Annotated in this window: 362 protein-coding genes, 3 tRNA genes and 6 pseudogenes; 205 read left to right on the forward strand and 166 right to left on the reverse strand. The window is 63.4% G+C overall.

Annotated features, from left to right (window positions below; all coding sequences use genetic code 11):
* Nucleotides 1-161 (reverse strand): helix-turn-helix domain-containing protein (locus NKH22_RS15410; protein WP_502902654.1); only part of this gene is annotated, 161 nt, incomplete at its 3' end.
* A gap of 334 nt (nt 162-495) precedes the next feature.
* Between NKH22_RS15410 and NKH22_RS15415 the strand changes: the two genes are divergently transcribed.
* The 10 genes from NKH22_RS15415 (at nt 496) to NKH22_RS15460 (ending at nt 10,249) form a co-directional block, all read left to right on the forward strand.
* On the forward strand, nt 496-762 hold the full coding sequence (locus tag NKH22_RS15415; RefSeq protein ID WP_031209248.1) for an acylphosphatase: 267 nt from the start codon (nt 496-498) through the stop codon (nt 760-762).
* Nucleotides 763-919: 157 nt separating this feature from the next.
* The gene (locus tag NKH22_RS15420) at nt 920-1,573 is read left to right on the forward strand and encodes a Rieske 2Fe-2S domain-containing protein (protein ID WP_023819712.1); all 654 of its coding nucleotides are present in this window, start codon (nt 920-922) and stop codon (nt 1,571-1,573) included.
* On the forward strand, nt 1,570-2,415 hold the full coding sequence (locus NKH22_RS15425) for an aromatic ring-hydroxylating oxygenase subunit alpha (RefSeq protein ID WP_023742256.1): 846 nt from the start codon (nt 1,570-1,572) through the stop codon (nt 2,413-2,415). The genes NKH22_RS15420 and NKH22_RS15425 overlap by 4 nt, the downstream gene beginning before the upstream one ends.
* Entirely contained in the window at nt 2,412-3,071 is a 660-nt protein-coding gene (locus NKH22_RS15430; protein WP_023699368.1) for a glutathione S-transferase family protein, read from the forward strand. Before NKH22_RS15425 ends, NKH22_RS15430 begins: the two co-directional genes overlap by 4 nt.
* 1 nt (nt 3,072) lies before the next feature.
* The gene (locus tag NKH22_RS15435; protein ID WP_352595112.1) at nt 3,073-4,452 is read left to right on the forward strand and encodes an amidohydrolase; all 1,380 of its coding nucleotides are present in this window, start codon (nt 3,073-3,075) and stop codon (nt 4,450-4,452) included.
* A gap of 26 nt (nt 4,453-4,478) precedes the next feature.
* A complete protein-coding gene (locus NKH22_RS15440) occupies nt 4,479-5,576 on the forward strand; it encodes a BMP family ABC transporter substrate-binding protein (protein WP_352510744.1) in 1,098 nt (365 codons plus the stop codon).
* 3 nt (nt 5,577-5,579) lie between these two features.
* Entirely contained in the window at nt 5,580-7,103 is a 1,524-nt protein-coding gene (locus tag NKH22_RS15445; RefSeq protein ID WP_352595115.1) for an ABC transporter ATP-binding protein, read from the forward strand.
* Nucleotides 7,100-8,200 carry an ABC transporter permease gene (locus NKH22_RS15450; protein WP_023671209.1) on the forward strand — a complete coding sequence of 367 codons (1,101 nt, stop codon included), beginning with the start codon at nt 7,100-7,102 and terminating at the stop codon, nt 8,198-8,200. The genes NKH22_RS15445 and NKH22_RS15450 overlap by 4 nt, the downstream gene beginning before the upstream one ends.
* Nucleotides 8,197-9,108, forward strand: a complete 912-nt coding sequence (locus NKH22_RS15455; protein ID WP_023710456.1) for an ABC transporter permease — start codon at nt 8,197-8,199, stop codon at nt 9,106-9,108. Before NKH22_RS15450 ends, NKH22_RS15455 begins: the two co-directional genes overlap by 4 nt.
* Before the next feature lie 547 nt (nt 9,109-9,655).
* A complete protein-coding gene (locus NKH22_RS15460; RefSeq protein WP_286461242.1) occupies nt 9,656-10,249 on the forward strand; it encodes a hypothetical protein in 594 nt (197 codons plus the stop codon).
* A gap of 358 nt (nt 10,250-10,607) precedes the next feature.
* Here the strand turns inward: NKH22_RS15460 and NKH22_RS15465 are convergent, their stop codons facing one another.
* Together NKH22_RS15465 and NKH22_RS15470 are read right to left on the reverse strand one after the other, a co-directional pair.
* Entirely contained in the window at nt 10,608-10,862 is a 255-nt protein-coding gene (locus NKH22_RS15465) for a hypothetical protein (RefSeq protein ID WP_196815243.1), read from the reverse strand.
* A gap of 146 nt (nt 10,863-11,008) precedes the next feature.
* Nucleotides 11,009-12,112: a LacI family DNA-binding transcriptional regulator gene (locus NKH22_RS15470; protein WP_031198361.1), complete on the reverse strand. Its 1,104-nt coding sequence runs from the start codon at nt 12,110-12,112 to the stop codon at nt 11,009-11,011.
* 580 nt (nt 12,113-12,692) lie between these two features.
* Here NKH22_RS15470 and NKH22_RS15475 point away from each other — a divergent pair.
* From NKH22_RS15475 to NKH22_RS15485, 3 genes are all read left to right on the forward strand, one after another.
* Complete coding sequence (locus NKH22_RS15475; RefSeq protein ID WP_023672352.1) at nt 12,693-13,655, forward strand: sugar-binding protein; 963 nt, start codon at nt 12,693-12,695, stop codon at nt 13,653-13,655.
* Nucleotides 13,656-13,777: 122 nt separating this feature from the next.
* The gene (locus NKH22_RS15480) at nt 13,778-15,316 is read left to right on the forward strand and encodes a sugar ABC transporter ATP-binding protein (protein WP_352510633.1); all 1,539 of its coding nucleotides are present in this window, start codon (nt 13,778-13,780) and stop codon (nt 15,314-15,316) included.
* 44 nt (nt 15,317-15,360) lie between these two features.
* The gene (locus NKH22_RS15485; RefSeq protein WP_023684050.1) at nt 15,361-16,347 is read left to right on the forward strand and encodes an ABC transporter permease; all 987 of its coding nucleotides are present in this window, start codon (nt 15,361-15,363) and stop codon (nt 16,345-16,347) included.
* 2 nt (nt 16,348-16,349) lie between these two features.
* On the opposite strand, the gene phnN is transcribed toward NKH22_RS15485, so the two are convergent.
* The 9 genes from phnN to NKH22_RS15530 all read right to left on the reverse strand — a co-directional run bounded on the left by phnN (nt 16,350) and on the right by NKH22_RS15530 (nt 26,154).
* Nucleotides 16,350-16,979 carry a phosphonate metabolism protein/1,5-bisphosphokinase (PRPP-forming) PhnN gene (gene phnN / locus NKH22_RS15490; RefSeq protein ID WP_023821759.1) on the reverse strand — a complete coding sequence of 210 codons (630 nt, stop codon included), beginning with the start codon at nt 16,977-16,979 and terminating at the stop codon, nt 16,350-16,352.
* Nucleotides 16,976-18,130, reverse strand: a complete 1,155-nt coding sequence (locus NKH22_RS15495) for an alpha-D-ribose 1-methylphosphonate 5-triphosphate diphosphatase (RefSeq protein WP_023821758.1) — start codon at nt 18,128-18,130, stop codon at nt 16,976-16,978. The genes phnN and NKH22_RS15495 overlap by 4 nt, the downstream gene beginning before the upstream one ends.
* 34 nt (nt 18,131-18,164) lie before the next feature.
* Nucleotides 18,165-18,872, reverse strand: coding sequence for a DUF1045 domain-containing protein (locus NKH22_RS15500; RefSeq protein ID WP_023821757.1), 708 nt, complete (start codon nt 18,870-18,872; stop codon nt 18,165-18,167).
* Nucleotides 18,873-19,023: 151 nt separating this feature from the next.
* Nucleotides 19,024-19,836, reverse strand: a complete 813-nt coding sequence (iolB, locus tag NKH22_RS15505; protein ID WP_023821756.1) for a 5-deoxy-glucuronate isomerase — start codon at nt 19,834-19,836, stop codon at nt 19,024-19,026.
* A gap of 179 nt (nt 19,837-20,015) precedes the next feature.
* Complete coding sequence (locus tag NKH22_RS15510; RefSeq protein ID WP_023672345.1) at nt 20,016-20,264, reverse strand: hypothetical protein; 249 nt, start codon at nt 20,262-20,264, stop codon at nt 20,016-20,018.
* Between the two features lie 9 nt (nt 20,265-20,273).
* The gene (iolE, locus tag NKH22_RS15515; RefSeq protein ID WP_023695973.1) at nt 20,274-21,191 is read right to left on the reverse strand and encodes a myo-inosose-2 dehydratase; all 918 of its coding nucleotides are present in this window, start codon (nt 21,189-21,191) and stop codon (nt 20,274-20,276) included.
* A gap of 145 nt (nt 21,192-21,336) precedes the next feature.
* Nucleotides 21,337-23,187 (reverse strand): 3D-(3,5/4)-trihydroxycyclohexane-1,2-dione acylhydrolase (decyclizing), encoded by a 1,851-nt coding sequence (gene iolD, locus NKH22_RS15520; RefSeq protein ID WP_352910017.1) that lies wholly within the window; start codon nt 23,185-23,187, stop codon nt 21,337-21,339.
* Nucleotides 23,188-23,220: 33 nt separating this feature from the next.
* Nucleotides 23,221-25,155, reverse strand: a complete 1,935-nt coding sequence (locus tag NKH22_RS15525; RefSeq protein WP_023821755.1) for a bifunctional 5-dehydro-2-deoxygluconokinase/5-dehydro-2-deoxyphosphogluconate aldolase — start codon at nt 25,153-25,155, stop codon at nt 23,221-23,223.
* 153 nt (nt 25,156-25,308) lie between these two features.
* Entirely contained in the window at nt 25,309-26,154 is an 846-nt protein-coding gene (locus NKH22_RS15530; protein ID WP_023703746.1) for a MurR/RpiR family transcriptional regulator, read from the reverse strand.
* A gap of 213 nt (nt 26,155-26,367) precedes the next feature.
* Between NKH22_RS15530 and NKH22_RS15535 the strand changes: the two genes are divergently transcribed.
* Nucleotides 26,368-27,477 carry a Gfo/Idh/MocA family protein gene (locus tag NKH22_RS15535; RefSeq protein WP_023814498.1) on the forward strand — a complete coding sequence of 370 codons (1,110 nt, stop codon included), beginning with the start codon at nt 26,368-26,370 and terminating at the stop codon, nt 27,475-27,477.
* 12 nt (nt 27,478-27,489) lie between these two features.
* Here NKH22_RS15535 and NKH22_RS15540 read toward each other — a convergent pair whose 3' ends face one another.
* Nucleotides 27,490-28,188: a helix-turn-helix transcriptional regulator gene (locus NKH22_RS15540; protein WP_023821754.1), complete on the reverse strand. Its 699-nt coding sequence runs from the start codon at nt 28,186-28,188 to the stop codon at nt 27,490-27,492.
* Nucleotides 28,189-28,314: 126 nt separating this feature from the next.
* Here NKH22_RS15540 and NKH22_RS15545 point away from each other — a divergent pair, with 126 nt between their 5' ends.
* Nucleotides 28,315-28,950, forward strand: coding sequence for a LysE family translocator (locus NKH22_RS15545; protein WP_023821753.1), 636 nt, complete (start codon nt 28,315-28,317; stop codon nt 28,948-28,950).
* 115 nt (nt 28,951-29,065) lie between these two features.
* On the opposite strand, the gene NKH22_RS15550 is transcribed toward NKH22_RS15545, so the two are convergent.
* The 11 genes from NKH22_RS15550 to NKH22_RS15600 form a co-directional block, all read right to left on the reverse strand.
* Nucleotides 29,066-29,581 (reverse strand): SRPBCC domain-containing protein, encoded by a 516-nt coding sequence (locus NKH22_RS15550; RefSeq protein WP_352910020.1) that lies wholly within the window; start codon nt 29,579-29,581, stop codon nt 29,066-29,068.
* On the reverse strand, nt 29,559-29,918 hold the full coding sequence (locus NKH22_RS15555) for an ArsR/SmtB family transcription factor (RefSeq protein ID WP_023672338.1): 360 nt from the start codon (nt 29,916-29,918) through the stop codon (nt 29,559-29,561). The genes NKH22_RS15550 and NKH22_RS15555 overlap by 23 nt, the downstream gene beginning before the upstream one ends.
* Nucleotides 29,919-29,993: 75 nt before the next feature.
* Nucleotides 29,994-31,085, reverse strand: coding sequence for a 3-deoxy-7-phosphoheptulonate synthase (locus NKH22_RS15560; RefSeq protein WP_352910023.1), 1,092 nt, complete (start codon nt 31,083-31,085; stop codon nt 29,994-29,996).
* Between the two features lie 474 nt (nt 31,086-31,559).
* The gene (locus NKH22_RS15565; RefSeq protein WP_023732718.1) at nt 31,560-31,982 is read right to left on the reverse strand and encodes a type II toxin-antitoxin system VapC family toxin; all 423 of its coding nucleotides are present in this window, start codon (nt 31,980-31,982) and stop codon (nt 31,560-31,562) included.
* Nucleotides 31,979-32,242 (reverse strand): type II toxin-antitoxin system Phd/YefM family antitoxin, encoded by a 264-nt coding sequence (locus NKH22_RS15570; RefSeq protein WP_023732719.1) that lies wholly within the window; start codon nt 32,240-32,242, stop codon nt 31,979-31,981. The genes NKH22_RS15565 and NKH22_RS15570 overlap by 4 nt, the downstream gene beginning before the upstream one ends.
* A gap of 71 nt (nt 32,243-32,313) precedes the next feature.
* Nucleotides 32,314-33,108: an SDR family oxidoreductase gene (locus NKH22_RS15575; protein WP_023732720.1), complete on the reverse strand. Its 795-nt coding sequence runs from the start codon at nt 33,106-33,108 to the stop codon at nt 32,314-32,316.
* A gap of 30 nt (nt 33,109-33,138) precedes the next feature.
* A complete protein-coding gene (iolG, locus tag NKH22_RS15580; RefSeq protein WP_023732721.1) occupies nt 33,139-34,134 on the reverse strand; it encodes an inositol 2-dehydrogenase in 996 nt (331 codons plus the stop codon).
* 113 nt (nt 34,135-34,247) lie between these two features.
* Nucleotides 34,248-35,030: an ATP-binding cassette domain-containing protein gene (locus NKH22_RS15585; RefSeq protein ID WP_027049093.1), complete on the reverse strand. Its 783-nt coding sequence runs from the start codon at nt 35,028-35,030 to the stop codon at nt 34,248-34,250.
* A 2-nt stretch (nt 35,031-35,032) separates the two neighbouring features.
* Entirely contained in the window at nt 35,033-36,109 is a 1,077-nt protein-coding gene (locus NKH22_RS15590) for an ABC transporter permease (RefSeq protein WP_023710443.1), read from the reverse strand.
* A gap of 107 nt (nt 36,110-36,216) precedes the next feature.
* Complete coding sequence (locus NKH22_RS15595; RefSeq protein WP_023684065.1) at nt 36,217-37,158, reverse strand: sugar ABC transporter substrate-binding protein; 942 nt, start codon at nt 37,156-37,158, stop codon at nt 36,217-36,219.
* A gap of 375 nt (nt 37,159-37,533) precedes the next feature.
* Nucleotides 37,534-38,565, reverse strand: coding sequence for a LacI family DNA-binding transcriptional regulator (locus NKH22_RS15600; RefSeq protein WP_023672329.1), 1,032 nt, complete (start codon nt 38,563-38,565; stop codon nt 37,534-37,536).
* A gap of 174 nt (nt 38,566-38,739) precedes the next feature.
* On the opposite strand from NKH22_RS15600, the gene NKH22_RS15605 reads away from it, so the two are divergent.
* The 3 genes from NKH22_RS15605 to NKH22_RS15615 all read left to right on the forward strand — a co-directional run bounded on the left by NKH22_RS15605 (nt 38,740) and on the right by NKH22_RS15615 (nt 41,477).
* The gene (locus tag NKH22_RS15605) at nt 38,740-39,843 is read left to right on the forward strand and encodes a fatty acid desaturase family protein (RefSeq protein ID WP_352910027.1); all 1,104 of its coding nucleotides are present in this window, start codon (nt 38,740-38,742) and stop codon (nt 39,841-39,843) included.
* An 85-nt stretch (nt 39,844-39,928) separates the two neighbouring features.
* The gene (locus NKH22_RS15610; RefSeq protein ID WP_023672328.1) at nt 39,929-40,243 is read left to right on the forward strand and encodes a MocE family 2Fe-2S type ferredoxin; all 315 of its coding nucleotides are present in this window, start codon (nt 39,929-39,931) and stop codon (nt 40,241-40,243) included.
* Between the two features lie 16 nt (nt 40,244-40,259).
* Nucleotides 40,260-41,477, forward strand: a complete 1,218-nt coding sequence (locus NKH22_RS15615) for an NAD(P)/FAD-dependent oxidoreductase (RefSeq protein WP_352910030.1) — start codon at nt 40,260-40,262, stop codon at nt 41,475-41,477.
* A gap of 132 nt (nt 41,478-41,609) precedes the next feature.
* On the opposite strand, the gene NKH22_RS15620 is transcribed toward NKH22_RS15615, so the two are convergent.
* The 5 genes from NKH22_RS15620 to hslV all read right to left on the reverse strand — a co-directional run bounded on the left by NKH22_RS15620 (nt 41,610) and on the right by hslV (nt 45,881).
* The gene (locus NKH22_RS15620; protein ID WP_023819886.1) at nt 41,610-42,566 is read right to left on the reverse strand and encodes a DUF1402 family protein; all 957 of its coding nucleotides are present in this window, start codon (nt 42,564-42,566) and stop codon (nt 41,610-41,612) included.
* 324 nt (nt 42,567-42,890) lie between these two features.
* Nucleotides 42,891-44,204, reverse strand: a complete 1,314-nt coding sequence (gene hslU / locus NKH22_RS15625) for an ATP-dependent protease ATPase subunit HslU (protein ID WP_023672325.1) — start codon at nt 44,202-44,204, stop codon at nt 42,891-42,893.
* A 4-nt stretch (nt 44,205-44,208) separates the two neighbouring features.
* Nucleotides 44,209-44,808 (reverse strand): DUF2585 domain-containing protein, encoded by a 600-nt coding sequence (locus NKH22_RS15630; RefSeq protein WP_023694626.1) that lies wholly within the window; start codon nt 44,806-44,808, stop codon nt 44,209-44,211.
* Nucleotides 44,809-44,812: 4 nt separating this feature from the next.
* Nucleotides 44,813-45,340: a GNAT family N-acetyltransferase gene (locus NKH22_RS15635; RefSeq protein WP_023694625.1), complete on the reverse strand. Its 528-nt coding sequence runs from the start codon at nt 45,338-45,340 to the stop codon at nt 44,813-44,815.
* On the reverse strand, nt 45,330-45,881 hold the full coding sequence (gene hslV, locus NKH22_RS15640; protein ID WP_023672322.1) for an ATP-dependent protease subunit HslV: 552 nt from the start codon (nt 45,879-45,881) through the stop codon (nt 45,330-45,332). The genes NKH22_RS15635 and hslV overlap by 11 nt, the downstream gene beginning before the upstream one ends.
* A 237-nt stretch (nt 45,882-46,118) precedes the next feature.
* Here hslV and hisB point away from each other — a divergent pair, with 237 nt between their 5' ends.
* The 13 genes from hisB to NKH22_RS15705 all read left to right on the forward strand — a co-directional run bounded on the left by hisB (nt 46,119) and on the right by NKH22_RS15705 (nt 55,854).
* On the forward strand, nt 46,119-46,718 hold the full coding sequence (gene hisB / locus NKH22_RS15645; RefSeq protein WP_023672321.1) for an imidazoleglycerol-phosphate dehydratase HisB: 600 nt from the start codon (nt 46,119-46,121) through the stop codon (nt 46,716-46,718).
* Between the two features lie 4 nt (nt 46,719-46,722).
* Nucleotides 46,723-47,199 carry a DUF2628 domain-containing protein gene (locus NKH22_RS15650; protein WP_023694624.1) on the forward strand — a complete coding sequence of 159 codons (477 nt, stop codon included), beginning with the start codon at nt 46,723-46,725 and terminating at the stop codon, nt 47,197-47,199.
* Nucleotide 47,200: 1 nt separating this feature from the next.
* The gene (hisH, locus tag NKH22_RS15655) at nt 47,201-47,851 is read left to right on the forward strand and encodes an imidazole glycerol phosphate synthase subunit HisH (protein WP_023681413.1); all 651 of its coding nucleotides are present in this window, start codon (nt 47,201-47,203) and stop codon (nt 47,849-47,851) included.
* 1 nt (nt 47,852) lies between these two features.
* Complete coding sequence (locus NKH22_RS15660; RefSeq protein ID WP_023672318.1) at nt 47,853-48,143, forward strand: DUF1330 domain-containing protein; 291 nt, start codon at nt 47,853-47,855, stop codon at nt 48,141-48,143.
* Between the two features lie 3 nt (nt 48,144-48,146).
* Nucleotides 48,147-48,893 (forward strand): 1-(5-phosphoribosyl)-5-[(5-phosphoribosylamino)methylideneamino]imidazole-4-carboxamide isomerase, encoded by a 747-nt coding sequence (gene hisA, locus NKH22_RS15665; protein WP_023672317.1) that lies wholly within the window; start codon nt 48,147-48,149, stop codon nt 48,891-48,893.
* Nucleotides 48,890-49,726: an arginase family protein gene (locus NKH22_RS15670; RefSeq protein WP_023672316.1), complete on the forward strand. Its 837-nt coding sequence runs from the start codon at nt 48,890-48,892 to the stop codon at nt 49,724-49,726. The genes hisA and NKH22_RS15670 overlap by 4 nt, the downstream gene beginning before the upstream one ends.
* A complete protein-coding gene (gene hisF / locus NKH22_RS15675) occupies nt 49,723-50,529 on the forward strand; it encodes an imidazole glycerol phosphate synthase subunit HisF (RefSeq protein WP_352910218.1) in 807 nt (268 codons plus the stop codon). The genes NKH22_RS15670 and hisF overlap by 4 nt, the downstream gene beginning before the upstream one ends.
* 8 nt (nt 50,530-50,537) lie before the next feature.
* A complete protein-coding gene (locus NKH22_RS15680; RefSeq protein WP_023681408.1) occupies nt 50,538-50,861 on the forward strand; it encodes a phosphoribosyl-ATP diphosphatase in 324 nt (107 codons plus the stop codon).
* A 132-nt stretch (nt 50,862-50,993) separates the two neighbouring features.
* A complete protein-coding gene (coaA, locus tag NKH22_RS15685; protein ID WP_023672313.1) occupies nt 50,994-51,953 on the forward strand; it encodes a type I pantothenate kinase in 960 nt (319 codons plus the stop codon).
* A 146-nt stretch (nt 51,954-52,099) separates the two neighbouring features.
* Nucleotides 52,100-53,050, forward strand: a complete 951-nt coding sequence (locus NKH22_RS15690; protein WP_352758534.1) for a glycosyltransferase family 2 protein — start codon at nt 52,100-52,102, stop codon at nt 53,048-53,050.
* Nucleotides 53,050-53,820 (forward strand): class I SAM-dependent methyltransferase, encoded by a 771-nt coding sequence (locus tag NKH22_RS15695; protein ID WP_352758532.1) that lies wholly within the window; start codon nt 53,050-53,052, stop codon nt 53,818-53,820. Before NKH22_RS15690 ends, NKH22_RS15695 begins: the two co-directional genes overlap by 1 nt.
* Nucleotides 53,786-54,244 (forward strand): GtrA family protein, encoded by a 459-nt coding sequence (locus NKH22_RS15700; RefSeq protein WP_352758530.1) that lies wholly within the window; start codon nt 53,786-53,788, stop codon nt 54,242-54,244. Before NKH22_RS15695 ends, NKH22_RS15700 begins: the two co-directional genes overlap by 35 nt.
* Entirely contained in the window at nt 54,241-55,854 is a 1,614-nt protein-coding gene (locus NKH22_RS15705; protein ID WP_352910037.1) for a hypothetical protein, read from the forward strand. The genes NKH22_RS15700 and NKH22_RS15705 overlap by 4 nt, the downstream gene beginning before the upstream one ends.
* Here the strand turns inward: NKH22_RS15705 and NKH22_RS15710 are convergent.
* The 3 genes from NKH22_RS15710 to NKH22_RS15720 form a co-directional block, all read right to left on the reverse strand.
* A complete protein-coding gene (locus NKH22_RS15710; protein WP_352910040.1) occupies nt 55,817-56,449 on the reverse strand; it encodes an alpha-ketoglutarate-dependent dioxygenase AlkB family protein in 633 nt (210 codons plus the stop codon). The genes NKH22_RS15705 and NKH22_RS15710 overlap by 38 nt on opposite strands.
* Nucleotides 56,450-56,607: 158 nt before the next feature.
* On the reverse strand, nt 56,608-57,042 hold the full coding sequence (gene arfB / locus NKH22_RS15715) for an alternative ribosome rescue aminoacyl-tRNA hydrolase ArfB (protein WP_023672309.1): 435 nt from the start codon (nt 57,040-57,042) through the stop codon (nt 56,608-56,610).
* An 86-nt stretch (nt 57,043-57,128) separates the two neighbouring features.
* Entirely contained in the window at nt 57,129-58,739 is a 1,611-nt protein-coding gene (locus NKH22_RS15720) for a phosphoenolpyruvate carboxykinase (protein WP_352910043.1), read from the reverse strand.
* A gap of 347 nt (nt 58,740-59,086) precedes the next feature.
* Between NKH22_RS15720 and NKH22_RS15725 the strand changes: the two genes are divergently transcribed.
* From NKH22_RS15725 to NKH22_RS15785, 13 genes are all read left to right on the forward strand, one after another.
* Nucleotides 59,087-59,788, forward strand: coding sequence for a response regulator transcription factor (locus NKH22_RS15725; RefSeq protein WP_010912942.1), 702 nt, complete (start codon nt 59,087-59,089; stop codon nt 59,786-59,788).
* 85 nt (nt 59,789-59,873) lie between these two features.
* A complete protein-coding gene (locus NKH22_RS15730) occupies nt 59,874-61,655 on the forward strand; it encodes a sensor histidine kinase (protein ID WP_023672307.1) in 1,782 nt (593 codons plus the stop codon).
* Nucleotides 61,656-61,667: 12 nt separating this feature from the next.
* Nucleotides 61,668-62,129 carry an HPr kinase/phosphorylase gene (locus NKH22_RS15735; protein ID WP_352862092.1) on the forward strand — a complete coding sequence of 154 codons (462 nt, stop codon included), beginning with the start codon at nt 61,668-61,670 and terminating at the stop codon, nt 62,127-62,129.
* 164 nt (nt 62,130-62,293) lie between these two features.
* On the forward strand, nt 62,294-62,695 hold the full coding sequence (locus NKH22_RS15740) for a PTS sugar transporter subunit IIA (protein ID WP_023672304.1): 402 nt from the start codon (nt 62,294-62,296) through the stop codon (nt 62,693-62,695).
* On the forward strand, nt 62,692-62,982 hold the full coding sequence (locus tag NKH22_RS15745; protein ID WP_352910046.1) for an HPr family phosphocarrier protein: 291 nt from the start codon (nt 62,692-62,694) through the stop codon (nt 62,980-62,982). The genes NKH22_RS15740 and NKH22_RS15745 overlap by 4 nt, the downstream gene beginning before the upstream one ends.
* Before the next feature lie 206 nt (nt 62,983-63,188).
* Nucleotides 63,189-64,589: an adenosylhomocysteinase gene (gene ahcY / locus NKH22_RS15750; protein ID WP_023681401.1), complete on the forward strand. Its 1,401-nt coding sequence runs from the start codon at nt 63,189-63,191 to the stop codon at nt 64,587-64,589.
* Between the two features lie 309 nt (nt 64,590-64,898).
* The gene (locus NKH22_RS15755) at nt 64,899-67,463 is read left to right on the forward strand and encodes a sensor histidine kinase (protein ID WP_023695998.1); all 2,565 of its coding nucleotides are present in this window, start codon (nt 64,899-64,901) and stop codon (nt 67,461-67,463) included.
* 8 nt (nt 67,464-67,471) lie between these two features.
* On the forward strand, nt 67,472-68,983 hold the full coding sequence (gene tsaE, locus NKH22_RS15760) for a tRNA (adenosine(37)-N6)-threonylcarbamoyltransferase complex ATPase subunit type 1 TsaE (protein WP_023821745.1): 1,512 nt from the start codon (nt 67,472-67,474) through the stop codon (nt 68,981-68,983).
* A 14-nt stretch (nt 68,984-68,997) separates the two neighbouring features.
* Nucleotides 68,998-69,702: a nucleotidyltransferase family protein gene (locus NKH22_RS15765; RefSeq protein ID WP_031197320.1), complete on the forward strand. Its 705-nt coding sequence runs from the start codon at nt 68,998-69,000 to the stop codon at nt 69,700-69,702.
* Nucleotides 69,699-72,836 carry a double-strand break repair protein AddB gene (gene addB, locus NKH22_RS15770; protein WP_352910049.1) on the forward strand — a complete coding sequence of 1,046 codons (3,138 nt, stop codon included), beginning with the start codon at nt 69,699-69,701 and terminating at the stop codon, nt 72,834-72,836. The genes NKH22_RS15765 and addB overlap by 4 nt, the downstream gene beginning before the upstream one ends.
* Nucleotides 72,833-76,354, forward strand: coding sequence for a double-strand break repair helicase AddA (gene addA, locus NKH22_RS15775; protein ID WP_023821743.1), 3,522 nt, complete (start codon nt 72,833-72,835; stop codon nt 76,352-76,354). Before addB ends, addA begins: the two co-directional genes overlap by 4 nt.
* A 72-nt stretch (nt 76,355-76,426) precedes the next feature.
* Complete coding sequence (gene trxA, locus NKH22_RS15780; protein ID WP_023672297.1) at nt 76,427-76,750, forward strand: thioredoxin; 324 nt, start codon at nt 76,427-76,429, stop codon at nt 76,748-76,750.
* A 130-nt stretch (nt 76,751-76,880) separates the two neighbouring features.
* Nucleotides 76,881-77,162 carry a cupin domain-containing protein gene (locus tag NKH22_RS15785; RefSeq protein WP_023681396.1) on the forward strand — a complete coding sequence of 94 codons (282 nt, stop codon included), beginning with the start codon at nt 76,881-76,883 and terminating at the stop codon, nt 77,160-77,162.
* Nucleotides 77,163-77,600: 438 nt separating this feature from the next.
* Here the strand turns inward: NKH22_RS15785 and NKH22_RS15790 are convergent, their stop codons facing one another.
* The 6 genes from NKH22_RS15790 to NKH22_RS15815 form a co-directional block, all read right to left on the reverse strand.
* Complete coding sequence (locus NKH22_RS15790; protein WP_023693068.1) at nt 77,601-78,020, reverse strand: VOC family protein; 420 nt, start codon at nt 78,018-78,020, stop codon at nt 77,601-77,603.
* A 27-nt stretch (nt 78,021-78,047) separates the two neighbouring features.
* Nucleotides 78,048-79,373, reverse strand: coding sequence for a bifunctional folylpolyglutamate synthase/dihydrofolate synthase (locus tag NKH22_RS15795; protein WP_023755489.1), 1,326 nt, complete (start codon nt 79,371-79,373; stop codon nt 78,048-78,050).
* Between the two features lie 62 nt (nt 79,374-79,435).
* Complete coding sequence (gene accD / locus NKH22_RS15800) at nt 79,436-80,362, reverse strand: acetyl-CoA carboxylase, carboxyltransferase subunit beta (RefSeq protein WP_023672292.1); 927 nt, start codon at nt 80,360-80,362, stop codon at nt 79,436-79,438.
* Between the two features lie 101 nt (nt 80,363-80,463).
* Nucleotides 80,464-81,303 (reverse strand): tryptophan synthase subunit alpha, encoded by an 840-nt coding sequence (gene trpA / locus NKH22_RS15805; protein WP_023755490.1) that lies wholly within the window; start codon nt 81,301-81,303, stop codon nt 80,464-80,466.
* A gap of 2 nt (nt 81,304-81,305) precedes the next feature.
* Entirely contained in the window at nt 81,306-82,556 is a 1,251-nt protein-coding gene (trpB, locus tag NKH22_RS15810; protein ID WP_023687439.1) for a tryptophan synthase subunit beta, read from the reverse strand.
* A gap of 90 nt (nt 82,557-82,646) precedes the next feature.
* Nucleotides 82,647-83,306 (reverse strand): phosphoribosylanthranilate isomerase, encoded by a 660-nt coding sequence (locus NKH22_RS15815; protein ID WP_286461238.1) that lies wholly within the window; start codon nt 83,304-83,306, stop codon nt 82,647-82,649.
* A gap of 109 nt (nt 83,307-83,415) precedes the next feature.
* Between NKH22_RS15815 and NKH22_RS15820 the strand changes: the two genes are divergently transcribed.
* On the forward strand, nt 83,416-83,634 hold the full coding sequence (locus NKH22_RS15820; protein WP_023672288.1) for a hypothetical protein: 219 nt from the start codon (nt 83,416-83,418) through the stop codon (nt 83,632-83,634).
* Between the two features lie 18 nt (nt 83,635-83,652).
* Here the strand turns inward: NKH22_RS15820 and NKH22_RS15825 are convergent, their stop codons facing one another.
* From NKH22_RS15825 to NKH22_RS15840, 4 genes are all read right to left on the reverse strand, one after another.
* Nucleotides 83,653-84,411, reverse strand: a complete 759-nt coding sequence (locus NKH22_RS15825; protein WP_023681391.1) for a M48 family metallopeptidase — start codon at nt 84,409-84,411, stop codon at nt 83,653-83,655.
* Nucleotides 84,412-84,609: 198 nt separating this feature from the next.
* Entirely contained in the window at nt 84,610-85,095 is a 486-nt protein-coding gene (locus NKH22_RS15830) for a DUF2852 domain-containing protein (RefSeq protein WP_023672286.1), read from the reverse strand.
* Between the two features lie 117 nt (nt 85,096-85,212).
* Nucleotides 85,213-86,355 (reverse strand): benzoate/H(+) symporter BenE family transporter, encoded by a 1,143-nt coding sequence (locus tag NKH22_RS15835; protein WP_023681390.1) that lies wholly within the window; start codon nt 86,353-86,355, stop codon nt 85,213-85,215.
* A 6-nt stretch (nt 86,356-86,361) separates the two neighbouring features.
* Nucleotides 86,362-87,132 (reverse strand): alpha/beta hydrolase, encoded by a 771-nt coding sequence (locus NKH22_RS15840; protein ID WP_023821740.1) that lies wholly within the window; start codon nt 87,130-87,132, stop codon nt 86,362-86,364.
* Between the two features lie 246 nt (nt 87,133-87,378).
* On the opposite strand from NKH22_RS15840, the gene infC reads away from it, so the two are divergent.
* The 8 genes from infC (at nt 87,379) to NKH22_RS15880 (ending at nt 94,483) form a co-directional block, all read left to right on the forward strand.
* Nucleotides 87,379-87,915 (forward strand): translation initiation factor IF-3, encoded by a 537-nt coding sequence (gene infC, locus NKH22_RS15845; protein WP_023744911.1) that lies wholly within the window; start codon nt 87,379-87,381, stop codon nt 87,913-87,915.
* 132 nt (nt 87,916-88,047) lie between these two features.
* Complete coding sequence (locus NKH22_RS15850) at nt 88,048-88,686, forward strand: methyltransferase family protein (RefSeq protein WP_023681388.1); 639 nt, start codon at nt 88,048-88,050, stop codon at nt 88,684-88,686.
* Nucleotides 88,687-88,870: 184 nt separating this feature from the next.
* Nucleotides 88,871-89,074, forward strand: coding sequence for a 50S ribosomal protein L35 (gene rpmI, locus NKH22_RS15855; RefSeq protein WP_006201248.1), 204 nt, complete (start codon nt 88,871-88,873; stop codon nt 89,072-89,074).
* A 39-nt stretch (nt 89,075-89,113) separates the two neighbouring features.
* Nucleotides 89,114-89,515: a 50S ribosomal protein L20 gene (rplT, locus tag NKH22_RS15860; RefSeq protein ID WP_023672281.1), complete on the forward strand. Its 402-nt coding sequence runs from the start codon at nt 89,114-89,116 to the stop codon at nt 89,513-89,515.
* 296 nt (nt 89,516-89,811) lie between these two features.
* Nucleotides 89,812-90,864, forward strand: a complete 1,053-nt coding sequence (pheS, locus tag NKH22_RS15865; protein ID WP_032891898.1) for a phenylalanine--tRNA ligase subunit alpha — start codon at nt 89,812-89,814, stop codon at nt 90,862-90,864.
* Nucleotides 90,861-91,307: a GFA family protein gene (locus NKH22_RS15870; protein ID WP_023681387.1), complete on the forward strand. Its 447-nt coding sequence runs from the start codon at nt 90,861-90,863 to the stop codon at nt 91,305-91,307. Before pheS ends, NKH22_RS15870 begins: the two co-directional genes overlap by 4 nt.
* Nucleotides 91,308-91,309: 2 nt before the next feature.
* Nucleotides 91,310-93,718, forward strand: coding sequence for a phenylalanine--tRNA ligase subunit beta (gene pheT / locus NKH22_RS15875; RefSeq protein WP_023681386.1), 2,409 nt, complete (start codon nt 91,310-91,312; stop codon nt 93,716-93,718).
* 162 nt (nt 93,719-93,880) lie between these two features.
* Nucleotides 93,881-94,483: a nucleotidyltransferase family protein gene (locus NKH22_RS15880; protein WP_023681385.1), complete on the forward strand. Its 603-nt coding sequence runs from the start codon at nt 93,881-93,883 to the stop codon at nt 94,481-94,483.
* Nucleotides 94,484-94,702: 219 nt separating this feature from the next.
* On the opposite strand, the gene NKH22_RS15885 is transcribed toward NKH22_RS15880, so the two are convergent.
* The gene (locus NKH22_RS15885; RefSeq protein ID WP_023681384.1) at nt 94,703-95,698 is read right to left on the reverse strand and encodes an aldo/keto reductase; all 996 of its coding nucleotides are present in this window, start codon (nt 95,696-95,698) and stop codon (nt 94,703-94,705) included.
* A gap of 96 nt (nt 95,699-95,794) precedes the next feature.
* Between NKH22_RS15885 and NKH22_RS15890 the strand changes: the two genes are divergently transcribed.
* The 4 genes from NKH22_RS15890 to NKH22_RS15905 all read left to right on the forward strand — a co-directional run bounded on the left by NKH22_RS15890 (nt 95,795) and on the right by NKH22_RS15905 (nt 99,032).
* A complete protein-coding gene (locus NKH22_RS15890; RefSeq protein ID WP_023681383.1) occupies nt 95,795-96,685 on the forward strand; it encodes a LysR family transcriptional regulator in 891 nt (296 codons plus the stop codon).
* Between the two features lie 58 nt (nt 96,686-96,743).
* On the forward strand, nt 96,744-97,322 hold the full coding sequence (locus tag NKH22_RS15895; RefSeq protein ID WP_023681382.1) for a cytochrome b: 579 nt from the start codon (nt 96,744-96,746) through the stop codon (nt 97,320-97,322).
* A 69-nt stretch (nt 97,323-97,391) separates the two neighbouring features.
* The gene (locus NKH22_RS15900; RefSeq protein WP_023681381.1) at nt 97,392-97,967 is read left to right on the forward strand and encodes a YceI family protein; all 576 of its coding nucleotides are present in this window, start codon (nt 97,392-97,394) and stop codon (nt 97,965-97,967) included.
* A gap of 78 nt (nt 97,968-98,045) precedes the next feature.
* Nucleotides 98,046-99,032 (forward strand): Gfo/Idh/MocA family protein, encoded by a 987-nt coding sequence (locus tag NKH22_RS15905; RefSeq protein WP_023681380.1) that lies wholly within the window; start codon nt 98,046-98,048, stop codon nt 99,030-99,032.
* A gap of 85 nt (nt 99,033-99,117) precedes the next feature.
* Here the strand turns inward: NKH22_RS15905 and NKH22_RS15910 are convergent, their stop codons facing one another.
* Nucleotides 99,118-99,966: an alpha/beta hydrolase gene (locus NKH22_RS15910; RefSeq protein ID WP_245261692.1), complete on the reverse strand. Its 849-nt coding sequence runs from the start codon at nt 99,964-99,966 to the stop codon at nt 99,118-99,120.
* Nucleotides 99,967-100,019: 53 nt separating this feature from the next.
* Nucleotides 100,020-100,385: a VOC family protein gene (locus NKH22_RS15915; RefSeq protein ID WP_352910058.1), complete on the reverse strand. Its 366-nt coding sequence runs from the start codon at nt 100,383-100,385 to the stop codon at nt 100,020-100,022.
* 147 nt (nt 100,386-100,532) lie between these two features.
* On the opposite strand from NKH22_RS15915, the gene NKH22_RS15920 reads away from it, so the two are divergent.
* Both NKH22_RS15920 and NKH22_RS15925 read left to right on the forward strand, forming a co-directional pair.
* Nucleotides 100,533-100,841, forward strand: coding sequence for a hypothetical protein (locus tag NKH22_RS15920; protein WP_023681378.1), 309 nt, complete (start codon nt 100,533-100,535; stop codon nt 100,839-100,841).
* A 32-nt stretch (nt 100,842-100,873) separates the two neighbouring features.
* Nucleotides 100,874-101,764, forward strand: a complete 891-nt coding sequence (locus tag NKH22_RS15925; RefSeq protein ID WP_023672268.1) for a sigma-70 family RNA polymerase sigma factor — start codon at nt 100,874-100,876, stop codon at nt 101,762-101,764.
* Nucleotides 101,765-101,794: 30 nt separating this feature from the next.
* On the opposite strand, the gene NKH22_RS15930 is transcribed toward NKH22_RS15925, so the two are convergent.
* Nucleotides 101,795-102,523: a GntR family transcriptional regulator gene (locus NKH22_RS15930; RefSeq protein WP_023672267.1), complete on the reverse strand. Its 729-nt coding sequence runs from the start codon at nt 102,521-102,523 to the stop codon at nt 101,795-101,797.
* 160 nt (nt 102,524-102,683) lie between these two features.
* On the opposite strand from NKH22_RS15930, the gene NKH22_RS15935 reads away from it, so the two are divergent.
* A complete protein-coding gene (locus tag NKH22_RS15935) occupies nt 102,684-103,226 on the forward strand; it encodes an autotransporter (RefSeq protein WP_023672266.1) in 543 nt (180 codons plus the stop codon).
* A gap of 100 nt (nt 103,227-103,326) precedes the next feature.
* Here NKH22_RS15935 and NKH22_RS15940 read toward each other — a convergent pair.
* The 3 genes and pseudogenes from NKH22_RS15940 to NKH22_RS15950 all read right to left on the reverse strand — a co-directional run.
* Nucleotides 103,327-103,491: pseudogene (locus NKH22_RS15940) on the reverse strand (LysR family transcriptional regulator); the annotation flags it as partial.
* A gap of 32 nt (nt 103,492-103,523) precedes the next feature.
* Nucleotides 103,524-103,600: transfer RNA gene (locus tag NKH22_RS15945), tRNA-Arg, on the reverse strand.
* A gap of 195 nt (nt 103,601-103,795) precedes the next feature.
* Nucleotides 103,796-105,328, reverse strand: a complete 1,533-nt coding sequence (locus tag NKH22_RS15950; protein ID WP_023672265.1) for an ATP-binding protein — start codon at nt 105,326-105,328, stop codon at nt 103,796-103,798.
* A 368-nt stretch (nt 105,329-105,696) separates the two neighbouring features.
* Here NKH22_RS15950 and rpmH point away from each other — a divergent pair, with 368 nt between their 5' ends.
* From rpmH to yihA, 6 genes are all read left to right on the forward strand, one after another.
* Nucleotides 105,697-105,831, forward strand: a complete 135-nt coding sequence (gene rpmH / locus NKH22_RS15955) for a 50S ribosomal protein L34 (RefSeq protein ID WP_008833937.1) — start codon at nt 105,697-105,699, stop codon at nt 105,829-105,831.
* Nucleotides 105,832-105,847: 16 nt separating this feature from the next.
* Nucleotides 105,848-106,201, forward strand: coding sequence for a ribonuclease P protein component (gene rnpA, locus NKH22_RS15960; RefSeq protein ID WP_023736958.1), 354 nt, complete (start codon nt 105,848-105,850; stop codon nt 106,199-106,201).
* A 14-nt stretch (nt 106,202-106,215) separates the two neighbouring features.
* Nucleotides 106,216-108,030 carry a membrane protein insertase YidC gene (yidC, locus tag NKH22_RS15965; protein ID WP_023681359.1) on the forward strand — a complete coding sequence of 605 codons (1,815 nt, stop codon included), beginning with the start codon at nt 106,216-106,218 and terminating at the stop codon, nt 108,028-108,030.
* Between the two features lie 340 nt (nt 108,031-108,370).
* The gene (locus NKH22_RS15970) at nt 108,371-108,937 is read left to right on the forward strand and encodes a fasciclin domain-containing protein (RefSeq protein WP_023673244.1); all 567 of its coding nucleotides are present in this window, start codon (nt 108,371-108,373) and stop codon (nt 108,935-108,937) included.
* A 318-nt stretch (nt 108,938-109,255) separates the two neighbouring features.
* Nucleotides 109,256-109,894 (forward strand): CatB-related O-acetyltransferase, encoded by a 639-nt coding sequence (locus NKH22_RS15975; protein WP_023681358.1) that lies wholly within the window; start codon nt 109,256-109,258, stop codon nt 109,892-109,894.
* Nucleotides 109,891-110,550: a ribosome biogenesis GTP-binding protein YihA/YsxC gene (gene yihA, locus NKH22_RS15980; protein WP_023673242.1), complete on the forward strand. Its 660-nt coding sequence runs from the start codon at nt 109,891-109,893 to the stop codon at nt 110,548-110,550. Before NKH22_RS15975 ends, yihA begins: the two co-directional genes overlap by 4 nt.
* Nucleotides 110,551-110,616: 66 nt before the next feature.
* Here the strand turns inward: yihA and NKH22_RS15985 are convergent, their stop codons facing one another.
* Nucleotides 110,617-111,360, reverse strand: coding sequence for a TetR/AcrR family transcriptional regulator (locus NKH22_RS15985; protein ID WP_023681357.1), 744 nt, complete (start codon nt 111,358-111,360; stop codon nt 110,617-110,619).
* 146 nt (nt 111,361-111,506) lie between these two features.
* Here NKH22_RS15985 and NKH22_RS15990 point away from each other — a divergent pair, with 146 nt between their 5' ends.
* Nucleotides 111,507-112,688, forward strand: a complete 1,182-nt coding sequence (locus NKH22_RS15990; protein WP_023728102.1) for an HlyD family secretion protein — start codon at nt 111,507-111,509, stop codon at nt 112,686-112,688.
* Between the two features lie 21 nt (nt 112,689-112,709).
* Nucleotides 112,710-114,305, forward strand: a complete 1,596-nt coding sequence (locus NKH22_RS15995) for a DHA2 family efflux MFS transporter permease subunit (protein ID WP_023744900.1) — start codon at nt 112,710-112,712, stop codon at nt 114,303-114,305.
* Nucleotides 114,306-114,422: 117 nt separating this feature from the next.
* Here NKH22_RS15995 and NKH22_RS16000 read toward each other — a convergent pair.
* The 5 genes and pseudogenes from NKH22_RS16000 to NKH22_RS16020 form a co-directional block, all read right to left on the reverse strand.
* A pseudogene (locus NKH22_RS16000) lies at nt 114,423-115,837 on the reverse strand (FAD-dependent monooxygenase).
* A 284-nt stretch (nt 115,838-116,121) separates the two neighbouring features.
* On the reverse strand, nt 116,122-116,622 hold the full coding sequence (gene msrB / locus NKH22_RS16005) for a peptide-methionine (R)-S-oxide reductase MsrB (protein WP_352910063.1): 501 nt from the start codon (nt 116,620-116,622) through the stop codon (nt 116,122-116,124).
* Nucleotides 116,623-116,833: 211 nt separating this feature from the next.
* Entirely contained in the window at nt 116,834-117,391 is a 558-nt protein-coding gene (locus tag NKH22_RS16010; protein ID WP_352910065.1) for a fasciclin domain-containing protein, read from the reverse strand.
* A 220-nt stretch (nt 117,392-117,611) separates the two neighbouring features.
* Nucleotides 117,612-118,334: an anti-sigma factor gene (locus tag NKH22_RS16015; protein WP_023673235.1), complete on the reverse strand. Its 723-nt coding sequence runs from the start codon at nt 118,332-118,334 to the stop codon at nt 117,612-117,614.
* Complete coding sequence (locus NKH22_RS16020) at nt 118,331-118,870, reverse strand: sigma-70 family RNA polymerase sigma factor (RefSeq protein ID WP_023673234.1); 540 nt, start codon at nt 118,868-118,870, stop codon at nt 118,331-118,333. The genes NKH22_RS16015 and NKH22_RS16020 overlap by 4 nt, the downstream gene beginning before the upstream one ends.
* Nucleotides 118,871-119,278: 408 nt before the next feature.
* Here NKH22_RS16020 and NKH22_RS16025 point away from each other — a divergent pair, with 408 nt between their 5' ends.
* Both NKH22_RS16025 and argB read left to right on the forward strand, forming a co-directional pair.
* Nucleotides 119,279-119,485 carry an amidase family protein gene (locus NKH22_RS16025; protein WP_352910068.1) on the forward strand — a complete coding sequence of 69 codons (207 nt, stop codon included), beginning with the start codon at nt 119,279-119,281 and terminating at the stop codon, nt 119,483-119,485.
* A gap of 100 nt (nt 119,486-119,585) precedes the next feature.
* Nucleotides 119,586-120,479 carry an acetylglutamate kinase gene (gene argB / locus NKH22_RS16030; RefSeq protein ID WP_013528489.1) on the forward strand — a complete coding sequence of 298 codons (894 nt, stop codon included), beginning with the start codon at nt 119,586-119,588 and terminating at the stop codon, nt 120,477-120,479.
* A 42-nt stretch (nt 120,480-120,521) separates the two neighbouring features.
* On the opposite strand, the gene NKH22_RS16035 is transcribed toward argB, so the two are convergent.
* The 3 genes from NKH22_RS16035 to NKH22_RS16045 form a co-directional block, all read right to left on the reverse strand.
* Nucleotides 120,522-120,923, reverse strand: a complete 402-nt coding sequence (locus NKH22_RS16035) for a RidA family protein (protein ID WP_352910070.1) — start codon at nt 120,921-120,923, stop codon at nt 120,522-120,524.
* Between the two features lie 111 nt (nt 120,924-121,034).
* The gene (gene bchE, locus NKH22_RS16040; RefSeq protein WP_352910073.1) at nt 121,035-122,582 is read right to left on the reverse strand and encodes a magnesium-protoporphyrin IX monomethyl ester anaerobic oxidative cyclase; all 1,548 of its coding nucleotides are present in this window, start codon (nt 122,580-122,582) and stop codon (nt 121,035-121,037) included.
* Nucleotides 122,583-122,693: 111 nt separating this feature from the next.
* The gene (locus tag NKH22_RS16045) at nt 122,694-123,170 is read right to left on the reverse strand and encodes an Lrp/AsnC family transcriptional regulator (RefSeq protein ID WP_023687465.1); all 477 of its coding nucleotides are present in this window, start codon (nt 123,168-123,170) and stop codon (nt 122,694-122,696) included.
* Between the two features lie 139 nt (nt 123,171-123,309).
* Between NKH22_RS16045 and phhA the strand changes: the two genes are divergently transcribed.
* Nucleotides 123,310-124,146 (forward strand): phenylalanine 4-monooxygenase, encoded by an 837-nt coding sequence (gene phhA / locus NKH22_RS16050; protein WP_023732756.1) that lies wholly within the window; start codon nt 123,310-123,312, stop codon nt 124,144-124,146.
* A 198-nt stretch (nt 124,147-124,344) separates the two neighbouring features.
* Here phhA and NKH22_RS16055 read toward each other — a convergent pair whose 3' ends face one another.
* The 3 genes from NKH22_RS16055 to NKH22_RS16065 form a co-directional block, all read right to left on the reverse strand.
* Nucleotides 124,345-125,784, reverse strand: coding sequence for a GMC oxidoreductase (locus NKH22_RS16055; RefSeq protein ID WP_352910076.1), 1,440 nt, complete (start codon nt 125,782-125,784; stop codon nt 124,345-124,347).
* Nucleotides 125,781-125,951 (reverse strand): hypothetical protein, encoded by a 171-nt coding sequence (locus NKH22_RS16060; RefSeq protein ID WP_023673226.1) that lies wholly within the window; start codon nt 125,949-125,951, stop codon nt 125,781-125,783. Before NKH22_RS16060 ends, NKH22_RS16055 begins: the two co-directional genes overlap by 4 nt.
* Nucleotides 125,952-126,128: 177 nt before the next feature.
* Entirely contained in the window at nt 126,129-126,890 is a 762-nt protein-coding gene (locus NKH22_RS16065) for a GGDEF domain-containing protein (RefSeq protein WP_023681345.1), read from the reverse strand.
* A 175-nt stretch (nt 126,891-127,065) separates the two neighbouring features.
* On the opposite strand from NKH22_RS16065, the gene NKH22_RS16070 reads away from it, so the two are divergent.
* Nucleotides 127,066-127,767 (forward strand): pyrimidine 5'-nucleotidase, encoded by a 702-nt coding sequence (locus NKH22_RS16070; protein WP_352652494.1) that lies wholly within the window; start codon nt 127,066-127,068, stop codon nt 127,765-127,767.
* A 97-nt stretch (nt 127,768-127,864) separates the two neighbouring features.
* Here the strand turns inward: NKH22_RS16070 and NKH22_RS16075 are convergent, their stop codons facing one another.
* Entirely contained in the window at nt 127,865-128,710 is an 846-nt protein-coding gene (locus tag NKH22_RS16075; RefSeq protein WP_023681343.1) for an LOG family protein, read from the reverse strand.
* A gap of 148 nt (nt 128,711-128,858) precedes the next feature.
* On the opposite strand from NKH22_RS16075, the gene dapD reads away from it, so the two are divergent.
* From dapD to NKH22_RS16090, 3 genes are read left to right on the forward strand one after another with little or no spacing between them, the layout of a single operon-like run.
* Nucleotides 128,859-129,713 (forward strand): 2,3,4,5-tetrahydropyridine-2,6-dicarboxylate N-succinyltransferase, encoded by an 855-nt coding sequence (gene dapD / locus NKH22_RS16080; RefSeq protein ID WP_023673222.1) that lies wholly within the window; start codon nt 128,859-128,861, stop codon nt 129,711-129,713.
* On the forward strand, nt 129,710-130,114 hold the full coding sequence (locus NKH22_RS16085; RefSeq protein WP_081731293.1) for a DUF805 domain-containing protein: 405 nt from the start codon (nt 129,710-129,712) through the stop codon (nt 130,112-130,114). Before dapD ends, NKH22_RS16085 begins: the two co-directional genes overlap by 4 nt.
* A gap of 21 nt (nt 130,115-130,135) precedes the next feature.
* Nucleotides 130,136-130,906, forward strand: a complete 771-nt coding sequence (locus NKH22_RS16090) for a hypothetical protein (RefSeq protein ID WP_023732758.1) — start codon at nt 130,136-130,138, stop codon at nt 130,904-130,906.
* Between the two features lie 58 nt (nt 130,907-130,964).
* Here NKH22_RS16090 and NKH22_RS16095 read toward each other — a convergent pair whose 3' ends face one another.
* A complete protein-coding gene (locus tag NKH22_RS16095; RefSeq protein ID WP_023821727.1) occupies nt 130,965-131,978 on the reverse strand; it encodes a 2-dehydropantoate 2-reductase in 1,014 nt (337 codons plus the stop codon).
* Nucleotides 131,979-132,093: 115 nt separating this feature from the next.
* Between NKH22_RS16095 and dapE the strand changes: the two genes are divergently transcribed.
* Both dapE and NKH22_RS16105 read left to right on the forward strand, forming a co-directional pair.
* A complete protein-coding gene (gene dapE, locus NKH22_RS16100; RefSeq protein WP_023821726.1) occupies nt 132,094-133,284 on the forward strand; it encodes a succinyl-diaminopimelate desuccinylase in 1,191 nt (396 codons plus the stop codon).
* Nucleotides 133,285-133,286: 2 nt separating this feature from the next.
* Nucleotides 133,287-133,892, forward strand: coding sequence for a transporter (locus NKH22_RS16105; RefSeq protein WP_352910081.1), 606 nt, complete (start codon nt 133,287-133,289; stop codon nt 133,890-133,892).
* Here the strand turns inward: NKH22_RS16105 and truA are convergent.
* Genes truA through def form a run of 4 tightly spaced genes read right to left on the reverse strand, consistent with a single transcriptional unit; the run spans nt 133,889 to nt 136,645 of the window.
* Nucleotides 133,889-134,644 carry a tRNA pseudouridine(38-40) synthase TruA gene (truA, locus tag NKH22_RS16110; protein WP_023821724.1) on the reverse strand — a complete coding sequence of 252 codons (756 nt, stop codon included), beginning with the start codon at nt 134,642-134,644 and terminating at the stop codon, nt 133,889-133,891. The genes NKH22_RS16105 and truA overlap by 4 nt on opposite strands.
* Nucleotides 134,645-134,655: 11 nt before the next feature.
* On the reverse strand, nt 134,656-135,162 hold the full coding sequence (locus NKH22_RS16115) for a GNAT family N-acetyltransferase (RefSeq protein ID WP_023728813.1): 507 nt from the start codon (nt 135,160-135,162) through the stop codon (nt 134,656-134,658).
* Complete coding sequence (gene fmt, locus NKH22_RS16120) at nt 135,159-136,109, reverse strand: methionyl-tRNA formyltransferase (protein ID WP_023696041.1); 951 nt, start codon at nt 136,107-136,109, stop codon at nt 135,159-135,161. Before fmt ends, NKH22_RS16115 begins: the two co-directional genes overlap by 4 nt.
* A 5-nt stretch (nt 136,110-136,114) precedes the next feature.
* The gene (gene def / locus NKH22_RS16125; protein WP_023732764.1) at nt 136,115-136,645 is read right to left on the reverse strand and encodes a peptide deformylase; all 531 of its coding nucleotides are present in this window, start codon (nt 136,643-136,645) and stop codon (nt 136,115-136,117) included.
* Between the two features lie 103 nt (nt 136,646-136,748).
* Here def and NKH22_RS16130 point away from each other — a divergent pair, with 103 nt between their 5' ends.
* Nucleotides 136,749-138,002 carry a DNA recombination protein RmuC gene (locus NKH22_RS16130; RefSeq protein ID WP_023821723.1) on the forward strand — a complete coding sequence of 418 codons (1,254 nt, stop codon included), beginning with the start codon at nt 136,749-136,751 and terminating at the stop codon, nt 138,000-138,002.
* A 61-nt stretch (nt 138,003-138,063) separates the two neighbouring features.
* Here NKH22_RS16130 and NKH22_RS16135 read toward each other — a convergent pair whose 3' ends face one another.
* From NKH22_RS16135 to NKH22_RS16150, 4 genes are all read right to left on the reverse strand, one after another.
* A complete protein-coding gene (locus NKH22_RS16135; protein ID WP_023692995.1) occupies nt 138,064-138,870 on the reverse strand; it encodes a class I SAM-dependent methyltransferase in 807 nt (268 codons plus the stop codon).
* Between the two features lie 81 nt (nt 138,871-138,951).
* On the reverse strand, nt 138,952-139,356 hold the full coding sequence (locus NKH22_RS16140; RefSeq protein WP_023821722.1) for a GFA family protein: 405 nt from the start codon (nt 139,354-139,356) through the stop codon (nt 138,952-138,954).
* A gap of 77 nt (nt 139,357-139,433) precedes the next feature.
* On the reverse strand, nt 139,434-140,387 hold the full coding sequence (locus NKH22_RS16145; protein WP_023821721.1) for a cation diffusion facilitator family transporter: 954 nt from the start codon (nt 140,385-140,387) through the stop codon (nt 139,434-139,436).
* A 112-nt stretch (nt 140,388-140,499) separates the two neighbouring features.
* The gene (locus NKH22_RS16150; protein WP_023687480.1) at nt 140,500-141,309 is read right to left on the reverse strand and encodes a transglutaminase-like domain-containing protein; all 810 of its coding nucleotides are present in this window, start codon (nt 141,307-141,309) and stop codon (nt 140,500-140,502) included.
* Nucleotides 141,310-141,522: 213 nt separating this feature from the next.
* Here NKH22_RS16150 and NKH22_RS16155 point away from each other — a divergent pair, with 213 nt between their 5' ends.
* The gene (locus NKH22_RS16155; RefSeq protein WP_006200611.1) at nt 141,523-141,648 is read left to right on the forward strand and encodes a hypothetical protein; all 126 of its coding nucleotides are present in this window, start codon (nt 141,523-141,525) and stop codon (nt 141,646-141,648) included.
* 214 nt (nt 141,649-141,862) lie between these two features.
* Nucleotides 141,863-142,177 carry a quaternary ammonium compound efflux SMR transporter SugE gene (gene sugE / locus NKH22_RS16160; RefSeq protein WP_023681326.1) on the forward strand — a complete coding sequence of 105 codons (315 nt, stop codon included), beginning with the start codon at nt 141,863-141,865 and terminating at the stop codon, nt 142,175-142,177.
* An 86-nt stretch (nt 142,178-142,263) separates the two neighbouring features.
* Here the strand turns inward: sugE and NKH22_RS16165 are convergent, their stop codons facing one another.
* A complete protein-coding gene (locus NKH22_RS16165; RefSeq protein ID WP_023673205.1) occupies nt 142,264-142,692 on the reverse strand; it encodes a DUF6481 family protein in 429 nt (142 codons plus the stop codon).
* A gap of 234 nt (nt 142,693-142,926) precedes the next feature.
* Between NKH22_RS16165 and NKH22_RS16170 the strand changes: the two genes are divergently transcribed.
* The 7 genes from NKH22_RS16170 (at nt 142,927) to pmtA (ending at nt 150,936) form a co-directional block, all read left to right on the forward strand.
* Entirely contained in the window at nt 142,927-143,988 is a 1,062-nt protein-coding gene (locus NKH22_RS16170; RefSeq protein WP_023821720.1) for an LLM class flavin-dependent oxidoreductase, read from the forward strand.
* Between the two features lie 110 nt (nt 143,989-144,098).
* Entirely contained in the window at nt 144,099-145,268 is a 1,170-nt protein-coding gene (locus NKH22_RS16175; protein WP_023673203.1) for an AI-2E family transporter, read from the forward strand.
* An 82-nt stretch (nt 145,269-145,350) separates the two neighbouring features.
* The gene (locus NKH22_RS16180; RefSeq protein WP_023673202.1) at nt 145,351-145,554 is read left to right on the forward strand and encodes an arylamine N-acetyltransferase; all 204 of its coding nucleotides are present in this window, start codon (nt 145,351-145,353) and stop codon (nt 145,552-145,554) included.
* A 22-nt stretch (nt 145,555-145,576) separates the two neighbouring features.
* Complete coding sequence (locus tag NKH22_RS16185) at nt 145,577-146,575, forward strand: LLM class flavin-dependent oxidoreductase (RefSeq protein WP_023673201.1); 999 nt, start codon at nt 145,577-145,579, stop codon at nt 146,573-146,575.
* Between the two features lie 371 nt (nt 146,576-146,946).
* The gene (dnaK, locus tag NKH22_RS16190; protein ID WP_023832243.1) at nt 146,947-148,863 is read left to right on the forward strand and encodes a molecular chaperone DnaK; all 1,917 of its coding nucleotides are present in this window, start codon (nt 146,947-146,949) and stop codon (nt 148,861-148,863) included.
* 219 nt (nt 148,864-149,082) lie between these two features.
* Nucleotides 149,083-150,213: a molecular chaperone DnaJ gene (dnaJ, locus tag NKH22_RS16195; RefSeq protein ID WP_023681322.1), complete on the forward strand. Its 1,131-nt coding sequence runs from the start codon at nt 149,083-149,085 to the stop codon at nt 150,211-150,213.
* A gap of 117 nt (nt 150,214-150,330) precedes the next feature.
* The gene (gene pmtA / locus NKH22_RS16200) at nt 150,331-150,936 is read left to right on the forward strand and encodes a phospholipid N-methyltransferase PmtA (protein ID WP_023725310.1); all 606 of its coding nucleotides are present in this window, start codon (nt 150,331-150,333) and stop codon (nt 150,934-150,936) included.
* Between the two features lie 95 nt (nt 150,937-151,031).
* Here the strand turns inward: pmtA and NKH22_RS16205 are convergent, their stop codons facing one another.
* On the reverse strand, nt 151,032-151,940 hold the full coding sequence (locus NKH22_RS16205) for a LysR family transcriptional regulator (RefSeq protein WP_023681320.1): 909 nt from the start codon (nt 151,938-151,940) through the stop codon (nt 151,032-151,034).
* A gap of 122 nt (nt 151,941-152,062) precedes the next feature.
* On the opposite strand from NKH22_RS16205, the gene NKH22_RS16210 reads away from it, so the two are divergent.
* From NKH22_RS16210 to NKH22_RS16225, 4 genes are all read left to right on the forward strand, one after another.
* A complete protein-coding gene (locus tag NKH22_RS16210; RefSeq protein ID WP_023687486.1) occupies nt 152,063-152,674 on the forward strand; it encodes a LysE family translocator in 612 nt (203 codons plus the stop codon).
* A gap of 120 nt (nt 152,675-152,794) precedes the next feature.
* The gene (locus NKH22_RS16215) at nt 152,795-153,391 is read left to right on the forward strand and encodes an NADPH-dependent FMN reductase (RefSeq protein ID WP_023673195.1); all 597 of its coding nucleotides are present in this window, start codon (nt 152,795-152,797) and stop codon (nt 153,389-153,391) included.
* Nucleotides 153,388-154,101 carry an orotidine-5'-phosphate decarboxylase gene (gene pyrF, locus NKH22_RS16220; protein WP_023755354.1) on the forward strand — a complete coding sequence of 238 codons (714 nt, stop codon included), beginning with the start codon at nt 153,388-153,390 and terminating at the stop codon, nt 154,099-154,101. The genes NKH22_RS16215 and pyrF overlap by 4 nt, the downstream gene beginning before the upstream one ends.
* Nucleotides 154,102-154,114: 13 nt before the next feature.
* Entirely contained in the window at nt 154,115-154,402 is a 288-nt protein-coding gene (locus NKH22_RS16225) for a DUF1330 domain-containing protein (protein ID WP_023681317.1), read from the forward strand.
* 18 nt (nt 154,403-154,420) lie between these two features.
* Here NKH22_RS16225 and NKH22_RS16230 read toward each other — a convergent pair whose 3' ends face one another.
* The 8 genes from NKH22_RS16230 to NKH22_RS16265 form a co-directional block, all read right to left on the reverse strand.
* The gene (locus tag NKH22_RS16230) at nt 154,421-155,674 is read right to left on the reverse strand and encodes a low temperature requirement protein A (RefSeq protein WP_027049051.1); all 1,254 of its coding nucleotides are present in this window, start codon (nt 155,672-155,674) and stop codon (nt 154,421-154,423) included.
* Between the two features lie 91 nt (nt 155,675-155,765).
* Nucleotides 155,766-156,827 (reverse strand): D-alanine--D-alanine ligase family protein, encoded by a 1,062-nt coding sequence (locus NKH22_RS16235; RefSeq protein ID WP_023814537.1) that lies wholly within the window; start codon nt 156,825-156,827, stop codon nt 155,766-155,768.
* Between the two features lie 103 nt (nt 156,828-156,930).
* Nucleotides 156,931-157,806: an SMP-30/gluconolactonase/LRE family protein gene (locus tag NKH22_RS16240; protein WP_196814867.1), complete on the reverse strand. Its 876-nt coding sequence runs from the start codon at nt 157,804-157,806 to the stop codon at nt 156,931-156,933.
* Nucleotides 157,806-158,447: a 2-dehydro-3-deoxy-6-phosphogalactonate aldolase gene (locus NKH22_RS16245; RefSeq protein ID WP_023755350.1), complete on the reverse strand. Its 642-nt coding sequence runs from the start codon at nt 158,445-158,447 to the stop codon at nt 157,806-157,808. The genes NKH22_RS16240 and NKH22_RS16245 overlap by 1 nt, the downstream gene beginning before the upstream one ends.
* A gap of 22 nt (nt 158,448-158,469) precedes the next feature.
* A complete protein-coding gene (locus NKH22_RS16250) occupies nt 158,470-159,414 on the reverse strand; it encodes a 2-dehydro-3-deoxygalactonokinase (protein WP_027049049.1) in 945 nt (314 codons plus the stop codon).
* 5 nt (nt 159,415-159,419) lie between these two features.
* Nucleotides 159,420-160,187: an SDR family NAD(P)-dependent oxidoreductase gene (locus NKH22_RS16255; protein WP_023755348.1), complete on the reverse strand. Its 768-nt coding sequence runs from the start codon at nt 160,185-160,187 to the stop codon at nt 159,420-159,422.
* Between the two features lie 169 nt (nt 160,188-160,356).
* Complete coding sequence (locus tag NKH22_RS16260; protein WP_023673185.1) at nt 160,357-161,706, reverse strand: putative bifunctional diguanylate cyclase/phosphodiesterase; 1,350 nt, start codon at nt 161,704-161,706, stop codon at nt 160,357-160,359.
* Nucleotides 161,707-161,806: 100 nt separating this feature from the next.
* Complete coding sequence (locus NKH22_RS16265; RefSeq protein WP_352910087.1) at nt 161,807-163,606, reverse strand: GtrA family protein; 1,800 nt, start codon at nt 163,604-163,606, stop codon at nt 161,807-161,809.
* 124 nt (nt 163,607-163,730) lie between these two features.
* Here NKH22_RS16265 and NKH22_RS16270 point away from each other — a divergent pair, with 124 nt between their 5' ends.
* The 3 genes from NKH22_RS16270 (at nt 163,731) to gshB (ending at nt 166,147) form a co-directional block, all read left to right on the forward strand.
* Nucleotides 163,731-164,735, forward strand: a complete 1,005-nt coding sequence (locus NKH22_RS16270; protein WP_023710382.1) for a glycosyltransferase — start codon at nt 163,731-163,733, stop codon at nt 164,733-164,735.
* A gap of 3 nt (nt 164,736-164,738) precedes the next feature.
* Nucleotides 164,739-165,113, forward strand: coding sequence for a GtrA family protein (locus NKH22_RS16275; RefSeq protein ID WP_023710381.1), 375 nt, complete (start codon nt 164,739-164,741; stop codon nt 165,111-165,113).
* 80 nt (nt 165,114-165,193) lie between these two features.
* Nucleotides 165,194-166,147, forward strand: a complete 954-nt coding sequence (gene gshB / locus NKH22_RS16280; protein WP_023687497.1) for a glutathione synthase — start codon at nt 165,194-165,196, stop codon at nt 166,145-166,147.
* A gap of 549 nt (nt 166,148-166,696) precedes the next feature.
* Here the strand turns inward: gshB and NKH22_RS16285 are convergent.
* The gene (locus tag NKH22_RS16285; RefSeq protein WP_352910090.1) at nt 166,697-167,314 is read right to left on the reverse strand and encodes a glycosyltransferase family 2 protein; all 618 of its coding nucleotides are present in this window, start codon (nt 167,312-167,314) and stop codon (nt 166,697-166,699) included.
* Between the two features lie 184 nt (nt 167,315-167,498).
* Between NKH22_RS16285 and NKH22_RS16290 the strand changes: the two genes are divergently transcribed.
* Together NKH22_RS16290 and NKH22_RS16295 are read left to right on the forward strand one after the other, a co-directional pair.
* Nucleotides 167,499-168,563 (forward strand): glycosyltransferase, encoded by a 1,065-nt coding sequence (locus tag NKH22_RS16290; protein WP_352910093.1) that lies wholly within the window; start codon nt 167,499-167,501, stop codon nt 168,561-168,563.
* Between the two features lie 248 nt (nt 168,564-168,811).
* Nucleotides 168,812-170,344: a YifB family Mg chelatase-like AAA ATPase gene (locus NKH22_RS16295; RefSeq protein ID WP_023701949.1), complete on the forward strand. Its 1,533-nt coding sequence runs from the start codon at nt 168,812-168,814 to the stop codon at nt 170,342-170,344.
* 205 nt (nt 170,345-170,549) lie between these two features.
* Here the strand turns inward: NKH22_RS16295 and NKH22_RS16300 are convergent, their stop codons facing one another.
* Together NKH22_RS16300 and NKH22_RS16305 are read right to left on the reverse strand one after the other, a co-directional pair.
* Complete coding sequence (locus NKH22_RS16300) at nt 170,550-172,721, reverse strand: malate synthase G (protein WP_352910096.1); 2,172 nt, start codon at nt 172,719-172,721, stop codon at nt 170,550-170,552.
* Between the two features lie 123 nt (nt 172,722-172,844).
* On the reverse strand, nt 172,845-174,866 hold the full coding sequence (locus NKH22_RS16305) for a hydantoinase/oxoprolinase N-terminal domain-containing protein (RefSeq protein ID WP_352595217.1): 2,022 nt from the start codon (nt 174,864-174,866) through the stop codon (nt 172,845-172,847).
* A 195-nt stretch (nt 174,867-175,061) separates the two neighbouring features.
* Here NKH22_RS16305 and NKH22_RS16310 point away from each other — a divergent pair, with 195 nt between their 5' ends.
* The 3 genes from NKH22_RS16310 to NKH22_RS16320 are packed head-to-tail and all read left to right on the forward strand — an operon-like array spanning nt 175,062 to nt 177,045.
* Entirely contained in the window at nt 175,062-176,039 is a 978-nt protein-coding gene (locus NKH22_RS16310) for a threonine ammonia-lyase (RefSeq protein ID WP_023748246.1), read from the forward strand.
* An 8-nt stretch (nt 176,040-176,047) separates the two neighbouring features.
* Nucleotides 176,048-176,428: a nuclear transport factor 2 family protein gene (locus NKH22_RS16315; protein WP_023681284.1), complete on the forward strand. Its 381-nt coding sequence runs from the start codon at nt 176,048-176,050 to the stop codon at nt 176,426-176,428.
* Between the two features lie 17 nt (nt 176,429-176,445).
* The gene (locus NKH22_RS16320; protein ID WP_023748245.1) at nt 176,446-177,045 is read left to right on the forward strand and encodes a DNA-3-methyladenine glycosylase; all 600 of its coding nucleotides are present in this window, start codon (nt 176,446-176,448) and stop codon (nt 177,043-177,045) included.
* 4 nt (nt 177,046-177,049) lie between these two features.
* Here NKH22_RS16320 and NKH22_RS16325 read toward each other — a convergent pair whose 3' ends face one another.
* The 4 genes from NKH22_RS16325 to NKH22_RS16340 are packed head-to-tail and all read right to left on the reverse strand — an operon-like array spanning nt 177,050 to nt 180,751.
* On the reverse strand, nt 177,050-178,186 hold the full coding sequence (locus tag NKH22_RS16325; RefSeq protein ID WP_023696062.1) for an ABC transporter permease: 1,137 nt from the start codon (nt 178,184-178,186) through the stop codon (nt 177,050-177,052).
* Nucleotides 178,183-179,103, reverse strand: coding sequence for an ABC transporter ATP-binding protein (locus tag NKH22_RS16330; protein WP_023673289.1), 921 nt, complete (start codon nt 179,101-179,103; stop codon nt 178,183-178,185). The genes NKH22_RS16325 and NKH22_RS16330 overlap by 4 nt, the downstream gene beginning before the upstream one ends.
* Nucleotides 179,100-180,050, reverse strand: coding sequence for an HlyD family secretion protein (locus NKH22_RS16335; RefSeq protein ID WP_023828853.1), 951 nt, complete (start codon nt 180,048-180,050; stop codon nt 179,100-179,102). The genes NKH22_RS16330 and NKH22_RS16335 overlap by 4 nt, the downstream gene beginning before the upstream one ends.
* Nucleotides 180,047-180,751, reverse strand: a complete 705-nt coding sequence (locus NKH22_RS16340) for a CerR family C-terminal domain-containing protein (protein WP_023728788.1) — start codon at nt 180,749-180,751, stop codon at nt 180,047-180,049. Before NKH22_RS16340 ends, NKH22_RS16335 begins: the two co-directional genes overlap by 4 nt.
* Nucleotides 180,752-180,842: 91 nt before the next feature.
* On the opposite strand from NKH22_RS16340, the gene NKH22_RS16345 reads away from it, so the two are divergent.
* The 3 genes from NKH22_RS16345 (at nt 180,843) to NKH22_RS16355 (ending at nt 183,211) form a co-directional block, all read left to right on the forward strand.
* Entirely contained in the window at nt 180,843-181,340 is a 498-nt protein-coding gene (locus tag NKH22_RS16345; protein ID WP_023728787.1) for a CYTH domain-containing protein, read from the forward strand.
* Between the two features lie 86 nt (nt 181,341-181,426).
* The gene (locus tag NKH22_RS16350) at nt 181,427-182,368 is read left to right on the forward strand and encodes a CHAD domain-containing protein (protein WP_352910101.1); all 942 of its coding nucleotides are present in this window, start codon (nt 181,427-181,429) and stop codon (nt 182,366-182,368) included.
* Nucleotides 182,369-182,410: 42 nt separating this feature from the next.
* A complete protein-coding gene (locus NKH22_RS16355; protein WP_023834577.1) occupies nt 182,411-183,211 on the forward strand; it encodes a C40 family peptidase in 801 nt (266 codons plus the stop codon).
* A 7-nt stretch (nt 183,212-183,218) separates the two neighbouring features.
* Here NKH22_RS16355 and NKH22_RS16360 read toward each other — a convergent pair whose 3' ends face one another.
* Nucleotides 183,219-183,809, reverse strand: a complete 591-nt coding sequence (locus NKH22_RS16360; protein ID WP_023673283.1) for a TetR/AcrR family transcriptional regulator — start codon at nt 183,807-183,809, stop codon at nt 183,219-183,221.
* A gap of 123 nt (nt 183,810-183,932) precedes the next feature.
* Between NKH22_RS16360 and NKH22_RS16365 the strand changes: the two genes are divergently transcribed.
* Together NKH22_RS16365 and NKH22_RS16370 are read left to right on the forward strand one after the other, a co-directional pair.
* Complete coding sequence (locus NKH22_RS16365; RefSeq protein ID WP_031198321.1) at nt 183,933-184,760, forward strand: oxidoreductase; 828 nt, start codon at nt 183,933-183,935, stop codon at nt 184,758-184,760.
* A gap of 64 nt (nt 184,761-184,824) precedes the next feature.
* On the forward strand, nt 184,825-185,016 hold the full coding sequence (locus NKH22_RS16370) for a hypothetical protein (protein WP_245260597.1): 192 nt from the start codon (nt 184,825-184,827) through the stop codon (nt 185,014-185,016).
* A gap of 242 nt (nt 185,017-185,258) precedes the next feature.
* Here the strand turns inward: NKH22_RS16370 and NKH22_RS16375 are convergent, their stop codons facing one another.
* Entirely contained in the window at nt 185,259-186,635 is a 1,377-nt protein-coding gene (locus NKH22_RS16375) for an adenylate/guanylate cyclase domain-containing protein (RefSeq protein ID WP_023687510.1), read from the reverse strand.
* 116 nt (nt 186,636-186,751) lie between these two features.
* On the reverse strand, nt 186,752-187,552 hold the full coding sequence (locus NKH22_RS16380; RefSeq protein WP_023710374.1) for a helix-turn-helix domain-containing protein: 801 nt from the start codon (nt 187,550-187,552) through the stop codon (nt 186,752-186,754).
* Nucleotides 187,553-187,667: 115 nt separating this feature from the next.
* On the opposite strand from NKH22_RS16380, the gene NKH22_RS16385 reads away from it, so the two are divergent.
* A complete protein-coding gene (locus NKH22_RS16385; protein WP_352910106.1) occupies nt 187,668-188,525 on the forward strand; it encodes an NHL repeat-containing protein in 858 nt (285 codons plus the stop codon).
* An 18-nt stretch (nt 188,526-188,543) separates the two neighbouring features.
* Here the strand turns inward: NKH22_RS16385 and NKH22_RS16390 are convergent, their stop codons facing one another.
* Complete coding sequence (locus tag NKH22_RS16390; protein ID WP_352804751.1) at nt 188,544-190,265, reverse strand: SulP family inorganic anion transporter; 1,722 nt, start codon at nt 190,263-190,265, stop codon at nt 188,544-188,546.
* A gap of 79 nt (nt 190,266-190,344) precedes the next feature.
* On the reverse strand, nt 190,345-190,614 hold the full coding sequence (locus NKH22_RS16395; RefSeq protein WP_023673276.1) for a helix-turn-helix domain-containing protein: 270 nt from the start codon (nt 190,612-190,614) through the stop codon (nt 190,345-190,347).
* 79 nt (nt 190,615-190,693) lie between these two features.
* On the opposite strand from NKH22_RS16395, the gene NKH22_RS16400 reads away from it, so the two are divergent.
* Nucleotides 190,694-190,885, forward strand: a complete 192-nt coding sequence (locus NKH22_RS16400; protein ID WP_155923589.1) for a hypothetical protein — start codon at nt 190,694-190,696, stop codon at nt 190,883-190,885.
* Between the two features lie 16 nt (nt 190,886-190,901).
* Here NKH22_RS16400 and NKH22_RS16405 read toward each other — a convergent pair whose 3' ends face one another.
* The gene (locus NKH22_RS16405; RefSeq protein ID WP_023692974.1) at nt 190,902-191,612 is read right to left on the reverse strand and encodes a phosphatase PAP2 family protein; all 711 of its coding nucleotides are present in this window, start codon (nt 191,610-191,612) and stop codon (nt 190,902-190,904) included.
* Nucleotides 191,613-191,616: 4 nt separating this feature from the next.
* Complete coding sequence (locus NKH22_RS16410) at nt 191,617-191,958, reverse strand: hypothetical protein (RefSeq protein ID WP_023819282.1); 342 nt, start codon at nt 191,956-191,958, stop codon at nt 191,617-191,619.
* 240 nt (nt 191,959-192,198) lie between these two features.
* Between NKH22_RS16410 and NKH22_RS16415 the strand changes: the two genes are divergently transcribed.
* Nucleotides 192,199-192,423, forward strand: coding sequence for a hypothetical protein (locus tag NKH22_RS16415; protein ID WP_023673272.1), 225 nt, complete (start codon nt 192,199-192,201; stop codon nt 192,421-192,423).
* A gap of 118 nt (nt 192,424-192,541) precedes the next feature.
* Here NKH22_RS16415 and NKH22_RS16420 read toward each other — a convergent pair whose 3' ends face one another.
* The 3 genes from NKH22_RS16420 to NKH22_RS16430 form a co-directional block, all read right to left on the reverse strand.
* Nucleotides 192,542-193,222, reverse strand: coding sequence for a GNAT family N-acetyltransferase (locus tag NKH22_RS16420; RefSeq protein ID WP_023726768.1), 681 nt, complete (start codon nt 193,220-193,222; stop codon nt 192,542-192,544).
* Nucleotides 193,219-193,704 carry a MarR family winged helix-turn-helix transcriptional regulator gene (locus tag NKH22_RS16425; protein ID WP_023819283.1) on the reverse strand — a complete coding sequence of 162 codons (486 nt, stop codon included), beginning with the start codon at nt 193,702-193,704 and terminating at the stop codon, nt 193,219-193,221. The genes NKH22_RS16420 and NKH22_RS16425 overlap by 4 nt, the downstream gene beginning before the upstream one ends.
* 232 nt (nt 193,705-193,936) lie before the next feature.
* Nucleotides 193,937-195,139, reverse strand: a complete 1,203-nt coding sequence (locus NKH22_RS16430; protein ID WP_352910111.1) for a flavin-containing monooxygenase — start codon at nt 195,137-195,139, stop codon at nt 193,937-193,939.
* Between the two features lie 133 nt (nt 195,140-195,272).
* Here NKH22_RS16430 and NKH22_RS16435 point away from each other — a divergent pair, with 133 nt between their 5' ends.
* Complete coding sequence (locus tag NKH22_RS16435; protein WP_352910114.1) at nt 195,273-196,304, forward strand: phosphatidylglycerol lysyltransferase domain-containing protein; 1,032 nt, start codon at nt 195,273-195,275, stop codon at nt 196,302-196,304.
* 33 nt (nt 196,305-196,337) lie between these two features.
* On the opposite strand, the gene NKH22_RS16440 is transcribed toward NKH22_RS16435, so the two are convergent.
* Together NKH22_RS16440 and NKH22_RS16445 are read right to left on the reverse strand one after the other, a co-directional pair.
* Nucleotides 196,338-197,099 (reverse strand): ABC transporter permease, encoded by a 762-nt coding sequence (locus NKH22_RS16440; RefSeq protein WP_023681263.1) that lies wholly within the window; start codon nt 197,097-197,099, stop codon nt 196,338-196,340.
* Nucleotides 197,096-198,022 (reverse strand): ABC transporter ATP-binding protein, encoded by a 927-nt coding sequence (locus NKH22_RS16445; RefSeq protein WP_023741353.1) that lies wholly within the window; start codon nt 198,020-198,022, stop codon nt 197,096-197,098. The genes NKH22_RS16440 and NKH22_RS16445 overlap by 4 nt, the downstream gene beginning before the upstream one ends.
* A gap of 269 nt (nt 198,023-198,291) precedes the next feature.
* Here NKH22_RS16445 and NKH22_RS16450 point away from each other — a divergent pair, with 269 nt between their 5' ends.
* On the forward strand, nt 198,292-199,653 hold the full coding sequence (locus NKH22_RS16450) for a cytochrome ubiquinol oxidase subunit I (RefSeq protein ID WP_352910116.1): 1,362 nt from the start codon (nt 198,292-198,294) through the stop codon (nt 199,651-199,653).
* A gap of 109 nt (nt 199,654-199,762) precedes the next feature.
* On the forward strand, nt 199,763-200,767 hold the full coding sequence (locus tag NKH22_RS16455; RefSeq protein ID WP_352910118.1) for a cytochrome d ubiquinol oxidase subunit II: 1,005 nt from the start codon (nt 199,763-199,765) through the stop codon (nt 200,765-200,767).
* A 165-nt stretch (nt 200,768-200,932) separates the two neighbouring features.
* On the opposite strand, the gene msrA is transcribed toward NKH22_RS16455, so the two are convergent.
* The 3 genes from msrA to NKH22_RS16470 all read right to left on the reverse strand — a co-directional run bounded on the left by msrA (nt 200,933) and on the right by NKH22_RS16470 (nt 202,835).
* Nucleotides 200,933-201,658, reverse strand: a complete 726-nt coding sequence (msrA, locus tag NKH22_RS16460) for a peptide-methionine (S)-S-oxide reductase MsrA (RefSeq protein WP_023703867.1) — start codon at nt 201,656-201,658, stop codon at nt 200,933-200,935.
* A gap of 111 nt (nt 201,659-201,769) precedes the next feature.
* Entirely contained in the window at nt 201,770-202,054 is a 285-nt protein-coding gene (locus NKH22_RS16465; RefSeq protein ID WP_023673262.1) for a hypothetical protein, read from the reverse strand.
* Nucleotides 202,055-202,133: 79 nt separating this feature from the next.
* Complete coding sequence (locus NKH22_RS16470) at nt 202,134-202,835, reverse strand: DUF1223 domain-containing protein (protein ID WP_502908571.1); 702 nt, start codon at nt 202,833-202,835, stop codon at nt 202,134-202,136.
* A gap of 182 nt (nt 202,836-203,017) precedes the next feature.
* Between NKH22_RS16470 and NKH22_RS16475 the strand changes: the two genes are divergently transcribed.
* Nucleotides 203,018-203,389: an endonuclease domain-containing protein gene (locus NKH22_RS16475; protein ID WP_023681256.1), complete on the forward strand. Its 372-nt coding sequence runs from the start codon at nt 203,018-203,020 to the stop codon at nt 203,387-203,389.
* Nucleotides 203,390-203,528: 139 nt separating this feature from the next.
* Nucleotides 203,529-205,334 carry a translation elongation factor 4 gene (gene lepA, locus NKH22_RS16480; protein ID WP_352910122.1) on the forward strand — a complete coding sequence of 602 codons (1,806 nt, stop codon included), beginning with the start codon at nt 203,529-203,531 and terminating at the stop codon, nt 205,332-205,334.
* Nucleotides 205,335-205,477: 143 nt separating this feature from the next.
* On the opposite strand, the gene NKH22_RS16485 is transcribed toward lepA, so the two are convergent.
* Together NKH22_RS16485 and NKH22_RS16490 are read right to left on the reverse strand one after the other, a co-directional pair.
* Nucleotides 205,478-206,065, reverse strand: a complete 588-nt coding sequence (locus NKH22_RS16485; RefSeq protein WP_031198315.1) for a Swt1 family HEPN domain-containing protein — start codon at nt 206,063-206,065, stop codon at nt 205,478-205,480.
* Nucleotides 206,062-206,766 carry a DUF5343 domain-containing protein gene (locus NKH22_RS16490; protein WP_155921606.1) on the reverse strand — a complete coding sequence of 235 codons (705 nt, stop codon included), beginning with the start codon at nt 206,764-206,766 and terminating at the stop codon, nt 206,062-206,064. The genes NKH22_RS16485 and NKH22_RS16490 overlap by 4 nt, the downstream gene beginning before the upstream one ends.
* Nucleotides 206,767-206,950: 184 nt before the next feature.
* Here NKH22_RS16490 and NKH22_RS16495 point away from each other — a divergent pair, with 184 nt between their 5' ends.
* From NKH22_RS16495 to NKH22_RS16510, 4 genes are all read left to right on the forward strand, one after another.
* Complete coding sequence (locus NKH22_RS16495) at nt 206,951-207,223, forward strand: hypothetical protein (RefSeq protein ID WP_352910124.1); 273 nt, start codon at nt 206,951-206,953, stop codon at nt 207,221-207,223.
* A gap of 385 nt (nt 207,224-207,608) precedes the next feature.
* On the forward strand, nt 207,609-207,956 hold the full coding sequence (locus tag NKH22_RS16500) for a hypothetical protein (RefSeq protein ID WP_352910126.1): 348 nt from the start codon (nt 207,609-207,611) through the stop codon (nt 207,954-207,956).
* Nucleotides 207,957-208,274: 318 nt separating this feature from the next.
* Nucleotides 208,275-208,646: a hypothetical protein gene (locus NKH22_RS16505; RefSeq protein ID WP_023681251.1), complete on the forward strand. Its 372-nt coding sequence runs from the start codon at nt 208,275-208,277 to the stop codon at nt 208,644-208,646.
* Between the two features lie 96 nt (nt 208,647-208,742).
* Nucleotides 208,743-209,114, forward strand: a complete 372-nt coding sequence (locus NKH22_RS16510) for an endonuclease domain-containing protein (RefSeq protein ID WP_023728763.1) — start codon at nt 208,743-208,745, stop codon at nt 209,112-209,114.
* Nucleotides 209,115-209,231: 117 nt separating this feature from the next.
* Here the strand turns inward: NKH22_RS16510 and NKH22_RS16515 are convergent, their stop codons facing one another.
* On the reverse strand, nt 209,232-209,552 hold the full coding sequence (locus tag NKH22_RS16515; RefSeq protein WP_352910225.1) for a hypothetical protein: 321 nt from the start codon (nt 209,550-209,552) through the stop codon (nt 209,232-209,234).
* Nucleotides 209,553-209,715: 163 nt separating this feature from the next.
* Here NKH22_RS16515 and mbfA point away from each other — a divergent pair, with 163 nt between their 5' ends.
* Nucleotides 209,716-210,699 (forward strand): iron exporter MbfA, encoded by a 984-nt coding sequence (gene mbfA, locus NKH22_RS16520; protein ID WP_023681248.1) that lies wholly within the window; start codon nt 209,716-209,718, stop codon nt 210,697-210,699.
* A gap of 160 nt (nt 210,700-210,859) precedes the next feature.
* Here mbfA and NKH22_RS16525 read toward each other — a convergent pair whose 3' ends face one another.
* The 3 genes from NKH22_RS16525 to NKH22_RS16535 all read right to left on the reverse strand — a co-directional run bounded on the left by NKH22_RS16525 (nt 210,860) and on the right by NKH22_RS16535 (nt 211,846).
* Nucleotides 210,860-211,204 (reverse strand): antibiotic biosynthesis monooxygenase family protein, encoded by a 345-nt coding sequence (locus NKH22_RS16525; protein WP_023692960.1) that lies wholly within the window; start codon nt 211,202-211,204, stop codon nt 210,860-210,862.
* Nucleotides 211,201-211,557, reverse strand: a complete 357-nt coding sequence (locus NKH22_RS16530) for an NIPSNAP family protein (protein ID WP_023673248.1) — start codon at nt 211,555-211,557, stop codon at nt 211,201-211,203. Before NKH22_RS16530 ends, NKH22_RS16525 begins: the two co-directional genes overlap by 4 nt.
* Before the next feature lie 85 nt (nt 211,558-211,642).
* Nucleotides 211,643-211,846 (reverse strand): DUF1127 domain-containing protein, encoded by a 204-nt coding sequence (locus NKH22_RS16535; RefSeq protein WP_023741364.1) that lies wholly within the window; start codon nt 211,844-211,846, stop codon nt 211,643-211,645.
* 69 nt (nt 211,847-211,915) lie between these two features.
* On the opposite strand from NKH22_RS16535, the gene NKH22_RS16540 reads away from it, so the two are divergent.
* On the forward strand, nt 211,916-212,620 hold the full coding sequence (locus NKH22_RS16540; protein WP_023825847.1) for an ArsR/SmtB family transcription factor: 705 nt from the start codon (nt 211,916-211,918) through the stop codon (nt 212,618-212,620).
* Between the two features lie 217 nt (nt 212,621-212,837).
* Here the strand turns inward: NKH22_RS16540 and ligD are convergent, their stop codons facing one another.
* The gene (gene ligD, locus NKH22_RS16545) at nt 212,838-215,348 is read right to left on the reverse strand and encodes a DNA ligase D (protein WP_352910132.1); all 2,511 of its coding nucleotides are present in this window, start codon (nt 215,346-215,348) and stop codon (nt 212,838-212,840) included.
* A gap of 11 nt (nt 215,349-215,359) precedes the next feature.
* On the reverse strand, nt 215,360-216,226 hold the full coding sequence (ku, locus tag NKH22_RS16550) for a non-homologous end joining protein Ku (protein ID WP_023672038.1): 867 nt from the start codon (nt 216,224-216,226) through the stop codon (nt 215,360-215,362).
* A 345-nt stretch (nt 216,227-216,571) separates the two neighbouring features.
* Here ku and NKH22_RS16555 point away from each other — a divergent pair, with 345 nt between their 5' ends.
* From NKH22_RS16555 to NKH22_RS16565, 3 genes are all read left to right on the forward strand, one after another.
* Nucleotides 216,572-216,721 carry a hypothetical protein gene (locus tag NKH22_RS16555; protein ID WP_196813601.1) on the forward strand — a complete coding sequence of 50 codons (150 nt, stop codon included), beginning with the start codon at nt 216,572-216,574 and terminating at the stop codon, nt 216,719-216,721.
* 179 nt (nt 216,722-216,900) lie between these two features.
* Nucleotides 216,901-217,326, forward strand: coding sequence for a thiol-disulfide oxidoreductase DCC family protein (locus NKH22_RS16560; protein WP_031198306.1), 426 nt, complete (start codon nt 216,901-216,903; stop codon nt 217,324-217,326).
* Nucleotides 217,327-217,387: 61 nt separating this feature from the next.
* Nucleotides 217,388-217,642: a hypothetical protein gene (locus tag NKH22_RS16565; protein ID WP_023749321.1), complete on the forward strand. Its 255-nt coding sequence runs from the start codon at nt 217,388-217,390 to the stop codon at nt 217,640-217,642.
* On the opposite strand, the gene NKH22_RS16570 is transcribed toward NKH22_RS16565, so the two are convergent.
* A complete protein-coding gene (locus NKH22_RS16570) occupies nt 217,605-218,066 on the reverse strand; it encodes a RidA family protein (protein ID WP_023687546.1) in 462 nt (153 codons plus the stop codon). The genes NKH22_RS16565 and NKH22_RS16570 overlap by 38 nt on opposite strands.
* Before the next feature lie 235 nt (nt 218,067-218,301).
* Here NKH22_RS16570 and NKH22_RS16575 point away from each other — a divergent pair, with 235 nt between their 5' ends.
* Together NKH22_RS16575 and NKH22_RS16580 are read left to right on the forward strand one after the other, a co-directional pair.
* The gene (locus tag NKH22_RS16575; RefSeq protein WP_023681239.1) at nt 218,302-218,670 is read left to right on the forward strand and encodes a YciI family protein; all 369 of its coding nucleotides are present in this window, start codon (nt 218,302-218,304) and stop codon (nt 218,668-218,670) included.
* Between the two features lie 7 nt (nt 218,671-218,677).
* Entirely contained in the window at nt 218,678-219,922 is a 1,245-nt protein-coding gene (locus tag NKH22_RS16580; protein ID WP_352535221.1) for an RNA polymerase sigma factor, read from the forward strand.
* Nucleotides 219,923-219,931: 9 nt separating this feature from the next.
* Here the strand turns inward: NKH22_RS16580 and NKH22_RS16585 are convergent, their stop codons facing one another.
* The 3 genes from NKH22_RS16585 to NKH22_RS16595 form a co-directional block, all read right to left on the reverse strand.
* Complete coding sequence (locus NKH22_RS16585; protein WP_023822359.1) at nt 219,932-220,558, reverse strand: glutathione S-transferase family protein; 627 nt, start codon at nt 220,556-220,558, stop codon at nt 219,932-219,934.
* Nucleotides 220,559-220,758: 200 nt separating this feature from the next.
* Nucleotides 220,759-221,733 carry a cysteine synthase A gene (cysK, locus tag NKH22_RS16590; RefSeq protein WP_023672045.1) on the reverse strand — a complete coding sequence of 325 codons (975 nt, stop codon included), beginning with the start codon at nt 221,731-221,733 and terminating at the stop codon, nt 220,759-220,761.
* 179 nt (nt 221,734-221,912) lie between these two features.
* Complete coding sequence (locus NKH22_RS16595; RefSeq protein ID WP_023822358.1) at nt 221,913-222,530, reverse strand: LysE family translocator; 618 nt, start codon at nt 222,528-222,530, stop codon at nt 221,913-221,915.
* Nucleotides 222,531-222,708: 178 nt separating this feature from the next.
* On the opposite strand from NKH22_RS16595, the gene NKH22_RS16600 reads away from it, so the two are divergent.
* Nucleotides 222,709-223,614, forward strand: a complete 906-nt coding sequence (locus NKH22_RS16600; protein ID WP_155921661.1) for a hypothetical protein — start codon at nt 222,709-222,711, stop codon at nt 223,612-223,614.
* A 24-nt stretch (nt 223,615-223,638) separates the two neighbouring features.
* Here the strand turns inward: NKH22_RS16600 and NKH22_RS16605 are convergent, their stop codons facing one another.
* From NKH22_RS16605 to hrcA, 3 genes are all read right to left on the reverse strand, one after another.
* Complete coding sequence (locus NKH22_RS16605) at nt 223,639-224,988, reverse strand: PQQ-dependent sugar dehydrogenase (protein WP_023822356.1); 1,350 nt, start codon at nt 224,986-224,988, stop codon at nt 223,639-223,641.
* A 106-nt stretch (nt 224,989-225,094) separates the two neighbouring features.
* Nucleotides 225,095-225,295 (reverse strand): hypothetical protein, encoded by a 201-nt coding sequence (locus tag NKH22_RS16610; RefSeq protein WP_023672050.1) that lies wholly within the window; start codon nt 225,293-225,295, stop codon nt 225,095-225,097.
* 35 nt (nt 225,296-225,330) lie between these two features.
* The gene (gene hrcA, locus NKH22_RS16615) at nt 225,331-226,416 is read right to left on the reverse strand and encodes a heat-inducible transcriptional repressor HrcA (RefSeq protein WP_023681233.1); all 1,086 of its coding nucleotides are present in this window, start codon (nt 226,414-226,416) and stop codon (nt 225,331-225,333) included.
* 148 nt (nt 226,417-226,564) lie between these two features.
* On the opposite strand from hrcA, the gene rph reads away from it, so the two are divergent.
* The 7 genes and pseudogenes from rph to NKH22_RS16650 all read left to right on the forward strand — a co-directional run.
* Complete coding sequence (gene rph / locus NKH22_RS16620; protein ID WP_023710344.1) at nt 226,565-227,281, forward strand: ribonuclease PH; 717 nt, start codon at nt 226,565-226,567, stop codon at nt 227,279-227,281.
* A gap of 190 nt (nt 227,282-227,471) precedes the next feature.
* Nucleotides 227,472-227,882 carry a VOC family protein gene (locus NKH22_RS16625; protein WP_023822355.1) on the forward strand — a complete coding sequence of 137 codons (411 nt, stop codon included), beginning with the start codon at nt 227,472-227,474 and terminating at the stop codon, nt 227,880-227,882.
* The gene (gene rdgB / locus NKH22_RS16630; protein ID WP_023822354.1) at nt 227,882-228,529 is read left to right on the forward strand and encodes an RdgB/HAM1 family non-canonical purine NTP pyrophosphatase; all 648 of its coding nucleotides are present in this window, start codon (nt 227,882-227,884) and stop codon (nt 228,527-228,529) included. The genes NKH22_RS16625 and rdgB overlap by 1 nt, the downstream gene beginning before the upstream one ends.
* Nucleotides 228,529-229,686, forward strand: coding sequence for a radical SAM family heme chaperone HemW (gene hemW, locus NKH22_RS16635; protein ID WP_023822353.1), 1,158 nt, complete (start codon nt 228,529-228,531; stop codon nt 229,684-229,686). Before rdgB ends, hemW begins: the two co-directional genes overlap by 1 nt.
* Before the next feature lie 71 nt (nt 229,687-229,757).
* The gene (locus NKH22_RS16640) at nt 229,758-230,126 is read left to right on the forward strand and encodes a hypothetical protein (protein WP_155921660.1); all 369 of its coding nucleotides are present in this window, start codon (nt 229,758-229,760) and stop codon (nt 230,124-230,126) included.
* Between the two features lie 3 nt (nt 230,127-230,129).
* Nucleotides 230,130-230,453, forward strand: coding sequence for a low molecular weight protein tyrosine phosphatase family protein (locus NKH22_RS16645; protein WP_023698066.1), 324 nt, complete (start codon nt 230,130-230,132; stop codon nt 230,451-230,453).
* Nucleotides 230,454-230,641: 188 nt separating this feature from the next.
* Nucleotides 230,642-230,776: pseudogene (locus NKH22_RS16650) on the forward strand (EamA family transporter); the annotation flags it as partial.
* A 79-nt stretch (nt 230,777-230,855) separates the two neighbouring features.
* On the opposite strand, the gene NKH22_RS16655 reads toward NKH22_RS16650, so the two are convergent.
* Nucleotides 230,856-231,041, reverse strand: coding sequence for a hypothetical protein (locus NKH22_RS16655; RefSeq protein ID WP_023687558.1), 186 nt, complete (start codon nt 231,039-231,041; stop codon nt 230,856-230,858).
* Nucleotides 231,042-231,214: 173 nt separating this feature from the next.
* Between NKH22_RS16655 and rsmI the strand changes: the two genes are divergently transcribed.
* Nucleotides 231,215-232,123 carry a 16S rRNA (cytidine(1402)-2'-O)-methyltransferase gene (gene rsmI / locus NKH22_RS16660; protein WP_023822351.1) on the forward strand — a complete coding sequence of 303 codons (909 nt, stop codon included), beginning with the start codon at nt 231,215-231,217 and terminating at the stop codon, nt 232,121-232,123.
* Nucleotides 232,116-232,493, forward strand: coding sequence for a YraN family protein (locus NKH22_RS16665; RefSeq protein ID WP_023692944.1), 378 nt, complete (start codon nt 232,116-232,118; stop codon nt 232,491-232,493). Before rsmI ends, NKH22_RS16665 begins: the two co-directional genes overlap by 8 nt.
* Before the next feature lie 143 nt (nt 232,494-232,636).
* Here NKH22_RS16665 and NKH22_RS16670 read toward each other — a convergent pair whose 3' ends face one another.
* Nucleotides 232,637-233,443 carry an undecaprenyl-diphosphate phosphatase gene (locus tag NKH22_RS16670; protein WP_023692943.1) on the reverse strand — a complete coding sequence of 269 codons (807 nt, stop codon included), beginning with the start codon at nt 233,441-233,443 and terminating at the stop codon, nt 232,637-232,639.
* Between the two features lie 169 nt (nt 233,444-233,612).
* Here NKH22_RS16670 and NKH22_RS16675 point away from each other — a divergent pair, with 169 nt between their 5' ends.
* The 9 genes from NKH22_RS16675 to NKH22_RS16715 all read left to right on the forward strand — a co-directional run bounded on the left by NKH22_RS16675 (nt 233,613) and on the right by NKH22_RS16715 (nt 242,640).
* A complete protein-coding gene (locus tag NKH22_RS16675) occupies nt 233,613-234,305 on the forward strand; it encodes a glutathione S-transferase family protein (protein ID WP_023822350.1) in 693 nt (230 codons plus the stop codon).
* Nucleotides 234,286-235,440: a tRNA epoxyqueuosine(34) reductase QueG gene (queG, locus tag NKH22_RS16680; protein ID WP_352910141.1), complete on the forward strand. Its 1,155-nt coding sequence runs from the start codon at nt 234,286-234,288 to the stop codon at nt 235,438-235,440. The genes NKH22_RS16675 and queG overlap by 20 nt, the downstream gene beginning before the upstream one ends.
* A complete protein-coding gene (locus NKH22_RS16685) occupies nt 235,437-236,366 on the forward strand; it encodes an SDR family oxidoreductase (RefSeq protein ID WP_023832963.1) in 930 nt (309 codons plus the stop codon). Before queG ends, NKH22_RS16685 begins: the two co-directional genes overlap by 4 nt.
* A 46-nt stretch (nt 236,367-236,412) precedes the next feature.
* Entirely contained in the window at nt 236,413-237,495 is a 1,083-nt protein-coding gene (gene mepA / locus NKH22_RS16690) for a penicillin-insensitive murein endopeptidase (protein ID WP_460221917.1), read from the forward strand.
* 137 nt (nt 237,496-237,632) lie between these two features.
* The gene (locus NKH22_RS16695) at nt 237,633-238,652 is read left to right on the forward strand and encodes a glucokinase (protein ID WP_023726739.1); all 1,020 of its coding nucleotides are present in this window, start codon (nt 237,633-237,635) and stop codon (nt 238,650-238,652) included.
* Between the two features lie 278 nt (nt 238,653-238,930).
* Nucleotides 238,931-240,790 carry an ABC transporter ATP-binding protein gene (locus tag NKH22_RS16700; RefSeq protein ID WP_023741995.1) on the forward strand — a complete coding sequence of 620 codons (1,860 nt, stop codon included), beginning with the start codon at nt 238,931-238,933 and terminating at the stop codon, nt 240,788-240,790.
* The gene (gene dapB, locus NKH22_RS16705) at nt 240,787-241,608 is read left to right on the forward strand and encodes a 4-hydroxy-tetrahydrodipicolinate reductase (protein WP_023687567.1); all 822 of its coding nucleotides are present in this window, start codon (nt 240,787-240,789) and stop codon (nt 241,606-241,608) included. The genes NKH22_RS16700 and dapB overlap by 4 nt, the downstream gene beginning before the upstream one ends.
* Before the next feature lie 27 nt (nt 241,609-241,635).
* Entirely contained in the window at nt 241,636-242,256 is a 621-nt protein-coding gene (locus tag NKH22_RS16710; protein WP_352669535.1) for a 2,3-bisphosphoglycerate-dependent phosphoglycerate mutase, read from the forward strand.
* Nucleotides 242,257-242,555: 299 nt separating this feature from the next.
* Nucleotides 242,556-242,640, forward strand: a tRNA-Leu gene (locus tag NKH22_RS16715).
* A gap of 101 nt (nt 242,641-242,741) precedes the next feature.
* Here the strand turns inward: NKH22_RS16715 and NKH22_RS16720 are convergent.
* The 3 genes from NKH22_RS16720 to NKH22_RS16730 all read right to left on the reverse strand — a co-directional run bounded on the left by NKH22_RS16720 (nt 242,742) and on the right by NKH22_RS16730 (nt 243,874).
* The gene (locus NKH22_RS16720; protein WP_023672069.1) at nt 242,742-243,086 is read right to left on the reverse strand and encodes a low affinity iron permease family protein; all 345 of its coding nucleotides are present in this window, start codon (nt 243,084-243,086) and stop codon (nt 242,742-242,744) included.
* 200 nt (nt 243,087-243,286) lie between these two features.
* A complete protein-coding gene (locus tag NKH22_RS16725; protein WP_023672071.1) occupies nt 243,287-243,595 on the reverse strand; it encodes a DUF1236 domain-containing protein in 309 nt (102 codons plus the stop codon).
* A gap of 48 nt (nt 243,596-243,643) precedes the next feature.
* The gene (locus NKH22_RS16730; protein ID WP_033001362.1) at nt 243,644-243,874 is read right to left on the reverse strand and encodes a hypothetical protein; all 231 of its coding nucleotides are present in this window, start codon (nt 243,872-243,874) and stop codon (nt 243,644-243,646) included.
* A gap of 206 nt (nt 243,875-244,080) precedes the next feature.
* On the opposite strand from NKH22_RS16730, the gene NKH22_RS16735 reads away from it, so the two are divergent.
* Nucleotides 244,081-244,380, forward strand: coding sequence for a DUF1236 domain-containing protein (locus tag NKH22_RS16735; protein WP_352910146.1), 300 nt, complete (start codon nt 244,081-244,083; stop codon nt 244,378-244,380).
* A gap of 47 nt (nt 244,381-244,427) precedes the next feature.
* On the opposite strand, the gene NKH22_RS16740 is transcribed toward NKH22_RS16735, so the two are convergent.
* Nucleotides 244,428-245,162, reverse strand: a complete 735-nt coding sequence (locus tag NKH22_RS16740; RefSeq protein ID WP_352910149.1) for a hypothetical protein — start codon at nt 245,160-245,162, stop codon at nt 244,428-244,430.
* Nucleotides 245,163-245,546: 384 nt separating this feature from the next.
* Here NKH22_RS16740 and NKH22_RS16745 point away from each other — a divergent pair, with 384 nt between their 5' ends.
* The 3 genes from NKH22_RS16745 (at nt 245,547) to NKH22_RS16755 (ending at nt 250,945) form a co-directional block, all read left to right on the forward strand.
* Nucleotides 245,547-248,738, forward strand: a complete 3,192-nt coding sequence (locus NKH22_RS16745) for an amino acid permease (protein ID WP_081725471.1) — start codon at nt 245,547-245,549, stop codon at nt 248,736-248,738.
* A 234-nt stretch (nt 248,739-248,972) separates the two neighbouring features.
* Nucleotides 248,973-250,640: an FAD-dependent oxidoreductase gene (locus NKH22_RS16750; protein WP_352910152.1), complete on the forward strand. Its 1,668-nt coding sequence runs from the start codon at nt 248,973-248,975 to the stop codon at nt 250,638-250,640.
* Nucleotides 250,640-250,945 (forward strand): UBP-type zinc finger domain-containing protein, encoded by a 306-nt coding sequence (locus NKH22_RS16755; protein ID WP_023672079.1) that lies wholly within the window; start codon nt 250,640-250,642, stop codon nt 250,943-250,945. The genes NKH22_RS16750 and NKH22_RS16755 overlap by 1 nt, the downstream gene beginning before the upstream one ends.
* Nucleotides 250,946-250,974: 29 nt before the next feature.
* Here the strand turns inward: NKH22_RS16755 and NKH22_RS16760 are convergent, their stop codons facing one another.
* From NKH22_RS16760 to NKH22_RS16785, 6 genes are all read right to left on the reverse strand, one after another.
* Nucleotides 250,975-251,166 (reverse strand): hypothetical protein, encoded by a 192-nt coding sequence (locus NKH22_RS16760; RefSeq protein ID WP_196814107.1) that lies wholly within the window; start codon nt 251,164-251,166, stop codon nt 250,975-250,977.
* A gap of 131 nt (nt 251,167-251,297) precedes the next feature.
* Entirely contained in the window at nt 251,298-252,479 is a 1,182-nt protein-coding gene (locus NKH22_RS16765) for a trans-sulfuration enzyme family protein (protein ID WP_023681210.1), read from the reverse strand.
* On the reverse strand, nt 252,476-253,909 hold the full coding sequence (locus NKH22_RS16770) for a pyridoxal-phosphate dependent enzyme (RefSeq protein ID WP_352910155.1): 1,434 nt from the start codon (nt 253,907-253,909) through the stop codon (nt 252,476-252,478). Before NKH22_RS16770 ends, NKH22_RS16765 begins: the two co-directional genes overlap by 4 nt.
* Nucleotides 253,910-254,136: 227 nt before the next feature.
* Complete coding sequence (locus tag NKH22_RS16775) at nt 254,137-255,504, reverse strand: FAD/NAD(P)-binding protein (protein WP_023692935.1); 1,368 nt, start codon at nt 255,502-255,504, stop codon at nt 254,137-254,139.
* Nucleotides 255,505-255,520: 16 nt separating this feature from the next.
* A complete protein-coding gene (locus tag NKH22_RS16780; RefSeq protein WP_023692934.1) occupies nt 255,521-255,997 on the reverse strand; it encodes an RrF2 family transcriptional regulator in 477 nt (158 codons plus the stop codon).
* Between the two features lie 415 nt (nt 255,998-256,412).
* A complete protein-coding gene (locus tag NKH22_RS16785; RefSeq protein WP_023692933.1) occupies nt 256,413-257,015 on the reverse strand; it encodes a histidine phosphatase family protein in 603 nt (200 codons plus the stop codon).
* A gap of 468 nt (nt 257,016-257,483) precedes the next feature.
* Between NKH22_RS16785 and tauA the strand changes: the two genes are divergently transcribed.
* The 8 genes from tauA (at nt 257,484) to NKH22_RS16825 (ending at nt 264,542) form a co-directional block, all read left to right on the forward strand.
* On the forward strand, nt 257,484-258,497 hold the full coding sequence (tauA, locus tag NKH22_RS16790; RefSeq protein WP_023692932.1) for a taurine ABC transporter substrate-binding protein: 1,014 nt from the start codon (nt 257,484-257,486) through the stop codon (nt 258,495-258,497).
* 161 nt (nt 258,498-258,658) lie between these two features.
* On the forward strand, nt 258,659-259,450 hold the full coding sequence (locus tag NKH22_RS16795) for a taurine ABC transporter ATP-binding protein (RefSeq protein ID WP_023822344.1): 792 nt from the start codon (nt 258,659-258,661) through the stop codon (nt 259,448-259,450).
* Complete coding sequence (locus tag NKH22_RS16800; protein WP_023822343.1) at nt 259,447-260,307, forward strand: ABC transporter permease subunit; 861 nt, start codon at nt 259,447-259,449, stop codon at nt 260,305-260,307. The genes NKH22_RS16795 and NKH22_RS16800 overlap by 4 nt, the downstream gene beginning before the upstream one ends.
* Nucleotides 260,308-260,387: 80 nt before the next feature.
* Complete coding sequence (locus tag NKH22_RS16805) at nt 260,388-260,570, forward strand: hypothetical protein (protein WP_023672089.1); 183 nt, start codon at nt 260,388-260,390, stop codon at nt 260,568-260,570.
* A 194-nt stretch (nt 260,571-260,764) separates the two neighbouring features.
* Entirely contained in the window at nt 260,765-261,718 is a 954-nt protein-coding gene (locus NKH22_RS16810; protein WP_352910160.1) for a sulfonate ABC transporter substrate-binding protein, read from the forward strand.
* 70 nt (nt 261,719-261,788) lie between these two features.
* Nucleotides 261,789-262,958, forward strand: a complete 1,170-nt coding sequence (ssuD, locus tag NKH22_RS16815; protein WP_352910163.1) for an FMNH2-dependent alkanesulfonate monooxygenase — start codon at nt 261,789-261,791, stop codon at nt 262,956-262,958.
* A complete protein-coding gene (locus NKH22_RS16820; protein WP_352514283.1) occupies nt 262,955-263,731 on the forward strand; it encodes an ABC transporter permease subunit in 777 nt (258 codons plus the stop codon). Before ssuD ends, NKH22_RS16820 begins: the two co-directional genes overlap by 4 nt.
* Before the next feature lie 7 nt (nt 263,732-263,738).
* Nucleotides 263,739-264,542, forward strand: a complete 804-nt coding sequence (locus NKH22_RS16825; protein ID WP_352910166.1) for an ATP-binding cassette domain-containing protein — start codon at nt 263,739-263,741, stop codon at nt 264,540-264,542.
* A 320-nt stretch (nt 264,543-264,862) separates the two neighbouring features.
* Here the strand turns inward: NKH22_RS16825 and NKH22_RS16830 are convergent, their stop codons facing one another.
* Nucleotides 264,863-265,048, reverse strand: a complete 186-nt coding sequence (locus NKH22_RS16830; RefSeq protein WP_023672095.1) for a hypothetical protein — start codon at nt 265,046-265,048, stop codon at nt 264,863-264,865.
* Between the two features lie 310 nt (nt 265,049-265,358).
* Between NKH22_RS16830 and NKH22_RS16835 the strand changes: the two genes are divergently transcribed.
* The 4 genes from NKH22_RS16835 (at nt 265,359) to NKH22_RS16850 (ending at nt 268,600) form a co-directional block, all read left to right on the forward strand.
* On the forward strand, nt 265,359-265,718 hold the full coding sequence (locus NKH22_RS16835; protein WP_023672096.1) for a septal ring lytic transglycosylase RlpA family protein: 360 nt from the start codon (nt 265,359-265,361) through the stop codon (nt 265,716-265,718).
* Between the two features lie 252 nt (nt 265,719-265,970).
* Nucleotides 265,971-267,248: a polyhydroxyalkanoate depolymerase gene (locus NKH22_RS16840; RefSeq protein ID WP_023672097.1), complete on the forward strand. Its 1,278-nt coding sequence runs from the start codon at nt 265,971-265,973 to the stop codon at nt 267,246-267,248.
* 192 nt (nt 267,249-267,440) lie between these two features.
* Nucleotides 267,441-268,058, forward strand: a complete 618-nt coding sequence (locus NKH22_RS16845) for a transglutaminase-like cysteine peptidase (RefSeq protein ID WP_023706944.1) — start codon at nt 267,441-267,443, stop codon at nt 268,056-268,058.
* 335 nt (nt 268,059-268,393) lie between these two features.
* Entirely contained in the window at nt 268,394-268,600 is a 207-nt protein-coding gene (locus tag NKH22_RS16850) for a hypothetical protein (protein ID WP_023672099.1), read from the forward strand.
* A gap of 95 nt (nt 268,601-268,695) precedes the next feature.
* Here NKH22_RS16850 and NKH22_RS16855 read toward each other — a convergent pair whose 3' ends face one another.
* The 4 genes from NKH22_RS16855 to NKH22_RS16870 all read right to left on the reverse strand — a co-directional run bounded on the left by NKH22_RS16855 (nt 268,696) and on the right by NKH22_RS16870 (nt 271,463).
* Nucleotides 268,696-269,064, reverse strand: a complete 369-nt coding sequence (locus tag NKH22_RS16855; protein ID WP_352910171.1) for a helix-turn-helix domain-containing protein — start codon at nt 269,062-269,064, stop codon at nt 268,696-268,698.
* Nucleotides 269,064-269,582 (reverse strand): Smr/MutS family protein, encoded by a 519-nt coding sequence (locus tag NKH22_RS16860; RefSeq protein WP_352910174.1) that lies wholly within the window; start codon nt 269,580-269,582, stop codon nt 269,064-269,066. Before NKH22_RS16860 ends, NKH22_RS16855 begins: the two co-directional genes overlap by 1 nt.
* The gene (mltA, locus tag NKH22_RS16865) at nt 269,579-270,679 is read right to left on the reverse strand and encodes a murein transglycosylase A (RefSeq protein WP_352910228.1); all 1,101 of its coding nucleotides are present in this window, start codon (nt 270,677-270,679) and stop codon (nt 269,579-269,581) included. Before mltA ends, NKH22_RS16860 begins: the two co-directional genes overlap by 4 nt.
* 79 nt (nt 270,680-270,758) lie before the next feature.
* Complete coding sequence (locus NKH22_RS16870) at nt 270,759-271,463, reverse strand: Tim44/TimA family putative adaptor protein (RefSeq protein WP_023672103.1); 705 nt, start codon at nt 271,461-271,463, stop codon at nt 270,759-270,761.
* Between the two features lie 196 nt (nt 271,464-271,659).
* Between NKH22_RS16870 and NKH22_RS16875 the strand changes: the two genes are divergently transcribed.
* A complete protein-coding gene (locus NKH22_RS16875; protein WP_023692921.1) occupies nt 271,660-272,160 on the forward strand; it encodes an FxsA family protein in 501 nt (166 codons plus the stop codon).
* 139 nt (nt 272,161-272,299) lie between these two features.
* Nucleotides 272,300-272,800: a protein-export chaperone SecB gene (secB, locus tag NKH22_RS16880; protein ID WP_023672105.1), complete on the forward strand. Its 501-nt coding sequence runs from the start codon at nt 272,300-272,302 to the stop codon at nt 272,798-272,800.
* A gap of 263 nt (nt 272,801-273,063) precedes the next feature.
* Here secB and dnaQ read toward each other — a convergent pair whose 3' ends face one another.
* The 5 genes from dnaQ to NKH22_RS16905 form a co-directional block, all read right to left on the reverse strand.
* The gene (gene dnaQ, locus NKH22_RS16885; protein ID WP_023822335.1) at nt 273,064-273,768 is read right to left on the reverse strand and encodes a DNA polymerase III subunit epsilon; all 705 of its coding nucleotides are present in this window, start codon (nt 273,766-273,768) and stop codon (nt 273,064-273,066) included.
* 125 nt (nt 273,769-273,893) lie between these two features.
* On the reverse strand, nt 273,894-274,478 hold the full coding sequence (gene coaE / locus NKH22_RS16890; protein ID WP_023822334.1) for a dephospho-CoA kinase: 585 nt from the start codon (nt 274,476-274,478) through the stop codon (nt 273,894-273,896).
* Nucleotides 274,479-274,505: 27 nt separating this feature from the next.
* Nucleotides 274,506-275,333, reverse strand: coding sequence for a shikimate dehydrogenase (locus NKH22_RS16895; RefSeq protein WP_352910177.1), 828 nt, complete (start codon nt 275,331-275,333; stop codon nt 274,506-274,508).
* Nucleotides 275,326-275,925, reverse strand: coding sequence for a Maf-like protein (locus NKH22_RS16900; RefSeq protein WP_352910180.1), 600 nt, complete (start codon nt 275,923-275,925; stop codon nt 275,326-275,328). Before NKH22_RS16900 ends, NKH22_RS16895 begins: the two co-directional genes overlap by 8 nt.
* Nucleotides 275,926-275,983: 58 nt before the next feature.
* A complete protein-coding gene (locus NKH22_RS16905; protein ID WP_373420152.1) occupies nt 275,984-276,922 on the reverse strand; it encodes a pyruvate, water dikinase regulatory protein in 939 nt (312 codons plus the stop codon).
* 283 nt (nt 276,923-277,205) lie between these two features.
* Here NKH22_RS16905 and hemE point away from each other — a divergent pair, with 283 nt between their 5' ends.
* The 9 genes from hemE to NKH22_RS16950 all read left to right on the forward strand — a co-directional run bounded on the left by hemE (nt 277,206) and on the right by NKH22_RS16950 (nt 287,746).
* Complete coding sequence (gene hemE / locus NKH22_RS16910) at nt 277,206-278,237, forward strand: uroporphyrinogen decarboxylase (RefSeq protein ID WP_023822332.1); 1,032 nt, start codon at nt 277,206-277,208, stop codon at nt 278,235-278,237.
* Complete coding sequence (hemJ, locus tag NKH22_RS16915) at nt 278,237-278,779, forward strand: protoporphyrinogen oxidase HemJ (RefSeq protein WP_023715711.1); 543 nt, start codon at nt 278,237-278,239, stop codon at nt 278,777-278,779. Before hemE ends, hemJ begins: the two co-directional genes overlap by 1 nt.
* A gap of 164 nt (nt 278,780-278,943) precedes the next feature.
* Nucleotides 278,944-280,209 carry a transcription termination factor Rho gene (gene rho / locus NKH22_RS16920; protein ID WP_023672113.1) on the forward strand — a complete coding sequence of 422 codons (1,266 nt, stop codon included), beginning with the start codon at nt 278,944-278,946 and terminating at the stop codon, nt 280,207-280,209.
* A 170-nt stretch (nt 280,210-280,379) separates the two neighbouring features.
* Nucleotides 280,380-281,360 (forward strand): aromatic amino acid exporter YddG, encoded by a 981-nt coding sequence (gene yddG, locus NKH22_RS16925; RefSeq protein WP_023822331.1) that lies wholly within the window; start codon nt 280,380-280,382, stop codon nt 281,358-281,360.
* Between the two features lie 415 nt (nt 281,361-281,775).
* Nucleotides 281,776-283,098 (forward strand): tRNA uridine-5-carboxymethylaminomethyl(34) synthesis GTPase MnmE, encoded by a 1,323-nt coding sequence (gene mnmE, locus NKH22_RS16930; protein ID WP_352910184.1) that lies wholly within the window; start codon nt 281,776-281,778, stop codon nt 283,096-283,098.
* 332 nt (nt 283,099-283,430) lie between these two features.
* The gene (gene mnmG / locus NKH22_RS16935) at nt 283,431-285,305 is read left to right on the forward strand and encodes a tRNA uridine-5-carboxymethylaminomethyl(34) synthesis enzyme MnmG (protein ID WP_023822330.1); all 1,875 of its coding nucleotides are present in this window, start codon (nt 283,431-283,433) and stop codon (nt 285,303-285,305) included.
* Entirely contained in the window at nt 285,302-285,934 is a 633-nt protein-coding gene (gene rsmG, locus NKH22_RS16940) for a 16S rRNA (guanine(527)-N(7))-methyltransferase RsmG (RefSeq protein ID WP_023822329.1), read from the forward strand. Before mnmG ends, rsmG begins: the two co-directional genes overlap by 4 nt.
* A 65-nt stretch (nt 285,935-285,999) precedes the next feature.
* A complete protein-coding gene (locus NKH22_RS16945) occupies nt 286,000-286,797 on the forward strand; it encodes a ParA family protein (RefSeq protein WP_023672118.1) in 798 nt (265 codons plus the stop codon).
* 61 nt (nt 286,798-286,858) lie between these two features.
* On the forward strand, nt 286,859-287,746 hold the full coding sequence (locus NKH22_RS16950; RefSeq protein WP_352749537.1) for a ParB/RepB/Spo0J family partition protein: 888 nt from the start codon (nt 286,859-286,861) through the stop codon (nt 287,744-287,746).
* A gap of 272 nt (nt 287,747-288,018) precedes the next feature.
* Here NKH22_RS16950 and holA read toward each other — a convergent pair whose 3' ends face one another.
* Nucleotides 288,019-289,062, reverse strand: a complete 1,044-nt coding sequence (gene holA / locus NKH22_RS16955; protein WP_023750940.1) for a DNA polymerase III subunit delta — start codon at nt 289,060-289,062, stop codon at nt 288,019-288,021.
* A 511-nt stretch (nt 289,063-289,573) separates the two neighbouring features.
* Here holA and NKH22_RS16960 point away from each other — a divergent pair.
* The 5 genes from NKH22_RS16960 to NKH22_RS16980 all read left to right on the forward strand — a co-directional run bounded on the left by NKH22_RS16960 (nt 289,574) and on the right by NKH22_RS16980 (nt 295,925).
* Nucleotides 289,574-290,806: a 3-methyl-2-oxobutanoate dehydrogenase (2-methylpropanoyl-transferring) subunit alpha gene (locus tag NKH22_RS16960; RefSeq protein WP_352910189.1), complete on the forward strand. Its 1,233-nt coding sequence runs from the start codon at nt 289,574-289,576 to the stop codon at nt 290,804-290,806.
* Between the two features lie 2 nt (nt 290,807-290,808).
* On the forward strand, nt 290,809-291,822 hold the full coding sequence (locus NKH22_RS16965) for an alpha-ketoacid dehydrogenase subunit beta (RefSeq protein ID WP_352910192.1): 1,014 nt from the start codon (nt 290,809-290,811) through the stop codon (nt 291,820-291,822).
* Between the two features lie 2 nt (nt 291,823-291,824).
* A complete protein-coding gene (locus NKH22_RS16970; RefSeq protein WP_352910195.1) occupies nt 291,825-293,228 on the forward strand; it encodes a dihydrolipoamide acetyltransferase family protein in 1,404 nt (467 codons plus the stop codon).
* 235 nt (nt 293,229-293,463) lie between these two features.
* On the forward strand, nt 293,464-294,852 hold the full coding sequence (gene lpdA / locus NKH22_RS16975) for a dihydrolipoyl dehydrogenase (RefSeq protein ID WP_023692909.1): 1,389 nt from the start codon (nt 293,464-293,466) through the stop codon (nt 294,850-294,852).
* Nucleotides 294,853-295,058: 206 nt separating this feature from the next.
* Nucleotides 295,059-295,925, forward strand: a complete 867-nt coding sequence (locus NKH22_RS16980; RefSeq protein ID WP_023692908.1) for a glycosyltransferase — start codon at nt 295,059-295,061, stop codon at nt 295,923-295,925.
* A 191-nt stretch (nt 295,926-296,116) separates the two neighbouring features.
* Here the strand turns inward: NKH22_RS16980 and NKH22_RS16985 are convergent, their stop codons facing one another.
* Nucleotides 296,117-297,220, reverse strand: a complete 1,104-nt coding sequence (locus tag NKH22_RS16985) for a saccharopine dehydrogenase family protein (RefSeq protein WP_023685051.1) — start codon at nt 297,218-297,220, stop codon at nt 296,117-296,119.
* A gap of 149 nt (nt 297,221-297,369) precedes the next feature.
* Between NKH22_RS16985 and NKH22_RS16990 the strand changes: the two genes are divergently transcribed.
* Entirely contained in the window at nt 297,370-297,798 is a 429-nt protein-coding gene (locus tag NKH22_RS16990) for an Lrp/AsnC family transcriptional regulator (protein ID WP_023685052.1), read from the forward strand.
* A gap of 178 nt (nt 297,799-297,976) precedes the next feature.
* Here NKH22_RS16990 and NKH22_RS16995 read toward each other — a convergent pair whose 3' ends face one another.
* From NKH22_RS16995 to NKH22_RS17015, 5 genes are all read right to left on the reverse strand, one after another.
* Nucleotides 297,977-300,010 (reverse strand): aldo/keto reductase, encoded by a 2,034-nt coding sequence (locus tag NKH22_RS16995; RefSeq protein ID WP_023685053.1) that lies wholly within the window; start codon nt 300,008-300,010, stop codon nt 297,977-297,979.
* A gap of 27 nt (nt 300,011-300,037) precedes the next feature.
* Nucleotides 300,038-301,117: an ABC transporter ATP-binding protein gene (locus NKH22_RS17000; RefSeq protein WP_352910200.1), complete on the reverse strand. Its 1,080-nt coding sequence runs from the start codon at nt 301,115-301,117 to the stop codon at nt 300,038-300,040.
* A gap of 13 nt (nt 301,118-301,130) precedes the next feature.
* Nucleotides 301,131-301,967 carry a carbohydrate ABC transporter permease gene (locus NKH22_RS17005; protein WP_023672164.1) on the reverse strand — a complete coding sequence of 279 codons (837 nt, stop codon included), beginning with the start codon at nt 301,965-301,967 and terminating at the stop codon, nt 301,131-301,133.
* A gap of 13 nt (nt 301,968-301,980) precedes the next feature.
* The gene (locus tag NKH22_RS17010; protein WP_023692906.1) at nt 301,981-302,841 is read right to left on the reverse strand and encodes a carbohydrate ABC transporter permease; all 861 of its coding nucleotides are present in this window, start codon (nt 302,839-302,841) and stop codon (nt 301,981-301,983) included.
* A gap of 180 nt (nt 302,842-303,021) precedes the next feature.
* On the reverse strand, nt 303,022-304,293 hold the full coding sequence (locus NKH22_RS17015; RefSeq protein WP_352910203.1) for an ABC transporter substrate-binding protein: 1,272 nt from the start codon (nt 304,291-304,293) through the stop codon (nt 303,022-303,024).
* A gap of 106 nt (nt 304,294-304,399) precedes the next feature.
* Here NKH22_RS17015 and NKH22_RS17020 point away from each other — a divergent pair, with 106 nt between their 5' ends.
* Nucleotides 304,400-305,269 (forward strand): helix-turn-helix domain-containing protein, encoded by an 870-nt coding sequence (locus NKH22_RS17020; RefSeq protein WP_023672161.1) that lies wholly within the window; start codon nt 304,400-304,402, stop codon nt 305,267-305,269.
* Between the two features lie 192 nt (nt 305,270-305,461).
* Here NKH22_RS17020 and NKH22_RS17025 read toward each other — a convergent pair whose 3' ends face one another.
* The 3 genes and pseudogenes from NKH22_RS17025 to NKH22_RS17035 form a co-directional block, all read right to left on the reverse strand.
* Nucleotides 305,462-306,850, reverse strand: coding sequence for a HAMP domain-containing sensor histidine kinase (locus NKH22_RS17025; protein ID WP_023692904.1), 1,389 nt, complete (start codon nt 306,848-306,850; stop codon nt 305,462-305,464).
* Between the two features lie 56 nt (nt 306,851-306,906).
* Complete coding sequence (locus NKH22_RS17030) at nt 306,907-307,578, reverse strand: winged helix-turn-helix domain-containing protein (protein WP_023672160.1); 672 nt, start codon at nt 307,576-307,578, stop codon at nt 306,907-306,909.
* Between the two features lie 120 nt (nt 307,579-307,698).
* A pseudogene (locus NKH22_RS17035) lies at nt 307,699-308,068 on the reverse strand (hypothetical protein); the annotation flags it as partial.
* 58 nt (nt 308,069-308,126) lie between these two features.
* On the opposite strand from NKH22_RS17035, the gene NKH22_RS17040 reads away from it, so the two are divergent.
* Nucleotides 308,127-308,759: a methyltransferase family protein gene (locus NKH22_RS17040; protein ID WP_023687613.1), complete on the forward strand. Its 633-nt coding sequence runs from the start codon at nt 308,127-308,129 to the stop codon at nt 308,757-308,759.
* Here the strand turns inward: NKH22_RS17040 and NKH22_RS17045 are convergent.
* Both NKH22_RS17045 and NKH22_RS17050 read right to left on the reverse strand, forming a co-directional pair.
* Complete coding sequence (locus NKH22_RS17045; protein WP_023672157.1) at nt 308,753-308,968, reverse strand: hypothetical protein; 216 nt, start codon at nt 308,966-308,968, stop codon at nt 308,753-308,755. The genes NKH22_RS17040 and NKH22_RS17045 overlap by 7 nt on opposite strands.
* Nucleotides 308,965-309,720, reverse strand: a complete 756-nt coding sequence (locus tag NKH22_RS17050) for a COG4280 domain-containing protein (protein WP_023692903.1) — start codon at nt 309,718-309,720, stop codon at nt 308,965-308,967. Before NKH22_RS17050 ends, NKH22_RS17045 begins: the two co-directional genes overlap by 4 nt.
* Nucleotides 309,721-309,779: 59 nt before the next feature.
* Here NKH22_RS17050 and NKH22_RS31525 point away from each other — a divergent pair.
* Both NKH22_RS31525 and NKH22_RS17060 read left to right on the forward strand, forming a co-directional pair.
* Nucleotides 309,780-309,965, forward strand: a pseudogene (locus tag NKH22_RS31525) (ABC transporter permease); the annotation flags it as partial.
* A 90-nt stretch (nt 309,966-310,055) separates the two neighbouring features.
* Complete coding sequence (locus tag NKH22_RS17060; protein WP_023692902.1) at nt 310,056-311,057, forward strand: LacI family DNA-binding transcriptional regulator; 1,002 nt, start codon at nt 310,056-310,058, stop codon at nt 311,055-311,057.
* 6 nt (nt 311,058-311,063) lie between these two features.
* On the opposite strand, the gene ocd is transcribed toward NKH22_RS17060, so the two are convergent.
* Together ocd and rocF are read right to left on the reverse strand one after the other, a co-directional pair.
* Nucleotides 311,064-312,125 (reverse strand): ornithine cyclodeaminase, encoded by a 1,062-nt coding sequence (gene ocd / locus NKH22_RS17065; protein WP_023692901.1) that lies wholly within the window; start codon nt 312,123-312,125, stop codon nt 311,064-311,066.
* Complete coding sequence (gene rocF, locus NKH22_RS17070) at nt 312,122-313,057, reverse strand: arginase (RefSeq protein ID WP_023822324.1); 936 nt, start codon at nt 313,055-313,057, stop codon at nt 312,122-312,124. The genes ocd and rocF overlap by 4 nt, the downstream gene beginning before the upstream one ends.
* A 146-nt stretch (nt 313,058-313,203) precedes the next feature.
* Between rocF and NKH22_RS17075 the strand changes: the two genes are divergently transcribed.
* From NKH22_RS17075 to NKH22_RS17090, 4 genes are all read left to right on the forward strand, one after another.
* Nucleotides 313,204-313,644 (forward strand): Lrp/AsnC family transcriptional regulator, encoded by a 441-nt coding sequence (locus tag NKH22_RS17075; protein WP_023685065.1) that lies wholly within the window; start codon nt 313,204-313,206, stop codon nt 313,642-313,644.
* 590 nt (nt 313,645-314,234) lie between these two features.
* Nucleotides 314,235-315,449 carry a glycosyltransferase family protein gene (locus NKH22_RS17080; RefSeq protein ID WP_023672150.1) on the forward strand — a complete coding sequence of 405 codons (1,215 nt, stop codon included), beginning with the start codon at nt 314,235-314,237 and terminating at the stop codon, nt 315,447-315,449.
* Between the two features lies 1 nt (nt 315,450).
* Nucleotides 315,451-316,695 (forward strand): glycosyltransferase, encoded by a 1,245-nt coding sequence (locus NKH22_RS17085; protein WP_023692899.1) that lies wholly within the window; start codon nt 315,451-315,453, stop codon nt 316,693-316,695.
* A complete protein-coding gene (locus tag NKH22_RS17090) occupies nt 316,692-317,840 on the forward strand; it encodes a glycosyltransferase family protein (protein ID WP_023747419.1) in 1,149 nt (382 codons plus the stop codon). Before NKH22_RS17085 ends, NKH22_RS17090 begins: the two co-directional genes overlap by 4 nt.
* Here NKH22_RS17090 and NKH22_RS17095 read toward each other — a convergent pair.
* A complete protein-coding gene (locus NKH22_RS17095; RefSeq protein WP_081731340.1) occupies nt 317,818-318,489 on the reverse strand; it encodes a class I SAM-dependent methyltransferase in 672 nt (223 codons plus the stop codon). The two genes, NKH22_RS17090 and NKH22_RS17095, sit on opposite strands and share 23 nt — an antisense overlap.
* Before the next feature lie 266 nt (nt 318,490-318,755).
* Between NKH22_RS17095 and NKH22_RS17100 the strand changes: the two genes are divergently transcribed.
* The 3 genes from NKH22_RS17100 to NKH22_RS17110 all read left to right on the forward strand — a co-directional run bounded on the left by NKH22_RS17100 (nt 318,756) and on the right by NKH22_RS17110 (nt 322,935).
* Nucleotides 318,756-321,470: an ABC transporter transmembrane domain-containing protein gene (locus NKH22_RS17100; RefSeq protein ID WP_023706793.1), complete on the forward strand. Its 2,715-nt coding sequence runs from the start codon at nt 318,756-318,758 to the stop codon at nt 321,468-321,470.
* Nucleotides 321,471-321,504: 34 nt separating this feature from the next.
* Complete coding sequence (locus NKH22_RS17105) at nt 321,505-321,972, forward strand: cyclic nucleotide-binding domain-containing protein (RefSeq protein ID WP_023672144.1); 468 nt, start codon at nt 321,505-321,507, stop codon at nt 321,970-321,972.
* Nucleotides 321,973-322,083: 111 nt separating this feature from the next.
* A complete protein-coding gene (locus NKH22_RS17110) occupies nt 322,084-322,935 on the forward strand; it encodes an MBL fold metallo-hydrolase (protein ID WP_023822323.1) in 852 nt (283 codons plus the stop codon).
* A 1-nt stretch (nt 322,936) separates the two neighbouring features.
* On the opposite strand, the gene NKH22_RS17115 is transcribed toward NKH22_RS17110, so the two are convergent.
* Nucleotides 322,937-323,695: a polysaccharide deacetylase family protein gene (locus NKH22_RS17115; RefSeq protein ID WP_023822322.1), complete on the reverse strand. Its 759-nt coding sequence runs from the start codon at nt 323,693-323,695 to the stop codon at nt 322,937-322,939.
* Entirely contained in the window at nt 323,692-324,780 is a 1,089-nt protein-coding gene (locus tag NKH22_RS17120; RefSeq protein WP_023692893.1) for a glycosyltransferase family 4 protein, read from the reverse strand. Before NKH22_RS17120 ends, NKH22_RS17115 begins: the two co-directional genes overlap by 4 nt.
* Before the next feature lie 74 nt (nt 324,781-324,854).
* Between NKH22_RS17120 and NKH22_RS17125 the strand changes: the two genes are divergently transcribed.
* The 7 genes from NKH22_RS17125 to NKH22_RS17155 all read left to right on the forward strand — a co-directional run bounded on the left by NKH22_RS17125 (nt 324,855) and on the right by NKH22_RS17155 (nt 334,425).
* Nucleotides 324,855-326,033: a DUF3095 domain-containing protein gene (locus tag NKH22_RS17125; protein ID WP_027050460.1), complete on the forward strand. Its 1,179-nt coding sequence runs from the start codon at nt 324,855-324,857 to the stop codon at nt 326,031-326,033.
* 303 nt (nt 326,034-326,336) lie between these two features.
* The gene (locus NKH22_RS17130) at nt 326,337-327,677 is read left to right on the forward strand and encodes an adenylate/guanylate cyclase domain-containing protein (RefSeq protein ID WP_023672139.1); all 1,341 of its coding nucleotides are present in this window, start codon (nt 326,337-326,339) and stop codon (nt 327,675-327,677) included.
* Nucleotides 327,678-327,828: 151 nt separating this feature from the next.
* On the forward strand, nt 327,829-329,724 hold the full coding sequence (locus NKH22_RS17135; protein ID WP_023672138.1) for an ABC transporter ATP-binding protein: 1,896 nt from the start codon (nt 327,829-327,831) through the stop codon (nt 329,722-329,724).
* A complete protein-coding gene (locus NKH22_RS17140; protein ID WP_023822321.1) occupies nt 329,721-331,619 on the forward strand; it encodes an ABC transporter substrate-binding protein in 1,899 nt (632 codons plus the stop codon). Before NKH22_RS17135 ends, NKH22_RS17140 begins: the two co-directional genes overlap by 4 nt.
* Nucleotides 331,620-331,621: 2 nt before the next feature.
* Complete coding sequence (locus NKH22_RS17145; RefSeq protein ID WP_023672136.1) at nt 331,622-332,620, forward strand: ABC transporter permease; 999 nt, start codon at nt 331,622-331,624, stop codon at nt 332,618-332,620.
* Nucleotides 332,617-333,798, forward strand: a complete 1,182-nt coding sequence (locus NKH22_RS17150) for an ABC transporter permease (protein ID WP_031198639.1) — start codon at nt 332,617-332,619, stop codon at nt 333,796-333,798. The genes NKH22_RS17145 and NKH22_RS17150 overlap by 4 nt, the downstream gene beginning before the upstream one ends.
* A 147-nt stretch (nt 333,799-333,945) precedes the next feature.
* A complete protein-coding gene (locus tag NKH22_RS17155; RefSeq protein WP_023672134.1) occupies nt 333,946-334,425 on the forward strand; it encodes a class I SAM-dependent methyltransferase in 480 nt (159 codons plus the stop codon).
* Nucleotides 334,426-334,440: 15 nt separating this feature from the next.
* Here NKH22_RS17155 and NKH22_RS17160 read toward each other — a convergent pair whose 3' ends face one another.
* Nucleotides 334,441-335,856 (reverse strand): adenylate/guanylate cyclase domain-containing protein, encoded by a 1,416-nt coding sequence (locus tag NKH22_RS17160; RefSeq protein ID WP_352910209.1) that lies wholly within the window; start codon nt 335,854-335,856, stop codon nt 334,441-334,443.
* Between the two features lie 301 nt (nt 335,857-336,157).
* Here NKH22_RS17160 and NKH22_RS17165 point away from each other — a divergent pair, with 301 nt between their 5' ends.
* The 3 genes from NKH22_RS17165 (at nt 336,158) to NKH22_RS17175 (ending at nt 339,011) form a co-directional block, all read left to right on the forward strand.
* A complete protein-coding gene (locus NKH22_RS17165; RefSeq protein WP_023685079.1) occupies nt 336,158-336,979 on the forward strand; it encodes a hypothetical protein in 822 nt (273 codons plus the stop codon).
* A gap of 137 nt (nt 336,980-337,116) precedes the next feature.
* Nucleotides 337,117-337,638: a GNAT family N-acetyltransferase gene (locus NKH22_RS17170; RefSeq protein ID WP_023685080.1), complete on the forward strand. Its 522-nt coding sequence runs from the start codon at nt 337,117-337,119 to the stop codon at nt 337,636-337,638.
* Complete coding sequence (locus tag NKH22_RS17175) at nt 337,638-339,011, forward strand: hypothetical protein (RefSeq protein ID WP_031198638.1); 1,374 nt, start codon at nt 337,638-337,640, stop codon at nt 339,009-339,011. Before NKH22_RS17170 ends, NKH22_RS17175 begins: the two co-directional genes overlap by 1 nt.
* A gap of 20 nt (nt 339,012-339,031) precedes the next feature.
* Here NKH22_RS17175 and NKH22_RS17180 read toward each other — a convergent pair whose 3' ends face one another.
* The gene (locus NKH22_RS17180) at nt 339,032-340,795 is read right to left on the reverse strand and encodes an adenylate/guanylate cyclase domain-containing protein (RefSeq protein WP_023702561.1); all 1,764 of its coding nucleotides are present in this window, start codon (nt 340,793-340,795) and stop codon (nt 339,032-339,034) included.
* A 290-nt stretch (nt 340,796-341,085) separates the two neighbouring features.
* Here NKH22_RS17180 and NKH22_RS17185 point away from each other — a divergent pair, with 290 nt between their 5' ends.
* The gene (locus NKH22_RS17185; protein ID WP_023822320.1) at nt 341,086-344,370 is read left to right on the forward strand and encodes an adenylate/guanylate cyclase domain-containing protein; all 3,285 of its coding nucleotides are present in this window, start codon (nt 341,086-341,088) and stop codon (nt 344,368-344,370) included.
* Nucleotides 344,371-344,389: 19 nt separating this feature from the next.
* Nucleotides 344,390-345,070: a redoxin domain-containing protein gene (locus NKH22_RS17190; protein ID WP_023672127.1), complete on the forward strand. Its 681-nt coding sequence runs from the start codon at nt 344,390-344,392 to the stop codon at nt 345,068-345,070.
* A 20-nt stretch (nt 345,071-345,090) separates the two neighbouring features.
* Here NKH22_RS17190 and NKH22_RS17195 read toward each other — a convergent pair whose 3' ends face one another.
* Entirely contained in the window at nt 345,091-347,313 is a 2,223-nt protein-coding gene (locus NKH22_RS17195) for an SAM-dependent methyltransferase (RefSeq protein ID WP_023822319.1), read from the reverse strand.
* A 129-nt stretch (nt 347,314-347,442) separates the two neighbouring features.
* A tRNA-Gly gene (locus NKH22_RS17200) sits at nt 347,443-347,517 on the reverse strand.
* Between the two features lie 216 nt (nt 347,518-347,733).
* On the opposite strand from NKH22_RS17200, the gene NKH22_RS17205 reads away from it, so the two are divergent.
* The 4 genes from NKH22_RS17205 to NKH22_RS17220 all read left to right on the forward strand — a co-directional run bounded on the left by NKH22_RS17205 (nt 347,734) and on the right by NKH22_RS17220 (nt 350,375).
* A complete protein-coding gene (locus NKH22_RS17205; protein WP_023822318.1) occupies nt 347,734-348,231 on the forward strand; it encodes a prolyl-tRNA synthetase associated domain-containing protein in 498 nt (165 codons plus the stop codon).
* Nucleotides 348,232-348,311: 80 nt separating this feature from the next.
* Nucleotides 348,312-349,319 carry a thioredoxin gene (gene trxA / locus NKH22_RS17210; protein WP_023822317.1) on the forward strand — a complete coding sequence of 336 codons (1,008 nt, stop codon included), beginning with the start codon at nt 348,312-348,314 and terminating at the stop codon, nt 349,317-349,319.
* Between the two features lie 111 nt (nt 349,320-349,430).
* Nucleotides 349,431-350,102, forward strand: a complete 672-nt coding sequence (locus NKH22_RS17215; RefSeq protein WP_023703197.1) for an LON peptidase substrate-binding domain-containing protein — start codon at nt 349,431-349,433, stop codon at nt 350,100-350,102.
* A gap of 30 nt (nt 350,103-350,132) precedes the next feature.
* A complete protein-coding gene (locus tag NKH22_RS17220; protein ID WP_023672122.1) occupies nt 350,133-350,375 on the forward strand; it encodes a Trm112 family protein in 243 nt (80 codons plus the stop codon).
* Nucleotides 350,376-350,495: 120 nt separating this feature from the next.
* On the opposite strand, the gene NKH22_RS17225 is transcribed toward NKH22_RS17220, so the two are convergent.
* From NKH22_RS17225 to NKH22_RS17235, 3 genes are read right to left on the reverse strand one after another with little or no spacing between them, the layout of a single operon-like run.
* Nucleotides 350,496-353,768, reverse strand: a complete 3,273-nt coding sequence (locus tag NKH22_RS17225) for an error-prone DNA polymerase (RefSeq protein WP_023822316.1) — start codon at nt 353,766-353,768, stop codon at nt 350,496-350,498.
* Nucleotides 353,765-355,243 carry a DUF6504 family protein gene (locus tag NKH22_RS17230; RefSeq protein WP_023726695.1) on the reverse strand — a complete coding sequence of 493 codons (1,479 nt, stop codon included), beginning with the start codon at nt 355,241-355,243 and terminating at the stop codon, nt 353,765-353,767. The genes NKH22_RS17225 and NKH22_RS17230 overlap by 4 nt, the downstream gene beginning before the upstream one ends.
* On the reverse strand, nt 355,185-356,237 hold the full coding sequence (locus NKH22_RS17235) for an ImuA family protein (protein WP_023694564.1): 1,053 nt from the start codon (nt 356,235-356,237) through the stop codon (nt 355,185-355,187). The genes NKH22_RS17230 and NKH22_RS17235 overlap by 59 nt, the downstream gene beginning before the upstream one ends.
* 221 nt (nt 356,238-356,458) lie before the next feature.
* On the opposite strand from NKH22_RS17235, the gene NKH22_RS17240 reads away from it, so the two are divergent.
* From NKH22_RS17240 to NKH22_RS17250, 3 genes are all read left to right on the forward strand, one after another.
* A complete protein-coding gene (locus NKH22_RS17240) occupies nt 356,459-356,881 on the forward strand; it encodes a metallopeptidase family protein (RefSeq protein ID WP_023673918.1) in 423 nt (140 codons plus the stop codon).
* Between the two features lie 65 nt (nt 356,882-356,946).
* Nucleotides 356,947-357,267 carry a type II toxin-antitoxin system RelE/ParE family toxin gene (locus NKH22_RS17245; protein ID WP_023673919.1) on the forward strand — a complete coding sequence of 107 codons (321 nt, stop codon included), beginning with the start codon at nt 356,947-356,949 and terminating at the stop codon, nt 357,265-357,267.
* A 9-nt stretch (nt 357,268-357,276) separates the two neighbouring features.
* The gene (locus NKH22_RS17250) at nt 357,277-357,558 is read left to right on the forward strand and encodes a helix-turn-helix domain-containing protein (protein ID WP_023673920.1); all 282 of its coding nucleotides are present in this window, start codon (nt 357,277-357,279) and stop codon (nt 357,556-357,558) included.
* A 30-nt stretch (nt 357,559-357,588) separates the two neighbouring features.
* Here NKH22_RS17250 and NKH22_RS17255 read toward each other — a convergent pair whose 3' ends face one another.
* Entirely contained in the window at nt 357,589-357,795 is a 207-nt protein-coding gene (locus tag NKH22_RS17255) for a DUF1737 domain-containing protein (RefSeq protein WP_023673921.1), read from the reverse strand.
* A gap of 39 nt (nt 357,796-357,834) precedes the next feature.
* Nucleotides 357,835-358,730: pseudogene (locus NKH22_RS17260) on the reverse strand (HpcH/HpaI aldolase/citrate lyase family protein).
* Nucleotides 358,731-358,957: the final 227 nt, after the last annotated feature.

Below are 358,957 nucleotides of genomic sequence, written 5' to 3' on the forward strand. Positions count from 1 at the left end.
AGCCCCTCAAGGCCACTGTCATTGTAGCGTGTGAGGATCTTGTAGCCGGTCTTGCGCGAGATATCGAACTCACGGCAAAGCACCGATATCTTCTCGCCGTCCAGCAGCCGGGCAATGAACTTCAGCCGCTCTTCCATGACGTTACACTCCTTCCAAGGCACCTTGCTCTCCTTGCAAAGGGCCGAAAGTGTAACCCATGTCTCCGGAATGAACTGTCACCCATCTCTCGGGAAGGGCAGATGTATTACAATAGCTCAGATAACCCTAAAGCGCGTCACGCTGAACGGATCCATGCGACCCGCTTGAAGTCTTTGTTTTAATGCATGTCGTTGTCCCAGAACCGCGGCTCACTTCTGGGCGACATGCATGAGTGCCCGGTGTAGGCATGGGCGATCAGTCCATACGGTGTTATTGGCGCGTCGATTACCACTTCCGCCCGTTCAGTCAGACGCTATGCTGCTGACCGTGACACCAAGGCGCGCGTTCCCGTTCGTGATGAAGCAAAGTCAACACCGCTTGCATGAGCGGATGACCATTCGCGGCCACCTCGAACCCGCGTCCTTCGTGCCTTGGATCATGCGCCATGCGGCCAAGCTCGGTCTCGCGCACCACATCGCTCATGCAAGCACCGATCGCATCGAACTCGATATTGCCGGTGCGCCGGAACTGATCGACATGATGGAGATGGGATGTTCGCTTGGGCCCATTGAGGTCTGGGTAGAGACGATCGACCGCGCGCCTGTCGAGCAAAAAAACATATAGCTTTGCGTGTGGTTACCGTCCGTTTGCACTTAATTTAACCAATATTGCAATTGCGAAATAATTATGCATACGTCAGCCGCATCGAGCGGTTCGCCAACTCCTTGCGCCGGCATCTCTCTGGTCGGGAAACAGTAGTATCAGTACGGAAAGTAAGGTCATGCTGTCCGACAAGACGGACACCTGGGTGCCGGTCGCCCTTACCCAGGATCTGCCAACAGGACAGGTAATGCCGGCGCGGACGCCCGCCGGTCCCATTGCCCTCTGGCGAAGCCAATCGGGGCGCTTGGCGGCATCGGCGGATCGCTGTCCGCATCGCGGCATGCGCCTCTCCCATGGCTTCGTGCGCGGCGAGGCGCTCTCCTGCATCTATCACGGCTGGACCTATTCGCAGGCCGGTCAGTGCCTGCGCATTCCTGCCCATCCCAGCCTCACGCCGCCGGAGACGATTCGAGTTGCGACCCGGTTGGTCGAAGAGGCAGGCGGGATCATCTGGGTCGCGGATGGAGAGCCTGACGGCAAGCCACCCCTTTTTGAGGGTTACGTCCCGCTCCGTTCATTGACGGCCCGCGCCGGAAGTTCGGCGCTCTTTGTCGCTGCCGGTACGAAGGCCACCGTTGAAGGATGCGTCTGGCAGGCACCCGGCGCGCCGGCAATCCGCCTGCTGCCTATCCCGCAGGAAGCCGGCGAGACGCTGATCCACGTCCTTGTTCCAGCCGATTGCGATGCGTCCGAGCGCATCGCGGCCTCGCGAGCCGCCGAGAGCCTTCGGCGCATGGCCGAAGGGATCGAGGCGAAAGGGACTGTGCCATGATCGACGATGCGATGCGCCACGAATGGTATCCAGTCGGGCTTTTCAGCCGGCTCGACCGCTATGGGCGCGAGACCACCCTGATGGACGAGCCGATCAAGGTTGCGCTCGACGCCAATGGCGCGGCGAAAGTGACAGGCGAAAACGGGCGCGTGCTGCCGGTTTCGGTGCGCTATGGCCATATCTGGTCGTCGCTCGGCGAACCGAAGAAACCGGTCTTTCCGATTCCCGAGGCAGACCAGCCCGGGCGCCGCTTCGTCGATGTCGGCGTGGTGCGGGTGCGCTGCTCGCCGCTCCGCGCCGTCGAGAACTTCCTCGACATCGCACACTTCCCCTTCGTCCATACCGACATCCTCGGCTCGGAGCCGCATACCGAGGTCGAAAACTACAAGGTCGAGATCCGCGAGGAAGAGGACGAGGTCTGGGCGACCCAGGTGAAGTTCTACCAGCCGCAGGCGGCGAAATCCGCGAGTGGAGGTATCACGACGGAATACATGTACCGCGTGCCGGCTCCGACCTGCTCAGTCCTCTACAAGACCTGCCCGCCGCGCCCGGACGAATGGGATGTCATTACGCTATTCGTCCAGCCGCTTGCCGAGGATCTCTGCGACGTCTGGCCATGGATGGCGCTTTTCGATGACGAGACGCCACTGACCGATCTCATCCATTTCCAGCAGACGATTTTCCTGCAGGACCGCTCGATCCTCGAAAACCAGATCCCGCGTCTTCTGCCGCTCGATCCCGGCATGGAAATCCCCACGCGCGCCGACCTGACCTCGGTCGCCTATCGCCGCTGGCTGAAGCGCCACAATTATACCTACGGCGCGCAATTGGTGGCACAATGAAGCTTTACGACTACATCCTCTCCCCAAGTTGCTACAAGGTGCGCCTGATGGCCACGCTGTCAGGTGTGAAGCTCGAAATCCGCCCGGTCGACTTCCATCCCGGCGCCGAGCATCGTGGCCCCGAGCTTATGGCGCTTAATCCGGGAGGCTCCATCCCGATCCTTGAAGACGGCGACCTGATCCTGACCGAGTCTTCCGCCATGCTTGGCTATCTCGCCGCGAAGGCAGCACCGGCCTGGCTCGGCAGCGGCGCCCCCGAGGAGACGGCGCGCATCCAGCAATGGCTTTCCTTCTCGCACAGGCTGACCGCCAACCTCGGCGGCGCGCGCCTGCATGAGATGCTGCTGCGTCCCGGTGACATCGGTGCGCTTCAGGCCAATGGCATAGCGGCACTACGTGAGCTGGAAGCCGGCCTCTTCGAACAAAAAATGCGTGGCGATCGGTTTCTCGCATCCGACCGGCCGACGATTGCCGACATTGCTTGCTTTCCCTACGTCGCGCTCGCGCCCGACGGCGGCGTTTCCCTCGATCCGTATCCCACGATCCGGCTCTGGTCGCGAGCGCTCCGCAGCCTCGACAATTTCATCGAAATGCCCGGTATCCACCGGCTGCACGAGTTGAAGCCCGAACCGCGACCCATGCTGGACGAGGCGTGAGGTGACCGGCTATCTCCTGAAGAATTGCGCAGCGGTCATCACCGACGAGGGCAGGGGTCCGAGCGTCCGGCGCAATGTCGATGTGCTGACGAATGGCCCGCAGATCGAGGCAATCGGGCAAGGCCTGCACAGAAGCGAGTTGCCGGCCGGTACTATCGTGCAGGACGCCGACGGCTGGTTCGTCTATCCCGGCCTCGTCAACACGCACCATCACTTCTTTCAGTGCTTTGTGCGCAACCGTGCCGACCTCGACTGGACGAAGCTGTCGGTCATCGAATGGCTCGACCGGATCTATCCGATCTTCTCCCGGCTCAACGAGGATTGTTTCTACCACGCCTCGATCACGGCGATGGCAGAGTTGATAAAGCACGGTTGCACGACGGCCTTCGACCACCAGTACAATTTTCCACGCCATGCCGGAAAACGGCTCATCGACCGGCAGTTCGAAGCGGCCGACCTTCTCGGCATGCGTTTCCACGCGGGCCGCGGCGGCAACACGCTGCCAAAATCGGAAGGCTCGACCATTCCAGACGAGATGCTGGAGACCACGGACGAATTCATCGCCGACTGCGCACGCCTCATCGACACTTATCACGACACCAGTCCCTTCAGCATGCGTCAGGTCGTGGTCGCTCCCTGCCAGCCGGTCAACTGCTACCGCGAGACCTTCGTGGAATCGGTTTCGCTGGCGCGTGATCGCGGGGTGCGGATGCACACCCATGTCGGCGAGGGCGAAAGCCCGATCATCGAGGCCCGCCATGGCATGCGTACGGTGGACTATCTCGAGGACCTCGGATTTGCCGGCCGAGACACTTTCTATGCCCATTGCTGGGAGCTGACGCATGACGAACTGCGGCTGATGGCGGCGAGCGGCACCGGTGTCTCGCATTGCCCTGAGCCGGTCTATCTGGTGGGCGCGGAGGTGACTGATATTCCCGCCATGTCCGCCTTTGGCCTGCGCGTCGGTCTCGGCTGCGACGGTGCTGCCTCGAACGACAATTCCAACCTCATGCACTGCATCCATTCCGCCTACATGCTGCAATGCCTGGCGGCCTCGACGCGCGCTCATCCCGTGCCTGCGCCGGTCGATTTCCTCGGCTATGCGACAACGGGCGGGGCCGCGCTTCTGGGCCGCAATGACATCGGCCGACTGTCGCCCGGCATGGCCGCCGACCTCTTCGCGATCGACACGCGCCGCATGGATTATGTCGGCACGCGCCACGATCCATTGAGCCTGATCGCCAAGGTCGGCATCGGCATGCCCACCGACATGACCATGATCAACGGCCGCATCGTCTGGGAGAAGGGTGCGTTTACCGGGCTGAACGAGACCCGGCTTGCTGCGGACGCGGAAGCCGCTTTTGCCGCGGTGGAATTCTAACAACTTAAGACAGGGGAACTGACATGCTGAACTATCTGACCCGCAGAACTCTGATGAAGGGCCTTGCCGCGACAGGGCTTGCCGGCGCGCTTGGCAGCCGTCCCGCCTTTGCGGCCGACGAGCCGCTCGGTATCACGCTCGTGCTCCCGTCGCCGGTCGGCGATGTCGGCTGGGGCCATGCGCTCGCCGCCGGGCTCGAGCCGGTCAAGGCCGCGTACGGCGACAAGGTGAAGATCACCGTCATCGAGAACATCGCCGAAGGGCCGGACGCCGACCGGATCATGAACAAGACCGTCGCCGACGGTAACAAGTTCCTGATCGCCGGCTCATTCGGCTACCAGAATGGTGCACTACAGATCGCCCGCCGCGATCCTGGGGTCACCGTGCTGCATGCCTCCGGCTTCCAGACCGCGCCGAATTTCTCGCCCTTCGCGGCGAAGTATTTCCAGGGCACTTACCTGCTCGGCATAGCCGCCGCGGCTCTTTCCAAGACCGGCAAGCTCGGCTCCGTCTCGGCCTTCGCCATTCCGGAGCTGATCACCTCGATCAACGCATTCACGCTCGGCGCACAGACTGTAAATCCCGATATCGAGGTATCGGTCGTCTGGGTGAACTCCTGGTTCGACCCGGCCAAGGAACAGGAAGCCGCCAAGGCGCTGATGGCACAGAACTGCGACGTGATCTTCTCGAACGCGCAGGACACACCCTCCGTGATCTCGGCCTGCGAGGAGGCTGGCGTCTATGCGTTCAACCTCAATTCGTCGATGAAGAAATATGCGCCGAAGAAATATCTCGGCTGCATCGCGACGGACTGGTCGCCCTTCTTCAAGGCTTCCGTGGATGCCCATCTGGCCGGAACCTTCAAGGGCGCCAACACCTTCCTCGGCGTCGCCGAAAAGGTGGTGGAGGTCGTGGACTGGAACTCAGATATCCCAGCCGACACGATGACGAAGATCAAGGAAGTGGCGGCGAAGATCGCCGACGGCAGCTTCTCGCCCTTCACAGGTCCAATCACCAAGGCCGACGGCAGCGAAGCCGCCGCCGCCGGTGCGACGATAGCGGATCCCGAGATCGTCGCGATGGACTGGCACGTCAAGGGTGTCACCACACCACTGCCGAAGTAAGTCATGACCCCGCCCCTTCTGTCGCTCCGCGGCATCTCGAAGAGCTACGGCCAGATCCGGGCCAACCAAGCCATCGATCTGGACGTGGCGCCCCAATCGATCCATGCGATTCTCGGGGAGAATGGGGCGGGCAAATCGACGCTGATGAAGCTCATCTATGGCGTTGAACAGCCGGACGAAGGCACCGTCGTCTGGAACGGAGAGCCTCTGCGCCTTGCCTCGCCGGCTGAGGCACGGCGCAGGGGCATCGGCATGGTCTTTCAGCATTTCTCGCTGTTCGAGACGCTGACTGTCGTCGAGAACATCCAGCTCGTCGTCCCCGGCGGCAAGGCGGAGCTGGCGGGGCGCATCCGCAGCCTCGGCCAGGATTTTGGCCTTGAAGTGGATCCTCTCGCCGATGTGCACGCGCTCTCGGTCGGCGAACGGCAGCGGGTGGAGATCATCCGCTGCCTGATGACGGACCCGAAGCTGCTCATTCTCGACGAGCCGACCTCGGTCTTGCCGCCGCAGGCGGTGAAGAAGCTGTTCGACACGCTCAGGCGCCTTCGCGACCGCGGCGTGTCCATCCTGTTCATCTCCCACAAACTGGAGGAAATTCGCACGATCTGTGACCAGGCGACGGTCTTGCGTGGAGGGCGCGTTATCGGCACCGTCGACCCGCGCGACTATGATGCGCACGACCTCGCCCGGATGATGATCGGCCGCGACATGCCCGAGGTGATGCCCGCGTTGGCCATGCCCGAGGGGGAGAAGCGGCTGGAAATAATCGGCATGGACTACACGCCGGACGACCCCTTTGCCACGCCGCTCTCCGGCATCAGCCTCACGGTACGATCAGGCGAGATCCTTGGCATAGCCGGAATATCGGGCAATGGCCAAGGCGAGCTTGCCGCGCTTATCTCGGGCGAAGCGATGCTGCTGAAGGAACAACGCGACCGGATTTACATGATGGGCCGCGACGTAGGCGCACTCGATGCGGCCGTGCGCAGGAGATTTGGCTTCGCCTTCGTGCCCGAAGACCGGCTGGGACGCGGCGCGGTCCCTGAAATGTCGCTCGTGCTCAACACCGTTCTTACCGCCCATCCTTTCGATCTCGTGAGGCGCGGCCTCATCAACAGCGCCGGAGCGACGGCTTTCACCAGCGAATGCATCCGTCGGTACGACGTCCGCGCCTCCGGCCCGGATGCCGAAGCGGGCTCGCTGTCCGGCGGCAACTTGCAGAAATTCATCGTCGGTCGCGAGATGATGCTGTCGCCAAAACTGCTTTTCGTGGCGCAGCCGACCTGGGGTGTAGACATTGGCGCTGCATCCGCCATCAGAAGGCGGCTCATCGCGTTGCGCAACCTGGGCGTGGCGATCCTCGTAATTTCCGAGGAACTCGAGGAACTTTTCGAACTCTGCGATTTCATCCAGGTGCTCCATCATGGAATGCTGAGTCCGCCTCTGGTCACGCGGGACACGCGCCCCGAAGACATCGGCAGATACATGATCGGAGCACATGCCTCGCCAGAGAAGGTTCCTGCATGAGCGTTTGGGCCGCGCCGTTCCTCCCCGCGCTCGTCCGCCGGGAGCATGCCTCGCTCGTCGCGGCCATGCTGGCCCCGGCTGTCGCGCTTGGCATGGCGATCATCCTCAATCTGGGCCTTTATGTGCTGATAGGCCGAGATCCGGCGGCCGTCCTGTACGCGATGCTTCTCGAGCCGTTCCTCTCCTGGGCATCGTTTGCGGAGGTGCTGCTGAAGGCGGGGCCCCTTCTCCTCATTGCTCAGGGGCTGGCGATCGGTTTCCGCGCAAAAGTGTTCAACATCGGCGCGGAGGGCCAGTTTATCCTGGGCGCTATTTTCGCCTCGGCGATCCCCGTCTGGTTTCCGCAGGCGACCGGGCAGTGGATCTGGCCGCTGATGCTGCTTCTAGGTGCCCTCGGCGGTGCACTTTGGGCATCTATCACCGCCTTCTGGCGCGTCAGGCTCAATGCGAACGAGATCCTGGTCTCCCTGATGCTGAGCCTCGTTGCGGCGCAAGTCCTCAACTACCTGCTGCTCGGCCCATGGAAGGACCCGGCCGGCTTCAATTTCCCACAATCCGTCATGTTTCAGAACGACGCGATGGTGCCGACCCTGATCACCGGTACCCGCGTCAACGTCTCGCTGCTCATCACACTTGCGCTCTCGCTGGTGGCCTGGGTTTTCATGCAGCGAAGCTTCATGGGGTATAAGCTCAAGGTCGGCGGTCTTGCCCCGCGCGCGGCCGGTTACGCCGGCTTCAGCGAAGGGCGTGCGATTTGGCTATCGCTTCTGATCGGTGGCTTGGCGGCGGGACTGGCAGGCGCGGCGGAAGTCGCGGGGCCGCTCGGCCAGCTGCAGCGCTCGATCTCGACCGGCTACGGTTATGCGGCCATCATTGTCGCCTATCTCGGCGGCTTGCATCCAGTCGGCATCATCTTTTCCGCGCTCTTTATGGCTGTCCTCTATATCGGCGGCGACAATGCGATGGTGTCGGCAAACCTGCCGATCGCCGCCGTCCGCGTCTTCCAAGGCAGCTTGCTGCTCGCCTATCTCGGCGCTGTGGCCTTCGTGCGCTACCGCATCGAGTGGCGCCGCCCCCATCACCTGAGCCAGCCATGAACGCCGTCGAGTTCATTATTTCGGGCATGCTCGCAGCGGCAACCCCCTTTCTCCTTGCCGCACTCGGCGAGTTGGTGGTCGAGCGCGCCGGCGTTCTTAACCTCGGCGTAGAGGGCCTGATGGCCCTCGGCGCGGTGCTCGCGTTCATCGTCGTCTACCACGGCGGTGGACACCTGCTGGGGTTCGTTGCCGCCGGCCTCGGTAGCGCCGTCCTGTCCCTCGTCTTTGCAGTGCTGGCACTCGGATTCCGGGCAAACCAGGTCGCGACAGGCCTTGCGATCGGCATTCTCGGCCAGGGCCTTTCGGCGCTGTTCGGCAAAAGCTACGAGAGCTTGACGGTCAAGGGGCTCCCGAAACTTGCCTTTCCCGGCCTCTCGGAAATCCCGGTAGTCGGCAGGCTGTTTGTCCAGGACGTCGTCGTATGGCTTTCCCTTGCCGTGACGTTTGCGATCTGGGCGATGTTTGCCTATACGAGAGTCGGCCTTGTCGTGAGGGCAATCGGCGAGAATCCCAAGGCAGCCCATGCCATCGGCTATCCGGTCATCGCTATCCGTATCGCGGCCATAGCTTTTGGTGGCATGATGGCGGGTTTTGCCGGCGCCTATGCGGCGGCGGTGTACACGCCCCTTTGGGCGGACGGTATGATTGCCGGACGTGGCTGGATCGCGATCGCACTCGTTGTCTTTGGTACGTGGCTCGCTGGCCGCATCTTCCTGGGTGCCTGCCTCTTCGGTGCGGTTTCGCTGATGAGCCTCGCCGCCCAGGCGACCGGTCTGGACTTGCCATCGCAACTGCTTTCCAGCCTTCCCTATCTCGTTACGATCGTCGTGCTCGGTGTCATCTCGGCGGACCGCCGCTTGCTCAGGCTGAACGGTGTCGCCTCGCTTGGCGAACCCTTCGAACGTTAGCCGGGATGAAAGTGGATTTGCGAAACTCGGCGTAAGTTGAAGAGATTCGAAACGCCAGCGGACGATCGGCATCCGATCCAAAGGGCAGAAACGCCAAACGGGGCGAAGGTATGCCCGCAAGGGTAGCGCTGACGCCGTCGACTGCGAGCAGCGGAACGATGTGACGCACAACGCGCCCGACATCGGTGGAGATCGTCGCGGGTTTCTTGGGTCGTCCCCTTTTCTGCAGTACGAGCCCCATTCTCGAGGGTCCATTCTCCACCGCAGCCTAGCGAAGCGGCGTCGCAAGATGGCCTGAGGCATGCGCCCGGTAAATTCCCGCATGCGAGCACTCGTCCTGCCTGTCTAAGGTTCCGAGTCTAACCGCAAATCCTCGATTTTTTCCGCCAATTCCAAAATATATATTCCGGTCGCCGCAAGAAGCCATAACAACGATTCCCAATACTACCTATTCTTGCAGAAACTAAAAACGCTACACTCGCGTAATCATATTGGTAACGGATGCTGTTCAACCTGCGTCCAGGCAACCAACACGGGGAGCGTCATTATGGATTTCTTTAAAAGTTTAACAAAGGCCTTGGCCGGTGGCGCTGTTGCCGTGGCTTTGTGCTTTCCGGCTGGCGCGGGCGGGCTCAGTGTGGGCATCGGCGGCAGCGGTGGGGTGGGCGTCTCGGTCGGCGGCAGTGGCGGCGGGCTTGGCGTCGGCGTCTCGGTCGGCGGCAGCAAGGGCGCCAATGTCGGCGCAACGGTCGGCGGCACCAGCGGCACCACCGCCAGTGTCGGCGCTACGGTTGGCGGCACCAGCGGCGTTGCGGCCGGCGTCGGCGCATCGGTGGGCACGGGCGTCGGGGTCGGGGTCGGCGCAACCGTCGGCAGCGGTGTCGGGGTCGGCGCCGGTGTCGGGGTGGGCAATGGGGTGACGGCCGGGGTCGGGGTCGGCATTGGCGCACCGACCGCGCCCACCAGCCCTCGGGATCCCAACACGCCGGCGGTGCCGACGCGACCGGCGGTGGTTGCCATCAGCGCCATGTCGGCCGGCCAGATCGCCAAGATGAAGAAACGCTGCGCCAGCGTGCTCAGCGGCAAGGGCACCTACGACCGGGACCTGAAGGAGCTCTGCCGGATATTGGCGCGGCGCTGAGTACCGCAACATCGCATGTGCCGTGGGGCATCAGTCTCTCAGCCAGCCCCAATGCCGCAAGGTGGCGGGCATTCTTAGGGAGAGAGCTTTGCCGAGCGGTTCAGCGTTTCGCGGAAAGGCGGAACCGGTCAGGCTGTGCGCTTTCATCGGCGGCATTCTGCATGGCTTGGTCACCGAGCCGAAGGAAGCGCGCCGCCCGGTTGCGGCCTTAATCTGACCTCTACCGTCCGTCCGGTCACCCGGTTGGGCCGGCTCGAAGATTCGCCTCTGGCCTTTTGTATCACCCGCTCTAGCTGCATTGTGTTAGGCTCGTCATGTTAGCCTTGTCTTGCTGATGGAGGTTTTGATGGATCGGCGATCATTCTTGACAGCATTGTTTGGCGTTGCGGGGGCCGCGGCGCTTGCTACCTCGGTTCGGCCTCTCGAGGCCGTGGCCGGGGTTCCCAATGTCGGTAACGGCATTCTCGATGAACTCGACAAGCAGGATGCCAATTCGTTTGATGACGACGAAGGCGCTGGCGATGTTGAGCAGATCTCGCATCGGCGATGGCACCATCGTCGCCACCACAGGCGGCATGTCTGGAGACGGCACTGCCGCACGTTCTGGCGGCATGGCCGGCTGCGCCGGCGCTGCTATCGCAGGCGCTCCTTTGTCGTCTTGCGGTTCTAACCGCGGCACGTTCCCGGATAGTCCCTGCCCTGAGGCGCAACCACCAAACAGACCCATCCCGATTTGCATCGGGATGGATTGGTTCAGCTTTATCCAGCCACAGCTGCCACCGACTCCCGCTCGACCAGCGGGCATTCCAGCTTGGTGATGGGATAGCGGCCGCGGCCGGCAGGCGGCGGCACTTCGAGCTGTTCGATCGCCCATTGGCCCATCGCCATGTGCGGCAGGATCGATGTCGTCAGCGGCGGGAACAGGTGACGGGCGATCTCCTCGTCGTCATAGCCGACGACGGAGATGTCCTGCGGGATGTGCAGGCCCGCCTCCTTCAGCGCTTCGTAACAGCCGATGGCCGTGCGGTCGTTCTGGCAGAAGATAGCGGTCGGACGCTCTTTCAGCGCCAAAAGCTTCACGGTCGCCGCGTAGCCGGCGCTCGCCGACCAGTCGCCCTCGACCACCAGTTCGGGATCGAACGGGATGTCGGCGGTGGCGAGCGCCCTGCGGTAGCCTTTGAGGCGGTCCTGCGCGGCCTGCATCCACGGCTCGCCGGTGATGGTGGCGATGCGGCGGTGGCCGTGGCCGATCAGATGCCGGGTCGAGTTCTGGCCGCCGGCGATCTCGGACGGCACCACGGCCGGGAAGGCATAATCGGCCGTGTAGCAGTTGAGCAGGATGACCGGGATGTCGAGGCCGTAGAGGAAGTCCGGTGCCGTGATCTCGCGGGTGAAGATGGTCATGTAGACCAGCGCCGAGATGCCGCGCCTGGTGAGCGCCGCAATGGCGCGCGGCTCCATGACGGAGTCGCCCATCGTCTGCGCCACGAGCAACACATTGCCGGCGTTCCACGACGCCTGGCGCGCGCCCTCGATGGCGACAACGGCTTCCGGGCTTGTCGCCAGCTGGTCGACAGCGAAACCGATGACACCGTCAAGTCCATCGAAGGCGGGAACAGGTTTGCGCAGCGCCGAGAAGGCGGGTGCTGCGTAGCCGAGCGAGCGCGCGGCGTCGATCACCCGCTCGCGCGTCTGCTGCGACAGCCGGATGCCGGGCGAATCGTTGAGCACGAAAGAGACGGTCGCCTGCGAGCAACCGGCTGCCCTGGCGATGTCGGTCATGGTGACGCGGCCGCCCTTGGCGGCTCTCGCCGGCGCCTTGCGCCGCTTCGCCGTGTCGTCCGGATCCCTCGTCTCGCTCATGGCATTGCGTCCCAATCCCCAGCCTGTCTAGTCGCAAGCCTGCCACACCGACAAGATGGTGTGGCGCCGTCGACCAATGGAAATAGTCGAAGGCGTTTATCTTTATTAGCAGCTTTGAAGTTCGCCGCCATGCCGCTTCGGGCCGCGTGAAATTCGAGGACTGCAAGGCATCTGCTTGCGCGAAGCCGTGCTGCACCTGTTCGGGCAAACTAGACCTAGGGCCACGCCGAGTGTCCGCGCGAGACCTCTGCTAATAGTGTTTACTAATACAAAACGACGCTGTAACGTCAATCCGCCGTGTCCGGTCAGGTGGGACCCCGTGCGGCGAGAAGTGCACGTGAATGGCCCGATGGCGAGCGGGGTTTGCCTCCGCAAGCCTGGTCTCGGACATGTGATATGTCAGACAAATCAGACTATTTACGAGCACGGGATGAGTCTCTAAAGTCCGTGATCGCGACCGACGACGCCATTCTTCAGCGCCGGGAACCCCTGAGGAGGAGGGCGTCCAAATCGCGAGCGGCAAGTCAGTGAATGCAAGATCGGTTCAGTCCGACGACTGAGCCAAAACGGGAGGTTGAACATGAAATCCTTGATACGACATGCATCTGTGGCCACCGCAGCCCTGCTGCTTGGCCTGACCGCGACAGCCATTGCGCGCGCCGACGACAAACCGACGCTGGCCTTCGTCGTCAACGGCGCTTCCGATTTCTGGAAGGCCGCCGAAGCCGGCGTCAAGAAGGCGCAGGCCGAATTGCCCGACTACAATCTCGAACTCAAATATCCCGAGCAGTCCTCGGTCGCCATCCAGCAGCGGCTGATGGACGATCTGGTGACCGCCGGCGTCAAGGGCATCATGGTCTCGGCCGTCGACCCCAAGACCTCGACCGACGGTCTGAACAAGATCGCGTCGGAAACGGCGCTGTTCACCACCGACTCCGATGCCCCGCAGACCAAGCGCGTCGCCTATATCGGCTCGTCCAATGTCGACGCCGGCAAGCAGGCGGCCGAGATCGCCAAGAAGGCGATGCCGGACGGCGGCAAGTGCCTCGGCTTCGTCGGCCTGCTCGGCGCCGACAATGCCAAGGAACGCATCCAGGGCATGAAGGACGGCCTCGCCGGCAGCAAGATCGAACTGGTGGACGTGCGCGGCGACGACATCGACCAGGCGCGCGCCAAGAAGAATGTCGAGGACGCGCTGGTCGCCAGCCCCGACATCACCTGCATGGTCGGCTTCTATTCCTACAACACGCCGCGCATCTATGAAGCGCTGCGCGACGCCGGGAAGCTCGGCTCGATCACGGTCGTCGGCTTCGATGACGATCCGATCACGCTGGGCGGCGTCAAGGAAGGCACCGTGGCGGCGACCGTCGTGCAGCAGCCCTTCGAATGGGCCTATCAGGGCATGAAGCTGATGGCCGCCTATCTCAAGGGCGACAAATCAGGCATTCCGGAAGGCGGCCTGATCATTATCCCGACCAAGATCATCGGTAAGGACGATGTCGACACCTATGCCGCCAATCTGAAGGCGATGTCCGGAAACTGAGACCACGAGCAGTTGCGCCGGCTCGGGGTTCGCCTTGAGCCGGCGATCGTGTTGACGGGCCGGCCAAGGCCCGTCAGTCTGTAGCCCACCGGCTGCTGGCAAGCCTGATCAAATATGGCGTGATGAATTATTCCGACCCATCCATCGTCGCAACCACCCCGTTCCTCGGCCTCGAGAACGTGCGCAAGACCTATCCGGGCGTGGTGGCGCTGGATGGTTTTTCCATGGAGGTCAGGCCGGGAGAGGTGATCGGCTTGGTCGGCGAAAACGGCGCCGGCAAGTCGACCTTGATGAAGATCCTCGGCGGCGTCACCAGGCCGGACAGCGGCGCCATCACCGTCGACGGCGTTGCGCATGACGGGCTCACCGTCGAAGGCAGCCTGGGGTCGGGCATCGCCTTCGTCCACCAGGAACTCAATCTATTCGAAAACCTCGATGTTGCCGCCAATATCTTCTTCGGCCGCGAGCCGTTGCGCGGCGGGCCGCTGAGATTGGTCGACCGCGCCAAGCTGCGCGAAATGGTGGCGCCGCTGCTGAAGCGTGTCGGCGCCAACTTTTCCGCCGATACGCCGGTTGCCTCGCTGTCGCTTGCCCAGCAGCAGATGGTCGAGATCGCCAAGGCGCTGTCGATCAAGGCACGGCTGGTCATCCTCGACGAGCCGACATCGAGCCTGCCGCTTGCCGAAACCGACAAGCTGCTCGACGTCATCAAGGCGCTGAAGGCCGATGGCATCAGCGTCATCTTCATTTCGCACCGGCTGCATGAGGTCGAGCGCGTCGCCGACCGCGTCGTGGTGCTGCGCGACGGCATGCTGGCCGGCACCTTGCCGAAGAGCGCCATCAACCACGACCAGATGGTCAAGCTGATGATCGGCCGCATGCTGAAGGAGCGCGAGAAGGCCTCCGAGGCGGCGCGGGCGCCGGGCGCCACGGCTCTCTCGGCCAAAGCCATCCGCACCCCCGCCTACCCTGCCCGGCCGGTCGACCTCGACATCAGGCGCGGTGAAATCCTCGGCCTTGCCGGTCTTGTCGGCTCCGGCCGCACCGAACTGGCGCGGGTGTTCTTCGGCATCGACAGCACGCTTGGCGGTGGGCTCGAACTCGACGGCAAGCCGCTTGTACTGGGTTCGGCGGCCGATGCGGTCGCGCATGGCATTTTCCTGGTTCCGGAAGACCGCAAGCTGACCGGCATTTTGCTTGACCTGTCGATCGCGCAGAACATCTCGCTGCCCAACCTGCCGGCGCATGCGAAGCGTCAACTGGTGTCGGCAAGCTCCGAGGCCGCCACCGCAGAGAAGCAGAAGACGAATCTCGGCATCAAAGCGCCGTCGGTGCAGACGCGAACCGGCACGCTGTCGGGCGGCAACCAGCAGAAGGTGGTGCTGGGCAAATGGCTGGCGATGAACCCGAAGGTGATGATCCTCGATGAGCCGACGCGCGGCATCGATATCGGCGCCAAGGCCGAGATTTACGGGCTGATGCGAGCCTTGGCCGACGCCGGCGTCGCCGTGCTGATGATTTCCAGCGACATGGAAGAGGTGATCGGCGTGTCCGACCGCATCGCCGTCATGCATGAGGGCCAGATCTCGGGCATTCTCGACAAGGAACAATTCAGCCAGGAAAACGTGCTGTTGCTGGCGGTCGGCAAGCCGGCAAACTAGCGGGCTTCAGGCGATTGCCGGTCCGGCGCATTGGGGAGAAGACGATGAGTAAAAAAGATCTCGGCCTGCTGATCCTGATCCTGGTGGTCGGCGCCGTGGTGACCGCCATCAACCCGCGCTTCCTTTTGCCGATCAACCTCGCCAACACCTCGAACCTGATCGGCCTGTTCGGGATCCTCGCCATCGGCCAGGCCTTCGTCATCATCACCGGCGGCATCGAATTGTCGGTGGGGTCGCTGGTGGCGCTGCTCGGCACGCTATTCATCGATTTCATCGCTGTGCGCGACATGCCATGGCCGGTGGCGCTGCCGCTGATCCTGGTGCTGGGCGGCATCATCGGGCTGGCGCATGGCTGGCTGATCACAAGGCTGAAATTGCAGCCCTTCGTGGTGACGCTGTGCGGCCTTTTGATCTATCGCGGGGTCGCCCGTTTCTATACCGCCGACGGCACCGCCGGCTTCGCCTTCGGCCAGAATTTTCCCGAGCTCGAATTCCTCACCGCGGGCCGCAGCTATGGCGTGCCCAACAGTTTCATCGCACTGATCGTCATTTCGATCGTCATGTGGGTGGTGCTGCACCGCTCGGTGTTCGGACGCTACCTCTATGCCATCGGCAAGAACGAAGAGGCGGCTAAATATTCGGGCATCCGCACCGGCCGCGTCGTGATGGCCGCCTATGTCATCTGCGGCGTTCTGACGGCGCTGTCGGCGATCTATTTCGCCATGTACACGCGCTCGATCTCGCCGGCCAGCCACGGCCAGTTCTACGAGCTCTACGCCATTGCCGCCGCCGTTCTCGGCGGCTTCTCGCTGCGCGGCGGCGAAGGCTCGCTGGTCGGCGTCATCCTGGGCACCGTGCTGCTGCAGGAGTTGCAGAACCTGGTCAATCTGCTCGGCATCCCGTCCTCGCTCAACTTCGCGGTGATGGGCGGCGTGATCCTGATCGGCGTGCTGGTCGACCAGCAATGGGGCGTGTTCCGCGCAAGGCGGCTGATGCTCGATGCCAGCCGGAAGACTGTCGCGGCGGAGTAGCGCTACATCACGCCGGATATATCCGAGAAGGCCATCGCCTTGCGCAGCACCTCGGCGAAGCGTTCTCCGGCGGCTTCGCGCTGGCCGCCATTGTCGATCGAGGTGACGCCGGAGCCGGACAAAGCGATATTGGCGCTGCGGGCGAGCCGAGCCAGCACTTCGCCGCGCGATTCGCGGCCGCGCTGGGCGAGACGCTCGGCGAGGATTTCCGGCGAGGCGGTGATCTCGACGACAGCCAGATTGGCATAGCGCTCCCGCAGCACCGGGATGACTGCGCGCGAGACATTGGCGACCGCGACATAGCCGTTGGCGATGGACCAGTCGACATCGGCCGGAATGCCGTAGCGTAGGCCGTGCGCCTCCCAGGAAATGGCGAAGGCGCCGTCGGCCTCGGCTTCGACAAAGGCCGCGTCGGCCAGCGTGTCGTGATCCTCGCTTGCCGCATCGCTCGGCCTGGTGATGACCCGGCGGACGAACTCCAGCCTCGTCTCGTCGGCAAACAAGGTGCGGGCATAACCGATTACCGTATCCTTGCCGGCGCCACTCGGGCCGACGACGGCGACGAAGACGCCGTTGCGGACCGGAAAGGCCTCGCTGCTGAGTTCGCGCTCGATCGACGCCGAGACCATCAGGCGACCCGCCGCCCTTGGCGCCAGACGGTGCGCACGACCGGCACATGATCGTCGAGGCGCACCCGCACGAGGTCGGCGCGGCGGCCCTGTTCGATGACGCCGCGGTCGTTTAGGCCGATCGCCTCGGCCGGATTCTTCGACACCATCGCAACCGCCTGCGTTAGGGAAATGCCCTCGACGACGTCGCCGAGGAAGAAGGCCGACTGGATCAGGCTGAAGGGAATGTAGTCGGACGACAATATGTCGAGCAGGCCGTCGCCGGCCAGCGTGCGGGCCGAGACGTTGCCCGAATGCGAGGAGCCGCGCATGACGTTGGGCGCGCCCATCAGCACGCCGAGCCCGGCATCCTTCGAGGCCTTGGCGGCTTCCAGCGTGGTCGGGAATTCCGCGACGCGCACGCCTTGTTCGATCGCCTCGTCGACATGGCCTGATGTGGCGTCGTCATGGCTCGCCAGCACGATGCCCCGCTCGTTGCAGGCGGCTGATATCGCCACCCGGTTCGGTCCCGAATTCTTCGCTGATTCCGACATCCGCTTTTCGCAGAACAATTGGAAGTCGCGATCGGTCAGCTTCAGCTTGCGCTGATAGTAATGGGCGTAGGTCTCGAGATTGACGAACTGGCGCTGTCCCGGCGCATGGTCCATCAGCGACGCCAGTTTGACCCGCTGGTCGCCATCGAAATTGGCGAAAGCCCGCAAGCAATCCGGCGCCGAGACCTCACAGCGCAGGTGCAGGAAATGGTCGGCCCGCAACCGGTCTTTCGCGACGCTGTCCTCGATCGCGTCGGCGAGCTTGCGAATATCGTCGGAGGTAAGATCCGCGTCCTCGTCCATGCCGACGCGCAGCGCGTCGAGCACAGTGGTGATCCCGGCGGTGGCCACCTGCGCGTCATGGGCGAGCACGGCGGCGATCGGGTTCCAGCGCACCTTCGGGCGCGGCGCATAGTGGCCTTCGAGATGGTCAGTGTGCAGCTCGACCAGGCCGGGAATGATGTAGTCGCCGCCCATGTCCTCGCCGCCCATGTTCCCGCCGGTGTGGGCGGTGCCGGCGTCGATGCCGGAAATAAAACCGTCGCGCAGCACGAGCGACCCTTCGACGATCTCGTCGGCAAGCACGATGCGGGCGTTGTGGAGAACAGTTTCGGCGGTCATTCAGGCAGTCCTTGCTTACTCGGACGAATTGCGGTCAGGCGGTTTTTCGGGCAGCGCGGCGGCCGAGCGCATGATGCGAAAGCACCATGAACGGAGCGCCCGGTTCGGTTTCGACGAACAGCGTCAGCGCATCCACCAGCACCGGCTGCTGCAGCACATCGCCGAACAGGCTGTCAATTGCCGCGCGCAGACGTTGGCTTTCCTGCGGCCCGGCCCGGCCGGACAGTGTCATGTGGAAGCGAAAGGCCTCGAACACGTAGGGGTAGCCCCACTGACAGAGATTGCGGAACTCGGCGGGGTTCAGCGAATCCGGGCTGCGGCGCTCGATCTCGGCCTCGGTGAGCGGCGCGCGAAAACGGTCGAAGCTAAGCACGACATCGTCGGCGAAACGGTTGAGCGGCGGCAGCGGGCGTTCCGGCACCAAAGCGAAGAAACCATCGATCTGGCTGACGACCAGGCGCGGGATGGTGACCGTCGGCGTTGCTTCGGCAAAGGCGTCCAGCGCCGCGCGCAGCGAGCTTTCGGTTTCGTTGGCCGCCAACCGGAAGGGCGCTTTCAGCGTCGCATGAAAACCGTAGCGCCGCGCCGATGCGGTGTGAAAAGCGACTTCGGCCGCCGACAGCTCGCCCACCGCCTCGACCGGCCTGGTGGCGGCGCCAAAGGGGTCGCGACCCAGCCAGTTGGCGGCGATCCGCGCCAGCGGCTCGTCCTGCATCGGGGTGAAATAGATGGCGTAGCGCATCGAAAATCCTCGTCAGCCCGCTGCCATAGGTGATTTCCATGACGGATTGACGAAGCTTATGCGGGTTTTCGAAGGCAAATCGACCCCGCAGGTCCTTAGCCGACGATTTTTCGCTGCTGGACCAACAGCTTCCGCCGCAAGCGAAGGCCGATCAGGCTTTCATCAGCCACTCGTGCTCGGGCGCGTTGTGGAACTTCCACGTCCGCTTCGGCCCGGCCATGACGTTAAGGTAATAGAGGTCGTAGCCGTGACAGGCCGCGCACGGATGATAGCCCTTGGGCACCAGCACGACATCGCCGTCCTCGATCGCCATCGCCTCGTCCAGTTCGCGGGCGCCCGACTTGTCGGCGTCGGTGTAGACCCGCTGGAAGGCAAAGCCCTGCGGCGGGTTGAGGCGGTGGTAATAGGTTTCCTCAAGATAGGATTCGGCAGGCAGATTGTCCTGGTCGTGCTTGTGCGGCGGGTAGCTCGATGTGTGGCCGCCGGGCGTGATGACCTCGACCACCAGCAGCGAGTCGGCGGGCCTGCCCTCGGGCAATATGTTGGTGACGTAGCGCGTGTTGGTGCCTTTGCCCCGAGTCTCCTGGCCGAGGTCGTCGGGTGCGATGACGCGAACGGGCAAGCCGCCGCCCAGGCCCGGCGCCGAGCAGACCGCGAGTTCGAGATCGGTGTCGGCGGTGACCGACCAGTCCGAACCCTCCGGGATATAGACCGACCACGGCTTGCCCTCGAAGGGCGACATGCGCTCGCCGAGCAGGCAGAGTTCCCGGCCGCCGGCCTTTGCCGTGCCCTTGCCGGTGACGAACACCAGGCAGACTTCGCGATCCTGCGTCTTGCCGGATGCGGTCTCGCCCGGCTTCAGCCGGTGCAGGTCGAAGCCGACATAGGTCCATCCGGCGCTGTTGGGCGTGACATGCGCGACGCGGCCATGGCCCTTGTCGGCTTTGACGAGCAGTTTCGACATGTTTTGTCTCCTATCGCAAGTCTTCGAGGTCGGCCTCTCAACTTCGTCATCCTAGAGCGAAGCTCCGTCGCGAAGACCCTAGGATGACGAAGCGAGGGACGTTCCGGCCAATCACCGACGTAGGCGATACGCCAGGTGTCGAGTGTCCGACCCGCAAGCCCTTCCGAGCCACGGCCGCTTCATTCCTTCGGTTCGGCGTCCGCCTTCGCTTCGCCGGTCTTCGGTCGATCAGGCGCAGCCTTGCTCTCCTCCACCGGCTTGTAAAGGTAGAAGAACTGCCAGACGGCGTAGGCGGCAAAGCCGAGCGCAATGATGCCCCAGAATGGGGTGCCGGAGGCGAATTCTATTCCGGCCCAGATCACGCAGACGGCGACAACGGCAACGCGCCGCCACAGCGGCCGGAAGAACGGGTGCTCGTAATCCTTCATCGGACCGGCTTACGCATTGGGAAAGCCTTGCGTCTCGACCGTGTAGCCGGCCGCCGTCATCACCCGCATCAGCTCCTTGTAACCCACTTGGGCCATCTTCAGCGGCGGGTTCTTTTTCGGGTCCTGCTCGGCCTCGACGACGAACCAGCCTTCATAGCCATGGTCGGCGAAGCGCTGCACGATGGCGCCGAAATCGAGCGAACCGTCGCCAGGCACCGTGAAGGCACCGAGCGCCACGGCGTCGAGAAAGGACTGCTTTGTGCGGTCGAGCCCGTCGATCACGCCCATGCGCACATCCTTCACATGGACATGGCTGATCCGCTTGTGGTGGTTGTCGATGGCGCGCAGCACGTCGCCGCCGGCAAAGGCGAGATGCCCTGCATCGAGCAGCAACGGAATGCCTTCGCCGGAATGGCGCATGAAGGCATCGAGCTCCGGCTCAGTCTCGACCACTGCCGCCATGTGATGGTGATAGGACAGCGGCATGCCTTGCTCGGCGCACCATTCGCCGAATTCGGTGAGGCGCCTGGCATAGGCCCTCATCTCGTCGTTCGACAGTTTCGGCTTGGTGGCGAGAGGCCTGGAGCGATCGCCCTGGATCGAGCGGCCGACCTCGCCATAGACGATGCAAGGCGCATTCACCGCCTTGAACAGGTCGATCATCGGCTGGATGCGATCCTTGTTCCTGCCCATGTCCTCATCGACCAGCGTGCCGGAGAACCAGCCGCCGCACAGCGTCACGTCGGCCTGCTTCAGGATCGGCAGCATGATTTCGGGGTCGTTTGGAAAACGCCGGCCCATTTCCATGCCGGTGAAACCTGCCGAGCGCGACTGGCGCAGGCACTCTTCCAGCGAGACGTCGTCGCTGAGTTCGGCAAGATCGTCGTTCCACCACGCAATGGGGGACATGCCCAGTTTGGCTTTCAAGTTTTAGCTCCGGTTTCTTGTTCACCCTCCCCCTTGTGGGGAGGGTCGCTGCGAAGCAGCGGGGTGGGGTGCGGCGCGAGCCCCCCACCCGGACCTTCGGTCCGACCTCCCCACAAGGGGGAGGTAGGGGGCGGGTGCATGTACATCAATCGCCGACTGTCTGCATCTGCCGCTTTTCGTCATAGGCCTTGCGGGCTGCGTTGACCTGCGGCCGTGCGGAGACTTCCGGCACCGCGACATCCCACCAATGGCCGCCGGCATCGGTGGAAATCAGCGGGTCGGTGTCGATGACCAGCACGGTGGTGCGGTCGTTGGTTTTCGACTTTTGCAGCGCAGTCTCCAGGCCGGTGATCGACGGCACTTTCTCGGCAATAGCGCCCATGCTGGCCGCATGCGCGGCGAAGTCGATGTCGGGCAGGATCTCGTGGCGCGCGTCCTTCAGGAGGTTGTTGAAGTTGGCGCCGCCGGTGGCCATCTGCAGCCGGTTGATGCAGCCATAACCCCTGTTGTCGAGCACCACGATGGTCAGCTTCAGGCCAAGCATCACCGACGTGGCGATTTCGGAATTCATCATGAGGTAGGAGCCGTCCCCGACCATGACGACGACCTCCTGGTCGGGCTTGGCCATCTTGGCGCCGAGCCCGCCGGCAATCTCGTAGCCCATGGTCGAGAAGCCATATTCGCCATGGTACGAGCCGGGCGCGCCTGCCTGCCAGAGCTTGTGCAACTCGCCCGGCAGGCCGCCCGACGCGTTCAGCAAGGTCACGCCGGACCCCAGCGCGCGCTGCACGGCGCCGATCACCTGCGCGTCCGACGGGAAGGCGGCGTTGGTCGACGCCGTCACCTTGGAGGCTTCGGCCTGCCAAGCCTTCTTGCCTTGGTTCGCATTGTCGGTCCATGTCGCCGGTGCTTTCCAGTTCCCCAGCGCAGCACCGAGTTCGGCGAGCCCTTCGGCCGCATCGGCGACCAGCGGCAGCGCGCGGTGCTTGCCGGCGTCGAAAGGCTGCACGTTGAGCCCGATGATGGTCTTGCCGGAGTTCTTGAACAGCGCCCACGAGCCGGTGGTGAAATCCTGCAGGCGGGTGCCGATGGCGAGCACGACATCGGCTTCTTCCGCCAGCCGGTTGGCCGCGGACGTGCCGGTGACGCCGACCGCCGCCATGTTGAGCGGATGTGTGTCGGGCAGCGAGGACTTGCCGCCTTGCGTCTCGCAGACCGGAATGCCGGCGCTCTCGGCGAATTTCGCCAGTTCATCCGAAGCCTGCGAATACAGCACGCCGCCGCCGGCGATGATCAGCGGTTTTTTCGCACCCTTCAGCGCGGTGACCGCCGCCGCCAATTCATGCCGGTCCGGACGCGGCCGGCGCTGGTGCCAGACGCGCTCGGCGAAAAAGCTCTCGGGATAGTCATAGGCCTCGGCCTGCACGTCCTGGCAGAGCGACAGCGTCACCGGGCCGCATTCCGCCGGATCGGTCAGCACCTGCATGGTCCGCGCCAATGCCGGGATGATCTGCTCGGGACGGGTGATGCGGTCGAAATAGCGCGACACCGGACGGAAGCAGTCATTGACCGTCGCGGTGCCGTCGGAAAAGTCCTCGGCCTGCTGCAGCACCGGATCGGGGATGCGGTTGGCGAAGACATCGCCCGGCAAAAACAGGACGGGCAACCTGTTTACGTGGGCGAGCGCCGCCGCCGTCACCATGTTGAGCGCACCGGGGCCGATCGAAGAGGTCGCGGCCATGAAGCGGCGGCGGAAATTGGCCTTGCCATACGCGATCGCCGCATGCGCCATCGCCTGCTCATTGTGGGCGCGGAAGGTCGGCAATTCGTCGCGCAGCTGGTACAGCGCCTCGCCGATGCCGGCGACATTGCCGTGACCGAAGATCGCCCACACACCGCCGAAGATGGGCACTCTTCTGCCGTCGATCTCGGTCATCTGCTTGCTCAGAAAGCGGGTCAGCGCCTGCGCCGTCGTCAGGCGGATTGTCTTGCTCATGGTGTTTTCCTCCGCAGTCCTCTTGCCGCGCCTTTATGCTGCTTTACGGCCATGCGCGGCAAGCCACGCTTCGGTCAACTGTTCGAAGCGCGCGGCCATGTCGGCGATAGCCTCGTCATCCGCCATCTTGCCCGCCAGCCATTGTTCGGCGGCGTGGACGAAGATGGTGCGGCCGACGGCAAAGCCCTTGACGATCGGCGCCTTGGCGGTGGCGGCAAAGGCCGCTTCCAGTTCGTCCTGCGGCGCTTCGAGACCCAGCAGCACGACGCCACGACACCAAGGATCATGCTTCAGGATCACCGCTTCGATCTTGGCCCAGGCGCCGGCCGACGCCTGCGGTTCGAGCTTCCACCAGTCCGGCTTGATGCCAAGAGCATAGAGTTCTTCCAGGGCGCGCGGGATCGTCGTGTCATCGAGCTTGCCGTGCTTGCCGGCGATGATCTCGACCAGAAGCTCCCGGCCGACCTTCCGCGCGGCTTCGAACAGCGAGCGCAGCTTCTGCTGCTGCTCTTCCTTGAGCGCTGCCGGATCGTCGGGGTGATAGAAGCACAGGCATTTGATGCAGTGGTCGACCGGCCATTCCACCAGTTGCGAGCCGATGTCCTGCGAGAACTCGAAGCGCAGCGGCCGCGAGCCCGGCAGTTCGACGGGACGGCCGAGCCAGGCAAAGGGGTGGCGGGCGAATTCGAACATTGCTTCGCGGCCATGCTTCTCGTCGATCAGCATGCCATAGCCGTCGCGGCCGGCGGCGACTTTCGCCGCAGCCTTGACCGCCAGCACCTTGAAATCGCGGATGCGCGCCGGATCGGCGCCGGTCTTTGCCGCGACGTCCTCAAGCTGCACACGGTGGTCGCAGGCGAGCGCCATCATCGAGGGGATATCGCGGCGGCGGGTCGTCGCCCAATGGATGTGGTTGATCGCCTCGTCCTTGCGCAGAGCGAGGTGCTTGCTGCCGTTCCTGAGGAAGAACTGCAATTCCTCGAAGGTCGGATATTCCGGCGCGCAGAGCAGCCGCGACACGGCGAAAGCGCCGCAGGCATTGGCCCAGGTCGCCGCCGTTGCCAGGTTTTCGCCACCGAGCCAGCCGCGCAGAAAACCGGACATGAAGGCATCGCCCGCGCCGAGCACATTATAGATCTCGATCGGAAAGCCCTTGCCGACGATACCGTCTTCCAGATCGTCGCTGACCGGCCCGTCATAGACGATGCAGCCCATGGCGCCGCGCTTCAGTACGATGGTTGCCTTGGACAGCGCGCGGATCGTCTTCAGCGCGCTCAGGCAATCGTCGGCGCCCGAGGCGATCATGATCTCTTCCTCGGTGCCGACGATGAGGTCGCAATCGGGCAGCACCGTCTTCAGCTGGGCCGAGACGCGGTCGGATTTGACATAGCGCTCAAAACCTTCGGCATGGCCTGCGAGTCCCCAGAGGTTGGGGCGGTAGTCGATGTCGAACACCACCTTGCCGCCCCTGGCCTTGATGATGCGGATCGCCTTGCGCTGGGCGGCGTCGCTGTTGGGTCGGGAAAAATGCGTGCCGGTGACGACGATGGAACGGGCCGAGGCAATGAAAGCCTCGTCGATATCTTCTTCGGCGAGCGCCATGTCGGCGCAGTCGCTGCGATAAAAGATCATCGGCGAGACCCCTTCGCTCTCGACCGAAAGCAGCACCAGAGCCGTCAGCCGTTCCTTGTCGGTCTTCAGCCCGTCGACATTGACGCCTTCGCGCCGCAGCTGCTCGCGGATGAAGCGGCCCATCTGCTCGTCGCCGACACGGGTGAGCAGCGCCGAGCGCAGGCCTAGTCTCGCCGTGCCAACCGAGATGTTGGCCGGGCAGCCGCCGACCGATTTGGCAAAGGAGGTGATGTCCTCCAGCCGCGAGCCGATCTGCTGGCCGTAAAGGTCGACGGAAGCGCGACCGATGGTGATGACATCGAGCGTCGCCTGTTTGGCGTCCACGGCTTCGCTCATTGGAACCTCCCGTCGGTCTTGTTGTCTTGAGCAACGTAGTTGGGGGACACGCGCGAGCGGCAGCGTGGCGCCGGGAATATGAAATAATAATTCCAATCCATAGTCAATATGGAATGAGCATTCCTTCCGGGAATTCGAGCGCCCGGCGCCGGCCTAGGCTTTGCGCTTCTTGCCCGTGCTGCGCCGCTTCTCGCCGACGCCGACGGTGAGCGCCATGGCCAGCGCCATGGTGGCCGACAGCGAGCGGAAGCCGGCAAAATCGGCCTCGGCAACCTCGAACCAGACCTTGGCGAACTGCGCTAGTGGCGAAAACGAACTGTCGGTGATGGCGATGATCGGCACGCCCTGTTCGGAAATGGTGCGGGCCTCCTCGATGGTGGCCGGCGCATAGGGCGAGAAACTGATGGCAATGACGGCGTCCGCCGGGGTGGCGAAGGCGACCATCTCGGCATTGAGGCCGGCGGCGGATTCGATCAGCTGGTTGCGGATCTTCAGCTTGCCCAAGGCATAGGCAATGTAGCTCGCCACCGGGTAGGAGCGGCGCTTGGCCAGGACATAGATGGTCTCGGCCTTGGCCAGCAGCGAGATCGCGTCTTCCAGATGCGCCTCGTCCAGCGAGCGCGAAATATCGTTGAGCGAAGTGCTGGCGGCGGCGACGAAGCCGTCGAAGATGGCTCGGTGTCCAGCACCCGCATCGGCCTTGGCGCGCAGCGCCTGCAGGCGTTCGTCATAAGAGGAATTGCGCTCGCGCAGCCGCTCGCGAAACACCTGCTGCAGGCTGGTGAAGCCGTCGAAGCCTAGTTGCTGGGCAAAGCGGATCAAGGTGGACGGCTGCACGCCCGCCGAAGCGGCGATGCTGGCGGCGGTGCCGAAGGCGATGTCATCGGGATTGTCGAGCGCATAGGCGGCGATCTGGGCGATGCGCTTGGGCAAGGTTTCACGGCGATCGAGGATCGTGGCGCGCAGCGTCTCGAAGTCGCGAGGTACCCGTTCGTCCATCGTCGCCCCGTCCAAGCTCATCTAGAGCATGATGCCGAAAAGTGTGCAGCGGTTTTCGGACGACATCATGCTCTCTTTAACTCAAGTGACGTCCTCTCTGCCCCATCATAGCGAGCCTGCGCAAGAAGGCCATAAAAAATGAGGCAGACATTCCATTCGGAGAAGAAATGGACTAATTCATCCATCGATCGCTTCAGGTATTGGGAGAAAGAAATGGTCGGCGTTGGTCTTATCGGCACGGGTTTCATGGGCAAATGCCACGCCATTGCGTGGAGCGCCGTCGGCGCCGTCTTTCCCGATGTCGCCAAGCCGAAGCTGGTCCATCTCGGCGAGGTCAACGAGGAGCTGGCCAAGCGCAAGGCCGGTGAGTTCGGCTTCGCCAAGGCGTCGGGCGACTGGCGTGCCGTCGTCAACGACCCCGAGGTCGATATCGTCTCGCTGACCACGCCCAATCAGTTCCATCCGGAGATGGCCATCGCTATTCTCGAAGCCGGCAAGCATCTGTGGTGCGAGAAGCCGATGGCGCCGAGCTTTGCCGAAGCAGCGGCGATGGCGGCCGCGGCGAAGAAGTCCGGCAAGGTCGCAGCGCTTGGCTACAACTACATACAGAGCCCGGCCATCCGCCACATCGGCGCGCTGCTCGAGGAAAAGATCATCGGCGAGGTCAACCATCTGCGCATCGAGATGGACGAGGACTTCATGGCCGACCCGGAAGCGCTGTTCTTCTGGAAGCACGAGGCTGCTTCCGGCTATGGCGCGCTCGACGATTTCGCCGTGCATCCGCTGTCGCTGGTCTCGACACTGTTCGGCCGCGTCGCAAAAGTCATCTGCGACATGGCCAAGCCCTATGCCGACCGCAAGCTGGCCGGCGGCGGCCGCCGCGCCGTCGAGACCTACGACATCGCCAGCGTGCTGATGCATCTGGAAAACGGCATTGCCGGCACGCTGCTGGTCAACCGCTCGGCCTGGGGCCGCAAGGGCCGCATCGCCATCCAGATTTTCGGCTCCAAGGGATCGATCCTGTTCGACCAGGAGCGGATGAACGAAATCCAGCTCTACGTCACCGCCGATCGCCCGACCGAACAGGGCTACCGCACCATATTGGTGGCGCCGCACCACAAGCCTTACGACGCCTTCCTCCCGGCGCCGGGCCATGGGCTCGGTTTCAACGACCTCAAGATCATCGAGTGCCACGAATTGCTGACGCGGCTTGCCGGCAAGCCGGCACGGGTCATCGAATTTGCCGAAGGGCTGGAGATCGAGCGCACCGTGCACGCGATGGCGAGGTCGTTCGAGGAGAAGCGCTGGGTGGATGTGCGGTAAGATCCGCTCGCTTCAGCCGCCAGCGACAGCGTTCGCCTCCCAGCCATTGACCCAGACCTGCCGCAGGCGATCGCCTTCGCCCTTGAAGCGCAGGCCGGTCGGCTGGCAAGCCTCGATGCGGTCGCTGCGGAAATTGCGGATGGCCTGGCGCAGTTCACACCAGGCGACGATGTTGGCGGTTTCTGAATAGTAGATCAGCGCGATTGGACGGATCAGCCGCTCGGAGGCGCGGCCGATTTCGTCGCGATAGGACAGGTCGAGCTTTTCCTCGTCGCGGATGGCGCGGCGCACAAGCGCCAGATCGATGGTGCCGATTGCCGGTGCAGCGAACCCCCAGACATGCAGTGCGTTGGCGTCGAACGCCTGGCGTAGTGGCGGCGGCACGGCGCCGGCGATCTTGGCGCTGACGCGCTTGGCCGCCTGCTTGAGTTCGCTGTCTCCCGTGCGCTCCAGCAGGGCGAGCGACAGGACGATCGCCTCCATCTCCTCGATTGAGAACATCAGCGGTGGCAGGTCGAAGCCGGGCCGCAATATATAGCCGATGCCACGCCCGCCTTCGATCGGCACGCGCATCGCCTGCAGTGCGGCGATGTCGCGATAGATCGAACGCACCGTGACTTCCAGCTGCCCGGCGATCATCGCCGCCGTCACCGGCTGCCGCGCCAGCCGCAGGATCTGGATGATCTCGAACAGCCGCGACGCCTTGCGCATTTCCTCTCCCTGATGAACGCTACTGACACATCCCCGTCAGTTGGGATGATTTATTGGACTGCCTATCGGGTTGAAAATCAACAAATTCCTCAACGGCACCCCAGCAGGAAGTGACAAGCAACTGACATGAGTTACGCGGAAAATCTCTGGCTGTTCTTTATCCTGCTGTCCGGCATCATCATCGTGCCCGGCATGGACATGCTGTTCGTGCTAGCCAACGCGCTCACCGGCGGCCGCGACCGGGGCCTCGCCGCCACCGGCGGCATCATGGTCGGCGGCATCGTGCACACGCTGAACGGCGCCATCGGCGTCGGCCTGCTGATGCATTTCGTGCCGATCCTGTACAAGCCGCTGCTGATAGCCGGCGCCGCCTACATGGCCTTCATCGGCATCTCGCTGATGCGCAGTTCCATCACCGTCGGCCACGACGGGCCCGCCGGCAGCCGTACGGCCTGGAAGGCCTTTCGCCAGGGACTGGTGACCTGCCTGATCAACCCGAAGGCCTATCTCTTCATATTTGCCGTCTATCCGCAGTTCCTGAAGCCGGATTACGGCCCGATCTGGATTCAGGCGACGGTCATGGGCTTGCTGACGATGCTGACGCAGGCCGCCATCTATGGCGGGCTCGCCATCACCGCCGGCCGCAGCCGCAATCTGCTGGTGGCCAATCCGCGGGCGACCGCTTTTGCGGGCCGGGCGGCCGGACTGCTGCTGTTTGCGGTCTCGGTGTTTACGGCATGGGAAGGGTTGAGGGCAGCGTGATCCCGATCAAGCGATGACGCCGCGTTTCTTCGCCTCGGCGCGGCGCTTGCGGATCACTGTCCCGGTCTTTTCGTCGTCGAGGGCGGCAGCTACCCCGTCCGCGAGACCGATGACGTCATGACCGCCTCACGCCTTCGCCCAAGACGACGAGAAGCTCGTCCAATTGCTCGAACGTCTCGCCCATCGCATCCGCCGCCCCGGTACCGGCCGCGTCGAGAGCCTCCTTCGAGGGATAGAGTTCGTGCATGACCAGCAGCGTATTGCCACCCTTTTCCTCGAAGGTCAGCGTGGTGACGGGTCCACCGTCACCACCTTCGTCATTGGTCCAGACAAGGCGTGAGTGCGGTGTCACTTCGATATACCTGCCGAAGAATTCGTGAAGGTCCGAGGCGTCGTGGCCGAACACCAGGCGGTACGTGCCTCCGGTACGAGCATCCATCTCACATGAACGCAGGAACATGCCCATCGACTTCGGCACCCACCACTGCTTGAACAGCTCGGGCTTCGTCCACGCCTCGAACACGATGTGCGCCGGACCGTTGACTGTTCGCGTGACGACCAGCTCGCGCTCGGACTTCCGTTCGACCGTCGTGCGGTTGTGCGTGGGCTCACTCTCGGTTCTTTGGCGCATCGGCTTTCTCCTTCCGTTTCAATTCCTCGACAACCTTGTCCAACTCGTTGAAGCGTGCGTCCCAGAGCAGGCGGTGCCGCTCGATCCAGGCCGCCTCTTCCTCCAGTCCGCGCAGGCCGAGCTTGCAGGTCCGCACGCGGCCAACCTTCTGCGTGGTGACGAGCCCCGCCTGCTCCAGGACGCCGACGTGCTTCTTCATGCCCGTGAGGGTCATGTGGAATTTTCCGGCAAGCTCGGTGATCGAAGCGTCTGCGCGTCCGAGCTGCTCCAGAACGCCACGCCGGGTGGCGTCCGAGAGCGCGGCGAACGAGGAATCCAAGTCGGTATACTGAACCATACGGTTCAGTATTTAGCAGACCGGTTGCCGGGGTGCAAGGGGAGCCGCAGCGTCCTTCCCGCGCATCGCCTCGTATCAGGCGGCGCCCGGCCGGTTCTCCATCATGGCGCGGCGGGCTGAGCGGCGCCATTCTACGGCGCCGGCGAGGCCGTGCAGCACCGTCTCGGTGGTCGCCCAGTCGATGCAGCCATCTGTGATGCTCTGGCCATAGACGAGCGGCTTGCCGGGCACGACATCCTGACGGCCGGCAACGAGATTGCTCTCGATCATGAGGCCGATGATGCGTTCGTCGCCCGCCGCGACCTGACCGGCGACATCCGCCGCCACCTTGGGCTGGTTCTCCGGCTTCTTGGCCGAGTTGGCGTGGCTGACGTCGATCATCAGCCGGGGTGCAACGCCGATGCGGGCGAGTTCGGCCGAGGCTGCCTCGACGCTCGCCGCATCGTAATTCGGCTGAACGCCGCCGCGCAGGATGACGTGGCAGTCCTTATTGCCGGTAGTAGTCGCAATGCCGCTGCGTCCGCCCTTGGTCACCGCCATGAAATGATGCGGCTGGGCGGCGGATTTCACCGCCTCGGCGGCGATCCTGAGATTGCCGTCGGTGCCGTTCTTGAAGCCGACCGGGCAGGACAGGCCGGAAGCCAGTTCGCGGTGGATCTGGCTCTCGGTGGTGCGCGCGCCGATGGCGCCCCAGGCGACGAGATCGGCAATGTATTGCGGCGTCGTCATGTCGAGAAATTCGGTGGCCGAGGGCAGGCCGAGATTGTTGACCGCCGACAGCACGTTGCGCGCCATCCGCAGCCCCTTGTCGATGTTGAAGCTGCCGTCGAGATCGGGATCGTTGATAAGGCCCTTCCAGCCGACGGTCGTGCGCGGCTTTTCGAAATAGACCCGCATGACGATCTCCAACCGGTCGGACAGGGTCTCGCGCAGCGCCACTAGCCGGCTGGCATAGTCAACGGCCGCGACCGGGTCGTGGATCGAACACGGGCCGACGATGACAAGCAGCCGGTCGTCGGTGCCGTTCAAGATGGCATGGGTGGCGTTGCGTGATGCGCTCACGGTGCGCGTTGCCGTCAGCGTGCGCGGGATCTCCCGCATCACCTCGTCCGGCGTACTCAATTCTCGGATTTCCTTGACCCGAAGATCGTCTGTGGTGGTCAACACGGCTTTCTGCTCCTGTTTTTAGGAGACCTGCCGGCTGATACAAAAAAGCCGCCAGGTCTGGCGGCTGTTCGGACTTGTTGCTGCAATCTTCAGATCGAGCGCAATCCTCCCGCCGCCAGCGAGCTGCTAAAGTACCAATACGAGGCGGTCAGGTTGATCATCAGGCGTCATATAGTCGATGCCGAGGCGCTTGTCACGTGGGGTATGCGGAGACAATTCGGGATGGGCCGAATCCTCGCGATTTCGTCATCCCTGGGCGGAGCAGGAGCGAAGCTCCGTCGCGGAGACCCTGGGATCCATTCCGTGACCTGGGCCGTGGAGTGCGGCGGAGCAGAATTCTGGACCGTAGCAGCGCTCTGAAGTCGCGGCATGGATCCTCGGGTCTGCGCTGCGTCGCTACGCTCCTTGCTCCGCCCGTGGATGACGAAGTGCCGGCGGTTTCGCCAATCGCCAACACGTATAACGCGGAGCGGCTCATGCCGTCCAGGGATCGAAGAGTTCAAGTCCAAAGCCTTCGAAATCTTTCGTATTGCACGTTGCCAAGGTGAGCTCGTGCGCAATCGCAGTGGCTGCGATCAGGCCGTCCATCGACGACAGACCACGACCGCGGCGCTTGGCAAGACCCATCAGGTCGCCCCAGGCCAAGGCAACTGCATCGTCCACCGGCAAAACCCGCTGTTCGAAGCGCTGGGGCAGGTCCCGGGCGAGCCATTCGGCCAGCGCCTCGCGTTTACGGCCCTCATCCATCGGAGAGACGCCGCGCCGGATCTCGGCGATCGACACTACGCTGATGAAGGAGCGGTCCTCATCAAGCTCGTCCAGCCAGCCCAGGACACTTGCGTCAGGCGCTGGCCTCGTCACCTCGGACAGGACATTCGTGTCGAGCAGCAGTCTCACAGCGGCAGGTCACGCGGTTCGTCGCGCTGACGTTCAAGCTCGAGATCGGCGCCGCGCAGCGGCGAGCCCAGCAGGAACTCGGCAAGCGTACCCTTGCGTGCGATCTTGCGCTGCCATTCCTCGGCCGAGACGACAACCACGCTTGGTTTGCCGTTCTTGGTGATCGTCTGCGGCGAGGACTGTGCGCGCTCGATGACCTCGGAGAGCCGGGCTTTTGCCCCGGCAACCGTCCAGTTGGTGTCTTTGGATGACGTTAGCATCGCATGCTCGTGACTAGCCTGACTATCATGACTATGTGGGAATGGCGATGTTGCTGCAACAGGGTTTGAGGCTACTCCGGCGAGGTCCCCGCGACGTTCTGGTCGTAGTCAACCAGCGAGCCGGTCATGACACCGGATTGCGGGCTGGCCATGTAGCTGATCAGCCGCGCCAGTTGGTCGGGCTTCACCAGTTGGCCCATGGGCTGGCCGGCCTCTGCCTTTGCCAGCCAGTCGTCGGAGGCACCGTGCCATTTCTTCTGCACGATGTCCTCGCCCTCGGTGTCCATCCAGCCCGGCAGCACGGCGTTGCAGCGGATGCGGTTGAAACGATAGGCGTTGGCGACGTTCTTGGTCAGCGTCGCCAGCGCACCCTTGCTCGAGGAATAGGGCGCCAGGAAGGACTGGCCGCAATGCGCCGACATAGACAGCACGTTGACGATCGAGCCCGGCGCCTTCTGGTCCAGGAGATGGGCCACCACGCCCTGCATCAGGAAGAACGGGCCGCGCACGTTGGTCTGGAAAATCTGGTCGAAGGTCTCCTCGGAGGTTTCGACCAGCGACCCGCGCGCGGAGGTGGCTGCGGCGTTGACCAGCGCGTTGATGGTGTCGAAATGCGAGATCGCGGTTGCCACCGCGCGCTTGCAGTCCGCCACTTTCGAGACGTCGGCGCTGATGAAGATCGCATCGACGCCGGCCTTCTTGAAGTGGGCGACCGCCTTGTCGCCCTTCTCCTGCGAGCGGCCGATGAGCGCCAGCGCTTTGCAGCCCTCGTCGGCCAGCGCTTCGGCGACGGCAAAGCCGATGCCTTGCGCGCCGCCGGTGACGATGGCGCGCGTCTTCGAATTGCGATCGGCGGATGTGCTCATCGCTCTGCTCCTGTGCCTTGGTTCCGGTTCTTACTTGTCGAGACGGACGGTCTTGCCTGATGTCGCCGACTTCAGCGCGGCATCGGCCAGCTTCAGCGCCACGAGGCCGTCGGCGCCGCTCGGCGATGCCTTCTTGCCCGAGGTTGCAGCAGTGATGAAAGCGGCAATCTCGATGGCGTAGGCGTCGAGATAGCGGGTCATGAAGAAGTCGTGCAGCGGCGGGCGCGTATAGCCCTTCTCATTGGCGACCTCGATCGACACCGGCCGCTGGTTCTCGGCGGCGACCATGCCCTTGGAGCCATGCACCTCGATGCGCTGGTCGTAGCCATAGGTGGCGCGGCGCGAATTGGAGATGACGGCCTGCTTGCCGGACGCGGTTTCGAGGATGACGCTGACAGAGTCGAAATCGCCCGCTTCGCCGATCTTCTCGTCGACCAGAACCGAGGCATGGGCGCTGACCGCCGCCACCTCTTCGCCGAGCAGGAAGCGCGCCATGTCGAAATCGTGGATGGTCATGTCGCGAAAAATGCCGCCCGAGCGCTTGATGTAATCGACCGGCGGCGCGCCCGGATCGCGCGAGGTGATGGTGACCATCTCGACAGTACCGATGGCGCCGTCGTCGATCGCCTTGCGCACGGCGGCGAAGTGCGGATCGAAGCGGCGGTTGAAGCCGACCATCAGCGTCGCCTTGGCCTTGTCGACCACGGCCAGGCACTTCTCGACGCGCTTGACGTCGAGGTCGATCGGCTTCTCGCAGAAGATCGCCTTGCCGGCCTTGGCGAAACGCTCGATCAGATCGGCATGGGTGTCGGTCGGCGTGCAGATGACCACGGCGTCGATGTCCTTGGCCTTCTCGATCGCGTCGATGGTGCGCACTTCGGCGCCATAGGCGGTTGCCAACTCGGTCGCCGCCTTTTCAAAAGCGTCGGCAACGGCCACCAGTCTGGCCTGCGGGTTGGAGCCGACGGCGCGGGCATGGACCTTGCCGATACGGCCGGCACCGAGGAGGGCGAAACGAACAGTCATGGGGTATTTCCTCTAGGGGGATGGGTTCGAGAGAGTTGTGTCTCCACCTTCCTTTTGAGAAAGGTGGCAAGATAATTTTTCGAGCACGCCAGAAAACAGGATGACCATCCTGTTCAGGCCGCGAGTTCCGCCTCCCCGGTCTTGGCGCCGGTGATGTAGGAGACGATGTCGTTGCCGTCGGTGTTTTCCTTGCGCAGGTTGGCGACGATGCGGCCGCGCCGGAAGACGACGATGCGGTCGCACAGGTCGAACACCTGGCGCATGTTGTGGCTGATCAGGATCAGCGGCTCGCCATTGTCCTTCAGCGTGCGGATGATGTTCTCGACCTGCGCCGTCTCCTGCACGCCAAGGGCTGCCGTCGGCTCGTCCATGATGATCAGCTTGGAGGCGAAGGTCGCGGTCCGGGCGATCGCAACGCACTGGCGCTGGCCGCCCGACATGTGGCGAATGGTGTTGGACAAATTGGGGATTTTCACTGCCGTGCGGATCAGCGCCGCCTCGGTCGCCTTGCGCATGTATTTGCGGTCGAGGATCGAGAACGGCCCGAGATTGAAAAGCACCTTTTCGCGGCCGAGGAACAGGTTCGACGGCACGTCGAGATCGTCGGCCAGCGCCAGGTTCTGGAACACGGTCTCGATGCCCGCCGTGCGCGCTTCGATCGGCCCGGCAAAATTCACTTCCCTGCCGTCGAACCAGATCTGGCCACTGGTGCGTTGCTCGACGGCGGTGATCTGGCGCACGAAGGTCGATTTGCCGGCGCCATTGTCGCCCATGATGGCGACATGCTCGCCCTTGCGCAGCTCGAAATTCGCGCCTTCCAGCGCGTGCACGCCGCCATAACGCTTGGTCAGGTTTTCGGTCTTCAGGACGATGTCTGTCGTGGAGATATCTGGCATGGTCAAGCCCTCAATGCCCGCATGCGCTGGCGCCATTGGTCGAGAACGACCGCGCCGACGATGATCACGCCCTTGACCATCTCCTGATAGTAGGCGTCGAGGCGCAGGAAGGTGAAGCCGGAAATGATGACGCCGAAGATCAGCGAGCCGATCACGGTGCCGACGATCGAGCCGCGACCGCCCGACAAAGAGACGCCGCCGATGACCGCCATTGCGATGGCGTCTAGCTCGTACATGACGCCCATGCCGGACTGTGCCGTCAGGTTCTTGGAGGAGAGCACGACGGCGGCCAGCGCGGCTAGGATGCCGGCAATGACGTAGACGAGGATCTTGTGGTTGGCGATCTTGATGCCCGACATGCGCGCGGCATCCTCGTTGGAGCCGATGGCATAGCAATGCTTGCCGTAGCGTGTGTAGGTCATGATCAGCTGGAACAGCACCGCCAGCGACAGGAAGATGATGACCGGCATCAGGCCCTTGCCGATACCAGCGAAACTTTCGGTCGGAAACGAGATCGGCTGACCCTTGGACCACCATTTGGCAATGCCGCGCGCGGTCACCATCATGCCGAGCGTGGCAATGAACGGCGGAATGCGCGTGTATGCAATCAAGGAGCCGTTGACGAGACCGGCGAGCAGACCGCAGCCGATGGCGACCAGTACCGGCACGACGACCGGCAGGTCGGTCCAGCCTTGCGCCAGGAACATCGCCTTGGGGTTGGGGTTACCGTTGACCGTCGCCACCTGGGCAAAACTCATGGCGATCATGGCGGTGGCGCCGACGATCGAGCCCGAGGACAAGTCGATGCCGCCGCAAATGATCACCTGCGTGACGCCGATGGCGATGATGCCGACGATCGACACCTGCAGGATGATGATCTGCAGGCGGGCCTCATTGAAGATCCCGGCGACGTTGTCGCGCGTGTTGAACAGGAAGCTGTCGCCAAGAAAGATGCGGCCGATCATTTCGAAGATGACGACCAGAATGACCAGCGCCAGGAAGACGTTGAATTCGGCCGGCCATGTCCGCCTCTTCGCGTCATAGCTGACCCCGCCGACGCCATGAGATGTCTGTGACATGTCTGTCCTCCGTGAGGCGGCATTTGCCCTCCCGCACGTAAGGGCGGTGAGGGAAACGGGAGCGGCGCGATTGATGCGCCGCTCCGTTAGTCGAACGAGTCGCCGGCTCAGTTCTTCTTCAGGAACTTGTCGATGTTGGCTGGCGTCACGAGTTGGAAGGGCACGTAGACCTTGTGCTCGACCTTCTCGCCCTTGGCGAGCTTCAGCGCTGCGTCCAGAGCGCCGGCGCCCTGGCCGGCCGCATCCTGGAACACGGTGGCATCGAGGTCGCCGGCCTGCATGGCGGCAAGCGCGTCCTGCGTGGCGTCGACACCGCCGACGACGACCGTCTTCATGTCGATGTTGGCGGCCTTCATCGCCTGGATGGCGCCGATGGCGCTTTCGTCATTGTTGGCGATGACGCCGTCGAACGGCTTGCCGGTCGACAGCCAGTTGGTCATCAGGTTCTGCGCTTCGTCGCGGTTCCAGTTCGAAGTCTGCTTGTCGATGATCTTGATGAAGCTGCACTCCGGCGTGGCGATCACCTCTTCGATGTCCTTGGTGCGCTGCACGGCGGCCTGGTTGGAAAGCTCGCCCATGATGACATAGACATTGGCTTCCTTCTTGCCGGCCTCGGTGAACAGGCGGCAGACTTCCTTGGTCTCGAGCGTGCCGGAATCGGCCTCGTTCGACGCGACGAAGGCCTGGTTGTCCGGCAGCGTGTCGACATTGACCGGCTGGCGGTTGACATAGACCAACGGGATCTTGGCGGCTGCGGCGGCGTCCGACATCGCCTGCGTGGCCGAGGTATCGACCGGGTTGACGATGATGGCGTCGACGCCCGAGGCGGCGAAGTTCTTGATCTGGTCGAGCTGCTTGGCGACGTCGTTCTGCGCGTCCTCGACCTGCAGTTCCACGCCGCTCATGCCCTTGGCCTGCTCGATCATGCCGTTGCGCAGCACGGTGAGGAAGTTGTCGTCGAACTTGGCCATCGACACGCCGACCTTGGCGGCAAAAGCGGACGAACTCATCAGCGCCGCAAAGGCGACGCCCAAAATCAGTTTCTTCATTGTGTTTCTCCTCCACATTGGTGTCCGGCTGCACCGATCTACCCGGAATCCCCGATAGCCCGAGGAATCTCTCCCTGATGCCTTCCTGTTCCGTATGGCGTTTTGTCCAAGGGATGGAACGCCAAGCTCCCGGTTTGAAACAGATGTTCCGGAACGAAAGAACCAAAATACCAATCTGATGAAATATTTATTCCATTTTTTCGCGAGACGTCAAGAGCGATTCCTAAGTCGGAAAGCGGATTTTCGGTCGCCGCGCCGCAATTTCACGTCGAATCAAGGCCGACAGCGGCCCAGGCCGAGTCTGAAGGCAGACTCTGATAGATTCTATCATCGCCGGGAGAGCCCACGCCGAACGGGTCGGCGCGGCAGAACGCGTTAGATATTTTCCGGCAGATAGATGTCGAAGGGCAGAAAGGTCTGGCCCGGCGCGTTGGCGGCGCCGGCCTCGATGGAATGCGCCATCAGGTCGACAAGCTCGCGGCACAAGGCGGCGAGCGGCGTCGAGATCACCATAGTCAGGATGTTGTCGGCGAGTGCCGCGCGCGATTCGGCGTTGATCTCGTTGCAGACGACCACCGGCATGCTTGCGGGCTTCGCAGCCCGCAGCGCCGAGACCGCGCCTTCCATGCCGCCGCCGGCGACATAGCAGCCGGCAAGATCCGGATACCGCACCAGGAGATCGATCATCGCATCGTGGGTGACCTGGTTGGCTTCCAGATTGACCAGCGTTTCCATCACCGTGAAGTCCGGCGCATGTTCGCGGAAGAAGGAGCGAAATCCGATCTCGCGCAGTTCATGGCCGTGGAAGCGATGACTGCCGACGAAAAGGGCGACCTTGCCGGGGTTCTTTGCCGCCCTGGCGATCATCCAGGCCGCGGTGCGACCGACCTTGCGATTGTCGAGGCCGACATATCCCTCACGGATGCCAGCGGCAAAGTCGGACAGCAGCGAGAAGACAGGTTGCCCCCTCGCTTTCAGCGACTCCACGACCGCCGTCAGCGTCGGATGGTCCGGACCGACAACGGCGATTGCTCTGGATTTCGCTGCCAGCTTGCGCATTTGGGCGGCGATCTCGTCGGCGGCTAGCGAGCTGGCGAAATCGATGGTGGCGACGCCGCGGAAGCGCTGCGATTGCGAGACCGCCATTTCTAGCTCCCTCGCGAAATCGCCGTAAAAAACATCATTGCCCCGCAGCAGCAGAAAGCCGAGGCGGTATTCCGGCAATTCCTGGCGCATGCGCCGCTTGATCAGCCCGGCCGCGTGGTAGCCGATGCCGGTCGCCGCCTCATAGACGCGGCGCGCGGTTTCCTCGCGCACCGGCAGCCGGTTGTTCAGCACCCTGTCGACAGTGGCGACGCTAACGCCGGAGATGCGCGCCAGATCGGTGATGGTTGGCCGTTTTGCCATGACTGTCCCGCATGAGTGCCTGCAACTGCTTACATCGTTCTGATGGAAAATGATAGAAACTATCTTTGTGATATTGAGACTATCACCGCATGGCGCTATTTTGCGCTCGGACACAAGCGCCTGTAATGGACATATCCGTCCTGACGGATGCTGTGGCCGACGGAGGCAGCCCCTATGGAAGCGACACTATCCACACCACCGTTTCGGCGCGACTACAGCCTGATGGGCCGCGATTCCAAGCTCGCCGTCGAGACCGGGCTGGCGGCGGCCGAGTGGTATCACACCGATATTCCGCGCAAGCAGATGAAGGAGCTGATGCAGCGCTCCGACGGGCCGGCGATCCGCGACACCGCGATCTGGCTGGCCGCGCTGATCCTGAGTGCCGCCGGCGGCGCCTGGTTCTGGGGCAGCTGGTGGTGCGTGCCGTTCTTCTTCGTCTATGGCGTGCTCTACGGCTCCTCCACCGACTCACGCTGGCACGAATGCGGCCACGGCACCGCCTTCCGCACCCAGTGGATGAACGACGCGGTTTACCAGATCGCCTGCTTCATGATCATGCGCAATCCGGTGACCTGGCGCTGGAGCCACACCCGCCACCACACCGACACCATCATCGTCGGCCGCGACCCGGAAATCTCCGTCATGCGGCCGCCGGATCTGTTCCGGGTCGCGCTTGGCTTTATCGGCGTGCTGGATGCCTGGCATGCGATGTCGGACATGCTGCGCAATGCCGCCGGCAATATCAGCGCGGCGGAAAAGACTTTTATCCCCGAACAGGAGCAGCCTAAGGCCATTCGCATCGCCCGCATCTGGACGGCGATCTATGCCGTGACGATCGCGCTGGCGCTTTATTTCGGTTCATGGCTGCCGCTGATGCTGGTCGGGCTGCCCCGGCTCTACGGCGCCTGGCATCATGTCATGGTTGGCCTGCTGCAGCATGGCGGGCTGGCGGAAAATGTCATCGACCACCGGCTGAACAGCCGCACCGTCTACATGAACCCGGTCAGCCGCTTCATCTACTGGAACATGAACTATCACGTCGAACACCACATGTTCCCGATGGTGCCCTATCATGCACTGCCTAAACTGCATGCGCTGATCAAGCACGATCTGCCGGCGCCGACGCCGTCGATCCTGGCCGGCTACCGCGAGATGATCCCGGCCTTTTTGCGCCAGCTGCGCAACGAGGACTATTTCCTCAAGCGCGAACTGCCGCCAACGGCGCGGCCCTATCGCGAGGAACTCCAAAACGACGCCGTCGCCGCCGCGGCGGAATGATCGCGCGATTAAGCTTTTGTTTTGTCGCAACTCCGAACGGAAAACCGCAACGCACTTTTCCTGGAATTGCTTTTGGGAGGAACACATGAGCGACTGGATCGAGGCCTGCGCCGCCGGCGACATCGACGAAGAAGATGTGATGCGCTTCGACCATGGCGGCCGCACCTTCGCCATCTATCGCAGCCCTGACGACGATTATTTCGCCACCGATGGCCTGTGCACGCACGAAAAGGTGCATCTGGCCGACGGGCTGGTGATGGATGACATCATCGAATGCCCCAAGCACAATGGCCGCTTCAATTACAAGACGGGGGCGGCACGCGGCGCGCCGGTTTGCGTCAATCTCGCCACCTATCCGGTAAAGGTCGAGGCCGGCAAAGTGCTGATCCAGATCGGGTAGGACCATGCAGGCGGGAATGGTCATCATTGGCGCCGGCGAGTGCGGCGGGCGGGCAGCCCTTGCTCTGCGCGAACTGGGCCATGACGGGCCGGTGACGCTGGTGGGTGACGAACCCCATCTGCCCTATGAGCGGCCGCCCCTGTCCAAGGACGCAATGACGAGCGACGCGCCCGAGATCAAGACGATCGCCAGCGACGAAATCCTGGCCGAGAAATCCATCCGGCATATCCATTCCGTTCAAGCGGTGGCGATCGACCGGCCGGAGCATACGGTGCGGCTGTCGGACGGTTCGGCCCTGCCCTACGACAAGCTGTTGCTGGCGACCGGCTCGACACCGCGCAAGCTGCCGATGCCGGGATTGGGGCCGCGCTGCGTCTACCTCCGCACCTTTGCCGACGCGCTGGCCATTCGCGCCCACCTCAGCCCGGCAAACCGCATCGCCATCATTGGTGGTGGCTTTATCGGCCTGGAGCTCGCCGCTTCGGCGCGCAAGCTCGGGGCCAGCGTCACGGTCATTGAGGCGCAGCCGCGCATCCTCATGCGCGGGGTGCCGGCGGAGATCGCTGAAATCATCCATCAGGCGCATGAGGCCGAAGGCGTGACCGTGCTCACCGGTCAGGGCATCGCTGATATCGCCGACGACGGCGCTGAGGTGCACATCATGCTCGCCGATGGGCAGGACATCGTCGCCGATCTCGCCGTCATCGGCATCGGCGCCGTGCCGGTGACCGGGCTTGCCGCGGAAGCGGGCCTGACCGTCGATAACGGCATCGCCGTCAATGGCGAACTCCAAACAATCGATCCCGACATCTTCGCCGCCGGCGATTGCTGCTCGTTTCCGCTCGCTGTCTATGCTGGCCGGCGGGTGCGGCTGGAAGCCTGGCGCAATGCGCAGGAACAGGGTGCGCTGGCCGCGAAGAACATGCTGGGCGCCCGCGAAGCGCATGCCGCGGTGCCATGGTTCTGGTCGGATCAGTATGGTTTGTCGCTGCAGATCGCCGGCCTTTCGGACGAGGGCAAAAGCACGGTCCGCCGCGATCTCGGCGACGGTGCTTTTATTCTGTTTCATCTGGCCGAGGATGGCAGGCTGGTGGCGGCGAGCGGCCTCGGTACGGGCAATGCCGTGGCGCGCGACATCAGGCTGGCCGAGATGCTGATCGCCAAGCGGGCTAGGCCGGCGCCGGAGGCGTTGGGGTCGCCGGATGTGAAGCTGAAGTCGTTGCTGGCAGCGTGAAGGACTGACTTACCCTCCCCTTGTGGGGAGGGTCGCTGCGAAGCAGCGGGGCGGGGTGCGGCACCGGCCCCCACCCGGACCTGCGGTCCGACCTCCCCACAAAGGGGGAGGTAGACGGCTGAGCTAAGCCCGCTAAAACAGCGCCTTCAGCTCGTCCAGCTTGTCGTTGACCAGCCAGCCGTAATAATTCTCCTCGGGCAGTTTGACCGCCTCACCCGCCGCGCGGCGCTTGTCGTTCTCGGCCTTCAGCGCATAGGCGCGCTGCTCGGGATTGCCGACATTGTAGAGCGTGGCGGTCAGCCCCGGATTGCCTGAGATGTCGAAGCCGGCAATGTTTTTGTAGGCGTCGATCGACTTCCTGATCGTCGCTGCGACGTAGGGCAATGTCAGGTCCGGATCCATGATGGTCTTGTAGACCCCATTGGGATCGCCGACATCGAGCTCGGGCAGCCCCGACACCTTGTGCACGAGATCGCTCATCTGCAGCGCGGTCAGCGGGTTGAGCTGGCCGAGGCCAAAGGTCTGGCCGGCATAGTAGGGCTGGAAGAAGGTTGCGCCGAAGCGGTCGTTGGGAAAGCTTGTGCCGCCGACGGTCTTGCCGCGGAAGGAGCGGTTCCACGCCTGCTCGCGGCATTCCCACAGGTCGTAGCTGTCCGACATCGTGCACTTCTTGAATTCCGGCCGCTGCACGAAATCGGTGATGTCCTCTCCGTCATAGGCGAAGGACAGCTTGCTGGAGAGGTAGGAAATCGCCTTGACGTAGTAGGTCTGCAGCCGGTCGTAGGCGTCGACATTGTAGGTGTGCTCGCCGACGATGGCGCCGACGATGTGCAAAGGATTGATGCCGTAGGCAGCGGCGGCCTTCCTGATCTTGGCGCGCAGTTCGGCGTCGTTCTGAAGCAAGGCGTAGACCTTGCGGTATTTGGCCTGGAAGGTGGTGTTGGTGGCCTGGGTGCGGCGGCTGGAGGCGCCCGGTATGTCAGGTTGCACGGCATTGCGGTTGCCCGCCGGCACCAGTGTCGCCGCGTCGGCCGCGAACAGCGTCGCCGCCAGCGTCAAGCCGAGAATGACAAGGATCAGTTTTTTCATGCGCCGCCGCCCAAGCAATTCCAGGAAAAGTGTGAAACGGTTTTCCGTCCGGAATTGCGTCTAGAGAATTGCCGCGCAAACTAGGGAGTGCTCCCGGTTGAGTCGAGAGCGCCCTTGCACCCGGCAAGACGAAAGGTGGCCCGATGATACCATCCGGCCACACATCAAGCTGTTAGCCGGATTGTTGCCTAAGCATCGGCCCAAAGATCGAAACCGATTTTTGGAAAGTCCGATGCATCGATTCAATACTGCTAGAGCGACCTTTGCGTGTCCAAAAGACGCGCGGCGCCCTAATACCGGCGCCGGATGAACCGGCGCCCTCGTTTAAAGGATGAATCGCGACAAATCTGTGTTTCGCGAGAGGTCGCCGACATGCTTTTCCACATAGGCGGCATCGATGGCGACGCTGGTGCCGTTGCGGTCCGGCGCGTCGTAGGAGATCTCGTCCAACACACGCTCCATCACCGTCTGCAGGCGTCTCGCTCCGATGTTTTCGACGCTGGCGTTGAGGTCGACGGCAATGCCGGCCAGCGAATCGATGGCGTCGTCGGTGAAGGTGAGATCGACGCCTTCGGTCTTCATCAGTGCGATATACTGCTTGATCAGGCTTGCCTCGGTCTCGGTGAGGATGCGAATGAAATCGTCCTTCTCCAGCGCCCGCAACTCGACACGGATCGGCAGGCGGCCCTGCAATTCCGGCAACAGGTCGGAGGGCTTGGAGACATGGAATGCGCCCGAGGCGATGAACAGTATGTGGTCGGTCTTCAACGGTCCGTATTTGGTCGCAACCGTCGTGCCTTCGATCAGCGGCAGCAGGTCGCGCTGCACGCCTTCGCGCGAGACGCCGGCGCCCATGCCACCTTCGCGCGAGGCGATCTTGTCGATCTCGTCGAGGAAGACGATGCCGTCATTTTCGGTCGCATCCAGCGCCCGGCGCACGACTTCGTCCTGGTCGAGCAGCTTGTCGGACTCGTCGTTGACCAGCAGCGCGTAGGATTCCTTGACCGTCGTCTTGCGCGCCTTGGTCTTCTTGCCACCCATCGCCTTCGACAGCATGTCGTTGATGTTGAGCACGCCGATATTAGCGCCCGGCATGCCGGGGATCTCGAAGCCGGGCATGCCGCCGGTGCCGGTGTCGGCAACCTCGATCTCGATCTCCTTGTCGTCGAGCTCGCCGTCGCGCAGCTTCTTGCGGAAGGAATCGCGGGTTGCCGGGCTCGCCGTCTTGCCGACCAGGGCTTCCAGCACGCGCTCCTCGGCGTTGAGGTGCGCGCGCGCCTTCACGTCCTCGCGCATCTTCTCGCGCACCAGGCCGATGGCGATCTCGACCAGGTCGCGGATGATCTGCTCGACATCGCGGCCGACATAGCCGACCTCGGTGAACTTGGTGGCCTCGACCTTGACGAAAGGCGCGCCGGCGAGCCGCGCCAGGCGGCGCGAGATCTCGGTCTTGCCGACGCCGGTCGGGCCGATCATCAGGATGTTCTTCGGCATCACCTCTTCGCGCATCTGGCCTTCCAGCTGCTGGCGGCGCCAGCGATTGCGCAAGGCAATGGCCACGGCGCGCTTGGCGTCCTTCTGGCCGATGATGAAGCGGTCGAGTTCCGAAACGATTTCACGGGGAGAGAAGGTGGTCATATCACTAGATTCCACTTTGCCACTGCTTGATGGACTCGAACGGATGCAGCAGCATGATCACGTTGAGCGTCAGATTGTCCCGGATGAGGTAGCCGACACCCAGTTCGAAGATGAGGGCGAGGCCGACGACCACCCATATAGGTAGCTTTCTGGCCATCACAAACCCCAGCACCATGGCCAGCGTGTCGGACACCGAATTGATGATCGAGTCGCCATAGTAATCCAGCGAAATGGTGCCGGCGCGGTAGCGCTCGATGATGAACGGGCTGTTTTCCAGGAGTTCCCAGCCGCCCTCGATGACAACGGCGAAAGCCAGGCGCAGACCGATTGGCGAGCGCGGGAAGAGGAACCAGGCCAAGGCGTAGAACAGGAAGCCGTGGATGATGTGCGAGAACGTGTACCAGTCGGAAATATGCTGGGAATTCTCCGAACTGTTCACCACACCGTGCCAGAGTTTGACGTAACCGCAGGTGCAGATCGGCGTGCGGCCCATGCCGTAAAGCGCGCCGGCCTGGAAGATGAGCAGAGCGAGCACGAGCAGAAGCCCCATGCGCCAGCTGTCTTCGTAGGCCGAGTAATTTTTGGCAGTGCCCGGTGTCGCCATCAACTCATTCCCCTTCTTCCGCGTCGCTCTCTTTGGCACCGACAGCCATCAGCACGACGTCCCCATATCTAGAGTGCCTGCGATCGATAGCCCTGAAGCCCGCCTTTTCATAGGCGCGGATGGCGCGACCATTGTCGGGATGCGGATCGATGATGACGCGCGGCGCGCCTTCCTCGAACAGTTGCTCGACGAATTGCCTGACGATAGCCGAGCCATGACCTTTGCCGACCAGGTCCGGCACGCCGATCGACAGGTCGATGCCGAGCGTGCCGAACGGCTGGTCGGCATAGGGATGGCCGTCTTCCAGATGCGGATCGTAGCTCTGCAGATAGGCGATCGGCCTGCCGTCGAGCTCGACGATCAGCGGCTCTACAGAAATAGAGTCGATGTGCTCCCGGATTTCGGCGATTTCCGTCTCCGGATCGTCCCACCATTCGGCGACATGCGACTCGGCCAGCCAGCCGGCGATCATGGGCAGGTCTTTTTCGGCAACCGGTCGAAAATCATAGAGCACCGGCGGGTTAGCCGGCATCGAGCGTTTCGACAACAAAGTTGTTGTTGGTGTAGACGCAAATGTCGGAGGCGATCTGCATCGCCTTGCGGGCGATCTCCTCGGCATCCTTGTCGCTGTCCATCAGCGCGCGGGCAGCGGCCAGCGCATAGTTGCCGCCGGAACCGATGGCCATGACGCCGAATTCGGGCTCCAGTACGTCGCCGGTGCCGGTCAGCGCCAGCGAAACCGACTTGTCGGCCACCAGCATCATCGCTTCCAGCCGGCGCAGATAACGGTCGGTGCGCCAGTCCTTGGCGAGCTCGACGCAGGCGCGCGTCAACTGGTCGGGATATTGTTCGAGCTTGGCTTCGAGCCGCTCCAGAAGGGTGAAAGCGTCCGCCGTGGCGCCGGCGAAACCGGCAATGACATTGCCGCCTTTGCCGATGCGGCGCACCTTTTTGGCGTTGCCTTTCATGATGGTCTGGCCAAGGCTGACCTGGCCGTCGCCGGCGATCACCACCTTGTTGCCCTTGCGCACCGTCACGATGGTCGTGGCGTGCATGCTCAGTTCATTCGACATTTTTAGCTCCGATTCGCGCGATCCCGATAAGGCGATTGGCGCGCGGTACGAGTGATTTCGATTGGCCATATGTATGCATGGGGCGGGTGATTGCAAACGGCGTCCGCCATGGCCGGTGGCTGTCCGCATCGCAACTGGCAATCGCCGGTTCATGCTGCTAGAAGGCACTCGTTTTCAAGCAAATGACAGCTTGGAACCCCGTCTTGAGTTTCGAACCCCTCAGCCAAGGACAAGGTAATGGCGTCCCGTTCCGCCGAAGTCAGCCGCAAGACCAAGGAAACCGAGATCAGCGTCTCGGTCCATGTCGACGGCACCGGAAAATCCGACATGTCGAGCGGCGTCGGCTTCTTCGACCACATGCTGGACCAGCTGTCGCGCCACTCGCTGATCGACATCACGGTGAAGGCCAAGGGCGACCTGCACATTGACGACCACCACACGGTCGAGGACACCGGCATTGCGATCGGCCAGGCGCTGGCCAAGGCGCTGGGCGAGCGGCGCGGCATCATGCGCTACGCCTCTGTCGACCTTGCCATGGACGAGACGCTGACGCGGGCCGCGATCGACGTGTCGGGCCGTCCGTTCCTGGTCTGGAATGTCGCCTTCTCGTCGCCCAAGATCGGCACGTTCGACACCGAACTGGTGCGTGAATTCTTCCAGGCGCTGGCGCAGAATGCCGGCATCACGCTGCATGTAACCAACCATTATGGCGCCAACAATCACCATATTGCCGAGACCTGCTTCAAGGCGGTGGCGCGCGCGCTGCGTTTCGCACTGGAGCGCGACCCGCGCCAGCCGGAAGCGGTTCCCTCCACCAAGGGATCTCTGAAAGGGTAGGCTGATGGCCATCTATGTCGTGATGGAATCGCCAGTCCGCACCGAGGCGGCCGACGCAACCATTTTTGTCCGCGACGGTTTTTCCTGGCTGGCTTTCCTGGTGGCGCCGCTGTGGCTCGCTTGGCACCGGCTTTGGATCGAGGCGGCGCTCGCCTTCGTCGCCATGGGGCTCATCTCGGTGCTCGGCCAATGGCTGGGACTGGACTGGGCCGGCTCCGCACTGTCTTTACTGGTCTCGCTCTATATCGGGCTGGAAGGCCAAGGGCTGCGGATCGCAGCGCTGCGCCGCCGCGGCTGGCATGAATGGGGCGTCGTCGAAGCCGACAATCCTGATGATGCCGACATCCGCCAGACACTGGACGCCGAGGCGCTTGCCGACGAGCCGGCGCCGCTGCCGCGCATCGTGCCGGACGCCAGCCTGGCCCGGCCGGCGCAGACCGGGCTGACGCTGGGCCTGAGCCATACGCCGGGAAAAGCCTGAGATGCGGGTCGCGATCATCGATTACGGGTCGGGCAATCTGCGCTCGGCCACCAAGGCCTTCGAGCGCGCCGCGCATGAAGCCGGCATTGCGGCTGCCATCGAGCTGACCGCCGATGCCGAGCGTGTGCGCAGCGCCGACCGCATCGTTTTGCCCGGCGTCGGCGCCTATGCCGATTGCGCGGCGGGCCTGCGCGGCGTCGCCGGCATGTGGGAAGCGGTGGAAGAGGTAGCGATCGCCAAGGCGCGGCCGTTCCTCGGCATCTGCGTCGGCATGCAGCTGATGTCGGAGCGCGGCCTAGAAAAGACCGTGACCAAGGGCTTCGGCTGGATTGCCGGCGACGTCAAGGAGATCACGCCCGCCGATCCGGCACTGAAGATCCCGCAAATCGGCTGGAACACCATCGATCTGGAGCGCAAGCACCCGCTGTTTTCGGGTATTGCGACCGGGCCTAAGGGTCTGCACGCCTATTTCGTTCATTCCTACCATCTCGACGCGACAAGGCCGGACGAAGTGCTGGCCGTCGCCGATTATGGCGGCCCGGTAACGGCGGCGGTCGCGCGCGGTAACCTTGCCGGCACGCAATTCCATCCGGAAAAGAGCCAGGCGCTCGGCCTGGCACTGATCACCAACTTCCTGCGCTGGAGGCCTTGAGATGAGCAAGAAGGGCTACTGGATGGCGATGGTCGATGTGACCGATCCGGAAAACTATCCGAAATACATCGCCGCCAACAAAGCGGCGTTCGACAAATACGGCGCGAAATTCCTGACGCGAGGCGGTCAGTCGTCAAGCCCGGAAGGGCCATCCGGCAATCGCCATGTGATCGTCGAGTTCGAAAGCTACGAGGTCGCGCTGGCTTGCTTCCATTCTCCCGAATACCAGGCAGCGCTGAAATTCCGGCGCGCTTATTCGACCTCGCATTTCGCCATTGTGGAAGGGGTCTGAACGGTGATCCTGTTTCCGGCCATCGACCTCAAGGACGGCAAGTGCGTGCGGCTGAAGCACGGCGATATGGCGACCGCGACCATCTACAATGACGACCCTGCGGCCCAGGCCAAGGCCTTCGAAGAGCAAGGGTTTGAATGGCTGCATGTCGTCGACCTCAACGGCGCCTTCAAGGGCCAGAGCGTCAACAGCGCGGCGGTCGGCGCCATCCTCAAGGCGACGAAAAACCCGGTGCAGCTCGGCGGCGGCATCCGCACGCTGGCGCAGATCGAGGACTGGCTCGACCGCGGGCTGGCCCGCGTCATCCTCGGCACGGTGGCGGTGCGCGATCCCGACCTGGTCCGGGAAGCCTGCAAGGAATTTCCTGGAAAGATCGCCGTGGGCATCGACGCCAAGGGCGGCAAGGTGGCGGTCGAAGGCTGGGCCGAGGCTTCCAGCCTCGGCGTCATCGAACTGGCGCAGAAATTCGAAGGCGCCGGCGTTGCCGCCATCATCTACACCGACATCGACCGAGACGGCGTTCTGACCGGCATCAACTGGGATGCCACGATCGATCTCGCCGACGCGGTCTCGATCCCGGTCATCGCCTCGGGCGGGCTGGCTTCGATCGCCGACATCGTGCGCATGACCATGCCCGACGCGAAGAAACTGGAAGGCGCCATCTCCGGCCGCGCGCTCTATGACGGGCGTATCGACCCGGCCGAGGCGCTTGCGGTGCTGCAGGGCAAGGCGATGGAGACCCGGCCGTGAAAATCTCCATCATCCTGGCATCCTATGACAGTGGCCACTATCACGGCGGCATGGGCCGAGGCCCGGATGCACTTATCGCCGGCGGGCTTGTCGACGCGCTGACGCTCTCCGGGCATGACGTCGTCGTCACCGATATCGGCAGGGTTGGCGACGAACAGCAGCGCGAGATCGCCACCGGCTTTGCCGTGTGCGGTGCCCTCTCCGGCGAGGTCCGCATCGCCATAGACCGCGGCCGGTTTCCCATCGTGCTGGCCGGCAATTGCCTGACATCGGCCGGTGCGGTTGCCGGCGAGGATGCCGATGCGATCATCTGGGCCGACCAGCATGGCGATCTCAACACCCCGGAGACGTCCATCTTCGGCTTTCTCGATGGCATGGCGCTGGCCACGGTTCTCGGCCTGTGCTGGAAGCCGATGGCCTCGGCCATCCCCGGCTTCAGGCCGATCGATCCGGCGCGCTGCGTGCTGGTCAACGCGCGCGATCTCGATCCGGCCGAAACGGAGCTGTTGAAGACGTTGCCGGTCATCCGCACCGAATGCCCGGACTGGGCCACGGCGTGCGGCAGGCTGAAGGCGCCGGATGCGAAGCGGGTGCACCTGCATCTCGATCTCGACGTGCACGACCCCGGGGCGCTGCAGGCCAACCGTTACACCACGCCCGGCGGCCCGGAGCCGAAACAGCTGCGCCAGGCTGTCTGCGGCATGGCCGGCCTGCTGCCGATTTCCGGCATCACCATTTCCGCCTACGATCCGGCGTTCGATGCGCAGGCCGAGGTTCCGCCGCTGGTCGGCGAACTGCTCAGCGAGTTGCTGGCGACGATGGAGAAGGGCTGATGCTGAAGGCCCGAGTCATCCCTTGCCTCGACGTCAAGAACGGCCGCGTCGTCAAGGGGGTCAATTTCGTCGACCTCATCGATGCCGGTGATCCGGTCGAGGCGGCCAAAGCCTATGACTCGGCCGGCGCAGACGAGCTTTGCTTTCTCGATATCACCGCGTCGTCCGACAACCGTGAAACCATCTTCGACGTCGTCGCCCGCACCGCCGAACAATGCTTCATGCCGCTGACCGTCGGCGGCGGCGTGCGCCAGGTCGCCGATATCCGCAAACTGTTGCTGGCCGGCGCCGACAAGGTGTCGATCAACACTGCGGCGGTGAAGAATCCCGATTTCGTCGCCGAAGCCGCCGACAAGTTCGGCAACCAGTGTATTGTCGTCGCCATCGACGCCAAGAGGGTGTCGGCGCCCAAAGAGCCCGGCCGCTGGGAGATCTTCACCCATGGCGGCCGCGAAAAGACCGGCATCGATGCGGTCGAGTTCGCGCGAAAAATGGTTGATCGCGGCGCTGGCGAGATTCTTTTGACCTCGATGGACCGTGACGGCACCAAGGCCGGCTACGACATTGCGCTGACCCGCGCGATAGCCGATGCGGTTCGCGCGCCGGTCATCGCGTCGGGCGGCGTCGGCACGCTCGACCATCTGGTCGAGGGCATTCGCGACGGCCATGCCGGCGCCGTGCTCGCCGCCTCGATCTTCCATTTCGGCACTTACACGATTACGGAAGCCAAGGCGCATATGGCCGAGGCCGGGCTGCCGATGCGCCTGGACTATCCGGTTCAATCCACTCCACAAAGGCTGTAGGCTGCGCCATGGCTGAATTTTCGCTGTCCGATCTGGAAACGATCATTGGCGAACGCGCCCGTTCCGGCGACCCGGACTCGTGGACGGCAAAACTGTTCGCCAAAGGCATCGACAAGGCGGCGCAGAAGCTTGGTGAAGAGGCAGTCGAGACCGTCATTGCCGCCGTCAAGGGCGACGAGAAAGCCCTCGTTTCCGAAAGTGCCGATCTCATATATCATTGGCTCGTCGTGCTTGGCATGGCCGGCGTTTCGCTGGGCGAGGTGCTGAAGGAGCTTGAGGGCCGCACCGGCCGTTCGGGCGTCACTGAAAAGGCATCCCGGCCGAAAGGCTGACCGCTAGAGCCGGATGATTTCGGGCCGAGGCCTTAAATCTGAATCCGTCTCTAAATTGATAGAGGGAGCATGATGTCGCCCGAAAACCGCTTCACACTTTTCGGCATCATGCTCTAGAGGGCAGGAAACTCGATGGACCAGCTCGCTCCGACCGAGAAATATTCCCCCTATCGTTTCTTCTCGGCCGAGCAATGGTCGAACTTCCGCGCCGACACGCCGATGACGCTGGGCGAAGACGAGATCAACCGTCTGCGCTCGCTGAACGATCCGGTCGACCTGGAAGAAGTTAAGCGCATCTATCTGTCGCTGTCGCGGCTGCTTTCGGCGCATGTCGAGGCCAGCCAGCTGCTGTTTCGCCAGCGCCAGGCCTTCTTCAACGCGCTGGATGTGGTCAAGACACCGTTCATCATCGGCATTGCCGGTTCGGTTGCGGTCGGCAAATCGACCACGGCGCGCGTGCTGAAGGAGCTTCTGGCGCGCTGGCCGTCGAGCCCCAAAGTCGATCTCATCACCACCGACGGTTTTCTCTTACCCAACAAGGTGTTGCGGCGCGACAATCTGATGGAGCGCAAGGGCTTTCCTGACAGCTACGATGTCGGTGCGCTGCTGCGTTTCCTCTCGGGCATCAAGTCGGCGCAGCGCAATGTCCGCGCGCCCGTCTATTCGCATTTGACCTATGACGTCATTCCCGGCGAGTTCGTCACCATCGACCGGCCAGACATTCTGATCTTCGAAGGCATCAACGTTCTGCAACCCGGCAAATTGCCGAAGGACGGCAAGATCGTGCCGTTCCTGTCGGATTTCTTCGATTTCGCCATTTATATAGATGCCGACGAGAAGCTGATCCACCAATGGTACATCGCCCGCTTCATGCGCCTGCGCGAGACGGCCTTCCGCAATCCGGACTCCTTCTTCCACCGCTATTCGCAGCTTTCGGAAGACGCCGCGCGCGCCATTGCGGAAGGCTTGTGGGCCAACATCAACCTGAAAAACCTGCGCGAGAACATCGTGCCGACACGGGCGCGGGCCGACCTCATCCTGCGCAAGGGCGCCAATCACCTGGTCGAGGAAGTGGCGCTCAGGAAACTGTGAAATCCTGCCCTATCGGTTGAAATCAAAGGCTATAACTTAAAGTCATCTTAACCCAGACTCGCCTATTGTTGCGCGTGATCCGCGGGCTTGGGCAGGCAATGAACGCGCCATTCCTTCATATCGATCGGCCGGCAGCAGGCCCCCCCGTGCGTCCGCAGGACGGGACGGCGACCGTTGCGCTGATCGTGCCGGTGCACAACGAGGAAGCCGCGATCGCTCCGTTTCTCAAGGCGGTCTGCGCAAGCATCGACCCGCTGAAGGAAACGTTCGAGCTCATCTTCGTCAATGACGGCAGCACGGACGCCACGCTGGAGCGGCTGATCGAGGCGCAGCGCGCCGATCCGCGCATCCAGGTGATCGACCTGTCGCGCAATTTCGGCAAGGAAGCCGCGATGACCGCCGGGCTCGATTGCTGCGACGCCGATGCCGCCATCCCGATCGACGTCGACCTGCAGGATCCGCCGCATGTCATTCCGCTGCTGATCGAAACATGGCGCGAAGGCTTCGAGGTGGTCCTGGCCAAGCGCACCGACAGGTCGAGCGACAGTTTCGTCAAGCAGCGCTCTGCCTCGATGTTCTACCGCGTCCACAACTGGATCGCGCAGCAGAAGATTCCGCACGATGTCGGCGACTTCCGGCTGATCGACCGCCAGGTGATCGAGGCGCTGCGTTCGCTGCCGGAGCGTCGCCGCTTCATGAAAGGCCTGTTTGCCTGGGTCGGGTTCCGCACCGCAACGGTCGAGTATGTCCGCGACCAGCGCATCGCCGGGCAGTCGAAATTCTCCGGCTGGAAGCTGTGGAACTTCGCGCTTGAGGGCATCACCAGCTTCTCCACCGCGCCGCTTGAGATCTGGACCTATGTCGGCGCTGTCATCTCGGCGCTGTCGTTCCTGTACGGCTTGGTGATCGTCGCCAAGACGATGATCTTCGGTATCGACGTGCCCGGCTATGCTTCGCTGCTGGTCAGCGTGCTGTTCCTCGGCGGCATCCAGCTGCTCGGCATCGGCATTGTCGGGCAGTATCTCGGCAGGGTCTATGCCGAGATCAAACAGCGCCCGATCTACATCGTGCGACGCACATTCGGGGGCACCGACTGATGGAACTCGACGCCTATCGCAACATGGCAGCGACCGAAGACAAGCACTGGTGGTTCTGCGGCCGCCGGGCCATTGCCGAAGCCGTCATTCGTGGTCTTGACCTGCCGCAGGTCGCGAAAATACTTGAAATCGGCGCCGGCACCGGCGGCAACATCGCCATGCTGGAACAGTTCGGTAAGGTCTGCGCAGTCGAAATGAGCGATCTCGCGCGGCAGATCGCGCGTGAGAAGACCGGCCACGACTTTCTTCCCGGTCACCTGCCCGACAACATCCCGGTCGCACCGGCAAGCTTCGATCTCATCTGCCTGTTCGACGTGCTGGAGCATGTCGCCGAGGACGAGGCCTCCCTGGAGGCGATCCGCCACATGCTGAAACCGGGCGGCCGGGTGGTGCTGACGGTTCCGGCGCATCAGTGGCTGTGGAGCACGCATGACGTCGGCCTGCATCACATGCGCCGCTATTCGCGCAGCCTGCTGCGTGGGCGCATCGAAAAGGCCGGGTTCGCGATCGACCGACTAAGCTATACCAACGCCGCGCTCTTTCCCGTCGCGGCACTGGCACGGCTGATGGACAGAGTGCGCAAGCCGCCCCGGCCAGCAGGCCATGCGACGCCGCCGAAGCCCATCAATGCAGCGATGAAGGCAATGTTTTCGGCTGAGGGCCATATCGTGCCGAATGCAGCGCTGCCGTTCGGCGTTTCGTTGCTGGCGGTGTTTCGCAACGACGTAGCGTCCGATGGCCGTCGCTTCGGCGACCGGCTGGCGGCCTGACCGCATCATGCCCGGCGTTGGCTTGTATCGTCGCCTGTCGCGCTTTGCCCTGATTGGCATAGCATCGACGCTGATTTATGCGATTTGCGCTTTCCTGCTGTCGGCACTTCCGGGCTCCGCCTTGCCGGCGGCGTCGGCTTCGGTCGTCGCCTACATCATTGCGGCGTTCTTCTCCTATGCCGGCCATAAATACGTGACCTTCGTCTCGTCGGGTTCGCATGGATTCGAAGCCCCGCGCTTCTTTCTGCTGACAGCACTTGGGCTCGGTTTTTCCTGGTTGTTGCCGCTGATCCTGGTCAATGGTCTTGGTGCCAAACCGGTGCTGTCGATCGCTGTGATCTGCGTCGTCGTGCCGGCGTTCAATTATTTCGTCCTCGATCGGTGGGTGTTCGCGCCCGGCGCCAGGATACGGGCAGCATCATGAGTGTCTCGAACGACGTTGGTGCCCTGAACGGCTGGCGCAGCCATGATCTGGCGACGTCATTGCTTTCCAATCGCAATCTCCTCGCCATCGCCGCCATCACGATCTTCTCGGTCGTCTATCAGACGCGTTGGGGAACGATACCGGACACGAGTTGGCTGATCACGGTCTGCGAACGTATGCTCTCCGGCGAGCGACTTTATTCCCAAATCTACGAGACCAATCCTCCGTTCAGCGTATGGCTTTATTTGCCGCCAGTGGCTGCGGCCAAGGCGCTGGGAATCGCTCCGGAAATTCTGGTTCAGGCCTGGACATATCTGGCTGCACTTGTCGGGCTTTCGTTCTCGGGCGCGATCGTCAAGCGCGCCGGCTTTGCCGAAACGGCATCGCTGTTTGCGCTGGCGCCTGCCTTCTACGCGATGCTGGTGATCTTTCCCGGCAATGCCTTCAGCGAGCGCGAGCACATCGGCATTGCGCTGTTCATGCCGCTGTTGGCGCTTCACGCCTGGCGCGCACGGGAAGATGCGGCGGCGCCACCGAGCGCGGGTCTTGCCGTTCTTGCCGGCCTGTCGGGCAGTGTGCTGCTTCTTGTCAAACCCTATTATGCGATCATGGTGCTGGCGCCGGCGCTGCTCGTTGCAGCGCGTCGGCGCAGCTTGAGGCCCGTTTTCGCCCTGGAGCACTGGGTCATCGGCGGGGTCTGTGTTGCCTATGGCGGGCTGATCACACTGATCTACCCGGAATTCCTTCGCGACGTTTATCCGCTGCTGGCGGAGGTCTATTCAAATATCACCATTTTCTGGCCTATCATCGGCCGCTACATTTTTGCGTGGTTTTTTTTGCTGACCTCAGTTTGTCGGATGTGGCCAGCCAGGCGGTTTCCCGAGTTGGCGGCGGTAGCGTTGACCGCATCTATCGCCGCTATGTTACCGTTGTTCTATCAGGCGAAAGGTTGGCCCTATCACGCCTATCCAGTCAATTTCTGCATGGTGGCATCCATTATTTGTTTGCTGGCAATCCCGAAGTCCGAGCGGCAATCGTCGACTTTGTTGCCCTTTTTGTCAGGTCCAACACGTGCTCTGGGGTTGGCGGGCCTGGCGGTCGCCTTCCTTCCGTATTGGATCACGCTGAAGCCAGATGCCGCGATGGTAGCCACCACGCGTGCCGCGACCTATCGACCGACGGTCGCGTTGATGGGTTCCGACCTATCGGCCGGACATCCACTGGTTCGAATGATCGACGGGCAGTTCGTTTCTACCCATGTAAGCGATTGGCTGGGAGCGTTCTCGCTCTATCTGTCCATGGCGGCGATCCTTTCCGGTGATACCGCCAAAGCGACGCACTATGATGCGATCGTGGTGCGCTATGCTGAAAGCAAACTAGAAGAGTTCGAGCGCCTGCGTCCTGATATCATCGTCTTCGAGAAAGACGACACTTACTGGACAGACCGACTGAAGAAACGCTTTGGCTTTGGCACCATCCTGGCCCAATATCATTGGCTCGCGGAAAACGACGCTGTGCGCGTTTATCTGCGCAACGACTACATCCGTCCCACCCCTCCGCCAGATAAGCTCGTCATATCGCTCTCGTCACCCGCCGCAGCGTCAGATTGATCCGGCCGCCATTTTTCAGCAGCGCCGAGGTCGACGGATAGATGCGGTCGACGCCGTGGAAGCAGAGCCGGCCTTCGCCGCCGAGCACGACGACGTCGCCGCTTTTCAGGCGGAACGATTTGGTACCGCCGTCGCGTGTGGCCCCCCTGCCCGTCACTTGGCCGACCCGGAACAGGCAATCGTCGCCAAGTGACACCGAGACCACTGGGGCCGAGAAATCGGCTTCGTCGCGATCCTGGTGCAGACCCATTTTGGCGTCCTGCGTATAGAAATTGACCAGGCAGGCCTCCGGCGGGTTCGGATAGGCGGCGACCTCCCGCCACAATTGCAGCAGCGCGTCCGGGATCGGCGGCCATGGCTCTCCGGTGAGTGGGTGCGTTGGCTGGTAGCGATAGCCCAACTCCTTGTCAGTGACCCAGCCGAGCGTGCCGCAATTGGTCATGCGCACGCTCATCTCCTTGCCGGTCCGCGGCATCGCCGGCACGTACAGCGGCGCCCGCTGTACAATGGTCCTCACCTCTTCGACCAGCGCTTCCTGCGCCGCGCGGGACAGATAACCAGGCAAGTGGCGGACGCCTTTGGGCAGAACGAGCATGACTTCGCCTCCGGTTGATACTGAAACCATGCCACCGCCAATCAGAAACGGCGACCCGAAAGCCACCGTTGTCGGCCTCCCTTTCTGTGGCAATGGTGAAACCTTGCGGCTACGGTTCCGAAGGGGAGGCCGCTTTATGCACGCAGTCGGCGCGGTCCTTAGTCGTTCTCTACCCGGCCGCGCAGCTTTTTGATCGTGCCGCGCCCTGCCTTGCTTTGCAGCCGCCGCTCCACCGAGCCTTTCGACGGCCTGGTCTTCTTGCGCGGCGGCGGCGGCGGTTCCGCGGCCTTGGCGACCAGCGCCGTCAGCCTTGCCCGGGCATCGGCCCGGTTCTGCTCCTGGGTGCGGAAGCGGCCGGCCTCGATGACGATGACGCCGTCCTTGGTGGCGCGCTGGCCGGCGAGCTTGATCGTGCGCGCGCGCACGCGTTCGGACAGGCCAGCCGCATTGGCGGCGTCGAAGCGCAACTGGACCGCGGTCGCCACCTTGTTGACGTTCTGGCCGCCGGGACCCGACGAGCGGATGAAATCCTCGTGCAGGTCGCCCGGATGGATTACGGCTTCGTCTGATATGATGATGTCATCGATCGGCATGCCGCAGTCATGGCGCGGCGGACCAAAAAAGAAAAGGCCCGATCGAGACCGCGCCTTTCAAGGATGCTTCGGTGAAGATGCCTGGACTATTCCGCAGCTTCCTGCAGGCGGGGTGCTGCGCCGAGCACGACGGCATCGACATGGCTCTCGAATTTCTCGAAGTTGACGGCGAACATGCCGACCAATCGCGCTGCCTGCCGGTCATAGGCTGCCTTGTCGGCCCAGGTCGAACGCGGGTCGAGAATGGCGCTCTCGACGCCAGGCACAGCAACCGGCACCTCGAAGCCGAAATTGGCGTCGGTGCGGAAACCGGACGCCTTCAGCGAACCGTCAAGCGCTGCGGCCAGCAAGGCGCGCGTCGCCTTGATCGGCATGCGCTTGCCGGTGCCGTAGGCGCCGCCGGTCCAGCCGGTGTTGACCAGCCAGCAATCGGCGCCGTGGCGGGCGATCAGCTCACGCAGCAGATTGCCGTATTCCTTGGGGTGGCGCGGCATGAACGGGGCGCCGAAGCAGGTCGAGAAGGTCGCTTCCGGCTCGGTAACGCCCTTCTCGGTGCCGGCCACCTTGGCGGTGTAGCCGGAGAGGAAGTGATACATCGCCTGCGCCGGGGTCAGCCGTGCGATCGGCGGCATGATGCCGAAGGCATCGGCGGTCAGCATGATGATGTTTTTCGGGTGGCTGGCCCGTCCGCTCTTCGAGGCATTGGGGATGAAATCCAGCGGATAGGCGCAGCGCGTGTTTTCGGTGAGCCGGCCGTCGTTGAAGTCCGGCACGCGGTCGGCGTCGAGCACGACATTTTCCAGCACCGTGCCGAAGCGCTGCGTGGTGGCGAAAATCTCCGGCTCGGCCTCGGCCGACAGCCGGATCGTCTTGGCGTAGCAGCCGCCTTCGAAGTTGAAGATGCCGTGCGGTCCCCAGCCGTGCTCGTCGTCGCCGATGAGTGTACGTGACGGATCGGCCGACAGCGTCGTCTTGCCCGTCCCGGAAAGCCCGAAGAAGATCGCCGCGTCGCCGCCCGGGCCCTCATTGGCCGAGCAGTGCATGGGCATGACGCCCTTTTCCGGCAGCAGATAGTTCAGCATGGTGAACACCGACTTCTTCATCTCGCCGGCATAGGAGGTGCCGCCGATCAGAACGATCTTGCGGGTGAGATCGACCGCAATCACCGTATCGGTGCGGCTGCCGTGACGGGCCGGATCGGCGCGGAAGGACGGCAGGTCGATGATCGTCATCTCCGGCACGAAATCCTCGAGTTCGGCGGCCTGCGGGCGGATCAAAAGATTGCGGATGAACAGCGAGTGCCAGGCGAATTCGGTGATGATCCGCGTCGGCAGCTTCAGCTCGGCATCGGCGCCGCCGATCAGGTCCTGGACATAAAGGTCCCTGTCGGCCGCATGGGCAAGGAAATCGGCAAGTAATGTTTCGAACTGAGCCGGCGAAATCGCCTTGTTGTTATCCCACCAGATATGCGGCTCGGTGGCACTGTCGCGGACGACAAACTTGTCCCTGGGCGAGCGGCCGGTGTGCTGGCCGGTCTCGGCAAGCAGCGCGCCATGCGCGGTCAGCCTTGCCTCGCCACGGCGGATCGCGTCCTCGTACAGCGCGGCGGCACCGAAATTATAACGCACCGTTCCGGTAGTTTTCAGTCCGATGCGATCGATCGCGCAGGCGGAATTGCGTTTGCCGACTTCCGACATCAAGGGTCCCTTCTTCTGGAATCGCCGCACTTTGCCGTCGTATTTCCGGCAGGCCCGCGAAGTGGGCTAAGATGGTCAGAACCAGAAAACCCAAATGATATCAAATCATTAATCGATTTAAAAAAATTGAAAGTTGTTTAAATCGTTTATATATGCAAAAAATTACAGTGGTTACCCAAAGGATTGGCCAGGGTCAGGCGTCCAATCTGCATAGAGGTGCGGGATGGGTCACCGGCAAGCCTTCCGTGACAGCGGACGGAGCCTGTGCCACATTTTGTACCTAATTTGTCCTGCAAAAGCCCTTTCTCTTATCGAAGAAGGGACAGTTCATGAGGGAGCCGCTTGAAATGGCAACAATCGCGCTTGTCGATGACGACCGCAACATTCTGACATCGGTGTCGATCGCCCTCGAGTCCGAGGGGTATCGCGTCGAGACCTACACGGATGGTGCGTCGGCGCTGGAAGGCCTGGCGGCGCGGCCGCCGAATCTCGCCATCCTCGACATCAAGATGCCGCGCATGGACGGCATGGAGCTGTTGCGCCGGATGCGGCAGAAGTCCGACCTGCCGGTGATCTTCCTGACCTCGAAGGACGATGAGATCGATGAGCTTTTCGGCCTCAAGATGGGCGCCGACGATTTCATCCGCAAACCGTTCTCGCAGCGCCTGCTGGTCGAGCGGGTGCGCGCCGTGCTGCGCCGCGCCAGCGCCCGCGAAGCTGCGGCAAAGGCGCCCAGCCAGCAGGCCCGTTCGCTCGAACGCGGCCAGCTCGTCATGGACCAGGAACGCCATACCTGCACCTGGAAGGGCGAGCCGGTGACGCTGACGGTCACCGAATTTCTCATCCTGCACTCGTTGGCGCAGCGCCCCGGCGTGGTAAAAAGCCGTGATGCGCTGATGGATTCGGCCTATGATGAGCAGGTCTATGTCGACGACCGCACCATCGATAGCCACATCAAGCGGCTGCGCAAGAAGTTCAAGGCCGTCGATGACGACTTCGAAATGATCGAAACCCTTTACGGAGTCGGATACCGGTTCCGCGAAGCTTGAGTTGATGCATGTCGCCCAAAAGTGGTCGCGGTTTTTGGGACGACGACATGCATAAAACCAAAGACTAGGCGGGAGCTGCTATTCGATGGCAGTGGATGTACAGCGGAGCAGACGAACGAGCGCTGTCAGGCGGTCGCGGATTCTGCCCGCATTCCTGTCGAGGTTGACGGTGCCGATGCGCCGCTTCCTCGGCCACCACATCTTTTCCAGCCTGACCCGGCGCATCCTGTTCCTCAACCTGGCCGGCCTCGCCGTGCTGGTCACCGGCATCCTCTATCTCAACACCTTCCGCGACGGGCTGATCGACGCCCGCGTCGAAAGCCTGATGACGCAGGGCGAGATCATCGCCGGCGCCATTGCCGCGTCGGCAACGGTCGAGACCGATTCGATCAGCATCGATCCGGAAAAACTACTCGAACTGCAGGCCGGTGAAAGCCTGGGGCCGGGCTCAGACCAGCTCGACAATCTGGATTTCCCGATCAATCCCGAGCGCGTCGCGCCGGTGCTGCGGCGGCTGATTTCGCCGACGCGCACCCGGGCCCGCATCTATGACCGCGACGCCAATCTGCTGCTCGATTCGCGCCATCTCTATTCGCGCGGCCAGATCCTGCGCTACGACCTGCCGCCGGTCGAGGACGAGCAGCCGGATATGCTGGAGCGCGTGCAGAAATTCGTCTTCGACTTCTTCCGCAACAAGGACCTGCCCGTCTACCATGAGCAGCCCGGCGGCAACGGTGCGGCCTTCCCGGAAGTGGTCAAGGCGCTGACCGGCAGTCCGTCGACGATCGTGCGGGTGAGCGAACAGGGCGAGCAGATCGTTTCGGTGGCGGTGCCGATCCAGCGCTTCCGCGCCGTTCTCGGCGTGCTGATGCTGTCGACGGAAGGCGGCGACATCGACAAGATCGTCGCTGCCGAGCGCAAGGCTATTTTGCGCGTGTTCGGCATCGCCGCCCTGGTCACCGCCATCCTGTCGATGCTGCTCGCATCCACCATCGCCAATCCGCTGCGCCGGCTATCGGCGGCGGCAGTGCGGGTGCGGCGCGGCGTCAAGAGCCGCGAGGAGATCCCCGACTTTTCCGACCGCCAGGACGAGATCGGCAATTTGTCGGTCGCGGTGCGCGATATGACCAATGCGCTCTATGCCCGCATCGAGGCGATCGAAAGCTTCGCCGCCGATGTCTCGCACGAGCTGAAGAACCCGCTGACGTCGCTGCGCAGCGCGGTGGAGACCTTGCCGCTGGCCAAGAACGACAATTCACGCGGCAGGCTGATGGAGATCATCCAGCACGATGTCCGGCGTCTCGACCGGCTGATCACCGACATTTCCGATGCCTCGCGCCTAGACGCCGAACTGGCGCGTGAGGATGCCGCCACGGTCGATTTGAAGAAATTCATCACCGATCTCGTCGCCGTGTCGCGCGAAGCGACGCGCAACAAAAAGGCTGTCGAGATCGAATTCAAGGCCGCCAAGCTGCCGCAAGGCGTCAAAGGCTATTTCGTCACCGGCCATGATCTCAGGATCGGCCAGGTCATCACCAATCTGATCGAGAATGCCCGCTCCTTCGTGCCGGAGGACCACGGCCATATCGCCATTTCCCTGGCACGCTCGGGCAAGGTCAACATCGTCACCGTCGACGACAACGGCCCCGGAATCCGCGCCGACGCCATCGACCGCATCTTCGAGCGCTTCTACACCGACCGCCCGGCCGGCGAGGCGTTCGGCCAGAATTCGGGGCTTGGCCTGTCGATATCCAGGCAGATCGTCGAAGCCCATGGCGGCACGCTGACCGCCGAGAACATCCCCGGCACCAAGCCCGGCGACATCAAGGGCGCGCGCTTCGTCGTTACGCTGCCGGCAGAAGGCTGATCGCGGCTGCGCATGCCCGATCCCACCGCGGAACCCGAGAACATCCATGCCACCGCAGTCCTGATTGGCGAGCGGGGCGTCCTGATCACCGGGCCGTCCGGCTCGGGCAAGACAACGCTGGCGCTGGCGCTCATCGACCATTTCAGCCGGCTCGGGCTGTTTACGCGGCTGATCGGCGACGACCAGCTGTTTGTCGCGGCGCGTTTCGGGCGGCTGGTCTGCCATGCGCCCGCCAGCATTGCCGGCCTCACAGAGGTGCCCGGGCTTGGTCCGAAGCCGCTTTTGTTCCAACCTGTGGGGGTCATCGACCTTACGATCCAGCTGGTTGCCGCAAACGCTGTGGAGCGTTTCCAGGAAGAGTCGAGCGCGACCATTGCCGGCTGTGTGGTGCCGCGCATCGACCTCGTTCAGCGCAACGTCACTGCGGCTTTGCCGGCGGTAATGGCGCGGCTGGCGATTGCGCCTTTCGTATGATCCGCCGCCGGTTTTTTGCTGCAATGCGTCAAATTGGCCATGGCCGACGCAATTTTGGGCTTGTCAACGCGCCGCGCGTCGACAAGATAGCGCTCCCGCCGCCTGGGATGGCCGGCGAGCATAAAAAGCGCCTGTGAAGCGGCGATGACGGGAGCCACCATAGAATGATCGGACTCGTGCTTGTAACGCACGGTCAACTGGCCGCCGAGTTCCGCCATGCCGTGGAACATGTCGTGGGGCCACAAGACAATTTCGAAACCGTGGCAATCGGCGCCGATGACGATATGGAGCAGCGTAGGCGCGATATCGTCGACGCCGTCGGCCGCGTCGACACCGGAACCGGGGTCATCGTTCTGACCGATATGTTCGGCGGCACGCCTTCCAACCTTGCCATTTCGGTGATGGAATCCGGTCGCACCGAGGTCATCGCCGGCATGAACCTGCCGATGCTGATCAAGCTGTCGTCGATCCGCAAGGGCGACAACATGGCGACCGCGCTCGACGAGGCGCAGGCCGCGGGGCGCAAATACATCAACGTCGCAAGTCAGCTGCTGAGCAGCAAATGAACGCGCTGTCGCCCAGTGAGATCGTGCGCGAGTTCCCGATCGTCAACCAGCGCGGCCTGCATGCGCGAGCCTCGGCGAAGTTCGTCCAGGTCGCCAGCGGCTTCGACGCCACCGTCCATGTCGAGAAGGATGGTCTCAAGGTCGGCGGCACCTCGATCATGGGGCTGATGATGCTGGCGGCGAGCCCCGGTTATTCGATCCGCGTCACAGCCAGCGGCGCTGAAGCCGCAGCGGCGATGGACGCGCTGGAGCAGCTGGTCGCCTCGCGCTTCGGCGAAGAGTGCTGAAGTTTTTGCTTTGAACGCCGTTGTCCCAAAACCGCGGGATACTTTTGGGCGGCATGCATCCCCGTAAACACATACGCGCATAAAGATTTCTTTATATCCCATTGTCGTCTTGGCGGCGATCTGCTAGTCAGGCCGGCATTCCGCGCCCTTCGACGCGCCGTGTGGCGCAGGCGCATTCTGAAGACAAATCACACCGGAGCACTGCCATGACAGGTAGCAAGGACTATGTGGTCGCCGACATCTCGCTTGCCGGCTGGGGCCGCAAGGAACTCGATATCGCCGAAACCGAAATGCCGGGCCTGATGGCCTGCCGCGAGGAATTCGGCGACAAGAAGCCGTTGAAAGGTGCGCGCATCACCGGCTCGCTGCACATGACCATCCAGACTGCGGTGCTGATCGAGACGCTGAAGGCGCTTGGCGCCGATATCCGCTGGGCCTCGTGCAACATCTTCTCGACCCAGGACCATGCGGCCGCAGCCATCGCCGAGGCCGGCATCCCGGTGTTCGCCGTCAAGGGCGAGTCGCTCGAGGAGTATTGGGACTACACCGACAGGATCTTCCAGTGGGCCGATGGGGGCCTCTCCAACATGATCCTCGACGATGGCGGCGACGCCACCATGTACATACTGATCGGCGCCCGCGCCGAGGCCGGCGAGGACGTGCTGTCCAACCCGCAGAGCGAGGAAGAGGAATACTTCTACGCCCAGGTCAAGAAGCGCCTGAAGGCCTCACCCGGCTTCTTCACCAAGCAGAAGGAAGCCATTCGCGGCGTCACCGAAGAGACGACGACGGGCGTCAACCGGCTCTACCAGCTGCAGAAGAAGGGCCTGCTGCCCTTCCCGGCGATCAACGTCAACGACTCGGTCACCAAGTCGAAGTTCGACAACAAATATGGCTGCAAGGAATCGCTGGTCGACGGCATCCGCCGCGGCACCGACACCATGATGGCCGGCAAGGTTGCGGTCGTCTGCGGCTATGGCGACGTCGGCAAGGGCTCGTCGGCTTCGCTCAAGGGCGCCGGCGCCCGCGTCAAGGTCACGGAAGTCGATCCGATCTGCGCGCTGCAGGCGGCGATGGACGGCTTTGAAGTCGTCACGCTGGAAGATGCCGCACCAACCGCCGACATCGTCATCACCACCACCGGCAACAAGGATGTCGTCACCCTCGACCACATGCGCTCGATGAAGGACATGGTGATCGTCGGCAATATCGGCCACTTCGACAATGAGATCCAGGTCGCGTCGCTGCGCAACCTGCAATGGACCAACGTCAAGCCGCAGGTCGACATGATAACCTTCCCGGACGGCAAGCGGATGATCCTGCTGTCCGAGGGGCGCCTGCTCAACCTCGGCAACGCGACCGGTCATCCGAGCTTCGTGATGTCGGCCTCGTTCACCAATCAGGTGCTGGCGCAGATCGAACTCTACACCAAGCCCGGCCAGTACCAGAACCAGGTCTATGTGCTGCCCAAGCACCTCGACGAGAAGGTGGCGCGTCTGCATCTCGACAAGCTCGGAGCCCGCCTAACCGAACTGTCCGGCGAACAGGCCGCCTATATCGGCGTGACCCCGCAGGGTCCGTTCAAGCCGGAACACTACCGCTATTAACAGAAGCGGCGTTTATCACTAGATATTGAAGCCGGGCGATTGACTTTTCGCCCGGCTTCTTTTTTGCGCGGATGATTCTTCACGCCGATTCCAGCACGCGCTATTGTGCTGATTCGTGGGCCGGGGACGAGGGCCGGCGTACGCATCGAGAGCATGATTCGAACCGAAGGACCGCGTCAGCGAAAAGTGGGAAGCGGTTTTCGGAAAAGATCATGCTCTTCAAGAGAGAGTTAGGTCAGAAGGGCGTTTCTACCAAACGTGATCCTGATCTGGGCGGTCTTGCATTCAGGCGGCGAAGAGGACCAAGGCATGCCGGGGGAAAACCCGCCTCGCGCGGGATCGGCCGTTTCCGGCGGCCATGACGATTCCGATAGCACTGGCTCCGTCACGACAGGCGGTGGCCTGAAGAGGCGCGTCGGCGCCCGCACCGCCGGCTTTCTTGCCACCTCAGCTCTTGCCGGCCCGCTCACCTCGTTTGCAGCCCATGCCGAGCCGGCCATTGCGCAGAAGGCCGGACTGTCGGTCAGCGCGGTCGAAGTCATCCAGCTCGCCATGTTCGTCGGCGTCATGGGCGCGGCACTGCTCTCGGCCATCTTCCTGATCCGCGAAAGAGCCCGCACCTCGGCGCAGAATGTCGAACTCAGAGCCCGCATTGCCGACATCAATGCGGCGCTGCAGCGCTCCGAGGCGCTGCTCAATCTGCGTGACCAGCGCGTCATCGTCTGGGCGTCCGAGAACAAGAAGCCGGAGCTGATCGGCACGCTGCCGCTGGAAAGCGGCGCGCCGGACGACCGTGCAGCCTTCCTCGCCTTCGGCCGCTGGCTGATGCCGCGCTCGGCGGCGGCGCTCGAAAATGCCGTCGCTGGTCTGCGCGAGAAAGCGAAACCCTTTGATCTCGTGATCGAATCGCAGGCCGGGGCGCCGCTTGAAGTGCATGGCCGCAAGAGCGCCGCGCATGTGCTGGTGCGCTTCGTCTCGCTGTCGGAAACTCAGAGGAGCCAAGCCAGGCTGAAGATCGAGAACCAGCGTCTGGCTGCCGACTACGAGACCATGATCGGCCTGCTCGACGCCTTGCCGATGCCGGCCTGGCTGCGCGCCACCGACGGGCGGCTGAAATGGGTCAACCGTGCCTATGCCGGAGCGGTCGAGGCACCGAACGCCGAGACCGCCGTGCGCGAAGCCAAGGAATTCCTCGGCGCCCAAGCGCGCGAACAGATCGCCGCGCAGCACAAATCGCGCCCAATCTTCGAACAAACGCTGTCGACGGTGATCGAGGGCGACCGCCGCGTGTTCGCCGTCACCGACTTCGCCGGTGCGGACGGCTCGGCCGGCCTTGCCTGCGACACCAGCGCCACCGAAACCATTCGCGGCGAATATGAGCGCACGGTGCGCAGCCATGCCGACACGCTCGACCAGCTCAACACGGCGGTGGCGATCTTCGATGCCAACGAGAAGTTGCGCTTCTTCAACCAGGCGTTCCAGAAACTGTGGGGGCTGGACCCGGGCTTCCTGCACAGCGCGCCCGACAATGCGCTGCTGCTCGACCGGCTGCGCAGCGAAGGCAAGATCGCCGAGCAGCCGGAATGGCGGCGTTGGAAAGAAGGCCTGCTTGGCGCCTACCGCGCGGTGGAATCGCAAGAGCATTGGTGGCATTTGCCCGACGGCAAGACCATCCGCGTGGTCGCCAACCCGCAGCCGAAGGGCGGCGTGACCTGGGTGTTCGAGAACCTGACCGAGAAGATGGACCTGGAAAGCCGCTACCAGACGGCGGTGCGGGTCCAGGGCGAAACGCTCGACAATCTGGCCGAAGGCGTCGCGGTGTTCGGTCCCGATGGGCGGCTGCGCCTGTCGAACCCGGCCTTTGTCGCGCTGTGGGGACTGAGCCAGGATGTGATCAAGCCCAACGTCCATGTCTCGGCGATCCGCGATCTCAGCGACCAGCGCGCCGTCGACAGCCCGTGGGGCGGGTTCGTCGCCGCCATCACCGGTTTCGACGACGAGCGCCGCGACCGCCATGGCCAGACCGAACTGAAGAACGGCACAGTGCTCAGCTACGCCGTCATCCCGCTGCCCAACGGCCAGGTGATGATGACCTTTGTGGACGTCACCGACAGCGTCAATGTCGAGCGCGCGCTGAAGGACAAGAACGAAGCGCTGCAGAAATCCGACCAGCTGAAGAACGAGTTCGTGCAGCACGTCTCCTACGAGCTGCGCTCGCCGCTGACCAACATCATCGGCTTCACCGAGCTTCTGTCGCTGCCGGCGACCGGGCCGCTCAGCCCAAAGCAGCGCGAATATGTCGAGCATGTCGGCTCGTCATCCTCGGTGCTGCTCACCATCGTCAACGACATACTCGACCTCGCCACCGTCGACGCCGGCATCATGCAGCTCGACATTTCGGAAGTAAGCGTCGAGCGCACCATCGAGGCCGCGGCCGAACTGGTCGCCGACCGGCTGCAAGAGCATTCGATCAAGCTTCGGATCGATGCCGCTGCGGCGCCGAAGAGTTTTCACGGCGACGAGACCCGGGTTCGCCAGATCCTCTACAATCTGCTCAGCAACGCGGCCAATTACGCGCCGGAGGCGAGCACGATCACGCTCGCCTGCCGGCATTTGGAGCAAGGCGTGGAATTCTCCGTCCATGACAACGGCCCCGGCATGCCGCCGGACCTGCTCGATTCGGTGTTCCGCCGCTTCGAGCCGCGCACCAATGGCGGACGCCGGCGCGGCGCGGGCTTAGGCCTGTCGATCGTCAAGAGCTTTGTCGAACTGCATGGCGGCAGCGTGCGCATCGAGACCGGCAAGGACAAGGGCACCACCGTCATCTGCACCTTCCCCGATGCACCGTCGGGCATCCGCGCCGCGGCCGAGTAGCGGGCTCGATGACCGTTGTTGTGCTGGAGCGTTTTCTCGCCGACGAGGCTGCGACCGCAAGGTTCGGCGAGGACCTGGCCATGGCGCTGCGGCCGGGCGACGTGCTGGCGCTCAAGGGCGATCTCGGCGCCGGCAAGTCGACGCTGGCGCGGGCCCTGATCAGGGCGCTGGCCGATGATGCCGGCCTCGATGTGCCGAGCCCTACCTTCACCTTGGTGCAAAGCTACGACACGCGCATCCCCGTGCACCATTTCGATCTCTATCGCCTGTCCTCGGCCGGCGAGATGGACGAGCTGGGTTTCGACGAGGCGCTGCTGCAGGGCGCTGCCCTTGTCGAGTGGCCGGAACGGGCGGAGGCCGCTCTTCCGAGAACGTCGATCTGGATCGAACTCGTCCATCAGGACGAAGGACGATTGGCGAAACTATCGGGCCAAGGCGTTGCCTTCGAACGCGTGGCGCGATCGCTGGCGATGCGCGATTTCCTCAAAACGGCCGGTTGGGGCGACGCCGCGCGGCGCCATTTCGTCGGCGACGCCTCGGCGCGCTCTTACGAGATTGTTTCGCTCGCCGGCCTTGCGCCGCGCGTGCTGATGAATTCGCCAAGGCTGGTGCTAGGGCCGCCGGTGCGCGACGGCAAGCCCTATGCCGTGATCGCCCACACGGCGCAGTCGGTCACCGCTTTCGTCGCCATCGACAAGGCGCTGCTGTCGCAAGGTGTCAGTGTCCCAAAAATCCATGCCGAGGATCTCGAACGGGGCTTTCTGCTGCTGGAGCATCTGGGCTCGGAAGGTTTTCTCGACGGCAATGATGAGCCGGTGGCCGAGCGCTACGCGGCAGCGGCCGAATTGCTGGCGATGATGCATGGGAAGACCTGGCCGCAGCGCATGGAGGCCGTGCCGGGCGTCTTCCACGAGGTGCCGCCGTTCGATCGCGACGCCATGCTGATCGAAGCCGATCTCTTGGTCGATTGGTATGTGCCGATGGTGACCGGCAGCCCGGCAAGCGAGGCTTTACGCGCCGGCTATCACAGGGAATGGAACGCGGTTCTCGATCGGCTGGACACACAGGAATACACGCTGATGCTGCGCGACTTCCATTCGCCCAACATCATCTGGCGCGGTGACCGCAAAGGCCACGACCGCCTCGGCATCGTCGACGTCCAGGACGCGCTGATGGGTCCTGCGGCCTATGACGTTGCGTCGCTGGCCATGGATGCCCGCGTCACCGTTTCGCCCGATATCGAGCAGCGGACCGTGGACGCCTATGTCGCTGCGCGCCACGCCGCCGTCGGCTTCGATGAGGACGCCTTCCGCAGGGCCTATGCGATCATGGCGGCGCAGCGCAATTCAAAGATCCTCGGCATTTTCGTGCGGCTCGAAAAGCGCGACGGCAAGCCCTATTATCTCCGACACCTGCCGCGCATCCGCGATTATCTCAGGCGGGCGCTGGCGCACCCGGCGCTGTCCGGGCTTAAGGAGTTCTACATGGCACATGGCCTGCTGGAGGAACGGCTCCCGTGACCTTGACCACAGCGATGGTGCTGGCGGCGGGTCTTGGCAAGCGCATGCGGCCGATCACCGACACCATGCCGAAGCCGCTGGTGCGGATCGCCGGCAGGACCTTGCTCGACTGGGGGCTGGACAGTCTCGAAGCGGCCGGCGTCGAGAAAGCCATCGTCAACGTGCACTATCTGCCGGACCAGATCGTCGCCCATATAGCCCACAGGCGGGCGCCAAAGATCGTCATTTCCGACGAGCGCGACGCACTGCTGAATTCGGCGGGTGGCATCGTCAAGGCGTTGCCGCTGCTGGGCAGCGACCCCTTCTACATCATCAACGCCGATACGTTCTGGATCGACAGCGGCCAGCCCAGCCTCGAGCGCCTTGCCCTTGCATGGGACGGCGCGAAAATGGATATTCTGCTGATGCTTACCGATCTCGACTCGGCCACCGGACACGGTGTCGGCACGGATTTCCTGATGGCGCCGGATGGCGGCCTGCGGCGCTCGAAAGGCGATCCGGCCGGGTTGATCTATGCCGGAGCGGCAATCGTCAATCCCGCCATCTTCAGGGATGCGCCAGCCGGGGCGCATTCGCTCAACACCTATTTCGACAAGGCAATAGCCTCTGGCCGTCTGTTCGGCATGCAGATGCGCGGAAGCTGGATCACCGTCGGGACGCCGGACGCCATTCCGCAGGCGGAAGCGGCCGCCGCCGAAGCTCTCGCGAAGGTGGTATGAGCGGCGCGCGCCGCGTTCTTTCGATCCCGCCCGGAGCGCCATTCCTGCCGACTCTGGCCGAGGCCTTGCTGGCCGGACGGCTGGTGCCCGGCTTCCGGTTCGACGGCGATCCGCTGGCGCTGGCTGATGTCACCATCTATGTGCCGACACGGCGCGCGGCCCGTGCGCTGCGCGGCGCTTTTGTCGACGCGCTTTCGGGACCGGGGGGGAGCCGCCGTTCGGCGATCCTGCCGGTCATCCGCCCGCTCGGAGAGTTCGACGAGGACGAAGCCGCCTTCGACGCCGGCACGCCGACCGAGCTTGAAATGGCGCCGCCGATCGCAGCCATCGAACGCCTGCTGCTACTGGCGCCGCTGGTGCGGGCCTGGAAGCGCACCTTGCCGGCGCATGTCCTTGATATGTTCAACGAAGAGATCGTCGTGCCGGCCTCCGCCGCCGATGCGATCTGGCTAGCGCGTGACCTCGCCCGGCTGATGGACGAGATCGAAACCGAAGGCACGGACTGGACCAGGCTTGCCGATCTGGTCACCGGCAATCTTGCCGGATGGTGGCTTGTGACGCTCGATTTCCTCCGTATCGTCACCGAGGCCTGGCCGAAATTACTGGAGGAGCGCGACCGCTCCAACCCGGCCGCGCACCGCAATGCGCTGATCCGGCGCGAGGCGAAGCGGCTGGAACGCAACCCGCCCAAAGGCCCGGTGATCGCCGCCGGCTCGACGGGCTCTATTCCCGCCACGGCCGAACTGCTTGCCACGGTCGCAAGCCTGCCCAACGGCGCCGTGGTGCTGCCCGGGCTCGATGGGATGCTGGACGAACCGTCTTTTGCCGCGATTGCGGCGCCCGGTGCGCGGCCGGCACTGCTTGGCCACCCGCAATACGGCATGGCCAAGCTGATCGGCAAGATTGGCGTGCTGCGTGGCGATGTCGAGGAAGTGGTCTCCGCCGAGCCCGCACTGGCGCTCCGCGCGGCCCTTGTCGGCGAGGCGCTGCGGCCGGCCGAGACCACGGAATTATGGGCCGAGACCCGCATACGCTTCAACGCCCTGGACATCGCCGAGGCCTTCGCCGATGTGACGCTGATCGAAGCCGCCAGCGAACGCGACGAGGCGGCGGCGATCGCCATCGCGCTGAAAACCGCCGTGGAACAGCCGGGACTAAGGGCAGCGCTCGTTACCGGCGACCGCGGGCTGGCGCGGCGCGTCTCGGCCGAGCTGTTGCGCTTCGGCGTGATCGCCGACGATTCCGGCGGCACGCCGCTCGCCAACATGCCTGCCGCCAGCCTGCTGCGGCTCGCACTTCAAGCAGTATTCCGGCCGGGCGATTCCGTCGGCCTTTTGTCGCTGCTCAAGCATCCGCTGCTCGGGCTCGGACTTGAGCGCACCGGCGTGCGCCATGCCACCGAGCTCATCGAACTCGTGGCGCTGCGCGGCGGCACCGGACGCCCCGACATCGCCTCTTTGCCAGCACTGTTCGAGGAGCGTCTCGCCGGGCTGCGCGGGGACAAGCGCCAGCCCTTCTGGTTTTCGCGCCTGAGCGTGCGCGGCATCGACGATGCCCGCGAGCTGCTGAGCCGGCTTGTGACGGCACTGGCGCCGCTGACCGCCTTTCGCGGTGAAGAGAACGCCGATCTCGTCGCGTTGACCAGAGCGAGCGTCGCCGCGCTGGAAAATCTCGGCCGCACGGCGGAGGGCAGCCTGGCTGAATTTTATGCCGGCGACGCCGGCGAGAAACTCGCCGAGCTGCTGCGCGGTGTGGTCGCGGCCTCGGCGTCGTTCGACTTCCCGGCCGACGAATGGCCTGATGTGATGGACGCGCTGATAGCACCGGAAATGGTCAAGCCCGGGCAAGGCACCGACCGCAACATCGCCATTTGGGGGGCGCTGGAAGCGCGGCTGCAGAATGTCGACACGCTGGTCATTGGCGGGCTGAACGAGGGCGTGTGGCCACGCAAGCCGGAAAGCGATCGCTTCATGTCGCGGTTGATGAAGACCGGCATCGATCTCGAGCCGCCGGAGCGGCGCATCGGCCTTGCCGCCCACGACTTCCAGATGGCGATGGAGGCGAAAAAGGTGGTGCTGACGCGCTCCGCCCGAGCCGGCGACGCACCGGCGGTGCCGTCGCGCTGGCTGCAGCGCATCCTCACCTTCATCGGCAAGGATCCAGCGGCCGCACTGCGCGGACGCGGCGGCGAATTGCTTGCCTGGGCGCGCGCGCTCGATGCCGGCGAGCGGCAGCATTTCGCGCCGCGACCGCAGCCGAAACCACCGCTAAGCATGCGGCCCACCCACTTCTCGGTGACCGAGATCGAGACGCTGCGCCGCGACCCCTATGCGGTCTATGCCAAGCGTATTCTGAGCCTTCTGCCGCTCGAGCCGGTGATCCGCGACCCCGGCGCGGCCGAGCGCGGCACGCTGTTTCATGACATCCTGCATCTGTTCTCGACAGAGGTGGCGGATCCCCGGGCGCCCGTAGCTCTGGAACGCCTCATCGCTGCCGGCCGGACCTGCTTTGCCGAGATCGCCCTGCCCGCCGACGTCGAGGCTGTGTGGTGGCCGCGCTTCGAAAAGCTTGCCGCCAACATCATCGAATGGGAGCGCGGCCGCGCTCCCGCCGTCGCCCGGCGGCATGCCGAGGAGCGCGCCGAAAAGACCGCTGTCGGCCGCACCGGCGTGACGCTGTCCGGCTATGCCGACCGCGTCGACCTTTTGGCCGGCGGCATGGCCGACATTCTCGATTACAAGACCGGCTCCTCGCCGTCCAAGGCGCAGGCCCACACGTTGCTGGCGCCACAGCTGGCGCTCGAAGGGGCGCTGCTCCGGCGCGGCGCCTTCAAGGGGCTTGGCGCGCGCGAGCCCTCCCAGCTTGCATTTGTGCGGCTGAAGCCGAATGGCGAAGTGTTCGAGGAATCCATCCTCGACTACAACCGCCAGCCCCGGACCGCCGAAGACCTCGCCGAGGAGGCCTGGGCGCGGCTGGAAAAGCTGCTGGTCCATTATGCAGATCCGACGACCGGCTACCTGTCGCGGGCGCTGCCTTTTCGCGAGGGCGAGAGCGATGGCGATTACGACCATCTGGCGCGCGTGCTCGAATGGTCGGCCGGCGGCGACAGCGATGACGAGGGCGGGGAGGCATGAAAAAAGCCTATCCCGTCCCCAGCGAAACCGCCGCCAGCCAGGCGCGCGCTTCCGACCCGAAGAACTCGGCCTGGGTGTCGGCCAATGCCGGCTCGGGCAAGACGCATGTGCTGGCCCAGCGCGTCATCCGGCTGCTGCTCAACGGCACCGATCCGTCGAAGATCCTGTGCCTGACCTATACGCGGGCGGCCGCCGCCAACATGTCGAACCGCGTGTTCTCGACCCTGTCGGAATGGACAGCGCTCGGCGATGCCGAGCTTGCCACAAAGATTGAGGCGGTGGACGGCCGCCGGCCCGACCGCGACACGATGCGGCGGGCGCGCCGGCTGTTTGCCGAAGCGCTGGAAACGCCGGGCGGGCTGAAGATCCAGACCATCCACGCCTTCTGCGAATCGGTGCTGCACCAGTTCCCGCTGGAGGCCAACATCCCGGCGCATTTCGAAATGCTCGATCCGCAGATGGAGGCCTCGCTATTTGCCGGCGCCCGCCGCGACATGATTTCGGGCACGTCAGCCGGAGACGCCGGACTGGCCGAGGCCTTTGCCACCGTGCTGGAGCGCGGCGGAGAACACGGGCTCGATGCGCTGCTCGCCGAAATCGTGCGCAAGCGCGACGGCTTACGCGGCTTCATCGATGCGGTCCGGCGCGACGGCGCCGGCTTTCAGGCCCTGTTCGACGAATTCCATTTTCGCCCCGGGCAGAGCGCCGAAGACATAGCGGCATCGGTATGGCCGCTGCCGGGTTTCCTGCCGGACTTCTTTGCAGAGTTCGCCAGTGCCGCCGAGGCCACCGACGCCCGCACCGTGCTCAACAATCTCTTGCCCTATGCCCGCTTGGCCTTTGCCGAGACGGACCCGATCCGCCGGCTGCAGATGCTCGGCAAAGCCTTCCTCAAGGCCGATGGCGACCCCTATGATCCGGCAAAGGCATTCAAGAAGGCGCTGCTCGACCGGCTGCCCGACCTTCCCGAGCGCTATCTGGCGGCCGTCAAGGCGATATCAGAGGTTTCCGACCGGCTGGCGCTGTTCCGAATGCTGGAAGGCACGGTCGCGGCGTTGACCATAGCCGACTGGCTGATCGTGCGTTACGAGCGGCTGAAGCGCGGCCGCGGCTTTCTAGACTTCAACGACCTCATCACCCGCACGGTCAACCTTCTGGCGCGGCCGGATGCCGGCCCCTGGGTGCAGTACAAGCTCGACCAAGGCATCGACCACATCCTGCTCGACGAGGCGCAGGACACCAGCCCCGACCAATGGGAGGTGGTGAAGCGGCTGGCGGAGGAGTTCTTTGCCGGCCACGGCCAGCGCGGCACTGCCAATCGCACGGTGTTTGCCGTCGGCGACGAAAAGCAGTCGATCTATTCCTTCCAGGGTGCCGCACCGGATTCCTTTGCCGACAGCCGGCTCTTGTTTTCCGGACGCGTGAACGCAGCCAATGCTTCGTTTGCCGACCTGAAACTGACCTGGTCGTTCCGTTCGACCGACGACGTGCTTGCCGCAGTCGACCGCGTCTTTGCCGATCCGGGCGTGCGGCGCGGCATCAGCCACGACCCCGATCCGCTCTACCACAAGGCGATCCGCAACGACGCGCCTGGCTATGTCGAGGTCTGGCCGTCGCTCGGCGCTGACGCCGTCGAGGAGCCCGACGACTGGACGTTGCCGGTCAATCATGCCAGCGCGCCGGCTGTGCGGGTGGCCGAGCATGTGGCTGCGACCATCCAGACCTGGCTCAAGGACCGCGAGATCATCGAGGGCAAGGGACGCAGGCTGAGGGCCGGCGACATTCTTGTGCTGGTGCGCAAGCGCGACCGCTTCGTCCATGCGCTGTCGCGCGCGCTGAAGGACCGCGATATTCCCGTCGCCGGCGCCGACCGGCTGAGCCTGCCCGGCCACATCGCGGTCAAGGACCTGATCGCACTCGGCCATTTCCTCATCCAGCCGCAGGATGACCTGTCGCTCGCCGCCGTGCTGCGCAGCCCGGTTTTCGACGTGTCGGAGGAGACGCTTTTTACGCTTGGCGCCGGACGGCCAGCCGGAACATCGCTGATCGCCTCACTACGCCAGCATGCTGGCGACAATACCGCGCTGACCGATGTCGTTGCCCGGCTCGACGGCTGGGCCAACGAGGCGGCGTTCCGGCCGGTGTTCGAATTCTACGCCGGGGTGCTGGCGCGCGACGGCCTGCGCAAGAAGATGATCGCCCGGCTTGGACCGGAAGCCGGCGACATCCTCGACGAATTCCTGAGCTTCTGCCTGGCCGAAGAACGCACTGGCCTGCCGGGGCTGGAAGCCTTTCTGGCGACGCTGGAGAACACCGGTCCGGAGATCAAGCGCGAGATGGACCAGTTGCGCGACGAGGTCCGCGTCATGACCGTGCATGCCGCCAAGGGCCTGGAAGCGCCTGTTGTCTTCCTGGTCGATGGCGGTTCGGCGCCGTTCAGCGACCAGCATCTGCCGCGGCTCATGCCGTTCGACGCTTCGGGCCGCAATTTCGACGGCAAGGGCTATCTCTGGCGCTCAGCCGCCGATGTCGCCAACGGCTTCTCAAAGGCAGCCTCGGCCAGGGCGCGGGAGCTTGCCGACGACGAATACCGCCGGCTGCTCTATGTCGGCATGACACGCGCCGAGGACCGGCTGATCGTCTGCGGCTATCACCGCAAGCGTCAGCCCAGCACCGGCACCTGGCATTCGATCGTCAGCCGCGCGCTGCTGGCAGCGCCGGAAAGCACGGAGCGCCATCATCCCGCCAGCGGCGAGCCGGTGCATCGCTTCGTCATCACCAAGCTGCCGCCGGTGGCGCTGGCAGCCGCCGACGAGGCGCGGCTGCCGCAACCGCTTTTGCCGTTCTTGCCGGCAAACCTGTTTCGCCCTTTGCCGCCTTATGAAGAACTGCCGCGCCCGCTATCGCCTTCCGGCGCTTCGGCGCTGATCGACGAGGGCAAGGAGGCGGTCGTCGATACGCGTTCGCCGGTGCTGGACAGCGAAGCGGAGCCCGGTTTTGCCGTGATGCGCGGGCTGGCGCTGCACAAGCTGCTGCAGATGCTGCCCGGTTTTGCCGAAGACGAACGGCAAGGCGCGGCGGCGCAGTATCTCATTCGAGCCGGCGCCGACTGGCCGGAGGCCGAGCGCAACAAGGCGCTGGCTTCGGTGATGGCGATCCTCAGAGATTCGCGTTTTGCCGGGCTGTTTTCGCCGTCGTCCCGCGCCGAAGTGGCCGTCATGGGCAGTATCGAGGTCAAGGGCAGGCTGCGCTCGATCTCCGGCAAGATCGACCGGCTGGCGGTGACGCCCGGGCGCGTATCGATCGTCGACTACAAGACCAACCGGCCGGCGCCCGCAGGCCTGGCCCAGGTGCCGCCGGCCTATATACTGCAGCTGGCGCTCTACCGCGCGCTGCTCCAGCCGCTTTACCCCGGCCGCGCGGTGACGGCAGCACTGCTGTTCACCGAGGCACCGAGGCTTATCGAACTGCCGGCGCAGGCGATGGATGACGCCCTTGCCCGACTCACGGGAGCGTGACACAAGTTCTGCTTGAAGAAGGGCTGCTCAACCACCACATTTGGTGCGAGATAAATTTCGAAAGGATTTCGCATGGCCACCGTCAAGGTCGACAAGAGCAATTTCCAGGCCGATGTGCTCAACGCCTCGCAGCCCGTCGTCGTGGATTTCTGGGCCGAATGGTGCGGCCCCTGCAAGATGATCGGTCCGTCGCTGGAAGAGATCGCCAACGAACTCGGCGACAAGATCAAGATCGCCAAGCTGAACATCGACGAGAACCCCGAGCTTGCCGCCCAGTTCGGCGTGCGCTCGATCCCGACGCTGATGATCTTCAAGGGCGGCGAAGTCGCCGACATGAAGGTCGGCGCCGCCCCGAAGACCGCGCTGTCGCATTGGATCAATGGCAGCCTCGCCTGATCCTGTAGAAATTTCAGACGTTAAGCCCGGCCCTCGCGCCGGGCTTTTCTTTGGCGTTATCGCCTGACCTCTCTGGCACTCGCGCCTGAAGCCTCCATGTCTTCTGCTGAGGCTGGACAGGAGAAACAGAATGACCGGATCCGCCAAGGCCACCGTCTTCATCGACAATGAGCGCGTCATCGTCACCGAATACCGCTTCCAGCCCGGCGACAACACCGGCTGGCACCGGCATGGCCATGACTACGTCGTGGTGCCGCTGATGGACGGCAAGGTGAAGCTGGTGACCAAGGACGGCGAGAGTTTTGCTGAAATGAAGAAGGGTGCGCCCTACTTCCGCAAGGAAGGCGTCGAGCACGACGTCATCAGCGCCAATGACGGCGAATACGCCTTCATCGAGATCGAGCTGAAATAGGCCTCAGGCTGGTGCCGCGGCCGCCGATGTCTATTTAGTTTGAGCCACGGTTTTTTTGGCCTGCCTAGGCTTGCCGGGCTTCCGTCCGGTCGCGGGCTTCAGGACCTGCCCATATCCCTCTATAGCGCCCGTATACACACGATAGAGAAACGTCTCTCGGCTTACGAAATACGCGACACTGGGCTGGCCGGATGCATCATTGGGGCGCGTCGGTCTGTGGGCCACTCGAACAATTGGGTGCGGTGGCTCGATGGCTCCCGGTAACATCACATGATCGCCGACCCGCGGAGCATATTCAAATATCAGCTCCTCCGGCGGGTCGTTGTCGACGGTAACAAGACACTTCACAACCATTCGAGCTTGCCTCCATGCTTCGCCAAGCATATCGGGGCTTCTGCCCGAGGGGCAACCGCCCGATAGATTCCCCGGGCCAAAATACTACCAGTCGGCGATGCGATCCCCGCCGGTGAATTGCGCGCTTTTTGCGGTGTATTCGAACAGCTCGATCTTCACGCCGTTGGGGTCGCGGATCCAGGCCTGAAACGTGTCGTCGCAGGCATGCTTCTTGGCCGTGATATCAATGCCTTTCGACTTGATGTGGGCGATCGCCGCATCAATGTTTTCCACCTCAAGGCAGAAATGGTTGATCTGGTTGAGCTCGCTATGGCTGGTGCCGTCCTTCTGGAACACCTCGACATGGCTGCGATCGCCGCAATTGAGGTAGAAGCCGAAGATCTTGCCGTCGCGCAGGAAGTTGAACTGCGTGTCGAGGCCGAGCACGTCGCGGTAGAAGGCCCGCGTCGCTTCCAGATCATGCGCGAAGATGCAGACATGGGCGAGTTGCTTCACCTTGATCATCACCGGCTCCCTCGCGAAAGTGTGGATTCAGGTCGGTGGCGTGCCGTTTTCGGCCAGCACCGCACCGGCGAGATACAGCGAACCACCGATCAGGATGCGCGGCGCCGGGCCGTCCCAGGTGTCGCGCAGCAGCATCAGCGCGCTGGCGACGGAGCTGACCGGCTCGGCGGTGAGGCCGGCCTCGGTCGCCCGGATCGCCAGTTCGTCATTCGGCACACCGGCGTCGCTCATGCTCACCGGCACGGTGTAGACATGGCGGACCAGGCCCTTGAAGGCGCGGAAATAGCCGCTCTGGTCCTTGGTGTTGATCATGCCGGCAATCAAAAACAGCGGCCGCGGGTTCTTTTCCTCCTGCTCGGCCAAGGCTTCCGCCACCACCACGCCGGCGCCCGGATTGTGACCGCCATCGAGCCAGATGTCGGCGCCCTTGGGAGCGAGGTCCGCCAGCCGGCCCTGTGCCAATTTCTGCATGCGGCCCGGCCATGCGACGCTCGCCATCGCCTTCTCAGTGGCGCGATGACTGATTTCGAAACCGGCGGCCTTGACGGCGGCAATCGCTGCCGCCGCATTGGCGAACTGGTGGCGCCCGGGCAGGCGCGGTGGCGGCAGGTCCATCAGCCCGTCCTCATCCTGATAGACCATGCGGCCGTTTTCCTCGAAGGCGAGAAAATCCTGGCCGTAGACGAAGGTCGGGCAATCCAGCCGCTCGGCGGTTTCGATCAGCACTTGCAGCGCCGTCTCGCTCTCCTGCGCGCCGATGACCACCGGGCAGCCGCGCTTCATGATGCCGGCCTTTTCGGCGGCGATCAGTTCGACCCGGTCGCCGAGATAGGCTTCGTGATCCATCGACACCGGCATGATCACCGACACCGCCGGCCGGGCAACGACATTGGTGGCGTCGAAGCGGCCGCCAAGGCCGACCTCGATGATGGCGGCGGCAGCCGGATGCTCGGAAAACAGGATGAAGGTGACGGCGGTTAGGATTTCGAAGACGGTGATCTTCTGGCCGGCATTGGCCCGGGCGACGCGGGCGATGGCCTCGGCGAAGGTCTCGTCGTCGACCAGCCGGCCGCCGCCCTCGGCCGCCAGCCGGTAGCGCTCGGCCCAGTTCACCAGATGCGGCGAAGTGTGGACATGGACAAGGTGGCCGCCGGCTTCGAGCAGCGCGCGCGAAAAGGCCGCGCACGAGCCCTTACCGTTGGTGCCGGCGATATGGATGACCGGCGGCAGCCGCTCCTGCGGATTGCCGAGGCGTTCGAGCAGCCTTGTGATGCGGTCGAGCGAAAGGTCGAAGCCTTTCGGATGCAGCGCCATCAGGGCTTCGATTTCACGATCTGCGGCAAGCGTTGTCATGAGCGAATCCTACGCATGCGCGCAGGTGCACGCAATCGCGGTTTGCGGCCAGAAATGTCGCGTCAGGCTTGCGGGCGGGCTTCCGTCGGGATGACCGACGGCGGCAGGATTTCCGGCTCCAGCGGCTTTTGCTCCTGCGGCAGTTTGAGCAGGATTTTCAACAGCCGTGAAATCGTCTCGCGCAGTTCCAGCCGCGACACCACCATATCGACCATGCCGTGCTCCATCAGATATTCGGAGCGCTGGAAACCGTCCGGCAGTTTCTCCCGGATGGTCTGCTCGATGACGCGCGGGCCGGCAAAGCCGATCAGCGCGCCGGGCTCGGCAATGTGGACGTCTCCCAGCATGGCGTAGGAGGCGGTAACGCCGCCGGTGGTCGGGTTGGTCAAGACGACGATGTATGGCAGGCCGGCTTCCTTCAGCCGGTCGACGCCGATCGTGGTGCGCGGTAACTGCATCAGGGACAGAATGCCTTCCTGCATGCGCGCGCCACCGGAGGCGGCAAACAGGATCAGCGGCCGCTTGCGCTGCAAGGCGACCTCGAAACCGTGCACAATGGCGTCACCCGCGGCCATGCCGAGCGAGCCGCCCATGAAGGCGAAATCCTGCACCGTCACCACAACCGGCAGGCCTTTGACCGTGCCCAGCGCGTTGATGATGGCGTCTTCCAGGCCGGTCTTGGCCTTGGCGTCCTTCAGCCGGTCCGTGTAGCGCTTCTCGTCGCGGAACTTGAGCGGGTCCTGCATGACCTTGGGGTTCTCAAGCTGCTCGTATTTGCCGTCGTCGAGGAAGAATTTCAGCCGTTCCTTGGCCGAAATCTTCATGTGATGGCCCGATGACGGGATGACGAACTGGTTGGATTCCAGGTCCTTGTGAAACACCATCTCGCCGGTCTCGGGATCCTTGATCCAGAGATTCTCGGGCATGTCGGTGCGCCGACCGAGCATCGAATTGATCCTCGGGCGAACGTAATTGGTGATCCAGTTCATCGCTTCGGCTCCTGTCCTGACGAAGAGTTGGCTCGTGCATGTCGCCCAAAAGTGGGAACCGGTTTTGGGATAACGACTTGCACAAGGCCTAAGTAGGGAAACTATTCGGCAGCAGCAAGGCGGGCCGAACGCACGCCCTGAGACAGTCCGCTGACCAGGGTGGCGACGGCCTCGGCCGGGTCGGCGGTCTTCTCGCCCTTCGGTCCCAACACATTGGCGACCGCGTTGACGATCGCGGTGCCGACGACGACGCCATCGGCATTGGCGCCGATAATGCGCGCCTGCTCGGCGGTCTTGACGCCGAAGCCGACGCAGACCGGCAGATTGGTGTGGCCCTTGATGCGCTTGACCGCGGCGGCAACCTTGCCGGTGTCGGCCAAAGCCGAGCCGGTGATGCCGGTCATCGACACGTAATAGACGAAGCCCGACGTATTCTGCAGCACCTTGGGCAGGCGCTTGTCGTCGGTGGTCGGCGTTGCCAAGCGGATGAAGTTGATGCCGGCCTTCAGCGCCGGAATGCAGAGTTCTTCGTCCATCTCCGGTGGCAGGTCGACGACGATCAGCCCGTCAATGCCGCTGGCGATGGCGTCCTTGAGGAAGCGATCGACACCGTAGATGTAGATCGGGTTGTAGTAGCCCATCAGCACGATCGGCGTTTCATTGTCGGTGGCGCGGAAATCAGCCGCCGTCTTCAGCGTCTTGACCAGGGTCTGGCCACCTTTCAGCGCCCGCAGGCCAGCGGCCTGGATCGCCGGTCCATCGGCCATCGGATCGGAAAACGGTATGCCCATTTCAATGATGTCGGCGCCGGCCTTGGGCAGCGCCTTCATGATCGACAAAGCGGTGTCATAGTCGGGGTCGCCGCTCATGAAATAGGTGACGAGCGCCGGGCGGCCCTCGGCTTTCAGTTTTGCCATGCGGCGGTCGATGCGGGTCACCATGATCAGATCTCCATGCCCAGCATCGAGGCCACTGTGTGCACATCCTTGTCGCCGCGTCCCGACAGATTGACGATGACGATCTGGTCCTTGTCCATATCAGGCACGATCTTCACCGCATGCGCGATGGCGTGCGCGGATTCCAGCGCCGGGATGATGCCTTCGACGCGCGTCGTCAGCTTGAAGGCTTCCAGCGCCTCGTCGTCGAGGATCGGCACATATTCGACGCGGCCGGAATCGCGCAGCCAGGAATGTTCGGGGCCGACGCCCGGATAGTCGAGGCCGGCCGAGATCGAATGGCCGTCCATGATCTGGCCATCGGCGTTCTGCAGGAGATAGGTGCGGTTGCCGTGCAGGACGCCTGGCGCGCCGGCATTCATCGAGGCGCAATGCTCGATGCCGTCGAGGCCGCGGCCGCCGGCTTCGATGCCGATGATGCGGACTTGCCTGTCGTCGAGGAAAGGATGGAACAGGCCGATGGCGTTGGAGCCGCCGCCGACAGCCGCGATGATGGTGTCGGGCAGCCGGCCTTCCTGTTCGAGGATCTGGGCGCGCGCCTCGATGCCGATCACCGACTGGAAGTCGCGCACCAGCTCCGGATAGGGATGCGGACCTGCGGCGGTGCCGATCAGATAATAAGTGTCCTCGACATTGGTGACCCAGTCGCGCAACGCTTCGTTCATGGCGTCCTTCAGCGTGCCGTGACCGGCGGTCACCGGCCGCACTTCGGCGCCGAGCAGCTTCATGCGGAAGACGTTGGGGCTTTGGCGGGCGACATCGGTGGCGCCCATATAAACGACGCAGGGAAAGCCGAAGCGCGCCGCGACCGTGGCTGCGGCAACGCCGTGCTGGCCGGCGCCCGTCTCGGCGATGATGCGCTTCTTGCCCATGCGCTTGGCGAGCAGAATCTGACCGAGGCAATTGTTGATCTTGTGCGAACCGGTGTGGTTCAGGTCCTCGCGCTTGAAATAGACCTTGGCGCCGCCCCCGAGGCCCTTCGCCGAGGAAACCTCACGAAGATGTTTGGTCAGGCCTTCGGCGAAATACAGCTTTGACGGCCGCCCGGCATAGTGGGTCGAGAGGTTGGTCAACTCAGCCTTGAAGTCCGGATCGTTCTTGACCTCGTTCCAGTGCCGCTCGAGGTCGAGGATCAGCGGCATCAGCGTCTCGGCCACGAAGCGGCCCCCGAAGATGCCGAACATGCCCTGTTCGTCGGGTCCCGTGCGGAAGGAATTGGGTGTCGCCGGCTTGTTCATCGCCGATCTCCTGGTCTTGGTTCTGAGCATGTCTTATCGGAAAACCGGTTCCCACTTCTCCGGAACATGCTCGGGTTCGAAAGAAGTGCCTCAGGCAGCGCGGTCGTCGCGCGCGGCCCTGACGGCCCGGAAGAACTGCTCGATCAGCGCCGGATCCTTGACGCCCGGGCCGCTTTCCACCCCCGACGAAATGTCTATCGCGGGCGGATTGGCTGATATCAGGGCGTCGCCGATATTGGCGGCGTTGAGCCCACCGGAAAGCATGTAATCGAGCCCGGCGTCAAGGCCGGCCAGGATGCGCCAGTCAAAGGCGACGCCATTGCCGCCCGGAAGTTGCGAGCCCTTTGGTGGCTTGGCATCGAACATGAAGCGATCGGCAACGCCGATGAACGGCTTTAGCCGCTCGAGATCGGCTACCTCACTGACGGAGAACACCTTCATGACAGGCAGGCCGTAGCGAGCTTTCACCTCGGCCACCCGCTCGGGCGTCTCCGTGCCGTGCAACTGCAGCATGTCGGGGCGCATCTTTTCGACGATCTCGTCCAGGAACGCGTCATCGGCATCGACCGTCACGGCGACCGCCCTGGCCTTGCCGATTGCCGCCTCGCGCAGGCGGCCGGCTGCCGCAGGCTCGACATAGCGCGGGCTTTTAGCAAAGAAGATGAAGCCGACATGGCTGGCGCCGCCGGCCAGGGCCGCGGCCATTGCCTCATCGGTCTTCAATCCACAGATCTTGATATCGAGCGCCATGGCGCGGGGCTTGGCACGAAACCGGCCAAGAGTCGAGAAAAAGCATGCTGTTTGCCGGCAACGCCAAAGGCGCTACCTATTGATGGGAGAAGCAAGGCGGAGCAGACGAATGGCCGACCAGAGCATAGCCGAACTCAGGCAGAAGATCGCGCAAGCGCGCGACGTCATCGCCCATCTGATGCAAAAGGCCGCCTTCGACGGGGCGGAAGCGCACCGGGTCCTGGATTATTTCGGCAGCGATGCGTTCGAGCAGAATTTCCTGCCATGGCCGCGCCATGGCGACGAAGGGCTGCGGCCTGAAGAGCTTAATGCGGCCAATGATGATTGAGCGCGCCGCCGGCGAAGGCTAATCGAACACAATCGCCTGCAATGCCCCACCATTCCGCTTCAGCCAGTCCTTGCAGCGGTCGGTGTCGGGGCAGAGCTGCTCGCACAGTTTCCAGAATTTCGGGCCGTGGTTCATCTCCTTGAGATGCGCCACCTCATGCGCGACCAAGTAGTTTATCACCGGCGTCGGCGCCATCATGATGCGCCATGAGAAGGACAAATTGCCGTCGGAAGTGCAGGAGCCCCAGCGGCTCGACGTGTCCTTGAAGCGGATAGCCTTGGCGCGCTTGCCGATGGCCTCGGTATGCTTGACCACCAGCTTCTCGATGTCCTTCTTGGCCTCGCGCCTGAGGAAATCGGCGATGCGGCGCGGCAAATGTATGCGCTCGCCATGGACGATCAGCAGCGGACCGCGCTCGTCGCGCGACACGGTGACGGTGCCGCGTTTCGACGGTTCGTGGACGATGCGATGCGCGACGCCGCGTATCGGGATCTTGATGCCGGGGCGCACTTGCGGCCGTGTCGGTACCTTGGCCAGACGCTGCTCCAGCCAGCCCTGATGGCGGTGAAGGAATTTCTCCACCTCGCCGCGGCGCAGGCCCGGCGGCACGGTGATGCGCAGCCCCTGGCCGCCCGAATCGATGCGCAGCGTCAGCCGCCGTGCGCGGGCGCTCTCGACGATCCTGAGCGGCAGTGTGCGGCCGGCAACGACGTGCTCTCGCTCTTCGACAGGCGAGGGTTTTGGTTTGGTCAGGTTGCGGAAAAAGCCGAAGGACATGGCTGAACGATACGCGATTCGAGGAAAACGACCAGAACAAAAAAGAAACGGCGCCGCTCGCGCGACGCCGTCCATCATGCCAAGGCCTGTCTTAGAGCGCCGCGCGTCTCTGACGCGCAAAGGACGCTGTAGCACTCTAATTCGGCGCATGAACCTTTCCGAAAATCGGTTTCGATTTTCGGGGTCATGCGCGCAGCCTCAGTCGTCAAGCAGGTTCGGGCCCTTGCGCTTGGGCGTCGCGGGCTTGGCCGTTTCGGCCGAGCCTGTCTTCGCAGGCGCTGTCGACTTGTTGCGGTTGGCCATGAAGCGGTCGAACTCGTCCTGGTCCTTGGCGCGGCGCAATTCGCGGGCGTACTCGTCGAACTCGCTCAGCATCTCATCGAGCTTGCGACGCTCTTCGGCGAGGCGTTCGAGTTCCTTCTCGCGCCAGTCGTCGAAAGCGACATTGCCGGTGCGGGCCGAACCGTGGCCCCAGCGCGCGGCCTTGTCGGAACCGCGGCGGCAGCCGGCGAAGATGCCGTCGGTGGCCCGGTTGACGTCGCGCTTGAAGCCGTCAAGCCGGTCGCCCCAGATGATGTAGGCGAGCATGGCGAAGCCAAGCGGCCAGAACACCATGAAGCCGATCACCATCAGCGCGATGGTCGCCGGCGTCCAGGCCGGGCGGATCAATGCGGATGTGTTCATTTTCTCCCATTCCTTCGGTTGGAGACAGCCAAGAGCGGCTGCGTGGATTCGAAATGGGATGAGAAAAACGGCGATTCAAGACAACGTCCGCCAAAACCGGACAAGGTCCTGAATTGATTATCGCTTTTTGACCGCTTCGAGGAAAAGCACGACCAGGCCGGCGACCAGACCCCAGAAGGCGGCGCCAACGCCGAACAAAGTCAGCCCCGACGCGGTGACAACGAAGGTGACAGTAGCCGCCATGCGCTGGTCCTCGTCCTTGAGCGCGATCGCCAGCGCGTTGGCCAGCGACCCCATCAACGCCAGGCCGGCCACCAGCACGATCAGGCTTTGCGGCAGCACTGCGAAGATCGCCACCAGCGAGGCGCCGAAAACCGCGAAGATCAGATAGGCAAGTGCATAGAAGGGTCCGGTCTTCCAGCGCTCGGCCGGGTCGGGATGGACGTCCGGCCCGGTGCAGATCGCCGCAGAGATCGCGGCCAGATTGGTGGTCGAGCCGCCAAACGGCGCCGACAGCAGCGAGAACAGGCCGGTGACGCCGATCAGCGGGCCGGGTTCGGGGTGATAGCCGGCGGCGCGCAAGACGGCGAGACCCGACAGGTTCTGCGACGCCATGGTGACGAGGTAGAGCGGCAGCGCCAGGCCGATGACAGCTGCGGCGCTGAAATGCGGAGCAATCAGCGTCAGCGTCGACAGTTCCGGTGCCGGCAGTCCGCCGACGCGGCCTGTCAGGAAGGCGGCGATGCCGCCGCCGATCAGCACCGCCAGCACCGACAGCGCCGGGTTGAACAGGCGAATGACGAAGAAGGCCGCGATCAGCGGCAGGATCAGCCAGGGGTCGACCGGAATGGTCTTGACGGCATTGAGCGCGAAGGTGACGACGATGCCCGCCAGCATGCCGGACGCGACTGACGCCGGTATCCTTGATATCAGCTGGGTCAGCGGCTTGAACAGGCCGGTGGCGATCAACATTAGGCCGGTGACGATGAAGGCGCCGACCGCATCGGCCATGGTAAACCCGCTCGATGCCGCCATCAGCGCCAGGCCCGGTGTCGACCAGGCGGTGATGATGGGTATTTTCGTGCGCCAGGACAGCCACAAGCATTCGATCGCCATCGCCACGCACACTGCCGTCACCCAGCTCGCGGTTTCGGCTTGCGTGGCGCCAACCGCCTTGGCGGCGGCAATGACGACGGCCAGCGTGCCGCCGAAGCCGACGATTGCCGCGACAAAGGCGGATATCGGGATGGAAATGCGCATTCTCGCCTACCCCGCCCGCTGAACCATGTCGCCCACCGCCCTCAGCAGCATGTCGAGATCCTGCGGCCGCGACAGGCGGTGGTCGCCGTCGGGAATGAGCGACAAGGTGACGTCGTCGGCCGGCAGCAGCGAGACCAGCTTCAGCGCATGGCTTGCCGGCACGTCGGCATCGGCCAGGCCCTGCAGGATGTGGACGGGGCAATGGGTATCGATCGGCCCGGTCATGACCCGGTTCGCCCTGCCGTCCTCGATCAGCGCGCTTGTGTAGATGTAAGGCTCGGCGGAATAGTCCGAAGGTTCTTCGAAAAAGCCTTTCTCCCGGAGGTCGCGCCTCTGTTCCTCCGTCAGAGCCGGCTCGACCAGCTCGGCGGTGAAATCCGGCGCCGGCGCGAGCAGCACCAGGCCAACCACATTGCTGTCGCCCGCCTTGCGCAGTTCCTGCACCATGCGCAGCGCGATCCAGGCGCCCATCGACGAGCCGACCAGGATTTGCTTGCCCTCGGTGAAACGCCGGAAGGCGGCGAGGCTCTCGCCAAGCCATTTCGAGATAGTACCGTCGGCAAAGGCGCCGCCGGATTCGCCATGGCCGGAATAGTCGTGGCGCAGATATGCGCGGCCTTCCCTGGCCGCCCAATCCGACAGCGTTTGCGCCTTCGTGCCCAGCATGTCGGATTTGTAGCCGCCGAGCCAGACGACGCCGGGCGTTGCGCCCGAGGAATGGCGAACCGCGATATCGATGCCGTCGACATCCAGCAGGGTTGGGGTGGTCGCGGTCATGGCTGTGGATCAATCCTGGTTCTGGGGGCCTGATTGTGGGAGCCTGATTTTACTCGCCGGTCTTTTGACACAGGCACAGGCGAGGCGGAAAGTGCTCGCGACATCCTTTGTTTGGTGCAGGCCTGCGATCAGGGTGATTTTCTGTCAGCGCTGTGCTATTGACTCCGCCCGCGCGCTCACCACATTGGCGCGTCCTGAACATTCTAGATTGAAACCCTGAACGAAACGGCCAAGGAGACCACGACCATTCGCAGACCTTTCAAAGCAGCGGCGCCCACCAAAGATGGCCCGCGCTCCAACCGTGATATCCGGGTGCCCCGGGTCCAGCTGATCGACGCCGATGGCCAGAACCGCGGCGATATTTCCATCAACGACGCATTGCTGCTCGCCGAAGAGGCAGGGCTCGATCTGGTCGAGATCTCGCCCAATGCGGTGCCGCCTGTCGTCAAAATTCTCGATCTCGGCAAATTGAAATACGCCAACCAGAAGAAGGCGGCCGAGGCGCGCAAGAACCAGAAGGTCATCGAGATCAAGGAGATCAAGATGCGCCCGAACATCGACAGCCATGACTACGAAACCAAGATGAAGGCCGTGCGGCGCTTCTTCGAGGAAGGTGACAAGGTCAAGCTGACGCTGCGCTTCCGCGGCCGCGAGATGGCGCATATGGAACTCGGCATGCAGCTCCTGAACAAGGTGCGCGAGGAGACGGCTACCATCGCCAAGGTCGAAGCCGAGCCGAAGCTGGAAGGCCGCCAGATGATGATGGTGCTGGCCCCGCGCTAGATCAGTTCGGGCGTTGCGCTCTAAATCCGCCTGAATCCTGTCTCATGGCGTCCCGGCGATCGGCGGGACGCCGATTCTCCTGTCCAGACGCCGCGATCGCCGGCAAAGCTTCTCGACGATCGGATTCCCGACATGGCCAATGAAATCAACCCTGCGCCCATCAAGGAGCTGGGCGGCTACCAGCACATGCGCCGGATGGTGCTTGCGGTGCTGGTGGTGGTGCTGTTTGCGGCACTGCTGTTCGGCCAGTCGACCTTCCCGCCCGATACCCCGGTGCATGAAACGATCGAGATGGTCGGCGTGCTGCTGATCTTCCTTGGCGTCGTCGGCCGCTTGTGGTCGACACTCTATATCGGGGGGCGCAAATCCTCCGAAGTGGTCACCGGCGGACCCTATTCGATCACCCGCAATCCTCTCTACGTGTTCTCGACCGTTGCCGCCGCCGGCGTCGGGGCGCAGATCGGCTCGTTCTCCGGCATCGTCCTGTTTGCGCTTTTGTGCGCCGGCGCCTTCCACATCGTCATCCTGCGCGAGGAACGGTATCTCAAGGAGGTTCTCGGCGCGCCCTACACAGCCTATCTGGCGCGGGTGCCGCGTTTCTTCCCCCAGCTGTCGCTCTACCAGGAAGGCGACACCGGCAGCTTCAAGCCGCGCCTCTTGCTGACCACCTTGCTCGACGGGCTGGTGTTTCTGGTGGCGTTGCCGGTGTTCGAGACCATCGATGGTGCCCAGCAATCGGGCATTCTGCCGGTGCTGTTTAGGCTGCCCTGATCGCGGAGAGAGCGTCGCAGCCGCTCGGGTGTTGCGCGCCAGCCCGCTTTGACGTATAGGACCGCCGTTCCAAGAAAACCGCCCGGCAGGGCATGCCGTGGCGGTTTCATTTGCTTTTCGGGCTTTTGGTCCGCCCGAAGCGAACAAGAAGCGCGATTGTGCGCCACCAATACGGAGTAGCAAAATGCCCAAGATGAAGACCAAATCGGCCGCCAAGAAGCGGTTCAAGATCACAGGTACGGGTAAAGTCCTGTCGGCTGCGGCCGGCAAGCGTCACGGCATGATCAAGCGTTCCAACAAGTTCATTCGAAATGCCCGCGGCACGATGGTTCTGGCTGAACCGGATGGCAAGAAGGTCATCAAGAATTTTCTGCCGAACGGCCTCTGAGCATTCGGTTTCAGGAACAGCGTTTAAGGAGATCATGACATGGCACGCGTAAAAAGAGGCGTCACCTCGCACGCCAAGCACAAGAAGGTCCTGAAAGCCGCGAAAGGCTTCTACGGCCGCCGCAAGAACACCATTCGCATCGCCAAGCAGGCGGTCGAAAAGTCGATGCAGTATGCGTATCGCGACCGCAAGAACCGCAAGCGCTCGTTCCGCGCGCTGTGGATCCAGCGCATCAACGCCGCGACGCACGAGCATGGCCTGACCTATGGCCGCTTCATCGACGGCCTCAACAAGTCCGGTATCGAGATCGATCGCAAGATCCTGTCCGACATGGCCATCCATGAACCGCAGGCGTTCGCCGCACTCGTGGCCAAGGCCAAGGTCGCGCTCGAATATCTGAAGAACACCACCCCGAATGCTTTTGAAAGCGCTGTCGCCTAGAGCATGATGCCAAAAAGTTGCTGACTTTTTGGACAACATCATGCTCAGGGAAATTTAGCGAGGAGCGCGATCTTTCCGAAAAGTCTGCAACTTTTCGGGATCGGCCTCCGAGCCCAGCGCTTCCCAGCATTCGCAATTCTGATTGGGGAACCCGCGCTGGCACGGCTGGCGCGGGTTTTTCTTATGGCTGAACTTTCAACTTGAAAGTGACTTTCACCTCAAAGTTGACTCCCAACACAGCGAGTTTGACCGTGAACGACATAGCTACCGGCTTGGATACTCTCGAAAACTCCCTGATGGCCGACGTCGCGTCGGCCGCCGATGAGGCTGCTATCGAAGCCGTGCGCGTCGCGGCTCTCGGCAAAAAGGGGTCGATCTCGGAATTGCTGAAGACACTGGGCGCGATGAGCGCCGAGGAGCGCCAGGTCAAGGGCCCCGCGATCAACGGCCTGAAGAACCGCGTCACCGAAGCGCTGACGACACGCAAGGCCGAGCTGAAGGATGTGGCGGTCACGGCGCGCCTTGCCGCCGAGACGGTCGACGTGACGCTGCCGGTGCGGCAATCGCCGGCCGAGCGCGGCCGCATCCATCCGATCAGCCAGGTCATCGACGAGATCGCGGCGATCTTCGGCGATCTCGGCTTTGCCATCGCAGAAGGTCCCGATGTCGAGAGCGACTATTACAATTTCACCGCGCTGAATTTCCCCGAAGGGCATCCGGCGCGCGAGATGCACGATACCTTCTTTTTCCAGCCGGACGAAAAGGGCGAGCGCAAGCTGTTGCGCACGCACACCTCGCCGGTACAGATCCGCACCATGGAGAAGCAGAAGCCGCCGATCCGCATCGTCATTCCCGGCAAGACCTACCGGCAGGATTCCGACGCTACCCACTCGCCGATGTTCCATCAGGTCGAGGGGCTGGTGATCGACAAATCGGCCAATGTCGCCAACATGAAGTGGGTGCTGGAAGAATTCTGCAAGGCTTTCTTCGAGGTGCCGCAGGTCAAGATGCGCTTCCGGCCGTCGTTCTTCCCGTTCACCGAGCCAAGCCTCGAGGTCGACATCCAATGCGACCGCTCGCGGCCCGGCGAAGTGCGCTTCGGCGAAGGCTCCGACTGGATGGAGATCCTCGGCTGCGGCATGGTCCACCCCAATGTGCTGCGCGCCGGCGGGCTCGATCCCGACGAATATCAGGGCTTTGCCTGGGGCATGGGAATCGACCGCATCGCCATGCTGAAATACGGCATGCCGGACCTGCGCGCCTTCTTCGACGCCGATGTCCGCTGGCTGTCGCATTACGGTTTCCGGCCGCTCGACATGCCGACGCTGTTCGGAGGTCTTTCCGCATGACGGCGCCGCACGCCGGTGGCTGCCGCTGCGGCGCGGTACGGTTCGAGGCCTCGGTCGAACCGCACCATGTCAGCTATTGCCATTGCGGCGATTGCCGGCGCGCCAGCGGCGCGCCGGTGTCGGCCTTTGTCGGCTTCCTTACCGAGCAGGTGGCTTTCACCGGCAAGGCACTGAAGATGTACGAGAACGGCCCGGTTACACGCTCGTTCTGCGGCATTTGCGGCTCGCCTATCGCCTATGTCGACGAGCGGCTGGAAGACCACATCTATTTCATGCTGGGCGCCATGGACATGCCGGCTTATTTCCGGCCGACGCACCATGCCTATGTGCGCGAGCAGCTGCCCTTCGTGCATATGCCCGACGACTTGCCGCGCCATTTGAAGACAAGCGTGCCCAGACCCGATGGACAAGGTCCGGGCGGGTACAGACAAAACGGAACATAGTGATGAAACTCACCCTTTCCTGGCTCAAGGATCATCTCGACACCGACGCCACGCTCGACGAGATCGTCGAGAGGCTGACCTCGATCGGCCTCGAAGTCGAGCATGTCGACGACAAGGCCGGCCTGAAGCCGTTCGTCATCGCCAAGGTGCTGACGGCGGTGCAGCATCCCGACGCCGACCGGCTGCGGGTGCTGACCGTCGACACCGGCAATGGCGCAGCCCCTGTCCAGGTGGTGTGCGGTGCGCCGAATGCCCGCGCCGGCCTGATCGGCGCCTTCGCCGCGCCCGGCGCCTATGTGCCCGGTATCGACGTGACGCTGACCGTCGGCAAGATCCGCGGCGTCGAGAGCCATGGCATGATGTGTTCCGAGCGCGAGCTGGAGCTGTCGGATGAGCACAATGGCATTATCGACCTGCCGGCCGATGCGCCTGTCGGCACCAGCTTCGCGGCTTACGCGCATCTCGACGATCCGGTGATCGAGATCAATCTGACGCCGAACCGGCCGGATGCGACCAGCATTTACGGCGTCGCCCGGGACCTGGCGGCAAGCGGGCTTGGCCGGCTCAAGACCGCGCCGGTCGAAGCGGTCCCTGGCAAAGGTGAAACGCCGGTCAAGGTGACCATCGAGGCGCCGGAGCTCTGCCCCGGTTTCGCGCTGCGCCTGGTGAAAGGCGTGAAGAACGGGCCGTCGCCGAAATGGCTGCAGCAAAGGCTGATCGCCATCGGCTTGCGCCCGATCAGCGCGCTGGTCGACATCACCAACTACGTCACCTTCGACCGTGGCCGGCCGCTGCATGTGTTCGATGCCAAGAAGGTCGCCGGCAATCTCGTCGTGCGCCGCGCACGCGACGACGAGAAGGTGCTGGCGCTTGACGGGCGCGAATACACGCTGACGCCGCAGATGTGCGTGATCGCCGACGACAATGGCGTCGAATCGATCGCCGGTGTCATGGGCGGCGAGCATTCCGGCTGCGACGAGAACACCACGGACGTGCTGATCGAATCCGCTCTTTGGGATCCGATCACCACGGCCCGCACTGGCCGTACGCTCGGCATCATCACCGATGCCCGTTACCGTTTCGAGCGTGGCGTCGACCCAGAATTCATGGTGCCCGGCGTCGAGCTGGCGACAAAGCTTGTGCTGGAGTTCTGCGGCGGCGAGCCGACGGAAACCGAGGTCGTTGGCTATGCCGGCTACAAGCCTAAGATCGTTTCCTTCCCGATCTCGGAAGTAAAGCGGCTGACCGGCACCGAAGTGCCAAAGGCGGAAAGCCTCGACATCCTTTCGCGCCTCGGCTTCGAGCCGCAGGGCTCGGACGACATCGTCGATGTGGCGGTGCCGTCCTGGCGGCCCGATGTCGATGGCAAAGCCGACCTGGTCGAGGAAGTCATGCGCATTCACGGCGTCGACAACATCGCGCCGCAGCCGCTCGGCGCTCATGAAGCGGTCAATTCCAAGATCCTGACGACGCTGCAGGTGCGCACCCGCATTGCCAAGCGCTCGCTCGCCGTGCGGGGCATGCTGGAGGTTCTCACCTGGTCGTTCATCCCGGCCAAACACGCCGAACTGTTCGGCGGCGGCCAGACGGCGCTGAAGCTCGCCAATCCGATTGCAGCCGACATGTCCGATATGCGGCCCTCGCTGTTGCCCGGCCTGATCGTCGCCGCGCAGCGCAATGCCGACAAGGGCATCGGCGATGTCGCGCTGTTCGAGGTCTCCGGTACCTATGAGGGCGACGGCCCCGACCAGCAGCGGCGCGTTGCGGCCGGTGTGCGCCGCGGCACCGCCAAGCTCGACGGCTCCGGCCGCAGTTGGGCCGGCAATTCCGGTCCGGTCGGCGTATTCGACGCCAAGGCCGACGCGATTGCAGCGCTGGAAGCCTGCGGCGCCCCGGTCGACAGGCTGCAGATCGAGCCAGGCGGTCCGGCCTGGTACCATCCCGGCCGCTCCGGCACGATCAAGCTCGGCCCGAAGACCGTGCTCGGCACGTTCGGCGAATTCCACCCCAAGACGCTGGAGGGGTTGGACGTTTCCGGACCGATCTGCGGTTTCGAGGTCTATATCGACGCCGTGCCGGAACCGAAGGCCAAGCCGACGAAAACCAAGCCGAAGCTCGAGCTGTCCGCCTTCCATGCGGTGAAGCGCGACTTTGCTTTCGTCGTCGACAAGGCGGTCGAGGCCGGTACGCTGGTGCGCGCGGCGCTCGCTGCCGACAAGAAGCTGGTCACCGGCGTTTCGGTGTTCGACGTGTTCGAGGGGGCATCTCTCGGGGCCGCCAAGAAGTCGATTGCCATCGAAGTGTCTATCCAGCCGGTTGAAAAGACGCTCACCGACGAGGATTTCGAGGCGCTGGCCAAGCGCATCGTCGACAATGTCGGCAAGCAAACGGGCGGCATGCTGAGAACGTAGAGCGGCTAACGCCCGCCCTACATATTTCGCCTTCACGCAATTCTTAGGGAAAGCGCGTCTTAGGGAAAGCGCGGCGCGCTTTCCCAGGAAAACCGCTACACACTTTTTCCTGGAATTGCTTCTGAGGATTGCCGGCAGTTGCGAATCGCTCTCCAAAGGGCGATGGACCATCTGCGCTATTCCGGTCTGCCGTTCGAAGCCCAGCGCGAAGCGTTTCTCGCAATGGTGTTGGCGGATGCGCTCGTCAGCGACGCGCTGGAGCGGGCCCGCACGCTGGCGTTGCCGGACTGGCTGGTGGTGTCCGGCGCGCTCTACAACAGCATCTGGAACCATCTGACCGGCAAGCCGCCGGGCTACGGCATCAAGGATGTCGATCTCTTCTACTTCGATGACAGCGACCTGTCCTACGAGGCCGAGGACGCGGTCATCCGCCGGGCGGCGCAGCATTTCGAGGGGCTGGCTCTGCCGGCCGAGGTGCGCAACCAGGCACGGGTGCATCTGTGGTATCCGCAGAAATTCGGCCAGCCCTGCCCGCGCTATACGAGCTCCAGCGAGTCGGTGAGCTATTTCGCCTCGAAGACGCATGCGGTCGGGGTGCGATACGATGCCGACGAGCAGCTTGAGATCGTGGCGCCGTTCGGGCTGGATGACCTCTTCGCGTTTCGCATCACGCCCAACCGGCTGATGGATAACAGGCGCACGCATGAGGCGAAGGGGGCGAGGGCGAAGGCGTGCTGGCCGGAGATTACGGTGGTGCCTTGGTGATACGAAATGGCGGCGCGAGGCACCCCCCTCTGGCCTGCCGGCCATCTCCCCCGCAAGGAGGGAGATTGGCAGCTTCATCGTTGGCGCACTTTCTGCAACGTTGGTGATTGGCGAAAACAGCGACGACAGCCGATCTCCCCCCTTGCGGGGGAGATGTCCGGCAGGACAGAGGGGGGTGCCGCGCGCTGACTTCTCAGGGCGCCAAGCTCCCCCGCTTGTTCACCCATTCACCAGCGCCAACAGTTCCTCCGTATAGCGCTTGCCAACCACCTTATCCGGCGACAGCGCGTCGCCAATCGCCGCCACCTCGGCCGCGCTCAGCTCGATCCCGACCGCCGCCGTGTTCTGCTCGAGATGGCGTATCTTTCTTGCGCCGGGGATCGGCACGATGAAGTCGCCCTGGTGCAGCACCCAAGCCAGCGCCAGCTGCGCCGATGTGACGCCTTTTTCCACCGCCAGCTTTTCCAGCGTCGCAACGACCTTGGCGTTTGCCGCCATGGCGTCGGCCTGGAAACGCGGCAAGGTGCGGCGCCAATCGTCGTCGCTGAGGGCCTCGGGCTTGGCGATGGTGCCGGTGAGCAGGCCGCGACCGAGCGGGCTGTAGGGGACGAAGCCGATGCCGAGTTCGCGGCAGACATCGAACACTTCGTCTTCGGGGTCGCGGCTCCAAAGCGAGTACTCACTCTGCACGGCAGCGATCGGATGCACGGCGTGCGCCCGGCGGATGGTGGCGGCACTGACCTCCGACAGGCCCAGCGCCCGCACCTTGCCATCGCGCACCAGCTCGGCCATGGCACCGACCGTGTCCTCTATCGGCACGTCGGGATCGACGCGGTGCTGGTAGTAGAGGTCGATAACATCGGTATCGAGCCGCTTCAGCGAGGCTTCCGCCACCGCCTTGACGTGCTCCGGGCGGCTGTCGACGCCGACCATGCGTTCGAGGCCTGAGCCTTCCTCGGAAATCTTGAAGCCGAATTTGGTGGCGATCGTCACCCTGTCGCGCACCGGCTTCAACGCCTTGCCGAGAAGGATCTCGTTCTCAAAGGGACCATAGACTTCGGCGGTGTCGAAAAACGTCACGCCGATCTCGACAGCGCGGCGCAGCGTGGCGATTGCGTCAACCTCTGCCTGACCGCCATATGCGAAGCTCATGCCCATGCAGCCGAGGCCGACGGGGAAGACTTCGAGCTCAGTACCAAGTTTGCGGGTTTTCATGGCGCATCTCCTTGTTGCGATGAAACAGAGATAGCGCCTGGCTTTACGTTCGATAATTGGCTGTCATTCGCACGGGCTGTTCTATAAAATAGAGCAATGAACCGAGCGCATCTTTCTCAACTCGCTGTACTGGCAACAGTCGCCCAATGCGGTAGTTTTCGCGGCGCGGCGCGCGAACTGGCCATCGCGCCCTCGGCAGTTAGCCATGCCGTGTCCAGCCTGGAGGCGCGGCTCGGCGTGCGGCTTTTGGCGCGCAGCACCCGCAGCGTGGCACCAACGGAGGAGGGCGCGCAGCTGCTCGAACGGCTGCGGCCGGCGCTGTCCGAGATCGATCTGGCGCTGGAAACGGCGATCGAGGCGCGCGACCGGCCGGCCGGGAACCTGCGGCTGACCGTGCCGCGCACCGCGGCCCACCTGGCATTGACGCCCAGGCTCGGCGGCTTTGCCGCGGCCTATCCCGACATCGTGCTGGAAATCGTCATCGAGGATCGCTTCACCGACGTCGTCGAAGGCGGCTTCGATGCCGGCGTGCGGCTCGGTGAGAGCCTGCAGCGCGACATGATCGCGGTGCGCATCGGACCGGACCTTCGCGGCGCCGCGGTCGGCGCGCCATCCTATTTCGCGACCATGCCAAGACCCCGCCATCCGCGCGATCTTGCCGACCACCGCTGCATCCGCTTCCGTTTTTCCAGCGGCATTCTTTACCGCTGGGAATTCGAGAAGGATGGCGAAGAGATCGAGATCGCGGCGCAAGGGCCGCTGATCCTCGACGAAGACCATCTGATCGCCCAGGCAGCGGTCGACGGCGCAGGGCTCGCCTTCGTCTTCGACGATTATGTGCGCGCGCCGCTCGCCGACGGCCGCTTGATCCGCGTGCTGGAAGACTGGTGTCCGCCCTTCGACGGTTTCTTCGTCTACTACCCCAGCCGCCGCCAGATGCGCCCGGCGCTGCGGGCGTTTGTGGATTTCTTCAAGGTCGGTGCTTAGCCACCTCCCCCTTGTGGGGAGGGTGGAAGAAAGCCCAGCTGCCATTCGTTCACCAGCCATGCCGGCATTCATCACCAACAACTCAACCCGCTACGGCTGGGCGGCGATCGTCCTCCACTGGCTGATCGGCATCCTGTTCATCGGCCAGTTCATGCTCGGCTTCATCATGGTGCGGTTGACCAGCCAGCGCACCGCCTTCGAGCTGATCCAGCTGCACAAATCCTTCGGCTTCCTGCTGCTCGGCCTCCTCATCCTGCGCATTGCCTGGCGGCTCGGCAATGCGGCCCCGGCCTTGCCGGCCTCGGTCGGAGGCCTGGAGCGTCGGACGGCGCCGCTGGCGCATCTGGCACTTTATGGCTTCCAGCTCGCGGTGCCGCTGTCCGGCTGGGCACTGGTTTCGGTGTCGATGCTGGAGATCCCCAGCATGCCGTTCAACCTTTTCGTGATGCCGAACCTGCCGCTCGGCGTGTCCGATGCGGCGGAAAACTTCTGGGCGGCAGCACACTGGTATCTCGCCTATGCCGGCATTGCCTTGGTTGCGCTGCATGCGCTGGCGGCGCTGCGGCATCATTTCTGGCTGCGCGACAGCGTGCTCACGCGCATGATCACGCCTTCGTCAGATCAGGACATGGAATAGCGCGCGCCGCGCATTCGTTCATTGGAGTGAGGGCGCAACACTTCGCCTGCCCCAGTAAGGACAAAACCCATGTATGCGCGCATCTTCGGATTGGCGGCTGTTGCCGCTTGCCTTGCCATGCCTGTCTCCGCCGCTGTGGACCTCGGCGACGCCGCCGGCAGCTACACGGTCAACCCGGCCAGCTCCAGCATTCGCTTCTCCATCGGCAAGGTCGGTGGCGGCGGCCTCGACGGCGCCTTTGGCCGCTTCAAGGGCTCCATCCGCATCGACAACAGCGATGTCGGCCGTTCCGCGGTCAACTTCACCATCTATCCCGAAAGCGTCGGCACCGGCCAGGGCCGCATCGACGCCTTCCTGCGCTCCGATGCGGTGTTCGACGTGGCCAACAGCCCCGAAATCCAGTTCCGCTCGACCAGCGTAACCCGAACCAGCGACACCACGGCGCTGGTCAGCGGCCGGCTGACGGCGCGCGGCAAGACGTTTGCGGAAAAGTTCACTGCCGAGCTCGGCGGGCTGAAGGGCGGCGTCATTAAATTCCACGTCACCGGCAAGGTGCTGCGCTCCCGGTACGGCATGGATGTCGGCACGCCGATCTATTCGAATATCGTCAATTTCGACATGACGCTAACGGGCAAGCGAGGCTAGCAGGACCAGCGATCCGCATTGGCTTTTCCTGCAATTTCGGGCAAACCTCCTCGCCTGTAAATCGATAGGAGAAGCCTGATGTTCCGATGGGGTGTTTTGTCGACGGCCAAGATCGGCCGCGAGCAATTGTTGCCGGCAATCGTCGAGGCCGAGAATGGCGTTTTGTCCGCGATCGCCAGCCGCGACCTGTCGAAGGCCGAGGCCCTGGGCGAGCGGTTCGGCGCCAGGCATGCCTTTGGTTCGTATGAGGAGCTGCTCGCTTCGAAAGACGTCGACGGCGTCTACATCCCGCTGCCGACCTCGCAGCATGTCGAGTGGACGGCCAAGGCCATCGAAGCGGGCAAGCATGTGCTGGTGGAAAAGCCGCTGGCGCTCGACGCCAAGAATATCGCACCGCTGATCAAGCTGCGCGACCAGAAGAAGGTGCTGGTCTGCGAGGCCTTCATGGTCATCTACCACCCGCAATGGATCAAGGTGCGCGATCTCATCGCCGATGGCGCCATCGGCCGGCTGCGCCATGTGCAGGGCGCCTTCTCCTATTACAATGTCGATCCCACCAACATGCGCAACCAGCTCGATCTCGGCGGCGGCGCGCTGCCTGATATCGGCGTCTATCCGACGGTGTCGACGCGGTTTTCGAGCGGCAAGGAGCCACTGCGCGTGCAGGCGACGATCGAGCGCGACAAGAAATTCGGCACCGACATCTATTCCTCGATCCGCGCCGATTTCGGCGATTTCGAACTGTCCTTCTATCTGTCGACGCAGATGGCGGCGCGGCAGGTGATGGTGTTCCACGGCGAGAAGGGTTTCATCGAGGTGTTCTCGCCGTTCAATGCCGGGCTCTACGACCATCACCGCATCGAATTGCACAACCAGAACCATACGGAGGCGCAGGTGTTCCGCTTTCCCGGCACGCAGCAATACCGGCGCGAGGTCGAGACGTTTGCCAGGGCGGCACAGGGTGGCAAGGAGCGTGTCTTCACGCTGGAGGAGTCCGTGCTCAACCAGAAGGTCATCGACGCCATCTTCCGCGCCGGCGGCAAGGAAGGCTGGGAGGCCGTCTGATACAGCAATCTTAGCGGGTAATTTCATGGGAGAAGGGCGTCCGCATTGTGCATGCGGACGCTCCTTTCCTGTTGAACTGACGATCTCACGCGCCTCTGAGCGTCAGGTGCAAGGTCTCGGCGAAGCGGTCGGGATAGGGCGCAAAGCCCATGTGGTCGCCGGGGAAGGCGGCGCGCTTGCTGCCGAGCCCGTCGGCCAGCGCCTTGCCCATGCCGTCGATCGGCTGGCCGATGGACTCTTCGCCGATGCCGACCACGACCGGGCGGCCGCGCAGCGCCTCGATATCAGGACGGTAGAGCGACAGCGGCATGACGCCATGCGCCAGCCAGTATTCGAAATTGCCGCTGACCCTGGCAAAGGTCTCGGCCTCCTCGGGCGACGGTTCGAACGAAGGCGGTCCGTCCTGCGGCCCGGCTTCATCCTGACCCGGCCCTTCCGACAGGCTGTTCTCGCTGAAGAATTTCTGCATCGCCGCCTCGACACCCTGGCTGCGATAGGTGTCGTGCAGGTCGCGCATGCCGGCCAGTGACGGCGACGGGTCGTCGAGCAGCATCATGCTGGGCGGCTCATGCGCCACCAGTGCACGAACCCGGCCGGGATGGCGGGCGGCGAGGTTGAGCCCGATCTGGGCGCCGCCGCTGGTGCCGAACACATAGGCCGGTCCGGCGCCAAGCGCCTCGATCAATCGCGCGGCATCGTCGCCATGGACATCGAGGTCCTGCTCTTGCGGCTCTCCGTCGAAGGTGCTGCGCGAATTGCCGCGCGGATCATAGGCGACCACCGTGTAGCGGTCGGCGAGGTGGCCCGCGACATCGGCGAAGACGCCGGCGTCCTGCGGTCCGCCGGGGATTATCAACAGTACGGGGCCGGAACCGCGCATCTCATAATAGAGGCTGGCGCCCGGTACTTTCAGCGTCGACGTTTGGGGGGTCATGTCCATCTCTCCTGTTGTTCTCATGTCAAAGTTCGGCTTTGCGCCGGGTCCGATCATTTGCTGGCGACAACCATGCGGTTGCCCTCGCTGTCGCGGAATTCGGCGACTGTGCGGCCCGGCTGCCAAGGCGCTTCCTGCGGCTCGGTGATGATTTCGACGCCGCGCGCCTTCAGGCCCGCGACCGTTGCCTCGACATCGCCATCAACGAGCACCAGCACGGGCTCAGTGCCCGGCGTGTCATCGGGGCGTTTGACGAAATGCAAATTGGTGACGGCGCCGGGAAATGTCAGCTCGATCCAGCGCCGGCCGCTGTCGCCCATCAGCTGGTCCTCCGCCACTTGGCAAGCAAGATGTCCGGTGTAGAAGGCCTTGGCGCGGTCCTGGTCGAACACCGGCAATTCGGCAAACTGGATGTGCATGATGGGTCTCTCCTGCTCCTGGACGGCTGCCGCGCAGCCGTCGACGGGAAAGACGATCCGGACGATCGAAAAGATTCGCCGGGCGACGAATCTTTTCGAGGCCGCGAAACGTCTTCTCTGTGCAGAGTTGAAAAACAGGAGACGACAATGGGCTACAATCTCATCCGCTACGGCGTGAAGGACGAAAGCATCGCCGAGAACCGTATGCTGGTTGCACAGGTGTTCGAGGCACTCGACGACACGAAGCCGCAATCCGTGCGCTACCTCGTCCTGGAACTGGAGAATGGCGAGTTCATCCATCTTGTCAGCCAGGATGGCGACGGCCTGACGGGGCTCGCAGCCTTCAAGGCCTTCAGCGCCGATCATGCCGGGCGCCGCTCGACGCCGCTTGCCAGATCGCCGGCAAAGATCGTCGGCAATTATCGTATGCTGGCCGGCGAGGTCGTGCCGGCTTGAATGCAAAGACCGGCATTTTGGGAACGGACAGGATGAACACAGCAAAACTCGACCGCGTTGCCCTGGAGGCGATGCTCGGCGCCTTGCGACCGAAGCTGCACCGCTACTGCGCCCGCATGGCCGGCTCGGTGATCGATGGCGAGGACATCGTCCAGGAGACACTGATCAAGGCACTGCAGGCCATCGACGGCGACGCCACCGTTGGGCGTCCGGAGCAATGGCTGTTCCGCATAGCCCACAATGCCGCGCAGGATCATCTGCGCCGGCGCCAGCGGGAGCAGGCGCGCATGAGCGAGACCGACATGACGACGATCGAAGACCCCTCCGCAAGCGCCGATGCGAGGCTCGCCACCGCCGCCAGCCTGCGAAGCTTCATGCAGCTGGCAACAGTGCAGCGCAGCGCCGTGATCCTTGTCGACGTGCTTGGCCTCAGCCTGCACGAAACCTGCGAAGTGTCCGGCGCGACGCTGGCCGCGACCAAGGCAGCGCTGCATCGCGGGCGGTCGCAGCTGCGCCTGCTGGCGTCACAGGACGAGCAGGCGCCTGCCCCAAAGCTCGACGCCGACGACGAGCGGCGCCTGCGCCGCTATGTCGACCTGTTCAACGCGCGCGACTTCGACGCCGTGCGCGCGTTGATCGCCGAGGATATCCAGCTTGAAGTCGTCAACCGCACCCGCATGCGCGGCAAGGCGCAGGTTTCCAACTATTTCGGCAATTACGACCGTGTCCAGGACTGGGCGCTGTCGCTCGGCTTCGTCGACCGCAGGCCGGCCATCCTGATCCGCAACCCGCAAACGGGAGATGACGCCGTGCGCGGCTTCATGCTGGTCGACTGGCAGGATGGAAAGGTCAGCCATATCCGCGATTTCCGCTACGCGCCCTATTGCCTTGCCGATGCGGACATCCGCTTCATCGACGAGTAAGCATCGGCCAGAGAGCGCGGACTTCGCGCCTCAGGCGAAGCTTTGCAAATTGGCGTCCTGCAGCTTGGAGCCGGCGAGCAAGGCCTCGAGCACCTGCTTCTTGAGCGACAGGCACTGCGAGCGGGCAAGCTTTGCGATGGCCGAGACTTCGGCCAGCTCGCAGGCAAGCACCAACTCCTTCTGCTGGCCGATGATCGCTTGCGTGAAGTCGCGCGATTTGAAGCCGAGATGGAGGACACGCTCCGACTGGTCGAGCGTTTGGTCGAGCAGGCGAACCAGCCGCAGATTGCCGGAGAGTTCAGCCAGGGCCAGGCGAAAGGCGCGGTCGGCCGCCAGAAAGGCGACATGGCTGCGCAGCGTCTCCGGCTTCAGCACCTTCTGCGCCGCCAGCCTGATGTCGTCGAGCCCGCGTTCGGTGAGGTTTGCCGCGGCCACCCGGAACACTTCCGGTTCGATCAGGCTGCGGAGGTCGAAGATCTCGTTGACGTCGCGCAGGCTAAGCGGTGCGATGACATAACCGCGGCGCGGCTCGCTCTTGATCAGCCCTTCCTGCGTCAGGCGGGCCAAAGCCGAGCGGATCGTCGCCTTCCTGATCTGGTAGCGGTCGCCGATCTGCTTTTCGGTCAGGCTTTCGCCGGGTTGCAGGACGCAGGCGACGATGTCGCTCTTCAGCTGCTCATAAGCTTCCTCGCTGCGCAATATGTCGGCGGTCGACGGCGCCTTGACGGCGGACGGTGACACTGATTTCGGAAGAGCCATATCTGCCTGCCCGTGTGGTCTGCCCGCGTGGTCTGCCCGCGTAGTCTGCCCGCGTAGTCTGCTTGCCCGTTTCGACCATCCGGTTGACGGGTCTGTCGGCATTCGCTAGCCTGAGCATCTCAGCTGTATTGGTTGAGCTTCCCAATGGAGATGACGACAAATGTCTCTTGCCGCCAACTCGCCTCTCTACGCCGTAACCGCCGGTATCGTCAACGCAGCCAAAGGTGCTCATGCCATCGAACGGGTCAAGGCGGTGCTGCGCGAACACACCGACCGCTTCCATGCATCAGGCGTGCTCGCGCATGAGGAAGACGACGATGAGGTGCTGCTGCATGCCAGCCCTGACTTGACCATCTACCACATCACGCTGTCGCCCGGCCTGCGGTACCCGCCGCACAACCATCTGATGGATGCGCTGATCGGCATCTACAAGGGCAGCGAGACCAACTTCATCTATCCCGTCGACGGCAGCGAGATCGATGCGCCGGAACGCCACGACATCGCGGCGCCCGCGGTGGTGCACATGACCCCTGATACCGTGCACGCGGTGGCCAACACCGGCATCGCCCGCTCAGGCGCGCTGCATGTCTATCTCGGCAATCTGACCGAGACCCACCGCCACATGTGGAGCCCGGGCAGCACCCACGCCGAGCCGTTTGACAATGAGCGGTATCTGGCTGGAGCGAGGCCTATTGGGCCCTGATCCGGGAAAGGCGGAAGAAAAGTGAGCGTGCTGCGCGGCGGCGTGAATGAGCATTCAGCGTCGCTGCGCCCAGATAACGGTCGCCGCGTACTCTCCCGTTTCAAGAACATCGCAGCGCGTTTATAGCGCAGTCAGGCTGACGACTGGGGTAATAAATGAAGAAGCCCGGAATAGGCGGCGTCCAGTTCTCCAGCACTCGGATGAGGCGGTGCTCGGCAACGTGTTCCGCGACCTGCTCTTCATATGCGAGCCCAAGACCGGCTAGCGGATCGCAGGAAATCGCAGATTCGGCGGAAATGGCGCGCCCGAAGAGATTCGAACTCCTGACCCCCAGATTCGTAGTCTGGTGCTCTATCCAGCTGAGCTACGGGCGCGCAACAGGCCATGCTTTACATAGCCCCGCTAACCGATCCTGACGACCGGCCGCGACAAGACGTGTTCCCTAGCGACTGAATTTCCGAAAAGCAAGCCAATCCGGCAAAAGTTTTGTCGCAGCTGCTTTCGACGGTGCCGATCAAAGGGGTGCTGAGATTCAGCTCAGTCCGGCTTCGGCTGAATATCAATACAGCTCAGGCAGGGCGGCGCAGGCCGTTGCGGGCCTGGTCGAGGCGGACCGGCTGGTCGGGGATGGTGACGGCGAAGGTGGTGCGGCCGCCGATCGATTCGACCAGTTCCACCGTGCCGCCATGGGCGCGGATCAGCTCGTGCGCGATGGCCAGGCCAAGGCCGGTGCCGCCGCTGCGGGCCGAGCCTCGAAACGCCGCGAACAGGTTTTCTCGCGCCTTCGCCGGCAGGCCGGGACCGGTGTCGGTGACAATGATGCGGCTTACGCTGCCTATGCGCTCGGCCGATACGGCGAGCCGGCGCACCAGCGCGCTCTCGGCGTCGGCCGCCATCGCCTGCACCGCGTTTCGGCACAGATTGGTGAGCACGCGAAACAGCTGGTCGGAATCGGCATCGACCTCGAAGGCGAGCTCGACGGCATTGACGAATTCGATGCCGTCCTCGATGTCGAGCAGGCCGTGGACGTCGTCGACCAGCTGGCGCAGCCGCAAGCGGCGGCGTGAGGGCGCCGGCTCCTGCGTGCGACCATAGTGGAGCACACCTTCGGAATAGGAGACGGCGCGGTCGAGCGCGCGCAACAGCTTTGGCGCGAAGGCCTGCACCGTCGGGTCCTTGACCAGGCGCAGGCGGTCCGACATCAGCTGCGCCGAGGCCAGGATGTTGCGCATGTCATGGTTGATCTTGGAGACGGCGAGGCCAAGATCGGCAAGATGCTTCTGCTCCGACAGCATCTTTTGCAGCCGTTCCTGCATCTGCGACAGTTCGCGCTCGGCAACGCCGATCTCGTCGGCACGGGCGGCCGGGTGGATGATGCGCCCTGGATCGTCGGGCGCCTCGGAGAAGGACAGCATCGAGCGCGTCATGGTGCGGATCGGGCCGATCATGATCAGGTCGATCGCGGCATAGACCAGCATTGCGGTGAACAGCGAGATCAGCAGCGAGACGAAGGCGACGTTGCGCGAATAGCGCAGCATGGCGTTGCGGAGGGAATAGTCGGGCATGATCAGCTCGAATTCCTTGTCGCTGTCGCCGACCGGGCCGAACACCCGCAGCATGCGCTTGCCGCCGAAGAACAGCGTATCCAGCGCCCCGGTCATGCCCTTGATCATGCCGACATTGGCGATGTCGATGTGCTCGTCGACCTGCGGCGGCATCTCGGCCACCACCAGCAGGCGCGATACGCCGCCGTCGCGCACCGCGATCGCCTTGGCGCCGATTGCCATCAGCACGTCGTTCTGGGCGGCGCGGGAGAGCGAATTGGGCTCGCCCTGCACCAGCACGATCGACACCGCGGCAGCGGTGCTTAGCCGCTCCTTCAGCCAGGCCAGGCGGTAGCTGGCGATCCAGGGCAGGAAAATGAGGACTTCGGCCAGGAGCACGAAGACAATGGTGAGCAAGAGCAGCTTGGTCGACAGGCCGCGCGCCAAGGGCACTGAACGATTGGGCACCGAACGGCTCGCAACCGGGCGAACGGTCGCCGGGCTGGCATCGGCTGTCGCCGGGCCGCTCCCTTCATCCGCTGATGCAACTTCGCTCATTAAGGCCTGTCTTCACAAACGCTTGATCGGTTGAGATTAGGTGATTGCGGCTTTTTTGCCAATTTCATCCTTCGTTGGACGATGGTGCCAGCAATAAAGATAGACTCGAACTGGGTGTTCGCGCCGCGACGAACGGGGTGTCGCGTCGTGACGAACTGGCAGTTCGCACTGCGACGAACTCATAGTTCGCGCTGCGACGAACTCATAGTTCGCGCTGGATTGACTCCCAAAACCCTTCTTTCTATAAGCCGCTCACGCTCGGGCCATTCGTCCCGGCGCGGTTTCGATCGCGCCAATGCCGGCCCGGCAAAGCTCCTGTTACACAGTGACAGAATCAAGAAGGGCCGCACCCCGCGGTATTAAAACAAATGAAGCGTACCTACCAACCGTCCAAACTCGTCCGCAAACGCCGGCACGGTTTCCGTGCTCGCATGGCCACCAAGGGTGGTCGCGGCGTCGTCGCAGCTCGCCGCAACCGCGGCCGCAAGCGGCTCAGCGCCTGAACGGAAGACGAGATCGTTGCCCGCAACCGGCAAGCCAGTGGGACCAAACCCCAAGCGGCTTCTGAAACGTGCGGAATTCCTGGCCGTCCGCCGCGGTGAAAAGCGGCGCGGGCGGCTTTTTCTCGTTGAAGTTCTCGACCGCAAAGACGGTCTGCCGCCGCGCGTCGGCTTCACCGTCACCAAGAAGGTCGGCAATGCGGTTGTCCGCAACCGCGTCAGGCGGCGGCTGAAAGAAGCCGTGCGCACCCATGCCGCAAGTGACATGGCGCCCGGCAATGACTATGTCATCGTCGGGCGTGAAGACGTGCTCACCATTCCGTTCGGCCAGTTGAAGGCCGAACTCTCCCGCCGTCTCAGCGGAACACGATAGGCCAAGGGCTTTCGATGGAAAACAACCGGAACTTCTACATCACCATCGTCTTGTCGGTGCTGATCCTCGGGCTGTGGCAATATTTCTATGTGCTGCCGCGCAGCGAACAGCAGCGCGAGGCGGCCCGCATCGAAGAGCAGCGGGCGGCGGAGCAGAAGAAGGCGGCCGAGGCCGCCAACCCCGGCGGCACGCCGGCGCCCGCAGCGCCCGGCGCCATTCCAAACGCGCCCGGCACCTATGTCACGACGCCGGAAGGCCGCGCGCAGGAAGTGGCCAAGACGGCCCGCGTCAACATCGACACGCCGAGTCTGTCGGGCTCGATCAACCTCACCGGCGCCCGCCTCGACGACCTAAAGCTCAAGCACTACACCGAGACGGTCGACAAGACATCGCCGCAGATCCAGCTGCTCAATCCGCAGGCGCTGCCCACCGGCTATTATGCCGAGATCGGCTTTGTCGGCAGCGACACGACCGGCACGGTGCCGGGCCCGGAAACGGTCTGGAGCGTCGACGGCAATGCGACACTGACGCCGGCGACGCCAGTGACGCTGACCTTCACCAACGACAAGGGCCTGACCTTCAAGCGCACGATCTCCGTCGACGGCGACTACATGTTCACCGTTTCCGATGCGGTGCAGAATTCAGGCTCGACCCCCGTCACGCTGTCCAATTACGGCCGCGTCATCCGTTTCGACAAGCCGGCCGTCGCCAGCTCCTATGTGCTGCATGAAGGCCTGATCGGCGTCACGGGAACCGAAGGCCTGCAGGAGCACAAATACGCCGACATCGAGAAGAACAAGCTCTATACGCCGAGCAAATCGACCGATGGCTGGCTTGGCATCACCGACAAATATTGGGCGGTCACCCTGGTGCCGACCGAGAAGCAGCCCTTCCAGCCGCACTATGCCTATTACGACAATGGCCGCCCGCGCTACCAGTCGGACTTCCTCACCGACCCGATCACCATTGCCGCCGGCCAGTCGGCGACGGTCGAGACCGAGATCTTCGCCGGCGCCAAGGAAGTCAACAAGATCAACGCCTACGCCCAGGATCGCCAGATCAGGCTGTTCGACCGGCTGATCGATTGGGGATGGTTCATCTGGATCACCAAGCCGATGTTCTACCTGATCGACACGCTGTACAAATTCTTCGGCAATTTCGGTCTGGCCATCCTTGCCACCACCGTCGTCGTCAAAACCCTCTTCTTCCCGCTCGCCAACAAATCCTATGCGTCGATGGCGAACATGAAGAAGGTGCAGCCCAAGATGCTCGAGATCCGCGAGAAATACGCGGACGACAAGATGAAGCAGCAACAGGCGATGATGGAGCTGTACAAGACCGAGAAGATCAATCCGCTCGCCGGCTGCTGGCCGGTGGCGCTGCAGATCCCGGTGTTCTTCTCGCTCTACAAGGTGCTCTACATCACCATCGAGATGCGGCACGCGCCGTTCTTCGGCTGGGTCCAGGATCTGGCCGCGCCCGATCCGACCTCGGTCTTCAACCTGTTCGGCCTGCTGCCCTTCGCGCCGCCGGCATTCCTGCCGCATATGGGCGCCTGGGCGGTGGTCATGGGCATCACCATGTTCCTGCAGATGCGCATGAACCCGACGCCGCCGGATCCGACGCAGGCGCAGATCTTCACCTGGATGCCGGTGATCTTCACCTTCATGATGGGCAGCTTCCCGGCCGGCCTCGTCATCTACTGGGCCTGGAACAACACGCTGTCGATCCTGCAGCAGGGCGTGATCATGAAGCGCCAGGGCGCCAAGATCGAATTGTGGGACAATCTGACGGCATTGTTCCGAAAGAAACCCTCGCCAGCTGAATAAACAGCGTGGCAATCAAAGCCCCGGCTCGTCCGGTGTTTTTTGTGGACGAGGCGCGCATCACGTTCCCGTGAGGCGCGAAACTTGCGGCGTGCAACCGGCGTGGCTGCTGCTTGTACCGCCAAGGCCGATCAACACCGATCAGCTCTAATCCGAAGACCGCTGTTTTTGATCCGTGACCCCGTCATGTCCATCGCGGGGATGCGGCGCGTGGAATGGGCATTCGCCTTTAAATATTTGTTATCATTATCCTTTTTTACTCTGCACCGAAACTTTCCCGCAATCGCCGCGTAACTCTTCCCGACAATCGAATCAACAATTGTCGCACCAGAAGGGTTCTCCAATGGCAAAGTCCATCCTCAAGGCATTCTGCTTTTCCGCCGGCCTGGCTCTATCGGGCCTCGCAGCTACGACGGCCTATACGCTCGCCAATCCCGCCGTTGGCGGCGCTGCGATGCTGACCTCGAAGAACATCGTCGAGAACGCCCTCAACTCGCCGATCCACAAGACGCTGGTTGCCGCCGTCAAGGCCGCCGGCCTGGTCGACACGCTGGAAAGCGCGGGACCCTTCACGGTGTTTGCGCCGACCGATTCCGCCTTCAAGAAACTGCCGGCCGGCACCGTCGCCACGCTGGTGAAGCCCGAAAATAAGGACAAGCTGACCAAGATCCTGACCGCCCATGTCGTGGCCGGCAAGATCTCGGCCAAGGATATGATGACCAAGGCCAAGGCGATGGGTGGCAAGTATGAAATGAAGACCGTCAGCGGCGACACGCTGATCGCCGAGGTAAAAAAAGGCGCGCTTTATATCGTCGACGAATCCGGCGGCGCCGCCAAGGTAACGGTCGCCGACGTCAACCAGTCGAACGGCGTCATCCACGTCGTCAACAAGGTGCTGTTGCCGAAGTAACGGCTTTACGCAACGGGGAATGACGGCGGGCTGCGACGGGCTTTCTCGGTCTGCCTTCCCCACCTCACGAGGAGGTGCCATTCTTTTGAAGCCGTCTTCGACACCACCGGGGTCCTGCTTGTCCTTCGCAGGGCCCCGTTTTTTTTGTTTCAGGGCGCCTTAGCCGACGGCGGCGGTCGACCTGATCGTGATCTGCCGCGGCACGAACTGAACATCGAAGCCCAGCAGGGCTCGCTCATCGGGCGATTGGTGCTATAGGGCGGATCACGCCATCTCGAATGGCGGCTTTAATTTGCGCCACTCTCGACGGATCTCGCCATGGACGGACCCAACCCAGACATCAAACACCCGATCCCGATGCACACCCGCGTCGGCTTCCTCAAGCCCCTGGTCACCGCGCCGAATATCGAGATCGGCGAGTTCACCTACTATGACGATCCTGACGGACCGGACAAATTCGCCGAGCGGTGCGTGCTGCATCATTATCCCTTCATCGGCGACAAGCTGATCATCGGCAAGTTCTGCGCCATCGCCGAGGGCGCGCGCTTCATCATGAACGGCGCCAACCATGCCATGTCCGGCTTTTCCACCTATCCGTTCAACATTTTCGGCCATGGCTGGGAGCAAGGCTTCGACCCGAAGACGTGGTCGCAGGAACTGCGCGGCGACACGGTGGTCGGCAATGATGTATGGATCGGCATGGATGCGGTGATCATGCCCGGCGTGTCGGTCGGCAATGGCGCCATCGTGGCGGCGAAATCGGTGGTGACGCATGACGTGCCGGCCTATGCGATCGTCGCCGGCAATGCGGCAAAGGTGGTGAAGATGCGTTTCGACGACAGGACGGTCAGGCGGCTGCTTTCCGTGGCGTGGTGGAACTGGCCGGTGGACAAGATCGGCCGCAACCTCAACGCCATTCGGGGCGCCGATATTTCCAGGCTGGAGGCAGCGATTTGAACGCGCTGGGCAACACCGTCATCGGAACCGACCTGTTCACCAAGGGGTGGATCTTCATCCGCGGCGTGCCGGCGATGAAGTTCCTGCCGCCGGAGGGGCCGCCGGAGATCGCCTTTGCCGGCCGCTCCAATGTCGGCAAGTCGTCGCTGATCAATGCGCTGGTCGGCCATAACGGGCTGGCGCGCACCTCCAACACGCCGGGGCGCACGCAGGAGCTCAACTATTTCGTGCCGGGCGGGTTTTCCGGCGAAGGCACCGACTTGCCGCCAATGGCGCTGGTCGACATGCCGGGCTACGGCTATGCCAGCGCGCCGAAGGAAAAGGTGGACGATTGGACCAAGCTGGTCTTCGACTATCTCAAGGGCCGCGTGACGCTGAAGCGGGTCTATGTGCTGATCGATTCCCGCCATGGCATCAAAGCCAAGGACGACGAAGTGCTGTCGCTGCTCGACAAGGCGGCGGTGTCCTACCAGATCGTGCTGACCAAGACCGACAAGATCAAGGCCGCCGGCGTGCCGCAGCTGATCGAAGAGACATTACTGAAGATCAAGAAGCGGCCGGCGGCGTTTCCGTTCGTGCTCGCCACGTCGTCGGAAAAGGGCGAGGGTCTGGACGAACTGCGCGCGGCGATCGTGCTGGCGGCCAATGGCGGTTAAAAGCAACTCCGGGAAAAGTGTGAAGCGGTTTTTCGTCCGGAGTTGCGAAAAAAGACCTTTGGCTAACTAGGCCTTTGCCTTGGACTTCGCCTCGAGCGCGATCATCTGGTGGCTTTCTTCCTCGGCAAGCTTTTCAGTGCCGTAGGACTTCAGGAACAGGCTGACGCCCGACCGCACGATGTGGTCGATTTCATCCTGGCTCGGCGCCTTGGTGCGGTAGGCGAAGATGCACTGGCGAAACAGGCCGGCGAGGCACAGTTCGGTGAATTGATAGGCGGCAAGATCGACATCATCGATCTTGAGCAGGCCGCGTTCGATGGCTGCATTGAGGAACTTGACCACCTTGTCGTGGCCGCGTTTGGGGCCACGTTCGTAAAACCGCGCGCCCATGTCCGGTATCCTGTCGGAGGCGCCGATCACGGTGCGTTGCGCCTGGATGACCTTGGCCGAGGTGATCTTCATCGACAGCACCTTGCCGAATTTCACCAGCGTCTGGCGCAGATCGTCGGCGCGGTCGAGCATGTCGTACATGTTCTTGAAGATGGTGCCGCGCTCTTCCTCGATCAGTGCCTCGAACAGCTCTTCCTTGTTGGCGAAGTAGACATAGATCGTGCCCTTGGAGACGCCGGCCTCGCGGGTAATGTCGTTCATCGACGCCGCTTCGAAGCCCTTGTCGATGAACACGCGCCGCGCGCCTTCGATGATCTGGCTGCGCTTGACCGGATCCTGGCCCGCCGCCGGGCGGCCGCGACGCGCACTATCCAGCACATCGCACGGATCATTTTCGACGTCGGGTAACGTGTCGGCCATTAAAGTCACACCTCGCGAAATAATTCGAACCGAGCGGTTCGATTGCTCTTGATATGGGCCTGCTTTAGCGCTATGTCAACGTTCGCATCGAACCGAACGGTTCAGTATAGCACATTTTCCTTATGTAGCTACGGTAGCGAGATATCATGTCCTCGAACACGCCAACCACCGCCGAAGTCCGCCCCTTTCCCAACGCCAAGGTCTCGCCGGCTATCGAAGCGCCGGAAGCGCCGATCAAGCCTGCCGCCGAAGTTTTGGCCGAGGTGCCGGCCAAGAAGAAGCGGTCGGCTCGCTCGTTCATGCTGCCGATCATCGGCCTCGCTCTGCTCAGCGCCGGCGCCTGGTATGGCTATAATTACTGGACGGACGGCCGGTTCCTGATCTCGACCGACGACGCCTATGTCCAGGCCGACATGTCGTTCGTCTCGCCGAAGATTTCCGGCTATGTCGATCAAGTCAAGGTCTCGGAGAACCAGCAGGTCAAGGCTGGCGATCCGCTGCTGACGATCGACGACGGCGACTACAGAATAGCCGTTGCCCAGGCGGAGGCGCAGATCGCCACGCTGGCCAAGACGCTCGACCGTATCGACGCGCAGACGAAGGCGGCGCAAGCTTCGCTGCAACAGGCGCAGGCGCAGAAGGTCGCCGACCAGGCGGCAGCCGACAACGCCGCTCGCGCCCAGCAGCGCGCCGCGCAACTGGTCAAGACGCATGTCGGCACACAGGCGCAACTGGACGATGCCCAGACCGCTCTCGACCAGGCCAATGCAGCCCTCGTCGGCGCCGACGCGCAGATTGCAGCCGCACAGGCCAATATCGGCGTGTTCGAAGCGCAGCGCGCCGAATCGGCCAGCACGCTGGCTTCGCTGCGGCTGAACCGCGACAAGGCCGCGCGCGATCTGTCCTTCACCGTGCTCAAGGCGCCTTATGACGGCGTCGTCGGCAACCGCTCGGTCGAGCAGGGCGACCTCGTCAGCCCCGGCCAGAAGCTCGCCGTCGTGGTGCCGCTGGACAAGCTCTACATCGTTGCCAACTTCAAGGAGACGCAGCTGGCCAAGCTGGTGCCCGGTGAGAAGGTGCGGGTCTCGGTCGACGCCACGGACGGCCATGATTTCGAAGGCACGGTGTCGTCGCTGGCGCCGGCTTCGGGTGCCGTGTTCTCGCTCCTGCCGCCGGAAAATGCCACCGGCAACTTCACCAAGGTGGTGCAGCGCATCCCGGTTCGCATCGACGTCCCGGCCGATGTGCTGAAGGCAGGCAGGCTGCGCGCCGGCCTGAGCGTCGTTGTCGCCGTCGACAGCCGCACGGCTCCGGCCGCGGCGAACTGAGCGAAAGCCGGGAGCAACGCCATGGCAACCGCAACCATAACAGCAGGAGCGGCGCCGGCCATGCCAGCGGTGCCGACGACCATCTCGACGCGCCGCCTCATCGCCTTCCTGGCGATGGTGTTCGGCATGTTCATGGCGATCCTCGACATCCAGATCGTCTCAGCCTCGCTGGCCGAGATCCAGGCCGGCCTCAGCGCCAGTTCCGACGAAATCCCATGGGTGCAGACCGCCTATCTGATCGCCGAAGTGGTGATGATCCCGCTGTCGGGCTTCCTCAGCCGGATGCTGTCGACGCGCGTGCTGTTTGCAGGCGCCGCGGCCGGCTTCACGGCGGCCAGCGCGCTGGCCGCGACCGCCACCAACATCGACCAGATGATCGTCTACCGAGCCATCCAGGGCTTTATCGGCGGCGGCATGATCCCGAGCGTTTTCGCCGCCGCCTTCACCATCTTCCCGCCGTCGCGCCGCGCCATGGTGTCGCCGATGATCGGCCTGGTGGCGACGCTGGCGCCGACCATCGGCCCGACCGTCGGCGGCTATATCAGCCATGCCATGTCGTGGCACTGGCTGTTCCTCATCAATGTCATTCCAGGCATTCTGGTGACGGTCACGACCTGGACCCTGATCGATTTCGACAAGCCCAATCTCGGCCTGTTCAGCAAGTTCGACTGGTGGGGCCTTGCCGGCATGGCGGCGTTTCTCGGCTGCATGGAATATGTGCTCGAGGAAGGTCCGAACCATGACTGGCTGCAGGAACAGGCCGTGTTCATCTGCGCCATCATCATGGTTGTCGGTGCGGCGCTGTTCTTCTGGCGTGCCTTCACCGCCGAGGAGCCGATCGTCGATCTCAGGGCCTTCACCAACGTCAATTTCGCCTTCGGTTCGCTGTTCTCCTTCGTCATCGGCATCGGCCTGTACGGTCTGACCTATCTCTACCCGGTGTTCCTCGGGCGCATCCGCGGCTACGATTCCATGATGATCGGCGAAGCCTTGTTCGTCAGCGGCCTGGCGATGTTCGTCACTGCGCCGATTTCCGGCATCCTGTCGAGCAAGATGGATTTGCGCATCATGATGATGATCGGGCTGTTCGGCTTCGCTGCCGGCACATGGTGGATGACGCATCTGACCGCCGACTGGGATTTCTGGGAATTGCTGATCCCGCAGATCCTGCGCGGCAGCTCGATGATGCTGTGCATGGTGCCGATCAACAACATTGCGCTCGGCACCTTGCCGCCGGACCGGCTGAAGAACGCGTCGGGCCTGTTCAACCTGACCCGCAACCTCGGCGGTGCGGTCGGCCTTGCCGTCATCAACACCGTGCTGATCGATCGCAGCGCCTTCCACTACGCCAGGCTGGCCGAGCATGTGGAATGGGGCAGTGCGGCGGCGCAGACCAAGCTGCAGAACATGACGCTCGACTTCCAGCAGACTCCCGGCCTCGACGCCACCAAGGCGGCGATCTCCAAACTGTCGGGCATGGTCCAGCAGCAGGCGTCGCTGCTGTCGTTCATGGATGTGTTCACCATGCTGACCGTGCTGTTCGCGACCATGGCGGTCTTCACCCTGGTCATCGCCAAGCCGGCGCCGCCCGCGGGCAGCGGCGGCGGAGGCCATTGAGCGCGCCGGACCCCCCGCCTGGCGCGCTCATGTGTGACCCCGGAAATCACCCCCGATTTCCGGGGTCACGCTTAAGCATCGATCGTTGTCAAGCTCCTTGGTCGAACACCCGGCGCGCTATGCTGCGGCAGGCGGCCCAAACCATTTGGTCAGCGAGTCGGTTAGCCCGGCTGCTTCAGGGCCGCCGACCCAGGCCACATAACCGTCAGGCCGGACCAGCACTGCGCGTGGGGCTTCGACTGCCCCCAGCACCGGAAGCTCCCATGCGCCATCGTAGCTGGCGTCGACCAGCTGAATCCGCTCCACCCACTGGCCGATACCAAAAGCGCCGGGCTCACCAAGATTAAGCAGCAGCGGCCGAGCGTCATGCAGCAGGGCGAAAACCGGCAGCGGACCGGCAGCGGTGACGAGGTCGAGATCCGGCGTGCGACGCCCCAGCAGCGGATGCCCCTCGCCAAGATCGTAGTGGATGTCCAGGCCGGACAACATGCCGGCAAAACGCTTGCGCGGTTCTTCCATGCCGAGAAGTTCCGACACTGTATCGCGCAGCGCCTTGGTGCGCTCGTCTTCGCGACGGAGCACGACCGACGCCATGGTGTTTTTCATCACACGCGCGGCAATCGGGTGGCGCTCTGCCTGGTAGCTGTCGAGCAGGCTTTCGGGCGCAGTTTTCCTGACCACCTGGGCGAGCTTCCAGCCCAGATTGACCGCGTCCTGCACGCCGGTCTGCAGCCCCTGTCCACCGTCCGGTGGATGCACGTGCGCGGCGTCGCCGGCCAGCAGCACCCGCCCCTTGCGGTATGCGGCTGCCTGCCGGGTCATGTCGGTGAAGCGGGCCAGCGATGTCGGATTGTGGACGCCATAATCGGTGCCGTAGACGGCAATGAGCGCCTCGCTGAGATCGCGCAAAGTTGGCTCGCCGCCAGCCCCGACCTCGCGCTCGGTCACCAGCACCCGTACCGTACCGTCTTCCAGTCTGCTGAGGCCGTGAATTCCGATGGCATCGCGGTGGATACCCCATTGCGGCTCTTCTGTTACCTCGATCTCGGCGATCAAATTGCTGGTTGTCGGCTCGGAACCGGGGAACTCTATGCCCCCGCCTTGCGCACGAGGCTTCTGCCGCCGTCGCAGCCGACAAGATAATCGGCACGAAGCGACCCGCCATCTGTCAGCGCGACATCGACGCCGCCTGCATCCTGCACAAAGCCTGTCACCTCGCGGCCACGGTAGACCGTGACGCCAAGTTCATCGACCCAGCAGGCAAGGATGCGCTCTATGTGCTTTTGCCACAGCGCCAGCCCGTAATTGTGGCGGGTGGGGAAGTCGCTGATGTCAAGCGAAACGCCGGCGAAGCCCGCGACCTGTGCGGTCTGGCCTTGCGACAGGAACCGATCGGCAATGCCGCGCTGGTCGAAGATCTCGATGGTGCGCGAATGCAGGCCGCCCGAGCGCGCGCCGGCGAGATCCTGGTTCTCGCGCCGCTCGACGATGGCGACATCGATGCCGGCCAGGGAAAGCTCGCCGGCCAGCATCAACCCGGTCGGGCCGCCGCCGGCGATCACCACGGAATGGGATATTCGCGGCCGGTCCGCATCAACACCGTCGGTCGATTTGGCGGTCGATTTGGGCTCGCCGTCGCGAGCCCGTGCTTTGGTTGGTTGCATAGATTCTGGCCCTCTCGTTAGGGCTGCGGAATCTACGCATAAAAAGCCGTCTGCCAATTCTTGAAGTTGACTGTTTTCGCCCCATTTCAAGAGATAGGAGGCGGTCGTCACGCCGGCTCCAAATCCCCACCCCGCTAAAAGACGCCGAACGGTCAGGCAGTTGCCGGCTTGAAGCTGAGCGCAACGCCGTTGATGCAGTGGCGCAGGCCGGTCGGCGCCGGGCCATCGTCGAAGACATGGCCGAGATGACCGCCGCAGCGGCGGCAATGAACCTCGGTGCGGGTCATGCCCAGCGAACGGTCCTCGGTCTTGCCGACGGCGTTGGCAATCTCTTGCCAGAAGCTCGGCCAGCCGGTGCCGGAATCGAACTTGGTCTCCGAGGAATAGACCGGCAGGTCGCAACCGGCGCAGGCGAAAATGCCTTTGCGGTGCTCGTTGAGCAGCGGGCTGGTGCCGGGATATTCGGTGCCTTCCTTGCGCAGCACATTGAAGGCTTCATCCGACAGGATGGCGTGCCACTCGGCGTCGGTCTTGGTGACCTCGAAGGTTTCGGCAGCTCTGGCGGACTGGGTTCCGCCCAAGCGTAGCGTTGCCAAGCCGCCGGCGACGGCCGCAAAGGCGACGCCACTCAAAAGCAAGTCGCGACGGTTCATGACGGAAATCCTCCTGCGGATCATTTTGCCAGATTTGGCCGCCACTGGAAAATCAAAAGCCGGTGACGGTTGCCCTGCAAACCGAACGCTCCAAGCCGGCTCCGCGTTTTGTGGCGGACGGCGTGGAGCGCTCGGAAGATTGCGCGGCCCGCGAAGGGGGAGCCGCGCAATCAGAGAGCTTACCGCCTGTTCGTCGGCGGCAGGGGCTTTGTTACATCTTCGGCAGCAGGACCTTGTCGATGACGTGGATGACGCCGTTCGACTGCTCGACATCGGCGATCGTGACATTGGCGACATTGCCGTTCTCGTCGGCTACGGTGACCTTGCCGCCATCGGCCTTGAGCGACAGCTCGCAGCCGCCGACCGTCTTGACCTTGTGGGTGCCGCCATCGGCCTTGGCCATCGAGGCGACATCGGCGCCCATCGCCTTGGCGCCGATGACATGGCAGGTCAGGATCTTGGTGAGCTTGTCCTTGTTCTCGGGCTTGAGCAGCGACTCGACCGTGCCAGCCGGAAGCGCGGCGAAGGCCTCATTGGTCGGCGCGAAGACGGTGAACGGGCCGGCGCCCTGCAGCGTCTCGATCAGGCCGGCAGCCTTGACGGCGGCGACCAGCGTGGTGTGGTCCTTCGAATTGACGGCGTTCTCGACGATGTTCTTGTTGGCGAACATGGCGGCGCCGCCAACCATCGGATTCTCGGCATAGGCGACCGTGGCGAGGGCGGAGACGGCAATGGTACCGGCGAGCAAAAGGGTGGCGATTCTACGCATAGTGTTCGAACTCCTCGGGGTTATTGTTTCCTCTTTCGGAACATGAGGAGATACGAAATAGAACTGCCTGAGTTTCCGCGCCGGGAAAAATTTCCTTTATTTTGTCGACGAATTAATCTCCGGAGACCGAACCTCTAATCTCCAGCAGCGTATCCAAAACGAAAACAGCGGAAGATGTACTTCCGCTGTCTTCATTGTGACGTCATGGTTTTACGATTTATCAGATGCCCTTCAGGTCGCCCGCGGCAACGACCGGTCCGGTCGGCTGTCCGGTCGTCGAACCGCCCGTCGGCTCGACGCTGACGGCAAGCACGGCGCCTTGCGCCAGCTTCTGCTGCACTGCCGGGGTAACCGGAATGTGCGTGACCTGGCCGGCGGGAATGACACCCATCGAGACCGGCGCATTCTTGCCTTCGATCATCCACAGTTCGAAGTCCTTGCCGGCGGCGCGTTCGCCCGAAACCAGCGACAGGCCGACATCGCGGCGGGAAGCGTCGTAGACGACGAGGTATTTGACATCGCTGCCTTCGGCAGCCAGCGAGGCGACGAGGCGCTCCTGCGGCACGACGACCGGCGACCTGACGTAAGGCACGGCGACATAGAGCACCAGGGCCGCGAGAGCCGCTGCGGTGAGGCCGCGCCAGAAGCTAAGGCTGGACCACAGGCTGCCGCTCGGGGCCGTCGTCGACGCCGCGGTGGAGGAGAACAGCCGGCGATCGATAGCCGGCTTGATGGTGGCCGGCGGCTCTACCTCAGCATAAGCGGCAGCCATCGGCGAGAGATTCACTTCCCAGGAATCGACGAGACGGGCAAAGCCGGTCTCCGCGTCGATGCGTCCGGAGGCTATCTGGCGCTCATCCGCCGGCAGCACGCCGAGAACGTATTCGGCTGCGAGCAGGTCGTCGCCTCCACGTTCCGGTCCATTTTCTTCTGCCAGGGTCATCTTTCCAGACATTCTCTAAGTTTCAGCAGGCTGCGGCGCAGCCATGTCCGCATCGTGTTGAGCGGAACCTTGTGACGTTCCGCGAGCTCGGCGTAACTTTCGCCGTTCAAATAAGCACCCCGAACGGCTTGCGCCCGGTCTTGTTCCAACTCTTCAAGGCACTGATAGATGCGCTCGGATTCACCGCCCGCAACAACCATAGCCTCTGGCCCCGGACCGGGGTCAGCCACGTCGAGCGCGGCATCGATATCGGCAGCGGGCTTGCGTCGCGACCGGATGCGATCAATCGCATGATTGCGTGCTATGGCCACCAGCCAGGAGATTGGGCTTAGATCGGAAACAGCGAAACGGTCCGCCTTCGTCCACACTTTGACGAAGACCTCTTGCAGCGCTTCTTCCGCATCTCCGCGATCCTTCAATACACGAAGGCACACGCCGAAAAGTTTCGCACTGGTTTGCCGGTAAAGCAGATCGAACGCGGTCCGATCCTTCATCGAGGTCCGGACAATCAGGGTGGAGATATCCTGCGGCGTCATACGGACAAGCTAAGCGATCACAATTTATTTGCAAAGGCAGAAATCTTGTTGTCCACGCAAACGATGTCCGCGCCCGGTCGCCAGTAATCGCCGGTCGGTGCCAAGGAAATCGGCTGTCGTTAGCCTCCCGCAGAAAGGGGAACAGCAATGTCGGCCGAACAGATGCTGTGGGAACGATGCAACCGACTTGGCAGGCTGTGCACAGAGGCGAGATCTCGCCGCCAGACCTTGTCGATGCTGCGATCGCGCGCGCCGAGGCAACCCGATCATTGCGCATCCGCCGCTTGCCTGAGGCGCCATGGACCCGAAGGGGGCCGACGAGCTCATCGAAAACCTGCTCGACAAATTGCATTTGACCCATCTCTTGGAGATCAGATCCCTGTTTGGGCAATTGATGGACAAGAGCCTGTGGTTCACCACTGGCCGGCGATCCAGAATGTCAGCGGCCAGCCGTCGATCGCGCTGCCGGCCCATGTCACCGATGCCGGCCTGCCGCTCGGCATCCAGGCCGTCGGCCGCCCCGGCGACGAGCAGACGTTTTTGTCGCTTGCCGCGCAGATGGAGAAGGTTTCCGGGTGGCTGACGCGGCGGGCGCCGCTCAAGGTGCCGGCCTGATCCGGCAGATTTCATCATCGTGATAGCAAAGCTGTTTGCGGCCTGGGCCAATTCCCGCTAAGACGCCGCCGTCCTTACCCGCATCCAGGGAACCATGCCGATGACGGAGATCACCGCCACCGCCGAAATGCAGGCCGCCCTGCTCTCGCGGGCCCTGCCCTATATGCAGCGCTACGAGCACAAGACGGTGGTGGTGAAATATGGCGGTCATGCCATGGGCGATATCGAGCTCGGCAAGGCTTTCGCCCGTGACATCGCGCTGCTGAAGCAGTCCGGCGTCAACCCGATCGTCGTCCATGGCGGCGGGCCGCAGATCGGCGCCATGCTGGCCAAGATGGGCATCGAATCCAAGTTCGAAGGCGGGCTGCGCGTCACGGACCAGAAGACGGTCGAGATCGTCGAGATGGTGCTGGCCGGTTCGATAAACAAGGAGATCGTCGCGCTGATCAACGCCGAGGGCGAATGGGCGATCGGCCTGTGCGGCAAGGACGGCAACATGGTGTTCGCCGAAAAGGCGCGCAAGACCATGATCGACCCGGACTCCAACATCGAGCGTGTGCTCGATCTCGGTTTCGTCGGCGAGCCGGTCGAGGTCGACCGCACCCTGCTCGACCTGCTGGCACGCTCGGAAATGATCCCGGTGCTGGCGCCGGTGGCGCCGGGCCGCGACGGCCACACGTACAACATCAATGCCGACACCTTTGCCGGTGCCATCGCCGGCGCCTGCCAGGCGACGCGCCTTTTGTTCCTGACCGACGTGCCCGGCGTGCTCGACAAGAACAAGAAGCTGATCGACGAACTGACAGTGGCCGAAGCCAAGGCGCTGATCAAGGACGGCACGGTGTCGGGCGGCATGATCCCCAAGGTCGAGACCTGCATCGAGGCGATCGAGCGCGGCGTCGAAGGCGTCGTCATCCTCAACGGCAAGACGCCGCATGCGGTGCTTTTGGAACTGTTCACCGAACACGGCGCCGGCACGCTGATCGTGCCCTGAGGTGCAACTGGCTTGGCGGCCAGTCGATCGGCTGGCCAGCCGTTAGGCAGGCTGGGGCAGGCGCGCGATGACCTTTATCTCGAAGTCGAAGCCGGCTAACCAGTTGACGCCGACCGCCGTCCAATTGGTGTAGGGCGGTTCACCGAACACCTTCAGCCGAACGGCATCGATCACGGGCCATTGCGCTGCCGGATCCGTGTGGAAGGTGGTCACGTCGACTATATCGTCGAACGTGGCGCCCGCTGCTTTCAGCACTGCCGCGGCGAGATTGTCGAAGGCAAGCTGGACCTGCTTTTCGAAGACAGGTTCGGGCGACCCGTCCTCGCGGCTGCCGACCTGGCCCGAGACGAACAAAAGATCGCCCGATCGTATTGCAGCAGAATAGCGATTGATCTCATAGAGAGCCTGCCGGCCGGCAGGAAAGATCGCGTCACGTTTGGTCATTTTCACTCCATTGTCCGGGTCACTCACTACGCCCCGTATGCTTGAAGTGGGTACATACGCTGCGTATGTCAATACGCATACGGTACGTATCTATAAATGGCAGCGAGCCTGTCAGGGGCCGGCCGAGATCGCGACAGCCGCTTCGGCCGGCTTGCGCGGCGGGCGCATGACGACCATGGATTCCTCATCGGCATCCTGCGGAGCGCCCCAGAACTCAGCCAGCGTCGGACCATCCTTGAGGCGGCGGTCGCGGGCCAGAAAACCCCAGACCTCGCGGAACCAGACGCGGCGGCCCATTTGCGTGTACCAGCGCATCGAATGGCGCTGTTCGGGATCGGGGTGGAAGAGAATGCGCGCCAGCGCCTTCGGCCGCGACTGCACCGCGACCTCGATCAGCTTGACCGAGAAGAACAGCATCCACGGTTTCAGGCGGGTCATCTGCAGCACCTGGTGCTTGTAGTCCCACAGCCGGGCATCCGTCTGGATCACCTTGCGGTCCTTGGCGATGCGGAAGAACGGCGTCCAGCGGTGCGGCGTGACATAGAGCGCCTGGATCTGGTCGGGGTCATAGGCCAGCAACTGGCGAAAGCCGCGCCACAGATCGCGAACGGTCTCATCCTCGAACCCGGCCACCCAAGTCGCCATCGACAGTATGCCATGCTGGCGGAGCAGCCGGATTGCCTCGCGGTCGGATGAGGTGCTGCCGCCCTTGCGGATCAATTGAAGCGTCTGCTCGTCGGTGTTTTCCATGCCGAGCAGCCAGCGGATGACGCCGGCCTTGCGATAGAGGTGCAGGATGTCGGCATCGCGCACGATGTCGTCGGCCCGGGTCGAGCCGACGATCAGCACCGGCACGTTCTCGGCGATCAGCGCATCGAGAAAGGCGCGCCAAACCTTCTTCGATACGGTCGGGTTTTCGTCGGCGAGGTTGATCAGTTCGACGCCGTGCTGGCGGTGCAGCCAGGCAATCTCCTGCGCAAATTTCTTGGGGTCGCGGTGCCGCCAGCGGGTCCAGAAACCGCGCTGGCCGCAATAATTGCACAGATGCGGGCAGCCCCGCGAAAACTGCATGACCACGGCGCGCTTGCCGCCCCAATAGCTGTAGCGGCGGTGATCGATCAGCTCCCAGCCGACGCGGTACTCGTCCAGATTGGCAGTGGTCCCGGCCGGCCGCGTCGCGAAGGGGCGGCCGAGATCGTCGCGATAGGCGATACCCGCGACATCGCCCAGCGGCCGGCGATTGTCCAGTGCCACGACCAGGGCAAGGATGGTTGCCTCGCCCTCGCCGCGCACGATGAAGTCGAAGACATCGCTCGCCGCCAATATGTCGCGCCAGTGATAGGTCGGGAACACGCCGCCATAGATCACCAGCGTCGCCGGCTCGAGCGCCTTGACCATGCGGGCGATCGCGAGCGCGGTGGGATGCGCCGAGGTCGAGCCGGAATGGCCGATCAGGATGCAATCGGGCTGGCCGCTGAGCGCATCGCGCACCAGCGTTTCCAACGGCATCGGCCCGAATTCGGCATCGACCAGCCGGACTTTATGGCCGGCTTCGATAAGCGGGCCGCCCAGTGCCAGCAAGCCGAGCGGTGGCAGATGGTCATCGGGCACGCGGCTGCCGATGGCGGTGTGCGGCGGATTGATCAGCACGATGTTCATGACGGACCTTTGAGCGACGGTCCGCATGGCGTAGCCGGCGTTTCAGTTTCGCATTTGGGCTCCGTTCAGCAGTTTGCGTGCAGCTTTTCCGCAGAAATGGCGGTGCGTGTCCTACCGCCTGAGGTGGGCGAGCGGCACGTGGCCCGGGCCCTTGATGTTCTGCAGCACCAGCTGGGTGTGAACGTCGCGCACGCCGGCAAGGCGCATCAGGCGGTGCATGACGAAGGCGTTGAGTTCGTCGACCGACGGCACCATGACGTGCAGCAGGAAATCGTGGTCGCCGGTCATCGTCCAGCATGACGACACTTCGTCCATGCGTTGCACGGCGGCGATGAAGGTTTCGGGCGAACCGTCGCTGTGGCTGGTGAGCCGCACCTGGATGAACACCTCGACCATCAGGCCGACGGCGCGGCGGTTGAGCACGGCGGCAAAGCCCTTGATGATGCCGGCCTCCTGCAGCGCCTCGAAGCGGCGGGCGCAAGGCGTCGTCGACAGGCCGATCTCCTGCGCCAGTTCGGACACGGGCTTGCGTCCATCGCGCTGAAGCACATCCAGCATCTTGATCTCGAAATCGTCGAACTGAGGCATTTTCACTCTCTTTCAGCTTCTGCTTGGTGATTTTTACCTCAAATCATGGACCCAAGCCATCATCAAAGCTGAATTGCCTCGCCGGCCGCCGCTAGACTCTGCGGACAGATTCAAGTGTCACGATCAGGGGAGAAGAACCATGACGACGATGAGCGTTGCCGAATATGCCCGTGATTGCGCGGCGCAAGGCCTGCGTGGCGACTATTCAGTGTGCCGTTCCGATTTCACCGTGGCGCAGGGCTACAACTACAGCGCCGACGAACAGGCGGTGTGGCGCACGTTGTGCGACCGGCAGACCAAGCTGACGCAGAAGCTGGCGCACCATTCCTATCTCGATGGGATCGCCGCACTCGGCCTGCTCGACAAGATCCCGGATTTCGGCGCGGTCTCAGACAAGCTGCGCAAGCTGACCGGCTGGGAAATCGTCGCCGTGCCTGGCCTCATCCCGGCCGCGCCCTTCTTCGACCATCTCGCCAACCGGCGCTTTCCGGTGACCAACTGGCTGCGCACCAAGGACGAGCTCGACTACATCGTCGAACCCGACATGTTCCACGACTTCTTCGGCCATGTGCCCATCCTGACACAGCCGGTGTTTGCCGACTTCATGCAGATGTATGGCGAAAAGGCCGAGAGCGTGATTGCACTGGGCGGTGACGAGATGATCACCCGGCTCTACTGGTACACCGCCGAATACGGGCTGATACAGGAGGAGGGGCAGAAGCGGAAAGCTTTCGGCGCCGGGCTGATGTCGTCGTTCACCGAATTGCAGTTCGCCGTCGCGAGCCCGGACGCGCACCACGTGCCCTTCGACCTCGAAACGGTGATGCGCACCGGCTACGAGATCGACAAGTTCCAGCGCGCCTATTTCGTGCTGCCGTCCTTCGACGTGTTGCGCGATGCGTTCCGGACCGCCGATTTCAAGGCGATCGTCGCCCGCCGCAAGGGGCAGCCGGCGCTGGATCCAGCGACGGTTTAGCAAATCCTGAAGGGTTTGCGCGGCACCTACCCCCACCCTTAATCCCTCCCCACAAAGGAGGACGGAGATCTCGTTGGCGCTGATTTCCGAGGGTTTCGACACCAAGGCATGGGTAGCGCCGGCAGCAATCCTGTCGCGCCGTTCGCTTTTTTGACAATCAGACGGTGATGACTTCGTCACACCGGGGGGATGACTTCGTCACACCGTGATTACTTTGGTCAGATGGTCGCCTAGCCGGCAGGCAAGTGCGGTGATCGTCGTAGTCGGGTTGCATTCGCCCGACGTGCAGAATACCGAGGAACCGCCGACATAGAGATTGTCCATGCCGTGCACCTTGCAGTTGGCGTCGACCACGCTCTTGGTGACATCGGTGCCCATGCGCGTGCCGCCCATGTGGTGGTGGCCGGCCAGTTCCTCATCCGTCGGGTAGTCCTCGCCATTGGTCAGCCAGTCCATGATGCGGACGCGGCCGAGGTCCTTCTCGATCAGCGTCGTTCCGAACAACTTGAGCCCCTCGAGGATGGTGCGGCGCTCCAACGGCGACTTCTTCCAGTGCAGCTCGATGCGCGGCACGCCGGCACGGTCGACATCGGTCTTCGACAATTCGATATGGTTCGAGGCCAGCGGCGCCTGTTCCCAGGCGACGTAGAGCTGGGCGGCGCAGCGCAGGTTCTGGCTGAGCTGGTAGGCGACCCATTCGGCGGCCTCGGGCGCGGTGCAGGCAAGGTCGGCAATCAGGCTCTTGACGCCGGCATAAGGCGTCTCGATCAGGCGTATGCCGAAATTCATGATCTGCAGCCGCTCCATGGCGGCGAGCGTCGGCGAGAAGAACGCCTCGTTGACGGCATCGACCTCGAACTCGCTGTAATCGGCCAGGATGGCATTGCCGCCCTCGAAGGTCGGGTGCTCCATCCAGTAGCGGCCAAGTGCCGTGGCGTTCGGCACCACGCCGCCATTCGAGCGCTGGTTCGACCATAGAAGCAGCCGCGAATTCTCCAGCCCGCCGGCGCAGACGATGAAATAATCGGCGCTGAAAGCGCCGGCATCCTTGCCGTTCGACCACAGCCTGGCGCCGGTCACTCGCTTGCCGTCGCCGGCAAGTTCGGTGGCATAGGTGTTGAGGACGAGCGCTATGTTCTTGCTCTTGTCGAGCTCGTCGGAGAATTTCTCGCCAAAGCGCACGGCCGGGCTCTTGATCAGCTGCACCCAGCGTATGTCGTCTGAAATCGGCACATCGGGCTTGAAGTCGGGAAGCTCGAGTATGTCGTGCACCTCGGACAGATAGGGCTCGATGTCGGTCCGGGCGATTGGCCAGCCGGTGTCCGGCGCCCATGCCTTGGGCTCAAAGTCCTGCTTGTCGAGCACGCGGCACCAGCCGGCCCAGTGGTTCGACGACCCGCCCATGAAGCGCAGCCGGGTGATGTCGAGATCGAAATATTGATCGCCGACCGTGGAGCCGCGGTAGAAATCCTGCGACTCGTCGCTGAATTCGCGTGCGCCGGCCTCCACCACCACGACCGGAATGCCGGCGGCGCCGAGCTTTCTGGCAATGGTGGTGCCGGCCGGCCCGGAGCCGAGAATGCAGACCCTGGGCTTGAAATCCGAGGCTCGAAACGCCTCATAGCTGTCGAAGATCATGCCAGGTCGCTCCGCTTCAGGATCCAGCCATTGACCACGACGATCTCGTCGGGATCGGCCGGGGGGCGGTCGCTGTCAGGCAGCTTGCGAAAAAGCTGTAGCGCCGGCATCGCAATCAGCGCCTGCACGATGGTGCGGCGCGACATTTTCCTGATGAAGAAACTCATGACACGTCTCTGGATGGGGGCTTCGATCCACGCATGGCGTTCCCTGAACGGCACAGGTACCGGCCAGCCATGCCATTCCCGTGCCAAGCCTTGCCTGTAAACGAGTTACAACCCGGTAAACGGCGCAGTTGCGTGGAAACAATGTTGGCGAACCGTTAACAGCCCCACCACCAACACCTAGGCAGCTTCGGAAATGTCCCGGTCGAGGATCGACAAATTGCGGCCGCGGTGCTTGGCCTCGTAGAGCCGGCGGTCGGCGGCGCGCATCAGGTCCGAGACATCGGCATCTTGCGCACAGGTGATGCCGCCGATCGAGACGGTCAGCGGCACCGTGCGCTCGTCGACCGGACGAAAGCGGACCAGCTCGACTTCACGGCGGATGCGCTCGGCCACGCGCCGGGCTTCGGCTTCCGTAGCGCCGACCAGGAAGGCGCCGAACTCCTCACCGCCAATGCGGCCGAGCACGTCGCCGCTGCGGACGCCGCGCTCGATGGCGCTGGCGATCAACACCAGTGCGTCATCGCCGGTCAGATGGCCGAAACTGTCGTTGATCGCCTTGAAATGGTCGGCGTCGATGATCAGCAGCGCGCCGCGATCGGATTTGCGCCGCGAGCCGTCCAACGCGGCAAAGAAGCTCTCGCGGTTGAGCATGCCGGTCATGTCGTCGCGGCTCGCCTTCGCCGACAGGCGCCGATGCGCGGCGGCGAGCTGGGCATGCGCGCGGGCGAGATCGCGATGCGCGTTTTTCAGTCGGTCGCTCTGCCAGAATGTGCTGGCGCAGGCGATCCAGGCGAGCGCCAGCGGGCACACCGTCGATGTCAGCCAGACAGTGCGGTCGACCGGAAAACCCATGGCGGGAACGATGATCAGCGTCAGCAAAAGCGAGATGGCTACCGAGCCGAATGCGACCGCGGCGGACTTTAAGACTATGCGACTCATCGCTGGCTCCCACTGAACCGTCTCTGTGCCAGCAAGCCCTGAAGGCCACCTTTCCGTGATGGCTAAAATTTGAATGGTGAGCCCATTTTTACAACTCTAGATGCACATAGGTTGTGGATAAGCTCTACATCAGAAAGGGGTTCGAACGGCAGATATTTCATGCCATAAGGACGCCATGACCACGCTGCCCGATCCCGCCCGCTTCGCCCATGTCACCGACTGGGTGTTCGACCTCGACAACACGCTTTATCCGCACCATTCGAATCTGTTTTCGCAGATCGACGTCAAGATGACGGCCTATGTCGGAGAACTGCTCACGCTGCCGCGCGAGGAAGCGCGCAAGCTGCAGAAGGAACTCTATCTCGAATATGGCACGACGCTGAACGGGCTGATGACGCGCCACGGCATCGACCCCGACGATTTTCTCGAAAAGGTGCACGACATCGACTATTCGTGGCTGGTGCCGGATCCGGTGCTGGGCACCGCCATCCGCCAGCTGCCCGGCCGCAAGTTCATCTTCACCAATGGCGACCGCAGGCACGCCGAGCGCACCGCGCGCCAGCTCGGCATACTCGACCATTTCGACGACATTTTCGATATCGTCGCCGCCGGGCTGACGCCGAAGCCGTCGCGGCAGACCTATGAGAAGTTTGCCGAACTGCACGCAGTCACCGGACACAATGCGGTGATGTTCGAGGATCTCGCCCGCAACCTCGAGGTGCCGAAATCACTGGGCATGACCACGGTGCTGGTGGTGCCGCGCAATTTCGAGCCGACCTTTGCCGAGATCTGGGAACGCGATCCGGCCAATGAGGACGACGTCGATTTCGTCACCGACGATCTCGCGACGTTTCTGACGGGGATAGTGGAGGGGTAGAGGAATTGAGGAGCTGAAGAATTGAAGAACTGGTGAAAGGGAGACCGATCCGGACCTCCTTTTCCTCAATTCTTCAGTTCTTCAATTCCCGGTTCCCCTACTCCCCCAACTTGTAGAAGCGGCTGATGATCCCCCAGGCCTCGTCGGCGGTGTCGACAAAGTCGATGATATCCTGGTCGCCGGGCGTGATGGTGCCTTGTTCGGCCAGGAAATCGAGGTCGATCGCGCGCTGCCAGAACGCCTTGCCGAACAGGATCACCGGCACGCGCTCCATGCGGCCGGTCTGGATCAGCGTCAGCGTCTCGAAGAATTCGTCCATGGTACCGAAGCCGCCCGGAAACACCGCGACGGCCTTGGCGCGCATGACGAAATGCATCTTGCGGATGGCGAAATAGTGGAAGTTGAAGCACAGCTCCGGGGTCACATAGGCGTTCGGCGCCTGCTCGTGTGGCAGGACGATGTTGAGGCCGATCGACGGCGCGCCGACATCGTCGGCGCCGCGATTTCCCGCCTCCATCACGCCTGGGCCGCCACCGGTGACGACGACGAATTCGCGGTAGTAGGACGTGGCCGATTGCTGTGAGCAGAGGCGGGCGAATTTGCGCGCCTCCTCGTAGTATTTGCTGTTTTCCTCGAGGTTTTTCTTCTGCGTCTCGTTCTTGGCGGCCCAGGCCTCGCCGCCGGGCTCGGGAATACGCGCGCCGCCGAACAGGATGACCGTCGAGCGGATGCCGCGCTCGGCCAGGATCATTTCGGGCTTCAAGAGCTCAAGCTGCAAGCGCACAGCGCGCAATTCCCGGCGCGTCATGAAGTCGGGATCGTTCCAGGCCAGCCGGTAGGTTTCGGCGCGCGTCTGCGGCGTGTCGGGAACGCTTTTCGAGCGCTCCAGATCCTCGTCCGAATGCGGCAGCGGCGTCCATCCCGCCTTTTCCATAGGAGTCATATGCTTTCTACCCGTCCCAACAGTTCACTTGCGCCGTCCCATGGCGCACGCGCGATTGACCCCCAATACGCCTTAACATAGGGTCCGCGCGACTTTCAAAACAAGGTTAAGGCCGACGGCCTTAACAGCGTGGTAACGGAGCGAATTCATGTCGAAGCCTGATCTGGCCAGCCTCGAAAAGACGATCGAGAAGGCCTTCGAGGAGCGCGACACGATTTCGACCGCGACCCGGGGCGAAACGCGCGACGCCATCCAGTCCTCACTCGACCTGCTCGACCGTGGCACCGTGCGCGTTGCCGAGCGCCAGGCCGATGGCAAATGGCATGTCAACCAATGGCTGAAGAAGGCGGTGCTGCTCTCGTTCCGGCTCTATCCGATGGAGATCATCAAGGGCGGCCCCGGCCAGGCGGTCTGGTGGGACAAGGTGGCGTCGAAGTTCGACGGCTGGAGCGCGGTCGATTTCGAGAAGGCAGGCTTCCGCGCCGTGCCGTCTTCGATCGTGCGCCGCTCGGCCTATGTCGCGCCGGGCGCGGTGCTGATGCCGTCCTTCGTCAATGTCGGCGCCTATGTCGATAGCGGCACCATGGTCGACACCTGGGCCTCGGTCGGCTCCTGCGCCCAGATCGGCAAGAATGTGCACCTCTCGGGCGGCGTAGGCATCGGCGGGGTGCTGGAGCCGATGCAGGCCGGCCCGACCATCATCGAGGACAATTGCTTCATCGGCGCGCGCTCCGAAGTGGTCGAGGGCTGCATCGTGCGCGAAGGCTCGGTGCTCGGAATGGGTGTGTTCATCGGCCAGTCGACCAAGATCGTCGACCGCGCCACCGGCGAAGTGTTTTATGGCGAGGTGCCGCCGAATTCGGTCGTCGTCGCCGGCTCGATGCCGGGCAAGGCCTTTCCGAACAACGAGCCGGGCCCTGGCCTCTACTGCGCCGTCATCGTCAAGCGCGTCGATGCCAAGACCCGGTCGAAAACCTCGATCAACGAACTGCTGCGTGATTGATCCTGTCCGAGCAACCAGAGCGCTCCAGATTGCCCAACACACCACCACTTCCCTGGCTTTTCTTCAGCCTCTCAGGGCGCGTCAGCCCAAGTGCCTACGTGCTCGCCGGGCTGCTGCTGGTGCTTGCACAGTTTTTCCCGCTCTACCAGTTGTCGAGACTGGAACCCGGCACCGCAACCAGCCAGAACTGGGCACTTGTGTTCTGGGTCGTTTTGCTGATCTCGACATGGTCGAGCTTTGCGGTAACCGCAAAGCGGTTTCATGATTTCGGCAAGCCGACTTATTACGCGTTGATCTCTCTTGTCATCGGCCCCATTCTTCTCATCGTTCTAGCGTGTTTCCGCGGTGACCCCGGTCCGAACCGCTACGGCAAACGCAGCAACGCGCCGGCTGAAACATGAGCGCCGACCGGATATCTTGCCATGCGCTACCGCACGCTTGATCCGAAACTGATCATCGACACCGCCGAGCGGCTGGAAGAGCGCGTCGCCGAGCGTTTTCCCGATGCCGGCCTGCGCGGCGTCGCCGCCGAACTGGTGTCGCTGTCGCGCGACCTGGCCAAGGCGGCGCAGGCGCTGGAAGCGCCGATCTGGTGGCTCCGCGGCGCCATCGTTGCCGCTGTTGCCGCCGGCGCGCTGATCTTCCTGTTCGTCGGCACCATCCTGCCGCTCATCCATATCTCGCAGGCCGACGATGCGGTGCAGTCGGTGCAAGGCATCGAAGCCACGATCAACATGATGATCCTTGCCGTGCTCGGCCTGCTGGCGCTGATCCGCACCGAGGAGCGCATCAAGCGCAAGCGGGTGTTTCGCCAGCTGCATGGGTTGAGATCGCTGATCCATGTCATCGACATGCACCAGCTGACCAAGGATCCGGCAGCATTGTCCGCCAATTTCAGGCCGACCGCGCATTCGCCGGCGCGCATCACCAATGCCGCCGACCTGGCGCGCTACCTCGACTATTGCTCGGAGATGCTGTCGATCACCGGCAAGATCGCGGCGCTGTTTGCGCAGTCGGTCAATGACGATGTGGTCATCGACGGCGTCAACGACGTCGAGAACCTGGCGTCCAACCTGTCGCGCAAGATCTGGCAGAAGATCACGCTGATCGAGAACCACCCGGCGGCGCAGCCCCTGCCGGCGCCAGGCTCGGCGAGCAAAGCGCCGGCTCCGAGGCGCGCACCAAAGCTGTGACGCGGCGGGCCCACGCGCCTATTTTGCGGGCCAAAGCCCGAGGCTCGCGGCAAGTAGACTATCCAGTGACGGTTTCCGGCGTCAGCCCGGGTGAGCCGCGCTTTTCCCGCTCGGCCTGCCGCACCAGCACGGTGACCCGCTTCAGCAGAGGCGCCGGCGTGCCGGCCTTTTCGGCGAGGCTCAGGACGGCCCCCTGCAGGTCACCGATCTCGGTCGGCCGACCACGCTGGAGGTCGTCCCACATCGACGAACGCGCCTGCGGGTCGATGGCGAGCATGCGGCGGGCGACCAGCCCGAACAGCCAGTCCGGCAGCCGGAGCAGGTTCGGCAGCAGGCCGGGATGCAAGCCGCCGATCCGCGCCGGCGCGATATGTAACGCCTTCATCGCCGCCAGGGCCTCGTCGATCTGACCGGCCAGGATCCGCCGCCAGCGGCGGTCGGCAAGTTCGCTCGCCAGCGGCAGGCCGGACAAGGCGACAAGCGCGTTGTTGAGGTTGATCAGCAGCTTGCCCCACTGAACGGCTTTCATGTCGGGATGGGTTTCCACGCCAAGCCCTTCGACATCGAGAAGGCCGGCAAGGCCGGTCACGCCATCTTCGATCATGACCTTGCCGTCGCTGGCGCGATGCACGTGAAGCGGCAAATTGCCTATGGCCGACTGGACGACATTGAACGGCACCATGCCGGCGAGCACAGTCCGTCCACCGAGCCCGGCGCGTAACCGGTCGGCATTGCCGACGCCGTTCTGCAGGCTGACCACCACGACATCGCCGCGCGCATGTCCGGCAACAAGCGACGCCATCTCCTCGGTAGCGCCGTTCTTGACCGTCACCAGCACCACGTCGGCACTGGCGAGGGCAGCGGCGGGATCGGTGGTGACGGACTCCGGCCGGATGGATCGGTCGCGACCATCGAGATCGGTGATGCGCAGGCCACCGTCCAGCAAGGCCGTCGCGATGCCTGGCCGCGCCAAAAACACCACCTTGCGTCCGGCCAGCGCCAGGCAACCGCCGACATAGCAGCCGATGCTGCCGGCGCCGGCAATGACGATGGTCTTTTCGGCGTTGGCCATGCGATTATCTCGTGTCGGCCTGCACTATACGACATGAAAACCATAATGTCGGCGGCAGGACCGGTCATCATCTCTGGCCGTGACAGGCCTTTCGCTTTCGACTATCGCTTTGCCCATGAAACTGCCGACCGATCCCGCCGCCAACCTCGCGACCCTCATACGCTGCGCCTCCATAACGCCCGCCGAGGGCGGCGCGCTGGCTGCCCTGGAAGGCATGCTGAAGCCGCTCGGCTTTTCCGTCGAACGCCCGGTGTTTTCCGAACACGGCACCCCCGACATCGAGAACCTCTACGCGCGCCGCTCCGGTAATGGGCCGCATCTGATGTTTGCCGGCCATACCGACGTGGTGCCGGCGGGCGACGAGGCGTCGTGGACGCATCCGCCCTTTGCCGCCGAGATCGCCAAGGGCGAGATGTACGGCCGCGGCGCCGTCGACATGAAGGGCGGCATTGCCTGTTTCATCGCTGCCGTGGCGCGCCATGTCGAGAACAAGGGTGGTCCGAAAGGCTCGGTCTCGCTGCTGATTACCGGCGACGAGGAGGGGCCGGCCATCAACGGGACGACAAAACTGCTCGACTGGGCGGCGGCCAGGGGCGAGAGATGGGACGCCGCGATCGTCGGCGAGCCGACCAATCCGGACACGCTCGGCGACATGATCAAGATCGGCCGGCGTGGCTCGATGTCGGGCAGTGTCACGGTCAACGGCCGCCAGGGCCATGTCGCCTATCCATTGCTCGCCGACAATCCGGTGCGCGGCCTGATCAGCCTGGTCGACGCCTTGCTGTCGCCCGTCTTCGACAAGGGCACGAAGGATTTTCAGCCGACCAATCTGGAAGTGACCTCGATTGATGTCGGCAACCCGGCGACCAATGTTATTCCGGCCAAGGCGACAGCCACCTTCAACATCCGCTTCAACGACACATGGACTGCCGAGACGGTGCAGGCCGAGATCCATAACCGGCTCGACCAGGCGGCGAAGCGCAAGAAATACCGGACCGGCAAGACGCCGGTCGACTACGAGTTGATCTGGCGCGACCGGCCGAGCCATGTCTTCCTGACGCGCGACGACAAGCTGATCGGGACGCTGCGCGGGTCGATCAAGGCGACGGTCGGCAAGGAGCCGGCGCTGTCCACCTCGGGCGGAACCTCGGATGCGCGTTTCATCAAGGACTATTGCCCGGTGGTCGAGTTCGGCCTCGTCGGCAAGACCATGCACATGGTCGACGAGCGCGTCGCACTGGCCGACCTCGAGACGCTGACCCAAATCTACCAGCGCTTCATCGATGACTGGTTCGAGCAGGGCTGATCATGCTTTCGGTTGACGAGACCTCTTCATCGCTTAACGGCGCCTGGCGGCTGATGCTCGGAAAGGCCGACGGCTTGCGGCTGCTCGACCTTTCGGCGGACGGCTTCTGGAATTCCTTCTTCGCCATCGTCGTCGCCGCGCCGGCGATGATCGTCGGCTGGGTCGGCACGGCCAACGAGATCGGCGATCCCAATGCGTTCGCAGGTCGGCTGGGCATGTTGGTTCGCCTGGCGACCGTCGACCTCGGCTCGTGGCTGCTGCCCCTGGTTGTGCTTGCCCTGGTCGCATCGCGCGCCGGCATCGGCGACCGCTTCGTCCACTATGTCGTCGCCAGCAACTGGGCGTCAGCGATCACCGCCTGGATGCTGCTGCCTTCAGCGCTGATCAGGCTTTTCCTGCCGTCCGGCAACCCGGTTGCCGAATTGGTGTGGCTGGTTCTGGTGGTGCTTTCGCTGGTACTCTCCTGGCGGATGACCAACGCCACGATCGGCAAGGGCGCGGCTGTCGGCAGCGCCGTGTTCGCAGGCATGTTGGTGGTGTCTCTAGCCGTGTTGTTCGGCCTGGTGGCGCTGCTCGGCATCACTGTGCCGACCGCCACTCCGGCCTAGAACTTTTCCGGATAGTCCACACCGACGAGAAAAAGCCCGTCGGGCGGCGCCACCTGGCCGCAGGCGGCGCGGTCTTGTGCAGCGAGCGCGGCCTTGAGGTCGGCGGCGGTCCAGCCGCCGTCGCCGACGCGTTTCAGCGAACCGACCATGGAGCGCACCTGGTTGTGCAGGAAAGAGCGCGCCGAGGCCCTGACTTCGATCAGGTCGCCCTGGCGGCTTACATCGAGCAGCTCCAGCGTCCGCACCGGACTGTTGGCCTGGCATTGCGTCGAGCGGAAGGTGGTAAAGTCATGTCGGCCGAGCAGGACTTTCGCCGCTTCGTGCATGGCGTCCGCATCGAGCCGCTTCGGCACCCACCAGACCTTGCCCTTTTCCATCGCTGCAGGCGCGCGCCGGTTGAGGATGCGGTAGAGATAGTGCCGTCCGCTGGCCGAGAAACGGGCGTCGAACTCATTGAGGACAACCGTCGCCTGCAGGATGGCGATGCGCGCGCCCGCCGCCTGCAGGTGCGCGTTGACGGCGTCGCGCACCTTGTCGTTTGGCCATGCCTTGGCGAGGTCGACATGCGCCACCTGGGCGGTCGCATGCACCCCGGCGTCGGTGCGGCCGGCGGCGCGTATCCGCACCGCCTCACCGCAGAATTTCTCGATCGCCTGCTCTATCGCCTGCTGCACCGAAGGCTGATCCGCCTGGTGTTGCCAGCCGGCGAAGAGGCTGCCGTCATATTCGATATCGAGACGAAAACGCGGCATACACCCTTCGTTCAGGCGGCGAGTGCGGTAAAGGCCTGGGCGTAGACCAGTTTGCCTTTTTCGGGTGCGTCACCCCAGGCCAGCGCCTGCAGCGCTTCGCCCTGATATTCGCTCTCGAACTTTTCGGCCCGCGCATGATTGTAGCCGAAGCGGCCGTAATAGGCCGGATCGCCCAACACAACGGCGAGCGTCTCGCCGGCATCCCTGAGGCGGATATGCGCCTCGCGGATCAGCGCACCGCCAATGCCCGAGCCGTGGAACGAAGGTTCCACCGCCAACGGCGCCAGCGCCACGGCTGCAAACTGCTTGCCGCCGTTCTGAACGAACAGCCTGGAAAACAGGATGTGGCCGACCACCTGGCCGTCTTCTTCCGCCACCAGTTCGACAACGGCGTCGCCGCCGGTGACCAGAGCGTCGACCAGCCCGGCCTCCGCCTGCTGGCCGAATGCGTGTTCCTCGACGAGGCGTATAGCCTCGCGGTCCCGCGGCGTCGCGCCGCGTATCGACATCATGCTCATGAGAACTTCATTCCCTTTTCGATCTTGGCCCCGCGCAGAAACTCCTGCGCGGCAGCAGGCTTTCCGCCCGCCCGTTGAACTTCGACCAGCCTGACCGCGCCCGACCCGCAGGCGACCGTCAGCCGGTCATCGAGAATTCCTCCCGACTCGCCCATGCTTTCAGAAAGCGTACCTTCAGAAAGGGTCGAGCGAAGCAGTTTCAGCCGTTCCGTGCGGCCGCCGATGTCGGCCTCGCACCAGGCGCCCGGGAATGGCGACAGGCCGCGAATGTGATTGTGGACCTCCGCAGCCGGGCGCGTCCAGTCCACACGTGTCTCCGACTTATCGATTTTCCTGGCGTAGGTCACCCTGTCAGCCGCCTGCAAAGTCGATGCCAGGGTATTTGTCTCCAATCGGGACAGCGCTTCCACCATCAGCGTGGCAGCAATATTCATCAAGCGGTCGTGCAGATCGCCGGCGGTCATGTCGGGCTCTATGGCGCATTTTTCAACCAGTGCCACCGGACCGGTGTCCAGGCCCTCTTCCATGCGCATCACCATCATGCCGGTTTCGACGTCGCCGGCCATAATGGCGCGCTGGATGGGAGCTGCACCACGCCAACGCGGCAAAAGCGAGGCGTGGCCGTTGAGGCAGCCGAGGCGCGGAGCCTCCAAAATACCCTTCGGCAACAGCAAACCATACGCGACGACGACCGCGACATCGGCACGCAACGCATAGAAAGCAGCTTGCTCGGCCTCGCCCTTCAGCGACAGCGGCGTGCGCACTTCGATGCCCAGCCGCTCAGCCTCGCGCTGCACCGGCGACGGTGTCAGCTCCAGCCCGCGGCGGCCCGCGGCGCGCGGCGGCTGGGTGTAGACGGCTGCTATCTCGTGCCCGGCCTCGGCAATCGCGCGCAGCACCGGCACCGAAAACTCCGGCGTGCCCATGAAGATGACGCGAAGCGGCATCTTCCCTATCCCACCAGCTTGCCCGGCGCCTTGTCCTTGGCGAGCTTCTTGAACTTCTTGACCACCATGTCGCGCTTCAGCTTCGAGATGTGGTCGATGAACAGCACACCGTTGAGATGGTCGATCTCGTGCTGCAGGCAGGTCGCCATCAGGCCTTCGGCCTCGATCTCCTGCAGCTTGCCGTCGCGGTCGAGATATTTCACGCGCACCGAGGCGGGACGCTCGACCTCGGCGTAATAGTCCGGGATCGACAGGCAGCCTTCCTCGTAGACGGAGCGAGCGTCGGCGCTTTCGAGGATTTCGGGATTGATGAAGACATGCGGCGCCGGCGGCTCGTCTTCCTTGGCGAGGTCGATGACCAGCATGCGCAGCGGCTCGCCAATCTGGATTGCGGCCAAGCCGATGCCCGGCGCATCATACATCGTCGCCAGCATGTCGTCGGTCAGTTTGCGCAAAGGCGCGTCGACGCGTTCGACCGGTTTGGAAACCTGGCGCAGGATAGGATCGGGAAGGATGATGAGCGGCTTGATCGACATGGCGCCTCACCTAAAACGTCGCAGGAGAAGCGTCAACCGGTGCGAATCGGTCTCGTTCACGTTTTGATCTGTGCCAGGTCTGCGAATCGGCTATGCTGGCGGGATGAACGACCTGAGCACCATCCTTTCCGAACCCGTTGCCCGGCTTGGCGTGACGACGATCACGCTCGGCCATGCACTGGCCATCGGCGCGCTGGTGTTTCTCGGCCTGTTCCTGGCGCTTGTCGTGGCGCTGTGGCGATCGGCCAAGGCGCGCACCATCGCCGCGGCGGAAGCCGCCGACCACGCCCGCGACGCCGGGGCGCGGATGGCCGGCATTTTGCAAAGCCAGGCCGAGATGCAGGGCCGCATGGGCGCCATCGCCGACGTGTTCGGCGCAAGGCAGGCCGAACTCAACCAGTCGATCGGCCAGCGCCTCGACGCCATGACCGGCCGACTCGGCCAAACCATGACCGAACAGACCAAATCGACGCATGAGAGCCTCGCCAAACTGCAGGAACGGCTGGCGGTCATCGACACCGCGCAAGGCAACATTCAGTCGCTGGCCGGCCAGGTCGTGCAATTGCAGGCGATCCTGTCCAACAAGCAGACGCGCGGCGCCTTCGGCCAGTCGCGCATGGAGGCGATCGTCGCCGACGGCCTTCCGATGGGCGCCTACGAGTTCCAGGCAACGCTGTCAAACGGCAGCCGTCCCGACTGCCTGGTCAGGATGCCGAACGGTGCGCCGCAGCTTGCCATCGACGCCAAGTTTCCGCTGGAAGCCTGGAACGCCATCCGCGCCGCCGATGGCGCCGAACAACAGAAGATCGCGGCCCAGGCTTTCCGCCGCGACATCGAAATTCACGTCCGCGATATCTCGGAAAAATACCTGATCCAGGGCGAGACGCAGGACACCGCCTTCATGTTCGTGCCGTCGGAATCGGTGTTCGCCGAAATCCACGAGAATTTCGACGCCGTGGTCCAGAAGGCGCACCGGGCGCGTGTCATCATCGTCTCACCGTCGCTTTTGATGCTGTCGATCCAGGTCATCCAGGCCATCCTCAAGGACGCCCGCATGCGCGAACAGGCGCATCTGATCCAGGGCGAGGTGATCCGGCTGATGGAGGACGTCGCGCGTGTCGACGAACGCGTGCGCCGGCTGCAGACGCATTTTGGCCAGTCGGCCAAGGATATCGACGAGATACTGGTGTCGACCTCGAAGGTGACCAAGCGCGGCCAAAAGATCGAAGCGCTGGAGTTTGGCGAAAGCGAAGCCGAAGTGCGCGGTGGCGGACCCGCCAAGGCCGAAGCCGGGGTGCGGGTGGCGGATTCCAAGACGGGGCAGCTCAGGCTACGTGTCGTCGAAGGCGACGATTAAAGTCTTTGTTTTGATGCATGTCGTTGTCCCAGAACCGCGGCACACTTCTGGGCGCCATGCATTAGACCGTAGCCACGATCACGTGCGCCTGGATCTTGGCCGCAACCTCGCCGCTGCCGTGTCTGGCTGCAATCACGGACGCGGCGTGATCGGTTGCGGCTTCCAGTTTTCCTCTAGCCTCGATTTCGTTGCGAAGCGGAGTTCCCTGGCAATAGGCAACCGCCGGAAGGCGCGGCGAGGAGGCACGGCTTTGTTCGGCCCTCGTGTCGATCACCACACGGGAGAAACCTGCGGCTTCCAACTCGCCGCGGATCAATGCAATGTCATTGTAGCCGTGCGGCGTGCGGGCGAGAAAGCGGGGCGGATCGTTCGGAAAAATCTCCGCAAGAGCATTCGTCACATCATTGGCGAATACATTCTCTTCGATGCGATCCCACACGTTGAACAGGAAATGGCCGCCGGTCTTCAGGACCCGCTTTGCTTCGCGATAGCCGGCGGCTCGGTCGGGAAAGAACATCGCGCCGAACTGACAGCAAACGAGATCGAAAGCCGCATCTTCGAACGGCAGCGCCAGAGCATCCGCCTGACGCCATTGTATACGACTGTCGGGAGCTTGTCGCGAGGCCGCGTAGTCGAGCATAGGCTGGTTGAGGTCGGTCACGACATAGCTTACGCCGGGAGACAGTTTTGGAGCCAATGCGCGGGTGACAACGCCGGTGCCGGCGGCGACTTCCAGGACGGCGCCGGGCGACAAGGACGCTGCCCGTCGTGCCAAATCCGCGGCGAACGGCTCGAAGATCAGCGGCACCATGTAGCGGTCGTAGTTTTCCGGAATCGAGCCGGCAAACACTTTGTCCGTTTCCGACATTGCTATCCCCCGCCATCCGTTTGATGGCGAGCCTAGCACATAATTGGCTGGTTTGGGCCGCGCTTAACCGGGAGGCAGGTGCTACTGCGCCTCTACGATGCTTACGCCCTCGAATTCCGGAAGCCAGTGCAGGGCCGATCGGTGCCATTTCTGTTGGGTCGGAACGAGATCCTCGCGTTGCCGCGCGGTCCCCGCCCTGATCCCATAGACCTTCGGCCCGTCGCCAACCGACGCTGCGTAAAGATGCGAACCGCAGTCGCCGCAGAACGCCTGGGCACGCTTGGCGCCGCTCGATCCCGTCTTGATATAAACCTTCGGTGTGCCCTTTGTGATCCTATAATGATCCTCAGGCGCGGGAACAGTGACACGAAAGGCGGTACCGGTCAGTTGCTGGCAGTCGGTGCAATGACAGATAGAGGTCTTTTCCGGGTCGACGTCTGCTTCATAAGTTATGGCGCCGCAATGGCACCCACCATCGATTTTCATGGTTGATTCTCCGAAATCCGTCGGGTGATCTTAGCGGGACCAGGCGATGGGGCCAACGGTGGACTGCTGGTCCAGAACTAGTCCGACGCCGCCTCGACCTGCTTGCGCCGGTGCTCCCAGGTTCCGGTCGTCTGAGGCTTGACGAACAGTCTGGCGATCTCCGGCATTTCTTTTTTCAAGAGCGCCTCGATGCGCTCGACACAGGCTTCGATCTCAGGCGCCGTCAGATGGTCCTCGAATTCGATGCTCAGCCCAGCGACGATCTGTCGAGGGCCGAGATGGACGGTGAGAACACCGTTGGCCCGCTGCACTGCCGGATCCTGCTGGGCGATGGCCAGCACCTTGGCCTGCACTTCCGGCGAGGCCGGCTCACCGATGAGCAATCCCTTGCTTTCGCGCGCCAGAAAGATGGCGGTGGCGCCGAGGATCATCGCGATGCCGATCGAGGCGACGCCGTCGAGTTCGGGCATGTCGAGGAGTTCGGCCGCCAATATGCCGGCGAAGGCGACGAACAGACCGAGCAGGGCGGCGCTGTCCTCGAACAGGATCGTGTAGACGCTCGGATCCTTGCTCGATTGCACGGCCTGCAGCCAGCCTTGCTTGCCCTTCTGCTGGCGGAACTCCTTCAGCGCCACGTACCAGGAGCTGCCCTCGAACAGCATTGAGAGGCCCAGCACAATGTAGTTGATTTTGGGATTGGCGACCGGCTCAGGCGCCATGATGTGGACGACGCCTTCATAGAAGGACACGCCGGCGCCGAGCGCAAAGACGAGCAGGGCGACAATGAAGCTCCAGAAATACAGCTCGCGGCCATGGCCGAGCGGATGCGTGCGGTCCGGCGGACGGGCGGCGCGGTGCATGCCGTAGAGCAGCAGCCCGCCATTGCCGGTATCCACCAGCGAGTGCACGCCTTCCGACAGCATCGCCGAGCTGCCGGTGAAGAAGGCGGCGACGAATTTGGTCACAGCAATAGCTAAATTACCGGCGAGCGCCGCGTAGATGACCGTCTTCGACCCGCCATGCGCTGCCATGCTGTCCCTCCAAGGCGCCCAATGTAACGGCCTGCCGCCGAGCTCCACAGGCATCACAACGCACGAATCGCCTGGTCGTTCAGGTTGAAGGCCAGCTTGCGGAAAGACGCCCCTATTCGATGATCTCGTCCGTCCACACCTTGAAACCAGCCAGCGTGCCCGGTCCGAAGATGTGGGTCAGCGGCACGTCGGCGGCGTCGCGACCCGACGCGATCAGGATGCGGCCGATGCGTGGCGAATTGTTGCGCGGGTCAAAGACATGCCAGCGGCCACCGAGATAGACCTCCATCCAGGCTGCGAAATCCATGCTCGCCCACGGTTTGGGCAGGCCGATGTCGCTGATGTAGCCGGTGCAGTAGCGGGTCGGGATGTTTAGCGCACGGCAAAAGGTGACGGCGAGGTGGGCAAAGTCACGGCAGACGCCGCTTTGCTCGCGATAGGCTTCCGCCGCGGTGCGGGTCGGCCGCGCATTGCCGTAGCTGAAGACGATGTGGTTGTGGACGAAGTCGCAGACCGCCTGGACGCGCGCAATGCCAAGCGGCGTATGCCCGAACAGCCGCCAGGCTTCGCTGGCCAGCAGATCGCTCTCGCAAAAGCGGCTGGGCAACAGGAACAGCAATGTGTCCGACGGCAGGTCGCGCACCTCATGCTGCCAGGCCATCAGGTCGCCCATCTCGAAGGTACCGGGGTCGCGGATTACCGAATCGGTGCCGAAGGTGAAGCGTCCGGGCGGGGCGACGAAACGGTTGCACCAATTGCCGAAACTGTCGCGGTAGCTCTGGATCGGCACCGGCGGGTTGGAGGTCAGGAAATCCGGGCGCTCGAGATCGGAGGCCCTGGAGTAGTGGACGTTGAGCATCGCGATGAGCGGCGTTTCCTGCGGAAAATCGAAACTCATCTCGCTGCCGATGCGGATTCGCATTGTCGTCCTGACCGCACTTCCTGATCATCGCCGGGCGAAGGCATGGCCGATGCTGCAGTGCGAAGGCAACCATGGCACGGACCGGAATGGTTTACGAGCAAATTAGAAACCGGTTGAAAGCGGCCCGCCGGCGCCGGCGACGGACGCCCGCCCCCTTGCAGTCCGGCGTTTCTCTTGTTTCACTTGGCCTCCCAGCAACTGGAGGAACGAATCATGGCTAAAGGTGCGATGAAGGCGGGCAAGGAAGCTCGCAAGCCGAAAAAAGACGCCAAGAAGCCCGCCGCGGCTCCGGCACTCAAGGCGCCGCCCGTCAAGGCGATGAGGCTCAAAGAAAAGTAAGCCCGCCTTAGGTCGTCAATATCTTGGGACGGTTGAGATCCGGGCAAACCGTTTCGGCGCAGATTTTGACGCCGGCGGCATGAACGATGCTGCCGGCGTTTTGTTGATCGGACCGGCGCAGCCGCTTATACCGAAGCGGCGAGGACGACCTCGCGCCTTTCTCAAAAGTCCGGCCGGGACGCCCCGCCATGCTCATGGAATGGAGTGCATCCCGATGTCGTGGATTTTTCTGTTTTTCGCCGGCCTGTTCGAAATTGGCTGGGCGATCGGCCTCAAATACACCGACGGCTTCTCGAAGCCGCTGCCGACGGTGCTCACCGTCGCCTCGATGATCATCAGCCTGGGCCTGCTTGGCCTGGCGCTGAAGACGCTGCCCGTCGGCACGGCCTATGCGGTGTGGACCGGCATCGGCACGGTCGGCACGGCGCTGCTTGGCATCTGGCTGCTGGGCGAGCCTGCGACGGCCATCCGGCTCGCCTGCATTGCGCTCATCGTCTGCGGCATTATGGGGCTGAAGCTCGCCGCCTGAGCTCCGAGCATCAAATCCTTAAGTTAGGCAAACGCCTTCAGGGCCGCTGCAAGGCGACCCTGATGTCGATCGTTTCGATCGAAGCGTTAGCGGGCGGAGAAGCCCGGAGGCGTCCTGCCGGTACGCTGCTTGCGGGCCGCATAGCGTGCGTCGCGCTTGGCCTTGCGTTCGGCTTCGTCGGCCAGCAAACGGGCGATGCGCTCGTTTTCTTCGGCTTCCTTGATCTTCGCTTCAGCCTGCGCTGCCTCTTCGGCCGCAATACGCGCCGCTTCGGCTGCTGCCTCGCGCTCGGCCTTCTCGACCGCCTCGCGTGCCAGCTTTTCCTGCTTCAGCCTGGCCTTTTCGGCCTCGCGTATCTCGCGAGCCTCAAGAATCGCCTTGCGTTCGGCCTGTTTGGCCAGAACCGCAGGATCATCAGCCGCCGGCTTCGACTTGAAGCGCTCCAGAAGCGCCTTCTTTGCCTCGTTCGCGGCATTGCGCCGCTCGAAAATGTCTTTTTCCCTGTAGATAGCCAAGTCCACTTCCCTGAAGTCAATTCGCGACGCTTACATACGCGCGAAAACCGAGAGTTCAAGCGCCAAAACGGTATGCCAGCCATGAAAGTTTAGGCTGTTGCAGCCGGGAGACGCGTTTTCCCTGAAACAAAGCCGGCCGAAACCGACATGCACTGTTCACTATCCGCCCCTCTGGCGGCCGGGGCGGCTCGCCGCTACCTCTAGCGGCAAATCAGAACATTTGGATGACATGCCATGGAACTCGGTCTCTACACTTTCGCCGACGTCAGCCCGGAGCCCGGCCCCGGCGCGATCGGCCCGCATCAGCGACTGCGCAATCTGATCGAGGAGGTCGAGCTGGCCGACCAGGTCGGCCTCGACGTCTTTGGTCTGGGCGAACATCACCGCCCCGACTATGCCGCGTCCGCGCCGGTGGTGGCGCTGGCCGCTGCCGCCGAGCGCACCAAGCGCATCAAGCTGACCAGCGCGGTCACCGTGCTGTCCTCCGACGATCCGGTTCGCGTCTTCCAGCAGTTCGCAACGCTCGACCTTTTGTCGGGCGGCCGGGCCGAGATCATGGCCGGGCGCGGCTCGTTCATCGAATCCTTCCCGCTGTTCGGCTACAATCTCGAGGACTATGACGAGCTGTTCGCCGAAAAGCTCGATTTGCTGCTGGCCATACGCGACAGCGTCAAAGTTACCTGGTCCGGCAATCTGCGCGCGTCGATCAACGACCGCGGCGTCTATCCGCGGCCGCTGCAGGACAAATTGCCGATCTGGATCGCAATAGGTGGAACGCCGCAGTCTGCTGCCCGCGCGGGGGTGCTCGGCCTGCCGCTGGCGCTGGCCATCATCGGCGGTGAGCCGGCGCGGTTTGCACCGCTGTTCGACATTTATCGCGATGCCGCCAGGCGGGCCGGTACCGACCCCTCGGGCCTTGCCACCAGCATCAATGTGCACGGCTTCATCGCCGGGACCACTGAACAGGCGGCCGACGATTTCTACGGCCCGCAGGCCGAAGTGATGAACCGCATCGGCCGCGAGCGCGGCTGGGGCCCGACCTCGCGGGCGCATTTCGATCAGTCGCGTGGTCCGAACGGCGCGCTGTTCGTCGGCGATCCGGAGCAGGTGGCGGAAAAGATCGTCGCCCAGCACAAGATCTTCAACAATGACCGCTTCCTGCTGCAGATGGCGATCGGCGCCATGCCGCACGCCAAGATCATGCAGGCGATCGAACTGTACGGCACCAAGGTGGCGCCGATCGTACGCAAGGAGACCGCCAAGCCCGGCGTCGCCGTCGCAGCGCCAGCCGCCTGAGCGACGGGCGGCCCGGATTGAGGGCCTTGCCGGCTAACGGAACCTTGGGCTTGCAGAGGCGTTTCCGTCAGGGGAAAGCACCAATTGCGGTGCGCCGCTGAGGGAAAATCATGAAAGCCGAACCCGCCGCTTTGGGTGCTGGCCTTGCCGAGACCGAAGAGGCGAGAGTTGTGGCGCGTGCCGACACGCATCTGATGCGTTCGCTGCTCATCGGGATCTTCCTGTTCATGGCCATCTACGCGCTGTATTTCGCGCGTGCTTTCTTCATGCCGGTCATCCTCGCCTTCCTGCTGACGCTGACGCTGACACCAATCGTGCGCTTCCTGCGCAAGCGCGGCATTCCGGAAGTGGTTTCGGCGACAATGTTGGTCGTGCTGTCGATCTGCGTCTTCGGCGTTGCCGGCTATCTGCTCAGCGGCCCGGTCATCGACCTTCTCAACAACACCTCGTCGATCGGCCAACAACTTACCGAACGGCTGGCGCAATTGCGGCGTCCGCTCGAGAGGATCATGCAGATCTCGCATCAGATCGAACAGATGACGGAGACCTCGCAGGAGCCGGGCATCCAGAAGGTGGCGATGGCGCAGTCCGGCGTCCTGTCGGCCGCCGCCAGCAACGTCCTGTCGGCGGGGACAAGCCTGACCATCATCTTCGTGCTGTCGCTGTTCCTGCTGGCGTCAGGCACGATGTTCTATGAGAAGATCATCCAGTCCTTCGCCAGCCTCAGTGAGAAGAAGCGGGCCTTGCGGGTCGTCTATGACGTCGAGCGCGAAATCTCGCATTATCTGCTCACCGTCACCGTCATCAATGCCGGTCTCGGGGCGGTTATCGGCCTTGGCCTGTGGGCGCTCGGCATGCCCAACCCGCTCGTCTGGGGAACGATGGCGGCGCTGCTCAACTTCCTGCCCTATGTCGGCGCGCTGATCACCATCGTGCTGGTCAGCGTCATTGCGATGATCAGCTTCGACTCGATCACCTACGCCCTTTTGGCGCCGGGCTTCGTGCTTTTGTGCGACATCGTCGAAGGCCAGTTCGTTACGCCGATGGTTGTCGGCCGACGCCTCGAGATCAACGCCGTGGCGATCTTCATCGCCATCGCCTTCTGGTCCTGGCTTTGGGGCTTTGTCGGCGCGCTGATGGCGGTGCCGCTGTTGGTCGTCGTCAAAGTGTTCTGCGATCATTTCGATGGCCTCAGCCATGTCGGCAATTTTCTCGCCGCACAGCAGACGGCCGTGGTGGAGGAAGAAGCGGCCGAAGAGAACGGAAAGGCAGCGGCATAAGCTTGCCGCGCCTGCCCGTCATCGCGCATTTGTTGTCTTCAGGCGGAGTGCCTATATCGAGCCGGTCAAGCCGGACCCTGCGATGAAAGATGCCTCCTTCGACCTCGATTCCTATTTCGACCGCATCGGCTATCGCGGCCCGATCGATGCTCCGCTCGGCACGCTGAGCGCGCCGCATCGCCAGCGTCCGCAGGCGATCCCGTTCGAGAATATGGACCCGTTGCTTGGCACCAGCTCGACATCGTCATTCCCGACCGCGCCTTCGAAACCAGGGTCAGGCAGTTGAACATCGTAAAGGCTTGAGGCCCATGACCGCACTTTCCGTTCTCGACCTGTCGCCGATCGTCGAAGGCAGCGACGCCTCGCAATCGCTGGCAAATTCGCTCGACCTGGCCCGCCATGCCGAGCGGCTCGGCTACAGGCGCTACTGGCTGGCCGAGCACCACAACATGCCGGGCATCGCCAGCGCGGCGACCGCCGTCGTCATCGCCCATGTCGCCGGCGGCACCAAGACCATCCGCGTCGGCGCCGGTGGCATCATGCTGCCCAACCATGCGCCGCTGGTGATTGCCGAGCAGTTCGGCACGCTGGCGGCACTGCACCCCGGCCGCATCGACCTCGGCCTCGGCCGCGCGCCCGGCACCGATATGGGAACAGCGCGCGCGCTGCGCCGCAATCTCGAGGCGTCAGACAATTTCCCCCAGGATGTCGTCGAGCTGATGGGCTATTTCCAGCCGGCCGCGGAAGGCCAGCGTATCCACGCCGTGCCCGGCGAAGGCCAGAAGGTGCCGGTCTGGATCCTCGGTTCCAGCCTCTATGGCGCGCAGCTCGCCGCCATGCTCGGCCTGCCCTATGCCTTCGCCTCGCATTTCGCGCCGGCCGAACTGGACCATGCGCTGGAGATCTACCGTTCGCGCTTCCAGCCTTCGGAACAGCTGGACAAGCCCTATGTCATGCTCGGCCTCAACGTTTTCGCCGCACCGACCGATGGAGAGGCAAAACTGCTGTTCACCTCGCTCCAGCAGGCCTTCGTCAATCTGCGCACCGGGCGGGCCGGCCGCCTGCCGCCGCCGGTCGAGGGCTATGACCAGACGCTCGAGCCGATGGCAAAAACCATGATTTCGCAGGCGCTGTCCTGCGCCGTCGTCGGCTCTCCCGAAACCGTCCGGCAAGGCATAGACGCGTTCGTGCGCCGCACCGGCGCAGACGAGCTGATGGTGACCGCGCAGATCTTCGACCATGCGGCACGCGTGCGCTCGTTCGAAATCCTGGCCGAGGCGCATAAATCGCTGTCGCAGGCCGCGTGACGCTTTTGCCTGTGTCTGCTGTGGGCAGGCGCCTTCCTCAGCCAGGAGCCGCCTCTCTCACGCATAGGTGACGTTTTCTTGTGGTTTCGAAGCCCTGACTGGGCGCTTCGCCGGGGGATCGCGCAGATCCTGGGGTTTTGAGCGCGGTTGGAGCACATCCGGGCCGCTGGGCGGCTGTTCAAAGGCGCCAAGCGCGGCGCGGTGGATGCCATGCGCAGAATGCTTGCGCCCGATGCCGCCTGTTCTTATATACGCGCCAAGCCGCCCAGTGCCGGAATGCCGGTTGCCGGAGCGGAATTTCTTGTGAACAGGGGCTTTCGTCGGAACGCCTTACGGGTCCTGAGAGCCTGCTTAGCGGAGAGACTAGAAAAATGGCAAAAGTAATCGGTATCGATCTCGGCACCACCAACTCCTGCATCGCCATCATGGATGGCAAGGAGCCCAAGGTCATTGAAAATGCGGAAGGCGCGCGCACGACGCCTTCCATCGTCGCCATCTCGGGCGACGGCGAACGTCTCGTCGGCCAGCCGGCCAAGCGCCAGGCGGTCACCAATCCTGAAAACACCATCTTCGCGGTCAAGCGCCTGATCGGCCGCCGCTATGACGACCCGGTGACGGAGAAGGACAAGAAGCTTGTCCCCTACAAGATCGTCAGGGGCGACAATGGCGATGCCTGGGTCGAGGCCGGCGGCAAGAAGCAGTCGCCCAGCCAGATCTCGGCCATGATCCTGCAGAAGATGAAGGAAACGGCGGAGGCCTATCTCGGCGAGAAGGTCGAGAAGGCGGTCATCACCGTTCCGGCCTATTTCAATGACGCCCAGCGCCAGGCCACCAAGGACGCCGGCAAGATCGCCGGCCTTGAGGTGCTGCGCATCATCAACGAGCCGACGGCTGCAGCACTTGCCTACGGCCTCGACAAGAAGGATGGCAAGACCATTGCCGTCTATGACCTTGGCGGCGGCACGTTCGACATTTCGGTGCTCGAAATCGGCGACGGCGTGTTCGAAGTGAAGTCGACCAATGGCGACACCTTCCTCGGCGGCGAGGATTTCGACATGCGTCTCGTCGAATACCTGGCGGCCGAGTTCAAGAAGGAACAGGGCATCGACCTGAAGAACGACAAGCTTGCGCTGCAGCGCCTCAAGGAGGCGGCTGAAAAGGCCAAAATCGAGCTGTCGTCGACGACGCAGACCGAAATCAACCTGCCCTTCATCACCGCCGACGCGACCGGCCCCAAGCACCTGACACTGAAGCTGACCCGTGCCAAGTTCGAGCAGCTGGTCGACGATCTCGTCCAGCGCACCATCGAGCCCTGCAAGGCAGCGCTCAAGGATGCCGGGCTGAAGGCTGGCGAGATCGACGAAGTGGTCCTGGTCGGCGGCATGACCCGCATGCCCAAGATCCAGGAGATCGTGAAGCAGTTCTTCGGCAAGGAGCCGCACAAGGGCGTCAACCCGGATGAGGTCGTCGCACTCGGCGCCGCAATCCAGGCCGGCGTGCTGCAGGGCGACGTGAAGGACGTGCTGCTGCTCGACGTGACGCCGCTGTCGCTCGGCATCGAGACGCTGGGTGGCGTGTTTACCCGCCTGATCGAACGCAACACGACCATCCCGACCAAGAAGAGCCAGGTGTTCTCGACCGCTGAAGACAGTCAGTCGGCCGTGACCATCCGCGTCTTCCAGGGCGAGCGTGAAATGGCTGCCGACAACAAGGCGCTCGGCCAGTTCGACCTGGTCGGCATTCCGCCGGCGCCGCGCGGCGTGCCGCAGATCGAGGTCACTTTCGACATCGACGCCAACGGCATCGTCAACGTTTCGGCCAAGGACAAGGGCACCGGCAAGGAGCACCAGATCCGCATCCAGGCCTCTGGTGGCCTTTCGGACGCCGACATCGAGAAGATGGTCAAGGACGCCGAAGCCAATGCCGAGACCGACAAGCAGCGGCGCGCCTTGGTCGAGGCCCGCAACCAGGCCGAGGCGCTGGTGCACTCCTCCGAGAAGTCGCTGAAAGAATATGGCGACAAGGTTTCGGAAACCGAGCGCACGGCGATATCGGAGGCTATCACGGCGCTGAAGGCTGCTGCCGAAGGCGACGATGCCGCCGACATCGAGGCCAAGTCGCAGACGCTTGCCGAAGCATCCATGAAGCTCGGCCAGGCCATGTACGAAGCTTCGCAGAAGGAAGCGGCGGAAGCCGACGCCAAGGCGGACGCGGCCAAGGATAGCGATGTGGTCGACGCCGATTTCGAGGAAATCGACGAAAACGACGAGAAGAAGAAGTCGGCCTGACCGGTTGACGGCAAATAAAGCGGAAAGCCCGGCGCAAAGCCGGGCTTTTTTGCAACCCTCGCTGAAAAAGTGCGGGCCTTGCCGAAAAAGTCACTGAAAAACACAGGCACAAGCGCGCCGGCCCTAGCATCCGGGCAGCACCGCTCCTAAATCGAGACAACGTGCCGGCAAACGACGCAACATGCATCAAGACGTTGAGCATCCGGACTGCGGGAAAAGATGAAAGCTGATTTCTACGAGACGCTGGGCGTGCAAAAGGGCGCCGACGAGAAGGAGCTCAAGAGCGCTTTCCGCAAGCTGGCCATGCAGTTCCATCCCGACCGCAATCCCGGCGATCACTCATGCGAGCATAAGTTCAAGGAAATCAACGAAGCCTACGAAACGCTGAAGGACCCGCAGAAGCGCGCGGCCTATGACCGTTTCGGTCACGCCGCCTTCGAGCAGGGCGGCATGAATGGCGGCGCGCAAGGTTTTGGCGCCGGCGGCTTCGCCGACATTTTCGAAGATATTTTCGGCGACATGATGGGCGGGCGCCAGCGCCGCTCGTCGGGCGGCCGCGAACGCGGCGCCGATTTGCGCTACAATATGGAAATCACGCTGGAAGAAGCGTTTGCCGGCAAGACCGCGCAAATCCGCGTGCCGGCCTCGATCTCATGCACGGAATGCTCCGGGACCGGCGCCAAGCCCGGCACCCAGCCGGTGACCTGCTCGATGTGCCATGGCCACGGCAAGGTACGGGCGACGCAAGGCTTCTTCTCGATCGAGCGTACCTGCCCGCAATGCCAAGGCCGCGGGCAGACGATCAAGGACCCGTGCCCGAAATGCGCCGGCCAGGGCCGCGTCACTGAGGAACGCTCGCTGTCGGTCAATATCCCGGCCGGCATCGAGGATGGCACCCGCATCCGGCTTGCCAATGAGGGCGAGGCGGGCCTGCGCGGCGGCCCATCGGGCGACCTCTATATTTTTCTGGCGGTGAAGCCGCATGAATTCTTCCAGCGCGATGGCGCCGATCTCTACTGCAAGGTGCCGATATCGATGACGACGGCCGCCCTTGGCGGCTCGTTCGAGGTGACGACGCTGGACGGCAGCCAGACCAAGGTGAAAGTGACCGAAGGCACGCAGAACGGCCGCCAGTTCCGCCTCAAGGGCAAGGGCATGCCGGTGCTGCGCCAGCCCAATGTCGGCGACCTCTACATCCAGACCGCGGTCGAAACGCCGCAAAACCTGTCGCGCCGCCAGCGCGAGCTGCTGGAAGAGTTCGAGCAGCTGTCGTCGAAGGACAATTCGCCCCAGTCGAGCGGCTTTTTCGCCCGCATGAAGGACTTTTTCGAATCCTTCGGCGAGCACTGAACCCAAACCAAGGCCGCCACGCTTCCCGAACGTCATCAACATCTTATGCCAGATCGCGCCTTGCCTTGGACCTGTTAGCTGCTAAGTAGCGTTCGGGGAGTGTTGAGGAGAACTTGCATGGCACGTGGTCCGGGATTGCGGAAGGCGCTGGCGGAAAAGTTCGACGACGAACTCAAATTCTTCAAAGGCTGGATCGACAAGCCGAAGTCGGTCGGTTCGATCGTGCCGACAAGCTCCGTCACCGCCCGCAAGATGGCTTCCATCGTCAATCCGAAGTCTGGCCTGCCGGTGCTTGAAGTCGGCCCCGGCACAGGCGTCATCACGCGTGCAATCCTCGCCCAGGGCGTTAAGCCCGAAAACCTCTACGCGGTCGAATATTCCACCGATTTCGTGCGCCATCTGCGCCAGCTCTATCCCGGCGTCAACGTCATCGAGGGTGATGCCTTCAATCTCAACGCCACGCTTGGGGAGAAGAGCGGGATGATTTTCGATTCCGTCGTCTCCGGCGTGCCGCTGCTCAATTTTCCGGTCGCACAGCGGATCGCCTATATTGAAAGCCTGCTAGACCGCATCCCGGTTGGACGGCCGATCGTGCAGCTGACCTATGGGCCGTTGTCGCCGATCCCGCCCGGCCGCGGCAATTACACGGTCAAGCATTTCGACTTCATCTTCCGCAACATCCCGCCGACGCAGCTGTGGATCTACCGGCGCGAAGCGCATTAGCTGGTATTGGGGGCGGGAGAAGTCTCTGGCGCCTTGTAAAGGATCGACGTCTCCCGAAGGAAGCTCGATTGAGGGTCGATCCACATCCTTGACTGTTATCCGCCTCGCAAACTCGTGGCGACCTCTCTGATCGCCGCGCACATGGCCCGCACGGCCGTTGCTTCGGCGCTGCTGGAGAACAGAAGCAGCAGAGGCCGACGCGCACGCGGCTCAAGAGGACGCCTCGCGACGGTTCGCTGCCAATCGGCCGGAAACGCCAGGCCTGGCGCAATCGACAAACCGCGCCCGGCCCCAACCAGAGCAAGCAGCGCCGCCATATCGCTCGCCGACAGGATGACAACTGGCGCAACGCCAAAATCCTGGAACAATTCGGCAAGCATTGGTCCGCAGCCGCCGCTCGACATAATGAATGGCTGGCCGTCGAGAGCGCGGATCGGAAATGACCCGCCTTGGACTGAGTTCTTTTGCGATGACGCCACAAAGAGTTCGTCGTCGACAAGTTCCTCGGCTTGGCAATTGCCGGCGATGTAGGACAGTCCAATATCGGCGGCACCGCGATCGACCCACTCCGCCACCTCGGTATCCGTGCCCAAGAGCAGTTCGACAGCAAGCTCCGGGTGCCGGACGGAAGTAATGTTCAACGCATATGGAGCAATCTTTACCGAGGCGCTGCTGACCAGCGCGAGCCGTACTCTGCCTTTGATGGAGTGTTCCCGTAGGCCGACAAGACGGCCTAAAGCATGCAAAGCGGCGCGCGCCGCGTCCAAAGCCGCCTCGCCGGTTGCGGTGAAAGCGACACCGCGCCGATCACGTATGACGAGGGGCGCGCCAACGATCTCCTCCAGCGCCTTCATTGCATGGCTTATGGCCGATTGAGAAAGACAGAGCCGCTCGGCGGTTTTGGTGAAGCTGCGCGTCTCGCTGAGCGATGTCAGGACGCGCACCATCGTGATGTTGATATTAGCTTTGTTCATGGCTGCCGAAATATCTTTCATTTCGCTCATATTAAAGAGCGCTGTAGGTTTTGTGAAGGTGAGGGAAACGACCCTCGAAATCGGCGAGCGGCTTTCCTGGCCTCTCCGGCATGCAGGCGTGCGGTACGACGAGACTGAAACTGGAGTATCGCATGAGCTACCTTCCGCAATTCCTGACCCTTGCTTCGGTCTTCCTGCTCGGCGCCATGAGCCCAGGACCCGATTTTGTAGCCGTGACTTCCCATGCGCTGATCAGCCGTCGCGCGGGGTTCCATGTGGCGCTTGGCATTGCCGCAGCGATCATGGTGTGGGCGGCTCTCGCGATGTGTGGCCTGGGCCTCGTACTGACGCAGATTGCATGGGCTCACCTTGCCGTCCGGATCGCCGGTGCCGTGTATCTCGGTTACCTGGGCAGCAAGATCCTTTTGTCGGCTTGGCAGGCGCGGCCACCGCTGGCCGTCGGTGGCGCAGAGACCACGGCTCCTTGGCGAAGCGGATTCGTTGTCGGAATTACAAATCCGAAGACGGCCGCGTTCTTCGCGAGCCTGTTCATATCGGTATTGCCGATGCAGGCTCCGATCTGGGTCCAGGCAGTGTCGCTGGCCATAATCGGGCTGGTCGCGATGGCGTGGTTTGGGCTTGTCGCGCTAATGTTCTCCACAAGAAGGGTTCGGTCGGTATATGGCAGCGTCCGCAGGCCGATAGATGCCTTGCTCGGAGTTGCACTCATCGCGCTGAGTGCAAGAATTGCGGTCACCCACTAGCAATAGCCCAGCTGCTCGGCACACCTTCGCGCGCCTGCCCCCCGATCGTTTCCGTTTTTTGAGCCAGTGCGTTGATTTGCGCAGCCTCTGGCTGTACCTGTCCGGGAACAAGAGTGGCCAATGGCTGTGATCGCGAAAATCCTCGTCTTCGCCGGCTCGGTGCGCAGCGGCGCCTTCAGCGGCAGGACCGCCGATGTGGCGCAGAAGGAGCTGGCCATGCAAGGCGCCGAGGTGACGCGCATTTCGCTGGCCGACTATCCGCTGCCGATCATCGACGAGGACCTCGAAAAGGAAAAAGGCGTTCCCGACAACGCCGTGAAGCTCGGCCGGCTGATCGCCGCCCATGACGGGCTACTGATCGCGACGCCGGAATATAATGGCTCGATCCCGCCACTGCTCAAGAACACGATCGACTGGGTAAGCCGGGTGCGCCTCGATGGCGGCTGGCCGGTGAGGCCGCTTGTCGGCAAGGTCGCCGGCCTGTGCTCGTCTTCCAACGGACATTTCGCCGGGATCCGCTGCATCAACCATCTGCGCGCCGTGCTGGTGCGCTGCCAGTTGGAGATGGTGACGCCGGAATGCTCGGTATCCGATGGCGGCAGTGCCTTCGACGGCGACGGCAATTTCAGGGATGAGAGACTGACCAAATCGATGGAGCACCTATGCCGCACGCTGATCGAAACCTCGCGCATGCTGTCGACCCGGACCGGGGCATGATTTCCACAGCCATGCAGGCCCATACCATGAGAGAAAGGCTGATCGTCGGCCTCGACGTGCCGACGGTGAAAGAGGCCGAACAGGCGGTGCAGGAGCTCGACGGCGTCGTCTCCTTCTACAAGATCGGCTATCAGCTGGCCTTCGCCGGCGGGCTCGACTTCGCCAGGGAGTTGGCCAGCGGCGGCACGAAAATCTTCCTCGACATGAAGCTGCTCGACATCGACCACACGGTGGCGAAGGGTGTCGAGAACATCGTGCGCATGGGCATGACCATGCTGACCATCCACGCCTATCCCAAGGCGATGCGAGCCGCGGTGGAGGCCGCCAGGGGCAGCGACCTCTGCCTGCTGGCGGTCAGCGTGCTGACCTCGATGGACGAGCAGGACGTGATCGACGCCGGCTATGAATACGACCCTCACACGCTGGTGCTGAGACGCGCCGAACAGGCGTTGCATGCCGGCATGGGCGGCGTCGTCTGCTCGGCCGAGGAGGCGGAAGCGGTGCGCCGCATCGTCGGACCCGACCTGGCGGTGGTGACACCGGGGATACGGCCCAAGGGCAGCGACCATGGCGACCAGAAACGCGTGGTGACGCCCGGCCAGGCGATCCGCAACGGCTCCAGCCATCTTGTTGTGGGCCGGCCAATCGTGGCGGCAAGCGACAGGCGCGCGGCGGCGGAAGCCATACTGGAAGAGATGCGCGCCGCGTAACGAGGAGAAGAAAATGCCCAAGGGATACTGGATAGCCCGCGTCGATGTGCGCGACGCCGAAGGCTACAAGGACTATGTCGCTGCCGCCAAGCTCGCTTTCGACCGTTTCGACGTGAAGTTCCTTGCCCGTGGCGGTGAGCATGAAAAGGCCGAGGGGCCTGGCCGCGCCCGCAATGTCATTATCGAGTTCGAATCGCTCAGCGCGGCGCACGATTGCTACCACTCGCCGGAGTACCAGCGCGCCGTGGCCATCCGTCAGAAAGTAGCCGATGGCGAGATCGTGCTGGTCGAGGGTATCTGACGCGCGAAGCTGCTCTGCTCAGTGCGGCGCTTCCTCCTGCGCCAGCACCTCCAGTTGATGGCGGTGCCCCGACAGCTCATAGCCGACAACGGTGACGGCCGGCGCTAGCGTGAGTAAGATGAGGCAGACCGCCATGTCGACGCCGGCAAGGGCGGCGATGATGGCAAGTGCGACGACCGCAGCCGTTCCCGCCAGCAGCCAGACATGGAGGGGATCGAAGCGCTGGACGAGATAATAATACAGCGCGTAGATCGCCCCCAGGAACACGCCTAGCGGAATGGCGACCGAGAGCAGGGTCGCTACCGGGCCGATATGGGCCTTGTGCTCGATGAAATAGGCCGCGACATGCAGCCCGGCGCCGGTGGCGACGATGGCCGCCACGATCAGCATCTGGCCATAGCCCCAGACAAAAGAGCGATTGCGGTGCTGGTGCAGCACTGTCCCCGAGGGCAGCATGTAATAGACCCACCACATGCCGAAGGTGAGACCCATTCCGGCAATGCCGATCAAGGCGGCATCGAGGTTCCAGCCCTGCTCCTCGACCACGGCCGACAGCGTCGCCAGCGTGCCGACCACCCCTTCGCCCAGCGCGATGATGGCGAAGAGGCTGTAGCGCTCGGCGACGTGATGCGCGTGCCAGGGCGTGCCGCCATCCCGGCGTTCGGCGATGACCGGTCCGGCAAGCTCGATGAGAAGCAGGACCGCGCCGAAAGCCAGGCTCGTCGCCAGCGAGAAATCGACCAGGATCTGCACCACCCAGCCGATCTGGGCGATCGCGATGGCGATGGCATAGGTGAGACAGGCACGCCGCCGCCCAGGGTCCTGCCGCGCCGCGCGCAGCCATTGGAAGATCATGGCGACGCGCATGATGACGTAGCCCAGCACCATCACCGAATTGTTGAGGTGTTCGCCATGCTCGATCGAGGCGAACATGCGCGGCAGGCCGATGGCCAGCACCAGCACGCCGATCATCTGCACCATGGTGACGAGGCGGAAGATCCAATCGTCGGTGTCATAGGCGGAGGAAAACCAGGAGAAATTGATCCACGCCCAGCAGATCGCGAAGCTGGCAAAGCCGAAGCCGATCAGCGCCGCCGCGTAGTGGCCCTCGGCCAAGGCATGCGCCAGTTGCGACGAGGCAAGGCTGAAGGCGGTGACGAAGGTCAGATCGAACAGCAGCTCGAGCGGCGTGGCGACGCGATGCGCCTCATGCGGATCGCGCCCGGCCATGCGCCTTATGTGATGATGGAGGGAGCTTGCTGGTGTGCTCATCGCGCGGCCTTGCCTGAGGACTGTCCCGCGACACTAAAGGTGGAGCAAAAGCCGTCAAGGCGCGGTAGGTCGTGCCGGTCCCCGCGGCCTTTCAGATCGCCTGTCGGTTCAGTCGGTTCGCCGCCGTCTCGGCAACCGCATCGGCCAGCGTCATGCTCCATTGCAGCCGGCAATAGGCGCGGAAATCGAAGCAGGGCAGGCCGGGACAGACTTCGAACTCGATGAGGTGGGCATGATCGGTGGCCTCGACCCTGAAATCGATGGAAAACACGTCGCGCAGGCCAAGTCCGCTGACCAGCCGCTCGGCGATGCGGCGGATGGTTGCCGCGGCTGCCGGCTGGGTGTCGGCAACCGCCTCCAGCACCGGCTCGCTGTATAGTCCAGCCGCCTTGGCGGCCTCGCCGGTGTCGCCGTAAAGCGCCATCGAGTCCGCCATGGTCTGGAAATCGCCGCCGGAGTCGACGAACGCAATGCCGAGCGCTTCCGCCCCGGCATCCGTTTGCAGCCCAAGGAAGCTGGCGCGGACATTGCGACCGCCGACATAGGGCTGGACGACGACATCGTCGCGATAAGCGGCATAGACCCGCCGGCTAAGCTCCAGCGCATGGGCCAGGTCGTTGCAGCGTGAATCCGGCCAGATGCCTACCTTAGAGCCGAGCCGGTTCGGCTTGACGAACCAGCCGGCTTCCGAAGCTGGCGGGGCGGCCAGCCAGCGGCCGTCGCGGGCCAGGCCTGCCTGCGGCGCCGGCAGGCCGAGCGCGCAAAGCACGGCGCCGGAGCGGAACTTGTCCTGGCAAAGCGCGAACAGCGCATCGTCGGCTCCGATGGTTCTAAGCCCATTCAGCCTGGCAAGTGCGGGCGCTGCAGCACCGCGGAAATAGGCAATGCCGTCGGTCAGCGTCCAGACAAGCGTGGTTGCGGGATCGGCCTTCGCCAGCGCGCTTGACGCATCGTCGAGTGCAACCGGCATGAAGGCGAGGCCGCGCCGCCCGCAAGCGGCGGTGATTTCATCGAATTCGGGCGCGAGATCGGTCGATTGCGCCAGATAGGACGAGATTTCCAAGGCACGCTCGGCAGGAAAACCATCGGCGACCAGCCTGTCGAAACAGGCCTTTTCAGGCTCGTAGACGAGGATCAAGGTCGGGCGCGGCATGGGTCAAAGCTTCTCGGTGATGCAGCCACACCATCGCACGGCCAATGCGATCGGCTTGCGCGAAATCGACCCGCGCCCGCCGCCTGCACGACAACCGGTACGCTCAGGCGATCAGCACGCGCGGCTCGAAGCGGCCGTTGACGGGGATGTCGAGCAGGAAGGTCATGCCGGCCTGTGGGTCGAGCTTGCGCTGCTTGTCGTCCTTGCCTTTCCAGGCCGAGGTCACCGCCAGCCGATCGGCCTTGGCGCCGACAAAGGCCGGGCACGAGGACTGCCCCGCCGGCACGGCAATCTCGCGCAACAATGTGCCGTCCGGCGCATAAGCCTTCACTGCCTTGCCGCCCCAGACCGCGTTCCACAGCACGCCGTCACGGTCGACAACCGAGCCGTCGACATAGCCCCGCGACGAGCGATGGTCGACGAACACTTTGGACTCGCCGACCGGCAGGCCCGTCGCCGGATCGCAGGCGACGCGCATCAACAGGCCGGTCGCGGTATCGGTGTAGTAGGCGATCGTTCCATCCTGCGAGAAACAGATCGAGTTCGACACGGTGATGCCGGTGTAAAGCGTGCGCAATTCGCCCTTGAAGAACCAGTAGATGGCGCCCGCGCCCTTCTCCTCACCCTTGCCCATCGTGCCGACCCAGAAGGCGCCACAAGGGTGGACGCGCGAATCGTTGGAGCGGGTCAGCGCATTGTCGGCCTCGATGGGCGTATGCAGCGTCAGCTTGCCGGTCGAGACGTCGCGGACATGCAGGCCGGTCTCGGTGGCGATGAGCTGGCGATGGTCGTCGATGATGGCGATGGCGCTGGCCATCTGGCCGAGGTCGTGGACCTTCAGCGCGCCGGAAGCGACGCCCTGCTCCAGCAGAAGGCCGTTGACGATGTCGAACCAGAACAGCGTATCGGTGGCGGGATCGTAGCTCGGCCCCTCGCCGAGTTCGCAGACATGGTCCGAGAAAACCGAAACGTTTTCCATCATGCCGCTCCGCCGAAGGCCGCATCCCAGGCCGTCACCGCCGCCTGCGCGCGCGAGGCCACCTCGTCGACGCTCATGCCGGGTTTGAACAGGCTGGAGCCAAGACCAAAAGCAGTCACCCCAGCGGCTTTGTAGCCGGCAAAGTCTTTGTCGGAAACGCCGCCGACGGCGCCGACCACGGTATCGGCCGGCAGCACGGCCCGCATCGCCGAAATGCCGCTAGGCCCGAGCACGCTTGCCGGGAAGAATTTGAGCGCCGAAGCCCCAAGCCTAATCGCCTGAAAAGCTTCGGTGGGGGTGAACACGCCTGGCATCGTCACCATGCCATGGTGCATGGCGCGGGCCATGACGTCGGCATCGATGTTGGGGCTGACCAGCAAGCGCCCGCCGGCCTTGGCCAAGGTGTCGACATCGGCTGAAGTCAGCACCGTGCCGGCGCCGACCAGCGCTGTCTTGGGCAAAGCGGTGACAATGCTGGCGATCGATGAAAACGGTTCCGGCGAATTGAGCGGCACCTCGATGGCTTCGATGCCGGCGTCAAACAGCGCCTGGCCGATGGCAACCGCCTCGCTGGGTTTGAGGCCGCGCAGAATGGCGACAAGACCACGCTTGAGCTTCGGGAAGGGTGCGGTCTGGGTCACGCTATCACTCCACTCTGGTGAGTCATTTGGCGATCATGCCATTTTCTCGCGCCGCCTCGATAAGGCCGGCACGCACCGCCTCGTCGGCGTCGACCGTCCTGACGGCAAGCGCTGCAAGGTCGAGCGCCTGGCGGTAGAGGGCTGCTAGCGACCCCGAGGCGACCAGCACGATTGCAGTGGTGCTTTCGCCATAGCGGCGGCCCGCCGAGGCGATCTCGCCGCCGATCAGCAGGCCGGACAGGCAAGCGGCGGCATCGTCGGCCTTGAGGTCCTGCAGCAGGCCGGCGGCGCGGATCGAGAACAGCCGCGAGGTGACATCGCCGCCCTCGGCCAAAGCCTTGCGGCACCATTCCTGGAAGGAGGGATTGTCCGGAATGACCGGCTTCGGGCTCTCGCCCAGCGAATGGCGCAGGATCGAGTGAGTGGCCAGCACCGAAAACAGCTCGCCGGTCGGCCAGGTGCAGAAGCCGTCGACCGCGCCGTCTTCGACCAGAACCCATTTCGAATGGGTGCCGGGCATGCAGACGAGATGGCGACCTTTTGCCGGCAAACCGGCGCCGGCAAGCTGGGTTTCCTCGCCGCGCATTACATCCGGCGCATCTTCCAGGCGCTGCGCCAGGCCAGGCACGATGCGGATGTCGCGGCTCTGGCCGGGAATGCGGGCGGCCCCCGCGAGGATGGCACTGAGCGGCGCCGGCACGGTGATGTAAGGCGCTTCCAGCCAACCCTGGCGCGAGCCGGCCATGCCGCAGATGATGACTGGCAGTGTGTCAGGCGCGCCGAGCGCCGCGAGATGGCCTTCGAGGATGGTCGAAAAGCCTTTTTGCTGCGCGGTGATCAGCCCATCATCGCCGCGACGCTCGGCAAGCACCCCGCCCGCCTCGTCGACCAGCCAGACCCGCATGCGGGTCGTGCCCCAGTCGACGGCGGCGACTGCCGGCGTGCCTTTTGCCGGATTTTGATTCACCGGGCTCACAGGAAACCCCCGTCGACGATCAACATCTGCGCCGTCAGCATACGCGAGGCGTCGGAGGCCAGGAACAGCACCGTGCCGACGATGTCGTCGGGCTGCATGACCTGCTTGATGCTTTGCTTGGCGACATGGGCGGCGAGCCCCTGCTCGGTGACCCAGAGTTCCCGCTGCCGCTCGGTGATCACCCAGCCCGGCGCAATCGCATTGACGCGGATGCCATCGACCCCAAGCTTGCCGGCGAGACCTTTGGTGAGGCCGAGTATGCCGGCCTTGGCGGCGGTGTAGGCCGGCATATCGGGGTGGTTGATGAGATAGGAGGTTGAGGTGAAGTTGATGATCGAACCGCCGCCGGCCCGCTTCATGCCCGGCGCCACCGCCTGTGCGGTGAAGAAATGCGGGCGCAGATTGACGGCGAGATTGTTGTCCCAGAACTCGACGGTAACGTCAGCGACGTCGTGGCGTTCGTCCCAGGCGGCATTGTTGACCAGCACGGTGACGTCGCCATGTGCCTCAGCCGCTTTGGCGGCCGAAGCGCGCAACGCCTCGACGTCGCGCAAATCGGTCTTGAGGTAGAGCGGTCGCCGGCCAAGTTCTTTTTCGACGCGGTCGGCAAGCAGCGTGCTTGGGCCATCGGCGATGTCGATGAAGGCGACATGGGCGCCCTGGCGAACGAAGCCCTCGGTCAGTGCCGCACCAATTCCGGAACCGCCGCCGGTGATCAGCACCGAGGCTCCCCTGAGGTCGGCAAAATCCGCCGATGGCATCATATCTTCATCTCCCGGTCCGGTCGGCGCGCATCCTATCCAGCCAAGTCCGGGGAGCAAGGGCGAAAACGGCGATTTGATTGGCTTATGTCAGACAAAAGGCCGCAAGATGGCGGCCACAGTCGATCTTGGCTCGCGCCGCTGACTTGCTCGACGCAGGCCAGACCGCCGGTCAGACTGCCTTGGCGTAGAGGGCGCCGCGATAGGAATCGCGGAGGTAGCCGAGCGTGGCGTCGGCATCGACCGGTTTGCCGAAGAGATAGCCCTGGCCGCCGGCGCAGCCGAACTGAACGAGGCGGTCGGCCTGCGCCTCCTCCTCGATGCCTTCGGCGACGACATCCATGCCGAGCCCTTCGCACATGGCCAGAATGGCGCGGATGATGTGTTCCGACGGTCGGTCGTCGAGGATCGAGGAGACGAAGGCGCGGTCGATCTTGAGCTTGTCGAAATGGAATTCGCGCAAGCGGCCGAGCGAGGACTGGCCGGTGCCGAAATCGTCGAGCGAGACTCGGATGCCGACGCGACGCAGGTCCTCGACGATCTTCTCGGCCGAGGCCGGATCGTTCATCAGGCCGGTTTCGGTGATCTCGATCTCCAGCCGTCGCGGATCGAAGCCGGTGCGGTCGAGGATCGACAATATGTGCAGGCCAGTGTTCTGGTCGACGAGCTGCGAGGGCGACAGGTTGAAGGACAGGAACAGGTCCTTCGGCCAGCTGCGCGCCGCTTCGGCCGCCTTGCGCAGCACCAGCTGCGACAGCGGGCCGATGATGCCGCGCTCTTCGGCGATCGGGATGAACACGGTCGGCGGGACGACGCCGAGGTCGCGATCGGTCCAGCGCGCCAGCGTCTCGAAGCCGATGGTGCGGCGGGTGGTCAGATCGACGATGGGCTGGAAATGCGGCTCGACCTCACCGGCCGAGACGGCGCGGCGCAGCGCCTGTTCGATGCGGGTGACGCGCTTGGCCGCCTCTTCCATTTCGCGGGTGTAGACGACGACGCGGCCACGGCCCGAACGCTTGGCGTGGTAGAGCGCCGTTTCGGCCTTGTTGACGAGGATTTCCGTGGTTTCGTCGCCGGAATAAAAGAGCGAGCAGCCGACCGAGGCCGAAAGCCTGGCGGTGCGTTCGCCGACATCGTAGGGCGCCGACAGGATTTCGATCATCATGCGCGACTTCTCGGCCGCCGCTTCCTCCGAGAACACCATCGGATACAGGAAGGCGAATTCGTCGGCGCCGATGCGGCAAACGGTGGAGTGGCTGTCCATCGAGGCGCGCAGCCGCATCGCCACCTGGATCAATATGTCGTCGCCGGCCTTGTGGCCGAACAGATCGTTGATCGGCTTGAAGCCGTCGAGGTCGAGAATGCCGACCGTGAACGGCGCGGGATCGTCTGCACGGTCGCTGATCAGGCGATCGACCTTGTCGAAGAAGCGGCGATGGTTGCCAAGCCCGGTCAGCGCATCGGTGAACGCCAGATCCGAGTTTTCCCTGCTTGCCTGCCCGGTGCCAAACGTCGTTTGCATCGGTATCCCTGTTTGTGACGCCCGAAATTTAGGCTGAGACTGGCAGCAAAGCGTTTAGGAAGCGTATCGCGAAATCGATTTTTCGCTGGCGAATGATGCTTTAGCGGACGCGGTAGAGTTCGACCGGGGTTCCGCGCGTTTCGGCCACCGGTTCGAGCCAATCGGGGACGCTTCCCTGCATCAGCCTGGCCAGGAAGCCTTGCGGCGCCTTGGCGGCAAGCATCTTGCTTTCGGCGCTGCCGCGGCAGAGCGCCATCAGGCCGACGTGGTGAGCCGCCGCGATCATCCTCGCCTGGTCCGCCGATCCGAGGAAGGCATCGAGCGCAAGCAGGTCGCCGGCGATGTTGCGATGATAGGGGCCGGCAAAGACGCGGTGCCCGGAATAGGCCAGGATGGGCGAGCCGAGATTGGAAATGGCAAGCACCGTGGTGTCCGGCAGCCGGGCCAACGCCGCGAAGGAGGCCTTGCGCTCGCAGGACGGATCGCTGTCGGTGTCCTGTGCCTCGACCGAGACCTTGCTGGCCTCGAATACGTTCGACGTCGCGGCGGCAGCGCCGGCCCAGACGGCATTCACCGACACCAGCCAGACCGCCGCCATGCGCAGCGATACGCTGCGCGCAGGGCTGATCCTCGCCCGTTCGCGCCAGCTTGCGATCCAGGCCGACAGCGGGATGACGGCAAAGGCGATCGAGAATGTCGAGCCGCGGACCTGCCAGGCGCTGACGATGAAGGCGCCGACCAGCAAGGCGCCGACGAGGATGTCCTGGCGGCGCCATGGTCCGCGCAGGCGAAGCGCCATCAGCGCGATCGCCACCAGCGGCGTGACATAGCGCGCCGCCAGCGAGGCCGGCTCATTGACGGCAATACTGAACAGCGACTGCGCCTCGTCGATGTGATCGAGCCACAATTCCTTGAGGCGCGGATCGAGGTTTGCGTAGGGAGCCGCAAGGCATTGCGGAAACAGCGCCACGATGACGGCGCCCAGCCCAAGCGCGAGCAGGCTAAGCGAGATCAGGCGGCGGCTGGCCGTGCCATTGGACACCGTGAGCGACGTCACGGCGGCAAGCCCCAGTCCGGCGATTGCCGCCACCACGAACTGCACAGCCGAGAAGGCATCGCACTGCGGCTGGCCCATGGCCGATGGCGGGATGGTGGTGACGAAGACGAGGGCTGAAACCCCGGCAAAGCCGAGACCGAAATCCCTGGCGATCCGGCGTTCGCCGCCGGGATCGACGACGAACAGCAAAGCGATGCAGGCGCCGATGGTGGCGACATAGGGCGCGGTTTCCATGCCGACGGCCAGCGTCAGGGCCGCGCACAGGCCGGAAGTCAGGGTCGCCCAGCGACGCGTCGGCGCCTCGAGCAGCAGGCTGAGGCTGGCCATGGTCAGCGTCAGCTGGACATTGTGATGATCGAGCGCACCCGGCAAGAAAATGCCGATGAAATGCAGCGCCGCCGCGCCGATGACGATCGCGGGCAGCACGGCGCCGACGCCGGCGAAGCTGCGTGCCGCACGGGCTGTAAAAAACACCGCCAGGCAAAACAGCAGCGACGGCCACAGCACCTGTGCGATCACTTCGGCCATGGCCATGCTGCCGGTCAGCGCCGAGGCGGCGAGGATGATGGCGGCGAGCGGTGCGTCGACCAGCCGCGACCAGTGCATGACGAAACCGCCTTCCGGCCCCATCCTGTACTGATGCAGGTCGAACCAGCCCTGGCCGGCCAGCATGTCGCGAACCTCGACCAGCCGCAGCAGGCTGTCATTGTCGCCGCCGGCATTGCTCAATTCGCGAAAGCCCGTGGCGGCATTGACGGCCAGCACCACCAGCATGGCAAGCAGCGCCAGCGTCATATCGGACTTCCAGGAGGAAGCACCCGCCTTGGCTGCGTTCATCATCATGACCTTCGTCGGAAAGACTGCGGCCTTAAACCTAGCCTTAACAGCTTCAATAAATAGTAAAGTCGCCTGAGCGAGGCCGCATGTGAGCGCGGCCGGAGGCTCCGCCGGGCGTCGGGAGACGGAAATGCCGCACGAAGTCCGCCATGAGCCGGCCATTGCCGTGCTCCTGCCTTGCTACAATGAGGAACTGACCATCGCCGAGGTGGTGCGGCGCTTTCGCGAGACGCTGCCGTCGGCCGAGATCTATGTCTATGACAACAATTCCAGGGATTTGACCGCGCTCAAGGCGCGCGCAGCGGGCGCCATCGTCGTCCGCGAGCCGCGCCAGGGCAAGGGCAATGTCGTGCGGCGCATGTTCGCCGACATCGATGCGGACATCTATCTGATGGCCGATGGCGACGGCACCTATGCGCCGGAAGATGCCTCGCTGCTGATCAACATCCTGCAGACCGAGCGCTGCGACATGGTGGTAGGCACCAGGCGCGGCGTCACCGACGATGCCGGCCGTTCCGGCCATGCCTTCGGCAACCGCATCTTCAACAGCCTCTACAAGCGGCTGTTCGGCGCCGACTTCACCGACATCTTCTCCGGCTACCGCGTCTTCTCGAGGCGTTTCGTCAAGAGCTTTCCCGCGGTTTCCGGCGGCTTCGAGATCGAGACCGAAATGTCGGTGCATGCCTCGCAGCTCAAACTGCCGGTGAGCGAGATCGCGCTCGATTATGGCCGCCGGCCTGAGGGATCGTCGTCGAAGCTGTCGACCTATCGCGACGGCGCCAGGATCCTGTGGATGTTCGCCATGCTGATGAAGGAAACGCAGCCGCTGCGCTTCTTCGGCGCCTTCGCGATTTTCTTCCTGGCGTCGAGCCTTGCCCTGATGACGCCGGTGCTGATCGAATTCGCCCAGACCGGCCTCGTGCCGCGCATGCCGACCTGGGTGCTGTCGGTGGGCCTGCTGCTGCTCTCGATGCTTGCGATGGTGACCGGACTGATCCTCGATTCGGTATCGCGCGGACGCGCCGAGCAGAAGCGCATTTTTTATCTCTCGGTGCCGTCAGGCCGGGTCGAACGGCGCGAACGCACTGGTGAAATCCCGAAGGCCGAACCGGGCAAGACGCCCCGGGCCGCCTGAGCCGTGAGCCGGCTCGCCCGCTTCGTCCTGGCAGGCGGCGTTGGTTTCGTCGCCGATGCCGCGGCGCTCTGGCTGCTCTTGGCGCTGACGCCGCTCGGTCCCTTCGTCGCCCGTGTCCTGTCGATCGGCTTTGCGCTGTGCGTCACCTGGCAGATCAACCGGCACCTGACCTTTTCGCCGTCGAGCCGCGGCGTGGCGCAGGAGGGCGCGCGCTATGGCGGCGTCGGCATCGCCACCAGCATCGTCAACTATCTCGTCTACTGCGCCATCCTGTTTGCGCTGCCGGCGCTGCCGCCGCTGGCGGCACTTGCCGTCGCCTCGCCGGTCGCCATGGCGCTGTCGTTCCTCGGTTACTCCCGGCTGGTCTTCGACCGTTAAAGGTCTGGGCCAAGCAAGCGCGATTGGCAGAAGCCGCCAAGTTCCGTATATCGGCGACAGAGCCTGCTGGAGACCGGAAGATGCCCCTGAAGATCGCCGTCCAGATGGACCATGTCTCCACCGTCTCGATCGCCGGCGACACGTCCTTTGCGCTGTCGCTGGAGGCGCAGCGGCGCGGCCACCAATTGTTCCACTACACGCCCGACCGGCTGTCGATGCTGGGCGGCAAGGTGTTTGCCCGCATCGAAGAGATGAAGCTCCGCGACGAGAAGGGCAATCATTATACGCTGGGCGACAAGGTGCGCACCGACCTGTCGGAGATGGATGTGATCCTGCTGCGCCAGGATCCGCCCTTCGACATGAATTACATCACCACCACGCATATTCTGGAGCGCATTCACCCGAAGACATTGGTCGTCAACGACCCGGCCTGGGTGCGCAACAGCCCGGAAAAGATCTTCGTCACCGAATTCCCCGATCTGATGCCGGAAACGCTGATCACCAAGGATCCCCAGGAGGTCGCCGCCTTCCGCAAGGAGTTCGGCGACATCATCGTCAAGCCGCTCTACGGAAATGGCGGCGCCGGCATCTTCCATCTCAAGGAAGACGATCGCAACCTCGCCTCACTGCTCGAAATGTTCGCCCAGCTGTCACGCGAGCCGTATATCGTCCAGCGCTATCTGAAGGATGTGCGCAAGGGCGACAAGCGCATCATCCTGATCGACGGCGAGGCGGTCGGCGCCATCAACCGCGTGCCGGCCGACCACGATTCTCGCTCCAACATGCATGTCGGCGGCCGCGCCGAAAAGACTGAGCTGACGGAGCGCGAACGCGAGATTTGCGCCCGCATCGGCCCGTCGCTGAAAGAGCGCGGCTTCATCCTGGTCGGCATCGACGTGATCGGCGACTACATGACCGAGATCAACGTGACCTCGCCAACCGGCGTGCGCGAAGTGCAACGCTTTGGCGGCGCGGATATCGCCAGCCTGTTCTGGGACGCGGTGGAGGAAATGCGGCGCAATTCGGCCGCGTAGTGTGCGTTGCTACGGAGGACTTTGGTGGGTCCAGAGAAGCATCGAAGGATGCTCTTTATCGGGTAAGACTGCCGAGCAAGCGGCTCATCAAATCAAACTATGTCCCGGAAGCGCCGAGGCCTCAGTTTCGGAGGAAGGAGACCGATAAGTCTGGTCTGCAATTTTCGCTGTGGTGTTGCCCAGTCTTTCAGCAGAAAACCCGCATCGGAGTTCTTTTCCAGCAATGCGAAAGCCGCAGACAGTCCGATCAGGTCGACCAAGGTCCTGCGCATTGAGTGGCGGGAGATTAAATGCTCCAGTCCCGGCGCCACTTCGCACCAACGATTGGCCAGTGCCCGCCGTATCGCTATTTCAGTATCAGGCGACATCCTGCCGAGGCCAACTCCGGTACCCAGGATGCGCCCGTCCGCCCAGCCATTGCCGCCGTGAAGCCGATAACTGCCAAGAGCCCGCCCAATCCTCACGGTTCCGCCGATCATATGGGCGGCACGAGCCATATAACCATCGGCACATATCTTTATTTCGTCCGGATCGGATGGACGCATGATTTCAAGCGGAGCTCGACGAAACATCATCCCCGATGTGGTTGACCAAAACCAAACCCACGGTGCCCCGATCAATAAATAATAATGTCGGGTCAGCTTCGGTGTCGACATGCAGGTAGCCGCTCATTTTCGGCATCGATCGCGGGTCATTCAGGTGGAATACGGGATGACCGCCCGCAAGCAGTTTGCCGGCCGTATCTATCACCACCTCATCGGAGCTCGACATCGCCGCGATACGGGTGTGGCTGAGATGGGCTCTCACATGGCATTCTATGAAGTCAGGATGCCAAGCATCGTCACCGTCAAGAAAGGAGATCAGGGGCCCGGCTGTCGCGTCAAGCCCGGTCATCATTGCTGTCAACTGCCCGCCATTTTGCAGTCGGGGCAGAAAGCGGAAACGACTGTCGCCAAGCTGGGACAGACACTCTTCAATCCTTCGGCGGGAACCGTCGGTCGAAAAATCATCGACCACCACGCATTCGAACGCAGTGTATGTCTGCGCCGCTACGGATCGGATCGCAGTGTCGATGAATGCCTCTTGATTGAAACAGCCTACGCAAACGGATACGGTTGGTAGCGCGATGTGAGAACCAGCCCCGCTTGGGACGATGTTTTCTTTCAAGAGGCGCTTCTCCGTACACCAGATTTGATCGCCTGAGATATTCCGTCGATCAAATGGCGGTGTTTCTTTGCCAAATTTCTCTCTATCGAAGCGAGTTTTTCTCCGCACTCAAGATCGCAATTGCCGCATGTTGACCCTACAGCACGGGTATCGCCCTCCTACCAAATTCGAGATTGTCAGAGCCATGCTGCGTCATGGCCACAACCTCAGAAAAGGGCACCCTTCCGCGAAGTCGCAACCTGCTCTTCAGGCCAGTTTGCTGTCGGACGATCCGTTCATATCCTATTCGGGAATGTCCGGTACGCCGCTCGGATTAGCAAGTCATATGCCTTTCCGTCCACGCAGCCACCGCGCCTGGTTTCTCATCTCGCCAACCTGGTCCATCGAAAACAGTGCTAGCGTCAAAACCATCCGGACCTATGCCGTTCTGCATAGACTCAAGAACCCCCGTCACTCGCTAATCTTCCTATCCAACACTCAGGCAGAGGCTGATCTGTTGAACCAGTCCGGCGAGGCCGCCGTCCTGCACAAAAAGACGTCAACAACCTCCGAACACATATTCAGGCCTCTCGATGATGTCCCTGTAGAATTTGATGCAATCTACAATGCGCAACTGGCTCCGTGGAAGCGCCATGACTTGTCGCTTGGCATCCAGCGTTGCGCATTTGTCTTCTATCGAGATTCAAGCGGATCCTCCACGACGGAGTCGGAAAGAGCGCGAATAAATCGGCATAGGGAGCTCGCGCCGCATCACGTCTTTATCAACGAGTTTGACGGCACCGGCAAGCCTGTCCGATTGGCACCGGCTCAGGTGAACACGCATCTAAATCGTGCAGCCGTGGGAATCTGTCTCTCTCACCTGGAAGGACCAATGTTCGCCAGCACGGAATATCTTCTCGCGGGCCTTCCAGTGGTCACGACGCCGAACCATGGCGGCCGAGACCTTTATCTGGATGACGACTATTCGCTCACAGTTCCACCCGATCCTCGATCCATCGCGGAGGCTGTCTTAGCGCTGAAGGAGCGACGAATTCCCCGGGATTACATTCGTTCGCAAACTTTGAAACGAATCGAACGAGACCGCGGGCGGTTCATAGACCTTGTAAACGAGATTTTTCTGGAGAGCGGCTCTTCGCGCCGGATCGCCCTGCCTTGGCCTTTCAGATATCCTGTCATGGAGTGGCTTCCACCGCAGGTCGCGATCGATCGATCGCTTTCAGGTTCGGTCGATGCCTTCATCACCGCTTAGAAGCAACACCCTCAGATTGCCGAAGGGCCTAGTCGCCTTGTTAACGCGGTCGAGGAGGCGGAGCAGCCGTTCCATTTTGCTCAACCATCTTCCGTTTTTGCAACCGGCACAGCGCGCTGCAACCACCACGAATGCATGTTCCTGTAATGTTCTTGCCTTGGCCTGAAATCTATGGTTGTCTTGTCCTGACGTCGCTCGCGGTCTGAACCACAAGGCCGAGGCGAGCTGATATCCGGGGGCAGAGCAAGATGGTGGCGCGGGTTCGCACGGTTGCTTTCCAGGGCATCGAGGCCGTACCGGTCGATGTCCAGGTGATGATCGCGCCGGGCAAGGTCGGCATGCAGATTGTCGGCCTGGCCGACAAGGCGGTGGCCGAAAGCCGCGAGCGGGTGCAGGCGGCGCTGCACGCTTCGGGCCTGTCGATGCCGTCGAAGAAGGTGACGGTCAACCTGGCGCCTGCCGACCTGCCCAAGGAAGGGAGCCATTACGACCTGCCGATCGCGCTCGGCCTGATGGCGGCACTCGGCGCCATTCCGGGCGATATGCTGGCGTCTTATGTCGTGCTGGGTGAATTGTCGCTCGACGGCACCATTGCCGCGGTGGCCGGCGCGCTGCCGGCGGCGATCGGCGCCAATGCCGAGGGAAAAGGCCTGATCTGCCCGTTCGGCTGCGGGCCGGAAGCGGCCTGGGCGGGCAAGGATTTCGACATATTGGCGCCGCGCAGCCTGATTGCCATCGCCAATCATTTTCGCGGCACGCAGGTGCTGTCGCGGCCCGAGCCCGGCATCCATGTCTCGGCCCGCGACCTGCCCGACCTTTCAGACATCAAGGGCCAGGAAAGCGCCAAGCGGGCGCTGGAAGTGGCGGCGGCCGGCGGCCACAATCTGTTGATGGTCGGGCCTCCCGGCTCGGGAAAATCGATGCTGGCGCAGAGGCTGCCTTCAATTCTGCCGCCACTGGCACCGAAGGAACTTCTTGAAGTCTCGATGATCGCCTCGGTGGCCGGCGAGCTCGGCGAAGGCAAGCTCACCGACCGGCGGCCGTTCCGCGCCCCGCACCATTCGGCCTCGATGGCGGCAATGGTCGGCGGCGGCATCAGGGCGCGGCCGGGCGAAGTATCGCTTGCCCATAACGGCGTGCTGTTCCTCGACGAGTTTCCCGAATTCACGCCGCAGACCTTGGATGCGCTGCGCCAACCGCTGGAGACCGGCGACTGCATGATCGCGCGCGCCAACCACCGCGTCACCTATCCAGCGCGCATCCAGCTGGTGGCGGCGATGAACCCGTGCCGTTGCGGCATGGCCGGCGAGCCCGGCTATCGCTGCCTGCGCGGCGAACGCTGCCGCACCGATTACCAGGCGCGCATCTCAGGCCCGTTGCTCGACCGCATCGACCTCAGGATCGAGGTACCGGCGGTCTCGGCCGCCGACCTGATCCGGCCCGACCGAGCGGAGAAAAGTGCAGCCGTCGCCCAGCGCGTGGCGCGCGCCCGCACCATCCAGCGCGAACGTTTCGAGCGGCTGGGCGTTACCAGCGCCACCACCAACGCCCATTGCTCGCCTTCTGTTATCGAGGACATCGCCGCGCCGGACGCAGCAGGCCTGTCGCTGCTGAAAGACGCCAGCGAGAAACTCGGCTTTTCTGCGCGCGCCTATCACCGCGTGCTCAAAGTGGCGCGCACACTGGCTGACCTCGACGCCAGCGAAACCGTCGGCCGAATTCACCTGGCCGAGGCGATTTCCTACCGCATGATGTCGGAGCGCGTGGCGCAGGCGGCGTAACGCTCCTCCTTGAGGGGAAGGTGGCCCCGAAGCGGCAGGGTGGGGGTCGCCGAAGAATGGTCGATCTTTTTGGAGCCGAGCCGAGAAGGGGCCTCTGCAATGACATTGCTTGTAGTGTCGTCCGAAGGGAGTCGCCGCACTTCACGCAGGACCCCACCCGGCCCTTCGGGCCACCCTCCCCTCAAGGGGGAGGGAAACGCAGGCGCTAATTCGCCCGCTCTTTCGCCTTCAGCTCCAGCCTCCGCGCGTGCAGCACCGGCTCCGTATAGCCGTTCGGCTGCTCGCGACCCTTGAACACCAGGTCGCAGGCGGCGTGGAAGGCGATGGAATTGTCGAAATCGGTGGCCATCGGGCGGTAGAGCGGGTCGCCGACATTTTGGAGGTCGACGATCGCTGCCATGCGCCACAGCGAATCCATCACCTGAATTTCGGAGCAAACCTTGTGGTGCAGCCAGTTGGCGATGTGCTGCGAGGAGATGCGCAGCGTGGCGCGGTCTTCCATCAGGCCGACATCGTTGATGTCGGGCACTTTCGAGCAGCCGACGCCCTGGTCGATCCAGCGCACGACATAGCCCAGAATGCCTTGCGCATTGTTGTCGAGCTCGCGCTGGATCTCGTCGGGGGTCCAGTTCGGCCGCACCGCCACCGGCACCGACAATATATCATCGAGCTTCGCCTTCGGCCGGCTCTTCAGCGCCGCCTGGACGGCGTGGACATCGACCTTGTGATAGTGCGTGGCGTGCAGCGTCGCCGCTGTCGGCGACGGCACCCAGGCGGTGTTGGCGCCGGCCTTGGGATGGGCGATCTTCTGTTCCAGCATCGCCGCCATCAGATCCGGCATCGCCCACATGCCCTTGCCGATCTGGGCATGACCGGCGAGCCCGCATTCGAGCCCGATGTCGACATTCCACGCCTCATAGGCGGAGATCCAGGCGGCCTGCTTCATGTCGCCCTTGCGGATCATCGGCCCGGCTTCCATCGAGGTGTGGATCTCGTCGCCGGTGCGGTCGAGGAAGCCGGTGTTGATGAACACGACGCGCTCCTTGGCGGCGCGGATCGCCTCCTTCAGGTTGACGGTGGTGCGCCGCTCCTCGTCCATGATGCCCATCTTGATGGTGTTTGCCGCCATACCGAGCAGCGCTTCGACGCGGTCGAAAATCTCGACTGCGAAGGCGACTTCCTCCGGCCCATGCATCTTCGGCTTCACCACATACATCGAGCCCGTGCGGGAATTCATCCGACGCCCGTTGGCGCCGACATCGTGCAGCGCGATCAGCGCCGTCATCGCCGCATCCAAGATGCCTTCAGGCACCTCGTTGCCATCGCGGTCGAGGATGGCCGGATTGGTCATGAGGTGACCGACGTTTCGCACCAGCATCAGCGAGCGGCCAGGCAAGCTCAGCGCGCCACCACTGGGCGCGGTCCAGGCGCGGTCCGGATTGAGCTTGCGCGTGAAGGTTTTGCCGCCCTTGCTGATTTCCTCCGCCAGATCGCCCTTCATCAGGCCGAGCCAGTTGCGGTAGACGATGACCTTGTCCTCGGCATCCACTGCCGCGACCGAATCCTCGCAGTCCTGAATGGTGGTCAGCGCCGATTCCAGGATCACGTCGGCAATGCCGGCCGGGTCGGTGCGGCCGATCTGGTTGGTGCGGTCGATGAGGATCTCGATGTGCAGGCCGTTCTGGACCAGCAGGATGGCTTCCGGGTTGGCACCGTCGCCGCGATAGCCGGCAAATTGTTTCGGGTTGGCCAGCGTGGTGCCGCCGGCGCCGGCGCCGAGCCGCAAGGTGCCACCCGAAACCGTCAGCCCGTTCACGCCGGCCCATTTGCCCGAGGTGAGCGGCACGGACTCGTCCAGAAAACTCTTCGCCCAGGCAACCACCTTGGCGCCGCGCACGGGGTTGAAGCTTTTACCCTTCTCGGCGCCACCGGTCTCGGCAATGGCGTCGGTGCCGTAGAGCGCATCGTAGAGCGAGCCCCAGCGAGCATTGGCGGCGTTGATCGCATAACGCGCATTCATCACCGGTACCACCAGCTGCGGCCCGGCAACGCTGGCGATCTCGGGGTCGACATTGTCGGTCGACACGGAAAAGGCCGGCCCTTCGGGCACGAGATAGCCGATCTCACGCAAGAGGCTTTTGTAGGCCTCCATATCGATGGGCGCGCCATTGGCGCGGTGCCAGGCGTCGATCTGTTCCTGCATGGCGTCGCGTTTGGCCAACAGCGCTCGGTTCTTCAGCGCCAGATCATGCACGATGGCCGAAAAGCCGTTCCAGAAAACGTCCGCGGCAATACCGGTACCCGGCAGCGCTTCGCCGACAAAGTCATGCAGTTCGCGGGCAATCCGCAATCCGGCGATCTCGACGCGATCGGTCATCAGGGCTTCTCCAGATGAAGGCTTTGCGGCCTTTGGCATGTCAGGGGCGAAGGGTCAATTCAGCTTAGGGTGAAGCCGGGGATTTTGAAGCTGCTGATCTCCCCCCTCGTGGGGGAGATTACCCTAAACCGCGATCCTCGGCCGACCCGATGCAACCGCCACCACATGCGCTTCGATAAACATCCGTTGGGCCTCAACCGTAGACACCTTGAACTCGGTCGAAACGTCGATCTCGGCATTATCCGTGCCGGCATCCTTCGCCCGCTCGGCTACGATCGCCCGCACATCAGCCTCCGCTGCCGCGATCGCCTTGGCCTCGTCCGTGAAGTCGCGCACCGTTTGCCCCGACGCGACCCGGAACAAACCTTCCTTGGGCTGGCTGACGCGGGCTTCGGCCGAGACGCGGACCTGGCCGACGACGGCGCCGAGCGCGTTGGCGACGTCGGTATCCTCCGGCACCACGCACTCATTACCGACCAGCTCGGCCAAGCCGGCATAGTGCAGCGGCGCCGAGGCGCCGAGGCCAATGACCGGACGATCGAGCGCGACGCTGAGCCTTGCGATGCCGGGATGGGAATCGACGGCGCGCTGCACCAGCGCATGCGCGACGGTGGCGGCGCCATCCAGCCCGTCTTCGGCAAAGGCGGTCTCCAGAATGTATTCGGCCGACCAGCGCGTCAGCGTCAGCAGCACCCGTTCGGAAATCACCTCCGGAGACGGCGCGATGTACTGGCCTCGCCCATCACGCTTGCGGGCAAACAGTTCGGCGCCGAGCCGGGCCGCAAGCGGGTCCCAGTTGGCCTGCTTGCCGAGCACATGGGCGGCGTCCGAGGGGGTGAAGCCCGAGATATGCACAAGACCGCGCGAGACCAGCCGGTTCAGCGTGGCGTTCTGGGCGTTCGAGGTGAGCAGCCTGTCGATGGCGAGCGGCACCGCACCAATCAGTTCATACAGTTTCGCCTCGGGCGCGGTCAGGCCGGCGGCGAGCCTGTCCGGCACGCCGGTGCGCAACGCAAAGCGGCCGTCCATGCGGCCGGGGTTGGGCGCCCTGAGCTGGCGCTCGAGCTCCGATGTCACGGAAACACCATGCATCATGCCGGCCAGCGCCAGCGGCACCAGGCGGCGCGGCCCGAGCAGGATTTTCGGGTTGAGCGCGCCATCTTCCAGTGCCACCTCGGAATCGCCGCCGAGGCCGAAAGTGCGCATGGCGACCGCCTCGACCATGGTGCGGAAGCCGCCGACAGTGGCGCCTTCGGGATCGAGCCGAGGACGGCCGCCGTCGAGCACGGCGACATCGGTGGTGGTGCCGCCAATGTCGGACACCATGGCGTTGTCCAGGCCCGTCATGTGGCGGGCGCCGACCAGGCTGGCGGCCGGGCCGGACAGGATGGTCTCGATCGGCCGCTGGCGGGCAAACGCCGCCGAAACCAGCGCGCCATCGCCGCGCACCACCATCAGGGGGGCTACGATGTTGCGGGCCTCCAAAAATCCTTCGGTTGCCGCCACCAGCCGGTCGATCATCGAGATCAGCCTGGCGTTGAGCAAGGTGGTGAGCGCGCGACGCGGACCGCCGAGCTTGGCCGACAATTCATGGCTGGCGGTCACCGGCAGGCCGGTCTTTTCGCGGATGAGGTCGCGCGCGGCGAGTTCATGCGCCGGGTTGCGGGTGGCGAAATAGGCGCACACGGCAAAGCCCGACACCGAGGCGCCGAGTTCAGGGAGTGCTGCTTCCAGCCCCGACAGATCGAGCTTGGCCGCATTGCCGTGCACGTCATGGCCGCCCGGACAAAACACCACCGGATCGGTGCCGAGCGCCGTCTTCAGCCCGTCGCGCGCAAGGTCGGCCCCGGTAAAGCCGATCATGATGAGCGCCACACGCCCACCCTGGCCCTCGACCAGCGCATTGGTGGCGAGCGTCGTCGACATCGACACGAGTTTGATCGCGGCCGGATCGGTGGCCGATTTTCCCAGCACCGCATCGACCGCGCCGGAAATGCCGACGGCAAGATCGTGCCGCGTGGTCAGCGCCTTGGCCTTGGCCAGCACCTTGCCTTTTGGCCCGCCTTGTTCCGACCACAGCACGGCATCGGTATAGGTGCCACCGGTGTCGATACCGAGAAACAGGGGTTTTGGCTTGGCGGTCATGTCTGGCGGTCCGGGATTCTGCTCCCCCGCCCTTAGCCGATACGGCCCGGCTGATAAAGGCGGGAGAGGTGGGCCAGTTTGACCCTCGTCGCCGCTCATGCCCGCCAAACTTTGTAACGGTCACATTTTTTCATTGGTGCGTGGCCTGCCTTTGCGTGCACCATGCGCCGATCTCATCCCTTTCAGGACTTCGCCATGACCACGCTCCCCGGCATCGCCGACATCCATGCCGCCGCCGCGCGCCTCTCCGGCCTGATCGCCGAAACGACCTTGATCGAATCGCTGGAACTCAACAAACGCTTCGGCGGCCGCATCCTGTTCAAGCCGGAGACGCTGCAGCGCACCGGCTCGTTCAAGTTCCGCGGCGCCTACAACAAACTGTCTTCGCTGAGCGAAGAAGAGCGCAGCCGCGGCGTCGTCGCCTTCTCCTCAGGCAACCATGCTCAGGGCGTCGCCGCGGCGGCTGCCATGTTCGGCGTCAAGGCGGTCATTGCCATGCCGGCCGACGCGCCGGCGATGAAGATCGCCAATGTCCGCAAGATGGGCGCCGAAGTGGTGCCGTTCGACCGCTTTCGCGACGACCGCATGACGGTGGTGCGACCCTACATGGACAAGGGCATGGTGCTGGTGCCTCCTTTCGACGATCCGGCCATCATCGCCGGCCAGGGCACGATCGGTCTCGAACTGACGCGCCAGGCAAAAGCGCTCGGCGTCAGCCTCGATGCGGTCGTCATTCCCTGTGGCGGCGGCGGCCTGACGAGCGGCATTTCGATCGCCGTCAAGGATGCCTCGCCGGCCACAGCAGTCTGGGCCGTTGAGCCCGAGCATTTCGACGACACCCGCCGCTCGCTGATCGAAGGAAAAAGGGTTTCCAACGAGCCCGGCCACAGTTCGATCTGCGATGCCATCCTCACCGCAGAGCCCGGTGCCATCACCTTCGAGATCAACCGCAAGAACCTCGCCGGCGCCATCGCCGTCTCCGACAAGGCGGCCGCACAGGCGGTGCGCGACGCCATGGCCCATCTCAAGCTGGTGGTCGAACCCGGCGGCTGCGTGGCGCTGGCGGCGCTCTCGTCAGGCGAGATCGAACTGTCGGGCAAATGCGTCGCCGTCGTGCTGTCAGGCGGCAATGTCGATTTCACCACCTATGCCGAGATCATGGCCGCGGCCTGAGAACCGATATGGCAGACGCTGAGATAAGGGCGGCTCTCGATCGCCATTGGGCTGCCTCCGATGCCAATGATCTCGAGACGGAGCATCAGATCTATCGCGAGGACGCGGTGCTCGATTATCCGCAATCAGGCGAGCGCATCAGCGGACGGCACAACATCCAGTCGTCGCGCGCCACGCAGCCCAACCGGAAGCGCTTTGCCGTGCGGCGGATCACCGGGTCAGGCGACCTCTGGATCACCGAATATGTCCTGACCTATGACGGGATTCCGTCCTATACGGTGAGCATCATGGAGTTCGTCGATGGCAAAGTGGTTCGCGAGACCCAGTATTTCGGCGATCCGTTCGAGCCGGGGCAGTCGCGCGCGCAATGGGTCGAACGGATACCTTGAAACACGGCGGCGGTAGCATGACCGGCCACCATCCGCTCGATCGTGCCGAACTGCCTGATGATACGGCCGATCTCGCCCGCTATCTCATCGGCAAGCTCGTGGTGCGGGAGCTGCCGGAAGGCATCGTCAGCGGCCGTATCGTCGAGACCGAGGCCTATGTCACCGGCGACGCCGCCGGGCACGGCTATCGCGGCATGACGCCGCGCAACCGTTCGCTGTTCCTCGGGCCCGGACACGCCTACGTCTATCTCGCCTATGGGGTCTCCTGGATGCTCAATGTCTCAAGCGAGGGGCCGGGCACCGGCACCGGCGTGCTGATCCGGGCGCTGGAGCCGCTCGAAGGCATCGCCATCATGCGGCTGAACCGGGGCGTGGAGCGCCTGCGCGACCTGGCGCGCGGGCCGGGGCGGCTCGCCCAGGCATTGCGGATCGACCGTTCGCTGGACGGCCTCGATCTGTGCCGCCAAGGCCCGCTATGGCTGGCAGCCGACGAGCATCAGGCCAGCGACATCGGCCAAGGCATCCGCATCGGCATCACGAAGGATGCGGACCGCCCGCTGCGGTTCTATGTCAGAGGCAGTCCGTTCGTCAGCGGTCCGCGATCGCTCAATTCCTGAACGCTCAGTCGAGCGTGCGCCTGAACCGCACCAATGCGACGCCGGCAAACAAGGCCACGAACCCGACCAGCCAGGCGATCTCGCCCGCAACCGCCGGCAGTTCGGCGCCCTTCAGCATCACCGCGCGGGTGATGCGCAGAAAATGCGTCAGCGGAAAAATCTCGCCGAAGGTCTGCGCCCAGCCCGGCATGCCGCGATAGGGGAACATGAAGCCGGACAGCAGGATCGACGGCAGGAAGAAGAAGAAGGTCAGCTGCAGCGCCTGCATCTGCGTGCGGGCGATGGTCGAGATGGTGTAGCCAAGCAGCACCAGCGCCAGCACGAACACCAATACGGCTGTAAGCAGCAGCGACATGGAACCGGTGAAGGGGATGGCGAACAAGAGCTTCGACGCCGCCAGCACCACCACCACCTGGACGCCACCGACCACAAGATAGGGCAGCACCTTGCCCAGCATGATCTCAAACGGGCTGGACGGCATGGCGAGCAGGTTTTCCATCGTGCCGCGCTCGGTCTCGCGGGTCAGCGCGATCGAGGTCATCATCACCAGGGTCATCTGCAGGATGACGCCGAGCAGGCCGGGCACGATGTTGTATTGCGAGATGCCTTCCGGATTGTAGCGCTGGTGCACCACCACATCGAGCTGGCCCCTGGCGGCCTCACTCGCCGCCTCCTGCATGCCTTGCGCCCGAAGCAGCGCCTGGCTGGCCACTTTGCTTAGCGTCGAGATGGCGCCGCTGGCGGCGGCCGGGTCGGTGGCGTCGGCCTCGATGAGTATCTGCGGATTGTCGCCGCGCTCCACCCGGCGGCCGAAATCGGCCGGGATGGTGACGACGAAGGCGACATCGCCGCGCGCCATCAGGAATTCGGCATCCTCGGCACTTTGCGCGACATGGTCGAAGCGGTAGTAGCCGGTCGTCTGCAGGGCTGCGACAATGGCGCGGGTGTAGGGGTCGTTGCTGGTCGCCACCAGTGCGGCAGGCAGGCTTTTGGGATCGTTGTTGATAGCGTAGCCGAACAGCACCAGCTGCAAAAGCGGCACGCCCAGCATCATGGCGAAGGTGATGCGGTCGCGCCGCATCTGGATGAATTCCTTGATCAGCAGCGCACCGAGCCTGGCGAAGGAGAAGACGCTGTTCATGCCATATTGTCCTTCGAGCCGGACATGAACTGGATGAAGACGTCCTCGAGGCTGGTCTCGCCGGGTTTTACGCTGACGCCCTTGTGCTCCTTCTCGACATCGGCGAGCGCCTTTTCGAGCTTTGCCTTGTCGGAGCCGACGACATGCAGCGTCGCGCCGAACGGCGCCACCTGGTCGACGCCGGGCCGGTCCCTGAGTGCATCGGCGACCTGGTCGAGGCGCGGTCCCTGCAGCACGAAGGTGGTCAGACCGGCATTCGTCACCACCTCGTCCACCGTGCCGGTGGCCAGCATCTTGCCGTAGGAGATGTAGCTGATGCGGTGGCAGCGCTCGGCTTCGTCCATGTAGTGGGTGGACACCAGCACGGTCAGACCGCCGCTCGCCAGCCGGTGGATCTCGTCCCAGAATTCGCGCCGCGCCTTCGGATCGACGCCGGCGGTCGGCTCGTCGAGCAGCAGCAGCTTCGGCTTGTGCATGATGCAGGCGGCCAGTGCCAGCCGCTGCTTCCAGCCGCCCGACAACGTGCCGGCGAGCTGGTTGCGGCGGCTCGTCAGGCCAAGCTCTTCCAGCGTTTTCGACACATGCTCCTCGACCGGTTTCAGCCGGTAGAGCCGCGCCACGAATTCGAGATTCTCGCCGATCGTCAAATCCTCGTAGAACGAGAATTTCTGCGTCATGTAGCCGACTTCGCGCTTGATGCGGAGCGACTCGGTGCGGATGTTGAAACCCAGCACCGTACCTTCGCCCTCGTCGGGCGTCAGCAGGCCGCACATGATGCGGATGGTCGTCGTCTTGCCGGACCCGTTGGGCCCGAGAAAGCCGACGATCTCGCCCTCGGCCACCGTCATCGTCACATGGTCGACGACAGTCTTGTCGCCGAAACGCTTGACCAGGCCATGAACGTCGATGGCGTTCATTTTGAGGCCGCCAGCTCGACATCGACGATCTGTCCCGGCTGCAGCGCTTGCGCCTTGCCCTCAGGCCGCGCCTCGACGAGGTAGACCAGCTTCTGCCGGTTCTCGAGCGAGTAGATCACCGGCGGGGTGAATTCCGGGTCGGGCGAGACATAGCTGACGCGCGCCTTCACCTCCGGCCCGCAGCCGTCGCAATGCACGACAAGCAGCGTGCCGACCTTGATCGACGAGAACGCACTTTCCGGGACATAGACGCTGAGCTTCACCGCACCGTCCGGCAACATCGAAATGACAGGCGCGGTCGGACCAGCGGTGTCGCCGGGATTGCGGATGACGTCATTGATGCGGCCGGGCGAGGGTGCCGCCAGCACGCGCTTCGATAGCCGCCACTCAGCCTGTTCCAACGCCGACTGCGCCTGTTTGACCTGATTGTCTGCCGCCTTGATCGTTTCGGGACGCGCAGGCAGACCGCCGACGGCGAGGTTGGCCTGCGCCTGGCCGACCTGCGCATTGGCGGTCTCCAGCGTCGCGGCGGCGGTGTCGTAGTCGGCCTGCGTGCCGGCACCGCGCTTGAACAGGTCGGCGGCGCGGTCGTATTTGCGCTTGGCATCCGTGGCCTGGGCCTTGGCCATGTCGACCTCGGCCTTCAGCACCGCGATCTCCTCCGGCCGCTTGCCGATCTGCAGGTCGGCCAGCTGCGCCTGCGCCTGGGCGAGCGCGGCCCCTGCCTGGGCGACGGCGATTTTTGCGTCGGCGCTTTCGAGAGTCACCACCGGCGTGCCTGATACAACACGGTCGCCGCGCTTGACCGCGACGGTCTCGACCTGCGCCACCTCGATCGGAGCCAGCAAGACATAGTCGCCCTCGACATAGCCGACGGCAAGCGGCGCTGCCGGCGCGCAGGCGCCGAACAGCTTGGCCGCGAGAGGCAGGGAACAGAGAAAACTCATCGCTTGCCCTCCTTGCGGGCGACCGGATTGCGGGCCGCCAGTATGGCGCCAAGATTGCCTGTCACCGCCGCCACCACCTTGGCGGCCTCGGTGTTGCCGATCTCGCGCCAGCCCATACGACGCATCACTGCTTCGCGACCGATGCGGAAATAGATGACCTGGCCGATCAGCGTGAAGACCACGAGCTTGGTGGCCTCGCTTTCGGCCGGCTCGCCCGTCGCCTGTTCCCAGATCTGGCAGAGGCGGCGATGGGTCGGTTCGAACACCCCGTCATAGATGCGGTCGAGTGCGGCGGTCGGATGCGTCAATTCCCTAAGTACAAATTGTACGATATCGCCAGCTTCCGGTCTGGCTACGATAAACGCCACCATCGCTTCCAGCGCGGCGAACAATTGTGCCCTCGCCGCCTCCGGGCCGGCTTGACCCGGCAATTGCGTGCCGCCGAGCGCCTGGCCGGCAACCGACTGGATGGTTTCGACGATGTGGTCGGCGGCGGCCGCGCGCAACCCTTCCTTGCCGCCGAAGTGATAGGCGATCGAGCCGATGTTGGCCTTGGCCTCGGCGGCGATCTCACGCGTCGACGTGCCGTCGAACCCTTGCCGTCCGAACAGCTTGAGCGCCGAAAGCACGAGTGCGGCGCGCGTCTGCTCTGCGGGGGATGTCTCCTGGCGGGGCGTTTTATCGGCTACGGTTTTGATCATGCTGGGCACTTAATCAATCGATTGATTAAAGTCAAATTGATTATCCGCGGCGGCTTGCCATGTCGGGCCGCAGACGCTTTAGTGGGCGGCCATGGGCAAGGAAGTCGAACGCAAGTTCCTGGTCTCCAGCGCCGAATGGCTGGAAATGGCCGAGGCGAATATACGCATTCGCCAGTTCTATCTTGCCGCAACACCCGGCCGCACCGTGCGCGTGCGCATCAGCGACGGCAGTTCGGCGAAGCTGACGCTTAAATTCGGCAGCAAGATCCGCGAGCGTGACGAATACGAATATGAAATTCCACTGGCGGACGCAGAGGAGATGCTGGCCTTCGCCATCGGACATGTCATCGAGAAGACACGCCACCATGTTAGGCATCGCGGCTATCTCTACGAAGTCGATGTTTTCGGCGGGATTCTAGCCGGCCTTGTGGTGGCCGAACTGGAGACGCCGGAGGATGTACCTGACGAAATGCTGCCTGATTGGCTCGGCCGCGAAGTGACCGGCGAGCAGAGATTTTACAACGCGTCGCTCGCCCTAGAGCCGGATGATTTTAGGTCGGGTCGACCTAAAATCGGAATCCGGCTCTAAATCAAAAGAGATGGAGCATGATGTCGTCCGAAAACCGCTTCACACTTTTCGGCATCATGCTCTAGGGGGATTCCGGAGATCGCCGCATGAGCTTTCGCATCGATCCGCGCCTGCCGCTGACCGGCGAGGTCAGGCGTATCCTTGGCGAGGAGATCGGCAAGGCGCTTGCCCATCTGGCCGTCGCGCGCGACCAGCCGGAGCAGGCATTGCACAAATGCCGCAAGCGGCTGAAGAGCGCGCGCGCCTTGCTGCGGCTGGTCCGTTCCGGAAATGAAACATTCTGTCGGACTGAGAACCAATGCTACCGTCAGGTGGCGGCGCTGCTTGCCGGGCCGCGCGAGGCGACCGCGCTGGTCGAGACCGTCGACCGGCTGGCAGCCGCCTTTCCCGAGCAGGTTGCCGGCGGCGGCCTCGACAGCGTGCGCGACCGGCTTATCGCCCGCCAGCATGAAATCCATGCCGGGGCTGGTCTCGACGGCGCCATAGGCGCGGCCACGGCCGCCTGCGAGGAAGGCCTGATCCGGATCGAGCGGCTGCTGCTCCCCGATCTGCCTGAGCATGCAGCCGATGTGCTTGCGGAAGGCGCTCGCAAGACCTTGCGCCGGGCCAGGAAGGCGCTGGACAAGGCCGGATCCCACGGAGGAGCCGAGGATTTCCACGATCTGCGTAAGGCGGCCAAGACCCACTCGATGCATCTTTCGCTGCTCGGCCGGCTGTGGCCGACGCCGATCAAGGTGCGGCGCAAGGCGGTCGACGAACTGGGTGAAAAGCTCGGCGAACTGCACGATGTCTTCGTCATGCGCGCCCTGCTCGAAGCCGACGGCGAGCCGCTCGGCGATGCGCAGGACACCAAGCTCCTGGGCAAGCTTTTGAAGCGCTCGGAAAAAAGCCTGAAGAAGAGCTGCCTCGCCGGGGCGGCCGAACTGTTCGGCGACAGTCCCAAGCGCTCGACAAAGAAGCTCGCCCGCAATGCGCGCGACGACCTCGCCGGGCCGGCACTGCCGGAAGAGACAGTGCCGGCCGGCTGACGCTGGCACTCCCCCGCCGGCGCGTGCTAGTCACGCTCTACCATGACCGCACCTGCCGACACGCTTCTGGACCGACTTGGCCGCTGGCTTGCCGGCCGGCTGCAGGACGAATCCTCCGGCTATGAGCCCTACACGCCGTCCGACGCCGAGACGTTGCGGCGCACGCTCGAGCCCGGCGACATCCTGCTCATCGAAGGCAACCAGAAGATCTCGGCGGCGATCAAATACCTGACCCAGTCGACCTGGTCGCATGCGGCCTTCTATATCGGCGATGCCTTGTCCGAACCGGAGGACGGATCGGAACGGCGTCGGCTGATCGAAGTCACGCTCGGCGAAGGCTGTGTCGCCGTGCCGCTGTCGCGCTACCGCACCTACAACACCCGTATCTGCCGGGCGAGCGGGCTGACCCCGGAAGACCGCGACCATGTCGTCGCCTTCATGATCGGCAAGCTCGGCCTGAAATACGATCTCAAGAACATTTTCGACATGCTGCGCTTTTTCCTGCCGACGCCGCCGGTGCCGGTGCGCTGGCGCCGCCGCATGCTGGCTTTCGGCTCCGGCGACCCGACGCGCGCCATCTGCTCGACCCTGATCGCCGAAGCCTATGGCGAGATCCGCTATCCGATCCTGCCCGAGATCACCCGCGCGCCCGGCCGCGCCTCAGCGCAGTCGAACTATTCGCGCCGCGAAATCCTGCACATCCGCCACCACTCGCTCTACACGCCGCGCGACTTCGACCTGTCGCCCTTCTTCCGCATCGTGAAACCGACGCTGGAATTTGGGTTCGACTACCGGGCGGTGACCTGGGAAGATAGGGCCGCTGAGGCGAAGGCCGCCGAATAGCAACCATTCAAACCGGCGCCGATGGCGAGTGGCGCCCTATGAGATCATTCGAGACAGTGTCGATGATCTCAGCGGAAAGCGTCGGATCGGGCACGACGCGGGAGAGGATCACCGATCCGACCATTTCCGCTAGGAATGCGATCGCGGCACTCCGCTTCGCGGCCGGGTCGCTTCCCGGCAGGAGTGAAATGATCAACGCGACATAATTGCTGACGATGCTTCCGAAGAACGATCGAAGCGCTGGATCGTCGTGCCGGGCGGCATCGGCCGCCAGTGCGGTGAGGCTGCATCCGTGCCCCGGATTGTCGCGATGATGGTCCGAGATGTAGTGGCGCACCAGCGTCTCAAACGGAGTATCGGTCGAAGCGAGCCGGGCGGATAGATCGGCGCTCATGTCACTGAAGGCCCGCTGCATGGCCTGAACGATGAGGTCGTCCTTCGACTTGAATTGTCGGTAGAAGCCTCCGTGGGTAAGCCCGGCCGCGCTCATCAGATCGGCAATGCCGATCCCGTCGATCCCTTGTTCGCGGAAGAGCTTTGCAGCGGTATCGATGACCCGCTCTCGATTTAACTCGACCATCTCCTTGCTCACCTTCACGACCGCATCCTCTCCTATTGATGATGATCGACATATAAGACGTGGCGGAGGCGCTTGACAATGATTGCGGCGGTCATTATCACCCAATGATTACGATCATAATCATTAGGCAGGAAAGTTGAGATGACACAAGTTCAGTCGCGCGCCGAGAAGATCGCGCTGATCACCGGCGCTTCGGGTGGCATCGGGCATGCGGCCGGACTTGCGCTCATCCGGGCGGGGTATCGCGTGTTCGGCACCAGCCGCCGAGCTGCGCCCAACGAAGTGCGTCAGGGCATTCACATGGTCCCTTGCGACGTCACCGATGATGGGTCCGTCAGAGACGCCATCAAGCAAGTTGTCGCCCTCGCCGGCCGGATCGACGTACTGGTAAACAATGCGGGCCGCAGCCTGATCGGCGGCGCCGAGGAATCATCGGTCGCTCAAGCCCAAAGCCTGTTCGACATAAATGTCTTCGGCATCGTTCGCATGACCAATGAAGTGCTGCCCATCATGCGCAGACAGGGCGAGGGCCGGATCATCAACATCAGTTCGGTGTCCGGTTTCCTGCCGGGGCCATTCACCGCCCTCTACACCGCCACCAAACACGCAGTCGAAGGATATTCCGAGTCGCTCGATCACGAACTTCGAACGTTCGGCATCAGGGTTTCCCTTGTCGAGCCCGCCTTCACCCGCACCGGACTGGAAGAGAACGCCGAACAGCCTGACCGGGTTTCCGGCGTCTACGAACAGGGGCGCTCAGCCATGAATTCGACCTGGCGCAACAGAATCGCGAGCGGCGATCCGGTGGAAGCCGTGGCCGACAAAGTGGTACAAGCAGCCACCGAAAAGACGCCGAGCATGCGCTATACGCCTGGCAAAACGGCAGGCCGTCTTCGCTTCATGCGGCGCTTCGTGCCCGAAAACATGTTCGACAAGAGCTTCCGCAAGCAGATGGGCGTGGCCGATTGATCTAAAATCAAGGCATCGCCAGGCCAGTCCGGCAGGCGAGCCTCCTTTCGCCGAGGAGCGACGAATGAAGTCCTATTTGTGCAAATATATTCCGCCGCGTTCCGACTTTCTGGCAACGATGACCACCGATGAGGAAGAGTGGATGAAGCAGCACGGAGCATTCCTGGATGACCTGCTTGAAAAGAGGCTTATCGTCGCGCACGGCCCCGGACCCGGCTGGCGGTTATGGGGTGTCGCTCTATCGGATTGCCGATGATCTGGACATAGAGGCGATCACCTCGGAGGACCCGATCGTGAAGAATGGCGCCGGGCACTACGAACACCATCCGATGCTGCATTTGAAAACGCACGGCAAACCATTTCGACCAAACCGCATCGATGCGGCAGCGAAAGTCGCTCTCGAACGGGCCAGCTTTGCGCACGCTGGCGGGCGCGATCCAGTCGAGGTTTCTGGCGTCCATCCTGCCGAGGTGCAGGCATTTCACATGGCGGCCGGCATCACGCCGAAACCGCGATGGCGCCCTGGTTTTCGGCCCTGTGTTCGACCCAGACATGGACCGGTTCGTCCCGGCCGCGGATGCTAACCGGTCCATGATCGCGCGCATTCAGCTGTGTCCCGAGCGATTCCGCCTTCGCGGCCTCAATCAGTCGTGACCCAAAGCAAATATTCGCCTGAAGCTCCCGGCAGAGCGCCTGCAAACGGCTGGCGACGTTGACGGTGTCGCCCACCACCGCGAAGGACAGGTTGCGCTCGCTGCCGACCGCGCCGAGGACGACGGCGCCATATTGTGCACCGATCCGAACGTCCAGCGGCGGATATCCCCTGGACACACGCTGGACATTCCAGTCTTCGATAGCGGCGATCATCGCTTCAGCGCACCGGATGGCCCGGGTTGCGTCGTCATGGCTGGCTTGCGGAACCCCGAAGGTCGCCATGATGCAATCGCCGATATAGTTGTCGACGGTGCCATGGTGGTCGAAAACGACCTGCTCCATGCGACGGTGGAACTGACGCAGTAGTTCGAACACTGCTTCGGCCGGATGATCCTCGGAATAGTGTGTGAAGCCGACGATGTCGGCGAACAGCACCGCGATATCCTGCCGGCGGACCGGACCGAAGGGCTCGTCATCCGAGGCGAGCTGGTCGACGACATTGGGCGAAAAATGCCGGGCGAGATTGGCGCGGGCGCGCTCCGCCTTGACATAGTCTTCCGACAGATGCCGGGAACGGGAGACGACCAGCGCCATGATCGCGCCGATAATCAGGACAACCAACACATTGGTCGCCTGCGCGAACGTATCGACGAAATTGGGGTTGAGATAGAGATTCAGTCGCTCTGTCATCGGCAGCGAATAGAGGTTCGTTGCCGGAATGACGGTTCCCGCATGAAAAACCACCCATCCCACCCCGATCGTCCACGTCAAGGCCGCGAGCGCGCCGAGATAGAGCGCCAATCGTGTCGAAAGGGTCAGCGCGCCAAGGCATACGAAAATCAGCAGGAATTTGAAGCTGCCCTCGCGCAGTTGCATCGCGGCCGGCGCGACCTCGAGGGAAAACGGGTTGGGCGTTACCAGCAGAACGGTCAACAGAATGATGTCCAGCGTACCGACGAGGTAACCGATCCACCATGGCGCGTTGCGACGGCGCGCAAAGCGAAACTGGATCAGGCCGACGAGTTGGAACAGCGCGAGGCCCGCCAGCACGAAGAGCAGCGAGGCATCCCAGCGGCTGATCAATGAAAAGAAGCAGGAGATCACGGCGAGCGATGCCGTGCGCGCCCAGAACTGCAATGCAGCACCCTGGCGTTCTGCGCGCTCCCGCAAATTTTTCAGGCGCGAATAGCGGCGAAGTTCAAGTGTTGGCGCGGTCGGCATAGGATCACTTCGATTTTGCGGGGACGGTCACGCATTCGGCAAACCCGCCCCGTACAGTCAGGCAAATCAGCGCGCGAACTCTATCATGGTTTCGTTTTTGAAACGCGGCTGGCGCGTCAAGCCGGCAACGGACGGCGTCCCTTTGCCGGAGCGGTGGGCCGGTCGGACGCACCGGCATCCCTGGGGTGCGGGCCGATCGGCATGATCGCCGGAAACGGGGTTGCGCCAAAAGCAAACGTCCATTTGTAGCCGGTCAGCCCGTCTTCCGGCGTCGTGTGCTGGTCGTGATGGGCGAGCAGTTTGGCGCGCTCGGCCAGTTCCTCCGCCTCGCGCTTCACCATCTCCGCCGTCTCCGGCCGCATCCGCCTGGAGAAAGAGACGAAGGTCGCTTCCCGCTCCAGATGGGTGATCGCCCAGCCGATGAAATTCTTGTTTGTCATCTCGAACAGCGGCCTGAGCGGCCCTTCGAAATTCCACTGGATCGGTGTGTCGACCAGCAGCCGTGCCGACAGCCCGCCGCCCAATGCGATCAGGCCGAGCGCTTCGAGATCGCGCAGATAAAGGAACATCGACGCTTCGCTCAAGCCTTGCGAGCGCATGACGCCTTCGGGCGTGAACTTCTCCGACAGCATGACGAAGATGAACAGCAGCGCCGGCCGTCCCGCGAGCTTGCGCTCGATCTCCGGCGCGATGCGATTGACCGGTCCCGGCCCCCGGTTCATCGACCCCAGCACGTTTTCCAGCTCGACGCCGGCGGCAGCGCAGATCCCGATGAGACGGTCGAGCTTGCAGTTGCGCTCGTGGAAGATGCGCTTCACCGTCGGCTCGGAAACGCCCATCCGCCCGGCAAGCTCACGATAGGTGACGCCCTTGGCCTTCAGCGTCCGCTTCAGCGCCTCGAAAATCAAGCCGTTCATGGAATGCACCTCTTTTGCGCCATTTCGTATCGGTTTCCGATACTAGCTCGAATCTTCCTTCCGGAAAAGTATCGAAACTCCTACCTCTCCGCCATCCATCACAGGAGACCTGGCCATGAAAACCCTCATCCCCTCTATTTGTCTCGCCGCCTTCGCTATCGCGCTCGTGCCTGCGGCCGAGGCCGCCGAACTCTGGCGCGCCTCGGGCTTCGAGCAACCGGAATCGGCGCTGTTCGACGCCGCCAACAGTCGCATCATCGTCTCCAACATCGTCGGCAATCCTGGGGAGGCCGACGGCAACGGCTATCTCTCGGTGCTGTCGCTGGACGGCAAGATCATTAGCCAGCACTGGACCGACGGCATGGATGCACCAAAAGGCTCGGCGATCTCCGGCGGCAAGCTCTACGTCGCCGATATCACCAAGGTGCGCATCGTCGATCTCGCCAGCGGCAAGCTCATCTCGACCATCGATGTGCCCGGCGCCGTTTTCCTCAACGACGTGACATCGGACAGTTCGGGCAAGGTTTATGTCACCGACATGCTGGCCGATGCGATCTACCGCATTGACGGCGACAAGCCGGAACTGTTCGTGAAGGATGCGAAGCTCGCCGCGCCCAACGGCATCTTTGCCGATCGCGATCGGCTGATCGTGGCGTCCTGGGGCAAGGGCATCAAACCGGACTTCAGCACTGCCGCGCCCGGGGGCCTGCTGTCGGTCGATCTCGCGACGAAAGCCGTGACGCCGCTGCCTGGCGCACAAAACTTTGCCGACCTCGATGGCGTCGTCGCCACCGGCGACAGCATCTACGCCACCGCCTTCATGACCGACACGCTCTATCGGTACAAAGTCGGCGAGGCGCCGGAGGCTGTAGAGCAGTTCAAGCCGGGCAGCGCCGATATCGGCACAGACGGCACGCGGATTTTCGTGCCGCTGATGAACGAGGGCGAGATCGCGGTGCTGAGCCTGGACTGACGGCGCACACTTGCCGGCTCAGCCAACGGGCGCGGCTTTGAGTTGCGCCCGCGCATCCTTGATCGAAGCGGCAAAGGTCACCAGCGGGCGCTTGACGCCGTGGTTGATCAGCATGCGCCGTGTCTGCGGCGAGGCACCGGCGATGATGAAACGCACCCCTGCGCGTTTCGCCTTGTGCGCCGCGCCCTCGATGACATTGGCCGCGGTGGAATCGAAGAAGGGCACCGCCGAACAATCGAGGATGAAGTTCTTGCGCTGGTCGGCGATGCGGTCGAGCACCGTGCCGACAGTAGAGGCGGCGCCGAAGAAGAAGGCGCCGGAGATGCGATAGACGACGGTGTCGGCGTCGCTTGCCTCGCTTGCATCGTAGGCGCGGCCGCTGCTGTCGGCGACATCGTCCTGCACCAGCGGCAAATCCGCCTCCACGGCGATCGACTTGGCCATACGGTCGATGAACAGGATCGAGCCTAGCGCGAAGCCGACGACGATGCCTTCGGTGAGATCGCGGAAGACGACGATCAGGAAGGTTGCCATCAGCACCAGGGCGTCGCCGCGCGAAGCGCGCAGCAACGTGGCGAAGGCCTGCTTCTCGAACATGTTCCAGCAGACAACCGCCAGCACCCCGGCAAGGGCGGCAAGCGGGATGTAGCTGGCCAGCGGTGCGGCCACCAGCATGAAGACCAGCAGAAAAAGCGAATGCAGCATGCCGGAAACCGGCCCATGCGCGCCGGCCCGCACATTGGTGGCGGTGCGGGCGATGGTGCCGGTGGTGCAGATGCCGCCGAACAGGGCAGACGCGATGTTGGCAAAGCCTTGCGCCACCAGTTCGCAATTGGAACGGTGACGCCGCCCGGTCATGCCATCGGCGACCACGGCCGAGAGCAGCGATTCGATGGCGCCGAGCAGCGCAAAAGCCACCGCATCCGGCAGCACCGCAAGCGCCTTGTCGAGGTTGAGTGCCGGCAGTGCCGGCAACGGCAGGCTGCCCGGAATGCCGCCATAGCGGGTGCCGATCGTTTCCGCCGGCAGCGAAAGCAGCGCCACGACAAGGGAGGCCAGTCCGACGGCGATCAGCATGCCCGGCCAGCCGGGCCGCCAGCGCTTCACCCCGACGATGGTGGCGATGGTCAGCGCCGCCACCAGCGTTGCCGAGATATTGAGCGTGCCGGCCGCGTGGCCGATCGCCATCAGCTTCGGCAGCAGCGGCCCGGGCTCCGGCCCGGCAAGCCTCAGCCCGAACAGTTCGACGATCTGGCCGGAGAAGATGATGACTGCGATGCCGGCGGTGAAGCCGACCGTCACCGGGTAAGGGATGAATTTGATATAGGTTCCGAGCCGGAGATAGCCGATGGCGAGCAGGAAGATGCCGGCCATCATCGTCGCCAGCAGCAGTCCGTCGACGCCTTCGCGCTGCACCGTCGCCGCCACCAGCACGATGAAGGCGCCGGCCGGGCCGCCGATCTGGAAGCGGCTGCCGCCGAGCGCCGAGACGATGAAGCCGCCGACAATGGCCGTGAACAGGCCGCGCTCCGGCGTCACGCCCGAAGCAATCGCAATCGCCATCGACAGCGGCAACGCGACAATAGCGACGGTCAGCCCGGCCATGAAGTCGGCCTTGAACTGCGGCAGGCGGTAACCTTCGCGCCAGACCGTCACCAGCTTGGGCGTGAACAGCTCTGAAAATGTCGGCTTTGCCGACTTCTGGGCCGGTTGATGCACTGCCCGCCGGATCTGATCCATGGACTGCCTTCCGCTTGCGTGAAGGCGGCGGGATCGTCGGCAGGACTGTCGGCGGTCGCCGTCGCGACTATATGCCGGCTCAGCCTTGCGGGTTCGGCGGCGCGACCGGCTTGAGGCGCACGCCCCGGCCGCCGCGCTCGCTGGTCTGGTTCTCGCCGATGAGCTCCACCCCGGCCTCGTCGAGAGCCTGGATAACCTTCATCAGCGTATCGACCACACCCCTGACCACGCCGTCACTCGCTTCCATGCGCTGGATTGTCGGAAGCGAAACGCCGGCACGCTCGGCGAGCGTCTTCTGATCGATGCCGGCCAGCGCCCTCGCGGCGCGCATCTGCGCGGCAGTGATCATCGGTCGGAACCCCCGTCTGAGTCTGCGGAGACGACGTGTAATACAATCATAGTGATGTTTCAACCATCATAAAGCATACATGAAACATGATCTCTCCACAAAGCCGGATGGCGGGATACGGGATGAGCATGCTACGCTACCGCCTTGGCTCTTACTGGCGGGGAAATATCAGTTGAAGATTTTCAGGACCTTGACGACTTCGGCAGCCTTGCTGTCGGCGGTTTTTCTGCTGGCAGGCTGCGGACACGGGCTGATCAACCGGCTGATTTGAATGTCGCTCCGGATCGTCAGTCTTCGGGCTCGTTGCCATCGGCCACCGCCTTGTTCCGCTGCAGCATTCGCGCCGCCAGCCAGCACAGCGTCGCCCAGGTGAAGCCGGCGCACCATCCCGCCAGCACGTCGGAAGGCCAGTGGACGCCGAGATAGACGCGGCTGACGCCGACCAGCAGCGTTATCAGCACCGCCAGGCTGAGGACATAGATTTTCGTCGTTCGTCCCGGCAGGAAGCGCGCTGCCAGCGAGCCCAGCGTGAGATAGGTCACCGCCGACAGCATGGCGTGGCCGCTGGGAAACGACAGCGACGTCTCGTTGGCCAGGTGCGAGACAAGATCGGGGCGCGGCCGGTCGATGCCGGCCTTGAGCAAGGTCGACAGCAGCTGCCCGCCGGCCACCGCGACAAAGATCAGCAGCGCCGTCCTCGGCCTGCGGATCAGCAGGAGGTAGACGATCACCGCCGTTACGATCAGCACCAGCACGCTGGAGCTGCCGAGGCTGGTGATGTCCCGCATCGCGCCTTCCAGCCATGCCGGGCCGACGGGAACATCCGGCTGACCCACTTTTCGGAAAGCGAGCAGGATCTCTGTATCGAAAGCGTGCGGCGTGGTGGCCCTCGCCACCTCCATCAGTTCCTCGAAGCCCCACAGCCCGGCGGCTATCACCAGCCCAGCCAGCAGCACCGGAAATTCAAGCCAGTTGGTGAACGCACGCGGGGTCTTCATCGGATTACAGTCGCCCCTGCAGGTAAGGCCCGAGCGAGATCAGCACCACCGCCGCGATGGCCAGCACGATGCCGGTCGCCTGCAAGGCATTGACGCGTTCGCCGAAGAACACCAGCGCCACCACATTGACCGCCACCAGTTGGATCACCGCCGACAGGCTGAACGACACCGACATGCCGAACTCACGAACCAGCCGCAGCATCATCAGATTGCCCGCCGTATAGAGCGCCAGTGTCAGCACGATCTTGCCAAGGCTTGGCGCCAGCCCCCATTGCTTGGCCGCGATTGCCGCCAGCAGGAAGATCACCGTCGAAACGACGATCTGCGCCAGTCCCCAGAAACTCACTTTTGTGCCTCGCTGTCGTTTGTGGCAGCCCTTGTTTCGCAAGCGCGCCGACACGTCAAGCAGACTGCGGCGAGACAGGCCCGACGATGACGAGAGGTGGCTGAATGAATGGCAGCACGATCGCGGTCTGATTGCAACGCTCGGGCCGGATTAACGCAAACCCAGGCAGCTGCCCACCCAAGCCCCGGAAAAGAATGGACATTTAAACATGGCGCCCTACCTCTTCTGGAGGAGAGTGCCATGCCAAAGTCCGTCTATGACCGTGGCCTGCTGAAACCCGACGACATCGCCAGGCTGCAACGCGTGTTCGACGAAGCCTGCCGCAGGCGCGACGTGCATCCCGATTCGGCGGAGGCGCGGGAGATCGCGCTGAACCTGCTTGCGCTGCACAATGCCGGGATGGTCGAGGAAGATATGCTTATGGAAACCGTGGGTTTCCGCCGGTTGGAGCCGAAATCAGCCTGAGGCCCGCAAGGCGGCCTGGAGCAATTCCAGGAAAAGTGTGAAGCGGTTTTCCGTCCGGAATTGCGTAAAAATAAAGGCCTAGGAGCGGTTCGCCGTTTCCGTGAAACGGTGAAACGCTCTAGCCGGCGCGCTGCACGACGGCCACATTCATCTCTGCCCTCAGCCTGAAGCCGATGGACTCGTACAACCGGACCGCGCCGGCATTGCTGGCATAGGCATGCAGGTAGGGAACTTCGCCGCGCGCAAAAATTCGGTTGGCCACGAACACCGACAGCAGCCGGCCGAGGCCGCTGCCGCGAAATTCGGGATGCGAGCAGACGCCGCTGAGTTCGCTGTAGCCGGGCTGCTTCATGCGCTCGCCGGCCATCGCCGCCAGCCGGCCGTCGATCTTCACGCCCCAGAACTCGCCGAGGCTCAGCGCCTTGAGGGTGAACGGGCCGGGCTTGGTCAGTGACGCCAAAGCAAGCATCTCGGCCGCGTCGTCCTGCGTCAGCTGCTGCACACGCTCGTCCGACACGGAAGGCAATGGCGCCTCGGCAACCATCTGAACGCCGAAGGCGGTCACGGTCGCGGTCAGTTCCGGCGGCAGGGCAATGGGGTCCGCCTGGAGCATGAACACGCTCTCACCTGCAGGAATGAGGCTTGCGAGCGCCTGCAGGCTCTCAGCGTCGTCTGCCCCGGAAGCCGCGAAGGGGACGATCGAGGAGGGATAGCGCCTGGCGAGCCTGTCGCCATACGCAAAGATCCGATGCCGCGTGTCGAGCGCGCTCCAGACCGGACGATCGAGGACATGGCTCATGGCGCGACATCCTGTTTCACACGACGGTCGAGTGGGGCCGCCGCCAGGCCGTCCTCTATTGCCGAGAGTTGTTCGAGAAGCGGCCCCGCAAGGCCTTTGCACAAGTCGGCAACGGCGTTCTCGATGCGCGGCCAAACGTCCCGCTTCGCCACATCGACCAGGCGCTGGCCGTTCGCGGTCAGCGAGATCATCCTGCGGCGCTGGTCGTCGTTCGATGGCGCGGCCTCGACCAGCCCCAGTTCGGCCAGCAGCGCCACGCTGCGCGTCACCCCCGGCTGGGTGATCCCCATTGACTGCGCCAGTTCGCCGACAGGCAGCGGCCCAAGCCGGTCGAGCGCGGCCAGCAGAGGATACTGGCTGGACTGCACCGGCACCTCCAGCCCATTGAGCATGCGCTGCGTATCGGCCTGCAACTGCTCGCCGATGCGCTTCAGCCTGCTGCCGAGGGTTAGATAGCCAAGGGATCGAATGATGTCTTCCATGGTCGGTTTGTCCGATTTTGATAACATCTTATATAACAAGACATGAAGTGGATTCAAGCGCCTGCGTTGGGAGATTGGCCGCAAGCTCTCAGCTTCGTCATCCCACGGGCGAAGCAGCCGCGCAGCGGCGTCGCGAAGACCCGAGAATGACGAAGGGACAGGGCGCTTCGGCTAACCGCCAAAATATACGATCCCGCCATGCAGATGTGTCGGACCAAGCGCACCGAAGCGTCTACAACTCCCTGGCGATCTGACGGGCAATCGCTTCGGCCTGCAGTCCGGCGCTGTGAAAATAGCTGGTCAGGCTTGGCCGCATGCCGATGAACCACAGGCCGGGCTGGCCGCTCGGGGTGCCGCCATTGGCCTTCGGCACGCCCTTGGCGTCGAGCACGCCGAGATCGCCCAGCATGGCCTCCAGGCCGGTGCGATAGCCGGTTGCCGCGATCACTACATCCGGCTCGAGCACCGTGCCGTCGTTCAGCCGCACGCCGGCGCCTTCGAAAGCCGCCACCGGCGCCACCACCGAAATCCGTCCGGCCTTCAGCGCTGCGACGGCGCCGTCGTCAACGGCAATAGCGATCTGCTCGACGCCGAGCCGGCTGGCGCCGCCCTTCGGCGCCGGCGGCAGGCCGAAGCGGGTGAGGTCGCCGAACACCAGCCGCTGCGTCGCGGCAATCGCGGCATCGGCAATCCACGTCGGCAGCATCGCCATGAAACCGCCGAAGCGCGCCACGGCGACCTTGCCGATCCGTTTCGGCATCAGCGACGGACCCTGCCTGGCTGACAAGCAGATGGCCTTTGTGTCGGCACGGGCGAGGTGGTTGAGCACGTCGAAGCCGGAATTTCCGGCCCCGACCACCAGCACGCTTTTGCCCACATAGTCCTGCGCTGTGCCGAAATCGGCGGCGTGGACAAGTTTGCCGGTGAAAGTCGCCTTGCCTTGCCAGTCCGGCGTCCATGGCAAGCGGTCGCGGCCGGTGGCGACGATGACATTGCGGGCGCTCAGCGTTTCCCGGCCCGTATGGACGAGCCAGCCATTGCCTCTGCGTTCGATCCGCTCGACGGCGGTGCCGAATTCGACCCTTATGCCGCGCGCGCGGGCAAAATCCTCGAGATAACCGACGATGGCATCCTTGTTCGGAAAGGCGGCGGTGCGGGGCGGATAGGCAAGGCCGGGCAGGGTCGACAGCGCGCGATGCGTGTTTAGGGTCAGCTTCTCGTGCCGCCGTCGCCACGGTTCGGCGATCCGCGGCTCCTTTTCGAGCAAGACGGCCGCCACGCCGAGCCGGTCAAGCGCGGCGGCGGCGGCCAGTCCCGCCGCTCCGGCGCCGATGACGATCACCGCCTCGCCTGAGCCTTTCGGCCCGGGTACGATAGGCATCGTTTCGCTTGTCGTAGCCGCCATTCGGTCGAGATTTCCTTTCAGGTGCGCCATGGGGACCCGTCCTATATGGCACGTCCCATATGGCACAGGGGCGATATGATCGATAATGAGGTCGCGTCAATGCGACTGATTCGAGGCCTTGGGGGCAAGCCTCTGTTTATCATCGGCACGCGGAAGCTCGACCATGCCCTCCTTGCGTATCTTTCTCGACAAACTGCTGGAGGGCGCCGCAGCCAAGGTGCCGCGCCAGGATTTTTCGCATGTCGAGCGGCTGGCGCTTGTCCGCCGCCACGGCGACTTCTCGCTGGCCTATTCGACCGCCGTGCAGCAAAAACTCTCCTATTTCGGCGACGCCGACGGCTACATCGCCTTCGGCACCAAGATGAAGCACCATTTCGCGCTCGGTGACCCGGTGGCCCATCCGGCCGATCGGCCCGACTATATCAGGCGCTTTGTCGAAGCCGCCGACAGCCCGTGGTTCGTGCAGATCGGCGAACCGACGGCGCGCGTGCTGGCCGGGCTCGGCTACCAGGTCAACCGTCTCGGCGTCGACACGCGGCTGGAACTGCCGGCTCACGATTTTTCCGGCAAGCGCAACGAAACCGTGCGCTATTCCGAACGCTGGCTCTTGAAGAAGGGGTTTTCCTTTGGCGAAGGAGCGGTCTATCTCGACGAGGTCCAGCGCCTGTCGCAGAACTGGCGGGCAGACCGCATCGTCAAGCGCTGGGAGATGGCGTTCCTCAACCGCCCCTTTGCCGATCATCTCGGCATCGATATGCGCCGTTTCGTGCTCTACAGCCCGGAAGGCGAGCTCGTCGCCCTGCTCGATTTCGATCCGATGTTCAGTGGCGGCAAGGTGATCGGCTACACCACCTCGTTCAAGCGCAAGCACATCGATGCCTCGCCGCATGCCGAAATCGGGCTGACCAAATTCGCCGTCGACCGGTTTCGCAATGAGGGCATTTCTGTCGTCACGCTCGGCCTGTCGCCGATGCTCGACGTCGGAGCCAACGGCTTTGCCGAATCGAGCTTCTGGCGCAACGCCTTCGAGCGGGCCTATGAGTCGCCCTGGGTCAACCGCAGCAAGTTCAACCTCAAGGGCCAGGCGGCGTTCAAGCGCCGCTTCCACGGCATCGAGGAACCGACCTACATCGCCTTCCGCCAAGGCAGGCTGATCGAGATGCTGGGGTTGCTGCGCCTCATCAAGGCGATCTAGCAAGAAAACGCGACGCGCTTTAGAGCGGCAGGGTCAGTTGCGCAGCCGGTAGCCGGTGCGGAAGATCCAGGCGACGATGGCGATGCAGATGGCGAGGAACACCATCGTCATGCCCAGGCTGACGGCGACCGAGACATCGGACTTGCCGTAAAAGCTCCAGCGGAAACCGCTGATCAGGTAGACGACCGGGTTGAACAGCGTCACCGTGCGCCAGGTCTCGGGCAGCATGTTGATCGAATAGAAGCTGCCGCCGAGGAAGGTCAGCGGCGTGATGATCAACAGCGGGACCAGCTGCAATTGCTCGAAGCTTTTCGCCCAGATGCCGATGATGAAGCCGAACAAGCTGAAGGTCACCGCCGTCAAGACAAGGAAGGCCAGCATCCAGAACGGATGCTGGATGGTGAGCGGCACGAACAGCGAGGCCGTCGCCAGGATGATCAGGCCGAGGATGATCGACTTGGTCGCGGCGCCGCCGACATAGGCGATGACGATCTCCAGATACGACACCGGCGCCGACAAGAGCTCGTAGATGGAGCCGACGAATTTCGGGAAATAGATGGCAAAGGAGGCGTTGGAGATCGACTGCGTCAACAGTGAGAGCATGATCAGCCCCGGCACGATGAAGGCGCCGTAGCTGATGCCGTCGATCTCGGTGATGCGCGAGCCGATGGCCGAGCCGAAGACGACGAAATAAAGCGATGTCGAGATCACGGGCGAGACGATGCTCTGCAGCACGGTGCGGAACGCACGCGCCATCTCGACCCGGTAGATCGCCCATACTGCTCGCCAATTCATGGCTCTTGCCTCAACAGATTGACGAAGATCTCCTCGAGCGAGCTGTTTTGCGTGTCCATGTCGCGGAACTGGATGCCGGCCGTCTCGAGTTCGCGCAGCAGCGATGCGACGCCGGGGCGTTCGCTCTGATTGTCATAGGTGTAGGTCAGCTGTGTGCCATCGCCCGACAGCTCCAACGCGTAGTGCGAAAATGCATCGGGAATGGCGGGGAGCGGGTTGCGCAATTCCACGATCAGGCGCTTGCGGCCGAGCTTGCGCATCAGTTCGGCCTTGCCCTCGACCAGGATGATCTCGCCGCGGTTGATGACGCCGACACGGTCGGCCATCGCCTCGGCCTCTTCGATATAGTGCGTGGTGAGGATGATGGTGACGCCGTCGTCGCGCAGCTGTCGCACCATCGCCCACATGTCCTGGCGCAGTTCGACGTCGACGCCGGCCGTGGGTTCGTCGAGGAACAGGATGCGCGGCTCATGCGAGAGCGCCTTTGCAATCATCAGCCGCCGCTTCATGCCGCCCGACAGCGTGATCGCCTTGGCGTCCTTCTTGTCCCATAACGACAGGTCGCGCAGCACCTTTTCGACGAAGCCCGGATTGGGCGCCTTGCCAAACAGGCCGCGGCTGTAGGTGACGGTTGCCCAGACGCTCTCGAACGCATCGATGGTCAGCTCCTGCGGCACCAGCCCGATCAGGCTGCGCGCCGCGCGGTAGTCTCGGTTGATATCATGGCTGTCGACGGTCACCGTTCCCGACGAACGGTTGACGATGCCGCAGACGATCGAGATCAGCGTCGTCTTGCCGGCGCCGTTCGGCCCCAGCAGCGCGAAAATCTCGCCGCGTTCGATGTCGAGGTTGATTTCCTTCAGCGCCTTGAAGCCGGTGGCGTAGGTCTTGGTGACCCCGGCAATCGAAATGATGGAAGGCAAATTCGTGGAAGACATGAGGCCGAAAACGACTGTTTGAAAGAGGCGGGGATTATTATTGCGCTGAATGTCGGTGCGCAGGCTCGGAAGTCAATGCCGCTGCTGACAATTGTGGACAAACGTTCCCCTTTTGCCGTTTCGTCATGGGGGTGTCGAGGCGCTGACGGTTTGATACGATCTGCTGCGACAACGCGCCCCGCGTGACGACAAGCCGCTTTGACCGGACCGCATCCGCCGCCTATTCTCGCCAACAAACAGCAGCCGGAGCCCGCATGGACCCGCTCATCCTGTCGCGAATGCAGTTCGGGGCGAATATCTCGTTCCACATCCTGTTTCCGACCATCACGATTGCGCTTGGCTGGGTGCTGCTGTTCTTCAAGCTCCGCTACAACGCCACCGGCGATTCCGCCTGGATGCGCGCTTATTTCACCTGGGTGAAGGTGTTCGCGCTGTCCTTCGCCATGGGCGTGGTCTCGGGCGTCACCATGAGCTTCCAGTTCGGCACCAACTGGCCGGGCTATATGGAAAAGGTCGGCAACATCGCCGGGCCGCTGCTTGCCTACGAGATCCTCACCGCCTTCTTCCTCGAAGCGGCCTTCCTCGGCATCATGCTGTTCGGGTTCCGCCGCGTCTCCAACCGCGTCCACACGCTGGCGACGGTATTGGTCGCCGGCGGCACCACGCTGTCGGCCTTCTGGATCATTGCGCTGAACTCCTGGATGCAGACGCCGGCCGGCTTCGAGATGATCGATGGCAAGGCGCATCCCGTCGACTGGTGGGCGATCGTCTTCAACCCGTCCATGCCCTACCGTCTGACGCATATGCTGCTTGCCTCCGGCCTGACGGTGTCGTTCCTGATCGCCGGCCTGTCGGCGCTGCGCTATCTCACCGGCGACCGGTCGGAATCGATGTGGAAGGCGCTGCGCACCGGCGTCTTCACCGCCGCCATCCTAATCCCGATCCAGATCTTCGCCGGCGACCAGCACGGGCTGAACACGCTGGAGCACCAGCCGCAGAAGATCGCCGCCATGGAGGCGAACTGGAACACCGGCCCCAACGTGCCGCTGGTGCTGTTTGCGCTGCCCGACGAGGCGGCGAAGGAAAACAAATTCGAGATCGCCATTCCCGACGGCGCCAGCCTGGTGCTGCGCCATTCCACCAGCGGTATCGTGCCGGGGCTCAACGACTATCCCGGCCTGCATCCGCCGGTCTTCCCGGTGTTCTGGGGCTTCCGCATCATGGTCGGCACCGGCATTTTGATGCTCATCGTCTCGTGGTCGGCGACCTTCTTCCTCAAGCGCCGCCACAGCCTGCCGAGGCCGCTGGCCATGCTGATGGTGCCGATGGCGCTCTCCGGCTGGCTGGCGACGCTGGCCGGCTGGTACACCACCGAAATCGGCCGCCAGCCCTGGCTGGTCACCGGCGTGCTGAAAACCGCCGACGCTATCGGCCTGGTCGCCGGCAGCCATGTCGCGCTGACGCTCGCCATCTATCTCATCCTCTATGTGCTGCTGTTGATCGCCTATCTCGGCGTGCTGGTGCACCTGGCGCTGAAGGCGGCCAAGGACGGCGACACCTCGCCGCTGCCGGGCGTCATGAAGACGGCGATGTCGCAACCGGCCGCAGCGGAGTGAGGAATGGTCCGCGTAGCGGACGAAAAGCCAACGATTTGGCTCTTCGAATGACGAACGCCCCGGAGCCATAGCGAAGGGCAGAACCGTTGATGAGAGGGATGACAGACCGATGACCTTCGACTGGCCAACCGCGCTGCCCCTGATCTTCGCCGGCCTGATGGGCCTCGCCATCCTGATCTACGTCATTCTCGACGGTTTCGATCTCGGCATCGGCATCCTGTTCTCGGTCGCCGAAGATGCCGAGCAGGACACCATGATCGCGGCAATAGGCCCTTTCTGGGACGCCAACGAGACCTGGCTGGTGCTGGCCGTCGGCCTGCTCCTGGTCGCCTTTCCGCTGGCGCATGGCGTCATCCTCACCGCGCTATACATTCCGGTCTTCGTACTTTTGGTCGGCCTCATCCTGCGCGGCGTCGCCTTCGATTTCCGCGCCAAGGTGCCCGCCGGCAAGAAGCATCGCTGGAACCGCATTTTCTTCCTCGGTTCCGTCATCGCCTCGCTGGCGCAAGGCTATATGCTCGGCGTCTATGTGCTTGGCCTCGATGTCGGCTTTGGCGGCATCGCTTTCGGGGCGCTGGTGGCGCTCTGCCTGTCGGCGGCCTATGCAGCGATGGGCGCTGCCTGGGTCATCTACAAGACCGAGGGCGAATTGCAGAGGAAGGCGGTGGAATGGCTGCGGACAGCCCTGGTGCTGACCGCGCTCGGCATGGCGGCGGTGTCGCTGGCGACCCCATTCGCCAGTCCGCGCATCTTCGCCAAATGGTTCGTCTGGCCCGAAATGCTCTATCTGTCGCCGCTGCCGATCTTGTCGGCGCTGCTGTTCCTGTGGCTGTGGCGGCAGACCTTCCACCTGCCCAAGCCCGACGATCGCCACGCGTTGCGGCCGTTCCTGACGCTCGCCGCCATCTTCGCGCTCGGCTTTGCCGGGCTTGCCTGGTCGTTCTATCCTTTCGTGGTGCCCGACAGGCTGACCATCTGGCAGGCGGCGTCGGCGACGGAAAGCCTGGCCATCATCCTCGCCGGCACGGTCGTCGTGTTGCCGGTGATCATCTTCTATTCGTTCTATGCGTATCGGGTGTTCGGCGGGAAGGCGACGGATCTGACGTATGATTGAGGGGAGCTGATCTCCCCCCTTGAGGGGGAGATGGCCGGCAGGCCAGAGGGGGTCGCCGCGCGTGGAGCGCTAACCTTCTTCTGCCGCAGGAGGTCGCGTCCGGTCGGACCGACCCCCTCTGTCGCCTCCGGCGACATCTCCCCCTCGAGGGGGGAGATTAGGTGCTCAGCTCTTCCCCGCCAGCACCAGCACCGGCTTCTCGCTATACAACCCCGGGAACAGCGCCTTCAAATTCGCCACCTTGGGCAGATCGTTGTAGACGATGTAGGGGTAGGTCGGGTTCAGCGTCAGAAAGTCCTGGTGATATTCCTCGGCCGGATAGAAGGTTTTGCCCGTCTCCAGCGTGGTGACGATGGGTTTTGAAAACACCTTGGCCTGGTCGAGCTGGGCGATGTAGCTCTGGGCGATCTTCTGCTGCTCGCCATTCTCGGCAAAGATGGTCGAGCGGTACTGGGTGCCCGAGTCCGGCCCTTGATAGTTCAGCTGCGTCGGGTTGTGGGCGACCGAGAAATAGACCTGCAGCAGCTGGCCGTAGGTCACCTTGGACGGATCGTAGGTGATCTCGACCGATTCGGCGTGGCCGGTGCGGCCGCTGCCGACCGTTTCGTAGACGGCGTCATCCTTGGCGCCGCCGGTGTAGCCGGAGACGGCCTTGGTCACGCCCTTGACGTGCTGGAACACGCCCTGCACGCCCCAGAAGCAGCCGCCGGCGAAGATAGCCTTCTCGCTGCCGCTGGCGGCCTTCTCGTCCACTGCCGGCGGCGGGATCACCACCGCGTCCTCGGCCGAACGCGCCGGGCTCTGCCAGAAGGCAGCCGCCGCGGCGGCGACGATGAGCGCGGCAAGCGCGCTCTTGAAGATCGGCGTTCTCGTCCTTGCAATCCCGGTCATGTCTGATCTCCTTGATGGTGGCGAAGACTATACGACAGAACGTCCCGCCTGGTTTCTCAAATTGCCGTGCGCCGGCCCGGCCACTGTGCGGCCGGGCCATGGGTGCAAGCCTTATTGCGCGGGCGCCATGGCGTCCGCCGGCTTCATCGCATCCGTTGCGGGTTTCATGGCATCGGCCGGTTTCATGGCGTCGGTGGCGGGTTTCATTGCATTCGTCGCCATCGGATCGGCGGGCTTCATGGCATCGGTCGCCGGCGCCATGGCATCGGTCACGGGCTTCATCGCCTCGGTGGCCATCGCCGGCTTCATGGCGTTGGTCGCTTCGTCGGCACGGGCGCCGGCGGCGAAGCCGGTCATCGAAAGCGCAAAAGCGAGCGCGGTCAGGGTCTTGGTCATGATGGTATTTCCTCCTTGAAGAGGGCGCGCGGATGCGAGCCCGGTTATGCCGCGCTAGCGGCGTTGCGTAGAAAAAGAATCAGTCGGCGGCTGCAGCCAGGATCGGCCCACCACCCGGCGACTGCACCAGCACCGCGGTGCTCAGCCCGCCGCTTGCCGCCGGCAGCGGCAGTGTGGTGGCGTCGCCGCTCCAGCTGCCGAGTTTCTCCAGCGAATGCACGACATTGGCATGCGGCAGCGTGCGGCCGGTGTTCTCGCCGCGCGCCACCGGCACCTCGACGACGCCCTTGTTGTAGCGAACCAGCCAGACATCGGCGCGGCCGGCCGGCGCGGAACCGGCGCCGATGCTGATCTTGCCGCCGTCGAGCGACAGCGTCGGCCCGTTCGTATGACCGCTCGCGGAAATCAGCTGCTCGATCTCGCCGGGCGCTGCACCCACCGCATCGGCACCGCCATTGACCACGACCTGCGGCGTGAACGGGCCGGAGCGGCCGAGCGACGGCTCATAGCGCACCTGGCGCTGGGTAAATTCCTCGCGGCCGAAAATATCTTTCCAGCCGAGATAGTCCCAGTAGGTGACGTTGAACGACAGCGCCAGAACGCCCGGCTGGTCCTTGACCTTGATCAGATTGGCATTGGCCGGCGGGCAAGACGAACAGCCCTGGCTGGTGAACAATTCGACCACTGTGAGCGGCTGGGCGAAGGCGGTGCCGCCAAGCATCATCAGCGCCGCGCCTACGGCAGCCAGCATGCCGGCGCGTTTTGGGTTGGATCCAGTCATCGGGGGTCTCCGTTGCGGCGGGTTCATCCCACACTTCGTCGGTGCCCGAGGCTTCGTTACATGGTTCACCGCTTCGTGATTGGGGGCGGACGCGTCGTTGCTGGGAGAAGGTGGATCGGCGCGAAGCGCCGAGACGGATGAGGGGTGTTCCAGCGGAGTGAGACGTTGGTTAATCTAACGTCATGCCACATCAGCCCGTCGCTCCTGCCAAACGAAACTTTGCCCGTTCGCTCCGACGTGAAATGACGGAGGCGGAAGACAAACTGTGGCACGAACTACGTGACCGCAGGCTCGATCGGATCAAATTTCGGCGCCAAGTTCCTGTTGGAAAATACGTCGCCGATTTCGCTTGTCTTGAATCACTCCTCATCATCGAGATCGATGGGAGTCAGCATGCGGACTCAGAGTCAGACCAGGCCCGTAGAACGGAACTGGAGGCGAGAGGCTTTCGTGTGTTGCGCTTTTGGAACGACGATGTCCTGAAAGACATGGACAGCGTCTGCACCACGATAATCGCTTATGTAAGGGATGTCAGTTTGCAGCCATGGCGGTGAAAGAACGCCGGCGTCAAGCTGGAACACCCCTCATCCGTCTCGGCGCTGCGCGCCGATCCACCTTCTCCCACAAGGGGAGAAGGCAAGGGCACCGCCACCCCGCTTGCCCCTGCAACCCGCCCCTGCTAAAGCGCGCGCCATGAGCACGCCTCTCGACCACATCCGCAATTTCTCCATCGTCGCCCATATCGACCATGGCAAATCCACGCTTGCCGACCGGCTGATCCAGTCCACCGGCGGGCTGGAGCTGCGCGACATGAAGGAGCAGGTGCTGGACTCGATGGACATCGAGCGCGAGCGCGGCATCACCATCAAGGCGCAGACGGTGCGGCTGAAATACCGCGCCAACAATGGCGAGGACTATATCCTCAACCTGATCGACACGCCCGGCCATGTCGACTTCGCCTATGAAGTGTCGCGCTCGCTCGCCGCCTGCGAGGGTTCGCTGCTGGTCGTCGACGCCAGCCAAGGCGTCGAGGCGCAGACGCTGGCCAATGTCTACCAGGCCATCGACAACAACCACGAGATCGTCGTGGTGCTGAACAAGGTCGACCTGCCGGCCGCCGAGCCCGAGCGCATCCGCGAGCAGGTCGAGGAGGTCATCGGCATCGACGCCTCCAACGCCGTGCTGATCTCGGCCAAGACCGGCCTCGGCATTCCCGATGTGCTCGAAGCCATCGTCCACCAGTTGCCGCCCCCGCGCGAAGGCAATGCGTCAGCACCCTTGAAGGCCATGCTGGTCGACAGCTGGTACGACGCCTATCTCGGCGTCATCGTTCTGGTGCGCATCATCGACGGCGTGCTGAAAAAGGGCGCGACCATCCGCATGATGGGCACCGGCGCAAAGCATCTGGTCGAGCGCACCGGCGTGTTCACGCCGGCCCGCATCAATGTCGACGAGCTCGGCCCCGGCGAATTCGGTTTCTTCACCGGCTCGATCAAGGAAGTGGCCGACACTCGCGTCGGCGACACCATCACCGAAGACAAGCGCCAGACGGCGCACGCGCTGCCCGGCTTCAAGCCGGCGCAGCCGGTGGTGTTTTGCGGCCTGTTCCCGGTCGACGCCGCTGATTTCGAGGATCTGCGCGCCGCCGTCGGCAAATTGCGCCTCAACGACGCCAGCTTCTCCTATGAAATGGAAACCAGCGCCGCGCTCGGCTTCGGCTATCGCTGCGGCTTCCTTGGCCTGCTGCATCTCGAAATCATCCAGGAGCGGCTGGAGCGCGAGTTCAACCTCGACCTGATCGCCACCGCGCCGAGCGTCGTCTACCGGCTGCTGCTCAATGACGGCTCGGTCAAGGAACTGCACAACCCCGCCGACATGCCCGACGTGGTGAAGATCTCGGCCATCGAGGAGCCGTGGATCCGCGCCACGATTCTGACGCCGGACGACTATCTCGGCGGCATATTGAAGCTCTGCCAGGACCGGCGCGGCATCCAGGCCGACCTGTCCTATGTCGGCAGGCGCGCCATGCTGATCTACGACCTGCCGCTCAACGAAGTGGTTTTTGACTTCTATGATCGCCTAAAATCGATCTCCAAGGGCTACGCCTCCTTCGACTATCACCTCACCGACTATAAGGAAGGCGACCTGGTGAAGATGTCGATCCTGGTCAATGAGGAGCCGGTCGACGCGCTGTCCATGCTGGTCCACCGCACCGCGGCGGAAAAGCGCGGCCGCCAGATGTGCGAGAAGCTCAAGGAGCTGATCCCGAACCACCTCTTCAAGATCCCGATCCAGGCCGCGATCGGCGGCAAGGTCATCGCCCGCGAAACCATCTCGGCCCTGCGCAAGGACGTGACCGCGAAGTGCTATGGCGGCGACGTGTCCCGCAAGCGCAAGCTGCTGGACAAGCAGAAAGAAGGCAAGAAGCGGATGCGGCAGTTCGGCAAGGTGGATATTCCGCAGGAGGCGTTTATCCAGGCGCTGAAGATGGGAGACTAACCGGTCCGGCCTTCTGGCCGCACGTGTCGACCCGGTGGGTCGGTGCGAGCGCAAGTCCGCGTAGGAGCTGCCGAAGGCAGCGGGTCCCACCCCGGGGGGGGTGCGGCAGTGCGGTGACCTAGTCGGACGCCCCGTGCGAAGCACTATTCCATCAAGCGGTACCAATTGCGGACAACGAGCTTAAGCTTCACAACGTCATCCTCACCTAAAACACCGCAATGCGCGATTGGACCTCGAAGCATGTTGAGTTGCTGTAGCACTTTTTCAACACCAACTTTGTCGTGCCTAGAGAATACCCCTCCGAATACGTCCCAGTTCGCTTTTATAATTTCGCCAAGCTCGCCAAACGTAGTGTAATCGATCATTCGGTCCGATCTCGGAATTATTCCCTCTCGGCGCTCTCGCTCCAAATTCTTCGCGGCGTTCAGCCTAACATTCTCAGGAACCTTGCTTAGCCACCAATCTGTTTCATCACTAGATTCTATCAGATCAACAATGAAACTTCTTATCTCGTTTTCCAACAAATAAAACAATTTATAGTATGACGCCATGCGGTCTGCCTGTTGTCGATTCTCGGAAGACGCTACCGAAATATAGCCCTTAATAAGAGCATCTGAAAACTTCTCAATGGCGGTTACGTGCCCCCTAACGCCTTGCTCCGCAAGCGCATTGTCTACAGCCGATCGTAGCGAAGCTCCCATTAGTAAGAAATGTTGAAGCTCTATTTTCAATTTAGCAAATTCTCTCTAATTGACCGGAAAATCGCGTTGTATACTTGTACGTCCGTTGTCTCAGGAAGGACGACGTTTATGGTGGTAACGAGATTAAATTCGTGGTTGTCGCTCTGTCTTCTGACGTCGCCTTTAGTGGCGCCATCCGTTTTGCTCGACTGATTAATTGCCGGATCTTGAGCCTTTGCTTCCTTGGCGCTTTTTGCGAATTCGTTAAAGGCGCCGAACGTGCCGAAAATCGCACTGACGATCTGGTCGCTCTTGTGTAGGCCCGTTATCTCTATAATCAGTTCTTTGATCCGATCGTCCGGCAGCCTGTGCGCATACTCGTTTCTTCTGAAAATTTCTGAAAATCCGTTTTTAAGTGCTGCGAGCGCTGCCTCCGAGCGCGTTGATTCTGACTTAAACTTGGAGTATAGGTCAGTTGGAGAGTTGTCAGAACTCAACAACCCCATTCTCTTCAGGATTGGAGGGATTGCCCTAGCACTACCACCTCGAATCTTCAGTACACTGTCCAAGAAACTTTCGTTGAACTGCTGCGGTCGCTCCGCCTCGATCAGGGCTTTTAGCGCCTCGCTTAGCCTACCGTGAGTAGGGGTGTATGGAAGATTCCCTGGGATTTCGCGCCTAGTCCCTTTCTTTTCACCCGGCGTTTGATCCGATTTTGTTGTTTCTTCTACCGGGCTCGCCTTTTCTGCCAATTGATCCTCCCGCCAACAATATTGAGGGAACTATACGCGTCCTGAAGTGCGCGATGTCAAGCTATTGCCAACCAAGTGCTTCGCACGCGAATATGTGTATCTCTGCCTCCTCCTGAATTTGCAGGATCGAGCCAACCGCATCGCAACCGTGCGGGTAGCCACGCCGACACCGGATCATGGCCGCTTGGAACCCCCCGTTGCCAGGCGCCTTTGGGAAACATCACATGCGCACCACATCAGACAGCGGCTGGGCAATGACTGCATAGCTGCCGGGTTCCTCACCTTCCTTGCCGGCGAAAGCATGCTGCTCGCCGGCAATGCGGCGGGGCTGGAGGCCAGCGTGCCCTCCTATGTCGGCGGCATCTCGCTGTGGGCGGCAGCGCTTGTCCTGATCAGCGCGGCCAACACTTTTGCGCTCTGGATGCGGCTCACCGGCGCGCCATCCTGTTTGTCGTGACGGTGGGCATGGTGGGGCGCGCCCTTGCTGCCCACCTCGGCGCCGCTGCCCGCCGCCGGCTATCCGTTCCTGGTGCTGACGTTTGCCGGCTGGATCTGGACGTTGCTGAAGTCGCCGAGGTGATTGACGCGATCCGGCGGCTGGCTCCGCATGTGAAGGTGGGGCGCTGACTTTTCCTTCCCCCCTTGTGGGGGAAGGTGGATCGGCGCGATAGCGCCGAGCCGGATGAGGGGTGTTCCAGCGGAGTGAGACGCTTGCGTTCCCTGGAACACCCCTCATCCGACCTCGCTTCGCGAGGCCACCTTCTCCCACAGGGGGAGAAGGGAAGATGGCGCTTCTTCCCCGACCATGCGAGCGTGCGTCTCCGATTCGGAAACCCGCCGCCATGCTCCGCCTCACCCTTGCCGTCCTCCTCATCGCCACCCCGGCGCATGCAGCCGATATGGCGTTCTTCGTCAAGAACTTGCGCAGCCAGGCGGTGGCGGTGGAGCTGTTCAGCCGTGACCGCAGGATGTCGTGGCCGGGCGGCGACCAGGTGTTTTTGATCGAGCCGAGCTCGCAGAAGTCGGTGCCGATCTCGTGCAATCCGGGCGAGAATATCTGCTACGGCGCCTGGGTGGATGGGCAGGATAATATCTCTGCCGGTGTCGGGCCGGATAATGACCAGCCGTGTGATACGTGCTGTTTCATCTGCGTGGAGAAGACGACGGAGACGATCGATCTGGTTGAGTGAGGGGCGGGGCGCCGAAGCTGCTGATCTCCCTCCTCGTGGGGGAGATGTCCGGCAGGACAGAGGGGGGGCGCGAAGGATCGCCAGCGTATGGATCAGCAAGCCTAAAATTGAAATGACGCGGCTGCAGGAATGAGAGGTCGGCGGGACAGCGCCCCCCTCTGCCTTGCCAGGCATCTCCCCCACGAGGGGGGAGATTAGCGCTCCGCCGCCTTCGCCAATCACCCCAAAATCAGTCAGCCGCTCCCCTTCAATGTCAGCCGCCATCATGCGATGCTGGTTCCCTCGGCCGGGGGGCCGATTTGCCTCGGGGGAAACACCATGTCTTTCACTTGTCTGCGCCGCGTCGTCGTCGCGCTCTCGCTTGCCGCGCTGTTTGCGCCGGCCGCTCACGCCGCCGACATCACCTTCGCCGTCAAGAACAGCCATCCCAACGCCATGCGCCTCGAGCTCTACAGCCAGGACCGCGACTATGTCTGGCCGGGCAACGACAAGGATTTCTATCTCGACGATGGCGAGACCAAGCAGATCCCGGTGTCGTGCGACGAAGGCGAGTCCATCTGCTACGGCGCCTGGGTCGACGGCGACGAGGGCACCTATTGGGGCGTCGGCCCCAACAACAAGGAAAGATGCGAGGATTGCTGCTACACCTGCAATGGCGGCGAGACGGAGGAAATTGAACTGACGCCGTAGGAAGTACAGCCAATCTCCCCCCAAGTGGGGGAGATGTCCGGCAGGACAGAGGGGGGCGCCATAGAGCGCAAGCCTCGGCAACCACCGAGCATCGTAATGCCGCACACGCCTCTATCGCCTCGACATCGCGCAAACGCCAGATCGATGCGCAAAGTCCTGACGCCAGCCGAACTCAAGCTCTGGAACGAACTTCGTGCCCACCGGCTGATGGGGCTCGGCTTCCGGCGACAATTTCCGATTGCCGCCTACATCGTCGATTTCGCTTGCCCGGAGAAGAAGCTGGTCATCGAAGTCGATGGCTCCCAGCATACGGACGGCGGCGCGGCTGCCGGGGATGAAACGCGGACATCGCACCTCGGACAAGATGGCTGGACCGTCCTTCGGTTCTGGAATGACGACGTCATCCGCGACGTCGACAATGTCTGCCAGCATATTGTGATTGCGGCTGGGCTTGGAGGCGCATCCTGAACCGTGCCGGTGCTGGGCTTTAGGCAGGGAAAGGTCGGCGGGACAGCGCCCCCCTCTGGCCTGCCGGCCATCTCCCCCACGAGGGGGGAGATCGGGTTTCGCCTTGGCTTTCGCCAATTATCCCAGCAACGCCCTCTGCCGCTTCGGGCCGCCCGCCTTGCGCCAGGAGTTGAACCGGTGCGTCGCGGCGGCAAACGAGATCTTCATCTGCTGGGCGACCGAGTAGCGCGACTTGCCTTCGTCGAACAGGCGATAGCAGCATTCGACGCCCTCCTCGGTTAGCTTGCCGTCGGGCGCCTTGTTGTGCGGATTGGCGGGATTGAATTTTTCGACCTGCTGTTCGACCAGGCCTTTCAGCCGCTGCAAATCGGCCTCGATGCTGGCGATAAGATCGAGGACGGGTTTCGGATCGAAGTGGTCGTGCGGCTTTGCCGTCATCTTGCTCATGCCTTTCGCTTGCGTGTCGCGACAATATAGGTGGACATTTGCCGATAATGAAGGGCGCGTGGCAATCCGGCGCTTCAACATTTCTTGACTGGTGATTGACCGCGGAGACTGCAGCGCCTAGTTTAGAATTGTTCTAAACTGGGGTGAATTTCTCATGCTTTCCCGTGTCTTCGGTTTCGGCCGCCGTCCTTTCGAAACGCTGTCGGAACAGGAGATCCTGGCCCTGGCAATTTCATCCGAAGAGGATGACGGGCGCATCTACCGCGCCTATGCCGACGGGCTGGCGGACAGTTTTCCGCAATCGGCGAAAGTGTTCGAGGCGATGGCGGAGGAGGAGGACGGCCATCGTGATTCCCTGATCGAGCTCTACCGCAAGCGTTTCGGCGAGCGCATTCCGCTGCTGCGCCGCGAGCACGTGAAAGGCTATTACGAGCGCAAGCCCGACTGGCTGGTGCGGCCGCTCGGCATCGAGCATGTGCGGCGCCAAGCCGAAGAGATGGAGCGGCAGGCCTATCGCTTCTATGTCGAGGCGGCCAAGCGCACCGGCGATGCTTCGACGCGGAAACTACTCGGCGACCTGGCCGCGGCCGAGCAAAGCCATGAGAATTCGGCGCATCGGCTGGAACAGAAACTCGTGCCGGGCGAGGTGAAGGACGAGGAAGCCAGCGCCGAGCAGCGCCAGTTCATCCTGACCTATGTGCAGCCCGGGCTTGCCGGGCTGATGGACGGCTCGGTGTCGACGCTGGCGCCGATCTTTGCCGCCGCCTTTGCCACGCACGACACCTGGCAAACGCTGCTGGTCGGCCTTGCCGCCTCGATCGGCGCCGGCATCTCGATGGGTTTTACGGAGGTCGCTTCCGACGATGGCAAGCTGTCAGGGCGTGGCTCGCCGATCAAGCGCGGACTGACCGTCGGCATCATGACGACGCTGGGCGGGCTGGGCCACGCGCTGCCTTACATCATCCCGCATTTCTGGACGGCGACGGCGGTGGCGGCCGTCGTGGTGTTCTTCGAATTGTGGGCGATCGCCTTCGTGCAGAACCGCTACATGCAGACGCCCTTCCTGCGCGCAGCGTTTCAGGTGGTCCTGGGCGGGGCGCTGGTGTTTGCGGCCGGGGTGCTGATCGGGAATGCGTGAGCGCCAAGCGCCCCCTCACCCAGCCTCCGCTTCGCTCGGCTGACCTCTCCCCGAGGGGAGAGGAGGTTTTCGACGCCTGCGCCAGTCTCTTCTCGCCAGCGGGGAGAAGGTGGCCGCGAAGCGGCCGGATGAGGGGGCCTGGCGCGACGCCGATACCTAGTCACCCATTCACCGCCCTGCTATCCTCTGGCGCCTCGTCCCTCTCCGTCAGCCCGTAATCCCGCACCACATGCGCAATCCGCAACCGATAGCCGGCAAATATTCCGCCGCGGCCCGCATGCTGCGCCTGCCGGTGCTCTTCCGTGTTGCGCCAGGCTTTCACCGCTTCCTCATCGCGCCAGAAGGACAGTGACAGGACCCGGTTGGGATCGCCCAGGCTCTGGAAGCGCTCGATCGAGATGAAACCGTCTATGCCGTCGAGCAGCGGCCGCAGTTCGGCAGCGATGCCGAGATAGGCATCGCGCTTTCCCTCAGCCGGTTGCACCTCGAAGATGACAGCGATCATATCTCCTCCTTGACCGCGGTCTGGAACAGCTGCCGCGGTCCATGCGGCCCCGACACCAGCTTCAGGAAGATGCGGTCCTCTTTCAAGATGAACTTTTCGCGGCGGGCGAATTCGTAATTGGCCTTGCCCGCCGGATCGGCGGCCAGACGAGCGCGGTAGGCCTCGTAGGCAGCGAGGCTGTCGATGTTGTAGGCGGCGTAGGCCGTGGTGGCCGAGCCCTCATGCGGGGCGTAGTAGCCGATCAGATCGGCGCCGCAGCGCGGGATCGCCTGGCCCCAGGCCTTGGCATATTGCTCGAAGGCCGGCTTGCCGAACGGGTCGATCTCATAGCGGATGAAGCAGGTGATGGTCATCGTGATCTCCGGGTTTTCTGCGTGGATAGTTCGAGCGGCTTCGAAACGTTGTGCTGCCGGGTCTGCTAGGCAAACGTGCTGGCGGTCAGGCCTGCCAGAAGGATTTTGCGCATTCGCGGCGCACATCCTCACGGGTCAGGCCGAGATCGCGCAGCAGATGGTCGTCAACCTCTGCGAGGTCTAGCCGCTGCAGATGGCGGTCGTACCAGCGGGCGAGAAGCCGCCGTTGCAGCCAGGTGACGAACGGGAACGGCCGGCGGCTGGCGAGTGGGGCGGAAGCGGTTGGCATCGGCGTTCTCCTTGATCCCGCCCGACAATAATGCTTATCTGACGAGAATGCTTCGATGGAGGCCTAACTATGCGTGAAGGACCCGACATTGCCCGCATCGCCAGCCTGGTCGGCGATCCGGCGCGGGCAAACATGCTGAATGCGCTGATGGGCGGCACGGCTTTGACGGCGAGCGAACTGGCGCTGGAGGCCGGCGTCTCGCTGCCGACGGCGTCCTCGCATCTGTCGAAACTGATGGAGGGCGGGCTTTTAACTTTGGCCAGCCAGGGACGGCATCGCTATTACGGCCTCGCCGGGCCGCAGGTTGCCGGCATGATCGAGGCGATCACCGGGGTGGCCGAAGCGGTCGGCCCCAAGCGGGCCCGGCCCGGCCCGCGCGACGGCGCCATGCGCGTGGCCCGCGTCTGCTACGACCACCTCGCCGGCGAACAAGCGGTGGCGATGCTCGACCGGCTCGTCGCGCGCGGCATCCTGTTGCGCGACGACAATGAGATCAGGCTCGGGGAGATCCGGCCGGGGGAGATCCGGCTGGGGCCAGCAGCAGCCTCGCATTTTTCGGCCATCGGCATCGACGTCGGCGCCAAGCCGCGCCGGCCGGTCTGCCGCGCCTGCCTCGACTGGAGCGTGCGCCGCTCGCACCTTGCGGGAACGCTGGGCGCGGCTATTCTGGACAAGATCCTGGCGGAGAAATGGGCAAGGCGGGAGAAGGACAGCCGCGCGGTGGTGTTTTCACCGCCGGGGAAGCAGGCGTTCGAGCGGGTGTTTTTGGCGTAGAGGTTCGGCAGCGCTAATTGGGCGACGCTGGCGGGACAGCACCCCCCTCTGGCCTGCCGGCCATCTCCCCCTCAAGGGGGGAGATTACGCGCTCAACAGCTTTCGCCAATCTCGAACATCGTAAAGGTGAGCTGCGCCTCGAAGCTGCCAATCTCCCCCCTTGAGGACAGAGGGGGGTGTGACGGAACGCTTGCGTAGCAGGTGAGGCGCGCGACGCTCACCCCCGCTTCAGCACCTTCGCCTGCTCGAAGAAATCCGCCCACGGATCGGCCTTCTCCAATTCCTTCAGCGTCGTCTTGTCGCCGATCGGGAAGGAATTCGGCGCTAGCCCCTTCTCAACCTCCGCCCACGTCACCGGTACCGAGACCGTCGCGCCCTTCTTGGCGCGGGAAGAGTAGGGCGCGACGGTGGTCGAGCCCCTGCCATTGCGCAGATAGTCGACGAAGATTTTTCCGGTGCGCGCCTTTTTCGACAGCGTCGCCGTGTAGCGGTCGGGCGCGGCCTGCTCCAGCGCCTTGGCGAAATCATGCGAGAAGGTTTTGACCGCCTCCCAATCCGCCGACGGCTTCAGCGGCACCAGCACGTGATAGCCCTTGCCGCCTGACGGCTTGACGAAGTTCGGCAGCGACAGATCGTCAAGCTTGCCCCTGATGTCGAGCGCGGCCTCGCGCACCGCCTTGACGTCGACGCCTTCATCGGGATCGAGATCGAAGATGATCTGATCCGGCTTTTCCAGCGCGTCGATCTTGCAGCCCCAGATGTGGACCTCGACCACGCCATACTGGACCAGAGCGGCAAGGCCGTCGAAATCGCGGATGAACAGGATTTCCTCGCCATCGGTCGGGTCCTTCATCCGGGCAATCTTGTCGCTCATGCCGGCCGAAGCATGTTTCTGGAAGAAGCGCGGGCCGCCGATGCCATCCGGCGCCCTGACCAGGCTGAGCGGCCGGTTGACGACGAACTGCTCCATGCGCGGCCAGACCAGCGCGTAGTGTTCGAGCAAAGCCTGTTTGGATATTTTTTCCTCGGGCCACAGCAGCTTGTCGGGATGGGATAGTTTTACCCTGGTCGTGATCGTCGCGGGCGCCTTAGCCCCGGCGGCCTTGCCGGCGCCGCTTGCCGCGGGCCTTGCCTTGTTCGCCGCCTTCGATGGCTTTTCCTGCACGACTTCCTCCGCCGGCTTGTCCTCGCGCAGTCCCTGGAACGACGCGTGGCGTATTATACGGTCCGACGTCCAGCTGCGGAACTCCACTTCGCCGACAAGTTCGGGCCTGACCCAGACCAGGCCCTTCCCCTTCGGAACCGCGGCGGCAAAGGGCGAGGCGTCTGCCTTCAGAGCATCGAGTTTTTTCTTCAAATCGGTGGCGCTCCTGGCTGTGAAGCCCGTGCCGACGCGGCCGGCGTAGTGGAGCTTGCCGCCCTCGTGGTAGCCGACCAGCAGCGAACGCAGGCCGCGGCCGGTCTTGTCCGAGGGCAGATACCCGCCGATGACGAATTCCTGGCGGGCCGTGCATTTCGATTTCACCCAGCCTGGGCCACGGCCGCTGCGGTAGGGCGCATCGGCGCGCTTGGAGACGATGCCTTCGAGGCCCATGCGGCAGGCGTGCTGCAGCATGATCTTGCCGGGCTCGGCGAAATGGTCGCTGAAGCGGACGGCGGCATTTTCGGCCGTCTCGCCGAGCAGCTCCTGCAGCGCCTGCTTGCGCTCGACCAGCGGCTCGCGGCGCAAATCATTGCCGTCAAGCCGCATCAGGTCGAACACATAGTAGGTGAAGCGGTCGGTTCGATTGGCGGAGAGATCCTGCTGCAGCAGCGAGAAAGACGAAACGCCGCTGTCGGCGAGCACGACGATCTCGCCGTCGATGATGGCGTCGCTGCATTTCAGCTGGGCGAGTTCCGCGACGATCTCGGGGCCGAATTTCTCCGTCCAGTCGAGGCCGGTGCGGGTCAGCAGCCGCACCTCTGTGCCGGCGATCTGCGCCTGCATGCGGTACCCGTCGAACTTCACCTCATGCAGCCAGTCCTCGCCGGGCGGCGCCTCGCGCTCCAGCGTCGCCAGCTGCGGCTCGACGAAGTCGAGGCGCTTGCCGGCTTTCGCCTTGCTGGATGCCGCAGGCTTGTTGGAGTGCCAGACCTTCGGCTTCTTGCCGTCGGCGGTCTTGCCTTCCGCGACCTCTTCGATGGTTAGGCCGGACTTCACCGATTTCGGTGCGTCCTTCAGGATATCCTCGCCGGGGCGGGCGGCGGCATCGTCGGATTTGATCAGCAGCCAGTTGTCGCGCTTTTCGCCCGGGCGGGGTCTTAACCTGACCAGATGCCACCGCCCATTCAGCTTCTGGCCGTTGAGTTCGAAGTCGATATGGCCCTTCTTCATCGCCTTGGCCGGGTCGATCTCCGGCGTCCATGTGCCTTCGTCCCAGACGATGACGGTGCCGCCGCCATACTCGCCCTTGGGAATGGTGCCCTCGAAGCCGGCATAGTCGATCGGGTGGTCCTCGACATGCACGGCCAGCCGCTTCTCGTGCGGGTCGAGGCTCGGGCCCCGCGTCACCGCCCAGCTCCACAACACGCCCTCATGCTCGAGGCGGAAATCATAGTGCAGCCTGGTCGCGTCGTGCTTCTGGACGACGAAGATGCCGCCGGGCTGCTTGCCGCGCGCGACCTTGCCCGCCGGCTCGGCCGTCTTCTTGAAATCGCGTTTGGACTGATATTGTTCGAGGCTGGCCACGGCGCCGACCCTCAAGCCGACTTGCGCTTGGGCGCAGAAGCTTTCGCCTTGCCGCTTTTTGCCGCCGGCTTGGCCTTCTTCGCCGGGCCTTCCGCCTGGCCGCCATCGGACAGGCTCTTCTTCAGCGCGTCGAACAGATTGACGACATTGGACGGCTTGGGCGCGGCCTGCGCTTTCGGAGCCTTCTTTCCGGCCTTCTTGGCGCGGATCAGTTCGAGCAGCGCGTCCTCATACTTGTCCTCGAATGTCGACGGATCGAACTTCCCCTTCTTCTTGTCGATGATGCGTTCGGCCATATCGGTCATCTCCTGGTCGGTCTTCACCGCCTTGATGTCGCCGAAGATGCTCTCCGGCTCCCGCACCGTGTTGCCGTAGCGCAAGGTGGTCAGCACCATGCCTTTGCCGCGCGGCTCGATCACCACGGGCCGCTCGCGGCTATAGAGCACGACGCGCGCCAGCCCGGCCATCTTCTTGTCCGCCATGGCATCGCGAATGACGGCAAAGGCCTCCTCCGACACCTTGTCGGCGGGCGTGACATAATAGGGCGTGTCGAGATAGATCTGCTCTATCGAGGCTTTGTCGACGAAGCCGTCCAGCGCCATCGTGTGCGAGGACTCGATCTGCACCGCTTCGATCTCTTCGTCCTCGACATAGACGAACTCACCGGGGCTCACCTCATAGCCCCTGATCTCGTCGCCATCGCCCAGCGGCTTGCCGGTTTCAGAATCGACATAGATGCGCTTGACCGTGTTGCCGGTCTTGCGGTTGAGCACCCGGAACGAAACTTTTTCGGCGTGGGTGACGACGTTGGTCAGTTCGACAGCGCAGGTGACCAGCGACAGTTTCAGATAGCCCTTCCAGGCGGGGCGAGGTGCCATGGCGAACTCCTGCGCGATGCGGTTCAAGCGAGAACGGGCAAGGCCCGTTCCGGTTCCGGGCGCGCAACCAGGGGCATTTCGGCAGCGAGCATGGAAATTTCGAGAGGCTCGCCAAATCTGAAACAGAACCGCGCCCAAGCGACATCCAGACGAAACATATGTGGTGCAAAAGTCACAATGCCGGAAATGGCGACGAACCACACCGAAAGACCCCCAAACAGCCGCATTCCGGCCACGAAGCATGGGGTTTTCGACCAAAGATTAACATCGTGTTCACCGACTATTCACGCCTCGACACTATGATCCCCGCAATCGGACGGGACATCCGAAAATCGGGACAGGGACTTGAGTAAAATGAAATTCTGGGGCCACATCGCCGGCTATGCCGCCGCCATCCGCGAGTTCATCGCGCCGACCTATCGGCCGGAGCGCTACTACATGCGCGGCCCGGGTCCGGCCTGCGCCCGTCGCGGCAGCTCGCTCGGCGCGCATTGATCATGACATTCGAAACGCGTCACGACAGCCGGATCTGCAGACCGGAGGCCGATCCCCGCGCAACCACCTATCGCGCCGAGCGCCCCGCGCTGGCCGCGAGAAGCCGTGCGACAACGCCGCGACTTTGATCCCGCTGCCGGCGGGCTTAGTGTCTGAAGACACAAGCTGCCGGACGTCCCGTGACTTCTTCTCCTGAACCCTTCGATGCCAGCCAGCCATTGATCGTTTTCGACGGCGTCTGCGTGCTGTGCTCGGGCTTCGTACGCACGGTGGTCGGGCTCGACCGCAAAAACCGCTTCCGCTTCGCCACGGCGCAGTCGCCCTTCGGCGAGGCGCTGTTCCAGAGATACGGGCTGCGCACCGACAGCTACGAGACCAATCTGGTCCTTGTCGGCGGCGCTCCCTTCATCCGGCTGGACAGTTTCATCGCGGTGATGGCCGAACTCGGCTGGCCGTGGCGGGCGGCGAAGGCCCTGCTGCTCATCCCGCGCCCCTTGCGTGACTGGCTCTACGAACGCATCGCCAAAAACCGCTACGCCATGTTCGGCCGCAAGGACAGTTGCGAGATCCTGTCCGCCGCGATACGTGCGCGCGTGATCGGCTAATCGCATGTCACCCAAAAGTGACCTCGGTTCCGGGAACGACATACGCAAAAAGAGCGGCGCGATGAGGCTTCTGGTCGTTGGCGGCTATGGCATTTTCGGCGGCCGCATCGTGCAATTGCTGGAGAGCGAGCCACGCCTGATCCTGCTCGTCGCCGGGCGCTCACTGGCCAGAGCCGAGGCCTTGTGCAACGCCCGCACCGGCGCGGCGGCGCAGCTCGTGCCGGCGCGCTTCGATCGCAACGGCGACCTCGCGCAAGGCCGGCCTGTTCGTTCGCGCCTCAGTCCGGCAGCGCCGCGACGGCGACGATCTCGATGACGATGTCTGCCTGGGCAAGCGCTGCGACGCCGATTACCTCCGAAGGCGGCGGATTGTTGTCGCTACAATGCTTCGGACAATGCTCGGCGAAAAACGCGTCCAGCACGTCGAGACGAAAATTAGGCGAGCTGAGGACGCCGCCGTCGGGAAATGGCCCTTTGACGAAAAAGGTCAGCCTGATGAGATGGTCGAGCCCGCTGCCAAGTTCTTCCAGATCCGATTTGATGTTGCCGAGAACTTCCCGCCACTGCGCGGCGGCATCGCCGGCGAAGCCGCCACCCTTCTTGCCGGCCGGATCGTAGTCAGCCGATGTCGCGGTGTTGCCGCAGAGATAGACGGTGCCTTTCGCACCGCTGACGACCGTGCCTTTGCCCCATGGCATCAACCGGCCGTTCTTGAATTTCTTGTGGGTCACGAGTTCCATTCTCTTCTCCCATGCCTCGTGTGACGTGCCCGCCAACGACAGAGGATAGTGCTGTGCGGAGCCACGGCCAGTCCGCTGCCGGTCATCCGCCAGCAGACGGAGGAACATCTGGTCCTTGCGAAATCTCCTGGCGGAGGCGAAAGTTTTTTCTGAAGCCCGTCGAAATCGGCCGCCGCCGCGCGACATACGTCTGGCCCCGCTAGGACGCGGCCTTCGAAACCACGGGAGAAGACCCATGCGATACATGCTTTTGATCAACAGCGACGAAGCCGCGCAGGCGAACACGCCAATCGAGAAGGCTCAGCAGATGAGCGCAGCATATGCCGCCTATACCGAAGCGTTGAAGAAATCCGGCGCATGGCTCGCCGGCGAACGGTTGCGCCCGACCCAGGCGACCACCTCGGTGCGGATCACAGACGGCAAGACCAACGTGATCGACGGCCCCTATGCCGACACCAAGGAGCAGCTTGCCGGCTTCTACATGATCGAGGCGGCCGATATCGATACCGCCATCGACTGGGCGGCGCGCTGTCCGGCGGCGAGCGCCGGCACGGTCGAGTTGCGGCCGATCTGGGAAATGGCCGACTACATGCCCAAGAAATGACACCGTGATGGACAATCGCCCGGAGATCGCGCGGGCGGCGGCCGAAGCGGCCGCCCGGCAGAGTTACGGCAAGCTGGTCGCCTGGCTAGCGGCGCGCACCCGCGACGTGGCCGGCGCCGAGGACGCGCTGGCCGAGGCCTTCGCCGCGGCGCTGGAGCGCTGGCCACAGACCGGCGTGCCCGACAAGCCGGAAGCATGGCTGCTGGCCGTGGCGCGCCGGCGGCGCGTCGACGCGGTGCGCCGTCGGCTGACCAGCGAGGCGAGCCGCGACCATCTCAAGCTGATGGCCGAGGAGATGGAGGCGAGCATGGAAGACGAAGACCTTCCCGACGAACGTCTCAGGCTGATGTTTGCCTGTGCGCATCCGGCGATCGAAGCCAGCGTGCGGGCGCCGCTGATCCTGCAGACCATTCTGGGTTTCGACGCGGCGACGATCGCCTCGGCCTTCCTGGTTTCGCCGGCGACGATGGGCCAGCGTCTGGTGCGTGCCAAGAGCCGCATCCGCGAGATCGGCATTCCGTTCCGCGTGCCGGATCGCGCCGAACTCGGCGAGCGGCTGGGAACGGTGCTGGAAGCGATCTACGCGGCTTTCGCCGAAGGCTGGACCGACCCGGCAGGGACCGAGACGAGAGCGCGCAATCTGGCGACCGAAGGCATCTGGCTCGGGCGGCTGGTGGCATCGCTGATGCCGGACGAACCGGAAGCGCTCGGCCTGCTGGCGCTGATGCTGTTTGCCGAGGCGCGCCGCCCGGCGCGGCGCGATGCGGCTGGAGATTATGTGCCGCTCGCCGAACAGGATTGCCGTCTTTGGGATCACGCGCTGATCGACGAAGCCGAGGCGCTGCTGGGCCACGCCGCCACCATGGGCGTCATCGGCCGCTACCAGCTCGAAGCGGCGGTACAATCGGTGCATGCGACGCGGCGACGGACCGGCCAAACCGATTGGGCGGCGATCCGTAACTTCTACGATGCGCTGTCGGCGATATCAGGCTCGCCGGTGATTTCGATCAACCGCGCCGTGGCGATTGCCGAGGCCGAAGGGGCGGCGGCAGGACTGGCGGCGCTCTACGTGCTGGGCGACGACAAGCGGCTCAACGACTATCAGCCCTATTGGGCCGCTCGCGCCGGCCTGCTGGCCAGGCTCGGCAATGCGGCGCAAGCGGTCGAAGCCTATGACCGGGCGATCGGCCTTGAACGCGACCCCGCCGTGCGCCGCTTCCTGCAGGCGAAACGGGCGATCCTGCGAAATTGAAGCGTCCGTTCAGGCCGGCCACATCTCATGCGTGGTGTTGAGCCGTTTTATCAGCGGATGCGCGCGCAGCGCCGACCATAAGCGTTCGATGTTCGGCCAGTCGGCTCGCGCCTTGTCCATATCGGGGTGCCAGGCCACCAGCATGACGAGGTAGATGTCGGCCAGCGACATCGCGTCGCCGACCAGCCAGCCGCGCCCCTCGAGGGCTGCATCGACAATGGCGAAGCCGCGGTCCATCTCGGCAATGGCTGCCTGCTTGACGGCTTTCTTGCCGTCGGCATCGGTGGTGTAGCGATGGGCATAGTAGAGGCGCAGGATGGCGGGGTAGAGCACCGATGACATGAACGCCATCCAGCGCAGGAAACCGGCGCGATCCGGCGATCCGGCGGCCGGTGCCAGACCCGCCTCCGGATGGCGCTCGGCAAGCAGGATGCAGATCGCCGCCGATTCGGTTATCGATTGACCGTTGGGCAAGGTCAGCACCGGAACCTGGTTCAACGGGCTGATGTCGAGGAAGGCCTGGTCCGGCGGATCCTTCTTGGGCACATCGATCTGGTCGAATTGCGCGTTTGCCAGCGCCAATGCGGCCTCGACGACAAAACCGCCGCTGCCTGGGCGCGTGTAAAGCTTGTACATGTGATTCTCCCCCTGCCCGCGCGAAGCAGGCCGGGGCGATTTGACCCTGAAGCCGCCTCCCGCTCAAGCCGGTGGCGGACGCCACGGCCGGGTTTTCTGCGGTCCAGCCATGAGACTTCCGATGTCGGAGGGACAGCACCCCCCGATGCCCGGCAGGGCAGAGGGGGGTGCGAAGGATCGCCGCCTATCCAGTTAAGACGTTAAGCCCCCAGCCCGTCGAACAGGATCGTCGACAGATAGCGCTCGGCGAAGGACGGGATGATCACCACCAGGTTCTTGCCCTTGTTCTCCGGCCGCGACCCGACGGCGATGGCGGCCTGCAGGGCAGCGCCCGACGAGATGCCGACCGGCACGCCTTCAAGGCGGGCGACGAGGCGGGCGTTGGCGACCGAATCCTCGTTGGAGACCTTGACGATCTCGTCATAGATCGAGGTGTCGAGGATCTTGGGCGCAAAGCCGGCGCCGATGCCCTGGATCTTGTGCGGGCCGGGCTGGCCGCCCGACAGCACCGGCGAGGCCTCCGGCTCGACGGCGACGACATGCACCGAGGGCTTGCGTTGCTTCAGCACCTGGCCGACGCCGGTGATCGTGCCGCCGGTACCGATGCCGGCGACGAAGATGTCGACCCCGCCATCGGTGTCGTTCCAGATCTCCTCGGCGGTGGTGCGGCGGTGGATCTCCGGGTTGGCCGGGTTTTCGAACTGCTGCGGGATGACGGCGTCAGGCAGGGTGGCGGCCAATTCGTCGGCCTTGGCGATGGCGCCCTTCATGCCTTTCGGCCCTTCCGTCAGCACCAGTTCGGCGCCGAGCAGCGCCAGCATCTTGCGGCGCTCCACCGACATGGTTTCGGGCATGGTCAGGATCAGCTTGTAGCCCTTGGCGGCGGCGGCGAAGGCGAGCGCGATGCCGGTATTCCCCGAGGTCGGCTCGATCAGCGTCGTCTTGCCAGGTTTAATCCGACCCGACGCTTCCAGCGCCTCGATCATGGAAACGCCGATGCGGTCCTTGACCGAGGCGATCGGATTGAAGAATTCGAGCTTGGCAAGAAGGTTGGCAACGACGCCCTTCTCCTTGGCGAACTTGTCGAGCCGCACCAGCGGCGTGTCGCCGATCGTCTCGGTGATCGAGTTGTAGACACGGCCGCGGCCGGGCACGCGCGCGGAAGGCTTGTTCATTGGTTTCGCTCCCAAATCAGATCAGGCAATTGGCGTCGGCGGACAGAATAGGGCTTTCGCCCGCGCAAGATAGGCTGCCGGCCGAAAATATCGAGTGGGCCGCTTGCTGAAAACGCTTGTCTCCTCAAGCCGCATTTTCCGGATGGACCGATCGGCGGAATGGATGGGCCTGAACCGATCTACTGACGTGCGGCAATGGCAGCGGCCGCGCCCACCATGAAGCCGGCGGCGGTGCGGTTCAGCGCCTTCAGCGCGCGTGGCGATTTCAGGAACCAGCGCGCCTTGGCGGCCAGCGCAAGATATGGCACCAGCACCACGAAGAGCACAATGACGGTGAGCGCGACCAGGATGCCGTAGTCGGCGAGCGTGATGGTCTTCAGGTCGACGATGGTCGGCGTGATGGCGAGGTAGAAGATCATCGTTTTCGGGTTGCCCAGCGTGACGGTGAGGCCGGCAAGGAAGTTCGATACCAGGCCGCCCTTGCCTTTCCTGGCCTCGACAGTCTCGGGCGTGATCCCGGCCGTCCAGAAACGCCAGCCGAGGAAGGCGAGATAGGAGACGCCCAGCCATTTGATGGCGAGAAACACCATGCCGAAGCTTTGCGCGACAAAGGCAAGGCCGAGCACCACCGCGGTGAGATAAATGAGGTCGCCGAGCATCAGGCCGAACGACATCGCCAGCGATGAGCGGAAGCCGGATCCGAGCGCCCGCGCCACAAGCGCGGTGACGCCGGGCCCGGGAATGGCGGCGGCGATGCCCAGCGCAGCACTATAGGCAAGGAAGCCGGTGAGGGTCATGACGGCCGCACCTCGTGAAACGACTCTGGTGCCATGAAAGCCTGCAACGGCAAAACGGATTCGATTGCGCCAAGCAGGACATGAAAGCCGGTCATCCTCGTCTGAAAGCGAGAGATGGTTCACTTACGCCCCGAAGGCGGTCGGCTATCTCGCATGGCTCCGAACGGCAGGAGCACCCATGTTAGCCAAAAGACTTCACATCCAGCTCATGAAGTGGATGCCCAACAACTATTCCGAAGCACGCGGTCACGTCCACGAGCTGGAATGGTATCTGTGGTTCGAGGGGCGTCAGGCTTTCGGCCTGTTCGACAAGGGCGATAGCGATGTCGTTCCGCAGACTGGATATTTTACCGACAGCCGGAACCTTGGCGCTCACCCCATTCGTCCGATGATCTATCCGCTGGTCGTCAACAACCGGTTCAAGGTGCGGCTGGTGGCGATGGAGCGTGACGGACCGCAAAAGATAGACCCCGACGACACCGCCAAAGGCGAATTCTACATCGACCTCGACACCAAATATCCGCCGGTCTCCGACTGGCGCATCATCGCTGCCGATCCGCGCAGTACCGACCTCAACGTGGAAGCGTCGTTCCAGCTGCAATGGCTGGACTATGTCGATACCGCCGAGATTGCCGAGGATGGCCCGCCACGCATCATCGACAAGTCCAACTATCCCTATCCGTGGGGCGCCAATGTGATGGTGTTCGAGCACTGGCTCGGGCTTGGCCGCAAGGCGCCGCTCAAACTCATCGACCCGAACCGCGCATCGCGCCGCGAATACTGGATGATCAATGGCAATGCGGCCCGGCGCATGGTGCAGGACCTCTATCGCTTCAACGTCAACCAGCTTGGCGTCGCCAACGACACCATCAGCAGTGTTTACGTGCCGAAGCTCAATGCCGGCCACGTCACGGTGACGCTTTACGAACACGATTTCAGCGACGGCCGCTTCGCGCAAGGGGCGAAGAAGTCCTTCGGCTCGGTCGGCCTCTTCAATCTCAGGGATACCGGTTTCGATGACCGCGTCTCATCGGCCGAGGTGATCCATACCTATCCCAAGGTGATCCATCGGGACGTGCATTAGGGCCGGATTGCGCTGTTCGCGGGCTCAGGATGGGCCATCGACATGGGTGATGCGCCAGATGGTGCCGTTGCCATCCTCGGTGACGATAAGCGCGCCGTCCTTGGCCACCGCGACGCCGACCGGCCGGCCCCAGACGGCATCGTCGGAAAGCACGAAGCCGGTTATGAAATCCTGGTACTCGCCGGTCGGCTTGCCGTGGCTGAATCTCAGCCTCACCACCTTGTAGCCGGTGCGCACACCCCGGTTCCAGGAGCCGTGCAGGGCGACGAAAGCATCGCCCTTGTACTCGGCCGGAAAATTGTCGCCGTCATAGAAGGCGATGTTGAGCGGCGCCGAATGCGCCTGCATCAGCACGTCGGGCACGGTGACCGAGCCGGCGAGGTCTGGGCGCGCGCCCTCGTGACGCGGGTCCTCGTTGGCGCCGATATAATACCAGGGCCAGCCATAGAAGGCGCCGTCCTTGACTGAGGTGGCATATTCGAACGGCACATCGTCGCCGAGACCGTCGCGCTCGTTGACGACACACCACAGCGCGCCGGTGGCCGGCTGCACGGTCATGCCCGAGCAATTGCGCAGGCCGGTAGCGAGGATGCGGCCATTCTTGCCGTCGGGGCCGAAGGCCAGCACGTCGGCACGGCCATCCTCGGAACCCCAGGTGGCGCCGAGTGGCTGTGATTTTGCCCAGGCGTCAAGGCCGCCCTTCGGTGCCTTCTGCATGCCCTCCGCGACGTTCGATCCGGAGCCGACCGAGAGATACAGCGTCTTCCCGTCCGGCGAGAAGGCGATATCGCGGGTCCAGTGGCCGCCGGTAGGGATGTCGGAGACAATCGTCTCCGGTTCGCCGGAGGCTTTAAGGTCGCCGTCGCGATAGGCGTAGCGGACCACGCTGTCGTTGTTGGCGACGTAGACCCATTGCGGCTTGTCGCCAGGCGGGTAGAAGGCGATGCCATAGGGCTGGTTGAGATTGTCGGCAAAAATGCCCTCTTCGGCCGGCTTCGCGCTACCCTTGGCCAGCCGATAGACGCGGATCTGGTTGGCGTCACTGTCGGCGACGAACAGGTCGCCGTTCGGCGCCACGCGCACGACCCGCGGATTGGAAATGCCGGAAGCAACCAGTTCGGCCGAAAACCCAGGCGGCAGGACGGGCTTCGCGCCCTCGGGCCGATCGCCGAGGCCGGCGCTGTTGGAGGCGGATCCGGTGATGTTGGGTCTTTTCAGATCATCCGGCCTAATCAGCCGGCGCACACCTGGCTTGTCGGCCGTCCAGTCGCCGAAAGCGTCCTTGCCGGTCAGCAGCAGTTGATCAGCCTGCTGGGCGAAGGCGCTGGTGGCCAGAAGCAGGGCAAGGCCTGCGAAGCCGGCAATCCGGATCATGCTGTTCTCCTCGAACTCGCGCCGGTCGGCGCGTCACGACAAGGGAGATATTGTGCGGCCGCCGCAAAAGAGAAGCGTGCGCGCGCAGATTCGACGAGAGAACCGCTCAACTTTCCTCTTCGACGTCCAGATCGTCGTCGAGACGCTTTTCCAATGCGACAAGATCTTCCGGCAGCGGCAATCCCATGGCGCGCATTTCGCGCAGTTTTTCGCGCAGCTGCTCCTGGATTTCGTGCTCGTCCTCCGGCTGGTTGACCATTTCTTCGAGCAGCATGCTGATCTGGGCCTTGAACGATTCAAGCGCCATTCTGCGCCCTCCTTACGGTGATCCCGGCTTCGGAATTATCTTAACATCCGGGTAATCAATTGGGCCGTGTAGTCGACCATCGGCACGATGCGGGCATAATTCAGCCTGGTCGGGCCGATGACGCCGAGCGCGCCGACGACGCGGGCGTCCTTGTCGCGGTAAGGCGCCACGACCAGCGACGAGCCGGAGAGCGAGAACAGCTTGTTTTCCGAGCCGATGAAGATCCGCACGCCGGGGCCGTCCTCGGCGAGGTCGAGCAGCTGGATCAGCCCGTCCTGCGTCTCCAGATCCTCGAACAGGTGGCGCAGCAATTCGATATCGGCCTGGGCGGTGACGTTTTCGAGTAAATTGGCGCGGCCGCGCACGATAAGGCGCGCCGGCAGGCCGCTGTCGGCGCCGGCCCACACCGCCAGGCCTTTCTCGACCAGGTCCTGCGACAACGTGTCCAGCGCTGCCCGGGTCTCGTCCTTGATACGGGCGATCTCGATGCGCGCCTCGGCGAGCGTGCGGCCCCTGATATGGGCGTTGAGGAAGTTGGAGGCCTCGTGCAGCTGCGAGACGGTGATGCCGGCCGGCAGGTCGACGACGCGGTTCTCGACATCGCCATTCTGCGACACCATCACCGCCAGCGCCTTGGTCGGCTCGAGTTGGATGAACTCGATGTGCTTCAGCGCCACCTCGTTCTTGGTGGCGAGCACCAGGCCGGCGCCGCGCGACATGCCCGACAGCATCTGGCTGGCCTCGGTCAGCATGTGTTCCAGCGTCGCGCCCGAGCCGGAGGCGCGCACCTGCGCCTCGATGACCCGGCGTTCCTCGTCGGAGAGATCGCCAAGCTCCATGAAGGCATCGACGAAGAAGCGCAGGCCGGTCTGGGTCGGCAGGCGCCCGGCCGAGATGTGCGGGGCATAGATCAGGCCGAGATGTTCGAGGTCGCTCATCACATTGCGGATGGTGGCCGGCGACAGCGACGACGGCAGGATGCGCGACAGGCTGCGCGATCCCACAGGCTCACCGTCCTTCAAATAGGATTCGACGATGCGCCTAAAAATGTCGCGCGAACGCATGTCGAGCGATTGCAGCGCGGGCGCCAGCAAACTGGGTTCGGTGACTGCCTTGGTCATTCGAGCCAAAAACCTCCGGCTCAAGGATATAGACTTCCATCGCCCCCGCGCAACCCGGCGTCTGTATGGGGGCCTTTTCCTTTGCGCCATGGGCTGCATGCGTCTACAAGCCGCCGACGCAACCATAAAAGAACAGAAAGAGGCCTCGATGCGCCCTTCCAAACGCCAAGCCGACGAAATGCGCGCCATCTCCTTCGAGCGCGGCGTCTCCAAACACGCCGAAGGCTCGTGCCTGGTGAAATTCGGCGACACGCATGTGTTGTGCACGGCGAGCCTGGAGGAAAAGGTGCCAGGCTGGATGCGCAATTCCGGCAAGGGCTGGGTGACGGCCGAATACGGCATGCTGCCGCGTTCGACCGGCGAGCGCATGCGCCGTGAAGCCTCGGCCGGCAAGCAAGGCGGCCGCACGCTCGAAATCCAGCGGCTGATCGGCCGCTCCTTGCGCGCCGTTGTCGACCTGCAGGCACTGGGCGAACAGCAGATCACCGTCGACTGCGACGTCATCCAGGCCGATGGCGGCACCCGCACGGCCTCGATCACCGGCGGCTGGGTGGCGCTCTACGATTGCCTGCGCTGGATGGAAGCGCGGCAGATGGCCAGTGTTGCCAAGGTGCTGAAGGACCATGTCGCGGCAATTTCCTGCGGCATCCACGACGGCAAGCCGGTCATCGACCTCGACTATATCGAGGATTCGTCTGCCGGCACCGACGCCAATTTCGTCATGACCGGCAAGGGCGGCATCGTCGAGATCCAGGGCACCGCCGAGGGCGAGCCGTTCTCGGAAGGTCAGTTCGCGGAGCTGATGGGCCTGGCAAAGAAGGGCATTCAGCGGCTGGTGAGCTTGCAGCAGATGGCTGTGGCCTGATTGAATTTAACGTGATGACGTCGGCGATCCTTCACACCCCCCTCTGGCCTGCCGGCCATCTCCCCCGCAAGGGGGGAGATCAGAGGTCGCAACCGTTTTCGCCAACCATCAACGTTGAGACGCCGCCAGCGGAACTGCCGATCTCCCCCCTTGAGGGGGAGATGCCCGGCAGGGTAGAGGGGGGCGCCTCGTGACGCCCTCCGCTATTCTTGAGTCAGCGCTTTACGTCACGGATCTCGCCGCCGCCGAAGCCTTCTACTCCGACGTGCTTGGACTCGGCCTGCTCGGCAAGGTCGACGGCCGCCATCTCTTCTTCCGCTGCGGCCCGGGCGTACTGCTCATCTTCAACGCCGAAGCCACAAGAATCCCGCCGGCACCGGATGCGCGGCTGAAAGTGCCGCCGCATGGCACGGTCGGCGAGGGCCATCTCTGCTTTGCCGCAAGTGCGGATGAACTCGCACAGTGGAAGGCGCAACTTGAGGCGAAAAACATCGCCATCGAAAGCGAATTCGAATGGCCGCAGGGCGGGCGTTCGATCTACATACGCGACCCCTCGTGCAATTCGATCGAATTCGCCGAGCCAAGGATCTGGGGCCTTTGATGCATTCTCTCGATGGAAAGAAGATCGTCGTTGCCAGCCACAATGCGGGCAAGCTGCGCGAATTCGCCGATTTGATGGGTCCGTTCGGCTTCGAGGCGAAGTCGGCCAAGGACTACGGCCTGCCGGAACCGGAGGAGACCGGCACCACCTTCGAGGAAAACGCCTACATCAAGGCCTTCGCCGCGGCTAAGGCGACCGGCTTGCCGGCGCTGTCGGACGATTCGGGCCTGTGCGTCGACGCGCTCGACGGCGCCCCCGGCGTCTACACCGCCAATTGGGCCGAAGCTCCCGATGGCAGCCGCGACTTCAGCATGGCCATGCAGCGCACCGAAGTGGCCTTGCAGGAGGTCGGCGCCGCCAAGCCAGCGCAGCGCAAGGGGCGGTTCGTCGCCGTCATCTGCCTGGCCTTCCCCAATGGCGAAGCTGAATATTATCGCGGCGAAGCTGAGGGAACGCTGGTGTGGCCGCCGCGCGGCGAACTCGGCTTCGGCTACGACCCGGTGTTTTTGCCGGACGGTTTCGAAAAGACGTTCGGCGAGATGAGCGCTGAGGAAAAACACGGCTGGAAGCCCGGCCAGCCGACGGCGCTGTCGCACCGCGCCCGCGCCTTCCAGAAATTCGCCCGCGCCAGGTTAGGCTCAGCTTAATGTCGCTGGACCGCAGCCCGGGCTTCGGCGTCTACATCCATTGGCCGTTCTGCGCGGCCAAATGCCCGTATTGCGACTTCAACAGCCATGTCCGTCACCAGCCGGTCGACCAGGAGCGCTTTGCCCGCGCCTTCGAGACCGAGCTGAAGACCATGAGCGAGCGCACCGGGCCGCGCGAAGTGACCAGCATCTTTCTCGGCGGCGGCACACCGTCGCTGATGCAGCCGCAGACGGTGGCGGCGGTGCTGGACGCCGTGGCGAAGAATTGGACGGTGCCCGACGGCATCGAGGTGACGCTGGAAGCCAATCCATCTTCGGTAGAGGCCGAGCGCTTTCGCGGCTACCGCGCCGCCGGCGTCAACCGCGTGTCGCTCGGCGTGCAGGCGCTGAACGACAAGGATCTGCGCTTCCTCGGCCGGCTGCACAATGTCGACGAGGCGCTGCATGCAATTGGCCTGGCACGGGACATATTCCCAAGACTTTCCTTCGACCTGATCTACGCCCGCCCCGGCCAGACGCTGGACGACTGGCAGGCGGAGCTCGAACAGGCGATCGGCCATGCCGCCGACCATCTGTCGCTCTACCAGCTGACCATCGAGGAAGGCACGCCGTTCCATGCGCTGCATGCGGCGCACAAGTTTACCGTTCCCGACAATGACCGGGCCGCCGATCTCTATGCGCTGACTCAGGAGGTCACCGCGGCGCATGGCCTGCCGGCCTATGAGATTTCCAACCACGCCAGGCCGGGCGCCGAGAGCCGGCACAATCTGACCTATTGGCGGTATGGCGAATATGTCGGCGTCGGACCGGGCGCGCATGGCCGCTTTATCGAGAACGGCCACCGCACCGTGACGATCGCCGAGCGGATGCCGGAGACCTGGGCCAATCTGGTGGAGGCTAGGGGCCATGGCGTCACCGGCGGCGAGATCCTGACGCGCTCCGAAGAGGCCGACGAGTTCCTGCTGATGGGGCTGAGGTTGGCCGAAGGCATCGACCTTTCCCGCTACGAGGCGTTTTCCGGGCGCGGCCTGTCGAGCGCCCGGCTGACCGTGCTGCAGGATGAGGGGCTGGTGGCGCCGATCGGCAATGCCAGGCTACGCGCCACGCCAGCCGGCATGATCGTGCTCGATGCCGTGGTGGCGGATTTGGCGCGGTGAGCCCACAGGGCAAATGGCCGGGCTGTTGGACGATTTATCGGCTTGAGCAAGGATGCTAGAAAGTCGACTTGTTGAACCGCTGGCGTGCCAGCGCCGCATCCGAGGTGACTCCTGCGATGACGTTCCTGATCCACGAGACCTTGATGACATTGAACACGGATGATGTGTTCGAGTTTGGATTGACCGAAATCTTGAGACCTCCAGAGCAAGACGACCTCTTTGAGGCTCAGGCGATTTTCATCAGGAACGCAACGGTCACATCGAAACTAAAATTGACCCACTTGAGCGAATTCAGCGTTGTCCTCAGTTTCATAACATATATTGGAAATAAACTTCGCGGGATCGCCAAGGATGAGTTGCTCGAGTTTGATCTGAATGGACTCACATTTGATCAGTACATCCCTCTCAGCAAAAATCTGCGTAAAATCTGGGATGAGTAGTCGGTGAAGAACGTCCTGTTCGTCTGCAGCCAGAACCGCTTGCGCAGCCCGACCGCCGAGCAGGTGTTCTCCAAACGTAGGGATATCGAGGTCGAGTCGGCCGGCACCAATCACGATGCAGACACGCCGCTGACGCATGAGCTGGTCGCCTGGGCCGACATCGTCTTCGTGATGGAAAAGGCGCACCGCACCAAGCTGCAGAAGAAATTCAAGGAGAGCCTGAAGAAGGCCCGCGTCATCTGCCTCGACATCCCGGATGATTACGGATTCATGGATCCGGAGTTGGTGCGATTGCTGGAGGTGAGGGTGACGCGATACCTGGGCTGACTGATGTGGTTGGGGCGTTCCACGCCCGCGTTCGCCATCCTCGGGCTTCACCCGGGATTTGCCGCGAGGTTAAGGCGCTGCAGCGGTTCAGAATTCTGCGCCGCTGCATCCTTCGGCAGAGGTCACGGAATGGATCATAGGGTCTGCGCCGCGTCACTTCGCTCCTTGCTTCGCCCTAGGATGACGATGTTGCACCGATCGACAAACTAAGCGTCGTGCTTGAAGCGGCGCTTGCCGCGGTGTTTCTCGGCATGCGCCTCTCCGGTCCGGGCCGGCTTGGCGTCGCTCTTGTCCCGGCGGACGCTGTTCTGGTCGTTCATCGGATGCGGCGGCGCGCCTTCGCGGGCGCTCTTCGTTTCAAGACGGGTGATGAAGATATCGAAACGATTGGGCATCGTACGGTCAGTGCTCCGTCGTGCTGTCCGGTTTGTTGTCCGAAAGCCTGACATTCGTCGGCAAGGCGGTGGCCGCCCGACTGGCCAGGCCGGTGTCGCTTTCGGCGAGCGCACGCTTGCCCTTTCGCGCAGTGAAGCGCTTGCGCTCGGCATAATAGGGCTCGAAAACGTCCTGCAATTCCAGGCTGTCCATCCTGTCCTCCTCCTCAAGAGACTCAGGTATTCAATCCGCCAGCCACGCTTTCGTTCCCCACTGTGGCAAAGACATGGCCGCCGGGTTACATCGGCGTCAGGTTTGGCTCGATGTTCGGGAGTTTTGCAACCCGGCGCGCGCCGTGCCAAACAGGGCGAAATGGAGAGACCCCGGTGACCGGCGAGAAGCGCAGCTATGTGATCGGGCAGACCGAGATCGCGGTCCGGTCGCTGGCGCCGGCGCTGTATCTGGTGGCGACGCCGATCGGCAACCTCTCTGACATCACGCTGCGCGCGCTGGAGACGCTCGCCGCCGCCGACATCGTCGCCTGCGAGGACACCCGCGTCTCGCGCGTGCTGCTCGACCGCTACGGCATCCGCCGCCGCACCACGGCCTATCATGAACACAATGCCGGCGAGGCCGGACCGAAGCTGATCGCGGCACTCGAGGCCGGGCAGAGCGTGGCGCTGATTTCGGATGCCGGCACGCCGCTGATCTCCGACCCAGGCTACCGGCTGGTCGGCGAAGCGCTGGAGCGCGGCCTGCGCGTGGTGCCGATCCCCGGCCCATCGGCGCCGCTGGCGGCGCTGACGGCGTCGGGCCTGCCGTCCGACGCCTTCCTGTTTGCCGGGTTTCTGCCGGTGAAATCTGGGCAGCGGCTGACAAAGCTCGAAACGTTCAGGGCGGTGCCGGCAACGCTGATCTTCTTCGAGTCGCCGCGTCGGCTGGCCGAAACGCTGGTCGCCATGGTCGAGGCGTTGGGCGGCGCGCGCAAGGCCGCCATCGGCCGCGAGCTGACCAAGACTTTTGAAGAGATGCGGACGGGAACGCTGCAGGCGCTGGCCGACCACTATGCGGCGGCTGACACGCCGAAGGGCGAGATCGTCATCTGCGTCGGGCCCGCCGAGATCAAGCCCGACCAACCCGCCGACATCGACAGGCTGCTGCTGTCGCTGGCCGCCGAAATGCCGGCGTCCAAGGCGGCGGCGGAGGCGGCGAAGATGACTGGCGGGCAGAAGCAGGCGCTTTACCGGCGGTTGCTGGAACTCAGGGATGCGGTTGGAGAAGGCGAAGGTGGCTGAGCGCCCGGCCGCCAGCCGCCAAAAAGCCTATCGGCGCGGCCATCGCGGCGAGTGGCTGGCGGCAGCGGCGCTGATGCTGAAAGGTTATCGCATCCTCGCCCGCCGGCATCGCACCCGCTTCGGCGAGATCGACCTGATCGCCAGGCGCGGCGACCTGGTGCTGTTCGTCGAAGTCAAGGCGCGGCGCACGCTGATGGAAGCGATGGAGGCGATCGGCCACCAATCGGAGCGCCGCATCGAAGGCGCCGCCGACATCTGGCTGTCGCGGCAGCCGGACTACGGCAGATTGTCAATGCGCTTCGACATGATCGCGGTGCTGCCCTGGCGCTGGCCGGTGCATGTCGAGAACGCGTTTTATGGGAGGAGTTAGCGGCCTTTACCCTCCCCCTTGTGGGGAGGGTCGGTGAGCAAGCAACGCGACTCGTCGTTGGCGAAACGGGGCGGGGGTGTGGCGCCCCCACCCCGATCCGCTTTGCGGATCGACCCTCCCCACCACAAGGGGGAGGGTAAAGCTCACCCCCAAATGAAAAGCGCCACCAACCCAACCGCTCCCACCACCAGGCGCCACCAGCCGAACAGCGAATAGCCGTTGCGCGAGACGTAATCGAGCAGGAAGCGCACGACGATCAGCGCGGTAACAAAGGCGGCGATGAAGCCGATGGCGATGATCGGCAGGTCGGCGCTGCTCAGCACGTTGCGGTTCTTGAACAGATCGAAGGCGAAGGCGCCGACCATGGTCGGGATGGCGAGGAAGAAGGAGAATTCCGCCGCCGCGCGCTTGTCGACGCCCAGCAGCAGCGCGCCGACGATGGTCGAACCGGAGCGCGACGTCCCGGGGATCAGCGACAGGCACTGGAACAGGCCGATCTGCAGGTAAAGCCTTGTCGGGAAGCGCTCGACATCGCGGTAGACCGGCTGCAGCTTCATGCGGTCGACGACCAAGAGCACGACGCCGCCGACGATCAGCATGATGCAGATCAGCCTTGGCGATTCGAACAGCACCGTCTTGATGAAATCATGCGCCAGCGCGCCGATGATGGCCGCCGGCAGGAAGGCGATCAGGATGCCGATGACGAAATGCCGCGTCAGCCGGTCATGCGGCAGGTCGAGCAGCATCTGCCACAGGCGGCGGAAATAGACGCTGAGGATCGCCAGGATGGCGCCGAGCTGTATCAGGATCTCGAAGGCCTTGCCGGTGGAATGGAAGCCGAGGAAATGGCCGGCGAGCAGGATATGGCCGGTCGAGGAGACCGGGATGAACTCGGTCAGCCCCTCCAGCAGGCCGAGCAGCAGGGCTTCGACGATGGTGTGGCTATCCATGGCAACCTCGGCATTCAAGGGACGGAAGGAAACGGCTGGCAAAAGGGCTTGCTTGTCACGGCGCGGAAGTCCCCCTATAGGTCGCAGCACCGTGACGGCCGCATGACGGGCCGCCAACACTTACCGGTGCGGACGGCGATTCGCCAGTGCGCCTTAATATCGCGGAATCATGCTGACGCTTTTCCATCACCCGATGTTCGCCACCTGCCGCTTCGTGCGCCTCGCCTTCGGCGAATATGGCGAGGAGCTGGCGCTGATCGAGGAAAAACCGTGGACGCGGCGCAAGGAGTTTTTGGCGCTGAACCCCGCCGGCACCTTGCCTATCCTGCTGGCCGAAGGCGACGTGCCGATCGTCGGCGCCATGGTGATCGCTGAATATCTCGACGAAACACGTGGTGTCCTGAAGCGCGACAAGCGCCTGTTTGCGGAAGACCCGATGCAGCGCGCCGAAATCCGCCGCCTGACCGACTGGTATCTCAACAAGGCCGAGAGCGAAGTGACCCGGCATCTGGTGCGCGAGCGCGTGCTGAAGCCGGTGATGCCGGAAGCGGCGGGCGGCGGTTCCCCCGATTCGGCGGCGATCCGCGCGGCGCGCGCCAATATTCGCCAGCACATGAAGTACACCAACTGGCTGGCCGGCACCCGTCATTGGCTGGCCGGCAGCAAGGTCACCTATGCCGACCTGGCGGCGGCCGCGACGCTGTCGGTGCTGGATTATCTCGGCGAGATCGATTGGCGCGAGCATGCCGCGGCGCGCGAATGGTACACGCGGGTGAAATCGCGGCCGTCCTTCCGGCCGCTGCTCACCGACCGGGTGCGCGGCCTGTCGCCGGTGTCGCATTATGCGGACCTCGACTTCTAGAAGCCAAACCCTGCGCGCGCTGGTCGACGCCGAGGCGCGGCGCGCAGGCTTCGATGCGGTTGCCGTCACCACGCCCGATGCGATCCCGCTGGCACCGGCCAGATTGGCCGAGTTCGTCGCCGATGGTTTTCACGGTTCGATGGCGTGGATTGCGGAGACGCTCCAACGCCGCAGCGAGCCTTCGACGCTGTGGCCCGAGGTGCGCTCGATCATCGTGCTGGCAATGAATTACGGCCCCGACCACGATCCGCGTGCGCTGCAGGCAAGGCGCGATCTCGGCGCGATCTCGGTCTATGCGCAAAACCGCGACTATCACGAAGTGATGAAAGGCCGGCTGAAGGAGATCGCCGGCAAGATCGTGGCGCGGGCCGGCGGCGACGTGAAGGTTTTCGTCGATACGGCCCCGGTTATGGAAAAGCCGCTGGCTGAGGCCGCCGGGCTCGGCTGGCAAGGCAAGCATACCAATCTGGTCAGCCGCGAGCACGGCTCCTGGCTGTTTCTCGGCACCATCTTCACCACGGCTGAGCTCACGCCCGATGCGACCGAGGTAGACCATTGCGGTTCCTGCCGCGCCTGTCTCGACGCCTGCCCGACCGATGCCTTTCCGGCGCCCTATCGGCTCGATGCCCGGCGCTGCATCTCCTACCTGACCATCGAGAACAAGGGGCCGATCCCGCAAGAATTCCGCGAAAAGATCGGCAACCGCATCTATGGCTGCGACGATTGTCTCGCCGCCTGCCCGTGGAACAAGTTTGCCCGCGCCGCTTCGGAAGCCAAGCTTGCTGCCCGCGACGAACTGCGCGAGCCGCCGCTGGGCGAGCTGTTGCAGCTGGACGACACGGCGTTCCGGACCTTTTTCTCCGGCTCGCCGATCAAGCGCATCGGCCGCGACCGCTTTGTCCGCAATGTGCTGACCGCCGCCGGCAATTCCGGCGATGTTTCGCTGGCCGGCCCGGTGCGCGATCTGCTTGGCGATGCCTCGCCGCTGGTGCGCGGCGCGGCGATCTGGGCGCTGGCGCGGCTGGTGACGGCCGCCGAATTCAACGGGCAGGCGGCGATCTACTTGAACACCGAAACCGACACTACAGTGCAGGACGAATGGCTGTCCGCATTGCCAATCGAGGCGCATGCATGAGCGAAAAACAGGTTTTTATCTTCGGCGCCGGCTATTCGGGCAAAGCCTTTGCACGGGCCAATGCGGAGGCGATTACGATCTTCGGCACCACGCGCTCGGCCGAGAAATTCGAGGCATTGCGTCAGGCCGGCATCGCGCCGCTGCTCTTTCACGGCGCCCTGACCCCTGAAATCGGCGATGCGCTGGAAAAGACCACCCATCTCGTCGTCTCCGTGGCACCGGAGGAGGCCGGCGACCCTGTGCTTCTCGCCGCGCGAAAGGCGATCGAGGCGATGCCGGCGCTTCGCTGGATCGGCTATCTCTCGACCGTCGGCGTCTATGGCAATTATGACGGCGCCTGGGTCGATGAAACGGCCGAGTGCCGGCCGGTGTCGAAACGCTCGTCGATGCGAGTGGCGGCCGAGCGGGACTGGCTGCAGCTTGGCCTCGAGACCGGCAAGCCGGTGGCGATCCTGCGGCTTTCCGGCATTTATGGGCCGGGACGCAACGCGCTGGTCAATCTGGAAAACGGCACGGCCAGGCGGCTGGTCAAGCCCGACCAGGTGTTCAACCGCATCCATTGCGACGACATCGCCGGTGCGCTCTGGCACCTCATCGGTGGCAATAGAGGCGGCATTTTCAACGTCACCGATGACGAGCCGGCGCCGCCGCAGGATGTCGTCACCTATGCCGCTTCGCTGATGGGCGTCGAGCCGCCGCCGGAGATTCCTTTCGAGACCGCCCAACTTTCGCCCATGGCGCGGTCCTTCTATGGCGAGAACAAGCGCGTCGCCAACGCCGCGATCAAGGCAGCGGGCTACCGGTTCCGCTATCCGGACTACCGCCAGGCGTTCGATCGGATGTGGGCCGACGGCAGCTGGCGCGACGGCGAGCCGCGCAGCCCGATGAAGGTAGATAATCGAAACGCGAGCCCGAGGGTGATATGATTCGATTGTGTTGCGGACTTTTGCAGTGGGGTTCATGACGATTTCGATGCGATCCTTGACCGGCAGACGGCCGTTCCTGACGGCGGCGCTGGCAATCGTGGCACTGGCCGGGCTGGTGGCGGGCGCAATCACGGCCGAGCCACGGGCAAAAGACCTGTTCGGCGCCAAGAAGCTACCGGCGGTGGCTGCGGCGCAATCCTTCGGCTTCTATTCAAAGGGCTGCTTCACCGGCGGCGTCGCCATTCCGATGGACGGCCAGAACTGGGAGGTGATGCGTCCCTCGCGCAACCGGCGCTGGGGTCATCCAACGATGATTGCGCTGATCGAGAAACTGTCGCGCGATGCCGCCGCCGACGGCTGGCCGGGGCTTCTGATCGGCGACATTTCGCAGCCGCGCGGCGGGCCGATGCTGACCGGGCACGCCTCGCACCAGATCGGCCTCGACGCCGACATCTGGCTGACGCCAATGCCCGACCGCAAGCTCACCACCCAGGAGCGCGAAAACATCAGCGCCACGCTGATGGTCGACGACAAGACGCATCTGGTGAAGGACAGGCTGTGGAAGCCGATGCATACCAAGCTGTTGAAGCGCGCGGCGAGCTATCCGGAAGTCGAGCGCATCCTGGTCAATCCTGGGATCAAGAAGAAGCTGTGCGACACCGTCACCGGCGACCGTACCTGGCTGAGAAAAATCCGGCCGTTCTGGGGCCATGACTATCATTTCCACATCCGCATCGGCTGCCAGCCGGGTTCGCCCAACTGCAAGGGACAGGAAGCGACGCCCGACGATGACGGCTGCGGCAAGCCGCTGGCCTGGTGGTTTACCGAGGAGCCGTGGCGCCCCAACAAGAACCCGGATGCGCCCAAGGCGCGCGACCTGATGACGATGGCGAACCTGCCGAAACAATGCCAGTTCGTGCTTGACCAGCCCGACGCGGACTCAGCCGAAGCCGTCACCTATCGCGGCGGCGGCGTGCCGATCGCCGCCAGGGCGCCGGAACCCGACGCGCCTCCGCCTATTGCGGGCAATGCGGGCGGCTTGCCAAACGCAGCCAACGCCTTCACCGCCACGCCGGAGATCGGCATTCCCCTGCCAAGGCGACGGCCGCCGGCAAACGTCGGACAGTGATGGCGAACTGACGCTTTCCCTTTCCGGGGCCATGCGCTAGTCAATCGATTGAACACCGGGCGATTGAACACCGGGCGATTGAAAAACCGGGCGATTGAAACGGTCGCAACGGCGCCGCAAAGGGGACGAGCAAGAGCATGTCAGGCGACGACGACACCGCGTTGCGGTTTCCAGTGCTGATCGGCGACATCGGCGGCACCAATGCGCGCTTTTCGATCGTGCTCGACGCAAATTCGGAAGCCGGTGAGCCGCATATCGTGCAAACCGCCAATTTCGCCACCATAGACGAGGCGATCCAGGCGGCGGTGCTCGACCGGTCGTCCATCCGGCCGAATTCGGCAGTGCTGGCCATCGCCGGACCGGTCGATGGCGACGAGATCCCGCTTACCAACTGTCCCTGGGTGGTGAAGCCGAAGCAGATGTTTGCCAATCTGGGCCTGGGCGACATCGTCGTGCTCAACGATTTCGAGGCGCAGGCGCTGGCCGTCGTGGCGCTCGGCGAAGAGCACATGGAAAAGATCGGCGGCGGCGCGCCGGAGGAGAATGCCGGGCGTGTCGTGCTCGGTCCCGGCACCGGCCTCGGCGTCGCCGGGTTGGTTCATGCCCTCCACCACTGGATACCGGTGCCTGGCGAAGGCGGCCACATGGATATCGGTCCGCGGACGCCGCGCGATTTCGAGGTGTTCCCGCATATCGAAAAGCTGGACGGCCGCATTTCGGGCGAGCAGATCCTGTGCGGGCGCGGTCTGGTCAATGTCTACCGGGCGGTCGCCAAGGCCGACGGCAAGCCGGCGCCGTTCACCACGCCGGCCGAAATTACCGGGGCGGCGCTGGCCAAGACCGACCCGGTTGCCGAGGAAGCGCTGGCGCTGTTCGTCACCTGCCTCGGCCGAACCGCCGGCGACCTCGCGCTGGTGTTCATGAGCCGCGGCGGCGTGTTTTTGACCGGCGGCATCGCGCAAAAGATCGTTCCGGCACTGAAGGAAGGCAGTTTCCGTGCCGCCTTCGAGGACAAAGCGCCGCACAGCGCGCTGATGGCCTCGATGCCGGTCTATGTCATCACCCACCCGCTGGCAGCGCTTCTGGGCCTTGCCGCCTATGCCCGCAACCCGTCGCTGTTCGGCGTCCAGACCGCGGGGCGGCGCTGGCGGGCATGATCCATTTCGTCCCGAACATGGGTCTGTTCCTGGAAATGGCTGCCGCTTTCGTGACCCTGACCTCGAGCCCCGACGAAGTTTCGCCATAGGCAAGCCGTAGCCGGGGCGCTAAGAGGGGGCCGAATTCCAGCCTGGCATCCCTACATGCCGGTTGATTTCAGATCGAATCGACCTGAAATCATCCGGCTCTAAATCAAAGAGATAGAGCATGATGTCGTCCGAAAACCGCTTCACACTTTTCGGCATCATGCTCTAGCAAACCACGAAGCGCCCGCGATTTGACCGCTCAAAGTCCACTCAAACTGAAAGTCCAGCCAGCTGAGGTCACTGCGGTGCTGCGCCGCATCCTGGCCGAAAACGGCAGTGAATATCGCTGGACCTATGTCGTTGCCGTCGGCTGCCTGCTGATTGTTTCCGCCACCACCGCCTTCACGGCGTGGATCATGGCCCCGATGATCAACGAGATCTTCTACGAACGACGCGGCGACATGATCGTCTGGATCTGCGCCGGGTTCATGGCCGCCTCCGTGCTGCGCGGCTTCGCCGGTTACGGCCAGGCGGTCGCGTTGGCCAAGATCGGCAACAATCTGGTCGCCCGCTACCAGAAGCGCAGCTTCGACCACCTGATGAAGCTCGGCGTCGACTTCTTCAACGATACGCGTTCCGGTCGGCTGGCGGCACAGGTCAACGAGAATGTCGGCGGCGTTCGCGATCTGCTGTCGCTGACGCTGACCTCCATCAGCCGCGACGCGGTCTCGCTGATCGCCCTCGTCGGCGTCATGATCTACCAGGATCCGGTGTTGTCGCTCAGCTCGCTGCTGATCGGGCCGCCGCTGATCTGGGCCGTCGTCTACATCACCCGCCGATTGCGGCGCATCAACCGGGAATCGGTGCTGATCAACTCGCGGCTGAACGGGTCCGTACAGGAGGCCACGCAAGGCATCGCCATCGTCAAGGCCTTCACCCTGGAAGCCGAGCTGGCGCGCCGGATCGGCATCATGGCCGATACGGCCGAGCAGCGTAACAACAAGATCGCCCGGGTCGCGGAGCGGCTGTCGCCGATTTCCGAGATTTTGGGCGGTCTCGCCATTACCTCCGTCCTTGCCTATTCCGGCTACCGGGCGCTGGTGCTCGGACAACCACCAGGCGCTGTGTTTTCCTTCATCACCGCGCTGATCATGGCCTACGATCCGGCACGGCGCCTGGCTCGTACGCAGGTCGGTATGGAACGTGCCCTGGTCAACGCCCGGATGATTTACGAGCTGCTCGACCTGGAGCCTAAACAGGGCGATGCGCCCGACGCGGTCGAAGCCAGGATCACCACCGGCGAGGTTCGCTTCGACAATGTGACGTTCGGCTACAGCGCCGACATGCCGGTGATCAGGAACCTGAGTTTCACCGCCGCGGCCGGCAAGGTTACGGCGGTGGTCGGGGCCTCGGGTGCCGGCAAGACGACGCTCGTGGCGCTGCTGCAGCGCTTCTACGATGTCGACAAGGGTTCGATCGAGATCGATGGCCAGGACATTTCCAAAGTCACCAAGCACTCGCTGCGCGGCTCGATCGCCTATGTCTCGCAGGCGCCCTATCTGTTCGAAGGCAGCATACGCGACAACATCCGTTTTGGCCGACTTTCGGCGACCGACGCCGAGATCGAGCGGGCGGCGGTGCTGGCGGCGGCCGACGAGTTCATCCGTCAGCAGCCGCAGGGCTACGATACGCCCGTCGGCGAGGGCGGCTCGACCCTTTCCGGCGGCCAGCGCCAGCGCGTCTCGATTGCGCGGGCGATCGTGCGCAATGCGCCGATCCTTTTGCTCGACGAGGCGACCTCGGCGCTGGACAACGAGGCCGAAGCCCGCGTCCAGGAAGCGCTGACCCATGTGATGGAAGGGCGCACCACCATCGTCATCGCGCACCGCCTGTCGACGGTCGTCAACGCCGACCACATCATCGTACTTGAAGAGGGGCGCCTGGTCGAGGAAGGCACCCATGCCGCACTGATGGCCGATCCAAACAGTGTCTACGCCCGCTTCCACCGCATTCAAGGCAAGAACGGACTGGGGCTTGTCGACGACTCGAAGCCCGTCCAAACTCCGGTCCTGCGCAGCCGCGCCAAGAAGGCGGTGGGGAGAACAGCATGAGCGAATCCGGCGAAATGGGCCTGGTGGTGGTGGGGGCGGCCGGCCGCATGGGCCAGACGCTGATCCGCGCCATCCATTCGATCCCCGGCGCCCGCGTCGTCGGCGCGGTCGAACGAACCGGATCGCCCTATCTCGGCAGGGATGCGGGCGAGCTTGCCGGCATCGGCATCATCAATGTGACGATCGGCGACGATCCGCTGCCGGTGTTCGCCAAGGCCGACGGCGTGCTCGATTTCACCATGCCGGCAGCCACCGTCGAATTCGCAGGCTATGCCGCGCAGGCACGCATTGCCCATGTCATCGGCACCACCGGCTGCTCGGCGGAAGACGACGCCAGGATCGAGGCCGCGGCGCGCCACGCGACGATCGTCAAATCCGGCAATATGAGCCTCGGCGTCAATCTTCTGGCGGTGCTGGTCGAGCAGGCCGCGCGCGCGCTCGGTCCAGAGGATTTCGACATCGAGATCCTCGAAATGCATCACAAGCACAAGGTCGACGCGCCCTCGGGCACCGCCTTGCTGCTCGGCGAAGCGGCGGCGGCGGGACGCGGCATTTCCCTTGCCGGCAACGATGTGCGGTCACGCGACGGCCATACCGGCGTGCGCAAGCCAGGAACGATCGGCTTTGCCAGCTTGCGCGGTGGCTCGGTGGTCGGCGACCACAGCGTCATCCTGGCCGGGACCGGCGAGCGCATCACGCTGTCGCACCATGCCGAGGACCGCGCCATCTTTGCCCGCGGCGCGGTCAAGGCCGCGCTCTGGGCGCGCGGTAAAAAGCCAGGACTTTATTCCATGCGGGACGTGCTCGGCTTGAGCTAAACTATCCATAATTTTGAAGGAGCAAACATGTCGGGAACTCTCGTGCTCGTGCGCCACGGCCAGAGCGAATGGAACCTGAAGAACCTGTTCACCGGCTGGCGCGATGTCGACCTTACCGAGCAGGGCCACAAGGAGGCCAAGGAAGCCGGCCAGAAGCTCAAGGCACGCGGCTTGAAATTCGACATTGCCTTCACCTCGGCGCTGATCCGGGCGCAGAAGACCTGCCAGCACATTCTCGACGCGGTCGGCCAGAGCGATTTGAAGACGATCCGCGACCAGGCGCTGAACGAGCGCGACTATGGCGATCTCTCCGGCCTCAACAAGGACGACGCGCGCCAGAAGTGGGGCGAGGAGCAGGTGCACATCTGGCGCCGCTCCTACGACGTGCCGCCGCCCGGCGGCGAAAGCCTGAAGGACACCGGCGCCCGCGTCTGGCCCTATTACCTGCACGACATGCAGTCGCATGTTCTGAAAGGCGGCACCGTGCTGGTCGCCGCGCATGGCAATTCGCTGCGCGCACTGATCATGGCGCTGGACGGCAAGAGCGGCGAGCAGATCGTCAAGCTCGAGCTCGGCACCGGCGTGCCGGTGATCTACGAGCTCAACGCCGATTCCACTGTGGCGTCGAAGGACGTGCTGGAGGGGTGAGGTTTTCGGCCAACGCATTCGCCGAGTCGGCGCTGCCCCTCATTGCCCTGCCGGGCAGTTCTCCCGGTGTAGTGACGGGGAGAAAGGGCTGGCCGCAGCCTCGGCGCTCTTCTTGTGACGCAGGTGACCGGCGAAAATCATCGATGAGAGCGCCCCTCTCCCCGTCACTGTGCGGGGAGAGGATGCCGGCAGGCAGGTGAGGGGCGGCGCTGACCCCCGGGAAACTAAGCCGGCAGGCAGCGGCCCTCGAAAAAGCGCGTTGACACATATCGTTTGCCCGCTTACATGAGCCCGCACCAGCCCAGATGGCGGAATTGGTAGACGCGCACGGTTCAGGTCCGTGTTCCGCAAGGAGTGGAGGTTCGAGTCCTCTTCTGGGCACCAAATTCCCGTTTCGGATAAGTCCGAAATGATTTAGACGCGAAGCAAAAAAGCCCGGTTCCCGGGCTTTTTTGCTGATGGATGACAGATTGTCCAGCGGAGGGTCAATGCGGCGGGCGAACCGCTTTCATTGCTTCTTCTTCGAGTGTCTGGAGCTTCTCCCGAATCTCCTCCGGCTCGGCATGCTCCAAGCCGACGACATCGTTTCTGGTCTCATTCAGCGAAACGATAATCTCATCAAGCTTGGCGTGAATGGCGGCCGTGTCGCGGTAACCCTGGATCAGCACAACGCCGGTGATCACGATGGCCGCTACCGACAATGCGTAGGTGACCACATTCGTCAGGCCGAATGGCACCAACGCAGTACAGAGCAGCATGGCTACAAGAAGGACATAGAAGCCCGGTGGCCGGGATAGAAAGTCGCCCATCACAAAGAGAAAGCGGTTCATATCCAGGCCGCGGTCAAAAATGCCACGAGTGCGGTGACGGCTACGCAAATTGGAATTGCCGCGAGTAAGGCAGCTTCCAGGACCCAAGTTTCCTTGTCGCTAAACATCAGACATCCTCCCGTTCAGAAAACGGCCGCCCATAGAGCCTTCACAGCGCAGCCAAAGCCCGCCGCTCCTGATCGGAGCGGCGGGCTCGCGCGTTACTCGATGATCTGCACGACCTTGCGCGTGTCGGGATCGACGAGAACCGCGTGATCTCCGACAACCGTATACTTGTAGCGGACATCCGGAACGTCGATTGCGTGGAGCTCGACAGTGTCGGGAAGTGCCGTGCCGACGTTGAGTTCGACGCCGAGCAAACTGACTGAGGCCAGCTTCTGCTTATGGATATATTCGCGAACGACCGTCTGTTGTTCGGGCTTGAGAACAATAACATCCTCGGCAAACGAGGTGCCGATGCCCGCCATAAGGACGAGGGCGCCGGCGGCGCTGACGAAATACCTGGTCATGGGAATTTCCTTTTCATAGGTCAGTTTGAAGGCGTGGATACGAGCAGATCAGCCGCCACTCGCAGGGGCTGGGGCAGGTGCCGCAGGCTTTGCAGGTGCAGCCGGAGCTTCCACCTTTGGCGCTTCAACCTTGACGTTGATATCCTTGCCGCCGTCGCCGCGGATATTGATGACGCCGGTAAAAATAAGCAACACTACGACCGCAATAAGTGCAAGAACAACAGCAATCGCAGTGCCGCCGCCACCCCCAGAATTAACAACAGTTGGGCCGTCTGCCATGTGTTCCTCTCCTGTTTTATTTAGTTGCATTTGGGAAACGCCTGCCCCGCTTGAACGTTCCGCCTCGGGACTTGGGTCTTAGCTGATATCCGACTTTGGTCTGGTTCGCCGCGGACTGAAGTCACAGGAACAATCTGGCTGATCTCAAGTTCGGTCCCTCGGCGAACAGGCGTGGTGCCGTCGCCGGATTACGCGAGGAGAAAACCATGAAAATCCACTTTGCAAGTGCCGCTGCAGGCTTGTTGCTTTTGGCTGGGGTCGGCGCCGCCGCAGCTCAGGATGTCGTCATCACACCGGAGCAGGATACGGTCGTCCGCGAATACGTGAAAAAGCAGCCGCTGGCTTCGGTGAAGATCCCGGGCGTGGAGCTGAACGTCGGCAGTGCCTTGCCTGATACGGTCGAGCTGCACGAAGTTCCCAACGTCAAATACCGCTATGTCGTGGTCGACAACCGCACCGTCCTGGTCGACCCCCGCACCCGGAAAATTGTGAAGGTCTACGACTGATCGAATAGCTGCCGCCCGCCGCCGGCCATGGCGGCGGGCAGCGGATTTCACATTGCGCTCCAGGATGATCGAAGATGATCGATGACGTCGAGACATCGCCAGCCCTTGATACCCGCCTGGGTTCTCTCAGGGCGAGAATGCGCGATGCGCGCATAACAGAGGCCGACATGAAGACCTTTCAGAAAGTCGCATCCATCATGGTTGGCGGCAGTGGCCGCATCAGCGGCGATGACCTGATTGCAGCGTCGTTCGTCCTCGAGGACCAGCCGGAAGGCTTGTGAGGCGGAGTACTCACGTGTGCAGGCGCCCGCAACGCTGATCCCAAGTGTTCTGGTGCTGAACACATTCCTGCTACGGGCCGGCGTCGAAGGCGTGCCCGCTGGCGAGGTCGCGTCGCGCTCAAGCATCGTCCAGAACACCATGTCGCCGCATGTGACGATACTCGGCCATGCTAGCCGATGCGGGCGCCATAGAAAATCACCGCGGTCGGCAGAACCGGGCAGGCCGGTCCAGAGCGTCGCCACGCCTGTGGTCAGAAATGTCACCGAGGCCAGTTTGGTGCAGATCGGATGATGGTAGCGAGCGATCGCCATATCGACCGTACGGGCGCCGGCCTGCGAAGGACCCACCAGCGCGCCGAGGCCGACCGCCGCGCCCAGCGTGGTCGGCGCGCTGTTTGCCCTGCAACGCAGGGCTATGGGCGTGCTCGCACAAGTTAGCTCCAGCTTGAGGCACGGCGTGAAGTCTCGGTCTTTGCCCGCGATGGCGAGGTACGAAGTCAAGAGCGGTCAATGTGATTAGCGATCTACAGTCGATTTCAGCCGCCTTCGGATGATAGCGCCGCAATCACGAGATTTGTCGATAATAATCGATATTAGGCTGTATTCGCGACTATTCGATCGCTCTTCCATAGTGGCGATAGATAAAATTGGAAATGACATCCCAGATCTGAGGAGATCAAGGACTTGGGGCCGGCATCAGCATGATTGAACCGCAGCCACCGCAAGTTGACAGTGATCATCAGGCGGATCTGGTTTGGTAGGAAGTCTTAATATGTCTCGCCTATGGTCCAACTTTGACTTGGGAGCGTGACGTTCGACAGACATATCTCCGCAGGTTACATTTCCCAGTCAGACAGCGCTCCGCACTCGAATGGATGTCTCTGAATGCCGGGCCTCACGCCTTCACGACCGCACCCGAGAACCTTGGGATGGATGGGCACGACAGCGCTCGCCATGGGTGGCAGCAATCAAAGCCTGTTTCTGATTGCCGCCCTTTTTGTCGGCCAGGGGAATATTCCCGGTCAAGGAAGCGCTGCGGTTCCTTTGCTCGTTGTTGGTCTGCTTCTAAGCTGGGCCGCCGCGCCTGCGTGGACCGAATTGGTTCTCATGTGGCCAAACCGCGTCGGCGGTATCTCTGCAGCGTGCGCCGAAGCCTTCCGACCTTACAGTCCCGTTCTCTCGGCTCTGACGGGCACCTGCTATTGGTGGGGTTGGGTGCCGACCTGCGGACTGACAGCGGTTCTTTCAGCGTCTGCAATCCAGCAATGGTACCTGCCGGGCCTCCCCGTGGAGGCGGTCGCCTGCGGGCTTATCGCATTCTTTACGACGGTGAACCTGTGTGGAATCAAGTGGGTGGTCCAACTGGCGATCCCGATCGCCACGGCCTCCGCGACGCTTGCGTTTCTCTCATCCCTCGTACCGGTCATCAGTGGCTCGGTCGACTGGCGGCAGGCGACGGATTTTGCCCTGACCAGCCCGTTTACCGGCCTGTTCGGCGACATCACGTCGGTGATGGCGGGACTGTATCTGATCGGGTTTGCCGCACCGGCATTTGAGGCTGCAGCCTGCCATGTTGGCGAAACCATCGATCCCAACCGCAACATTCCTCTGGCGATGTGGGCCAGCGCCGCAATGGCGGGCGTCTATTTCCTGGTCCTGCCGGTTGTCTGGCTGGGTGTGCTCGGACCGGAGCCGCTCGGCACCGACCTCGCCATAGCTCTCGGGCCCACCTTTGCGCCCTTGTTGGGGAGTTTCGGCAAGGCGGCCGCCATCTGGCTCATCATGCTGAACATGTTCCATGGAACGTTGCAGCCATTGGCAGGCGCCGCGCGGACCCTTGCGCAGCTGAGCGAAGACGGCCTGCTGCCGAGCTTCCTGGCCAGGCGCACCTCAACAGATTGTCCCTGGGCGGCAACGCTGCTCACAGCTGCCGCGGCAATCGGCTTCATGCTGTGCGGGTATCCGCTCTGGATGATCGCCGCGGCCAATTTTACGTACCTGATCAGCATCTGCATGCCAAACATCGCAGTCTGGCTCTTGCGCCGTGACAGTCCCGAAGCCGAGCGACCCTTCCGGGCTCCCAGGGGAACGATCATCCTTGGCGTAGGCGCGGCTGCAATATGGCTGTTGACCGCCATACTAGGATTTCAGCAATTTGGCCTTCCTACCGTCCTGTTCGGTCTGGCTTTGGCATATTCGGGTGCTGCGCTCTACGCCTGGCGCACGATGGAGGATCGATACGCACTCGGTCTACCCTTGCTGCCACATACGCTTCACCTGAAGCTTACCGGAGCCATGCTTTTTGTGCTCGTGCTTGACGGTGCCGGCTATTTCCTGGCGATCGGCAGCGTTCCCCAAGGCGACACTTCATTGGTCGCCGCGCTGGAGGACATTTTTGTCGTTGTCGCGCTGCTGACCATCAGCGTTGGCCTGATCTTGCCGGGAATGATCACCCATTCGGCGACCGAGGTGAGCAACGCGGCAAAGCGTCTGACATCCGGAACGCTGAAGGATTTCTCTCTCGCCATGGTCGCCCTGGGGCGGGGAGACCTCGCTGCGGCGCATGCCTCCGTGAATATCATGCCGGTTACGGTAAACTCTCGTGACGAACTTGGAGAGATGGCCGAAAGCTTCAACCTGCTCCAGGACAAGGTGAGGGAAGCCGCCCACGGCCTGGACGACGCGCGCGAGAACATGAACGTAGCGCGCACCGAACTGATGGCACGGCACGAGGAAATCGCGCATCTCGCGCACCACGATCCGCTTACCGGCCTGGCGAACCGAGCCGCGCTTGCAGCACACCTGGCCACGACGCTCGAGCGCGCAAAAGCAACGCACGCCAGCTTTGCCGTCTTCAGCATCGACCTTGACCATTTTAAAGAGGCGAACGACGTTTTCGGGCACGCCGCCGGCGACGATCTGCTTTGCACCATTTCCCGGCGTCTCCAAACCGCGGCGCCTGAGGCCTTTATCGCGCGCATGGGCGGCGACGAATTCACGGTTGTCCTGGCCATGGATGACCGGTCCGCGAGTGCCAAGGACGTTGCGGACCGTCTGTTCGAATCGGCGGCAGGCAAATTCGAAATCCGGGGCCAGCACATTTCGATCGGGGTGAGCATCGGGGCGGCGATCTATCCGAAAGACGGAGAGAATGCAGCGGCGCTGATGGCAAATGCCGACGCAGCGCTCTACCGGGCCAAGGCGGACGGTCGTCGGATGGTGCAATTCTTCGATCCTGAGATGGATAAGCGGCTAAGAGAGCGCTACGCCTTGCAGCGAGATTTGCGCTCTGCGGTCGGCCATGGCGAACTTGTGCTTCATTATCAGCCGCAAGCCAGGATGGACGGCGAAATCTTCGGTTTCGAGGCACTCGCCCGATGGAACCATCCAAAACATGGGCTCATCTCCCCAAACGCGTTTGTCTCGCTTGCCGAACAGGATGGCACGATCGTTGAGATAGGTGAATGGACGCTCAGGCAGGCGTGCAGAGACGCGGCCTCCTGGCCCTCACCGCTGCAGATCGCCGTCAACCTCTCTCCCGTGCAGTTCCGTTTCGGGGACCTGGTAGGTCTCGTTCATTCTATCCTCTACGAGACCGGCCTTGCTCCGGGGCGGCTGGAACTGGAAATCACGGAAGGGGTTCTCATCCGCGACCGGGCAACTGCCTTGTCGGTTTTGCGGAGGTTGAAGGCGTTGGGCGTCAGGGTCTCGATGGATGATTTTGGCACCGGGTATGCCTCGCTGTCCTCGCTGCAGGCGTTTCCATTCGACAAGATCAAGATCGATCGCAGTTTTGTTTCGGGTGTCGGTTCGAATGTCCAATCGGCCGCCATCGTGCGCACGATACTCAGCCTGGGGAATGCGCTGGCCTTGCCTGTCATCGCGGAGGGTGTCGAAACAGAGGACGAGCGTGCCTTCCTGATGAGGGAAGGATGTCCCGAAATCCAAGGATATCTGGTGGGGCGCCCGCATCCGATAGCGCTCTACAAAGATGTGACGAATGGGCTTTCGCCGGGATCTGCCTTCGGGGAGCCCGAGGATACCACCGCACCCCAGGCGCTTGGCGTAACGCGATAGCCGCGGCGCCGTTCGTCGGCGCGCTGCTCCTGCAACACACCGGTGAGCGAGGACTGCCGACGGTACTGCTCGGGCTCGCCCTTATAAAGGTCCCACTGGTCGGCGCGCTGTTTGCCTTGCAGCGCGGGGCCATGCGAAGCATCCGAACCAGATGGCGCGGGAGCCACCTCCCCTTCCGGCCAGTCCTCCAACAAACCACTTCAAACCCGGCCGTCTCGGCGCTACGTTCTATCTATGGCCCCACCCACCCAGCCGATCACCGTCACCCGCCGCGACCAGATGTTTCCCATCTTGGGCGACGCCGATATCGAGCGCATGCGCCGGTTCGGCGAGGCGAGTTCCTATGCCGCCGGCGAGCATATCGTCACCGCCGGCACCGTGGCGCCGGGGCTGATCGTCATCCTGTCGGGCACGGTCGATATCACCCAGGATGTCAGGCCCGGCCGGCGCGAGACCATCGTCCCTCATGGTCCCGGCAATTTCATCGGCGAGCTGGCGCAGCTTTCCAGCCGGCCGTCGCTGGTCAATGCGGAGGCGGCCGAGCCGGTCGAGGCCTTCGTCATCCCCTCGCAGCGGCTGCGCGACCTGATGGTGCAGGAGGCAAGCCTTGGCGAGCGGATCATGCGGGCGCTGATCCTGCGCCGCGTCGGGCTCCTGGAAAGCGGCAGCAGCGGACCGATCGTCGTAGGCCCGGCCGGCAATGGCGACACGCTGCGGCTGCAGGGATTTCTGCGCCGCAGCGGCCAGCCGCACCGCGCGCTCGATTCCGACAGCGACCCGTGCGCCAAGACGCTGATTGAGCATTTTCATGTTGACCCGCACCATCTGCCGATCGTGCTCTGCCCCAACGGCAAGCTGATGCACAATCCCGGCGAAACCGAACTTGCCCGCTGCATCGGCCTGCTGCGGCCGATCGATCCCGACATGGTCTATGACATCGCCATTGTCGGCGCCGGGCCGGCGGGGCTGGCGGCCGCGGTCTATGCGGCATCCGAAGGGCTGTCGACCATCGTGCTCGATTGCCGCGCCTTCGGCGGCCAGGCCGGCGCCTCCGCGCGCATCGAGAACTATCTGGGTTTCCCCACCGGCATTTCCGGCCTGGCGCTGATGGCGCGCGCCTACAACCAGGCGCAGAAATTCGGCGTCGAAATACTCATCCCCGACGAGGCCAAGCTGCTCGGTGCAGCAGGCGAGGGCTACACGCTCGCCGTCGGCGACGGTGAAAGCCTGCGCGCGCGCACGGTGGTGATCGCCAGCGGCGCCCGCTACCGCCGCCTCGACGTCGCCAAGCTGGCCGAGTTCGAGGGCACGTCGGTGCATTACTGGGCCTCGCCGATCGAAGCGCGGCTATGCACAGGGCAAGAAGTGGCGCTGGTCGGCGCCGGCAATTCGGCGGGGCAGGCGGCGGTCTATCTCGCCAGCCAGGTGCGCAAGGTGACGATGCTGGCGCGCCGCGGCGGCCTCAGGGAAACCATGTCGCGCTATCTGGTCGAGCGTATCGAGGCGCAACCCAACATCGAGGTGCTTGGCGAGACCGAGATCGAGGCGCTGGAAGGCGAAGGCGGCAATCTCACCCGGTTGCGTTGGCGCAACCCCGGCGGCGTCGAGACGCGGCCGATCCAGCATCTCTTCCTGTTCATCGGCGCCGACCCCAACACCGATTGGCTGGCTGGGTGCGATATCGCGCTCGACGCCAGGGGCTTCGTGCGCACCGGCGCCGACATAGGGGCGGGCCAGATGGAGACCAGCCGCAGCGGCGTGTTCGCCATCGGCGACGTGCGCTCCGGCTCGGTCAAGCGGGTCGCCGCCGCCGTCGGCGAAGGCGCCCAGGTGGTGGCTGCCTTGCACGCGTATCTCGCGCGACCCAACGCAGCAGCGCCCGAACTGGCCAGGAGAGCATAATGGATGAATGCAAACACACGCGCGACATCAAGACGGTGACGCCGAGCGCGCTCGGCTGCGAGGAGTGCCTGAAGAGCGGCTCCATGTGGGTGCATCTCAGGCTGTGCCGCACCTGCGGCCATGTCGGCTGCTGCGACGACTCGCCCAACCGCCACGCCACCAAGCATTTCCACGCCACAAAGCACCCGATCATCGAAGGCTACGACCCGCCGGAAGGCTGGGCATGGTGCTTTGTCGACGAGGCGTTCATCGACCTGGAAGGCGACGTGACGCCTCAGAACGGCCCGATCCCGAAGTTTTTCTGAGGCGGCCGACTGTCGGCCGACCGCTGCGCCTATTTCACCGAGCCAGTAACCGTGCGGTCTATGGCATTGGGATTGTGGTCGTTGCCGGCAAGTGCGGCAATGATCAGAAGACTGGCGACGACCGGGACGAACAGGATGGCCACGCGGGCCTGCACATAAAAAATGGCGCGCCATTCGCTGCGCTTTTCCGGGTTGTTGTCCATCACACTCACTCTCGCCATGCCTCCCCAGGCGGGACATAGCGGCGAAGGGTTAAGCAAAGGCTGCTGAATGTGTTAACGCGCGGCGGATTGGGATTTAATCTCGACGGTCAGCGCCGCCCCTCATTGTCATCGGTACGCATCCGGTACGCCTACCCCCGCAGCGCCTGGTCCAGGTCGGCGATCAGATCATCGCCATCCTCTATCCCCGCCGACAACCGCACCAGCGAATCCGAAATGCCGATTTCCGCGCGCTTTTCCGCCGGGATCGAGCCGTGCGTCATCAGCGCCGGGTGTTCGATCAGGCTTTCGACGCCGCCGAGGCTTTCAGCCAGCGTGAACAGTTGCGTCCGTTCGAGGAAGCGTTTGGTGCCGGCGAGGTCGCGGTCGAGGTCGACCGAGATCATGCCGCCGAAGGCATGCATCTGCTGGACGGCGATGGCGTGCTGCGGATGGCTGGCCAGGCCGGGATAGACGACGCGGCGCACATCTTTTCGCGCCTCCAGCCACTGCGCAATCTTCAGGCCGTTCGTGGAATGCCGCTCCATCCTGAGCGCCAGTGTCTTGATGCCGCGCAGCGCGAGAAAACTGTCGAAGGGACCGGAGATGGCGCCGATGGCGTTCTGCAGGAATTTCAGCTGGGCCGCCAAATCCTTGTTGTCGCCGACGATGGCGACGCCGCCGACCATGTCGGAATGGCCATTGAGATATTTCGTCGTCGAGTGGACGACGATGTCGATGCCGAGTTCAAGCGGCCGCTGGATGTAGGGGCTGCAGAACGTGTTGTCGGCGACCGTCAAAACCCCTTTGCGCCTGGCGAGTGCCGCAACGCCTTCGAGGTCGACGATACGCAGCAGCGGATTGGTCGGAGTTTCGACCCAGAGCAGTTTTGTCTCCGGGCGAATCGCTGCTTCCACCGCCGCCAGATCGGTGAAGTCCACAAAACTCACCTGCAGATTGGCCGAGCGCTTGCGCACCCGCTCCATCAGCCGGAACGAGCCGCCATAGATGTCGTCGGTTGCAACGATATGGGCGCCGCTGTCGAGCAATTCCAGCACCGTCGAGATCGCCGCCAGGCCGGAAGCAAAGGCAAAGGCGGCCGAGCCGCTTTCGAGATCGGCCACCCCGCGCTCGAAGGCAAAGCGGGTCGGGTTTTGGCTGCGGGCGTACTCAAACCCCTTGTGCACGCCGGGCGACTGCTGGCCATAGGTCGAGGTCGCGTAGATCGGCACCATCACCGCGCCGGTCAGCGGGTCATGGCTCTGGCCGCCATGGATGGTGCGCGTGGAAAAAGCCAGGCGGTTCTTGCCCGATGGGGATGTTTCAGCAGTCATCGTGCGCGCCTCAAATGGTTGATCAGGTCGATACGGGTTATCAGGCCGACGAACTCGTCGCCATCGAAGATGATGGCGACCTCGTTGCGGTCGAACACCGGCAGCAGCGCATCCAGCGTCTGGCTGGCCTGCAGCGTGTGCAGATTGGAGGTCATGGCGGTGCGCACCGGGGCGTTGAAGCGGTCCCAGCGGCCGTCATAGGGGCCGTCGACCTTGGCCAATATATCGCCCTCATCGATAATGCCGACCAGCTTGCCGTTGTCCAGCACAGGCAGCTGCGAGACATCGGAGCGGCGCATGCGGCCATAGGCGTTGAGCAGGCTTTCGTCGGGGCCGACATAGACGGTGTCGCCGGTGCGGTGCGAGCGCATGACGAGGTCGCGCAGATCGCCATGCTGTTCCTGTTCGGCCAGCCCCTGCTCGGCCAGCCAGAAATCGTCGAACACCTTCGACAGGTACTTGTTGCCGCTGTCGCAGACGAAGGTGACGACGCGTTTTGCTGTCGTCTGCTCGCGGCAATAGCGCAGCGCGGCCGACAGCAGCGTGCCGGAAGACGAGCCGGCGAGAATGCCTTCCTTCGAAAGCAGGTCCCGCACGGCCAGCATGCTCTGCTTGTCTGGGATGGAATAGGCTTTCCTGACCAGCGACAGATCGGCATTGGGCGGCACGAAATCCTCGCCGATGCCTTCGACTGTCCAGCTGCCGGCCTCTTCCATCTTGCCGGTCTTGATCAGCGGCGCCAGCACCGATCCGACGGGATCGGCCAGCACCATTTCGGTCTTCGGCGACGTTCTGGCGAAGTAGCGGCCAAGCCCGGTCAGCGTGCCGCCGGAGCCAACGCCGACGACCACGGCGTCGAGGTCGCCATCGAGCTGGGCAAGGATTTCCGGTCCGGTGGTGGTCTCATGCGCCTCAGGGTTGGCCGGGTTGGCGAACTGGTTGGCGTAGAAGGCGCCGGGCGTTTCCGATGCGATCTTCTCGGCCATGTCCTGGTAATATTCGGCATGGCCCTTGCCGACATCGGAGCGGGTCATGCGCACTTCGGCGCCGAGCGCGCGCAGATGCTGGATCTTTTCGCGCGACATCTTGTCGGGCACGACGAGGATGATGCGGTAGCCCTTGGGGATGCCGACCTGGGCGAGGCCGAGGCCGGTATTCCCGGCGGTCGCCTCGACGATGGTGCCGCCGCGCTTCAGCTTGCCTTCCTTCTCGGCCGCGGCAATCATCGACAGCGCAATGCGGTCCTTGATCGAACCGCCGGGATTCTGGCTTTCGAGCTTGATGAACAGCCGGCACTTGCCGGTCTCGAATTTGGTCAGTTCGACCACCGGCGTCTGGCCGATGAGGTCGAGCACCGAGGCGTAGGGCGGACGCAGGCGGGATAACGCGCCGTCCGAACTGCCTGGCGCAGCTTTTCCGTGCTCGCTCATATCGATGTGCTCCCTTGAACAAGCGACCGCCTCGGGGGCAGAGCGGCAGCGTAGCTTCTTTTCCGGCCGTTTGCAGTCGGAAAGAAGGTAGATCGTGCCAATCAACCGGCGAGAGGGGGAATGGAATTCCAGTTTGAGGCCGGCTTTGGACTCAAGCCAAACACCCTCCGTAGCGATCCTTCCCACTCCCCTCTGAGGGGCGTGCTATCCCGCCGACGTCAACAGCTTTACCCCAGCAGCTGCTTGCTCAGCCTAGCGCATTGCACGCGGATGTCGGGGATGGCGTCGATCTCGAAGAAGGTGCCGCGGGTCAGCGGCCCGACGGCGAGGATCTTGGCCGATGCGGTGCCGTCGCCGGCGATGATTTCGCACTTGGCCGTTACATCGAGGCCAAGCCGCAGCGGGTCGGGCCGCGCCAGGCCGCGGTCGACCAGCGAGCGCACCACGCTGTTCGACGTGGTCGAGATGTCGCGGGCGATGCCGGTGCAATCATAGATGCGCGCGACCTGCAGCGTTTCCAGCGCCTTTGTGTGGCGGGACTGGATGCCGACGGTGAATCCATCGCCGGCCTCGATGCCGACGACACGGCCGGCGACCGGGCGGATGCGGCCGGTGCGCACCGCTTCGGTGACGCGGGCATGCACCTCGGGCGCCAGCCGATGGCGATGGATGTCCCACCAAGCCTTGGTGTGCTCAACGAAGCGGCGCTTGGCAGAGGACGGCCAGTTCTGCCAGATCTTCTGATTGAAGGGTCGCAGCCCATCGACGACGTCGCGCCAGTCGATGCCGGCCTTCTGGTTTTCGCGGATCAGGTCGCGAAACCAGCCGACGAAATAGGAGAGCTGCGTGCCGAGCGGAATGTCGGCGACGTCGAGCTTGATCGGGTTGCCCTTGCGGTGCGGCGACGGCAGCAGGCCGCGCCGCGACACGGCGACGATCTCGCCGCGATGGCCGCGCTGCTCGAGCGACAGAAAGGCATCGACCATACTGAGCCCGGTGCCCAGCACCAGCACGCGGGCTTCAGGATCGAGCGCGGTGTCGGCCTCGGTGCCCATACGGATGGCGTGGCCCTGGCCGGCGCCGGGCTGCTCGTCATGGCCGGTGGCAAGCACCGCCAGATGCGCGACGACGCTGGTGCCGTTGGCCAGCACCACTTCGACACCGGACGATGTCGGCGAGATCGACAGGCTTTCCTCGCGAATCAGCCTGAGACGGCCGGTTTCCTTTTCGCGCGCTTCGAGCTCGTCGAGCACTTCCTTGAGGTAGCGGGCATAGACGCTGCGCGGCGCATAGAAGGGTGTCTGCGGCGTCTGTTCCTGGCTTATCAGGCCGCGCCCCTGCAACCAGCGCCAGAAATTCAGGGGATCGTCGGCATAGGCGCTCATCCCCGCGGCGCTGACATTCAGCACGTGCGCCGATAAGAGCGTCGAATAGGCGATGCCCTGGCCGAAATGCGGACGCTTTTCGATCAGCGTGACGCGAAGGTCCGGGTTGGGCGACTTCAGCAGATGCGCGGCAAGCACGACGCCGCTGGCGCCGCCGCCGACGATGATGATCGAGCTGGGGATGATCGAATTGGCGCGCGCGACGCTCATGCGAGCACGCTCAGGATCAGGCGGGGACCTTTTGCGCCGGCGCAAGCTCGTCGATGTCCCTCGCGACCGGAAGGTCGTCGAGGACGATGTCGCGCATCTCGGCCAGCGTGCGCTGGTCGAGCACCTCGGCGATCGCCTGCCGGACCTCGAGCATCAGATGTCGGACTTGGCATGTCGCCTCATTGCAGTCTTCACAGCGCTGATACTGGGTGCGGCTGGCGCAGGGGATGGGCGCCAGCGGTCCGTCGAGGACGCGCACGACATGGCCGACCTTGATCTCGTCGGCGGGGCGGGCCAGGCGATAGCCGCCATCCTTACCCTTGCGGCTCTGGACGAAACCGGCATTGCGCAATTCGCCCAGAATGGCATCGAGGAATTTCTTCGGAATGTTGTTGCCGCTGGCGATGTCGCCGACAAAGGCGAGCTGTCCCGTCGGCAGTTGCGCCAGATGGACCAGCGCCTTGAGGCCGTACTTGCCTTTTTTGGTGAGCATAGACCGAATGTTTCTCTGTCAGGCGATGGCCCAAAACCATCGGTTGCGAAACGCCTGACGTGCCTCCCCGCCGCGTGCAAGCTGCTTCGACACATAAATTCTACTGAAATGATATACAAGCCGAGAAACCTTGATTTTGCTTCGTTTTCACGCCGCAGGGGCCACTTTGGCAAGCTTTGTGCCGTTAAGGTCACAGCCAGCCGCGAGCGATTGCGGCGATGAGCGGCGGCTCCTGCTCCCAATGTCGATAAGATTACTATACTTACCCTCGAACACGCGAAACGTGTTTTCAAATCGACCGTCTTTTACAGCATGGATTTGCGCCATTTGGGGCTTTGCCGGGAATTTTGGGTCGCAGCCTGCGGATCGGCGAAACATGACTCCCGACAACTCGGGCGCCGCCCTGCGCCCGATATCAGGACGCCGCCTTGCCGCTCTGAGACCGGGCGGCCTTAGCGGCCACCGGCACGCCGCTTGACCGCAGCATCCAGCGGTGGCCGTCGCTGCGGAAGTCGGTGAGGCTCAACGGCTCGACATCGATGCTGCGGCAGGCCGCAAGCGGCGCGCCGAGCACATGGACGATCGCCGCTCGGATGACGCCGGCATGGGTCACCGCGATGGTGTGGCCGCTCGTCTGCATCATTCCGTCCATGAGGCGCGCGGCGCGGCGCGCGACATCGGCCAGCGACTCGCCGCCATGCGGCGCGGCCTCGGCATCGCCGAGCCAGGCGGCGATGCCATCCGGCTCAAGCGCCTGGACGTCCTCAAAGCTCCGGCCCGCCCAGCTGCCGAAGTCCTGCTCCGCCAGCAGCGGCTCGACCGACGGTTTGAGCGCCATGGCTTCGGCGGTCTGGCGGGCGCGCAGCGCCGGGCTCACCCAGACCCGGTCGGCGCGGCGCAGGCCCATCGTTTCGGCAAGCGCCAGGGATCGCGGCTCCAACGCCTCATCCAGGTGGAACGACCCCTTGCGCGTGGCAGGCGTGGCGCCACTGCAGATCATGGTCAGGCGTACAAGCATGAGAAAAGACTGCCTCTTTCCGAGCCGCTGAGGCCGGCGACTTCTTGGTTGCGCCGCCCCTACAAGGCGATCGCGTGTAGAGGATCACGGTTCGTGACGGTTTCGGCCGGCAAAATAGCTTGCCAACGATACGGGCCCAACGATACGGGCCCAACGATGCCGGCCAACGATGCCGGATTGAAAGCCGGTGTAAATCGGCACGCTCGCGCCACTGTGACCGGCATCTGCCGAAAGTCCAGGCCTTCTCCCGCAGCCAGGGGTTGGCAGGACCACCAACTCTTCAGCACCTTTCGGGCGCCGTTTGCGTTTGCGCATGGATCGACACGGGCCGGTCACCGCGCCCGCATCAGCCGCTGGTTTTTTTCTAACAAGTGCTTCTTGCTTGGAAGGATTTAACTCTACAAGAATGATAGAATTAGCTGACTATGAACAGGCATCCGCTTTTTCTCATTTTTCATGGAGCCTTTCATGTCCAGCATTTCGCGACGCATTGTCCTCCTGTCGTCGGCAGCTTTGGCGGGTGCGGCCTTCCTCGGCCCGGCCCAGGCGCAGGACCTCAACATCACCATCGGCTACCAGACGGTGGTCGAACCTTCCAAAGTAGCGCAGGCCGACGGCGCCTATGAAAAGGCGACCAAGGCCACGATCGACTGGCGCAAATTCGATTCCGGCGCCGATGTCATCGCCGCCGTCGCATCCGGTTCGGTCGATATCGGCTATGTCGGCTCGAGTCCGCTGGCCGCGGCCGCCAGCCGCGAACTGCCGATACAGACCATCTTTGTCGTCGGCCTGATCGGCCAGTCCGAAGCGCTGGTCGCCCGCAACGGATCCGGCATCGAGAAGATCGCCGACCTCGCCGGCAAGAAGGTGGCGGTGCCGTTCGTGTCGACCACGCATTACAGCCTGCTTGCGGCGCTGAAGCACGACAACGTCGACCCGAAGTCGGTCGAAATCCTTAATCTCAGGCCACCGGAAATAGCCGCCGCCTTCGCCCGCGGCGACATAGACGCGGCCTATGTCTGGGATCCGGCGCTCGGCCAGATCAAGACGACAGGCAAGGTGGTGCTGGATTCCTCGCAGGTTGCCGCCTGGGGCGCGCCGACCTTCGACGCCTGGATCGTGCGCACCGACTTCGCCGAAAAGAACCCGGACGCCGTGCGCGATTTCGTCAAGGTGACCGGCGAATCCTATGCCCAGTTCCTGGCCAAGCCCGAGGCATGGTCGGTTTCGTCGCCGGAAGCGGCCAAGATCGCCAAGATCACCGGCGCCAAACTGGAAGAGGTGCCGCAGCTCCTCAAGGGTTACGTCTTCCCGACATTGGAAGAGCAGGCTTCCGACAAATTCCTCGGCGGCGGCACGGTCAAGGCGATCGAGGCAGCTTCGGCCTTCCTCAAGGAGCAGGGCAAGATCGACGCCGTGCTGCCCGACTATTCGAAATACGTGTCGTCGAAATACGTGACCGAGGCTCTGGCCTCGAACTGATCTTCAGTTTTACGCAATTCCGGACGGAAAACCGCTTCACACTTTTCCTGGAATTGCTCTGAACACGCGCGGTTTCCTCTTCCCTGACGCCGCGTGCTGCCTGTCCCGGATCCGCTCAACGAGGGCCGGGGCAGGCTGATTTTCTTCCGGAGCCCCTTTTCATGCCGCATCTCGTACTCCACCCGCATCTCGTACTCGACAAGGTCTCGGTTCACTATGACGGCCAGGCAGCGCCGGCGGTCGACCGAGTTTCCATCGATGTCGCCAAGGGCGATTTCGTCGTGCTGGTCGGCCGCTCCGGCTGCGGCAAGACCTCGCTGCTCAATGTCGCCGCCGGCCTGGTCGAGCCTGCGCGCGGGGTCGCCACGATCGGCGGCCGGCCGATCACCGGCCCAGGCTCCGACCGGGCGGTCGTGTTCCAGAACGATGCGCTGTTTCCCTGGCTGACGGCCCGTGAAAACGTCGCCTTTGCGCTCAGGCTGCGCGGCGTGCCGCAAGCCGAGCGGGCGCGCCGCGCCGACCAGTTGCTGGCGCTGGTCAAGCTTGACGGCGTCGGCGACAAACGCAGCTGGGAATTGTCCGGCGGCATGCGCCAGCGCGTCGGCCTCGCCCGAGCGCTCGCGGCCGAGCCGGAATTCCTGCTGCTCGACGAACCGCTCGGCGCACTCGATGCGCTGACGCGCGAGCGCATGCAGACGACACTGCTCGACCTGTGGACCGCAAGCCGGGTCGGCGTGCTGATGGTCACGCACGGCATCGAGGAGGCGCTGGTGCTGGCCACAAGCATCGTCGTTTTGGCGCCCGGACCGGGCCGCGTGGTGCGGACATTCGAGACCGGTTTCAGCCGGCGCTATGCCGCAGGCGAGCCGATCCGCGCCATCAAGGCCGATCCAGTCTTTGCCACGGCGCGCGGCGAGCTGACCGATGCGATCTTCGAAGGAGAGGCGGCATGAGCGTCACCTCCTACAGCGAGCGGCCGGCCACCGGGACCGGCGAGGCCGATGCCATTTCGGTGCCGTGGTCGCGGCCGGTGCGGAAGCGGCGCGGGGTTTCCTCGCGGGCGATCAGCGCCGTCACCATCCTGGTCGTGCTGGCGGCATGGGCGCTGTCTGCGCGCCTGCAACTGGTGTCGCCGGTGTTCCTGCCGTCGCCCGCTGCCGTGTGGACCAAGTTCATCGTGGTGATCAAGGACGGCTTCGTCGACGCGACTTTGCTCCAGCACACCGTCGCCAGCCTCGGCCGCGTCTTCGCGGCGCTGCTCGCGGCCATCGTCATCGGCGTTCCGGTTGGGCTGGCTATCGGCATTTCGACGGTCGGGCGCGGCATCTTCGATCCCTTGCTCGAATTTTTGCGGCCGATCCCGCCGCTCGCCTATCTGCCGCTGGTCATCATCTGGTTCGGCATCGGCGAACCGTCAAAGATCCTGGTGATCGCCATTGCCATGCTGGCGCCGGTGGCGCTGTCGACGGCCTCGGGCGTGCGCGGTGTCTCAAAGGAGCGCATCGATGCGGCGCGTTCGCTTGGTGCGACGCAGCGCCAAGTGGTGCGCCATGTCATCCTGCCCAGCGCGCTGCCGTCGATCCTCACCGGCCTGCGCATCGCGCTCGGCGCCGGCTGGTCGACGCTGGTTGCAGCCGAGCTGGTGGCGGCAACGCGCGGCCTCGGCTTCATGATCCAGTCGGCCGCCCAGTTCCTGGTCACCGATGTCGTGGTGATGGGAATAGTGGTGATCGCGACAATAGCCTTCGTGCTGGAATTCATCATCCGCCGGATCGAGCGTCAGCTGGTTCCGTGGGCGGGAAAGGAATGACAACAAGTTTCTGCCGGTTTGACCGGCTGCTTCCCTTCGCAGCACGGCGACCGCCGATTCGGAACAGAAGGAGTGATGTCATGACCCAGTCCACCGCGGTGCTGTTCGCCCATCTCGGCAACTGGCTGCTCGCCTGGCGGGAGAACTCGTCGTCGCAGCCGCAGCCGAAATCGCCGGCCCCCGTGCAACTCGACGCCGAACGCGACCGCCTGCCGCCGCGCGACGAGGGATTTTACTGGGCCTGGCAGTATTGGTCGCAGTGAGGTGATTGGCGCTCCTCGCCCCGTGAACGGCGAGAAAGAGGCTTTCTCGACCCGCCCGTAGAAAACAATTCCGTTCCGCCTATTCATCTCGCAAAATCGTTTCTCTACTAAATTTATAGACCTACCTAGCCTTGTCTCTCATCCACGGCAGGGAGCCCTTCCCGGCGCCGGTTCGCAGCGAAGGAAGACGGATCATGTTCAGCCTGACCAGACGCGTTTTCGGCATCGGCCTGTTGGCGGCGGGCATTGCTGCCTCGCTCAGTGCCTCGGCGCAGGAGTTGAAGCAGCTTAACATCGGCTATCAGAAGACCGGCCTGCCGGTCATCGCCCGGCAGCAGCAGGTGATCGAGAAGGCGCTGAGCGCCAAGGGCGTCGCGGTGAAATGGGTCGAATTCACCGCCGGCCCGCCGCTGGTCGAGGCGCTCAATGTCGGCGCCATCGATGTTGGCTGGACCGGCGACGCACCGCCAATCTTCGGCCAGTCGGCCGGCGCCAACATCGTCTATGCGGCGGCACTGCCAGCCAATGGCGACGGCGAAGCGATCTTCGTCAAGCCGGCATCGCCGATCCAGTCGCTCGCCGACCTCAAGGGAAAGCGCATCGGCGTCGGCAAAGGCACCAGCGCGCACAATCTGCTGGTCGCGGCGCTCGAAAAAGCAAACATCCCCTTCGACCAGATCACCCCGGTCTATCTCAGCCCGGCCGATGCCGCGGCGGCTTTCGCCAGCGACCAGATCGATGCCTGGGCGGTCTGGGATCCGTTCTACGCCATCGCCGAGACACGCTACCAGCCGCGCGTGTTGGCGCGCTCCAGCGAGGTGCTCAAGGTGAACACCTATTTCCTCGCCAACAAGGATTTTGCCAAGGCGCATCCGGAGACGATCACCACGACGATAGCGGCGCTCGGCGTGGCGGCGAAATGGGCGGATGCGAACCGCGACAAGGTCGCCGCGGCGCTGCATGAGGTGACCGGCGTGCCGCTCGATGCACAGACGATCGCGGCCAACCGCACCAAATTCGGCATCTTCCCGATCACCGACGAGATCATCGCCGGCCAGCAGGCGACAGCCGACCGCTTCTTCAAGCTCAAGCTGATCCCGAACGCGGTGCGCATCTCCGACGCCGTGTGGACCGCACCGGGCAATTGAACTTTCACGTGCAGCGCCGGGCGGAAAACGCCCGGCGCCTTTTGCCGTTTCACGCTTCAGGGATTTCGCCATGACCGCTCCAGACAGTTCGCAAGCCGGCCCGCTCGATTTCTTCTGGTTCATCCCGACGCATGGCGACGGCTCCTATCTCGGCTCCGAACAGCAGCAGCGGCCGCCCGAGTTCGCTTACTTCAAGGAGATCGCACAGGCCGTCGACCGGCTCGGCTTTCCCGGCGTGCTTCTGCCGACCGGGCAGAATTGCGAGGATTCCTGGATCACCGCATCTGGCCTTGCAGCGCTGACGGAAAAGCTCAAATTCCTGGTGGCGCTGCGGCCCGGCGTGACGCTGCCGACCTTCGCGGCGCGCCAGACGGCGGCGCTCGACCGGCTGAGCAATGGCCGCCTGCTGCTCAATGTCGTGGTCGGCGGCAACCCGACCGAGCTTGCCGGCGATGGCGTGTTCCTGCCGCATGACGAGCGCTATGCGCAGGCGCAAGAGTTCCTGACCATCTGGCGCGCGCTGGTGTCGGGCGAGAGCGTCAACTTCAACGGCAAATATTACCGCGTCGACAATGGCCGCCTCGACCTTTTGCCGCAACAGGAGCGGCCGCCGCTCTATTTCGGCGGCTCGTCCGATGCCGGCCAGGAGCTCGCCGCCGATCTCGTCGATATGTACCTGACCTGGGGCGAGCCGCCGGCGCAGGTGGCGGAAAAACTCAGCGCGGCGCGCAAAAAGGCTGAACGGCGCGGCCGCAAACTGCGTTTCGGCATCAGGCTTCATTTCATCGTGCGCGAGACCGAGGAAGAGGCCTGGCGCGCCGCCGACCGGCTGATCAGCCACGTCACCGATGCCCAGATCGAAAATGCCCAGGCCCGCTTCACCAGGGAGATGGACTCTGTGGGACAGCGGCGCATGGCCGAACTGCATGGCGGCCGCCGCGACAGGCTGGTGGTTTCGCCCAATCTGTGGGCCGGCGTCGGCCTGGTGCGCGGCGGCGCCGGCACAGCTTTGGTCGGCTCGCCCGAGCAGATCGTCGAGCGCATCCGCGAGTATCAGGCGATCGGCATCGACACCATCATCGGCTCCGGCTACCCGCATCTCGAGGAAGCCTACCGCGTCGCCGAGCTTCTGTTCCCGCGTCTCGGCCTGGGCACCAGGCGGGCACGGGCGCATGAGAACATCGCCAATGAATTCGCCGTCGGCTTCCACGGCGCCAACCGCCTTCAGGCGTCGTCATGAGCCTGGCTCAACGGGTCAAACAGAACGGCATCGGCTGGCTGCTGCCGGCGTTGGTCATAATTGGCTGGGAAGCCGCCAGCCGCGCCGGCGTGATGCCGGCCAATGTGCTGCCGGCGCCGAGCGCGGTGGCCGAGGCCTTCTGGCGGCTGACGCTGTCGGGCGAGCTGATACAGAACATCGGCGTCAGCACGCTGCGCGCGCTGGCCGGCTTTGCCATCGGCGGCTCGATCGGCTTTGCACTCGGCCTTGCCAACGGGCTGTCGGCGCTCAGCCGCGGCCTGACCGACACGACGCTGCAGATGATCCGCAACATCCCGCATCTGGCGCTGATCCCGCTGGTCATCCTGTGGTTCGGCATCGACGAGGAAGCAAAACTGTTCCTGGTGGCGCTCGGCGTGTTCTTCCCGATCTACGTCAACACGCTGCTCGGCATCCAGAGCGTCGACCCGCAGCTGGTCGAGATGGGCCGGGTCTACGGCATGGACCGCCGCGCGTTGTTTTTTCAGGTGATCCTGCCCGGCGCGCTGCCGGCGATCTTCGTCGGCCTGCGCTATGCCTTAGGCATCATGTGGCTGACGCTGATCGTTGCCGAAACCATCTCGGCCAGTTCCGGCCTCGGCTACATGGCCATGCAGGCACGCGAATTCCTGCTGATCGATGTGGTCGTGCTGTCGATCCTGATCTATGCGCTGCTCGGCAAGCTTGCCGACAGCTTCGCCTGCCTGCTCGAGCGGCTGTCGCTCGGCTGGCATCCCGCCTTCCAGAACGCCTGAGGGTTCGATGCCAACCGCCAGCCTGACCGCCATCCGTTCCTTCGTCGCCGCGCCGGAACCGTCACGGCCGGAGGAGGCCGTCGAAAGGCAGCGCGCCTTTGCCTTCAAGGGCATGGAAAAGCGCTTTGGCGACAAGGTCGTGCTCGACTGCATCGATCTCGACGTGCCGGTCGGGCAGTTCGTTGCCGTCATCGGCAAGAGCGGCTGCGGCAAGAGCACGCTTTTGCGGCTGCTGGCCGGGCTCGACCGGCCGACGGCAGGATCGCTGACATTCGGGCCGGAAGCCAAGGCCGGCGCTGGCGAAGAGAGCCGCTTCATGTTCCAGGAGCCGCGGCTGTTGCCCTGGGCCAGCGTGGTGAAAAACGTCGAGGTCGGGCTGACCGGGCTTGCCACCGGTGCGGAAGCCAGGCGGCGCGCGCTCGCCATCCTGCGTGAAGTCGGCCTCGCCGACCGCGCCGACGAATGGCCCTCGGTGCTCTCGGGCGGCCAGAAGCAGCGCGTGGCGCTGGCGCGTGCACTGATCGGACAGCCAAAGATTCTGGCGCTCGACGAGCCGCTCGGCGCGCTCGATGCGCTGACCCGCATCGAAATGCAGCAGCTTCTGGAACGCATCTGGCTGGAGCAAAAATTCACCGCCGTGCTGGTCACGCATGACGTCGCCGAGGCGGTTGCGCTCGCCGACCGGGTGGTGGTGATCGACGAGGGCCGCATCGCGCTCGATCTCGACGTGTCGGTGGCGCGGCCGCGCCGGCGCGGTTCGGTCGAGCTTGCCAGGCTGGAGGGCAGGATTCTGGATCAGCTGTTCGGGTAGTGCTGTCGCGGGCAGGGCATTCTATCCGAACCGGATAGATAGGTAACAGAATGGACCGGCAATATGGGGTGGCTGTTTTCTTGCTCGCCGGGTTGGCCCTGTTTGCGACTGCGGGTTTGACCAGCGCCTTCCCCCACTCCGTCACCGCTTCGCGGCGCCACCTCTCCCCCCTCCGGAGGGAGAGGAAGGGAGCCAGGCCGCATAAGTTCGCGCCCCTGCAAGGCTCGCGCCTTTCCTCTCCCCCGTCGATCGGGGGAGAGGTGTCGAGCGAAGCTCGACGGAGTGGGGGTCGATCTGTGGCGGTCGACTTTCGTCGCAACTCACCCCGGCGAACGGCTCGCCCATACCAGCCCGGCGAAACCGACCAGCATGGTCACGATGCCGATATAGAGCCATTGCGACTGGCCGGTCATGAAGCTGCCGCCGACCACGCCAATGCCTTGCAGCGACCACAGCGCGCCGATGGCCAGTACGATCAGAGCCAGCAGATATTTGAGCAGTCTCATCGTTGGAATCCCTTTTCAAAGTCGATGGTCAACTGCGCCATGACCGTGATGACAGAGCGAAAGGACGGCGCCCAATCGCGCTCTCTTGTACTTGTAATATAACGTCCTGCCTTGCTCACGGAATCTGTGAAACAGCTCGCAATATCGCCGGCGATACGGCCGCGCCACACGAAAGATGCCTGACAAACTGTTTCCCAGCGACTCCAAACGTGTGCCGGTGCCACGGAACTGCCCGATGCTTGCCGCATTTCCCGCCTTATTCGGCACTTAACGGCTGGGGTCTGTCGAAAACGGAGCCAATCCCCCCAACATGAAGAAAACAAACCAGACCGCGCTTGTCGCGGTAACGATCGCGGCTGGCCTAATGGTCGGTGCATCCGCCTCCTCCGCCGCTGGCCAGTGCGGCCGCGCCTCCTGGTACGCACTGCATTCCAGGACCGCCAATGGCGAACGCATGAACCCGTCGGCGCTGACCGCCGCGCACCGCAGCCTGCCTTTTGGCACCAAGTTGAAAGTGACCAACCAGAATAATGGCCGCAGCGTCATCGTGCGCATCAACGACCGCGGCCCGTTCATCAAAGGGCGCGTGCTCGATCTGTCCAAGGGCGCCGCCGGCCAACTCGGCTTCATCGGCTCCGGCCATACCTCGGTGTGCATGGCGCGCGTCTAGATCTGTCCAAGTCCGGCCCGATCGGGCCGGACACATCCTGCCCCGTTGTCCAACAGCCTTGCGTTTTGCAGTGCACATTGAGCCGGCTGCACCCGCCCAACGCGGTTTCTCAATGCCTTGGACGAAAGATTGGCATATGTCACGCCACGTGACGTATTGCATCGCAGCAATATCTTGTTAACCTCCGCGCGAGACATTCAAGGCTCGGCGCTGTCCGTCGTCCCTTCGGTCACGGCAGCTGCGGAGTACCTGATGTTCTACCAGCTCTACGAAATGAACCATGCCGCCCTGCAGCCCGCGCGGCTTTATGCCGATGCAGTGCGGCTGTTCTACACCAACCCGCTCAATCCGTTTTCGCATACGCCGTGGGGCCGCTCGGTCGCCGCCACGGCCGAACTGTTCGAGCGCACGACGCGCCGCTACAGCAAGCCGCATTTCGGCCTGAGCAAGACCGTGGTCGACTGGAAGAGCGTCGAGGTCAGCGAAAAGACCGTGTGGTCGCGGCCGTTCTGCAATCTCACCCGCTTCGAGCGGTCGGTGCCCGCCGGGCGCAAGGCCGACCCCAAGCTTCTCATTGTGGCGCCGATGTCGGGCCATTATGCGACGCTGCTGCGCGGCACGGTCGAGGCGATGCTGCCCTATGCCGACGTGCACATCACCGACTGGGTCGATGCCCGCATGGTTCCGGTGACCGACGGCCATTTCGACCTCGACGATTATATCGACTACATCATCGACATGCTGCATGCGCTGGGGCCGGACACCCATGTGATGGCGGTGTGCCAGCCTTCGGTGCCGGTGCTGGCGGCGGTGGCGCTGATGGAAAAGCGCGGCGATCCCTTCGTGCCCTCGACCATGACCTTGATGGGCGGGCCGATCGACACCCGCCGCAATCCGACCGCGGTCAATCTGCTGGCCAAGGAAAAGGGCATCGACTGGTTCCGCGACAACGTCATCATGCACGCGCCCTGGCCGGTGCCGGGCTTCGGCCGCGAAGTCTATCCGGGCTTCCTGCAGCTGTCGGGCTTCATGAGCATGAACCTCGACCGCCACATCACCGCCCACAAGGACTTCTTCATGCATCTGGTCAAGCATGACGGCGACAATGCCGAGAAGCACCGCGATTTCTACGACGAATATCTGGCGGTGATGGACCTGACGGCGGAATTCTATCTGCAGACCGTCGACACGGTGTTCGTGCGCCATGCGCTGCCCAAGGGCGAGATGACGCATCGCGGCGAGGTGGTCGACACCAAGGCGATCCGCAATGTCGCGCTGTTCACGGTCGAAGGCGAGAACGACGACATTTCCGGTCTCGGCCAGACCCAGGCCGCCCACGATCTCTGCCCCAACATCCCGGCTGACCGGCATGCGCATTACATGCAGCCGGCCGTCGGCCATTACGGCGTCTTCAACGGGTCGCGATTCCGCTCGGAAATCGTGCCGCGCATCGTCGATTTCATCACCAGCTACGGCCGCCAGAACAGGGTTGCGGTGAAACCAAGGCTGGTCCGCTCCGCCAAAAGCTGAGGCTCGATCCGGCTGCAGCGTGCATTGCCCGCAAAAGCGGGGCGATTTTGCGCGCCACAGGCGTTCTGTTGCACAATAGACGCTGTTGGGCGGGCGCGGGTAACCATGCCGAAGAATCTGGCTCCCCTTATAATTGACACGGAGTGTAAATCCCCTTTAACCTTTCGTTAAGAACAAGGGCGAACGGGGACAATGACTTCCTCACCGATGGCACGGACGCTGCGCTTGTGGGCGGCAGCAGGGCTGGCGATCTCTGTGTGCTGGGCAGTGCCGGCACTTGCAGGCGGCGCCATGGCGACGGGCGGCATGACCTCGCAGCCGATCGGCCACTATGATTTCTGTAAAACCCAGCCCGGCGAATGCTCGATCCGGCCGAGCAACCTCAACCCCGCCGCGATGACCGACGCCTTCATGCGCAAGCTGATCAACGTGACGTCAAGGGTCAACGCCGCCGTCAAACCGATGAGCGACTACGACATCTATGGCAAGGACGAGGTCTGGGCCTATCCCGACAAGGGCGTCGGCGATTGCGAAGACTATGTGCTGGAAAAGCGCCGCCAGCTCTCGCGCTCTGGCGTGTCGCTGGCCGATCTCTTGATCACCGTCGTGCGCAAGCCGGACGGCGAAGGCCATGCCGTGCTGACGGTGCGCACCGACAAGGGCGACTACGTCCTCGACAATCTGACCGACAAGGTGAAGATCTGGGACGCCACCGGCTATCGCTTCCTCAAGCGGCAGGCCATCGACAACACCGGCCGCTGGGTCTCGATCCGCGGCGGCCAGCAGGTGCTGGTCGGCGCAGTCCAGTAAATAAGGACGATGCATGTGAGCGCGTCGCTGCGAACAGCTTCGTCGGAAGCCCGCGGCTAATAACTTTCACGAGATAACCGCAAGTCGGCGCTGCCCCTCATTGCCCTACCGGGCATTTCTCCCCGTATAGTGACGGTGAGAAAGATGCTGCCATCGGTGATTTCACCAATCGGCAACGTTGCAAAATAGTCGCCGGCAGGCGGATGAGGGCAGCGCTGCCTCGAAAGCTTATCTCTCGAAACGCCTCCTCAAAAAATTTCGCTACCTGCGTGAACCAAACCGTCTCCAGCGGCGACACACAGCCGTAAACAGAAACCCAACCATGGAGACTTCAAATGACTGCTTTCCTGCGTAATGCTTTCCTCGCCGCCATCGCGGTATCGTCCCTGGCCGGATCCGCTATGGCCGACCAGACCGGCTGCGCCAAGAACAACCAATGGGGCAATCGCTGTTGCGATCTCACCTCGGACTGCCTGGGTGGCGGTCGCGGCGGCGATCATGACAGCACTGGCGGCCGTGGCGGCCAGGCCGGCGCGAAGTAACCTCGCCATATGCCCGCTGGCTAACGGCCGGCGGGCATCGCCTTCAGGATGAAATGCCGGCGCTATTGATGAGCATTCGTGGCCTTGGCGCCGCCCTACTTACGCCGCTCCAGTGCGACCCGGATCGAGGCGGTGATGCGGGCAAGCTCGGCTTCGTCCAGCTTCTCGATGTTTTCGGCCAGGAGATTGGCCAACTCGGTGGCGGCAGGACTGAGGCCGGACGTATCGAGTCTCACGCGCGGATGTGAGGCCTCGGCCAGACGCGCCAGCTCTTCGGCATCGTCCCAGATGACGTTGAAATAGCCGATGATCTTCTGGATCAGCGTCCAGGTCGGCGCGCCGCGGCGGCCATGTTCCAGCGCCGACAAATAGGCGGCGCTGACTCCGATCGCCTGCGCCATGTCCTTCTGGCGCAAGCCGCGCTCGGCTCGAAGCGCCCGCAGTTTTTCGCCGAACGGCGTCATCAGCGGGTTCGCCTGAGTCGAACGTAGAGCGCGCCCGAACCGCCGTGGTTGCGGGCGGCGTGATCGTGGCTGGAGACCAGCGGCCGGAAGGCAGGCGTCGACAGCCAGGCAGGCACGGCGCGCCGCAAGACGCCGTCGCCGCCCGACGACGACCCTTTTCCCGTAATGACGAGGACATAGCGGACCCCGCCGGCATAGGCCCGGTGCAGGAACGAAAACAGCAGCGAATAGGCCTCGTCCTGGGTCATGCCATGCAGATCGACGCGGCCTTCGATCGGCAGCCGGCCTTTCCTAAGCTTGTCCAGCGTCGGTTCGTCCAGCGCATGCGAAACATGCTGCGCCTTCGGCTTGGCGGCGAGGACCGGACCGACAGCGACCGGCGTCTGTGCCGGCCTAGGGTCTACGACGATGTCGGGAATCTCGACCGCGGTCCGGCCCTTCAGCGGTCGGGCGGTACGCGCCACCAGGTTCCACAGCACCCGATCGTCTTCGTTGAGTTTATCGGGGCGCCTGCTCATCGATTCGATTCCGAAACGAGAGCGCGTGGAACCAAGGCATAGAAATCGGCCGCATTGCGAACGACGCCGGCGATCTCGCCGGCCGCATCGCCGGAGCCGGCGAACAGATCGCCCCGCGCCGGCCCGATGATGGCCGAGCCGGTGTCCTGCGCAATCATCAGCCGCCGGAACGGTTTTCCGTCGAAGGCGGTCAGCGACGGAGCGTCGATGTAGAAGGGGGTACCGAATGTGTGCAGCAGCCGGTCGACCGCGAGCGAACGGCCCGGCGTCAACGGCACCTTGGCGGCGGCGATTGGACCGGATGCGGCATCGTCGACATCGGCTTCGCGAAAGAAGATGTAGGAGCGGTTCTGCCAGAGGATCTCGTCGACGCGATCCGGATGCGCCCTGAACCAGGCGCGGATAGACTGCATCGTCACTTTTTCCAGTGGGATTTCGCCGAGTTCGGCGAGAATCTTCCCCGGACCGCTGAAACGTTGGCCGGATTTGGCGGCGTAGGTGACGCGGCAAAGCCGGCCGTCGGTCATCTTCAGCCTGGCCGCACCTTGCACATGGATGAAGAAGACGTCGACCTTGTCGGCAAGCCAGGCGATTTCCAGGCCTTGGCCGGCCAGCGCGCCTCTCTCGATCTCACTGCGGTCGAAATACTCCACCAGGCCCTGCGGCGTATCGCGGGCGAAGGCGAGATAGTCGTCCATCCCTCGAGGACGGTTGGCATCATCGATGTCGACGAGATCGGAAGGCCGCGCCAGTAGCGGCACCGTGAATTCATCCGTGCGCACTGGTGAAGCCTCGGCCTCGGGCTCGTAGAAGCCGGTGACCAGGCCGGGGTTTTCGGATCGAATCTGGACTGGGGCGAAATGGCGCTCGAAAAAACCCTTGGCCGCCGACCGATTCGCCGGCGAAACGGTGCGCGCCTCGTCATAAGCGCCGGCAAACGCGTCGAACCGGACGCCCAACGAACCGGTGCGGTAGGGCTTGTTCAGGACATGAAAGGCCGAACGGCGGAAGGCTTCGAAAGCGGGCAGATGGTCATCGGAATTCCAACCGGGAAGATCATCGAAGGACTTTTCCACGAAAAGCGGCGAGAGCGACACCTCAGCCTCGCCACTGCCGATGTTTGCCTGCATGTCGCTATCCCAAAAAAGCTGCCCGCACCGGGCGACATGCATAGGCTCAGTCTTCTTCCTCGGTGGCGACCAGCTTCCAGTTCGGATCGCGCGAGCGTGTGTCGCGGGCGAAGGTCCAGACATCCTTGACCTCGGCCACCGTCTCGGGATCGCCATCGATGACGGCACCCGCCTTGTCGCGGGTCGCCGAAATCAGTTCGCTCACGATGCGCAACGTGATGTGGGCCTCGCCGCCCTTCATCTCGGCCGAGACGATGTCGGCCTTGTCGATGCCGACGAAGGAGGACTGGATCTTTTCGGCTTTCGCCTCGCGGTCGCCAATCGCGGCAACGAAGCCGTCAAAAACCTCGCGCGACAACAGGTTCTTCAGCGTTTTTCGGTCGCCATCGGCATACGCCATGACGATCATCTCATAAGCCATCTTGGCGCCGTCGACGAAGACTTTTGGGTCGAAGGAGGGATCATTGTCCTTGATCGCGCGCAGGCCCTTGTTGAGGTCGGTGTCGGGCTTGGCGAAGGCATCGATGGCCGCGTAGGTCTCGGCAGCCGTCTCGCCCGGCATGCGCTTGCGCGGCAGCGAAACCACATTTTCGGGCTTCTGGGTCGCGTCCTTCTCGGTGCGGCTGGCCGTGTAGGGATCGAAGGGCGGGCGCTCGCTGCCCGTGCGGCGGCCAAGCACGTTGCGCAGCTGGAAAAAGATCACCACCGCCGCAATCAGAAAGAAAATGGTGCCGAAGTCGAAGAATCCCATATCTTTCGCCAATCAATCCCTGACCTGGCCGGGACCGCCAGCCAATCGGGCGGCGGTCGCATGGCGTTAAACATGCAAAGCATATAGAACGCATGGCGCAATCATTCAAATCAAAGGCAGGCATACCTATCTAACGGCCTCAGTGCCAGCGGCGATTATGCGCCGCCCGGCAAACATGGAAACGATCGGTCAAGATTTGCGCATTTCCTTCCTTCCTCTGTTCCTGCTTGCGCTGCCGCTGCTGGAAATCGTCGGTTTCGTCATTGTCGGCCGCGAGGTCGGGGCGCTGGCGACGGTCGGTCTGGTGCTGGCTTCAAGCATTGCCGGCGTGCTTCTGCTCCGGCACCAGGGTTTTGGCGTCATGGCGCGGGTCCGCGCCGAGATGGCCGGCGGCGGCGACCCCAGCCGCCAGCTCGCGCATGGCGCCATGATCGTGGTCGCCGCGATCCTGTTGATCATCCCCGGCTTCATCACCGATATTATCGGCCTGCTGCTGTTCCTGCCGCCGGTGCGCGACCTTGCCTGGCGCAGGCTCAAGGGCCGCATCGTCGTCGCGACCGATTTCACCGCCGGCGGTTTTCGCGGCAGGTCGCGTGACAAGGTCATCGACCTCGACGACGGCGACTATTCGCGCGAGGACGATTTCAAGCGCGGTCCCGACCATAACTCGCCGTGGCGCCGCCTGAAGGACGACTGAGCGTCACCTTGCCAACGACTGACTATTGACCCCTTCCGGCCTGAAGGCGGCAAACCTTGTCTTGTCTTGCCGACCATGCTAGCCAACGCCCGATTTCAATTCGGTCAGCGCTGCTGTCCAGGCAAAAGGAACAAGGCTCATGGCCAGCAAAGATGACGCGCCGGTCGGCGCCGCCAACGGCAACGGCGAAACGGCGCAGCCGTCGCTCAACGTGCTTGCCCAGTATGTGAAGGACCTGTCCTTCGAAAGCCCCGGCGCGCCGAACTCGCTGCGCGGCCGCGACAAGGCCCCCGGCATCGCGATCAACGTCAATGTCAATGCCAACCCGCTCTCCGACAAGCAGTTCGACGTCAATCTGACCTTGAACGCCAAGGCGTCCTTCGACCAGGAAGTGCTGTTCAATGTCGAACTGGTCTATGGCGGCGTATTTGCCATCGCCGGCTTCCCGCAGGAGCACATGCTGCCGATCCTGTTCATTGAATGCCCGCGGCTTTTGTTCCCGTTCGCCCGCCAGATCATCGCCGAAGCCACCCGCAATGGCGGCTTCCCGCCCCTGATGCTCGACCCGATCGATTTCGCCCAGATGTTCCAGCAGAAGCTGGCAGAGGACCAGGCGGCATCGAAGGTCAAGGTGAGCTGAAGGCAAGCGTCACGCGCATGAGTTGAAAGCCCGGCTTCGTGCCGGGCTTTTTGTATACTGAGATGCTGGCGGGACAGCACCCCCCTCTGCCTTGCCAGGCATCTCCCCCTCAGGGGGGGAGATTGGCCGTCATCGCGACCTTCGCCAACTTTAGAGGTTGCAGGAATGGGCTGGAGCGGCGAAGCTGCTGATCTCCCCCCTTGAGGGGGAGATGGCCGGCAGGCCAGAGAGGGGTGTGACGGAACGCTACCTCCGCGATCCGTTCACCCCGCCGCCACCTTCAGCCACAGCGCCTTTTCACCGAGCGTCGCCACCAGCCCCGCATGCGCCGCTCGCTCGCCCTGGGTCAGGCGCGGCGGCAGGGCAATTGGCCTGGCGGCGATCGAGATGTCGATATCGGCAACGTCGCCATTGCTGTTGAGCTGCACCACGACGGCGTCGAGGACAAGTGCGGCCTGCTTGCCGCCGATGAGTTCGATGTAGACTTCGGCCAGGAGCTCGGAATCGAGCAGCGCGCCGTGCTTGGTGCGGTGGCCGTTGTCGATGCCGTAGCGGCGGCAGAGCGCGTCGAGCGAATTGGGTCCCATAGGGTGCTTGCGCCGCGCCAGCGCCAGCGTGTCGACGACGCGCCCGGTGTCTATGGCCGGCTGGCCGAGCCGCCCGAATTCCGTGTTGAGGAAGCCGATGTCGAAATTGGCGTTGTGGGCGACGAGCTTGGCGCCGTCGGTGAAGGCGAGCCATTCCTCGGCGATTTCGGCAAAGGTCGGCTTGCCGACGAGGTCGGCGGCGCTGATGCCGTGCACGGCTTGCGCCTCGACATGGACGGCGCGCCCCTGCGGATTGATGAATTTGTGGAAGGTGCGGCCGGTCGGGAAGCGGTTGACCAGCTCGACGCCACCAAGCTCGATGATGCGGTCGTCGCGCATGTCGAGTCCGGTGGTTTCGGTATCGAAAATGATCTCACGCATAGAATCAACCCACTCCTAGAGGAGTAGAATCATGGAGCGGAACAAAATGGCAATGGGCAATGCCGACAGCTTGCCGTCAGGAGCCTGATGGGCGCGACTTATCCCCCAGGAGTTAGCAGGCGAGTTCAGCGCCCTGAGAGCTCGGCAATGATCGCGCCGACCGCGGTGCGGGCGGCGTCCATGCCTTCGCCGGTGTCGATGACGAAATCGGCCTGCCGGCGCTTTTCGGCGTCGGGCACCTGCTTGGCCAGGATTGCCGCCAGCTTTTCCTCACTCATGTCAGGACGCGCCAGCACGCGGGCGCGCTGGATATCGGCCGGCGCGGTGACGACGACGACCTTGTCGACACGGTTGCGGCCGCCGGTTTCGAACAGCAGCGGAATGTCGAGCACGACGAGCGGCGCGCCGGCGGCGCGGTGCCTTGCCAGAAAGGCATCGGCATCGGCCCGCACCAGCGGATGGACGATCGTCTCCAATGTCTTCAGCGCAGCAGCGTTCCCGAGCACGCGGCGCGCCAACTCGGTGCGGTCGACCGAACCGGCAATCACGGTGCCGGGAAAGGCCGCCCCGACGAGAGGTGCTGCCTTGCCGGCATAGAGGCGATGCACGGTCTCGTCGGAGTCATGCACCGGCACGCCGGCGTCGACGAACATTTTCGCCGTCGTCGACTTGCCCATGCCGATCGATCCGGTGAGGCCGAGCACGGTCATCATTTGGCGCCCATCATTTGCGACCCATCATTTGGCGAGGATGTCGGCGACGATCATCTGTCGCAACTCAGGCGTGACCTGTGGCATCTTGCCGAACCAGCGTTCGAAACCGGGCACAGCCTGGTGCAACAGCATGCCGAGCCCGTCGACCGTCTTCAAATTTCTCGCGCGGGCAGCGGCAAGCAGCGGTGTTTCCAGCGGCACATAGACGATGTCTGCGACAATGGCGTGAGCTGGCAGGCAGGCCGGATCGGCGGCCAGCGTCGCATCGCCATGCATGCCAAGTGCCGTCGTGTTGATCAGCAAGCCGGCATCGCCAAGCAAGTCGCCGACCGCGCCATGCGCCGAAACGCCGGCGCCGAAGCGGTCGGCGAGTTCCTGCGCCCGCGCCAATGTGCGGTTGACGATGCGGATATCTTTGATGCCGCGCACTTTAAGCGCGTGGATGACCGCGCGCGACGCGCCGCCGGCGCCGAGCACCACGGCCGGAGCGTTTCTCTCCCAGCCCCGGGCATGCTCGTCGAGATTGCCGGCAAAGCCGATCCAGTCCGAATTGCCGCCCCACAGCACGCCGTCGTCCAGCCACAGCATGTTGACCGCGCCGATCATCTCCGCCGCCTCGTCGCGGCGCTCGACCCGGGCGAAGGCGACTTCCTTGTGTGGAATGGTGACGTTGCCGCCCTGATAGCCATTGGCCTGGAGGGAAGAGAGAAACTCGGGAAAATCGGCCGGCGCGACATCGATCGCATGATAGCTGCCGTCGATGCCGTATGTGTTCAGCCAATAGCCGTGGATCTTCGGCGAGCGCGAATGCGCGATCGGATGGCCGGTGACGAAAGCTTTTTTCTCAACCATCGATGGCTCCGAGCGCACGCAATTCCGCCAGCACCGGTAACAGCGGCAGGCCGACAATGGTGAAATAATCGCCTTCGATCTTTTCGAACAGCTGGATGCCTTCGCCCTCGATCTGGTAGGCGCCGACGCTCGACAACGCCTTGGCGCCGACGCGGGCCAGGTGCCGGCCGACGAAGGCCGGGTCGAGCTTGCGCATGGTAAGGCTGACGATGCCGACGTGACGCCACAGCACCTTGCCGTTGCGGCAGAGCACGGCGGCGCTGTTCAGCTGATGCGTCTTGCCTGACAGCGCCAGCAGATGGCGGCGGGCGCCTTCCATGTCGGCCGGCTTGTGGAACACTTCATCTCCCAGTGACAAAGTCTGGTCGCAGCCGAGCACCAGGGCGCCCGGTCTGCGTTCGCTGACCTCGGTCGCCTTGGCTTCGGCGAGTATCAGGGCGACATCTTCCGGCGACACACCGCTGTCCTGCAACGGCGCCTCGAGCGCGCGCTCGTCGACGTCGGCAGGCACCGCTTCGATGCCGAGCCCGGCATTGATGAGCATTGCTTTGCGGAACGGGCTGCCGGAGGCAAGGATGATTTTTTCGGTCATGGGTTCTGGGCCTGGTCGATAGTGGTTGATTGGGGCAGGAGGTCGCGTTGCCATCCCATCATCTATTCTTCCCCCGCAGGGCAACAATGGCTGCCGCGGTCTCTTCGATCGAACGGCGGCTGACGTCTATCATCGGCCAATTGTGGCGGGTGCAGATCTGGCGGGCATAGGCGAGCTCTTCGGCGATCGAGGCACGGTCGACATAATCGGTCGCTTCGTAGGTGCTGCTGTTGCCGAGCACGCGGTTCTGCCGGACATGCGAGATGCGTTCGGCGGTGGCGATCAGCCCGACGATCAGCGGCTTGGTGGCAGCGACCAGGCTTTCGGGCACCGGCACGCCGAGCACGATCGGGATGTTGGCGGTCTTGATGCCGCGGTTGGCGAGATAGATGCTGGTCGGCGTCTTCGATGTCCTGGAAATGCCGATCAGCACCACATCCGCGTCGTCCATATTGAGCGGCAGCTGGCCGTCATCATGCTCCATGGTGAAATTGAGTGCGTCGATACGGTGGAAATAATCGGCGTCGAGCACATGCTGGGCGCCGACGCGGCGGCCGGCCGGCGTGCCAAGATAGGACTGGAAGACGGTGAGGACCGGCTCCAGCACCGAAACACAGGGCAGCCCCATGGTGGCGCAGCGCTCGTCAATGCCGCGCGCCAGCTTCTGGTCGACGACGGTGTAGAGGATGATGCCCGGTTCCTCCTCTATGTCCTCGAAGACTTTCGCCACCTGCTTTTCGGTGCGGATGAGCGGATAGATATGCTCGATGGCTCGCGCATCCTTATATTGCGCCGAGGCGGCTCGGCCGGCCGCCAGCAGCGTCTCGCCGGTGGCGTCGGAAATCAGGTGCAGATGAAAGAAGCTCTGGGGTTTGTTCACAGGGGGCGCCTCAGGCTGTGGGCTTGTGTGGATAAATAGGGACCGCAAAGGCGACCGGCTGGAGGCGACTGTATCAGAAGGCCAGTTGTCCACAATTCGATGCGCTGTCAGCTCCACGGTGCGGCTGGGGACAAATCTGGGGACGGGCGTTTTTGCCAGCGCTTCATCCACAGAGGCGGTTTTTCAGCTGCTACGCCAAACCATTGACTCCAATGATGGAATCCTGGTCATCCACACTCTTTGCCAATCCCGCGGAAGAAACACGCGACAAAATGCTGGCTGGCCTTTTCCAAGGCAAAGCGGGACAGGTGACAACCACCGATACCAACAGACTCTTAGAATCAGAAGATTCTAGAAATAGACTATTTAATTATAGAGAAGGCAGGGAAGAGAGCGCTCAATGCCCGAGAACCGCATCGTGCTGGACGTGCTGAGAGGCGAGGCAGTGTTTCCGCCGCCGCTCTGGATGATGCGCCAGGCCGGGCGCTATCTGCCGGAGTACCGCGAGACCAGAAAGCGCGCCGGGTCCTTCCTCGATCTTTGCTACAATCCTGATCTGGCCGTTGAGGTGACGCTGCAGCCGATCGAGCGCTTTGGCTTCGATGCCTCGATCCTGTTCTCGGACATTCTGGTCGTGCCGCATGCGCTGGGGCGCGATGTCCGCTTCGAGGAGGGCCGCGGGCCGCTGCTGACGCCAATCACTGCAGCTGAGATTTCGGCTCTCAACAGTGAAACGTTTCACGTGAATCTCGAACCGGTCTACGAAACGGTTCGCCGGCTGCGGGCAAGATTGCCTGACGAGACCACGCTGATCGGCTTCTGCGGCGCGCCGTGGACGGTGGCGACCTACATGATCGCTGGCCACGGCACACCCGACCAAGCGCCGGCGCGGCTGTTTGCCTATCGCGAACCGACGGCCTTCAAGCATCTCCTGAAAGTGCTCGCCGATCACTCCGCGGCCTATTTGATCCGCCAGATCGAAGCCGGTGCCGACGTGGTGCAGATTTTCGATTCCTGGTCCGGCGTGCTTGATGATGCGTCTTTCGAGCAGTTCTGCGTGCAACCGGTGGCGGAGATCGTCAGGCAAGTTCGTGCGGTTCATCGCGATGTTCCGATCATAGGCTTTCCCAAGGGCGCCGGCGCCCGCTACGAGACCTATCGTGAGAAGACCGGGGTGACGGGGCTGGGGATCGACTGGACCGTGCCCCTGTCGGCTGCGAACGAACTGCAGCATTCAGGGGCGGTCCAGGGCAATCTCGATCCCTTGCGGCTCGTGGCTGGCGGCAAAGCCCTGTCGGACGGCGTCGATGCGATCCTCAAGGCGCTGGGCGACGGAGCGCTGATCTTCAATCTCGGCCATGGCATTACGCCGGAGACGCCGGTGGCGCATGTCGAGGCGATGGTGAAGCAGGTGCGGAGCGCGACACGCTGATGGCTCAATCGGATAATACGGGCGGCAACAGCACTCGTGGGGCGATGATGCGCATGACCATCGGCATCGGAGTGCTGGTTGTTCTCACCGCACTTTTGTTTTTCTTTGCGCCTGAGGGTTTCTATCCCTGGGCGAAGGCAATCCATATCCTGGCCGTCATCTCCTGGATGGCCGGCATGCTCTATCTGCCGCGATTGCTGGTCTACCACGCCGACGCAGAGAAGGGGTCCGTCCAATCGGAGACCTTCAAGGTGATGGAGCGGCGTCTGCTGCGCGGCATCATCAATCCGGCGATGATCGTCACCTGGGTGTTCGGGCTTTGGCTTGCCTGGAAAGTGTTTGGCTTTCACGGCGGCTGGCTGCACGCCAAGATAGGCTTGGTGCTGTTGCTGTCGGGCGTGCATGGCTATCTGGCCGGTGCTGTCAGGAAATTCGCCGAGGACCGCAATGAAAAACCGGCGCGGCACTGGCGAATCGTCAACGAGATCCCCACATTGCTGATGATCGCCATCGTCATCCTGGTTGTCGTCAAGCCGTTCTAGGCCCATTTCGGTCGAACAAAACGCAGCTTGCTCTTTCCCCCGACCGACGATAAAAGACGGGTCTTCCTTCCCGTCATGCGCCGCCCTTGATTGCTTTCGGCCGCGCCCGGCATTTATCGCATCCAGCCGATATATTTTCCCCAAAGCAGATTCAGAGTCCGTCTATGCAAGAAATGAAACTCGCAGAGTTCAAGAACAAGAAGCCGCCAGAGCTGATCGCCTATGCCGAATCGCTCGAAGTAGAAAACGCCAGCGTCATGCGCAAGCAGGAGTTGATGTTTGCCATCCTGAAGAAACTGGCCGCCCAGGACGTCGAGATCATCGGCGATGGTGTGGTCGAGTTGCTGCAGGACGGTTTCGGCTTCCTGCGCTCAGCCAACGCCAATTATCTGCCGGGTCCCGACGATATCTACATCTCGCCCTCGCAGATCCGCCGCTTCTCCTTGAAGACCGGCGATACCGTCGAAGGCCCGATCCGCAGCCCAAAAGAGGGCGAGCGCTATTTCGCCCTTCTCAAGGTCAACACGATCAATTTCGACGATCCCGAAAAGATCCGTCACAAGATCCATTTCGATAATCTGACGCCGCTCTATCCGACCAAGCGGCTGAAGATGGAGATCGACAATCCGACCGGCAAGGACATCTCGTCGCGGGTGATCGACCTGGTGGCGCCGATCGGCAAGGGACAGCGCGCGCTCATCAACGCGCAGCCGCGTACCGGTAAAACGGTGCTGATGCAGAATATCGCCCACTCGATCACGGCCAATCATCCGGAATGCTATCTGATCGTACTTCTGATCGACGAACGGCCAGAAGAAGTGACCGACATGCAGCGTTCGGTGAAGGGCGAGGTCGTGTCCTCGACCTTTGACGAACCGGCGGTGCGCCACGTCCAGGTCGCCGAAATGGTCATCGAAAAGGCCAAGCGCCTGGTCGAGCATGGCCGCGACGTCGTTATTCTGCTCGATTCGATCACCCGCCTCGGCCGTGCCTACAACACCGTTGTGCCGTCCTCCGGCAAGGTGCTGACCGGCGGTGTCGACGCCAACGCGCTGCAGCGGCCGAAGCGCTTCTTCGGCGCGGCCCGCAACATCGAGGAAGGCGGCTCGCTGACGATCATCGCCACCGCGCTGATCGACACCGGCAGCCGCATGGACGAAGTCATCTTCGAAGAGTTCAAGGGCACCGGCAACTGCGAAATCCAGCTCGACCGCAAGGTCGCCGACAAGCGCATCTACCCGGCCATGGACATCTTGAAGTCAGGCACCCGCAAGGAGGACCTGCTGGTCTCCAAGCAGGATCTGCAGAAGATCTTCGTCCTGCGCCGCATCCTGGCGCCGATGGGAACCACCGACGCGATCGAGTTCCTGATAGACAAGCTGAAGCAGACCAAGACCAACGCCGATTTCTTCGATTCAATGAACACGTAAGCAGTTTCACCGGATCATCGGTCATGCATGAAACCCCGTTCCGGGAAACCGGGACGGGGTTTTTCATTGCGGGGGCAAACAGGTCGCATTTCCGACAGGGCGTGGCCTTGGGCGGCAATTTCCATCGCCGTCGTCATGCGAGTAATCCCGTCTCGAAGATCGGAGGCCGCATGAAGAAAACAATCCCGACCCTGATCGGCTTCTCGGCCATTCTGACATGGTCGTTCCTGGCGCTGCTTTCGACTGCGGCTGGACCGATTCCGCCCTTTCAGCTGGCGGCGATGACGTTTCTGCTTGGCGGGTTGGCCGGCGCGTCGAGCTGGCTTGTCCGTCCGGCGGCGACCAAGTCGCTACGCCAGCCGTGGCAGGTCTGGGCGCTCGGCACAGCGGGGCTGTGCATCTATCACTGCGCCTATTTCTTCGCCATCCAGTCGGCGCCGCCGGTCGAGGTCAGCCTGATCGCCTATCTCTGGCCGTTGCTGATCGTCGTCTTTGCCGCCTTCCTGCCTGGAGAAAAGCTTAGGGCCCATCACATCGCCGGCGTCGTGCTCGGCCTTGCCGGCGCCATTGTGGTGATCACCAAGGGCGGCACGATCGGACTGGCCAATGGTGTGATGAAGGGGCATGTCATCGCGCTGTTCTGCGCTTTCATCTGGGCCGGCTATTCGGTTTTATCGCGCCGCTTTGGCAAGGTGCCGACCGATGTCGTCGCCGGTTACTGCTTCATCACGGCTGCGGTCGCCTTGGTGCTGCACCTGACGCTTGAGGCTACCGTCTGGCCACAGACGGCGACGCAGTGGAGCGCCATCGTCATCTTGGGCGTAATACCGCTAGGCGCCGGCTTTTACGCCTGGGACTATGGCTGCAAGCACGGCGACATCATGATCCTCGGCGCCCTCTCCTACGCGGCGCCCCTCTTCTCGGTCATCGTGCTTCTGCTGGCAGGCTTTGGTGTGTTTCACTGGTCGGTGGCTGTTGCTTGCATCCTGATCACGGTCGGAGCGGTGGTCGCGGCCAAGGATTTGCTGTTCGCGCCGCGGCCGCCATCCATTGATGTGACGCGGCTTCCTTCGGCCTTGGACGGAAACACGGGTTGCCGGGGTCGCAACAGCGGCTCGGTTCCTACGGATCCGGCCCCACGGGCAGGATAGCCGGTACATAGCTCCGGTCTGCCGGTCTGCGGCCGGATGCCACTGGCCAATGTTAAGTCGATTCGCATCCGTTCCGATCGCGGAGACGATCGGCGTGACGCGGGTCGGGATTTCCGATTCGCAACCGGAACGAGGCTTGCCTCATGGGGAGATGGGCTCCAGCTTCACGGTTCCGGGCCAGGAACAGGCATTAACGATGCCGGCCTGCCGTAGGGCTTGCTGGCCCGCCCAGAACTGCTTGGCGTCGGGATTAGGACCCGACTGCTCGCACATGGATGACAAGGCGGCTATACAGATTTGGTAATGTCCGGCCGCTCCCGCGATCGACCTTGATATTGACGAACAGCCGGTTCATGACGGCCGCGGCACTGTGGGATTGTCGACCGGACAGCTAGGCGACCGGTGAGAAGGGCAAATGATTTCAGGCGATTCGATCGTTGCGCTTTCCAGCGGGCGCCTGCCCGCCGGCATCGCTGTCATCCGCATTTCCGGACCGAAGACTCGATTCGTCGTCGAAACGGTTGCCGGTGGTAAGGTCAAGGACCGGGTTGCAACCCTGCGCAAGCTCCGAACGGTGGACGGGTCGCTTATCGACAACGGCCTGGTGCTGTTTTTTCCGGGGCCGAACAGTTTTACCGGCGAGGATGTCGCCGAGTTCCACGTCCATGGCGGCCGCGCCGTGGCCGGCAAGATGCTGGAGATCATTGCCGGGTTTGACGGCGTGCGTCATGCGGAACCTGGTGAATTTACGCGCCGGGCTCTTCTCAACGGCAAGCTGGATCTGGTCGAGACGGAGGCGTTGGCCGATCTGGTCAACGCCGAAACCGAAGCGCAGCGGCGCTTTGCCGTGCAGAATGCCGAAGGAGTGCAAAGCGAACTCTATCTTGGCTGGCGCCGTCGGCTGATCCATGCGCGGGCGATGATCGAGGCGGAAATCGACTTCGCCGACGAAGACGACGTGCCCGGTTCGGTTTCGGACACGGGCTGGTCCGATGTGCGCGCAATGGTGGGCGAGATCGGCCGGCATGTCGATGGCTTCCATGCCGCCGAGATCATCCGTGACGGGTTTGAGGTTGTCATCCTCGGTGCACCGAACGCCGGAAAATCCAGCCTGTTCAACGCGCTGGCCAGGCGTGAGGCGGCGATTGTTACCGACGAGCCCGGCACGACGCGGGACTTGCTCGAAGTGGTGCTGGATCTCCACGGAGTGCGGGTCAGGGTAACCGACACCGCGGGCCTGCGCGAGTCGCCCGGCAAGATCGAAGCGATCGGCATCGAAAAGGCGCGGGCCAAGGCGCACACGGCTGACCTGGTGCTGTTGCTGGAAGATCTGGCGGACCCTACTGCGATCGGCAACATGCCTGTCGAGGCCCCGGCTTTGAGAATCGGCACCAAGGTCGATCTCTTGAAAGGTTCGCCGCGATCAGAGGCGTATGATGCGTTGATATCGACGGTGGACGGCACTGGTTTGGCTGAACTGCTGGCTGAGATCGGCAGGCGCGCCGCGGCTGCTATCGGCGATGCCGGGGACATCCTGCCGTCTCGGTTGCGGCATGTGGAGCTGCTCAATGAGACCAGGCGCTTTCTGATCTCGGCTTTGTCGGGGCAAGAGTGCGGCCAGGAGCTGCGGGCGGAGGAGCTGCGTCTTGCGGCGGACCGGCTTGGCCGGATTGTCGGCGCGGTGGATGTCGAGGACCTGCTGGACGTGATCTTTTCGCAGTTTTGCATTGGGAAGTGACTCACGTGAAACAGGGGGGCGCGCTGTGTGAGTGACTCACGTGAAACACAGGGGGCCGCCCAAGTGCGTGTTTCACGTGAAATGAGACGTTTAACAAAAGGGCAACTGGCCGAAAGCCTGCACCGCCCCTCATTGTCCCCGTTCATGGGGAGAAGATGCCGGCAGGTAGATAAGGGCCAGCGCGAACCGAGGCTTCGCTGCTTCCATGACTCACGTGAAACACCTCTGCGGCTTTCAGCACTCCGTTCCCCGTGAACGAATCAACCTGCAATCCTTGACAGCGTCCTCTCGTGGGGACATGTGTCGGGAAATCTCTGAATCTGGAAGGGACAATGATCGATCACTATGATGTGGTTGTGGTGGGCGGTGGCCATGCCGGGTGCGAGGCTGCGAGCGCTGCCGCCCGCGCCGGTGCCAGGACCGCGCTGATCACGCTGCGCTTCGACACGGTCGGTGTCATGTCCTGCAATCCGGCGATCGGCGGCCTCGGGAAGGGCCATCTGGTGCGTGAGATCGACGCCATGGACGGGCTGATGGGCCGCATCGCCGATGCTGCCGGCATCCAATTCCGCCTGCTCAATCGCCGCAAAGGCCCTGCCGTGCGCGGGCCGCGCACGCAGGCCGACCGCAAGCTTTACCGGCTGGCCATGCAGGAAGCGATTCGGCAGCAGAACGGTCTCGACGTCGTCGAAGGCGAAGTCTTGGATTTCGAGATCGAAGAAGGACGGATCGCCGCTGTGCTCCTGGCCGACGGGCGCCGGTTGGTGTGCGGCGCGGTGGTGCTGACCACCGGCACGTTTCTCCGCGGTCTTATTCACATTGGCGACAGGAAGATTGTCGCCGGGCGGATGAACGAGCAGGCGAGCCTTGGCCTGTCGGCGACGATGAGCCGCGCCGGTTTCGCGCTTGGACGGCTGAAGACCGGCACGCCGCCGCGGCTCGATGGCCGCACCATCGACTGGGCGTCGCTGGAAAGCCAGGCGGCCGACGAACATCCAGTGCCGTTCTCGCTGCTCACCGACACAATCAAGAATCCGCAAATCCATTGCGGCATCACGCGTACGACACCGGCGACGCACGAGCTGATCCGCGCCAATCTCGGCCGCTCCGCCATGTATTCCGGCTCGATAGAGGGGGTCGGACCACGCTATTGCCCGTCGATCGAAGACAAGATCGTCAAGTTCGGCGATCGCGAAGGCCACCAGATTTTCCTCGAGCCGGAAGGGCTGGACGACGACACGGTCTACCCCAATGGCATTTCGACCTCCCTGCCCGAGGATGTGCAACTCGACATTCTCAAAACTATACCCGGGCTAGAGCGGGCGACCATGCTGCAGCCCGGCTACGCTATCGAATACGACCATGTCGATCCGCGCGAGTTGGAGCCGACGCTTGAGACCAAACGTATTGCGGGGCTTTTCCTCGCCGGTCAGATCAACGGCACCACCGGTTATGAAGAAGCCGGCGCGCAGGGCCTGCTCGCCGGGCTCAACGCCGCGCGCAAGGCGGCGGCCGACGACCAAATCGTGCTCAGCCGCACCGAAGCCTACATCGGAGTGATGGTCGACGACCTCACCAGCCGCGGCATTGCCGAGCCCTACCGCATGTTCACTTCGCGGGCGGAGTTTCGCCTATCGCTGCGCGCCGACAATGCCGATGAAAGGCTTACGCCTCTGGCAAATCGGCTTGGTATCGTGTCGCCGGAGCGAACGCGGCGGTTCAATGAAGTCACACAGGATCTTGATAGGGCGCGAAAACTCGCAATTGCGACGACGATGACGCCCAACGAAGCGGCGCGGCATGGGCTGGAGATCAACAGGGACGGCGTGCGCCGCTCCGCCTATGAATTGCTTGCTTATCCCGGCGTCGATATCGCTTGGCTGGCCCGTGTTGTGCCGGCCTTTGGCGCAATCGACCCCAAAACCGCCGAGCGGCTCGAAACGGAAGCGAAATATTCGGTTTACCTCGATCGCCAGCAGGCAGATGTCGCACAAATCCGCCACGAGGAAAGCCGGCTGATCCCGGCGTCGGTGGATTTCGCCGATGTTCCTGGCCTGTCCAATGAGCTGAAGCAGAAGATGCTAACGCGTCAGCCCCGGTCGATCGCTGACGCGCAGCGTATGGAAGGCATGACGCCGGCGGCGCTGGCCATCATCGTCGCGCACGTCCGCAACGCCGAATCGGCCGCCCAAAGGGCCGTTGCGTGAGCGCTGCCTCATGGGCGAGCCTGCAAGAGGCCGCGGGACCGGTTTCACGTGAAACATTCGATCGGTTGGTGACGTTCGAACAGTTGTTCCTGAAATGGAACCGCAGCATCAATCTGGCCGCGCCGTCGACGCTGGACGATGTCTGGGGCCGCCATATTCTGGATAGCGCGCAGCTGGCGCGAATCGCACCGCAGGCCAAACGCTGGGCCGATCTCGGTTCGGGCGGCGGTTTTCCGGGCCTGGTAATGGCCTTCCTGCTGGTCGAACGCGATGGCGCGTCGATCGATCTGGTCGAGAGCAACCGCAAGAAAGCATCGTTTTTACAGGCGGTCGTTGGCCAGTTCGGTTTGCCGGCACGGGTCGTCGCCCGGCGTATCGACGACAGCTATGCGCTTGTTTCCGAACCGGAAATCATCACGGCGCGGGCGCTGGCCGCGCTGCCGGCGCTGCTCGATCTGTCGGCGCCGTGGCTGACCAAGGGATCGCGGGCGCTGTTCCACAAAGGCCGGGATTATCGCTCCGAGGTGGAAGAAAGCACTCACCGCTGGGCTTTCGATCTGGTAGAACATCCGAGCATGACCGACGCCCATGGCGTCATCCTCGAAGTGACCGATCTGCAGACTGCGTAAGCTCTCCTTCGCAACCTTGGCGACGCAATGAATACCTGGCCCACATGAATACCTGGCACAGACCCATGAAAACCGGACCTCGCATCATCACCGTCGCCAACCAGAAGGGCGGCGTCGGCAAGACAACCACCGCCATCAATCTGGCCACGGCGCTGGCCGCGATCGGCGAAAAGGTGCTGATCGTCGATCTCGACCCGCAAGGCAATGCCTCGACGGGTCTCGGTATCGACCGCAAGGACCGCACCGTCTCCTCCTACGATGTGCTGACCGGCGAACTGGGCCTGGAAGAGGCCGCCATTCCAACGGCGGTGCCCGGCCTGTCGATCGTGCCGTCGACGCTCGATCTGCTCGGCATCGAGATGGAAATCGCCTCGGCGCCGGATCGCGTGCTTAAGCTGCGCAACGCGCTGCGCGCCGCCACCGAGCGCGGTGCGCCGTTCGGCTATGTGCTGATCGACTGCCCGCCCTCGCTCAACCTTTTGACGTTGAATTCAATGGCGGCAGCCGATTCTGTTCTTGTGCCGCTGCAGTGCGAGTTCTTCGCGCTGGAAGGGCTAAGCCAACTCCTGGAAACGGTGGAGCAGGTGCGCCGTTCGATCAATCCGGACCTGATCATCCAGGGCATCGTGCTGACCATGTATGACGGCCGCAACAACCTCGCCAACCAGGTGGTGCAGGACGTGCGGGCACACATGGGCGACAAGGTCTACGAGACGATCATTCCTAGGAATGTGCGGGTGTCCGAGGCGCCGTCCTACGGCAAGCCGGCAATCCTCTACGATCTCAAGTGCTCAGGCAGCCAGGCCTATCTGCAGCTGGCGTCCGAAGTGATCCGCCGCGAGCGTAAATTGCGCGCCGCATGATTAGGCAGGGTCGATAAACAAAGCGATCCGGCACCGAAACGATCAAGAATCTGGAATTGAGATGAGCGAAGACCTTTCGAGAAAGAGACTGGGGCGTGGACTGGCGGCGCTGATCGGCGAGATCGACCGCCCGGTGGCAGCCGAAAAGCCGGGCTTGAATGCGGACGGCAAGGTGCCGATAGAGTTCCTGAGCCCGAACCCGAAAAACCCGCGCCGGCACTTTGGCGACGCCGACCTGACCGATCTCGCCCAGTCGATCCGCGAACATGGCGTGGTGCAGCCGGTGGTGGCGCGGCCTTCGCCGACGCAGGCCGGGCGCTATGAGATCATCGCCGGCGAGCGACGCTGGCGCGCCGCGCAGCGCGCCGGGCTGACCGAGATTCCGATCATCGTCCGCGACGTCAACGACCGCACGGCGCTCGAACTGGCGATCATCGAGAACGTCCAGCGCACCGACCTCAATCCGGTCGAGGAGGCGCTCGGCTACCAGCAGTTGATCGACGATCACGGCTACACCCAGGCCGATCTCGGCAATGTCATCGGCAAGAGCCGCAGCCACGTCGCCAACACGCTGCGGCTGCTGAAGCTGCCCGACGTCATCCGAGACATGCTGGTCGACGGCGCGCTGTCAGCCGGTCACGCCCGCACGCTGGTCACGGCGCAGGATCCAGCTGGGCTCGCCAAGCAGATTGTCGAGGAGGGGCTTTCGGTGCGCCAGGCGGAAGCGCTGGCGCAGATGCCGGCGGGCGGCACGCCGCCCAAGGCAAAACCATCACACGGCGTATCGGGCAAGGATGCCGACACGCTGGCGCTGGAAAGGCTGATGACCAACACGATCGGCATGATCGTCACCATCGAGCACAAGGGCAGGGGCGGCGCGATCCGCGTGGACTACCGCAGTCTGGAGCAGCTCGACGAGCTATGCCGGCGGTTGAAGGATGAGCGGTAGAGGGTTGGGGTTGCGCCATATTTAGCCGGCGAATGAAGTTCTGGCTTAGGATGAAGAAAGGGCTTGGCGGTTGCCGGCTCTTCTTTTTATTGGCGATTGCCGAAGGGATCGAACTGCTGATCTCCCCCCTTGAGGGGGAGATGGCCGGCAGGCCAGAAGGGTCGTCTCCCATCAAGCGCCGACCTCGTTTGTCGTTGCGAAAGGCGCCAGCGCTCCACGCGCCGCGACCCCCTCTGTCGCCTTTGGCGACATCTCCCCCTCAAGGGGGGAGATCACCGCTGCGCCAGCCTCGCGCTCTCCACCGCAATGCCGAGCAGCGCCTGCCGCGCCAGCGCTTCCGACAAATCCGGCCTGCGCCTAGTCTGCAGCACGGCCGATTGCAGCCGGTTCAGCGCGCGGCTGAGCGCCTCGACGTTCCAGCGCTCCAGCGCCTTCTCCACCAGCTTGCGCCGCGAGAAAAACACCGGCGGACGGGCGCCGGCCACTGCCGAGGCGGCGTTGCGGCCGGCGGTGTCCATCTGGCCGCGCATGACCTGAAGCTGCTGCAGCTGCCGCATCGCCGAGGACAGTACCAGGAAAGGATGGCCGCCGGACAGGCAGTGGCGGGTGAAGGCGGTGTCGAAGTCACCGATCCTGCCCTCCAGCACAGCATCGACCGCGTCGTCGAAGGAGGCGCCGGAGACGTCGCCGGACATCGCCCTTACGTCGTCGAGGCTGATGTCCTTCTGGCCGTGGGCATAAAGCACCAGTTTTTCGATCTCACCGCGTGAGGCCAACCGGTCGCCGCCGAGATTGCGGCGCAGCGCCTGGCGTGCGTCGAGCGCCATCGACATGCCGGCCTTGCGCAACTCGTCGTCGATGACGCTGTCGATGTCGCGCGCTTCATCGGCATAGCATGGCAGCGCCATGGCGTTGTCGGCCGCCTCGACCACGGCGCGCAGCCCGACGCCTTTTTTCAGGTCGCCGGCCTCGATGAGAATGATCGCGTCGCGCGCGGGCTCCGCGGTCAGCGCCTTGACGTCCTCAGCCAGCGGCTTCTGGCCGCTGGCGTTGCGCACCCACAGAAGCCGCCGGTCGGAGAACATCGGCACGGTGCGGGCTTCGTCCAGCAGCCGGCCCTGGTCGCGATCGACCTCCGCGCCGTCGAGCCGGACGACGGAGAACGGATCGTCGAGCGACAGGCCGGTTTTCGCGGCAAAGGCTTTGGCCCGCTCGGCGACCAAGCCGCGGTCGGGTCCGTAAAGCAGGACGATCGATATGCGCGCGTCAGGCTTCGCCAGCCACGAATCGACTTCGTATCCTTTTTTCTGCGCCATTAGCGGTGGTTAGCATGGGGAGAGGGCGGAGTGAACGTTCTCCAGAGAGTTCGAGACCCTATTGCCCTTCCTCTCCCTCCGGAGGGGGGAGAGGTGGCTCGGCGAAGCCGAGACGGAGTGGGGGAGCCACGTGGCAATCGCCGCGAACGGACAAAGGAAGGGCACTATCTCAAGCATTGCCTAGCGCCCAAGGGTCGACCCCCACTCCGTCGAGCTTAGCTCGACACCTCTCCCCCGATCACGGGGAGAGGAAAGCGCGAGTTCGCCGACCTTGGTGCCTTCATCTCTCCCGGAGGCCGTGAAGTGACTATCTGCAGGAAATCCTGCAAAACTTTGCGCCTAATTGCGCGCTGCTCCCCAACATCGACAAGAAATTTCGCTGACATATCTGCATCTTGGCGTCGCCTGCCGGCCGTGACGCCGGATGGGTTGCGGCGCCCCATGAATTGGCGCTGTGCCGGGCGCGCGGATGTGCAAATATCGACGCCAGGCAAATGGGAGGACCATGGTCATGACCGATGCTGGGATGTTGCGGTTTCATGTGCCGGAGCCGGAAGTGCGGCCGGGCGGAACGCCCGACTTCTCCAACGTGCCTATCCCCAAGGCCGGCTCGGTGCCGCGACCGGACATCAATGTCGATCCGCGCACCATCCGCGACATGGCGTTTTCGATCATCCGTGTGCTCAACCGCACCGGCGAGGCTGTCGGGCCGTGGGCCGGGCTGCTCACCGACGAGGAGCTGCTCGAGGGGTTGCGCCACATGATGACGCTGCGCAGCTTCGATGCCCGCATGCAGATGGCGCAGCGCCAGGGCAAGACCTCGTTCTACATGCAGCATCTGGGCGAAGAGGCGGTGAGCTGCGCTTTCCGCAAGGCGCTGATGCGGGGCGACATGAATTTCCCGACCTATCGGCAAGCCGGCCTGCTCATAGCCGACGGCTATCCGATGGTCACGATGATGAACCAGATCTATTCCAACGAGGCCGATCCGCTCAAAGGGCGGCAGCTGCCGATCATGTATTCGTCGAAGGAGCATGGCTTCTTCTCGATCTCCGGCAATCTGGCGACGCAATACATCCAGGCGGTCGGCTGGGCGATGGCTTCCGCTATCAGCAACGATTCGAAAATCGCGGCGGCGTGGATCGGCGACGGCTCGACGGCCGAATCCGATTTCCATTCCGCACTGGTGTTCGCCTCGACCTACAAGGCGCCGGTCATCCTCAACGTCGTCAACAACCAGTGGGCGATCTCGACGTTTCAAGGCATTGCGCGTGGCGGCTCCGGCACCTTTGCCGCGCGCGGCCTCGGCTTCGGCATTCCGGCGCTGCGCGTCGACGGCAATGATTATCTCGCCGTGCATGCCGTGGCCAAATGGGCGGCGGAGCGGGCGCGCCAGAATCTCGGCCCGACGCTGATCGAATATGTCACCTACCGTGCCGGCGCGCATTCGAGCTCGGACGATCCGTCTGCCTACCGGCCGAAAACCGAATCCGACGCCTGGCCGCTCGGTGATCCGGTGATGCGGCTGAAGAACCATCTGATCCTGCGCGGGGTCTGGTCGGATGAGCGCCATGCCCAGGCGGAAGCCGAAATCCTCGACACGGTGATCGCGGCGCAGAAGGAAGCTGAAGGCCACGGCACGCTGCATGCCGGCGGCAAGCCGTCGACGCGCGAGATGTTCGAGGGCGTGTTTGCCGAGATGCCGCCGCATCTCAGGCGCCAGCGCCAGCAGGCGGGAGTCTGACCATGCCGAGACGGACCATGATCGAGGCGATCCGCGACGCCATGGACGTGTCGATGGCGCGCGACGAACGCGTCATCGTCTATGGCGAGGATGTCGGCTTCTTCGGGGGTGTCTTCCGCTGCACGGCAGGCCTGCAAGCGAAGTACGGCAAGACCCGCTGCTTCGATGCGCCGATCAACGAATCCGGCATTGTCGGCTCCGCCATCGGCATGGCCGCCTATGGGCTGAAGCCATGCGTGGAAATTCAGTTTGCCGACTACATGTACCCGGCTTACGACCAGCTGACGCAGGAAGCAGCACGCCTGCGCTACCGCTCGAACGGCGATTTCACCTGCCCGATCGTTGTCCGCATGCCGACCGGCGGCGGCATTTTTGGCGGCCAGACGCACAGCCAGAGCCCGGAAGCGCTGTTCACCCATGTGTCGGGGCTGAAGACGGTGGTGCCGTCCAATCCTCATGATGCCAAGGGGCTGCTGATCGCGGCGATCGAGGATCCCGATCCGGTGATTTTTCTGGAGCCGAAGCGGCTCTATAACGGACCGTTCGATGGCCATCACGACCGACCGGTGACGCCATGGTCGAAGCATGAACTGGGCGAGGTCGCCGAAGGCCATTACACGGTGCCGCTCGGCAAGGCGGCGATCCGCCGGGCGGGCTCGGCCGTCACCGTGCTCGCCTACGGCACCATGGTCTATGTCGCGCAGGCGGCCGTGGAAGAAACCGGCATCGATGCCGAGATCATCGATTTGCGGACCCTGCTGCCGCTCGATCTCGACGCGATAGTCGCTTCGGTGAAGAAGACCGGACGCTGCGTCGTCGTGCACGAGGCGACACTGACCTCCGGCTTCGGCGCCGAGCTGTCGGCGCTGGTGCAGGAAAATTGTTTCTACCATCTGGAAGCGCCGGTGGCGCGCGTCACCGGTTGGGACACGCCCTACCCGCATGCGCAGGAATGGGATTATTTCCCGGGGCCGGCCCGTGTCGGCCGCGCGCTTCTCGAAACCATGGGAGCCTAGGGATGGGCGAACACATCATCAAGCTGCCGGATGTCGGTGAAGGCGTCGCCGAGGCCGAACTTGTGGAGTGGCACGTCAAGGTCGGCGACCTCGTGCGCGAGGACTCGGTGCTTGCCGCCGTCATGACCGACAAGGCGACGGTGGAAATACCTTCGCCGGTCGATGGCGAGATCCTGTGGCTGGGCGCCGAGATCGGCGACACGGTGGCGATCGGCTCGCCCATCGTGCGGCTGAAGGTGGCGGGGGAGGGCAATGTCGCGGAAGGCTCGAAATCGTCAGAGGTCACGGCGGCACCGACCCCCACCCCTGCCGGGGCGAGCCACGGGTCTCGCCCGTCCTCCGGACCCCCACAAGAGGGAGGCGTTTCGGCCACGAAATCCTACGCCAAGTCGCCAGCACCTGCACCAGCAGCCAAAAGCCCACGGGCAGCTGAGACTGTATCCCCCTCCCCCTTGTGGGGAGGGGCCAGGGGTGGGGGTGCTGCGCCGACATCTAAAGGTGCGGCACCCTCCGGCGCGCCGCGCCCGGAGGGCGAAAAGCCCCTGGCGTCGCCCGCCATCCGGCTCAGGGCGAAGGAGGCGGGGATCGATCTGCGCCAGGTGTCGGGTACCGGCCCTGCCGGCCGCATCAGCCACGAAGATATCGAGGCATTCCTGGCACGCGGACCGCAGGTAGCGAAGGCGTCGGGTCTGGCGCGTAATGACAGCGTCGAGGATATCAAGGTCATCGGACTGCGGCGCAAGATCGCCGAAAAAATGTCGCTGGCGAAGTCACGCATCCCGCACATCACCTATGTCGAGGAGATCGACGTCACAGCACTTGAGGAGTTGCGCGCGGCGCTCAACAAGGAAAAGCGCAAGGGTGTGGAGAGGCCGAAGCTGACGCTGCTGCCGTTCCTGATGCGGGCGATGGTCAAGGCGATTGCCGACCAGCCCAACATCAACGCGCTGTTCGACGACGAGGCCGGCATCATCCATCAGCATGGCGGCGTCCATATCGGCATTGCCGCGCAGACGCCGTCGGGCCTGGTGGTGCCGGTGGTCAAGCACGCCGAGGCGCGCGACCTCTGGGATTGCGCGGCCGAGCTCAACCGCCTGGCCGAAGCGGCGAAGTCCGGCACGGCCAGCCGCGACGAGCTGTCGGGATCGACCATCACCATCACCTCGCTCGGCGCCATGGGCGGCGTGGCGACGACGCCGGTCATCAATCATCCTGAGGTGGCGATCGTCGGCGTCAACAAGATGATGGTGCGGCCGGTCTGGGACGGCACCCAGTTCATCCCGCGCAAGATGATGAACCTGTCATCGAGCTTCGATCACCGGGTGGTCGACGGCTGGGATGCGGCGGTGTTTGTGCAGCGGATCAAGGCGCTGATTGAGACGCCAGCGCTGATATTTGTGGATTGAGGGGCGGAACAAGCGAGATGACGGCGGGACAGCGCCCCCCTCTGCCTTACCAGGCATCTCCCCCACAAGGGGGGAGATTGGACGTCACGCAGGGTTTCGCCAATCTTCACCGTTGCAGGAATGAGCGAAGCGACGAAGCTGCTGATCTCCCTCCTCGTGGGGGAGATGTCCGGCAGGACAGAGGGGGGCGCGAAGGATCGCGACGGAACATTCCCTCGCATCAAAGGGTCATGCCATGAAAGAAATCTCCTGCAAGCTGCTGGTCATCGGCGCCGGGCCCGGCGGCTACGTCTGCGCTATCCGTGCCGGCCAGCTCGGCATCGATACGGTGATCGTTGAAGCCGGCAAACCGGGCGGCACCTGTCTCAATGTCGGCTGCATCCCGTCCAAGGCGATGATCCATGCGGCGGAAGAGTTCGAGAAGGTCGCGCATATGGCCGGCGGCAGCAGTCCGCTCGGCATCTCGGTAGCAGCGCCCGTGCTCGATCTCGGCAAGACGGTTGCGTGGAAGGACGGCATTGTTAGCCGGCTGACCGGGGGCGTTGCCGGGCTACTGAAGAAGGCCAAGGTCAAGACCGTCTATGGCTGGGCGACGTTCCGCGACGGCAAGACCGTCGCGGTCGAGACCGAGACCGGCACCCAGATCATCCGCGCCGAAACGGTTGTGATCGCCACCGGCTCGGCGACGGTGGAACTGCCGTTCCTGCCGTTCGGCGGCCCGGTGATTTCATCCACAGAAGCGCTGGCTCTCGGCGAGGTGCCGAAAAAGCTCGCCGTGGTCGGCGGCGGCTATATCGGGCTGGAACTCGGCATGGCGTTCGCCAAAATGGGCGCCGCGGTGACCGTGGTCGAGGCGCTGCCGCGCGTGCTGGCGCAGTATGATGCGGAACTGACCCGGCCGGTGGTGAAACGGCTGGCCCAGCTCGGCGTCGAGGTGATGCTTGGCGCCAAGGCCAAGGGGGTCAAGGGCGACGCGCTGCTGGTCGAGACCGCGGACGGCAAGAGCACCAAAATCGCGGCAGACAAGATCCTGGTCACGGTCGGCCGCAAGCCGGTGACGGAGGGCTGGGGCCTCGATCAGATCGATCTCGACATGGCCGGCAAGTTCATCAAGATCGACGACCAGTGCCGCACCTCGATGCGCGGCATCTATGCCATTGGCGACGTCACCGGCGAGCCGATGCTGGCGCACCGGGCGATGGCGCAAGGCGAAATGGTGGCCGAGATCGTCGCCGGCCACAAGCGCAGCTGGGACAAGCGCTCGATCCCGGCCGTCTGCTTCACCGATCCGGAGCTGGTGACGGCAGGGCTAACGCCGGAGGAGGCGAAGGCTTCAGGCGAAATCAAGATCGGCCAGTTCCCCTTCGCCGCCAACGGCCGGGCGATGACGAAACTCGGCGAGGACGGGTTTGTTCGTGTTGCCGCCCGCGCGGACAACCATCTGGTGCTGGGCATCCAGGCGGTCGGGCAAGGCGTGTCGGAACTGGCGGCGGCGTTCGGCCTGGCGCTGGAAATGGGCGCGCGGCTGGAGGATATCGCCGGGACCATCCATGCGCATCCGACGCAAGGCGAAGGCTTCCAGGAAGCGGCGCTGAAGGCGCTGGGCCACGCGCTGCATATTTGAAGTGCGCTTACCCTCCCCCTTGTGGGGAGGGTCGATCCGCGTAGCGGAGCGGGGTGGGGGTCCTCGCCGACCGTCAGCGCTCACCCCCACCCCGTCTCGCCATCTCCGCTTCGCTCCGACCGCGAGCCGACCCTCCCCACAAGGGGGAGGGTGGCCGCTCAGCCGTTGGTTGTCGCAGATCAGCGGAATGTACTAAGTGTCGGTCCATGGACACCGGCCTGAAGAAATACATCGCCATACGCTACAACATCGCCGCTGGCTTCAAGCCAAGCCAGTGGGACGGAAAGGGCCGCGCCAATCTCGACCCGGTCTGGCTGGTCGAGCGCCTGGCGTTGTTCGACACCTATTGCGCGTCGTCGCTCGAAGGCCAGTCGCTGAAGGATTTTTCCGTCCTTCTGGCGTTCGATGCCGATACGCACGAGAACTATATTCGCACCGTGTGCAGCTGCGTGGCCGGTGTCGACGTCAGGCCGATCCTTGTCGAGGCGGGCGAGGATTACAATGATCGCTTCAATGCCTTCGTCCAGGCCGATACCGATGCCGACTATGTTTCGCTCACGCGGCTCGACAGCGACGACGCGCTGGCGCCGACCTTCATGGAGCGCGTCGAGCACTACGCGCGCCGGGAGATCGAAAAGCGTGTGGTGGACCTGCAGCCGCTCTACATTGCCTTTCCGGACGGCCAGAATTTCGACACGGCAAGCGGACGCTACACGCACCACTACTATGTCACGTCGGCGTTCGGCACGCTGGTCGAAAGGAGATCGCCGGCGATGAGCGGCGTCTACAGCGAGCACCACGCAAAAATGGCGACGCGCTTCAACACCGTCGTGGCGGCATCGAAGGGCGCGCAATGGTGCATCGTCATCCATGACAACAACGTCGCCAACGTGTTGAGGGGCAAGCCGGTCTCGGGGCCCTCCTTCACGGTGGGCCGACCGGCTGTCGAACCCAAGGTGCCAGCGCGAAGGCAAAGCGCGCCACGACAGGCGACGCAGCCCCGCATTGCGCCGCGGACCGCGGGCAACTTCATCCGGTTTCTGCTCGGACGACCGATGGCTCTGCGGAAGTAGCGGGCGCTTACCCTCCCCCGGGGGGGGGGGGGGGGGGCGGCGCGGGGGGTGTGGGGGGGGGGGGGGGGGGTGGGGGGGGGGGGGGGCGCCCTCCTCGCCAACTGTCGGCGCTCACCCCCACCCCGTCTCGCCATCTCCGCTTCGCTCCGACCGCGAGCCGACCCTCCCCACAAGGGGGAGGGTGAAGTAGCTCAGCTTGCCAGCCGGCTTACCATCTCGTGCTGCGCATAAGCGCGCCCAAAACGATTGGCGAGAAACGCATCCAGCGCGATGTTTTCCTGCTTGACGAAGCCGGTCGCCGGCAAGGTGCCGTCGGCCAGCATGTCGAGCACGGCGCAGATGCCGGAGGCGGTGGTGATCTGGATTGCGCTGCGCACCTGGTTGCCGATGCGCTGCGAATAGATCTTGTTGGCGTAGGTTTCCTGCAGCAGGCGGCCATTGCGGCGGCCCGAGACGGTGACGAAGACGATGACCACATCCTGCAGCGTTGCCGGCAGGGCGCTCTCGAAGATATCCTTCAGCACGTCGCGGCGGTGGCGCAGGCCGAGATCGTTGAGCAGCGCCTTCATGATCGCCGCGTGGCCGGGATAGCGGATGGTGCGGTAGTTCAGCGTGCGCACCTTGCCCTTCAGCGTCTCGGCCAGCGTGCCGAGACCGCCGGAGGTGTTGAAGGCCTCATAGGTGACGCCGTCGAGCGAGAACTCTTCGCGCTCCTCCAGCGGCGGCACCTCGATCAGCTCGCCCTCGACGATCGCCTCGCAGGGTTCGCAATATTCGTTGATGACGCCGTCGGTGCTCCATGTCAGATTGTAGTTCAGCGCATTGGACGGGTATTGCGGCAGCGCGCCGACGCGCATGCGAACGCTTTCCAGCGTGTCGAAGCGGCTGGCGAGATCATTGGCGACGATCGAGATGAAGCCCGGCGCAAGGCCGCATTGCGGAATGAACGCGCTCTTGCCCGAACGCGCCAGTTCCTTGACGCGGCGGGTGGAGATGACGTCCTCGGTCAAATCGAGATAGTGGACGCCGGTTGCGGCGGCCGCTTCGGCGATGCGTGTGGTCAAATGGAAGGGCGCGGCGCTCAGCACGGCGAAGGCGCCGGCAAGGGCGGCCTCGAGTGCGCCCGGCGCTGCGATATCGAGCTCCAGCCCCTCGACGCCGGCGGGAAGTTCGGCCGCGGCAAGCTGCGCCGCCGCGCGGTCGACAACGGTGACGTGGTAGTCGCCGCTGTCGGCGAGCATGCCTGCAATGGTCGAGCCGATCTTGCCGGCGCCGACGACGATGATTTTCTTCATGACCTTGCCCCTCGTGAAAACTCTTTGGCCCAGACCGCGCGCGGTGGACGCGATGCCTTCAAGAATCGCAGCTTGCCTGCCGAAAGGAAGCGTGAAACTGTTCGAAACGAACCCCACAATTGATCAATACGCCGATAAAGTTCGTCGAAATGCTCACTGACGCCGAACAAAAACTGCTTTCCTTGCTGCGCGCCAATGCCCGCGCATCGACCACTGAGCTGGCGCGCCAGCTCGGCGTTTCGCGCACGACGGTGCAGAGCCGGATCGAGCGGCTGGAACAGCGCGGCATCATCACCGGCTATGGCGTGCGGATGGCGCCGGACTACGAGCAGGGGCTGGTGCGGGCGCATGTGCTGCTCACCGTCACGCCCAAGCTCGCCGACAAGGTGGTGCGGGCGCTGCAGGCGCTGCCGCCGGTACGGACGCTGCACTCGGTGAGCGGCAATTTCGACATGATCGTCATCGTCGACGCGCCGTCGATCAGGGATCTGGATGCGTTGCTGGACGAGATCGGGGCGATGGACGGGGTCGAGCGGACGTCGTCGTCGATTATTTTGTCGACACGGATCGATCGGTAGGTGGAACGCATGAGCCGCTAATCTCCCCCGTGCGGGGGAGATGGCCGGCAGGCCAGAGGGGGTCAGTTCGACTGGGCTCGGCCTACCTGCCGCTGCAGAAGGAGGTTAGCGCTCCACGCGAGGCGACCCCCTCTGTCGCCTTCGGCGACATCTCCCCCTCAAGGGGGGAGATTAGCTGCTAAGCCCGCCGCCTTTCCGGCCCGCTATCCAGCCACGCCACATCCTCCGCCGACAGCTTGATATCCAGCGCCTTCAAGCTGTCCTCCAACTCGTCCAGCGTGCGCGGGCCGATCAACGGCACCGACGGAAAAGGCTGCGCCAGCACATAGGCGAGCGCGATGTGGATCGGACTTTTGCCCAGGCGCTGCGCCAGCTCGATGGCGCGGTCGCGGCGGCCGAAATTTTTCTCGGAATACCAGACCCGCACCAGCTCCTCATTGTCCTGCTTGTCGCGGCCGGCGCGGTCGGTGAAGAAGCCGCGGCCCTGGCTCGACCAGGCGAAGTTGGGCATCTGCCTTTTCGTCAACCAGGATTTCCAGTCGTCGGTGGACGAGGTGATGCAGCCGGCCCAGATCGGTTCCAGCATCTCGGCCAGCGAGAAATTGTTGGAGAGCACGCCGGGCTTCTGCTTGCCGGTGCGCTCGGCATAGGCAATCGCCTCGTCCATGCGCGCCATCGTCCAGTTCGAGCCGCCGAACGGGCCACGGATGCGGCCGGCCTTGACCTCGGCGTCCATCGCATCGACGAATTCGCCGACCGGCACATCCGGGTTGTCGCGGTGCATGAAATAGAGGTCGACATGGTCGGTCTGCAGCCGGTCCAACGACTGGGCGAGCTGCTTGCCGATGACATCGGGATAGCAGAGCGGCGAGTGGGCGCCCTTGGCGATGATCACCGACTGCTCGCGCACGCCGCGATTCCTGAGCCACTGGCCAAGCAGCGTTTCGGTGTAGCCGGCGCCGTAGACATAGCCGGTATCGAACAGATTGCCGCCGGTCTCGAAGAAGGCGTCGAGCAGGATTGCGCCCGACGAGAAGGTGCGGAAATCCTCGAAGCCGAGCGCCACCACGGAGGCCGGCTTCGACAGGCCCGGAATCTTGCGCTTGCCAATGGCCGTGCCGCCGGTGCGCAGCGGCCGGCCCGAAATGGTGTTGGTTCGCTTAGCCGGCTTTTCGATCTCATATTCGAGCCCGACGGCGGCGCGCCATCTGTCGAGGACGCGCAGCGTGCTGAGGCTGTCGGCCCAGCTCATGCCCGGCCAGGCGAACTCCTGTTTGCCGGCCAGGATCGCCTCGCCGGCGGCGTCGACCTCGAAGGAATAGAGATGGCGGGTTTCGTTGACGCTGATGGTATCGCGCGTGTCGTCGGCGAGAATTACATCGATCCGGCCAGGGCCGCCATCGCGGTTGCCGCCGCCGGCGAACCAGAAATCCGGCACCTCGATGCGGCCCTTGGTGCCGAGGATGCGCAGGACATTGTCCTGTTTCAGCGAGATGCTGCAGGACACCTCGGCGACGACGCCACCGGGGAAATGCAGCAGCGCCGAGGCCCATTCGTCGACGCCGGACTTGCCGAGATGGGCGGTGCCGACAACCTTGTCCGGCTCGGCGAAGGGTTTTCCAGTCGCAGCCCCGGCAATCAGCCGCACCATCGAGACGGGATAGCCGCCGACATCGAGGATGCCGCCGCCGGCGAGATCGTTGGCGTAGAGCCGGTGCTCGGGCATGAAGCCCGGCATGGCGAAGCCGAAGCTCGACTTCATCAGCCTGACATCGCCGATGACGCCCGACTTGATGAGTTCCACCAGCTTCGCCGTCTGCGGGTGCAGCCGGTACATGAACGCTTCGCCGAGGAAGGTGCCGGCCTTGCGCGCAGCATGGATCATGGCGTCGGCCTCGAAGGCGGTCAGCGCCAGCGGCTTTTCGCACAGCACATGCTTGCCGGCTTCCGCCGCCTTGATTGCCCATTCGGCGTGGCCGGGATGCGGGATGGCGATATAGACGGCGTCGACCTCGGGGTCAGCGAGCAGCGCGTCGTAACCGTCGAGGATGCGGGCGCCGGGAAACGTCTCGGCCAGGCCTGCCTTGCCGGGATTGCGGGCGCCGAGCGCCACGATCGTGCCGGTGCGCGAGCCTGCCACGCCGCGGGCGAACGCTTTGGCGATGTCGCCGGGCCCGAGTACCCCCCAGCGGATGGGCGCGGTTGCAGTCATGGTCATTCTCCTTGCATAGCTGGAAGGTCAGCGCAGCCGCTGGCCGTTTTCATCGAACAGATAGGATTTGCGGATGGACACGGTGATCGCCTGGGTGTCGGGGACCTTTGCCGCGTCGCGCTGGATCACCAGGTCTTCGCCATGGGCGGTCCTGGCATAGATGAAGCTGGTGCCGCCGAGATGCTCGACCACGTCGATGCCGACGGTGAGGTCGGCGTCGCCTTCGCCGCCATTGCCGAAATGTTCGGGCCGCACGCCGACAATGACCTTGGCTCCTGTTTGCGGCACGGCGCCGGTCAACGGTTGCATAATGCGGGTCATTTCCTCGCCCACCAGCTCGACGGTGACGCTGCTCATGTTGCGCCCGACGACGCGGCCCTTGATGAAATTCATCCTCGGCGAGCCTACAAAGCCGGCGACGAACTGGTTGTCGGGATTGTCGTAGAGATCGAGCGGCCTGCCGATCTGCTCGACATGGCCACCGCGCAGCACGACGATCCGGTCGGCCAGCGTCATCGCCTCGGTCTGGTCGTGGGTGACATAGATCATCGTTGTGCCGAGTTCCTTGTGCAGGCGCGAGATCTCGACCCGCATCTGGACGCGCAGCTCGGCGTCGAGATTGCTCAACGGCTCGTCGAACAGGAAGACTTGCGGTTCGCGCACGATGGCGCGGCCAATGGCGACGCGTTGGCGCTGGCCGCCGGACAATTGCCTCGGCCGCCGCGCCATCAACTCTGTGATGCGCAGGATTTCGGAGGCCCGCTTCACCCGCCGCTCGGTGTCCTCCTTGGGGTTGCCGGTCATCCTGAGACCAAAGCTCAGATTCTGCTCCACGCTCATGTGCGGGTAGAGCGCGTAGGACTGGAATACCATGGCGATGCCGCGCTCGGCCGGCTCGACATCGTTCATCACCTTGCCGCCAATGGCGATCTCGCCGCCGCTGATATCCTCCAGCCCGGCGATCATCCTGAGCAGCGTCGATTTTCCACAACCCGACGGGCCGACAAAGACGACGAACTCGCCATCGGCGATATCGATGTTGGCGCCATGGATGATCTCATAGACGCCGAAGCGTTTTACGACATTGGTGAGGGTGACTGCCGCCATATCGCTGTTGTCCCTACTTGACGGCACCGGCGGCGATGCCGGCGATGAAATGGCGCTGCAGCAGCACGAAGACGACCAGCATCGGTACGGTCAGCATGACGGCGCCGGCCATGATGCCGCCCCATGAGACCTTGGTCAGGCCGATCAGCGTGCCGAGCGCCACAGGGGCCGTCATCGCGCCGGGCTGGCTGTTGATCAAAAGCGGCCAGAGATAATTGTTCCACGAGGCGAGGAACAGGATGATGGCGAGCGCCGCCAGCATCGGCCGCGCCAGCGGCAAAGCGACGAACAGGAAGATACGCCATTCCTTGACGCCCTCGACACGTGCCGCGTCGAAAAGGTCGGCCGGCATCATCGAGAAAGCCTGGCGCATGAACAGCACGCCCAGCGAATTGAACAAGGGTGGCACGATCAGCGCAATCCAGGTGTTGGCGAGCTGGAAGTCGCGCGCCACCATGATGAATTGCGGGATCAGCACCACCGCATAGGGCAGCGTGATGGTGCCGAGGATGATCGCCACCACCGCGCCCTTGCCGAAGAACTGATAGCGGGCGAGCGCCCAGCCGGCCATCGAGGTCAGCAGCACCGAGAAGAAGGTGTAGGTCACCGCCACCGCCACCGAAATACCGATAGCGCCGACGAAATTGGTGTCGCGCTGCAGGTTGTTGAAATTGTCGACGAAATTGCCGTGCGGCAGAAGCTCGATGCCGGGGCTGAAAATGCCGTTGTCGGGCATGGTCGAAAACACCACCATCATCCACAGCGGAAACAGCCAGATCACCGCCAGCGGCGTCAGGACCAGATGCAGCAGGACGCTGCGGCCGAGCCGGCGTTGCGAGAGCGAACTCATTTCGCCTCCCCTCTCATTTGGGCTCTCGTGTCAGCCACAGTTGCACCAGCGTGATGGCGATTGCCAGCCCCGCCATGGTGTAGGCGACGGCCGAGGCGTAGCCGAAATTGAGCGAGCGAAAACCCTGGCGGTAGAGCAGCAGGCCAAGCGTCTCGGTGCCGCCGCCGGGGCCGCCGCGCTCGGTGATCAGGAACGGCTCGGTGAACAGCTGCATGGTGCCGATGATCGACAGCACGGCGCAAAACACGATGACCGGCTTGAGCAGCGGCAGCGTTATGTAGAAGAACTGCTTGAGCTTGCTGACGCGGTCGAGCGTCGCTGCTTCATAGACATCCTCGGGGATCGACTGCAGGCCGGCGAGCAGGATGATGGCGTTGTAGCCGGCCCAGCGCCAGGTTACCGCGATCATGATCAGCGCCATGGCCGGTGTGACGTTGGAGAACCAGTCGATCTTGGACAGGCCGACGCCGGCGAGCAGCTTGTTGATGATGCCGAAATCGAGATTGAACATCAGCCGGAACACGGCGGAATAGGCGACCTCGCCGACCACCACCGGAGCGAAGAAGGCGAAGCGGTAGAGGCCACGTGCTTTCAGCAGCGGCGAGTTCAGCAGCACCGCCATGACGATCGCCAGCGAGATCATCACCGGCACCTGGATGACGAGGATGAGCAGCGTGTTCTTCAGCGCATTGAAGAAAGCGGGGTCGCCGATGAGGCGGCCCCAGTTGAAGGTGGGCGCAAAGCGCCACGGCACGGTGCGCGTCGCCTGGAAGGAGATCATGAACGAGGAAATGATCGGCCACACCCAGAAGATGGCGAAGATCAGCAAATAGGGCGTGAGGAAACGATACGCGGTGGCGTTCTGGTGGCGCATGGTTCCTCCTTTCTTTTTGTTTTCCCTTCTCCCCTTGTGGGAGAAGGTGTCGCCGCAGGCGACGGATGAGGGGTGTTCCAGGGAACACCAACGCCTCACTCCGCTGGAACACCCCTCATCCGTCTCGGCGCTATCGCGCCGATCCACCTTCTCCCACAAGGGGAGAAGGGGAAGTGGAGCTTACTCCTTCACCGGCAATCCGGTCGCCGAGGCGATCTGGCTGGCGGCGTCGTCGAGTGCGGCCTTGGCATCGGGATACCCGCCGCCGAGATATTTGGTCTGCACCGCGCGCATGATGATTTCGGCATCGCTCTGGAACGGCGTGCCGCGGCTCGGCACCACCTTGGGCAGCGTGGCGAGGATGTCCTTCCACACCGCCTGGCCGCCCCAATAGGGCAGGCCTTGCGAGACATAGGGATCGTCGAGCGCCGAGATCAGCGACGGCACCAGGCCGAAATCCCTGAGCATGGTGATCTGGCCTTCGTTGGTTCCCAGTGTGTATTTCAGATAGGCGTAGGCGGCCTCCTTGTTCTTCGAGGCTGAGGTGATGGCGAGCGACGAGCCTCCGAGATTGGCGGCGCGCGGGCCGTCGGCGGTCAGGCTCGGCATCAGATAGACACCCCATTTGCCGTTTTCGCCGGCGGATTCGGTGCGGATGGTGCCCTCATACCAGCCGCCATAGACCTGGGTGGCGACGGTGCCGGCGGTGTTGTTGGTGATCTTGGTGCCCCAGTCGGCCGACGAGATGATGCCGGCGTCCTTCATGTCCTTGATCTTGGCCAGCGTGTCGACGCATTTCGGCTGGTTGACGGTGATCGACTGCCCATCGGCGGCGAAATAGCCGCAGCCCTGTTCGTTGGAAATCATGCGGAAGAATTCGGTGTCGCCGTTGAAATCGGCATTGGTCATGGTGACGCCGGGATTGGCGGCCTGGACCTTCTTGCCGGCGGCGATGAAATCGTCCCAGGTCTTGATCGAGGCCGGATCGACCCCGGCCTTCTCGTAGAAGTCGCGGCGGTAGAAGGCGGCGACTGGGCCGGAATCCCACGGCATGGCATAGGCCTTGTCGCCGACCTCCAATTCGGTGCGCTTGAAATCCGGGAATTTCTTCTGGTCGTCGGCGGTGTAGCCCAGCGTGTGCAAATCGACGAAGCAATCGGGGAACTGGCTCCAGTAGTTCTCGGCCTCGCCGTTTTCGATCGAGACGATATCGGGCAGGCCGACGCCGCCGGCCGCACAGCCGGCGATCGACTTGTCATAGGTCGGCTGGTTGCCGAGATCCTGAACGGTGACCTTGACGTCGGGATACTGCTTGTTGAAGCCGGCCACCGTCGCCTTCAGCGACGAAGCGGCGATATTCCAGCTCCAGATCGTGATTTCGCCGGACTGCGCCAAAGCCGGGCCTGAGCCCAGGCCAAGCGCCAGCGCGGCACAGATCAGTGTCGTGCGCATTGAAATCCTCCCATTTCATTTGCTCTCTCTTCGCGAGCATGGCTAGACTAGGCGGCGCGGAAGGCTTGTCCCTGACAACGGGAATAAAAGATGGGCGGAAAGTAAGATGCCGGAACGGCCGTTTTACCAGCCTGGCGCCAGCAGCGTCGAAGGCCTGCCGATGGCTTTGCAGATGTTTCACAACCATCCGCTGGTGATGCTGAAGCCGCACTGGCATGCCCAGGTCGAGGTCAATTTCATCGTCCGCGGCAGCGTGCATTACCGCATGAACGAGCACGAGATCTCGCTGTCGGCCGGCGACATGTGCCTGTTCTGGGGCGGGCTGCCGCACCAGATGGACGATCTCTCCGACGACGCCATCTATGCCGGCGCGCATCTGCCGCTGGTGCATTTCTTCCGCCTGCATCTGCCGACGGATGTCCGCCACAGGCTGATGACCGGCGCCACGCTGGTGACATCGGCGACCGACCAGGCCGACCATCACAATTTCGAGCGCTGGAACCGCTATTTCCGCTCGGGCGATGCGGCGATAACCGAGCACGCCGTGAACGAGCTGCTGCTGCGGTTGGAGCGGGTGCGCTTCGAGCCCTACCGGCTGGTGCCGGAAACCGCCATCGGCCAGGAACCCGGCGGCCCGTTCGACCAGCAATCGCTGCGCAATGTCGGTCGCATGTGCGACTTCATCGCCGAGAATTTCCTCTACGACATAGACTGCGTCGACATCGCGGCGGCGGCCGACATCCATCCCAAATACGCCATGAGCATTTTCAAGAAATCGACCGGCATGACGCTCAACGAATATATGAATCTGCTGCGGCTGAGCTACGCGCAGGCGCTGCTGATGCATGAAGACGCCAATGTGCTGCGCGTCGCCATGGATTCAGGCTTCGGCTCGCTCAGCGCCTTCAACAAATCCTTCCGCAAGCTGGCAGGGATGTCGCCCTCGGATTTTCGCCGGGGTGCGGTGGGCCGATAGGTTCAACGATCATCTTGATCAACCCGCAGCCGTTCCGGGTGGAAACATGTGCAAGGCTAATCGCGACCGCCTTTGTCGGATGCGATCATCAACTTGGAGAAAGTTGTCAGCGACTTGGCGTTTCATGAGCGCCTTCCCCCACTCCGTCGCTGCTTCGCTCGACGGAGTGGGGTCGACCTGGCTCTGGCGTTGTCATTTCAAGCCGGGACCGGTGCCCTCCGCCCGAGGAAACCCGACAATTACCGCCAGCCCAGGCCGGCGATCCTCCAGCGCAATCGTTGCACCATGCAGGTCGGCGATGGCCCGCACAAGGCTGAGGCCCAGGCCGCTGCCGGGCGTGGTGCGGCTGGAGTCCAGCCGGTAGAGCCGCTGGAACACTTTTTCGCGCTCCTGCGCCGGGATGCCGGGGCCATTGTCGGCGACCTCAGCCAGAATGCGGTCGCCTTGCCGCCGCACCGATAGAAGGATTGCCGTGCCATCGGGGCAATGCCGCAGCGCGTTCTCAACCAGATTGGCAAACAATTGCGTCAGCAGGTCGCGGTCGCCGTGGACCAGGCATGGGGTGCCGTGGACGATCGTGGCCGACAGCGACTTGCCGTCATCCTCGGCGACACCGGCGTAGATTTCGGCAATGGCATCGATGACGCCGGTGAGGTCGAGATCGACAAAGCGCGACTTGCGGGCGCCGGCCTCGATCTGGGCAATACGCAACAGCGCATCGAAAGTATCGTTGATCTGCAGGCTTTCCCCACGTGCCTCCGCCAGCTCATCGGCAACGGCCTCACCCCGCGCGGTCCTGTCGGCCGCAGCTTCCAAAATCATCTGCAGCCGGTTGAGCGGCGTCTTCAGATCATGCGCGATGTCGGCGCTGACCTGGCGCATGCCGTCCACCAGCGCCGCCAGCCGCTCCAGCGCGGCGTTGACCTGGCGCGAGACGCCGTCAATGTCGTCGCCATTGCCGAGCAGTGGAATGCGGGCGTCGAGCCGGCCGTTGGAGACATCGTCCATGGTGGTGGCAATGCCGTCGAGGCGACGCTGCACACGCGACGCCAGCAAGGCGCCGCCAGCCACCGCCAGCCCTGAAATGATCAGGGTGGCCCAGCCGAAGCTCATCAAAACGATGCGTTCCAGCTCCTCGGTTTCGGAGAGCGAGAAGGCGATTGTCAGGCTGTTGGGCCCGACCGAACCGGTCCAGGCGCGGTACATAGTGTCCGGCGCAACGCCTGGCAGGGAAGCGGCAAAATCCGAAAAGCCATCGGGAAGGTCGGCGGCGGTGAAATTCCCGGCCAGGCGATTGCCGGCGGGATCGGTGAGCGAGAACAGCTGTTCCTTGCTCGGGCTGAGCGCGGCGTGGCTGTCGACTGCCGAAACCAGATCCTCCCGGTCGTTTCCGGCATAGGTCACCGCCACGACCGAATAGGTCTCCTTGACCGACTGGTCGAGCTGCTCGGCAAGATCCGCGCTCATCAGCTGGTAGACGATGGCGCCTGACAGGATGAAGGCGAGCACGAACAGCAAGGCGAAGGTCAGGGCCAGCCGAAACGGCGTGCTGCGCAGCAGGCGAGAGCCTGTCTCAGTCATAGTGCGTTTCAGTCATGGCAAGCTTCAGTCATGGCAAGTTTCTGTCATGCCGCGCCTCAGTCGTGAACACTGTAGCCAGTGTTGCGCACGGTGTGGATCAACGCGGTTTCGAACGGCCTGTCGATCTTGGCGCGCAGCCGGCTGATATGGGTTTCGACGACGCTGGTCTTGGGGTCGAAGTGAAAATCCCAGACCCGTTCCAGAAGCATGGTGCGGGTGATGACGCGGCCCTCGCCGCGCATCAGCACTTCGAGCAGGCTGAATTCGCGCGGCTGCAGGTCGATCGCCTGGCCCTGCCTGGTGACGCGGCGCTGGATCAGGTCCATTTCGAGGTCTGCGATGCGCAGCGTCGTCTTCAGCTCCTGCACCGCAGGGCGACGGCCGAGCGCGTTGATGCGGGCGAGCAGTTCGGAAAAGGCGAATGGCTTGACGAGATAGTCGTCGCCGCCGGCCTCGAGCCCTTCAACCCTGTCGTCGACGCCGCCGACCGAGGTCAGAAAGATCGCCGGCGTGCGCACGCCCGCCGCCCGCACCGCCTTGATCATCGACAGGCCGTCGAGGCCGGGCAGCATGCGGTCGACGACGATCACGTCATAGGCGTCGCGTGTCGCGGCAAACAGCGCGTCATGCCCGTCACGCAGCAGATCGCAGACATGCCCGGCTTCGCTCAGGCCCTTGACGACATAGTCTGCGGTCCTGGGGTCATCCTCAACAAGGAGAAGTCGCATCTCTGTTCCGGTCTGTTGCCGAGGCTTTGCCAGAGCGGCATGCTAGCACCGGCGGCGGTCCGTTCCTAGAATATCCGCCGGCGCCTGGTCGCTCGTGGTCGTTGCACATGTCCATAAGTGTCATCCGACCGGATCGCGCGCAGGGACAAGCATCCTGCGCAGCACGGCGTCTTTCAGAATAAAATGATGGAAGAGTGCCGCACCGGCATGAATGCAGATCAGAACGATGAATACCGGCTTTGCCCAAGTATGGACATCGCCCAAGGCAATCGTGGTGGTTTGCAGACGGACGCCCAAATTGTCGACCAGATTGTCGGTGATCAAGGTGCCGACGACGCTGATCAGCACCACCGCCAGCCAATAGGCATGGCACATAACGCTTCTGCGCGAATTGCAGCGCCAGCGCGACGACAAGGATGCCGGTCATGATCAGCGAGGTGACGGTCAGTCCGAAGCCAAGATTGACGGCCGGATAGTCGGCCGCCGTCTCGCTAGTGGGTGGCGAGACACCGGCGCTATGAGAGCCCTGCCGGGGTGCAGGAACTATGATGAGCTACGCTCCCCCCAAGCCGGCAGCGAAGGCGTTCGACCAGCACAAGCGCCTGCTCGTCATACAAGTGGCGGCAGCCCTCGCCGTCATGCTGTTGCTGTTCACCAAGCCCTTTCTCGTCGAAGGCTCGGACGGGCACGGATACATTGAGGCGCTGGGCATCGGCTTCGTGCTGGTCTGCTTCCTTGGCCGTCTGTGGAGCATTCTCTATGTCGGCGGAAGGAAGAACGACGAGCTGGTCACCATCGGCCCGTTCTCGATGAGCCGGAACCCGCTCTACTTCTTTTCCACGGTCGGCGCGGCGGGCGTCGGGTTGATGTACGGCTCGGTGCTGGTGGCGGCGGCGCTGGCTCTGGTGAGCTACCTGGTGTTCCGGGTGACGGTGCGCAAGGAAGCCGAGTTCCTGTTTGGAAAGTTCGGCCCCGCCTACAGCGTCTATGCCGAACGCACGCCGCCTTTCTGGCCGAACCCGCTGCTGTTTCACGATCAAGCCGAACGCCGGTTCTCGACAAAGGCGTTGCGGCGGACATTCACGGACGGGCTCTATTTCCTGGCGCTGTTCCCGGCCATCGAGACGATTGAGCAGTTGCGGATCAGCGGCATGCTGCCGGTGTTTTTCACCCTCTACTGACCGGAGCGCCGTGCCGCGCGGCGCACGCTGTAGAGCAGGATGACGAGGCAGCCGGGCAGAAGCAGGACGCCGCCGGCAAGCGGCGGCAACGCCAGCAGCTTCACTGCCGCGGCAATCGCTACGATCAACAGCAGCGCCAGCGTCGCAAGGCTGCCGTCGTCGATGAACATGCCGACGAGCTCCTTTAGAATGAGGCGGACGACGTTCATCGAGCAACTCCTTGTGCAGCCTTGGGGTAGCTGGCGCGCAACCAGCGCACCATGGCGAAGCACGCGACGGCGATGATTGCGAAGATGGCCAGCAGCGCCAGATCGGCGCCCGGCCAGTCGGTGCCCAGGCCTTCGCCGGTCCAGAAAATGCCGAAGCTTGTCAACATCAGGCCGACGGCGAATTTGAGCGCGTTTTCCGGCACCCGCGCCAGCGGCCTGTGCACCGCAAGGCCGATGATCGTTACCAGGACGAAGGCTGCCAACGCGCCAAGGCTGGCATAGAAGGTCTGTGCATGCGCGGCGCCGACGGCAATGACGATGAACACCACCTCGACACCTTCGAGCAGCACCGCCTTGAAGGCCGCGAGCCCGGCCAGATAATCGGCGCGGCGGTCATTGGCCTGCTGCTGCAAAGCGGCGGTTTCCTTTGAAAAGGCCGCGTCCTCGTCATGCAGGGCGATGACGCCGACACTGCGCAAAATGGCCTTTCTCAACCAGCGCATGCCAAACAGGACTAGGAGCACGCCGACGACGAACTGCAGCACCGCAATGGGAATCAGCGCCAGCAGCGGTCCGAAGGCCAGCACCAGAGCCGCCAGCACCGCCAGCGCCAGCGCCGCGCCTGTCAGCGCTGGCCGCCAGCTGCGGGTGACGCCTACCGCCAGCACGATGGTGAAGGCCTCGACCACTTCGACGAAGGAGGCAAGGAACGAGGCGGTCACGGTGGAAAGTATGGGCGTCAGGCCGTTCATGAAGGTTTCCTGTCTGCGGGAATCACTAGCCTGAGAAGGATACAGCGCTCCGGCGGAAGGGAGAACGCGCCGGCATCGTCGCCATGGTCTATCTGTTGCGTCAACATCGGTGGCCCGGTCGCCGGCGTCGCTACGAGCTGCTCGGCGTCGGCGACAATTTCAAGCCGATCGTGCTAGGCCTTGTCATTGTGCTCGCCGTCATTCTGGATGCCTATCGGGAAAAGCTGTTGAGGGTGATCCGATAAAGCGCGTCGCGCTTTTTGGTTTTTGTTTTATGGATGTCATTTTCCCAGATCCGCCGGACACTCCGGGCGACATGCACTAGGGGACAAGAAATGACGACGATTGCCGATGTCGCGCGCCATGCCGGAGTGTCGGTCGCAACCGTCTCGCATGTGATGAACCGCACGCGCCATGTCGAGCCGGAGACGGCCGAGCGCGTGCATTCGGCCATCGCCGCCTTGCGCTACAGTCCGAACACGCTGGCGCGCAGCCTGAGGCGCGGCGAGACCAAGACCATCGGCCTGCTGCTGCCGGACAATTCCAATCCGTTCTTCGCCGGCGTGGCACGCCAGATCGAGGATGCCGGCTTCCTTGCCGGCTATACGGTGATCCTGTGCAACTCCGACGGCAGCGCCGAGAAGGAGGAGCGCTACCTCCAGGTGCTGATGGCCAAGCAGATCGACGGGCTGATCTTTGCCGGCTCGTCCGATCATGCGCGGGTGTTCTCCAGCCTTCTGCCCGGCGTCCCGGCGGTGCTGATCGACCGCGAGATCCATTCGGTCAATGTCGATTCCGTGCTGGTCGATCACGATTATGGCGGCTATCTCGCCGGCCGCTATCTGGCCGGGCTCGGTCACGAGAAGATCGGCGTCATCGGCGGCCCGCGCGATTCCAGCTCCAGCCCCGCCCGCCTGCGCGGCTTCGCCAGGGCGCTGCAGGAAGCCGGCCTCGACCTGCCGCCGGCCTCGGTGGTGGATTCCGACTACCACTTCGCCGGCGGCCGCATGGCGATGGAGCGGCTGATGGCGCAGGCGCCGGGGATCACGGCGCTGTTTGCCTGTAACGATCTGATGGCCATGGGCGCGCTGACAGTGCTGCGCGGGCGCGGATTGCGGGTCCCCGGCGACATGTCGATGATCGGCTTCGACGACATACCCTATGCCGTCACCACCTGGCCGCCACTGACGACGATCGCACAGCCGGTCGAGAAGATCGGCACGCGGGCGGTCAGCCTGCTGCTCGAGCGGGTTGCCGAGCCGGCGGCGCATTCGCGCCGCGAAGTGCTCACCCCGGTGCTCGTCGAACGGGAGAGCTGCGCGCCGTTGCGCGGCTGAAGCCCCTCAGGCGGCTGCCGGCTGCAGCGCTGCCCTGAGCAGCATGCCGAAGAGGTCGCGCGGCTCGTCGGGATCGGCGAGCAGGTCGAGCTCCTCGTAGAGGCCGGTGGCCTGAAGCTGGTCTCTGATATAGCGCAGTGCGGAAAAATCCTCGGTGGCGAAGCCGACGGAATCGAACAAGGTGATCTGTTCCGCCGTCTTGCGGCCTTCCGCCTTGCCGGTCATCACCTGCCACAACTCGGTCACCGGATGGTCGGCGTGGAGCTGCTGGATTTCGCCCTCGATGCGCGTCTGCGGCGAGAACTCGACGAAGATGTCGGAGCGCAAAAGGATGTCGCGGTGCAGTTCCGTCTTGCCGGGGCAGTCGCCGCCGACCGCGTTGATGTGCACGCCGGAACCGACCATGTTGTCGGTCAGAATGGTGGCGGACAGCTTGTCGGCGGTCACCGTGGTGATGATGTCGACTCCTTCCACAGCATCCTGGCCGGTGGCGCAGATGGTGATGTCAAAGCCTTTGCCGGCGAGGTTGCGGGCGCATTTTTCCGAAGCCGAGCGGTCGATGTCGTAGAGCCGCAGCCGGTCGATGCCGAGCAGCGCTTTGAAGGCGACAGCCTGGAATTCGGACTGGGCGCCATTTCCGATGATGGCCATCGAGCGCGCGCCTTTCGGCGCCAGATATTTGGCCGCGACAGCGGAGGTCGCCGCGGTGCGCAGCGCCGTCAGGATCGTCATTTCGGTGAGCAGCATCGGATAGCCGGAGCCGACATCGGCGAGCACGCCGAAGGCGGTGACGGTCTGGCGCCCCTCGCGCATGTTCTTGGGATGGCCGTTGACATATTTGAAGCCGTATAGCCGGCCGTCGCTGGTCGGCATCAGTTCGATGACGCCGTCATGGCTGTGCGAGGCGATGCGCGGCGTCTTGTCGAACAGCTCCCAGCGGCGAAAATCCTCCTCGATATAGGCGGCGAGTTCGGTGAGGAACCGCTCGACGCCGATGGTCAGGACCAGCTTCATCATGCGGTCGACGCTGACGAAGGGGACGATGGCAAGGCGGGAAGGCTGGGTCATGCAATGCTTCCGGAATGGCTGCGGGTCGGGCGGTCCATGATGCGCCGGCCCATCAGGCTGGCGGCGAGGTCGACAATCAGCGTGGCGGTGCGGCCGCGCTCGTCGAGGAACGGGTTGAGCTCGACCAGATCAAGGCTGGAGACCAGGCCGCTGTCGGACAGCATCTCCATCACCAGATGCGCCTCGCGAAAAGTGGCGCCGCCGGGCACGGTGGTGCCGACGGCCGGCGCGATGGAGGGGTCGAGGAAGTCGACGTCGAGGCTGACATGCAGCAGGCCGTTTTCCTTTTCGACGATGGCCAGGAAGGCGCGCAGCAAAGGTGCAACGCCGTGCTCGTCAATGGTGCGCATGTCGTGCACGGTAACCCCCGCTTCGCTCAGCGCCCGGCGCTCCGCCGGATCGACGCTGCGCAGGCCCATGACGCAGATGTGGGCAGGGTCGACGGCGACAGGCAGGTCCGGGAAATAACCGTTGAAGCCCGGCCGGCCGCTGGCATAGGCGAGCGGCACGCCGTGCAGATTGCCGCTGACGGTGGTATCGAGCGTGTGGAAATCGGGATGTGCGTCGAGCCACAGCACGAAGAGCGGCCGGCCGCGTTCGGCGGCGCGGCGGGCTATGCCCGACACCGTGCCGGCCGATATCGCGTGGTCGCCGCCAAGGAAGATCGGCATGGCGTCTCGCGAAGCCGCATAGGCGGTCTCGGCAATTGCCGCCGTCCAGGCGGAAATCTCCGGCAGGGCCTTCAGCGCGAGATTGCCGTGGACGATTGCGCGCACGGCGGCCGGTTGCACCGCGCCCCAGTCCTCGACCTCGTGGCCGAGTTCCGACAGCACCGAGGCAAGCCCGGCCGTGCGCAGCGCGCTCGGCCCCATCTCGCATCCCATCCTGCCGGCGCCGTCCTGCACCGGCGCGCCAACGATCCTGCAGCGCATGGTTTTTGGTGTCCTTGCAAATTGATTGGGCAATTGATGCGTGGAATGAACCATCCTGGACCGGCAGTTTGAACAGGCGAAATTGGCATTTCGAGAAGAATGATTTATCAATTCGATAAGTCAGTTTGGTCAAAGTGGATAGAATCATGGACTTGCTCGACGAAAGGCTGGTCACGCTGCTCAGGCATGATGCCCGGCGCAGCATCTCCGATCTCGCGGTCGATCTGGGGGTGTCGCGCGCCACGGTCAGGGCGCGCATGGAGCGGCTGGAAAAAACGGGCGAGATCATCGGCTACACGGTGGTGCTGCGCGCCGACGCGGTCGACCAGCGGATACGCGGCGTGATGATGATCGAGATCGAGGGCCATGCCGCCGACCGCGTGGTCCGGGCGCTCGGCGGCCTCGCCGAGGTTTCGACCATTCACACCACCAATGGCCGGTGGGACCTGGTGGTCGAACTCGGAACGGCGTCGCTCACCGATTTCGACGCGGTGCTTAGGCGGATACGGCTCATCCCGGGGATAACCGGCAGCGAGACAAGTCTGCTGCTGGCAACGCCGAGGACGACAAGGGCAAGGTTGGCGTAGCCGTCCTTCCGGCCGGCGTGTTCACGCAAAGCTTTGTGACGGATCTGGCGAATGGGTCGCCTGGCTGACGAATCTCATTGGGGCCGCAGCTATCCTCCACATGACGGAGGAAGCCGGCATGACGCGAGATTGCACCAGCTTCAACGGTGCAAGGACCGGACGCTTGCCACAGGCCAAGGCTGATGGCAGGATAAAAGGCCGCAACGTGCGGCCTCTGGCGGCCGTTGTGTTTCGATGGATTATGAAGCATTTTCCCAAGGTGCGGGTTCTCCTCACAATGTGCGGCAGCCTCGTTTCGCCTTGGTCGCCCTTGATTTTTCGCAATGTGCGCTTTGCCTGCCTCAGGCCGCAGGGCATTTAATTCCACGGGGTCAAGCCTCATGACAGAGATTTGTGCTCGGGCCGTCTATCGTCGGCGAAGACAAGGCATGGCGCCACAATCAGCGCCCCTGGCATTCGTGACCTGGTGAAGAATGCCGTTGCGTACCTCTCGCCCCCATGTTTCAAAACAGGTCGATAGACCCGCGAGAATGGTTTCGAAGCCTGCGGGGTTGCCCACGGTCCGGCGAGAATTCTAAAAGACGTTCACAATGACACAGCACGCAAAAGACGCACGAATTCTCATGTACAGCCACGACACGTTCGGGCTCGGCCATTTGCAGCGTTGCCGAACGATCGCGCATTCGCTGGTCGGGGATTTCCGCGGACTTCAGGTGCTAATCATTTCGGGCGCCACCATCGCCGGCGCCTTCGACTACCGCGCCCGCGTCGACTTCGTGAAGATCCCCAGCGTCATCAAGCTGCGAAACGGCGAATACACCTCGCTGGAAAAGGACATCGATCTGCACGAGACGCTAAGGATGCGGCAGTCGATTATCCGCCACACGGCCGAGAGCTTCCGGCCGGATATCTTCATCGTCGACAAGGAACCGCTGGGGCTGCGCGGAGAGATTGAGGATACGCTGTCCTACCTCAAGACGCGGGGCACCACGCTCGTGCTTGGCCTGCGCGAGGTGATGGACGCGCCGCATTTGCTCGAAGCGGAGTGGGCACGCAGGGATGTGATGCGCAAGATCGGCCTGTTCTACGACAAGGTCTGGGTCTATGGCCCGCCGGATTTCTACGATCCGCTGACCGGCCTGGAGGTGCCGCCGGCGGTCAGGGCAAAGATGAAGTTCGTCGGTTTCCTGCAACGGAGCCTGCAGCAGAACCAGTTGCCCGGCCACCGGCCCGAGGGCGACTATATCCTGGTTACCACCGGTGGCGGCGGTGACGGCGCCGACCTGATCCACAACGTCATCGAGGCCTATCAGCAGGATCCGCGATTGCAGCACCGGGCGCTGATCGTGCTTGGGCCCTACATGCCGGCGCGCAAGCGCAACAAGCTGGTCCGGAAGGGGGCCAAGATCCCCTATGTCAAGATCATCGAATTCGACAACCGGATGGAAGAGCTGATTGCCGGCGCCAAGGCGGTGGTGGCGATGGGCGGTTACAACACCTATTGCGAGATACTGTCTTTCGACAAGCCGGCGCTGATCGTGCCGCGCGTCACGCCGCGCGAGGAACAGCTGATCCGGGCACGGCGCGCAGCCGAACTCGGCCTCATCGAGATGCTTTTGCCCGAGGAGGCCGAGGATGCCCAGCGGTTTGCCGATGCGCTGCAGGTTTTGCCGGGCCGGCCGCGCCCATCGCAGAGCAATGCGCATCTGACGCTGGAAGGGCTGCCTCATATTTCCGAAATCGTCGCGGAACTGCTCGACCGGCGGGCCGGCCATCACCTTTCGGTCATTGAAGGCATGAACTGAGTTGCAACACCGCAAGATCGTCGTGGTTCTGAAGGGCTACCCGCGGCTGTCGGAAACCTTCATCGCGCAGGAGCTGCTCGGTCTGGAGCGTGCGGGGTTCGACCTGATACTTTTCGCGCTCAGGCGGCCGACCGACGCAAAACGTCATCCCGTGCATGACGAGATCAAGGCCCCCGTCCATTATCTGCCGGAATATCTGCACAGAGAGCCGCTGCGCGTGGTTCGATCGCTGTTTGCCTGTCTGCCGCGGCCTGGCTTCTGGCGCGCGCTCAGATCGCTCGCTGCCGATATCCGCCGCGACTTTACCCGCAATCGCGCGCGGCGCTTCGGGCAAGCGCTGGTGCTGGCGGCCGAATGGCCGCAAGACGCGGGATGGCTGCATGCCCATTTCGCGCACACGCCGGCATCGGTGACGCGCTATGCCAGCCAGCTTCGTGGCTTGCCCTGGAGCTGCTCAGCCCATGCCAAGGACATCTGGACGTCGGCGGACTGGGATCTGGCCGGCAAGCTTTCCTCGGCGCGCTGGACGGTCACGTGCACGAAAACCGGCTTCGACCATCTGAAAAAACTCGCCAACGGCAGTTCGTCCGTGCATCTGAGCTATCATGGGCTCGACCTTGACCGCTTCGGCAGTTTCGGCGAGGCGCGAAAACAGCGTGACGGCTCGGCGCCGGCCGAACCGGTCATGATCTTGAGTGTCGGACGCGCCGTTGAAAAGAAGGGCTATGATACGTTGCTGGAGGCTCTTGCCCTCTTGCCTGGCGATCTGGCGTGGTGTTTCGAGCATATCGGTGGCGGCGAGGAACTGAAACGGCTGAAGGCGCTGGCGCAAAGGCTCGGACTGGAGGGGCGCGTCTCCTGGAAAGGCGCGCTGGCGCAGGAGGAGGTGCTTGAGCACTACCGCAGCGCCGACATCTTCGCTTTGGCCTGCAGGATCACCGCGGATGGCGACCGGGACGGCCTGCCGAATGTTCTGGTGGAGGCGGCCAGCCAGCGGCTTGCCTGCGTGTCGACCGATATTTCCGGCGTGCCGGAGCTTTTATCGTCGGATGAAACCGGGCTGCTGATTCCCTCGGAAAACCCGACTGCCCTGGCACAGGCGCTGGAGCGCCTGATCCGCGATCCCGTCCTGCGCGTCCGCCTCGGCGACGCCGCGGAGCGGCGCGTGCGAAGCAATTTCGATCATGTGGCAGGCATTGGACAGCTCAAGGAACTGTTCGAGCGGGAGTGGCGGGCCGCCGAATGAAGCGGCTGCGCGCTTTCTTCTATGTTCAGCACCTGCTCGGCATCGGCCATCTCGCGCGCGCCAGCCGCATTGCGGCGGCTCTGGTCGATGACGGGTTCGACGTCACCGTCGTGACCGGCGGAGCGCCGATCGCGGGATTTCCGGGATCGGGTGTAAAATCCGTGACCCTGCCGCCTGTCACCTCCGGTGACGAAGGATTTTCCGGACTTGTCGACCTGCAGGGCAAAGCCATCGACGATGATTTTAAGAGGCGGCGCTCAGAGATGCTGCTGCAGGCTTTCCGGGATTACAGGCCCGACATCGTCATTATCGAGGCGTTTCCCTTTGGACGCCGGCAGATGCGTTTCGAACTCTTGCCACTGATCGAGGCCATCGAAGCGACATCGCCCAGACCGCTGCTGGCGGCGTCCGTCCGCGACATCCTTCAGGAGCGCGTGAAGCCGAGCCGAAACGAAGAAACGGTCGATCTCGTCAACAGGCATTTCGATCTTGTCATGGTCCATGGCGATCCGGCTTTCGCAACCATCGACAAGACATTTCCGCTGGCTGGGGCGATCAGGGCCGAGGTCGCCTACACCGGGCTCGTTGCCGCGCCGCCGGCGCAAGCGGCCTCAGAGCGCTTCGACGTTCTGGTGTCGGTTGGCGGCGGGGCGGCCGGAAAGAGCCTTGTCAGATCCACCGTCGCGGCGGCGCGAAATGCCGATAACGCCTGGACATGGTGTTTGATCACCGGCCCAAACCTGCCGAAGGACGAGTTTGACGCGATTTCACGCGATGCCTCCCCACGCCTGTCCATCTTCCGGTTCCGCGAGGATTTCGCCAGCCTGCTGACCGGCGCCCGCCTGTCGGTCTCGCAGGCGGGTTACAACACGGTCTGCGATGTCATGCGCGCGGGGTGTCGCTCGCTGCTCGTTCCATTTGCAGCCGGCGGGGAAACCGAGCAGACGCGTCGCGCCCTGATGCTTGAAGAGCTCGGTCTTGCAACGGTGCTGACGGAACAGGACCTGACGCCTGAAGGTCTGGCGCAAGCGATCGAGCAGGCGCTTGCGGGACCGCCGCCAGCCGCGCATCGCCTCGATCTGGAAGGGGCGCGGCGCTCGGCGCAAATCCTGTGCGAGCGCTTCAAACAGCTCCGATCAGCATGAAGCGTGTATAATTTTTTGTCGGCAATTCGCCGGAGAACCTGATCTGCCGCAGCGCCGCCATGGCTTCGAAGGCTGCAAGTGACGCCACGCAGTTGATGTGCGTCGGCTCGCTGAAATAATCGTTCGACTGCAGCAGCACGTTCGTACCCCGCGGAAGCAGGGCAAGCCAGGCGCTGAGATCGGCTATGTGTTCGCAGCTCGTATTGACCACCAGGTCAGGCCCGCCGGCGGCATAGTCGAGTGCGTACATATCTGCCGTCAGCGCTTGAAACCGCTCGCCGGCTTGCCGGTTGAGTGTCCGGGCGACCGCGCCGACTTCGGGATCGATGTCGATGCTGTCGATCGCCCCGATGTCGAAGCGGGCGTCATTGAAAAGCATCGCCGGCAATACGCCGTACCATCCACCCAGAACCCATATGCGCTCGAACCGGCCGCCGCAGCTTTCGAACAGCCTGTCGAGCGCCCACATCTTGCAGGCGACCTGCTTGTGGTTGAAGGCATTGGCGATATCGGCCTGCGGATGCTTGGCGATGACGCGCGCCAGCCCGGCCACGAGAGGGTGGTCGACATAGGCGGCAATTCCCCGCGTGAGGTCCAGGGCTTGCTCATGCCCACCCATGCCGGCATTGCGTGGTTGCGTGACATCCATCATATTCGTCTTCTATGTTGGGATTTCGGGCGACACAACGCAATCTTGCCTCTTGCAAGCCTGTTCGACTTGCGGACGCGACTGTGGCGCAAGCCGTTTCGCCATTGACCGGAGGAGGCCGATTGCATTTGTCCGGACCATCGGCGCCCATCCGTCTGGCGCGCAGCTGCCGCTTCGAACTGGTCGATGGCAGCGAAGACATGGCCGATACACCATTCGCCAGCAGGTGCCTTTACATTCTGCATCCTTCAAACTGACAATCGCATATGGAAACCAGCCTAGCCCGCTATATCTGGACGCACACCAGGAAGCAGCAGCTCTGGATATTGATGATCGTCGTGCTTTCGATGGTCCCGTATTTCATGTCGTTCGACCTGCCGAAGCTGATCGTCAACGGCCCGATCCAGGGCAAGGGGTTCGAGCAACCGGGCGCGACCCTGCCATTCATGAGGTTGCACTATAACCTGCCGTTCATCGGCGAGGTGCAGTTCTTCTCCGGTTTTCAGCTCGACCGCACGTCGACGCTGCTTGCGCTCAGCCTTGTTTTCCTCTTGCTGGTCGTCATCAACGGCTTGTTCAAGCTCTACATCAACACTTACAAGGGCCGGCTCGGCGAACGCATGCTGCGGCGTATTCGTTTCGATCTGGTCGATCGTGTGCTGCGGTTTCCGCCGGTTTACTTCAAGCGGGTGAAATCCGCCGAAGTGGCGACCATGGTGAAGGACGAGGTGGAGCCGCTGGGCGGCTTCATTGGCGATGCCTTCCTGCAGCCGGTGCTGCTCGGCGGCCAGGCGCTGACGGCCATGCTGTTCATCATGGTCCAGAACGTCTGGCTCGGAATGATAGCGGTCGTGATCGTGGCGATCCAGATCGTGCTTATCCCGCGAATGCGGCGGCGGCTGCTCGTGCTCGGGCGCCAGCGGCAGTTGACGGCGCGCGCGCTTTCAGGCCGGGTTGGCGAAATCGTCGACGGCATCGGCGCGGTTCACGTCCACGATACGTCGAACTACGAGCGCGCCGACATAGCAGCCCGGCTCGGGCTCATCTTCAAAATCCGCTTCGATCTTTACCAATGGAAATTCATGGTAAAGTTCCTCAACAATTTTCTCGCGCAGCTCACGCCCTTTCTGTTTTACATGATCGGTGGCTATCTGGTCATCCAGGGGAGGTTGGATGTCGGCCAGCTCGTGGCCGTGATCGGCGCTTACAAGGACTTGCCCGGACCGATGAAGGAACTGATCGACTGGGATCAGGACCGGCAGGATGTCCAGGTCAAATATCAGCAGGTCGTCGAACAGTTCACCGTCGAGAATATCATCGCGCCGGAAATCGGAGCACTGACGGTCGACGATCCCGATCCGATGACCAAGCCGCTGTCGGCGGTCAGCCTGTCGATAGCAGACGATGGCGGCGCAATGCTCCTCAATCGCATCTCGCTCGAGGTCAAGCCGGGTGAGACGGTGGCTCTGGTCAGCACCGCAACAGGGGGAGCGGAGGCGCTTGCGGAAGCCTTTGCGCGGCTGACCTGGCCGGACAGCGGAAGGATCGTTTCGGGCTCCGATGACTTGCTTGATCTCCCCGAAGCCGTGACCGGCCGGCGCATGTCCTACGCTTCGTCGGATGTTTTCCTGTTCCAGGCAAGCCTGCGCGACAATTTGCTCTACGGTTTGAAGCATGCGCCGCTGACATCGGTGACATATGACGGCGCAGCGGCGGACCAGCACCGTTGGAATATCGACGAGGCGCGCCGGTCGGGCAATCCGGATCTCGATATCCGCAGCGACTGGATCAACTATGCCTCCGCCGGCGCCACCGGCCCGCACGACCTCTTCGAAGCCGTGCGCCGGGTGCTCGACGCGGTTCTTCTGTCGCGCGACATTCTGGATCTTGGCTTGCGCTCTTCGGCCGACCTCAAGCGCCACACGAAGCTTGCCGAGCGGATCGTCGAATTGCGTGCGGCGCTGCGAACCCGGTTGGAGGAAGAAGGCCTGAGCGCGCTGGTGGTTCCTTTTGAACCGGGCGCCTACAACAAGGAAGCGACGATCGGCCAGAACCTGCTCTTCGGCGCCGCGGCCGGCCCCGAACTGGCTCACAAGGCACTGGCGTCCAATCCCTATTTTGCTTCCGTGCTGAAGCAAGCCGGCCTCGACCGCACGCTCTACGAAATGGGCATGGAGATCGCCGAACAGGCGATCGAGCTGTTTGCCGACCTGCCGCCCGAACACCAGTTCTTCCAGCAGCTCGCCTTCATGAGCGCCGAGGAGATACCCGCCTACGAAACCTTGCTGCAACGGCTCAAGAATCGCCCCTACGATGCGGTTTCGGAGAACGACCGCGCCATGATGGTCACCTTAAGCTTTGCCTATATCGAGCCCCGGCATCGCTTCGGCCTGTTGACCGACGAGCTGATGAGCAAGATCATCGCTGCACGCAACCAGTTCTATGAAAACCTGCCGGCCGAGCTGGAGAAAGCTGTCGAACGGTTTGATCCTGCCAAATACATCGCCGCGGCCACCGTCATGGACAACGTCCTGTTCGGGCGTGTCGGCAACAACCATCCCGACGCGCCGGACCGTATTCGCTCCATCGTCTATGATATTCTTGACGAACTGGGACTTTATGCCGAGCTTCTGGATGTCGGCCTGGACTTCAACGTCGGCGCCGCCGGCAGGCGGCTGACCGGCGGACAGCGACAGAAGCTCGATGTTGCCCGCGCCTTGCTCAAGCGTCCCGATTTCCTCATTCTCAATCGGCCGCTGTCGGCGCTCGACCAGCGCGTGCAGGACAAAGTGTTGCGGAATGTGCTCGACGAAGCCAGACGCGACGGCCATTCGCCGGCAATTGTGTGGGTGGTGACGAATCCGGCAATGGCGGCGATGTTCGATCGGGTTGTGGTCTTTGACTCAGGCCAATTGGTGGAAGACGGAACACACGAGACACTCTTGGCGGGAAACGGTATCTTCAAGGAACTTGTGTCATAGTCTGGCAAACGCGAATTCAGGAAGGTTTGCGACAATGCTGCTCAAGGATGAAGTTGGAATGCTGCAACGCGTTCCCTTGTTCTCTGGCATCGAGCCGACAAAGCTCAAGCTGCTCGCGTTCACGTCCGATCGCGTGAACTACAGTGCCGGCCAGATTCTTTTCCGGCAGGGCGACGAGGCAGACGCCGCCTATGTCATCCTTTCGGGCAGCGCGGATATTCTGGTCGATTCCGACAATGGGCCGATCAAAGTTGCTGAATTGCTGCCAAATTCGATCGTTGGCGAGATTGCCATATTGTGCAACAGCTCCCGTACTGCCACCGTCAAAGCGGCAAGTGAGCTGGAGGCCTTGAGAATCCGCAAGGACCATTTCCTGAGGCTTATGAAGGAGTTTCCCGAAATGACCATCGAGATATTGCGGGTTCTTGCCGATAGGCTAAGCAGTACGACCGCGGACCTGATCGACGCACGAACGGCCGAGAGCGATTCACAGTTGCACTGAAGCGGCGAGCCGCTCTGTTTCTTTGTTTTGATGCAGTTTCCGGAACCGTGTCACACCTTTCCTGGAACGACTCTGGCAGCAGTTGGTTGGCTACGATGGGCGAAAGGGTGCATGGACGACGATTTCTTCCTTGTCAGGTTTTGGGGCGTGCGCGGCAGCATTGCGGTGTCGGGGCCAGAATTTGCTCGCTATGGCGGCAACACGATCTGCATCGAGATGCAATGCGGCAAGCATACGCTTCTGTTCGACGCGGGCTCCGGCTTGCGGCCTGCCGGCAGGACGCTTCGGGCGGCGGGCGTCACCGATTTCGACCTGTTTTTCACCCATTGCCATTACGATCACATCATCGGGCTGCCGGCTTTCAAGCCTATTTATGAACGAGGCATCAAAGTTAAGCTTTGGTCCGGGCATCTGGCTGGACGCATGACGACGCGGCAGATGGTCGATGAATTCATTCGGCCGCCATGGTTTCCGGTGACACTCGGTGTCTGCAAGGCGAGCCTCGACTGCCGCGATTTCGCATCCGGAGACCTGCTTCGGCCACGCGAAGGAGTTGTTGTACGAACCGGTAGTCTTACCCATCCGGGCGGCTGCATCGGCTACCGGGTCGAATGGGGGGGCCGCGTCGTGGCGGTCATCACAGACACCGAGCACGAGCCGGGCAAACTCGATCCGGCGGTGCTCGGTCTGATCGAGAATGCCGACCTCGTCATTTACGATTGCACCTACACCGAGGAGGAAATGGAGCGCTACCGCGGCAACGGGCACTCGACATGGCAACAGGGCGTCAAGCTCTGCGAGGCGGCCGGCGCGCGCGGGCTTGCGCTGTTTCACCACGATCCGGCACGCACAGACGATGAGCTGGACGAGATGGAGAAACTGGCCAAGGACAGATTTGCCGGCGCTTTTGCGGCGCGGGATGGCCAGACGCTCACATTTCCAGTCTTGCACAAAAAGCGCTGAGCTATTTTCCGGCGCTGCGTTCTGTCAGTGTGCTGATCGGAAGCCATGCGCAGGCTTCTGCCCGCGCGGTGATCGTGAACAGCCGTTCGAGGAAAAGCCAGGCCGATTCATCATGGACGAGATGGTGGGTGAGCAGGCCGACCGGTTCGCCGCCGTCGAATGCACGCTGCAATTGCGCGACGATGGCCTGAACCAACAGACCATGATCGCGGCAGCCGCGCGTGCCATGCCAATCCATGATGTCGACATTGCTGTTGATGACCGCCAGGGAAGCCGGCCTTGCCGGCCCGAACACCGACAATGCCGCAAATCCTATCGATCCGAGGTCGGGTACCAGACCGGCGTCGATCCGGTTCCAGGGCGGCACCAGCATCGGAACCGCACGTGCGCCGTGCAGGCCGGTTACACGCGACAGCCCGCCGGCCAGCTCATCCAGCACCACCTCGCGTGGCCGATGCGCGCCGAGCTCCTGCTTTTTTTGACCCTCGGGCGCATGATTTCGGTGCGCCCAGCCATGAATGGCGACCGTGGCATGCGGCGCGGCGTCAAGCCGGACGACAAGCTTCCCGTCGGTCTGGGCCGGAATGACGGCCAGAGTGACCGGCACCGCGAAGTCACCGGTGAGGTCGAGCAACCGATCGAGCGCCGGCGTCGGATCCACGGCGTCATCGTCGCGCAGCCAGAACTCTGCCTTGCGGCCCGCCCGTTGCCGGTGCGCCAGCTCGTCCACCAGGGGCTGCCAAGTCGGGTCGGATGTCATGACAACGGGATCATCTTGAGAAGTTCGGCCAGGCGGGCCTTTGCAGCACCGAGAGAGCGTTCTTCGAGAACGAAACGTCTGGCCTCTGCAGCCATGATGGTTCTTTCATCATTATTGGCCAGAAGCCTTGCAATTGCGGAAGCGAACGCCGCCACATCGGCTGGCGGGGTGAGAAACCCGGTCTGGCCATGCCGCACGACCTCCGGCACGCCGGCAATGTCCTGAGCCACCACCGGAAGGCCGGCGGCCTGTGCTTCAAGATAGGCAATGCCATAGGCCTCGCCGTAACCCGGCCAGACGTAGATTCCCCCGCGATAGAGGACATCCGGCACGGCGACCGGCTCAATCGCGCCAAGCCATTCGATACGGTCGGCGGGCAAGCCGGCGAATTGCGCCTTTACCTCGTCACGGGCAGGTCCGTCCCCGACGACCGACAGCGTCCAGGGGAGGTGGCCGATCAACCCGAGCGCCTGCGCCAGCATGCGATAGCTCAAGACCTTGTCGCCCGGGCGCATCATGGCGACGGTCACGAGGCGCGTCGGATAATCCAGTACCGGCATTTCGTGGAATGCCGATGTGTCGATGAAGGGTGAAAGCATACCGAGAGCGGCGTGGGGAACAGCATCCGCCAGCCCCTGGCGATCCCTTTGCGTGAAGCAGATGTTCAGCGCCGCCTGCTCGATGGCTCGCGCCACCAATGCCTGGCTATCGGCCCACGAACCGGCGTTGCGCCGTTCGGAATAGGAGGCTTCGGCCGTCACATAGGGGACAGCAAAGGCCAACGCCAGCTCGGGCCCGATCAGGTCGGGCGCCTTGTAGTAGGGATGATAGGAGAACCAGAGATCGGGCTTGCCGTCACGGTCCCAAAGCCTTGTCAGTCGCGCGGCTTCGTCCCGGGCCTCGATCATGAGCGCATCGAAACTTTTCGGTTCCGGCTGGCGTAGATAGAAGCGCAACTCCGATGCCAGTTCGACGCTATGCCCGCCATGCTGCAGCGCCTGGACCAGCATCCGTGCCATCTGGCGGTCGCCGGAGACAACGGGATGATTGGGCGACTTCAGCGGGGCGTAGAAGGCAATTCGCATCGCGCGATCCTATCATCGCAAAGCCTGCCCAAGTCAATTTCGAGGCATGATCGACTTCACCTTCAAGCGCTGGAATGTGCTATCTGATGCTTATGGAAACAGCTGTCGCGTCCGACCCGTTCGTCGCTTCTTTGCCGGTCTTCGCAAAGTTCGAAAGCGTTGCCGATATCGACAACTATCGGCCTCTCCCCGATGGCTGGGCGCTGGCCACCGCCGACATCGTCGGCTCGACCAAGGCGATCGAAGCCGGGCGCTACAAAACCGTCAATATGGCCGGCGCCAGCGTCATTTCGGCGCTGCTCAATGCACTGGGCCGGCAAGATCTTCCCTTCGTCTTCGGCGGCGACGGCGCGCTCGTGGCGTTTCCCGGCTCGGCGCTGGAGATCGCCCGTAACGCGCTGGCTTCTGTCCAGAGATGGGTGGCGGACGAACTGGACCTGACCTTGCGTGCCGCAATCGTGCCGATAAAGGACATAAGAGCGCAAGGCCTCGACGTTCGCGTGGCGAGGTTCCAGGCCTCCGAAGCAGCCTTCTATGCCATGTTCGCCGGCGGCGGCGGCAGTTGGGCGGAAGCCGAAATGAAAGCCGGGCGCTACCGCGTCGACCCCGCCCCGGCCGGCGCGCGGCCGGATCTGACCGGCCTCTCCTGCCGCTGGAACCCGATCGAAGCCCGGCATGGCGAAATTGTCTCGATCATAGCCGTGCCCGGGGCATCGCGCGACTTGCGTGGTTTCCAGTTTCTGGCTTCCGACATCATCACCCTTGCCGGCAGGCAGGAGCGCGATGGCCACCCGGTGCCGGTGGACGGTCCGGCCTATAGTCTCTTGCCCGCCGGTCTCGATGTCGAGGCACGGGCCACGGCGCCGCCGGGGCGGCGGTGGCTGGCCAAGCTGTGGGTGATCTTCCTGATGACGCTTACGGCCGTCACCGACAAATTGGGCTGGACGATCGGCGGTTTCGATCCGAAGGTCTACAAGCGCGAGGTGGCCAGCAATTCGGATTTCCGCAAGTTCGACGACGGCTTGAAGATGACCATCGACGTCGACGCGGATGTGTTGCAGCGGATCGAGAACCGGCTGAAACAAGCGGAAGAGGCCGGCATCTGCAACTATGGCCTGCACCGCCAGAAGTCGGCCTTGATGACATGCCTCGTCATCTCGCCGCTGCAGCGCGATCATGTTCACTTCATCGATGGCGCCGCCGGCGGCTATGCAATGGCTGCCGCAAGCCTGAAGGCGAAGGCGCCGGTCTGATGACGGCTTGGGGAATCGATTTTCCGCAATGCGCCGCGGCCATGGTTCTTGGGACCCGGCGAGCCCAACGGTGCCTGAGCCGACCAATTATTTGCGCGATGTCAGGATCGGGATTGCACTTCGCCGGCAGCCTCGCCACATAGTGTTGCAGGTGATTTGTGCGGTCGACGTCTGCTTGCTTCCTGCAAGGACAGTCATTCGGGATATTCTTCGCCGGCTTCTGCCCCCGAAGCCGGCTTCATTGACTTCGAGAATTTTGCGGATCAAAGGAGATGGCTCGTCTTCGACGGGTTTCGAGATAGCATGAGCACAGCGCAAGCAGAAATTTCCAACATTCTCATGGATAAGGTTGCCGATTGGCTGACCCAATCGGCGCTGGCGGGCGACGACCTGGAAACATTGGTCAAGGGTTTTTGTGAACGGCTGGCTGCTGCCGGCCTGCCGCTGAAGCGGGTGCATTTGAGCTTTTCGATGCTGCATCCGCTTTATGACGCGCTCGGTTTCACCTGGATTCGCGGCCAAGGCCTGGAAGTGGAAGGCTTCCGGAGTGAGAACGGCGTCCATTCCGACAGATTCCTGACCAGCCCATACTACCATCTGCTAAGCAACAAGCTCGACCATCTGCGGCGCCGGCTCGACCCGTCGGTGCGGTCGGAGTTTCCTGTTTTCGATGAGCTCAGGCTTATGGGCGTCACCGATTACATGGCTTTCGTCCATCCCTTCAACGGCGATACAAGTCAGGGCATGTTGGGGTCCTGGTCCACCGACAGTGCTTCAGGCTTCAGCGACAGCATGATTTCGGCGCTGCTGCGGATCCAGAACCATCTCGCTATAGCAAGCAAGATGGCGGTGCTCACCAAGCTCGCCGACAACATGATGACCACGTATCTCGGCGGTGACGCCGGCAGGCGCGTGCTGGACGGCCAGATCAAGCGCGGCGAGGGCGACACAATCCGGGCCGCGCTGGTGATGGGCGATATGCGCGGGTCGACAAGGCTCGCCGAAACCTCCGGCCGCGAAGTCTATATCGATACGCTGAACCAGTTTTTCGATGCCATCGCAGCACCTTTCAATCGCAAAGGCGGGCAGATCATGAGTTTCCTGGGGGATGGATTCATTGCCGTCTACCCCTGCGAAAGGCATCGCGCGCAGTCAGAGATCGCCTGCCAGGCTGCTCTTGCGGCTGCGCACAAGGCCAGCATGCGCATGATGGAGCTCAATCTGCGCAGAAAAGAGCAAGGACTGGGCGACATAAAATTTGGTATCGGCCTGCATGTCGGCAATGTGATGTTCGGCAATGTCGGGCTTACCGACCGACTCACATTCTCCGTCTTCGGCTCGGCTGTAAACGAGGTCCAGCGTCTCCAGACCCTGACCAAGAAATATCCGCACAGCGTTCTCGCCAGCAAGGACTTCGCCGGTTATTGCGGGGCCAACAGTTGGCTGACGCTCGGCGAGGAGGAACTGGCGGGCAGCAAGCAGAAGCTGACGGTGCTTTCACCCGATCTGTCGGGTGCTCTCGCACTCGATGAAGACGCTGCGCTGCAGCCGTTTCACGATCGGATATCGGACGCCGAGCAGGTCATGCTGCTTCATCGCGATGCCGCGCGGCTGTCGGCGGGCGACCGGAGGAAGCTCCAGTAGTCACCACCATCCGATCTGGACGCCCTGGTATGCTGTCCGGCCGCCGGTCGCCGGGGAATTCGTTTCGAATCCAAGTTGCTCTGCGCTGACAATGCGCTAGTCTTGCTTTTTGGGGCCGGTCGGGAGGCGCCAGATTGGGGCTGGTGTGGGAATGGATGCAGGCGTTGATCTGCTGCGGATCGAGGATGTTGGCATCTCTTTTGCCATTGTCGGGGGACCGTTGCATGCCGTCAGGCGGGCAAATCTTCGCGTCCTGCCCGGCAAGGTCACCGCACTTGTCGGTGAGTCCGGTTCCGGAAAATCGGTTCTCAGCCAGGCCGTGATGGGCATCTTGCCGAACACGGCCCATGTTCGCGGCCGTATCCTGTTTTCCGATCCCAAAAAGCCCGGCACGACGCAGGATATCCTGCAGATGCCGCGAGACGGACCCGAAATCCGGGCGTTGAGAGGCAGCCGCATCGGCAAGATCTTTCAGGAGCCGATGACATCGCTGTCGCCGCTGCACACGATCGGCAACCAGGTCAGCGAATCCCTGCAGATTCATACGCACATGGATCGGACGGAGCGCAAGGCACGGACCGAGGAAATGCTCGGCCTCGTCGGGTTTCCCAATCCCAAGCGCGCCTACGACATGTATCCATTTGAACTTTCGGGAGGATTGCGGCAACGCGCTATGATCGCCATGGCGCTTATCTGCCGGCCCGCTCTGTTGATCGCCGATGAGCCGACGACGGCGTTGGACGTCACCATCCAGGCGCAAATCCTGCAATTGCTTCGTGGACTCCAGACCAAGCTCAACATGGCAATGCTGCTGATCACGCACGACCTCGGCGTGGTCGCCAATGTCGCCGACGAGGTGGTCGTCATGTACCATGGCGAGATCATGGAAGCAGGCCCTGTGGAGGCAATATTCCGCCGGCCAGGCCACCCTTACCTGAAGGGCCTCATGGCAGCCGTTCCGCATTTCGACCTGAAGCCTGGCGAAAGACTGAAGGCGCTCCGCGAGGTGCCGGTGAATGTCGGGACCCTGCTGGGCAAGCAGACGGCGCCGGAAGCGAAGGGGCCGGACGACATTCTGCTGTCGGTCAGGGATCTGAAAAAGGTCTACACCATCCGCAACTCCGGATGGTTCAGCGGGAGCCATCAGACCTCTGTTCGCGCCGTGGACGGCGTCAGCTTCGACATCAGGCGAGGTGAGTGCCTGGGCCTGGTTGGCGAAAGCGGTTGCGGCAAAACCACCGTCAGCAAGATCCTGATGCGGGCCGTCACCCCTACCGGCGGCTCCGTGATCTTCAACGGCCGCGACGGACCGATCGACGTCCTGGAAGCCGAGGGAGACGCCCTGCGCTTGCTGCGGGCGAAACTCCAGATGGTTTTCCAGGATCCGGTCTCGTCGCTTTCGCCTCGCATGACCGTGGAAAACATCTTGAGCGAGCCGCTGGAAATCCATCAACGTGGCAATGCCGCGTCCCGGCTAGCCACGGTCAAGAGCCTGATGCAGGCAATCGGGCTCGATCCGCGCTTCATCCAGCGCTATCCCCACAGCTTCTCCGGCGGGCAGCGTCAGCGTATCGGCATCGCGCGCGCGTTGGCGCTGGGGCCTGAACTGCTGATCTGCGACGAGCCGGTTTCGGCGCTCGATGTCTCCGTGCAGGCGCAGATCCTGAACCTTCTGAAGGACCTGCAGAAGGAACTGGGCCTGACCTACCTGTTCATATCCCACAATCTGGCGGTGGTGGACTACATGGCGGACCGCATCGCCGTGATGTGCGGCGGGCGTATCGTCGAGCTTGCGCCGCGCGAAATTCTGCTCAGGAAACCGATCCACCCCTACACGCGCTCACTGCTCGCCGCAGTCCCTTTCCCCGATCTCGACCGGCCCATGGATTTCAAGACGCTGAAGCTCGGCGGCGCTTCCGACACCAGCGCATGGGGCCCGCAATTCCGCGACGAGGGCGAAGAGGATATGCTGTCGCCGCTCGATCTCGGCGGCGGCCATCTCGTGCTGGCCCGACGTTCGGCCGATGTCAGCGAGTTACGCCATTGATCAGCCGCCGCATTGTCCTTGGTCTCATGGCTTCGGCATTTCTGCCGGGCACGGCGCGCGCCGGCGATCTGGAGCCGGATTTTCTTCAGCCGCAGCTGAAAGCCAGGGCTCTGCCGCCACTCGCGGAGCGCCTGCCCAAGAGCCCGCGCGCGTTGAACCTCGCCGCGATGGGCCGGCAGCCCGGCCAGTATGGCGGCACGCTGCGTACGATCATCGGCAGCCAGAAAGATATCCGGATGATGACGATCTACGGGTATTCCCGGCTGGTCGGCTATGACGAGAAGCTTAACTTTCAAGCCGACATTCTCGAAAGTTTCGACGTAAAGGACGATCGCGTCTTCACGTTCAAGATTCGGGAAGGCCATAAATGGTCAGACGGCAGCCTGCTGACGCCGGAGGATTTTCGTTATTGCTGGGAAGATGTCTGGCTGAACGATGAGCTTTCGCAAGGGGGGCTCGCCCCTGCCCTGCTGGCGGACGGCAAGCCGCCACGTTTCGAGATCGTCGATCCGTTGACGGTCCGCTACAGTTGGGACGCGCCCAATCCCGACTTCCTGCCCAAACTTGCCGCTGCTTCGCCGACACCGCTTGTTTTGCCGGCCGCCTATCTCAAGCAGTTCCACAAGAAATATCAGGATCCATTCCGGCTCGCCGGCCTGATGAAGGAGAACCGGACCGCAAAATGGACGCTCCTGCACATCCGCATGTCGCGGCAGTATCGCCCGGAGAACCCGGATCTGCCGACACTCGACCCCTGGCAGAACCGGACCAAGCCGCCGGCCGAGCAGTTCATCTTCGAGCGCAACCCGTTCTTTCATCGAACAGACGAGAACGGCCGGCAACTGCCCTATGTCGACCGGATCATCATGAATGTCAGCTCGTCGGCGATCATCTCCGCCAAGACCGGTGCGGGCGAGAGCGACCTGCAATGCATGGGAATCGACTTCAGCGATTACTCCTTCCTGAAGGACGCGGAGAAGCGCTACCCGGTGAAGATGCATCTGTGGAAACGCACACAGGGTTCGCGGCTGGCGCTCATGCCCAATCTGAATTGTGCCGACCCGGTGTGGCGCGGCCTTTTGCGTGACGTGCGCGTGCGCCGCGCACTTTCGCTCGCTGTGGACCGGCGCGAGATCAACATGGCCGTCTTCTACGGATTGGCGCAGGAAAGCGCCGACACGGTCTTGCCGGAGAGCCCGCTCTACCGGCCGGAATTCGCGAAAGCCTGGGTCGCCCACGATCCCGACCAGGCCAATGCCCTGCTTGACGAGGTCGGGCTTCAGGCCCGTGACGATAACGGCCTGCGGCTACTTCCCGATGGACGCCCGGCGCAGATCATCGTGGAAACAGCCGGCGAAAGCACGCTGGAAACCGATGCGCTCGAACTCATCACCGATCACTGGCGCAAGATCGGCATCGCTTTGTTCATCCGGACTTCGCAGCGCGACATCTTCCGCAGCCGCGCGCTTGGCGGCCAGATCCTGATGTCGATGTCGTCGGGCATCGACAATGGCGTGCCGACCGCCGACATGAATCCATACCAGTTGGCCCCCACCATCGACGACCAGCTGCAATGGCCGCTCTGGGGCGCTTACTATCTGTCGCATGGCAAGATGGGTGAGGCGCCCGATGTTCCTGAAGTGGTCGAGTTGATGGCTTTGCTCAAGCGCTGGAACGGATCGACCCAATCCAGCGAGCGCGCCGAAATCTGGAACTCGATGCTGTCGATCTACACCGATCAGGTGTTCTCTATCGGTACGGTGAACGAAACACTTCAGCCGATTCTGGTATCCTCGCGGCTGCGCAACCTGCCTGACAAAGCACTCTACGGCTACGACCCGACCTCCTATTTCGGTGTCTACATGCCGGACACATTCTGGCTTGGAGGCTCCTGAGCGTGCTTCGATATCTTGTCTGGCGCATCGCCGTGATGGTTCCAACGCTGCTGGTCATATCGGCGCTGGTGTTCACCATCATCGAACTTCCGCCGGGGGACTATTTCGACAGCTATGTCGCTGAGCTTCGCGCCCAGGGCGAAGCGGTGGATTCCGACCGCATCCAGATGATGCGCAAGGAATATGGTTTCGACCAGCCGCCGGTCATTCGCTACTTCTACTGGGTGGGCGGGATGCTGCACGGCGATTTCGGCTATTCCTTCGAATATGAGCTGCCGGTTCGCGACGTCGTCGGCGACCGAATGTGGCTGACCGTGCTGGTTTCCTTCGTCACGATCATCTTCACCTGGCTCATCGCCTTTCCGATCGGCATGTACTCCGCCACGCATCAATACAGCTGGGGCGACTACGGCCTGACTTTCTTCGGCCTTCTCGGCCTTGCCATTCCGAATTTCATGCTGGCGCTGATCCTGATGTATTTCGCCAACATCTGGTTCGGCACGTCCATCGGCCACCTCATGGACCAGCAATATCTCGGCGAGCCGATGAGCTGGGCCAAGGCGAAGTCGATCCTCGCCCATCTCTGGATCCCGGTCCTGATCATCGGCACCGGCGGCACGGCGAGCATGATCCGGCGGCTGCGCGCCAATCTGCTCGACGAACTGCACAAGCAATATGTCGTTACGGCGCGCGCCAAGGGCCTGCATCCGTTCAAGGCGCTGGTCAAATATCCGCTGCGCATGGCGCTCAATTTCTTCATTTCCGACATCGGCTCGATCCTGCCGGCCATCATCTCCGGCGCTGAGATCACGGCTATCGTTTTGTCTTTGGAAACGACCGGGCCGATGCTGATCAAGGCGCTGCAAAGCCAGGATATGTATCTGGCAGGGTCATTCCTGATGTTCCTTGCCTTCCTGACGGTTATCGGCGTGCTGATTTCCGACCTGGCGCTGGCGCTGCTTGATCCACGAATTCGTTTGCAGGGTGGCAGCACCAAATGAAGCAGGACTCGCCGCTGCCCGCTCCGGGTGCTCCACTGCAACACTACATTTCCGGCGCGCCCTTCGACCTGCAGTCGGTCGAGGCGATGACGCCGGAGCAATCGAAGGTCTTTCAGGCATCGCAGTTGCGGCTGATGTGGTGGAAATTCCGCAAACACCGGCTTGCGCTTATATCCGGCATATTCCTGGCAGTGCTGTATTTAGGGATACTGATCTGCGAGTTCCTGGCGCCCTACAATCTGCACTCGCGCAACATGGACTACATCTATGCGCCGCCGCAGCACGTGCACCTGTTCCACAATGGCGAGTTCGTCGGGCCGTTCGTCTATGGCCGCCAGATGACGCTGGATATGGACACGCTCAAGCGGAACTACATCGAAAAGCACGACGATGTTCAGCGGCTCCGTTTCTTCTGCAAGGGCGACACTTATCGGTTCTGGGGCCTGATCGAAGGTGACAGGCATTTTGTCTGTCCTGCCGAAAACGGGCAGCTGTTTCTGGCCGGCACCGACAGGCTGGGGCGCGACGTGCTCTCACGCATGATCTATGGCGCACGCATTTCACTGACTATCGGCCTCGTCGGCATCAGTTTCAGCTTCCTGCTCGGCATCGTCATCGGCGGGCTGGCCGGCTATCACGGCGGTATCTTCGACCTGATCGTCCAACGGATAATCGAAGTCCTGCAATCGATTCCCAGCATTCCGCTATGGCTGGCCCTGGCGGCGATCATGCCGATAACGTGGAGTCCGATCCTGATCTATTTCGGCATCACCGTCATCCTCGGGCTGCTCGACTGGACCGGACTGGCGCGGGCCGTGCGTTCAAAGCTTCTGGCCTTGCGCGAGGAGGATTACGTTCTGGCGGCGCAGTTGATGGGCGCCGGAAGCAGCCGCATCATCAGGCGGCATCTCATTCCCGGCTTCATGTCGCATCTGATCGCGACGGCGACGCTCTCCATCCCTGGCATGATCCTGGGCGAAACGGCGCTGAGCTTCCTCGGGCTCGGCCTGAGGGCGCCGATCACCAGCTGGGGCATCCTGCTCACCGAGGCGCGCAGCGTCAGCGTGATCGCGTTCTATCCATGGCTGCTTTTGCCGATGCTGCCGGTCATCCTCGTTATCATGGCGTTCAACTTCCTCGGCGACGGCTTGCGGGACGCCGCAGACCCCTACAAGTGATATCGCTGTTCCACCGCGCGGCCTGCCGAACACTCCACCCGGTATGACGCTTGTCGGCGGCCGGTTGCGTTATTGCAGGGTTCGTCGTTCGCCTTTATATGCAGCAAGCCTCGATCGGGGCTGCTGGTTCAGGACACACAATCGCATATGAGTCGCCTCGATAATTTCATCAGCAGGATGACCGCGCAGCGCGACATTCTCAATCGAATCTGCCCCGAGGTGGCGAAGATGGAGGGGCTTGTGCTTGAGCTCGGCCTCGGCAATGGCCGGACATTCCACCATCTGCGCGAGCTTCTGCCCGGGCGCCGGATCGTGGTGTTCGACCGCGAAGTTGGCGCGCACACTAGCTCAATTCCCGAAGCTGAAAACCTCGTGCTCGGCGAAATACGCGAGACGGGCCGCAAGTTCATTGGCATCGAAGCCGCCCTTGTTCATGCCGACATTGGCACCGGCTATGACGATCGCGATGCGGTGACCGCTACCTGGCTTCCCGATCTGATTGCGAGCCTGCTTCGCGTCGGCGGCTTCGCGGTCAGTGGCACGCCGCTCGATCACCCGCTGCTGCAACACCTCCCGGCGCCCACTTCGGAGCCCGCCGACCGTTATTTCCTCTGCAAGCGCGTGTGAGCGGTAGAGAACTCTTCAGGGGATCGTATAGACCGCTATCTCCCGCTCGATGCCGCGCAGCGAGACCTCGTGCGGCACGGGCGTCAGCGCGTTCCTGTGCAACAGATCGGCGGTGAGATTGTCGTCAACCACCGCACGCGTGGCGAAGATCGCCTGTGCGTTGGCAAGGTTTTGGACCCGCGAAGCAATGTTGACCGTCTGGCCGAAATAATCCTGCCGCTCGTTCATGGACACGGCTATGCACGGGCCGGCATGAACACCGATCTTGAGCAGAAGGTCCTCGCGCCCGCTTTTGTCATTGAGCGCCCGCATGGCGTCGCGCATCCGCAGCGCCGCGGCAATCGCACGGTCAGGCGTCGCGAAGGTCGCCATCACCGCATCGCCGATCGTCTTCACAACCGCGCCTGCCTCCGCCGCGACGATCTCGTGCAGAACCTGGAAATGCTCGCGCACGAGATCGAAGGCTGAAAGATCGCCCACCCGCTCGTAAAGCTCGGTCGATCCGCGCAGATCGGTGAACAGGAAGGTCAGGCTGGTGATCTTCAGGCGCTGGTTGATATCGAGCGTATCCGTGCGATAGAGATCCCGGAACGTCTGGTTGGTGAGCAGGCGCTTGGCGGTCACGAAGGGCCGGCGCTTGCCCAGGAAATCATGCAATACCGGGCAGGCGATGAAGACCGTCGGCAGCACGCGCGTGTCGGTCCTGTTTTCCAGCGAAATGCGCAATGGGCCGGGTTGCATCTCCAGCGTCTGGCTCTGGACATGGTCGCGGTCGAAGGCCAGAGAGAGGTTTCGCCGCTCTTTTGCCGGTTCGCCCTTCGCGTCGATGAACTGGGCCGAATGCGTGACCGGCTCGAAGATGATGATGAATTGAGGCGGAAGCTGGATGTGCAGAACCGCCTTTTCACCGGGCGCAAGCTCGATATCTTCCAGCGAGAACGCTTCCATCTTTTCCGCCAGATCCTCGTCCGGCAGATCGGCCCCGGACGCCCAGTAGATCTGGCGGTAATATTCCACCAACGGCAGTTCGTGTGGATTGTGGGCGGCAATCCTGCGCACGCGGGGACTGACGGTGAATGTCACCTCGACCATCTCGTCGAGGGTCGGCGAATAGCCCTGGGAGCACAGCGCGCAGGTGTATTCGTCCTTCTGCATGGTTTTCAGCGTGGCGTTGGTGTCGAGCACGCCGCCACAGCCGGGGCACAGAACATTCCAGGAAATGTCGAAGAAGCCCACCCGCGCCGCATGGAGAAAGGCGCTTATGGTGCGTTCCTCGTCGAGGCCACGCTTGCTGGCGAAGGCCAGCGCATTGATGCGGCAAAGTTCGCGGTCCTTGCCCTCGGCGATGGTTTGCCGGATTGCGTCGATTGCCTGCGGATCGACATCGGTCGATTGCCGCAGAAGCGAGAACAGATCCTGAGCTTCGGTCATCGTGCAGGCTCCGGAAATTGCGCCGCTAGAGCATGATGCCGAAAAGTGCGAAGCGGTTTTCGGACGACATCATGCTCTATTTCCTGATTTAGAGGCGGATTCAGATTTCAGGTCGGACAGACCTGAAATCATCCGGCTCTAGGCGTGTTGGCCGAACCGATCTTCGACCCGAACGCTCCATCATACTGCGAAACGGACCGTACGGCCATTCGAATGGACAAGCCTGGTGACAGGTCAATTTCCATTTGTTGAATTCCAAACTATGATAGCCCATGGGGCATTCATCTCTGGGGTTTTCTCCATGCCGACACGCGACAACCCGCCATTTCCGGCGGCCCTGCGCCTTTTCTCGGCGGGGGTCATCATCGTCCTGATCGTCGGGGCCGGCCTGTTTTTCGCGCCCGCGCTGGTCAAGCCGCGCTGGCCCTGGGCCGTCACGCCGTTCAATGCCCGCTTCCTCGGCGGCTTCTACACCGCCGAAATGGCAGTGATGGCGGCGCTGCTGGTCTGGAATCGCTGGTCGCCCGGCAGGCTTGTGCTGGTCATGGCCTTCATCTTCACCGTCATCGTGTCGGCGGCTTCGTTCATCAACCTTGGCTATTTCAACTTCGAGCGCAAAGCCCCCTGGCTCTGGTTTCTGGTCTATCTTGCGTCAGCCGCGGTATCCGGGCTGTTCCTGTGGCGGGCAAGGGCCCGCCCTTCTGCAAAAGGCGTGATCTTGAACCCCGCATGGCGCGCCTACCTACCGGTGGAAATGACGATCCTCGGGGCCTACGGCGTCGGCCTGTTGCTGTTTCCCCTGACATTCGGTGGTTTCTGGCCATGGCCGATCGATGCCTTCCACGCCCAGGTCTACAGCGCCATCTTCCTCGCCGGCGCCGGCGGCACCTATCTCGTCTGGAGAAGTGCACCGCGTGAGGAATTGCTGGTGCTCGGCCTGGCGCAGTTTCTGGTTGGCCTGCTTGCTGTTCTTGGCCTCTTCATCACCGACGCTGCCGTGCACCGGATCGACTGGACGGCGGCCGGGACATTGTGCTGGCTCGCCCTTTTCGGCTGGATCGGCATCAGCGGTATCCTCAAACTCTGCGCCGCCCCCCGGCATTTTGCCGCGCAATCGGCATAGGTCGCAGAGACGGCTGGATTTTCAGGTGACGTCCGGTGCATCGTGCCGGGCATATTGCCTCTGTCGCTTTGTTCTGACGCAATTCCGGACGGAAAACCGCTCACACTTTTCCTGAAATTGCGTTAGGCGGAAAAGCCATGACCAGCACGACCTCCTTATCCGAGAAAATCCAGCCGCAGCTCCGGGCCGTCCGGCCAAGCGATGCCGAGGCGCTGTGCGCTATCTTCAATATGCCGGGGTTCCGCTGGGGCACGCTCAGGATGCCGTTCGAGATGGTGGAGCAGGTGGAGCGGCGCATCGCCAAGTCCGGCCCGGAAACCACCTGGATCGTTGCGGAGCTGGACGGCAAGGTTGTCGGCCATGGCAGCCTGGTCGCGCAGGGTTCGCCGCGCCGCTCGCATATAGGCGAGATCAATATCGGCCTTGACGATGGCTTTGTCGGCAGAGGCATCGGCTCTGCCATCCTTGGCGCGCTGCTTGACGTGGCCGACAACTGGCGCGCCCTGAAGCGGGTCGAGTTGACTGTCTATGCCGACAACGAACCGGCCATCCGTCTCTACACAAGCCACGGCTTCGAGGTCGAGGGACGGCATGTGAAGGCCGGTTTTACCGACGGGCAGTACCACGACCTCCTGAGCATGGCCCGGCTGCGGTTCTGATGACCACCGTCCCTGCCCTTGCCCCTCCGGTGGACATTTTGGCCGTGCTGTCGCTGCTCTGCCCGGAGGTCGTGCGTGACATCGAGCAGAACTGGAATGCACCGGTTTCCGATTATGCCCGCCATCTGTGGCGGCCGGTGGCAAGGCCTGGATCGGCCCCGTCGATCGCTGCCCGCTCGATCCTGCGCGACGTCCTGCAGCAGCGCCTCGGTGCGATCATGCAGCCCGAAGCGATCGACAAGGCCCTCGACGAATTCGACCACAGACCGGTTATCCAGTCCGGCCTGCACTGCCTGCTTCTGATGGATCGCATCACCTTCGATGCCCTGCTGCTTGCCTGGCTCGGCGCGGTCGAAAACGGGCTGTCGGCTTTTTTCGGCTTCATGGGAACGACGATGACCATGGAGACAACCGGCCGGGAGGGGCCGGGATGGCTCGATGTCGGCGACGACAAGGTCAATTTGTTTGGCATGGGGCGCCACAAACTGTGCCGCAAAAGCGCCTGCGCGGCCGGTCCCGTTACCCTCAACGGGCGCGCGCTCGAAACGGTGGGCAATGAGACGGATGCCAGAAGCTGGCTGGGCACGCTGCTTGCCAGCCAGGGCAAGGTATTTGCAACAGCCGCCGATGCGCTGACAGAACTCAACGAGGATCTGGTCGCCGATTGGGATCGTTCCGGCATGGCCCGGCCGGTTTTCGTCGATGATAGGCTGGCCGCGACTGTCGTGGCGCGGCATCTGGAAGATGAAGGCAGTCTTCTTTCCAGGCTGCTCCTCGAGCCCCCAAGGCGCCGGCGTCTCGACCATGCCTTGCAAGAAGCCGCATCGGGCCCATTTGGCAGGTTCCTGCCCAATGCCACGGCCTATTTCTGGGGCATCCGCGAGCAGCGCGTGCGCAAGCTCGTCCTCGAGAACGGGCGGCTGATCGAGCCTGACAGGCCGCATGGTCTTTCCATCCCGTTCGAGCGGCCGCATCTCCAGCAGGCACTGCTCGACGGCATGCTTTTGCCGGACTTGTTCCTGATGTTCCTCGCCCTTGCCATATTGCCGCGCGTGCGGGTTGTGGGCGGCCTGAGACAGATTGGCTATGTCGCGCTTTTCCACTCGATCCTGCTGGCTGCGCTTGATGAAAACGCGCCAGAAGAGCGCGATCTGGCCGCCGAGCTGCAGGTTCGGGAAAATGCCTGGGGCATGCGGGTCATCGATGAAAAGATCTCGGTCCGCGAGCAGCTTGCCGGCCTGCCGGAAGGAGCGCTCTTCCCGGACCTGCTGCGGCAATACCGGTTGCGGACATTTGCCGAGACGACCGATGACCTGAAACCGGTCCGCGAAAACGCCCGATGGCGCAAGATCGGCCGGGCCTCAGGCCTCTGACCCGGCCGGGCTTTAGCCCGTCATTGCACCACACCGGCCTTGCGGAGCCCCTCTACCATCAGTTCGAAATCGGCAGGGTTCTTGTAAGGCAAGACCTTGCGACGGTGTTCCAGCGAATAGGCGGGATTGACGCGAAGCAGGTCCTGCCATGCCGTATGGGCCTCCTCCAGACGGCCCAGATGGCCGTAGGTGGCGGCCAGAAGCGCGCGCGAGAGGTCGGTGACAGCGTTGCGAGCCAGCCGTTGCAGCAAGAGGTCGACCGCCTCTTCGTACCTTCCCAGTTGAAACGATGCCAAAGCCTGGAAGTGCAGAAGCACATCCGGGAAGTATGGATTCAAGGTCTTTCCCCGGGCGAAACTCTCTAGCGCCTCCGCGGGTCTACCCGAATAATACAGCGCCTCGCCGCGGGCGACGTGCGCTTCGGCGAAGTTCGGATTGAGGGCTATCGCGCGCTCGACCTCGCCGATGGCCTCATCGTGCCGTCGTGTGTAAAGCTTGGCCGATGCCAGCGCCCAGTGCGCCCAGGGATCGCTGTCATCCAGCGTTACCGCTCGCGTTGCTGCCTCTTCCGCTTGCGCCATCGAGTCCGACGCACCCCACCTGTTGAGGTAGTCGAGCCCGTACGTGAGGGCTAGGAAAGCGTGGGCAGAGGCAAATTTCGGGTCCAGTTCGATGGCCCGCTGCAAGAGCTCGCGGGCCGCGACGTTCGTGTCCTTCGTCAGCCGGTGCCATAGCTCCCGGCCCCGCAGGAAACAGTCATACGCCTCCGGGTTGCGCTGGTGTTCGGGCGCCAGCCGCAGACGGTCATCCTCGGTCAGATTGAGCGCCAGTGCACCGACGATGTGCTGCGTCACGTCATCCTGCACGGCGAAAATGTCGGTCAGATCGCGATCGAACCGCTCCGCCCAAAGATGGCCGCCTGAGATTGCATCGATGAGCTGCGCGGTGATGCGTACCTTGTTCCCCGACTTGCGTACGCTGCCTTCAAGGACATAGCGCACGCCGAGCTTCGTGCCGACATCCTGCACATGGACGTTCTGGCCCTTGAAGATGAAGGACGAATTGCGAGCGATGACGAAGAGCTGTGACAGTTTGGACAGCGCCGTGATGATGTCTTCGGAGATGCCGTCGGCGAAGTAGTCCTGTTCGGCATCACCGCTCATATTGGCGAACGGCAGCACGGCGATCGACAGTTTCGGCGGCGCTGCCGCAGCCGGAGGGCTCGTCGGGGTTTGCGAGGTCACGGCCACCTTGGCCCCGGCGCCGACCTGCAGCGAATACACCCGGATCGGCTCGGCGATGTTCTTGAGCTGTGTGCTGCCGAGATCGCTGACCGAGAGGTCAAGCCTGGCCTTGACCTGGCGATAGGCATCCTCGGACAGGCAGATGGCGCCGGGCGCCGCAACGCCCTCCAGACGCGAGGCGATGTTGACGCCGTCACCCATCAGGTCGCCATCGCTCTCTTCGACCACGTCGCCCAGATGGATGCCGATCCTGAACTCGATGCGGCGCTCCTGCGGTACGCCGGCATTGCGCTCAACCATACCGTTTTGAATCTCAACGGCGCAGCGCACGGCATCGACCACACTGCGAAACTCAACCAGTGCCCCATCTCCGGTACGCTTGATAACCCGCCCGTGGTGCACTGCAATGATCGGATCGATCAGGTCGCTGCGCAGCGCCCGCAACCGCGCCAAGGTACGATCTTCGTCCGCGCTCGCGAGCCGGCTGTATCCGACCACATCTGCAGCCAGGATTGCGGCCAGCTTACGGTTCTCGCTCATGGGTCGCCTCCTCATCTCCATCATAGCAGGAAGACGGCGGGACGAGGGAATTTTCGCAAATCACGGCCACGCGGCCGCCCGTATCGGCAGTGCTCCACCGCCGAACCCAGACCGATGCCCATTTGCGCTGCCGCTTGCCGGTTGACGACTATCGGTTCATCCTTGTGAATACCCCGGCCGTGACGAGCGTGGCGAGATCACGCGTCATGGCCCAAGGTCAAAGAGATAGAGCATGATGTCGTCCGAAAACCGCTTCACACTCTTCGGCATCATGCTCTGGTGAGGTGTCCATGAACTGCTCGGGCTGCGGTTTCGAGATCGAGGGCGGTTACGCCTTCTGTCCGAAGTGTGGCCGCCGCCAGCCCGTGCCATGCGCCAGTTGCGGCTACGCCTGCGCACCTGATTTCGAATTCTGTCCTAAATGTGGGGCAAGCGTCGGTGCGTCCGCAAAAGCTGCCGAACGGCCTGCTCCGACACCAAGCCGCACCATTGCGCAGCCCTCTCGAGCTCCGTCGCCGAACATCGAAAGCGAAGAGGGGCCGCATTCCGTCTCCGACGCCGATCGACGAACGGTAACGGTGCTGTTCGCCGATCTCTGCGGCTTCACGACACTCAGCGAGCAGCTCGACCCCGAGGTCATGCAGGCGCTGCAGAACGAACTGTTCAAGGAATTGACGGCGGCCGTGCAAGGCTTTGGTGGTTTCGTCGACAAATTCATCGGCGACGCTCTGCTCGCCTTGTTCGGTGCGCCGGTCGCGCATGAGGACGATCCGGAACGTGCGCTTCGAGCCGCTCTCGACATGATCGCCCGGACGGCGCGGCTCGGTGAAAGCACCCGCCACTCCGGCTCGCCGCTGCTGCTCCACATAGGCATAAACACGGGTCCGGTCGTTACTGGCGGATTGGGCATCGGCACCGCCAAATCCTATTCGGTGACCGGCGACACGGTGAATACGGCGCAACGCCTGCAATCGCTGGCTGCACCGGGTGAGGTGCTGGTGGGCGAACTCACGCACAGGCTGACCCGGCATGCCTTCTCGTACGAGTCGCTGGGCGATGTCGTGTTTCGCGGCAAGGCTGGCAGTGTGCTCGTCCACCGACTGGATGCACCGCTTGCGGCGCCGCGTGCAGCGCGCGGGCTCGAGGCGCTCGGCCTCAGTGCGCCCATAATAGGTCGTGATGCGGAGCTCAACAGAATGCTGGCGAGCCTTGACTTGGCGTGCGGCGGCTCGGCCCAGCTTGTCCGCATCGTCGGCGAAGCCGGTATCGGGAAGTCGCGGTTGGTGAAGGAGTTCGTCGCCCGCGTCGGCGACGAGGATCGTTTTCGCAACGTCGCCGTGCGGCAGGCCACGTGCTCACCGCTGGGTGAACAATCATTTGGCGCCTTGGGTGCAGTGGTGCGCAGCGCTGCCGGGATGATGCAAAACGACAATGGGGACGAAATGCGGGGCAAGCTCGCAGCCTTGCTTGCCGATCTCGGCCTGCAGGGCGAGGAGGCGAAGCGGCTGATGCCTTTGCTCTACCATGTGCTTGGCCTCGGCGACCCCCATGCCACCTTGCAGCATGTCGAGCCCGAGCAGCTGCGGCGGCAAATTCTCTACGCGGTCCGCACAATCATGGAATGGCGGCTTGCGTTGTCGCCGCTGTTGATTGTCGTCGAAGACCTGCACTGGGCCGACTCCGTCTCGCTCGAGGCACTGCGTTTCGTGATGGACAGACTGGAACGCACGCGGCTGATGTTGCTGGTCACGCATCGTCCGGCGTCGGACAACGACCAACTCGACTCAAGTCGGGTCAGCCACACAGCGCTCAGGCTTTCGCCGCTCGACAGCGATGACGGACGCCGCCTGGTGGCGGCGCTTTTCGGCGATAACTGGGTAAACGCCGCAAGAGGGCTTCTCGACCAGATCCTCGAGCGCGCGGGCGGCAACCCGCTTTTCTTGGAGGAGATCGTTCGCGGCCTTATCGATCGCGGTGTATTGGTGCGCGAGGGCCAGCAATGGCGGACCGTGGCAGGCGAAGTCGCAACCGGCATCCCCGCCACGATCCAGGCAATGTTGCTTGCTCGCGTCGACCGGCTGCCGCAAGGGGTGCGCCGGTTGGCCCAGGAAGCCGCGGTAATCGGCCCGCGCTTCGATGCCACGCTTCTGAAAGCCGTGGCAGCCGACCCCGGCCGACTGGAAGCGGGCTGCGAACTGCTTTGCGATGCGGAAATCATCGAGGAAGTTGCCGGATCAGGCTCGGTCTCGTCGCAAAGCTACCGCTTTACACAAACATTGCTGCAGGACGTGATCTACCAGAATCTGCTCCTGCAACGCCGGACCGACATCCACGGCCGGGTAGGTGCCGCCCTGGAGCAACTGTGCGGCGACAAGCCGGAACGGTTCGAGGATCTGGCCGTGCTCGGTCACCATTTCGCTCAGAGCGCCGAGCGGGAGAGGGGCGCGCATTACCTGCAGGCGGCGGGAGATCGCGCTCGCATGATATACGCCAATGACGACGCCCTTCGTTTCTACGAGCGAGCACTGACTGCGTTGGGCGCGATCGGGCAAACACCGCTCAAACTGGCAATTGCAGAGCGCATTGCCGATTTGAGCGGCCCGGCAGGCCGCCGCGAGATTGCACACCGCCACTACGAGGCGGTGCTGCAGGCCTATCGCGAGTCAGCCGATCGTGTCGCGGCGGCGCGCGTTTTGCGCAAGATCGGTCGGCTGTTTTGGGACGTGGGCAAGCGGGACGACGCGGAATCGCGCTACGCTGAAGCGGCAGCGCTCCTCGATGGAGCGGATGCCCCGATCGAGCAGGCGCATCTCTGGCAAGAACGTGGCCGACAGGCGTTCCGCAGCGGAGATCACACTCTCGCGGCAAAATGGGCAGACGCGGCGCTGGATTGCGTACGCTCTCTGACAACGGAACATGTCTCCGATGATGCCACCCTCGTGACCGCCGAGGCACTTAATACCAAGGCTGTTGCGCTGGCTCGCCTTGGGCGAAACCATGAAGCCGTGCGTGAGGTTGAGCGCAGCATTGAATTGGCCGAAGCCGCCGGTCTGCTGGGCGCGGCCTGCCGCGGCTACACCAATCTCGGGGTGCTCTACACGACCATCGATCCGGCGAAGGCGATGGAGGTCTGTCGGCGCGGTCTTGAAGTGGCGCGCCGTATTGGCGATTTGGGTTTCCAGGCGCGCCTCCTCGCCAATCTGGCGGTAGCTTGTTGTACTTTCACGGATCGCTGTCCAACGGAGGGCGTGCCTGCTGCCGACAAGGCCATCGAGATTGACCGGGCGCTCGACCAGCGCGAGCACCTGCCAGTGCCGTTGATCGTGCTTGGGCAGATCCACCAGTGCAACGGCCATCCGGAACTGGCGATCGGCTTGTTCCACGAAGCACTGGAGGTAGCCCGCGAAACGGGCGAGCCCCAACTGCTGTTTCCGTGCTATGATGGACTCGCAACGCTTAATCTCGACCTCGACAATCTGGCCGAGGCCGAACGCTACTTTTCCCTGGCGCAGGGTATATGCGCCCAGCACGGGCTCGACCCGGAAGCGCTTGTGGTGCTGCCTTTTCTCGACTAGCCGGGATAGGGGGTTGGACATGTCCGCGCCTAGTGGATTGATACCGCTTCAACCGGGCGACCGGGCGCCGAACCTGATACTCGACGCCATTACCCAGGAAGGCAAGATTGCGCTTGACGACTTTCGCGGGCAAAAACCGGTGCTGGTCGGCCTGTTTCGAGGTCTGCATTGTGCGTTTTGCCGGCGCCACATCGCCGCTCAGGCGCGTCTCGATCCGGAGCTGCGCGAAAAGGGCGTGGAGAGCCTGACGGTGGTCAACACGCCGATCGAACGGGCGCGGCTCTATTTCCGCTACCATCCAATGCCGAACCTGCTTGCGGCGTCGGACCCGGAACGCGCTTCACATCGTGCTTTTGGACTGCCCAATCTCGAATTCACCGAGAACGAGACGAACTGGCCGTACAAGGTCGCGATGGCAGCGGCACAGGACATGCGGGTCGACATACCTGGCGAATTGCCCGGTCCCATGGATCCGATGACAGCCGCCGCAATCCTCGACAAGAAGGACCACTACGAACTGACCGAAGCCGACGAGCAGATGATGGCCACGGGACACGGACAACTGGTTGGTCAGTTCCTGCTGGACCGGCAGGGGATCGTCCGCTGGAGCTTCACGGAGGTCCCGGAGGGTGGGCGATACATGTTTGGCGCCCCAAACCCGAAGGAGCTGATGTCAGCCGTGTCGCAAGTCGCCCAATAATGAACTGACAAGTTCACCGTTTATCCGAGCACGGCCTCCACAGTGGCGACAAAGTCATCGAGCGAGCGGTCGCCGCGAATCTCGATGCGCGGAAGGTCGATGAGATCGCTATCGAGGTCCGCCGGCCCGTGCCTGCGGCCGAAGCCTACTCGATAGCCGCACTCCCTGGCCAGCCGGCCAAGCCGCCCGTCGGTGACGGAGAAGGGTGCCGCGAACGCCGTGGTTGGACGGCCGGTCCAGCGTTCGATGAACAGACGAGACCGCAGGAGCTCGGCGGCCAGGTCAGCGCTCGACAGACCATCGATGGCGCGATGCGTCGCCATGTGGCTGCCGAAGAAGGCGCCTTCGGCAGCGAGGCGTCGCACCGTCCCGGCGCCCATAAGCGGCGTCGGCGGACCGATGTCGGTGTCCCACTTTGCACTTTCGCCCACCAGGTCCGTCACCAAGAACACTTCCGCGGTCAGGTCGTTGGCGCGCAAGATCGGCCAGGCATGGTCGGCGAAGTTCTGGAAGCCGTCATCGAAGGTGATGAGCACCGGGCGGCCGACGAAAGGCTGACGGTTGGTGATGAACTGCTCCAACTGCTCGGAGCCAATGGCGTGAAAGCCATTGGCGCGCAGCCATGCCATCTGGCTGGCGAATGCGGCGGGCGTGAGCCGAAAGCGAGCGAGCGCGGCCGGACCTCCATCGGCAACGCCGTGATACATGAGGACAGGGATATGCCGGCGCTGCTCGTTACGTGCGACGTCGCGGCGCAAGGCTCGCGCTCCACCCCAGACGATATTTCGCGCGACGCCGATTTCGATCGGCGCGCGGATCGGCACATGAGCAATCACCGGTTCCGTCGCCACATCGTCCGACGACAGGCGACGGAAGCGATCTATGCGGTAGAGCTCGGTCTGGATCGATTGCTCGAGGACGAGGCCTTCGGTCGCCGCCAGCGTCTCGGAGATCGACTGGGCACCGAATGTATTCCAGTCGAAGCCGGTCTTTTCGACATTGTCACGCAGCACGAATGCGTGTGCGCTGATGAAGCTGCCGCCAGGCGCCAACGCCTCGGCGAATTTCCTGGCGATGCGCCGTAGCTCGGCGAGGTCATCGAGGTAGTAGAGTACTTCCGAACAGACGATCAGATCCATCTCACCCGGCAGCGTGTCGGCAGCGAAATCGAGTACGCCGAACTCGACATTCGGCTGATCGTTGCATCGGGCGCGGGCCCGCCCGACGGCTATGGCGGAAATGTCGGTTGCGGTCAAATGGCCGACGCGAGGCGCCAGCTGCCGCGTGAAGTGGCCCTCCGCGCAGGCCAACTCGAGCGCCCGCCCGATGGGACCGGGAGGCAGGATTTCGAGCTGGCGCTCGTATTTTTCCTGCTCATAGGACGAACCGTAGTTCCACGGATCCTCGGTCGCGAAATAGCTGTTCCAGAACGCCGTGCGATCCTTGTCGTGCTTGTCCGCGACCCGTGCGCGGCGCGGCGCAACAGGCTCTGACGGTTCAGCGCTCGACCGAACCAGGTCATGCGCCTGTGCGGCCAATTGCGCGAGTTTGCCGAAATGGCTGTCCGGATCGGGCTCGCTTCCCGCCATGGCAAACGATGCCTCGGCTGCAGGCGTGTTTGACGTGGTCGCGCCGGCGCCCTTTTGCGGTGCAGGCGATCCTCCCGCAAGCCGCTCAGCAGGCACTACATCCAGGATCAATTCAATCCAATGATCGCTCGTCACAGTCCCGAGTGCACCGAACTGCACGACAGCCTCGATCCGGCCATCCAGCATCAGATGGGCATAAATCTGATCGATGCCTTCCGGCAGTTCGGTCGCGGTCGGGTTGCGAGCGTCGACGCGAACTCCGAGCGTTCGCGCCAGCCTGCGCGGCGTGGCAAGATCGTCGGGTTCGAGAAGCATTTGCTCAAGCTGGTACTGGACGCGGCGAGCCGCTGCGGGATTGTCCCAGATCTTGCTGAGTTCGATGATCAACGCTGTGATGGCACCGCCGAAGCTGTCCCACCGGGCAGCCAGTTGCCCCGGCACCGAAAGGCTTCCTGCCACAAGGCCATCGAAGATCACCTTGGCGATCTCACGCGCCCACTTGCGTCCCGCCGGGAGCGCGCGCAGGGGCTGCGGGTCTATCGAGCGCGAGCCTGAGCCGCATTCGGACGCGGCGTTCCGCAACGCCAGCCAAGCAAGCGCTTCGGATGCGGTGCCGCCGTTCGCCGAACTGGAAACCAAGGGATTATGCGCCACGCCGTACTACCCGCGCCTGGTTTTGAGGGAGAACAAGTGTCCCGCAACGCGCTTACATCGCCGGTCTGGAAAAAGCAAAAGGCGCCCCGAAAGGCGCCTCTTAATCGCTTGATTCCCCCTAGAGGAAACTGGAGCGGGTGAAGCGATTCGAACGCTCGACCCCAACCTTGGCAAGGTTGTGCTCTACCCCTGAGCTACACCCGCTCACACGGCCCTTTGGCCGCAAGCCGGGCCTATATGGCTGAAGAGCGCGGCGATTGCAACAGGGAAATGACGGGCTTTTTGGTCGCGCCAAATCGCTTGGCGGAACCTTGTCGGCCACGCGGGTGGTTCATCGACTTCCCGCATGACGGTCTTGTCTCGGCGGCACCATTGGCCGTAAACGGCTTTGCCGCGCGCCGATACAGGGGAAGACCACCAATGCCGAAGACCGAAGCCGAGCTTTTCGCCTTTCTTGCCGATCTCGGCATATCAGTGTCGACCGTGCGCCATCCGCCGCTCTATACGGTGGCCGATTCGCAGTCGCTGCGCGGCGAGATACCGGGCGGGCACACGAAAAATCTGTTTCTCAAGGACAAGAAGGACAATTTCTTCCTGGTCAGCGTCGGCGAGGAGGCGGTCGTCGACCTGAAGCAGATCCACACGATCATCGGCGCCGCCGGCCGGGTGTCGTTCGGCAAGCCGGAGATGCTGATGGAGCTGCTCGGTGTCATTCCGGGCGCGGTCACCGTGTTCGGGCTGATCAACGACAGCGAAAGACGGGTCAAGGTGGTGCTCGACCAGGATTTGATGGCACATGCGACAGTCAACGCGCATCCGCTGACCAATGAGGCGACGACGTCGATCGCGTCCGCCGACCTCATCAGATTCGCCGAGGCAACCGGACATGATGCTGCTATCTTGAAAGTCTCGGCTTGATCGCCACATGGATGGCGAAAACTGACCTCTAGTTAAGGACGTCGCGCTGCTCCGCTGGGCGCGATCGGAAGGGCGACGACATGAGCGACAACAACAATCCGTTTGGCGGCCAATTCGGCGGCAATTCTGGCCAGTACACCACGTCCGTGCAATATGGCGGCGCCGAGCCGGCCAAGTCGGCACTTGGCCCGACACCCGGCGCAGCACCTGCCGCTGGCGAGCTGATCAAGGACACCACGACCGCCACTTTCGCCGCCGACGTCATCCAGGAATCGCGCAAACAGCCGGTACTGGTCGATTTCTGGGCGCCGTGGTGCGGGCCCTGCAAGCAGCTCACGCCGCTTCTGGAAAAGGCGATCAAGGCCGCCGGCGGCAAGGTCAAGCTGGTCAAGATGAACATTGACGATCATCCCTCGATCGCCGGCCAGCTCGGCATCCAATCGATCCCGGCGGTCATCGCCTTCAAGGACGGCCAGCCTGTCGACGGCTTCATGGGTGCCATCCCCGAGAGCCAGATCGCCGAGTTCATCACCAAGGTCGGCGGCAAGGGCAATGGCGCGCCGCCGGTCGCCGAAGCACTGGCCGCGGCGGCGGAAGCGCATGCGGCGGGCGATGCGCAGACCGCAGCCGACATTTACGACGCCATCCTGGCGCAGGCGCCGGAGACGATCGAGGCGATTGCCAGGCTGGGCGAGCTTCTGTTCGAGGCCGGCGACAGCGACGGCGCCGAGGCGCTGCTGGCAACGGCGCCGGAGGCCAAGAAGAATGCGCCGGCACTTGCCGCGCTGCGTGCCAAGATGACGCTGGCTGCGGAAGCGGCAGCACTTGGCAATCCAGCTGAATTCGAGCAGCGACTGGCCGCCAATCCCGGCGACCACCAGGCGCGTTTCGACCTCGCCATGATCCAGAACGCCAAGGGCGAGCGCCATGCGGCGGCCGACAATCTTCTGGCGATTATAAAAGCCGACCGGACGTGGAACGAGGACGGCGCCAGGGCGCAGCTGCTGAAACTGTTCGAGGCCTGGGGCATGACCGACGAGGCGACGCTGGCGGCACGGCGCAAATTGTCGTCGCTGCTGTTTTCCTGAGCCGTTTGCCGGCCAAGTTGCCGGGGCGTGGCTGTCGGGCCTTGCGGTCGGCGGCCGCCGCGCCAGATTAGGCCGATAACATCGCACCCGAAGCGGGTCGGAGGAGTGAAGGTGCAGGTCGGAAACGCATTTTACCGGGTCGGCAAGGATCTGCCGGCAACCATTCCGGTGTTTCCGCTTGCCGGCGCGCTGCTGCTGCCGGGCGGGCGCATGCCGCTCAACATTTTCGAGCCGCGCTATCTGCAGATGGTGGATGAGGCGATCGCCGGCGCGCGGCTGATCGGCATCGTCCAGCCCAGCCTCAATGGCGCGTTGCGCGCCGACGGCGAGCCGGAACTGTGCAATGTCGGCTGCGCCGGGCGCATCATCTCGATGGCCGAGAGCGGCGACGGCCGCTATCTGATTTCGCTGCAGGGCGTCTGCCGTTTCCGCATCACCAGCGAATTGCCGGTGAAGACGCCGTTCCGGCAATGCAAGCTGGCGCCGTTCCTCACCGATCTCGCCGAAGACCAGGCGGCAAGCGAGATCGACCGGCCGGCGCTGTTGAAAGCGTTTCGCGCCTATCTGCAGGCCAACGATCTCGAAGCCGATTGGGAAAGCGTCAGCCGCGCCGAGAACACCATGCTGGTCAATGCGCTGTCGATGATGGCGCCCTACGGACCGGCCGAGAAACAGGCGCTGCTGGAGGCGCCCGACCTGAAAGCCCGCGCGGAGACGCTGATCGCCATCACCGAAATGGCGCTGGCGCGCGAGAATGAGGACTTTGGTTCCAGCCTGCAATAAGGGCTGAGCCGATGGCTGAAGGGGGATCCAATGGCTGCGGATGGGCGTGACGGCAAGTCGGTCAATGTCGATCCAAAATTGCTGGAGCTGCTGGCCTGCCCGCTGACCAAGGGGCCGCTGGCCTGGGACCCGGTGCGCGGCGAGTTGATCTCGCGGCTTGCCAAGCTCGCTTATCCCGTGCGCGACGGCATCCCGATCATGCTGCCCTCGGAGGCGCGGACGATTTCGGCGGAAGACGTGCTGTCGCCGCCGCGATTGGGTGGGCCGGGCTGAAGGGCCAGGGGTGGTTCAAACGGACCTCAGCCTAAGAAGCCATTCTGTTGGCGATCCTTCGCGCCCCCCTCTGCCCTTGCCGGCATTAATGTCATGGGCTCCCGACCGCCCTGCACTTGCCTACTGAAAATTCCGCCCCTTGGGCATGACCCTTTCAGCTTTGTCCGAGAGGGTGGCAATGTCGGGCCGGGCAGCCGGCGTCATCTCTTCCAGCAGCACCGTCAGCCACGGCGTCAAATCCTCGATCTTTTCGGCGACGATGTGGATGACGTCGGATTCCGACTGCAGCTTGCCGGTGACCTTGACGAAGCGCGCGCCCATGACGATGGGCCGGAAACGGGTAAAGGTCCGCTCCCAGAAAATGACGTTGGCGACGGCCTTGTCGTCTTCCAGCGTCAGGAAGATCGCATTGCCCTTGCCGGGCCGCTGCCGCACCAGCACCAGGCCGGCGACCGAGACCCGCCTGCCGTCGCGCACCGAGCCGAGATTGGCATTGGGAATGACGTCGGCGCGGTCGAGCCGCTCGCGCAGGAAGGCGACCGGATGCGCCTTCAGCGACAGGCCGAGCGCGCGGTAGTCGTGGATGACGTGCTCGCCGAGCGGCATTGTCGGCAGTTTTGTCTCGGGCTCGAGTTCGCGCAGCCGGATCGCCGGCTGGTCGAACAGCGGCAGCCGTTCGGCGGCGCTCTTGCCATCCAGCGCGCGCACCGCCCACAAGGCTTCACGACGATCGAGGCCGAGTGAGCGGAAGGCGTCAGCCTGCGCCAGTCTTTCGATCTCGCCGACATCGAGGCCCGAGCGCAGCCAGACATCCCTGACGCTTGTAAAGCCGGCGCCGCGCCGCGCGGTGAAAGCTTCCATACGCTTCTCGGCCAAGCCCTTGATCTGACGGAAGCCAAGCCGGACGGCGTACCGGGTCTTGATGACACCGCGCATTTCGGCATGGCGCCCCAGGATGCGGCCCGGATCGAATTGGGCTTTCTCCAGGGTGCAGTCCCAGTCGGAAAAATTGACGTCGACGTCGCGGATATCGACGCCATGGTCGCGCGCGTCGCGCACCAGCTGGGCCGGCTGGTAAAACCCCATCGGCTGCGAATTCAGGATCGCGGCGCAGAACACGTCGGGATAAAAGGTCTTGAACCAGCAGGAGGCATAGACGAGCAAAGCGAAGGAGGCGGCGTGGCTTTCGGGAAAGCCGTATTCGCCGAAGCCTTCGATCTGCTTGAAGCAGCGCTCGGCGAAGTCCTTGGTGTATCCCTTGCCGACCATGCCGTCGATCATGCGCTGGCGGTAATTGCCGATGGTGCCGGTGCGCTTGAAGGTGGCCATGGCGCGGCGTAGTTCGTCGGCTTCGCCGGGTTTGAAACCACCGGCGACGATTGCAATATTCATCGCCTGTTCCTGAAACAGCGGCACGCCGAGTGTCTTCTTGAGAATAGCCTCCAGCTCTGGCTTTTGATATTCAGCCGCTTCCTTGCCCTGCCGACGGCGCAGATAGGGGTGCACCATGTCGCCCTGGATCGGGCCGGGCCGCACGATCGCCACCTCGATGACCAGGTCGTAGAATTCGCGCGGGCGTAGACGCGGCAGCATCGACATCTGCGCGCGCGATTCGATCTGGAAGACGCCGAGCGTGTCGGCGCGGCAGATCATGTCGTACACGTCGTTCTCTTCCGGCGGCAGGGTGGCCAGCACATAGGGTCGGCCGTAATCATCCCGGGCCTTCGGATAATGGTCGGTGAGCAAGGTGAAGGCGCGCTTCAGGCAGGTCAGCATGCCAAGCGCCAGAATATCCACCTTCAGGATCTTCACCGCGTCGAGATCGTCCTTATCCCACTCGACCATCTTGCGCGCCTCCATCGCCGTCTTGACGATGGGGACGATCTCGTCGAGCCGGTCGCGGGTAATGACGAAGCCGCCGACATGCTGCGACAGATGCCGGGGAAAGCCCATGATCTCGTTGGCGTGGGCGATCACGTGACGGGTCGAGGTCTCGTTGCGGTCGAGGCCGCCGGCATGCGCCTCCTTCTCGCCGAGCTCCGAGGTCGACCAGCCCCAGATCGAACTGGAGAGCGCAATGCGGACATCGTCCGACAGGCCCATGGCCTTGGCCACCTCGCGCAGCGCCGAGCGGGCGCGATAGCTGATGACGGCGGCAGCCAGCGCGGTGCGCTTGGCGCTGTATTTGGAGTAGATGTACTGGATCACCTCCTCACGCCGCTCATGCTCGAAATCGACGTCGATGTCGGGCGGCTCGTTGCGCTCCTCGGAAATGAAGCGCTCGAACAACGTGTCGATGCGCTCGGGGCCGACCTCGGTGATGCCGATGCAGTAGCAGACGATCGAGTTGGCGGCCGAGCCTCTGCCCTGGCACAGAATGCCCTCATTGCGGGCGAACTGGACGATGTCGTAAACGGTCAGGAAATAGCGCGCATAATTCAGACGCTCGATCAGAGCGAGCTCCTCACTGATGCGCTGCAAGACGGAAGCGGGGACGCCCGCCGGATAGCGCGTGGCGGCCCCCTCCCTGGCCAGACGCTCTAGCTCGGCCTGCGGCCCAAGCCCTGATTGCGTCGGCTCGTCGGGATAATTGTACTGGAGGTCGCTGAGCGAGAAGGTCAGTTCGCCGGCAAAGCGCAGCGTCTCGGCCAGCGCCGGTGGATGGCGGCGGAAGAGACGGGCCATTTCCAGCGGCGGCTTCAGATGGCGCTCGGCGTTGGCCGTCAGCTCCAGCCCGACCTCGGCGACCGGCAAATTGAGGCGGATGGCGGTGAGCACATCTTGCAGCGAGCGGCGCTCGGCGCTGTGATAAAGCACGTCGTTGGTCGCCATCAGCGGCACGCCGGCGATGTCCGCCATGCCCGCCGCCTGCTCGATGCGGAAACGGTCATTGCCGCGATAATCCGGCGCCATGCCTAGCCGCAAATTAGCGCCGAAACGGTCTTTCAGTTGACGGACCAATGCCAGGGGATCGTCGGCATTCGCCGAGAGATCCGGCAGCACCGCCAGCGACAGCAGGTCGCCCCATTCGAGCAGGTCGCTGCGCTGGAGAAGGGTCGCGCCCTTCTCGTTTTCATCGCGCAAATTGGCTTGCGTCAGCATGCGGCAGAGATGGCCCCAGCCCTTGCGGTTCTGCGGATAGGCGAGAATGTCCGGCGTGCCGTCGCCGAACACCAGGCGGCAACCGGGGTGATAGGCGAGCTTCTCGACCTTGGCCTGCTGCCAGGCGCGCACGACGCCGGCCACCGTGTTGCGGTCTGCCAGTCCGATCGAGGAAAAGCCGAGGAATTTGGCCGCCACCACCAGCTCCTCCGGCTTGGAGGCGCCGCGCAGGAAGGAGAAGTTCGACTGGATGCCGAATTCCGCATAGGGGATGACGGTCAGCGCGTTCATGCGAAGACCCCATGCATGAACCAGCGCGGCGGCACCTGCGGGTTGCCATAGAGGCCTTGCCGGTAGAGCCAGTAGCGGCGGCCGTCGGCATCCTCGATCCGGAAATAGTCACGCGTCGATGTGAGCGGATCGCTTGACGTTTCACGCCACCATTCCGGCGCGATGCGTTCCGGCCCCTCGGCGCGCGCGACCCGGTAGAGCGCGCGGCGCCAGCGGAAATTCATCGGCGGACCCTCAGGCATTTCGGTGGCCGGCACCTCGATCGGCTCGGGCGAACGGAACAGCCGGATCGGCCGTTCCGGCGGGAAGATGGTTGCGCGCGGCGCGTCTTTCGAGCCCGGCTTCCTGAGCGGTGTTTTGCGTTGTGGCGCTTCCGAGAACGGGATGGTGGCAATGGCGCGCTCCGGCAGATGGCTCTCGAGGGCGACCGGTTTCAGCACCGCACTGTCGCCGAGCCTGGCGCGGATGCGGTCGGCAAAGAGTGCCATGTCGGCGCCGTAATCCTCGGTCTCGCCGGTCAAATCGGCCTGCTGCATGTCGAAGCCGGCGGCCGCCAGCACCGAAAGCCGCACCAGGTCGAAGCCGTAGCCGGCATCGATGTCCTGTTCGAGCGCGGCCAGCCGCTCATGGAACAGGCGCTGGATAAGCTTGGGTTCGCGCAACGGTCGCGAGGTACCGACAGCGATGCGGCTGACGGCGCCGTCGACGCGAAACAAAAGCAGCGCCAGCATCCTTGCGCCTTCGCCGCGGCGTTCGAGATCGGCCTTCAGCGTCACCGCCAGCAAGAGCACCAGCCGTTCGATCTCGGCGGTCAGCACGACCGGCTCGGCCAGGTGGCGTTCGACCGAAAGCGGGGCCACGGGCAGGCGCGGCGATACCGCCTCGTCGAGGCGGCCGAGCGCCTGGTCGAGCCGCAACAGCAAGGTCGCGCCGAAGCGACGGGCGAGCGGCGCGCGCGGCGCTGCCATGACCGCGCCGGCGGTCCGCAGGCCGACGCTTTCCAAGCTGGCGCGGATATCGGCCTCGATGCGCAGTGCCGCCAGCGGCAAGGGGGCGAGCAGCGCTTCCTCCTCGCCGGAGACAACGATGCGGTTGCCGCAGAAGCGCGCCGCCGCCCAGGCTGCACCCGGCGTCGCGGCCAACCCGGCGCGGACATCGAAACCCTGCTGGAAAAACCGCGCAAGGATGTCGTCCAGCATGGCGCGCTCGCCGCCGAACAGATGCGTGCAGCCGGTGACGTCGAGATAAAGGCCATCAGTACCGTCGAGCGCCACCAGCGGCGTATAGCGATCGCACCAGTCGGCGAGGCCTTCGAGCAGCCGGCGATCGGCGTCCGGATCGGCCTCGACGATGTCGATCGAGGGATGCATGGCGCGCGCATCGGCAATGCCCATGCCAGGCTTCAGATGCAGCGCCTCAGCCCGCTCGTCGAGGGCCGATATGCGCTGGGCGTTGCGGTCGCGATGGCTGATCACGAGCGGTGGGTGAGATGGCGGCAGATGATCCGAAGGCCGGGAACGCCACGACCGTCCCAGGCGCTGGCGCAGGATCCGTTCTGCCGCCAGATGCGGGAACCACAGCGACAGAATTCTCTGCCCGTTTTTCGCGGGGCTTTCTTTCTTCGAATGCGTGTTCATCGGGGTTCCACTCCAGTGTGAATTGTCCAGGCAGAGCGGTGCGGCTCTTGCCGATGCTGACGGTGAAGGCAGGGTGGCCGATCGAGCCGGCAAGCGGCCCGGCGATCGTCCGGCGCGATTTCGCTGGTGCAGCCGACACGATGAGGCGCACCGGGGCGGCGGTCGGCTCGGCTTCGCCGGCCTGGCGCAGCAGGAACACCGGCCGGCCGGCGTTTTGGGCGCGCGCGTGCAGCCGGCGCGTCGCGGTGAGGTCGAGCCGCTGCGGGCTGCCACGGATCTCGAGAATGATTGCGGCGAGCGCCGTCATCTTGGCGGCCTCCTCGGCTACCCACAGCGCATCGGTGAGTTTCGGCGCCTCGGAAAACAGCAACTGCTCCGGTGCGATACCGAACATGCCCTGCAATCCCCTGGCATAGGGAAAGCCGGCCTCGCGAAAAATCTCCGATGTGCCGATCCACAGCACGGGCAAGGGCTGGCCCTTGAGGATCAGGCTGACCAGCGACAGTACAAAGCCGGCGACGGCCCCGGCATTGCGGGTCTCAAGGCCATGGATTTCGCTCAAGGCGGCTTTCGGCAGGCCGCCGCTCAGCGCCGCATCGAGGTGCTCGACGCCGGTCGCCAGGAAAGCATTCGGCGAAGCCACGGCAAGCCCGCGCCGGATGATGGTGACATCGGCATTAGGTTCGGGCGCACCGCCGATAGCGCTGTCAGCGCGCGCACGAGGTCGCTCGCCGGCCGGCGCGGCCAGGCGCTCGGGCAGCGTTCCCTCGATCTTCGCGATCTGGCGGCGCAGGGCAAAAACAGTCTCCCGCGCCACGGCTGATGTCGCCATGACGGTCAATTTCTCTCATAATTGTTCCTGTTATGTTCTTATAGATTCCAGAGGGTGCCGAAAGAGTCAAGCGGAGTCAGAAGGAATTTATTCCTTGATCAAAGGTGGCGAGGCCAACCTTGGACTTTGGTCGCAGCCATTCGGCGCAAAGAATTGGCCAGGTACCCGTCCATTTGCCGAGTCCGGAGGGAAAGCCTATATGCCGGATCAAAGGACAAAGCATGGCCCGCATCTACAAGACCCGCACCTGGCACGATGAACTCTCGCCTTCGATCGAGGAGATCGAGTTTCTGGCGCTGGAGGCGTACGCACATCTGCCCGACGATTTTCGCAAGCTGACCGGCGAGATCGTCATCATGATCGCCGAATTCCCGACCGACGAGATCATGGACGATCTGTCGCTGGAGACGCCGTTCGACCTGCTCGGCCTGTTCGAGGGCCGCGGCATCGCCGAGCGCTGGAACCCGCAGACCGGCGAAGGCCCGAACCGCATCACCCTCTACCGCCGCGCCATCCTCGACTACTGGGCCGAGAACGAAGAGACGCTGGGCGACATCGTCACCCATGTGCTGATCCACGAGATCGGTCACCATTTCGGCCTGTCGGACGACGATATGGAAAAGCTTGAAGAGGCGGCGGAGTAAGGCTGTGCGATATTCAGGTGGCGAGCCTGCTTGTGAAATTATACAAGTTTTGATATAAAGCCTGTATGCCGACCAAGCGACTGGAGTTTCTTGGAGATTCTCTTGCCAAGCTCCGGGCTTTTCCAGAGGCGGTGCGCAAGGAAACGGGCGTTCAACTGCACAAGGTTCAACTCGGATTTGAGCCAAGCGATTGGAAGCCGATGACGACGATAGGCCTAGGCGTACGGGAAATCCGTGTCCGAGACGATGCTGGCGCGTTCCGGGTGCTTTACGTCGCCAGCATAGGTGACGCCGTCTTTGTCTTGCACGCCTTCCAGAAGAAGACGCAACAGACGGCGAAACGAGACTTGGCTCTTGCCGCATCGCGGTTCAGGCAAATTCAGTGAGACATGCTCATGGAACGTCAAAGCTTTGAAAATGTCTGGGATGCGCTGGAAGACACCCCGGCTCAGTCCGCCAACATGACTATGCGCTCCAATTTGCTGATCGCGATCGAACAGCGGGTGCGGAGTTGGGACGTTACCCAAGCCGAAGCAGCCAACCGGCTCGGGATTACCCAGCCACGCCTTAGCGATCTTCTGCGGGGCAGGATCGCGAATTTTAGTCTGGACACCTTGATCAATCTGGCCACACAGGCCGGACTTACAGTGCGTCTTGATATTGCCGAGGCAGCCTAGCGCTGTCTTAGACAGGCTGGCAAAGCTCGCCTACCAATCACTCAGCTTCGTATCCGGCCCGTATTCCTGGCCGTCGATATCCTTCACCACCGCCTGGCCGCAGCGCATCGATTTGGTCTTCTTGTCATAGGCGTAGGTCGGTGAGCCGTACAAATGCCAGCCCTTGTTCAGCGCCGCGGTGACCTTGTGGCAGAAGGTTGAATCGTCGGGGGCGGACAGAAAGCGGTAAAGTCTCATGGGTCAGGTCCTGTCGTGAGTTCGTCTTTTCGGGGCGGATCATGCGCCGATGGCGGCGGCCTTCGCCAGCAGTTTTTCGGCCTGTGCCAGATGCAGCCGCTCGACCATCCTGCCGTTCAGAGCAATCACGCCCTTGCCGGCATTTTCCGGCAAGGCAAAGGCATCCTTCACCGCGCGCGCCTCGGCCAGAGCTTCGGGCGCGGGCGCAAGGGCGCGGTTGGCGGCTTCGATCTGGGCCGGGTGGATCAGCGTCTTGCCATCGAACCCCATGGCGGCGGCTTCGGTGCATTCGCGCGCAAACGCGTCGAGGTCGCGAAAATCGTTGGAGACGCCGTCGAGTATGTCGATGCCGCCGGCTCGCGCCGCCAGCCCATCTGCATCAGCCAAGGCACGAGGTAGCGCCGATCAGGCGTCGCCAGAATGCCGGTTTCCTTGACCAGATCGTTCGTTCCGGCAACGAAACAATTTAGCCGCGAAGCGCGATCGCGGCCGAGTTCGGCAATGGCGCCGATGTTGAGCATGGCCTTGGGCGTCTCGATCATCGCCCAGAGCTTGACGCTGTCGGGGGCAAAATTGTCGTCGAGCACGTCGCCGACTTCGAGGATATCGCGCGGCGTGGCGACCTTGGACAACAGGATGCCGTCGGGCTCGAATTTCGCCGCGGTCAGCAGGTCATCGTTGCCCCATTCGCTGGACAGCGCGTTGACGCGCACGATCATTTCGCAGCGGCGCCCATGCTGATTGGCAACTGGTCGGCTGGCGAAAATGCCGGCCAATTTGTCCCGCGCGGCGACCTTGTCGGCGGGCGCAACGGCGTCCTCGAGGTCGATGATCACGGCATCGCAGGCCAGCGTCGCGATTTTGGCCAGCGCCTTGTCGTTGGAGGCGGGGACGTAAAGCACCGAGCGGCGCGGGCGGTAAGGTTCGCTTGTCATGGCCGATCTATGCCGCGTGTGGGCGGGGGAGGCAAGCGTCCGACCGGTACCTGATGACGAGCCAACTGCGAAAGCTTGCGCTGCCCCGCCCGTCCCGCAGCAGTTGCGGAAGGGGGCCTTTCCTCTCCCCCGTCGATCGGGGGAGAGGTGGAGCGCGAAAGTCGACGGGGTGGGGGGCGGCGGTGAGGTTGTGGGCCCGGGGGGGGGGAGGGGGCGCGCTGTGTGGA

The sequence above is a fragment of the Mesorhizobium sp. M1252 genome, from assembly GCF_040318265.1.
GTDB lineage: Bacteria > Pseudomonadota > Alphaproteobacteria > Rhizobiales > Rhizobiaceae > Mesorhizobium.

Excerpts from the sequence above, each read along its gene's own strand:
- NKH22_RS15415 (WP_031209248.1), top strand. The coding sequence starts at position 496 with ATGAAGCAAAGTCAACACCGCTTGCATGAGCGGATGACCATTCGCGGC.
- NKH22_RS15420 (WP_023819712.1), top strand. The coding sequence starts at position 920 with ATGCTGTCCGACAAGACGGACACCTGGGTGCCGGTCGCCCTTACCCAG.
- NKH22_RS15425 (WP_023742256.1), top strand. The coding sequence starts at position 1,570 with ATGATCGACGATGCGATGCGCCACGAATGGTATCCAGTCGGGCTTTTC.
- NKH22_RS15430 (WP_023699368.1), top strand. The coding sequence starts at position 2,412 with ATGAAGCTTTACGACTACATCCTCTCCCCAAGTTGCTACAAGGTGCGC.
- NKH22_RS15445 (WP_352595115.1), top strand. The coding sequence starts at position 5,580 with ATGACCCCGCCCCTTCTGTCGCTCCGCGGCATCTCGAAGAGCTACGGC.
- NKH22_RS15450 (WP_023671209.1), top strand. The coding sequence starts at position 7,100 with ATGAGCGTTTGGGCCGCGCCGTTCCTCCCCGCGCTCGTCCGCCGGGAG.
- NKH22_RS15455 (WP_023710456.1), top strand. The coding sequence starts at position 8,197 with ATGAACGCCGTCGAGTTCATTATTTCGGGCATGCTCGCAGCGGCAACC.
- NKH22_RS15460 (WP_286461242.1), top strand. The coding sequence starts at position 9,656 with ATGGATTTCTTTAAAAGTTTAACAAAGGCCTTGGCCGGTGGCGCTGTT.
- NKH22_RS15465 (WP_196815243.1), bottom strand. The coding sequence starts at position 10,862 with ATGCCGCCAGAACGTGCGGCAGTGCCGTCTCCAGACATGCCGCCTGTG.
- NKH22_RS15470 (WP_031198361.1), bottom strand. The coding sequence starts at position 12,112 with ATGAGCGAGACGAGGGATCCGGACGACACGGCGAAGCGGCGCAAGGCG.
- NKH22_RS15475 (WP_023672352.1), top strand. The coding sequence starts at position 12,693 with ATGAAATCCTTGATACGACATGCATCTGTGGCCACCGCAGCCCTGCTG.
- NKH22_RS15480 (WP_352510633.1), top strand. The coding sequence starts at position 13,778 with ATGAATTATTCCGACCCATCCATCGTCGCAACCACCCCGTTCCTCGGC.
- NKH22_RS15485 (WP_023684050.1), top strand. The coding sequence starts at position 15,361 with ATGAGTAAAAAAGATCTCGGCCTGCTGATCCTGATCCTGGTGGTCGGC.
- NKH22_RS15495 (WP_023821758.1), bottom strand. The coding sequence starts at position 18,130 with ATGACCGCCGAAACTGTTCTCCACAACGCCCGCATCGTGCTTGCCGAC.
- NKH22_RS15500 (WP_023821757.1), bottom strand. The coding sequence starts at position 18,872 with ATGCGCTACGCCATCTATTTCACCCCGATGCAGGACGAGCCGCTGGCG.
- iolB (WP_023821756.1), bottom strand. The coding sequence starts at position 19,836 with ATGTCGAAACTGCTCGTCAAAGCCGACAAGGGCCATGGCCGCGTCGCG.
- NKH22_RS15510 (WP_023672345.1), bottom strand. The coding sequence starts at position 20,264 with ATGAAGGATTACGAGCACCCGTTCTTCCGGCCGCTGTGGCGGCGCGTT.
- iolD (WP_352910017.1), bottom strand. The coding sequence starts at position 23,187 with ATGAGCAAGACAATCCGCCTGACGACGGCGCAGGCGCTGACCCGCTTT.
- NKH22_RS15525 (WP_023821755.1), bottom strand. The coding sequence starts at position 25,155 with ATGAGCGAAGCCGTGGACGCCAAACAGGCGACGCTCGATGTCATCACC.
- NKH22_RS15530 (WP_023703746.1), bottom strand. The coding sequence starts at position 26,154 with ATGGACGAACGGGTACCTCGCGACTTCGAGACGCTGCGCGCCACGATC.
- NKH22_RS15535 (WP_023814498.1), top strand. The coding sequence starts at position 26,368 with ATGGTCGGCGTTGGTCTTATCGGCACGGGTTTCATGGGCAAATGCCAC.
- NKH22_RS15540 (WP_023821754.1), bottom strand. The coding sequence starts at position 28,188 with ATGCGCAAGGCGTCGCGGCTGTTCGAGATCATCCAGATCCTGCGGCTG.
- NKH22_RS15545 (WP_023821753.1), top strand. The coding sequence starts at position 28,315 with ATGAGTTACGCGGAAAATCTCTGGCTGTTCTTTATCCTGCTGTCCGGC.
- NKH22_RS15550 (WP_352910020.1), bottom strand. The coding sequence starts at position 29,581 with ATGCGCCAAAGAACCGAGAGTGAGCCCACGCACAACCGCACGACGGTC.
- NKH22_RS15555 (WP_023672338.1), bottom strand. The coding sequence starts at position 29,918 with ATGGTTCAGTATACCGACTTGGATTCCTCGTTCGCCGCGCTCTCGGAC.
- NKH22_RS15570 (WP_023732719.1), bottom strand. The coding sequence starts at position 32,242 with ATGCTAACGTCATCCAAAGACACCAACTGGACGGTTGCCGGGGCAAAA.
- NKH22_RS15575 (WP_023732720.1), bottom strand. The coding sequence starts at position 33,108 with ATGAGCACATCCGCCGATCGCAATTCGAAGACGCGCGCCATCGTCACC.
- iolG (WP_023732721.1), bottom strand. The coding sequence starts at position 34,134 with ATGACTGTTCGTTTCGCCCTCCTCGGTGCCGGCCGTATCGGCAAGGTC.
- NKH22_RS15585 (WP_027049093.1), bottom strand. The coding sequence starts at position 35,030 with ATGCCAGATATCTCCACGACAGACATCGTCCTGAAGACCGAAAACCTG.
- NKH22_RS15590 (WP_023710443.1), bottom strand. The coding sequence starts at position 36,109 with ATGTCACAGACATCTCATGGCGTCGGCGGGGTCAGCTATGACGCGAAG.
- NKH22_RS15595 (WP_023684065.1), bottom strand. The coding sequence starts at position 37,158 with ATGAAGAAACTGATTTTGGGCGTCGCCTTTGCGGCGCTGATGAGTTCG.
- NKH22_RS15600 (WP_023672329.1), bottom strand. The coding sequence starts at position 38,565 with ATGGCAAAACGGCCAACCATCACCGATCTGGCGCGCATCTCCGGCGTT.
- NKH22_RS15605 (WP_352910027.1), top strand. The coding sequence starts at position 38,740 with ATGGAAGCGACACTATCCACACCACCGTTTCGGCGCGACTACAGCCTG.
- NKH22_RS15610 (WP_023672328.1), top strand. The coding sequence starts at position 39,929 with ATGAGCGACTGGATCGAGGCCTGCGCCGCCGGCGACATCGACGAAGAA.
- NKH22_RS15615 (WP_352910030.1), top strand. The coding sequence starts at position 40,260 with ATGGTCATCATTGGCGCCGGCGAGTGCGGCGGGCGGGCAGCCCTTGCT.
- NKH22_RS15620 (WP_023819886.1), bottom strand. The coding sequence starts at position 42,566 with ATGAAAAAACTGATCCTTGTCATTCTCGGCTTGACGCTGGCGGCGACG.
- hslU (WP_023672325.1), bottom strand. The coding sequence starts at position 44,204 with ATGACCACCTTCTCTCCCCGTGAAATCGTTTCGGAACTCGACCGCTTC.
- NKH22_RS15630 (WP_023694626.1), bottom strand. The coding sequence starts at position 44,808 with ATGGCGACACCGGGCACTGCCAAAAATTACTCGGCCTACGAAGACAGC.
- NKH22_RS15635 (WP_023694625.1), bottom strand. The coding sequence starts at position 45,340 with ATGCCGGCTAACCCGCCGGTGCTCTATGATTTTCGACCGGTTGCCGAA.
- hslV (WP_023672322.1), bottom strand. The coding sequence starts at position 45,881 with ATGTCGAATGAACTGAGCATGCACGCCACGACCATCGTGACGGTGCGC.
- hisB (WP_023672321.1), top strand. The coding sequence starts at position 46,119 with ATGGCGTCCCGTTCCGCCGAAGTCAGCCGCAAGACCAAGGAAACCGAG.
- NKH22_RS15650 (WP_023694624.1), top strand. The coding sequence starts at position 46,723 with ATGGCCATCTATGTCGTGATGGAATCGCCAGTCCGCACCGAGGCGGCC.
- hisH (WP_023681413.1), top strand. The coding sequence starts at position 47,201 with ATGCGGGTCGCGATCATCGATTACGGGTCGGGCAATCTGCGCTCGGCC.
- NKH22_RS15660 (WP_023672318.1), top strand. The coding sequence starts at position 47,853 with ATGAGCAAGAAGGGCTACTGGATGGCGATGGTCGATGTGACCGATCCG.
- NKH22_RS15680 (WP_023681408.1), top strand. The coding sequence starts at position 50,538 with ATGGCTGAATTTTCGCTGTCCGATCTGGAAACGATCATTGGCGAACGC.
- coaA (WP_023672313.1), top strand. The coding sequence starts at position 50,994 with ATGGACCAGCTCGCTCCGACCGAGAAATATTCCCCCTATCGTTTCTTC.
- NKH22_RS15695 (WP_352758532.1), top strand. The coding sequence starts at position 53,050 with ATGGAACTCGACGCCTATCGCAACATGGCAGCGACCGAAGACAAGCAC.
- NKH22_RS15700 (WP_352758530.1), top strand. The coding sequence starts at position 53,786 with ATGGCCGTCGCTTCGGCGACCGGCTGGCGGCCTGACCGCATCATGCCC.
- NKH22_RS15705 (WP_352910037.1), top strand. The coding sequence starts at position 54,241 with ATGAGTGTCTCGAACGACGTTGGTGCCCTGAACGGCTGGCGCAGCCAT.
- NKH22_RS15710 (WP_352910040.1), bottom strand. The coding sequence starts at position 56,449 with ATGCTCGTTCTGCCCAAAGGCGTCCGCCACTTGCCTGGTTATCTGTCC.
- arfB (WP_023672309.1), bottom strand. The coding sequence starts at position 57,042 with ATGCCGATCGATGACATCATCATATCAGACGAAGCCGTAATCCATCCG.
- NKH22_RS15720 (WP_352910043.1), bottom strand. The coding sequence starts at position 58,739 with ATGTCGGAAGTCGGCAAACGCAATTCCGCCTGCGCGATCGATCGCATC.
- NKH22_RS15725 (WP_010912942.1), top strand. The coding sequence starts at position 59,087 with ATGGCAACAATCGCGCTTGTCGATGACGACCGCAACATTCTGACATCG.
- NKH22_RS15730 (WP_023672307.1), top strand. The coding sequence starts at position 59,874 with ATGGCAGTGGATGTACAGCGGAGCAGACGAACGAGCGCTGTCAGGCGG.
- NKH22_RS15735 (WP_352862092.1), top strand. The coding sequence starts at position 61,668 with ATGCCCGATCCCACCGCGGAACCCGAGAACATCCATGCCACCGCAGTC.
- NKH22_RS15740 (WP_023672304.1), top strand. The coding sequence starts at position 62,294 with ATGATCGGACTCGTGCTTGTAACGCACGGTCAACTGGCCGCCGAGTTC.
- NKH22_RS15745 (WP_352910046.1), top strand. The coding sequence starts at position 62,692 with ATGAACGCGCTGTCGCCCAGTGAGATCGTGCGCGAGTTCCCGATCGTC.
- ahcY (WP_023681401.1), top strand. The coding sequence starts at position 63,189 with ATGACAGGTAGCAAGGACTATGTGGTCGCCGACATCTCGCTTGCCGGC.
- NKH22_RS15755 (WP_023695998.1), top strand. The coding sequence starts at position 64,899 with ATGCCGGGGGAAAACCCGCCTCGCGCGGGATCGGCCGTTTCCGGCGGC.
- tsaE (WP_023821745.1), top strand. The coding sequence starts at position 67,472 with ATGACCGTTGTTGTGCTGGAGCGTTTTCTCGCCGACGAGGCTGCGACC.
- NKH22_RS15765 (WP_031197320.1), top strand. The coding sequence starts at position 68,998 with ATGGTGCTGGCGGCGGGTCTTGGCAAGCGCATGCGGCCGATCACCGAC.
- addB (WP_352910049.1), top strand. The coding sequence starts at position 69,699 with ATGAGCGGCGCGCGCCGCGTTCTTTCGATCCCGCCCGGAGCGCCATTC.
- addA (WP_023821743.1), top strand. The coding sequence starts at position 72,833 with ATGAAAAAAGCCTATCCCGTCCCCAGCGAAACCGCCGCCAGCCAGGCG.
- trxA (WP_023672297.1), top strand. The coding sequence starts at position 76,427 with ATGGCCACCGTCAAGGTCGACAAGAGCAATTTCCAGGCCGATGTGCTC.
- NKH22_RS15785 (WP_023681396.1), top strand. The coding sequence starts at position 76,881 with ATGACCGGATCCGCCAAGGCCACCGTCTTCATCGACAATGAGCGCGTC.
- NKH22_RS15790 (WP_023693068.1), bottom strand. The coding sequence starts at position 78,020 with ATGATCAAGGTGAAGCAACTCGCCCATGTCTGCATCTTCGCGCATGAT.
- NKH22_RS15795 (WP_023755489.1), bottom strand. The coding sequence starts at position 79,373 with ATGACAACGCTTGCCGCAGATCGTGAAATCGAAGCCCTGATGGCGCTG.
- accD (WP_023672292.1), bottom strand. The coding sequence starts at position 80,362 with ATGAACTGGATCACCAATTACGTTCGCCCGAGGATCAATTCGATGCTC.
- trpA (WP_023755490.1), bottom strand. The coding sequence starts at position 81,303 with ATGGTGACCCGCATCGACCGCCGCATGGCAAAACTGAAAGCCGAGGGC.
- trpB (WP_023687439.1), bottom strand. The coding sequence starts at position 82,556 with ATGAACAAGCCGGCGACACCCAATTCCTTCCGCACGGGACCCGACGAA.
- NKH22_RS15815 (WP_286461238.1), bottom strand. The coding sequence starts at position 83,306 with ATGGCGCTCGATATCAAGATCTGTGGATTGAAGACCGATGAGGCAATG.
- NKH22_RS15820 (WP_023672288.1), top strand. The coding sequence starts at position 83,416 with ATGGCCGACCAGAGCATAGCCGAACTCAGGCAGAAGATCGCGCAAGCG.
- NKH22_RS15825 (WP_023681391.1), bottom strand. The coding sequence starts at position 84,411 with ATGTCCTTCGGCTTTTTCCGCAACCTGACCAAACCAAAACCCTCGCCT.
- NKH22_RS15830 (WP_023672286.1), bottom strand. The coding sequence starts at position 85,095 with ATGAACACATCCGCATTGATCCGCCCGGCCTGGACGCCGGCGACCATC.
- NKH22_RS15835 (WP_023681390.1), bottom strand. The coding sequence starts at position 86,355 with ATGCGCATTTCCATCCCGATATCCGCCTTTGTCGCGGCAATCGTCGGC.
- NKH22_RS15840 (WP_023821740.1), bottom strand. The coding sequence starts at position 87,132 with ATGACCGCGACCACCCCAACCCTGCTGGATGTCGACGGCATCGATATC.
- NKH22_RS15850 (WP_023681388.1), top strand. The coding sequence starts at position 88,048 with ATGGCCAATGAAATCAACCCTGCGCCCATCAAGGAGCTGGGCGGCTAC.
- rpmI (WP_006201248.1), top strand. The coding sequence starts at position 88,871 with ATGCCCAAGATGAAGACCAAATCGGCCGCCAAGAAGCGGTTCAAGATC.
- rplT (WP_023672281.1), top strand. The coding sequence starts at position 89,114 with ATGGCACGCGTAAAAAGAGGCGTCACCTCGCACGCCAAGCACAAGAAG.
- pheS (WP_032891898.1), top strand. The coding sequence starts at position 89,812 with ATGGCCGACGTCGCGTCGGCCGCCGATGAGGCTGCTATCGAAGCCGTG.
- NKH22_RS15870 (WP_023681387.1), top strand. The coding sequence starts at position 90,861 with ATGACGGCGCCGCACGCCGGTGGCTGCCGCTGCGGCGCGGTACGGTTC.
- pheT (WP_023681386.1), top strand. The coding sequence starts at position 91,310 with ATGAAACTCACCCTTTCCTGGCTCAAGGATCATCTCGACACCGACGCC.
- NKH22_RS15880 (WP_023681385.1), top strand. The coding sequence starts at position 93,881 with ATGGACCATCTGCGCTATTCCGGTCTGCCGTTCGAAGCCCAGCGCGAA.
- NKH22_RS15885 (WP_023681384.1), bottom strand. The coding sequence starts at position 95,698 with ATGAAAACCCGCAAACTTGGTACTGAGCTCGAAGTCTTCCCCGTCGGC.
- NKH22_RS15890 (WP_023681383.1), top strand. The coding sequence starts at position 95,795 with ATGAACCGAGCGCATCTTTCTCAACTCGCTGTACTGGCAACAGTCGCC.
- NKH22_RS15895 (WP_023681382.1), top strand. The coding sequence starts at position 96,744 with ATGCCGGCATTCATCACCAACAACTCAACCCGCTACGGCTGGGCGGCG.
- NKH22_RS15900 (WP_023681381.1), top strand. The coding sequence starts at position 97,392 with ATGTATGCGCGCATCTTCGGATTGGCGGCTGTTGCCGCTTGCCTTGCC.
- NKH22_RS15905 (WP_023681380.1), top strand. The coding sequence starts at position 98,046 with ATGTTCCGATGGGGTGTTTTGTCGACGGCCAAGATCGGCCGCGAGCAA.
- NKH22_RS15910 (WP_245261692.1), bottom strand. The coding sequence starts at position 99,966 with ATGACCCCCCAAACGTCGACGCTGAAAGTACCGGGCGCCAGCCTCTAT.
- NKH22_RS15915 (WP_352910058.1), bottom strand. The coding sequence starts at position 100,385 with ATGCACATCCAGTTTGCCGAATTGCCGGTGTTCGACCAGGACCGCGCC.
- NKH22_RS15920 (WP_023681378.1), top strand. The coding sequence starts at position 100,533 with ATGGGCTACAATCTCATCCGCTACGGCGTGAAGGACGAAAGCATCGCC.
- NKH22_RS15925 (WP_023672268.1), top strand. The coding sequence starts at position 100,874 with ATGAACACAGCAAAACTCGACCGCGTTGCCCTGGAGGCGATGCTCGGC.
- NKH22_RS15930 (WP_023672267.1), bottom strand. The coding sequence starts at position 102,523 with ATGGCTCTTCCGAAATCAGTGTCACCGTCCGCCGTCAAGGCGCCGTCG.
- NKH22_RS15935 (WP_023672266.1), top strand. The coding sequence starts at position 102,684 with ATGTCTCTTGCCGCCAACTCGCCTCTCTACGCCGTAACCGCCGGTATC.
- NKH22_RS15950 (WP_023672265.1), bottom strand. The coding sequence starts at position 105,328 with ATGAGCGAAGTTGCATCAGCGGATGAAGGGAGCGGCCCGGCGACAGCC.
- rpmH (WP_008833937.1), top strand. The coding sequence starts at position 105,697 with ATGAAGCGTACCTACCAACCGTCCAAACTCGTCCGCAAACGCCGGCAC.
- yidC (WP_023681359.1), top strand. The coding sequence starts at position 106,216 with ATGGAAAACAACCGGAACTTCTACATCACCATCGTCTTGTCGGTGCTG.
- NKH22_RS15970 (WP_023673244.1), top strand. The coding sequence starts at position 108,371 with ATGGCAAAGTCCATCCTCAAGGCATTCTGCTTTTCCGCCGGCCTGGCT.
- NKH22_RS15975 (WP_023681358.1), top strand. The coding sequence starts at position 109,256 with ATGGACGGACCCAACCCAGACATCAAACACCCGATCCCGATGCACACC.
- NKH22_RS15985 (WP_023681357.1), bottom strand. The coding sequence starts at position 111,360 with ATGGCCGACACGTTACCCGACGTCGAAAATGATCCGTGCGATGTGCTG.
- NKH22_RS15990 (WP_023728102.1), top strand. The coding sequence starts at position 111,507 with ATGTCCTCGAACACGCCAACCACCGCCGAAGTCCGCCCCTTTCCCAAC.
- NKH22_RS15995 (WP_023744900.1), top strand. The coding sequence starts at position 112,710 with ATGGCAACCGCAACCATAACAGCAGGAGCGGCGCCGGCCATGCCAGCG.
- msrB (WP_352910063.1), bottom strand. The coding sequence starts at position 116,622 with ATGAACCGTCGCGACTTGCTTTTGAGTGGCGTCGCCTTTGCGGCCGTC.
- NKH22_RS16010 (WP_352910065.1), bottom strand. The coding sequence starts at position 117,391 with ATGCGTAGAATCGCCACCCTTTTGCTCGCCGGTACCATTGCCGTCTCC.
- NKH22_RS16015 (WP_023673235.1), bottom strand. The coding sequence starts at position 118,334 with ATGACCCTGGCAGAAGAAAATGGACCGGAACGTGGAGGCGACGACCTG.
- NKH22_RS16020 (WP_023673234.1), bottom strand. The coding sequence starts at position 118,870 with ATGACGCCGCAGGATATCTCCACCCTGATTGTCCGGACCTCGATGAAG.
- argB (WP_013528489.1), top strand. The coding sequence starts at position 119,586 with ATGACGGAGATCACCGCCACCGCCGAAATGCAGGCCGCCCTGCTCTCG.
- NKH22_RS16035 (WP_352910070.1), bottom strand. The coding sequence starts at position 120,923 with ATGACCAAACGTGACGCGATCTTTCCTGCCGGCCGGCAGGCTCTCTAT.
- bchE (WP_352910073.1), bottom strand. The coding sequence starts at position 122,582 with ATGAACATCGTGCTGATCAATCCGCCGCACACCGCCATCGGCAGCCGC.
- NKH22_RS16045 (WP_023687465.1), bottom strand. The coding sequence starts at position 123,170 with ATGCCTCAGTTCGACGATTTCGAGATCAAGATGCTGGATGTGCTTCAG.
- phhA (WP_023732756.1), top strand. The coding sequence starts at position 123,310 with ATGACGACGATGAGCGTTGCCGAATATGCCCGTGATTGCGCGGCGCAA.
- NKH22_RS16055 (WP_352910076.1), bottom strand. The coding sequence starts at position 125,784 with ATGATCTTCGACAGCTATGAGGCGTTTCGAGCCTCGGATTTCAAGCCC.
- NKH22_RS16060 (WP_023673226.1), bottom strand. The coding sequence starts at position 125,951 with ATGAGTTTCTTCATCAGGAAAATGTCGCGCCGCACCATCGTGCAGGCG.
- NKH22_RS16065 (WP_023681345.1), bottom strand. The coding sequence starts at position 126,890 with ATGAGTCGCATAGTCTTAAAGTCCGCCGCGGTCGCATTCGGCTCGGTA.
- NKH22_RS16070 (WP_352652494.1), top strand. The coding sequence starts at position 127,066 with ATGACCACGCTGCCCGATCCCGCCCGCTTCGCCCATGTCACCGACTGG.
- NKH22_RS16075 (WP_023681343.1), bottom strand. The coding sequence starts at position 128,710 with ATGACTCCTATGGAAAAGGCGGGATGGACGCCGCTGCCGCATTCGGAC.
- dapD (WP_023673222.1), top strand. The coding sequence starts at position 128,859 with ATGTCGAAGCCTGATCTGGCCAGCCTCGAAAAGACGATCGAGAAGGCC.
- NKH22_RS16090 (WP_023732758.1), top strand. The coding sequence starts at position 130,136 with ATGCGCTACCGCACGCTTGATCCGAAACTGATCATCGACACCGCCGAG.
- NKH22_RS16095 (WP_023821727.1), bottom strand. The coding sequence starts at position 131,978 with ATGGCCAACGCCGAAAAGACCATCGTCATTGCCGGCGCCGGCAGCATC.
- dapE (WP_023821726.1), top strand. The coding sequence starts at position 132,094 with ATGAAACTGCCGACCGATCCCGCCGCCAACCTCGCGACCCTCATACGC.
- NKH22_RS16105 (WP_352910081.1), top strand. The coding sequence starts at position 133,287 with ATGCTTTCGGTTGACGAGACCTCTTCATCGCTTAACGGCGCCTGGCGG.
- truA (WP_023821724.1), bottom strand. The coding sequence starts at position 134,644 with ATGCCGCGTTTTCGTCTCGATATCGAATATGACGGCAGCCTCTTCGCC.
- NKH22_RS16115 (WP_023728813.1), bottom strand. The coding sequence starts at position 135,162 with ATGAGCATGATGTCGATACGCGGCGCGACGCCGCGGGACCGCGAGGCT.
- fmt (WP_023696041.1), bottom strand. The coding sequence starts at position 136,109 with ATGCCGCTTCGCGTCATCTTCATGGGCACGCCGGAGTTTTCGGTGCCG.
- def (WP_023732764.1), bottom strand. The coding sequence starts at position 136,645 with ATGTCGATCAAGCCGCTCATCATCCTTCCCGATCCTATCCTGCGCCAG.
- NKH22_RS16130 (WP_023821723.1), top strand. The coding sequence starts at position 136,749 with ATGAACGACCTGAGCACCATCCTTTCCGAACCCGTTGCCCGGCTTGGC.
- NKH22_RS16135 (WP_023692995.1), bottom strand. The coding sequence starts at position 138,870 with ATGTCGGAAACGGACAAAGTGTTTGCCGGCTCGATTCCGGAAAACTAC.
- NKH22_RS16140 (WP_023821722.1), bottom strand. The coding sequence starts at position 139,356 with ATGAAAATCGATGGTGGGTGCCATTGCGGCGCCATAACTTATGAAGCA.
- NKH22_RS16145 (WP_023821721.1), bottom strand. The coding sequence starts at position 140,387 with ATGGCAGCGCATGGCGGGTCGAAGACGGTCATCTACGCGGCGCTCGCC.
- NKH22_RS16150 (WP_023687480.1), bottom strand. The coding sequence starts at position 141,309 with ATGCGAATCCGCATCGGCAGCGAGATGAGTTTCGATTTTCCGCAGGAA.
- NKH22_RS16155 (WP_006200611.1), top strand. The coding sequence starts at position 141,523 with ATGGCTAAAGGTGCGATGAAGGCGGGCAAGGAAGCTCGCAAGCCGAAA.
- sugE (WP_023681326.1), top strand. The coding sequence starts at position 141,863 with ATGTCGTGGATTTTTCTGTTTTTCGCCGGCCTGTTCGAAATTGGCTGG.
- NKH22_RS16170 (WP_023821720.1), top strand. The coding sequence starts at position 142,927 with ATGGAACTCGGTCTCTACACTTTCGCCGACGTCAGCCCGGAGCCCGGC.
- NKH22_RS16175 (WP_023673203.1), top strand. The coding sequence starts at position 144,099 with ATGAAAGCCGAACCCGCCGCTTTGGGTGCTGGCCTTGCCGAGACCGAA.
- NKH22_RS16180 (WP_023673202.1), top strand. The coding sequence starts at position 145,351 with ATGAAAGATGCCTCCTTCGACCTCGATTCCTATTTCGACCGCATCGGC.
- NKH22_RS16185 (WP_023673201.1), top strand. The coding sequence starts at position 145,577 with ATGACCGCACTTTCCGTTCTCGACCTGTCGCCGATCGTCGAAGGCAGC.
- dnaK (WP_023832243.1), top strand. The coding sequence starts at position 146,947 with ATGGCAAAAGTAATCGGTATCGATCTCGGCACCACCAACTCCTGCATC.
- dnaJ (WP_023681322.1), top strand. The coding sequence starts at position 149,083 with ATGAAAGCTGATTTCTACGAGACGCTGGGCGTGCAAAAGGGCGCCGAC.
- pmtA (WP_023725310.1), top strand. The coding sequence starts at position 150,331 with ATGGCACGTGGTCCGGGATTGCGGAAGGCGCTGGCGGAAAAGTTCGAC.
- NKH22_RS16205 (WP_023681320.1), bottom strand. The coding sequence starts at position 151,940 with ATGAGCGAAATGAAAGATATTTCGGCAGCCATGAACAAAGCTAATATC.
- NKH22_RS16210 (WP_023687486.1), top strand. The coding sequence starts at position 152,063 with ATGAGCTACCTTCCGCAATTCCTGACCCTTGCTTCGGTCTTCCTGCTC.
- NKH22_RS16215 (WP_023673195.1), top strand. The coding sequence starts at position 152,795 with ATGGCTGTGATCGCGAAAATCCTCGTCTTCGCCGGCTCGGTGCGCAGC.
- pyrF (WP_023755354.1), top strand. The coding sequence starts at position 153,388 with ATGATTTCCACAGCCATGCAGGCCCATACCATGAGAGAAAGGCTGATC.
- NKH22_RS16225 (WP_023681317.1), top strand. The coding sequence starts at position 154,115 with ATGCCCAAGGGATACTGGATAGCCCGCGTCGATGTGCGCGACGCCGAA.
- NKH22_RS16230 (WP_027049051.1), bottom strand. The coding sequence starts at position 155,674 with ATGAGCACACCAGCAAGCTCCCTCCATCATCACATAAGGCGCATGGCC.
- NKH22_RS16235 (WP_023814537.1), bottom strand. The coding sequence starts at position 156,827 with ATGCCGCGCCCGACCTTGATCCTCGTCTACGAGCCTGAAAAGGCCTGT.
- NKH22_RS16240 (WP_196814867.1), bottom strand. The coding sequence starts at position 157,806 with ATGGAAAACGTTTCGGTTTTCTCGGACCATGTCTGCGAACTCGGCGAG.
- NKH22_RS16255 (WP_023755348.1), bottom strand. The coding sequence starts at position 160,187 with ATGATGCCATCGGCGGATTTTGCCGACCTCAGGGGAGCCTCGGTGCTG.
- NKH22_RS16260 (WP_023673185.1), bottom strand. The coding sequence starts at position 161,706 with ATGCAAACGACGTTTGGCACCGGGCAGGCAAGCAGGGAAAACTCGGAT.
- NKH22_RS16265 (WP_352910087.1), bottom strand. The coding sequence starts at position 163,606 with ATGATGATGAACGCAGCCAAGGCGGGTGCTTCCTCCTGGAAGTCCGAT.
- NKH22_RS16270 (WP_023710382.1), top strand. The coding sequence starts at position 163,731 with ATGCCGCACGAAGTCCGCCATGAGCCGGCCATTGCCGTGCTCCTGCCT.
- gshB (WP_023687497.1), top strand. The coding sequence starts at position 165,194 with ATGCCCCTGAAGATCGCCGTCCAGATGGACCATGTCTCCACCGTCTCG.
- NKH22_RS16290 (WP_352910093.1), top strand. The coding sequence starts at position 167,499 with ATGCTGCGTCATGGCCACAACCTCAGAAAAGGGCACCCTTCCGCGAAG.
- NKH22_RS16295 (WP_023701949.1), top strand. The coding sequence starts at position 168,812 with ATGGTGGCGCGGGTTCGCACGGTTGCTTTCCAGGGCATCGAGGCCGTA.
- NKH22_RS16300 (WP_352910096.1), bottom strand. The coding sequence starts at position 172,721 with ATGACCGATCGCGTCGAGATCGCCGGATTGCGGATTGCCCGCGAACTG.
- NKH22_RS16305 (WP_352595217.1), bottom strand. The coding sequence starts at position 174,866 with ATGACCGCCAAGCCAAAACCCCTGTTTCTCGGTATCGACACCGGTGGC.
- NKH22_RS16310 (WP_023748246.1), top strand. The coding sequence starts at position 175,062 with ATGACCACGCTCCCCGGCATCGCCGACATCCATGCCGCCGCCGCGCGC.
- NKH22_RS16315 (WP_023681284.1), top strand. The coding sequence starts at position 176,048 with ATGGCAGACGCTGAGATAAGGGCGGCTCTCGATCGCCATTGGGCTGCC.
- NKH22_RS16320 (WP_023748245.1), top strand. The coding sequence starts at position 176,446 with ATGACCGGCCACCATCCGCTCGATCGTGCCGAACTGCCTGATGATACG.
- NKH22_RS16325 (WP_023696062.1), bottom strand. The coding sequence starts at position 178,186 with ATGAACAGCGTCTTCTCCTTCGCCAGGCTCGGTGCGCTGCTGATCAAG.
- NKH22_RS16330 (WP_023673289.1), bottom strand. The coding sequence starts at position 179,103 with ATGAACGCCATCGACGTTCATGGCCTGGTCAAGCGTTTCGGCGACAAG.
- NKH22_RS16335 (WP_023828853.1), bottom strand. The coding sequence starts at position 180,050 with ATGAGTTTTCTCTGTTCCCTGCCTCTCGCGGCCAAGCTGTTCGGCGCC.
- NKH22_RS16340 (WP_023728788.1), bottom strand. The coding sequence starts at position 180,751 with ATGATCAAAACCGTAGCCGATAAAACGCCCCGCCAGGAGACATCCCCC.
- NKH22_RS16345 (WP_023728787.1), top strand. The coding sequence starts at position 180,843 with ATGGGCAAGGAAGTCGAACGCAAGTTCCTGGTCTCCAGCGCCGAATGG.
- NKH22_RS16350 (WP_352910101.1), top strand. The coding sequence starts at position 181,427 with ATGAGCTTTCGCATCGATCCGCGCCTGCCGCTGACCGGCGAGGTCAGG.
- NKH22_RS16355 (WP_023834577.1), top strand. The coding sequence starts at position 182,411 with ATGACCGCACCTGCCGACACGCTTCTGGACCGACTTGGCCGCTGGCTT.
- NKH22_RS16365 (WP_031198321.1), top strand. The coding sequence starts at position 183,933 with ATGACACAAGTTCAGTCGCGCGCCGAGAAGATCGCGCTGATCACCGGC.
- NKH22_RS16370 (WP_245260597.1), top strand. The coding sequence starts at position 184,825 with ATGAAGTCCTATTTGTGCAAATATATTCCGCCGCGTTCCGACTTTCTG.
- NKH22_RS16375 (WP_023687510.1), bottom strand. The coding sequence starts at position 186,635 with ATGCCGACCGCGCCAACACTTGAACTTCGCCGCTATTCGCGCCTGAAA.
- NKH22_RS16380 (WP_023710374.1), bottom strand. The coding sequence starts at position 187,552 with ATGAACGGCTTGATTTTCGAGGCGCTGAAGCGGACGCTGAAGGCCAAG.
- NKH22_RS16385 (WP_352910106.1), top strand. The coding sequence starts at position 187,668 with ATGAAAACCCTCATCCCCTCTATTTGTCTCGCCGCCTTCGCTATCGCG.
- NKH22_RS16390 (WP_352804751.1), bottom strand. The coding sequence starts at position 190,265 with ATGGATCAGATCCGGCGGGCAGTGCATCAACCGGCCCAGAAGTCGGCA.
- NKH22_RS16395 (WP_023673276.1), bottom strand. The coding sequence starts at position 190,614 with ATGATCACTGCCGCGCAGATGCGCGCCGCGAGGGCGCTGGCCGGCATC.
- NKH22_RS16400 (WP_155923589.1), top strand. The coding sequence starts at position 190,694 with ATGAAACATGATCTCTCCACAAAGCCGGATGGCGGGATACGGGATGAG.
- NKH22_RS16405 (WP_023692974.1), bottom strand. The coding sequence starts at position 191,612 with ATGAAGACCCCGCGTGCGTTCACCAACTGGCTTGAATTTCCGGTGCTG.
- NKH22_RS16415 (WP_023673272.1), top strand. The coding sequence starts at position 192,199 with ATGCCAAAGTCCGTCTATGACCGTGGCCTGCTGAAACCCGACGACATC.
- NKH22_RS16420 (WP_023726768.1), bottom strand. The coding sequence starts at position 193,222 with ATGAGCCATGTCCTCGATCGTCCGGTCTGGAGCGCGCTCGACACGCGG.
- NKH22_RS16425 (WP_023819283.1), bottom strand. The coding sequence starts at position 193,704 with ATGGAAGACATCATTCGATCCCTTGGCTATCTAACCCTCGGCAGCAGG.
- NKH22_RS16430 (WP_352910111.1), bottom strand. The coding sequence starts at position 195,139 with ATGGCGCACCTGAAAGGAAATCTCGACCGAATGGCGGCTACGACAAGC.
- NKH22_RS16435 (WP_352910114.1), top strand. The coding sequence starts at position 195,273 with ATGCCCTCCTTGCGTATCTTTCTCGACAAACTGCTGGAGGGCGCCGCA.
- NKH22_RS16440 (WP_023681263.1), bottom strand. The coding sequence starts at position 197,099 with ATGAATTGGCGAGCAGTATGGGCGATCTACCGGGTCGAGATGGCGCGT.
- NKH22_RS16450 (WP_352910116.1), top strand. The coding sequence starts at position 198,292 with ATGGACCCGCTCATCCTGTCGCGAATGCAGTTCGGGGCGAATATCTCG.
- NKH22_RS16455 (WP_352910118.1), top strand. The coding sequence starts at position 199,763 with ATGACCTTCGACTGGCCAACCGCGCTGCCCCTGATCTTCGCCGGCCTG.
- msrA (WP_023703867.1), bottom strand. The coding sequence starts at position 201,658 with ATGACCGGGATTGCAAGGACGAGAACGCCGATCTTCAAGAGCGCGCTT.
- NKH22_RS16465 (WP_023673262.1), bottom strand. The coding sequence starts at position 202,054 with ATGACCAAGACCCTGACCGCGCTCGCTTTTGCGCTTTCGATGACCGGC.
- NKH22_RS16470 (WP_502908571.1), bottom strand. The coding sequence starts at position 202,835 with ATGACTGGATCCAACCCAAAACGCGCCGGCATGCTGGCTGCCGTAGGC.
- NKH22_RS16475 (WP_023681256.1), top strand. The coding sequence starts at position 203,018 with ATGCCACATCAGCCCGTCGCTCCTGCCAAACGAAACTTTGCCCGTTCG.
- lepA (WP_352910122.1), top strand. The coding sequence starts at position 203,529 with ATGAGCACGCCTCTCGACCACATCCGCAATTTCTCCATCGTCGCCCAT.
- NKH22_RS16500 (WP_352910126.1), top strand. The coding sequence starts at position 207,609 with ATGCTCCGCCTCACCCTTGCCGTCCTCCTCATCGCCACCCCGGCGCAT.
- NKH22_RS16505 (WP_023681251.1), top strand. The coding sequence starts at position 208,275 with ATGTCTTTCACTTGTCTGCGCCGCGTCGTCGTCGCGCTCTCGCTTGCC.
- NKH22_RS16510 (WP_023728763.1), top strand. The coding sequence starts at position 208,743 with ATGCCGCACACGCCTCTATCGCCTCGACATCGCGCAAACGCCAGATCG.
- NKH22_RS16515 (WP_352910225.1), bottom strand. The coding sequence starts at position 209,552 with ATGACGGCAAAGCCGCACGACCACTTCGATCCGAAACCCGTCCTCGAT.
- mbfA (WP_023681248.1), top strand. The coding sequence starts at position 209,716 with ATGCTTTCCCGTGTCTTCGGTTTCGGCCGCCGTCCTTTCGAAACGCTG.
- NKH22_RS16525 (WP_023692960.1), bottom strand. The coding sequence starts at position 211,204 with ATGATCGCTGTCATCTTCGAGGTGCAACCGGCTGAGGGAAAGCGCGAT.
- NKH22_RS16530 (WP_023673248.1), bottom strand. The coding sequence starts at position 211,557 with ATGACCATCACCTGCTTCATCCGCTATGAGATCGACCCGTTCGGCAAG.
- NKH22_RS16535 (WP_023741364.1), bottom strand. The coding sequence starts at position 211,846 with ATGCCAACCGCTTCCGCCCCACTCGCCAGCCGCCGGCCGTTCCCGTTC.
- NKH22_RS16540 (WP_023825847.1), top strand. The coding sequence starts at position 211,916 with ATGCGTGAAGGACCCGACATTGCCCGCATCGCCAGCCTGGTCGGCGAT.
- ku (WP_023672038.1), bottom strand. The coding sequence starts at position 216,226 with ATGGCACCTCGCCCCGCCTGGAAGGGCTATCTGAAACTGTCGCTGGTC.
- NKH22_RS16565 (WP_023749321.1), top strand. The coding sequence starts at position 217,388 with ATGAGGCTTCTGGTCGTTGGCGGCTATGGCATTTTCGGCGGCCGCATC.
- NKH22_RS16570 (WP_023687546.1), bottom strand. The coding sequence starts at position 218,066 with ATGGAACTCGTGACCCACAAGAAATTCAAGAACGGCCGGTTGATGCCA.
- NKH22_RS16575 (WP_023681239.1), top strand. The coding sequence starts at position 218,302 with ATGCGATACATGCTTTTGATCAACAGCGACGAAGCCGCGCAGGCGAAC.
- NKH22_RS16580 (WP_352535221.1), top strand. The coding sequence starts at position 218,678 with ATGGACAATCGCCCGGAGATCGCGCGGGCGGCGGCCGAAGCGGCCGCC.
- NKH22_RS16585 (WP_023822359.1), bottom strand. The coding sequence starts at position 220,558 with ATGTACAAGCTTTACACGCGCCCAGGCAGCGGCGGTTTTGTCGTCGAG.
- cysK (WP_023672045.1), bottom strand. The coding sequence starts at position 221,733 with ATGAACAAGCCTTCCGCGCGCGTGCCCGGCCGCGGCCGTGTCTACAAC.
- NKH22_RS16595 (WP_023822358.1), bottom strand. The coding sequence starts at position 222,530 with ATGACCCTCACCGGCTTCCTTGCCTATAGTGCTGCGCTGGGCATCGCC.
- NKH22_RS16600 (WP_155921661.1), top strand. The coding sequence starts at position 222,709 with ATGTTAGCCAAAAGACTTCACATCCAGCTCATGAAGTGGATGCCCAAC.
- NKH22_RS16605 (WP_023822356.1), bottom strand. The coding sequence starts at position 224,988 with ATGATCCGGATTGCCGGCTTCGCAGGCCTTGCCCTGCTTCTGGCCACC.
- NKH22_RS16610 (WP_023672050.1), bottom strand. The coding sequence starts at position 225,295 with ATGGCGCTTGAATCGTTCAAGGCCCAGATCAGCATGCTGCTCGAAGAA.
- hrcA (WP_023681233.1), bottom strand. The coding sequence starts at position 226,416 with ATGACCAAGGCAGTCACCGAACCCAGTTTGCTGGCGCCCGCGCTGCAA.
- rph (WP_023710344.1), top strand. The coding sequence starts at position 226,565 with ATGCGCCCTTCCAAACGCCAAGCCGACGAAATGCGCGCCATCTCCTTC.
- rdgB (WP_023822354.1), top strand. The coding sequence starts at position 227,882 with ATGCATTCTCTCGATGGAAAGAAGATCGTCGTTGCCAGCCACAATGCG.
- hemW (WP_023822353.1), top strand. The coding sequence starts at position 228,529 with ATGTCGCTGGACCGCAGCCCGGGCTTCGGCGTCTACATCCATTGGCCG.
- NKH22_RS16655 (WP_023687558.1), bottom strand. The coding sequence starts at position 231,041 with ATGGACAGCCTGGAATTGCAGGACGTTTTCGAGCCCTATTATGCCGAG.
- NKH22_RS16670 (WP_023692943.1), bottom strand. The coding sequence starts at position 233,443 with ATGGATAGCCACACCATCGTCGAAGCCCTGCTGCTCGGCCTGCTGGAG.
- NKH22_RS16675 (WP_023822350.1), top strand. The coding sequence starts at position 233,613 with ATGCTGACGCTTTTCCATCACCCGATGTTCGCCACCTGCCGCTTCGTG.
- queG (WP_352910141.1), top strand. The coding sequence starts at position 234,286 with ATGCGGACCTCGACTTCTAGAAGCCAAACCCTGCGCGCGCTGGTCGAC.
- NKH22_RS16685 (WP_023832963.1), top strand. The coding sequence starts at position 235,437 with ATGAGCGAAAAACAGGTTTTTATCTTCGGCGCCGGCTATTCGGGCAAA.
- mepA (WP_460221917.1), top strand. The coding sequence starts at position 236,413 with ATGCGATCCTTGACCGGCAGACGGCCGTTCCTGACGGCGGCGCTGGCA.
- NKH22_RS16695 (WP_023726739.1), top strand. The coding sequence starts at position 237,633 with ATGTCAGGCGACGACGACACCGCGTTGCGGTTTCCAGTGCTGATCGGC.
- dapB (WP_023687567.1), top strand. The coding sequence starts at position 240,787 with ATGAGCGAATCCGGCGAAATGGGCCTGGTGGTGGTGGGGGCGGCCGGC.
- NKH22_RS16710 (WP_352669535.1), top strand. The coding sequence starts at position 241,636 with ATGTCGGGAACTCTCGTGCTCGTGCGCCACGGCCAGAGCGAATGGAAC.
- NKH22_RS16720 (WP_023672069.1), bottom strand. The coding sequence starts at position 243,086 with ATGAACCGCTTTCTCTTTGTGATGGGCGACTTTCTATCCCGGCCACCG.
- NKH22_RS16725 (WP_023672071.1), bottom strand. The coding sequence starts at position 243,595 with ATGACCAGGTATTTCGTCAGCGCCGCCGGCGCCCTCGTCCTTATGGCG.
- NKH22_RS16730 (WP_033001362.1), bottom strand. The coding sequence starts at position 243,874 with ATGGCAGACGGCCCAACTGTTGTTAATTCTGGGGGTGGCGGCGGCACT.
- NKH22_RS16735 (WP_352910146.1), top strand. The coding sequence starts at position 244,081 with ATGAAAATCCACTTTGCAAGTGCCGCTGCAGGCTTGTTGCTTTTGGCT.
- NKH22_RS16745 (WP_081725471.1), top strand. The coding sequence starts at position 245,547 with ATGCCGGGCCTCACGCCTTCACGACCGCACCCGAGAACCTTGGGATGG.
- NKH22_RS16750 (WP_352910152.1), top strand. The coding sequence starts at position 248,973 with ATGGCCCCACCCACCCAGCCGATCACCGTCACCCGCCGCGACCAGATG.
- NKH22_RS16755 (WP_023672079.1), top strand. The coding sequence starts at position 250,640 with ATGGATGAATGCAAACACACGCGCGACATCAAGACGGTGACGCCGAGC.
- NKH22_RS16760 (WP_196814107.1), bottom strand. The coding sequence starts at position 251,166 with ATGGCGAGAGTGAGTGTGATGGACAACAACCCGGAAAAGCGCAGCGAA.
- NKH22_RS16765 (WP_023681210.1), bottom strand. The coding sequence starts at position 252,479 with ATGACTGCTGAAACATCCCCATCGGGCAAGAACCGCCTGGCTTTTTCC.
- NKH22_RS16770 (WP_352910155.1), bottom strand. The coding sequence starts at position 253,909 with ATGAGCGAGCACGGAAAAGCTGCGCCAGGCAGTTCGGACGGCGCGTTA.
- NKH22_RS16775 (WP_023692935.1), bottom strand. The coding sequence starts at position 255,504 with ATGAGCGTCGCGCGCGCCAATTCGATCATCCCCAGCTCGATCATCATC.
- NKH22_RS16780 (WP_023692934.1), bottom strand. The coding sequence starts at position 255,997 with ATGCTCACCAAAAAAGGCAAGTACGGCCTCAAGGCGCTGGTCCATCTG.
- NKH22_RS16785 (WP_023692933.1), bottom strand. The coding sequence starts at position 257,015 with ATGCTTGTACGCCTGACCATGATCTGCAGTGGCGCCACGCCTGCCACG.
- tauA (WP_023692932.1), top strand. The coding sequence starts at position 257,484 with ATGTCCAGCATTTCGCGACGCATTGTCCTCCTGTCGTCGGCAGCTTTG.
- NKH22_RS16795 (WP_023822344.1), top strand. The coding sequence starts at position 258,659 with ATGCCGCATCTCGTACTCCACCCGCATCTCGTACTCGACAAGGTCTCG.
- NKH22_RS16800 (WP_023822343.1), top strand. The coding sequence starts at position 259,447 with ATGAGCGTCACCTCCTACAGCGAGCGGCCGGCCACCGGGACCGGCGAG.
- NKH22_RS16805 (WP_023672089.1), top strand. The coding sequence starts at position 260,388 with ATGACCCAGTCCACCGCGGTGCTGTTCGCCCATCTCGGCAACTGGCTG.
- NKH22_RS16810 (WP_352910160.1), top strand. The coding sequence starts at position 260,765 with ATGTTCAGCCTGACCAGACGCGTTTTCGGCATCGGCCTGTTGGCGGCG.
- ssuD (WP_352910163.1), top strand. The coding sequence starts at position 261,789 with ATGACCGCTCCAGACAGTTCGCAAGCCGGCCCGCTCGATTTCTTCTGG.
- NKH22_RS16820 (WP_352514283.1), top strand. The coding sequence starts at position 262,955 with ATGAGCCTGGCTCAACGGGTCAAACAGAACGGCATCGGCTGGCTGCTG.
- NKH22_RS16825 (WP_352910166.1), top strand. The coding sequence starts at position 263,739 with ATGCCAACCGCCAGCCTGACCGCCATCCGTTCCTTCGTCGCCGCGCCG.
- NKH22_RS16830 (WP_023672095.1), bottom strand. The coding sequence starts at position 265,048 with ATGAGACTGCTCAAATATCTGCTGGCTCTGATCGTACTGGCCATCGGC.
- NKH22_RS16835 (WP_023672096.1), top strand. The coding sequence starts at position 265,359 with ATGAAGAAAACAAACCAGACCGCGCTTGTCGCGGTAACGATCGCGGCT.
- NKH22_RS16840 (WP_023672097.1), top strand. The coding sequence starts at position 265,971 with ATGTTCTACCAGCTCTACGAAATGAACCATGCCGCCCTGCAGCCCGCG.
- NKH22_RS16845 (WP_023706944.1), top strand. The coding sequence starts at position 267,441 with ATGACTTCCTCACCGATGGCACGGACGCTGCGCTTGTGGGCGGCAGCA.
- NKH22_RS16850 (WP_023672099.1), top strand. The coding sequence starts at position 268,394 with ATGACTGCTTTCCTGCGTAATGCTTTCCTCGCCGCCATCGCGGTATCG.
- NKH22_RS16855 (WP_352910171.1), bottom strand. The coding sequence starts at position 269,064 with ATGACGCCGTTCGGCGAAAAACTGCGGGCGCTTCGAGCCGAGCGCGGC.
- NKH22_RS16860 (WP_352910174.1), bottom strand. The coding sequence starts at position 269,582 with ATGAGCAGGCGCCCCGATAAACTCAACGAAGACGATCGGGTGCTGTGG.
- NKH22_RS16870 (WP_023672103.1), bottom strand. The coding sequence starts at position 271,463 with ATGGGATTCTTCGACTTCGGCACCATTTTCTTTCTGATTGCGGCGGTG.
- secB (WP_023672105.1), top strand. The coding sequence starts at position 272,300 with ATGGCCAGCAAAGATGACGCGCCGGTCGGCGCCGCCAACGGCAACGGC.
- dnaQ (WP_023822335.1), bottom strand. The coding sequence starts at position 273,768 with ATGCGTGAGATCATTTTCGATACCGAAACCACCGGACTCGACATGCGC.
- coaE (WP_023822334.1), bottom strand. The coding sequence starts at position 274,478 with ATGACCGTGCTCGGCCTCACCGGATCGATCGGCATGGGCAAGTCGACG.
- NKH22_RS16895 (WP_352910177.1), bottom strand. The coding sequence starts at position 275,333 with ATGGTTGAGAAAAAAGCTTTCGTCACCGGCCATCCGATCGCGCATTCG.
- NKH22_RS16900 (WP_352910180.1), bottom strand. The coding sequence starts at position 275,925 with ATGACCGAAAAAATCATCCTTGCCTCCGGCAGCCCGTTCCGCAAAGCA.
- hemE (WP_023822332.1), top strand. The coding sequence starts at position 277,206 with ATGCCCGAGAACCGCATCGTGCTGGACGTGCTGAGAGGCGAGGCAGTG.
- hemJ (WP_023715711.1), top strand. The coding sequence starts at position 278,237 with ATGGCTCAATCGGATAATACGGGCGGCAACAGCACTCGTGGGGCGATG.
- rho (WP_023672113.1), top strand. The coding sequence starts at position 278,944 with ATGCAAGAAATGAAACTCGCAGAGTTCAAGAACAAGAAGCCGCCAGAG.
- yddG (WP_023822331.1), top strand. The coding sequence starts at position 280,380 with ATGAAGAAAACAATCCCGACCCTGATCGGCTTCTCGGCCATTCTGACA.
- mnmE (WP_352910184.1), top strand. The coding sequence starts at position 281,776 with ATGATTTCAGGCGATTCGATCGTTGCGCTTTCCAGCGGGCGCCTGCCC.
- mnmG (WP_023822330.1), top strand. The coding sequence starts at position 283,431 with ATGATCGATCACTATGATGTGGTTGTGGTGGGCGGTGGCCATGCCGGG.
- NKH22_RS16945 (WP_023672118.1), top strand. The coding sequence starts at position 286,000 with ATGAAAACCGGACCTCGCATCATCACCGTCGCCAACCAGAAGGGCGGC.
- NKH22_RS16950 (WP_352749537.1), top strand. The coding sequence starts at position 286,859 with ATGAGCGAAGACCTTTCGAGAAAGAGACTGGGGCGTGGACTGGCGGCG.
- holA (WP_023750940.1), bottom strand. The coding sequence starts at position 289,062 with ATGGCGCAGAAAAAAGGATACGAAGTCGATTCGTGGCTGGCGAAGCCT.
- NKH22_RS16960 (WP_352910189.1), top strand. The coding sequence starts at position 289,574 with ATGACCGATGCTGGGATGTTGCGGTTTCATGTGCCGGAGCCGGAAGTG.
- NKH22_RS16965 (WP_352910192.1), top strand. The coding sequence starts at position 290,809 with ATGCCGAGACGGACCATGATCGAGGCGATCCGCGACGCCATGGACGTG.
- NKH22_RS16970 (WP_352910195.1), top strand. The coding sequence starts at position 291,825 with ATGGGCGAACACATCATCAAGCTGCCGGATGTCGGTGAAGGCGTCGCC.
- lpdA (WP_023692909.1), top strand. The coding sequence starts at position 293,464 with ATGAAAGAAATCTCCTGCAAGCTGCTGGTCATCGGCGCCGGGCCCGGC.
- NKH22_RS16980 (WP_023692908.1), top strand. The coding sequence starts at position 295,059 with ATGGACACCGGCCTGAAGAAATACATCGCCATACGCTACAACATCGCC.
- NKH22_RS16985 (WP_023685051.1), bottom strand. The coding sequence starts at position 297,220 with ATGAAGAAAATCATCGTCGTCGGCGCCGGCAAGATCGGCTCGACCATT.
- NKH22_RS16990 (WP_023685052.1), top strand. The coding sequence starts at position 297,370 with ATGCTCACTGACGCCGAACAAAAACTGCTTTCCTTGCTGCGCGCCAAT.
- NKH22_RS16995 (WP_023685053.1), bottom strand. The coding sequence starts at position 300,010 with ATGACTGCAACCGCGCCCATCCGCTGGGGGGTACTCGGGCCCGGCGAC.
- NKH22_RS17000 (WP_352910200.1), bottom strand. The coding sequence starts at position 301,117 with ATGGCGGCAGTCACCCTCACCAATGTCGTAAAACGCTTCGGCGTCTAT.
- NKH22_RS17005 (WP_023672164.1), bottom strand. The coding sequence starts at position 301,967 with ATGAGTTCGCTCTCGCAACGCCGGCTCGGCCGCAGCGTCCTGCTGCAT.
- NKH22_RS17010 (WP_023692906.1), bottom strand. The coding sequence starts at position 302,841 with ATGCGCCACCAGAACGCCACCGCGTATCGTTTCCTCACGCCCTATTTG.
- NKH22_RS17015 (WP_352910203.1), bottom strand. The coding sequence starts at position 304,293 with ATGCGCACGACACTGATCTGTGCCGCGCTGGCGCTTGGCCTGGGCTCA.
- NKH22_RS17020 (WP_023672161.1), top strand. The coding sequence starts at position 304,400 with ATGCCGGAACGGCCGTTTTACCAGCCTGGCGCCAGCAGCGTCGAAGGC.
- NKH22_RS17025 (WP_023692904.1), bottom strand. The coding sequence starts at position 306,850 with ATGACTGAGACAGGCTCTCGCCTGCTGCGCAGCACGCCGTTTCGGCTG.
- NKH22_RS17030 (WP_023672160.1), bottom strand. The coding sequence starts at position 307,578 with ATGCGACTTCTCCTTGTTGAGGATGACCCCAGGACCGCAGACTATGTC.
- NKH22_RS17040 (WP_023687613.1), top strand. The coding sequence starts at position 308,127 with ATGAGCTACGCTCCCCCCAAGCCGGCAGCGAAGGCGTTCGACCAGCAC.
- NKH22_RS17045 (WP_023672157.1), bottom strand. The coding sequence starts at position 308,968 with ATGAACGTCGTCCGCCTCATTCTAAAGGAGCTCGTCGGCATGTTCATC.
- NKH22_RS17050 (WP_023692903.1), bottom strand. The coding sequence starts at position 309,720 with ATGAACGGCCTGACGCCCATACTTTCCACCGTGACCGCCTCGTTCCTT.
- NKH22_RS17060 (WP_023692902.1), top strand. The coding sequence starts at position 310,056 with ATGACGACGATTGCCGATGTCGCGCGCCATGCCGGAGTGTCGGTCGCA.
- ocd (WP_023692901.1), bottom strand. The coding sequence starts at position 312,125 with ATGACCCAGCCTTCCCGCCTTGCCATCGTCCCCTTCGTCAGCGTCGAC.
- rocF (WP_023822324.1), bottom strand. The coding sequence starts at position 313,057 with ATGCGCTGCAGGATCGTTGGCGCGCCGGTGCAGGACGGCGCCGGCAGG.
- NKH22_RS17075 (WP_023685065.1), top strand. The coding sequence starts at position 313,204 with ATGGACTTGCTCGACGAAAGGCTGGTCACGCTGCTCAGGCATGATGCC.
- NKH22_RS17080 (WP_023672150.1), top strand. The coding sequence starts at position 314,235 with ATGACACAGCACGCAAAAGACGCACGAATTCTCATGTACAGCCACGAC.
- NKH22_RS17090 (WP_023747419.1), top strand. The coding sequence starts at position 316,692 with ATGAAGCGGCTGCGCGCTTTCTTCTATGTTCAGCACCTGCTCGGCATC.
- NKH22_RS17095 (WP_081731340.1), bottom strand. The coding sequence starts at position 318,489 with ATGGATGTCACGCAACCACGCAATGCCGGCATGGGTGGGCATGAGCAA.
- NKH22_RS17100 (WP_023706793.1), top strand. The coding sequence starts at position 318,756 with ATGGAAACCAGCCTAGCCCGCTATATCTGGACGCACACCAGGAAGCAG.
- NKH22_RS17105 (WP_023672144.1), top strand. The coding sequence starts at position 321,505 with ATGCTGCTCAAGGATGAAGTTGGAATGCTGCAACGCGTTCCCTTGTTC.
- NKH22_RS17110 (WP_023822323.1), top strand. The coding sequence starts at position 322,084 with ATGGACGACGATTTCTTCCTTGTCAGGTTTTGGGGCGTGCGCGGCAGC.
- NKH22_RS17115 (WP_023822322.1), bottom strand. The coding sequence starts at position 323,695 with ATGACATCCGACCCGACTTGGCAGCCCCTGGTGGACGAGCTGGCGCAC.
- NKH22_RS17120 (WP_023692893.1), bottom strand. The coding sequence starts at position 324,780 with ATGCGAATTGCCTTCTACGCCCCGCTGAAGTCGCCCAATCATCCCGTT.
- NKH22_RS17125 (WP_027050460.1), top strand. The coding sequence starts at position 324,855 with ATGTGCTATCTGATGCTTATGGAAACAGCTGTCGCGTCCGACCCGTTC.
- NKH22_RS17130 (WP_023672139.1), top strand. The coding sequence starts at position 326,337 with ATGAGCACAGCGCAAGCAGAAATTTCCAACATTCTCATGGATAAGGTT.
- NKH22_RS17135 (WP_023672138.1), top strand. The coding sequence starts at position 327,829 with ATGGATGCAGGCGTTGATCTGCTGCGGATCGAGGATGTTGGCATCTCT.
- NKH22_RS17150 (WP_031198639.1), top strand. The coding sequence starts at position 332,617 with ATGAAGCAGGACTCGCCGCTGCCCGCTCCGGGTGCTCCACTGCAACAC.
- NKH22_RS17155 (WP_023672134.1), top strand. The coding sequence starts at position 333,946 with ATGAGTCGCCTCGATAATTTCATCAGCAGGATGACCGCGCAGCGCGAC.
- NKH22_RS17160 (WP_352910209.1), bottom strand. The coding sequence starts at position 335,856 with ATGACCGAAGCTCAGGATCTGTTCTCGCTTCTGCGGCAATCGACCGAT.
- NKH22_RS17165 (WP_023685079.1), top strand. The coding sequence starts at position 336,158 with ATGCCGACACGCGACAACCCGCCATTTCCGGCGGCCCTGCGCCTTTTC.
- NKH22_RS17170 (WP_023685080.1), top strand. The coding sequence starts at position 337,117 with ATGACCAGCACGACCTCCTTATCCGAGAAAATCCAGCCGCAGCTCCGG.
- NKH22_RS17175 (WP_031198638.1), top strand. The coding sequence starts at position 337,638 with ATGACCACCGTCCCTGCCCTTGCCCCTCCGGTGGACATTTTGGCCGTG.
- NKH22_RS17180 (WP_023702561.1), bottom strand. The coding sequence starts at position 340,795 with ATGAGCGAGAACCGTAAGCTGGCCGCAATCCTGGCTGCAGATGTGGTC.
- NKH22_RS17185 (WP_023822320.1), top strand. The coding sequence starts at position 341,086 with ATGAACTGCTCGGGCTGCGGTTTCGAGATCGAGGGCGGTTACGCCTTC.
- NKH22_RS17190 (WP_023672127.1), top strand. The coding sequence starts at position 344,390 with ATGTCCGCGCCTAGTGGATTGATACCGCTTCAACCGGGCGACCGGGCG.
- NKH22_RS17205 (WP_023822318.1), top strand. The coding sequence starts at position 347,734 with ATGCCGAAGACCGAAGCCGAGCTTTTCGCCTTTCTTGCCGATCTCGGC.
- trxA (WP_023822317.1), top strand. The coding sequence starts at position 348,312 with ATGAGCGACAACAACAATCCGTTTGGCGGCCAATTCGGCGGCAATTCT.
- NKH22_RS17220 (WP_023672122.1), top strand. The coding sequence starts at position 350,133 with ATGGCTGCGGATGGGCGTGACGGCAAGTCGGTCAATGTCGATCCAAAA.
- NKH22_RS17225 (WP_023822316.1), bottom strand. The coding sequence starts at position 353,768 with ATGAACGCGCTGACCGTCATCCCCTATGCGGAATTCGGCATCCAGTCG.
- NKH22_RS17235 (WP_023694564.1), bottom strand. The coding sequence starts at position 356,237 with ATGGCGACATCAGCCGTGGCGCGGGAGACTGTTTTTGCCCTGCGCCGC.
- NKH22_RS17240 (WP_023673918.1), top strand. The coding sequence starts at position 356,459 with ATGGCCCGCATCTACAAGACCCGCACCTGGCACGATGAACTCTCGCCT.
- NKH22_RS17245 (WP_023673919.1), top strand. The coding sequence starts at position 356,947 with ATGCCGACCAAGCGACTGGAGTTTCTTGGAGATTCTCTTGCCAAGCTC.
- NKH22_RS17250 (WP_023673920.1), top strand. The coding sequence starts at position 357,277 with ATGGAACGTCAAAGCTTTGAAAATGTCTGGGATGCGCTGGAAGACACC.
- NKH22_RS17255 (WP_023673921.1), bottom strand. The coding sequence starts at position 357,795 with ATGAGACTTTACCGCTTTCTGTCCGCCCCCGACGATTCAACCTTCTGC.